This window comes from Burkholderia sp. HI2761, assembly GCF_002223355.1.
In the GTDB taxonomy this organism is placed as follows: Bacteria; Pseudomonadota; Gammaproteobacteria; order Burkholderiales; family Burkholderiaceae; genus Burkholderia.
Genome location: NZ_NKFN01000001.1, coordinates 450,332 through 862,713, shown reverse-complemented (window position 1 = coordinate 862,713; position 412,382 = coordinate 450,332). Strand labels below are relative to the sequence as shown.

The 412,382-nt window shown below is 67.4% G+C and carries 378 protein-coding genes, 2 tRNA genes, 2 rRNA genes and 2 pseudogenes; 209 read left to right on the top strand and 175 right to left on the bottom strand.

What is annotated here, in order from left to right; all coding sequences use genetic code 11:
- Positions 1-218: 218 nt before the first annotated feature.
- Positions 219-3,100, top strand: a 23S ribosomal RNA gene (locus CFB46_RS04140).
- A 184-nt stretch (positions 3,101-3,284) separates the two neighbouring features.
- Positions 3,285-3,397: ribosomal RNA gene (rrf, locus tag CFB46_RS04135) — 5S ribosomal RNA — on the top strand.
- A 244-nt stretch (positions 3,398-3,641) separates the two neighbouring features.
- Here rrf and CFB46_RS04130 read toward each other — a convergent pair.
- Positions 3,642-3,971, bottom strand: coding sequence for a hypothetical protein (locus CFB46_RS04130; protein ID WP_089499316.1), 330 nt, complete (start codon positions 3,969-3,971; stop codon positions 3,642-3,644).
- Between the two features lie 982 nt (positions 3,972-4,953).
- On the opposite strand from CFB46_RS04130, the gene CFB46_RS04125 reads away from it, so the two are divergent.
- Together CFB46_RS04125 and CFB46_RS04120 are read left to right on the top strand one after the other, a co-directional pair.
- Positions 4,954-6,519 carry an AAA family ATPase gene (locus CFB46_RS04125; RefSeq protein ID WP_143751582.1) on the top strand — a complete coding sequence of 522 codons (1,566 nt, stop codon included), beginning with the start codon at positions 4,954-4,956 and terminating at the stop codon, positions 6,517-6,519.
- Positions 6,432-7,775: a hypothetical protein gene (locus CFB46_RS04120; protein ID WP_143751581.1), complete on the top strand. Its 1,344-nt coding sequence runs from the start codon at positions 6,432-6,434 to the stop codon at positions 7,773-7,775. The genes CFB46_RS04125 and CFB46_RS04120 overlap by 88 nt, the downstream gene beginning before the upstream one ends.
- 19 nt (positions 7,776-7,794) lie before the next feature.
- On the opposite strand, the gene CFB46_RS04115 is transcribed toward CFB46_RS04120, so the two are convergent.
- Positions 7,795-8,973: a DNA-methyltransferase gene (locus tag CFB46_RS04115; protein ID WP_179235032.1), complete on the bottom strand. Its 1,179-nt coding sequence runs from the start codon at positions 8,971-8,973 to the stop codon at positions 7,795-7,797.
- A 77-nt stretch (positions 8,974-9,050) separates the two neighbouring features.
- Between CFB46_RS04115 and CFB46_RS04110 the strand changes: the two genes are divergently transcribed.
- Positions 9,051-10,112, top strand: coding sequence for an HNH endonuclease (locus tag CFB46_RS04110; protein WP_089499313.1), 1,062 nt, complete (start codon positions 9,051-9,053; stop codon positions 10,110-10,112).
- 197 nt (positions 10,113-10,309) lie between these two features.
- Here CFB46_RS04110 and CFB46_RS35800 read toward each other — a convergent pair whose 3' ends face one another.
- From CFB46_RS35800 to dnaA, 6 genes are all read right to left on the bottom strand, one after another.
- On the bottom strand, positions 10,310-10,474 hold the full coding sequence (locus CFB46_RS35800) for a hypothetical protein (RefSeq protein WP_179235012.1): 165 nt from the start codon (positions 10,472-10,474) through the stop codon (positions 10,310-10,312).
- 174 nt (positions 10,475-10,648) lie between these two features.
- Positions 10,649-11,278: a Kiwa anti-phage protein KwaB-like domain-containing protein gene (locus CFB46_RS04105; RefSeq protein WP_089499312.1), complete on the bottom strand. Its 630-nt coding sequence runs from the start codon at positions 11,276-11,278 to the stop codon at positions 10,649-10,651.
- A 51-nt stretch (positions 11,279-11,329) separates the two neighbouring features.
- Entirely contained in the window at positions 11,330-12,619 is a 1,290-nt protein-coding gene (locus CFB46_RS35070) for a DUF5677 domain-containing protein (RefSeq protein ID WP_143751580.1), read from the bottom strand.
- Between the two features lie 234 nt (positions 12,620-12,853).
- On the bottom strand, positions 12,854-15,328 hold the full coding sequence (gyrB, locus tag CFB46_RS04100) for a DNA topoisomerase (ATP-hydrolyzing) subunit B (protein ID WP_089499311.1): 2,475 nt from the start codon (positions 15,326-15,328) through the stop codon (positions 12,854-12,856).
- Between the two features lie 193 nt (positions 15,329-15,521).
- Positions 15,522-16,628, bottom strand: coding sequence for a DNA polymerase III subunit beta (gene dnaN / locus CFB46_RS04095; protein WP_006490996.1), 1,107 nt, complete (start codon positions 16,626-16,628; stop codon positions 15,522-15,524).
- Positions 16,629-16,797: 169 nt separating this feature from the next.
- Entirely contained in the window at positions 16,798-18,375 is a 1,578-nt protein-coding gene (gene dnaA, locus CFB46_RS04090) for a chromosomal replication initiator protein DnaA (RefSeq protein WP_218827922.1), read from the bottom strand.
- A gap of 420 nt (positions 18,376-18,795) precedes the next feature.
- On the opposite strand from dnaA, the gene rpmH reads away from it, so the two are divergent.
- From rpmH to yidC, 4 genes are all read left to right on the top strand, one after another.
- Positions 18,796-18,930: a 50S ribosomal protein L34 gene (gene rpmH, locus CFB46_RS04080; protein WP_004198824.1), complete on the top strand. Its 135-nt coding sequence runs from the start codon at positions 18,796-18,798 to the stop codon at positions 18,928-18,930.
- A gap of 15 nt (positions 18,931-18,945) precedes the next feature.
- Positions 18,946-19,407 (top strand): ribonuclease P protein component, encoded by a 462-nt coding sequence (gene rnpA / locus CFB46_RS04075; protein ID WP_031401531.1) that lies wholly within the window; start codon positions 18,946-18,948, stop codon positions 19,405-19,407.
- A 75-nt stretch (positions 19,408-19,482) separates the two neighbouring features.
- Positions 19,483-19,749 carry a membrane protein insertion efficiency factor YidD gene (gene yidD / locus CFB46_RS04070; RefSeq protein ID WP_006750110.1) on the top strand — a complete coding sequence of 89 codons (267 nt, stop codon included), beginning with the start codon at positions 19,483-19,485 and terminating at the stop codon, positions 19,747-19,749.
- A gap of 8 nt (positions 19,750-19,757) precedes the next feature.
- On the top strand, positions 19,758-21,419 hold the full coding sequence (gene yidC / locus CFB46_RS04065; RefSeq protein WP_027785802.1) for a membrane protein insertase YidC: 1,662 nt from the start codon (positions 19,758-19,760) through the stop codon (positions 21,417-21,419).
- A 115-nt stretch (positions 21,420-21,534) separates the two neighbouring features.
- Here the strand turns inward: yidC and CFB46_RS04060 are convergent, their stop codons facing one another.
- Positions 21,535-21,969 carry a transcriptional regulator gene (locus CFB46_RS04060; RefSeq protein ID WP_027785801.1) on the bottom strand — a complete coding sequence of 145 codons (435 nt, stop codon included), beginning with the start codon at positions 21,967-21,969 and terminating at the stop codon, positions 21,535-21,537.
- 337 nt (positions 21,970-22,306) lie between these two features.
- On the opposite strand from CFB46_RS04060, the gene mnmE reads away from it, so the two are divergent.
- Positions 22,307-23,701: a tRNA uridine-5-carboxymethylaminomethyl(34) synthesis GTPase MnmE gene (gene mnmE / locus CFB46_RS04055; RefSeq protein ID WP_089499309.1), complete on the top strand. Its 1,395-nt coding sequence runs from the start codon at positions 22,307-22,309 to the stop codon at positions 23,699-23,701.
- 49 nt (positions 23,702-23,750) lie between these two features.
- Positions 23,751-24,173 carry a hypothetical protein gene (locus CFB46_RS04050; RefSeq protein WP_143751579.1) on the top strand — a complete coding sequence of 141 codons (423 nt, stop codon included), beginning with the start codon at positions 23,751-23,753 and terminating at the stop codon, positions 24,171-24,173.
- Positions 24,174-24,380: 207 nt separating this feature from the next.
- On the opposite strand, the gene CFB46_RS04045 is transcribed toward CFB46_RS04050, so the two are convergent.
- Complete coding sequence (locus CFB46_RS04045; RefSeq protein WP_089499307.1) at positions 24,381-24,632, bottom strand: Arc family DNA-binding protein; 252 nt, start codon at positions 24,630-24,632, stop codon at positions 24,381-24,383.
- Positions 24,633-25,069: 437 nt separating this feature from the next.
- On the opposite strand from CFB46_RS04045, the gene CFB46_RS35065 reads away from it, so the two are divergent.
- Both CFB46_RS35065 and CFB46_RS04040 read left to right on the top strand, forming a co-directional pair.
- On the top strand, positions 25,070-25,249 hold the full coding sequence (locus CFB46_RS35065) for a hypothetical protein (RefSeq protein WP_143751578.1): 180 nt from the start codon (positions 25,070-25,072) through the stop codon (positions 25,247-25,249).
- Complete coding sequence (locus CFB46_RS04040; RefSeq protein WP_089499306.1) at positions 25,242-25,457, top strand: hypothetical protein; 216 nt, start codon at positions 25,242-25,244, stop codon at positions 25,455-25,457. The genes CFB46_RS35065 and CFB46_RS04040 overlap by 8 nt, the downstream gene beginning before the upstream one ends.
- 224 nt (positions 25,458-25,681) lie before the next feature.
- On the opposite strand, the gene CFB46_RS36300 is transcribed toward CFB46_RS04040, so the two are convergent.
- The 4 genes from CFB46_RS36300 to CFB46_RS35795 all read right to left on the bottom strand — a co-directional run bounded on the left by CFB46_RS36300 (position 25,682) and on the right by CFB46_RS35795 (position 27,955).
- Positions 25,682-25,807: a hypothetical protein gene (locus CFB46_RS36300; protein WP_256980637.1), complete on the bottom strand. Its 126-nt coding sequence runs from the start codon at positions 25,805-25,807 to the stop codon at positions 25,682-25,684.
- A 150-nt stretch (positions 25,808-25,957) separates the two neighbouring features.
- Positions 25,958-27,316, bottom strand: a complete 1,359-nt coding sequence (locus tag CFB46_RS04035) for a sensor domain-containing diguanylate cyclase (protein WP_089499305.1) — start codon at positions 27,314-27,316, stop codon at positions 25,958-25,960.
- A 109-nt stretch (positions 27,317-27,425) separates the two neighbouring features.
- Positions 27,426-27,674 carry a DUF2795 domain-containing protein gene (locus CFB46_RS04030; RefSeq protein WP_027785796.1) on the bottom strand — a complete coding sequence of 83 codons (249 nt, stop codon included), beginning with the start codon at positions 27,672-27,674 and terminating at the stop codon, positions 27,426-27,428.
- Positions 27,675-27,787: 113 nt separating this feature from the next.
- Positions 27,788-27,955: a hypothetical protein gene (locus CFB46_RS35795; protein ID WP_175888569.1), complete on the bottom strand. Its 168-nt coding sequence runs from the start codon at positions 27,953-27,955 to the stop codon at positions 27,788-27,790.
- A 154-nt stretch (positions 27,956-28,109) separates the two neighbouring features.
- Here CFB46_RS35795 and speG point away from each other — a divergent pair, with 154 nt between their 5' ends.
- The 3 genes from speG (at position 28,110) to CFB46_RS04015 (ending at position 30,246) form a co-directional block, all read left to right on the top strand.
- Positions 28,110-28,667 (top strand): spermidine N1-acetyltransferase, encoded by a 558-nt coding sequence (gene speG, locus CFB46_RS04025; protein ID WP_089499336.1) that lies wholly within the window; start codon positions 28,110-28,112, stop codon positions 28,665-28,667.
- A 488-nt stretch (positions 28,668-29,155) separates the two neighbouring features.
- The gene (gene sap1 / locus CFB46_RS04020) at positions 29,156-29,503 is read left to right on the top strand and encodes a surface attachment protein Sap1 (protein ID WP_179235028.1); all 348 of its coding nucleotides are present in this window, start codon (positions 29,156-29,158) and stop codon (positions 29,501-29,503) included.
- A gap of 188 nt (positions 29,504-29,691) precedes the next feature.
- Positions 29,692-30,246, top strand: a complete 555-nt coding sequence (locus tag CFB46_RS04015) for a YaeQ family protein (protein WP_089499304.1) — start codon at positions 29,692-29,694, stop codon at positions 30,244-30,246.
- 21 nt (positions 30,247-30,267) lie between these two features.
- On the opposite strand, the gene CFB46_RS04010 is transcribed toward CFB46_RS04015, so the two are convergent.
- Positions 30,268-30,681 (bottom strand): VOC family protein, encoded by a 414-nt coding sequence (locus CFB46_RS04010; protein WP_027785791.1) that lies wholly within the window; start codon positions 30,679-30,681, stop codon positions 30,268-30,270.
- A gap of 430 nt (positions 30,682-31,111) precedes the next feature.
- Between CFB46_RS04010 and ada the strand changes: the two genes are divergently transcribed.
- The 3 genes from ada (at position 31,112) to gshA (CFB46_RS03985) (ending at position 35,238) form a co-directional block, all read left to right on the top strand.
- Complete coding sequence (gene ada / locus CFB46_RS04000) at positions 31,112-32,203, top strand: bifunctional DNA-binding transcriptional regulator/O6-methylguanine-DNA methyltransferase Ada (protein ID WP_089499303.1); 1,092 nt, start codon at positions 31,112-31,114, stop codon at positions 32,201-32,203.
- Positions 32,200-33,159: a DNA-3-methyladenine glycosylase family protein gene (locus CFB46_RS03995; RefSeq protein ID WP_179235026.1), complete on the top strand. Its 960-nt coding sequence runs from the start codon at positions 32,200-32,202 to the stop codon at positions 33,157-33,159. The genes ada and CFB46_RS03995 overlap by 4 nt, the downstream gene beginning before the upstream one ends.
- 465 nt (positions 33,160-33,624) lie before the next feature.
- Positions 33,625-35,238, top strand: a complete 1,614-nt coding sequence (gshA, locus tag CFB46_RS03985; RefSeq protein WP_179235024.1) for a glutamate--cysteine ligase — start codon at positions 33,625-33,627, stop codon at positions 35,236-35,238.
- Between the two features lie 69 nt (positions 35,239-35,307).
- On the opposite strand, the gene CFB46_RS03980 is transcribed toward gshA (CFB46_RS03985), so the two are convergent.
- The gene (locus CFB46_RS03980; protein WP_089499300.1) at positions 35,308-35,625 is read right to left on the bottom strand and encodes a DUF4148 domain-containing protein; all 318 of its coding nucleotides are present in this window, start codon (positions 35,623-35,625) and stop codon (positions 35,308-35,310) included.
- 473 nt (positions 35,626-36,098) lie between these two features.
- On the opposite strand from CFB46_RS03980, the gene CFB46_RS03975 reads away from it, so the two are divergent.
- Positions 36,099-37,739: an L-lactate permease gene (locus CFB46_RS03975; protein ID WP_089499299.1), complete on the top strand. Its 1,641-nt coding sequence runs from the start codon at positions 36,099-36,101 to the stop codon at positions 37,737-37,739.
- A 99-nt stretch (positions 37,740-37,838) separates the two neighbouring features.
- Here the strand turns inward: CFB46_RS03975 and CFB46_RS03970 are convergent, their stop codons facing one another.
- Positions 37,839-38,756: a LysR family transcriptional regulator gene (locus CFB46_RS03970; RefSeq protein ID WP_089499298.1), complete on the bottom strand. Its 918-nt coding sequence runs from the start codon at positions 38,754-38,756 to the stop codon at positions 37,839-37,841.
- 228 nt (positions 38,757-38,984) lie between these two features.
- Between CFB46_RS03970 and CFB46_RS03965 the strand changes: the two genes are divergently transcribed.
- Both CFB46_RS03965 and CFB46_RS03960 read left to right on the top strand, forming a co-directional pair.
- The gene (locus CFB46_RS03965; protein ID WP_089499297.1) at positions 38,985-41,156 is read left to right on the top strand and encodes a phosphocholine-specific phospholipase C; all 2,172 of its coding nucleotides are present in this window, start codon (positions 38,985-38,987) and stop codon (positions 41,154-41,156) included.
- A 218-nt stretch (positions 41,157-41,374) separates the two neighbouring features.
- Positions 41,375-42,100: a phosphonate utilization associated transcriptional regulator gene (locus CFB46_RS03960; RefSeq protein ID WP_089499296.1), complete on the top strand. Its 726-nt coding sequence runs from the start codon at positions 41,375-41,377 to the stop codon at positions 42,098-42,100.
- Positions 42,101-42,198: 98 nt separating this feature from the next.
- Here the strand turns inward: CFB46_RS03960 and CFB46_RS03955 are convergent, their stop codons facing one another.
- The 5 genes from CFB46_RS03955 to CFB46_RS03935 all read right to left on the bottom strand — a co-directional run bounded on the left by CFB46_RS03955 (position 42,199) and on the right by CFB46_RS03935 (position 48,833).
- Positions 42,199-43,587 (bottom strand): FAD-dependent oxidoreductase, encoded by a 1,389-nt coding sequence (locus tag CFB46_RS03955; protein WP_089499295.1) that lies wholly within the window; start codon positions 43,585-43,587, stop codon positions 42,199-42,201.
- Between the two features lie 99 nt (positions 43,588-43,686).
- The gene (locus CFB46_RS03950; protein WP_089499294.1) at positions 43,687-44,817 is read right to left on the bottom strand and encodes a 2-aminoethylphosphonate--pyruvate transaminase; all 1,131 of its coding nucleotides are present in this window, start codon (positions 44,815-44,817) and stop codon (positions 43,687-43,689) included.
- 47 nt (positions 44,818-44,864) lie between these two features.
- Positions 44,865-46,592, bottom strand: coding sequence for a putative 2-aminoethylphosphonate ABC transporter permease subunit (locus tag CFB46_RS03945; RefSeq protein WP_089499293.1), 1,728 nt, complete (start codon positions 46,590-46,592; stop codon positions 44,865-44,867).
- The gene (locus CFB46_RS03940) at positions 46,589-47,680 is read right to left on the bottom strand and encodes a putative 2-aminoethylphosphonate ABC transporter ATP-binding protein (protein WP_027785779.1); all 1,092 of its coding nucleotides are present in this window, start codon (positions 47,678-47,680) and stop codon (positions 46,589-46,591) included. The genes CFB46_RS03945 and CFB46_RS03940 overlap by 4 nt, the downstream gene beginning before the upstream one ends.
- Positions 47,681-47,777: 97 nt before the next feature.
- On the bottom strand, positions 47,778-48,833 hold the full coding sequence (locus tag CFB46_RS03935; protein ID WP_089499292.1) for a putative 2-aminoethylphosphonate ABC transporter substrate-binding protein: 1,056 nt from the start codon (positions 48,831-48,833) through the stop codon (positions 47,778-47,780).
- Between the two features lie 208 nt (positions 48,834-49,041).
- On the opposite strand from CFB46_RS03935, the gene phnA reads away from it, so the two are divergent.
- Both phnA and phnY read left to right on the top strand, forming a co-directional pair.
- Complete coding sequence (gene phnA / locus CFB46_RS03930; protein WP_027785777.1) at positions 49,042-50,280, top strand: phosphonoacetate hydrolase; 1,239 nt, start codon at positions 49,042-49,044, stop codon at positions 50,278-50,280.
- A 27-nt stretch (positions 50,281-50,307) separates the two neighbouring features.
- Positions 50,308-51,762, top strand: coding sequence for a phosphonoacetaldehyde dehydrogenase (gene phnY / locus CFB46_RS03925; protein WP_089499291.1), 1,455 nt, complete (start codon positions 50,308-50,310; stop codon positions 51,760-51,762).
- 171 nt (positions 51,763-51,933) lie between these two features.
- Here the strand turns inward: phnY and CFB46_RS03920 are convergent, their stop codons facing one another.
- Positions 51,934-52,749, bottom strand: coding sequence for an alpha/beta fold hydrolase (locus tag CFB46_RS03920; protein ID WP_089499290.1), 816 nt, complete (start codon positions 52,747-52,749; stop codon positions 51,934-51,936).
- A gap of 81 nt (positions 52,750-52,830) precedes the next feature.
- On the opposite strand from CFB46_RS03920, the gene CFB46_RS03915 reads away from it, so the two are divergent.
- A complete protein-coding gene (locus tag CFB46_RS03915) occupies positions 52,831-53,445 on the top strand; it encodes a CGNR zinc finger domain-containing protein (protein ID WP_089499289.1) in 615 nt (204 codons plus the stop codon).
- A gap of 36 nt (positions 53,446-53,481) precedes the next feature.
- Here CFB46_RS03915 and CFB46_RS03910 read toward each other — a convergent pair whose 3' ends face one another.
- The 4 genes from CFB46_RS03910 to CFB46_RS03895 all read right to left on the bottom strand — a co-directional run bounded on the left by CFB46_RS03910 (position 53,482) and on the right by CFB46_RS03895 (position 56,737).
- Complete coding sequence (locus tag CFB46_RS03910) at positions 53,482-54,528, bottom strand: DUF3592 domain-containing protein (RefSeq protein ID WP_089499288.1); 1,047 nt, start codon at positions 54,526-54,528, stop codon at positions 53,482-53,484.
- A gap of 351 nt (positions 54,529-54,879) precedes the next feature.
- Positions 54,880-55,461: a PIN domain-containing protein gene (locus CFB46_RS03905; protein ID WP_089499287.1), complete on the bottom strand. Its 582-nt coding sequence runs from the start codon at positions 55,459-55,461 to the stop codon at positions 54,880-54,882.
- A 1-nt stretch (position 55,462) separates the two neighbouring features.
- The gene (locus CFB46_RS03900; protein ID WP_256980631.1) at positions 55,463-56,146 is read right to left on the bottom strand and encodes an excisionase family DNA-binding protein; all 684 of its coding nucleotides are present in this window, start codon (positions 56,144-56,146) and stop codon (positions 55,463-55,465) included.
- A 515-nt stretch (positions 56,147-56,661) separates the two neighbouring features.
- A tRNA-Lys gene (locus CFB46_RS03895) sits at positions 56,662-56,737 on the bottom strand.
- A gap of 190 nt (positions 56,738-56,927) precedes the next feature.
- Here CFB46_RS03895 and CFB46_RS03890 point away from each other — a divergent pair.
- Both CFB46_RS03890 and CFB46_RS03885 read left to right on the top strand, forming a co-directional pair.
- A complete protein-coding gene (locus tag CFB46_RS03890; protein WP_027785770.1) occupies positions 56,928-57,332 on the top strand; it encodes a PaaI family thioesterase in 405 nt (134 codons plus the stop codon).
- 8 nt (positions 57,333-57,340) lie between these two features.
- On the top strand, positions 57,341-58,207 hold the full coding sequence (locus tag CFB46_RS03885) for a patatin-like phospholipase family protein (protein ID WP_027785769.1): 867 nt from the start codon (positions 57,341-57,343) through the stop codon (positions 58,205-58,207).
- Between the two features lie 49 nt (positions 58,208-58,256).
- Here CFB46_RS03885 and CFB46_RS03880 read toward each other — a convergent pair whose 3' ends face one another.
- The gene (locus CFB46_RS03880) at positions 58,257-59,270 is read right to left on the bottom strand and encodes a D-2-hydroxyacid dehydrogenase family protein (RefSeq protein ID WP_089499286.1); all 1,014 of its coding nucleotides are present in this window, start codon (positions 59,268-59,270) and stop codon (positions 58,257-58,259) included.
- A 427-nt stretch (positions 59,271-59,697) separates the two neighbouring features.
- On the opposite strand from CFB46_RS03880, the gene CFB46_RS03875 reads away from it, so the two are divergent.
- Positions 59,698-60,747 (top strand): LysR family transcriptional regulator, encoded by a 1,050-nt coding sequence (locus CFB46_RS03875; RefSeq protein WP_089499285.1) that lies wholly within the window; start codon positions 59,698-59,700, stop codon positions 60,745-60,747.
- A 127-nt stretch (positions 60,748-60,874) separates the two neighbouring features.
- Here CFB46_RS03875 and CFB46_RS03870 read toward each other — a convergent pair whose 3' ends face one another.
- The 3 genes from CFB46_RS03870 to dprA all read right to left on the bottom strand — a co-directional run bounded on the left by CFB46_RS03870 (position 60,875) and on the right by dprA (position 65,397).
- The gene (locus CFB46_RS03870; protein WP_027785766.1) at positions 60,875-63,472 is read right to left on the bottom strand and encodes a DNA topoisomerase III; all 2,598 of its coding nucleotides are present in this window, start codon (positions 63,470-63,472) and stop codon (positions 60,875-60,877) included.
- Positions 63,473-63,665: 193 nt separating this feature from the next.
- Positions 63,666-64,046, bottom strand: a complete 381-nt coding sequence (locus CFB46_RS03865) for a thioredoxin family protein (protein ID WP_027785765.1) — start codon at positions 64,044-64,046, stop codon at positions 63,666-63,668.
- Positions 64,047-64,083: 37 nt separating this feature from the next.
- A complete protein-coding gene (gene dprA / locus CFB46_RS03860) occupies positions 64,084-65,397 on the bottom strand; it encodes a DNA-processing protein DprA (RefSeq protein WP_227789669.1) in 1,314 nt (437 codons plus the stop codon).
- A gap of 185 nt (positions 65,398-65,582) precedes the next feature.
- On the opposite strand from dprA, the gene def reads away from it, so the two are divergent.
- The 14 genes from def (at position 65,583) to CFB46_RS03790 (ending at position 78,411) form a co-directional block, all read left to right on the top strand.
- On the top strand, positions 65,583-66,086 hold the full coding sequence (gene def / locus CFB46_RS03855; protein WP_006477461.1) for a peptide deformylase: 504 nt from the start codon (positions 65,583-65,585) through the stop codon (positions 66,084-66,086).
- A 34-nt stretch (positions 66,087-66,120) separates the two neighbouring features.
- Positions 66,121-67,104, top strand: coding sequence for a methionyl-tRNA formyltransferase (fmt, locus tag CFB46_RS03850; RefSeq protein ID WP_089499283.1), 984 nt, complete (start codon positions 66,121-66,123; stop codon positions 67,102-67,104).
- Between the two features lie 117 nt (positions 67,105-67,221).
- A complete protein-coding gene (locus tag CFB46_RS03845) occupies positions 67,222-67,863 on the top strand; it encodes a LysE family translocator (protein ID WP_027785762.1) in 642 nt (213 codons plus the stop codon).
- A 98-nt stretch (positions 67,864-67,961) separates the two neighbouring features.
- Positions 67,962-68,819, top strand: coding sequence for a zinc metalloprotease HtpX (gene htpX / locus CFB46_RS03840; protein ID WP_027785761.1), 858 nt, complete (start codon positions 67,962-67,964; stop codon positions 68,817-68,819).
- Between the two features lie 245 nt (positions 68,820-69,064).
- Positions 69,065-70,456 (top strand): 16S rRNA (cytosine(967)-C(5))-methyltransferase RsmB, encoded by a 1,392-nt coding sequence (gene rsmB / locus CFB46_RS03835; protein WP_089499333.1) that lies wholly within the window; start codon positions 69,065-69,067, stop codon positions 70,454-70,456.
- Positions 70,453-71,043 carry a DUF4390 domain-containing protein gene (locus tag CFB46_RS03830; RefSeq protein WP_027785759.1) on the top strand — a complete coding sequence of 197 codons (591 nt, stop codon included), beginning with the start codon at positions 70,453-70,455 and terminating at the stop codon, positions 71,041-71,043. The genes rsmB and CFB46_RS03830 overlap by 4 nt, the downstream gene beginning before the upstream one ends.
- Positions 71,033-73,447: a sensor histidine kinase EsaS gene (gene esaS, locus CFB46_RS03825; protein WP_027785758.1), complete on the top strand. Its 2,415-nt coding sequence runs from the start codon at positions 71,033-71,035 to the stop codon at positions 73,445-73,447. Before CFB46_RS03830 ends, esaS begins: the two co-directional genes overlap by 11 nt.
- The gene (gene esaR, locus CFB46_RS03820) at positions 73,448-74,149 is read left to right on the top strand and encodes a response regulator transcription factor EsaR (RefSeq protein ID WP_027785757.1); all 702 of its coding nucleotides are present in this window, start codon (positions 73,448-73,450) and stop codon (positions 74,147-74,149) included.
- Positions 74,150-74,209: 60 nt separating this feature from the next.
- Positions 74,210-74,285, top strand: a tRNA-Phe gene (locus CFB46_RS03815).
- 350 nt (positions 74,286-74,635) lie between these two features.
- On the top strand, positions 74,636-75,370 hold the full coding sequence (queC, locus tag CFB46_RS03810; protein ID WP_027785756.1) for a 7-cyano-7-deazaguanine synthase QueC: 735 nt from the start codon (positions 74,636-74,638) through the stop codon (positions 75,368-75,370).
- A 75-nt stretch (positions 75,371-75,445) separates the two neighbouring features.
- Positions 75,446-76,078, top strand: a complete 633-nt coding sequence (gene queE, locus CFB46_RS03805; RefSeq protein WP_027785755.1) for a 7-carboxy-7-deazaguanine synthase — start codon at positions 75,446-75,448, stop codon at positions 76,076-76,078.
- Positions 76,079-76,096: 18 nt separating this feature from the next.
- Entirely contained in the window at positions 76,097-76,549 is a 453-nt protein-coding gene (gene queD, locus CFB46_RS03800; protein ID WP_027785754.1) for a 6-carboxytetrahydropterin synthase QueD, read from the top strand.
- A 327-nt stretch (positions 76,550-76,876) separates the two neighbouring features.
- Positions 76,877-77,662: an HpcH/HpaI aldolase family protein gene (locus tag CFB46_RS03795; protein WP_027785753.1), complete on the top strand. Its 786-nt coding sequence runs from the start codon at positions 76,877-76,879 to the stop codon at positions 77,660-77,662.
- Positions 77,659-78,411, top strand: a complete 753-nt coding sequence (locus CFB46_RS03790) for a tetratricopeptide repeat protein (RefSeq protein WP_027785752.1) — start codon at positions 77,659-77,661, stop codon at positions 78,409-78,411. The genes CFB46_RS03795 and CFB46_RS03790 overlap by 4 nt, the downstream gene beginning before the upstream one ends.
- Before the next feature lie 75 nt (positions 78,412-78,486).
- On the opposite strand, the gene rodA is transcribed toward CFB46_RS03790, so the two are convergent.
- From rodA to CFB46_RS03765, 5 genes are all read right to left on the bottom strand, one after another.
- On the bottom strand, positions 78,487-79,635 hold the full coding sequence (rodA, locus tag CFB46_RS03785; protein ID WP_027785751.1) for a rod shape-determining protein RodA: 1,149 nt from the start codon (positions 79,633-79,635) through the stop codon (positions 78,487-78,489).
- An 11-nt stretch (positions 79,636-79,646) separates the two neighbouring features.
- Positions 79,647-81,917, bottom strand: coding sequence for a penicillin-binding protein 2 (gene mrdA, locus CFB46_RS03780; RefSeq protein WP_027785750.1), 2,271 nt, complete (start codon positions 81,915-81,917; stop codon positions 79,647-79,649).
- Between the two features lie 101 nt (positions 81,918-82,018).
- Positions 82,019-82,531, bottom strand: coding sequence for a rod shape-determining protein MreD (mreD, locus tag CFB46_RS03775; RefSeq protein WP_027785749.1), 513 nt, complete (start codon positions 82,529-82,531; stop codon positions 82,019-82,021).
- A complete protein-coding gene (gene mreC, locus CFB46_RS03770; protein WP_027785748.1) occupies positions 82,528-83,568 on the bottom strand; it encodes a rod shape-determining protein MreC in 1,041 nt (346 codons plus the stop codon). The genes mreD and mreC overlap by 4 nt, the downstream gene beginning before the upstream one ends.
- A 127-nt stretch (positions 83,569-83,695) precedes the next feature.
- Complete coding sequence (locus tag CFB46_RS03765; protein ID WP_004189550.1) at positions 83,696-84,739, bottom strand: rod shape-determining protein; 1,044 nt, start codon at positions 84,737-84,739, stop codon at positions 83,696-83,698.
- 369 nt (positions 84,740-85,108) lie between these two features.
- On the opposite strand from CFB46_RS03765, the gene gatC reads away from it, so the two are divergent.
- The 5 genes from gatC (at position 85,109) to CFB46_RS03740 (ending at position 90,218) form a co-directional block, all read left to right on the top strand.
- The gene (gene gatC, locus CFB46_RS03760) at positions 85,109-85,408 is read left to right on the top strand and encodes an Asp-tRNA(Asn)/Glu-tRNA(Gln) amidotransferase subunit GatC (RefSeq protein ID WP_089499282.1); all 300 of its coding nucleotides are present in this window, start codon (positions 85,109-85,111) and stop codon (positions 85,406-85,408) included.
- A gap of 69 nt (positions 85,409-85,477) precedes the next feature.
- The gene (gene gatA, locus CFB46_RS03755) at positions 85,478-86,968 is read left to right on the top strand and encodes an Asp-tRNA(Asn)/Glu-tRNA(Gln) amidotransferase subunit GatA (protein WP_027785746.1); all 1,491 of its coding nucleotides are present in this window, start codon (positions 85,478-85,480) and stop codon (positions 86,966-86,968) included.
- A 5-nt stretch (positions 86,969-86,973) separates the two neighbouring features.
- Entirely contained in the window at positions 86,974-88,446 is a 1,473-nt protein-coding gene (gatB, locus tag CFB46_RS03750; protein ID WP_027785745.1) for an Asp-tRNA(Asn)/Glu-tRNA(Gln) amidotransferase subunit GatB, read from the top strand.
- 117 nt (positions 88,447-88,563) lie between these two features.
- Positions 88,564-89,403, top strand: a complete 840-nt coding sequence (locus tag CFB46_RS03745) for a polyphosphate kinase 2 family protein (protein WP_027785744.1) — start codon at positions 88,564-88,566, stop codon at positions 89,401-89,403.
- A 41-nt stretch (positions 89,404-89,444) separates the two neighbouring features.
- Entirely contained in the window at positions 89,445-90,218 is a 774-nt protein-coding gene (locus CFB46_RS03740) for an exodeoxyribonuclease III (RefSeq protein WP_027785743.1), read from the top strand.
- Positions 90,219-90,301: 83 nt separating this feature from the next.
- On the opposite strand, the gene CFB46_RS03735 is transcribed toward CFB46_RS03740, so the two are convergent.
- Entirely contained in the window at positions 90,302-91,354 is a 1,053-nt protein-coding gene (locus tag CFB46_RS03735; protein WP_027785742.1) for an NAD(P)-dependent alcohol dehydrogenase, read from the bottom strand.
- 226 nt (positions 91,355-91,580) lie between these two features.
- Between CFB46_RS03735 and CFB46_RS03730 the strand changes: the two genes are divergently transcribed.
- The gene (locus CFB46_RS03730; protein ID WP_027785741.1) at positions 91,581-92,549 is read left to right on the top strand and encodes an AraC family transcriptional regulator; all 969 of its coding nucleotides are present in this window, start codon (positions 91,581-91,583) and stop codon (positions 92,547-92,549) included.
- 22 nt (positions 92,550-92,571) lie between these two features.
- On the opposite strand, the gene CFB46_RS03725 is transcribed toward CFB46_RS03730, so the two are convergent.
- The 7 genes from CFB46_RS03725 to argB all read right to left on the bottom strand — a co-directional run bounded on the left by CFB46_RS03725 (position 92,572) and on the right by argB (position 99,487).
- On the bottom strand, positions 92,572-93,624 hold the full coding sequence (locus CFB46_RS03725; protein ID WP_089499332.1) for a M48 family metallopeptidase: 1,053 nt from the start codon (positions 93,622-93,624) through the stop codon (positions 92,572-92,574).
- Entirely contained in the window at positions 93,614-95,035 is a 1,422-nt protein-coding gene (locus CFB46_RS03720) for an AmpG family muropeptide MFS transporter (protein WP_027785739.1), read from the bottom strand. Before CFB46_RS03720 ends, CFB46_RS03725 begins: the two co-directional genes overlap by 11 nt.
- Before the next feature lie 117 nt (positions 95,036-95,152).
- Complete coding sequence (metW, locus tag CFB46_RS03715; protein ID WP_021156285.1) at positions 95,153-95,761, bottom strand: methionine biosynthesis protein MetW; 609 nt, start codon at positions 95,759-95,761, stop codon at positions 95,153-95,155.
- A complete protein-coding gene (metX, locus tag CFB46_RS03710; protein ID WP_027785738.1) occupies positions 95,758-96,903 on the bottom strand; it encodes a homoserine O-succinyltransferase MetX in 1,146 nt (381 codons plus the stop codon). Before metX ends, metW begins: the two co-directional genes overlap by 4 nt.
- A gap of 267 nt (positions 96,904-97,170) precedes the next feature.
- Positions 97,171-97,833, bottom strand: coding sequence for a nucleoid occlusion factor SlmA (gene slmA, locus CFB46_RS03700; RefSeq protein ID WP_027785737.1), 663 nt, complete (start codon positions 97,831-97,833; stop codon positions 97,171-97,173).
- Complete coding sequence (locus CFB46_RS03695) at positions 97,800-98,591, bottom strand: HAD-IA family hydrolase (RefSeq protein WP_027785736.1); 792 nt, start codon at positions 98,589-98,591, stop codon at positions 97,800-97,802. The genes slmA and CFB46_RS03695 overlap by 34 nt, the downstream gene beginning before the upstream one ends.
- A complete protein-coding gene (gene argB, locus CFB46_RS03690; RefSeq protein ID WP_027785735.1) occupies positions 98,588-99,487 on the bottom strand; it encodes an acetylglutamate kinase in 900 nt (299 codons plus the stop codon). The genes CFB46_RS03695 and argB overlap by 4 nt, the downstream gene beginning before the upstream one ends.
- Positions 99,488-99,780: 293 nt before the next feature.
- Here argB and CFB46_RS03680 point away from each other — a divergent pair, with 293 nt between their 5' ends.
- The 3 genes from CFB46_RS03680 to CFB46_RS03670 all read left to right on the top strand — a co-directional run bounded on the left by CFB46_RS03680 (position 99,781) and on the right by CFB46_RS03670 (position 102,086).
- Complete coding sequence (locus CFB46_RS03680; protein WP_027785734.1) at positions 99,781-100,005, top strand: cysteine-rich CWC family protein; 225 nt, start codon at positions 99,781-99,783, stop codon at positions 100,003-100,005.
- A 103-nt stretch (positions 100,006-100,108) separates the two neighbouring features.
- On the top strand, positions 100,109-101,530 hold the full coding sequence (locus tag CFB46_RS03675) for an ATP-binding protein (protein WP_027785733.1): 1,422 nt from the start codon (positions 100,109-100,111) through the stop codon (positions 101,528-101,530).
- A 13-nt stretch (positions 101,531-101,543) separates the two neighbouring features.
- On the top strand, positions 101,544-102,086 hold the full coding sequence (locus tag CFB46_RS03670; protein ID WP_021156278.1) for a response regulator transcription factor: 543 nt from the start codon (positions 101,544-101,546) through the stop codon (positions 102,084-102,086).
- A 70-nt stretch (positions 102,087-102,156) separates the two neighbouring features.
- Here CFB46_RS03670 and hslU read toward each other — a convergent pair whose 3' ends face one another.
- From hslU to dapF, 8 genes are all read right to left on the bottom strand, one after another.
- Positions 102,157-103,500, bottom strand: coding sequence for an ATP-dependent protease ATPase subunit HslU (gene hslU / locus CFB46_RS03665; RefSeq protein ID WP_089499281.1), 1,344 nt, complete (start codon positions 103,498-103,500; stop codon positions 102,157-102,159).
- Positions 103,501-103,510: 10 nt separating this feature from the next.
- The gene (gene hslV, locus CFB46_RS03660; RefSeq protein WP_006483683.1) at positions 103,511-104,047 is read right to left on the bottom strand and encodes an ATP-dependent protease subunit HslV; all 537 of its coding nucleotides are present in this window, start codon (positions 104,045-104,047) and stop codon (positions 103,511-103,513) included.
- A 237-nt stretch (positions 104,048-104,284) separates the two neighbouring features.
- Complete coding sequence (gene dksA / locus CFB46_RS03655) at positions 104,285-104,701, bottom strand: RNA polymerase-binding protein DksA (RefSeq protein WP_006477498.1); 417 nt, start codon at positions 104,699-104,701, stop codon at positions 104,285-104,287.
- Positions 104,702-105,198: 497 nt separating this feature from the next.
- Positions 105,199-106,308, bottom strand: coding sequence for a CobW family GTP-binding protein (locus CFB46_RS03645; RefSeq protein WP_089499331.1), 1,110 nt, complete (start codon positions 106,306-106,308; stop codon positions 105,199-105,201).
- A gap of 191 nt (positions 106,309-106,499) precedes the next feature.
- Positions 106,500-107,705 carry a class I SAM-dependent rRNA methyltransferase gene (locus tag CFB46_RS03640; protein ID WP_089499280.1) on the bottom strand — a complete coding sequence of 402 codons (1,206 nt, stop codon included), beginning with the start codon at positions 107,703-107,705 and terminating at the stop codon, positions 106,500-106,502.
- Between the two features lie 76 nt (positions 107,706-107,781).
- Positions 107,782-108,702 (bottom strand): tyrosine recombinase XerC, encoded by a 921-nt coding sequence (xerC, locus tag CFB46_RS03635; RefSeq protein ID WP_027785729.1) that lies wholly within the window; start codon positions 108,700-108,702, stop codon positions 107,782-107,784.
- Positions 108,703-108,715: 13 nt separating this feature from the next.
- Positions 108,716-109,441 (bottom strand): DUF484 family protein, encoded by a 726-nt coding sequence (locus tag CFB46_RS03630; RefSeq protein WP_027785728.1) that lies wholly within the window; start codon positions 109,439-109,441, stop codon positions 108,716-108,718.
- Between the two features lie 37 nt (positions 109,442-109,478).
- Positions 109,479-110,348: a diaminopimelate epimerase gene (gene dapF, locus CFB46_RS03625; protein ID WP_027785727.1), complete on the bottom strand. Its 870-nt coding sequence runs from the start codon at positions 110,346-110,348 to the stop codon at positions 109,479-109,481.
- Between the two features lie 417 nt (positions 110,349-110,765).
- Here dapF and CFB46_RS03620 point away from each other — a divergent pair.
- Both CFB46_RS03620 and CFB46_RS03615 read left to right on the top strand, forming a co-directional pair.
- Positions 110,766-111,041 (top strand): annotated as a pseudogene (locus tag CFB46_RS03620) (type II toxin-antitoxin system RelE/ParE family toxin); the annotation flags it as partial.
- Between the two features lie 16 nt (positions 111,042-111,057).
- Positions 111,058-111,366 carry a HigA family addiction module antitoxin gene (locus CFB46_RS03615; RefSeq protein WP_027785726.1) on the top strand — a complete coding sequence of 103 codons (309 nt, stop codon included), beginning with the start codon at positions 111,058-111,060 and terminating at the stop codon, positions 111,364-111,366.
- 28 nt (positions 111,367-111,394) lie between these two features.
- Here the strand turns inward: CFB46_RS03615 and lpxL are convergent, their stop codons facing one another.
- Entirely contained in the window at positions 111,395-112,279 is an 885-nt protein-coding gene (gene lpxL / locus CFB46_RS03610; protein WP_027785725.1) for a lauroyl acyltransferase LpxL, read from the bottom strand.
- A 265-nt stretch (positions 112,280-112,544) separates the two neighbouring features.
- Between lpxL and metK the strand changes: the two genes are divergently transcribed.
- Complete coding sequence (metK, locus tag CFB46_RS03605) at positions 112,545-113,732, top strand: methionine adenosyltransferase (RefSeq protein WP_006482984.1); 1,188 nt, start codon at positions 112,545-112,547, stop codon at positions 113,730-113,732.
- Between the two features lie 110 nt (positions 113,733-113,842).
- Here the strand turns inward: metK and CFB46_RS03600 are convergent, their stop codons facing one another.
- The gene (locus tag CFB46_RS03600; RefSeq protein WP_027785724.1) at positions 113,843-114,184 is read right to left on the bottom strand and encodes a hypothetical protein; all 342 of its coding nucleotides are present in this window, start codon (positions 114,182-114,184) and stop codon (positions 113,843-113,845) included.
- A 352-nt stretch (positions 114,185-114,536) separates the two neighbouring features.
- On the opposite strand from CFB46_RS03600, the gene CFB46_RS03595 reads away from it, so the two are divergent.
- A complete protein-coding gene (locus CFB46_RS03595) occupies positions 114,537-115,310 on the top strand; it encodes a phytanoyl-CoA dioxygenase family protein (RefSeq protein ID WP_027785723.1) in 774 nt (257 codons plus the stop codon).
- Between the two features lie 161 nt (positions 115,311-115,471).
- Here the strand turns inward: CFB46_RS03595 and CFB46_RS03590 are convergent, their stop codons facing one another.
- A complete protein-coding gene (locus CFB46_RS03590) occupies positions 115,472-115,678 on the bottom strand; it encodes a DUF3185 family protein (protein ID WP_027785722.1) in 207 nt (68 codons plus the stop codon).
- A gap of 193 nt (positions 115,679-115,871) precedes the next feature.
- On the opposite strand from CFB46_RS03590, the gene mgrA reads away from it, so the two are divergent.
- Positions 115,872-116,915 (top strand): L-glyceraldehyde 3-phosphate reductase, encoded by a 1,044-nt coding sequence (gene mgrA, locus CFB46_RS03585; RefSeq protein WP_027785721.1) that lies wholly within the window; start codon positions 115,872-115,874, stop codon positions 116,913-116,915.
- Positions 116,916-117,022: 107 nt separating this feature from the next.
- Here mgrA and CFB46_RS03580 read toward each other — a convergent pair whose 3' ends face one another.
- Both CFB46_RS03580 and CFB46_RS03575 read right to left on the bottom strand, forming a co-directional pair.
- Positions 117,023-117,208 (bottom strand): hypothetical protein, encoded by a 186-nt coding sequence (locus CFB46_RS03580; protein ID WP_006482800.1) that lies wholly within the window; start codon positions 117,206-117,208, stop codon positions 117,023-117,025.
- Between the two features lie 353 nt (positions 117,209-117,561).
- Positions 117,562-118,452 carry a DMT family transporter gene (locus CFB46_RS03575; RefSeq protein WP_027785720.1) on the bottom strand — a complete coding sequence of 297 codons (891 nt, stop codon included), beginning with the start codon at positions 118,450-118,452 and terminating at the stop codon, positions 117,562-117,564.
- Between the two features lie 819 nt (positions 118,453-119,271).
- Here CFB46_RS03575 and CFB46_RS03565 point away from each other — a divergent pair.
- Together CFB46_RS03565 and CFB46_RS03560 are read left to right on the top strand one after the other, a co-directional pair.
- Positions 119,272-119,484 carry a hypothetical protein gene (locus CFB46_RS03565; protein WP_027785719.1) on the top strand — a complete coding sequence of 71 codons (213 nt, stop codon included), beginning with the start codon at positions 119,272-119,274 and terminating at the stop codon, positions 119,482-119,484.
- Between the two features lie 56 nt (positions 119,485-119,540).
- Positions 119,541-120,563 carry a serine/threonine protein kinase gene (locus CFB46_RS03560; RefSeq protein WP_089499278.1) on the top strand — a complete coding sequence of 341 codons (1,023 nt, stop codon included), beginning with the start codon at positions 119,541-119,543 and terminating at the stop codon, positions 120,561-120,563.
- A 75-nt stretch (positions 120,564-120,638) separates the two neighbouring features.
- Here the strand turns inward: CFB46_RS03560 and CFB46_RS03555 are convergent, their stop codons facing one another.
- A complete protein-coding gene (locus CFB46_RS03555; RefSeq protein WP_027785717.1) occupies positions 120,639-122,081 on the bottom strand; it encodes a coniferyl aldehyde dehydrogenase in 1,443 nt (480 codons plus the stop codon).
- A 725-nt stretch (positions 122,082-122,806) separates the two neighbouring features.
- On the opposite strand from CFB46_RS03555, the gene CFB46_RS03540 reads away from it, so the two are divergent.
- A complete protein-coding gene (locus CFB46_RS03540; protein ID WP_027785715.1) occupies positions 122,807-124,447 on the top strand; it encodes a GMC family oxidoreductase in 1,641 nt (546 codons plus the stop codon).
- A 27-nt stretch (positions 124,448-124,474) separates the two neighbouring features.
- Here CFB46_RS03540 and CFB46_RS03535 read toward each other — a convergent pair whose 3' ends face one another.
- Genes CFB46_RS03535 through fliF form a run of 6 tightly spaced genes read right to left on the bottom strand, consistent with a single transcriptional unit; the run spans position 124,475 to position 131,297 of the window.
- Positions 124,475-125,845, bottom strand: a complete 1,371-nt coding sequence (locus tag CFB46_RS03535) for a flagellar hook-length control protein FliK (protein WP_027785714.1) — start codon at positions 125,843-125,845, stop codon at positions 124,475-124,477.
- Positions 125,846-125,876: 31 nt separating this feature from the next.
- Entirely contained in the window at positions 125,877-126,335 is a 459-nt protein-coding gene (gene fliJ, locus CFB46_RS03530) for a flagellar export protein FliJ (protein WP_011546447.1), read from the bottom strand.
- 5 nt (positions 126,336-126,340) lie between these two features.
- On the bottom strand, positions 126,341-127,840 hold the full coding sequence (gene fliI / locus CFB46_RS03525; RefSeq protein WP_152777888.1) for a flagellar protein export ATPase FliI: 1,500 nt from the start codon (positions 127,838-127,840) through the stop codon (positions 126,341-126,343).
- 32 nt (positions 127,841-127,872) lie between these two features.
- Complete coding sequence (gene fliH / locus CFB46_RS03520) at positions 127,873-128,556, bottom strand: flagellar assembly protein FliH (RefSeq protein ID WP_027785712.1); 684 nt, start codon at positions 128,554-128,556, stop codon at positions 127,873-127,875.
- Entirely contained in the window at positions 128,549-129,544 is a 996-nt protein-coding gene (fliG, locus tag CFB46_RS03515) for a flagellar motor switch protein FliG (RefSeq protein ID WP_027785711.1), read from the bottom strand. The genes fliH and fliG overlap by 8 nt, the downstream gene beginning before the upstream one ends.
- Positions 129,534-131,297, bottom strand: coding sequence for a flagellar basal-body MS-ring/collar protein FliF (gene fliF, locus CFB46_RS03510; RefSeq protein WP_089499277.1), 1,764 nt, complete (start codon positions 131,295-131,297; stop codon positions 129,534-129,536). The genes fliG and fliF overlap by 11 nt, the downstream gene beginning before the upstream one ends.
- Positions 131,298-131,545: 248 nt before the next feature.
- Between fliF and fliE the strand changes: the two genes are divergently transcribed.
- The 6 genes from fliE (at position 131,546) to CFB46_RS03475 (ending at position 135,760) form a co-directional block, all read left to right on the top strand.
- Complete coding sequence (fliE, locus tag CFB46_RS03500; RefSeq protein ID WP_006486991.1) at positions 131,546-131,890, top strand: flagellar hook-basal body complex protein FliE; 345 nt, start codon at positions 131,546-131,548, stop codon at positions 131,888-131,890.
- A gap of 272 nt (positions 131,891-132,162) precedes the next feature.
- Positions 132,163-132,597 (top strand): flagellar export chaperone FliS, encoded by a 435-nt coding sequence (fliS, locus tag CFB46_RS03495; RefSeq protein ID WP_006486995.1) that lies wholly within the window; start codon positions 132,163-132,165, stop codon positions 132,595-132,597.
- The gene (locus CFB46_RS03490) at positions 132,594-132,926 is read left to right on the top strand and encodes a flagellar protein FliT (protein WP_027785709.1); all 333 of its coding nucleotides are present in this window, start codon (positions 132,594-132,596) and stop codon (positions 132,924-132,926) included. Before fliS ends, CFB46_RS03490 begins: the two co-directional genes overlap by 4 nt.
- A 162-nt stretch (positions 132,927-133,088) precedes the next feature.
- Positions 133,089-134,441: a flagellar hook-length control protein FliK gene (gene fliK / locus CFB46_RS03485; protein ID WP_089499276.1), complete on the top strand. Its 1,353-nt coding sequence runs from the start codon at positions 133,089-133,091 to the stop codon at positions 134,439-134,441.
- Positions 134,438-134,755 carry an EscU/YscU/HrcU family type III secretion system export apparatus switch protein gene (locus CFB46_RS03480; protein ID WP_027785707.1) on the top strand — a complete coding sequence of 106 codons (318 nt, stop codon included), beginning with the start codon at positions 134,438-134,440 and terminating at the stop codon, positions 134,753-134,755. The genes fliK and CFB46_RS03480 overlap by 4 nt, the downstream gene beginning before the upstream one ends.
- A 270-nt stretch (positions 134,756-135,025) precedes the next feature.
- Positions 135,026-135,760: a PepSY-associated TM helix domain-containing protein gene (locus CFB46_RS03475; protein WP_089499275.1), complete on the top strand. Its 735-nt coding sequence runs from the start codon at positions 135,026-135,028 to the stop codon at positions 135,758-135,760.
- A 69-nt stretch (positions 135,761-135,829) separates the two neighbouring features.
- Here CFB46_RS03475 and CFB46_RS03470 read toward each other — a convergent pair whose 3' ends face one another.
- The 8 genes from CFB46_RS03470 to CFB46_RS03435 form a co-directional block, all read right to left on the bottom strand.
- The gene (locus CFB46_RS03470) at positions 135,830-136,855 is read right to left on the bottom strand and encodes an XdhC family protein (protein WP_089499330.1); all 1,026 of its coding nucleotides are present in this window, start codon (positions 136,853-136,855) and stop codon (positions 135,830-135,832) included.
- Positions 136,856-137,109: 254 nt separating this feature from the next.
- The gene (locus CFB46_RS03465; protein ID WP_089499274.1) at positions 137,110-138,516 is read right to left on the bottom strand and encodes an amino acid permease; all 1,407 of its coding nucleotides are present in this window, start codon (positions 138,514-138,516) and stop codon (positions 137,110-137,112) included.
- A 213-nt stretch (positions 138,517-138,729) separates the two neighbouring features.
- The gene (rqpR, locus tag CFB46_RS03460) at positions 138,730-139,386 is read right to left on the bottom strand and encodes a response regulator transcription factor RqpR (RefSeq protein WP_027785703.1); all 657 of its coding nucleotides are present in this window, start codon (positions 139,384-139,386) and stop codon (positions 138,730-138,732) included.
- Between the two features lie 7 nt (positions 139,387-139,393).
- A complete protein-coding gene (gene rqpS, locus CFB46_RS03455) occupies positions 139,394-140,209 on the bottom strand; it encodes a quorum system sensor histidine kinase RqpS (RefSeq protein WP_089499273.1) in 816 nt (271 codons plus the stop codon).
- Positions 140,210-140,624: 415 nt separating this feature from the next.
- On the bottom strand, positions 140,625-141,395 hold the full coding sequence (locus CFB46_RS03450) for a ferredoxin--NADP reductase (RefSeq protein WP_027785701.1): 771 nt from the start codon (positions 141,393-141,395) through the stop codon (positions 140,625-140,627).
- Positions 141,396-141,704: 309 nt separating this feature from the next.
- Positions 141,705-142,520 (bottom strand): endonuclease/exonuclease/phosphatase family protein, encoded by an 816-nt coding sequence (locus tag CFB46_RS03445; protein ID WP_027785700.1) that lies wholly within the window; start codon positions 142,518-142,520, stop codon positions 141,705-141,707.
- A 5-nt stretch (positions 142,521-142,525) separates the two neighbouring features.
- Positions 142,526-143,014 (bottom strand): hypothetical protein, encoded by a 489-nt coding sequence (locus CFB46_RS03440; RefSeq protein ID WP_089499272.1) that lies wholly within the window; start codon positions 143,012-143,014, stop codon positions 142,526-142,528.
- Between the two features lie 146 nt (positions 143,015-143,160).
- The gene (locus CFB46_RS03435; RefSeq protein ID WP_089499271.1) at positions 143,161-143,889 is read right to left on the bottom strand and encodes a nitroreductase; all 729 of its coding nucleotides are present in this window, start codon (positions 143,887-143,889) and stop codon (positions 143,161-143,163) included.
- Positions 143,890-144,138: 249 nt separating this feature from the next.
- Here CFB46_RS03435 and CFB46_RS03430 point away from each other — a divergent pair, with 249 nt between their 5' ends.
- The 10 genes from CFB46_RS03430 (at position 144,139) to CFB46_RS03385 (ending at position 155,575) form a co-directional block, all read left to right on the top strand.
- Positions 144,139-145,119, top strand: a complete 981-nt coding sequence (locus CFB46_RS03430; RefSeq protein ID WP_027785697.1) for an AAA family ATPase — start codon at positions 144,139-144,141, stop codon at positions 145,117-145,119.
- A 156-nt stretch (positions 145,120-145,275) separates the two neighbouring features.
- Positions 145,276-146,385 (top strand): NAD(P)/FAD-dependent oxidoreductase, encoded by a 1,110-nt coding sequence (locus CFB46_RS03425; RefSeq protein WP_089499270.1) that lies wholly within the window; start codon positions 145,276-145,278, stop codon positions 146,383-146,385.
- A 153-nt stretch (positions 146,386-146,538) separates the two neighbouring features.
- Complete coding sequence (locus CFB46_RS03420; protein ID WP_089499269.1) at positions 146,539-146,850, top strand: high-potential iron-sulfur protein; 312 nt, start codon at positions 146,539-146,541, stop codon at positions 146,848-146,850.
- 190 nt (positions 146,851-147,040) lie between these two features.
- Positions 147,041-148,348 carry an MFS transporter gene (locus CFB46_RS03415; RefSeq protein ID WP_027785694.1) on the top strand — a complete coding sequence of 436 codons (1,308 nt, stop codon included), beginning with the start codon at positions 147,041-147,043 and terminating at the stop codon, positions 148,346-148,348.
- A gap of 321 nt (positions 148,349-148,669) precedes the next feature.
- On the top strand, positions 148,670-150,298 hold the full coding sequence (locus CFB46_RS03410) for an ABC transporter substrate-binding protein (RefSeq protein ID WP_089499268.1): 1,629 nt from the start codon (positions 148,670-148,672) through the stop codon (positions 150,296-150,298).
- Between the two features lie 110 nt (positions 150,299-150,408).
- Positions 150,409-151,419 (top strand): ABC transporter permease subunit, encoded by a 1,011-nt coding sequence (locus CFB46_RS03405; RefSeq protein WP_027785692.1) that lies wholly within the window; start codon positions 150,409-150,411, stop codon positions 151,417-151,419.
- A gap of 4 nt (positions 151,420-151,423) precedes the next feature.
- Positions 151,424-152,341: an ABC transporter permease subunit gene (locus CFB46_RS03400; RefSeq protein ID WP_089499267.1), complete on the top strand. Its 918-nt coding sequence runs from the start codon at positions 151,424-151,426 to the stop codon at positions 152,339-152,341.
- 84 nt (positions 152,342-152,425) lie between these two features.
- A complete protein-coding gene (locus CFB46_RS03395; protein WP_027785690.1) occupies positions 152,426-153,424 on the top strand; it encodes an ABC transporter ATP-binding protein in 999 nt (332 codons plus the stop codon).
- Positions 153,421-154,437: a peptide ABC transporter ATP-binding protein gene (locus tag CFB46_RS03390; protein WP_089499266.1), complete on the top strand. Its 1,017-nt coding sequence runs from the start codon at positions 153,421-153,423 to the stop codon at positions 154,435-154,437. Before CFB46_RS03395 ends, CFB46_RS03390 begins: the two co-directional genes overlap by 4 nt.
- On the top strand, positions 154,430-155,575 hold the full coding sequence (locus CFB46_RS03385; RefSeq protein ID WP_089499265.1) for a TraB/GumN family protein: 1,146 nt from the start codon (positions 154,430-154,432) through the stop codon (positions 155,573-155,575). Before CFB46_RS03390 ends, CFB46_RS03385 begins: the two co-directional genes overlap by 8 nt.
- Before the next feature lie 558 nt (positions 155,576-156,133).
- Here CFB46_RS03385 and pxpA read toward each other — a convergent pair.
- From pxpA to pxpB, 3 genes are read right to left on the bottom strand one after another with little or no spacing between them, the layout of a single operon-like run.
- Positions 156,134-156,898 carry a 5-oxoprolinase subunit PxpA gene (gene pxpA / locus CFB46_RS03380; protein WP_027785687.1) on the bottom strand — a complete coding sequence of 255 codons (765 nt, stop codon included), beginning with the start codon at positions 156,896-156,898 and terminating at the stop codon, positions 156,134-156,136.
- 55 nt (positions 156,899-156,953) lie between these two features.
- Positions 156,954-158,021 carry a biotin-dependent carboxyltransferase family protein gene (locus CFB46_RS03375; RefSeq protein WP_027785686.1) on the bottom strand — a complete coding sequence of 356 codons (1,068 nt, stop codon included), beginning with the start codon at positions 158,019-158,021 and terminating at the stop codon, positions 156,954-156,956.
- The gene (gene pxpB / locus CFB46_RS03370) at positions 158,018-158,674 is read right to left on the bottom strand and encodes a 5-oxoprolinase subunit PxpB (protein WP_089499264.1); all 657 of its coding nucleotides are present in this window, start codon (positions 158,672-158,674) and stop codon (positions 158,018-158,020) included. The genes CFB46_RS03375 and pxpB overlap by 4 nt, the downstream gene beginning before the upstream one ends.
- A 149-nt stretch (positions 158,675-158,823) precedes the next feature.
- Here pxpB and CFB46_RS03365 point away from each other — a divergent pair, with 149 nt between their 5' ends.
- Positions 158,824-159,336: a winged helix DNA-binding protein gene (locus CFB46_RS03365; RefSeq protein ID WP_011546427.1), complete on the top strand. Its 513-nt coding sequence runs from the start codon at positions 158,824-158,826 to the stop codon at positions 159,334-159,336.
- Between the two features lie 74 nt (positions 159,337-159,410).
- On the opposite strand, the gene CFB46_RS03360 is transcribed toward CFB46_RS03365, so the two are convergent.
- Positions 159,411-160,019 carry a 5-formyltetrahydrofolate cyclo-ligase gene (locus CFB46_RS03360; RefSeq protein ID WP_051421410.1) on the bottom strand — a complete coding sequence of 203 codons (609 nt, stop codon included), beginning with the start codon at positions 160,017-160,019 and terminating at the stop codon, positions 159,411-159,413.
- An 8-nt stretch (positions 160,020-160,027) separates the two neighbouring features.
- On the opposite strand from CFB46_RS03360, the gene CFB46_RS03355 reads away from it, so the two are divergent.
- From CFB46_RS03355 to CFB46_RS03340, 4 genes are all read left to right on the top strand, one after another.
- Entirely contained in the window at positions 160,028-161,980 is a 1,953-nt protein-coding gene (locus tag CFB46_RS03355; protein ID WP_027785683.1) for a lytic transglycosylase domain-containing protein, read from the top strand.
- A 237-nt stretch (positions 161,981-162,217) separates the two neighbouring features.
- A complete protein-coding gene (locus CFB46_RS03350) occupies positions 162,218-163,177 on the top strand; it encodes a complex I NDUFA9 subunit family protein (RefSeq protein WP_027785682.1) in 960 nt (319 codons plus the stop codon).
- Positions 163,178-163,243: 66 nt separating this feature from the next.
- On the top strand, positions 163,244-163,891 hold the full coding sequence (locus tag CFB46_RS03345; protein ID WP_089499263.1) for a glutathione S-transferase family protein: 648 nt from the start codon (positions 163,244-163,246) through the stop codon (positions 163,889-163,891).
- Positions 163,888-165,129: a multifunctional CCA addition/repair protein gene (locus CFB46_RS03340; RefSeq protein ID WP_089499262.1), complete on the top strand. Its 1,242-nt coding sequence runs from the start codon at positions 163,888-163,890 to the stop codon at positions 165,127-165,129. The genes CFB46_RS03345 and CFB46_RS03340 overlap by 4 nt, the downstream gene beginning before the upstream one ends.
- A gap of 39 nt (positions 165,130-165,168) precedes the next feature.
- Here CFB46_RS03340 and CFB46_RS03335 read toward each other — a convergent pair whose 3' ends face one another.
- A complete protein-coding gene (locus tag CFB46_RS03335; RefSeq protein ID WP_089499261.1) occupies positions 165,169-165,948 on the bottom strand; it encodes a helix-turn-helix domain-containing protein in 780 nt (259 codons plus the stop codon).
- 359 nt (positions 165,949-166,307) lie between these two features.
- Here CFB46_RS03335 and CFB46_RS03330 point away from each other — a divergent pair, with 359 nt between their 5' ends.
- Entirely contained in the window at positions 166,308-168,158 is a 1,851-nt protein-coding gene (locus CFB46_RS03330) for a M24 family metallopeptidase (RefSeq protein WP_089499260.1), read from the top strand.
- A gap of 57 nt (positions 168,159-168,215) precedes the next feature.
- On the opposite strand, the gene CFB46_RS03325 is transcribed toward CFB46_RS03330, so the two are convergent.
- The 3 genes from CFB46_RS03325 to flgA all read right to left on the bottom strand — a co-directional run bounded on the left by CFB46_RS03325 (position 168,216) and on the right by flgA (position 170,401).
- The gene (locus CFB46_RS03325) at positions 168,216-168,656 is read right to left on the bottom strand and encodes a flagella synthesis protein FlgN (protein WP_027785677.1); all 441 of its coding nucleotides are present in this window, start codon (positions 168,654-168,656) and stop codon (positions 168,216-168,218) included.
- Positions 168,657-168,733: 77 nt separating this feature from the next.
- The gene (gene flgM, locus CFB46_RS03320; protein WP_027785676.1) at positions 168,734-169,063 is read right to left on the bottom strand and encodes a flagellar biosynthesis anti-sigma factor FlgM; all 330 of its coding nucleotides are present in this window, start codon (positions 169,061-169,063) and stop codon (positions 168,734-168,736) included.
- A 117-nt stretch (positions 169,064-169,180) separates the two neighbouring features.
- Positions 169,181-170,401 (bottom strand): flagellar basal body P-ring formation chaperone FlgA, encoded by a 1,221-nt coding sequence (gene flgA / locus CFB46_RS03315; RefSeq protein ID WP_027785675.1) that lies wholly within the window; start codon positions 170,399-170,401, stop codon positions 169,181-169,183.
- 204 nt (positions 170,402-170,605) lie between these two features.
- Here flgA and flgB point away from each other — a divergent pair, with 204 nt between their 5' ends.
- From flgB to CFB46_RS03250, 13 genes are all read left to right on the top strand, one after another.
- Positions 170,606-171,094 carry a flagellar basal body rod protein FlgB gene (gene flgB, locus CFB46_RS03310; protein ID WP_027785674.1) on the top strand — a complete coding sequence of 163 codons (489 nt, stop codon included), beginning with the start codon at positions 170,606-170,608 and terminating at the stop codon, positions 171,092-171,094.
- Between the two features lie 40 nt (positions 171,095-171,134).
- Positions 171,135-171,560 (top strand): flagellar basal body rod protein FlgC, encoded by a 426-nt coding sequence (gene flgC, locus CFB46_RS03305; protein WP_027785673.1) that lies wholly within the window; start codon positions 171,135-171,137, stop codon positions 171,558-171,560.
- 54 nt (positions 171,561-171,614) lie between these two features.
- Entirely contained in the window at positions 171,615-172,361 is a 747-nt protein-coding gene (locus CFB46_RS03300) for a flagellar hook assembly protein FlgD (protein WP_027785672.1), read from the top strand.
- Between the two features lie 27 nt (positions 172,362-172,388).
- Positions 172,389-173,630 (top strand): flagellar hook protein FlgE, encoded by a 1,242-nt coding sequence (gene flgE, locus CFB46_RS03295; protein ID WP_089499259.1) that lies wholly within the window; start codon positions 172,389-172,391, stop codon positions 173,628-173,630.
- A 19-nt stretch (positions 173,631-173,649) separates the two neighbouring features.
- A complete protein-coding gene (flgF, locus tag CFB46_RS03290; RefSeq protein ID WP_027785670.1) occupies positions 173,650-174,408 on the top strand; it encodes a flagellar basal-body rod protein FlgF in 759 nt (252 codons plus the stop codon).
- A 34-nt stretch (positions 174,409-174,442) separates the two neighbouring features.
- On the top strand, positions 174,443-175,231 hold the full coding sequence (flgG, locus tag CFB46_RS03285; protein WP_027785669.1) for a flagellar basal-body rod protein FlgG: 789 nt from the start codon (positions 174,443-174,445) through the stop codon (positions 175,229-175,231).
- Positions 175,232-175,252: 21 nt separating this feature from the next.
- Positions 175,253-175,942, top strand: a complete 690-nt coding sequence (gene flgH, locus CFB46_RS03280) for a flagellar basal body L-ring protein FlgH (protein WP_027785668.1) — start codon at positions 175,253-175,255, stop codon at positions 175,940-175,942.
- 5 nt (positions 175,943-175,947) lie between these two features.
- Positions 175,948-177,129, top strand: a complete 1,182-nt coding sequence (locus tag CFB46_RS03275; RefSeq protein WP_027785667.1) for a flagellar basal body P-ring protein FlgI — start codon at positions 175,948-175,950, stop codon at positions 177,127-177,129.
- A complete protein-coding gene (gene flgJ, locus CFB46_RS03270; RefSeq protein WP_027785666.1) occupies positions 177,130-178,122 on the top strand; it encodes a flagellar assembly peptidoglycan hydrolase FlgJ in 993 nt (330 codons plus the stop codon).
- A gap of 224 nt (positions 178,123-178,346) precedes the next feature.
- Entirely contained in the window at positions 178,347-179,102 is a 756-nt protein-coding gene (locus CFB46_RS03265; RefSeq protein ID WP_027785665.1) for a flagellar brake protein, read from the top strand.
- A 193-nt stretch (positions 179,103-179,295) separates the two neighbouring features.
- The gene (gene flgK, locus CFB46_RS03260; protein ID WP_027785664.1) at positions 179,296-181,296 is read left to right on the top strand and encodes a flagellar hook-associated protein FlgK; all 2,001 of its coding nucleotides are present in this window, start codon (positions 179,296-179,298) and stop codon (positions 181,294-181,296) included.
- 22 nt (positions 181,297-181,318) lie between these two features.
- A complete protein-coding gene (gene flgL / locus CFB46_RS03255; protein ID WP_027785663.1) occupies positions 181,319-182,560 on the top strand; it encodes a flagellar hook-associated protein FlgL in 1,242 nt (413 codons plus the stop codon).
- Between the two features lie 270 nt (positions 182,561-182,830).
- Entirely contained in the window at positions 182,831-184,138 is a 1,308-nt protein-coding gene (locus CFB46_RS03250; protein WP_089499258.1) for a solute carrier family 23 protein, read from the top strand.
- 57 nt (positions 184,139-184,195) lie between these two features.
- On the opposite strand, the gene CFB46_RS03245 is transcribed toward CFB46_RS03250, so the two are convergent.
- The 6 genes from CFB46_RS03245 to CFB46_RS03220 form a co-directional block, all read right to left on the bottom strand.
- The gene (locus tag CFB46_RS03245; RefSeq protein ID WP_027785661.1) at positions 184,196-184,675 is read right to left on the bottom strand and encodes a hypothetical protein; all 480 of its coding nucleotides are present in this window, start codon (positions 184,673-184,675) and stop codon (positions 184,196-184,198) included.
- A gap of 182 nt (positions 184,676-184,857) precedes the next feature.
- Positions 184,858-185,364 (bottom strand): Csu type fimbrial protein, encoded by a 507-nt coding sequence (locus CFB46_RS03240; protein ID WP_063831210.1) that lies wholly within the window; start codon positions 185,362-185,364, stop codon positions 184,858-184,860.
- The gene (locus tag CFB46_RS03235) at positions 185,361-187,643 is read right to left on the bottom strand and encodes a fimbria/pilus outer membrane usher protein (RefSeq protein ID WP_027785659.1); all 2,283 of its coding nucleotides are present in this window, start codon (positions 187,641-187,643) and stop codon (positions 185,361-185,363) included. The genes CFB46_RS03240 and CFB46_RS03235 overlap by 4 nt, the downstream gene beginning before the upstream one ends.
- 37 nt (positions 187,644-187,680) lie before the next feature.
- Positions 187,681-188,433, bottom strand: coding sequence for a fimbrial biogenesis chaperone (locus CFB46_RS03230; RefSeq protein WP_027785658.1), 753 nt, complete (start codon positions 188,431-188,433; stop codon positions 187,681-187,683).
- Positions 188,434-188,552: 119 nt separating this feature from the next.
- A complete protein-coding gene (locus tag CFB46_RS03225; RefSeq protein ID WP_027785657.1) occupies positions 188,553-189,059 on the bottom strand; it encodes a Csu type fimbrial protein in 507 nt (168 codons plus the stop codon).
- A gap of 909 nt (positions 189,060-189,968) precedes the next feature.
- On the bottom strand, positions 189,969-190,853 hold the full coding sequence (locus CFB46_RS03220; RefSeq protein ID WP_089499257.1) for a transcriptional regulator GcvA: 885 nt from the start codon (positions 190,851-190,853) through the stop codon (positions 189,969-189,971).
- Positions 190,854-190,949: 96 nt separating this feature from the next.
- On the opposite strand from CFB46_RS03220, the gene CFB46_RS03215 reads away from it, so the two are divergent.
- Complete coding sequence (locus CFB46_RS03215; protein ID WP_034185448.1) at positions 190,950-191,594, top strand: chromate transporter; 645 nt, start codon at positions 190,950-190,952, stop codon at positions 191,592-191,594.
- On the top strand, positions 191,591-192,118 hold the full coding sequence (locus CFB46_RS03210; protein ID WP_027785654.1) for a chromate transporter: 528 nt from the start codon (positions 191,591-191,593) through the stop codon (positions 192,116-192,118). Before CFB46_RS03215 ends, CFB46_RS03210 begins: the two co-directional genes overlap by 4 nt.
- A gap of 176 nt (positions 192,119-192,294) precedes the next feature.
- On the opposite strand, the gene CFB46_RS03205 is transcribed toward CFB46_RS03210, so the two are convergent.
- Entirely contained in the window at positions 192,295-192,633 is a 339-nt protein-coding gene (locus CFB46_RS03205; RefSeq protein ID WP_089499256.1) for a hypothetical protein, read from the bottom strand.
- Between the two features lie 277 nt (positions 192,634-192,910).
- Between CFB46_RS03205 and CFB46_RS03200 the strand changes: the two genes are divergently transcribed.
- The 7 genes from CFB46_RS03200 (at position 192,911) to CFB46_RS03160 (ending at position 199,886) form a co-directional block, all read left to right on the top strand.
- Positions 192,911-193,657, top strand: coding sequence for a YoaK family protein (locus CFB46_RS03200; protein ID WP_027785652.1), 747 nt, complete (start codon positions 192,911-192,913; stop codon positions 193,655-193,657).
- A gap of 562 nt (positions 193,658-194,219) precedes the next feature.
- Entirely contained in the window at positions 194,220-195,341 is a 1,122-nt protein-coding gene (locus tag CFB46_RS03185; RefSeq protein WP_027785651.1) for a porin, read from the top strand.
- A 376-nt stretch (positions 195,342-195,717) separates the two neighbouring features.
- Positions 195,718-195,945, top strand: coding sequence for a hypothetical protein (locus CFB46_RS03180; protein WP_027785650.1), 228 nt, complete (start codon positions 195,718-195,720; stop codon positions 195,943-195,945).
- A gap of 251 nt (positions 195,946-196,196) precedes the next feature.
- A complete protein-coding gene (gene gor, locus CFB46_RS03175; protein WP_089499255.1) occupies positions 196,197-197,552 on the top strand; it encodes a glutathione-disulfide reductase in 1,356 nt (451 codons plus the stop codon).
- Positions 197,553-198,008: 456 nt separating this feature from the next.
- On the top strand, positions 198,009-198,680 hold the full coding sequence (locus CFB46_RS03170; protein WP_185716591.1) for a CsgG/HfaB family protein: 672 nt from the start codon (positions 198,009-198,011) through the stop codon (positions 198,678-198,680).
- An 82-nt stretch (positions 198,681-198,762) separates the two neighbouring features.
- Positions 198,763-199,206, top strand: a complete 444-nt coding sequence (locus CFB46_RS03165; protein ID WP_089499254.1) for a DUF4810 domain-containing protein — start codon at positions 198,763-198,765, stop codon at positions 199,204-199,206.
- A gap of 14 nt (positions 199,207-199,220) precedes the next feature.
- Positions 199,221-199,886, top strand: coding sequence for a DUF799 domain-containing protein (locus tag CFB46_RS03160; RefSeq protein WP_027785647.1), 666 nt, complete (start codon positions 199,221-199,223; stop codon positions 199,884-199,886).
- A gap of 127 nt (positions 199,887-200,013) precedes the next feature.
- Here CFB46_RS03160 and CFB46_RS03155 read toward each other — a convergent pair whose 3' ends face one another.
- The 11 genes from CFB46_RS03155 to CFB46_RS36295 all read right to left on the bottom strand — a co-directional run bounded on the left by CFB46_RS03155 (position 200,014) and on the right by CFB46_RS36295 (position 212,889).
- Positions 200,014-201,315 carry an NAD(P)/FAD-dependent oxidoreductase gene (locus CFB46_RS03155; RefSeq protein WP_089499253.1) on the bottom strand — a complete coding sequence of 434 codons (1,302 nt, stop codon included), beginning with the start codon at positions 201,313-201,315 and terminating at the stop codon, positions 200,014-200,016.
- Between the two features lie 24 nt (positions 201,316-201,339).
- Entirely contained in the window at positions 201,340-202,644 is a 1,305-nt protein-coding gene (locus CFB46_RS03150) for an NAD(P)/FAD-dependent oxidoreductase (protein ID WP_089499252.1), read from the bottom strand.
- Positions 202,645-202,741: 97 nt separating this feature from the next.
- Positions 202,742-204,328, bottom strand: coding sequence for a DUF3138 family protein (locus tag CFB46_RS03145; protein ID WP_089499251.1), 1,587 nt, complete (start codon positions 204,326-204,328; stop codon positions 202,742-202,744).
- 115 nt (positions 204,329-204,443) lie between these two features.
- Positions 204,444-205,283, bottom strand: a complete 840-nt coding sequence (locus CFB46_RS03140) for an ABC transporter permease subunit (RefSeq protein WP_027785643.1) — start codon at positions 205,281-205,283, stop codon at positions 204,444-204,446.
- A complete protein-coding gene (locus CFB46_RS03135; RefSeq protein WP_089499250.1) occupies positions 205,280-206,266 on the bottom strand; it encodes an ABC transporter permease subunit in 987 nt (328 codons plus the stop codon). Before CFB46_RS03135 ends, CFB46_RS03140 begins: the two co-directional genes overlap by 4 nt.
- A gap of 10 nt (positions 206,267-206,276) precedes the next feature.
- Positions 206,277-207,431, bottom strand: a complete 1,155-nt coding sequence (locus CFB46_RS03130) for an ABC transporter ATP-binding protein (RefSeq protein WP_027785641.1) — start codon at positions 207,429-207,431, stop codon at positions 206,277-206,279.
- 186 nt (positions 207,432-207,617) lie between these two features.
- Positions 207,618-208,733, bottom strand: a complete 1,116-nt coding sequence (locus tag CFB46_RS03125; RefSeq protein ID WP_089499249.1) for a polyamine ABC transporter substrate-binding protein — start codon at positions 208,731-208,733, stop codon at positions 207,618-207,620.
- A gap of 61 nt (positions 208,734-208,794) precedes the next feature.
- Complete coding sequence (locus tag CFB46_RS03120) at positions 208,795-210,237, bottom strand: aspartate aminotransferase family protein (protein ID WP_089499248.1); 1,443 nt, start codon at positions 210,235-210,237, stop codon at positions 208,795-208,797.
- Between the two features lie 34 nt (positions 210,238-210,271).
- Positions 210,272-211,609: a glutamine synthetase family protein gene (locus tag CFB46_RS03115; RefSeq protein WP_027785638.1), complete on the bottom strand. Its 1,338-nt coding sequence runs from the start codon at positions 211,607-211,609 to the stop codon at positions 210,272-210,274.
- A gap of 28 nt (positions 211,610-211,637) precedes the next feature.
- Positions 211,638-212,423 (bottom strand): gamma-glutamyl-gamma-aminobutyrate hydrolase family protein, encoded by a 786-nt coding sequence (locus CFB46_RS03110; protein ID WP_027785637.1) that lies wholly within the window; start codon positions 212,421-212,423, stop codon positions 211,638-211,640.
- 283 nt (positions 212,424-212,706) lie between these two features.
- The gene (locus CFB46_RS36295; protein WP_006488040.1) at positions 212,707-212,889 is read right to left on the bottom strand and encodes a hypothetical protein; all 183 of its coding nucleotides are present in this window, start codon (positions 212,887-212,889) and stop codon (positions 212,707-212,709) included.
- 455 nt (positions 212,890-213,344) lie between these two features.
- On the opposite strand from CFB46_RS36295, the gene CFB46_RS03095 reads away from it, so the two are divergent.
- Positions 213,345-213,896 (top strand): cupin domain-containing protein, encoded by a 552-nt coding sequence (locus tag CFB46_RS03095; protein WP_027785636.1) that lies wholly within the window; start codon positions 213,345-213,347, stop codon positions 213,894-213,896.
- Between the two features lie 86 nt (positions 213,897-213,982).
- Positions 213,983-215,473, top strand: a complete 1,491-nt coding sequence (locus CFB46_RS03090; RefSeq protein ID WP_089499246.1) for an aldehyde dehydrogenase — start codon at positions 213,983-213,985, stop codon at positions 215,471-215,473.
- A 66-nt stretch (positions 215,474-215,539) separates the two neighbouring features.
- On the opposite strand, the gene CFB46_RS03085 is transcribed toward CFB46_RS03090, so the two are convergent.
- Positions 215,540-215,740, bottom strand: a complete 201-nt coding sequence (locus tag CFB46_RS03085; protein ID WP_006477591.1) for a heavy-metal-associated domain-containing protein — start codon at positions 215,738-215,740, stop codon at positions 215,540-215,542.
- Between the two features lie 330 nt (positions 215,741-216,070).
- On the opposite strand from CFB46_RS03085, the gene CFB46_RS03075 reads away from it, so the two are divergent.
- Both CFB46_RS03075 and CFB46_RS03070 read left to right on the top strand, forming a co-directional pair.
- Positions 216,071-216,403 carry a cupredoxin domain-containing protein gene (locus CFB46_RS03075; protein ID WP_027785634.1) on the top strand — a complete coding sequence of 111 codons (333 nt, stop codon included), beginning with the start codon at positions 216,071-216,073 and terminating at the stop codon, positions 216,401-216,403.
- A 12-nt stretch (positions 216,404-216,415) separates the two neighbouring features.
- On the top strand, positions 216,416-217,252 hold the full coding sequence (locus CFB46_RS03070) for an FTR1 family iron permease (protein ID WP_027785633.1): 837 nt from the start codon (positions 216,416-216,418) through the stop codon (positions 217,250-217,252).
- Positions 217,253-217,329: 77 nt separating this feature from the next.
- Here the strand turns inward: CFB46_RS03070 and CFB46_RS03065 are convergent, their stop codons facing one another.
- From CFB46_RS03065 to CFB46_RS03025, 9 genes and pseudogenes are all read right to left on the bottom strand, one after another.
- Positions 217,330-217,548, bottom strand: coding sequence for a hypothetical protein (locus tag CFB46_RS03065; RefSeq protein WP_027785632.1), 219 nt, complete (start codon positions 217,546-217,548; stop codon positions 217,330-217,332).
- Positions 217,548-218,012: a hypothetical protein gene (locus tag CFB46_RS03060; protein ID WP_027785631.1), complete on the bottom strand. Its 465-nt coding sequence runs from the start codon at positions 218,010-218,012 to the stop codon at positions 217,548-217,550. The genes CFB46_RS03065 and CFB46_RS03060 overlap by 1 nt, the downstream gene beginning before the upstream one ends.
- Before the next feature lie 67 nt (positions 218,013-218,079).
- Positions 218,080-218,400, bottom strand: coding sequence for a helix-turn-helix domain-containing protein (locus CFB46_RS03055; protein WP_027785630.1), 321 nt, complete (start codon positions 218,398-218,400; stop codon positions 218,080-218,082).
- Positions 218,396-218,752 (bottom strand): annotated as a pseudogene (locus tag CFB46_RS03050) (type II toxin-antitoxin system RelE/ParE family toxin); the annotation flags it as partial. The gene CFB46_RS03055 and the pseudogene CFB46_RS03050, both read right to left, overlap by 5 nt.
- A gap of 134 nt (positions 218,753-218,886) precedes the next feature.
- The gene (glmS, locus tag CFB46_RS03045; RefSeq protein WP_089499245.1) at positions 218,887-220,704 is read right to left on the bottom strand and encodes a glutamine--fructose-6-phosphate transaminase (isomerizing); all 1,818 of its coding nucleotides are present in this window, start codon (positions 220,702-220,704) and stop codon (positions 218,887-218,889) included.
- 54 nt (positions 220,705-220,758) lie between these two features.
- Positions 220,759-222,120, bottom strand: coding sequence for a bifunctional UDP-N-acetylglucosamine diphosphorylase/glucosamine-1-phosphate N-acetyltransferase GlmU (glmU, locus tag CFB46_RS03040; protein WP_027785627.1), 1,362 nt, complete (start codon positions 222,118-222,120; stop codon positions 220,759-220,761).
- A gap of 135 nt (positions 222,121-222,255) precedes the next feature.
- On the bottom strand, positions 222,256-223,251 hold the full coding sequence (gene ttcA, locus CFB46_RS03035; RefSeq protein WP_089499244.1) for a tRNA 2-thiocytidine(32) synthetase TtcA: 996 nt from the start codon (positions 223,249-223,251) through the stop codon (positions 222,256-222,258).
- Positions 223,248-223,652 carry a dihydroneopterin aldolase gene (locus CFB46_RS03030; RefSeq protein WP_027785625.1) on the bottom strand — a complete coding sequence of 135 codons (405 nt, stop codon included), beginning with the start codon at positions 223,650-223,652 and terminating at the stop codon, positions 223,248-223,250. Before CFB46_RS03030 ends, ttcA begins: the two co-directional genes overlap by 4 nt.
- 75 nt (positions 223,653-223,727) lie before the next feature.
- The gene (locus CFB46_RS03025) at positions 223,728-224,471 is read right to left on the bottom strand and encodes an SDR family oxidoreductase (protein WP_027785624.1); all 744 of its coding nucleotides are present in this window, start codon (positions 224,469-224,471) and stop codon (positions 223,728-223,730) included.
- 13 nt (positions 224,472-224,484) lie between these two features.
- On the opposite strand from CFB46_RS03025, the gene CFB46_RS03020 reads away from it, so the two are divergent.
- Together CFB46_RS03020 and CFB46_RS03015 are read left to right on the top strand one after the other, a co-directional pair.
- On the top strand, positions 224,485-225,675 hold the full coding sequence (locus tag CFB46_RS03020) for a class I SAM-dependent methyltransferase (RefSeq protein ID WP_027785623.1): 1,191 nt from the start codon (positions 224,485-224,487) through the stop codon (positions 225,673-225,675).
- 296 nt (positions 225,676-225,971) lie between these two features.
- On the top strand, positions 225,972-226,166 hold the full coding sequence (locus CFB46_RS03015; RefSeq protein ID WP_011546377.1) for a DUF2905 domain-containing protein: 195 nt from the start codon (positions 225,972-225,974) through the stop codon (positions 226,164-226,166).
- 25 nt (positions 226,167-226,191) lie between these two features.
- On the opposite strand, the gene CFB46_RS03010 is transcribed toward CFB46_RS03015, so the two are convergent.
- From CFB46_RS03010 to CFB46_RS02985, 6 genes are all read right to left on the bottom strand, one after another.
- Entirely contained in the window at positions 226,192-226,413 is a 222-nt protein-coding gene (locus CFB46_RS03010) for a hypothetical protein (protein ID WP_027785622.1), read from the bottom strand.
- 113 nt (positions 226,414-226,526) lie between these two features.
- Positions 226,527-227,435, bottom strand: a complete 909-nt coding sequence (locus CFB46_RS03005) for a carbohydrate kinase family protein (RefSeq protein WP_027785621.1) — start codon at positions 227,433-227,435, stop codon at positions 226,527-226,529.
- Complete coding sequence (locus CFB46_RS03000; RefSeq protein WP_089499243.1) at positions 227,432-228,712, bottom strand: AGE family epimerase/isomerase; 1,281 nt, start codon at positions 228,710-228,712, stop codon at positions 227,432-227,434. The genes CFB46_RS03005 and CFB46_RS03000 overlap by 4 nt, the downstream gene beginning before the upstream one ends.
- Positions 228,709-229,728 carry a LacI family DNA-binding transcriptional regulator gene (locus CFB46_RS02995; RefSeq protein ID WP_089499242.1) on the bottom strand — a complete coding sequence of 340 codons (1,020 nt, stop codon included), beginning with the start codon at positions 229,726-229,728 and terminating at the stop codon, positions 228,709-228,711. Before CFB46_RS02995 ends, CFB46_RS03000 begins: the two co-directional genes overlap by 4 nt.
- Positions 229,729-230,118: 390 nt before the next feature.
- Positions 230,119-231,969, bottom strand: coding sequence for an EAL domain-containing protein (locus CFB46_RS02990; protein ID WP_089499241.1), 1,851 nt, complete (start codon positions 231,967-231,969; stop codon positions 230,119-230,121).
- Between the two features lie 254 nt (positions 231,970-232,223).
- Positions 232,224-233,252: a bile acid:sodium symporter family protein gene (locus CFB46_RS02985; RefSeq protein ID WP_027785617.1), complete on the bottom strand. Its 1,029-nt coding sequence runs from the start codon at positions 233,250-233,252 to the stop codon at positions 232,224-232,226.
- A 346-nt stretch (positions 233,253-233,598) separates the two neighbouring features.
- Between CFB46_RS02985 and CFB46_RS02980 the strand changes: the two genes are divergently transcribed.
- The 3 genes from CFB46_RS02980 (at position 233,599) to CFB46_RS02970 (ending at position 236,658) form a co-directional block, all read left to right on the top strand.
- Positions 233,599-234,090 (top strand): hypothetical protein, encoded by a 492-nt coding sequence (locus CFB46_RS02980; RefSeq protein WP_027785616.1) that lies wholly within the window; start codon positions 233,599-233,601, stop codon positions 234,088-234,090.
- Between the two features lie 345 nt (positions 234,091-234,435).
- Positions 234,436-235,512, top strand: coding sequence for a porin (locus CFB46_RS02975; RefSeq protein ID WP_027785615.1), 1,077 nt, complete (start codon positions 234,436-234,438; stop codon positions 235,510-235,512).
- Positions 235,513-235,695: 183 nt separating this feature from the next.
- Positions 235,696-236,658: a LysR family transcriptional regulator gene (locus CFB46_RS02970; protein ID WP_089499240.1), complete on the top strand. Its 963-nt coding sequence runs from the start codon at positions 235,696-235,698 to the stop codon at positions 236,656-236,658.
- A 115-nt stretch (positions 236,659-236,773) separates the two neighbouring features.
- Here the strand turns inward: CFB46_RS02970 and CFB46_RS02965 are convergent, their stop codons facing one another.
- Positions 236,774-237,733, bottom strand: coding sequence for an NAD(P)H-dependent flavin oxidoreductase (locus CFB46_RS02965; protein ID WP_027785613.1), 960 nt, complete (start codon positions 237,731-237,733; stop codon positions 236,774-236,776).
- 239 nt (positions 237,734-237,972) lie between these two features.
- Between CFB46_RS02965 and CFB46_RS02960 the strand changes: the two genes are divergently transcribed.
- Positions 237,973-238,869: an alpha/beta fold hydrolase gene (locus CFB46_RS02960; protein ID WP_027785612.1), complete on the top strand. Its 897-nt coding sequence runs from the start codon at positions 237,973-237,975 to the stop codon at positions 238,867-238,869.
- A gap of 81 nt (positions 238,870-238,950) precedes the next feature.
- Here the strand turns inward: CFB46_RS02960 and CFB46_RS02955 are convergent, their stop codons facing one another.
- Positions 238,951-239,442 (bottom strand): Lrp/AsnC family transcriptional regulator, encoded by a 492-nt coding sequence (locus CFB46_RS02955; protein WP_027785611.1) that lies wholly within the window; start codon positions 239,440-239,442, stop codon positions 238,951-238,953.
- A gap of 112 nt (positions 239,443-239,554) precedes the next feature.
- Between CFB46_RS02955 and CFB46_RS02950 the strand changes: the two genes are divergently transcribed.
- Positions 239,555-240,457, top strand: coding sequence for a DMT family transporter (locus tag CFB46_RS02950; protein WP_089499328.1), 903 nt, complete (start codon positions 239,555-239,557; stop codon positions 240,455-240,457).
- Positions 240,458-240,711: 254 nt separating this feature from the next.
- On the opposite strand, the gene CFB46_RS02945 is transcribed toward CFB46_RS02950, so the two are convergent.
- The 4 genes from CFB46_RS02945 to CFB46_RS02930 are packed head-to-tail and all read right to left on the bottom strand — an operon-like array spanning position 240,712 to position 243,353.
- On the bottom strand, positions 240,712-240,918 hold the full coding sequence (locus tag CFB46_RS02945; RefSeq protein WP_006488644.1) for a DUF1289 domain-containing protein: 207 nt from the start codon (positions 240,916-240,918) through the stop codon (positions 240,712-240,714).
- Positions 240,915-241,421 (bottom strand): YbaK/EbsC family protein, encoded by a 507-nt coding sequence (locus CFB46_RS02940; RefSeq protein ID WP_027785609.1) that lies wholly within the window; start codon positions 241,419-241,421, stop codon positions 240,915-240,917. Before CFB46_RS02940 ends, CFB46_RS02945 begins: the two co-directional genes overlap by 4 nt.
- 25 nt (positions 241,422-241,446) lie before the next feature.
- On the bottom strand, positions 241,447-242,379 hold the full coding sequence (locus CFB46_RS02935; RefSeq protein ID WP_027785608.1) for a hydroxymethylglutaryl-CoA lyase: 933 nt from the start codon (positions 242,377-242,379) through the stop codon (positions 241,447-241,449).
- A 32-nt stretch (positions 242,380-242,411) separates the two neighbouring features.
- On the bottom strand, positions 242,412-243,353 hold the full coding sequence (locus CFB46_RS02930; RefSeq protein WP_027785607.1) for a 2-hydroxyacid dehydrogenase: 942 nt from the start codon (positions 243,351-243,353) through the stop codon (positions 242,412-242,414).
- Positions 243,354-243,667: 314 nt separating this feature from the next.
- Between CFB46_RS02930 and CFB46_RS02925 the strand changes: the two genes are divergently transcribed.
- Positions 243,668-244,291, top strand: coding sequence for an RBBP9/YdeN family alpha/beta hydrolase (locus tag CFB46_RS02925; protein ID WP_027785606.1), 624 nt, complete (start codon positions 243,668-243,670; stop codon positions 244,289-244,291).
- Positions 244,292-244,522: 231 nt separating this feature from the next.
- Here the strand turns inward: CFB46_RS02925 and CFB46_RS02920 are convergent, their stop codons facing one another.
- Positions 244,523-244,813: a hypothetical protein gene (locus CFB46_RS02920; protein WP_027785605.1), complete on the bottom strand. Its 291-nt coding sequence runs from the start codon at positions 244,811-244,813 to the stop codon at positions 244,523-244,525.
- A 553-nt stretch (positions 244,814-245,366) separates the two neighbouring features.
- On the opposite strand from CFB46_RS02920, the gene CFB46_RS02910 reads away from it, so the two are divergent.
- Genes CFB46_RS02910 through CFB46_RS02900 form a run of 3 tightly spaced genes read left to right on the top strand, consistent with a single transcriptional unit; the run spans position 245,367 to position 249,364 of the window.
- Entirely contained in the window at positions 245,367-246,122 is a 756-nt protein-coding gene (locus CFB46_RS02910) for a (2Fe-2S)-binding protein (RefSeq protein ID WP_089499239.1), read from the top strand.
- Between the two features lie 18 nt (positions 246,123-246,140).
- On the top strand, positions 246,141-247,142 hold the full coding sequence (locus CFB46_RS02905) for an FAD binding domain-containing protein (protein ID WP_027785603.1): 1,002 nt from the start codon (positions 246,141-246,143) through the stop codon (positions 247,140-247,142).
- Positions 247,139-249,364, top strand: a complete 2,226-nt coding sequence (locus CFB46_RS02900; protein ID WP_027785602.1) for a xanthine dehydrogenase family protein molybdopterin-binding subunit — start codon at positions 247,139-247,141, stop codon at positions 249,362-249,364. The genes CFB46_RS02905 and CFB46_RS02900 overlap by 4 nt, the downstream gene beginning before the upstream one ends.
- A gap of 15 nt (positions 249,365-249,379) precedes the next feature.
- Here the strand turns inward: CFB46_RS02900 and CFB46_RS02895 are convergent, their stop codons facing one another.
- Positions 249,380-250,300: a LysR substrate-binding domain-containing protein gene (locus tag CFB46_RS02895; protein WP_027785601.1), complete on the bottom strand. Its 921-nt coding sequence runs from the start codon at positions 250,298-250,300 to the stop codon at positions 249,380-249,382.
- Between the two features lie 112 nt (positions 250,301-250,412).
- Here CFB46_RS02895 and CFB46_RS02890 point away from each other — a divergent pair, with 112 nt between their 5' ends.
- Positions 250,413-251,051 carry a glutathione S-transferase family protein gene (locus tag CFB46_RS02890; protein WP_027785600.1) on the top strand — a complete coding sequence of 213 codons (639 nt, stop codon included), beginning with the start codon at positions 250,413-250,415 and terminating at the stop codon, positions 251,049-251,051.
- Between the two features lie 82 nt (positions 251,052-251,133).
- Here CFB46_RS02890 and CFB46_RS02885 read toward each other — a convergent pair whose 3' ends face one another.
- Positions 251,134-252,405 (bottom strand): MFS transporter, encoded by a 1,272-nt coding sequence (locus CFB46_RS02885; protein ID WP_027785599.1) that lies wholly within the window; start codon positions 252,403-252,405, stop codon positions 251,134-251,136.
- Positions 252,406-252,511: 106 nt separating this feature from the next.
- Between CFB46_RS02885 and CFB46_RS02880 the strand changes: the two genes are divergently transcribed.
- The 3 genes from CFB46_RS02880 to CFB46_RS02870 all read left to right on the top strand — a co-directional run bounded on the left by CFB46_RS02880 (position 252,512) and on the right by CFB46_RS02870 (position 254,274).
- Positions 252,512-253,570, top strand: a complete 1,059-nt coding sequence (locus tag CFB46_RS02880; protein WP_089499327.1) for a LysR substrate-binding domain-containing protein — start codon at positions 252,512-252,514, stop codon at positions 253,568-253,570.
- A gap of 96 nt (positions 253,571-253,666) precedes the next feature.
- Positions 253,667-253,894: a hypothetical protein gene (locus CFB46_RS02875; protein WP_027785597.1), complete on the top strand. Its 228-nt coding sequence runs from the start codon at positions 253,667-253,669 to the stop codon at positions 253,892-253,894.
- Positions 253,894-254,274: a type II toxin-antitoxin system VapC family toxin gene (locus tag CFB46_RS02870; RefSeq protein WP_089499238.1), complete on the top strand. Its 381-nt coding sequence runs from the start codon at positions 253,894-253,896 to the stop codon at positions 254,272-254,274. Before CFB46_RS02875 ends, CFB46_RS02870 begins: the two co-directional genes overlap by 1 nt.
- A gap of 57 nt (positions 254,275-254,331) precedes the next feature.
- Here CFB46_RS02870 and dapA read toward each other — a convergent pair whose 3' ends face one another.
- The gene (dapA, locus tag CFB46_RS02865) at positions 254,332-255,225 is read right to left on the bottom strand and encodes a 4-hydroxy-tetrahydrodipicolinate synthase (protein ID WP_089499237.1); all 894 of its coding nucleotides are present in this window, start codon (positions 255,223-255,225) and stop codon (positions 254,332-254,334) included.
- A gap of 451 nt (positions 255,226-255,676) precedes the next feature.
- Here dapA and CFB46_RS02855 point away from each other — a divergent pair, with 451 nt between their 5' ends.
- Together CFB46_RS02855 and CFB46_RS02850 are read left to right on the top strand one after the other, a co-directional pair.
- Positions 255,677-256,696 (top strand): sulfate ABC transporter substrate-binding protein, encoded by a 1,020-nt coding sequence (locus CFB46_RS02855; RefSeq protein ID WP_060317059.1) that lies wholly within the window; start codon positions 255,677-255,679, stop codon positions 256,694-256,696.
- 165 nt (positions 256,697-256,861) lie between these two features.
- Positions 256,862-257,830 carry an ion channel gene (locus tag CFB46_RS02850; RefSeq protein ID WP_089499236.1) on the top strand — a complete coding sequence of 323 codons (969 nt, stop codon included), beginning with the start codon at positions 256,862-256,864 and terminating at the stop codon, positions 257,828-257,830.
- Positions 257,831-257,862: 32 nt separating this feature from the next.
- Here the strand turns inward: CFB46_RS02850 and CFB46_RS02845 are convergent, their stop codons facing one another.
- A complete protein-coding gene (locus CFB46_RS02845; RefSeq protein ID WP_089499235.1) occupies positions 257,863-258,477 on the bottom strand; it encodes a glutathione S-transferase family protein in 615 nt (204 codons plus the stop codon).
- 354 nt (positions 258,478-258,831) lie between these two features.
- Between CFB46_RS02845 and CFB46_RS02840 the strand changes: the two genes are divergently transcribed.
- The 3 genes from CFB46_RS02840 (at position 258,832) to CFB46_RS02825 (ending at position 266,180) form a co-directional block, all read left to right on the top strand.
- Positions 258,832-259,389, top strand: a complete 558-nt coding sequence (locus tag CFB46_RS02840; RefSeq protein ID WP_089499234.1) for a DapH/DapD/GlmU-related protein — start codon at positions 258,832-258,834, stop codon at positions 259,387-259,389.
- A gap of 1,768 nt (positions 259,390-261,157) precedes the next feature.
- The gene (locus tag CFB46_RS02830) at positions 261,158-264,730 is read left to right on the top strand and encodes an indolepyruvate ferredoxin oxidoreductase family protein (protein ID WP_089499233.1); all 3,573 of its coding nucleotides are present in this window, start codon (positions 261,158-261,160) and stop codon (positions 264,728-264,730) included.
- Positions 264,731-264,816: 86 nt separating this feature from the next.
- Positions 264,817-266,180, top strand: a protein-coding gene (locus CFB46_RS02825) for an IS3-like element ISBmu5 family transposase (protein WP_089499232.1) whose coding sequence is annotated in 2 segments (ribosomal slippage) — positions 264,817-265,279 and positions 265,279-266,180 — 1,365 coding nt in all. Because the reading frame shifts where the segments join, the coding sequence is not laid out codon by codon here.
- A gap of 93 nt (positions 266,181-266,273) precedes the next feature.
- On the opposite strand, the gene CFB46_RS02820 is transcribed toward CFB46_RS02825, so the two are convergent.
- Positions 266,274-267,941 carry a Na+/H+ antiporter gene (locus CFB46_RS02820; RefSeq protein ID WP_089499231.1) on the bottom strand — a complete coding sequence of 556 codons (1,668 nt, stop codon included), beginning with the start codon at positions 267,939-267,941 and terminating at the stop codon, positions 266,274-266,276.
- A gap of 307 nt (positions 267,942-268,248) precedes the next feature.
- On the opposite strand from CFB46_RS02820, the gene CFB46_RS02815 reads away from it, so the two are divergent.
- A complete protein-coding gene (locus CFB46_RS02815; RefSeq protein ID WP_027785588.1) occupies positions 268,249-269,535 on the top strand; it encodes a sensor domain-containing phosphodiesterase in 1,287 nt (428 codons plus the stop codon).
- A 254-nt stretch (positions 269,536-269,789) separates the two neighbouring features.
- On the top strand, positions 269,790-270,515 hold the full coding sequence (locus tag CFB46_RS02805; protein ID WP_089499229.1) for a copper homeostasis protein CutC: 726 nt from the start codon (positions 269,790-269,792) through the stop codon (positions 270,513-270,515).
- 166 nt (positions 270,516-270,681) lie between these two features.
- Here the strand turns inward: CFB46_RS02805 and bioB are convergent, their stop codons facing one another.
- The 9 genes from bioB to aceK all read right to left on the bottom strand — a co-directional run bounded on the left by bioB (position 270,682) and on the right by aceK (position 280,783).
- Positions 270,682-271,701 (bottom strand): biotin synthase BioB, encoded by a 1,020-nt coding sequence (gene bioB, locus CFB46_RS02800; protein WP_027785586.1) that lies wholly within the window; start codon positions 271,699-271,701, stop codon positions 270,682-270,684.
- 41 nt (positions 271,702-271,742) lie between these two features.
- Positions 271,743-272,465, bottom strand: coding sequence for a dethiobiotin synthase (gene bioD, locus CFB46_RS02795; RefSeq protein WP_089499228.1), 723 nt, complete (start codon positions 272,463-272,465; stop codon positions 271,743-271,745).
- On the bottom strand, positions 272,462-273,646 hold the full coding sequence (gene bioF, locus CFB46_RS02790; RefSeq protein WP_089499227.1) for an 8-amino-7-oxononanoate synthase: 1,185 nt from the start codon (positions 273,644-273,646) through the stop codon (positions 272,462-272,464). The genes bioD and bioF overlap by 4 nt, the downstream gene beginning before the upstream one ends.
- Positions 273,643-274,989, bottom strand: coding sequence for an adenosylmethionine--8-amino-7-oxononanoate transaminase (gene bioA, locus CFB46_RS02785; protein WP_179235022.1), 1,347 nt, complete (start codon positions 274,987-274,989; stop codon positions 273,643-273,645). The genes bioF and bioA overlap by 4 nt, the downstream gene beginning before the upstream one ends.
- 519 nt (positions 274,990-275,508) lie before the next feature.
- Positions 275,509-276,780, bottom strand: a complete 1,272-nt coding sequence (locus tag CFB46_RS02780) for a dienelactone hydrolase family protein (protein WP_089499225.1) — start codon at positions 276,778-276,780, stop codon at positions 275,509-275,511.
- Between the two features lie 106 nt (positions 276,781-276,886).
- Positions 276,887-277,324, bottom strand: coding sequence for a YchJ family protein (locus CFB46_RS02775; RefSeq protein ID WP_089499224.1), 438 nt, complete (start codon positions 277,322-277,324; stop codon positions 276,887-276,889).
- A 39-nt stretch (positions 277,325-277,363) separates the two neighbouring features.
- On the bottom strand, positions 277,364-278,041 hold the full coding sequence (locus CFB46_RS02770) for an SDR family oxidoreductase (RefSeq protein ID WP_027785580.1): 678 nt from the start codon (positions 278,039-278,041) through the stop codon (positions 277,364-277,366).
- 107 nt (positions 278,042-278,148) lie between these two features.
- On the bottom strand, positions 278,149-278,916 hold the full coding sequence (gene can / locus CFB46_RS02765) for a carbonate dehydratase (protein WP_089499223.1): 768 nt from the start codon (positions 278,914-278,916) through the stop codon (positions 278,149-278,151).
- A gap of 55 nt (positions 278,917-278,971) precedes the next feature.
- Positions 278,972-280,783, bottom strand: a complete 1,812-nt coding sequence (gene aceK / locus CFB46_RS02760; RefSeq protein ID WP_027785578.1) for a bifunctional isocitrate dehydrogenase kinase/phosphatase — start codon at positions 280,781-280,783, stop codon at positions 278,972-278,974.
- Positions 280,784-281,087: 304 nt separating this feature from the next.
- Between aceK and CFB46_RS02750 the strand changes: the two genes are divergently transcribed.
- Entirely contained in the window at positions 281,088-282,167 is a 1,080-nt protein-coding gene (locus CFB46_RS02750; RefSeq protein ID WP_089499221.1) for an MBL fold metallo-hydrolase, read from the top strand.
- Positions 282,168-282,183: 16 nt separating this feature from the next.
- Here CFB46_RS02750 and CFB46_RS02745 read toward each other — a convergent pair whose 3' ends face one another.
- The 6 genes from CFB46_RS02745 to argS form a co-directional block, all read right to left on the bottom strand.
- Entirely contained in the window at positions 282,184-283,830 is a 1,647-nt protein-coding gene (locus tag CFB46_RS02745; protein WP_089499220.1) for an ABC-F family ATP-binding cassette domain-containing protein, read from the bottom strand.
- Positions 283,831-284,022: 192 nt separating this feature from the next.
- Entirely contained in the window at positions 284,023-285,618 is a 1,596-nt protein-coding gene (locus tag CFB46_RS02740; protein WP_089499219.1) for an ABC transporter substrate-binding protein, read from the bottom strand.
- 428 nt (positions 285,619-286,046) lie between these two features.
- A complete protein-coding gene (locus CFB46_RS02735; protein ID WP_089499218.1) occupies positions 286,047-286,820 on the bottom strand; it encodes an SDR family oxidoreductase in 774 nt (257 codons plus the stop codon).
- A 19-nt stretch (positions 286,821-286,839) separates the two neighbouring features.
- Positions 286,840-287,478, bottom strand: a complete 639-nt coding sequence (locus CFB46_RS02730) for a thiol:disulfide interchange protein DsbA/DsbL (RefSeq protein WP_089499217.1) — start codon at positions 287,476-287,478, stop codon at positions 286,840-286,842.
- 74 nt (positions 287,479-287,552) lie between these two features.
- A complete protein-coding gene (locus CFB46_RS02725; protein ID WP_089499216.1) occupies positions 287,553-288,443 on the bottom strand; it encodes an SPOR domain-containing protein in 891 nt (296 codons plus the stop codon).
- Positions 288,444-288,636: 193 nt separating this feature from the next.
- Positions 288,637-290,418, bottom strand: a complete 1,782-nt coding sequence (argS, locus tag CFB46_RS02720; protein ID WP_027785571.1) for an arginine--tRNA ligase — start codon at positions 290,416-290,418, stop codon at positions 288,637-288,639.
- 199 nt (positions 290,419-290,617) lie between these two features.
- On the opposite strand from argS, the gene CFB46_RS02715 reads away from it, so the two are divergent.
- Positions 290,618-290,941 (top strand): DUF1840 domain-containing protein, encoded by a 324-nt coding sequence (locus tag CFB46_RS02715; protein WP_027785570.1) that lies wholly within the window; start codon positions 290,618-290,620, stop codon positions 290,939-290,941.
- A gap of 112 nt (positions 290,942-291,053) precedes the next feature.
- Here the strand turns inward: CFB46_RS02715 and metH are convergent, their stop codons facing one another.
- The 5 genes from metH to CFB46_RS02685 all read right to left on the bottom strand — a co-directional run bounded on the left by metH (position 291,054) and on the right by CFB46_RS02685 (position 297,828).
- Positions 291,054-293,771, bottom strand: a complete 2,718-nt coding sequence (metH, locus tag CFB46_RS02710; RefSeq protein WP_179235020.1) for a methionine synthase — start codon at positions 293,769-293,771, stop codon at positions 291,054-291,056.
- Positions 293,772-293,812: 41 nt separating this feature from the next.
- Entirely contained in the window at positions 293,813-294,880 is a 1,068-nt protein-coding gene (locus tag CFB46_RS02705) for a homocysteine S-methyltransferase family protein (RefSeq protein ID WP_089499215.1), read from the bottom strand.
- A gap of 202 nt (positions 294,881-295,082) precedes the next feature.
- On the bottom strand, positions 295,083-295,340 hold the full coding sequence (locus CFB46_RS02700) for a BTH_I0359 family protein (RefSeq protein WP_006477667.1): 258 nt from the start codon (positions 295,338-295,340) through the stop codon (positions 295,083-295,085).
- A 244-nt stretch (positions 295,341-295,584) separates the two neighbouring features.
- Positions 295,585-296,847: a DUF3108 domain-containing protein gene (locus CFB46_RS02690; protein ID WP_089499214.1), complete on the bottom strand. Its 1,263-nt coding sequence runs from the start codon at positions 296,845-296,847 to the stop codon at positions 295,585-295,587.
- Positions 296,848-296,961: 114 nt separating this feature from the next.
- Positions 296,962-297,828 (bottom strand): IclR family transcriptional regulator, encoded by an 867-nt coding sequence (locus tag CFB46_RS02685; protein ID WP_027785566.1) that lies wholly within the window; start codon positions 297,826-297,828, stop codon positions 296,962-296,964.
- Between the two features lie 129 nt (positions 297,829-297,957).
- Here CFB46_RS02685 and CFB46_RS02680 point away from each other — a divergent pair, with 129 nt between their 5' ends.
- From CFB46_RS02680 to rfaE2, 6 genes are all read left to right on the top strand, one after another.
- Entirely contained in the window at positions 297,958-298,950 is a 993-nt protein-coding gene (locus CFB46_RS02680; protein ID WP_089499213.1) for a fumarylacetoacetate hydrolase family protein, read from the top strand.
- Between the two features lie 131 nt (positions 298,951-299,081).
- The gene (locus tag CFB46_RS02675; protein ID WP_027785564.1) at positions 299,082-299,909 is read left to right on the top strand and encodes an enoyl-CoA hydratase/isomerase family protein; all 828 of its coding nucleotides are present in this window, start codon (positions 299,082-299,084) and stop codon (positions 299,907-299,909) included.
- 81 nt (positions 299,910-299,990) lie between these two features.
- Complete coding sequence (locus CFB46_RS02670; RefSeq protein WP_089499212.1) at positions 299,991-300,746, top strand: PhaM family polyhydroxyalkanoate granule multifunctional regulatory protein; 756 nt, start codon at positions 299,991-299,993, stop codon at positions 300,744-300,746.
- Positions 300,747-300,770: 24 nt separating this feature from the next.
- Positions 300,771-301,997: a patatin-like phospholipase family protein gene (locus CFB46_RS02665; RefSeq protein WP_027785562.1), complete on the top strand. Its 1,227-nt coding sequence runs from the start codon at positions 300,771-300,773 to the stop codon at positions 301,995-301,997.
- Positions 301,998-302,462: 465 nt separating this feature from the next.
- Entirely contained in the window at positions 302,463-303,341 is an 879-nt protein-coding gene (locus CFB46_RS02655) for a diiron oxygenase (RefSeq protein ID WP_011353352.1), read from the top strand.
- A 150-nt stretch (positions 303,342-303,491) separates the two neighbouring features.
- The gene (rfaE2, locus tag CFB46_RS02650) at positions 303,492-303,977 is read left to right on the top strand and encodes a D-glycero-beta-D-manno-heptose 1-phosphate adenylyltransferase (protein WP_089499211.1); all 486 of its coding nucleotides are present in this window, start codon (positions 303,492-303,494) and stop codon (positions 303,975-303,977) included.
- A gap of 16 nt (positions 303,978-303,993) precedes the next feature.
- On the opposite strand, the gene CFB46_RS02645 is transcribed toward rfaE2, so the two are convergent.
- The 6 genes from CFB46_RS02645 to CFB46_RS02620 all read right to left on the bottom strand — a co-directional run bounded on the left by CFB46_RS02645 (position 303,994) and on the right by CFB46_RS02620 (position 309,970).
- Entirely contained in the window at positions 303,994-304,236 is a 243-nt protein-coding gene (locus CFB46_RS02645; RefSeq protein WP_089499210.1) for a hypothetical protein, read from the bottom strand.
- Positions 304,237-304,445: 209 nt separating this feature from the next.
- Complete coding sequence (locus tag CFB46_RS02640) at positions 304,446-305,246, bottom strand: type III pantothenate kinase (RefSeq protein WP_089499209.1); 801 nt, start codon at positions 305,244-305,246, stop codon at positions 304,446-304,448.
- On the bottom strand, positions 305,243-306,163 hold the full coding sequence (locus tag CFB46_RS02635; protein WP_089499208.1) for a biotin--[acetyl-CoA-carboxylase] ligase: 921 nt from the start codon (positions 306,161-306,163) through the stop codon (positions 305,243-305,245). The genes CFB46_RS02640 and CFB46_RS02635 overlap by 4 nt, the downstream gene beginning before the upstream one ends.
- Positions 306,164-306,287: 124 nt before the next feature.
- Positions 306,288-306,986: a hypothetical protein gene (locus tag CFB46_RS02630; RefSeq protein WP_227789628.1), complete on the bottom strand. Its 699-nt coding sequence runs from the start codon at positions 306,984-306,986 to the stop codon at positions 306,288-306,290.
- Positions 306,987-307,046: 60 nt separating this feature from the next.
- Entirely contained in the window at positions 307,047-307,892 is an 846-nt protein-coding gene (locus tag CFB46_RS02625; RefSeq protein WP_089499207.1) for a tetratricopeptide repeat protein, read from the bottom strand.
- 8 nt (positions 307,893-307,900) lie between these two features.
- Entirely contained in the window at positions 307,901-309,970 is a 2,070-nt protein-coding gene (locus CFB46_RS02620) for a bifunctional 2',3'-cyclic-nucleotide 2'-phosphodiesterase/3'-nucleotidase (protein ID WP_089499206.1), read from the bottom strand.
- Positions 309,971-310,367: 397 nt separating this feature from the next.
- On the opposite strand from CFB46_RS02620, the gene CFB46_RS02615 reads away from it, so the two are divergent.
- The 10 genes from CFB46_RS02615 (at position 310,368) to CFB46_RS02570 (ending at position 319,498) form a co-directional block, all read left to right on the top strand.
- Positions 310,368-311,492 carry an MlaE family ABC transporter permease gene (locus CFB46_RS02615; RefSeq protein ID WP_027785554.1) on the top strand — a complete coding sequence of 375 codons (1,125 nt, stop codon included), beginning with the start codon at positions 310,368-310,370 and terminating at the stop codon, positions 311,490-311,492.
- Positions 311,489-312,448, top strand: coding sequence for an ABC transporter ATP-binding protein (locus tag CFB46_RS02610; protein WP_152777750.1), 960 nt, complete (start codon positions 311,489-311,491; stop codon positions 312,446-312,448). The genes CFB46_RS02615 and CFB46_RS02610 overlap by 4 nt, the downstream gene beginning before the upstream one ends.
- Before the next feature lie 17 nt (positions 312,449-312,465).
- Positions 312,466-313,395: an MlaD family protein gene (locus CFB46_RS02605; RefSeq protein ID WP_089499205.1), complete on the top strand. Its 930-nt coding sequence runs from the start codon at positions 312,466-312,468 to the stop codon at positions 313,393-313,395.
- Between the two features lie 38 nt (positions 313,396-313,433).
- A complete protein-coding gene (locus tag CFB46_RS02600; RefSeq protein ID WP_089499325.1) occupies positions 313,434-314,054 on the top strand; it encodes an ABC-type transport auxiliary lipoprotein family protein in 621 nt (206 codons plus the stop codon).
- A 19-nt stretch (positions 314,055-314,073) separates the two neighbouring features.
- The gene (locus CFB46_RS02595) at positions 314,074-315,225 is read left to right on the top strand and encodes a VanZ family protein (protein WP_089499204.1); all 1,152 of its coding nucleotides are present in this window, start codon (positions 314,074-314,076) and stop codon (positions 315,223-315,225) included.
- Positions 315,226-315,377: 152 nt separating this feature from the next.
- On the top strand, positions 315,378-315,695 hold the full coding sequence (locus CFB46_RS02590) for a (2Fe-2S) ferredoxin domain-containing protein (protein WP_027785549.1): 318 nt from the start codon (positions 315,378-315,380) through the stop codon (positions 315,693-315,695).
- A gap of 13 nt (positions 315,696-315,708) precedes the next feature.
- Complete coding sequence (locus CFB46_RS02585; RefSeq protein ID WP_089499203.1) at positions 315,709-316,353, top strand: alpha/beta hydrolase; 645 nt, start codon at positions 315,709-315,711, stop codon at positions 316,351-316,353.
- Positions 316,354-316,904: 551 nt separating this feature from the next.
- Positions 316,905-318,215: a D-alanyl-D-alanine carboxypeptidase family protein gene (locus tag CFB46_RS02580; RefSeq protein WP_089499202.1), complete on the top strand. Its 1,311-nt coding sequence runs from the start codon at positions 316,905-316,907 to the stop codon at positions 318,213-318,215.
- 48 nt (positions 318,216-318,263) lie between these two features.
- Positions 318,264-319,190 (top strand): D-amino acid aminotransferase, encoded by a 927-nt coding sequence (locus tag CFB46_RS02575; protein WP_089499201.1) that lies wholly within the window; start codon positions 318,264-318,266, stop codon positions 319,188-319,190.
- On the top strand, positions 319,190-319,498 hold the full coding sequence (locus tag CFB46_RS02570) for an HP0495 family protein (RefSeq protein WP_027785546.1): 309 nt from the start codon (positions 319,190-319,192) through the stop codon (positions 319,496-319,498). Before CFB46_RS02575 ends, CFB46_RS02570 begins: the two co-directional genes overlap by 1 nt.
- Before the next feature lie 24 nt (positions 319,499-319,522).
- Here the strand turns inward: CFB46_RS02570 and CFB46_RS02565 are convergent, their stop codons facing one another.
- Entirely contained in the window at positions 319,523-320,512 is a 990-nt protein-coding gene (locus CFB46_RS02565; protein ID WP_089499200.1) for a transcriptional regulator GcvA, read from the bottom strand.
- A 102-nt stretch (positions 320,513-320,614) separates the two neighbouring features.
- On the opposite strand from CFB46_RS02565, the gene CFB46_RS02560 reads away from it, so the two are divergent.
- The 7 genes from CFB46_RS02560 (at position 320,615) to CFB46_RS02530 (ending at position 327,544) form a co-directional block, all read left to right on the top strand.
- Positions 320,615-320,941 carry a DUF2917 domain-containing protein gene (locus CFB46_RS02560; protein ID WP_027785544.1) on the top strand — a complete coding sequence of 109 codons (327 nt, stop codon included), beginning with the start codon at positions 320,615-320,617 and terminating at the stop codon, positions 320,939-320,941.
- Positions 320,942-321,024: 83 nt separating this feature from the next.
- Positions 321,025-321,771 carry a lipoyl(octanoyl) transferase LipB gene (lipB, locus tag CFB46_RS02555; protein WP_089499199.1) on the top strand — a complete coding sequence of 249 codons (747 nt, stop codon included), beginning with the start codon at positions 321,025-321,027 and terminating at the stop codon, positions 321,769-321,771.
- On the top strand, positions 321,764-322,756 hold the full coding sequence (gene lipA, locus CFB46_RS02550; RefSeq protein ID WP_006477693.1) for a lipoyl synthase: 993 nt from the start codon (positions 321,764-321,766) through the stop codon (positions 322,754-322,756). The genes lipB and lipA overlap by 8 nt, the downstream gene beginning before the upstream one ends.
- Positions 322,757-323,011: 255 nt before the next feature.
- Entirely contained in the window at positions 323,012-324,028 is a 1,017-nt protein-coding gene (gene tauA / locus CFB46_RS02545) for a taurine ABC transporter substrate-binding protein (RefSeq protein WP_089499198.1), read from the top strand.
- 40 nt (positions 324,029-324,068) lie between these two features.
- Positions 324,069-324,866: a taurine ABC transporter ATP-binding protein gene (locus CFB46_RS02540; RefSeq protein WP_089499197.1), complete on the top strand. Its 798-nt coding sequence runs from the start codon at positions 324,069-324,071 to the stop codon at positions 324,864-324,866.
- Positions 324,866-325,840, top strand: a complete 975-nt coding sequence (locus CFB46_RS02535) for an ABC transporter permease subunit (protein WP_089499196.1) — start codon at positions 324,866-324,868, stop codon at positions 325,838-325,840. The genes CFB46_RS02540 and CFB46_RS02535 overlap by 1 nt, the downstream gene beginning before the upstream one ends.
- Positions 325,841-326,128: 288 nt before the next feature.
- A complete protein-coding gene (locus CFB46_RS02530; RefSeq protein WP_089499195.1) occupies positions 326,129-327,544 on the top strand; it encodes an amidase family protein in 1,416 nt (471 codons plus the stop codon).
- A 229-nt stretch (positions 327,545-327,773) separates the two neighbouring features.
- Here the strand turns inward: CFB46_RS02530 and ggt are convergent, their stop codons facing one another.
- Positions 327,774-329,648, bottom strand: a complete 1,875-nt coding sequence (gene ggt, locus CFB46_RS02525; protein WP_089499194.1) for a gamma-glutamyltransferase — start codon at positions 329,646-329,648, stop codon at positions 327,774-327,776.
- A 77-nt stretch (positions 329,649-329,725) separates the two neighbouring features.
- Positions 329,726-330,688, bottom strand: coding sequence for a LysR family transcriptional regulator (locus CFB46_RS02520; RefSeq protein WP_027785537.1), 963 nt, complete (start codon positions 330,686-330,688; stop codon positions 329,726-329,728).
- Between the two features lie 159 nt (positions 330,689-330,847).
- On the opposite strand from CFB46_RS02520, the gene CFB46_RS02515 reads away from it, so the two are divergent.
- The 9 genes from CFB46_RS02515 (at position 330,848) to CFB46_RS02475 (ending at position 343,810) form a co-directional block, all read left to right on the top strand.
- Positions 330,848-332,974: a 3-hydroxyacyl-CoA dehydrogenase NAD-binding domain-containing protein gene (locus CFB46_RS02515; protein WP_089499193.1), complete on the top strand. Its 2,127-nt coding sequence runs from the start codon at positions 330,848-330,850 to the stop codon at positions 332,972-332,974.
- A gap of 29 nt (positions 332,975-333,003) precedes the next feature.
- The gene (locus CFB46_RS02510; RefSeq protein WP_089499192.1) at positions 333,004-334,209 is read left to right on the top strand and encodes an acyl-CoA dehydrogenase family protein; all 1,206 of its coding nucleotides are present in this window, start codon (positions 333,004-333,006) and stop codon (positions 334,207-334,209) included.
- 14 nt (positions 334,210-334,223) lie between these two features.
- The gene (locus CFB46_RS02505; protein WP_089499191.1) at positions 334,224-335,360 is read left to right on the top strand and encodes an acyl-CoA dehydrogenase family protein; all 1,137 of its coding nucleotides are present in this window, start codon (positions 334,224-334,226) and stop codon (positions 335,358-335,360) included.
- 29 nt (positions 335,361-335,389) lie between these two features.
- Positions 335,390-336,595, top strand: coding sequence for a CaiB/BaiF CoA transferase family protein (locus CFB46_RS02500; RefSeq protein WP_089499190.1), 1,206 nt, complete (start codon positions 335,390-335,392; stop codon positions 336,593-336,595).
- Between the two features lie 103 nt (positions 336,596-336,698).
- Positions 336,699-337,004 (top strand): DUF485 domain-containing protein, encoded by a 306-nt coding sequence (locus CFB46_RS02495; protein ID WP_089499189.1) that lies wholly within the window; start codon positions 336,699-336,701, stop codon positions 337,002-337,004.
- A gap of 11 nt (positions 337,005-337,015) precedes the next feature.
- The gene (locus tag CFB46_RS02490; RefSeq protein ID WP_089499188.1) at positions 337,016-338,701 is read left to right on the top strand and encodes a cation acetate symporter; all 1,686 of its coding nucleotides are present in this window, start codon (positions 337,016-337,018) and stop codon (positions 338,699-338,701) included.
- Between the two features lie 370 nt (positions 338,702-339,071).
- Positions 339,072-340,361 (top strand): dicarboxylate/amino acid:cation symporter, encoded by a 1,290-nt coding sequence (locus tag CFB46_RS02485; protein ID WP_027785530.1) that lies wholly within the window; start codon positions 339,072-339,074, stop codon positions 340,359-340,361.
- Positions 340,362-340,365: 4 nt separating this feature from the next.
- A complete protein-coding gene (locus tag CFB46_RS02480; RefSeq protein ID WP_089499187.1) occupies positions 340,366-342,375 on the top strand; it encodes a sensor histidine kinase in 2,010 nt (669 codons plus the stop codon).
- 82 nt (positions 342,376-342,457) lie between these two features.
- Positions 342,458-343,810 carry a sigma-54-dependent transcriptional regulator gene (locus CFB46_RS02475; protein WP_027785528.1) on the top strand — a complete coding sequence of 451 codons (1,353 nt, stop codon included), beginning with the start codon at positions 342,458-342,460 and terminating at the stop codon, positions 343,808-343,810.
- Positions 343,811-343,908: 98 nt separating this feature from the next.
- Here the strand turns inward: CFB46_RS02475 and CFB46_RS02470 are convergent, their stop codons facing one another.
- Positions 343,909-344,445, bottom strand: coding sequence for a peroxiredoxin family protein (locus CFB46_RS02470; protein WP_027785527.1), 537 nt, complete (start codon positions 344,443-344,445; stop codon positions 343,909-343,911).
- A 157-nt stretch (positions 344,446-344,602) separates the two neighbouring features.
- Here CFB46_RS02470 and CFB46_RS02465 point away from each other — a divergent pair, with 157 nt between their 5' ends.
- Entirely contained in the window at positions 344,603-345,175 is a 573-nt protein-coding gene (locus CFB46_RS02465) for a hypothetical protein (RefSeq protein WP_089499324.1), read from the top strand.
- Between the two features lie 333 nt (positions 345,176-345,508).
- Here the strand turns inward: CFB46_RS02465 and CFB46_RS02455 are convergent, their stop codons facing one another.
- Both CFB46_RS02455 and CFB46_RS02450 read right to left on the bottom strand, forming a co-directional pair.
- Positions 345,509-347,119, bottom strand: a complete 1,611-nt coding sequence (locus CFB46_RS02455; protein ID WP_089499185.1) for a YifB family Mg chelatase-like AAA ATPase — start codon at positions 347,117-347,119, stop codon at positions 345,509-345,511.
- 288 nt (positions 347,120-347,407) lie between these two features.
- The gene (locus CFB46_RS02450) at positions 347,408-347,659 is read right to left on the bottom strand and encodes an accessory factor UbiK family protein (RefSeq protein WP_006489451.1); all 252 of its coding nucleotides are present in this window, start codon (positions 347,657-347,659) and stop codon (positions 347,408-347,410) included.
- 355 nt (positions 347,660-348,014) lie between these two features.
- Here CFB46_RS02450 and CFB46_RS02445 point away from each other — a divergent pair, with 355 nt between their 5' ends.
- The 7 genes from CFB46_RS02445 (at position 348,015) to ptsP (CFB46_RS02415) (ending at position 355,441) form a co-directional block, all read left to right on the top strand.
- Positions 348,015-348,353, top strand: coding sequence for a P-II family nitrogen regulator (locus tag CFB46_RS02445; RefSeq protein WP_006398175.1), 339 nt, complete (start codon positions 348,015-348,017; stop codon positions 348,351-348,353).
- Between the two features lie 37 nt (positions 348,354-348,390).
- A complete protein-coding gene (locus CFB46_RS02440) occupies positions 348,391-349,905 on the top strand; it encodes an ammonium transporter (protein ID WP_089499184.1) in 1,515 nt (504 codons plus the stop codon).
- Positions 349,906-350,148: 243 nt separating this feature from the next.
- The gene (gshA, locus tag CFB46_RS02435) at positions 350,149-351,438 is read left to right on the top strand and encodes a glutamate--cysteine ligase (protein ID WP_027785523.1); all 1,290 of its coding nucleotides are present in this window, start codon (positions 350,149-350,151) and stop codon (positions 351,436-351,438) included.
- A 27-nt stretch (positions 351,439-351,465) separates the two neighbouring features.
- On the top strand, positions 351,466-352,422 hold the full coding sequence (gshB, locus tag CFB46_RS02430; protein ID WP_089499183.1) for a glutathione synthase: 957 nt from the start codon (positions 351,466-351,468) through the stop codon (positions 352,420-352,422).
- Between the two features lie 231 nt (positions 352,423-352,653).
- Positions 352,654-353,124 (top strand): PTS sugar transporter subunit IIA, encoded by a 471-nt coding sequence (locus CFB46_RS02425; RefSeq protein WP_027785521.1) that lies wholly within the window; start codon positions 352,654-352,656, stop codon positions 353,122-353,124.
- A gap of 73 nt (positions 353,125-353,197) precedes the next feature.
- Complete coding sequence (locus tag CFB46_RS02420) at positions 353,198-353,467, top strand: HPr family phosphocarrier protein (protein ID WP_006477716.1); 270 nt, start codon at positions 353,198-353,200, stop codon at positions 353,465-353,467.
- Positions 353,468-353,668: 201 nt separating this feature from the next.
- On the top strand, positions 353,669-355,441 hold the full coding sequence (gene ptsP, locus CFB46_RS02415; protein ID WP_089499323.1) for a phosphoenolpyruvate--protein phosphotransferase: 1,773 nt from the start codon (positions 353,669-353,671) through the stop codon (positions 355,439-355,441).
- Between the two features lie 68 nt (positions 355,442-355,509).
- On the opposite strand, the gene CFB46_RS02410 is transcribed toward ptsP (CFB46_RS02415), so the two are convergent.
- From CFB46_RS02410 to gpmA, 3 genes are all read right to left on the bottom strand, one after another.
- Complete coding sequence (locus CFB46_RS02410; protein ID WP_089499182.1) at positions 355,510-356,262, bottom strand: HesA/MoeB/ThiF family protein; 753 nt, start codon at positions 356,260-356,262, stop codon at positions 355,510-355,512.
- Between the two features lie 104 nt (positions 356,263-356,366).
- Positions 356,367-357,920: a S41 family peptidase gene (locus CFB46_RS02405; protein ID WP_027785518.1), complete on the bottom strand. Its 1,554-nt coding sequence runs from the start codon at positions 357,918-357,920 to the stop codon at positions 356,367-356,369.
- Positions 357,921-358,193: 273 nt separating this feature from the next.
- Entirely contained in the window at positions 358,194-358,940 is a 747-nt protein-coding gene (gene gpmA, locus CFB46_RS02400) for a 2,3-diphosphoglycerate-dependent phosphoglycerate mutase (RefSeq protein ID WP_089499181.1), read from the bottom strand.
- Positions 358,941-359,076: 136 nt separating this feature from the next.
- On the opposite strand from gpmA, the gene CFB46_RS02395 reads away from it, so the two are divergent.
- The 5 genes from CFB46_RS02395 to CFB46_RS02375 all read left to right on the top strand — a co-directional run bounded on the left by CFB46_RS02395 (position 359,077) and on the right by CFB46_RS02375 (position 361,996).
- Positions 359,077-359,499, top strand: coding sequence for a rhodanese-like domain-containing protein (locus CFB46_RS02395; RefSeq protein ID WP_027785516.1), 423 nt, complete (start codon positions 359,077-359,079; stop codon positions 359,497-359,499).
- The gene (grxC, locus tag CFB46_RS02390; protein WP_006477722.1) at positions 359,496-359,756 is read left to right on the top strand and encodes a glutaredoxin 3; all 261 of its coding nucleotides are present in this window, start codon (positions 359,496-359,498) and stop codon (positions 359,754-359,756) included. Before CFB46_RS02395 ends, grxC begins: the two co-directional genes overlap by 4 nt.
- A 107-nt stretch (positions 359,757-359,863) precedes the next feature.
- Positions 359,864-360,355 carry a protein-export chaperone SecB gene (gene secB, locus CFB46_RS02385; protein WP_027785515.1) on the top strand — a complete coding sequence of 164 codons (492 nt, stop codon included), beginning with the start codon at positions 359,864-359,866 and terminating at the stop codon, positions 360,353-360,355.
- Positions 360,356-360,380: 25 nt separating this feature from the next.
- A complete protein-coding gene (locus CFB46_RS02380) occupies positions 360,381-361,379 on the top strand; it encodes an NAD(P)H-dependent glycerol-3-phosphate dehydrogenase (RefSeq protein ID WP_089499180.1) in 999 nt (332 codons plus the stop codon).
- A gap of 92 nt (positions 361,380-361,471) precedes the next feature.
- A complete protein-coding gene (locus tag CFB46_RS02375; RefSeq protein ID WP_089499179.1) occupies positions 361,472-361,996 on the top strand; it encodes an O-acetyl-ADP-ribose deacetylase in 525 nt (174 codons plus the stop codon).
- A gap of 36 nt (positions 361,997-362,032) precedes the next feature.
- Here CFB46_RS02375 and trmL read toward each other — a convergent pair whose 3' ends face one another.
- Together trmL and CFB46_RS02365 are read right to left on the bottom strand one after the other, a co-directional pair.
- The gene (trmL, locus tag CFB46_RS02370) at positions 362,033-362,503 is read right to left on the bottom strand and encodes a tRNA (uridine(34)/cytosine(34)/5-carboxymethylaminomethyluridine(34)-2'-O)-methyltransferase TrmL (RefSeq protein WP_027785512.1); all 471 of its coding nucleotides are present in this window, start codon (positions 362,501-362,503) and stop codon (positions 362,033-362,035) included.
- Positions 362,504-362,604: 101 nt separating this feature from the next.
- Positions 362,605-363,402: a ComF family protein gene (locus tag CFB46_RS02365; RefSeq protein WP_089499178.1), complete on the bottom strand. Its 798-nt coding sequence runs from the start codon at positions 363,400-363,402 to the stop codon at positions 362,605-362,607.
- 81 nt (positions 363,403-363,483) lie between these two features.
- On the opposite strand from CFB46_RS02365, the gene CFB46_RS02360 reads away from it, so the two are divergent.
- From CFB46_RS02360 to CFB46_RS02325, 8 genes are all read left to right on the top strand, one after another.
- The gene (locus CFB46_RS02360; protein WP_089499177.1) at positions 363,484-364,449 is read left to right on the top strand and encodes a methyltransferase domain-containing protein; all 966 of its coding nucleotides are present in this window, start codon (positions 363,484-363,486) and stop codon (positions 364,447-364,449) included.
- A gap of 195 nt (positions 364,450-364,644) precedes the next feature.
- Positions 364,645-365,169: a DUF2244 domain-containing protein gene (locus CFB46_RS02355; RefSeq protein ID WP_051421408.1), complete on the top strand. Its 525-nt coding sequence runs from the start codon at positions 364,645-364,647 to the stop codon at positions 365,167-365,169.
- Between the two features lie 56 nt (positions 365,170-365,225).
- Positions 365,226-366,824 (top strand): cytochrome c oxidase subunit II, encoded by a 1,599-nt coding sequence (gene coxB / locus CFB46_RS02350; RefSeq protein ID WP_089499176.1) that lies wholly within the window; start codon positions 365,226-365,228, stop codon positions 366,822-366,824.
- Between the two features lie 43 nt (positions 366,825-366,867).
- A complete protein-coding gene (ctaD, locus tag CFB46_RS02345) occupies positions 366,868-368,475 on the top strand; it encodes a cytochrome c oxidase subunit I (RefSeq protein WP_027785507.1) in 1,608 nt (535 codons plus the stop codon).
- Positions 368,476-368,566: 91 nt separating this feature from the next.
- A complete protein-coding gene (locus CFB46_RS35790; RefSeq protein ID WP_006486385.1) occupies positions 368,567-368,707 on the top strand; it encodes a cytochrome oxidase small assembly protein in 141 nt (46 codons plus the stop codon).
- Between the two features lie 35 nt (positions 368,708-368,742).
- Complete coding sequence (locus tag CFB46_RS02335; RefSeq protein WP_089499175.1) at positions 368,743-369,354, top strand: cytochrome c oxidase assembly protein; 612 nt, start codon at positions 368,743-368,745, stop codon at positions 369,352-369,354.
- Positions 369,355-369,370: 16 nt separating this feature from the next.
- Positions 369,371-369,571 (top strand): DUF2970 domain-containing protein, encoded by a 201-nt coding sequence (locus CFB46_RS02330; RefSeq protein WP_027785505.1) that lies wholly within the window; start codon positions 369,371-369,373, stop codon positions 369,569-369,571.
- A 166-nt stretch (positions 369,572-369,737) separates the two neighbouring features.
- Positions 369,738-370,595: a cytochrome c oxidase subunit 3 gene (locus tag CFB46_RS02325; protein ID WP_027785504.1), complete on the top strand. Its 858-nt coding sequence runs from the start codon at positions 369,738-369,740 to the stop codon at positions 370,593-370,595.
- Between the two features lie 182 nt (positions 370,596-370,777).
- On the opposite strand, the gene CFB46_RS02320 is transcribed toward CFB46_RS02325, so the two are convergent.
- Positions 370,778-370,987 carry a twin transmembrane helix small protein gene (locus CFB46_RS02320; RefSeq protein ID WP_006752055.1) on the bottom strand — a complete coding sequence of 70 codons (210 nt, stop codon included), beginning with the start codon at positions 370,985-370,987 and terminating at the stop codon, positions 370,778-370,780.
- 84 nt (positions 370,988-371,071) lie between these two features.
- Between CFB46_RS02320 and CFB46_RS02315 the strand changes: the two genes are divergently transcribed.
- From CFB46_RS02315 to CFB46_RS02295, 5 genes are read left to right on the top strand one after another with little or no spacing between them, the layout of a single operon-like run.
- Entirely contained in the window at positions 371,072-371,782 is a 711-nt protein-coding gene (locus CFB46_RS02315; RefSeq protein ID WP_193727301.1) for an SURF1 family protein, read from the top strand.
- Between the two features lie 60 nt (positions 371,783-371,842).
- Positions 371,843-372,469: an SCO family protein gene (locus tag CFB46_RS02310; protein WP_027785502.1), complete on the top strand. Its 627-nt coding sequence runs from the start codon at positions 371,843-371,845 to the stop codon at positions 372,467-372,469.
- A gap of 25 nt (positions 372,470-372,494) precedes the next feature.
- Positions 372,495-373,607, top strand: coding sequence for a COX15/CtaA family protein (locus CFB46_RS02305; protein WP_027785501.1), 1,113 nt, complete (start codon positions 372,495-372,497; stop codon positions 373,605-373,607).
- Between the two features lie 8 nt (positions 373,608-373,615).
- Positions 373,616-374,518 carry a heme o synthase gene (gene cyoE / locus CFB46_RS02300; protein WP_027785500.1) on the top strand — a complete coding sequence of 301 codons (903 nt, stop codon included), beginning with the start codon at positions 373,616-373,618 and terminating at the stop codon, positions 374,516-374,518.
- 18 nt (positions 374,519-374,536) lie between these two features.
- Complete coding sequence (locus CFB46_RS02295; protein WP_089499173.1) at positions 374,537-375,154, top strand: SCO family protein; 618 nt, start codon at positions 374,537-374,539, stop codon at positions 375,152-375,154.
- Between the two features lie 140 nt (positions 375,155-375,294).
- On the opposite strand, the gene CFB46_RS02290 is transcribed toward CFB46_RS02295, so the two are convergent.
- The gene (locus CFB46_RS02290) at positions 375,295-375,585 is read right to left on the bottom strand and encodes a YciI family protein (protein ID WP_012329263.1); all 291 of its coding nucleotides are present in this window, start codon (positions 375,583-375,585) and stop codon (positions 375,295-375,297) included.
- 240 nt (positions 375,586-375,825) lie between these two features.
- Here CFB46_RS02290 and CFB46_RS02285 point away from each other — a divergent pair, with 240 nt between their 5' ends.
- The 6 genes from CFB46_RS02285 (at position 375,826) to CFB46_RS02265 (ending at position 380,922) form a co-directional block, all read left to right on the top strand.
- Positions 375,826-377,463, top strand: a complete 1,638-nt coding sequence (locus CFB46_RS02285) for a methyl-accepting chemotaxis protein (protein ID WP_089499172.1) — start codon at positions 375,826-375,828, stop codon at positions 377,461-377,463.
- A 213-nt stretch (positions 377,464-377,676) separates the two neighbouring features.
- Positions 377,677-378,492: a MetQ/NlpA family ABC transporter substrate-binding protein gene (locus CFB46_RS02280; protein WP_006477742.1), complete on the top strand. Its 816-nt coding sequence runs from the start codon at positions 377,677-377,679 to the stop codon at positions 378,490-378,492.
- A 444-nt stretch (positions 378,493-378,936) separates the two neighbouring features.
- Positions 378,937-379,074, top strand: a complete 138-nt coding sequence (locus CFB46_RS36290) for a hypothetical protein (RefSeq protein WP_227789626.1) — start codon at positions 378,937-378,939, stop codon at positions 379,072-379,074.
- Positions 379,071-379,388: an STM2901 family protein gene (locus tag CFB46_RS36835; RefSeq protein ID WP_373558179.1), complete on the top strand. Its 318-nt coding sequence runs from the start codon at positions 379,071-379,073 to the stop codon at positions 379,386-379,388. Before CFB46_RS36290 ends, CFB46_RS36835 begins: the two co-directional genes overlap by 4 nt.
- Positions 379,389-379,516: 128 nt before the next feature.
- Positions 379,517-380,643, top strand: a protein-coding gene (locus CFB46_RS02270) for an IS3 family transposase (protein ID WP_089499171.1) whose coding sequence is annotated in 2 segments (ribosomal slippage) — positions 379,517-379,757 and positions 379,757-380,643 — 1,128 coding nt in all. Because the reading frame shifts where the segments join, the coding sequence is not laid out codon by codon here.
- 24 nt (positions 380,644-380,667) lie between these two features.
- Positions 380,668-380,922, top strand: coding sequence for a DUF1493 family protein (locus tag CFB46_RS02265; protein ID WP_089499170.1), 255 nt, complete (start codon positions 380,668-380,670; stop codon positions 380,920-380,922).
- 145 nt (positions 380,923-381,067) lie between these two features.
- Here the strand turns inward: CFB46_RS02265 and CFB46_RS02260 are convergent, their stop codons facing one another.
- Positions 381,068-381,376, bottom strand: coding sequence for a VF_A0006 family four-cysteine protein (locus CFB46_RS02260; protein WP_089499169.1), 309 nt, complete (start codon positions 381,374-381,376; stop codon positions 381,068-381,070).
- Between the two features lie 332 nt (positions 381,377-381,708).
- Between CFB46_RS02260 and CFB46_RS02255 the strand changes: the two genes are divergently transcribed.
- The 11 genes from CFB46_RS02255 to nagE all read left to right on the top strand — a co-directional run bounded on the left by CFB46_RS02255 (position 381,709) and on the right by nagE (position 397,883).
- Positions 381,709-382,674 (top strand): ABC transporter substrate-binding protein, encoded by a 966-nt coding sequence (locus CFB46_RS02255; protein WP_089499168.1) that lies wholly within the window; start codon positions 381,709-381,711, stop codon positions 382,672-382,674.
- Between the two features lie 139 nt (positions 382,675-382,813).
- Positions 382,814-383,710: an ABC transporter permease gene (locus CFB46_RS02250; protein WP_027785494.1), complete on the top strand. Its 897-nt coding sequence runs from the start codon at positions 382,814-382,816 to the stop codon at positions 383,708-383,710.
- A 1-nt stretch (position 383,711) separates the two neighbouring features.
- Complete coding sequence (locus CFB46_RS02245; protein WP_089499167.1) at positions 383,712-384,506, top strand: ABC transporter ATP-binding protein; 795 nt, start codon at positions 383,712-383,714, stop codon at positions 384,504-384,506.
- Positions 384,507-384,777: 271 nt separating this feature from the next.
- Positions 384,778-385,485 carry a translesion DNA synthesis-associated protein ImuA gene (gene imuA, locus CFB46_RS02240; protein ID WP_089499166.1) on the top strand — a complete coding sequence of 236 codons (708 nt, stop codon included), beginning with the start codon at positions 384,778-384,780 and terminating at the stop codon, positions 385,483-385,485.
- Positions 385,418-386,932 carry a Y-family DNA polymerase gene (locus tag CFB46_RS02235; RefSeq protein ID WP_089499165.1) on the top strand — a complete coding sequence of 505 codons (1,515 nt, stop codon included), beginning with the start codon at positions 385,418-385,420 and terminating at the stop codon, positions 386,930-386,932. Before imuA ends, CFB46_RS02235 begins: the two co-directional genes overlap by 68 nt.
- Before the next feature lie 6 nt (positions 386,933-386,938).
- On the top strand, positions 386,939-390,142 hold the full coding sequence (locus CFB46_RS02230; RefSeq protein WP_089499164.1) for an error-prone DNA polymerase: 3,204 nt from the start codon (positions 386,939-386,941) through the stop codon (positions 390,140-390,142).
- A 329-nt stretch (positions 390,143-390,471) separates the two neighbouring features.
- Positions 390,472-391,206 (top strand): GntR family transcriptional regulator, encoded by a 735-nt coding sequence (locus CFB46_RS02225; protein WP_027785489.1) that lies wholly within the window; start codon positions 390,472-390,474, stop codon positions 391,204-391,206.
- Between the two features lie 115 nt (positions 391,207-391,321).
- The gene (gene nagA / locus CFB46_RS02220; protein WP_027785488.1) at positions 391,322-392,425 is read left to right on the top strand and encodes an N-acetylglucosamine-6-phosphate deacetylase; all 1,104 of its coding nucleotides are present in this window, start codon (positions 391,322-391,324) and stop codon (positions 392,423-392,425) included.
- On the top strand, positions 392,418-393,434 hold the full coding sequence (locus CFB46_RS02215) for an SIS domain-containing protein (protein ID WP_027785487.1): 1,017 nt from the start codon (positions 392,418-392,420) through the stop codon (positions 393,432-393,434). Before nagA ends, CFB46_RS02215 begins: the two co-directional genes overlap by 8 nt.
- A 15-nt stretch (positions 393,435-393,449) precedes the next feature.
- Entirely contained in the window at positions 393,450-396,032 is a 2,583-nt protein-coding gene (ptsP, locus tag CFB46_RS02210) for a phosphoenolpyruvate--protein phosphotransferase (protein WP_027785486.1), read from the top strand.
- A gap of 87 nt (positions 396,033-396,119) precedes the next feature.
- On the top strand, positions 396,120-397,883 hold the full coding sequence (gene nagE, locus CFB46_RS02205) for an N-acetylglucosamine-specific PTS transporter subunit IIBC (RefSeq protein ID WP_027785485.1): 1,764 nt from the start codon (positions 396,120-396,122) through the stop codon (positions 397,881-397,883).
- A 158-nt stretch (positions 397,884-398,041) separates the two neighbouring features.
- Here the strand turns inward: nagE and CFB46_RS02200 are convergent, their stop codons facing one another.
- The 6 genes from CFB46_RS02200 to rpoH form a co-directional block, all read right to left on the bottom strand.
- The gene (locus CFB46_RS02200) at positions 398,042-400,528 is read right to left on the bottom strand and encodes a family 20 glycosylhydrolase (RefSeq protein WP_027785484.1); all 2,487 of its coding nucleotides are present in this window, start codon (positions 400,526-400,528) and stop codon (positions 398,042-398,044) included.
- 578 nt (positions 400,529-401,106) lie between these two features.
- The gene (cydX, locus tag CFB46_RS02190; RefSeq protein WP_006483737.1) at positions 401,107-401,229 is read right to left on the bottom strand and encodes a cytochrome bd-I oxidase subunit CydX; all 123 of its coding nucleotides are present in this window, start codon (positions 401,227-401,229) and stop codon (positions 401,107-401,109) included.
- Between the two features lie 61 nt (positions 401,230-401,290).
- Positions 401,291-402,427: a cytochrome d ubiquinol oxidase subunit II gene (gene cydB, locus CFB46_RS02185; RefSeq protein ID WP_027785483.1), complete on the bottom strand. Its 1,137-nt coding sequence runs from the start codon at positions 402,425-402,427 to the stop codon at positions 401,291-401,293.
- Between the two features lie 31 nt (positions 402,428-402,458).
- Positions 402,459-404,039 carry a cytochrome ubiquinol oxidase subunit I gene (locus CFB46_RS02180; RefSeq protein WP_027785482.1) on the bottom strand — a complete coding sequence of 527 codons (1,581 nt, stop codon included), beginning with the start codon at positions 404,037-404,039 and terminating at the stop codon, positions 402,459-402,461.
- Positions 404,029-404,316, bottom strand: coding sequence for a cytochrome oxidase putative small subunit CydP (cydP, locus tag CFB46_RS02175; RefSeq protein ID WP_027785481.1), 288 nt, complete (start codon positions 404,314-404,316; stop codon positions 404,029-404,031). The genes CFB46_RS02180 and cydP overlap by 11 nt, the downstream gene beginning before the upstream one ends.
- 360 nt (positions 404,317-404,676) lie before the next feature.
- Positions 404,677-405,612: an RNA polymerase sigma factor RpoH gene (gene rpoH / locus CFB46_RS02170; RefSeq protein WP_027785480.1), complete on the bottom strand. Its 936-nt coding sequence runs from the start codon at positions 405,610-405,612 to the stop codon at positions 404,677-404,679.
- 359 nt (positions 405,613-405,971) lie between these two features.
- On the opposite strand from rpoH, the gene pagL reads away from it, so the two are divergent.
- Positions 405,972-406,541 (top strand): lipid A 3-O-deacylase PagL, encoded by a 570-nt coding sequence (gene pagL, locus CFB46_RS02160; protein ID WP_027785479.1) that lies wholly within the window; start codon positions 405,972-405,974, stop codon positions 406,539-406,541.
- 45 nt (positions 406,542-406,586) lie between these two features.
- The gene (locus CFB46_RS02155; protein ID WP_027785478.1) at positions 406,587-406,970 is read left to right on the top strand and encodes a nuclear transport factor 2 family protein; all 384 of its coding nucleotides are present in this window, start codon (positions 406,587-406,589) and stop codon (positions 406,968-406,970) included.
- Positions 406,971-407,112: 142 nt separating this feature from the next.
- Here the strand turns inward: CFB46_RS02155 and leuA are convergent, their stop codons facing one another.
- Positions 407,113-408,759 carry a 2-isopropylmalate synthase gene (gene leuA / locus CFB46_RS02150; protein WP_027785477.1) on the bottom strand — a complete coding sequence of 549 codons (1,647 nt, stop codon included), beginning with the start codon at positions 408,757-408,759 and terminating at the stop codon, positions 407,113-407,115.
- Between the two features lie 376 nt (positions 408,760-409,135).
- On the bottom strand, positions 409,136-410,110 hold the full coding sequence (gene ybiB / locus CFB46_RS02145) for a DNA-binding protein YbiB (protein WP_027785476.1): 975 nt from the start codon (positions 410,108-410,110) through the stop codon (positions 409,136-409,138).
- Positions 410,111-410,290: 180 nt separating this feature from the next.
- On the opposite strand from ybiB, the gene maiA reads away from it, so the two are divergent.
- Complete coding sequence (gene maiA / locus CFB46_RS02140; RefSeq protein ID WP_027785475.1) at positions 410,291-410,935, top strand: maleylacetoacetate isomerase; 645 nt, start codon at positions 410,291-410,293, stop codon at positions 410,933-410,935.
- A gap of 93 nt (positions 410,936-411,028) precedes the next feature.
- On the opposite strand, the gene ftsY is transcribed toward maiA, so the two are convergent.
- Complete coding sequence (ftsY, locus tag CFB46_RS02135) at positions 411,029-412,189, bottom strand: signal recognition particle-docking protein FtsY (protein ID WP_027785474.1); 1,161 nt, start codon at positions 412,187-412,189, stop codon at positions 411,029-411,031.
- Between the last annotated feature and the right edge of the window lie 193 nt (positions 412,190-412,382).

Genomic DNA, 412,382 nt, shown 5'->3' with positions numbered 1-412,382 from the left:
CGATATCGGCTGTCGTTCTTTAACAATCTGGAAGAAGTAAGTAATTTGGATAGCGGAAGCGTCTTGAGATGGACGTGGAAGTTATCCGGGTTGTGATTGTATCGATGTATCTCAAGATGATTCGAACTCTAAGTTTGACTCTAATTGGAATACGGCACAACGCGAGAACTCAACCTGTAGCGACTGTAGCGTCGAAAGATGAGACAGACTCGTTATAGGGTCAAGCGAACAAGTGCATGTGGTGGATGCCTTGGCGATCACAGGCGATGAAGGACGCGGTAGCCTGCGAAAAGCTACGGGGAGCTGGCAAACGAGCTTTGATCCGTAGATGTCCGAATGGGGAAACCCGGCCCTTTTGGGTCATCCTGGACTGAATACATAGGTCCAGTGAAGCGAACGCGGTGAACTGAAACATCTAAGTAACCGCAGGAAAAGAAATCAACCGAGATTCCCAAAGTAGTGGCGAGCGAAATGGGATGAGCCTTGCACTCTTTATTTGTATTGTTAGCCGAACGCTCTGGAAAGTGCGGCCATAGCAGGTGATAGCCCTGTAGGCGAAAACAGTATGAAAGAACTAGGTGTGCGACAAGTAGGGCGGGACACGTGAAATCCTGTCTGAAGATGGGGGGACCATCCTCCAAGGCTAAATACTCGTGATCGACCGATAGTGAACCAGTACCGTGAGGGAAAGGTGAAAAGAACCCCGGGAGGGGAGTGAAATAGATCCTGAAACCGCATGCATACAAACAGTCGGAGCCTCGTAAGGGGTGACGGCGTACCTTTTGTATAATGGGTCAGCGACTTACGTTCAGTAGCAAGCTTAACCGTATAGGGCAGGCGTAGCGAAAGCGAGTCCGAATAGGGCGTTCAGTTGCTGGGCGTAGACCCGAAACCAGGTGATCTATCCATGGCCAGGATGAAGGTGCGGTAACACGTACTGGAGGTCCGAACCCACTAACGTTGAAAAGTTAGGGGATGAGCTGTGGATAGGGGTGAAAGGCTAAACAAACCTGGAAATAGCTGGTTCTCTCCGAAAACTATTTAGGTAGTGCCTCGTGTCTCACCTTCGGGGGTAGAGCACTGTCATGGTTGGGGGGTCTATTGCAGATTACCCCGCCATAGCAAACTCCGAATACCGAAGAGTGCAATCACGGGAGACAGACATCGGGTGCTAACGTCCGGTGTCAAGAGGGAAACAACCCAGACCGCCAGCTAAGGTCCCCAAATATAGCTAAGTGGGAAACGAAGTGGGAAGGCTAAAACAGTCAGGAGGTTGGCTTAGAAGCAGCCACCCTTTAAAGAAAGCGTAATAGCTCACTGATCGAGTCGTCCTGCGCGGAAGATGTAACGGGGCTAAGCTATATACCGAAGCTGCGGATGCGAGCTTTGCTCGCATGGTAGGAGAGCGTTCCGTAAGCCTGCGAAGGTGCCTTGTAAAGGGTGCTGGAGGTATCGGAAGTGCGAATGCTGACATGAGTAGCGATAAAGGGGGTGAAAGGCCCCCTCGCCGTAAGCCCAAGGTTTCCTACGCAACGTTCATCGGCGTAGGGTGAGTCGGCCCCTAAGGCGAGGCAGAAATGCGTAGCTGATGGGAAGCAGGTCAATATTCCTGCACCATTGTTAGATGCGATGGGGGGACGGATCGCGGAAGGTTGTCCGGGTGTTGGAAGTCCCGGTCGCTGCATTGGAGAAGGCGCTTAGGCAAATCCGGGCGCGTAATTCAAGGGTGTGGCGCGAGCTCCTTCGGGAGCGAAGCAATTGGAAGTGGTTCCAAGAAAAGCCTCTAAGCTTCAGTCTAATGATGACCGTACCGCAAACCGACACAGGTGGGCGAGATGAGTATTCTAAGGCGCTTGAGAGAACTCGGGAGAAGGAACTCGGCAAATTGGTACCGTAACTTCGGGATAAGGTACGCCCTTGTAGCTTGATGCCCCTGCGGGCAGAGGGTGAAGGGGTTGCAATAAACTGGTGGCTGCGACTGTTTAATAAAAACACAGCACTCTGCAAACACGAAAGTGGACGTATAGGGTGTGACGCCTGCCCGGTGCCGGAAGATTAAATGATGGGGTGCAAGCTCTTGATTGAAGTCCCGGTAAACGGCGGCCGTAACTATAACGGTCCTAAGGTAGCGAAATTCCTTGTCGGGTAAGTTCCGACCTGCACGAATGGCGTAACGATGGCCACACTGTCTCCTCCCGAGACTCAGCGAAGTTGAAGTGTTTGTGATGATGCAATCTACCCGCGGCTAGACGGAAAGACCCCATGAACCTTTACTGTAGCTTTGCATTGGACTTTGAACCGATCTGTGTAGGATAGGTGGGAGGCTATGAAACCGGAACGCTAGTTTCGGTGGAGCCGTCCTTGAAATACCACCCTGGTTTGTTTGAGGTTCTAACCTTGGCCCGTGATCCGGGTCGGGGACAGTGCATGGTAGGCAGTTTGACTGGGGCGGTCTCCTCCCAAAGCGTAACGGAGGAGTACGAAGGTACGCTAGGTACGGTCGGAAATCGTGCTGATAGTGCAATGGCATAAGCGTGCTTAACTGCGAGACCGACAAGTCGAGCAGGTGCGAAAGCAGGTCATAGTGATCCGGTGGTTCTGTATGGAAGGGCCATCGCTCAACGGATAAAAGGTACTCTGGGGATAACAGGCTGATACCGCCCAAGAGTTCATATCGACGGCGGTGTTTGGCACCTCGATGTCGGCTCATCTCATCCTGGGGCTGTAGCCGGTCCCAAGGGTATGGCTGTTCGCCATTTAAAGAGGTACGTGAGCTGGGTTTAAAACGTCGTGAGACAGTTTGGTCCCTATCTGCCGTGGGCGTTGGATATTTGAAGGGGGCTGCTCCTAGTACGAGAGGACCGGAGTGGACGAACCTCTGGTGTACCGGTTGTCACGCCAGTGGCATCGCCGGGTAGCTATGTTCGGAAGAGATAACCGCTGAAAGCATCTAAGCGGGAAACTCGCCTTAAGATGAGATATCCCTGGGGACTGGATCCCCTTGAAGGGTCGTTCGAGACCAGGACGTTGATAGGTCAGGTGTGTAAGCGCAGTAATGCGTTCAGCTAACTGATACTAATTGCCCGTAAGGCTTGATCCTATAACAAGTCTGTCTCGATGCCCGTTGGCGCTTTAGCGCTTACGGACATCGAGCGTCGAGTGCAAGGCACTCGACGTACGACGGTTGAAGTACCGCGTACGTGTGAGATACAGCTCACAACCCAAAATTACTGCTTCTTCCCAGATTGGTTCTGTTGGCCACGCCAGCAGAACAACCCTCTTTGCCTGATGACCATAGCGAGTCGGTCCCACCCCTTCCCATCCCGAACAGGACCGTGAAACGACTCTACGCCGATGATAGTGCGGATTCCCGTGTGAAAGTAGGTAATCGTCAGGCTCCCCTCAAGCCAAGAACCCCCGCCCGACAAGGCGGGGGTTTTTGCATTCGGCGATGGAAATGTGTGTGGAGTATTCGGCCTGGCTGCATGCCGTGCTGCATGCACTGACGTTTGGGATGCCGTCGGATGCGGAGAGGGCAGAATGCAACTTTTCGTCTGTTGTGACGATTGTTGACGTTACTTGCAGCGCCGCCGCGGATCATTTGCGTCAAGGCGTGCGCCGAAGTGCTTCACACCGAGCCATTACCAGACAGTAGATCTGCGCAAAGGGGCTAGCGCTGCGTATTCCAGATCCTTCTCTTCTTGCACAGCTGCGCCATAGAGCTGCTCTCGCCAGTTCAGCGCGCTGTAGTCGGGCGTGATGATGACCCTTCGAGAATCAAAGTTGAACCGAAGATAGACGCGATCACCCGGCTTGAATCCGAACATCTCGAAATGCGCATCGATAGCGCGCATCCATGGCATGTACGGTTGGCTATCTTGGGGAGGGTCAGGCTCGTTGCTGAGGGGCAGCTCAACCGTTGGATACTGTTTGAGCTTCTTGGGCCGTGACTTACTATAGGCGTTAGCCATCTTCCGACTCCTTGTCCGAGTTGGTGGTGGTCAGCGGGTCGTATGGGTGGCAGCCCATGCGGCCCGCGCTTTTTGCGATGATGCTGTTTGAGTCTACCTAACTAGGCATCTCGAAATATAGAAAATTTGACGAGTGGCCAATCGGCATATCTTCTTGAGTTTTCGTCGCAGGAAACCACGACATAGACTTAGATTTCGATGAACGACGACGCCTGCCGTCCGTCCCGTCTGATGGTCGGATGCGTGGCCTGTCACATGCGCTTCTGCAAGGCACGAGACTGGATCGTCCTCTAAGCCTGTTCGAGGCCTTCGATGGGGTTGTTGCTGTCACCTCCTGAATCAACCCGCCCGCCATCGTTGCATTGCCTTTTACGACGCCATAACGCTTCAGGTAGAGCAGTGTTTCCAGCATTCACGGCAAGTAAGGTCAGCTCCTGCTTGGGAAGATCTGGCGGTGTTTTGCCTCTTCAGAAAAATTGGCATATAACATCTTAACCATTGCCTTTTTCGATCTTCGCTTTGTTGCGCTTGTCTTCTGCAAAGATGGTGCAAAAGGAGGGGAATCAATACCGCATTACACGCGGGTTCCCTTGGACTTGAACTTCGCATCGAGAAGAACGATAGACATTTCAAAATCATCGATTTGCCGACGTTCTGATAATGTTGAGCAAACAAAAAAGAGCACTCTGCAAGCTCTTTTTGGTGTCGCGTGTGCGAATCGTCATCGAAAGTACTTCCTCACGATCGGAGCAGAGCTCGTAACTAGCGGCGGACCCGCGTAATATGGCGAAAAACTCCGAAGAAAGGGTCTGTTTTGCCATCCTTGCCACGCAACATCCTAGGGGCAGAAGCCGCCGCAAAGGCCGCCAGCTCCGCCCCGCTTCGTCCTTTCGCATATACCCGCCGTTCGTCGGGAACAAAGGATCTATCCCTCAAAGAAGAGGTTCTTGATCACACCGGTTATTGGGCGAAGCCGAGCGGGGTGAGCAGCAAGCCACCCCGATGGATCGTCCACATCGACGCGACGCGCGAGGTTCCAGTCGCCCGGCTCGCGCAAGATTCGTCAGGCGTGACGCCTCCGGCCGCGACGACCCCCGGCTACATCAACAACGGCGCTGGCAAGTGCGCGCTCGCGGCGTTCCGGCTGATGCCGGCGATCAAGCTAGGGCCAGCCAGCTATAGGTTTCCGGACGAATGGGAATGGATTGTCCAGTTCGCGTTTGCCAAGGCGTTGCCGGTCGGCACATCGGGCGATGTCCTGACCGACTTCAACGTCCAGGACAGTACCTTGTCCTACAAAGGCCGCGAGACGCCGAAGACGGCCTATCCCATCGCGCACATCAGCCTGATCAAGACAATGGCCGAGCCCAAGCCAATCCAACTCGCTTCGGGTGATCTCTTTACCTACGAAGACGCGACGGCCACGCTGTCGGCGTGGCTGAGCGACGGGAACGCGAACTTCGGCGTTTACTCGGCGGCCAGCCGAGAGGACATGGAGCGGCTGCAATACGACCTTGGCTCGGTGTTCGAGGCCGAAGCGGACGCCGAAATCGAGCCCGCGCAGAATTTGGAGGTGTTGCCAGCTCCGGATCTCTTCGGCGTTCCGCCGGTTGTCTACAAGCTGATCAACGCAGCCTTGGCCGCTGGCAAGCGGCATTTCGTCTTTCATGGGCCGCCCGGGACCGGCAAGACCACGCTTGCCCAATACGTGGCCGAGCAGATCGCGGGCGACGCTCTTTCGGAGGGCGAGGAGCCTTACACGCTGTTGACGGCATCATCGTCATGGAGTTCTCAAGATCTCGTCGGCGGGTATCAACCGCTTGGGCCGGGCAAGATGGGATTTGTGCCCGGCGCCATGCTGCGGGATTTCCACAAGCCGATTATCATCGACGAGCTAAATCGCTGCCCGATCGACAAGGTGATCGGGCCGTTGTTTTCCGTTCTGAGTGGGCAATCGACTTCCCTGCCGTATCGAGTGAAGGTCGAAGACGCGACAAGCGAGAGCTATCGCATCCTGCCAAAGCCCAACCCTTCCAAGGCAGAGCACGAGTTCGCCCCCAGTCCCGCATGGGCGATGCTGTGCACGCTCAACCAAGTCGACAAGTCGCAGTTGGAGCAGATCAGTTTCGCGTTGTCGCGGCGCTTCACGTGGGTTCGAATCGGCATACCCGAAGACCCGGCGGCCTTTGTCCGAGAACGGCTCGAAAAGCTTGGGTTGCTGAAAGGGCGCGCTGACGCCGCGTTGCCGAATCCGGTCGCGGATTTGTGGGCGATCGTCAATCGGCACCGCGAGTTGGGCGGAGCGCCCGTTATTGATTTCTTGAAGCTTGCCGCCGCGATGGACCCCGACATCGATTTTCTGTCGGCACCGACGCCGCAGACGCAAGAGACCTTCGTCGTGGTGATGGCCTCGACCTTTTTGCCGTTGCTCGACGGCATCAGCCGCGCGGAAGCGATGGATTGCTCCTCGGCTATCGTCTCGGCTTGGAGACTGTCGAGCGGCGTGGCGGCCGACGTCGAGCAACGTTTCATGGAGCTTGCGCCCTGAGCATCCCACTTGACTCCACGCTGTCCGACCATTGCTTAGCCGCGCTCTTGCGCTGCCATCGATCTCCACATGGCAACGGATGGGATTCGAAGACTCCGCGCGCCGACATCGAGGAGCGCGAGGAGCTTTTGCTACGCTGGGCACTTTCTGACGGGGTTCGGCGCATCGCGGAGCGCGTGATCGCAAACCCGCGAGACATTCGATCCTCGATCACTTTCGAAACTCAAACGCACTCTGGCCAGATACCAGGAGTCGTCGACGCTCGGGCGACGCTCTGCGAGCAGGAGCTTTCAGGTGACTCGACTCTCTTTGTCGTGTCCGAGCCGGCGCTCTCCACGCTGACTCGCCGCAACCATGTTCTCGCCTGGGTGCTTCGGGAAGCCGAGTCGCTGACACTGTCGGCCATTCGCCGGCACAGGCTCGGCCCTGACCAGGATTGGATACATGCGCGCGTGGGCCTTCTCGAACGCGCCAGCCGCACTCGGATGCTGCGCGAGGTGATGTTGTCGCCTGCAGGGCGGCGCAGGCCTGGCGCGGCTGCGATAAGGGACGCGCGCAAGGGTTTGTCGCCGCTCTACCGGATGGCCGCGGATTCGATGCTTCTGTTCGAAGGCGTCGAGCGCATGGACGAGGACGCGATACGCTCCATTTTGTCGAGCACGCTGGTCGCTCAGTTGGAAGACTGGCAGAAGCTCGAATTGGCGACCGCGCTTTCGGCGGCCGAAGCTTTGGCGATGGAAACGGGCGCGCGGATTAGATGGAAGGGCTCGATTGCCGGTGGCTCCGAGATCATGGCCGTCGGGCGTTATCGGATCAGATGGCAGAACGCGCTGCCCAAGCGAGCGGCCGAGCATCTAGACCCATCCGAAGCCGTGATCCGAGAGACGGCGGAAGCTCTGAGCGCAGGAATGGGCCTGGCGCGCGCCGATGTCTCGATTCGAGACGCCGCAACCGGAATCGACGTCGCCCACTTCGAATGCAAATGGTTCGGCTCCCCGCTATCGGCGTCAGCCGCAATCGTCGACGCGATATCCCAGCTTGTGCGCTATTGCCGCGATTCGCGTCCCGAAAGCGTCGAGCAAGCGCGAACGATGCTTCGCGACTGCGCGGTGGTGTGTTCGGGATTGGCGGGCTTCGAAGAATCAACGAACGGGGCAAAGCCGATTGGCCTGACTGATTTTTCAGGATTGGCGAGCGGGGCCTTGATCGCGTGGGCGGCAAGGCTGCATCGCAGACTTGCCGCCAATCCTGTCTAGCGCCAGCGCTTGGCGTCTCTTATCTTGTGGCCCCGCCGTTTGCTACCAACGGCACCTCCGTTTCGTCTGTCGGCTGCGAGCAAGGCGTGCTGATCGAGTAATTAGCGGGACGCGAGCGCGCGTTTTCGGTGCCGGTTTGGAAACGCGCCATGCCGCCGCGAATGTATTCGCTCGACAGCTCGACGCAGGCCCATTTTCGGCGCAGATTTTCAGCCACCATACCGGTCACACATGACCCGGCGAATGGGTCGACCACCAGATCGTCCGGATCGGTCAGCATCCTGATGAAATACTCCGGTAGCAGCGCAGGGAAGCGGGCCGGGTGAATGTCGATCTCGTTCGCGCGGCAGTAGTCTTGGTATTGCCCGTTGCTCTCGGTGTTCGCGATGGCGAGCAAATTGGGCGGCACGGATCCGCCGTTGTCCTTCGAGAATTTTTCCGAGATGTCATGCCCGGACGGTCGCAGCTTCGCCTTGTAGCCGTTCTTCAAGAGCCCCTTCATCGACTCGGAATACGGTGCGAGAACTCGCTTGTTGTTCGCTTTCGGATACGGCGTTTTCGAGAGCCACCACACGCAGTTAACGGCGTCTTTGACGCGCACCCGGCGAATGTTGACCCACTCCGCAGGCGAGGGCAGCTTGGCCGGGTTCCACCAGTAGTGCTCCTGGGCGAGGTGAAAGCCGAACTCCTCACAGAGCATGATCAACAGCTTGAAGTGGTAGAGAGACCGTGTCGGCGTGCCAGGCTTCCAGGCGCCGCCGATGTCGATCACCAAGCTTCCATCGTCGCGCAGCACGCGGTTGAACCCCTCCGCGAACGGGCGGAACCAATCGCAGTAAGCGGCCGCATCCTCATTGCCATACGACTTCTTGCGAACCAAGCCGAAGGGCGGCGAGGTCATGATCAAGTTGACGGAATTGGGCTTCGCGCGATGATGCAAATATTCGAGCGAGTTGCCGTTGTATATCTTGCCGAGCTTCGTTTCGTGAGCGACCGAGAAGGGGCCATAGCTCTCGCCGTTGATTCGCTCCGGCTTCTTGTCCTGCCTCGCGGCGGTGTTGTGAAGATGGCGAATGTAGTCGCTCAGCGACTTGAACCCCAACACATTGGAGATTGCCTCCATTTCTTGCCGTTCGTTCAGGGTGAGCCGGAGGCTCGCGATGTTGTCCCGGGGTTCGGAGACATGCGGACGGACCATTCTGTTCCTCTATGTGGCGCACCGATTTTGCGAATGCATCTAACTAGTAGTTTATTGTAATACGATAACCTGGGCCGATGCCAGGAATTTCTCGTATCCCAGAGCTCGTAAGGTTTCGCTATCATCTGACGCAAAGAACCGCAACCGGGGGAACAATGTCGCGACTTGCAAAGACTGACTTGCTGGGCAGAGTGCTGGACTCGATCAAAGAGAGTGGTTGGCTTCCGGTTGTCATCGAGCGTCGGCATCCCTTTCTGATTCGGGCCCGAGAGTCTGATTCGGGGATGGTCTTAAACCTGCGGGTCTACATTTGGAACTGCACTCACGGAGGCGGAAGCCGCGCGTGGAATGAATACCGAATCCAGTCAACGAGCGGCCAGTTGGAGCAGCGAAAGGGCGAGAGGACGCTACTCCTTGGTTGGCGGGACGAATTGGGCGTGTTCGCCGCTTGGGATGTCGAGGCCCATATCCAACAAAACTCGGTTTCACCGTCGGCGCAGGTAAAAGAGCAGACGTTGTTGGCTGCGCAAGAGGGCGCATTCTCCACGCAAGAGAAAGAGAACGAAGTGGTAGTCGCTTTTGCGCCATTCCTCTTCATGGAGTATGTGTCCTGCAAGGACCTTTTTCACCAAACGGGTTGGGCGCATCGAGACATTGCGCTGATGGATCACCTCGATGATTTGTCTGATGAGGACATTCAGAGTGTTCGGAACGGGCCACGACGTTTGCTTATCAAGACGATCAGGCAAAAATATCGAGCAAAAGATTTCAGCCGACGGGTGCTCGACGCGTATCTTCATCGGTGCGCGTTTTGCGGCGTGCAGCTCAAACTGTTAGACGCGGCACATATTGTCCCAGTCGCTGCGCCTGACAGCACCGACGAAGTCAACAACGGCGTCGCGCTGTGCAAGTTGCATCACTTTGCATACGATTCGAATCTGGTTGCCTTCGATACCGAATACCGCATTCGGATTAGCAATCGGAGGGTCCACGATCTGCAAGAAGCGGGGCTCGACGGAGGGTTGGAAAATTTCGTGAGATCGCTGCAGCCCACCTTGGTCCTGCCTGAATTCCGTCGGCACTATCCCGACAGGGATTGCATCGAACGCGCCTTGGAGTATCGCGGATGGGAAATATGACGATGGAGCTCGACATCGATAGCGGCATTTGGGGTTTGCCGCGATTCTCGCGACCAAAAGCCGCTTTCCATGGTTTCGGTCGTCGAGGCGTCGCGCGCAACCAATGAGCATTTTCCATAGTAGCGTCAAGGGTGCGCTGCGCCGCGCGTGCGGCGCTCGCCTCGACCCGAAGGGTGGCGCGGGGGGCGCGAGTCGCGTCACAGTGGATTTGGCAGGGCGTTGGAAGGCGTGAATGGGGGCGTGTCGAGTAGCGCGGCCTTGGCGGCGAGCAGACCGTTTTTATCAGTTTCGAAGCCGCGAAGCCGTGCCGCTGTCGACGTCTTGGTGTTATAGACCGGCGCGTCTTCGTTCACGTTTTTCATGCTGATTATAAACGACGCCAATTTTGCCGAATCATCCAATATAACGGAAGCGTTGTGCTAAATACGGCCTTGTGCGCCAATGAGTTAATGTGTGAGGATGGATGAGAACATCGAATCGAACAAGAAAGAGAGTTCGGGTCAATCTCTCGCTTTAAAAAGCCCGGAATAGCGATGTCAGTCGGCTAGCCGCTTCGAGTTTGACACGAAGTGGCTTTTGTACAGCGCCGATTCGTAATAGTCCTCGTCGAGAAATTTCAGCAACTTTCGGAGTTCCGCTTTGTCGGTCGGCAAAATGATCCGGTCATCTTCGTCGATTCGGACTTGCAGATTGAATTGTTGCGCGGCGTTGGCGATTTGGCGGCCAGTGTGGGCATCGAGAATGCCTGATTGTGAAATGAAAGATATTTTCTTTCGGATGAGTGGGCCGGCCTTAGCCACGAAGGCCGCGGCGTCCTCCACAGCAATGTTTTCGTGCGCTATGAACGCTTCCACTTCCTCGTTGGTGGCCTCGCGGTAGTGTTGGCTCAGGTCGAACACGCGACGTAGAAAATGGAAACTCTTGAACGTGATCGCGACGATTTCGAGCACGGCTAGCAGATGAGTGTCTAGCGTCAGGCCGTCTTCCTGAATGCGCTGGAAAGTGTCGCCGGAGAACAGCATTGAAAGCGTCTTCTTTGAGATCAGGCGACGTCGCTTGAAGTTCTGGATCAATGCCGCCAGGCGCTCATTACGGCGATGGCTAAAAAATAGCGCCTTAACGTTTTCGAGTGAATGCTGATGCGAATTGAACAACTCGACTCGCATGGGTCGCTCGATCGCGTCGATGATGCCGTCGACACATCATGCCGAATTTCTCTACTTTTGGATCGTACTATTTATTGGATCAGGGTCAGTTAATCGCCATTTGGGCGATGGATTATCGGTGACTCCAGTATCTCCAAGTATTCTTGTTACGATTGAGGCGGACAGTAAGTCGGCAAAATGGATTACTGTTCGTTTTGCATCTTCGACAAACACGGCGCTGTCTCCGTGCTCGAGTGTGTATGTGTAGCGTGCGATCATGCTAAAGTCGTGATGAGTTATGTCCGAAAGAAATTCGTAAATATCTCGGTGATGATCGATGCCAAATGGAAAAATCCTCGCTTTCTCGCTGATTACACTGGCAAGTCTGTACGCGCGAATGTGACCATCAATAAGTAATTTCGCATCTTGCTCTGAGAGTTCCCTTCTTTTTACTTCGTCTTTGTACATATTCTTGCAGCGCTCTTCCCATTTCTTTTGATTTTCAACTGCCGCAAGTTGCAAGTATCGATACATCTCCGTGGGGGCCAGCCAATCTACGTAAAAAGTCAGGGCGAGTTCATATAGACTTCTTAGGATGGAGATGGAATTTAGGTGGAGCTCATTCTCAAATAGAATTTTTATTGAAACTAGAGACTCTCTGACCCTAAGCAAAACGGAATGCAGCGTATGATGGTAGTGCATTACCTCATCGCCGTCGCGATGGAATTTTCTGACTTTATTTCTCGCAAAATCAACGGCTTCGATTATTCTGTCAATTGATGTTGAATCTTCTGGGCGGTCTAGTTCAAAAAAGGATGGCACCAAGTCATGCGTCACTCCAACGGTGTTGCTCATGTAGGATATCGGCCCAATTCTCGATGAGATTATAGTTTTTATTCCAATTGCTGATTCTTTGATGTCGCCAGGATTGTCGAGTAAAACTACTGGAACGATCTCGATCCCGAGATTTTGATAGGCAAAGTAGGTGGAGACGTCGTCTGGGCAAACATAGTGATGTGGATCTGACTTGTTTGGATTTTTGTAAATATAGAGCGGTTGTCTATCACCTCGCTGAATTAAATATGACATGGCGGAAATGTGACTGGAATCGACTTCGTCTATGATGTAATCGAATCCGCCATCTGGCTTTTTGGGTTTGAAAAATCCGGGCTTTATATTGATTATCGGTTCGCGAGTGGCATAGGCGGTTAGCTTTCCTCTTAAATATCCAATGTATTTGTTTTGAAATATTTCGTCGAGTGCGAAATTTTCTTTTGATTTTATTTTGTTTAGGGGGATTTTCTTGATGGGCCAGCCGCGTACTACTGATAGAGGGTCGGCAGAATAGTCATTCTTGCTCATGTGGCGACCTCGGTTAGTTTCAGTGATTGTTGCATGTCTTGAATCGCTGTATTGGCTGTTGGTGAGATGGAAGCTGATTGATGATCGAATCGTCGGTTACCCGAAAGTGAATTTGTGAGCAGGCTTCATTGCTCATAAATTTCACATCCATCTTGCCAATATTATTTAAAAAGCCGACGAACGTCGGCTTTGTTTAAATATGCGAGTTGTTGGTGGATATCTACGTTATCTTAATCAAACGTCAATATTCCCCGCCCGCAACGCATTCGACTCAATAAACGCCCGCCGCGGCTCGACATCATCCCCCATCAGCGTAGTAAAGATCCCATCCGCCGCAATCGCGTCCTCGATCTGCACACGCAGCAACCGCCGCACCGCCGGATCCATCGTCGTTTCCCAAAGCTGCCCGGGGTTCATCTCCCCCAGCCCCTTATACCGCTGCTTCGACACGTTCCGTTCAGCATCCGCCAGCAGCCACTTCATCGCGCTCTTGAAGTCGCTAACGGCCATGCTGCGCTCACCACGCTTGATAACGGCACCTTCCCCGATAAGCCCCGTGAACGTATTCGCGGTGGCCACGAGCTGCTGATAATCCGCCGTGTGCTGGAATTCCTGATCGATGACCGAAACCCGCACATTGCCGTGATGTGTCCGCTCGACATTCAGCGACCGCTGTTCCCGAACCGGATCATACGAAGGCACTACGCGCACTTCGTTCTTCAGCGCTTCGTCATGCAACGCAGCATGAAGCGCCTTCGCCGAAGCCTCGGTCGACTCCTCATTGGAGAGGTCGATCGCAACCCCATCCATGACCGCTTCCAGCGCCGCCGGATCATACAACCGGCTCAACCGATCGATCACGCTCTGCGACAGCAGATACGACCTTGCCAGCTCCCCAAGCGCATCCCCAGAAATCGCCGCCGCATTTTCACCCGGCACCAGCTCCGACCCTTGCAGCGCCAACCGCAGCATGTGCGCGTTGAGCTCCGCGTCATCCTTCAGATACCGCTCGTCCTTGCCCGCCTTGATCTTGTAAAGCGGCGGCTGCGCGATATACACATAGCCGCGCTCGATCATGTCCGGCATCTGGCGATACAGGAACGTGAGCAGCAGCGTCCGGATGTGCGCACCGTCCACGTCCGCGTCGGTCATGATGATGATGCGGTGATAGCGCAGTTTGTCGAGGTTGTAATCTTCCTTGCCGATCCCGCAACCGAGCGCGGTCACGAGCGTGACGATCTGCTCCGACGACAGCAGCTTGTCGTAGCGCGCCTTCTCGACGTTCAGCACCTTGCCGCGCAGCGGCAGGATCGCCTGGAACTTGCGATCACGCCCTTGCTTGGCCGACCCCCCTGCCGAGTCACCCTCGACGATGTAGATTTCGCACTTCGCCGGGTCTTTCTCCTGGCAGTCCGCGAGCTTGCCCGGCAGGCCGACGCCATCGAGCACACCCTTGCGGCGCGTCATCTCGCGGGCCTTGCGCGCAGCATCGCGCGCACGCGCGGCTTCGACGATCTTCCCGCAAATGATCTTCGCGTCGATCGGCGTCTCGAGCAGGAACTCTTCCAGCGCCTTCGCGACGACTTCTTCAACCGGCGCACGCACTTCGGACGACACCAGCTTGTCCTTCGTCTGCGAGCTGAACTTCGGCTCCGGCACTTTCACGGAAAGCACGCACGACAGCCCTTCGCGCATGTCGTCGCCGGTCGTCTCGACCTTCGCCTTCTTCGCGATTTCGTTGTCGGTGATGTACTTGTTGATGACGCGCGTCATCGCGGCCCGCAGGCCGGTCAGGTGCGTGCCGCCGTCGCGCTGCGGGATGTTGTTCGTGAAGCACAGCACGTTCTCGTTGTAGCTGTCGTTCCACTGCATCGCGACTTCGACGCCCACGTTGTCCTTCTCGCCGGTGGCGAAGAATACCGTAGGGTGCAGGTTGGTCTTCGTCTTGTTGATGTACTCGACGAAGCCCTTCACACCGCCGGCGAACGCGAAATCGTCTTCCTTGCCCGAGCGCAGGTCGGTGAGACGAATCCGCACGCCGTTGTTCAGGAACGAAAGCTCGCGCATCCGCTTCGCGAGGATGTCGTAGTGATACTCGACCGTGCCGAAAATGGTCGGATCGGCCATGAAGTGAACTTCGGTGCCGCGGTTCTCGGTGTCGCCCGTCACGAGCATCGGCGACACTTCCACGCCGTCCACCACTTCGAGCACGCGATCCTGCGCGACGCCGCGATGGAACTCCATGAAACGCTTCTTGCCGTCGCGGCGCACGGTGAGGCGCAGCCAGCTCGACAGCGCGTTCACGCACGACACGCCCACGCCGTGCAGGCCGCCGGACACCTTGTAGCTGTTCTGGTCGAACTTGCCGCCGGCGTGCAGCTCGGTCATCACGATCTCGGCGGCGCTGCGCTTCGGCTCGTGCTTGTCGTTCATCTTCACGTCGGTCGGAATCCCGCGGCCGTTGTCGGTCACGGAAATCGAGTTGTCGGCGTGAATCGTCACGTGGATGTCGTTGCAGTACCCGGCCAACGCTTCGTCGATCGAGTTGTCGAGCACCTCGAACACGAGGTGGTGCAGACCGGTGCCGTCCGACGTGTCGCCGATGTACATCCCGGGGCGCTTGCGCACCGCTTCCAGCCCCTCGAGGATCTGGATCGACGAAGCGCCGTAGCTGCTGTTATCGGGTCGCGAATTGTGCTGTTCACTCATGGATATCTTCCGGTTCTGCGGGGCCACTCTCGTGGCGGCGCGGTGCGTTTCAGCGGGGGAAATCGCCGGCCGCTCGAGTTTCCTGGCCCGCCCCGGGGCACCGAAGAGGCACCAAAGGGGCGGGTTGTCGGTTCGCCATAAAAACGCCAAAGGGGCTTGCCGCCCCCTGGTGTGTGTCGCGATGTCGAACGCGTCAGATGCGCATCGGCATCACGACATACTTGAACTCGTCGTTCTCGGGCACGGTGATCAGCGCGCTCGAGCTGGCGTCGCCAAGGCTCACCTGCACGGTGTCGACCTTCAGGTTCGCGAGCACGTCGAGCAGATACGTGACGTTGAAGCCGATGTCGACGGTATCGCCCTGATAAGCGATTTCCAGTTCTTCCTGCGCCTCTTCCTGATCGGCGTTGGTCGACATGATCTTCAACTGGCCCGGCGCGATGATGCAGCGCACGCCCTTGAACTTGTCCGAGGTCAGGATCGCCGCGCGCTGCAGCGAACGCTGCAGTTCTTCACGGCCGATCTCGAACGTGTTCTTGTGCGCCTTCGGGATCACGCGCTGGAAGTCGGGGAACTTGCCCTCGACGAGTTTCGACACGAGCTCGACCTGGCCGAACGTGAACTTGGCCTGGGTTTGCGCGATGTCGATGGTGACGGTGTCGTCGATGTCCTCGAGCAGGCGCTGCAGCTCGAGAATCGTCTTGCGCGGCACGATGACTTCCTGGCGGCCGAACGTGCCGCCTTCGAGCTTCATCGACGAGAACGCGAGGCGGTGGCCATCGGTGGCCACGGCCATCAGCTGGTCGCCGTCGACGACGAGCAGCATGCCGTTCAGGTAGTAGCGGATGTCCTGCTGCGCCATCGCGAAGTGCACCATGCCGAGCAACTGGCGGAACGACTTCTGCGGGACGGTGAGCGTTGCGCCGAAATCCTTCGCCTGCGCGACGGTCGGGAACTCGTCGGCCGCCAGCGTCTGCAGTGCGAAACGGCTCTTGCCCGATTGAACGGTGAGGCGCTTGTCGGCGAGCGACAGCGTGACCTGGCCGTCAGGCATCGCGCGCAGGATGTCGAGCAGCTTGCGGGCCGCGACGGTGGTCGCGATCTGGTCGCCGCCGACGCCGAAATCGGCGCGCGTGGTGATCTGCAGCTCCAGGTCGGTCGACAGGAATGAAACGTCCGGGCCGTTCTTGGTGATCAGCAGGTTGGCGAGGATCGGCAACGTATGGCGGCGTTCGACGATGCCGCTGACCGTTTGCAGCGGCCTGAGGAGGGTGTCTCGTTCGGTCTTGACCAGTTGCATAGAGTTCCTTCGTTGAGTAACGGCCTGCAGCGCAGCAGCCACGCAGCGCCCCGCCGGCCGGGCTCTTGGCCCGCCACCACCGGGGCGGTCAAACCAGTATTGTGCCTCAAAACCGAACCGCCCCCCTTAAATTGGGGCGGAGGCCGAATTATCAAGCGCGGCCGCCCGCTCAGCCCTTCAGCGTCTGTTCCAGCACGTGCAGCTCGTGGTTGAGCTGCGCGTCCTTGCTGCGCTCGTCGGCGATCTTGCGCACCGCGTGCAGCACGGTGGTGTGATCGCGCCCGCCGAACAGCTCGCCGATCTCCGGCAGGCTCTTCTGCGTGAGTTCCTTCGCGAGATACATCGCGATCTGCCGCGGCCGCGCGATGTTCGCGGGGCGCTTCTTCGAATACATGTCGGCGACCTTGATGTTGTAGAAGTCGGCGACGGTCTTCTGGATGTTCTCGACCGAAATCTGCCGGTTCTGCACGGTCAGCAGGTCCTTCAGCGCTTCCTTGGTCAGCTCGATCGAGATCTCGCGGCCGTGGAACTTCGAATACGCGAGGATCTTGCGCAGCGCGCCTTCGAGTTCGCGCACGTTCGAGCGCAGGTGCTTCGCGACGAAGAACGCGACGTCTTCCGACAGGTTCACGCCTTCCGATTGCGCCTTGCGCATCAGGATCGCGACGCGCATCTCGAGCTCGGGCGGCTCGATCGCGACGGTGAGGCCCGAGTCGAAGCGCGAGATCAGGCGATCGTCGATGCCCGAGATCTCCTTCGGATACGTATCGCTGGTGATGATCACCTGCGCCTTGTTCGCGACCAGCGCCTCGAACGCGTAGAAGAATTCCTCTTGCGTGCGCGACTTGCCGGAGAAGAACTGGATATCGTCGATCAGCAGCAGGTCGAGCGAGTGGTAGTAGCGCTTGAAGTCGTCGAACGCCTTGCGCTGGTACGCCTTCACCACGTCGGACACGTACTGTTCCGCATGGATGTAGCGGATCCGAGCGCCGGCCTTGTCGAGCAGCAACTGGTTGCCGATCGCGTGGATCAGGTGGGTCTTGCCGAGGCCGACGCCGCCATACAGGAACAGCGGGTTGTACGAGATGCCGGGGTTGTCCGCGACCTGGATCGCGGCGGCGCGAGCGAGCTGGTTCGCCTTGCCGGTCACGAAGTTGTCGAAGGTGAGCACCGGGTTCAGCTTCGAACGTTCGTACATCGAATCGGCTTCGCCGCCGTTGGCGGGCGCGGCGCCCGGGCCCGGACGCCACGTGCGGCGGCCGGCCGCCGCTTCGTGCGCGGGCAGGCTCGGCAGGTCGATGTCGGCGTCGTCGGCGTTCAGGTGGTGCGCGGCGGCCGCGGACGGCGTCATCGGCACGTCGGCCGGCGCGCTGGGCGTGGCGGCGGCATGCGCGGTCAGGTTGGCGGCGATCGCGGCGACCGTCGCGGCCGGGCCGCCGGGCGTCAGCGGCGCGCGCGGAGCAGCCGGTGCGGCGCCCATGGCGGCGCTGCGCATGCCGGCCTTCGGATCGAGAACGAACTGGACTTCGATCGGCGTGTTCCAGAATTCACGGGCCAGATCGGCGATCCGCCCCGAAAACTGGCTCTTGACCCAGTCCAGCTTGAAGCGGTTCGGCGCGGCGATGGACAGCGTGTTCGCCGACGCATCGAAGGCCACCGGGGCCAAGGGTTTGATCCACGTCACGTACTGCTGGGGCGTCAGCTCGCGCTCCAGCAGTGCGGAACAGTGTTGCCAGAAATCGTTCATCAAGTAGCTGTCGTTTTTGCGTGCACAGCGCGGCTCGCCGGCGCCCTTGTCGCGGTCGCGCAACAAGGCCCGAAGCGGTCGTGCGAGCGTGCGTCGGACGCCTGCGTCACAGTCTTGGCGGGGCAGGCGCGGGCCGAAGCGGCGTGCGGGATTCTTGGAGATAAGGCGAGATTCTAACGCCAAACGCAGCCACAGCGGGACTTATCCACAGGCTGGGTTTGTGGGGCGCGGGGCCGGATCGCTTGGGGTGTGCACAGGCGGACGACTCCTAAGGTATTGACCGTCAAGAGAAAAACGGTTTAAATAGCGGGTTCCGCGAAAACCAATCCTGTATTCCCGGCGATTGCGTTCGCCCGAATGCCTCCGGTTAAGGGCACGCGGTCCCCTGAATTTCGACATTCTCGAACAAGTGAGAACATCATGAAACGTACTTACCAACCGTCCGTGACGCGCCGCAAGCGCACCCATGGCTTCCGTGTCCGCATGAAGACGGCAGGTGGCCGCAAGGTCATCAACGCTCGCCGCGCGAAGGGCCGCAAGCGCCTCGCCATCTAAGGCAGGTTGCGCGCTGTGTCCGCCGTCCGCAGTCCCGCGGAAGGTGCCGTCGAGCCGGGTGCGAATCCGTCGCAGACGAAAGCCGCCTTCCCGAAAGCTGCGCGACTTCTGAAAACGGATGAATTTTCATCCGTTTTTCGTTTGCGCCCGTGGCGGCGTTCCGCGCACTTCGTGATCTACGGCAAGCCGACCGGTCAGCCCGCGCGTCTGGGGCTCGTCATCGGCAAGAAGTATGCGCCGCGAGCGGTAACCCGTAACCTCGTGAAGCGGCTGGCGCGCGATGCGTTTCGCTTGCGCCGGGCCGAATTCGCCGGTTACGACCTGCTGCTGCGGCAGCACACGCGCTTCGACAAGAAAGCGCTGCCGAGCGCGGCTTCCGCCCCGCTCGCGGCGATGTGCGCGGCCGAAATCCGCGAACTGCTCGACAGGGCAGTCCGGGAAATCGCCCGCCGCGCGTCGAAGCCCGCGTCCGAGTGACGCATCCGTGCCCGGTGCGGCGTTCGCGCCCGCCCGGCCGGTTTTGACGCGGCGTCGTACGGCGCCGCCCAAGGTATGGAAACGGTATTGATCGCCTTGCTGCGCTTCTACAAGGTTGCCGTGAGCCCGATGCTCGGCAACCGTTGCCGTTTTTATCCTTCCTGTTCGGATTACGCGCGCGAGGCAATCCAGTATCATGGCGCCGCGCGCGGCACGTATCTCGCCGTCAGGCGCGTGTGCCGATGCCATCCGTTTTCCGCGGGCGGCATCGACCTCGTCCCGCCGCCCAACTCCGACACTCGCGCTCGCGGCGAAGCCGACGCGCGGTCCCATCGACTCTGAGACAACGCATGGATATCAAACGCACCGTCCTATGGGTGATCTTCTTCATGTCAGCTGTCATGCTGTACGACAACTGGCAGCGGGACCATGGACGCCCGTCGATGTTCTTCCCGAGCGCCACGCACACGGCCCCGGCCGCTGCCGGCGGCGCATCGGGCACGGGCGCGACGACGACCGCAGGTGAAGTGCCTGCCGCCGCGGCCGGCGCCGCACCGTCGACGACGGCTCCGGCCGCCCAGGCGCAGCTCGTGAAATTCTCGACCGACGTGTACGACGGCGAAATCGACACGCGCGGCGGCACGCTCGCGAAGCTGACGCTGAAGAAGCAGGGCGACGGCAAGCAGCCCGACCTGTACATCACGCTGTTCGACCACACGGCCGGCCACACGTATCTCGCACGCACGGGCCTGCTCGGCGGCGATTTCCCGAACCACAACGACGTCTACACGCAGGTCAATGCGGGCCCGACGTCGCTGACGGGCGACCAGAACACGCTGAAGCTGTCGTTCGAATCGCCGGTGAAGGGCGGCGTGAAGGTCGTGAAGACCTACACGTTCACGCGCGGCAGCTACGTGGTCGGCGTCGACACCAAGATCGACAACGTCGGCACGGTGCCTGTCACGCCGACGGTCTACATGGAACTGGTGCGCGACAACACGGCAGTCGAAACGCCGATGTTCTCGCACACGTTCCTCGGGCCGGCGGTCTATACGGACGCGAAGCACTTCCAGAAGATCGACTTCAGCGACCTCGACAAGAACAAGGCGAACTTCGAGAAGGCCGCCGACAACGGCTGGGTCGCGATGGTGCAGCACTACTTCGCGTCGGCCTGGATTCCGCAGCAGGGCGTGAAGCGCGACATCTACGCTGAAAAGATCGATCCGACGCTGTACCGCGTCGGCGTGAAGCAGCCGGTTGCCGCGATCGCGCCGGGCCAGTCGGCCGACGTGCAGGCGCGCCTGTTCGCCGGTCCGGAAGAAGAGCGCATGCTCGAAGGCATCGCGCCGGGCCTGGAGCTCGTGAAGGACTACGGCTGGGTGACGATCATCGCGAAGCCGCTGTTCTGGCTGCTCGAGAAGATTCATGGCTACGTCGGCAACTGGGGCTGGGCGATCGTGCTGCTGACGGTGCTGATCAAGGCGGTGTTCTTCCCGCTGTCGGCCGCCAGCTACAAGTCAATGGCGCGCATGAAGGAAATCACGCCGCGCATGCAGGCGCTGCGCGAACGCTTCAAGAGCGATCCGCAGAAGATGAACTCGGCGCTGATGGAGCTGTACAAGACCGAGAAGGTCAATCCGTTCGGCGGCTGCCTGCCGGTCGTGATCCAGATCCCGGTGTTCATCTCGCTGTACTGGGTGCTGCTCGCATCGGTCGAGATGCGCGGCGCGCCGTGGATTCTGTGGATTCACGACCTGTCGCAGCGCGATCCGTTCTTCATCCTGCCGGTGCTGATGGCCGTGTCGATGTTCGTGCAGACGAGCCTGAACCCGACGCCGCCGGACCCGGTCCAGGCGAAGATGATGAAGTTCATGCCGATCGCGTTCTCGGTGATGTTCTTCTTCTTCCCGGCTGGTCTGGTGCTGTACTACGTCGTGAACAACGTGCTGTCGATCGCGCAGCAGTACTACATCACGCGCAAGCTCGGCGGCGTCAAGAAGAAGCCGGCCTGACGCCCGTTGCATTCGCGGGTGGCCAGCCATCCGCGATGCTCGCAAAAAAAGCCGCATGGTTCATGACCATGCGGCTTTTTTGTTTCCCGGCGGCGGCGCGTGCGGCGGCCGCCGTTCAGGCTTTCTTCGCTTCGAGTTTCGGATCGCCGTAGAACTGCTCGATCAGTTCCTGAACGAGGTAGCGCTGGTGTGGAGACAATGCCTCGATCTTCGACGCGAGTTCGATCGTCTCGGGCGTCGGCGGATAGCGTTCGTCGCGCGGCAGCGGTTGCGGCGTCGGATGTTCGATCACGCTCGGTGACGGCCCGTAATGCAGCCAGTGCACTTCGACGCGCAACCATTCGGCCAGCGTTTCGAGTTTGTCCGACGTCGGGATCGTGCGGCCCGTCAACCATTTGTGCGCGGTTTGCGGCGAAACGGGATGCGTTCCGCGGTGGCGCAGATTGAATCGGTTCGCCAGCTCCGTCGCGCCCGTGACCTTCTCCGGGCTGCGCCGCAGGGCGAATTTCAGGCGTTCCGAGAACGCGGCTTTTTCTTCGGATGTCGGCATGGGGAGATTGTGCAATTCCATTGCCGCGTCTCAGACAACCATATGGGATAAACGTATCTCATTCGGACGAATCCCGACCTTGGTCAGGATGGGGAGTGAAATTGAGGGACGTACTGCCAAGCCCCTTCGGCCCGCATACTCGTCCGAAATGGCCGGTGTGTGATGAGGCCGGGCTGATACTCGGCTTATCCCCGGTGGGATAAATTCGGGCGAGTCCGAATCCGGCGTCGCCGCCAGTGGCGTGTGAGCCGGCACGCTACAATGCCGGCGTTCCGATGCCCGAGCTGTTGCGCGGGCGCACCATTGACTCGCTGATTACCCGATTTTTCTGATTCCCATGCTCGCTACCGATTCCGATCCGATCGTCGCCATTGCCACCGCTGCCGGCCGGGGGGGGGTCGGGGTCGTCCGCGTGTCGTTCGGGCGCGGCGGCGAGGCGGCCGCGCTGCCGCTGATCGACGCGTTGTGCGGGCAGAAGCTCGCGCCGCGTCATGCGAGCTACGTGCCGTTCCTCGACGCGCACGGCGCGCCGCTCGACCGTGGGATCGCGCTGTATTTCCCCGCGCCGCATTCGTACACCGGCGAGCACGTGCTCGAGCTACAGGGGCATGGCGGGCCGATCGTGATGCAGCTGTTGCTGCAGCGCTGCCTGGATGCGGGGCGTGGCTTCGGGCTACGGCTCGCGGAGCCGGGCGAGTTCACGCGACGCGCGTTCCTGAACGACAAGCTCGACCTCGCGCAAGCCGAAGCCGTCGCCGACCTGATCGAGGCGAGCACCGAGGCGGCCGCACGCTCGGCCGGGCGTTCGCTCGACGGCGCGTTCTCGCGGCAGATCCATGCGCTCGTCGACGACGTGATCACGCTGCGGATGCTGGTCGAGGCGACGCTCGATTTTCCGGAAGAGGAAATCGACTTCCTCGAAGCGGCCGACGCGCGCGGCAAGCTCGCGAAGATCCGCGCGCAGCTCGCGCACGTGCTCGGCGATGCGCGGCAGGGTGCGCTGTTGCGCGAAGGGCTGTCGGTCGTGCTCGCGGGGCAGCCGAACGTCGGCAAATCGTCGCTGCTGAATGCGCTGGCGGGCGCCGAGCTGGCGATCGTCACGCCGATCGCCGGAACGACGCGCGACAAGGTGGCGCAGACGATTCAGGTCGAAGGGATTCCGCTGCACATCATCGATACGGCCGGGCTGCGCGAGACGGAGGACGAAGTCGAACGGATCGGGATTGCGCGCACGTGGAGCGAGATCGAGCGCGCGGATGTCGTGCTGCATCTGCTCGATTCGCGCACGGGGATGACGCCGGACGACGGGACGATCGCGGCGCGGTTTCCGGCCGGCGTGCCGGTGGTGCGTGTGCTGAACAAGACGGATCTGACCGGCGTGCCGGCGTGCGTCGAGCATCCGGCGGCGGAAGGTGACCTGACGGAGGTACATCTGTCGGCGAAGCGCGGCGACGGGATCGACATGCTGCGCGCGGAGCTGCTGCGGATCGCGGGGTGGCAGGCGGGGGCGGAAGGTGTGTATCTCGCGCGCGAGCGGCATTTGATTGCGTTGCGGGCGGCGCAAGAGCATCTGGCGCAGGCGGCGGATCATGCGGAGCAAAGGGCGCAGTCGCTCGATTTGTTTGCCGAGGAGTTGAGGCTCACGCAGGAGCAGCTCAATGCGATTACCGGGGAGTTCACTTCGGATGATCTGCTGGGGGTGATTTTCAGCAGGTTTTGTATCGGGAAATGATCCCAGGGTCATCGAATGCGATCCGGACGGTACGTCGCGGTTGCACTTCATGCCGATCGTATGGCACCTGGTACTGGTGGCCATGGCGGATCTAACCCGCTACTACGTCACCGCGTTAAATCAGCACCGGGCTGGCCTGTCGGTTCTGATATCGCTGACCATGCTCGACTTCCTACGTTCCCATTCGTTCCCAGATGGCAATGTAACGCTATTACAGCTCTACCGCTTCGATCATGATGTTGTCATCAGCCTGGAGCGAAACTTCGAGCAAGCTAAGGAAGGACTACTACGCGCCTTTGGAGTGGAGCGGGAAGCTCCTAGGATTGGGATCAAGGGCTGCGCGATGCCAAACCTTGACTTGACTATTTCTGAAGGCTTCGGGCCTACCGCGAGTTCCAGTAGCGTGTTGGAACCATCGAGCATGGCCGAGGTAGCATGGGCTCAGCCCCCCGTTTTCGATTGCGGAGATTGAAGGCGCTGGTCCAAGTGTGGGCCGGACATGGTTCGGCTGGTGTTGTGGGCGATGAAAGCTGGCGTCTGATCGAGTCAATTGGTTACGGGTGCGGTGAAAAATGGTACGGCCCCGTCAATTGACTGAAAGCTGGGGCCAGAACAGTCTATTGCTACAGAGAACGGGTCCCCGTTTCCAGGGCGCCTTTCTGGTTGTGCTGCGTGGCGATCAACGCTTGCCGTGGCGCTGTTGCTGTTCGCCCAGTGCTTGGACGACTTTTCCGGCGACTGTATCGGCGAACAAGTCCAGCGTCTGCTCGTCGATCGATCGAGGCCCTGCGCTATCGTGAGCAAGGCTTTCCTCCAAACGCGCCACAATTTCGGCGGTTAGTGATCGCTTGCTTTTCACAGACGCTTCTATCAACCGCTCTTTGAGGGCAGCCGGAATGCGCAGGTTGGTTTGGGGTTCATCGCGAGCCATAGCCAAGTCTAAGGCAGCACGGTGCTTGCAATCAATGAAGCACCGTGCTATACATATGAGTAGCACGGTGCTTCATGGCGATCGATGTTATGTGAGATTGTTCGACGAGGTCACGATAGAGACGACTCGTCCTTGGTAGGTCCTATTGCCTATTTCGGTCCGCGGCCGCTGGATGGAGAGGGCAATTTGAAGCGTTGATGTCATACCGCAAATCTTGGTGGTTCTCTTGATCGAAATTCGTTCGAATCGTCGGGGAATTGGAGAGGCTGCGAAGATGTACTGCGAGTAGACGGCTGATTCTTTGTTCAACGGAATTGGCAACCAACCATCAGGTGCTTGCCGCATTGTCTGAAACTTGGTTTTGATAGATCTGACTTCGTTCAGGTATGTAAATATGCGTATCAATTAGGAAAACTAATTTAGTGCGAGGATGGAAAATGAACGACAAAGGACTTGCGAGCAGCAATCGTTCTGCTATTCAAGGTAGAGACGCAGATGCATCTTGTCGCGATGTTCTGGATGCTCCGGGCATTGACCAAAAAAATGTTATCACTCAGCGCCTCGATAGCAGTAGAGGAGGCCGCCGCATAGAGATCGCGGAGGCTCATCATGGCTGACAATGACGATCCGATCTTGGGGGCTGACGAAGTGCGCCGCGAACTAATTCAGGCATCGCGTCAACTAAGCGTATTGCTGCTCGATCTTTCGATGGACCCCGAGCGGATTTTCGAACACTTCGCCCCACGTCGTGATGCCTTCTTCGAATTACTGTCGGATCTAAGCGTCAAGATCAATACGCGCGTGGAGGAGCTGCTTCGCGAGTGATGATATGAGTATTCTGGCGTCCCAGCCCATTTTTGCTGTGAGGGCGATCATGCCGCCGACTGAGCGGAGCACAATTCCGCCGACGCGACGCAAGTCATCTGTTACGCGAAGAGCGATGTTCACGCTCGGCCGCTTCGGATTTCGCGCGACGCGCGGCGTTGTACCGGAGGCCGCTTAATGAAGCCTCATCGATGTTTGGAGCGGTGTCGTATATTTCCCGCGTGTCAATCCCAATGACGATGATGATGGTAATACCCGCCATCACCGTAATACCCGCCACCGTCAGGCACCACGATACAGCCGCTCAGCAACACGGCCACGCCTGCAATCAGCAAAAGAGTTTTCTTCATGGCGTTCACCTGCTCGGGTTCGATATGAAACCGAGCATAGCGAGCGCCCGCAACCCGGGCTGTAAGCATTGGTATCCCTGCGGCGCTTTGCGTAACGGCGCATTATTCCGGTCAAAATGACCGTAACAAATACCCAAACAACAGACGTTATCAGGCGACGACCACCCTGTTTCGCCCCGTATCCTTCGCCCGATACAGCGCGGCATCGGCGGCTTCGATCAACGCATCGGGTGTCGACAGATCATCCGCCGACACGGTCGCACAGCCGACGCTGACGCTCACGCGCCCGGCCGGCGAGTCGGGCATCGCAAGGTCGAGCCGCAGCACCGCTTCGCGCGCTTCGTCGGCTACCACCCGCGCGCCGCGCGCGCCGGTGTTCGGCAGCACGATCGCGAACTCCTCCCCGCCGTAACGCGCGACGATATCCGCGGGCCTCCGCACGGCACCGGCCAGTGCATTCGCGACGGCGATCAGGCACGCATCGCCCTTCACGTGACCGAATGCGTCGTTGTACGCCTTGAAGTGATCGACGTCGACCATCAGCAGCGACAACGATTCGCCCTGCCGTCGCGCCTGCAGGAACAGCGTGTGGAAATGATCGTTGAAGTGGCTGCGGTTGAACGCGCCGGTCAGCCCGTCGCGCGCGGACGAACGAATCAGCGTCGCGTGCGCTTCGAACAACTGCTGATACAGCATCGTCACTTCCCACGCGAGCACGCACACGAGCACGCCGGGCGTGAACATGCTGAACACGCGTGCGACGTACCAGCCGACCGTGAAGCGGTTCGTGGTCAGCAGGTTCAGCGTCGTGTCGGTAAGGCACGCGAGCACCGCGATCGCGAGCCACAGGTCGAGCGTAGTGCGCAGCCGGCCCGTGACCAGCACGCCCACGAGCGCGAGCACGTTGAGGATCCAGACGACGAGCGCGATGCCGTTGACGGGCAGCACGGCCGCGTCGCGAGGCGGATGGAACGCGGGCGGCAGCGACACGTTCAGCGCGAGCGCGCACAGGAGTGCCGCCGCGACGGCCGGCCCGCCGACGAGCGCGACCGTCCAGCGGCGCGTCTCTTTCGCGCCGACCGGGGCGCGCGTCAACCGCTCGCGGGCGAACAGCGCGGCCATCACGAAGCACGGAAAGCCGGCATGCCAGAAGATCCACATCCATGCGGCGCTTTGCGGGCGGGCGCCGAGCAGGCCATGCGGCGCAAACACGCCGGGAAAGGTGAGCAGTTGCAGCGCGACGGCGAGCGCGGTGAACGCATAGGCGCCGCCGAGCGCACCGAGCACGGGCTGGCGCGTCACGGTGAACTGCGCGCCGAGGAAGAACGCCGCGATGCTCGCGGTCGTGAACACGGTGAGCGCGCACATCGGCATGAACGGCTCGACGGCCGGCAGCGCGACGTTCGCGTGCGGCGCGGCGATCCCGAGCGCAAGCAGGATGACGAGCGCCGTCAGCGCGCCGAACCACAGCTGACGTTGCGTCGTGTGCTGGATCAGGATGCCTTCCATGGACTCCCCCGGACACGCGTGCTCAAACGCCCGATCTTGCGCCGGGCGGCACGCATCCGATCGCGGCGCGACCGGTGCGATCCGATCCTATCTCGTTATTGGCATCCGCTCAAATGCCGAGCCCCGGGCCGAAGTTGCCGGCGACGCAGCGTGTGACGGCGTCGACGTCCGCGTAATCCTGTTCGGGCAGGCCGTCGAGCATCGACAGCACGTCGTTGCTGGCGCCGGCATCGCGTGCGGCATCGACGATCGCATCCTTGTTCGCCGGATAGCGGACGGCCGCCAGCACATCGGCGATCTGCAGGTCGATCGTTTCGTTCGGGATATCGTGTGGAGGAAGGGCGGGCTTGTCGTTCACGTCGGCGTCTCGCGGGTTGGGCGGGAATCGGGTCGAAGCGCAAGGATCGTGCACCGCATGTTACTCGGCCGGCGGAGGCGGCCGGCGCGTGCTGCGATCGACGATGATCGAAGTCAATGCCCGCGACGCATGCGGCGCCACGGATGCTTCCAGTCGATGTGCGGTGCGTTCTCGTCGCGCGGATGCTGGCGGCGATGTTCCTGCCAGAGTTCGTCGGAAAACAGCGCGGCCACGATGACCAGCGGCAGCACGAGGAAAATTCCGAGTATGACTTGCTCCATCACGATAGCCTCCTTGCGGTGGCAGGAACCCTTGCTCCCATTCTAGGCTCTGAACTGCGCCCGCGTTCAATTTCTTACAGTGCGAAACGGGCCCGAACGCGGCCGTGCCGCGCGGGCGTTCCGCACGTGCGCCGGCATTAAAAAGGACATGAACATGCAACTCCAGAACGATACCAACACACTCGCGCTGCGGCCGCTGGAGCGCCAGGACCTGCGCTTCGTCCACGAGATGAACAACGACGCGAAGATCATGCGCTACTGGTTCGAGGAGCCGTACGAAACCTTCTCGGAACTGTCACAACTGTACGACCGCCACGTGCACGACCAGCGCGAGCGCCGTTTCGTCGCGGTCGATGCGCAAGACGAACTGGTCGGCCTCGTCGAACTGATCGAGCTCGATTACATCCACCGTCGCGGCGAGTTCCAGATCATCATCGCGCCGCAGTGCCAGGGGCGCGGCTACGCGGGCCAGGCGACGCGCCTCGCGATCGAGTACGCGTTCAAGGTGTTGAACATGCGCAAGCTGTACCTGATCGTCGACACGTCGAACGCGGCGGCAATCCATGTGTACGAGAAATGCGGATTCCAGCACGAGGCCGAATTAAAGGAAGAATTTTTCGGGAATGGTGTGTATCACAACGCTTATCGCATGTGCATCTTCCAGCGCGAATATTTCGAGCGCCAGCAAATCGGGCTGAATAAAGCAGGGTAAACGCCACACTGGTAAAAGGCACTTGCGGCGCGGCTCGGAGGGCGCAGAACGGAGGCGGGAACTACGGATAAATACGGATGCGCTTATACCTGGCATTTTTCTTGTATCAGGTAAATGCGATTCCGCGCTGCGGTAAAGTCGAATCGTTTCGGATGACTTTATGTGCAACGCATCAAAATGATCTGGATAGCGAAATGGATTATCCAAACCGTTCAATCGGCGCATTGTAACTTTGCTGAAAGCCTTGTCGGGTAACGCTTTCCGCCCGGCGGCGCGGGCCGGCGCGTCGTTCGGCAACCGTTGCCGCCCGGGTGAATCGCGCCAAAAGCGGGTTGCGCACGGGGTGCGACAATCCGCCGCTATTGCGGTCGCACAACAAATGTGCTTGCTATCGTTTGCCGGTCTTCTAAAGTGAAAAACGCGGGTTCACGATCACCTTTAAACACATAGCTAACCCAGCCTGGTGCCCGCAAGCCTGGAGACAGAACATGATGAAGCGTACCGGTGTCCTTTTTGCCCTTGTCGGCGCATTTTGTGCTGTGTCGATTGCCCAGGCCGGCGGCGATTCGGCCGTCAAGCCGAAGCAGGAAATCCAGCTGACGAAGAATGCATGGGGCTGTCTGTCGAAAGACAATCTGGATTCCGTACTGAATCACGAACGTGACGGCAAGTCGCAGGCGAAGCAGCAGTACTTCGACGACTTCCGCTGCCTGTCGGTGCCGGAAGGCCAGCGCTTCCGCGTGGTATCGGTCGATCAGGGCGACGTGCAGTTCGTCAGCGCCGACAACAGCGACCAGCAGGGTCTCTGGACCGATTCGCGCTTCGTCAAGCAGTAACCGTCCATCCACCGCGCCGTCGCACGACGCGCGAGCGCACCGGCCCGACTGGCCGGCGGCGCGAATCGAACACGGCCCGGCCATGCCGGGCCGTTGTGCTGTGAATCGCGCATGAAGCACGCCGGACGGCGCGCATTCGGTATCATCACGGCCCGACCGAACCGAATGCCCGCCCGGGCCGCATCCGCATGGCGCTGAAATCCACGATCTACAAAGCCGAACTGCAAATCGCCGACATGGATCGGCATTACTACGCCGATCACGCGCTGACGGTGGCGCGCCATCCGTCGGAAACCGACGATCGGATGATGGTGCGTATCGTCGCGTTCGCGCTGTTCGCGCACGAACGGCTCGAATTCAGCAAGGGGCTGTCGGACGTCGACGAGCCCGATCTGTGGCAGAAGGACCTGACGGGCGCGATCGACGTGTGGATCGAGGCCGGCCAGCCGGACGAACGGCGCATCTCGAAGGCGGCCGGCCGTGCCGGGCAGGTCACGGTGATCGCCTACGGCGGCAAGACGTCGGAAATCTGGTGGCAGGGCGTGCGCAGCAAGGTCGAACGGCTGCGCAACGTGCAGGTGCTGTCGCTCGCCGACGGCGTCGCGGCCGCGCTCGGGCGGCTCGCGGAACGCACGATGCGCCTGCAGTGCACGGTGCAGGACGGCGCCGCGTGGATCTCGAGCGCCGACCACGATCCGATCGCGGTCGAGTGGACGGTGCTGAAGGCGCGCGCCGACGCGTGATGGCCCGCGCGCCTGCGGCGTTCAGCCGAGCGCGGCCGGCGGCCCCTTGAATTCGACCATGTTCCCTTCGGGATCGAACAGGTAGATCGACGGCCCGTAGCCGCCGGCGCCGTAGCGCTGCGCCGGCGCTTCCGGCCGCGCGCCATGCGCGGCGAAATGGGCGATCAGTGCGTCGGGGTCGAACGGCTCGACACGCAGGCACAGGTGGTCGAGGTTGCGCCCGGTGCCGGGCGGGCCGCTGTCGGGGCGGTCGATCGGGCCGCCGACCGTCAGCAGGTCGATCAGCGCATCGCCGGCGCGCAGTTGCACGAGGCCCAGATCGGGCTGCTCCTTCTCCACGTGGCAACCGACGGCGTCGCAGTAAAAGCGTGTCATTGCCGCCATGTCGGTCACGCGCAGCACGATGTGATCGATTCCGCGGATGGTGGGCTTCATGGGCGGGAACTCCTTCGCAGTCGACGAGCATCGAGTGTAGACGCATCGCGCCTGCGCTGCCGGCCGGAACCCGGCACAATCGACGGACGAAAAAAAGCCCGTTCACGCAGAGCGGAACGGGCTTAATCCATATCAGGAGGAGACATGGAGGAGACAGTTCCAACTATACACACGGCGATGGTGCGACGCAATATTCCGATTGCAAAAAAACGTCAGGACGACGATTTGCCGCATCCGCACTGCAGCAAAATGGTGACGGGACGATGACGAAAAACGCGCGGGAGCGGCTGTCGCGCGCATTTCGTCGGATTTATTTTTAGCGATGCGGCCCCGATTCGCCGGCACGAATCACAGAGCAAGATTCGGGGCGCGACGGCATGTGCCGATGTCTAGAGTAGGCACCATCTACACTAGAGAGTGCGAGGTTCAGATGAAAACCGCCTATCCGACCGACGATGCCCGCTGGGGCGCCGTGACCGAACGCGATCCGCATGCGGATGGCGCGTTCTTCTATGCCGTCAGCACGACCGGCGTGTTCTGCCGCCCGACCTGCGCGTCGCGCCAGCCGCGTCGCGAGAACGTGTCCTTTTTTGCCGATCCGGCGGCCGCGCGCGCGGCCGGCTTCCGGCCGTGCAAGCGTTGCCAGCCCGAAGGGCTGCCGCGCGAGCTGGAAATCGTCAATCGCGCGTGCGCGGTGCTCGACGCGCACGCTGAGCGGCTCACGCTGCAGCAGTTGAGCGACGCCGTGCACGTGAGCCCGTTCCACCTGCAGCGGCTCTTCAAGCGCGTGGTCGGCGTGTCGCCGCGGCAGTACCAGGCCGCGCAGCGCGGCGCCGCGCTGCGGCAGGCGCTGCAAAGCGGGCAGCCGGTCACGCGGGCGGCCGTCGACGCGGGTTTCAACTCGCCGTCGCGGCTCTATGCGTCGGTGCCGCGCGAGTTGGGGATGGCGCCGTCCTCGTTCCGCCGCCAGGGCGCGGGCCTGCGAATCGACTATGCGACCGCGTCGACGTCGCTCGGCACCGTGCTCGTCGCCGCCACCGAACAGGGCATCTGCCGGATCGCGTTCGGCGACGACGCGGCGTCGCTCGTCGGCGAGCTGAAGGACGCGTTCGTGCGGGCGGAACTGGTCGAATCGTCGGCCCGGCTCGCGCCGTTCATCACGCAGATCCGTGCGTACCTCGACGGCACGCGGCACGCATTCGACCTGCCGCTCGACATCGCGCCGACGGCGTTCCAGCAGCGCGTGTGGGAAGCGCTGACGCATATCCCGTACGGCGAAACGCGCAGCTATTCGGAGATCGCCGAGGCGCTCGGCTCGCCGCGCGCGGTGCGGGCGGTCGCGTCCGCGTGCGCGTCGAATCCGGTCGCGCTCGCGATCCCGTGCCACCGCGTCGTGCAGAAGGGCGGCGCGCTCGCAGGCTATCGCTGGGGCGTGCGCCGCAAGGCGACGCTGCTCGCGGCCGAGGCGCGTCATATCCATACCGATGAAGCCGAGGCCGAGACGGAGGGCAGTGCGGTTTGAGCATCGAAACGACAACGATCACATCCCTTGCGAACGGCGGCCCGGTGCCGCCGTTCGCGCGGATGGAACTGCGCTACAAGGCGCCGTACGACTGGGCGCGCGTGCTGCGCTTTTTCAGCGGGCGCGCGATTCCGGGCGTCGAGCAGGTAGCCGACGGCGCGTATCGCCGCATCGTCGGCCTGCACGGCGATGCCGGCCGGCTCACCGTCACGAAACACCCGCGCAAGCATTGCCTGATCGCGACCGTCGAAGGGGCGCTCGCGCGCCACGTCGACGATGCATTCGCCGCGCGCGTCGCGACGATGTTCGACCTCGGCGCCGATCCGGCCGCGATCGGCGGCGATCTCGCGCGCGATCCGTGGTTCGCGCCGCTCGTCGAGGCCGCGCCGGGGCTGCGCGTGCCGGGCGCGTGGTCGGGATTCGAGCTGGCCGTGCGCGCGATCGTCGGCCAGCAGGTGAGCGTGAAGGCCGCGACGACGATCGTCGGCCGGCTCGTCGAACGGGCCGGCGAGCGCGTGATTCATGAAGACGACGGCGCGCCCGCGTGGCGTTTCCCGACGCCCGACGCGCTGGCCGCGTGCGATCTCGACAAGATCGGGATGCCCGGCAAGCGCGTGGCGGCGCTGACCGGCGTGGCGCGCGCGGTGGCGGCCGGCGACGTGCCGGTCGACCGCGCGCATGCCGATCTCGCGACGCTGCGCGGCGCATGGCTCGATCTGCCCGGCATCGGTCCGTGGACCGTCGAATACATCGCGATGCGCGCATGGCGCGACCCGGACGCGTGGCCGGCATCCGATCTCGTGCTGATGCAGTCGATCGCCGCGCGGGACCCGGCGCTCGACCGGCTCACCAGCCAGAAGCGCCGCACCGAAGGCTGGCGGCCGTGGCGCGCGTATGCGGCGCTGCATCTGTGGAACGAAGTGGCCGACCGGGCGGGCGGCGCGCGCGGCGGGTAAGCGCGGCGGCCCGCGCTCGGGTGCGACCGCAACGCGGCCGTGCCGCAACCCGCTGCGCAAGCGGTGCCGGCAAGCGCCAAGCGCCGGCGCGACGCAGCCCGTCATGGCGAGTCCGCGCTTCCGGCGTCGGCCGGATGTCGCGCGTGCGATGCCCGCGCACGCGTCGTTTCGCGATCCATTCGGCGACGAGGTTGCACCTGCCGCCACCCGTTCGCCGTTCGCGTTCCGTCCGACGAATGGCGCCGACCGGCGTGCCGAGCGGCCTCGTCCGGACCCGGCGATACCGGCCGGGACTGCCGCGCCCGGCCCGTCCGACGGCCCGCTCAGGCCCGCGCGCCATGCCCGGGGCCACCTCAAGCGCGGGTTCCGGCGAGATGTTAAAGTGCCCGCTACCAACGAAGCGACCAACAATCCAGCCGGCCGCGCGCGGCGTTCTGCGCGCGGCCGTCACGCACTTGCGTCTCCATGTCGAACACCATGACTCACCGCCAGTCCGAACTGCTGCTGAATCGCCTCGACGCGCTGAGCTCGGGCCCGACGCGGCAGCATCTGCCCGACGGCCTGCGCGGCATCGAAAAGGAAAGCCTGCGCGTGACGCGCGACGGGATGATCGCGTTCACGCCGCATCCGCGCGCGCTCGGTTCGGCGCTCACGCATCCGGCGCTGACGACCGACTATTCCGAAGCGCTGATCGAACTGATCACGCCCGCGGAGCGCGACGCCGCGCTCACGCTCGAACGCCTCGACGATCTGCATCGCTACGTCTATTCGTCGCTCGGCGACGAGATGCTGTGGAGCGACTCGATGCCCGGCCTGCTGCCGGCCGACGACCAGATCCCGATCGCCAACTACGGCACGTCGAACATCGGCCGCCTGAAGACGGTGTACCGGCGCGGCCTCGCGTATCGCTACGGCCGCACGATGCAGTGCATTGCCGGCATCCACTACAACTACTCGCTGCACGAGGAGGTGTGGCGGTGCCTGCATGCGGAAGAAGGGTCGACGGCGACGCTCGTCGATTACCAGTCGGAACGCTATCTCGCGCAGATCCGCAACTTCCGCCGCCGCAGCTGGCTGCTGATGTACCTGTTCGGCGCATCGCCCGTACTCGACACGAAGTTCCTGCGTGGCAAGCCGCATCACCTCGACACGTTCGACGCCGATACGCTGTACCGGCCGTACGCGACCAGCCTGCGGATGAGCGATCTCGGCTACTCGAACACGACGGCCCAGGCCGCGCTGCACGTCGACTACAACACGCTGCCCGGCTATCTCGACGCGCTGTCGAAGGCCGTCAGCGAGCCGTATCCGGCGTACGAGGCGATCGGCACGCATCGCGACGGCGAGTGGATCCAGATCAACACGAACGTGCTGCAGATCGAGAACGAGTTCTACTCGACGATCCGGCCGAAGCGTGTCACGTATTCGGGCGAGCGGCCGCTGCATGCGCTCGCGTCGCGCGGCGTGCAGTACATCGAAGTGCGCTGTCTCGACATCGATCCGTTCGAACCGACCGGCATCGCACTGGAGACCGCGCGCTTCCTCGACGCGTTCCTGCTCGCCTGCGCGCTCGACGAAAGCGCGCCGCTCGACTGCGACGCGTACAAGGAAGCGAACGCGAACTTCGGCAGCGTGACGCTGGATGGCCGCAAGCCGGGGCTCACGCTGACGCGCGACGGCCAGCCGGTCACGCTGCAGGCGTGGGCGGATGCGCTGATGGCCGATATCGAAATCGTCGGCCGCCGTCTCGACGACATTCGTGGCGGCGACGAGCATGCGCGCGCGATTGCCGCGCAACGCGCGAAGCTCGCCGATCCGGAGCGCACGCCGTCCGCGCGCGTGCTGCGCACGATGCGCGAGAACGGTCAGTCGTTCTTCGCGTTCGCGCTCGCTCAGAGCGAAGCGCATGCCGCGCATTTCCGCGCGCATCCGCCGTCGGCCGAGACGCTGCGCACCGAGCAGGCGCTCGCCGCGAAGTCGCTGGCCGAGCAGGCCGAGCTCGAAGCGAAGGAGGCCGGCTCGTTCGATGCGTTCGTCGCCGCCTATCGCGCCTATACGCTGAACCGCTTCAGCGTGTGACGATCGCGCATGCGGCCGGCGCAGCGTGCGCCGTGCCGCGATGCGATTGCAATCCGGTTCCGTCAGCGATCAGTGATGGGCGTACGTGCCGCGCTCGGCCGCGTGCGGCAGCGCCGGCTTGCCCGATTCCGCGTCGTCCCGGCCGTCGCTGCCGTAACCGGCGGCGTCACCCTCACCGCGCGCCTGCGCGGCACGCTGCATGACCGCCTGCATGTTCCGCGGAAAGTCGGGACTGCTTGCGAGGCTCGATCGGTAGCCGGCTGCCTGCAGTTCCACGAGTTCCTGGCGGACCTGCGTGCGCGTGAGCGTCGACGCGGCTTGCGCGTGAGCGGCGAACGCCGCGCCGATCAGCATGAACGCGCATGCCGCGTGTTTCATCGTCGTCATCGTGTTTGCTCCGTGAGGTTCCGGTGCCGCGCCATTGCCGGCGCGACCGGAAACGATGCAGCCAGTCCAGGCTTCGGACGCCAAACGAAACATCCTCGCGGCTGGCAGTCACCTTTTCCGGTCGCGCAACATTGCGCGGGCGCCGGTGAGCCGGCCGCGACGGGTTTTCTGTCGAACGCGACAGCGGCACGCCATCTGCCGGCCATCGTGCGGCGGCGGGTTCGCATCGGCTCGCCCGCATCGGGCTTCTCCCCCCTTGTACAAGCGCGTCGCGCCTCCTAACCTCTTTTAAGCGACCGATCGGTTGGCCGCGCAACGTCGTTGCGTACGCAAGCGCCCGATCGCGGTCGCGACTGCAGGACATCGCTTGTACCGAGCCCGGCGCATCGACATGCGAAGCCGGGCCGGCCGCACAAGGCATGGGACCCGAGTAGACGCTGAAACGCCAACTCGGGTCGACATCTGGAGACACGATGAATCCCACCGACGCCCTACCGCCCGGCATCGTCTTCGCGCAACCGTTGACGCCGGTCGCGCACTCGCTGCTCCTGTCGTTCCTCGTCGCCGCGATCCCGATCGCGGTCGCGCTGATCGCGCTCGGCGTGCTGCGCCGCCCCGCGTGGCAGGCGTCGCTCGCCGGGCTCGTCGCGGGCCTGGCGGTCGCGATCGGCGCGTGGGGGATGCCGGCCGAGCTCGCGTTCAACGCGGTCGGCGCCGGCATGGCGCTCGCGGTCGTGCCGGTGATGTGGATCGTCTTCAACGCGCTGCTGCTGTACAACATCGCGGTGAAGTCGGGCCGCTTCGACCAGTTCCGGCAGTGGATGCTCGACAACCTGCCCGACGACCGCCGTCTCGTGCTGCTCGTCGTCGCGTTCTCGTTCGGCTGTCTGCTCGAAGGGATCTCCGGATTCGGCACGCCGGTCGCGATCACGAGCGCGCTGCTGATCGCGCTCGGTTTCCCCGCGCTCGAAGCGCTCACCTATACGCTGCTGTTCAATACGGCGCCGGTCGCGTTCGGCGCGCTCGGCGTGCCGATCACCGTGCTCGGCGCGGTCACGTCGCTGCCGCCCGCGACGCTCGCGCAGATGGTCGGCCGTCAGTTGCCGTTCTTCGCGCTGCTGCTGCCGTTCTACGTGGTCGGCGCATACGGTGGCCTGCGCTCGATCGCGAAGCTGTGGCCCGCGCTGCTCGTGTCCGGCGGCAGCTTCGCGATCGCGCAGTTCGTCACGTCGAACTTCCTCGGCTACCAGCTCACCGACGTGCTGTCGTCGCTCTCGTCGCTGATCGTGACGATCGGCTTCCTGCAGGTGTGGAAGCCGCAGCCCGATCCGCAATTCGCGCTCGCGCGCAGCGTGCCGGCCGCCGCCGGCGCCGCGCGCGCGGGCTTCGGCGGCTGGCTGCCGTGGCTCGTCGTGTCGGTGGTCGTGATCGTCTGGGTGCACGCGAACATCGCGGCGATCGGCGACGTGAAGATCAAGTGGCCGGGCCTGCACAATGCCGTGTACGTGTCGCTGTACCACAAGCCGTATGCGGCGATCTGGGATTTCCAGCCGCTCGGCACGGGCACCGCGATCCTCGTGTCGGCGATCATCACGGCCGCGCTGACGCGCACCGGCCCCGACGCGTTCCTCGAATGCGTGGTGAAGACGTGGCGGCAGACATGGATCGCGATCGTCACGGTGATGATGATTGTCGGGCTCGCATACCTGCTGAACTACTCCGGCATCAGCTACACGCTCGGCACCGGCGTCGCGTCGACGGGCGCGCTGTTCCCGCTGGTGTCGGCATCGCTCGGCTGGATCGCCGTGTTCCTGTCCGGCAGCGACACGTCGGGCAACGCGCTGTTCGGCAACCTGCAGGTCGTCGCCGCGCGGCAGCTCGGCCTCGATCCGGTGCTGATGGCCGCGACCAACTCGTCGGGCGGCGTGATGGGCAAGATGATCTCGCCGCAGAACATCGCGACGGGCGTGTCGACGACGGACCTGAAAGGGCAGGAAGGCGTCGTGTTCGCGCGCACCTTCTGGCACAGCGTGATCCTCACGCTGTTGCTCGGCGTGCTGGTGTTCCTGCAGCAGCACGTGCTGACATGGATGATCCCGGCGCTGCCGAAGTAACGCACGGCGCGACGACGGAAGGAAGGCACGAAGACAACGACGAGGGAAGGCGCGAAAAAAGCGCCCGGCAGTGTGCGGAAGCGGCGAACGCGCGGCGGCTCAGCGCGCGTTCGCCCGCCGCATCGTTCGCCCGGGTTCGATCACACCGGCCGCTTCGGCGCCGTCCGGCAGGATGCACGCGAGGAACGCGTCGATCGCGGGGCTCTGGCGGCGCGCCTTCAGGTAGTACACGTATTCGTCGATCGTCGTATCGACACCGCGCAGCGCGATCACGCGCAGGTCGGGATGGCGCTCGGCCTCGCCGCGCGGAAACAGGCTGCCGCCCACCCCATGCAGGATCGCCTCGCGAATCGCTTCACGGCTGCCGATCTCGGCGACCGAGGTGGCCGCGACGCCGGCCGTGGCGAGGATCGTCTCCGTGCAGCGGCGCGTGATCGACCCTTCCTCGCGGATCAGCAGCCGCACGTCGGCGAGCTGCACCGGGTCGATCGAATCGAACCGCGCGAGCGGATGATGGCGATGCACGACGAGCACCAGCGGATCGGTCGAGATCACCTTGCGTTCGAGGCCGTCGGCATCGTTGCGCTGCGACGAGACCGCGAGATCGATGCGAAACTCCTGCAGCGCCTGCAGGATTTCCTCGGAGTTGCCGATCCGGCACGTGAGCGCGATCGACGGGTGCGCGCTCGAGAAGCGGCCGACCGCGTCCATGATGTAGTACGGGCCCGTCGCGCCGATCCGCAGGTGGCCTTCGAACAGGCCGCCGACGTTGCGCAGCATGATGTCGGCCTGCGCCTCGAGCGCGATCATCTTCTCGACGAGCGGGAGCAGCTCGATGCCCGTCTCGGTCACCTCGAGCTTGCGGCCGCTGCGGTAGAACAGCTCGACGCCGTACACCTGCTCGACCTGCCGGATCTGCGCGGCAATCGTCGGCTGGCTCACGCCGAGGTGGCGCGCGGCGCGCGTGATGCTGCCCTGCCGGACGGTCGCGTGGAACGCCTTCAACTGATCGAACACGACTCGGCTTCTCCCCCTCTACATCGCGCGTCAGCGTAGCGCACGCATGTGTCGGCCGCATGAAAGGCGCATCGTGCGCGACTTCGAAAAAAAGCTGGGGGTGACCGCAAGAAACCTGCGGGAACCGGTCACGGCCGGGACATGCCGGTGAGGGGTAATAACGGCGACGCAGATCGCCGGCTCCGCTCGCCCGGCGAGCCCACTCCCACCGACCACAAGGTTCTCTTCATGTCCTCGAACAATCGACGCGATTTCCTGCGCCTCGCTGCCCAGTCGGCCGGCGCGATGGCCGCCTACGCGGGCTTCCCGCCCGCGATCCGCAATGCGCTGGCGATGCCGGCCGCCTATCGCACCGGCACGATCCGCGACGTGGAGCACGTCGTGATCTTCATGCAGGAAAACCGTTCGTTCGACCATTACTTCGGCGGGCTGCGCGGCGTGCGGGGCTTCGACGACCCGCGTCCGCACCTGCTGCCGAGCGGCGCGCCGGTGTGGCAGCAGCCGCCGGCGTCGGTGTTCACGAAGAACTACCATTCGCGCGGACTCGATCCGTCGGCGCCGTACGTGCTGCCGTTCTACCTCGATCCGAAGCAGACGACCGAATTCCAGCCGGGCACCAACCACGGCTGGAGCAGCGGCCACCTGTCCTGGAACAACGGCCAGTGGGACCAGTGGGTGAACCAGAAGCAGGACGTGCTGACGATGGGCTACCTGAAGCGCCAGGATCTCACGTACCACTACGCGCTCGCCGACGCGTTCACCATCTGCGATTCGTACTTCTGCTCCGCGCATGCGGACACGGCGCCGAACCGCATCTACCTGTGGACCGGCACGGTCGACCCGCGCAACATCTACGGCACCCCGCCGAACGGCCCGGGCATCGGCGAGCGCGACGACGTGAACGGCTACACGTGGACGACCTACGCCGAACGTCTCGAGAACGCGAAGATCAGCTGGAAGGTGTACCAGGGTGGCACGGGCATCCCGGGCGACCCGACCGACAACTACACGGACAACTCGCTGATGTTCTTCAAGCGCTTCCAGGTGAAGGAAGGCGCGAGCGGCCCGCTGGTCGACAAGGGCGCGTCGGACCACACGCTCGCCGAACTCAAGGCCGACGTGCAGGCCAACCGCTTGCCGCAGGTGTCGTGGATCGTGTCGCCGTACAAGTACAGCGAGCACCCGCAGGCGTCGCCGACCGACGGCGCGTTCTACATCAACATGGTGCTCGAGGCGCTGACGTCGAACCCCGAGGTGTGGGCGAAGACGGTGTTCATCCTGAACTACGACGAGAACGACGGGCTGTTCGACCACGTCGTGCCGCCGGTGCCGCCGGTCACGAGCGGCGTGGGCGGCCAGGGCATCGTGTCGTCGAACCTGCTGTCGAACCTCGGCGACGAGCTGCTCGACCTGAACAAGTACCCGGGCGAAATGAGCCCGCTCGTGCCGGGCGCCGACCCGGGCGGCATCCAGCCGATCGGCCTCGGGCCGCGCGTGCCGCTGATCATCATCTCGCCGTGGACGAAGGGCGGCTGGGTCTGCTCGGAGACGTTCGACCATACGTCGGTGCTGCGTTTCCTCGAAGCGCGTTTCGGCGTGAAGGAGCCGAACATCAGCGCGTGGCGCCGGTCGATCTGCGGCGATCTCACGTCGGCGTTCGACTTCTCCGCGCGCCCCTACACGCGCACGGTGAGCTTCACGGTGCCGCAGCACATCGCGACGGCCGGCCAGGCGTACCAGGTGCCCGCGCAGCAGTCGATGCCGGCGCAGGAACCCGGCACGCGTCCGGCGCGTGCGCTGCCGTACGAACTGTTCGTGCACAGCCGCGTGGGCGCGCAGGACGACACCGTGTCGCTCGACTTCGCGAACACCGGCGACGCCGGTGCCGCGTTCTACGTTTACGACCGCCGCAACCCGGCGACGCCGCCGCGCCGCTACGCGGTGTCCGCGCGCGACCGCTTCGTCGATACGTGGAGCACGTCGGCCGCGCGCGGCGAGTACCATCTGGCCGCCTACGGCCCGAACGGCCATCTGTGCGAATTCCAGGGCAACACGCGGCTCGCCGCGGACGGCCGCCACGCGAACCCCGAAGCGAAGATCGGCTACGACGTGCGCAACCGTCACGTGTACCTGCAACTACGCAACAGCGGGCGCGCGACCTGCCGCGTGACGGTCGACAACGCGTACAGCCATGCGCATGCGAAGACCTACACGCTGGAGCCGGGCGAGCGCGTCGAAGGGCACTTCGAGCTGTCGTCGAGCCACGGCTGGTACGATCTGACGATCACCGCGACCACGCTGCACGGCGGCGACGACAAGGTCGTGCGCCGCTTCGCGGGCCACGTCGAGACGGGCCGGCCGAGCCACAGCGATCCGGGGCCGGTGAAGCACACGGCCTGACGGTTGCGCAGGCGTCGCGCGATGCGGGACGATTCCCCGCGCCGCGCGAGCGCCGCGTGCCGGTTGCATGCTGGCCGTGTTCCGTCGGTGTTCCGGTACGCAGGATTGGTTTTTGGAAACTGAAAACTGTTGACAATATGCCGTGGCGCGGGTATACAGGGATCATTCGCCGATATGGCGCCCTCGTTTTCATCCACAGCCCCGCTGCCTGCCCGACCATGACTGCCCCGAACACGCTCAGCGCCATCGAACTCCTGCAAAGCCAGTCGCTCGCGATGATCGTCCAGGACATGCTCGAGCGCGCGATCGTCTCCGGCGAATACGCACCGGGCGAGAAGCTCAACGAAGTCGAGATCGCGACCAGGCTGAACGTGTCGCGCGGCCCGGTGCGCGAAGCGTTCCGCGCGCTCGAGCAGGCCGGCCTGCTGCGCAACGAGAAGAACCGCGGCGTGACCGTGCGGGTCGTGCCGCTGCGCGAGGCCGAGGAGATCTACGAAGTGCGCGCGATGCTCGACGAATCGGTCGCGCGCGCGCTCGCGAAGCGTATCTCGCCCGATACGCTGAAGGTGCTGAAGGGCATCATCCAGTCGATGAAGGATGCCGCGAAGACGCACGACGTCACGCGCTACACCGAGCTGAACGTGCAGTTCCACGACGCGATGGTCGTCGGCGTCGGTAATACGCATCTCACCGATACCTACCGGCGGCTCGTGCGCCAGCTCGGCCTGCTGCGCCAGGCGGCGATCGAGGCCGAGGAGGATGCGATCGCCGTGTCGGCGGCCGAGCACGACAAGATCGTGCAGGCGCTCGCGGCCGGCGACGAGGAAAAGGCCGTCGCGCTCGTGCGCGAGCACGTCGCGCACGGCCTCGCGCGGATGCGCCGCATGCACGAACAGGGGTTGCCCGCGACGGGCAAGGCGGCGCGGGAGAAGGCCGGCGCATAAGAGCCGGCAATGCCCCGCGCGGGCTGCCGCGCACCGGCAAAGGGACGCGTCGCCGCGTCCCTTTTTCGTTGCGCTTCAGCTCGGCGGGTCAACCATCGTCACGCCTTGTCGGCCTTCCCCGCCGCGCTCGCGAACTTCGCGAGCCACGTATCGACCGCCGCCGGCTGCCGGTTCTCGTCCTCCGCGCGTTCCTTGCGGCGAATCGCGTTGCGCACGACGTGCGCGCCGACATAGCGGATCGGCTCCGGCGGGAAATGGCCGAGCGGGCCGCGCACGATCGGGCTGCGCGTCCACGCGTTGTCGAGACCGAGCACCAGCGACGACAGGATCTGCCCGCCCATGTAGGTCGGCCCGACGCCGTTGCCCGAATAGCCGAAGCCGTAGAACACGTTCGGCGCGTCGTCGAGGCGGCCGAAGAACGGGAAGCCCGTCACGGAGCGGTCCGACGGGCCGTTCCAGCTTGCGGTGATCGGCACGCCCGCGAGCGACGGGAAGAACTCGCGCAGGCTCTGCGTGAGTTGCGCCTCGTACGGCGAGCGCCGGTCGAACACCGGCGCGATGCGGCTGCGCCACGAAAACGTGTTGCCGCCCTTGCCGAGCATCAGCCGGCCATCGACGGTCGTGCGGTAGTAGTAGACGAAGATCCGCGAATCGAGCACCGACACGCCGTCCACCAGTCCGGTGCGCTCGAGTAACTCCGGGCATTTCTCGGTGATCACCATGTCGCTCGACACGACCGCGATCGTCCGTTCGAACTGCGGGAAGCGGCTTGCCATCCACGCATTGATCGCGAACACGAGCTTGCCCGCCGTCACGCTGCCGGACGGCGTACGCACGACGGCCGGCTGCCCCGGCGTGAAGTCGAGCATCGGCGTGCGTTCGTAGATCCGGATCCCCATGTCGAGCGCGACGCGGCGCAGCCCGCGTACCAGCTTGCCGGGATGCACGGTCGCGGCGATCGGCGAATAGACGCCGTCGAGATTGCGCGCGGAGCCCGAGCGTCGCGCGACTTCGGCGGGCGGCAGCGGCTCGTAGCTGTGGATGCCGCACGCGGCGAGCGCGTCGAGCACCGGCGCGAGCGTGCCGATCTGCGCGCGCGACGTCGCGGTGTACAGCGTGCCGTCGAGCCGCAGTTCCGCGTCGATGTCGTGCGCGCGGCAGAAATCGGCGATGTGCTGCACGGCCGCTTCCGATGCCTTCACGAGCCGGATCGCCTCGGCTTCGCCGAACAGACGCCGCAGCGTCAGGAATTTCGCGGACCACGTGAGCAGGCAGCCGCCGTTGCGGCCGCTCGCGCCGGCGCCGCAGAGGTCGGCTTCAAGGATCGCGATGTCGAGCGCGGGGTTCTGCTGCTTCGCCTGGATCGCGGTCCAGAGGCCCGTGAAGCCGCCGCCGACGATGCACACGTCGGCCTGCGTCGCGCCTTGCAGCGCGGGGGCGAGATCGCCGTCGTTGAACAGCGCTTGTTCGATCCAGAAGGGTCGCATCGGAAGGTTCGTCGATAAGGGGCCGTGCGGCGCACGGCCGGGGAAAAACGGGCGGCCGCATGCTCATGCGCACGCGGCCGGGTGCATCGCGTCACATCGTCATGCCGCTGCTTCGGCCGATACGCGGCGCACGCCCATCGCCATCAGCGTGTCGGCGATTGCCGCGACGGCGCCCGGAATCCCGGCTTCGCCGAAATGGCCGATGCAGCCGACGCGGAACGTCTCCACTTCGGTCAGCTTGCCCGGATACAGAATGTAGCCGCGCTTTTTGACCTCCTGATAAAACCGCTTGAAATCGTAGTTCGGATCGTCCGGCGCATGGAACGTGACGATGATCGGCGCCTGGATCGCCGGATCGAGGAACGGCCGGAAGCCGAGCGCGAGCATCCCGTCGATCAGCGCGCGATAGTTGCGCTGGTAGCGGCCGCCGCGCGCGGTGAGCCCGCCTTCGTCGACGTATTGCGCGACGGCCGCGTCGAGCGCGGCGACCACGTGCGTCGGCGGCGTGAAGCGCCACTGCGTCGTGCGCTGCATGTAGACCCACTGGTCGTACAGGTCCATCGCGAGCGAGTGGCTGTTGCCTTCGCAGCGTTCGAGCGCGCTGCGCCTCGCGATCACGAAGCCGAGCCCCGGCACGCCTTCGAGACACTTGCCGGACGCCGCGATCACCGCGTCGAACGGCGTCGTGCGCGCGTCGATGTCGATCGCGCCGAACGAGCTCATCGCGTCGACGATCAACGCGCGCCCGTGGCTGGCGACGACCTGCGCGATCTCGTGCAACGGGTTCAGCACGCCGGCGCCCGTTTCGCAATGCACGAGCGCGATGTGCGTGATCGACGGATCGGCCGCGAGCGCGCGCTCGACGTCGGCCGGATCGACGCGGCGATCCTCGCGGTAGTCGATCGTCGTCAGCTTGCGGCCGAGCACGCGGCAGATCTTCGCGAGGCGCTGGCAGTACGCGCCGTTGTTCGGCACCAGCACGTGGCCGTCGCGCGGCACCAGCGTGCCGATCGCCGCTTCGACCGAGAACGTGCCGCTGCCCTGCAGCGGCACGCATTCGTGCGTGCCTTCGCCGTGCACGATCCGCAGCAGGCGTTCGCGCAGCCGCGCGGTGATCGCGTTGAAGTCGCCGTCCCACGAACCCCAGTCGCGCAGCATCGCGTCGCGGGTGCGGTCGGAAGTCGTCAGGGGGCCGGGGGTGAGCAGGATGGGCTGGGCGGCGAGCGTCATGGTGTCTCCTTGATGAAGTCGGGACGTCACGTGAATGCGGCGGGAAATCAACGGCGATGCGGATGGCGCCACACCTGCGTACGGCGCAGCAGGCGATGCGAGATGCAGGCGAACAGCACGCACGCGAACGACGACGTCGCGAGCACGAGCGTGGCCATTGCGGCGGCCGGGCCCATCTGGCCCGCGTCGTCGAGGTTCAGGATCGCGACCGATGCGGGCTGCGTGTCCGGCGAGTACAGGAACGCGACGGCCGACACCGTCGTCATCCCGTTGACGAACAGGTAGCGCGCGATCAGCAGGATCGCGGGCAGGCACACGGGCACCGTCACGCGCAGGAAGGTCTTGTAGAACGGCACCTTCAGCGATGCGGATACGGCCTCGAACTCGCCGTCGATTTGCCTGAGTGCGGTGACGGCGGTGAGATGGCTCGACGCGTAGTAGTGGACGACCGTGACGATCGCCAGCAGCCACAGAGATCCGTACAGCCCGTTCAGCGGATTGCCGGGCGCGTTGAACAGGAAGATGTAGCTGATGCCGAGCACGAGCCCCGGCACGCCCATCGGCAAGATCGCGCACAGGCTGATGAAGCCGCGCAGCCAGCGCGCGCCGCGGGTCTTCTCGATCAGGTAGGCGCCGCCGAACACGACGATCGTGCCGCCGAGCGCCACCGTCGCGGCCATCCGCAAGCTGTTCTTGTACGCATCGAAGATCCCGGCCGCGATCAGCCCCATCTTGTAGTGCTGCAGCCCGAGCGTCATCTGGTACGGCCAGAACTTCACGAACGACGCGAACACCGAGATGCCGACCACCGCGACGAAGAACGCGCACACGAGCGTGCAGTACGCGAGCATCGCGGCGTCGAAGCCGCGCGACGGCTTCGGCTGGTACGGCGTCGAGCGTGCGCCGAGCTGCGACTGCTGGCGGCGGCGGATGAAGAAGTCGATGCCGAACGCGACGAGCGCCGGGCACAGCAGCATCAGGCTCACCACCGCGCTGCGGTTGAAGTCCTGCAGCCCGATGATCAGCTTGTAGATGTCGGTCGACAGCACGTTGTACGAGCCGCCGATCACGACCGGCACGCCGAAGTCGTTGATGCACATCGTGAACGCGACCATCGTCGCGCTGATCAGCCCGTACTTCGCGCCGGGCAGCGTGATCGTGAAGAACTTGCGCAGGCGGCGCGTGCCCATCGCGTCGGCGGCCTCGTAGAGCCGGCCGTCCGCGAGCGACAGCGCGGTGACGAGGATCATCAGCACGTGCGGGAACGACGCATACACCATGCTCAGCACGATGCCCGGCAGCCCGTAGATCGAATGGCCGTGCAGCAGCGGCTTGAGCAGCCCCGCGTTGCCGAACCAGTAGATGAACGACACGGCCGACAGCAGCGTCGGCGCGAGCAGCGGCAGCAGCGCGATCGTGCGCGCGGCGTTCTTTAGCGGCATGCACGAGCGCGTGAGCGCATACGCGAACGTGAACGCCATCGGCACGACGATCGCCGTGACGAGCGCGCCGACCGTCAGCGAATGGAGCATCGAGCGCAGCACGCCGCTGTCCTCCAGATACTCGACGAAGTTGTGCGCGCCGACGAACCGCCCGTCGGCGTCGACGAAGCATTTCTGCACGACGAGCGCGAGCGGCAGCAGCAGGAACAGCGACATCAGCGCGGCCATCGCGACGAGCGCGAGCTGGGCGATGCGGTCGTGCCAGTGCGTGATCTGTCGCACGTCGGCGGGGGCGGACGCGCCGCGGCGGCGCTCGGTCAGGACGGTGCTCATTGCAGTCGCTCCTTCGCGCACGGGAACACGCGGACATGCTCGCGATCGAGCGCGAGGTCGATGCGCGCGCCGGCCTGCACGCCGGTGCGGTCGACGTCGTGATACGACAGGTCGGCGACGATCTCCTGGCCGTCGAGCCCGTCGATCCGGAAGCTCACGCGGCAGAACGCGCCGAGGAATTCGAGCTTCTCGACGCGGCCGGCCAGCACGTTGTCGGCCGTTTCGCCCGGCACGCGGATGCGCAGGTCCTCGGGCCGCACGTAGACCGACACCGCCGCGCCCTGCGCGGGGCGGGCCGCGCCCTGGCGGCAATCGAGGCCGACCGCGCCCGCGCGCAGCGTGCCGTCCTGCGCGACTTCGGCGGGAATCGTGTTGACGCGGCCGATGAAGTCCGCGACGAAGGGCGACGCCGGCTGACGGTAGATTTCGAGCGGCGTGCCGATCTGTTCGATCACGCCGTGGTTCATCACGACGATGCGATCGGCCATCGACAACGCTTCTTCCTGGTCGTGCGTGACCATGATCGTCGTCACGCCGAGCCGCTGCTGCAGCGCGCGAATTTCCTGGCGCAGCCGCACGCGCACGCGCGCGTCGAGCGCCGACAGCGGCTCGTCGAGCAGCAGCAGGCCGGGGGACGTGGCGAGCGCGCGCGCCAGCGCGATGCGCTGCTGCTGGCCGCCGGACAACTGGCCCGGATGCTTGCGGTGGCTGTCGGGCAGGCCGACCAGCGCGAGCAGCGTGTGCACGCGCTCGTGGATCGCGTCGCGCTTCATCTTCCGGTTCACGAGCCCGTACGCGACGTTGTCGTACACGGTGAGGTTCGGGAACAGCGCATACGACTGGAACACGATCCCGTAGTCGCGCAGTTGCGGCGGCAGCCGCGAGATGTCGCGGCCGTCCTGCATGATGTGGCCGGCGTTCTGCGTCTCGAGCCCCGCGATGATCCGCAGCAGCGTGGTCTTCCCGCAGCCGGACGGCCCGAGGAAGCAGATCATCTCGCCCTTCATCACGCTCAGGTTGATGTCGGTGAGGACTTGCGTGTCGTTGTACCGCTTCTCGATGCGTTCCACGCTCAGATAAGGTGCCATGCGCGCCTCCTTGGAGGGGCGGCCCGGGGGCCGGATTCGACGACGGAAAGAGGAAGGCGGGGCGGCGCGCGGCGCGGCCCCGCTGTGGGTCGCGGCGTTATTGCTGCGCTTTCGCCCCGTAACGCTTCTGCCACGTATCGAGGATCGACTGGCGGTTCTTCGCCGACCACACGAAGTCGTTCTTCACGAGCAGATCCGAGTAGTTGTCGGGGATGCCGGCCAGCTTTCGCGCCACGCCCGGATACGCGACGATCGCCCACCACCGCGCGGTGATCTGGTTCGCTTCCTTGCTCGCCATGAAGTCGGCGAGCTTCCTCGCGGCGTCGGGCTGCTTCGTCGTCTTCATGATCGCCGTGCCTTCCATGTCCCAGCCGAGCCCTTCCTTCGGGAACACGAGATCGATCGGCGCGCCCTGCGCCTGCAGTTCGTGGCCGCGGAACTCGAACGAGATGCCGATCGGGAATTCGCCGGTGCCGGCGAGCGTGCACGGCTTCGAGCCCGAGTGCACGTACTGCGCGACGTTCTTGTCGAGCGCGTCCATGAATTTCCAGCCTTTGTCGTCGCCGAAGGTCTGCAGCCACGCGGTCACGTCGAGGTAGCCGGTGCCCGACGACACCGGGCTCGGCATCACGATCGCGCCTTTGTAGACCGGCTTCGTCAGGTCTTCCCACGACGTCGGCTTCGGGATGTTCTTCGCTTGCGCGGCGACGCGGTTGTAGCAGATCGTCGCGCCCCACACGTCCATGCCGACCCAGTGCGGCGGCGTGTTCGCGTCGCTGTACTTGCGCGTGAGCTGGTCGAAGCCCTTCGGCGTGTACGGCATCAGCATGCCTTGCAGGTCGAGCAGCGTGAGACTCGAGGCGGCGAGGCCGAGCACGACGTCCGCGCGCGGATTGTTCTTCTCCGCGAGCAGCTTCGCGGTGACCGAGCCGGTCGAGTCCCGCACCCAGCGGATCTCGATATCGGGGTTCGCCTTCTCGAACGCGTCCTTGTAGGGCTTCATCGCCTCGTCTTCCAGCGCGGTGTAGACCAGCAGCGACGTCTTGGCGTGCGCTGTCTGCGCGGCGCCGACCGCCATCGCCGCGGCCAGCGCGATACGGGCCGCGCCCGCCGCCCATGCGTTCAAACGCTTCTTTACCAGCACCTCGTTCATCTTCAGACCCCTTGACTGTGGCGCCGCGGCACACGGCGGATGAGTGGAGACCAGCCCTCTTGCTGCAACGTTGTTTTGCTTTCTGTTCTCTGCATGTTGTTGACAATCTACAAATCATCAATTTTAATGTCAAGCATGGAAAACACCTCCCTTCGGCGCGGCGCGGGCGCCGACGGCTCACCCCTTCGACCTGAAAGGAATGAACGTCATGACTGAAACGCCTGTATCCGTGGAAGTGAACGGCCGCCGCTACAACTGGATGAGCCGTCCCGTGGTGGTTGTCTGCGTCGATGGTTGCGCATACGAATATCTGGAGGAAGCGGCCGAGGCCGGCGTCGCGCCGTTCCTGCGCACGTTGCTGAAGCCGGGCACCGCGCTCAAGGGCGAGTGCGTGGTGCCGAGCTTCACGAACCCGAACAACCTGTCGATTGTCACCGGCGTGCCGCCGGCGATCCACGGGATAAGCGGCAACTACTTCTACGATCGCGACACCGGCGCCGAGGTGCTGATGAACGATCCGAAGTACCTGGTCGCGCCCACCGTGCTCGCGACCTTCGCCGAACAGGGCGCGCGCGTCGCGGTCGTCACCGCGAAGGACAAGCTGCGCCGCCTGCTCGGCAAGGGGCTGAAGGGCATCTGCTTCTCGTCGGAGAAGGCCGACGAAGCGAGCATCGAGGAAAACGGCATCGACGACGTGCTCGAGCTGGTCGGCAAGCCGGTGCCGAGCGTGTACAGCGCGGACCTGTCGGAGTTCGTGTTCGCCGCCGGCGTGCGCCTGCTCGAGACGCGCCCGATCGACCTGATGTACCTGTCGACCACCGACTACGTGCAGCACAAGTGCGCACCCGGCACGCCCGGTGCGAACGCGTTCTACGCGATGATGGACACGTACCTGCAGCGTCTCGACGAACTCGGCGCGATCGTCGCGATCACCGCCGATCACGGGATGAACGCGAAGCACGACGACGCGACCGGCGAGCCGAACGTGGTCTACCTGCAGGAGCTGTTCGACGAATGGCTCGGCCACGATGCGGCGCGCGTGATCCTGCCGATCACCGATCCGTACGTCGTGCACCACGGTGCGCTCGGCTCGTTCGCGACCGTCTACGTGCCGGCGACGGCCGACACCGATGCGCTGCGCGCGCGGCTCGCCGCGGTGGACGGCATCGAGGTCGTGCTGACGGGCGCCGAAGGCTGCGCGCGCTTCGAGCTGCCGCCCGCGCGGATGGGCGACTTGATCGTGATCTCGAAGCAGGACGTCGTGCTCGGCACGCGCCGCATCAAGCACGACCTGTCGGGCCTCGACGTGCCGCTGCGCTCGCACGGCGGGATCTCCGAGCAGATCGTGCCGCTGATCTTCAGCAAGCCGGTCGCGACCGACGTCACGGGCCGCGCGCGGCTGCGCAACTTCGACATCATCGACATCGCGCTCAACCATCTGCAGTGACGCGGACGCATCCGCCAGGAGACACTCATGAACGCCATTGCAGAATCATCGGACGTCGGCACGCTTCATCGTGAAGCACTGCGAATCGATGGAGAAAAGATCTACCGCGACGCGGTGATCGACGTGCGCAACCCGTACGACGGCGCGCTGGTCGGCACCGTGCCGAAGGCGACGCTCGACGACGTGCGCCGCGCGTTCGCGGTCGCACGTGCGTACCGGCCGACGCTCACGCGCCACGACCGCGCGGCGATCCTGCGCCGCGCGGCCGACATCGTGCGCGCGCGCACCGCGCAGATTGCGGCGCTGATCACGGCCGAGGCCGGCTTGTGCATCAAGGATTCGACGTACGAAGCCGGCCGCGTGGCCGACGTGCTGACGTTCGGCGCCGGCGAAGTGCTGAAGGACGACGGGCAGATTTTCTCGTGCGATCTGACGCCGCACGGCAAGAAGCGCCGCGTGTACACGCAGCGCGACCCGCTGCTCGGCGTGATTTCGGCGATCACGCCGTTCAATCATCCGATGAACCAGGTCGCGCACAAGATCGTGCCGTCGGTGGCGACCAACAACCGGATCGTCGTGAAGCCGTCGGAGAAAGTGCCGCTGTCGTGCTACCTGTTCGCGGACATCCTGTACGAAGCCGGCCTGCCGCCGCAGATGCTGCAGGTGATCACCGGCGACCCGAAGGAGATCGCCGACGAGCTGATCACGAACCCGGCGATCGACATGATCACGTTCACCGGCGGCGTGTCGATCGGCAAGTCGATCGCCGCGCGGATGGGCTACCGGCGCGCGGTGCTGGAACTCGGCGGCAACGATCCGATCATCGTGATGGAAGACGCCGATCTCGACGAAGCGAGCACGCTCGCGGTGTCGGGCTCGTACAAGAATTCGGGGCAGCGCTGCACGGCGATCAAGCGGATGCTCGTGCACGAGGCGGTGGCCGATCGCTTCACGGAGCTGGTCGTCGAGAAAACGCGCGCATGGTCGTACGGCAACCCGTCCGATCCGTCGGTCGACATGGGCACGGTGATCGACGAAGCGGCCGCGAAATTCTGCGAGCAGCAGGTGAACGACGCGATCGCGCGCGGGGCGCGGCTGCTGGTCGGCAACGTGCGCGAGGGTGCGCTGTATTCGCCGACCGTCGTCGATCGCGTGACGCCCGACATGCCGCTGGTGAAGCATGAAACCTTCGGCCCGGTGTCGCCGATCATGCGCTTTCGCGACATCGACGAAGCGATCCGGATGTCGAACAGCACCGACTACGCGCTGTCGTCGTCGGTGTGCACGAACCGCTTCGATCACATCACGCGCTTCATCACCGAGCTGGAAGTCGGCAGCGTGAACGTGCGCGAGGTGCCGGGCTATCGACTCGAACTGACGCCGTTCGGCGGTGTGAAGGATTCGGGGCTCGGGTACAAGGAAGGCGTGCAGGAGGCGATGAAGAGCTTCACGAATACGAAGACGTATTCGTTGCCGTGGTAAGCGGCGTGCAACGCGCTCGCGCCGGCATCGCAGCCGGCGCGAGCGTGATTCAATCGGCTCATGTCGTTGGCCGATTTGCGTTTTTGGCGCACCTCGACGCGTCGGTAGAATTCGCGGGCCGCTCGAACGGCGCCCGCGTGCCGGCGTCGTGACGCGAGACGCGGTGCCGGCTCAGTCCGGCGCGTATCCGTCGAGCACGGCTGCGACGATCGCTTCCGGCGCATCTTCCTGAACCAGATGGCCCGCGTGCGGAACCCGGATCAGCTTGCCGTTCGCGATGCGATCGGCCAGGGCTTGTCCTTGCTCGCGCGGAATCCACACGTCGTCCTCGCCCCACACGATGCGCACCGGAAAGTCCGGCGGCGCGTAGCGGGCCTCCGCCTCCTCGATGTAGCGCTGGCGCATCTGCGCGATCTGACGATAGAACGCGGCCTGGCCGGCCGGCGTGAGCCACGGCGCACGGTAGATCGACAGCACGTCGTCGCTCAACGGCTGCGCGACCGCATTGCCGAGATAGGCCGACAGGAGCGCACGATGCGCGTACGCGGGCAAGCCGGCGAACGCGGCTTCGTGCTGCGCGACGTGGCGCACGAACGGCGAGCCTTGCGGCGCGATCGCGACCGGGTTCACGAGCGTGAGATCCGCATACGCGATGCCGTCGAGAAAGTGCGCGCGCAGCACGGTCGTGCCGCCGTAGTCGTGCGCGAGCACGCGCGGCCGCGCGAGTTTCCATTCGTTCAGCAGCGCGCCGAACAGCGCGTTCTGACGGCCCAGCGACACGTCCTCGTCCGGCATGTCGGACTGGCCGTAGCCGAGCAGGTCGTAGAAATACACGCGATGGCGCCGTGCGAGCCACGGCGCGATCCGGCGCCATACCTGCGACGAAAACGGCGTGCCGTGCACGAGCACGAGCGGCGGCCCTTCGCCGAGCGTGCCCCATGCAATCCGGTGGCCTTCGAAATTGAAGCGGTTCGGGAGTTCGAGCATCGGCTTCTCCGTGATAACCTGTTTCGGTGGTTAACAGGTTACGCCGGATGCTCCGGATGTGAAACCGATAGGTGAAAATAAATGGTTACTCGATCCGACCCCGCTCGACACGGGCATGAATGGAGCGCGGCCGATTTCGTCGGCGGCCATCCGGCGCTCGACTTCCTCAACACGGTGGCCGATACCGGCAAGACGCGCGACGAAGACAAGCTCGTCGACTGGCCGGCGGTGCGCGCATGGGCCGGGAAAGCGGGGTTGCTGGCGCCCGACGATCTGGCGCGGCTGCTGCGTCACCCGCGCCAGGACGGCCCGGACGAGCTGGCGGCGCTGCACCGCTTTCGCGACGATGCGTACGTCGCGATCGCGCACCTGAGGGCCGACGGCGGCGGCAGCGCGGGGGCGCGCGCGGCGGACCGGCTCGCGGTGGCGATCCGCGACGCGATCGGGCGCAGCGCGTTCGATGCGGTCGGCGGCCGCTTCGCGTGGCGGCCCGACGCGCGTGCCGCGTCGCGCTGGATCGATGCGGTCGCGCTCGGTTTCGAGCATCTGATGCGCAGCGACGATTTCGCGCGCGTGCGGCAGTGCGGCCGGTGTACGTGGTTCTTCATCGATCGCGGCCGCGGCGTCGGGCGGCGGTGGTGCGACATGCGCACGTGCGGGAATCGCGCGAAGGTGGAGGCGTTCAGGGAGCGGTGACGCGCGCGTCGCGACGGCTGCCGCACCGCGCGTGCGTCATGGTGCCGTTTCGTGCGGCCGGAGGTCGGGCCATAACGTCGCGGCGACGAACAGCCCCGCTGCTAGGAACGGCGCGCCGATCGCGAACAGGATGGCCGTGAGGCCCCAGCGATCCCAGAAGCGGTCGACGAGCGCACGCTCTGGGGTGACGGGATCGTACAGCACGCTGACCGCGTCGCCTTCGTGCAGATCCGGGTGCGACGACGCCGCGCCCTGGGCGAACGTGATCAGGCGCCCGTTGTCGGTCGTGAACGCGACGATGGCCGAATACAGCGACGTGCGCGACCGTGACGACCGTCCGTTTTTCGCGATCTCGACCACATGGCCGGTCGAGCGCGCATAGTGGTGGACGATCTGCCACTGACGCAGGCCGGCCGCGCCGGCGCCGGCGACGAAGCCCGTGCCGATCGCGATCGGGATCAGCACGATCGCGACATCCCAGCGGCGCCGTGCCGCCTTGCGTGCGACGCGGGGCCGCGCCGGCTCCGATTGCCGGCGGCGACGCTCGCCGGCGATCAGCAGGCTGCCGATCGCGAACGACGCGACGGCGAGCAGCGCCGGCACGGCCACCGGAAACCAGCGTTGGGTGAAATCGTCGATCAGCGCGGGGCGCTCGGGGTGGTCGGGATCGACCAGGACATCGACGTTTTCGCCGATGTCGTATGCGGGGACCGCCGAGGCGGTATTGCCGGCGACTTCGCGGCGGCGGCCGTCGTTCGCGAGGTACGCGACGATCGGCCGGTAAGCGCGCATCGCATCGCTGTCCTGGACGATACGCACGACCGTGCCCGGCGCGCGGACCAGGCGGCCGGGTTCCCGGCTTGCCGTGATGGCGAGTACGCCCGCCAGCACGGACAGGATGACACCGATCATCAGCGCGACCAGCGCGTCCTTACCGGGCATGACGTAATCCGGTTCGTGCGTCGTGCGGATTCGGTTGTGCCCGGATGAGCGGCTCATCTCGACGGACAGGCCGATATTGATGCAACCATGCCCTCTGAAGGGTCGCGTCTCGTTCACATGCTTCCATGTCTGACGTCCCATGTTCTCTCAGTGCCGGCGGGCAGGCGACGATACCTGCGCCGGTCGTGTGATATTTGTCGGACGATTCTAGCGGAAACGATGCGCAACGGGCGTGCGGTGGCGTACCGCAAAAGGCGCGCGCCGCGAGTGCGGCGGCCAAAACGGAAAAGGCCGGTCAGCTTTCGCTGACCGGCCTTTGGAATTCCTGGTGGGGCGTGAGTGACTCGAACACTCGACCTACGGATTAAGTGGTATGCATAAACTCGTTTGAAATCAAGCATATATTGCCGCTCGCATCTATGAGCCATCGTTTTTGCAAGGGGCAGGAATCCCTGTCGAGTCCAAGCCTCGCTTCGAATGGTAGATTGCGATCTAGATCAACTCGGCTGCGTCACGAATACGCTGCGCCGTCGCTGGTAAGCCATTGCGTTCAAGCGCTTGGGCGAAATCCTCGGGGCTTGCTTTCGGATTTTTCCATCGTCTCCGCATGCCTTTGAATGCCGACATGGTGGAGATGTAGTCCAGATCCCATTGATTGATGATGAAGCGGTCTGGATGGATGACTTCGATTCCATACGGGCCGACGCTCTCGGCTGGGAAATCCTTTAGATTGGCCGTCACGATGCAATCGGCATGACCCGCGATGGCCGCTGCCAATACATGCCTGTCGCCAGGATCGGGGAGGCTCATGTTTGCAACGAGCGGTGTCCATGCGGATTCGGGCACTTCCCAATCCAGCACGGCGTCCCGCATGCCATCTCGCCGTACTTCGAGTCTGCCTGCGAGCTCAGGCCGAAGCGTTTCCAGGTTAGTGATCCATTCCTGCTCGATGCATTGAGTCCACTTCGCAGCAAAGAGTCCTGTGGTGGCGAGACTCATGAGGGAGTCGGCAACCGCAATAGGAAACAGCACGCACGCATCGAGCAGGGCCGTATAACGTACGTGACCGGCCATGTCAGTAATCCAGCCCCAGTTTTTCGGCGTTCTCTGCCAGCCGATCCAGTGCCGCCACTTGCTTTTCGCGCATTTGGCGTGCGTACTCGCTAAGATCCTCAAGTGCGATCCGCCGGTGCGTGCCGACCATGCGATGTTTGAGCCTGCCCGCCTCGATTTCCTTGATCACGAATGGACGCGATACGTTGAGGAAGTTAGCGGCCTCCACGGTCGTAAATTCGCGATCCGCTCTCATGATGGTGATCGGCTGGCCCTCACTTATAGCGCCGAGCAGTTGCCCGATGAGTTTCAGTGAGGCTGGTGGGAGGGCGATAGTTGGATGGTCCCCGGCATCGGTCGTCAGGGTGATTTTTGCCGCGCGCGAATGATCCAGGGCTTCCATGATGCAGCGTTGTGCAACGCTTGCCATTTCGAGGTCCTTCTTGGTCATCTCCGGTGGCGTCATCTCCCGAATCCGCTCTACGGTGCGCATATATTCCTCTCTCAAAGTCAAAAACCAGTTAAGCGCTACGCTTGCCATCGCAGCACTGCGATGGCAAGCGTAGCGCTTAACTGCAATAAATGCAATATGTGCAACAACTGGTGGTTGCCGGCCATGCTCACAAATGATCACCGTCTGCGTGCACAGCGCGGGCGCGTCGATCGCGGTTGCGCGCGGGCACGAGGCACGACCGCTGGTTGTCACCGTCTCGCGGGCGGACTTGGCCGCGAATCACAGGGCCAAGTTTGGGCCGGTTTGACGTCTACGACGCCTGCAACCGGTATGGGCGGTGGGTTTCGAGCGCGTAAACCATTGCGATTGGCATGGGAAGCAAGGCAACGGAAGCTGGACACGGCCCTATTAGGGAAGATCGGCCGCTACACTACTTTCCGGTGCATTTGGGCGATCGAATCTCGGCGACGAGTCGATCCGTCGGGGCTTGTTCAGTTGCTGACGGGTAAATCGGTTTCACCCGTTGCTCCATCGTTATCCCGATAGTTGGCTGAGGACAAAAGTTCCTCAGGGATGGCTTGGCAAAGTTGCTGACTGACGAAAAAGCGTTGCGCGTTCAACGGGATCAAGTGCGGAAGTGATAGGCGGACCGAGCTACGTGCCGCGGCCAATCGCGCACCGTAGGGCAAAACAATCGGTCGACGCTTCGTCGACAGTCGGAAAAGAAAAAGGCCGGTCAGCTTTCGCTGACCGGCCTTTGGAATTCCTGGTGGGGCGTGAGTGACTCGAACACTCGACCTACGGATTAAGAGTCCGCTGCTCTACCAACTGAGCTAACGCCCCCAACAGAAGAAAGATTATGCGTGAGTATTTCAGACTTGGCAAGCCCTTTGTGCCAATTTCCTGAAAATATTTCGTCAAGACAACGGCGGCTGTCAGCGCGATAACGAGCGGTCGCAGTTTGCGCGCTCCCGGTATGATGACGCCACACGCGCTGCGCGGCGGTCGCGCAACGCTTTCTGGACATTCGAAGATGGACGAAAACGCAGTCCGCGAATTGCTGGATCGCCTGCTGGCCCCGTGGGTCCGCTCGCTGGGTCTGGTCCCCGTGTCGATCGGCGACGACAGCGTCACGCTGCGCCTGCCGTTTTCCGGCGAATTCCGCCATTCGGGCGGCGTGATCTGCGGCCAGGTGTTCACGGCGGCCGCCGACACCGCGATGGTGGTGGCGATCTCGGCCGCGCTCGGCGAATTCCGGCCGATGACGACGGTGTCGCTGAACACGAACTTCATGCGTCCCGTGCGCAAGGGCGACGTGCTCGTCACCGCGCGCGTGCTGCGGATGGGCCGCAACCTCGTGTTCGGCGAAGTCGAGCTGTTCGACGAGGACGGCAAGATGGCGGTCCACGCGACGTCGACCTACGCGCTCGTCAGCTGAGCGGCGCGATGTTCGACCAGATCGTCTTTGCGGGCGGCGGCAATCGGTGCTGGTGGCAGGCCGGCTTCTGGGACGTCGCGCAGCCGGCTCTCGGCCTGCGCCCGCGCGTGATCACCGGCATCTCGGCCGGCGCGGCCACGGCGTGCATGCTGTATACGCGCGACGCCGCGTGGGTGATGCGCTATTACGAAGAGGCGCTGCGCCACAACCGGAAGAACGCGTACTGGGGCAACCTGTTCGGTCGCGAGCCGGTGTTTCCGCACTACCGGATCTATCGCCAGGCGTTACTCGACATCTACGGCGAGCCGTTCGCGAAGCTCGCCGCGGCGCCGGAGATCCGCATCGGCGTGTCGCACGTGCCGCGCTGGCTCGGCGCACGCAGCGCGGTCGCCGCCGGCCTCGTCGCGTACAACATCGAAAAGTACGTGCGCAAGACGCTGCACCCGACGCTCGGGCGCACGCTCGGTTTCCGGCCCGAATTCGTGCGCGCGCAAGCCTGCACGCAAGTCGACGAACTCGCCGACCTGATCCTGCAGTCGTCCTGCACGCCGCCGTTCACGCCGGTGCTGCGACGCGGCGGCCGGCCGGTGCTCGACGGGGGGATGGTCGACAACGTGCCGGTCGATGCGCTCGACCCGTCGCCGGGCGACGTGCTGGTGCTCGTCACGCGGCTGTATCCGCGTCCGCAAATGTTCACGGTCGCGCATGGCGACCAGCGGCGGCTGTACGTGCAGCCGTCGAGCAAGGTGCCGATTTCGAGCTGGGATTACACGAGCCCGTCGCAGATGCGGCATGCGTACGATCTCGGGCGGCGCGACGGCGAGCATTTTCTCTCGCGGGTCGGCGCGATGACGGGCGGCCGCGCGGCCGCCTGACGATCGGGAATGGAGCAACGGGCCCGCGCGACGTGCGCAGCCCGTGCGATCAGCGCTTGCGGATCGGCGTCAGCGCTTCCGGGTTCGCGACGCTCGACATGTCGCCGTCGTCGAACGCGAGAATGTTGCGGAATGCGGCACTGAAATACAGCTCGTAGCTTTCGCGTTCGACGTAGCCGATGTGCGGCGTGCAGATCACGTTTTCCATCCGCAGCAGGCTGTAGCCCTGCAGGATCGGTTCGCTCTCGAACACGTCGATCGCGACCATCCCCGGACGGTTGCGCGACAGCGCGTTGACGAGCGCGTTTTCCTCGAGCAGCTCGGCGCGGCTCGTGTTGACGAGCAGCGACGTCGGCTTCATCCGCATCAGGTCTTCCTGCGTCACGATCCCGCGCGTGTCGTCGTGCAGGCGCAGGTGCAGCGACAGCACGTCGCTCTGCTCGAACAGCGCTTCGCGGCTCTCGGCGGCCGTGTAGCCGTCGGCGCGCGCGGCTTCGAGCGAATGCTCGCGGCCCCAGATCAGCACGTTCATCCCGAACGCCTTGCCGTAACCGGCGACGAGCCGGCCGATCTTGCCGTAGCCCCAGATGCCGAGCGTCTGGCCGCGCAGCACCTGGCCGAGGCCGAAGTTCGGCGGCAGCGCCGACGTCTTCAGGCCCGACTGCTGCCACGCGCCTTGCTTCAGGTTCGCGACGTACTGCGGGATGCGGCGCTGGGCGGCCATCACGAGCGCCCAGGTCAGCTCGGCCGGCGCGACCGGCGAACCGGTGCCTTCGAGCACGGCGATGCCGCGGTCGGTACACGCGTCGAGATCGATGTGGCTCGACACACGGCCGGTCTGGCTGATCATGCGCAGGTTCGGCAGCTTCGCGAGCAGCTGTGAAGTAATCGGGGTCCGTTCACGAATCAGCACGAGTGCCTCGACTTCCGCCAGACGGCTGGCGAGCTGTCCCAGGCCGCGCACCGTATTGTTGAAGACCTTTACGTCGTGTCCGGCGAGCATCTCGAAGCAGTTCAGCTTGCGGACGGCGTCCTGGTAGTCGTCGAGAATGGCAATTTTCATGGTGAACGGGGGTGTCGCGCGTTGAAAGCGGGGCGGGCAGCGGCGCACCTTGCGCGCCCGTTCCGCCCGGCCGGGGCCGACATGATGCTACGTCGGCCGCCTTCGTGGGGTCTTTTTAACAGGTTGTTACGCTCCGCCGCAATCGGCGCAGCCATCCTCCGCGCCGCGCGCGCGCCGGGCGAAGGGGTGCGCTGTTGTGTCGCATCAAATATGTCCTTTCTGATTCGGTCGCTTACTCGACGAGGTTCACCCAATTGTTGCTTCAAGCAGAATAATTGGATCAACTATCCGCGGAAGCCGAGGATTTTTGACTATTTTTATCGTCAACAGCCCCGTTGTTGAGCAACTCTGCATCATTTCCGCTGTCGTAGGAGAATTACGCATAGGCTTCAACTTTTTGAAGTTGTAACAGCGGCAGGAGTCGTTTATGGATCATTTGCAGTCGATGCGCGTGTTCGTCAAGGTTGCAGATCTCGGCAGTTTCGCGCGGGCCGCGAGCGCAATGGATATCTCCAACGCGGTCGCGACGCGCCACGTCGCCGATCTGGAAGGCCGGCTCGGCACGCGTTTGCTTAACCGCACCACGCGCAGCCTCTCCCTAACGGAGTCGGGTCAGGTCTATCTGGAGCGTGCCCGCCAGATCCTCGACGAGCTCGAGGACGTCGAGCAGATGGTCGTCGCACGCAATCACGAGCCGGTCGGCACGCTGCGCATCGTTGCGCCGGTCGTGTTCGGCCTGCACAACCTCGCTCCCGTGCTGCAGTCGTACACGGAGAATTTCCCGAAAGTGGTGCCGGATCTCACGCTGGTCGACCGGCAGGTCGATCTCGTGGAGGAAGGCTTCGACGTCGGCATCGTCGTCACGCGCCAGATGCGCAGCGCGAGCATCGTCACGCGGCGCCTGACCACCGGTTGCATGACCGTGTGCGCGACGCCGAGCTATCTGGAGAAGCACGGCGTGCCGATTCATCCGGAACAGCTCGCCGAGCATCCGGCCTTGAGCCTGCCGACCGAATACTGGGGCGACGAGCGCGTGTTCACCGGGCCGGACGGCGAAGTGCGCGTGCGCCCGACCAACGTGATCGTCGCGAACAACACCGCGATGCTGCGCCAGTTCGCGTTGCTCGGAATGGGCGTCGCGATCCTGCCGAGCTACCTGATCGGCAGCGACATCGCGCGCGGCGCGCTGGTGCGGCTGCTGCCGGAATTCCGGCTGCCGCAGGTCGAGATCAACATCGCCTACCCGAGCCGGCGCCACCTGCCTGCCAAGGTCCGCACGTTCATCGACCACCTCGTCGAGCATTTCAGCCATTCGACCGACGCGACGATGGGCGAGCAGTGGGCCGCACAGGCCGCGACGCTGCCGCCGATCGGCGTCGAGATGCGGGCCGAGCAGCCCGAATCGACCGATCCGAACCTGCAGCCGCGTCTTGCGCGCTCGCCGCGCACGCGCGTGGCGGTGCCGTCGCCGCTGTAACGGCTCGGCGCCCCCGGTCGCGCGCAGGCCGGCACAAAGAAAAAACGCGGATCGATCGATCCGCGTTTTTTTTATGGCTGCGTGCCGGCGCCGGACGCGCCGCAAGCGGCGCCCGGCGGCCGAGCCGTCACGAACCCGTCTTGCGCGCCGTCGTCTTGCGGGCGGCGGTCTTGCGTGCCGGTGCCGGTTTCTCTTCGGCGCCTTCGGTCACGGTTTCGGCATCCTTCGCCGCCGATTTGGCCGTCTTCTTCGCGGCGGCGGCCTTCGGCTCCTTCTTCTCGAACTCGAAGCCGATCTTGCCGTCCGGCTGCTTCACGAGGAACGCCTTGAAGTTGCGGCCGGTGCGCGACGACTTGAAGTTCGGCAGCAGATCCGTGCGGCCGTCGGCCAGCAGCTTGCCCATCTGCTCGCGCGTGATTTCCTGCTGCAGGATCACCTTGCCCGAGCGGAAATCGCAGGTCTTCGGGTTCGCCACCGAGTGCTCGCACACGTAGCTCATCCCGTGCTCGAACACGCGGCCCTTGCACTTCGGGCACGCGCCGACCGGTTCCTGCGCGGAGAAGTCGGGCGCTTCGCCGTCCTCGCCGCCCTGGTCCTGGCCGAAATCGAACTCGAGCTTGTAGTTCTTCGTCTCGTCGTCGAAGGACAGCTTGAGGATCGCCGAGAACGGGCGGCCCATCTTGCTGCGGAACCCCGACAGCGGCCCGATTTCCTTCTTCTGCAGCAGCTCCTCGACTTCCGGGATCTCGAATTGCCGGCTGCCCGGAATCTTCGAGATCGAGAATTCGCACTTCGTGCACGCGAAGCGGCGGTAGTTTTCCTTCACCTGGCCACCGCAGTTCGGGCACGGTGTCTGGAGGGTCGCGTAGTCGCCGGGGATCGTGTCGGAATCGTATTCCTTCGCGCGCTTGACGATCTGCTGCGTCATGCGGGCGATTTCCTGCATGAACGCGTCACGGCCGAGATTGCCGCGCTCCATCTGCGACAGCTTGTATTCCCATTCGCCGGTGAGCTCGGGCGCCGTGAGTTCCTTCACGCCGAGGCCGCGCAGCAGCGTCATCAGCTGGAATGCCTTCGCGGTCGGGATCAGTTCACGGCCTTCGCGCAGCAGATACTTCTCGCCGAGCAGGCCTTCGATGATCGCCGCGCGCGTGGCCGGCGTGCCGAGGCCCTTCGCGGCCATCGCCTCGCGCAGCTCGTCGTCCTCGACCAGCTTGCCCGCGCCTTCCATCGCGGACAGCAGCGTCGCTTCCGAGTAGCGTGCGGGCGGCTTCGTCACCAGCGCGACGGCGGCGATCTCGTCCGTCTTCACCTTCTCGTTCTTCTGCACCGGCACGAGGTTCGCGTCCGCGCCTTCGGCATCGCGGCCATACACCTGCAGCCAGCCCGGCTCGACGAGTACCTTGCCTTCGGTCTTGAAGTGATGGCCGGCGACTTCGGTGATCCGGGTCGTCACGCGGAATTCGGCCGCCGGGAAGAACACCGCGAGGAAGCGCTTCACGACCATGTCGTACAGCTTCTGCTCCGGCTCGGACAGCGACTTCGGCGCCTGCAGCGTCGGGATGATTGCAAAGTGGTCGCTGATCTTGGAGTTGTCGAAGATCCGCTTGTTCGGCTTCACCCAGCCCTTGTCGAGCACCTGTTTCGCATGCGGCAGGTAGTTGTTGCTCTCCTTGAGCATCTCGAGCGTGGACTCGACCGTCGACAGGTAGTCTTCCGGCAGCGCGCGCGCGTCGGTACGCGGGTAGGTCAGCACCTTGTGCTTTTCATACAGCGCCTGGGCGAGCCCGAGCGTGTTCTTCGCGGAGAAGCCGAAGCGGCCGTTCGCCTCGCGCTGCAGGCTCGTCAGGTCGAACAGCAGCGGCGACAGTTGTGTCGACGGCTTCGATTCCTCGGACACCGTGCCGACCTGGTCGCGGCAGGCGGCGACGATCGTTTCGGCGGCCGGCAGGCTCCACAGGCGGGAGTCGCGCCGTTCCGGATCGAATTCGTCGCGCTTGAATTTCGGGTCGTACCACTTGCCTTCGTAGAAGCCGCCCGCGCATGCGAATGCGGCTTTCACTTCCCAGTAGTCGCGTGGGACGAAGCGGCGGATTTTCTCTTCACGTTCGACGACGATCGACAACGTTGGCGTCTGAACGCGGCCGACGGTGGTCAGGAAGAAGCCGCCGCCCTTGCTGTTGAACGCGGTCATCGCGCGGGTGCCGTTGATCCCGACGAGCCAGTCGGCTTCCGAGCGGCAGCGTGCGGCGTCGGCAAGCGGCTGCATGTCCGAGTCGCTGCGCAGGTTCGCGAAGCCGTCGCGGATGGCCTGCGGCGTCATCGATTGCAGCCAGAGGCGCTGGACCGGCTGTTTCGCCTTCGCGTGCTGCGCGATCAGGCGGAAAATCAGCTCGCCTTCGCGCCCCGCGTCACATGCGTTGATCAGGCGGTCGACGTCCTTGCGCTTCATCAGCTTCGTGAGCACCTTGAGGCGCGACTCGCTTTTTGCGATCGGGTTCAGGTCGAAATGCGGAGGAATGACGGGCAGATGCGCGAAGCTCCATTTCCCGCGCTTGACCTCGTACTCCTCCGGGGCCGCGATTTCCAGCAGGTGGCCGACAGCTGACGAAAGGACGAAATCGTCGCTTTCGTAATACTCGTCATGCTTGGTAAAGCCGCCCAAAGCGCGTGCGATGTCGTTCGCGACAGAAGGCTTTTCCGCAATGATCAGTGCTTTGGACATGACAGGTGTGTGGTGGTAGACCGGGTTCGCCGGTTGTGGGTCCCTTTTACGACCGCTTTATAGCACACGCCGCAGCGACGGCGGCTCGGCGTGTAAAAAGCGGCTCATCATAGAGGGGGGCCGCAACGGCGGCAAGCGCCGGGCGCGGCGGGGCGCGCAAACATGCGCAAAACCGCCGCGCCGGCCCGCGAATTCAGGCTTCGACGTTCAGGACGTCGCGCAATTTCGGTGCGTGCGGCACACCGGGCACCGCGCTGAGGTCGGACAGCATGCGCTCGACGATCGCCGCGTGCGGCAGCACCGTGCCGAAGAAGCGCGCGGTATGGGCATCCTCGATCAGGATGGTCGGGAAATTCTCGACGTCGAGATCGTCGAGCCGGTCGGCATGGGTTTCGATGTCGATCCAGGCGAAGCAGGCGTCCGGATGCGCGTCGGCGAGCCGGTCGAAGGCGCTCCGGTAGTCGCGGCACGTGCCGCACCACTCGGCGCACAGGCAGGCGACCAGCAACGTGCCGGGATCGGCGAGGCGCTCGGCGATCCGATCTGCATCGGTGTCGAGATTCAGCGCGGGCATGGAATTCCTTGGGTATCGTCGGCGGCCGGGGCCGCCCCTATGGCGGGAAATGTAGCACGCCCCGCGCGGACGGGGTGGGCGCCGCGTCAAGCCGCGCGAAGCGCCCGCCGGCGACGCTCGCGATGCGGCCGGCCAGTTCCAGCGCGAGCAGCGCGCCATGCAGCACGTCGTCGGACAGGCCACTGTGCTCGGCGAGCCATTCGTACGTAACGGGGCCATATCCGAGGGCGGTGAGCACCGCTTGTTCCGATGGATCACCCGGTGGCGGAGCTTCGATTGGGGGCGGCGCGGCGGCTGCGACGGCGCGATCCGCTTGCGCGATGCCGGCAGGGCCGGATTCGCGGATTTCGCCGGGGTTCGCGCGCGGCTTGCCGGCCCGCGCCGCGCGGCCCGTCGTGCGCGTCGCCGCCTCGCCCAGCCCGTATTCCGAGAGCACGTCGAGCGGCGCCGCGGTGAGCTTTGCGCCGTCGCCGATCAGCGCGTGGCAGCCCTGCGCGAGTGGCGCGTGGATCGAACCGGGCATCGCGAACACATCGCGCCCCATCTCGTTCGCGAGCCGGGCGGTGATCAGCGAGCCCGAGCGCGGGGCGGCCTCGACGACGAGCACGCCGATCGCGAGCGCGGCGATCAGCCGGTTGCGCTGTGGAAAATGCGCGGCGCGGGCCGGCGTGCCGAGCGGCCATTCCGACACGATCGCGCCGTGCGCGGCGATCTCGTGGGCGAGCGCGCGGTGCCGGGCCGGATAGACGAGATCGGCGCCCGTCGCGATCACCGCGACGGTGCCCGACCGGCCGTCGAGCCCGCCACGATGCGCGGCGCCGTCGATCCCGAGCGCAAGGCCCGAGACGATCGTGAGACCCGCATCGGACAACGCGTGGGCGAAATGCGTTGCATCGGCGAGCCCCTGCGGCGTCGCATGGCGGCTGCCGACCACGGCGAGGCCGCGTGCGTGCAGGAGGTCGAGCCGCCCTTTTACATATAGCAGCGGCGGCGGATCGTGCAGGTCGCGCAGCCGCGGTGGATAGGCCGGATCGCTCAGCGTGACGAACGCATTGCCCGGCCCGTCGAGCCAGGCGAGCGCGGCGTCGGTGCGCGTATCGAGATCGTCGCGCTCGCTCGCGCGCACGGCTTGCGCGGCGGCGGGGCTGCTCACGGCGGCGATGGCCTGGTCGGACGCGCCCAGCAACGCCGCCGGCGAGCCGAATGCCGCGAGCAGCGCCTGCAACACGGCGGGCGAGAGACCGGGCGCATGCGCGAGCTGCAGCCATGCGCGCAGCGCGGACGGTGTCAGCGCTTGCGGCGACATGAGGCTGCCCTCGAATGCGGCGGCCAGCGCAGTGCGTGGTGCCATGATAAAATTTTCATCATCCGAAATACTCGACAGGGCCGTGCGCGCAGGCGCCCGGCCGATTGCAGGAGGCGTGATCCGCGGCATTGATATGCCACGCATCCGCCTCATCTTCATTGCATCCCGGCGGCGGCGCCAGCCGGCCGGATGGCCGATGCGGCACGCCGCTTCACCGAATACCGAACACCATGGCTTTGCTCAATATTCTTCATTACCCCGACAAGCGGCTGCACAAGGTCGCCAAACCCGTCGACAAGGTCGACGACCGAATCCGCAAGCTCGTCGCCGACATGGCCGAGACCATGTACGCGGCGCCCGGCATCGGCCTGGCGGCCACCCAGGTCGACGTGCACGAGCGCGTGATCGTGATCGACGTCTCCGAGGAGAAGAACGAGCTGCGCGCGTTCATCAACCCGGAGATCGTGTGGTCGAGCGACGCGAAGCAGATTTATGAAGAGGGTTGCCTGTCGGTGCCCGGCATCTACGACGAAGTCGAACGCCCCGACCACGTGCGCGTGCGCGCGCTCAACGAGCAGGGCGAGACTTTCGAGCTCGACTGCGAAGGGCTGCTCGCCGTGTGCGTTCAGCACGAGATGGATCACCTGATGGGCCGCGTATTCGTCGAATACCTGTCGCCGCTCAAGCAGACGCGCATCAAGACGAAGATGAAGAAACTCGAACGCGCGATGTGATGCGCGTACGCCCAGCCCGACTCCGAACGCTGTCATGACCCATACGTTGCGCGTGATTTTTGCCGGCACGCCGGAATTCGCCGCGGCTGCCCTTGCCGCGATCCACGAGGCCGGTTTCCCGGTGCCGCTCGTGCTCACCCAGCCCGATCGCCCGGCCGGCCGCGGGATGAAACTCCAGGCGAGCGCCGTGAAGCGCTACGCCATCGAGCACGGGATGACGGTCGCGCAGCCGCCGTCGCTGCGCCGCGCGGGCAAGTATCCGGCGGAGGCGGCCGACGCGATCGAGCTGCTGCGCACGACGCCGCACGACGTGATGGTGGTGGCCGCGTACGGCCTGCTGCTGCCGCAGGAAGTGCTCGACATCCCGCGCGCCGGCTGCATCAACATCCACGCGTCGCTGCTGCCGCGCTGGCGCGGCGCGGCGCCGATCCATCGCGCGATCGAAGCCGGCGACGCCGAGACGGGCGTCACGCTGATGCAGATGGATGTCGGCCTCGACACCGGCGCGATGATCGAGGAGGCGCGCATCGCGATCGCGCCCGACGATACGACCGCGACGCTGCACGACCGGCTCGCCGCCGACGGCGCGCGACTGATCGTCGACGCGCTCGTGCGGCTCGAGCGCGACGGCACGCTGCCGGCAACGCCGCAGCCGGCCGACGGCGTGAGCTACGCGGAAAAGATCGGCAAGCACGAAGCGGCGCTCGACTGGCGCAAGCCTGCCGACGTACTCGCGCGCCAGGTGCGTGCGTTCGATCCGTTCCCGGGCGGCGTCGCGACGCTCGACGGTGCGGCCATCAAGCTGTGGGCGGCCGAGCCCGTGGCGGCGCGCGACGACGCGGCGCCCGGCACGATCGTCGAGGCCGCGCCGGAAGGCGTGGTGGTCGCATGCGGCGGCGGCGCGCTGCGCGTCACGCAGTTGCAGAAGCCGGGCGGCAAGCGGCTGCCCGCACGCGAATTCCTCGCCGGTTCGCCGCTCGCCGCGGGCCAGCGTTTCGCGCTACCCGACGCTGACTGACGCCTGAGCGCCATTCGACCCGGTTCGCCGGCCCCGCGCAACTGGCCGGACGGCCGAGTCGCGCGGGGCCGCCGGCACGCGTAGAATTTCCCTGCACTCTCCGGTTTCGAGGTTTTCATGTTCGGCATCGTCCATTTCGGTTTCTTCGTGTTCGCGGTTTTCCTGCTGAACCTCACGCCCGGCCCCGATACGGCCTACATCATCGGCCGCAGCGTCGCGCAGGGGCGCGGCGCGGGGCTGATGTCGGCGTTCGGTATTTCGGCCGGCTGCTGCGTCCACGCGCTCGCATGTGCATTCGGCCTGACCGCGCTGCTGGCGGCGTCGGCAACCGCGTTCACGGTGATCAAGCTGGTCGGCGCCGCATACCTGATCTATCTCGGCGTGCGGATGATCATCGCGAAGCAGCCCGCCGCGCCGTCGGGCGCCGAAGCCGCGCAGGCCGCGGCCGCCAAGCCGCTGCGCCAGCTGTTCATGCAGGGTTTCTGGACCAACGTGCTGAATCCGAAGGTCGTGCTGTTCTTCGTGTCGTTCTTCCCGCAGTTCGTGTCGGCCGACAGTCCGCACAAGGCCTGGGCATTCCTGACCCTCGGCGCGGTGTTCGTCGCGATGAGCACGGTCTGGACGAGCCTCGTTGCGTGGGTGGCAGGCAGCGTCACGCAGCGCTTTGCCGGCAAGCCGGGCGTCAAGAAGTGGCTCGACCGCACGGTCGGCAGCGCTTTCGTCGGCCTCGGCCTTCGTCTTGCAAGCTCGCAACGCTGAGATTGAATTTTTCCGACAAGACCTTATCTAACAAATCGCTTACAATTTCCGCCGTGCGCTGTCATGCGCGGCGGTCCCCTGACGGATAAGGAGTGGGTATGTTCAATTGGGTCAAAACGGCGATGCTGATGGCCGGGATCACGGCCCTGTTCATCGTGATCGGCGGGATGATCGGCGGCTCGCGCGGCATGGCGATCGCGCTGCTGTTCGCGCTCGGCATGAATTTCTTCTCGTACTGGTTCTCCGACAAGATGGTGCTGCGCATGTACAACGCGCAGGAAGTCGACGAGAACACGGCGCCGCAGTTCTACCGGATGGTGCGCGAGCTGGCCACGCGCGCGAATCTGCCGATGCCGCGTGTGTACCTGATCAACGAGGACGCGCCGAACGCGTTCGCGACGGGCCGCAACCCCGAGCACGCGGCGGTCGCCGCGACGACGGGCATCCTGCGCGTGCTGTCGGAGCGCGAGATGCGCGGCGTGATGGCGCACGAGCTCGCGCACGTGAAGCACCGCGACATTCTGATCTCGACGATCACCGCGACGATGGCGGGCGCGATCTCGGCGCTCGCGAACTTCGCGATGTTTTTTGGCGGGCGCGACGAGAACGGCCGGCCGGCCAACCCGATCGCGGGTATCGCGGTCGCGCTGCTCGCCCCGATCGCCGGCGCGCTGATCCAGATGGCGATTTCGCGGGCCCGCGAGTTCGAGGCCGACCGCGGCGGCGCGCAGATTTCCGGCGATCCGCAGTCGCTGGCCACCGCACTCGACAAGATCCATCGTTATGCGGCGGGCATCCCGTTCCAGGCGGCCGAGGCGCATCCGGCCACCGCGCAGATGATGATCATGAATCCGCTGCACGGCGGCGGCCTGCAGAACCTGTTCTCGACGCACCCGGCCACCGAGGAGCGCATCGCGCGCCTGATGGAGATGGCGCGCACCGGCCGCTTCGATTGACCCTGGCGTACCGCGCGGCCGTTGCCGCGCGCAGGCCGCTTCGCCACCCCGCATGCTTCGCGCTGCGGGGTGTTTCGTTTGTGCGCGCCGTAAAGGGGCCAAAGGGGCGGCATGGCCGCACGCTACAATGCGCGGTTTGGGATCGCCGGGCCATGTGGCGGCTGCGATCCCGCCGTTTGCCGCCGCCGTTTGCCGCATTTGCTTGCCGCACCCGATTGCGGCGCCTGTTTGCCGATTCCGTACCGATGACACGACCCCGTTCTTCCGCTCCGACTTCTTCCGGCCGCCCGGCGCGCCTGACTGCGCTGCACCTGGCGTCCGATTCGCCCGGCTTCGCGCTCGACGCGGCCGCGCAGGCGGTCGATGCGGTGCGACGCGGCACCGCGTTGCCGGCGGCACTGTCGGCGGTATTCGCGCAGATGCCGCCCGGTGCACAGGCGCTCGCGCGCGGCGCGACGCAGGACGTCGCCTACCGGACGATGCGCCGCCTCGGCAGCGCGGACTGGCTGATCGGCAAGTTCGTCAGCAAGGCGCCGCCCGCGCACGTGCACGCGGTGCTCGCCTGCGCGTTCGCGCTGCTGCTCGACCCGCCTGACGCCGCCGCGTACCCGGCGTTCACGGTGGTCGACCAGGCCGTCACCGTCATCGGCGCGCGGCGCGAATTCGCGTTCGCGAAGGGGATGGTCAACGCGGTGCTGCGCCGTTTCCTGCGCGAGCGCGACGCACTCGTCGCGGCGATGCAGGACGACCCGGTCGCGCACTGGAACTACCGCGCGTGGTGGGTCGATGCGGTGAAGCGCGCATGGCCCGACGCGTGGCAGGCGATCCTCGCGGCCGGCGAGCGTCAGGGGCCGCTGACGCTGCGCGTGAATGCGCGTCGCGCGAGCGTCGATGCGTATCTCGACACGTTGCGTGCAAGCGGGATCGACGCGACCGCGATCGGCCGGCATGCGGTGCGGCTCGCCTCGGCGCTGCCGGTGGATCGCATTCCGGGGTTCGCCGACGGCGTGGTGTCGGTGCAGGACGCCGGCGCGCAGCTCGCGGCCGAATGGCTCGGCGCGCGCGACGGCATGCGCGTGCTCGACGCGTGCGCGGCGCCCGGCGGCAAGACCGGCCATATTCTCGAACTCGCCGATGCGGACGTCGTGGCGCTCGAAAGCGACGCGACGCGCGCGGCGCGCATCGGCGAGAATCTCGTGCGCCTGTCGCTCGCGGCGAACGTGTGCGTCGGCGACGCCGGCGCGCCGGATGCGTGGTACGACGGGCGCCCGTTCGATCGCATCCTGGCCGACGTGCCGTGCTCGGCGTCCGGCATCGTGCGGCGGCACCCCGACATCCGCTGGCTGCGCCGCGAGGCCGACATCCCGGCGCTCGTCGCGGAGCAGCGTCGCATCCTGTCGGCGTTGTGGCCGCTCGTGAAGCCGGGCGGCGAACTGCTTTACGTGACCTGTTCGATCTTCCCCGAGGAAGGCGAATTGCAGGCCCGCTGGTTTGAAGCGGCCTGCGAAGATGCGGTACGATTGGACGCCCCTGGCCAGCTGCTGCCGGGCGGCGTGCAGGGACGGGCGGCCGCCGGCGCACTCGACCAGAACACCGATCACGACGGATTTTTCTACGCGCGGTTTCAGAAACGGTGACGATCAAACACCTTTTTCCATTTCGGCTCGCGGCCGTCTTGCTCGTCGCGTTGACGCTGTGCCTGGTCATCGTCCGGCCGGCGCATGCCGAATCGATCGCCGTGCAGCGCGCGTCGCTCCAGTCCGACGGAAGCGGCTGGAGCCTGGACGCGCGTTTCGACTTCGAGCTGAATCCGAACCTCGAGGATGCCGTCAACAAGGGCATCCCGCTTTACTTCACGACCGACTTCGAACTGAGCCGCGCGCGCTGGTACTGGTTCGACGAGCAGCCGGTGGCGGTCACGCAGACCATCCGCCTGTCGTTCCAGCCGCTCACGCGCGAGTACCGCGTGTCGACGGGCGGCCTGCAGCTCGGCTTCCCGTCGCTGAAGGATGCGCTCGCGGTGGTCCGTCACATCACGTCGTGGCACGTGATCGACCGCAACCAGGTGCGCGCGGGCGAAACCTACACGGCGTCGGTGCGGATGCAGCTCGATACGGCGCTGATGCCGAAGCCGTTCCAGGTCGATGCGGTGAACAATCGCGACTGGACGCTCGGGTCGGACTGGAAGCGCTTTACCTTCACGGTGACCGAACGTGCTAAATAAAGTACGCCGCGCCGCCAGCGGGAAGAGCCTCCTCATCCGCGTGATCGTCTCGACCGTCGCGCTGACCGCACTGCTGCTGCTCGTGCTGCTCGCGGCCGCGAGCGCGAACACCGAATTCTTCGACCGCTACTACTCGTGGCTGTACGCGACGAACATCGTCGTCGCGCTCGTGTTCCTGCTCGTGGTGCTCGGGCTGATCGGGATGATCGTCGTGCGCCTGAGGAAGGGCAAGTTCGGCACGCGGCTGCTCGCGAAGCTCGCGGTGTTCTTCGCGCTCGTCGGCGTGGTGCCGGGCGGGATCATCTACGTCGTGTCGTACCAGTTCGTGTCGCGCAGTATCGAGTCGTGGTTCGACGTGAACGTCGAGACGGCGCTGACGGCCGGGCTGAACCTCGGCCGCGGGATGCTCGACGCGTCGCTGTCCGATCTGCAGACGAAGGCGCGGATGATGTCCGACCAGCTCGCGAGCGTCGATGCGAACACGAACGGCACGACGCTCACGCTGCTGCGGCTGCGCGACCAGTTCGGCGTGCAGGACGCGACGATCGTCGAGCCGAGCCGCGGCGGCTCGGGCGCGGCGCCCGACCTGCACATCGTCGCGCAGGCGTCGGGCAATTTCGCGGCGCTGATTCCGGACGACCTGCCGACGCCGCTGATGCTGAGCCAGGCGCGCGAACACGGCGCGTATGCGGCGATCGAGGGCGAAGTCGACGGCGACCCGCGCGCGCACGGCGCGAAGGGCGCGCTGCGGCTGCGCGTCGTGCGGCCGATTCCCGATGCGACGACGTCGCTGCTGCAGCCGGCGGAGCGATTCCTGCAGCTCACGCAGCCGGTGCCGCCCACGCTCGCGCACAACGCGGACGCCGTGCAGCGCGCGTACCGCGAGTACCAGGAAAAGTCGCTCGGCCGCACGGGGCTGCGCAAGATGTACATCGGCACGCTGACGCTCGCGCTGTTCCTCGCGACCTTCATCGCGATGATGCTCGCGCTCGCACTCGGCCAGCAGCTCGCACGGCCGCTGTTCCTGCTCGCGCAGGGCACGAAGGAGATCACGGAAGGCGATTACACGCCCAAGCGCGAGATCAAGACGCGCGACGAGCTCGGCTTCCTCACGCAGTCGTTCAATGCGATGACGCGCCAGTTGTCCGAGGCGCGGCTCGCGGTCGAGAAGAACCGCATCGCGCTCGAGCATTCGAAGACGTATCTCGAGAGCATCCTCGCGAACCTGACGGCCGGCGTGTTCGTGCTCGACCGCCAGTTCCGGCTGACGACGGCTAACCGCGGCGCCGAGCGGATCTTCCGGCAGCCGTTCAACGCGCTGATCGGTGCGACGCTCGACCGGATCGGCGTGGCCGCCGGGTTCGGCGCGATGGTGCGCAAGGCGTTCGCCGATCGCGAGGCGGCGTCCGACGGCGGCAGCGGCGATCGCGGCCACTGGCAGCAGCAGTTCGCGATCGAGGTGCCGGGCGAAACCGAGCCGCTGACGCTGCTCGTGCGCGGCACGCGTCTCGTGTCGACGGTCGAGGGGCAGGCCGACGATCCGCAGACGTCCGGCTACGTCGTCGTGTTCGACGACATCTCCGACGTGATTTCCGCGCAGCGTTCGGTCGCGTGGGGCGAGGTCGCGCGGCGGCTCGCGCACGAGATCAAGAATCCGCTGACGCCGATCCAGCTGTCGGCCGAGCGGCTGCAGATGAAGCTGTCCGACAAGCTCGCACCGTCCGACGCGGACGTGCTCAAGCGCGGCGCGACGATGATCGTGAACCAGGTGGCCGCGATGAAGCGGATGGTCGACGATTTCCGCGAATACGCGCGCACGCCGCCGGCGGTGCTCGCGAACCTGCAGTTGAACGAACTGGCGAGCGAGGTGCTCGGGCTGTACGGCGTCGGCGAAGGCAAGAGCCCGATCGTCGCCGAGCTCGCGCCGTCGCTGCCGGTGATTCGCGGCGACGCGACGCAATTGCGCCAGGTGATCCACAACCTGCTGCAGAATGCGCAGGATTCGGTTGCGGAGTCCGCGCATCCGCGTGTGTTGATCGAAACCAAGACAGTAGAATATGGCGATCCCGACGCCGAAGGCAAAACGCACGTCGCGGTACGTCTGACCGTGTCCGACAACGGGCCCGGTTTTCCGGCACGCATCCTGACGCGCGCGTTCGAGCCTTACGTGACGACGAAGGCGAAGGGCACGGGGCTCGGGCTGGCCACGGTCAAGAAAATCGTTGACGAGCACGGCGCGCGGATCGATCTGCGCAATCGCATGCACGGCGAGACCGTCGAGGGTGCGCAGGTGTCGATCCTCTTCCTGCAGATGGCGAGCGATACGCCAGGCGCCGAACCCGGTGCGCAGGACGGGGCGACTCCCGCCAAGACAAAAGCAAGTGAGCAGACAAGGGCAGCGTAAATGGCAACCATCCTGGTGGTAGATGATGAAATGGGCATCCGGGAATTGCTCTCGGAGATCCTCAGCGATGAAGGACATGTCGTCGAGGCGGCGGAGAACGCGCAGGCCGCGCGGGAATACCGGCTGAATCAGGCGCCCGATCTCGTGCTGCTCGATATCTGGATGCCTGATACCGACGGCGTCACGTTGCTCAAGGAATGGGCGGCGCAGGGGCTGCTGACGATGCCCGTGATCATGATGTCGGGGCACGCGACGATCGATACGGCAGTTGAGGCGACCAAGATCGGCGCGCTCGATTTCCTCGAGAAACCGATCGCGCTGCAGAAGTTGCTGAAGTCCGTCGAGCACGGTCTCGCACGCGGCGCGGCGCCGGTGTCCGCCAACGCGGCGGCGAAGGCGGGTGGCGGGCAAGCCGCGGGGCCGGCGGCGGTCGCGTCGGCGGCGGCGCTGCCGACGCTCGGCGACGACATGGCGTCGGCGCTCGGCCTCGCGGGCCAGACGGCCGCGATCCCGTTCGACATCCCGTTGCGCGAAGCGCGCGATGCGTTCGAGCGTGCGTACTTCGAATATCACCTCGCGCGCGAGAACGGCAGCATGACGCGCGTCGCGGAGAAGACGGGCCTCGAGCGCACGCACCTGTATCGCAAGCTCAAGCAGCTCGGCGTCGAGCTCGGCAAGAAGCCGCCCGAAGGCGCGCTGTAAAATATTTTGCGAAAGCACTTGCTCGGGGCCCGATAGCTCGATATACTTTCATTCTTCGTTGGCCCGGTAGCTCAGTTGGTAGAGCAGCGGATTGAAAATCCGCGTGTCGATGGTTCGATTCCGTCCCAGGCCACCAGCATTTAAAACCCCAAGAATCGGAAGGTTCTTGGGGTTTTTCGTTTGTGGTGGGTATTGCGCGTCGTGGGCGGCGGGCCCGGCAGCATTCGCCGGGGCATGATAAAATCCGTGCCCGCTCAATGACTTAGCGCATCGCTTCATGCGCATGGCAGGCTGCCCACGGCGCACCTGCCGTGGCGCGCGGCCACGATGCCGCGCGATGGGCGGTATAAGCGCGCCGCCGCATTCGCGGCCGACCGCGCTGCCTATACTGGTCGAGCCGGCGCGGGCCGGCCGCGTCGGCCGCCCGGCGGCAGCCGGCCTCGGGGCGCAGTGCGACGCGAGCCTACACATTCACGGAGTATCACGGTGATTCGGACAGACGCTAAAGACGGCGCGCTCGTGTTGTTTTCCGGCGGGCAGGACTCCGCCACGTGCGTGGCCTGGGCCCTCGAACGCTATCAGACGGTCGAGACGCTCGGCTTCGATTACGGCCAGCGCCATCGCGTCGAACTCGAGTGTCGCGATGGCGTGCGCGAAGCGCTGAAGCGCAAGTTTCCCGCGTGGTCGGACCGGCTCGGCGACGATCACATGATCGACCTGTCGGTGCTCGGCGCGATCAGCGATACCGCGATGACGCGCACGATCGAGATCGAGACGACGGCAAACGGCCTGCCGAACACGTTCGTGCCGGGCCGCAACCTGATGTTCATGACGATCGCCGCGGCGATCGCCTATCGCCGCGGGCTGCGCGTGCTGGTCGGCGGGATGTGCGAGACCGATTTTTCGGGCTATCCGGACTGCCGCGACGACACGATGAAGGCGCTGCAGGTCGCGCTGAATCTCGGGATGGACACGCGCATGGTGCTCGAGACGCCGCTGATGTGGCTCGACAAGGCGCAGACCTGGCAGCTCGCCGAACAGCTTGGCGGCGAGGCGCTCGTCGAACTGATCCGGGTCGAGACGCACACGTGCTACGTGGGCGAGCGCGCGGAACTGCACGACTGGGGCTTCGGCTGCGGCGAATGCCCGGCCTGCAAGCTGCGCAAGCGCGGCTACGAGGCCTACCTGAAGGGCGAGCGGGTGACCGAAGCGCCGCTGTGACGCGGCTGCGCGGGCAGCGCTTGATGGACAACGGATTCTGATCGACAACGAGCGGCGCAAGCCGGACGAAGCACGATGACTTACGCGGTCAAGGAAATTTTCTACACGTTGCAGGGCGAGGGCGCGAATGCGGGCCGGCCGGCCGTGTTCTGCCGGTTCGCCGGCTGCAACCTGTGGTCGGGCCGCGAAGAGGATCGTGCGGAGGCCGTGTGCCGCTTCTGCGATACGGACTTCGTCGGCACCGACGGCGAGAACGGCGGCAAGTTCAAGGACGCCGCGGCGCTGGTCGCGACGATCGCCGGCTTGTGGCCGCAGGGCGAAGCGCACCGCTTCGTCGTCTGCACGGGCGGCGAGCCGATGCTGCAGCTCGACCAGCCGCTCGTCGACGCGCTGCATGCGGCAGGCTTCGAGATCGCGATCGAGACCAACGGTTCGCTGCCGGTGCTCGAATCGATCGACTGGATCTGCGTGAGCCCGAAGGCCGATGCGCCGCTCGTCGTCACGAAGGGCAACGAACTGAAGGTCGTCGTTCCGCAGGACAATCAGCGGCTGGCCGACTACGCGCAGCTCGATTTCGAGTATTTTCTCGTGCAGCCGATGGACGGCCCGTCGCGTGACCTCAATACGAAGCTCGCGATCGACTGGTGCAAGCGTCATCCGCAGTGGCGGCTGTCGATGCAGACCCATAAATATCTGAACATTCCCTGAGCCCCGGCTTTTGACATCGTGCTGATTACCCGAAAACTCGAATTCGACGCGGGCCACCGCATTCCCGATCACCGCAGCCAGTGCAGGAATCTGCACGGCCATCGCTACGTGCTCGAAATCACGCTGCGCGGCGATCTCGTCGATACCGAGGGGGCGCCCGACCGCGGCATGGTGATGGATTTCGCCGACGTGAAGGCGCTCGCGGTCGAGCATCTCGTCAGCAAGTGGGACCACGCGTTCCTGGTCTATGCGCGCGACGAGGTCGTGCGCTCGTTCCTCGAGCAGATGGCCGACCACAAGACGGTCGTGCTCGACCGGATCCCGACGGTGGAGAACCTCGCGGCGATCGCGTTCGACCTCCTCGCGAACGTGTACGACGCGCACTACGGCGTGAACCTGCGTCTCGAGCGCGTGCGCCTGTACGAGACGCCGAACTGCTGGGCCGACGTCGAGCGCCAGCCCGGCCGCTGATCCCGCCTTCCCGCGAGGCAGCCCCGCCGTCCGGCGCGGGCTGCCCGTCACTGCAGCCGCCTCGCCTTCCGCGCCGTGCCGGTACGGCTCCCCCGTCCGTTCCCGCATTGAGCACCCCGCCGCGCTATGATCGTCGTGCGGCACCGAAAAACGCTCGTGTGAGCCATTGCGCGGCTCGCGCTGTCAGATCGGCTGGCTCGGTCCGACTCACGTTCTCCGGCGCGCGGTCTGCCGCCGCCGCCATGCTTCGATTGCCCGGCGGCGTGCGTTTCGCTTCGCCTGTTGCTTGTCCCGTTCGATTGCCGTTCCGCTCCGGAGGCCGTATCGATGAGCACGCTCACCAATTCCCTCAAACAACGCCTGCGCGACGGTGACGAGCCGCTGTACGGCCTGTGGCTGTCGCTCGGCAGCGACTCGGCCGCGGAAGCGCTCGCGCATGCCGGTTACGACTGGCTCTGCATCGACATGGAGCATGCGCCGAACGACAGTCGCGACGTGGCGTCGCAACTGCGCGCGATCGCCGCGGCGCACCTGCCGAGCGAGCCGGTCGTGCGCGTGCCGGCGCGGGAGCCGTGGCTCGTGAAGCGCGCGCTCGACGCCGGCGCGCGCACGCTGATGTTCCCGTGTATCGAGACGCCCGACGACGCCGCGCACGCAGTGCGGCTCACGCGCTTCCCGTCGCCCGAATCGCCCGACGGGCTGCGCGGGGTGGCCGGCATGGTGCGCGCGGCGGCGTTCGGCATGCGCCGCGACTACCTGCAGACGGCGAATGCGCAAGTCGCGGTGATCGTGCAGGTCGAATCGGCGCGCGGCGTCGACGAAGTCGAGCGGATCGCGGCGACGCCTGGCGTCGATTGCCTGTTCGTCGGCCCGGCCGATCTCGCGGCGAGCCTCGGACATCTTGGCGATATCCGCCACCCGGACGTCGAAATCGCGATGGCGCGCGTGCTCGCGGCCGGCAAGCAGGCCGGCGTCGCGGTCGGCATCTTCGCCGGCGACACGGCGGCCGCGCGCCAGTATCGCGAGGCCGGCTACCGGATGATCACGGTGTCGGCCGACGTGAGCTGGCTGTTGCGCGCGACGCGGCAGGCGTTGCAGGAGGTACGGTCATGAACGGCGCAGACGGTGCGTGCCGCAGGCGCGCGCGGATCGGGGCGATGGTCGGCCTGTGGGCCGTGTGTGCGTCGGCGGCCGCGCAGGGTGCGCCGCAAGCGAAGCCCGATCCGTCGCACGAGACGCAATCGGCGGTCGCCGACTACAACGCCGGCGACTATCGCGCGGCGCTGGTGCAATTCCACGATGCGGCCGAGCGCGGCGATCGCCTCGCGCAGTTCAACTACGCGATGATGCTGCTGACGGGTGAAGGCGTGACGGCGAACGTCGATGAAGGGTTGCGCTGGCTGAAGCGCGCGGCGGACGCGAACATGTCGCATGCGCAGTACGTCTACGGCCGGATGTTCGACGACGGCGAGTTCGTCGCGCGCAACCCGGCCGAAGCGCATCGCTGGTTCCTGCGGGCCGCGAAGCAAGGGCACGTGCAGGCCGAGCTGTCGCTCGCGAACCAGTTCCTCGACGGGCGCGGCACGCCGCGCGACAACCGGCAGGCGTTCGCGTGGTACAAGCAGGCTGCCGACGCGGGCGAGCCCATCGCGCAGTACGTGACCGCCTCGTTCTACGAACGCGGCGGCGACGGCGTCGCGCAGAACCTGAACATCGCGCGCGCGTATTACGCGGCGGCGGCCGCGCAGGGCGACGAGACGGCCGGGCTGAAATTCAAGGAGTTGAGCGCGCGGCTGAAGGCGCCGATGCCGGCATCGGGCGCCGGCGCGGAGCAAGGCAAGCCGCACGCGCCGACGCAGTAAGCGGCCGTATTCGGCTTCCCCAATGAAAAACGGCGCCGGGCGCCGTTTTCGTGTGCCGTGGTGCGGGCCGCGCGCTCAGCTCTTCATCAGCCGCCGCTGCCGCCCGACGCTCATGATCATCCCGATCGCGATGCCGAGCGTCGTGAGCGCGGTGCCGCCGTAACTCATGAACGGCAGCGGCACGCCGACGACCGGCAGCACGCCGCTCACCATCCCGATGTTGACGAACGCGTAGACGAAGAACGCGAGCGTGAGCGAGCCCGCGAGCAGCCGGCCGAACAGCGTCGCGCCCTGCGCGGCGATGTAGAGCCCGCGCGCGATCAGCGCCATGTACAGCGTCAGCAGCACGAGGCCGCCGGCGAGCCCCCATTCCTCCGAGAACACCGCGAAGATGAAGTCGGTGTGTTTCTCCGGAATGAATTCGAGGTGCGCCTGCGTGCCTTTCAGATAGCCCTTGCCGAGCACGCCGCCCGAGCCGATCGCGATCACGGCCTGGATCGTGTGGAAGCCCTTGCCGAGCGGGTCGGACGTCGGGTCGAGCAGCGTGCACACGCGGTGCTTCTGGTAATCGTGCATCAGCGGCCACTGCACTTCGGGCTGGCAGATGCGCTCTTCGAACACGGCGATCGAGCCGACCGCGATCACGCCCGCGACGAGCACCGGCACGATCAGCTTGAACGACAGCCCGGCGAGATAGATCACGAAGAAGCCGGCCGCGAACACGAGCAGGCCCGTGCCGAGGTCGGGCTGCTTCGCGATCAGCCCGACCGGCACCAGCAGGATCCCGAACGCGGCGACGAAGTCGTACCAGCGCAGGCCGCCTTCGCGGCGCTGGTAGTACCACGCGAGCATCAGCGGCGTCGCGATCTTGAGGATCTCGGACGGCTGGATCACGACGCCGACGTTCAGCCAGCGCTTCGCCCCCTTCTTGGTCATTCCGAACAGCGCGACCGCGACCAGCAACGCGACCCCGAACGTGTAGAGCGGGACCGCGAAGCGCATCAGCGTGGTCGGCGGGATGTTGGCGATCACCCACATCAGCACGAACGTCAGCAGGATGTTGCGCAGTTGATCCTCGACACGGCCCGGCATGTCGATCGCCGCGCTGTACAGCGTGACGATGCCGACGCACAGCAGCAGGAACACGATGAGGGCGAGCGGACGGTCGAAGCCCGCGAACATCTGCTTGATCTTGTCGAGCCAGGCGCGCTTGTCGAATTGCATGCCTTTCTCCGTTAATGAGCGGTGCCGGCGTCCGCCGCTTTCGCGGGGGCCGTCGCACGGTGGTTGTCGTCCCGCGGCGTGGCGACGAGCGGCTGCGCGTCGCTGGCGGTCCGGCGCGGCCGGTGCGGGCGCCGCATCGGCGGCAGGCTCGCGGCCATCGGCGCCGCGGCGCTCGCGTCGGCTGGCGCCGTGGCGCTGGCGCCGGCCGCAGCCGACGCAGTCGATGCCGCCTCGGCCGCGCTGGCCGCCGACGGCACGACCGGCTGCGGCAGCGCGGTGAAGCCGGCCGCGACGGCGGCGGGCTTCGAGGTGTCGCCCACCACGGGCGCGCTCGCCGGCTCGGTGGCCGACGCCGCGGCGGCCACGGCCGCGGCCTGGTTTTTCGGGTTCTGGCGCTCGACCAGATAGTAGTCGAGCACGCGACGCGCGATCGGGCCGGCGGCCTGAGCGCCCCAGCCGCCGTTTTCGACGACCAGCGCGACGGCGATCTGCGGGTGGTCGACCGGCGCGTACGCGATGAACAGCGCGTGGTCGCGCAGGTGCTCGGCGAGCAGGTGGCCCTTGTAGTTCGAGCCCTGCAGCGAGAACACCTGCGCGGTGCCGGTCTTGCCGGCGGCGAGGTACGGTGCGCCGCGGAACACCTTGTACGCGGTGCCGGACGGGTTCTCGATCACGTTCTCCATCCCGCGCTTCACGACGTCGATGTCGGCCGCCTTCAGCGGGATCACCTCGCTTTCCTTCGGCACGGTCAGGTGGCGCGCGCGCGAGATCGGATCCTCGACTTCCTTCACGAGGTGAGGCTTCATCACGACGCCGTTGTTCGCGAGCGTCGCGGTCGCGTGCGCGAGCTGCAGGATCGTGAACGAGTTGTAGCCCTGGCCGATCCCGAGACTGATCGTCTCGCCGTCGAACCACTTCTGCTGCGCGGCCTTCTTGAACGCCTTCTTCTTCCAGTCGGTCGACGGCAGGATCCCGCGCGCCTCGCCCTGGATGTCGATGCCGGTGATCTGGCCGAAGCCGAACGGCTTCATGAAGTTCGCGATCGCGTTCACGCCGAGATCGCGCGCGAGCATGTAGAAGTAGGTGTCGTTCGACACCATGATCGCCTTGTTCATGTCGACCCAGCCCTGGCCCGAGCGCACGTCGTTGCGGAACGTGTGGCCGCCGAACGTGAAGTAGCCGGGATCCTGGAAGCCCCAGCCCGGCGTGCGCTTGCCGAGCGTCAGGCCGGCGAGCGCCATGAACGGCTTGTACGTCGAGCCGGGCGGGTAGGTGCCGTGCAACGGGCGGTTCAGCAGCGGCTTGTCGGGCGAGTTGTTCAGCTCGTCCCAGGTCTGCTGGTCGATGCCGTCGACGAACGAATTCGGGTCGAAGCTCGGCGACGACACGAACGCGAGCACGTCGCCCGTCTTCGGCTCGATCGCGACGAGCGCGCCGCGCTTGCCGGCGAACGCCTGCTCGGCCACCTGCTGCAGCCCGATGTCGAGCGACAGCACGAGGTTGTTGCCGGGCGTTGCCTGCGTGCGCGACAGCGTGCGTACCGGCCGGCCGCCGGCCGTCACCTCGACTTCCTCGAAGCCGGTCAGCCCGTGCAGCTCGGCTTCGTAGCTCTGCTCGACGCCGATCTTGCCGATGTAGTCGGTGCCCTTGTAGTTGTTCGCGTCGCGGCGCGGATCGTAGTGCTCCTGGTCGCTGTCGTTGTCGTCGCTCATCGCGTCGATGCGATCCTGGTCGCGCTTCGAGATCCGGCCGATGTAGCCGATCACGTGCGCGGCCGTCATGCCGAGCGGGTACTGGCGGAACAGCCGCGCGCGCACGTCGACGCCGGGGAACCGGAAACGCTGCGCGGTGAAGCGCGCGACTTCGGCGTCGGTGAGCCGCGTGCGGATCGGCAGGCTCTCGAAGTTCTTCGAGTCTTCCTGCAGCTTCTTGAAGCGGCGGCGGTCGCGTGCGTCGATCGGGATGATCTCGGACAGCTTGTCGATCGTGTTGTCGAGCGTGTCGTCGAGCTTCGACGGCGTGATCTCGAGCGTGTACGCCGAGTAGTTCTTCGCGAGGATCACGCCGTTGCGATCGGTGATGATCCCGCGGTTCGGCACGATCGGCGCGACCGAGATGCGGTTTTCCTCGGCCTGCAGCGCGTATTTGCCGTGCTGCATCAGCTGCAGATAGAAGAAGCGGCTCGCGAGCAGCCCGAAGCAGACGAACACGAACACGCCCGCCGCCGCGACGCGCAGGCGGAACCTCGAGAGCTGCTGTTGGGTGTCGTTGAATTCGGTCATTTAAGGGCAATCTGGCCCGCGCGCGGGCGCGGGCGAGGTGCCGCCCCGGAGCGCGGCGCGCGGCGGGCGTGGGGGCGGCGGGTATTCAAGGTCGGTCCGGCTCAGATCGGGCGCGTATCGTCCGGGTCCACCGGGCGGCGTTGCGGCATCAGCAGCAGATGGCTCGCGATTGGCCACAGCGCGGCTTCGACGAAACCGTCGACCAGATAGCGCCAGCCGGGGAACGCGGCGCCCATCAGCAGGCGGATCACGAACGGCACGAGCTGCGCGCCGACCAGCAGCGGCGTGACGTACAGCACCTGCACGCCGATCGGCATCCACAGCACGCGGCGATGGATCGTGATCGCGCCGTACGACAGCAGCGTATAGGCGAGCGCGTGCTCGCCGAGCAGCCCCGCATCGTGCACGTCCATCAGGATGCCGAGCGCGAACGCGACGCCCATCCCGACCTTGCGCGGCTGGTGGATGTTCCAGAACAGCAGCACGAGCGCGACGAAGTCGGGCACGCCGGGCAGGCGGCCCCACGGCATCAGGTTCAGCAGGAATGCGGCGGCGAGGCTGAAGACGATGAAGTACGGATTGACCGGCTGCAGGATGTATTGCGGGCGGTTCATCGCTGGGCTCCTGATTGCCCGGCGACGGGCTTGGCCGGCGCGGCGGGGGCAGCCGGCGCCGGCTTCGCAGCGGCGGGCTGGGTCGCGGCGGCCGGTTTCGCGTTCGCGTCGGCTTTCTCGGCCTTCGCGGCGGCTTTCGCGCCCTTCTTGCCCTTCGCGTTCTTGTCGGCGGCGGGATCGGGCTCGGCCGGGCGCGGCGGGATGTCGTTCCGGTAATGCAGCACGAGCATCTGGCGCGCGCCGCGCACGGCCGCGACCGGTGCGCAGGTCACGCGGGCGAATGCGGTATCGGCGAGCTTGTCGACGCGCACGACCTTCGCGACCGGCAGGCCGGGCGGATAGACGCCGTCGAGGCCGCTCGTGATGAGCTCGTCGCCGGCGACGAGATCCGCGCTCGTCGGCACGAAGCGCAGGTCGAGCGAATCGCCCTTCGGCGTGCCGTAGATCACGCTGCGCAGGCCGGTGCGCAGCACCTGCACGGGAATCGCGAGATCGCGGTCGGTGACCAGCGTGACTTCGGATTGCAGCGGGAACACGCGCGTGACCTGGCCGATCACGCCGTCCTCGCTGACGACGGGCGAGCCGTCCTGGATGCCTTGCTGCGAGCCTTGCCCGACCACGATCTTCTGCGTGAACGGATCGCTCGTGTCGTACTGGATCTCGACCGGCGTCGATTGCGTTGCGATGTGCTGGCGCAGCTCGAGCACCGCGCGCAGGTGCGCGTTTTCCTGTGTGAGCACGGCGGCCTGGTTGGCCTGCGTGGACAGCTGCAGGTTGCGCTTGCGCAGGTCGTCGTTCTCGTGGCGCAGCGACGCGCCGGTGACGGCGATGTCGGCCGCGCCCATGAACAGGTCGCGCGGGACGAGCGCCGCGCGTTGCAGCGGGTAGAGCACGGTGCCGAGCACGCCGCGCACGATTTCGAGCGTGCTGAAGCGCGCGTCCGACACGAGGAGCGCGATGGCGAGGGCGACGAAGAAGATGAGCCGCGCGAGCGCGGGCGGACCTTGCTTGAAGAGGGGCGGCGGACTGTATTCCATGGTCGGCGCCGGGCGCGTGTGATCGGTTAAATAATGCTCAGACGCGCAAACGGCGCGGCGGTTCGTTCTGAACGAGCGATCCGGCCACGCCGCGGGTGCGTCATATCAAACGGGACTGCTTAGGCGATCACTCGTACGAGAAGATGCTGCCCAGCTTGTCCATGCGCTCGAGCGCCATGCCCGAACCGCGCACGACACAGGTCAGCGGATCTTCCGCGACGAGCACCGGCAGGCCGGTTTCTTCCGCGAGCAGGCGGTCGAGGTCGCGCAGCAGCGCGCCGCCGCCCGTCAGCATCATCCCGCGTTCGGCGATGTCGGCGCCGAGTTCCGGCGGCGTCTGTTCGAGCGCGATCTTCACCGACGACACGATCTGGTTCAGCGGATCGGTCAGCGCTTCGAGAATTTCGTTGCTGGAGATCGTGAAGCTGCGCGGGATGCCTTCCGAAAGGTTGCGGCCCTTGACTTCCATTTCCTTGACTTCGGAGCCCGGGAACGCGGAGCCGATTTCCTTCTTGATCGCCTCGGCGGTTTGCTCGCCGATCAGCATCCCGTAGTTGCGGCGGATGTAGTTGACGATCGCCTCGTCGAACTTGTCGCCGCCGACGCGCACCGAGCCTTTGTAGACGATGCCGCCGAGCGAGATCACGCCGACTTCGGTCGTGCCGCCGCCGATGTCGACGACCATCGAGCCGGTGGCTTCCGACACCGGCAGCCCCGCGCCGATCGCGGCCGCCATCGGCTCCTCGATCAGGTAGACCTGCGACGCGCCGGCGCCATGCGCCGCTTCCTTGATCGCGCGGCGCTCGACCTGGGTCGAGCCGCACGGCACGCAGATGATGATGCGCGGCGACGGCGAGAACATGCGCGACTCGTGGGCCGTCTTGATGAACTGCTTGATCATCTGCTCGGTGACGGTGAAGTCGGCGATCACGCCGTCCTTCATCGGGCGGATCGCCTCGATGTTGCCCGGCACCTTGCCGAGCATCTGCTTGGCTTCCTTGCCGACCGCCTGGATCGTCTTCTTGCCGTTGGGGCCGCCTTCCTGGCGGATCGACACGACGGACGGCTCATCGAGCACGATGCCCTTGCCGCGCATGTAGATCAGGGTGTTTGCGGTGCCGAGGTCGATCGCGAGATCGTTGGAGAAGTAGCTGCGCAAAAAACCGAACATTCAGAATCCTGTTTCGCTCTGAGCCGGCCCTGTGTAGCGAGGAGCGCTGAGGGCGGCAGCGGAAAAAATAACAGCCTCGGGAAGCGTGGCGGAAGCGGCCGCCGCGGCGCACGAAGCTGCGAGTGATGTCTACCGGGGATCGCACGAAGCACGCACGGCTTGCCGAAGTGGGCGAAACGGTGCGGGAAAAGGCTGCCGGGTTTGGGTCGAACGCGTAATGATACCTTATAATTTCACGGTATTTGAATCGAAACGGGCGGTATTTTTGCCGCTTCGGCCCCGATTTTTGAGGGTGGGATCGCACCCTCCAACCCCCCGCCGCAGTGCTGCTTTCGATGCACTGCGCAGCCTTGTTTTTCCGGTGATCGCATGGCCCTGACCCTGACCGATGTGAAACGCATCGCGCACCTCGCGCGACTCGAAATGGCCGACGCCGACGCCGAGCACATGCTCGGCCAGCTCAATGAATTCTTCGACCTCGTCGAACGGATGCAGGCGGTCGACACCGCCGGCATCGCGCCGCTTGCCCACCCGATCGAACAGATCCAGGAAGTCGCGCAGCGCCTGCGCGACGACGCCGTGACGGAAGTCGTCGATCGCGACGACAACCAGCGTCCGGCGCCGGCCGTCCAGGACGGCCTCTATCTCGTGCCGAAGGTGATCGAGTAAGCGTTCGATGAAAAGCGCGCCGGCCGGCCAGCGCCGCGCGCCACCCAGAATTCCCAGGAAAACCACTCAATGCACGCAAAAAGCCTGACCGAACTGCGCGCCGCGCTCGCCGCCAAGGAATGCTCGGCCGTCGAGCTCGCGCAGCTCTATCTGAAACGGATCGACGCCGCGCGCGACCTGAACGCGTTCGTCCATGTCGACGCCGACCTCACCCTCGCGCAGGCGAAAGCCGCCGACGCCGATCTCGCGCGCGGCGCGGGCGGCGCGTTGACCGGCCTGCCGATCGCGCACAAGGATGTGTTCGTCACGCGCGGCTGGCGCTCGACCGCCGGCTCGAAGATGCTCGCGAATTACGAGAGCCCGTTCGACGCGACCGTGGTCGCCCGCCTGCAGGCGGCCGGCATGGTCACGCTCGGCAAGACCAACATGGACGAGTTCGCGATGGGCTCGTCGAACGAGAATTCCGCGTTCGGCGCGGTGAAGAACCCGTGGGACACGAACGCGGTGCCGGGCGGCAGCTCGGGCGGCAGCTCGGCCGCCGTCGCCGCGCGCCTCGCGCCGGCCGCGACCGGCACCGACACCGGCGGCTCGATCCGCCAGCCCGCGTCGTTCGCGGGCGTGACCGGCATCAAGCCGACCTACGGCCGCGTGTCGCGCTACGGGATGATCGCGTTCGCGTCGTCGCTCGACCAGGGCGGCCCGATGGCGCAGAGCGCGTCCGACTGCGCGCTGCTGCTGAACGCGATGGCCGGTTTCGACGAGCGCGACTCGACGAGCCTCGAGCGCGACGACGAGGATTTCACGCGCCACCTCGGCCAGCCGTGGGCGGCCGGCAACGATGCGGCCAAGCCGCTCGCCGGCCTGCGCATCGGCTTGCCGAACGAGTATTTCGGCGAGGGCCTCGCAGACGACGTGCGCGCGACGATCGACGCGGCGCTCAAGCAATACGAAGCGCTCGGCGCGACCCTCGTGCCCGTGTCGCTGCCGAAGACGGAACTGTCGATCCCCGTGTACTACGTGATCGCGCCGGCCGAGGCATCGTCGAACCTGTCGCGTTTCGACGGCGTGCGCTTCGGCCACCGCGCCGCGCAGTACGGCGATCTGCTCGACATGTACAAGAAGTCGCGCGCCGAAGGCTTCGGCCCCGAGGTGAAGCGCCGGATTCTGGTCGGCGCGTACGTGCTGTCGCACGGCTACTACGACGCGTATTACCTGCAGGCGCAGAAGATCCGCCGCATCATCGCCAACGATTTCCAGGAAGCGTTCAAGTCCTGCGACGTGATCATGGGCCCGGCATCGCCGACGGTCGCATGGGATCTCGGCGCGAAGGGCGACGATCCGGTGCAGATGTATCTCGCGGATATCTACACGCTGTCGGTGAGCCTCGCCGGTCTGCCCGGCATGAGCGTGCCGTGCGGCTTCGGCGCGGGCGCGAACGCGAAGCGCCCGGTCGGTCTGCAGATCATCGGCAACTATTTCAACGAAGCCCGGATGCTGCAGGTCGCCGACGCGTTCCAGCGCGCGACCGACTGGCACAAGCAAGTACCGGCAGGAGTGTAAGCACCATGACTCAATGGGAAGTCGTTATCGGTCTCGAAACGCACGCGCAACTGTCGACCGTCTCGAAGATTTTCTCGGGCGCATCGACGCAGTTCGGCGCCGACCCGAACACGCAGGCGTGCCCGGTCGACCTGGCGCTGCCGGGCGTGCTGCCGGTGCTGAACCGCGGCGCGGTCGAGCGGGCGATCCGCTTCGGCCTCGCGATCGGCTCGACCATCGCGCCGCGCAGCATCTTCGCGCGCAAGAATTATTTCTACCCCGATCTGCCGAAGGGCTATCAGATCAGCCAGTACGAGATTCCGGTCGTGCAGGGCGGCCGGATCACGATCCAGGTGCCCGCCAACGAGAAGGCCGGCAAGGCCGCGTACGAGAAGACGGTCAACCTCACCCGTGCGCACCTCGAGGAAGACGCGGGCAAGTCGCTGCATGAAGACTTCGCCGGGATGACCGGGATCGACCTGAACCGCGCGGGCACGCCGCTGCTCGAGATCGTCACCGAGCCGGAAATGCGCAGCGCGGCCGAGGCCGTCGCATACGCGAAGGCGCTGCACGGGCTCGTCGTGTGGCTCGGCATCTGCGACGGCAACATGCAGGAAGGCTCGTTCCGCTGCGATGCGAACGTGTCGGTGCGCCCGGTCGGCCAGGAGAAGTTCGGCACGCGCGCGGAAATCAAGAACCTGAACTCGTTCAGGTTCCTCGAGGAAGCGATCAACTACGAAGTGCGCCGCCAGATCGAACTGATCGAGGACGGCGGCGAAGTCGTGCAGGAAACGCGCCTGTACGATCCGGACAAGCGCGAGACGCGTTCGATGCGCAGCAAGGAAGACGCGCACGATTACCGCTACTTCCCCGATCCCGACCTGATGCCGCTCGTGATCGGCCGGGACTGGGTCGAGCGCGTGCAGTCCGGCATGCCGGAGCTGCCGGCGGCGATGCAGCAGCGCTTCGTCGACGAGTACGGCGTGTCCGCGTACGACGCGGGCGTGCTGACGTCGAGTAAGGCGATGGCCGCGTACTTCGAAGCGGTGGTCGCGAAGGCCGGCGCGGCGAACGCGAAGATCGTCGCGAACTGGCTGATGGGCGACGTGTCGTCGCAACTGAACCGCGACGGCATCGAGATCGATGCGATTCCGGTGTCGGCCGCGCAGCTCGCGCTGTTGCTGCAGCGCATCGCCGACGGCACGATCTCGAACAAGATCGCGAAGGAAATCTTCGCCACGATCTGGGACGAGAAGGCGGACGACGAAGCCGCGGCCGACCGCATCATCGACGCGAAGGGGCTCAAGCAGATCTCCGACACCGGCGCGCTGGAAGCGATCATCGACGAGGTGCTCGCGGCGAACGCGAAGTCGGTCGAGGAGTTCCGCGCGGGCAAGGAAAAGGCGTTCAACGCGCTGATCGGCCAGGCGATGAAGGCGACGAAGGGCAAGGCCAATCCGCAGCAGGTCAACGAACTGCTGAAGAAGAAGCTCGGCTGAGCATGCGCGCGCGCCTGAACCGCGCTTGACGACGGGCCGCTCCGAACCAGTTCGGGGCGGCCCGTTGCGTTTGGTGGATGCGGTATCGTATGCACCACACCGCCCAAGGAGGAACGAATGGCGAAACAACCGTCGCTCGACGATTTCCGCGTGCCCTACAGCACGCGCGAGAAGGAAGCCGCCGCATTCAAGCTCGATGCGTTCGACCCGGCCGCGAAGCCGTTTTCGTCCGGCTCGAAGGAGGCCGACCGCGAACGGCTGTCGGTCGTCTCGACCGAGCTCGACGTGCAGCAGGAGCGCCTGCACACGCAGCAGAAGAAGCGCGTGCTGCTCGTGCTGCAGGGGATGGACACGAGCGGCAAGGACGGCACCGTGCGCGCGGTGTTTCGCGAGGTCGATCCGCTCGGCCTGCGCATCGTGCCGTTCAAGGCGCCGACGCCGATCGAGGCCGCGCACGACTTTCTGTGGCGCGTGCATGCGCAGGTGCCGGCGGCGGGCGAACTCGCGATCTTTAACCGCAGCCACTACGAAGACGTCCTCGTGCCGCGCGTGCTCGGCGCGATCGGCGACAAGGAGTGCGAGCGCCGCTACCGGCAGATCCGCGATTTCGAGACGATGCTGTTCGAGAACGGCACGACCATCGTCAAGTGCTTCCTGCACATCTCGAAGGACGAGCAGCGCGCGCGGCTGCAGGCGCGCATCGACGACCCGACCAAGCACTGGAAATTCGACATCTCCGATCTCGACGCGCGCAAGCACTGGGATGCCTACCAGTCCGCGTACCGCGAAGCGCTCGCCGCGACGTCGGCCGAGCACGCGCCGTGGTACGTGATCCCGGCGAATTCGAAGACGCACCGCAACGTGATGATCGCCGAGCTGCTGCTGCGCACGATGACCGACATGAAGCTGGAATTCCCGCCGCCGAAGCCCGAGCTCGAAGGCGTGAAGATCCGCTAAGCTGCCACCCTGTAAAAACATCGAACTGAACGGAACCCGACATGATGCGAGTGATCACCGCCAACCTGAACGGCATCCGCTCCGCCGCGAAGAAGGGCTTCTTCGACTGGCTCGGCGAGCAGAACGCCGATTGCGTGTGCGTGCAGGAAATCAAGGTATCGGCCGACGACCTGCCGGCCGAATTCGTCGAGCCGCACGGCTTCAAGAGCTATTTCCACCACGCCGAGAAGAAGGGTTACAGCGGCGCGGGCGTGTACAGCCGCCGCGAGCCCGATGACGTGATTATCGGCTTCGGCAGCAGCGAATTCGATGCCGAAGGGCGCTACGTCGAGGCGCGCTACGGCAAGCTGTCGGTCGTGTCGGTGTACGTGCCGTCCGGATCGAGCGGCGAAGAGCGCCAGCAGGCGAAGTACCGCTTCATGGCCGAATTCATGCCGCACCTCGCCGCGCTGAAGAAGAAGCGAGAGGTGATCCTGTGCGGCGACGTGAACATCGTCCACAAGGAAATCGACATCAAGAACTGGAAGAGCAACCAGAAGAACTCGGGCTGCCTGCCGGAAGAGCGCGAGTGGCTCACGAAGCTGTTCGACGACGTCGGCTACGTCGACGTGTTCCGCACGCTCGACCCGCGCCCCGAGCAGTACACGTGGTGGAGCAACCGCGGCCAGGCGTACGCGAAGAACGTCGGGTGGCGGATCGATTACCAGATCGCGACCCCGGGTGTGGCCGGCACCGCGAAAAGCACGTCGATCTTCAAGGACATCAAGTTCAGCGATCACGCGCCGCTGACGATCGACTACGACTACCAGAAGTGATTCCTGGGCTACGCGGTGCGCGTAGCCGCCGAATGCAGAACGGGCCGCATGTCGAACATGCGGCCCGTTGCGTTTGACGCGGCTTACTGCTTGATCGACGCCATGTCGATCACGAACCGGTACTTAACGTCGCTCTTCAGCATCCGCTCGTAGGCCGTGTTGATCTGCTGCATCGGAATCGTCTCGATATCGGAGGTGATCCCGTGCTCCGCGCAGAAGTCGAGCATTTCCTGCGTTTCCGCGATCCCGCCGATCAGCGAACCCGCGAGGCGGCGGCGCTTGAAGATCAGGTTGAACACCTGCGGCGACGGATGATCGTGCTCCGGCGCACCGACGAGCGTCATCGTCCCGTCGCGCTTCAGCAGGTTCAGGAACGGATTCAGGTCGTGCTGCGCGGCGACCGTGTTCAGGATGAAGTCGAAGCTGTTCAGGTGCGCGTTCATCTGCGCTTCGTCCTTCGAGATCACCACTTCGTGCGCGCCGAGCCGCTTGCCGTCCTCGATCTTCGACGGCGACGTCGTGAACAGCACGACGTGCGCGCCCATCGCGCGCGCGAGCTTCACGCCCATGTGGCCGAGGCCGCCGAGGCCGACGATCCCGACCTTCTTGCCCGGGCCGACGTTCCACTGGCGCAGCGGCGAATAGGTCGTGATCCCCGCGCACAGCAGAGGCGCGGCGCCGGCCGGGTCGAGCGTGTCCGGCACGCGCAGCACGAACGCCTCGTCGACGACGAGCTGCGTCGAATAGCCGCCGTACGTGATGTCGCCGGTCACGCGATCCTGACCGTTGTAGGTGCCGACGAAGCCGTTCTCGCAATACTGTTCGAGACCTTCCGCGCAGCTCGCGCAGGTGCGGCACGAATCGACGAGGCAGCCGACGCCGACCAGCTCGCCGACCTTGAAGCGCGACACTTGCGGGCCGGTCGCGGTCACGCGGCCGACGATTTCATGGCCGGGCACGACCGGATAGATCGTGTTGCGCCATTCGTTGCGCGCCTGGTGAAGATCCGAGTGGCAGACGCCGCAGTAGAGGACGTCGATCTGGACGTCGAGGTCGCGCAGCGCGCGACGCTGGAATTCGAACGGGGCGAGCGGCGACTGCGAATCGGTCGCTGCGTAGGCATAGGTTGTGCTCATGCAATGGCTCCTTGTCCGGAAAACATCCGGCGAAACAGACTGCCGCCGCACCATGTGGCGATGCGGCGAGACAGGTGCCTATCGTAAGGAGCGCACCGCCGCGGCGAAATACCCGAAGGTCTGGAAGATTTGCCTATTCCTCTCGAATTGCCCGCGAACAGCCGTCAAAATACGTTCACGGTGCTACATTGCGAGCCAGATTCTCTTGCCGGACAGGACCATGCCGATGAGCTTCCAGCCCCTTTTGGCCGACGCGGCCGAGCGCGTGCGGCGCCGCATGATCGAACTGCATACGCGCCTCGCGCCGAACGAGGGCGACACGCTCGCGGCGCTCGACGGCGTGCGCTTCATCCGCGTGACTCATCCCGCGCCGCGCATGCCCGTTCTGTACGAGCCGAGCATCATCGTCGTGTGCCAGGGGCGCAAGCTCGGCTATCTGGGCGATCGTTCGTTCGTGTACGACGCGCAGCAATACCTGGTGCTGTCGGTGCCGCTGCCGTTCGAGTGCGAGACGTTCGCGAGCATGGAGGAGCCGTTTCTCGCGATCTCGATCCGCGTCGATCTCGCGGTGATCGCCGAACTCGCGATCCTGCTCGACGAGACGCTCGGCGCGGCCGTCAGCGAGCCGCTCGGCATCTATTCGACCCCGCTCGACGCGCCGCTGGCCGACGCGGTCGTGCGGCTGCTCGAGGCGCTCGCCTCGCCGCACGACACGCGCGTGCTGGGGCCGGCGATCATGCGCGAGATCGCGTATCGCGTGCTGACCGGCGAGCAGGGCGACGCGATGCGCGCGGCGCTCGTGCAGCAGCATCATTTCGGTCGCATCGCGAAGGCGTTGCGGCGCATTCATGCGGAGCTGAAGGCCGATCTCGACGTCGAGACGCTCGCGCGCGAAGCCGGGATGAGCCTCGCGGTGTTCCACGCGCAGTTCAAGCACGTGACGGCGACGTCGCCGATGCAGTACGTGAAGACCGCGCGGCTGCATCAGGCGCGGCTGATGATGGTGCGCGACGGAGTGGGTGCCGGCACGGCGGCCGCGCGGGTCGGCTATGCGAGCGCGTCGCAGTTCAGCCGCGAATTCAAGCGGCTGTTCGGCCGCAGCCCGGGTGACGAACTGCGCTGGATGCGCGAGAGCGGCAGCCGTGCGGCGGGCGCGGCGTCGGCCAAGCCGGCCGCGGCCAACGCCGGCGCATGAAACGATCGGCTTCGCGGGCCGCTCAGCGCCGCACGATCTTGCGTCGCTGCGCGCTGATGCCCGCGTAGTCGGGCAGCGATTCGACGCGTTTGCCCGTCGCCTTCGCGTACAGCGGCATCAGGTCCGGCAGCCGGTTCAGCAGATCCTGGCGCCGCGCCGTGCTGTACGGGTGCGTGTAGATGAAGCCCGTCGTCTTGTTCGCGCGTGTCGCGACCGCGAGCTTGTCCCACAGCGTGATCGCCGCGCGCGGATCGAAGCCCGCGCGTGCGGCGATGTCGCCGCCGATCACGTCGGCTTCGGTCTCGTCGGTCGGATCGTAGTGGAGCGTCTGCAGGCGCTCGCCGAGGTTCAGTGCCTGCGGCAGCGGATCGCCGACGCCGAACAGCGGCGGCAGCGTGGCCGCGCGCAGCGACGTCTGCGAGGCTGCGCCGAAGTTGCTGCGCGCGTGTTCGCGCAGCGCGTGCGCGATGCCGTGCGCGAGCAGCACGCCGAGCTCGTCGTCGTTCAGGCGGATGCGGTCGAGCAGGCCGCCGTACACGAGCACCTTGCCGCCCGGCAGGCAGGTCAGGCGGATGTCGCGCGAGCGGATCGCGTTGACGTCCCATGCCCAGTTCTTTACGCGATCGTTCCACTTCACCGAATACGGCGCGAGCTTCGCGACGATCGCGCGCAGGCGCTTCACGCGCGGCTGGTTCGCGGCCAGCAGGCGGTTGCCGTCGGCGGCCGCCTGCACGATCTGCGCGTACTCGCTCGCGGTGAGCTGCTCGAGCAGCGGCGACGGAAGCAGCGTGCGGAACGCGATCTCGTTGCCGTAGCGGACCTGCTGCGGCGTCGGCGTATACGTCTTCGTCGACACGGCGCCGCCGGTCGGCTGCGCGGCTTCGGCGGCGGACGGCGCGGCGGGCGCGGCGGAAGTCGCCGGTGTGGATGGCGTTGCCTGCGCCGCGGCCGGCGCGGAGCCCGCCGCGGCCGAGCCGGTGTCGGCCGCGTGCGCGAACCCCGCGGCGAGTGCCGCGGCGCCGACGCTCAGCGAAGCCGCAACGCGCGCGACGCGATGCAGGCGCTTACTGAGCACGGCTGGCCTCGCCGTTGCGGGCGGCACCGTTCCACGGCGCGATCCTGAACAGCAGCAGCATGCCGGGAATCGCGAGCGCGGTGCACACGATGAAGTAGTCGTACCAGCCGATCTTCGCGACGACGAAGCCGCTCGCGGCCGACGCGAGCGTGCGCGGCACCGACGCGAGGCTCGTGAACAGCGCGAACTGCGTGGCCGTGTAGCGCGGGTCGGTCGTGCTCGCGATATACGCGACGAACGCGGCCATCGTCAGGCCGGTCGTGAAGGTTTCGAAGCCGTAGACGATTGCGAGCGCGACCGTCATCGGGCTGAATTGCGGCGCGACGGCAATGCCGAACACCGACAGCGCCGAAGCGATCGCATGGCTCGTCGAAACGGTGAAGTCGTAGAGCACCGCGAGCACGGGCGAGCCGGGGCCGAGCTGCGCGAGCCACGCGAAGCCGAGCGTCGACACCATCTGCAGCGCGCCGAAGATCCACAGCCCGCGGCCGATGCCGATCTTCACGAGCCAGATGCCGCCGATGATGCCGCCGGCGACGCTCGCGACGAGCGCGGTGGTCTTCGCGACGATGCCGATCTCGGTGCGCGTGAAGCCGATGTCGAGGAAGAACGACGTCGACAGCGTGGTGGCCATCGTGTCGCCGATCTTGAACAGGAAGATGAACGCGATGACGAGCAGCGCGCCGGCCCAGCCGTCGCGCTGGATGAATTCACGGAACGGCAGCACGATCGCGTCGCGCAGGTTGCGCGGCGGCGTGCCGACCACTTCCGGCTCGCGCACGACGAGCGTCATCAGGATGCCCGGCAGCATGAACGCGCCGGTGATCGCGAATACCGCGTCCCACGGCAGGTGGTCGGACAGGATCAGCGCCAGCGAGCCGGGGATCAGCGCGGCGAGCTTGTACGCGTTCACGTGCACCGCGTTGCCGAGCCCCTGCTCGGTGTCGCGCAGCAGCTCGCGGCGATACGCGTCGATCACGATGTCGGCGCTCGCGCCGAAGAACGCGACGAGCGTCGTGAGCGCGGCGACCGTCCAGATCGAGTCGCGCGGCGACACGAAGCCGAGCGCGGCGATCGCGCCCGCGACCAGCAACTGCGTGAGCAGCAGCCAGCCGCGCCGGCGGCCCGGCCGCCAGCCGGGCAGGCGCGGGATGTAGCGGTCCATCAGCGGCGCCCACAGGAACTTCCACGTATACGGGAACTGGATCAGCGCGAACAGGCCGATTTCCTTCAGGTTCACGCCTTCGGAGCGCAGCCATGCCTGCACGAGGTAGACGAGCGTGAAGAGGGGCAGCCCGGACGTGAAGCCCAGAAACACGCAGATCAGCATGTGCGTGTTCAGATAGGCGCGCCAGCCGGGGTGATCCTCGTGAGCGGTGAGTGCGGGCGCCTCGTGTGGCGTTTTCGACATGGAGTGGAACTGGGTAGCGTTGACTGACGGCGGCGGTAGCGCAGGCGGCGCGGACGGGCGCAGGAGGGGCGGCCGCGCGCGTGGGCGGGCCGGATCTTCCGTCAACGGCTCCCCGGCTCAGCTGCGCTTGACGCGATAGACAGCAAGACTACCACGCCAGTTCGCTCCCCATCGAATCGGCTGGCCTTCGTGCAGCACGACGCGGTCGAGGATCGTGACACCGACCTCCGGCGCGAGCGCCTCGAAATCCTTGATCGTCAGCACCCGCACGTTCGGCGTGTTGTGCCACTGGTACGGCAGCGATTTCGATACCGGCATGCGGCCGTGCAGCACCGACAGCCGGTGCGACCAGTAGCCGAAGTTCGGGAACGACACGATGCACTCGCGCCCGACGCGCGCCGTTTCGCGCAGGATCGCGGCCGTCTGGTGGATCGTCTGCAAAGTTTGCGACAGGATCGCGATGTCGAAGCTGTGATCCTCGAACAGGCGCAGGCCGTCCTCGAGGTTCTGCTGGATCACGTTGATGCCGTTTTTCGCGCTCGCGAGCACGCCCGCGTCGTTCAGCTCGATCCCGTAGCCGGTGACGTCCAGCTCCTCCATCAGCAGCGCGAGCAGCGAGCCGTCGCCGCAGCCGAGGTCGAGCACGGTCGAGCGCGGCTCGACCCAGCGGGCGATCGTGCGGAAGTCCGCGCGCGCGGACAGGGAATTCAGCGCTTGCTGGTTCATGCTCCCACCTCGATGGCGATTCGTTCGTAATACGCGCGGATCAGGTTGTGATAGCGCGCGTCGTCGAGCAGGAACGCGTCGTGGCCGTGCGGCGCATCGATTTCCGCGTAGCTGACCGTGCGCTTGTTGTCGAGCAGCGCCTTCACGATCTCGCGCGAGCGCGCCGGCGCGAAGCGCCAGTCGGTCGAGAAGCTCGCGATCAGGTATTTCGCTTGCGTCTGTGCGAGCGCGGCCGTCAGGTTGCCGTCGAACGCCTTCGCCGGGTCGAAATAGTCGAGCGCGCGCGTGATCAGCAGGTAGGTGTTCGCGTCGAAGTAGTCGGCGAACTTGTCGCCCTGGTAGCGCAGGTACGACTCGACCTCGAATTCGACGTCGAAGCTGAAGTTGTACGCATCGAGTGCGCCGTCCGCGCGGCGCAGCGCCCGGCCGAATTTCTCGGCCATGTCGTCGTCGGACAGATACGTGATGTGGCCGATCATCCGCGCGACGCGCAGGCCGCGCTTCGGTTTCACGCCGTGCGCGTAATAGTCGCCGCCGTGGAAGTCGGGGTCGGACAGGATCGCCGAGCGCGCGACCTCGTTGAACGCGATGTTCTGCGCGGACAGCTTCGGCGTCGACGCGATGTCGATGCAGTGCGCGACGCGCTCCGGATACATCAGGCTCCACGCGAGCGCCTGCATCCCGCCGAGGCTGCCGCCCATCACGGCGGCAAAGCGCTCGATGCCGAACGCGTCGGCGACGCGCGCCTGCGCATGCACCCAGTCCTCGACGGTCACCACCGGGAACTTCGCGCCGTACGGCTTGCCGGTCGACGGATCGATGCTCATCGGGCCGGTCGAGCCGAAGCACGAACCGAGGTTGTTTACGCCGATCACGAAGAAGCGGTTGGTGTCGAGCGGCTTGGCCGGCCCGACCATGTTGTCCCACCAGCCGGTGCTGCGCGGATCGTCCGCGTAGACGCCGGCGACGTGATGCGACGCGTTGAGTGCGTGGCAGACGAGCACCGCGTTCGAGCGCGCGGCGTTGAGCTCGCCGTACGTCTCGACGACGAGCTGATAGTTGCCGAGCGCGCTGCCGTTTTGCAAACGCAGCGGTTCGGCGAAGTGCATGGTCTGTGGAGCGACGATGCCGATCGATTCCATTCGTTCCGCCTTATGACTGGGCGGCTAAATGGTGTCGGCGAGGCGCGGAGTCGGAGATGCGCGGCTGACGACCTCTTTAGCCGCATTTGTAGTGAACCGCCGGGACAAAGAGAAACCAAGGCCCCGGCCGGTTCGCGCGCCCGCAATCGAGTCAGCAAATCGGCGCGCTTCCGACCTGCCGCCAAGGGGGCGGCAGGTCGGCAAAGTATAGCGGAAATTGCGAAGCGCGGATTTCGGCGCGTGGCCGAGCGCGCCGTCAGACGCCGCTCACTGCAGGATCAGCCGCAACTGCGCATCGGCCTGCTCGCCGGGCGGCTTCTGGAATCCGCCCTTCGCGAAGCGATGCCACCTGCCGATCACATAGCTGACGAGCAGGCTCGCCCGCACAGCCGGATCGTAATCGGCCGGCAGCACGAACGGCGCCGCGCCGTCGGGCGCGCCCGCTTCCGTGCGCGCGACGCGCAGGCATTGCTTGACGGTCGCCTCGATACGGTCGAGCAACTGGTTCACGCGCTCGGTGAGCCGCTCGTCCTCGCCGACGAGCGCCTCGCCCGTCAGCACGCGCGTCATCCCGGGATTCTTCGCGGCGAAATTGAGCATCGTCAGCGCGATCGTGCGTGCCTGCAGCACGCCGTTCGGCTCCTTCGCGACGATCTGGTTGACGAGGCCGAACAGCGACTGCTCGATGAACTCGATCAGCCCTTCGTACATCTTCGCCTTGCTCGCGAAGTGCCGGTACAGCGCGGCTTCCGACACGTCGAGCCGGGCCGCGAGCGCGGCGGTCGTGATCTTCTCGGATTTCGGCGCCTCGAGCATCGCGGCGAGCGTCTGCAGGATCATCACGCGCCGCTCGCCCGGCTTCGGGCGCGGGCGCGAGGGTGTGGCCTGGCCTTCCGTTACGGCTTGGTCCTGCGGGTGAGTCGGCTGCATTTTTGTCGCCCCGATCGAGTGCCCAGTCGCAGCGATTTTAACGAACGAATCCGCTGGTCGACATAAAGCGGGCGCCCGGTGCCCGGCAGATGGCCCGGCAGGTGCCCCGTGATCCATACCGTGCCGATGCCGAGGCGCTTGTAGTGCTTCAGGTGGCTGCGGGTATCCTCGACGAGGATCGCGTCGGCCGCACGCGCATGCGCGGCGCGCAGTATCCGGCGCAGCATCGCGTGGTCGGGCTTGGCGCGCCACGCACGGCGGTCGCGCATGTGTTCGATCGCGATCACGCGCTCGAACAGCCGCTCGATGCGCAGCTCGTGCAGCACCGCGCGCGCGTAGTGCTCCGGCGCGTTGGTCAGCACCAGCTTGCGACCCGGCAGCGCGGCGACGATGCGCGCGAGGCCGCGCTCGGCGCGCACCATCGCGGGCAGGTCGGAAAACGTGTGGACCACGCGCAGGAAGTCGTGCGGGTCGATCGGGTGATGGCGCGTGAGGCCGAGCAGCGCGGCGCCGTAGCGCTCGGTGTAGCCGTTGCGCAGGCGGTCGGCTTCGGCTCGCCCGACCTGCAGCGCGTCGATGATGTATTGCGTCATCGCACGGTTGATCTCCGGAAAGATCGCGTGCGACGCGTGGTGCAGCGTGTTGTCGAGATCGAACAGCCAGACGGGCGCGCCGGCGCGCGGCCGGCTGCGCGAGATGCGTCGGCGCCGCAACGGGGCCGGCAGAGCCGAGCCGGCAGGCGGGCGGCGCGCGCTCAATGCGAGCGGATCATCGTGCCGAACGGCTGCTCGGTCAGGATTTCCAGCAGCACCGAGTGCTCGATCCGGCCATCGACGATGTGCACCGACTTCACGCCGCTCTTCGCCGCGTCGAGCGCCGACGAAATCTTCGGCAGCATGCCGCCCGAAATCGTGCCGTCCTCGAACAGTGCGTCGATCTCGCGTGCGGACAGGTCGGTCAGCAGGTTGCCGTCCTTGTCCATCACGCCCGGGATGTTGGTCATCATCAGCAGCTTCTCGGCGTTCAGCACGGTCGCGAGCTTGCCCGCGACGAGGTCTGCGTTGATGTTGTACGAGAGGCCGTCCTGACCGAGGCCGATCGGCGAGATCACCGGGATGAACGCATCGTCCTGCAGCGCCTTCACGACGGCCGGGTTGATCGCCTCGACTTCGCCGACCTGGCCGATGTCGATGTACTGGCCCGGGTTGTCGCGGTCCGGCATCAGCAGCTTGCGCGCGTGGATCAGGCCGCCGTCCTTGCCCGTCAGGCCCACCGCGTGGCCGCCGAAGTGGTTGATTAGCATCACGATGTCCTGCTGCACTTCGCCGCCGAGCACCCATTCGACGACTTCCATCGTCTCTTCGTCGGTGACGCGCATGCCCTGGATGAAGGTGCCGGCCTTGCCGATCTTCTTCAGCGCGTGATCGATCTGCGGACCGCCGCCGTGGACGATCACCGGGTTGATGCCGACCAGTTTCAGCAGGATCACGTCGCGCGCGAAGCCTTGCTTGAGCCGCTCTTCCGTCATCGCGTTGCCGCCGTATTTGATGACCACGGTCTTGCCGTGGTAGCGACGGATATACGGCAGCGCCTCCGCGAGGATTTCTGCTTTCAGCGTGGGGGCGATCTGCGAGAGGTCGATGGGCTCGGACATGGCGGCGGCTCTGGCTGGGAACGGTTGAAACAGGGCGAATTGTACAGGAGTGGCGCAGCGCAGCATCGGGTTTTTGGGCCGGCCGGAACACCGGCGGCGCGACGCGGCATCGCACGCGGCGGCCCGCCGGCTATGGCGCGGCACGATTCGAGCGTGGTCGCGCTGAGGGCGCCGACGGGCGGGTGCGCGTGCGTTTGCGGCCGACTTCGGCCGGGCGGCCGGCGTGCAAAATTCAGCCGCCGCGCTATGCTTGTCGCGTAGGGCGATGTCCCGCCCGCTTCCGCGAATGCGCCATGACCGATTCCGCCGCCGACGCCCGTTCCGCCCCGCGCCGTGCGCGCTGCCCGCACTGCGGGCGCGGCTTCGACTGCGGCGCGCACACGCAGCCGTTCGACTGCTGGTGCGCGTCGATGCCGGTGCTGCCCGACGGCACGCCGCCGGCGGCCGGTGCGCGATGCCGATGCCCCGAGTGCCTGGCTGACGAGATTGCGCAGCGCATGGCCGGCGCGGCCGGTTGACGAGGCGCCGCCGGAGGCCCCGCCGCGCACGCGCGTCGCCCGTTCGTGCGCGCGGATCCGGCCCCGCTAGAGGCGCGGGGCGCTAAACGGGTAAACTGCCCGGATGCAACGAATCACCACCACCGGGCGCGTCAACCTCAGTCACCTGTTCTGGCTCCGCAATCTCGCGATCATCGGCCAGCTCGTGACGATCGGCGTCGTGCAGACCTATTTCGGCGTACATCTGCCGCTGCCGGCGATGCTGATGGTCATCGCGCTCGAAATCGTTTTCAACGCGCTGACCTGGGTGCGCGTGCTGCGCGCGCGGCCCGAGACCAATTTCGAGCTGCTCGGCCAGCTGTGGGTCGACCTCGGTGCGCTGTCCGCACTGCTGTTCCTGTCGGGCGGCACGACCAACCCGTTCGTGTCGCTGTACCTGCCGTCGCTCGCGATCGCGGCGGCCGTGCTGCCGTGGCACCTGATGATCTGGCTCGCGGCGTTCGCGGTCGCGTGCTACGCGGCGCTCGGCTTCGATTCGGTGCCGCTCAACATGGACAATCCGGCGAACCTGTTCGACTACTACCGCACCGGCATGTGGGCGAACTTCATGGTCAGCGTCGGGCTGATCGCGTGGTTCGTCGCGCGCATGTCGAATGCGCTGCGCCAGCGCGACGCGGCGCTTGGCGAAGCGCAGCAGCACCTGCTGCGCGACGAGCGGGCGGTCGCGCTCGGCGTGCAGGCCGCCACCGTCGCGCACGAAATGGGCACGCCGCTGTCGACGATCGCGATGCTCGCCGAGGAGTTGCGCGACGCGGCGCGCGCCGATCCGGGGCTGGCGCGCTACGAGGCCGACCTGAAGGTGCTCGAGGAGCAGATGACGCTCTGCACGTCGGCGCTCGCGCGCCTGCGCAGCCGCGCGAGCACGCCGGCGAGCCGCCAGCCGGTGGACGACTGGCTCGACACGTTCGTCGAGCACTGGCGCCTGCGGCATCCGCACGTGCAGTTCGAGTTGCTCGGCGCGCGTCCGTCGGGCGTCGCGCTCGACGATACGGTCGCGGCCGGCCAGATCCTGACGATCCTGCTCGACAACGCCGCGCGCGCGAGCCCGCAGCGCGTGACGCTCGCCGCGAAGGTCGCGCACGACCGCGCGGCCGACGAAATCGAATTCGAGGTATGCGACGACGGGCCCGGCATTCCGGCCGCGCTGCGCGAATCGCTCGGCGCGATGCCGGTCGACAGCACGCAGGGCGGGCACGGCGTCGGCCTGTATCTCGCGTTCAGTGCGGCCGCGCGGCTGGGCGGCGAGATCGAACTGTCCGATGTCACGCCGCGTGCGGCGGGCGGCAACGGGCGGGCCGGCGGTGCGGCGAACGGCCACGCGGCGGCCACATCGGGACAACGCACGGGTGCACGTGCAGCCGAACGGCCAACCGGCACGCCGGACAGCCGCCCGCCGGCCGGCGCAGCGGCCGTGCGCGGCACGCGGGCCGTGCTGCGCCTGCCGGTCGTGCGTGTCGCGATGCCGGCTGCCTCAACCAACACGTAGACGGAGAAACCACATGAGCGAGAACAACTTCCTGGTGATCGACGACAACGAGGTGTTCGCGGGCACGCTCGCGCGCGGCCTCGAGCGCCGCGGTTACGCGGTTCAGCAGGCGCACGACAAGGAGGCGGCGCTCCGGCTCGCCGCGGGCGGCAAGTTCCAGTTCATCACCGTCGACCTGCATCTCGGCGAGGATTCGGGGCTGAGCCTGATCGCGCCGTTGTGCGATCTGCAGCCCGATGCGCGGATTCTAGTGCTGACCGGCTACGCGAGCATCGCGACCGCCGTGCAGGCCGTGAAGGAAGGCGCCGACAACTACCTCGCGAAGCCGGCGAACGTCGAGTCGATCCTGGCCGCGCTGCAGACCAACGCGACCGAAGTGCAGGCCGACGAGGCGCTCGAGAATCCGGTCGTGCTGTCGGTCGACCGGCTCGAATGGGAGCACATCCAGCGCGTGCTGGCCGAGAACAACAACAACATTTCGGCGACCGCGCGCGCGCTGAACATGCACCGCCGCACACTGCAGCGCAAGCTCGCGAAGAAGCCGGTTCGGCAATAAGCGGCACACCAACGAAAACGGGCGGCCCCCGACGAAGGGGCCGCCCGTTTTTCATCCGGCGCCGCGCGCGTTACAGCACGTAGCGCGACAGGTCTTCGTCCTGCGACACTTCGCCGAGCGCGCGGTCGACGTACTTCGCGTCGATCGTCACGCGCTCGCCGGCGTGGTTGCCCGCCGAGAACGACACTTCCTCGAGCAGCTTCTCGATCACCGTGTACAGCCGGCGAGCACCGATGTTCTCGGTTTTCTCGTTAACCGCGAATGCGATCTCGGCGAGGCGCCGGATACCGTCGTCGGCGAATTCGAGCTGCACGTCTTCGGTCGCGAGCAGTGCCTGGTACTGCTTGACGAGGCTCGCGTCGGTCGCATCGAGGATCGCCTCGAAGTCTTCGACCGACAGCGAATCGAGCTCGACGCGGATCGGGAAGCGCCCCTGCAGTTCGGGAATCAGGTCGCTCGGCTTCGCGAGGTGGAATGCGCCGCTCGCGATGAACAGGATGTGATCGGTCTTCACCATCCCGTACTTCGTGTTGACCGTCGTGCCCTCGACGAGCGGCAGCAGGTCGCGTTGCACGCCCTGGCGCGACACTTCACCGCCGGCGCCTTCGTTGTTGCGCGACGTGATCTTGTCGATCTCGTCGAGGAACACGATGCCGTTCTGCTCGACGTTCTGCACGGCCTTCGTCTTCACTTCCTCTTCGTTCAGCATCTTCGCCGCTTCCTCGTCGGTCAGCAGCTTCAGCGCTTCCTTGATCTTCACCTTGCGGCGCTGCTTCTTGCCGCTGCCGAGGTTCGAGAACATCGAGCGGATCTGCTCGGTCATCTCTTCCATCCCGGGCGGCGCCATGATGTCCATGCCGACCGACGGCTGCTCGAGGTCGAGCTCGACTTCCTTGTCGTCGAGCTGGCCTTCGCGTAGGCGCTTGCGGAACGTCTGGCGCGTCGCGTTGTTGTCGTCGTTCGCGTGGTCGGCATTGCCGCCGAAGCCCACCGCGCGCGGTTGCGGCAGCAGGATGTCGAGGATGCGGTCTTCCGCCTGATCGGTCGCCTTGCTGCGCACCTTGCGCATCTCGGTTTCGCGCGTCTGCTTGACCGACGTTTCCATCAGGTCGCGCACGATGCTGTCGACGTCGCGGCCGACGTAGCCGACTTCGGTGAACTTGGTCGCTTCGATCTTGATGAACGGCGCATCGGCGAGCTTCGCGAGGCGGCGCGCGATTTCGGTCTTGCCGACGCCCGTCGGCCCGATCATCAGGATGTTCTTCGGGGTGATTTCCTGGCGCAGCGGGTCGGCGACCTGCTGGCGGCGCCAGCGGTTGCGCAGCGCGACGGCGACGGCCTTCTTCGCCTTCGCCTGGCCGATGATGTGCTTGTCGAGTTCCGAGACGATCTCGGCAGGGGTCATGGTGCTCATGGGGCTGTCCTTACTCGATCGTTTCGATGATGCGGTTGTGGTTCGTGTAGATGCACATGTCGCCGGCGATCCCCAGCGACTTCTCGACGATCTCGCGCGGCGACAGGTCGGTATTCTCGACGAGCGCGCGGGCCGCGGCCTGCGCGTACGCGCCGCCCGAGCCGATTGCGCAGATGCCGCCTTCCGGATCGAGCACGTCGCCGTTGCCGGTGATCACGAGCGTGGTGGTCGCATCTGCCGTGATCAGCATCGCCTCGAGGCGGCGCAGCATCCGGTCGGTGCGCCAGTCCTTCGCGAGCTCGACGGCCGCGCGGGTGAGGTTGCCCTGGTGCTTCTCTAGCTTCGCCTCGAAGCGATCGAGGAGCGAGAACGCATCGGCGGTGCCGCCCGCGAATCCGACCAGAACCTGGTTGTTGTAGATCCGCCGCACTTTCCGCGCGCCACCCTTCATGACGATGTTGCCGAGGGTTACCTGGCCGTCGCCGCCGAGCGCGACCTTGTCGCCGCGCCGGACCGAAACGATGGTCGTGCCGTGAAATTGCTCCATCTGCGTTCCTTGAGAAAAACGGGGAAGAGTCGGGCGGCGCGAGGCGCCGCCGCGTGAATCCGCAGTGCGCCGGGAAGCGGCCCGGCGCGCGTCCGTTTCATTTTAGGGCGGGCGCCGGGATATCAAGAGGGGGAGACAAATCGGCCGGCGGCCGGGAGCCGGCGCCGGAAAAACAAAAAGCGCGCGGCAGGCCGCGCGCTTCCGGGAAGCAGCGTGTCTGAGCGGAATGCCGCTCGATCAGTCGCCGAACAGCTTCTGGCGCAGCTCGCGGCGCTCCTGCGCCTCGAGCGACAGCGTGGCGGTCGGACGCGCGAGCAGGCGCGGAATGCCGATCGGTTCGCCGGTTTCCTCACACCAGCCGTAGTCGCCGGAATCGATGCGGGCGAGCGACTGCTGAACCTTCTTGAGGAGCTTGCGTTCGCGATCGCGCGTGCGCAACTCGAGCGCGTGCTCTTCCTCGATGGTCGCGCGGTCGGCGGGATCGGGAACGATCACCGTCTCGCGCAGGTTCTCGGTCGTCTGGCCTGCATTCTTGAGGATGTCCGCCTGCAACTGTTCGAGCCGATTTTTGAAGAAGGCGAGCTGATCCTCATTCATGTAATCCTTGTCGCTCATCTTCAGGATTTCGGCTTCGGTCAAGAGTTTCTTCGTCATCTGCTTGCTTCTTCAATGTGCGGCAAATCGAGAGATAGTGCCTGCACTTTGGGATTACCCGCAACCGCCCTTGCAATCATTTGCGATTTGCCGCCGCGGGGCCGAAAGCCTCTGGAAAACCGGTTCTCAAATACCAGGATAGGCCTGGCGCGGATTTGCGCGCGCTGCGAACCGGTATGCTGCGCGGCAGATCGCATCGGCCGCGGCCGGGAGGCGGATGGGCGATCCGGCGCGGTTGCGATGCCCGGATAAAACTGGTTCAGCAAGAACCGGGCCTGTTTGTTGCCGTACTCCAGCGGGCACGTATTGTAACTGAATCGCAAGCGGCCGCCGTATCGGGTCGATCCCCGTCGGTCGCGCCGATATCTAGAAAATATAACGCGCAAATCGCGAAAAAGCGATGACGGCGAAACCCTGCCCGGAAAAGGCGCCGCGCGGCTGACGCGGCTGCCTGCGAAGGCGGCCGGGCAGCGCGGGACGGCAGGCGCCCGCGCGGGTCAGGCGAGGCAGGCGTCGAGGCCGTCGGTGATCAGGTCCTGCGGCAGGTCGACGCCGATGAACACCATCTTGTTGGTCTTCTTCTCGGCCGGCAGCCACTTGGCGGCGAGGTCGCTGCCCATCATCTGGTGCACGCCCTGGAACACGACCTTGCGGTCGACGCCCTTCATGTACAGCACGCCCTTGTAGCGCAGCATCCGCTCGCCGTAGATCTGCAGGATGCCGCCGAGGAAGTCTTCCAGCTTGTTCGGATCGAACGGGCGGTCGTTGCGGTACACGAACGACTTGATCTTGTCGTCGTGGTGCGCGTGGTGATGATTGTGGTGGCCGTGATCGTGGCCGTGATCGTGGCCGTGATCGTGGCCGTGATCGTGCGCGCATTGACCGTGATCGTGGTCGCAACCGGCGTGATCGTGATCATGGTCGTGATCGTGGTGGTCGTGCGCGTGATCGTCCTCGGCGAGGAAATCGGGATCGATCTCGAGCTTCGCGTTCAGATTGAAGCCGCGCAGGTCGAAGATTTCCTTGATGTCCGCTTCGCCGAAATTCACGACCTTGATCGCGGCCTTCGGGTTCATGTGCATCAGGCGGTGCTTGAGGCCGGCGACGGTCTGGTCGTCGACCAGGTCCGACTTCGTGATGAACAGGCGGTCGGCGAAACCGACCTGGCGCTGCACCACTTCGTGTTCGTCGAGTTGCGCGTTCGCGTGCTTCGCGTCGACCAGCGTGATGACCGCGTCGAGCAGGAAATCGTCGGCGATTTCGCTGTCGATGAAAAACGTCTGCGCGACGGGGCCCGGGTTCGCGAGGCCGGTCGTCTCGATCACGATGCGGTCGAAGTCGAGTTTGCCTTCGCGCTTTTTCGCGGCCAGATCGCCGAGCGCGCGGGCGAGGTCGCCGCGGATCGTGCAGCAGATGCAGCCGTTGCTCATCTGGATGATCTGCTCGTTCGAATCCTGCACGAGGATTTCGTTGTCGATGTTCTCTTCGCCGAACTCGTTCTCGATCACGGCGATCTTCATGCCGTGCTGTTCGTTCAGGATGCGCTTGAGCAGCGTCGTCTTGCCGCTGCCGAGGAAGCCGGTGAGGATGGTGACGGGAGTGGCCATGTCGGTCGCCTGTGGTTCGTGAATCGGGGTCAAAACCAGGATGTGCGTCGCGCCCTCGCGCTGCGAGCCGGGGCGCACAACTATCCATTGAAACATACCTGTCAAGCCCCCGCCCGTCGTCCGGACGACAGGCGAAAGCGCTGGCCCGCCAGCGGGCGGCAGGCGCGGTCGTGCGCGCTAGATCGGGGCGATCAGACGATTTGCAACAGCAGGCCCTTCAGATATTCGCCTTCCGGGAAAGCGGCGAGCAGCGGGTGATCGACGCCCGCGCCGAGCCGCTTCAGGATGCGCGCGTCGACCTTCGCGTCGGCGGCCGCGCCCGCGACGATCTTCTGGAACAGGTCCATGTCGATCGCACCCGAACACGAGTACGTGAACAGCAGGCCGCCCGGGCGCAGCAGCTTGAAGCCGCTCAGGTTGATGTCCTTGTACGCGCGCGCCGCGCGATCGACGCTGTCGCGGGTCGGCGCGAACTTCGGCGGGTCGAGCACGATCAGGTCGAAACGCTCGCCTTCGTCGACGAGGCGGCGCAGCGTCTTGAATGCATCCGCGTCGAGCCAGGTCGCGCGCTCCGCGTCGAAGCCGTTGGCGACGACGTTCTGCTGCGCGAGCGCGAGCGCATCGCCCGACGAGTCGATCGACACGACGCGTTTCGCGCCGCCCTTGAGCGCCGCGAGCGAGAAGCCGCCGGTGTAGCAGAAGCAGTTGAGCACATCGCGGTCGGCCGCGTACTGCGCGACGAGCGCGCGGTTGTCGCGCTGGTCGACGTAGAAGCCCGTCTTGTGGCCGTTCGGCACGTCGACGTGATAGCGCACGCCGTTTTCGCTCGCGATCAGCGTCGCGGGCGGCGCGTCGCCGGCCAGCACGCCGGTCGTCTGTTCGAGCCCTTCCTTGTCGCGGATCGACACGTCCGAGCGCTCGTACACGTTCGGGCAGCCGGTCGCGCCGACGAGCGCCGCGACGATCGCTTCCTTCCACGCTTCGACGCCGGCCGCCATGAACTGGCACACGAGCTGCCCGCGCGGCGGCGCGCCGGCTTCGGCGACGTAGTAGTCGACGATCAGCCCCGGCAGCCCGTCGGCTTCGCCGAACACGAGCCGCACCGCGCCCGTGCCCGACACCATCGTCGTACGGTGCGCGACCGCGCGCTGCACGCGGCGCTTGAAGAACGCGTGATCGATCGGCTCGCTCTCGTCGAAGCTCCACACCCGCACGCGGATTTGCGACTGCGGGCTGTACGCGCCGCGCGCGAGAAAGCGGCCGTCGTGCGCGCGCACGAGCACGGTCGCGCCGGGCGCGGGCTTGCCGTCGACGCGGTCGATCGCATTGGCGTAGATCCACGGATGGCGGCGCAGCAGCGATTTTTCCTTGGACGGCTTGAGGGTGACGGTTTGCATGATGGGATCGAAATGGGCTTGGCGCGACGCCGGCCGATGCCGGCCGCCGCGCGCGGCGGGTAACACGGGACGTGCGTCAGTCGCGCTTCTTCGCGCGCGGATGCGCGCTGTCGTAAATCTTCGCGAGATGCTGGAAGTCGAGCGACGTATAGACCTGCGTCGCGGCGACGCTCGCGTGGCCCAGCAGTTCCTGCACCGCGCGCAGGTCGCCGCTCGATTGCAGCACGTGCGTCGCGAACGAGTGGCGCAGCACGTGCGGGTGGACGTTGGCGGGGATGCCGGCGGCGAGCGCCGCGCGCTTCACGCGTTCGCGCACGACGCCCGGCGACATCCGGTTGCCGCGCACCGACACGAACAGCGGATGCGGATCGTGCTTCACGAATTCGCCGCGCACCGCGAGCCACGCGTTCAACGCGTCGATCGCCTTGCGGCCGACCGGCACCTTGCGTTCCTTGTTGCCCTTGCCGCGCACGGTGACTTCGGCTTCGGCGAGATCGAGCCAGCCGGCCGAGCGGTAGCCGTCGGCCTGCGTGTACCTGACGTCGAGCCCCACCAGTTCGGCGAGGCGCAGCCCCGACGAATAGAACAGCTCGAGGATCGCGTGGTCGCGGATGCCTTCGGTCGTTTCGGGCAGCGGTGTATCCATGAGTGCGACCGCATCGTCGACCGACAGCGCTTTGGGCAGCGATTTCTCGCGTTTGGGCGCGCGTACGCCGGCGACGGGATTCGCGGGCATCTCGATGCGTTGTGCGAACCAGCGATAGAACGCGCGCCATGCGGAAAGCCGGTGCGAGATCGAGCGTGCGGACAGCCCGGCCGCGTGTGCGCGCACGACCGCGCCGCGCATGTCGACGGCGGTCAATGCTTCGAGCGGCCGGCCGGCCGCGAGCTTTTTCAGTTCGTCGAGTTCGTGTGCGTACCCGCGCAGCGTGTGCTCCGACAGCTGCCTGACGTGCTTCAGGTTCGACAGGTAGGCGGCGATCGGATCGTCGGTCATCGCGTGCGGCGGATCAGTGCGGCAGCAGGCGCGTGAGCGCGGCGCTCGCGAGCGTCGCGATCTGCGCGAGGAAGTCGGTGGCCATCCCGTCGTGGAAGCGGCGCGCGTCCGGCGAGCCGAGCACCAGCAGGCCGAACGCGGGCGCGTCGGTGCCGGCGAGCGGTGCACGCAGCGCGAGCAGCGCGATCGACGCGGCCGAGCCGTCGCCGGCCGGGGCGGCTTCGGCGCCTTCCGCCGCGCTCGCGGCCGGGGCGGCGAGGGCGGGCGCGAGCCACTGGGCGGCCTCGAAGCCCGTGTTCGCGCCGCAGTACGGCGTCGACAGGCCGTTCGTGAACAGGCGCACTTCCTCGCCGACCTGGCGTGCGAAGTCGGCTTGCGCGTAGGTGTCGGCCACATCCCACACGCGCAGCGCGGTTTGCGGGACGTCGAACACCTCGGCGATGCCGTCGGCGATCGTGCGCGGCAGCGCGTACGGATCGCGTTCCGCGATCACGCGCGCGGTCCAGCGGCTGAATTTCGCGGACAGGCTGTCGTTCTCGTGGCCGTAGCGCACGAGCTCGGCAAGGCGGCGTTCGAGGTGCTTGTTCTTGTCGCGCAGCATCTCCATCTGCCGTTCCTGCAGCGAGATCGCGGCCTTGCCGTGCGGGTTCGCGAGACGGATCGTCGCGAGCAGCTCGGCGTGCTGCGCGAAGAATTCGGGATTGGCGAGCAGGTAGTCGGCGACTTCGCGATCGTTCATGTGGCTGGAGCGTTCAGTTATCAAGGACGTTGCAGGGTCAGGCGTTCAGGTCGATCTCGCCTTCGAACACGGTCGTGGCGGGGCCGGCCATCGTCAGCGCGGCGGCTTCGTCGCGCGCGCCGTCCCAGCCGATCGTCAGCGTGCCGCCTTGCGTGTGCACGGTCACGGGCGAATCGAGCAGGCCGCGCCGGATGCCGGCCGCGACCGCCGCGCACGCACCGGTGCCGCACGCGAGCGTCTCGCCCGCGCCGCGTTCGTACACGCGCAGCTTCACTTCGCGGCGCGACACGATCTGCATGAAGCCGGCGTTCACGCGCTGCGGGAAGCGCGCATGGCGCTCGATCAGCGGGCCTTCTTCCAGTACCGGATACGCTTCGGCGTCGTCGACGACCTGCACCGCGTGCGGGTTGCCCATCGACACCGTCGAGACCCAGCGCGTCGCGCCGCCGACATCGAGCGGCCACAGCGTGTCGTTGCCGTCGGTCCGGCCATCGAGGCCCGATGCATCGAACGGCACCTGCGCCGGCGCGAACACGGGCGCGCCCATGTCGACGACGACTTCGCCGTTGTCCTGCAGCGTCAGCGTGATCAGGCCCTTCATGACCTGCACGCGCACGCTGCGCTTGTCGGTCAGGCCGCGATCACTGACGAATTTCACGAAACAGCGCGCGCCGTTGCCGCAGTGCTCGACCTCGCCACCATCGCAATTGAATATCCGGTACTTGAAATCCGCGCCGTCGACGGTCGGTTTCTCGACCAGCAGCAACTGGTCGGCGCCGATGCCGAAGTGGCGGTTGGCGAGCGCACGCACCTGCGCATCGGTGAGCGGCGGCAGCGCGCGCGAATAGCCGTCGAGCACGACGAAGTCGTTGCCCGCGCCGTGCATCTTGGTGAACGAGAGTTTCACTGGGTCCGGAATTCCATGGCGAACGAGGCGGTCGGCACGACATGAACGGCCGGCGGCCATGCCGGGGCGGCCTCGTTCGTCGTGCTGATCTCAGCCGTAAATGATACATGCAGCCGACAGGAGCGTCCTGCGCGGGCCGGTGTTTCGCGTCGCCAGTGCAGACGGGATGGGCGGTATCTGTCGATCGGTCGACTGGTCGCGTCAGTGGCGAGGGACAAATTGATGCGGTGTGGCGGGCGTTGTCGCAGCGCAGGCGAGGCTTGGCGATGCGTGTCCGATGCACGGTGAGAGCACGGGACGACCCGGATGAGCGTTTTCGTACGGGTCAAATTGACAAGATGATCAAGCGATTCGTATAGTCTGGCTATACGCCAGTGGGCCATGCCGACGACATCGCGACTTGAGTATGGGAGGTCCATGATCAAGTCATGGCAGCACAAGAGGCTGGAAGCGTTTTTCATGAACGGGAGCAAGGCGGGCATCCTGCCGGGCCATGCTCCGAGACTGCGGCGCCAGCGTGCCCGTCTCGATGTGGCGAGCCGGCCGTTCGACATGAACGTGCCGGGCTGGCGCTTCCACGGTCTTGCCGGCGGGCTGGACGGTTACTACGCGGTGAGCGTGAGCGGTAACTGGCGCCTGACGTTCAGGTTCGACGGCTCCGACGTCGTCCTGGTGAATTACCAGGATTACCACCGAGGTGATTCAAGCCATGACACGCATCTTCAATCCGCCCCATCCGGGCGAAGCGCTGCGCGATGACGTGCTGCCGGCGCTCGGCCTGACCGTCACCGAGGCCGCCGCGCAGCTCGGCGTGACGCGCGCGGCGCTGTCGCGGATCCTGCACGGCCATGCCGGCATCTCGCCGGAAATGGCGCTGCGTCTCGAAGCGTGGCTGGGCGAGGACCGCGGCGGCCGTGCGGATCTATGGCTCGCGCAGCAGATGGCATTCGATCTCTGGCAGGCGCGCGCGAAAGGCGCGCCGAAGGTGGCGAGAGCGAGAGCGCAGGCGCGCGCATGACGCGCCGGCGGGGTTTCGTCCGGCAGGGTCAGTACAGGCTCGGCTCGCCGGGCGGGCGCGTCTTGAAGCGCTTGTGCACCCAGTAATACTGCTCGGGCATCAGCGGAATCTGTTCCTCGAGGAATTCGTTCATCCGCCGCGCGTCGAGATCGTCGTCGCCGGTCGGGTAGTGATCCCACGGCTTGAATACCTTCAGACGGTAGCCCTTGTAGTTCGGCAGCACTTCGCCGATGAACGGCACGACCTGCGCGCGGCCCGTCTTCGCGAGCCGGCCGACGGCCGTCAGCGTGCAGGCCGGCACGCCGAAGAACGGGACGAACGTCGAGTTGCGCAGCCCGTAGTCCATGTCGGCGCCGAGCATCACCGGCTTGCGGTCGCGCAGCCAGCGCAGCACGACGCGCGCGCTGTCCGCGCGGCCGACCATCTCGGCGTCGAAGCGCCCGCGCGCCTTCTTCGCCTCTTCCTCGAGCACCGCGTTCGAGAACGGCTGGTACAGCGATCCGCAACGGCGCTGCAGCGACCGGTTGAGCCAGATCGAACCGGCTTCGATGCCGACGAAGTGCAGGCCGAGGAACAGCGTCGGCGGCAGGTCGGGATCGGTGAGATCGACCGCGCTGTCGACCTGGATCAGTTTCGCGAGCTTTTCCTCCGAGCCGAACCACTGCACGCTGCGCTCGACGTAGCTGCGGATCGCATGGCGGAAGTGCTGCCCCGCCACTTCCTCGCGCCGCTCGTCGCTCCAGTCGGGGAAGCAGAGTTTCAGATTCGTATGTACGATGCGCTTTCGCCGGCTGGGGATCTGATACAGCAGCCAGCCGAGGCCATCGCCGAACCGTGCGGTCAGACCGTACGGCAGCAGGGCGAGCAGCTTCAGCAAGCCGATGGCGAGGTGCGTGCCGAGGCGGCCTAGCATGCGGAAGCTCCGTAGGGCCGGCTGGCCGGCACGTTGCGAACAGGGTGGTGAGACAGCGGAAGATGCAGCACGGGCGGCGCTCTGTGACAATTCAGGAAAGCCGCTATAATACGGGCTTCGCCGAGTTAACTGACAACTTGCGGGGCGAAGCCGGCTGGCGCAACACACGCTGCCCGGTCCTGGTAATCCGCTAAAGCGTCGCCGCTTCAGGCCCAACGAAGCTGGCTACGTGAAACCAACCGTAACCACACAGGAGCCTGAAAAAGTGGCAAACGATTATCTCTTCACGTCCGAATCCGTCTCCGAAGGCCATCCGGACAAAGTCGCGGACCAAATCTCGGACGCGATTCTCGACGCCATCCTCGAGCAGGACAAATACTCGCGCGTTGCGGCGGAAACGCTGTGCAACACGGGTCTCGTCGTGCTGGCCGGTGAAATCACCACGACGGCCAACATCGATTACATCCAGATCGCGCGCGATACGATCAAGCGCATCGGCTACGACAACACCGACTACGGCATCGACTACAAGGGTTGCGCGGTGCTCGTCGCGTACGACAAGCAGTCGCCGGACATCGCGCAGGGCGTCGATCGTGCACACGACGACAACCTCGATCAAGGCGCGGGCGACCAGGGCCTGATGTTCGGCTATGCGTGCGACGAAACGCCGGAACTGATGCCGCTGCCGATCTACCTGTCGCACCGCCTCGTCGAGCGCCAGGCCAGCCTGCGCCGCGACGGCCGCCTGCAATGGCTGCGTCCGGACGCGAAGTCGCAGGTGACGGTCCGCTATGTCGACGGCAAGCCCGATTCGATCGACACCGTCGTGCTGTCGACGCAGCACGCACCGGACATCGAACTGCCCGCGCTGCGCGAAGCGGTGATCGAGGAAATCATCAAGCCGACGCTGCCGGCCGACCTGATCAAGGGCGACATCAAGTTCCTCGTGAACCCGACCGGCCGGTTCGTGATCGGCGGCCCGCAGGGCGATTGCGGCCTGACCGGCCGCAAGATCATCGTCGATACCTACGGCGGTGCCGCACCGCACGGCGGCGGCGCGTTCTCGGGCAAGGATCCGTCGAAGGTTGACCGTTCGGCTGCCTATGCCGGCCGCTACGTCGCGAAGAACATCGTCGCCGCCGGCCTCGCGTCGCGCGCGCTGATCCAGGTGTCGTACGCGATCGGCGTCGCCGAGCCGACCTCGGTGATGGTCAACACGTTCGGCACGGGCCGCGTGTCGGATGCGGTGATCACGAAGCTCGTGCGCGAGCATTTCGACCTGCGTCCGAAGGGCATCATCAAGATGCTCGACCTGCTGCGCCCGATCTACGAGAAGACCGCGGCTTACGGCCACTTCGGCCGCGAAGAGCCGGAGTTCTCGTGGGAAGCGACCGACAAGGCGCTCGCGCTGGCCGAAGCGGCCGGCGTGGAGCCGACGGCACGCGTCGCGTAAGCGTCGTTCGCCCGAAATGAAAAACCCCGGCAAGGCCGGGTTTTTTTTATGGGTTTCGATCGCCGAAGCAATGGCGACAATTGAGCGGGCAATGCCCGCCGGGCACTCGGTCAGCGCGCGCTGAACCCGAACCAGCCGGCGCTCGCCGCGAGGCGGCGCGGGCGGTTGATGCGGCGCTGCGGGCCGAGCGTGCGACGCAGTGCGAGCGCGCGCAGCGACGACGGCTTCTGCAGCAGCGAGCGCAGGCCGGCGCGGCGCGCGAACGCCTGCGCGCTCATCATCGAGAAAAATGCGTGGAACCACGCACGGATGCCGTCCAGCCGGCTGTGCGTGTGCGTACGCTCGGCCAGTGCCTGCGTGCGTGCGCGGTGATGGCGCAGCGAGCGGGCGGGAGCGGACGGCACGACGCGCTTCGCAGCGCGGTTGAAACGGGAAGTCAGACGGAATGGCATGTGAACGATGCTTCGCTTGTATGGGTGGCGCCCTGGAGAGCGCACTGGTATGAACGGCCTCGGATGGCGCAACGGATCTTACCGAAACCCGCTGCGCGCCGCGCCCGCCAGAATTGACAGGCCGCGTCAGGCTACAGGGGATTCATGACGGGCAAAAGTCGCGATAAACCCTTGTGCCGCAAGGCGTGTGCCGCATACCGCCTGTCGCTGAGGCAGGTGCCGCGTCGCACAGTTCCCTTGCGCTGGATCAAATCCGCGATTGGCATGCCCCTGCGCACGACAATGGCGCTGTTCGCGGTATCCGGCGCCGATTTACAATCGTCACATTCACACAATAAACGTCTGGCATCCCATGTCGTCTCCATTGCAGTCGGAATCGATCCGCGCGCAAGTCGCGGAATTGCGCGAGCGCGGCTTCGTCGTCGCGCGTGGCCTCGTCGGCGAGGAGCAGTGCGCAACGCTCAGGCAGATCGCGGAGCGCCAGTTGCGGGAGGCCGCCGAGCCGATCGAGTTCGAGGCCGACCTGCGCTACCCGGGCGCGCCCGAGTCGAAGCATGCGCCGGGCGGGCATACGGTGCGGCGGCTGCTCGATGCGTATTCGCGCGATCCGGCGTTTGCCGAGCGCGCGATCGCGCCTGAAATCGGCGCGTGGATGCGCGAGTATTTCGGCGAGAAGCCCGTGCTGTCGCGCGCGCATCACAACTGCATGATGACGAAGCACCCGGCGTACGGCAGCCTGACCGGCTGGCATCGCGATTTCCGCTACTGGGCGTTCGAGCGCCCGGACATGGTGTCGGTATGGCTCGCCCTCGGGCCGGAAACCAACGAGAACGGCGCGCTGTGGCTCGTGCCGGGTTCGCATACGGCCGAATTCGGGCCGGAAGCGTTCGACGATGCGAAGTTCTTCCGCGGCGATCTGCCGGAAAACCGCAGGATGATCGACGCGGCCACGTGCCCGTCGCTGCAGACGGGCGACGTCGTGTTCTTCCATAGCAACACGCTGCATTCGGCGGGGCAGAACCGTTCCGATCAGGTGAAGTTCTCGCTCGTGTACACGTATCACGGCGCAAGCAACCGGCCGGTGCCCGGCACACGCTCGGCGTCGAAGCCGGAAGTGCAGTTCTAGGCGTGGATCGGGGCGGCGGGCGTTGCCGCCGCCGCGATCACACGATCACGCGATGCGGCGCATCGCGGGCGAATGAAGCAACGGGCGGCGCGGCCGCCCGTTTCGTCTGGTGCGGCCCGCGCGCACGAGGCGGCCCGTGCGCGCGTCGCGATGCGCGGCGATCAGCGCTTGCTGCCCGGCATCGCGAGGCCGATCAGGCCGACGAACGACGCGACGGCGCCGCCGACGATCAGCAGGATCGTCTTCGTCGCGGGCGAGCCGGTGAAGAAGCGCGACACGTCGTCGTTGATCGAATGGAACGACTGGCCGCCGAAATACAGCAGCACGATGCCGCCGACGAGCAGTGCAACCGAGATGACCCGGGACATACCAACCTCGCTGAAACGGTGATTCGAGACGCCGCAGTGTAGGCGACGGCCGCGGTCGCGTCCATCGCCGTGCCGCCGTGCGTGATCCGGCCGCTTTCGCTACCATAGTCGTCGTATGACTCCTTCGCCGCCGTCGCGTCATGTGCGCGGCCGGCGCGCGTCCCTTTCCCCGATGTCCTGACGGAACAGACTCATGGCCTACGAAGCAGCTTCCGAACGTTATGCCGGCATGCAATACCGCACCTGCGGCAAATCCGGGCTCAAACTGCCCGCCCTGTCGCTGGGTCTGTGGCACAACTTCGGCGACTCGACGCCGATCTCGACGCAGCGCGAGATCCTGCGCACCGCGTTCGACCTCGGCATCAACCACTTCGACCTCGCGAACAACTACGGGCCGCCGTACGGCAGCGCCGAAATCAATTTCGGCCGGCTGCTGAAGGAGGATTTCCGGCCGTATCGCGACGAGCTGCTGATCTCGACGAAGGCCGGCTGGGACATGTGGCCGGGGCCGTACGGCAGCGGCGGCGGATCGCGCAAGTACGTGCTCGCGAGTCTCGACCAGAGCCTGCAGCGCATGGGGCTCGACTACGTCGACATCTTCTATTCGCACCGTTTCGACGCGCACACGCCGCTCGAGGAAACGGCGGGCGCACTGGCGTCGGCCGTGCAGCAGGGCAAGGCGCTCTACATCGGCATCTCGTCGTATTCGGCCGCGAAGACGCGTGAGATGGCCGAGCTGCTCGCGCAATACAAGGTGCCGCTGCTGATTCACCAGCCTTCGTACAACATGCTGAACCGCTGGATCGAGAGCGACCTGCTCGGCACGCTCGACGACGTCGGCGCGGGCAGCATCGCGTTCACGCCGCTCGCGCAGGGCTTGCTGACGTCGAAGTACCTGAATGGCGTGCCGGCCGACGCGCGCGTGAACAAGCCGGGCGGTGGCTCGCTGAAGCAGGATCATCTGAGCGCGGACAACCTCGAGCATGTGCGCAAGCTCAACGCGATCGCCGAACGGCGCGGGCAGAGCCTGGCGCAGATGGCGCTGGCGTGGGTGCTGCGTAACGGTCGCGTGACGTCCGCGCTGATCGGCGCGAGCCGCGCGGAGCAGGTGCGCGAGAACGTCGGTGCGTTGAAGAACCTCGAATTCTCGGCGGAGGAACTCGCGGAGATCGATCGTTACGCGACGGAAGGCGGCATCAATCTGTGGGAAAAGCCGTCCACCGATCAGGCGATCTGACCGGAAGTCGATACGGCATGCGAAACATCGCGTGCCGTATCGCAGCTCGCGGGCAATCAGTCGCTTCGCCGCGGTGCAGCGAAGCGCGTCAAGCACGGGTGAGCGCGCTAGATCAGCGCAGGCAAGCCTTCAACGAGCAACACCGCGACACCGACGCCGAGAATGACGCCGAGCACGCGCAGCAGGTTGTGACGGAATTGGGTCGCGCACGGCACCGCGCCGAGAAATAGCGCTCCGGCCAGCGCCATCGGAATCAACAGGATGAAGTCGCCGATCGTGAAATAGGTGGTCATGCGTGTCTCCAGTGTCGGCCGAGGTGCGCGCTTCAACGCTTGCCTGGGCTTCATCCCTCGCGGGAGGTCGGCCGAAGTCGGCACGCGTGCGCTCACCCCGGTCCCATGCCGGGTGTTTGTAGTGTGGTCCGGCCCGTTGCGTGCAGGCCGGTCCATTCGAGTATAGGCAACCGGCGGCGTTTTTCGCTATCCGAACCATTAAAAATCAGTGGAAAGCCTCGAGAAGCGCGCGGTTTTCGTACAAGCAAGACGAACGCCTTGCATGAATCTTTCCCGTTCCTTTCGATTGCCGCGGAATCGTCGTATGTGTCCGATACGGGCCGCCGCATCCGCGGGCGCGGCGGCCCGCGCGCTTACGCACGGTCGGGTTGCGGGCGTGCGGCCGGCGCGCGGAACACGAGCGCGAGCCCGGCGATGATCGCGCCCATGCCGGCGAGCGCGAGCGGCTCGGGCCGGTTGCCGAGCCACACGGCATCCATCAGCGTGGTGACGACGGGCACGAGATAGAACAGGCTCGTCACGTTGACGAGATCGCCGCGCTGCATCAACCGGTAGAACAGCAGTTGCGCGATCACCGAAATCACGATGCCGAGCCACAGCAGCGGCACGACGAACGCCCAGCTCGTGTCGAACGACACTGGCCGGAACGGCACGATCGCGACGCACAGCGCGAGGCCGATCGCATTCTGCAGCGGCAGCACGTCGGCGGGCGCCGCGCGTACGCGCTTTTGCAGCAGCGAGCCGACGGTCAGCGCGACGAGCGCCGTGAGCGCGCACGCGATGCCGGCAGCCGACAGGCCGCCCGTCCCGCCGCTCACGCCACGGCCGACAACGAGCGCGAGGCCGGTGAGCGACAGCGCGAGCCCCGCGATGCGCACCGGCTGCCAGTGACGACGCTCGACGATCGCGAGCGTGAGGATCGGCTGCACGCCGAGGATCGTCGCGAGCACGCCGGGTGCGATGCCGCGCTCGAGCGCGAGCAGGTAGAAGATCGAATAGCCGCCCATCATCAGCAAGCCGGTCAGCGCGGCCATGCGCCGCTCGCCGCGCGGCGGCAGCCAGCGTTTGCGCACGAACGCCAGCGCGAGCAGCACGAGCGATGCGAGCGCGAAACGGGCAGTGAGAAAGGCGAACGCGGATGCGTGACGCAGACCGAGTTCAGCGAAGATCGCGCCGCTGCTCCACAGCAGAACGAAGAGCGACGTCGCGCCATGCGCGGCAAGCGCGCGTTTGAACGAAACCATGTGAATCCACCTGTCGAACGGATCGAAACGTTCCATTCGCGCGCGGCAACGTGCCGTGCGTCATGACGCACGCATCGATAGCCGACGGCGCGAATGGAAGACGAAAACGGAAGCCGGCCAGTCAGCCGGCGCGTGCCGCCGGCGGGGGCGGCGCAGCGCAGACGAGCGGCGGTGCGACAGGAGGAGGAAGGACCGACGGATGCACGCACGCCTGCGGCCGCGAGTCGAACTGCGGCCGGGATCTGGCGAGGGCGGACGTGAGCGGATACATCGTGTCGGAATGCGATTGAACGCGAATGAAAGCCTAAGGTACAGCAAGGCAACCGTCGAGTGCAACTCCTGTCGGCGGCTGCCTGTCGCGAGCGATGGGCTGCGTCGATGCAGGCCGACACCGATGCGTCGGCCGCTGCGCACGCAAGCATTCGACGAACGGTGAAAAGCGATCGGCATGCGATGCGCGCGACGTGATGTGGGCGCCGATCGCGGCGCGTGTGCCGACGATCCCGCACGGAAGAAGCGAAGCGGTACGCGCGTTGCGTCGATCACGTGCGCGCGGCGGCGCCGGGCGGTTTCGGCGGGCAGTCACATTCGACAGGGTATGATGGGGGAAGCCGGGCGGGCAAGTGCGTGCCCGGCGCAGTGGTTGATTGGAGACATTCGACGAATTCGCGGCGCTTCGCCTGCTTCTTCTTCTTTTCGCGCTTCGATAAACCGTGAACAATGGGATCACGCGCAACGCTCCGCCGAGAGCGGCGCGGATCGCGCATTTGCCGGCTCGCCAGCGGGCCGGGTTTCAAGATTCAAGAGTGGGGAACCATCATGCATATCGGGTCGATCGTCTGCACTACCCATATCGCGGTGCCGAAGGGCGCGCGCGGCATCGTCCAGCGCATCCTGGGCGACATGGCCATGGTGACCTGGTACGAGGGCGTGCCGGGTGAGTCGAAAGAACTCAACACCGAGCCGTTCTTTCTGGAGGATCTGATCGACACCGGCGAATCCGTCCTGCCGGCCGGCGCGGCGCTTCACTAAGCACACATCGCATCGGACGCTCGTCTTTCGGTCCGGCTGGCGGCACAATGCGGGGCATGACAGACGCCACTTCCGCTCCCGCTTCTCCCGCCAGCCCGCCGTTCGCCGGCCTCACGCCCGAATGCGTGCTCGACGCGCTCGACAGCGTGCTGATGCCGGTCGGCCTGCGCACCGACGGGCGACTGCTCGCCCTCAACAGCTACGAAAACCGCGTCTACCAGGTCGGTATCGAAGACGGCCCGCCGGTCGTCGCGAAGTTCTATCGGCCCGCGCGCTGGTCGGACGACGCGATTCTCGAAGAACATGCGTTCGTCGCCGAACTCGCCGCGCGCGAGATTCCGGCGGTGCCCGCGCGATCGTTCGACGGCCGCACGCTGCACGCGTTCGACGGTTTCCGCTTCTCGATCTTCGAGCGGCGTGGCGGCCGCGCCCCCGATCTCGACCGCAGCGACACGCTCGAATGGCTCGGCCGCTTCATCGGCCGCATTCATGCGGTCGGCGCGACGCAGCCGTATGTCGCACGTCCCGTGCTCGACATCCATACGTTCGGCTACGAGCCGCGCGACTATCTGCTCGCGCACGATTTCATTCCGGATGACGTAAGACCGGCATACGCGACCGCGGTCGCGCTCGCCCTCGAAGGCGTCGAGGCCGCGTTCGAGCGCGCGGGAGAGATTCGTCTGCTGCGCACGCACGGCGACTGTCATCCGAGCAACGTGCTGTGGACCGATGCCGGCCCGCATTTCGTCGACTTCGACGACAGCCGGATGGCGCCGGCCGTCCAGGATCTGTGGCTCCTGCTGCCGGGCGATCGCGAAGGCGCGTCGCGCGCGCTGGCGGACCTGCTTGCCGGCTACGAGGATTTCTGCGAATTCGAGCCGCGCGAGCTGCATCTGGTCGAGGCGCTGCGCACGCTGCGGCTGATCCATTACGCGGCGTGGCTCGCGCGGCGCTGGGACGACCCCGCGTTTCCGGCCGCCTTCCCGTGGTTCAACACGCATCGTTACTGGGAAGCGCGCGTGCTCGAATTGCGCGAGCAGATCGGCGCGATGCAGGAAGGGCCGCTCTGGCCGGTGTGACGGCCGCGTGCGCGGCATCGACGCCGCGCGGCAGGCGCGCAAGGGCCGCGACGCGACGCGCGCGGCCCGGCCGGCTCAGAACTTCAGCATCAGCTTGATCAGCGCGGCGAAGCGCTTGCCGTACGGCGGCGCGAGCAGGTTGCGTGCGTTCAGCCGTGCCTGCGTGAGCACCGGCTTCATCTTCGAGAACGTCACGAAGCCGTCGTAGCCGTGATACGCGCCCATGCCGCTCGCACCGACGCCGCCGAACGGCAAACTGCCGCACGCGATGTGCATCAGCGTTTCGTTGATCGATACGCCGCCCGAGACCGTTTCGCGCATCACGCGGTCGATCGTGCCGCGATCCTCGTCGAACAGGTACAACGCGAGCGGACGCGGGCGCGCATTGACGTACGCGATCGCCTCGTCGATCCGCTCGTACGGCACGAGCGGCAGCAGCGGCCCGAAGATCTCTTCCTGCATCAGCGGCGACGCGGCCGGCGCGTGCGTGACCGCGCACGGCACGAAGCGGCGCGACGCGGGATCGGACTGCGCGTCGGACAGCGGATGCAGCTGCGCGCCGGCCGCCTGCGCGTCGCTCGCGAGTTGCTGCAGGCGTGCGTAGTGACGCGGCGACACGATCGTCGTGTAGTCGCCGTTGGCCGACAGGTCCGGATACAGCTTCGCGAAGCGGGTCCGCGCGCGCTCGATGAACGCGCCTTCCATTCCGCGCGGCAGCAGCACGTAGTCGGGCGCGATGCAGGTCTGGCCGGCGTTCAGCGTCTTGCCGGCGACGATCGCGTCGACGGCCGCGTCGAAGCGCGCATTCGGGCCGACGATCGCCGGCGACTTGCCGCCGAGTTCGAGCGTGACGGGCGTGAGGTGGTCGGCGGCCGCGCGCATCACGTGGCGGCCGACGTGCGTCGAGCCGGTGAACAGCAGATGATCGAACGGCAGCGCGCTGAACGCGGCGCCGACCTCTGCGTCGCCGTTCACGACCGCGACGTGGTCGCGCGCGAAGGTCTTGCCGATGAGCTGCTCGAACAGCGCCGACGTGCGCGGCGTCAGTTCGGACATCTTGACGATCGCACGGTTGCCGGCGGCGAGCGCGCAGATCAGCGGGCCCGCCGCGAGCAGCACCGGGTAGTTCCACGGCACGACGATGCCGACCACGCCGAGCGGCTGCGGAATCACCTTCGCGCGCGCCGGACGCAGCCACTTGTTCATCGGCTTGCGGATCGGCTTCATCCAGCGCTTGCCGTGCTTCAGCGCATCGTCGATCTCTTCCTTCGCCATCCAGATTTCCGACAGCAGCACTTCCTGTTTCGCGCGATGGCCGAAATCGGCGCTGATCGCGTCGGCGAGCGCATCCGCGTGATCGATCAGCATCGTGCGCAGCGCGCGCAGGTGCTGCGCACGCGTGTCCCATGCGGGGTACGGCGCGCGCAGGTACGCCGCGCGCTGGTCGTGCAGCAGCGACGTCAGCGTGTCGACCGACGGCAGTGCTTGAGGGGCCAGTTCGGGCAGGTCGTTCTTCATGTCGTCTCCTCCAGTTGGGCCTGGCTGATCGGCCGGCCGTCACGCCGCACGCGCACGCTCGGCGAGCGCGGCGACGCGGATCGGGTGATGCGTGTCGCACGGCACGGGGCCGGATGCGACGGGTATTCGAAAACCGGTTGCGGCACGCGGCAGGCGTCGTATCCGCGCGACGGTGCCCGCGTCCGAAAATCGTGCCGCACGGCCTGCGCACACGACTCGATACGGTGACGAGCGGGCACGCGATGCCGCCTTGCGATCGTCTGCCGATACGCCGCGGCAGGGCAGTGCGATGCGTATGCGACGGCGGGTCGCCGCGCATCGTGCGTCGGCGCCGACACACCGTCCAAACGGTCGGCGACGACACGCGTCGTTCGATTTCGACCGACCGCGCGCATGACGCCGTGCATCGTCGCGCGGGCCGCCGTTTGAAATGAAATGCGGGCCGCGCGCGTGGCCTGCGGATCACCCGGTCGGCACGCGGCCTGCAGAATCCGGCGCTGCATCGTCGTTCCTCCCGTTTCGCGACGAATCGGCTTCTCGTGGCCGGTGCATCGCGCGAAGCGCATCGGTACATCTTAAATTTAGTTCACGCGGGCGTTTAGAGGAATCGCTCTTGAATCCGCGCGCCGCGCACGCGACGGCCATTCCTACAATGCCCGAACACAAGAGGAGACGCGGTCGCGCGGCGGTGCCGGGCGCCTTCCATGACACGACGGAGACGTGACATGCAATACGACTACATCATCGTCGGCGGCGGTTCGGGCGGATCGAGCCTCGCCGGCCGTCTCGCCGATGCCTGCCCCGATGCGACGATCGCGCTGATCGAGGCCGGCTCGCATACGGAGCGCAACCTGCTCGTCAACATGCCGGTCGGCATCGCGGCGCTGGTGCCGTTCAAGCTCGGCACCAACTACGGCTACGAGACGGTGCCGCAGCCGGGCCTCGGCGGGCGGCGCGGTTACCAGCCGCGCGGGCGCGGGATGGGCGGTTCGAGCGCGATCAACGCGATGATCTACACGCGCGGCCACCCGGGCGACTACGACGAGTGGGCGCGGCTCGGCGCGACGGGCTGGGGCTGGCAGGACGTGCTGCCGTATTTCCGCCGCGCGGAAGGCAACGCACGCGGCGCCGACGCGTGGCACGGCGCGGACGGCCCGCTGTCGGTGTCGGATCTGCGCTTTCGCAATCCGTTCTCCGAACGATTCATCCAGGCCGCGCACGCGGCCGGCTATCCGCTGAACGACGACTTCAACGGCGCGACGCAGGAAGGCGTCGGCTTCTATCAGGTCACGCATCGCGACGGCTCGCGCTGCAGCGTGGCGCGCGCGTACATCTACGGCCGCGACCGGCCGAACCTGCACGTGATCACCGATGCGACGGTGCTGCGCGTCGGGTTCGACGGCAAGCGCGCGGTCGGCGTCGTCGTATCGCGCAACGGGCGGGTCGAGACTTTCGGCGCGCGTGCGGAAGTGATTCTGTCGGCCGGCGCGTTCAATTCGCCGCAACTGCTGATGTGCTCGGGGATCGGCCCGGCAGAGCAATTGCGCCGGCACGGGATCGCGGTCGTGCAGGATGCGCCGGACGTCGGCACGAACCTGATCGACCACATCGACTTCATCATCAACACGCGCGTGAATTCGTCCGAGCTGGTCGGCGTGTGCCTGCGCGGCATCGCGAAAATGACGCCGGCGCTCGCGCGCTATTTCTCGAGCCGCACGGGGATGATGACGAGCAACGTCGCGGAGGCCGGCGGCTTCATCAAGAGCGATCCGTCGCTCGAGCGGCCCGACCTGCAACTGCATTTCTGCACGGCGCTCGTCGACGATCACAACCGCAAGATGCACTGGGGCTTCGGCTATTCGCTGCACGTGTGCGCATTGCGGCCGTTCAGTCGCGGCACGGTGGCGCTCGCGAGCGGCGATGCGCGCGACGCGCCGCTGATCGATCCGCGCTTCTTCAGCGATTCACGCGACCTCGACCTGCTGGTGCGCGGCACGCAGGCGATGCGGCGCATCCTGTCGCAGGCGCCGCTCGCGTCGCAGGGCGGGCGCGAGCTGTACACGCGGCCGGACCAGAGCGAAGCGGAGCTGCGCGCGACGATCGTCGCGCATGCGGACACGATCTATCACCCGGTCGGCACCTGCCGGATGGGCAGCGATGCGCGCGCGGTCGTCGATCCGCAACTGCGCGTGCGCGGCGTCGACGGGCTGCGCGTGGTGGATGCGTCGGTGATGCCGACGCTGATCGGCGGGAACACGAATGCGCCGTCGGTGATGATCGGCGAACGCGCGGCCGACTTCATCGTCGCGGCGCGCCGGGGCAGCGTGCCGCGCGGCGAGGCGGCTGCCGTGGTGCACGGCCGCTAGGCGGCGCGCGCACGGCGGCGGCCATGCTCAGGCAAACGTATCGACGAGGCCGGCGCGGCTCGCGCGCACGGCGACCGGTGCGGATTGCGCGGCGTCGGCCGGTGCATCGACGGCTGACGGTCCGCCGTTCCCGCGTCGCGACGACTGGCCGCCGGCGAAGGTCTGCTGCGGGTTGGGCTGCTGTTGCGAGGCGAGGCCGCCGTCGCTGACGGTCGCGCTGCCGAGCCCGAGCCCGCCCGCTTCCATCGCCTCGCGCAGCTTCGGCAGCGCGGCTTCGACCGCGTCGCGCACCTGGGCGTGCTGCGACACGAACAGCGCGTGCGCGTGATTGTCCGCGACGCGCAGCACGACCTGCAGCGGCCCGAGATCGGGCGGGTTGAGCGTCAGCTCGGCGCTCTGCTGGTGCGCATTCGACAGGAACACCACTTTCTGGCTCAGTGCATCCGTCCAGTCGGCCGTGCCGACGTGCGGCGCGAGCACGTGCGCGTTGGCGGCGGCGATCGCGCCGGCGGCCGGCGACAGTTGCAGGTTCGCCTGCGCGGCGGCGGCGGCCGTTGCGCCGGCCGCGAGCGTCGCGCTGGCGGCCGGGTCCGTCGCGTTGCTGGCCGCCGTGAGCGCGTGCTGGGTGCCGGACTGCGCGTTCGCGTCGGCCTGCAGCGCTTGCGGGGTGACCTGAGCCGGCGTCTGCTGGGTGGCGAGCGCGCCTTTCGCGTCGGCGAGCGTGCGGTCGAACGTCGGCACTTTCGGCGTCAGCGGCGCGGCGGCATTCGAGGCGGTCGCCGTCGCCGTCGTGGCTGCGGCCGCGGGTGTGGCCGCGGCCGTGCCGCTCGCCGGCATCGCGATCGCGCCCGCGCCGCCCGTCAGCTTGGCGAGCGCGGCTTGCAGCGCGTCGCGGCTCGATGCCGGGTCGCTCGGTTGGGCGGCCGCGTCCTGGGTTGCATGGGTGGCGAGCATGGCCGTGGCGTCCGGCTGGCCGGATACGGCCGTCTTTTGCGTCGTGGCGGCAGCGGCAGCGGCGGTCGCTGCGTCAGCGGGCGGCGTTTGGTCCACGCGCGCCTGCAGTTGCGCCTGCACGGCGGCGGCGGCCGCGAGCGCGGCGGCATCGGGGTTGGCGGTGGCGGTCGCGGCCGTATCGTCGGTCGCGTCGTCGTCGTTCGTGCCGGACGCCTTTGCACCGGCTGCCGGCTTCGACGAAACCTGTTTGGCCGGCACGTCCGGTGTACCGGCGTTGGCCGTATCGCCGCGCGTGGCGACGCTTTGCTTCAGCGTCTGCGCGAACGGCACGGCGCTCGCGGCGGCCGACGCATCGTTGGCGGCGGACGCACCCGAGCCGCGGGCGGCCTTGAGTGCGGCGCCGGCGGTGTCGAGCAGCGCACCGAGCAGGGGGAGGGGAGGCATGACGGTTCTCTCGTTCGAATGCGGTGGTCGGTTACGACGAGCGGGCCGCGTCGGCCCGCATGCGCAGGATCTTCGCGGCGTGTTCGTCGGCGTCGCGCTGTTCGCGCCGGGCGTCGCGCTGCGCTTCCTGCGCGACGCCGCGCGCCTGCAGGATTTCATACGAGCCGACGGTACGTTTCTTCTGCTGCCAGTTCGGGCGCGCCTCGTCGATGCGGACTTCGGCCGCGGCGAGCACGGTGCGCTGCTGCGCGATCGCCGCATCGAGCGTGTCGATGAACGCCTGGAAATTGCGCCAGTTGCCGGCCGGCATCCCGCTCTGCGCGGATTGCGCGAAGCGCGCGTGATATTCGTCGCGATAGCGCAGCAGGGCGTCGAGCTGTTCGGCCGCCGCGGTGCGGTCGCGCTGCGCGGTGCCGAGCTGCTTCGCGGCCGAATCGAGGTCTTCCTGCGCGCGGTCGAGCAGCAACTGAAGGGGAAAGCCGTGGGCCATCGGGATCAGCCTCCGTAAGCGTCGAACAGCGCATCGAGCGCGGTGAGGCTCGATGCGAACGGCGCGCATTCGCGAAAGCCCTGCTGCAGGAACGCCTCGATGCGCGGGTAGAGCGCGATCGCGCGGTCGAGCTGGGCGTCGCGGCCGGGTGCGTAGGCGCCCACCGCGATCAGGTCGCGATTGCGCTGGTAGCGCGACAGCATCTGCTTGAACTGCCGCACGTGATCGAGATGCGTTTCGTCGATCAGCGCGGTCATCGCGCGGCTGATCGACGCCTCGATGTCGATCGCGGGATAGTGGCCGGCCTCGGCGAGCGCACGCGACAGCACGATGTGGCCGTCGAGGATCGCGCGCGCCGAATCGGCGATCGGGTCCTGCTGATCGTCGCCTTCGGTCAGCACCGTGTAGAACGCGGTGATCGAGCCGCCGCCTTCGGGCCCGTTGCCGGTGCGCTCGACGAGCGCGGGCAGCTTCGCGAACACCGACGGCGGATAGCCTTTCGTCGCGGGCGGCTCGCCGATCGCCAGCGCGATCTCGCGCTGCGCCATCGCGTAGCGCGTCAGCGAATCCATCAGCAGCAGCACGTGCTTGCCCTGGTCGCGGAAATACTCGGCGAGCGACGTCGCGTACGCGGCGCCCTGCATCCGCAACAGCGGCGACACGTCGGCCGGCGCCGCGACGACGACCGAGCGCGCGAGCCCGTCCTCGCCGAGGATCTGTTCGATGAATTCCTTCACTTCGCGGCCGCGTTCGCCGATCAGGCCGATCACGATCACTTCCGCGCTCGTGTAGCGCGCCATCGTGCCGAGCAGCACCGACTTGCCGACGCCGGAGCCGGCGAACAGGCCCATCCGCTGGCCGCGGCCGACGGTGAGCAGCGCGTTGATCGCGCGCACGCCGACGTCGAGCACGTGGTGGATCGGCTCGCGATCGAGCGGGTTGATCGACGGCGCCGACAGCGGCGCGTCGACTTTCGACGCGAGCGGGCCGAGGCCGTCGAGCGGGCGGCCCGACGCGTCGACGACGCGCCCGAGCATTTCCCAGCCGACCGGCAGCCGCTTCGCGCCCGCGAGCGGATCGGTGACGGGCGCGCTTTCGCGCGGCCACACGCGTGCGCCGGGCAGGACGCCGGCGACGTCGGTGGTCGGCATCAGGAACAGGCGGTCGCCGCCGAAACCGACGACTTCGGCTACCGCGTGCGGCAGCGTGCTGCCGGGCGGCAGTTCGATCGTGCATTCGGCGCCGACCGACAGGCGCAGCCCGATCGCTTCGAGCACGAGGCCGGCCGCGCGCGTGAGGCGTCCGCACGGCCGCAGCGGCAGCGCGTGGTGGCTGCGTGCGGCGAGCCCGTTCAGGTGCGTGCGCCAGTGCGCGAGATGCGGATTGTGCGGCGCGCGCGGGGCGGCGGCCGAGGCCGCTGCATGCGGCGCGGTGTCGTGGGCGGGATCGTGCGCGGCCGCCGGCCCGAACGACGCGAGCGCGAGTTCGCGTTCGAGCGGCGTCATGCCGTCGTGCGCGAGCGCGTCGGGCAAGCGCGTCACCACGTGCTCACCTTGCCGATCGCGGCGGCCACGCGCTGCCAGCGCGTGGGCAGCGTCGCGTCGACCTCGCCGGTCGCGGCATGCGCGCGGCAGCCGCCGCGCTCGATCGACGCGTCGGTGCGCACGTTCCAGCCGAGCGTGTCGAGGTCATCCTGCAGATACGCTTCGACGACGGGCAGGTCGGCCGGATTCACCGCGAGATGCGGCGCGCCGGACAGCGCGGGTTCGGCCGCGAGCACGTCGCGCACGGCGGCGACCAGCGCGGCCGGGTCGTGCTTCACGTGCTGGCGCACGACCTGCTGCGCGATGTCGAGCGCGAGTTGCGCGAGGTCGGACGCGAGATCGTGTTCGACCGCCGATACGGCTTCGCGGAACGACGCGGCGAGCGCCGCGAGCTGCGCGGCCTGTTCGCGGGCGTCGGCCTGGCCGGCCTCGAAACCCTGCTCGCGGCCCTGCTCGAAACCGGCCTGGTAGCCGAGCGCCTGGCCTTCGACGTGGCCGGCCGCATGGCCTTCGGCGTGCGCGGCGTCGCGCACGCGCTGCAGTTCCTCGGCGAGCGCGGCGGCAGCGGCCGCCGCGTCGTCGGGCGGCGGCGGGGGCGGCGGCGGGTCGAACGACGCCATCTCCCACCGCTGGTATGCGGTGAGGGTGCCCACGCGATCGCTCGCCGAATCAGACATACGCGTCTTCCGCCTTGCCGCCGATCGCGATCTGGCCGCTCTCGGCGAGGTTGCGCACGATCTGCAGGATGCGGCGCTGCTGCGTCTCGACTTCGGACACGCGCACCGGGCCGCGCGCGTCGAGATCCTCGGCGAGCAGTTCGGCCGCGCGCTGCGACATGTTCGCCAGGAACTTCTGGCGCAGCGCCGGCGGCGCACCCTTCAGCGCGACGATCAGCGTTTCCGACTCGACTTCCTTGAGCACCATCTGGATCGCGCGATCCTCGAGCTCGAGCAGGTTCTCGAACACGAACATCTGGTCGATGATCTTCTGCGCGAGATCGGCGTCGTACTGGCGCACGCTTTCGAGGACGCCTTCCTCGTGCACGCTCGTCATGAAGTTCAGGATCTCGGCCGCCGTGCGGATGCCGCCCATCGGGCTGCGCTTCAGGTTGTCGCTGCCGGACAGCAGGCCCGTCAGCACGTCGTCGAGCTCGCGCAGCGCGGCCGGCTGGATGCCGTCGAGCGTCGCGATCCGCAGCAGCACGTCGTTACGCAGCCGTTCGGTGAAGCACGACGCGATTTCGGACGCCTGGTCGCGGTCGAGGTGCACGAGGATCGTCGCGATGATCTGCGGATGCTCGTTCTTGATCAGTTCGGCCACCGCGCCCGAATCCATCCATTTCAGGCCCTCGATGCCGCTCGTGTCGCTGCCCTGCAGGATGCGGTCGATCAGCACGCCGGCCTTGTCCTCGCCGAGCGCCTTCGTCAGCACCGAGCGGATGTACTCGCTCGAATCGAGCGACAGCGCGGTGTGCTGCTCGGCTTCCTTGACGAACTCCTGCAGCACGTCCTCGACCTGCTCGCGCGTGACGTTCTTCAGCGCGGCCATCGCGGCGCCGATCTTCTGGACCTCGCGCGGCGCGAGGAACTTGAATACCTGCGCGGCCTCTTCCTCGCCGATCGACATCAGCAGCAGCGCGCTCTTGGTCAAGCCTTCAGCGTTCATCGGACACCCAGTTCTTCACGACGGTGGCGACGATCTTCGGATCCTGGCGGGCGATCGTGCGCGCGTAGTCGAGGTTGCGTTCGTAGCGGTTCTTCTCGTTTTCGAAGCCCAGCAGCAGCGGATCGACTTCCTCCGCCGCCTTTTCCGGCGCGGGCAGGCCGTCGAGCGCGAGCGCGTCGTCCGGCGCCGCGAGCGCCGGCGCGGCCGGCTCGGGCGCAGGAAACGCGCGGCGCATCGCCGGGCGCACGAACATGAAGTAGAGCGCCGCCGCGGCCGCCGCGATGCCGAGCCACTTCGCGGCTTCCTTCGCCATCGCGATCATGTCGGGCTGGCGCCACCACGGCAGGTCGGTGTACGGGTCGCTCACGGTCGAGAACGCGCTGTTCACGACGTTCACCGAGTCGCCGCGCTTCTCGTCGTAGCCCATCGCGTCCTTCACGAGCTGTTCGACCTGCGCGAGCTTCGCGGGCGGCAGCGGCTGCATCGTCACGTGGCCCTTCGCGTCGGCGATCGGCTGGTAGTTGACGACGACCGCGACCGACAGCCGCTTCACGCTGCCCATCGGCTGTTCGAGATGGCGGATCGTCTTGTCGAGCTCGTAGTTGGTCGTCTGGTCCTTGCGGTCGCTGACCGGCGTCGTCTGCGGCCCGTTCTGGCCGTTGCCGGCGACGATCGGCGCGGAAGCCGGCTGCGGCGGCGTGTTCGACAGCGCGCCCGGCACGCCCGACGCGCCGCCCTGCGCGAGTTCGGTCGCGCTGCTGGTCTGCTGGCTGCGGATCGCAGCCTGCTGCGGCGTGCCGTTCGGGCCGTAGCTTTCCGACGTCTGCTCGATCTTCGAGAAATCGAGATCCGCGCTGACCTGCGAGCGCGCGTTGCCGGCGCCGAAGATCGGCGCGAGGATCGCGTCGATGCGCTTCTGCGTGTTGTGTTCGACCTGCTGCACGTACTTGAGCTGGCTCGCGTCGAGGCCGGAGGCGGATGTGGTCTGGGTCAGCAGGTTGCCGTCCTGGTCGACGATCGTCACGTTCTTCGCCGGCATGTCGGGCACGCCGGACGACACCATCCGCGTGATCGCCTGCACCTGACCCTCGTCGAGCACGCGGCCCGGGTAGAGGTCGACGAACACCGACGCGCTCGGCGCTTCCTTGTCGCGCACGAACACCGACGGCTTCGGGATCGCGAGATGCACGCGCGCGCCGCGCACGGCATTGATCGATTCGATGGTGCGCTGCAGCTCGCCTTCGAGCGCGCGTTGGTAATTGATCTGCTCGGCGAACTGGCTGATGCCGAATTTCTGGTTGTCCATCAGCTCGAAGCCGACCGAGCCGCCCTTCGGCAGCCCCATCGCGGCGAGCTTCAGGCGCGTTTCGTGCACCTGGCTCGACGGCACGAGGATCGCGCCGCCGGCATCGGCGAACTTGTAGGGAACGTTTGCCTGCTGGAGTGCGGCAATGATCGCGCCGCCGTCGCGGTCCGACAGGTTGCTGTACAGCACGCGGTAGTCGGGCGCCCGGCTCCACAGCACGAGCGCGGTGATCGCGGCGATCGCGAACGCGACGGCGATCACGAACGGCAGCTTCGGGTTGCCCTTCATCCGCGAGATGCCGGGAATGCGTTCCGCGAAGCCGCCAAGCCCGAAGTCCGCGCCCGCGCCGCCCGCGCCCGGCAACGCGGCGGCCGCGGCGGTGGCGGGCGCCGGGCTGAGGCCCGCGCGGGCGTCTGGGTTGATCAGCGAGTTGGCCTGCGAATCCATGCGTCGAGTTTCTCCGGAGCGGGACGACTGAGCTCGCTCGGACGAGCGGGCGGACAATGACACGATGCGATTATCGTGACCCGCGGCGCACTCCGATCGACCGAAAAGAGCGGGGTTTCCCCCGTACTTTCTCGGCTTTGACGCGCGCCGCGCTGCTATCCTTTTTCGCGATCCGGCATGGTGCGCGTGGTGCGGCGCCGGCGGATCACCCGGTGCGTCCGGGTTTCTTCTCTATGTCTGGGGACAGCATGACTGCGAACGTCAGCGGAATCGGTTCGGTGTTGCAACAGATGCAGTCGATGGCCGCGCAGGCGTCCGGCGGCGTCGCGAGCCCGACGGCGGCGCTGGCCGGCTCGGGCGCGGCGACGGCCGGCACGTTCGCGAGCGCGATGAAGGCGTCGCTCGACAAGATCAGCGGCGACCAGCAGCACGCGCTCGGCGAGGCGAAGGCGTTCGAGGTCGGCGCGCCGAACATCTCGCTGAACGACGTGATGGTCGACATGCAGAAAGCCAATATCGGCTTCCAGTTCGGGCTCCAGGTCCGCAACAAGCTAGTGAGCGCTTACAACGACATCATGCAGATGTCGGTGTGAGGCGACGGGCATCCGGGGGCGCGCATCCGGCGACGGGCATCCGGGGGCGGACATCCGACGACGGGCATCCGGGGCCGGTCGGCCGACGACGGGCATCCCGGGACGGTTCGGCGCTTGCGGAACGGGGCCGGCGGGCCGACATCGCTTGCCCGACGGCAGCCCCGGCGCACCTAAAGCTTTTCAAATCCCTTCCGATAACTCGGTGAAGGCCGCGCCGTGCGACGCACGACGGCGGCTCCCGTACAGCCCAAGGCAAGTAAAAGGAGAAGCGCATGTTTTCCCCAGGACACGCTGGAGCCAGTGCGTACGCGCGTGTCGGCGTCGAGACCGGGGTGATGGGCGCCTCCCCGCACCGGCTGATCGCGATGCTGTACCAGGGCGCGCGGCAGGCGATCGCGCTGGCGCGCATGCATTTGCAGCAGGACAACGTAGCCGGGCGCGGCGAAGCGATCGGCAAGGCGATCCGGATCGTCGAGAGCGGCCTGCAGGCGTCGCTGAACCGCGACGCGGGCGGCGAGATCGCCGACCGGCTCAATGCGCTGTATGCGTATATCGGCCGGCGTTTGCTGGAAGCGAACGCGCAGGCGAGCGACGCGATGCTGGTCGAGGTCGACGGCTTGCTCGCGACGCTCGAGGAAGCATGGACGGGCATCGCCCCGGAAGTCGCGCGGATGGCCGCGCAACAGGTAGCGGAAGCATCACGATGAGTCACAAGGCCGAATACTTCGCGCGTTACGAGGCGCTCGCCGCCGTGTCGGGCCGGATGCTGTGCGCCGCGCGCGATGCCGACTGGAGCGCGTTGCCGGGGTTGCAGGCCGAATTCATGCAGCTCGTCGACGGGTTGAAGGAGGCCGATCCGGGCGTCGCGCTCGACGAATCGGATCTCGGCCGCAAGCTCGACCTGATCCGTCGCATCCTGGCCGACGACGCCGCGATCCGCGATCTCGCGAGCCCGGACGTCGCGCGGCTGTCCGCGCTGTTCGAGGCGCGGCGCTCGACCCAGGTATTGACCGATCTCTATCGCGCGCGCGGGTAGGGCCGTGTTCCGGGAGACGGGCGAGGCGCCCGGGCCCGGTGCCGCACGCGGCGCGCGCTGTTCCCGCGGGCGGCACCGGCGTGCGTGCCGCGCCCGCATTCGCAACGACGTGCAGGGTCCGCTTGCATACGGAACGGACCCGAAGGTGAGCAGGCTCCGATCATGACCGGTATCGACTCCGTTGCGGCCGCACTGCTGGCGAGCCGTCTCGACAGCCTGCTGACCGGCACCGTATCGGCGCCCGCCGGCGGCGGCGCGACCTCGCAGGTCGGCACGCCGGGCGCCGGCGCGTCGTCCCCGCCGCCGGCCGGCAGCCCGCCCGCCGCGCCGCCTGCTTCCACGCAGACCGCGCTGTCCGAGGTCGGGCGCGCGCTCGACGCGATCTCGCGCTCGGGCGGCGATGCGACGCCGGCGATCGTCGGGCGGCTGCCGCTGCTGGCCGATCCCGCCGTGCTGCTCGCCGATACGCCCGTGCCCGCGCCCGTGCCGGCTGCGTCCGGTTCCGCTGCATCTTCCACGCCGGCTTCCGCTGAAGCGTCGCCCGCCGCGGCGGTGCGCGATGCGGCCGCGCCGCCGCAGGCCGTGGCGTTGCGCGCGGCGCTCGCGCAGGCCGTGAGTGAAAGCGGCCTCTTCTACGAATCCCATCTGGCGCAGTGGCTGGCCGGCCAGCGTCCGCTCGCGGCGCTGCTGCGCGAGCCGCAGGCACGCCTCGCGACCGCGCTCGCGCCGGCCGAGCCGGAAGCCGTTCCGCACGAGCCGACCGACGTGCTCGACGAACTGCTCGCGCAGCGCCCGTCGCTGCCGGCCGCCGCACGGGCCAGCGCGCCACCGCCGGCCCAAGGCGGCGCGCCTGCGCACGATCTTGCGCAGGCCGCGCCGACGGCGGCCCGGCAGGGCGCATCGTTGCCGGCCGACCCCGCCGATCCGCTGGCGGCGCACGCCGATACGCGCTGGACGCCCGCGCGTGCCGAGCTGGCCGCCGCATCGTCCGATTCGCAGGCGTCGCCGCTCGCGACCGTGCACCCGGCCGCCGTGCCGCTCGTTCGGCAGCAGCTCGATGCGCTCGCGACCGACCAGTTTCGCTGGACCGGCGAGGCGTGGCCCGGCGCGCGGCTCGACTGGACGATCGAACCCGACGAGCCGGGCCATCGCGCACCGCGCGGCGGCGACGACGACACGGGCGACGGTATCGCGTGGCGAACGCGCCTGACGCTGACGCTGCCGTCGCTCGGTACGGTCGATGCCGAGCTGGTGCTGAACGGCGCGCAGCTCGTCGCGCGGTTGCGCGCGAACCAGACGGGCGCCGACCGTCTCGCGCGCAACGAAGCCGCGCTACGGCAGCGGCTCGAGGGATCCGGGCTCAGGGTGGGCGGGCTGTCGATCCGTGCGGTCGACGACGGGCCCGACGGCTTCGACCTGTTCGCCGCGCAGGCAGCCGCCGCCGCATACGCGCGCGGCGCGGCCGGCGGCCCCGGCGCACGGGTGCCGGGCGACGATGACGAGGCGCTGCGATGAGCATGACGTCCCGCAAGCGCGCGGCCGCGCTCGTCTACGATCCGAAAGGCGGCGATGCGGCGCCGCGCGTGGTGGCGAAGGGTTACGGGGTGCTCGCCGAGATGATCGTCGCGCGCGCGCACGACGCGGGGCTGTACGTGCATACGGCGCCGGAGATGGTGTCGCTGCTGATGCAGGTCGATCTCGACGACCGGATTCCGCCGCAGCTCTATCAGGCGGTCGCGGACCTGCTCGCGTGGCTGTACGCGCTCGATCGCACCGAGCCCGCGCCGGACGAGGCCGCGCCGCGGTTTCCGTTGCCGCCGTTGCGCTGAACGGGCTGACGTCGGGCGGCTTCTTACGAACGGCTGTCCGCGGCTTGCGGGCACCGTTTTGCCGGCATTTTTGGTCTATCGATCGTCATCGCGCTGCAAAAAGTGCATTTCGTCCGCGTTCTCGCGAACGTCGGACCTGCCGCTTCGTGCGCGGACGGATTGAGCCGGCTTTCGATTTATGTAATGATATCCATTCTCATTTTCATGCTGCCCGGGCGGCGCGCACTTCCTGCGCGCCGCCCGTCGTTTTGAACGAATGGATACTTTCGCGTGAACGCGCCCGAAACGATCGACCCGCCCAAGACGGGCATGCCGCGCGCCGGCATCACGGTACTGCACCCGGCGGGCCGCCCGCTGAACGGCGACGAGCTGGCCGCGCGCCGTCAGCGCTCGCGGCGCGCGACCTTCATCAAGTGGCTGCGCAAGGTGCACGGCTGGGTCGGGCTGTGGGGCGCGGTGCTTGGGCTGCTGTTCGGCGTGACCGGCGTGCTGCTGAACCACCGCGCACCGCCGCTGAAGATTTCGACCGGCGAGCCGCAGGTCGAGGAGATGCAGATCGCGCTGCCGGATCCGGTGCCGAAGATGCCCGCCGCGATGACGAAATGGCTGCAGCAGGAGCTGCATTTCGACGGCAAGCCGGGCCGCATGCGCAAGGAACCCGCGCAGGCCGTCGCGTGGGGCGACAAGCGCGTGATGCAGCCCGAGCACTGGCAATTCGGCGTGTTCGGGCCGCACCAGAACCTGCAGGCCGAGTATTGGGTCGGCAACGGCTACGTGTCGGTGAAACGCACGGGCAACACGTTCCTGACGACGCTGAACAACCTGCATCGCGGTGTCGGGATGAATCTCGGCTGGGTGCTGCTGATGGATACGATCGCAGGCTCGCTGATCCTGCTGTCGCTGACGGGCGTGCTGCTGTGGACCGAGCTGAACAAGCGCCGCACGGTCGGCGTCGTGCTGGTGGTCGGTTCGGTTGCCGCCGCGCTGGCGGCCGGCCTGACCTGAGCGACGTCCGCGCCGGGGCAGCGGCATGCGGCCGAGCCCGACCCGAGCGTTACCGCCCGCCGCCGCGGGTCAGAGCCCGCAGGCCGCGCCGCTGTTCGCCGCGATTTCGCGCGCGGCCTTCGCGCCTTCGACCTGCAGGATCGTCGGCAGCGACACGTTGTTCTTCGCGGCGGTGATCTCGGCGAGGATCGAGATCGCGATTTCCGGCGGCGTCCGGCTGCCGATGTAGATGCCGGCCGGCCCGTGCAGCCGGGCCAGTTCCACTTCGTTCAGATCGAATTCGCGCAGCCGCTCGCGCCGCGCCGCGTTGTTGCGCCGCGAGCCGAGCGCGCCCACGTAGAACGCGGGCGTCTTCAGCGCCTCCATCAGCGCGAGATCGTCGAGCTTCGGGTCGTGCGTGAGCGCGATCACGGCCGAACGCGCATCGAGCTTCATGTCGAGCACCGTATCGTCGGGCATCGTGTGGACGACGCGCGTGCCCGGCACGTCCCACGCATCCGTGTATTCCTCGCGCGGATCGCAGACCGTCACCTGGTAGTCGAGCCCGACCGCGATCTGGCACAGATAGCGCGACAACTGGCCGGCGCCGATCACGAGCATCCGGTAGCGCGGCCCGTGGATCGTCACGAGCCGTTCGCCGTCGAAAGCGAGCCCGTCGGTCGCCTGCGCGGGCGACAGCGATGCGCGGCCGGTCGCGAGCGTCATCGTGCGCGTGACGAGGCGGCCGGCCTCGACCTCCGCGCACAGCGCGGCGATCCCGCTGTCGCGCGTGAGCGGTTCGAGCACGAGCTGGATCGTGCCGCCGCAAGGCAGCCCGAAGCGGTGCGCTTCCTCGGCCGTCACGCCGTACTTGAGCGCTTCCGGGCGCGCATCGGCCGCGATGCCGCTCGCATGCACGCGGGCGATCAGGTCGTCCTCGATGCACCCGCCGGACACGGAGCCGACCACCAGGCCGTCCTCGCGCACCGCGAGCATCGCGCCTTCGGGGCGCGGCGACGAGCCCCACGTCTTCACGACCGTCACGAGCAGCACGCGGCGCCCTTCTTCGAGCCAGCGCGCGCTGGATTTCAGTACATCGAGATCGACGCTTTCCATCGTTTTTTCCTGTTGCCGGACGGCCCGCCGCGCGGCGCCGTCGTTCGATGGCGGAATTATGAACCGCGCGGCGCGCGCGTGCAGGCGGCGCGCCGGCGGGTGCAGGCAAATCCGGAGGATCGGGCAAGACATCGCGACGATCGGACAGTGATCGTGCGGTGGCCGAGAGTGCGGGAGAGAGGGGCGTGCGGAGCCGGTGCCGGCCCCGCGTGGGTTCGTCATGGCGCACCGCGGAAGGCGCGCCATGACGGCGCTCAGCGCACGTCGGGGTGGCCGTGCGCGAGCTTCGAGTGGTGCCGCGAGTACAGCGCGTAGATCACGAGGCCGATCACGAGCCAGATGCCGAACGCGGCCCACGTGACGGGCTGCAGGTTCAGCATCAGGAACAGGCACGACGCGACCGCGAGGATCGGCACCACGGGCACGCCCGGGCAGCGGAACGCGCGCGGCAGTTCGGGGTGCGTGCGGCGCAGCACGAGCACGGCGATCGACACCATCGAGAATGCCGCGAGCGTGCCGATGTTGATCAGCTCGGCGAGCACGTTGAGCGGCACGAGCGCGGCGATCAGCCCGAAGAACAGGCCGACCAGCCAGGTCGTCAGGAACGGCGTCGCAAAACGCGGATGCACGCGCGACAGCGCGGCCGGCAGCAGCCCGTCGCGCGACATCGCGAAGATCACGCGCGTCTGGCCGTAGCTCATCACGAGGATCACGGTCAGCATGCCGAGCACCGCGCCGAGATCGATGAAGCCCGCCACCCACTTCGCGCCGGCGACCTGCAGCGCGTACGAGATCGGGTGCGAGATGTTCGCGTACTGGGCCGACGGCACGATGCCGGTCGCGACCGCGGCGACCGTCACGTACAGCACCGCGCACACCGCGAGCGACGCGATGATGCCGATCGGCAGGTCGCGTTTCGGATTCTTCACTTCCTCGGCCGCCGACGACACCGCGTCGAAGCCGATGAACGCGAAGAACATCACGGCCGCCGCGCCGAACACGCCGTTCCAGCCGTGCGGCATGAACGGCTTCCAGTTCGCGGGCGTCACGTGGAACACGCCGACCGCGATCACGAGCAGCACGACCGACACCTTGATGAACACCATGATGTTGTTGATGCGGGTCGACTCGCGGATGCCGATCGACAGCAGCGTCGTGATCACGATCATCACGAGGAACGCGGGCAGGTTGAACCACGTGGTGACGCCTGGCACCGCGCCGGGCGCGGCCGTCAGCACGGCCGGCAGCGACAGCCCGAAGCCCTGCAGCAGCGACTGCAGGTAGCCCGACCAGCCGACCGACACGGCCGACGACGCGAGGCCGTACTCGAGCATCAGATCCCAGCCGATGATCCACGCGACGAGCTCGCCGAGCGTCGCGTACGAATACGTGTAGATCGAGCCGGCGACGGGGATCGTCGAGGCGAACTCCGCGTACGACAGCGCGGCGAGGCCGCACGCGATCGCGGCGATCACGAACGACAGCATCAGCGCCGGGCCGGCCTGGACGGCGCCGGTGCCGGTCAGCACGAAGATGCCGGTGCCGATGATCGCGCCGATGCCGAGGAAGGTGAGGTCGATCGCGCCGAGCGCTTTCTTGAGCCCGGCGGCTTGCGCGCCGGCGATCATGCGATCGACGTTTTTCTTGCGGAAGAGGGACATTGCGGATGAATCGCCGGCACGCGCAGGCACGGCGCGCCAACTAAGTGAAAACCCATAATTTTAGCCGATTTGGCGTGCCAGCCCCGCGGCGGCGCAGCGGCGCGCGGCGCAATCGTCCGATAAAACAAGCGTTTGTGCGCGAAACGGGCGCGGCTGGGCGCGGCCCGGCGTGCGCTGCTACGCCGGATCGGACGAATTCGAGTCGGCCGGGAATCAGGCGCCGGCCGCGGGCGCCATGTCGACGAGCCGGTTGCTCATCACGTAGAACGTGAGTTCCGCGTTGTTCGACAGCCGCATCTTCTCGAGCAGCCGCGACCGATACACGCTCACCGTCTTCACCGACAGCGACAGCGTGTTCGCGATATCGGTGAGCCGCTTGCCCGACGCGAGCATGCAGAGCGTCTGGTATTCGCGATCCGACAGCTTCTCGTGCGGCAGCGGTTCGTTCTCGAACGATACGTATTCGGCGAGCGCCTCGGCCATCGCGGGGCTCACGTACTTGCGGCCGGCCGCGACCTGCTGGATCGCGCCGATCATCTGCGCGGCGTTGACCGTCTTCGACAGGTAGCCGGCCGCGCCGGCCTTCAGCGCGCGCACCGCGTACTGGTCCTCGCGGTACATCGAGAACATCAGCACCGGCGCGCGCGTCGGCTTGCGCTTGAGGCGCTTGAGCACCTCGATGCCGTTCGTGTCGGGCAGCGAGATGTCGAGCAGGATCACGTCGAATTCCTGCTTGTCGACGGCGGCCATCGCGTCGCCGCCGCACTCGGCCTCGGTCACGTCGCGCGCGACGCCGCGGTCGATCAGCAACTGGCGGATCCCTTGCCGGACGATCGCGTGATCGTCCACGAGCAGGATGTTCAGGCTCATCGCGACCTCACGAAAGCGACGTGCGGCGTGCCGCAACGGGCACCGCGAGCAGCGAAGCCCATGCGAAGCGCGCGGTGACGCGCGTGCCGCGGCCGGTCGCCGGCGTGGCCGTCTCGAAGCTGCCGCCGAACGCCTCGCAGCGGGCGCGCATGCCGGCCAGGCCGTAGCCGCTGCGGCGGCGCCGGGCGAAACCGGTCCCATCGTCGGCGACACTCAGCGACAGATATGTGCCGTCGGTGACGATCCGGACGTCGACCGACGTCGCGCGCGCATGTTTCGCGACGTTCGACAGCGCTTCCTGCGCGACGCGGAACACCGCGAGCGCGCTGGCGCCGGCGAGCTGCGTCAGGCGCGCGTCGGCCGCGCACACGAAGCTCGTGCGCAGGCCCGTGCGCGCCGCATGGGTGTCGATCCACGACGACAGCGCGCCGACCATGCCGCCATCGAGTGCCGGCGTGTCGCGCTCGTCGATGAGCCGGCGATTCGCGTCGGTCGCGGCGTCGAGCGCCTGCTGCGCCAGCGTCAGCGCGCGCAGGCAGGCTTCCGGCGCATCGGCCGGCAGCCACGTTTGAACGTTTGCGAGTGCGAAGCGGGCGGCGGTCAATTCGGCGCCGAGCCCGTCGTGCAGCTCGCCGGCCAAATGGCGGCGGGCCGCTTCGTCGGCGGCGAGAAGCTGGGCGGAAAGTGCCGCGATCCGGGCGGCGGACGCGTCGCGCTTCGACGCTTCGTCGGCCATGGGCGGAGTAGCAGCGCGGCCGGGCATGCGCTGCCGTGACGGGAACGGGGCGTGGGCGCCCAAGGGCGCGTTAAGCGACGTATCCATGACTCTCCCTGCTGTCAGAAAGCGGTTCAGACACCGGCTGGCTGCGTGGACTGGCTGCCGTTTCGATGACGGTCGCCGCCAGAGAATCGTTCCATGCCGAAGTAACAAAAGTTACGTCTTGTAACACTTGCATCCGACCCTTGCACCCACATCGGAACGACGACCACGCGGGCCGAATAATATCTCAAAATTTCCGAAAAGGTCATGTCAGGCGGTCATTTAAGGGTAAATGTGAATAATCGGAATGAAGGTGTTGTAGGAAAAACACTGACACCCGAACACCCGGCGATGACGTATCAAAATGTAACTATTTGAGATGGAATGGTCCCAGTTTGTTACGAATTCGCCAAGTGGGGACGAAAAAAAACCGGAGCTTTCGCTCCGGTTCTTGATGATGCGCAAATTGGGGGATCGATCAGTCCACGAATGCGCGCTCGATCACGTAGTGGCCCGGCGCGCTATTCTTGCCTTCGACGAGGCCGGCCTGCTTCAGCAACTCGGTCGTGTCCTTCAGCATCGCGGTGCTGCCGCACAGCATCACGCGGTCGTTTTCCGGCGAGAACGCCGGCACGCCGAGATCCGTGAACAGCTTGCCCGTCGCGATCAGGTCGGTGATCCGGCCTTCGTTGTCGAACGCTTCGCGCGTGACCGTCGGGTAGTAGACGAGCTTTTCCTTGATGATGTCGCCCAGGTACTCGTGGCCCGGCAGGTCGTGCTTGATGTAGTCCATGTACGCGAGCTCGCCCTTCAGGCGGCACGTGTGGGTCAGGATCACCTTGTCGAAGCGGTCGTAGATGTCCGGATCGCGGATGATCGACATGAACGGCGCGAGGCCCGTGCCCGTCGACAGCATCCACAGCGTCTTGCCCGGCAGCAGGTTGTCGGCCACCAGCGTGCCCGTCGGCTTCTTGCCGATCAGCACCGTGTCGCCCACCTTCAGGTGTTGCAGGCGCGAGGTCAGCGGGCCGTTCTGCACCTTGATGCTGAAGAATTCGAGATGCTCTTCGTAGTTCGGGCTGACGATCGAGTAGGCGCGCGCGAGCGGCTTGCCGTCGACTTCGAGGCCGACCATCGTGAATTCGCCGTTGTTGAAGCGCAGGCTCGCCTCACGGGTGCAGGTGAAGCTGAAAAGCGTGTCGGTCCAGTGATGGACGGATTGGACGGTGGCGGTGTCGTATTTGCTCATGGCTTTGAAAACGGACGCGCGTGGCGAACGCGTGTAACGGGCCCAAAAACGGGCAAAAAAACCGAGTGCGACGGCTCGATCGCGGATCGGCCGGCCGGCGCGTCGGACACGCGCCTTCTCGATGACAGACGTTTGAGGAACTCGTTATTTTACCCTGTTGACGCGGATCGCGGGCTTGACCCCCGCGGCTGCGCGGATTTGGCGCAACACAACCTTGCAACGGGCTTTCGGCGATGGGCCGCCCGTTTCGCGCCGGGGCCCAGGCGCTCCGGCGGCGCCGTGACCGAGGGGGCGCGGCCGTCCGGCGGGTTACTGCGGATCGAGGCGCAGGCGCGCGATGTACGGCAGGTGGTCCGACAGCCACGCGGCTTCGCCGGACGGCGCGCGCCATTCGAGCGGCGTCAGGCCGCGCACGAACATCTTGTCGAGCGCGAGCGCCGGCGAGAACGCGGGGAACGTGCGGCCCGATTCGCCGAGGAGCGTCGCGACCTCGGACAGCCCGATCTCGCCGAACAGCGCGACGGAATCGTTGCGCCAGTCGTTGAAGTCGCCGGCGAGCATCAGCGGGCCGTCGCCCGCGTTGCGCTCGATCCAGTGCGCGATCCAGTGCATCTGGCGCAGCCGCGCGGCGCGCGTGAGCGCGAGGTGCGCGCACAGCAGCGTGACCGGGCGCGCGCCCGCCAGCGTCGCGCGCGCGACCAGCAGCCCGCGCCGCTCGAAGCGGTGCGCGGAGATGTCCCAGCGGCCGCCGAGGTCGAGCGGATGCGGCGACAGGATCGCGTTGCCGTGCCGCCACGACGGCTTGAACACGTTCGGCCCGAGCGCGATCTGCCAGTCGAGCGCCTGCGCGATCTCGGTGGCCTGGCAATGCCACACGTCGTCGACCGTGTCGTCCATCGGCGCGCCGAAGCCCGGTGCGAGCATCGGGCGCGGCATGCGACGCGCCATTGCTTCCTGCAGGAAATACACGTCGGCGTGCATCGACTGCATCCAGTTGCGCATCGCGTTCCACGCGGTGAAGCCGAGCGGCGAGCGGCCCTTGTGCAGGTTCCAGCTGACGGCGGTGATTTCGTCGGGCGCGGCGTGCGGTTCGGCGAACGGCAGGGAGAGGGCGTCGGCGGACATGAGGTTCAGTCCTTCGCGACGTGCGCGCGCACGCGGTAGACGAGATGCGGATGCTGCTCGACGAGCGTCCAGTCGGTCCAGGCGTCGCCGCCGACCGACAGGCCGGGGTGGCTCGCGACGATTTGCCGCGGCGACGCGGGCAAGCACGGATCGCCGCGCGTGGCGTTTTCGTCGTCGAGCGTTTCCTGCACGTCGAGCCCGAGCGACACGGTGTTCGCGTTGGCGTCGACGGCGAGCGGGGCGACCGTCACCGAGCGCGAGCGCTCGGTCGGCACGACGCGCGCGGCGTTGCCGCAGCCCACCGGCACGGAGGCCGGATAGCGATGGGTATCGGTGCGGGACTGGCCCACGGTGGTGTTTTGCTGGAACGTGTCGATCGTCTGATCGTCGCGCACCACCTGGATTTCCCATGCGACGACGGCCGGCGCGGGGCTCTGCGCATGGGCGGCGAGCACGACGCTCGCAAGCAGGACGGCCAGGCCGTGTTTCAGCATGAAACGTCTCCGGAAACGCGGGATAGCGGGGAACGGACGCACATCTTACGCCCGATCGATTTCGGTCGCGATGTGACGGGACGTGCCGCGACAGGTTCGCAGCACGATGCGGTCCTGCTCGGCAGGTAAGGCCGCGTCATGCGTTTTCAAGCGAAAAAGCGCGTGAACTCGGCGACCCTCGCGCGCTCGGTGACGAGACGGTTCTCGATCGCGTCGGGGTCGGCATGGCCGAGCGCCATCCCGCAGACGAACTGTTCGTTCGGTGGAATGCCGAGGTGGTCGGCGACGATCCGGTGAAACGGCACGAACGCGGCCTGCGGGCAGGTATCGAGGCCGCGGGCGCGCGCGGCCGTCATCACGCCTTGCAGGAACATCCCGCAATCGAGCCACGCGCCACGTGTCATGACCCGGTCCAGCGTGAAGAACAGCGCGACCGGCGCATCGAAGAAACGGAAATTGCGCCTGTGCTGCGCGTGCATGCGCGCCTTCTCGTCGCGGCGGATGTTCAACAGGCCGTACAGATCCCAGCCGACCTTGCGGCGCCGGTCGATATACGGCGACACCCATTCGCGCGGGTAGTAGTCGTATTCGGCGACGTATTTCTCGTCGCGCGCCGGATCGTCGTAGGCCGCGGTGAGCGCGGTGGCGAGTGCGTCGCGCGTGGCGCCCGTCGCGACGTACACGCGCCATGGCTGGATGTTGGTGCCCGACGGCGCGCGGCTCGCGGCTTCGAGGATCGCCTCGATCGTGTCGCGCGGCACGGGCGTCGGCAGGAACGCCCGGACCGAACGACGCGACTTGAGCGCGGCGTCGACGGCATCGACGGAACGGATCGCGTCGGAGTCGACGCGCGGAGAAGCAGCGGGGACGGACATCGGCAACCCTTCGGGCGAGGCGTCAGGCGAGGTGCGCGGCAGTGTGCGCGCGGCGCGCGGGCGCCATCGGCGAGCCCGGCGCGAGCCTTGTGAATTTTCGATCATACGCCGCGACGCACGAGCGTGCAGCGGGCGCGCGCTGTTAGCAGCAGACGCGCCCGGCTGCTTGCTTGCATGGCGATGCGGGATCGCTACACTGAATTCGTAAGGGTCTGATGAGTGTGTGACGGCAAGTGCAGCGAGGCAGGTATGACGACGGCGATGGTGAAACAGGAACTGGCGGTGGCGTCCTTCAGCACGGTGTACGACCTCGAGCAGGTCGAGACGGCGCTGAGCGACCTGAACGAGAGCGCGAGCGACGCCCTGCGCTCGACCTACGAGAGGATGCTCAAGACGGGGAATCTGCGCTTCTGCGTGAAGCCGAACCGGATGCCGTCGTTCGACGCGCTCGGCGAAGCGTTGCCGAATTTCGGCGAGCCGCTCGATGACGTACGCAAGCAGATCGCGCTGTGTCTCGAAACGGACGACCGGCTCGAACTGATGCCGATCCTGCTGCTCGGGCCGCCCGGGATCGGCAAGACGCATTTCGCGAAGGCGCTCGCGCACCTGCTCGGCACCGCGTACCACTACGTGCCGATGAGTTCGCTGACGGCCGGCTGGATCCTGTCGGGCGCGTCGTCGCAATGGAAGAACGCGAAGCCCGGCAAGGTGTTCGACGCGCTCGTGAACGGCAGCTATGCGAACCCGGTGATCGCGGTCGACGAGATCGACAAGGCCGGCAGCGATGCGCAATACGATCCGCTCGGTGCGCTGTATGCGTTGCTCGAGCACGACACGGCGCGCGCCTTCGTCGACGAATTCGCGGAAGTGCCGATCAACGCGGGCAACGTGATCTGGATCGCGACCGCGAACGATGCGCACGCGATTCCCGAGCCGCTGCTCAACCGGATGAACGTGTACGAGATCGCGCCGCCCGATGCGGCCGGCGCGCGCCGGATCGCGCAGACGATCTACGACGAGATCCGCACGTCGCATGCGTGGGGGCGGCGCTTTCCCGATACGCTCGGCGACGATGCGCTCGACGTGCTGGCCGCGACGCCGCCGCGCACGATGCGCCGCGCGCTGCTGCACGCGTTCGGCGCCGCGCGGCTCGACGGCCGCGACGCGATCGCGCCGGCCGACATCCGCGCCGACGAAGGCGCGGCGAAGCGCCGGCCGATCGGCTTCTGACGCGGCCACGCGCGCACGGCAGCGCGTGCGCGCGTGGCGTTCGTTGCGCGGTGGGCCGCATCGCGCGCGACGCGATGCGCACGCGTTCGGCAAGCGGGCGAACCGGGACGTACAATTCTTCTCTCTCCCTTCGACGCGCGAGCAGCGCGAAAAGCCATGGAGCAGACGGATTGTGTCGTGATCGGCGCGGGTGTCGTCGGTCTGGCGATTGCGCGCGAGCTCGCCGCGCGCGGGCGTGAAACGATCGTGCTCGAGGCCGCCGACGCGATCGGCACGGGCACGAGCTCGCGCAACAGCGAGGTGATTCACGCGGGGCTCTACTATCCGCGCGGGTCGCTGAAGGCGGTGTCGTGCGTGCGCGGGCGCGACCTGCTGTACGAATTCTGCGACACGCATCACGTGCCGCACCGGCGCACGGGCAAGCTGCTCGTCGCGACGAGCGCCGCGCAGGTGAAGCAGTTGACGGCGATCGCCGCGCGCGCGGCCGAAAACGGCGTGCTCGACCTGCTGCCGCTCACGCGTGCGGAAGCGCAGACGCTCGAGCCCGCACTCGAATGCGTGGAGGCGCTGTTCTCGCCGTCGACGGGCATCGTCGACAGCCACCAGTTGATGCTCGCGCTGCTCGGCGATGCGGAACGCGACGGCGCCGTGTGCGCGCTGCAATCTCCGGTCGAAGCGATCGACGTGCTGCGCGGCGGGCGCTTCATCGTGCGCACCGGCGGCGCCGCGCCGGCCGAGATCGACGCCACCTGCGTGATCAACAGCGCGGGCCTCGGTGCGCAGGCGCTCGCGCGCCGCACGCGCGGCCTCGATCCGCGCTGGGTGCCGCCGCTCTATCTCGCGCGCGGCAATTATTTCAGCCTGTCGCGCCGTGCGCCGTTCTCGCACCTGATCTATCCGATGCCCGATCGCGCGGGGCTCGGCGTGCACCTGACGCTCGATCTCGGCGGGCAGGCGCGCTTCGGCCCGGACGTCGAATGGTGCGATTCGCTGCGCTACGAAGTCGATCCGGCGCGCGCGGGCGCGTTCTACACGTCGATCCGCGCATTCTGGCCGGGCCTGCCCGACGATGCGCTGCAGCCGGCGTACGCGGGCATCCGGCCGAAGGTCGCGGGGCCCGGCGAGCCGCCGGCCGACTTCATCGTGCAGGGCGCCGCGCAGCACGGCGTGCGCGGGCTCGTGAACCTGTTCGGCATCGAGTCGCCGGGGCTCACCGCCGCGCTCGCGCTCGCGCAGCGCGTCGGCGACATGGTGTCGCGCGCGTGACGCACGGGCCGCCGCCGTGCGGGCCGGCCGAAACCCGTGTGAAATCCCTTATCTCCGGCATTTCGGCGCGCACATTTGTCCGCTTGGGCGTTATTCTGTCGAACGCCGTCGCGAGAACGGCTTTCAAACCGATAACGTTGGAGCGAGTCCCCCATGAAAACATCCCGTCGGAATTTCCTGATCACGAGCATTGGTGCCGTGTCCGCGCTGGCGCTGTCGCGCGAAGCGCTGGCCGATGCGCCGATGCTGTCGGAAACCGATCCGACCGCGGCGGCACTCGGCTACAAGGCCGATGCCACGAAGGTCGACAAGACGAAGTACCCGAAATACGCAGCGGGCCAGGATTGTGCGGCCTGCATGCTGTACCAGGGCAAGAAGGGCTCGGCTTCGGGCCCGTGCGGCGCGTTCCCCGGCAAGCAGGTGTCGGCGAAGGGCTGGTGCAGCGCTTTCTCGAAGATGGGTTGAGGCCGGTGCGGCATCGTGCGATGCCGCATTGTGGCGGAAACCGCAACACGCTCGCTGTCGTTCGATGGCGGGCGTTTTTTATTGCTTGAAAACGGTTCCGTCGCTTTCTACACTCGCTGCACACCAGCGCGCCGCGGCACTCCGCGCGCCGAACTGCCCGACACGGCGAATCCACGAGGACGAGGCACGCATGGCGACGATTGCGAATTCAACGAAAACGGCCCGGCCCGAGCGTGCGCTGAACCGGCGCGCGGTGGTGGCCGCCGTGATCGGCAATGCGCTCGAGTGGTACGACTTCACGGTGTTCGGCTTCATGACGGTCGTGATCGCCGAGCTGTTCTTTCCCACCTCCAGCGAATACTCGTCGCTGCTGCTCACCACCGCGACGTTCGGCGTCGCGTTCTTCATGCGCCCGATCGGCGGCATCGTGTTCGGGCTGTACGCGGACCGCGCGGGCCGCAAGGCCGCGCTGTCGCTCGTGATCCTGCTGATGACGGCCGGCATCTTCCTGCTCGCGATCGCGCCGCCCTACGCGGCGATCGGCATCGGCGGCCCGATCCTGATCGTGCTCGGCCGGCTGCTGCAGGGCTTCTCCGCGGGCGGCGAATTCGGCAGCGCGACGGCGCTGCTGATCGAAGCGGCGCCGTTCTCGAAACGCGGCTTCTACGGCAGCTGGCAGATGGCGAGCCAGGCGGGCGCGCTGCTGATCGGCGCGCTGGTCGGCGCGGCCGTCACGCGCGGGCTGTCGCCCGACGCGCTGCGCAGCTGGGGCTGGCGCGTGCCGTTCATCCTCGGGCTCGTGATCGGTCCGATCGGTTTCTACATCCGCCGCAATCTCGACGATTCCGAAGCGTTCCTGCATGCGCAGCAGAGCGCGCGCCGAGCGACCCTCGGCGAAGTGTTCACGCGCCACCCGCGCGAGGTGCTGTGCGGGTTCGGCTCGGTGATCGCACTGACCGTGACGATCTACGCGCTGATCATCTATCTGCCGACCTTCGCGGTGAAGCAGCTGCATCTGCCGTACGCCGAATCGTTCTACGCGGGGATCGTCGGCAATCTGCTGCTCGTGGTGCTGTCGCCGGTCGCGGGCGCATGGTCGGACCGCATCGGCCGCAAGGGGCTGTCGTTGTGGTCGCTCGTGCTGACGCTCGCGCTGATGTATCCGCTGTTCGCGTGGCTCGACGCGGCGCCGAGCATCGGGCGGCTGATCGCGGTACAGGCCGTGCTGTCGGTGACGCTCGCGGGCTACTACGGGCCGTTCGGCGCGATGATCGCCGAGCTGTTCCCGGCCAACGTGCGCTCGACCGGGCTGTCGATCGCGTACAACGTCGCGGTGATGCTGTTCGGCGGCTTCGGCCAGTTCATCGTCACGTGGCTGATCAAGGTCACGGGCACGCCGCTCGCGCCGACCTATTACGTGATGGCGGGGCTCGCGTTGTCGATCGTCGCGGTCGCGTTCGTGCCCGCACGCAGCGCCGATCTCGACGCGCCGGCGTGAGCGCATGACGGCTCGAATGCCGTCATCGCATCGTTTCGCAAAATGCAACGATGTCCGGCCAACGATGAAAATCGCGTGCCGAACCTTCGTGTTCGCGTCGGAATTGTTTAGTCGTCGAACGAAACATGCGCGAGATGAGCGGAACGGTCGCTCGCGCGCGTCTTCGCATCTTTCATTCGCGGCAGACATCCGCAAAAACCCGTGCGCACGCGTCTAGAAGAGTTTTTTCTCCAGCTTGTTGCAAAATCGCTAGCTCAAGTAATATCCGCGTACGCCGGCTCCCTGGCGGGGCCGGTTCCGATCTGGAGACCTGGAGGAAACATGGAATACAACCGTCTGTTGCACACCCTGCGTGTTACCGCCATTGCAGGCGTGGCAGCGGCATCGCTCGGCGTCGCGGGCTCTGCATTCGCACAGATCCCGAACAAAACGCTCGTCTACTGCTCAGAAGGCAGCCCGGCGGGTTTCGATTCCGCGCAATTTACGACCGGCGTCGATTTCACCGCCGCCACGTTCACCGTCTACAACCGCCTCGTCGAATTCGAGCGCGGCGGCACGAAGGTCGAGCCCGGCCTCGCCGAGAAGTGGGACGTGTCGTCCGACGGCAAGGTGTACACGTTCCACCTGCGCCACGGCGTGAAGTTCCACACGACCGACTTCTTCAAGCCGACGCGCGAATTCAATGCGGACGACGTCGTGTTCTCGTTCGAGCGCATGCTCGATCCGAACAACGCGTTTCGCAAGGCGTACCCGGTGTCGTTCCCGTACTTCACCGACATGGGTCTCGACAAGCTGATCACGAAGATCGAGAAGGTCGATCCGTACACCGTGAAGTTCACGCTGGCCGAGCCGAACGCGCCGTTCATCCAGAACATGGCGATGGAATTCGCGTCGATCCTGTCGGCCGAATACGGCGACCAGCTGATGAAGGCCGGCAAGGCCGCCGACATCAACCAGAAGCCGATCGGCACGGGCCCGTTCATCTTCCGCAGCTACACGAAGGACGCGACGATCCGCTTCGACGGCAATCCTGATTACTGGAAGAAGGGTGCGGTGAAGCTGTCGAAGCTGATCTTCTCGATCACGCCGGATCCGGGCGTGCGCGTGCAGAAGATCAAGCGCAACGAATGCCAGGTGATGAGCTATCCGCGCCCGGCCGACATCGCGACGCTGAAGGCCGATTCGAACGTCGACATGCCGTCGCAGGCCGGCTTCAACCTCGGCTATCTCGCGTACAACGTCGAGCACAAGCCGGTCGACAAGCTCGAAGTGCGTCAGGCGCTCGACATGGCGATTAACAAGAAGGCGATCCTCGAGTCCGTCTACCAGGGCGCCGGCCAGGCCGCGACCGCGCCGATGCCGCCGACCCAATGGTCGTACGACAAGAACCTGAAGATGGCTGCCTACGACACCGCGAAGGCGAAGGCGCTGCTCGCGAAGGCAGGCTTCCCGAACGGTTTCGAGATCACGCTGTGGGCGATGCCCGTGCAGCGCGCGTACAACCCGAACGCCCGCCTGATGGCCGAGATGATCCAGGCCGACTGGGCGAAGATCGGCGTGAAGGCGAAGATCGTCACGTACGAGTGGGGCGAGTACATCAAGCGCGCGCACTCGGGCGAGCAGGACACGATGCTGATCGGCTGGACGGGCGACAACGGCGATCCGGACAACTGGCTCGGCACGTTGCTCGGCTGCGACGCGATCAAGGGCAACAACTTCTCGCACTGGTGCTACAAGCCGTTCGACGAGCTGGTCCAGAAGGGCCGCACGACGACGGGCCAGGACGCGCGCACGAAGCTCTACACGCAGGCGCAGCAGATCTTCGCGCAACAGCTGCCGTTCTCGCCGATCGCGAACTCGACGGTCTATCAGCCGGTGCGCAAGAACGTGGTCGACATGCGTATCGAACCGCTCGGCTATGCCCGCTTCGACGGGGTTAGCGTGAAGTAACACGCCTGTCGTAAGCTGTCGCGAAGACCGGCTAACTCATCCGGCGGCGGGAGGCCAAAAGCTTCCCGTCGCCGGTCGCACATTTCCCACAAGAAAATACGAGACGCATCATGTTCACATTCGTGTTGCGCCGCGTGGGGATGGTGATCCCGACCTTCATCGGCATCACCATCCTGGCGTTTGCGCTGATTCACCTGATACCGGGCGACCCCATCGAAGTGATGATGGGCGAGCGCGGCGTCGATCCCGCGATGCACGCGGAGGCGATGAAACGCCTCGGGCTCGACGAGCCGCTGCCGCTGCAGTATCTCCACTACATCGGCCGGGCGCTGCACGGCGACCTCGGCACGTCGATCATCACCAACACGAGCGTCGCGGGCGAATTCTTCGCGCGCTTCCCGGCGACCGTCGAGCTGTCGCTGTGCGCGCTCGTGTTCGCGCTCGCGGTCGGGCTGCCGGCCGGCGTGATCGCCGCGCTGCGGCGCGGCTCGGTGGTCGATCACGGCGTGATGGGCACCGCGCTCACCGGCTACTCGATGCCGATCTTCTGGTGGGGGCTGATCCTCATCATGGTGTTCTCGTCGTACCTCGGCTGGACGCCCGTGTCGGGGCGCATCGCGGTCGAATACGACTTCCCGCATCCGACCGGCTTCATGCTGATCGACGCGCTGCTCGCGCCCGACGAAGGCTCGTTCAAGTCGGCGGTGAGCCACCTGATCCTGCCCGCGATCGTGCTCGGCACGATCCCGCTCGCGGTGATCGCGCGGATGACGCGCTCGTCGATGCTCGAGGTGCTGCGCGAGGACTACATCCGCACCGCCCGCGCGAAAGGGCTGTCGCCCGTGCGCGTGGTCGTCGTGCATGCGCTGCGCAATGCGCTGATCCCGGTCGTCACCGTGATCGGCCTGCAGATCGGCACGCTGCTTGCTGGCGCCGTGCTGACCGAGACGCTCTTTTCGTGGCCCGGCGTCGGCAAGTGGCTGATCGATGCGATCGGCCGCCGCGACTATCCGGTCGTGCAGGGCGGCATCCTGTTGATCGCGACGCTCGTGATCGTCGTGAACCTGGTCGTCGACCTGCTGTACGGCGTGCTGAATCCGCGCATCCGCCACACGAGGTAATCCCATGAGCAATCTGCAAAATACCCTGCCGAGCGAATCCGCGCCGGCCGGCGGCCGTGCGCTCGCGCTGCGCGAGTTCTGGGCCAACTTCTCGCGCAACCGCGGCGCCGTCGGCGCGGGCATCGTCGTGCTCGTGCTGATCGTCGTCGCGCTGCTCGCGCCGCTGATCGCGCCGCACAGCCCGGTCGAGCAATACCGCGACTACGTGAAGATTCCGCCCGCGTGGCTCGCCGGCGGCAACTGGCAGTTCGTCCTCGGCACCGACGAAGCGGGCCGCGACATTCTTTCGCGGCTGATGTTCGGCGCGCGGATGTCGTTCTGGATCGGCTTCGTGTCGGTCGTGCTCGCGCTGATTCCCGGCATCGTGCTCGGGCTCGTCGCCGCGTTCTTCCAGAAGTGGGCCGACACGCCGGTGATGCGCATCATGGACGTGCTGCTCGCGCTGCCGTCGCTGCTGCTCGCGGTCGCGGTCGTCGCGATCATCGGCCCCGGCCTCACCAACACGATGTTCGCGATCGCGATCGTCGCGCTGCCGGCCTACGTGCGCCTCACGCGCGCGTCGGCGCTCGGCGAGCTGCAGAAGGAATACGTGACCGCGTCGCGCGTGGCCGGCGCCGGCACGCTGCGCCTGATGTTCTCGCAGGTGCTGCCGAATTGCACGGCGCCGCTGATCGTGCAGGCGACGCTCGGCTTCTCGTCGGCGATCCTCGACGCGGCCGCGCTCGGCTTCCTCGGCCTCGGCGTGCAACCGCCGACCGCCGAGTGGGGCGCGATGCTCGCGTCCGCGCGCGACTACATCGACAACGCATGGTGGATCGTGACGATGCCCGGCCTGTCGATCCTGATTTCGGTGCTCGCGATCAACCTGCTCGGCGACGGGCTGCGCGACGCGCTCGACCCCAAACTGAAGCGGATGGCGTGATATGAAACGACCCCCACACTCTCTTCGTTCGTTGCCCCCCAAGGGGGCGGTCATCCTCCTTGGGGCGGCCCGGCGGAGGATGACATGAGCCAAGATCTACTGACTATCCGCAATCTCGCGGTGAACTTCAACGGCCTGCCCGCGGTCGACCGGATCCACCTGTCGGTCGCGCCGGGCGAGGTCGTGGGCGTCGTCGGCGAATCGGGCTCGGGCAAGAGCGTGACGATGATGGCGCTGATGGGCCTGATCGACGCGCCCGGCAAGGTGACGGCCGACGAGGTGACGTTCAACGGCGTCGATTTGCTGAAGGCGTCGCCGAAAGCGCGCCGCAAGATCGTCGGCAAGGACATCGCGATGGTGTTCCAGGACGCGCTGACGAGCCTGAACCCGAGCTACACGGTCGGCTACCAGATCAAGGAGGTGCTGAAGCTGCACGAAGGCCTGCGCGGCGACGCGCTGCACCGGCGCGCGCTCGAACTGCTCGACCAGGTCGGCATTCCCGATGCGAAGAACCGCATCGCGTCGTTCCCGCACCAGATGTCGGGCGGGATGAACCAGCGCGTGATGATCGCGATGGCGGTGGCGTGCAACCCGAAGCTCCTGATCGCCGACGAGCCGACCACCGCGCTCGACGTGACGATCCAGGCGCAGATCATGGATCTGCTCGTGAAGCTGCAGAAGGAACGCGGGATGGCGCTCGTGCTGATCTCGCACGATCTCGCCGTGGTGTCCGAGGTCGCGCATCGCGTCGCGGTGATGTACGCGGGCGAGATCATCGAGACCAATCGCGTGCCCGACATCTTCCGCGCGCCGCATCATCCGTACACCGAAGCGCTGCTCGCGGCGATTCCCGAGCACAATCAGGGGGCGCGTCGCCTTGCCGCATTGCCCGGCATGGTGCCGGGCCGCGATGATCGCCCGTCCGGGTGCCTGTTCGCGCCGCGCTGCAAGTACGTCGTCGACGATTGCCGCAAGGCGCGGCCGGCGCTCGACACGCTGGTGTCGGGCAACGATGCGATGCGTGCGCGCTGCATCAAGCCGCTCAATGTTTCCAACCTCGACCTGACGCGAGGCGCACGATGAATGCTGTCAATGAAACGCCTCGCGCATCGCACGACGAGGAAGCTGTGCTGGTGGCCGATGGCCTCGCGAAACACTATTCGGTGAAGCGCGGGATGTTCGGCCAGGGCACGGTCAAGGCGCTGAACGGCGTGTCGTTCTCGCTGAAGCGCGGCAAGACGCTCGCCGTCGTCGGCGAATCGGGCTGCGGGAAATCGACGCTCGCGCGCCAGCTCACGATGATCGAGACGCCCACGGCGGGCAGCCTGACGATCGACGGCAAGAACGTGGCCGGCGCGAGCCGCGAGACGGTCGCCGACCTGCGCCGCCGCGTGCAGATGGTGTTCCAGAACCCGTTCGCGTCGCTGAACCCGCGCAAGACCGTCGAGCAGACGCTCTCCGAGCCGCTCGAGATCAACGCGAACCTGACGGCCGCCGAGCGCGCCGCGCGCATCGCGCAGATCATGCGCACGGTCGGCCTGCGGCCCGAGCACGCGAAGCGCTATCCGCACATGTTCTCGGGCGGCCAGCGCCAGCGGGTCGCGATCGCGCGCGCGATGATCCTCGATCCGCGCATCGTCGTCGCCGACGAGCCGGTGTCCGCGCTCGACGTGTCGATCCAGGCGCAGATCCTGAACCTGTTCATGGATCTGCAGGAGCAGTTCAAGACGAGCTACGTGTTCATCTCGCACAACCTGTCGGTGGTCGAGCACGTCGCGGACGACGTGATGGTGATGTACTTCGGCAGCGTCGCCGAGCTCGGCGACAAGGCGACGATCTACGCGCGGCCGCGCCATCCGTACACGCGGGCGCTGATGTCGGCGACGCCGGCGATCTTCGAGGAAGATCGCCGCGTGCAGATCAAGCTGCAGGGCGAGCTGCCGTCGCCGCTCAATCCGCCGTCGGGCTGCGCGTTCCACCAGCGCTGCCCATACGCGGTCGAGCGGTGCCGCGTCGAGGAGCCGCAATTGCGCGAAGTGGACGGCCGGCGCGTGGCCTGCCATCGCGCCGAGGAGGTCGGGGAGGCGAATGCCTGAAGCGTTGGCGGCGCGCGTGTCCGGTGTGCGCCGTGCGGGAGCAGGCGGCGCGCGCGCGATGCGCGCGTACCGCTACGCGCGGCGCTGGAGCGTGCGTACCGTCACGGGCGCGGCGCTGGCCGGCGCGTGCGTGGCGGCCAGCGTCGTGGTGCCCGTCGAACCGGCGCGCGCCGAAGGGCGTGCGCCGGCGACTTCGCCGATTCATCCGGCGCAGGTTCCGCCGCCGGGCATGAGCCTGCCGGGCTTCCATGCGCCGGCCGTGTCGGACGGCACGGTGTCGAGCGGCGCCGTGCGCGTGCAGCCGGCGCGCATGCCGTTCTACGTCGCGACCAAGGGCAAGGTCACGCTCTACGTGCTCGGCACGCTGCATACGGGCGACCCGTCCGATTATCCGAGCATGCAGCCGTTCCGGCCGCGCATCCTCGCGGCGCTCGCCGCGTCGCCGACGCTCGCGCTCGAGCTGTCGCCCGACGATCTGCTCGAATCGCAGGACGACGTGTCGAAGTACGGCGTGTGTCGCTATCCGTGCCTGCAGCGCCTGCTGCCCGAGCCGCTGTGGCAGCGGCTCGCGGCGCGCCTGCGCGGCAACCCGGCCGCGCTCGCCGAGATCCGCAAGATGCGGCCGTGGCTCGCGGCGCTCGTCGTCGAGACCTACGATTCGCTGTCGGCGGGCCTGCAGACCGAATACGGCACCGAGGCGCAACTGCAGAACGTGTTCCTGAAGAAGAAGGGCGGCCGCGTGATCGGGCTCGAGACGCTCGCCGAACAGATGCGCGCGTTCACCGGGCTGACGCTCGCCGAGCAGCGCGAGATGCTCGCGCAGGACATGGTGCAGACGCCCGCGCAGAACGCCGACGACATCAAGGCGCTGCACCGACTGTGGCGAATTGGCGACGCCGATGCGATCTCCGCATGGGCCGTCGCGAAGAGTGAGCGGCTCGCGCGTTCGAAGGCGTTGTCGGCGTCGCTCGACAACAAGATCGTGTACGAGCGCAACCGGCGCTTCGTTGCACGGATGACGGCAATCGCCGCGCCGAACCGGCCGCTGTTCGTCGCGATCGGCGCGCTGCATCTGGGCGGCCCGCGCGGCGTGCTCGAATTGTTGCGCCAGCAAGGATACCGGGTCGACGCGAACTGATCGCGCGCGGCTCCATGCACCGATCTTCCCCTGTTTGATCGACGCCGTGCGCACGCGGCGAGGCGCCTGCATGGCGGCGGCAATCGATAAGGAAAACCCTTGAATCGTCGGAAAATAGCGTTTAAAACGATTGACATCCCGTTCGGCCAATATCTATTCTTCACCCCACAAGTTGAAAAAATGAAAAGAATAGATAAGTTCTACGGGGTAGCAGAAATAAAGCGCGGGGTGAGCGTCGCCGGCACGTGAAGCGCGTGCCGGCCGCGGAGAGTCTGCATGCACGGCGGGGCCAATCATCGTCGAACAACACATGCATGCAGGCCGACTTGCACATAAGCGACGTTCCGTCGTCTGACCGGGGAAGGCAGTGATCGGGCGGCGGCGGACGTTTTTTAATCCGGAATATTTTTCCGGTCACCGTCGAAAGACGGTTTCGGGGGGTGAATCGACAGACGGCGAAGCCGCAGCGATTGCGCCAACGGAAAAGCGCCACGAGGGCGCTTTTTTCTTTGGTGCGACGAAAACGTGCAACGCGCGGGCGACGCACCGAATGCTTCGTTACGCGCCTTCGTCCGCCTGCAATGCCCCCGGCGCCACCACATCGACACCCGCGGCCTCGAGCGCCGCGCGGATCCGCTTCGCGAACGCCAGCGCGTGCGGCCCGTCGCCATGCAGGCAGACGGTCTGCGCATTGAGCGGCACCCATTCGCCGCTCAGCGCGCGCACCTGCCGGTTGCGCACCATGTCGAGCGTGCGCGCGAGCACCGCATCTTCATCGTCGATCAACGCGCCGGGCAGGCTGCGCGGCACCAGCGAGCCGTCCGCGCGGTAGCCGCGATCGGCGAACACTTCCTCCACCGCCGAGAGCCCCGCATGCCGCGCGGCCGCGACGAACACGCTGTTCGCGAGCCCGAACACCGCGAGTGACGGATCGAAGTCGTGGATCGCGGACACCACCGCGTCGGCGATCATCGGATCGCGCGCGGCCTGGTTGTACAGCGCGCCGTGCGGTTTCACGTGCGCGATGCGGCCGCCCTCGGCCTGCGCGATCGCCGACAGCGCGCCGAGCTGGTACAGCACGCCCGCATAGATGTCGCCGGCCGGCAACTGCATTTCCTTGCGGCCGAAATTCTCCGGATCGTGAAAGCTCGGATGCGCGCCGATCGACACGCCTTTCTGCACGGCCCAGCGCACGCAGTCGCGCATCGCATTCGCGCCGCCTGCATGCCATCCGCATGCGATGTTCGCCGACGTGACGAGGTCGAGCAGCGCCTCGTCCGATCCGCATCCTTCGCCGAGATCGGCATTCAGATCGATTTCCATGATGTTCCTCGTCCACTGATTGCGTGGCGCGTCCTCCGTGCTGCTTCCATCATTGTCACGCCGCGCGCGATTGGGCACGGCGGCGCGCTTCCTCGCGCATCTCGATCGCGACGTCGATCTGCCGCAGGTACGCCCGTTCCGCGACGAGGGCGGCGCGCGCGGCGTCGAGGGTCGTGCGTACGAAGCGGATCGGCAGGTTGAGCCGCGCCTGCGCGAGCTTCCACAGGTCGGCGCGGATCACCGTGCCGATCTTCGGGTAGCCGCCGGTGGTCTGCGCGTCGTGCATCAGCACGATCGGCTGGCCATTCGGCGGCACCTGGATCGTGCCGGGCAACACCGCGTGCGACAACAGCTCGACCGGCCGCTCGCGCACGAGCTCGGCGCCGGCGAGCCGATAGCCCATCCGGTTGCTGTTCGCGGTGACGAGCCATTCCTCGTCCCACAACGCCTGCTGCGAATCGGCCGCGAACGACGCGTAGTCGGGGCCCGGCAGCACGCGCACGGGCATCGCCCACGGCGCATGCGCGGGGCGGTGACGGCGCGGCGGTTCGTCGACGCGCACGAACGCGCACCAGGCCGGCGCCTTCACGCCGAATTCGGGCGCATCGGCCGCGAGGCAGCTCGCGCCGGCCGGCGGCACGCCGACCGGGAGGCGGTCGCCGTCGCGCAGCGTGCGGCCGCCGAGGCCGCCGAAGCGCGACGCGAGATCGGTGCTGCGCGAGCCGAGCATCGGCAGCACGTCGATGCCGCCCGCGATGCACAGGTAGCCGCGCATCCCGCGTTTCGCGGCCGGCAGCACGAGCGTCTGCCCGGCGTCGACCGGCAGGCTCCACCACGAATGCACGCGCCGGCCGTCGAGCGTCGCGCCGAACTCGGTACCGGTGATCGCGATGCGCGTGGCGCGCGTGAAGCGGAACGTGGCGGGGCCGATCGTGATTTCGACGGCCGCCGCGTCGGGGCGGTTGCCGACGAGCCGGTTGCCGACTTCGAGCGCGAGGCCGTCGAGCGCGCCGCCCTGCGCGACGCCGAGATGGCGCGTGCCGCGGCGCCCGAGATCCTGCACGGTCGACAGCGGGCCGGCCCGCACGACCTCGATGGTGCCCGGTGCGTTGCTCTGGGTCATCGTGCGTCGACTCCCGCAATGGTGAAGCGTACGCGGTCGCCGGGCAGCAGCAGCGTCGGCTGCGGCCGCGCCGGGTCGAACAGCAGCTGCGACGTGCGACCGATCAGTTGCCAGCCGCCGGGCGACGTGGCCGGGTAGATGCCCGTCTGCGCGCCGCCGATGCCGACCGAGCCGGCCGGCACCTCGAGGCGCGGCGCCGCGCGGCGCGGCGTGTGCAGTGACGCGTCGAGGCCGCCGAGATACGCGAAGCCCGGCTGAAATCCGACGAAGAACACGACGTAGGCGCCGGCCGCGTGGCGCGCGACGACCTCGTCGGCCGACAGCCCCGTGTGGGCGGCGACGGCCGCCAGGTCGGGGCCGGCGGCACCGCCGTACTCGACCGGGATCTCGACCTCGCGGCCGTCCGCGTGCTCGACGTCGGCCGTCTCCCACGCGTCGCGCAGCGCGGGCGTGAGCGAGTCGGCCGTCGCGGCGAGCGAGTCGAACACGATGGTCAGGTTGTTCATGCCGGGGACGACGTCGATCACGTCGGGCCACGCGCGCGCGGCCTCGGCCACGGCCCAGACGCGGCGCTGACAATCGAGCGTGGCGGGCGGCGGCGCCTCGCAGACGAGGGCGGCATCGCCGAGCGGATAAATGCGGGGTTGCGTCATCGGACTGGCACGGTTCGGACGGCAATGTTAGCGCACATTGTCGATAAAATATCGACAACTTCTCAATAAGCGTTTTCGCCTAGCTCGTATGTCGGGGCTTCTGGCGTACACTCGGGCACATCCTGTCATCCGGCTTGCGCCGCCTTTCCATGAAGCGTCCTGCGACCAAGATCGTGTCATCCGAACACCTCGTTTCCGATTCGAGCGCGGAGCTGTCGGAGCTCGAATACGGGCTCATCATGGCCGGCAACGCGTTCAACCGCTGGATGGTGCGCTGCATGTCGGCGGCGGGCGCGAAGGACATGACGGCGGTCGAGGTCTCGCTGCTGCATCACGTCAGCCATCGCGAACGCAAGAAGAAGCTCGCCGACATCTGCTTCGTGCTCAATATCGAGGATACGCACGTCGCGACCTATGCGCTGAAAAAACTGATCGCCCGTGGCTATGTGAAGAGCGAGAAGAGCGGCAAGGAAGTGTTCTTCTTCGCGACCGACGCGGGCCGCGACCTGTGCCTGAAGTACCGCGAGGTGCGCGAGCACTGCCTGATCGAGACGCTGAAGGACAGCGGCCTCACCAACGAGCAGATCGGCGACGCGGCGCAGTTGCTGCGCCACGCATCGGGCCTCTACGACACGGCCGCGCGCGCGGCGGCATCGCTGTAAACGACGGCGGAAACGGTCGGGCGCGGCGACGCGCTCGCGGGCCGGCGGCGCCGATCGCGGCGCCGCGCGCGGCATCATCCGGCGGCCGGGTAAAGCGCACCGTCGGTGACGATCCAGCGCAGTGCGAGGTCGTGCGCTTCGGCCGGCAGCGCATCGACGCGGCACGCTTCGTATGCGATGCCGACCGTCACGGGCAGCGCGTCGCCCGGCCACGCGGCGAGCGTGCGGTCGTAGTAGCCGCCGCCGTAGCCGAGCCGGTAGCGCTGCGGATCGAATCCCACGCAGGGAATCAGCAAAAGATCGGGCACGACGACGATTCCCGACGCCGGTTCGGGAATCCGGTGATGACCTTCGCGCATCGGCGTGTGCGCGTCCCACGCATGGAACGCGAGCGGCGTGTGACGCTCGCCGATCACCGGCAACGCGGCGCACCGGCCGGCACCCGCCGCGCACCACGCGAGCACCGCGTCGCGCGCATCGAATTCGCCGGGCAGCGGCCAGTAGAACCCGACCGTGCGCGGCGCCAGGCGCTCGAGCAGCGTGCGCAGCCGCGCGTCGAGCGCGGCGTTCGCGGCGGGCTGCGACGCGGCGTCGCGACGGGCGCCGGACAGCATTTTGCGCAGCGCAACCTTCGGGTTCGGCACAGGGTTGCGTGCTATGCTTTCGCTCACTTCGTGCTCCATTCAAAACGATGTCGAACAGCCTTTTCCGAGTATATCGCGCGGTCGCGCTCGCACTTTCCGCCGCCGCGCTCGTCGCGGGCACGGCCGCGTGCGCCGCACCGAACGACGACACGCTCCCCGGGGATGACCAGATCTTCGTGCAGCTTCGCGAAGCCGCACGCCGCAACGACGCCGCGAAGGCCGCGCAGCTCGCGTCGATGATCCCGAACTATCCGGTTCCGTCCTACGTCGAGTATTTCCAGATCAAGCCGCAGTTGTTCGATTCGACGGGCCGCGCGCGCGTCGATGCGCCGGACGCGCCCGTGCAGTCGTTCCTGCAGCGCTACGATGGCCAGGCGATCGCCGATCGCCTGCGCAACGACTACCTGCTCGTACTCGGCGCGCGCCACGACTGGCGCAATTTCGACGACCAGTACAAGCGCTTCGTGCTCGACGACGACACGCAGGTCAAGTGCTATGCGCTCGAATCGCGCGCGGCGCGCAACGAGAACGTCGCCGAGGCGGCGCGCGCGCTGCTGGTCGAGCCGAAGAACTACGGCGATGCGTGCGTCGACCTGATCACCGCGCTCGCCGTCAACCAGCAGTTCACGAGCGACGACGTGTGGCAGCAGGCGCGCCTCGCGTACGAGCAGAACTACACGACGCTCGGCGGCAAGATCGTCGATGCGCTCGGCCCGCGCCCGGCCGGTTTCGACCAGGCGACGAGCGCGCCGCCGCTGTACCTCGCGCGCGGCGTCGGCCCCGATGCCGCGTCGCATCAGCTCGCGCTGATCGCGCTCAGCCGGATGGCGCGCAACGATCCGGACGCCGCCGCCGGGATGCTGACGACGGTCGCGCCTTCGCTCACCAAGCAGGAACAGGCGATCGCGTGGGGCGCGATCGGCTACCAGGGTGCGATCAAGCGCTCGCCGATGGCATCGGTCTGGTACGCGAAATCGGCGAACGCGCCGCTGTCGAACGCGGGCTATGAGTGGCGCACGCGCGCCGCGCTGCTCGCCGGCAACTGGCCGATGGTGCGCTGGTCGATCGATCAGATGCCGCCGTCGCTGCGTAACGATCCGGCGTGGATCTACTGGCATGCGCGCGCGCTCAAGCAGAGCGGCGACACGCTGCAGGCGAACCAGGAATTCGAGCAGGTCGCCGGCCAGTTCAACTTCTACGGGCAGTTGGCCGGCGAGGAGCTCGGCCAGCGCACGACGATCCCGCCGCGCACGAAGGTGAGCGACGCCGAGATCGATGCGATGGGCAAGATCCCGGGCTTCGCGCTCGCGCAGCGTTTTTACGCGCTGAATCTGCGCCTCGAAGGCAATCGCGAATGGAACTGGCCGCTGCGCGGGATGACCGATCGCCAGCTGCTCGCGGCCGCCGAATACGGCAAGCGCGTCGAGCTGCTCGACCGCACGGTCAACACGGCCGACCGCACGAAGGCCGAGCACGACTTCACGCTGCGCTACCCGTCGCCGTACCGCACCACCGTCGAGCGCTATGCGCAGTCGACGGGCCTCGACATCGAGTGGGCGTACGGGCTGATCCGCCAGGAATCGCGCTTCATCATCAGCGCGCGTTCGTCGGTCGGCGCGGGCGGCCTGATGCAACTGATGCCGGCGACGGCGCAGATGGTCGCGAAGAAGCTCGGCATGGGGTCGATCTCGCGTGCGCAGATGCACGACATCGACACCAACATCCAGCTCGGTACCTGGTATCTGGCGGACATCTACAACAACTTCGACAGCTCGCCGGTGCTCGCCACCGCCGGTTACAACGCGGGCCCGGGCCGGCCGCGCCAGTGGCGCCAGGTGTTGACGCAGCCGGTCGAAGGCGCGATCTTCGCGGAGACGATTCCGTTCAACGAGACGCGCGACTACGTGAAGAACGTGCTGTCGAACACCGTCTACTACGCGGCGCTCTTCGAGGGCAAACCGCAGTCGTTGAAGAAACGTCTAGGCATGATCTCGCCCTGATATACGAACTGCCGCGCGAGACGCGGCAGTGTTTAAGGGGCTGTTCACGCTAATAACGGGCCAGCCCCATTCATGATTTTTCCAAGTCAGGGGAACGAGCCTGGCCGGCCGCATCGCGGCGTCGCGCGTCGCTTGTTTGGCTCGGCCAAACGGCGCTCCTTGCTTCTTGCACTGCAACCGGCCAGGCTCGTTCGCAAGCCCGTTATTAGCGTGAACAGCCCCTCGGAGGCTCCGAACATGGATCGCCAGACCGTCGCGCTGCTGGGCGGCACCGGCTTCATCGGCACCCGGCTCGTCAATGCGCTGATCGACGCGGGCAAGCAGGTGCGGATCGGCACGCGCCGGCGCGACCACGCGCGCCACCTGCAGATGCTGCCGGTCGACATCGTCGAACTCGACGCGCTCGATACGCGCACGCTCGCGCGCTTCGTCGCCGGCGCGCAGGCGGCGATCAACCTGATCGGCGTGCTGCACGGCGGCCGCGGCACGCCGTACGGGCCGGGCTTCGCGCGCGCGCACGTCGCGCTGCCGGCCGCGCTGGCCGCCGCGTGCGTGGAGGCCGGCGTGCGGCGCGTACTGCACATGAGCGCGCTCGGCGCCGATTCGCACGGCGCGAGCATGTACCAGCGCTCGAAGGGTGACGGCGAAGCCGCGCTGCATGCGGTCGCGGCCACCGATTCGCTCGCGCTGACGATCTTCCGTCCGTCGGTCGTGTTCGGCCCGGGCGATGCATTCCTCAACACGTTCGCGAACCTGCAGCGCACGGTGCCCGTGCTCCCGCTCGCGATGCCCGATGCGCGCTTCCAGCCGGTGTTCGTCGGCGATGTCGTGCGCGCGTTCGTCAACACGCTCGATCTCGCGGCCGCGCACGGCAAGACCTACGAAATCGGCGGCCCGACCGTCTACACGCTCGAGCAACTGGTGCGCTATTGCGGCACGCTGGTCGGCCGGCAGGCACGCATCGTGCGGCTGCCCGACGCGCTTGCGCGGCTGCAGGCGAGCGTGTTCGAATGCCTGCCCGGCGAGCCGATGCTCACGCGCGACAATCTCGCGACGATGTCGGTGCCCAACGTGCTGTCGGGGCCGCTCGCGCCGGAACTCGGGATCTCGCCCGCGAGTCTCGAAAGCATTGCGCCCGCGTATCTCGGCGAAGCGACCGGGCGCTCGCGGTTCGACTGGTTCCGCTCGCGTCGCTAGCGCCCGCGTGGGGCGCCGCGGGTCGGCCCTTTTCTTTTCCTTTTTCGCGTTTTCCGGAACCCCGTCATGAAACTCGTCATTGGAGACAAGAACTACTCGTCGTGGTCGATGCGCCCGTGGGTGCTGCTCACGCATTTCGGCATCCCGTTCGACGAGATCGCGATCGAATTGCGCCGCGGCGACACGGCCGCGCGCATCCTCGCGTATTCGCCGTCCGGCAAGGTGCCATGCCTGGTCGACGATCACGGCTTGGCGATCTGGGATTCGCTCGCGATCGCCGAGACGCTCGCCGAGCGCTATCCGCACTTGCCGATGTGGCCGGCCGACCCGCTCGCGCGTGCGCATGCGCGCTGCGTATCCGCCGAGATGCATTCGGGCTTCGCGGCGCTGCGCACGCAGATGGGTATGAACATCCGTCAGTCGATGCCGGGGCGCGGCGCGACGCCCGATGCGCTCGCCGATGTCGCGCGCATCGACGCGCTGTGGAGCGAATGCATCGAGGCATCGGGCGGGCCGTTCCTGTTCGGCGAATTCGGGATCGCCGATGCGATGTATGCACCCGTCGTGATGCGCTTCAACACGTATGCGCCGGCGCTGTCGCCGGAGGCGGCCGGCTATGCGGCGCGCGTGACGGCGCTGCCGGCGGTGCAGCGGTGGATCGATGCCGCGCGCCATGAAACCAACGTGATTGCCGAATACGAACCGCAGCCATGAACATCTACGCAGTAGGCGGAGCGATCCGCGACGAATTGCTCGGCGTGCCGGTGCAGGACCGCGATTACGTGGTGGTCGGCGCGACGCCCGAGCAGATGACCGCGCAGGGCTTCCGGCCGGTCGGCAAGGATTTCCCGGTGTTCCTGCATCCGCAGACGCAGGAGGAATACGCGCTGGCGCGTACCGAGCGCAAGACGGCGGCCGGCTATCACGGCTTCCAGTTCCATTACGCGCCGGACGTGACGCTCGACGAGGATCTCGCGCGGCGCGACCTGACGATCAACGCGATGGCGCGCGAGGTGAGCCCGGAGGGCGCGCTGGTCGGTCCGGTGATCGATCCGTTCGACGGGCAGGCCGACCTGCGCGCGCGCATGTTCCGGCACGTGAGCGACGCGTTCGTCGAGGATCCGGTGCGGATCCTGCGCATCGCGCGCTTCGCCGCGCGGTTCGCGGATTTCACGGTCGCCGACGAAACGCTCGCGCTGATGCGGCGGATGGTCGACGCGGGCGAGGTCGATGCGCTCGTGCCCGAACGCGTATGGCAGGAAATCGCGCGCGGGCTGATGGAGGCGAAGCCGTCGCGGATGTTCGCGGTGCTGCGCGAATGCGGCGCGCTCGCGCGCATCCTGCCCGAGGTGAATGCGTTGTGGGGCGTGCCGCAGCGCGCCGATTACCACCCGGAAGTCGATACCGGCGTGCACGTGATGATGGTCGTCGACTACGCGGCGAAGCAGGGCTATTCGCTGGCGGTGCGCTTCGCGGCGCTCACGCACGATCTCGGCAAGGGGACGACGCCCGCGGACGTGCTGCCGCGCCACGTCGGCCACGAAAGCCGCAGCGTCGAGCTGCTCAAGCCGCTGTGCGAGCGGCTGCGCGTGCCGAACGAATGCCGCGATCTCGCGCTGGTGGTCGCGCGCGAGCATGGCAACCTGCATCGCGTGATGGAGATGGGCGCGGCCGCGCTGGTGCGGCTCTTCGAGCGCAGCGACGCGCTGCGCAAGCCGGCGCGCTTCGCCGAATTGCTGCAGGCGTGCGAATCGGATGCGCGCGGCCGGCTCGGGCTCGATGCGCAGCCGTATCCGCAGGCCGAGCGGCTGCGCGTCGCGCTCGTGGCGGCGCGCAGCGTCGATGCCGGCGCGATCGCGCGCGGCATCGGCACCGACACGGAGAAGATCAAGGACGCCGTGCATCGCGCGCGGATCCAGGCCGTCGCGCAGGCGCTCGCGATCGGCGAGTAGGCGCGGAACGGCGCGCACGGCGTGCGCGCCCGCCAGCCGTCACGGTTTCTTCGTGCGCTTCGACGTGGCGGCCGCCGGGCGTTTGCCGGCGGCGGCGCGCGGCTTCGCCGATCCCTTCCTTTCGGCCGCGCCAACCGTGGACGGCCGCGCCGCGGCGGCGTCGCGGTCGTCCCGTTCGGGCGTCGGCGCGCGGCGGCTCGCGCGCGGCTCGCCGGGCTTCGACTGCCCGATTGCCGTCGTCGTCGACACGAATTCCGCACAACTATCGTCGAACAGCGGCAGCGTGCTGACCGCGATCAGCTCGGCCGGCCCGTCGCCGACGTTGGCCACGCGATGCCGCTTGCGCGCGTCGAAGTGCAGCGAGTCGCCGGGCGTCAGCGGGTAATCCTTCTTGCCGACCGTGTAGCAGATGCGGCCAGTCAGCACGTACACGAATTCGTCGCCGCCGTGCGCGACCCATTCCGACCGGTAGCCTTCCATCATCTGCACCTTGAGCGCGTTGATCTGGCTGCCGTCGAACGTGGTGGACAGCCGCTCGTACCACTGCGACGCGGCGTCGAGCGCGTACGGCTTGCGGCTGCCCTCGTGCGAATCGGGCTGCGCCTGGCGCGGCTGGTCGATCAGCGCGCCGAGCGGCACGCCCAGCGCCTTCGCGACGTTGACGAGCGACGACAGCGAGATGCCCGTCAGATGGCGTTCGACCTGCGACAGGAATCCGACCGACAGCTTCGCCTCGGTCGCGACTTCCAGCAGCGTCTTCTTCGCTTCCCGGCGCAGGCGGCGGATGCGCTGGCCGATACGCATGAGGTCTGAATCCATGAATCTCTTTCGTGGCAACGAGCCGGGGCGCGGGCGCAGCGGCGGTGCGGTCGCCGGGGCGGCGAGGCCGGCGCATTGTACCGCGCGGTGTCGCCGCGCGAATTGGCGCTGTGCCGGGATCCGCGGGCAGCACGCCGATTTTAGTCCTACGGAAATTTTGGCTTGACCTCAATTTCCCCGTGCTCTAGATTCTGTCGCGCATCAAACAAAGTTAAGTGAGACGAAAATTCCCCCCGAGGGCTGCCGCCGGAACGGCGTCGCGCCATGCGCGACCGGCGCCGCGGCGACCTGTCGTGTCAGGCAGGCACGACGCCGCGACACGCCGCCGGCCGCCGCCGACAATGAATAACGGGCATCCGATGATCGATCGACTGAAATACAGCTTCTCCGGCCTTCCCCCGTACGACGCGTCCGTCGCCGACACGCAGGCGGCCCTGTCGCGCCTGCTCGATGCCGCGCGACTCGACGCGGTGCTGATCACGTCGCAGGACGAATACGTGACCGAGTACCTGCCGCGCGGCAACAACCCGCGCTATGCGGTGTCCGGCTTCGACGGCTCGGCCGGCTGCGGGATCTTCCTGAGCGCGGCGACCGCCCAGGCGCTCGGCGTGCCGCCGTTCGTGCTGTTCGTCGACGGCCGCTATCACTTCCAGGCCGACGAGCAGTGCGATCCGGCGCAGGTGCGCATCGAGAAGCTCGGGATGAACGTGACGATCTGGCAGGCGATGGCCGAGTGGCTGGTCGCGCACGCGAGCCGGCTCGCGCGGGTCGGCTACGACGCGCGGCGGATCAGCGTTGCCCAGCGCGACCGGCTGTTCGAGCAGACGCAGGCCGCGTCGCTCGACTGGTCGAGCCTCGCCGATCGCGAGATCGACCGCGCGATCGCGCTGCCGGGCTGGAACGTCGAGCGGCCGATCTTCGAGATCCCGGCCGCGATGACCGGCCTGAGCGTCGCGCAAAACCTCGACGCGCTGAACCGCCGGCTCGCCGCGCATACCGGCGCGGCCGACGGCAGGACGGCGTTCTTCACCTGCGCATCGGACGATCTCGCATATCTGCTGAACAGCCGCGGCTATCACATCCCGAACGCGTCGTCGCACCTCGGTTTCCTGTTCGCGATCGGCGGCCAGGTGGCGCTGTTTTTGCCGGAAGGGTGCGACCGCTGCGAGGTCATGCTCGATTCGTATCCGGCGCTGCACGTGATCCGCCGCGACGTCGCGGCGCTCGAGCGCTTCCTCGCGCCGTTCGCGGTCGAGCACGTGTGCTACGGCTTCGAATCGGTGAACTGCGCGCTCGTCGACACGGTGAAGCGCGTGTGGCCGCACGCGCGGCATGCCGATTTCAACCCGGTCGAGGCGATGCGGGCGAGCAAGACGCCGGCGGTGCTCGAGTGCTTTCGCGACGCGTTCGCGCGCAGCTCCGCGGCCATCGCCGAGACGATGCGCTGGGCGAAGACGGGCGAGCCGGGCGTGCGCCACACCGAGTACGACCTCGCACGCACGATCAACGACGCGTACGGCGCACGCTCGGCGCTCGCGCTGTCGTTTCCGTCGATCGCGGCGAACGGCGCGAACAGCGCCTTCGCGCATTACACGGCGGCGAGCGCCGACGTCGAGCTGACCGAAGGCGAACTCGTGCTGCTCGACAGCGGCGCGTACTACGAAGCCGGCTTCGCGACGGACTGCACGCGCGTCGTGCTGCGCCGCACGCGGGAGGACACGGTCGCGCAGCCGTGGCAGCGCGAGATTTACACGGTCGCGCTGAAGGCCTGCATCAAGGGGCTCGTCACGCGCTTTCCGGCCACCGCGAAAGGCGGCGACGTCGATGCGCTGGTGCGGCAGGTGTGTCGCGATCACGGCTACGATTTCGGCCACGGCACGGGGCACGGCGTCGGGATTCACGTGCACGAGGGCGGCGTGCGGTTCGCGCCGGGCGCGCGGTACGGGCTGGTGCCGAATGCGGTGATTTCGGTCGAGCCGGGCATCTACCTGCCGGGCAAGGGCGGCGTGCGGATCGAGAACATCGTGATCGTGCGGCCGGACGACGCGCAGCCCGACACCGTGACGTTCGAGAACATCGTGACGGTGGGCTACGACTGGGATCTGATCGATCTCGACCTGCTGGACGACGCCGAGCGCGCGTATCTGCGCGACTACGAGCGGCTGTGCGTGGAACGCGGCACGCAGGTCACCGCGTGTCCGCTGTTGTAACGACGGGGAAGGCAGGGGCGCGGCCGCCGGGCGGCCGCGCGGCGCGACGTCAGCAGGTCAGCGCGTCAGCGCCGAGACGCGTCCGTCCGGGCCGTAGACGCCGGCCGGCGCGGGCGCCGAGCGCAGCACCGCGAGCGCGCGCTCGTTGTAGTCCATCCGGATGCGGATCAGCATCCCGTTGTTCGCGTTGGCCTGGCGCGCGCGTTCGGCGGCCTGTTGCAGCAGTTGCCAGCGGCCCGCGAGGCGCGCATCGCGCTCGGCGGCCTGGTCCATGCCTTTCTTGCCGGCCGGAAAGCCGAGCGCGCAAAGCTGCGTGTCGCGCGTGCGTTCGAGCTGCGCGAGCCGGTCGATCAGTTCGCTCTTCTTCTCGACGATCCCGGGCAGCATCTCGAGCGGCTCGGCCGTCGTCAGCGCCTTTTCCTCGTAGACGAGCAGGGACGCGAACGCTTCGACCGTCGCGTGTTCGTCGTTGACCGTGGCCAGCAGCTCTTCTCTCATCGCGTCATGCTCGTCACGCCGGTGCGCACAGTGCTGTGCGCGCCGGCAAACCGGGTGACCCGGCCACGAGGCCGGGATTAGCTGCCCTGCGGGCGCTGCTGCTGCAGCAGTTCGCGGGCGGTGTTCAATACGCCGTCGGCAATCTTGTTCGCGTCGATTGTCAGCGTGCCGTTGTTCAGCGCGTCCTTGATCGACTGGACCAGGCCCGTGTCGATATCGGCGTCGCCCGACGCGGATACCGAACGCAGCTGGCCCGACAGACCCGACAGGTTCACGGTCGTGTCGCCGCCGGTCGATCCTGCGTCGGCTGCCTGCCCGGACGACTGGGCCGTGCCGGACTGCGCACGGGCCGCGCCGGTGCCGGTCGGCGCGAGGGGGCTCGGTTTCGGAGTGGAATCGATCTTCACGATGGGTTTCCTGTACGGTTTGACCCAGATAACGGCCGGGTCGGCCCGAACTTTAGCATCGCGAGCCCGAATGGCTCCGAATAAACAATTCTTTACATTCTTGCGGCGGATCCGTCCCTACAGCGGAATTTCGACGGTGCCGGCGTCCTTGACGATCGCCGTGACGATCTGCCCGGCCGCCATCCGCACCCGCACCGACTGGCCCGGCGCCGCATTCGCGAGCACGCTGCCCTCGGCCGAGATCGTGAAGCCGGGGCCGGCCGCGACGACCCGCACCGTCTGGCCGGCCGACACCGACGCCGCGCTCTTCAGCATGTCCTGCCGCAGCGGCAGCCCGGCCGAGATGCGCGCGAGCGCGGTCGCGCCGATCGCCTGCGCCGGATCGGTGATCACCGCGAGCGGCAGCACCGTCAGATCGCCGTCGCGCGCGACCAGGTCGGCCGCGGAGAGCGGCTCGCCGGGCGCGATCTGGCGCGCGGCGACGTAATAGGTGGCCTGCACGGCGACCTTCGCCTGCAGGTAGACCGTCCATGGCCGTTCGCCCGCGCAGCGCACGCCGACCGTCGTGCGGCCCCAGAGCCGCGCGCCGGTCGGCAAGAACGGTTCGAGCGTCGTGCACGTGGCGAGCCCGCGCGGAAAGGCGGTCGTGACGGTCGCGGTGGTCTTGCCGGGCAGGCCGGCGATCTGCTGCTGCAGGAACGCGAGCGCCGCGCGCCGGATCGTTTCGGGGTCTTGCTGGCCGGGCGGCGTCGCGGGCTGGGCGGCGGCGGCGGCCGGGGCCGGGTTGGCCGAAGCCGCCGAAGCCGCAGCAGCAGCCGTGCGCGGCGCCGCCGCGACCGACGCGGTGCGGGCCGCCGCCAGCCGGGCGGCCATTGCCTGCTGCGGCGTCGGCCGCGCGGACATCGATGCAGGTTCGGCCGTGCCGGCGACGACCGTCGCGATGGCGGCGGGGTCCGCCGCGCGCGGCGACGCGCCGTAACCGGCGTTCGCGCGGGCGGCTGCGTGGATCGGGGCCGGCGCGGGGACCGGTGCGGTGGCCGGCGGCGGGACGCTCGTCACGACCATCGGGCCGGGTGGTTGCGCCGCGTAGCCGGCGCCGGCCGCCCACTGCGCGCCCGAAGCCGAAGCGACACCCGCATTCCCGCCGAACTGCCCGCCGCTCGCCGCATTGGCGTGGGCGAGCGCGGTTTCGGCCGTCTCGCCGCGCCCGGGAATCACGATCATCCCGTCGTCGGCGTGCACGGTAGGCGCGGCGATCCACAGCGCCGCGGCGAGCGCGAACGCACGCCGGACGTGCATGAGCCGCCCGCTCCTGTCGCGAAGTGCGCCGCCAGTCATCGCCGTGTCCTCGATCCGTTGATCCGCTTCGCATTCTAGGGAGCGGGGGCGTCGCGCAAACGATGAATAGAGGGGGGCTTTGCCGCGTTATTCGTCCGATTGCCGGTTGCGTCCCGCGCCTACCATCGCTGTCATGGAAAAAAGCCTCTCGGGTCGCCATCCGGTGCGAGGGGCGTGCAGCGCTTCATACGGAGAGACGCACACATGCTGGACAAACTCGATGCGGAATTCGCGTTCGGCCGACAGGCGCTCGACGTGCGCGCCTACCGGCAGGAACTGCTGTCGTCGAACATCGCGAACGCCGACACGCCCGGCTACCAGGCCCGCGACGTCGATTTCGCGTCGACGCTCGCGCGCTCGCTGAAGCAGACGAGCGGCGGCCTTGCGCCGAGCAACGCGGCGCAACTGCCGATGGCGCAGCCGGCCGGCGTGACGAGCGGCATGTCGATGGTGTCGACGGCGCCGGGCCACATGGCCGGCACCGCGAAGCTGATCCCGACGGGCGGCCCGTCGGACGACTACGGCCGCGCGCAATACCGGATGCCGCTGCAGCCGTCGCTCGACGGCAACACGGTCGATCTCGACGTCGAGCGCGTGCAGTTCGCGAACAACGCGTTGCACTACGAAACCGGGATGACCGTGATGACCCAGCAGATCAAGGCGATGATCGCCGCGATCACGACCAACTCGTAAGCGCCGCTTCCGAATCCGGACCCCAGCACAAGGAGCCTCCATGCCCTCGTTGATGAACATCTTCGGCGTCGCCGGTTCGGCGCTGTCCGCGCAATCGCAGCGCCTGAACGTCACCGCGTCGAACCTCGCGAACGCCGACAGCGCGACCGGCCCCGACGGCAAGCCGTACAAGGCCAAGCAGGTCGTGTTCGCGACCGACCCGCTCGGCGGCGCGCGCAGCGCGTCCGGCCAGGGCGTGGGCGGCGTGCGCGTGACCAAGGTGATGGACGACCCGTCGCCGATGAAATCGACCTACGACCCGGCGAACCCGGCCGCCGACGCGAACGGCTACGTGCAGATGCCGAACGTCGATCCGGTGCAGGAGATGGTGAACATGATCTCGGCGTCGCGCTCGTACCAGGCCAACGTCGAGACGCTGAACACCGCGAAGACGCTGATGCTCAAGACGCTGACGATCGGCTCGTAAGCCGCCGTCGCCCGACCTTACCGACCCGACAGTTCCGACAGAAGGCCACCCAGGATGACATCCTCCAACACGACGATCGGCGGCAACGGCACCAGCGTGTCGACGCTGCCGACCGACACGATGAACACCAACAACGTGTCGTCGACCAACGGCACGTCGGCGAGCGACCTGCAGGCGACGTTCCTGAAGCTGCTCGTCACGCAGCTGCAGAACCAGGATCCGACCAGCCCGGTGGACAGCTCGCAGATGACGTCGCAGCTCGCGCAGATCAACACGGTGAGCGGCATCGCGCAACTGAACACGTCGCTCACGTCGCTGTCGACGCAGCTCGCGGCCGGCCAGCAGACGCAGGCCGCGCTGCTGATCGGCACGAACGTGCTCGCGCCGGGCAATAGCGTCGCGGTGAAGAGCGGCGCGGCGTCGCCGTTCGGGGTGTCGCTCGCGAGTTCGGTGTCGAACCTGACGATCACCGTGAAGAACTCGGCGGGCGCCGTCGTGAACACGATCAACGCGGGCGCGCAGTCGGCCGGCACCGTGCCGTTCAACTGGACGCCGACCGACGCGGCCGGCAACGCGCTGCCGGACGGCAAGTACACGGTCAGCGCGTCGTACACCAACAGTGCCGGCACGCCGCAGGCGGCCACGACGCTCGCGGCCTCGCAGGTGCAGAGCGTGATCAAGCAGGCGGACGGCACCGCGGGGCTCGTGCTGTCGAACGGCACGACGGTGGGGCTCACCCAGGTTGCGTCGATCTTCCCGAACACCAAGTCGTCCTCGTCCGGCGACACCACCACCAACTGATCGAGCTTTCTCGTAACGGAGACCGAAATGGGTTATCAACAGGGACTGAGCGGCCTCGCCGGCGCATCGAACGCGCTCGACGTGATCGGCAACAACATCGCGAACGCGAACACGGTCGGCTTCAAGTCGAGCACCGCGCAGTTCGCCGACATGTACGCGAACTCGGTGGCGACGTCGGTCAACACGCAGATCGGCATCGGCACGTCGCTGAACTCGGTGCAGCAGCAGTTCGGCCAGGGCACGATCAATACGACGAACTCGTCGCTCGACGTCGCGATCAACGGCAACGGCTTCTTCCAGATGTCGAACAACGGCGTGACGACGTACTCGCGCGACGGCACGTTCCAGCGCGACAAGAACGGCTACATCGTCAACGCGCAGGGCATGAACCTGATGGGGTACATGGCCGACAAGAACGGCGTGATCAACACCGCGCAGACCGTGCCGCTGCAGGCGCCGACCACCAACATCGCACCGACCGCGACGACCAAGATCAACGGCCAGTTCAACCTGAACTCGCAGGATACGGTGCCGGCCAAGACGCCGTTCAACGCGACCGACACCACGACGTACAACTACTCGACGTCGATCCAGGTGTACGACTCGCTCGGCGGTTCGCAGGCGGTCAACATGTACTTCGTGAAGTCGGCGGCCGGCACGTGGGAAGCGTACGCGGGCGTGCAGGGCGGCGCGACGAACGATCTCGGCACGATCACGTTCAATTCGGCGGGTGCGATCTCGGGCACGACGACCGGCACGCCGGCCACGCCGACCGCGTCGCTCGGCCAGTTCCAGTTCACCGTGCCGAACACCGACGGCTCGGCGACGCCGCAGCCGCTCACGCTCGACCTGACCGGCACGACGCAGTACGGCGGCAAGGACGGCGTGAACAACCTCGCGCAGGACGGCTACGCGAGCGGCACGCTGACGACCTACTCGATCGGCACCGACGGCAAGCTGACCGGCAACTACTCGAACGGCCAGACCGCCGTGCTCGGCCAGATCGCGCTCGCGAACTTCAACAACCCGAACGGGCTGGTGAACCTCGGCGGCAACCAGTACGCGGAATCCGCCGCGTCGGGCGTGCCGCAGGTCTCTGCGCCGGGCAGCACGAACCACGGCACGCTGCAGGGCAGCGCGCTCGAGAACTCGAACGTCGACCTCACGTCGCAGCTCGTCAACCTGATCACCGCGCAGCGCAACTACCAGGCGAACGCGCAGACGATCAAGACGCAGCAGACCGTCGACCAGACGCTCATCAACCTGTAAGCGCGGATAACCGGCAGCCATGGACCGACTGATCTATACGGCGATGACGGGCGCGTCGCAGTCGCTCGACCAGCAGGCGATCGTCGCGAACAACCTCGCGAACGCATCGACGACGGGTTTTCGCGCGCAGCTCGCGACGTATCGCGCGGTGCCGATGAATTTCGGCGACGGCAGCAACATCGATCCGACGACGACGCGTACCTACGTGCTGTCGTCCACGCCCGGCGCCGATTACGCGCCGGGTCCGATCACGCGCACCGGCAATCCGCTCGACGTCGCCGTGCAGGGCGCCGGCTGGCTGTCGGTGCAGACGGCCGACGGCAGCGAGGCGTACACGCGCGCCGGCAATCTGCACGTCGACGAAAACGGCCAGCTCGTCAACGCGAGCAACCTGCCGGTGGTCGGCAACGGCGGCCCGATCTCGGTGCCGCCGAACGCGGAAGTGACGATCGGCAAGGACGGCACGGTGTCCGCGCTGATGCCGGGCGACCCGCCGACGGCGGTCGCGATCGTCGACCAGATGAAGCTCGTCAATCCCGATCCGGCCACGCTCACGCGCGGCAACGACGGGTTGTTCCGCACCGCCGACGGCAATCCGGCCGATACCGACCCGAACGTGGTCGTCACGCCGAATTCGCTCGAAGGCAGCAACGTCAACCCGGTGACCGCGATGGTCGCGATGATCGACAACGCACGCGCGTTCCAGCTTCAGTCGAAGCTGATCCAGACGGCCGACCAGAACGAGCAGACGGCGAACCAGCTGCTCAATTTCAGCTGAGCGCCCGCGCCACCCTACGCAGGAGACCTGACAAATGAATCGTTCGCTCTACATCGCCGCCACCGGCATGAATGCGCAGCAGGCGCAGATGGACGTGATTTCGAACAACCTCGCGAACACCAGCACGAACGGCTTCAAGGCGTCGCGCGCGGTGTTCGAGGATCTGCTGTACCAGACCATCCGCCAGCCCGGTGCGAATTCGACGCAGCAGACCGAGCTGCCGTCGGGCCTGCAGCTCGGCACCGGCGTGCAGCAGGTCGCGACCGAGCGCCTGTACACGCAGGGCGGCCTCACGCAGACCGGCAACTCGAAGGACGTCGCGATCAACGGCGCGGGCTTCTTCCAGGTGCTGATGCCGGACGGCACCAACGCGTACACGCGCGACGGTTCGTTCCAGACCAACGCGCAGGGCCAGCTCGTCACGTCGAGCGGCTACCAGGTCCTGCCGGCGATCACCGTGCCGCAGAACGCGCAGTCGCTGACGATCGGCAAGGACGGCGTCGTGTCGGTCACGCAGCCGGGCTCGGGCAACGCGGTCCAGATCGGCTCGCTGCAGATCGCGACCTTCATCAACCCGACCGGCCTCGAGGCGAAGGGCGAGAACCTGTTCGCGGAAACGACGTCGTCGGGCGCGCCGAACGTGTCGCAGCCGGGGCTGAACGGCGCGGGCGTGCTCAACCAGGGCTACGTCGAGGCGTCGAACGTGAACGTCGTGCAGGAACTCGTCAACATGATCCAGACGCAGCGTGCCTACGAGATCAACAGCAAGGCCGTGACGACGTCCGACCAGATGCTGCAGACCGTCACGCAGATGAAGACCTAACCGGAACGTCCCGTCGTCGCCATGAAGCAGGTTCGCCTCCCCTCGTCAGCCACCGTCCGCGCCGCCTGCGCGGTCGCGGTGGCGGCGCTCGCCGGTTGCGCGCAGATTCCGCGCGATCCGATCATCCAGCAGCCGATGACGGCGCAGCCGCCGATGCCGATGTCGATGCAGGCGCCCGGCTCGATCTACAACCCCGGCTACGCCGGGCGACCGCTGTTCGAGGATCAGCGCCCGCGCAACATCGGCGACATCCTGACGATCATGATCGCGGAGAACATCAACGCGACCAAATCGTCGGGCGCGAACACGAACCGGCAGGGCAATACCGACTTCAACGTGCCGACGGTCGGCTTCCTCGGCGGGCTGTTCGCGAAGGCGAACCTGTCGGCGACCGGCGCGAACAAGTTCGCGGCCACCGGCGGCGCGAGCGCGGCGAACACGTTCAACGGCACGATCACGGTGACCGTCACCAACGTGCTGCCGAACGGCAACCTCGTGGTGAGCGGCGAGAAGCAGATGCTGATCAACCAGGGCAACGAATTCGTGCGCTTCTCGGGCGTCGTCAACCCGAACACGATCTCGGGCGCGAACTCGGTCTATTCGACCCAGGTCGCCGACGCGAAGATCGAATACTCGTCGAAGGGCTACATCAACGAAGCCGAGACGATGGGCTGGCTGCAGCGCTTCTTCCTCAACATCGCGCCGTGGTGATGACGATGCAGACGACCCTGTTCAGCCGCCTGTCGGCCCGCGCGCATGCCGCCGCGCGGCTCGCCGTCGCGTTCGCGGCCGTGGCCGCCTGCGTGCTCGGCGCCACGCCCGCGCACGCGGAGCGCCTGAAGGATCTCGCGCAGATCCAGGGCGTGCGCGACAACCCGCTGATCGGCTATGGCCTCGTCGTCGGCCTCGACGGCACGGGCGACCAGACGATGCAGACGCCGTTTACGACGCAGACGCTCGCGAACATGCTCGCGAACCTCGGCATCTCGATCAACAACGGTTCGGCCAACGGCGGCCCGTCGTCGCTGAACAACATGCAGTTGAAGAACGTCGCGGCCGTGATGGTGACGGCCACGCTGCCGCCGTTCGCACGGCCGGGCGAGGCGCTCGACGTGACCGTGTCGTCGCTCGGCAATGCGAAGAGCCTGCGCGGCGGCACGCTGCTGCTCACGCCGCTGAAGGGCGCGGACGGCCAGGTGTATGCGCTTGCGCAGGGCAACATGGCGGTCGGCGGCGCGGGCGCCAGCGCGAACGGCAGCCGCGTGCAGGTGAACCAGCTCGCGGCCGGCCGGATCGTCGGCGGCGCGATCGTCGAGCGCGCAGTGCCCAACGCGATCGCGCAGATGAACGGCGTGCTGCAACTGCAACTGAACGACATGGATTACGGCACCGCGCAGCGGATCGTGTCCGCGGTCAACTCGAGCTTCGGCCCGGGCACCGCGACGGCGCTCGACGGCCGCACGATCCAGCTCGCGGCGCCGGCCGACTCCGCGCAGCAGGTCGCGTTCATGGCGCGGCTGCAGAACCTCGACGTGAGCCCGGACAAGGCCGCCGCCAAGGTGATCCTGAACGCGCGCACCGGCTCGATCGTGATGAACCAGATGGTCACGCTGCAAAGCTGCGCGGTCGCGCACGGCAACCTGTCGGTGGTTGTCAACACGCAGCCGGTGGTGTCGCAGCCGGGGCCGTTCTCGAACGGGCAGACGGTGGTGGCGCAGCAGTCGCAGATCCAGCTCAAGCAGGACAACGGCGCGCTGAAGATGGTGACGGCCGGCGCGAATCTCGCCGACGTCGTGAAGGCGCTGAACACGCTCGGCGCGACGCCCGCGGACCTGATGTCGATCCTGCAGGCGATGAAGGCGGCCGGCGCGCTGCGCGCCGACCTGGAGGTGATCTAAATGGCGGCGAATCTCCCCAACGCGAATGACCTCACGCAGCGCTTCGCGCTCGACGTGCAGGGTTTCGATGCGCTGCGCGCGCAGGCGAAGCAGTCGCCGCAGGCCGGCGCGAAGGCGGTGGCCGGCCAGTTCGACGCGATGTTCACGCAGATGATGCTCAAGAGCATGCGCGACGCGTCGCCCGACGGCGGGCTGTTCGATTCGCATACGTCGAAGATGTACACGTCGATGCTCGATCAGCAGCTCGCGCAGCAGATGTCGAAGCACGGGATCGGCGTCGCCGACGCGCTGATGAAGCAGTTGCTGCGCAATGCGGGCGTCGGCGCGGGCAGCGACACGGCGGCCGACGTCGGTGCAAGCGGCATGGGCGGCATGGGCGCCGGCGGCCCCGGCACGGCCGGCAACGAAGGCAGCCTCGCCGCGATGAACGCGATGGCGAAGGCCTATGCGAACGCGGCGAACAACGGCGGGCTTGCCGGCGCGCGCGGCTATTCGGCCGGCAGCGCGCTGACGCCGCCGCTGAAGGGCGCGAGCGGCGTGCAGAACGCGGACGCGTTCGTCGACCGGCTCGCGGCCCCCGCGCAGGCGGCCAGTGCGACGACCGGCATCCCGGCGCGTTTCATCGTCGGCCAGGCCGCGCTCGAATCGGGCTGGGGCAAGCGCGAGATCCGTGCGGCGGACGGCTCGACCAGCTACAACGTGTTCGGCATCAAGGCGAACAAGAGCTGGACCGGCCGCACCGTGTCGGCGCTGACCACCGAATACGTGAACGGCACGCCGCGCCGCGTGGTCGCGAAGTTCCGCGCGTACGACTCGTACGAGCACGCGATGACCGATTACGCGAACCTGCTGAAGAACAATCCGCGCTACGCGGGCGTGCTGAGCGCGAGCCGCAGCGTCGAAGGCTTCGCGCACGGCATGCAGAAAGCCGGCTACGCAACCGACCCGAATTACGCGAAGAAGCTGATCTCGATCATGCAGCAGATCGGCTGACGGGCCCGCCCGGCGCCGCTGTGGCATCCCTTCGGACCGCGCCCGGCATCCCGCCGCGCGCGGTTTCAACGTTTGCGCGAAATAAATCACCGTTTCGATCTAAACTTTCGGTCAGCACTGCCGCTAAGTGTGAGAGACCTGCGGCCGGGCCGGTGTTCTGGCCCGGTTTTACTGCGCACCGGTTGTCCGGGCGCCCATGACAAGACAAGAAAGACCGGCTAGCCATGAATATCGAAACGTCGATGGACCCCAGCCTGGATTCAGGCCACTCCGGGCCCGACTATGCCCGCCGCAACCCGCTGGAAATCGGCGTGCAGCTGCGCAACCTCGTGAACCGGGGCGATTTCCTGACCGTCCAGTACCCGGGCGGCCAGCTCGTCACGCGCCTGCTCGAGGTCGACGTCGGCGAACGGACGTTCACGTTCGACTGGGGCGCGCTGTCCGAGCAGAACGCCGGCATCCTCGGCGCGTCGCACTGCACGTTCGCGGCCGCGCCGGAGGGCGTGCGCGTCGAATTCACCACGGGCACGCCGCGCGAGACGCGCTACGAGGGGCTGCCCGCGTTCGTCGCCGATTTTCCCGACGTGCTGGTCTGCATCCAGCGCCGCGAATATTTCCGCGTCGACGCGCCGATCGTCGATCCGTTCCTCTGCCGCGGCAAGCTGCCGGACGGTGAAAGCTTCCTGTTCGAGGTGCACAACCTGTCGCTCGGCGGCGTGGGGCTGCGCACGGCCGACGAGCGCGTCGAGGCGCTCGAGGTCGGCACGCTGCTGCCGGACGTCGAGCTCGAGCTGACCGGCCACGGCAAGCTGTCGCTCGACCTGCAACTGGTGTCGCAGCGTTCGACGCAGCTGCCGAACGGCTCGCGGCGCTACCAGCTCGGCTTCCGCTACATGTCGCTGCCGGGCAGCGCGGAGAACACGCTGCAGCGGCTGATCACGCAGCTCGAAATGAAGCGCCGCTCGCTCGCGCGGGCCTGACGCGCACCCGGCGGCCGGCCCCGCACGGGCCGCCCGCACAGCCCCGCCGGCACGCCCGCCGGCCGCTTCGACCGGCGACGCACGCCCGTGCGCCGCGCACGCATTTTTTCCTCAATTTTTTCGATCCGCGGCCGTTATACCGGGAGTCACGCAACCCGGCGGCCGCAGCGCGGCCGGCTCATCAGGATCGCGCATGTCCAACTCACTCATGAACCTCGGCGTCAGCGGCCTGAATGCCGCGCTCTGGGGCCTCACGACGACCGGCCAGAACATCAGCAACGCCGCGACGCCCGGCTATTCGGTCGAGCGGCCCGTCTATGCCGAGGCGAGCGGCCAGTACACCAGCAGCGGCTACATGCCCCAGGGCGTGAACACCGTCACCGTGCAGCGGCAGTACAGCCAGTACCTGAGCGACCAGCTGAACGGCGCGCAGACGCAGGGCGGCGCGCTGTCGACGTGGTATTCGCTCGTCGCGCAGCTGAACAACTACGTCGGCAGCCCGACGGCCGGCATCTCGACCGCGATCACGAGCTACTTCACCGGGCTGCAGAACGTCGCGAACAATGCGTCCGATCCGTCGGTGCGGCAGACCGCGATCAGCAACGCGCAGATTCTCGGCGACCAGCTGAAGGCGGCGGGCCAGCAATACGACGCGTTGCGCCAGAGCGTGAACACGCAGCTCACCAGCACCGTGTCGCAGATCAACACGTACACCGCGCAGATCGCGCAGCTGAACCAGCAGATCTCGGCGGCGAGCAGCCAGGGGCAGCCGCCGAACCAGCTGATGGACCAGCGCGACCTCGCGGTGTCGAACCTGTCGAGCCTCGCCGGCGTGCAGGTCGTGCGCAACGACAGCGGCTACAGCGTATTCCTCGCGGGCGGCCAGCCGCTCGTCGTCGCCGACAAGAGCTACCAGCTTGCGACCGTCACGTCGTCGTCCGATCCGAGCGAGCTGACCGTCGTGTCGCAGGGCATCGCCGGCGCGAATCCGCAGGGGCCGAACCAGGCGCTGCCGGATGCGTCGCTGTCGGGCGGCACGCTCGGCGGCCTGCTCGCGTTCCGCCGTCAGACGCTCGACCCGGCGCAGGCGCAACTCGGCGCGCTCGCGACCAGCTTCGCCGCGCAGGTCAACGCGCAGAACGCGCTCGGCGTCGATCTGGCGGGCAAGCCGGGCGGCAACCTGTTCACGGTGACGAACCCGACCGTCTATTCGAATCAGGGCAACACCGGCAACGCGTCGCTGTCCGTGTCGTTCGCCAATGCGTCGCAGCCGACGACGAGCGACTACACGCTGTCGTACGACGGCACGAACTACACGCTGACCGACCGCGCGAGCGGGTCGGTGGTCGACCAGAAGGCGGGTCCGATGCCGGTCTCGCTCGGCGGGCTGAACTTCTCGTTCTCGTCCGGCGCGATGAATGCCGGCGACCAGTTCACCGTGCTGCCGACGCGCGGCGCGCTGACCGGCTTCGGCCTCGCGACCACGAGCGGCTCGGCGATCGCGGCCGCGTCGCCGGTGGTCGCTGCGGCATCGAAAACCAACATCGGCACGGCAAAGATCACGCAGGGCGCGGTGAGCGCCGGCTACCAGGTGCCGACGACGCCGACCAAGCTGACCTACGACGCGGCGTCGCAGTCGCTGTCGGGCTTCCCGGCCGGCACCACGGTGACGATCGCGGGCACCCCGCCGACCTCAGTGACGATCACGAGCCCGACCGACAGCGTGCCGTACAACGCGACGGCCGGCGCGAAGCTGACGATCAACAGCACCACGCAGCCGGCTCCGGCGGGCGTGATGAACGGCGTGACCGTCACGCTGTCCGGCGCGCCGTCGGATGGCGACACGTTCACGATCGGACCGTACGCGGGCGGCACGAGCGACGGCTCCAACGCACAAGCGCTGTCGCAGCTCGTCACCGCGAAGGCGCTCGGCGGCGGCACGACGACGCTGACCGGCGCGTATGCGAACTACGTGAACGCGATCGGCAACACGGCGAGCCAGCTGAAGTCGTCGAGCGCCGCGCAGACCTCGCTCGTCGGCCAGATCACGACCGCGCAGCAGTCGGTGTCGGGCGTGAACCAGAACGAGGAAGCGGCGAACCTGATGCAGTACCAGCAGCTTTACCAGGCGAACGCGAAAGTGATCCAGACGGCGGCGACGCTGTTCCAGACCGTGCTCGGCCTGTTCAACTGACCGGATTCGAGGGATAGAAGCGATGCGAATTTCCAGCGCCCAGTTCTTCCAGCTGAACGTTTCACAGATGAACGATCAGCAGGCGCAGCTCGCGCAGCTGTACCAGCAGATTTCGAGCGGCACGAGCCTGCAGACGCCGGCCGACAACCCGGTCGGCGCGGCGCAGGCCGTGCAGCTGTCGATGACGTCGGCGACGCTGTCGCAGTATGCGACCAACCAGACCACCGCGCTCGCGTCGCTGCAGGCCGAGGACCAGGCGCTGCAGAGCGTGAGCAGCGTGCTGACCGGCGTGCAGACGCTGATCGTGCGTGCCGGCGACGGCTCGCTGGCCGACAGCGACCGCTCGGCGCTCGCGACGCAGCTGCAAGGCTATCGCGACCAGCTGGTGACGCTCGCGAACTCGAACGACGGTGCCGGCAATTACCTGTTCGCCGGCCTGAACAATTCGACGGCGCCGTTCACGGCCAGCCCGAACGGCAGCATCAGCTACGTCGGCGACTCGGGCACGCGCCAGGTGCAGATCGCCGATTCGAGCAGCGTGTCGCAGGGCGACACCGGTTCGGCGGTGTTCATGTCCGTGCCGTCGCTCGGCAGCGCGCAGGTTCCGTCGGCCGGCGCCGGCAACGTCGGCACCGGCGCGATCGGCGCGGTGACGGTGACGGACCCGTCCGCCGCGACCAACGATCACCATTTCGCGATCACGTTCGGCGGCACGCCCGCCGCGCCGACCTACACGGTGACCGACAGCTCGGCCAAGCCGCCGACCACGACGCCCGCGCAGGCCTACACGTCGGGTGCGTCGATCGCGCTCGGCAGCGGGATGACGGTGGCCGTATCGGGCACGCCGAGCAGCGGCGATACGTTCGCCGTGACGCCCGGCCCGCAGGCGAGCGGCGGCGCCGACATCTTCTCGACGCTCGACTCGATGATCGCGGCGCTGAAGACGCCGGTGACCGGCAACCCTGTCGCGGCCGTGTCGCTGAAGAACGCGCTGATGACCGGGTCGATCAAGGTCGGCAACACGATGCGCAACGTGACGACGATCCAGGCATCCGTCGGCGGCCGCGAGCAGGAAGTGAAGGCGATGCAGGCCGTCACCCAGACCGCGTCGCTGCAGACGACCAGCAACCTGACGGACCTGACCAGCACCAACATGGTCACGACGATCAGCCAGTACCTGCAGGTGCAGAACGCGCTGACCGGCGCGCAGAAGGCGTACGTGCAACTGCAGAACCTGTCGCTGTTCCAGTACATCAACCCGTGAGGAACGCGGCGCCGGCTTCGATGTGAGCGCATGCTTACTTCGCGGCCGGCGCTTGCCGCCGCCAGCCGCGCATCATGCGCGGACGGGCGCTTCGCCGGGCCGCGCGGTCGCGCACCGGTTCTCTCGCGCGGCCTGCCGCGTTCTCGTCTGGCCGGCCCTGCCTACCGGGTCGCTTGCCAGCCCCCATTCCGCTCCGTAAACTCGCGCCAGATTCCAGACCGGCGCATCCTTCGCAGCCGGCGACCGACGACCGACAGGAGCGCTTTCCCCATGTCCGATTCCTACTTCCCGCGCTGGCGGGTCCAGCCGACCGGCGCGGCCTCGCGCGTGGTCAGCCCAGACGAGCGCCTCGCGTGGCCGCAGATGATCGCGATGGGCGTGCAGCACGTCGTCGCGATGTTCGGCTCGACCGTGCTCGCGCCGCTGCTGATGGGCTTCGACCCGAACCTGTGCATCTTCATGTCGGGCATCGGCACGCTGCTGTTCTTCGTGCTGGTCGGCGGGCGCGTGCCGAGCTATCTCGGCTCGAGCTTCGCGTTCATCGGCCTCGTGATCGCGGTGACGGGCTACGGCGGCAGCGGGCCGAACCCGAACATTCCGGTCGCGCTCGGCGGGATCGTCGCGTGCGGCGTCGTGTACGTCGCGCTCGGCGCGCTGGTGCAGGCGATCGGCACGCGCTGGATCGAGACGCTGATGCCGCCGGTCGTGACCGGCGCGGTGGTCGCGGTGATCGGGCTGAACCTCGCGCCGATCGCGGTCAAGGGCGTGTCGGCCTCGACCTTCGAATCGGTGATGGCGCTCGTCACGGTGCTGTGCGTCGGCGGCGTCGCGGTGTTCGCGCGCGGGATGATGCAGCGCCTGTTGATCCTCGTCGGGCTCGTGATCGCCTATGTGATCTACGCGATCGCGACCAACGGGATGGGTCTCGGCAAGCCGATCGATTTCACGATCGTCGCGCATGCCGCGTGGTTCGGCGTGCCGAGCTTCCGCGCGCCGGTGTTCGATCCGCACGCGATGCTGATGCTCGCGCCGATCGCGGTGATCCTGGTCGCGGAGAACCTCGGCCACATCAAGGCCGTCAGCGCGATGACGGGCACCAGCCTCGACCGCTACGTCGGCCGCGCGTTCATCGGCGACGGGCTCGCGACGATCGTCTCGGGCAGCGTCGGCGGCACGGGCGTGACCACCTACGCGGAGAACATCGGCGTGATGGCCGTCACGCGGATCTACTCGACGCTCGTGTTCGCGCTCGCCGCGCTGATCGCGATCGGGCTCGGCTTCTCGCCGAAGTTCGGCGCGGTGATCCAGACGATCCCGGGCCCCGTGCTCGGCGGCGTGTCGATCGTCGTGTTCGGGCTGATCGCGGTGACGGGCGCGCGGATCTGGGTCGTCAACAAGGTCGACTTCTCCGACAACCGCAACCTGATCGTCGCGGCCGTCACGCTGGTGCTCGGCGCCGGCGACTTCTCGCTGAAGATCGGCGGCTTCGGGCTCGGCGGGATCGGCACCGCGACCTTCGGCGCGATCATCCTGTACGCGATCCTGCGCAAGGAAAAGGAACCGGGGCCGGTGGTGTGAGCCACGGCGCCGATCACGACTGCCGGCCTCGCCCTCGGCCCCGGCGATCGTCGGACGTCACGGGTTGGGCTGCACCGAGAACGTAACCGGCCAGGCGAAGGTCCCGTCCTTCGCCTTCGGCGCGAACACGAAACGATAGGTCACCGTGAAGGTCGTGTTGAGCGCCGTATACGGCACGGCGATCTTGCCGCCCGTCGCCGGAAGCACGACCTTGCCGCCGATGCCGCCGATCTCGATCGAGCTGAACTGCGACTGGCTGGCGGCGGCGATCTGCACCAGCACCGTGTACCCGGCCCGGTCGTTGGTCTGGACCGCAAGCGTCGTCCCGGCGGGGTTGTTGACGTTCGGCACGCTCAGGGAGCCGACGCTCGTGTCCTTGTTCGCGATCACGAGCTGGACCGGACTGGTCGCCTTGAGCCGCGCGTACGGCTGGACCGTCGCGCCGACCTGCACCGACCGGGTGGCCTGCTTCGCATCGGCCGGGCCCGGCCCGGCGCCGAACGACACGATCGATAGCGCGGCCATCGCGGCCAGCATCCGTTTCGCGTGGCGAGCGGCCCGTATCGGCGCGGATTGGGATGCGCCGCGCCGTCCGCACTGCCTGCGCCGCGATGCGGCGGCACGCGCTGTCTCGATTCGATTCATGATCTGCACCCGTTGTCTGAGTCCATGGTGGCGATCGACGCGGCGGCGGGATCGTGCGCGCGCCGCCGCTTCGCCTAGTAGTTGAACATGATCGTGATGTTCTGGTCCGCGTAGCCGCCCGGCACGACGTTCTGGCCGCCGCGGATCAAGCCGTACACGGTCGAGCTGAAGTTGGCGGCGCCGTTGGTCTTGCCCCACGAAATCGTGGACGTGCCGCTCGTGCCGTCGCCCCAGATCGTCGTGTGCGCGCTGTCGAGATACATGTTGTAGCCCAACGTCTGCGCGCCGCCGGTCCGGGTCATCAGGCGATTCGCGTAGGTGCCGCCGCCCATGCTTGCCGACACCGTCGGCGTGGCGGTACCGCTGCCGGTGCAGTTGACCGAGATCGTGACCGCGGAGGTGGCGGCATTGATCGTGTCGTACGTGCCGAACACCATCGACGACGGCGCGTTCATCGTGCAGGTCGTCGCCGCGAGCGCGGGCAGTGCGTGCAGCACGGCCGCGCCGGCCGCGAGCGCCGCCGCGGCGGCGCGAACGCGCGTCAGCCGGTCGCGCCGCCCGGCATGCTTGCGATGTCTCATGGTGTGACTCCCTTGCAAAGATGGGTGCCCAGGTCCGGCAGCGGATCGTCGCCGGCGGGAAAGCGGACGGTCAGGTCGCACTGCTGGTCGCGCCACGTCGCGCGCAGGCGGTTCTGCTCCGACAGTCCGGTGAGATAGACGACGCCGTCGTGGCCGACCGGGAAGGCTTCCTTCTGCCCCGCGACCGTGACGACCGCGCCTGCCGGCAAGTGCGCGCCGTTCTCGAGATCGAGCGTGAGCACCGCGCCGCGCGAACGCGAGATCGGAAACTCGAGCGCCATGCCGCTGCGGAAATAGGGCACCGCGTCGAGCTTCAGCGTGCCGATCTTCGCGTCGAACGGCAGGTCGGCCTGCTCGATCGAGATCGGATTGCTTTCATAGGCGCGCAGCCGCGGCAGCAGCGCGACGCCGTTGGCGTCGGTGTGAGCGACGAGCTGGTTGTCCGCGAGGATGCCGACGTTGGCGAAGCCCGGCACCTTGACGAGCGCGAAGCTGTCCGTGATCTGGCGCGACAGGCGCGCCGTGCCGTCGACGAACGCGACGCCGCCCGATGCGTTGGCCCTGACGCCGGCCCGGCCGCGATAGGACGCGGCCTCGACGCTGTAGGTGCCGGTGCGCGTCTGCAGCGTCGCGCTCGCATCCTGCGTGTTGTTGCCCGCCTGAACCGAGTAGCCGAATCCTTCGCCGACCGGCAGGCTGCGCTGCACTTGCGCGAGCATGTCGGTCGCGCCCTGCTGGTGCGTCGTCACGAAGGACGCGCTCGTGCGGTTGTCGATCGGTATCGTCCACGCGACGCCGACGCTGGTCGCGCCCGATCCGCCCAGCGGCTTGCTGACGCTGACGTTCGCGAAGCCGAAACGGCCGAGCTGAACGCTGTAGCTGAGCGACAGCAGCTGAACCTTGTAGCCGCCGCGATCGTCGACGAACACGTGCGCGAGCCCGAGCGAGCCGAAGCGGCCCATCCCGACGCCGATGTTGAAGCTCGTCAGCAGCTTCGGCGCGGGCGTGCCCGGCTCGAGCCCGATCTGCGCGAAATGCGGCGTGGCCCATTGCGCGTGCGCGCCGATGTCGACGAGGCCCGACTGGCTCTCCACGCCGATCACCGCAAGCGCGCCGGGGCCGTCGGCGCTGCGGCTCGCCGCCGCGGCCGCATTGACGACGCCGAGCGGGCCGGCCAGCAACACGCCGCCGACGCCGAGGTTCTGCCGGGATGCTTCGGCTTCGGCGTGGATCTCGCCGGTGAACCGGTCGGTCACGCCGATCCGGTGCGTCGCGCTGGCGAACCATCGTCCGTAGTCGTTGCTTGCCAGGCCGAAATCCCGCCGCTCCTTGCCGACCTCGTACGAGAAGTCCTGCATGCCTTGCTTGAGGAGATTCGCGCTCGCGTAGAACGACTGGGTGATCACCTGTTCGCGGCCCATGACGTCGCGCACCACGACCCGCACGTCGCCCTGGCCGGTCACCACGGGCACGTTGTTGATCGCGAACGGGCCGGGCGCGACGTCGCGCGTCGACGTGAGCGCGTTGTTGACGTAGACGTCGACGGTCGAAGGCAGCACGGCCTGCCCGCTCACGCCCTGGAGCGGAATCGTGACGAGCCCGGGCTGCGTCGCGAAATTGGTCGCGTACTGAATGCCGCCGAAGCGGATCGCGCGGCCCCACATGCCGGGGCGGCTGATCGCGTCGCCGATGCGCAGGCTGGCGAGCTTGCCGGGGCGATCGGTCGTCCACGTGGTTTCGAGGCGCGTCAGCCGGCGGGTGGGGCCCGACTCGTCCGCGAGGAACGTGCCGACGCCGACGCCGAAACGATTGAAGAAGCCGAGCTCGAACAGGCCCGAGCCATGCGTGCGGCCCGCGGCCTGCTCGGCGAGCAGGTCGTAATTGAAGAAGCCGCCGATGCCCGGTTCGACCGCGGGCCGGCGATTCCGCTCCGTCTCGTCGAACGACGCGCCGACGAACGCATCGGCAGGCACGCTGATCGACATCGTCAGATTTTTCTCGTCGACCGTGCAGGCGAGCCCCGCGATCGACTTCAGCGGGTAGAACGGCGCGTCGGCGCCGGCCAGCGGCCGGACGTCCGGCAACTTGAGCCGCCAGCGCTTCAGGTCGTCGGCCGACACGTAGAATTCGCCGTCGGCCGCCTTGATCAGCAACGCGGTTTCGTCGAGCCCCTGCCGGTTGATGTCGACCTGATACAGCAGCTCGGCGGCGCCGCCCGCCGCGGCGTGCGCCGCCGGTGCCGCCGGTGCCGCGACCGGACGTTCTTCCGCGAATGTCATCCGTGTGCTCATGATGATCGCGATCAGGATCGCCGCCTTAGCGGTCGTTCGGCGCGATCGTGGAGTCGATGTTGCCCGCATCGGAGTAGCCGACCAAATGCAATCCGGAAGCAACGGCCGGTACGGCGCCGGAGCCGGGTTTGAACATCAGCTGCCGCGACTGGCCCGGCAGAATGTAGGCGAACTCCGCATGCGTGGCGACCGGCCGGTCGCTGCCCGGCGCGAGCAGCTCGAGGTTCGCCACCTGCGCATGCGCGGTGCCTTCGTTGGTCACGCGCAGCGCGAGCATGCCGGCGCCGCTCGGACGCGGGGCCGCTGCCCAGCGCAGGCGAGGGGCGGTGTCGGTCTTCGGCCTCACGAAGATCGGCAGGCTCATTTCGAGCGCGATCTGCACGCCGGCGAATCCCGGCTTCGGCGTGGGCGGCACTTCGCGCAGATACAGCCGGTAGCCGATTTCCTGATCCGCGCTCGGCGCGTGTCGCAGGCCGACCCGCACGACCTGCGAACCGCCGGGCGGGATCGTGAAAATGGGCGGAGCGGCAATCAGGTCGCCGGTGGACGCATAGACGTCGTCGCCCGCGTTTTGCGACCACGCGGCGGTACCCAGCTGGACGATCACGGGTTCGTCGGCCGACTCGTTCCTGACCGTGAGCGCGACGCTCGTGTGCGCCGCGGACAGTTCGACGCGAACGGGCGACACCGTGAAATTCGTTGCATGACTGTCGACGCATGCCGCGGCAAGCGTTGCGGCCGCGATCCACTTCGCGAGTTGGCACGTGTTCGGTTTCATCGCAGATCTACCCCTGTGAGATTCGCTTCGCCATGCGCGGCGCTGCGCGCGACGGGCGCGGTGGCGGCCGGTGGGGAGGGCGCGCGCATGCGGGATGCGACGGGCCCTCCCGCGCCGCGCTAAAACGTCACGGTGACGGTCACCGTGTCGGCGTAGTTGCCCGGCACGGCGTTGGGCTGGTCCGGCACCTTGCCGTAGACGGTCTTGGTGATTGCCTGGGCCATCGCCATGCCGGCGCCCGTGCCGTTGACGGTGTCGGTCGGCGGCGTGTTGCCCCAGACGACCGTGCGGTTCGAATCCTGGTACAGCGTGTAATTGAGCTGATTCGAACCGCTCGTCATGATGCGGCTCGCGACCGTGGCGCCCGACGTGGTGCCCGCATTCAGGCCGATGTTGAAATTCGTCCCGTTCGTGCAGCGGACCGTGATCGCCGACTGGGCCGTCTGATCGCCGGTGCCCGGCGTGTAGGCGGGGAAGGTCAGCGCGCTCGCCGAGTCGATCAGGCAGGTTGCGTTGACGGTGGCGGACACGCCGAACGTCGAGCTGGCCTGGCCGGCCGATGCCGCGACGGCCACGCAAGCGAGCGATGCGGCCAGCGCCGCCTTGGTCAGTACGGATTGCGTCATGATGGGTTTCTCCCTTGAAAGCTGGAACGTGCGGCCGGTGCGACGAGAGGGTCGTTCGGGACGGGATCTCGATCGTCCGGATGCGCAATGGGTCTTCTGGTTGGGTCGGAATGGGTCGTTTGCTGGGTGGGCGCCTCCTTCGTGTCGGTATGCGCCGGCCGGACAGGCGCGGCGCTTGGGGCTCGGGAGGCCCGGCCTCGGCGCTGCGGGGCGTACGACATCTCGCGGCCGTCGCCGCCGGCGCGCTTGCTTCGCGCGCGGAGCGGTCGTCGGCGGCAATGCCCGCGCGAACGGCGCGGATCGTCGTCGTGGCGCATGCGCCCGGCTGGGACTTCCCGGGGCTTGCCTATCGAATCGAGGCGTCGTGACGTCGGGTGACGATGCGGACCGTGTCGGCGTATCGGATGTCGGCGGCGCGAAGTCGCGCCGCCGGCATCAGGCGATGCCAGGCAGGAGCAGTGACAGGAGCAGTGATGCGAGACAGCAGCCGTGTGACGGCCGATATGATTTTCGACATGATTTCCCCGACCTGCTTGATGATTGTTTGTCGTCTGCATCGAACCGTCCGGCCGTGCAGTCGTCGTTGTCTGCACGGCTGTATCAGCAAGCAGTGGGCCAGCGCGCGGAAAGCCGCGCGGACAGGGGCTGAGCGGTCGGCGTTTGCCGCCGTGCGCCGTTTCGGAGGGGGCGATGTTTCAGGCGTGAAACCTGCTGCGGCGGCGCGGGCCGGCGGCGCGCCAGACCCGGTGCGGAAAGGCCGGAATGACGGGGGATCGCATGTGCGGCGCGACCGCGAATCCGCAGGGGAAACGGACGCGACGCGTGCGAATGGTTTCAGTCTTGCAACGTGTGTGGGGCGGGCGGCAGCGCGGCGCCTGCGTGGCGATCAGGTGTCGGGTGCGTAGCGCGTCATGCGTTTGCGTTCGCCTGCGCGTCGAGCCACGCGCAGAACTGCGCGACGAGCGGATCGTCGGCCGGTGCGCCCGGCGCGATCCACCAGTAGCTGCGCGTGGCGATGCGTGGGCCGTCGAGCGGCATCACCAGGCGCCCGCTCGCGAGTTCGTCGTCGATCAGCGGCAACGGGCCGAGCGCGACACCGAGCCCGTCGACGGCCGCCTGCAGCGCCAGGTAGAAGTGGTCGAACGACTGCCGCTTGCGCCCCTTCATCGCGACGCCGGCCGCCGCGAACCAGTCGCGCCAGCCTTCCGGCCGCGTATCCGAATGCAGCAGCACGTGCCGCGCGAGATCGTCCGCGCGGGTGATCGGCGCGCGCTTGAGCAGTGCCGGGCTGCACACCGGAATCACGCTTTCGTCGAGGAAGTGGCCGCTCGTGCAGTTCGGCCAGTGGCCGGGGCCGCGGCGGATCGCGACGTCGAAGCCGTTCAGCGCGTCGAGCGGCGCATTCGACGTCGACAGCTTCAGCTCGACGTTCGGCACGTCGCGCTGGAACCGCGACAGCCGCGGCAGCAGCCATTTCATCGCGAAGGTCGGCAGCGCGTTGATGCGCAGGACGCGCGCCGCGCCGGTATTGCGCAACTGCTCGGTCGCGTGCGCGATGCTGTCGAACGCCGCGCGCACGGTGTCCAGGTAGCGGCGGCCTTCGTCGGTGAGCTTCACGCGCTTGCCGTAGCGGTGGAACACCGGCTTGCCGAGCCACGCCTCGAACCCGGCAATCTGCCGGCTGATGGCACCGTGAGTCACATGCAGCTCGTCGCCGGCGGCGCTGAAGCTTTCATGTCGTGCCGCGGCTTCAAAGGCCCGAAGCGCGGAAAAGGGCGGGAGATCGCGTGCCATGCTTGTGATTCTAGATCACAAGGACTCGCCGATAAAATCGTTTTGCCGGAATCCTGAACGGCGGTAATCTCGATTCACCGTTTGATGAGGAGCCCCATGCAATCCGCTTTGCCGCCCGCCTCCCCGCCGCCTGCCGCGTCCCGCCGCGGCGTCGGCCTCACCGAGCTGTTCACCGGTTTCCTGTCGCTCGGCCTGATGTCGTTCGGCGGCGCATTGCCGTTCGCGCGGCGCACGATCGTCGACGAGCGCAAATGGCTCTCCGCCGACGAATTCACCGATCTGCTCGGCCTGTGCCAGTTCCTGCCGGGCGGCAACGTGATCAACCTGTCGGTCGCCGTCGGCATGCGCTTTCGCGGCGTCGCCGGCGCGTTCGCCGGCATTCTCGGGCTGATCGCGGGCCCGACGCTCGTCGTCGTCGCGCTCGGCGTGCTGTACGCGAAGACCCAGAGCGATCCGCGCGTGCAGCACCTGTTCGCGGGGCTCGCCGCGGCGGCGGCCGGCCTGCTCGTCGCGATGGCCGTGAAGGTGGCGAAGCCGCTGCTCCGGGCGCCGCGCACGGCGGCTGCGATCGCGGTGTGCGCGCTCGTCGCGATCGCGGTGCTGCGCATGCCGCTGCTGACCACGATGCTCGTGCTGACGCCCGTCAGCATCTGGCTCGCGTCGCGCCGCCGCGACGCGGGCACGTCGGCGCCGGCCGCCGCGTCCGGCACGCCCGACTCGCAACGGGAGGGGCGGCCATGAGCGACACGCTGATCGCCATCGCGACGATCTTCAGCCAACTGTCGCTGCTCGCGTTCGGCGGCGGCAACACGATCCTGCCGGAGATGCAGCGGCAGGTCGTGGACGTGCATCACTGGATGAGCGCGCACGAGTTCACCGCGCTGTTCGCGCTGGCCCAGGCGGCGCCCGGGCCGAACATGATGATCGTGTCGCTGGTCGGCTGGCACGTGGCCGGCTGGGCCGGGCTGCTCGTCGCGTCGCTCGCGAAGTTCGGGCCGTCGTCGATCGTCACCGTGCTCGCGCTGCATGCGTGGGAGCGCTTTCGCGACCGGCCGTGGCGCCGCTACGTGCAGCAGGGGATGATGCCGGTGACGGCCGGGCTCGTCGCGGCGAGCGCGGTGCTGATTTCCGAGGCGTCGAACCGCACCGCGATCCAGTGGGGCATCACGGCCGCATGCGCGGTGCTGGCGTGGCGCACGCGCATCCATCCGCTGTGGCTGCTCGGGGGCGGCGCGCTGATCGGGCTCACGGGCATCGGGCAGTGAGCGGCGTATCGTGCCGTTCGCCGTTCGCCGTTCGCCGTTCGCCGTTCGCCGCTCGCCGCTCGCCGCTCGCCGCTCGCCGCTGCTCACTGCTCACTGCTCACTGCTCACTGCTCACTGCTCACTGCTCACTGCCCGCTGCCCGCTGCCCGCTGCCCGCTGCCCGCTGCCGCCGCGGGCTATTGCGATGCCGGCAGGTCGCCGTTCACGAGGCCGAGCAGCCGGCCGCGCTCGCCGCGGACGTCGTCCGTCGGGGCCGGCCAATCAACCACGAACCCCGCGTCGAGCGCGTCGCGCATGATCGCGCCGTAATCGGCCTTCGCAAGCCTGCCGCCGCGCAACGCGTCGGCCACCTCGTGCTTCAGCTTCGGCGTGAACGACGGATACGCGGCCACCAGCGCCGCGTACTGGCGCGCATCGATCTCGCCCGATTCGCGGTTGAATGCCCAGACGGCCACCAGCACGATCGCGGCGAACGGGATGACCGTGTAGCGCAGGAAGAACTTCGCAAGTGTCATTCGAAGGCCCGGTGAAGCGGGGCGGCGCGCGTGGCCACGGCCGGCGCGGCCGGCCCGTTATACTCGGCCGGACTTGCGGCGGTGAAAATCGCGTAGTCGACACGCTTCGGCCGGCTGCGATGTGCGGCGCCCGCGCGTTCCCCGACGGCAAACATTATATTGACGCGCGGCCCGAGGCGAAGCCCGGCCGCGCAGTGCCGGTGGCGCGCCTGCCGGCACGACCGACATTCGCATCGCCCGCCGCGCGCGGCCGGGCGGCGCGCACCACGGAGGATCGATGGATCTCGACGGCGCCAGCCGCAATCTCACTGTCGCCGCATTGCTGACGCTGTCCGGCGGCTATCTCGACGCGTACACGTACGTCGGCCACGGCCACGTGTTCGCGAACACGATGACCGGCAACGTCGCGCTCCTCGGCATCAACCTGTCGGCCGGCGAATGGGCCGCCGCGCTGCATCACGTGCCGCCGCTCGGCGGCTTCGTGATCGCGGTGTTCGTCGCGCACCTGCTCGGCCTCGCCGCGCGGCGCGGCTGGATGCGGCATACGGCGTTCGTGAGCCTGATCGTCGAAATCGCGTTTCTCGGCGTCGCCGCGAGCGGCCTCGTCGGCGCGTCGAGCGCATGGCTGATTCCGGGCATCTCGTTCGTCGCGACGCTGCAGACGCTGTCGTTCACCCATCTCGAGGAACTGTCGTACACGTCGGTGATGACGACCGGCAACCTGCGGCGCGCCGCGCAGAAGCTGTTCGTCGGGCTGATTCCGCGCTACGACGCGGGGGCGCTGCACGATTCGGCGCTGCTCGCGACGATCAGCTTCTGTTTCCTGGCCGGCGCGGTGGTCGGCGGCCTCGTGACGCGGCTCGTGCCGGACATCGCGCTGTGGGGCGCCGTGCTGCTGCTCGTCGGTGCATTCGCGGAGATCGTGCGGCGTGCATGGCGCCGCGCAGGGAACGGCGGGGCGGGCGACGCGGGCGGCAACGGCGACGCGGGTGATGGCAGCGGCGCGGCGACGCAAACGGCCTGACGGCAAACGGCCTGACGGCAAACGGCAAACGGCAAACGGCAAACGGCAAACGGCAAACGGCAAACGGCAAACGGCAAACGGCAAACGGCAAACGGCAGGCCGCCGCACCGACTGCACCGACTGCACCGACTGCACCGACTGCACCGACTGCACCGACCCCACCGACCCACCGACCCCACCGACCCACCGACCCCACCGACCCCACCGACCCCACCGACCCCACCGACCCCACCGACCCCACCGACCCCACCGACCCCACCGACCCCACCGACCACTTCGCGACGATCCGCGTGCGCACGCCGCACCATCGACGAACCTTACAGCGCCGTGCGTGCCAGCCGGTACCCTCGCGCACCGTCCCGCCGCCGTGCGAGCGAGGCCCGGCGCGGGAAACGTTGTTCCCGGACGACAATCGCGCGATTGCCGCGTATTTCAATTTCTTTCAGCGTTCGCACTCGTCTTATGATTCAGCCCATATCGCGCCCGCCATGAACGTCCGCGATCGCCACCCGGCTGCGCACGCGGCCGGTCATGAATGGAGACACCTAATAAAGGAAAGCTCATGAAGCAGACCACCCGACTCGCAGTCATCGCAGGGGGCGCGGCGCTGGCCTTCGCCAGCCAGTACGCAGCAGCACAAAGCTCGGTCACGCTCTGGGGCGTCGCCGACGCCAGCATCCGTTACCTGACCAACGCCAACGCGAAGAACGACGGCCTGCTGTCGATGACCAACGGCGCGATCACCAACAGCCGCTTCGGCATCTACGGCACGGAAGACCTCGGCGGCGGCCTGAAGGCCGTGTTCAACCTCGAGAGCGGCGTGAACCTGCAGAACGGCGCGTTCGCCGACAGCGGCCGCCTGTTCAACCGCGCGGCGTACGTCGGCCTGCAGAGCCCGTACGGCACGGTGACCCTCGGCCGCCAGAAGACGCCGCTGTTCGACCTGCTGTCGGACACCTACGATCCGCTCACCGTCGGCAACTACCTCGAAAACGCGTGGCTGCCGGTCGCACTCGGCGGCGGCCTGTATGCGGACAACCAGATCAAGTACACGGGCAAGTTCGAGGGCCTGACGGCGAAGGCGATGTACTCGACCGGCACCAACTACGAATCGACCGGCGCCGGCGGCTTCTCGGGCCAGATTCCGGGCTCGCTCGGCAAGGGCAATGCCTGGGGCGTGTCGCTGTCGTACGTGATGGGCCCGCTCAGCATCGCGGCCGGCGCGCAGCAGAACAGCGACAACTCGGCGCGCAAGCAGACGATCTACCACGCGAACGTCGTGTACGCCTTCAGCAAGGCGAAGATCTACGCGGGCTACCTGCGCTCGAAGGACGACACGGGCTTCGTCGACAGCCTGCTCGCCCAGCAGACGATTCCGGTCGCGAAGGGCACGGGCCGCATCGACGACGGTCCGTTCGCGGGCGTGAGCTGGCAGGTCAGCACGCCGCTGACACTGACGGGCGCGTTCTACTACGACCACATGCGCAACGCGATGACCACGAACGGCACGCTCGCGAGCGGCAACCGCTATGCGATCGTCGGCATCGCCGAGTACGCGCTGAGCAAGCGCACCGAAATCTACGGCACCGTCGACTTCAACAAGACGAACGGCGCGGCGAACGTCGAGCTGCCCGGCCGCAGCAACCAGACGGGCATCGCGATCGGCCTGCGTAATATCTTCTGACGAACGTCGGACACCGCATGCGCCGGCTTCGTCCGGCGCGCATCGAAGAGGCTCCGCAAGGAGCCTCTTTTTTTTCGTCACGCGACCTTCATACGCGCGCCCGACTATTCGGCAGGCGCTCCATTGCGCAAGTCCCGCGCCGTAAGCGATCCGTCGGCAATCCAGAACATACTTTTACAGTGCACGCGCCCGCTTTCCGCTACGCTGCGTGCATCGCGCGTTGCATGCCGTCAGGCGTGCGCGTGCGTCGTTCCGGTGGCGCGCGGCGCGCGTGGCCGGCCTGGTGCGTAACTTGTGTATCCGGCGATGACAAACGCGGTCCGCCGGTTTCTTTCGTGGGACGATGCGCTCACGATTTTCTTGAAAGGGGATGACGATGGGTATCCTGAACACCGTGGGTGAAATCGCCGGCGCGGTCGCCGCCGTCGAAGGCGCGGAAAAGCTGGATCCGGATGCGGGCCTGCTGACCAAGGCGGCCGCGGCCGTCGCCGGTTTCAAGGGCGCCGAGGCAATCGAAGGCATGCTCGAGAAGAAGGAAGAGAAGCCCGAACAGGCGGCGGACGATACGCAGGCGACGGACGGCGGCGACACGTCGCAGGCATGAGCATGGCGGCCGGTCCGGCCGCGGGCGCGCCCTTCGCGCGCTCGGGCGGACCGGTGCCGCGCAATCGGCAGGTCGGGCATGCGGTCGATCGGTGACGCATGGCACAACCGCCAGCCGGTTTGACCGGCGAGAGGCCTCGTCTCTCGCCGTTTTTTATTGGGCGCGCGCGATGCGCCGCCACGTGCCATGTGCCGCACGAATTCCCGAATCTTGCTATCGTGCCTCCATTCGAACTGCGATGAGGGGATGCGATGGATTTCGACTACGACCTGTTCGTCATCGGTGCCGGCTCGGGCGGCGTGAGGCTCGCGCGCATGGCCGCGTCATACGGCGCGCACGTCGGCATCGCGGAAGAAGAGCAGATCGGCGGCACCTGCGTGCTGCGCGGCTGCATCCCGAAGAAGCTGCTCGTCTACGCATCGCACTACCCCCATGAAGTGGACGACGCGAAGGGCTTCGGCTGGACCTTCGGCGCCGGCACGCTCGACTGGCCCGCGCTGATCGCCGCGAAGGATCGCGAGATCAACCGGCTGAGCGACATCTACATCAATCTGCTGCTGCAATCGGGCGTCGACATGCACGTCGGCCGCGCGACGCTCGTCGATGCGCACACGGTCGCGATCGGCGCGCGCACGATCCGCGCGCGCCACATCGCGATCGCGACCGGCTCGCGGCCGTCGCTGCCGCCGCGGCCCGGCATCGAGCATGCGATCACGTCGCGCGAGGCGCTGTCGCTCGCGACGCTGCCCACACGCATCGCGGTGGTCGGCGGCGGCTATATCGCGGTCGAGTTCGCGGGCATCTTCAACGGCTTCGGCAGCCACGTCGACGTGTTCTACCGCGGCGAAAAAATCCTGCGCGGCTTCGACGACGACGTGCGCCGGTTCCTGACCGACGAGATGACGAAGCAGGGCGTCACGATTCATGCGCGCGCGGTGATCGAATCGATCGAGCGCGCGAGCGACGGCACGCTTTTCGTGCACGTCGGCGACGTGCGGCACGGGCCGTACGATCAGGTGCTCTATGCGACGGGCCGCGTGCCGAACGTCGACGGGATCGGGCTCGAGCAGGCGGGCATCCTGCTCGATGCGCGCGGCGCGATCGCCGTCGATGCGTATTCGGCGACGTCGGTGCCGTCGATCCATGCGATCGGCGACGTCACGTCGCGGCCGCAGCTCACGCCGGTCGCGACGCGCGACGCCGGGCTGCTCGCGCGCACGCTGTTCGGCGGCTCGCGCGTCGCGGTCGATCACGCGTACGTGCCGTCGGCCGTGTTCAGCCAGCCGGAGGTCGCGACGGTCGGCCTGAGCGAGGCCGATGCGCGGCACGCGCACGGCGACGTCGATGTCTACCGCACGTCGTTCAAGGCGCTGCGCCACACGCTGTCGGGCCGCGACGAGCGCACGCTGATGAAGCTCGTCGTCGCGCGCGACAGTCAGCGCGTGGTCGGCGCGCACATGGTCGGCCGCGATGCGGGCGAGATCATCCAGGGCATCGCGATCGCGATCCGCGCGGGCGCGACGAAGGCGCAGTTCGACGACACGATCGGCATCCATCCGACCGCGGCCGAGGAATTCGTGACGATGCGGCAGAAGGTAGCCGACTAGCGCGAATCGCACGCGCATTTGCAGCGATGCCGATGCGCGTGCGGCTGAAATGCCGGGGCACGCCGGAATCGACGGCGTGTCTCATGCCTGTCTGAAATTCGTCAATTCTTTTCAAGAAACCCCGTCTCGATAACCGGACTTGGTATGATCGCGAAAAATCATATACGGGGCCGATCATGCGCGATCAACAGCGCAATAATCAGAATGATGGGGTAACCGGCGCACGCGAGCCTGTCGCGTATTGCATTGCCCATCCGCTTTGTGCCGCAACCCATCGGTTGCGGGCATCCCTCTTTCCCATACCGCTATCGCCGGCCCGGCGATGAACGCGTGCGCGCGCATCGCACCGATGCGCGCGTGCCCGTTCGCGCCGCGGCCGTTTCGACCGCCGGATCGTTCGCGAGCCGGCGCGCCCGTCCGGGGCATTCTTTCCATGCAAGGAGACCAGCAGTGAACATTCAGACACGACGCACCGTCCTCGTGGCGGCAGCGGTCGTCGCGGCGCTGTCCGGCTGCGCGACCGAATCGTCGCGCACGCTCGACGTGCCGGCCGTCAGCAGCGCGCAGAAGCCGTACGCGGGCAAGCCCGTCGCGATCGCCGTCGGCAAGTTCGACAACCGCTCGAGCTACATGCGCGGCATCTTCTCCGACGGCATCGACCGTCTCGGCGGACAGGCGAAGACGATCCTCGTCACGCGCCTGCAGCAGAGCCGCCGCTTCAACGTGCTCGATCGCGAGAACCTCGACGAGATCAAGCAGGAAGCCGGCTTCATGAAGAAAGCGCAGGCCGTGAAGGGCGCGAACTACGTGGTGACGGGCGACGTGACCGAGTTCGGCCGCAAGGACGTCGGCGATCACCAGCTGTTCGGCATTCTCGGCCGCGGCAAGACGCAGGTCGCGTACGCGAAGGTCAACCTGAACATCGTCGACACGACCACGTCGGAAGTCGTCGCATCGAGCCAGGGCGCGGGCGAGTTCAGCCTGTCGAACCGCGAGGTGATCGGCTTCGGCGGCACGGCCGGCTACGACTCGACGCTCAACGGCAAGGTGCTGGATCTCGCGATCCAGGAAGCCGTGAACCATCTGGCGGAGCAGGTTGACGCCGGGGCATTGAAGGTGGCGCAGTAAGCGTCGCGCGACACGCCGCAGCGGGCGCCGGGGCCGGCGCCGCGCTCGACCGAATCACCACGACATCAAAAGAGAAAAGACCATGAAACGGGGTAACTGGCTGCCGGCGACGGCCGCCGCCTTGCTGCTCGCCGGCTGTGCGAGCTCCACGCCGCCGCTCTATCAGTGGACGGGCTACCAGCCGCAGGTGTACGAATACTTCAAGGGGCAGAAGTCGCCGCAGGAGCAGATCGACGCGCTCGAAAAGGCCCTGCAGGACATTCGCGGCAAGGGGCATACGCCGCCGCCGGGCTTCCATGCGCATCTCGGCATGCTGTACGCGAGCATCGGCAGCGAGCAGCAGGCCGAACAGGAGTTGCAGGCCGAGAAACAGCTGTTTCCGGAGTCCGCGACCTACATGGATTTCCTGCTGAAAAAGAAAACCGGCGCGCCGAAGGCGGCCGACCCGAAGACGGCCGGCCAGAAGGCCGTCGACCAGACGGTCGCCGGCCAGAAGAACGCCGATCCGACCACCGCCAAACAGTGAGCGACGCGCCAGCCATGTTCAAGACCCTCTCATTCAAGCTGCTGTCCGTGCTGTCGCTCGTCGCGTTGCTGAGCGCATGCGCACAGCCGGTGAAACGGCCCGATTACGCGGCGTTCAAGAAGAGCCAGCCGCGCTCGATTCTCGTGCTGCCGCCCCTCAACGAAACCTCCGACGTCGGCGCGACCTACGGGCTGCTGTCGCAGATGACGCTGCCGCTCGCCGAGTCGGGCTATTACGTCGTGCCGGTCGCCGTGATGGACGAGACCTTCAAGCAGAACGGCCTGACCAATGCGGCCGAGATCCAGGGGACGCCGCCCGCGAAGCTGCGCGAGATCTTCGGCGCGGACGCCGCGCTGTATTCGAAGGTGTCGCAGTACGGCACCGTCTACCGGATTCTCGCGAGCGCGACGGTCGTATCGGCATCGGCGAAGCTCGTCGATCTGCGCACCGGCGACGTGCTGTGGCAGGGCCGCGCGAGCGCGAGCAGCGACGAAGGCGGCAACAACGGCGGCGGCAGCCTGATCGGCATGCTGGTGGTGGCCGCGGTCAAGCAGATCGCGAATACGTTGATGGACCAGAGCCACGACGTCGCTGCGTTCACGAGCGGCCGCCTGCTGTCGGCCGGGCCGCCGGCCGGCCTGCTGTACGGCCCGCATTCGCCGAAGTACGGCACGGACTGACCGGCGCAGTCGGTGCGCGGCGCGCGGGCATCGGCAGGTGCCCGTCACGCCGGCGTGCCGCGATCCGATCGAACGGCCGCGCGCGAAGCGCGGCCGTTTTTTTTCGTGCGTCGGCGTCGTGGCGCGCTCAATGCACGCCGAACGCGTCCAGCAGCCGGTACCAGCTCATCGCGAGCACCAGCGCCGGCGTGCGCAGTGCTTCGCCGCCGGGGAAGTCGCGATGCCGGATCTTGTCGAACAGGTCGAAGCGGCTCGCCTGGCCGTCGATCGCCTCGGCGATCAGCTTGCCCGCGAGCGCGGTCGTGTTCACGCCGTGCCCCGAAAACCCTTGCGCGAAGTACGTCGTCGGCCCGATGCGGCCGAAATGCGGCGCGCGGTTCATCGTGATGTCGACGAAGCCGCCCCACGCATAGTCGACCTTCACGTCCGCGAGCTGCGGGAACGTCTTCAGCATGTCGGCGCGCATCGCCGCCGCGAGCTCGCGCGGCTCGCGCGTCGAATAGCTGACCTTGCCGCCCCATACGAGCCGCGTGTCGGGCGCCGGCCGGAAATAGTCGAGCACGAAGCGGCTGTCGCAGATCGCCGCGCGGGCGGGCATCAGCGCGGCGGCGCGCGCTTCGCCGAGCGGCTCGGTCGCGATCACGTAGGTGCCGACCGGCATGATCTTCCTCGACAGCGCGGGCGCGAGCGCGCCGACGTAGGTGTTGCAGGCGAGCACGACGAAGCGCGCACGCACGTTGCCGTCGCTCGTCTCGACGACGTGGCCGCCGGACACGTCGCGCACGCGCGTCACGCAGCTGTCCTCGTGGATGCGCACGCCGGCGTCGATGGCCGCCCGCGCGAGGCCGAGCGTGTAGTTGAGCGGATGGAGGTGGCCGCTGTCGGGGTCGTACAGGCCGCCGCAATAGCGGGCCGACTGCACGTAGTCGCCCAGTTCGTCGGCTTCGACGAAGTGGAAGCGGTCGTAGCCGAAGCGCTTCGCGGCTTCGTCGCGCCACCGTTTCAGCGCATCGGCGTCGCGTTCGGTATTGGCCGCGGTCAGGTAGCCGGGCACCAGCGCGCAGTCGATGCCGTGTCGCGCGATGCGCGACTTCACGAGCGACAGCGTTTCGAGCCCCATGTCCCAGATCCGCTTCACGTCGTCTTCCGGCATGAACTGCCCGAACGTGTCGATGTCGCACGCGAAGCCGCCGATCAACTGGCCGCCGTTGCGGCCGCTCGCCGCCCATCCGACGCGCGACGCTTCGAGCACGATCACCGAATGGCCGCGCTCGGCGAGATTGAGCGCGGTGGACAGACCCGTGAGGCCCGCGCCGATCACGCATACGTCGGCGTCGGCCGTGCCGGCGAGCGGCGCGTGGCGGGTCGTATCGTTGGCGGTCGCCGCGTAGTACGACGCGACGTGCGGCTGGTTGGCGAATGTCTGCATGGTCGGAAAAACGTATCGGAAGGTTCAGAACAGCTCGCGCACGCGGTGGTACAGCATCCCGAGCTCGAGCGCGGGTTGCCGCCATGCGTCGCCGCCGGGAAAGCGCCGGTGACGCAGGCGTGCGAACAGGTCGAACGCGCGCGTGTCGCCCGCGATCGCGCCGGCAACCGTGCGTCCTGCAATGCCGGTGAGCGCGACGCCGTGTCCGCTGAAACCCTGGACGTAGAAGAAGTTCGGATCGATCGCGCCGAAGTCCGGCGCGCGGTTGCGCGTGACGTCGACGAAGCCGCCCCACGCGTGGTCGACGCGCACGTCGCCGAGCTGCGGGAACACGCCGACCATGCGCTGCCGGATCGCTTCGGCGAGCGCGGCGGGCGACGCGCCGGCCGAATTCGCGCGGCCGCCGAACAGCATCCGGTGGTCGGCCGACAGCCGGAAGTAGTCGAGGAAGAAGTTGTTGTCGCACACGGCTTCGCGCTGCGCGATCAACGCGTCGGCGCGCGTCTGGCCGAGCGGCTCGGTCGCGATGATGTAGGAGGCGATCGGCGCGATGCGCGCGGCGGTCGCGGCGGGCAGCACGCCGCCGGGCCCTGCGTTGCAGCACGACACGACGAAACGGCAGCGCACTTCGCCCGACGGCGTGCGCACGACGGGCCGCGCGCCGCGCACGACGTCGAGCGCCGGCGTGTGCGCGTACAGCGCGACGCCTTCGCGGCGCGCGGCATCGGCGAGGCCGAGGCAGTACTTGAGCGGATGCAGATGGCCCGACAGCGGATCGTGCACGCCGGCCAGATAGCGCGTCGATGCAATGCGCGCCCGGATCTCGCCGGTATCGAGCCACGCGAGCGACGGATGACCCCAGCGCGACGTCGCGGCGTTCATCCACGCGCGCAGATCGTCGATGCGGCGCGGCTTCGTCGCGACCGTCAGGTAGCCGCGCGTGAAGTCGCAATCGATCCCGTAGCGCGCGATGCGCTCGGCGATCAGCGCGACGCCGTCGAGCGACAGCGACCACGCGGCGCGCGCGCCGTCGGCGCCGAGCTGCCGCTCGATCACCTCGTCTTTCGCGAAGCCGGTGATCGCCTGGCCGCCGTTGCGGCCCGACGCGCCCCAGCCGGGCCGGTGTGCATCGATCACGGCGACGGACAGCCCCTGCGCGCGGCAGTCGAGCGCCGTCGACAGGCCCGCGAAGCCGGCGCCGATCACGCAGACATCGACGTCGATCGCCGCTTCGAGCATCGGATCGTCGGCGACGGGCCGCGTGGCCGTGGCCTCGTAGTACGAATCGCGCGCGAGCGCATCGGCGCGGCGGGTGAAAGACTGCGTCATGAAACCGACTCCCTCGACAAGGCTGCAACGGCGCGCAGCCATCCGGAAAACGGCGCGGGACGCCGTGCGTGCGGCACGGCGCCCCGCGCGTCCTGCATCAGAACGAATAGATGAACTGCGTCGCGAGCAGATCGTTGGACTTGCCGTACGAGCCGTCGTTGCGCAGGAACACCTTGTTGTTCGCCCAGTCGTGCCGGTATTCGACCTTCACGGTGATCTGCTGGGTCGGATAGAACAGCAGGTCGAGCGCGACGTCCTGGCGCACGGCGCCCTTGCACTCGAAGCCCAGGCCGCCGCCGGCCTTCGACATCGCGAGGCAGTCCGCATCGACGCCGAAGCCGTTGCTCGGGTCCATCCCGTTGCCGTTCAGCGCGATGCCGCCGCCGCCGCCGCCGTTCTTCGAGTTCGCGAGCAGGTCGTAGCGCAGCGTCACGCCCATGCGGCCGACCACCGGCGCGTTGAACTTGCGGTGCGCGAGCAGCGACAGCCCGTACCACTGCGCGAGCCCGCCGTTGAACGCCGCATGCTGCTGCCGGCCGTAGTCGACTTCGGCGTTGTACTGAATATCGGCGAGCGTGTAGGTTGCATCGAGTTCGCCGAAGAAGAACGAACCGTAGCCGCTCGGCGCCGCGCCGCCCGGGCCGTAATGGACGACGCCGTTCGAATCGATCGCGCTCGACAGCGTCTGCCGCCCGATGTTGAACGAGCCGCCGAGATCGAGCGCGCTCGACCACGTGTAGTCCGCACGCGCGGTGAAGGTCGGCACCTTGTTGCTGGTGGTGATCGGGTCGCCGAGCGCATTGGTGCCCGTCTGCGTGACCGAACCGTACGTGCGGTACTGCTCGTTGCCGAGGAAGAACTTCCACGCCCAGCTGCCCTTCGTGTAGTTCGCGCCGACGCCGACGTAGCTGCCCGGATCGGAGAAATCGTACAGCAGGTTGTGCGTGAGCGTGAGCATCTGGTTCGACTGCTGGACTTCGTAGCCGCCGAAGCTCGGGATCAGGCCGGCGACCAGCGTCGTTTCCGCGGTGATCGGCACGTTGATGACCGCCGTGTTCAGCAGGTTGTCGGTGATCGAGCCGCGCGAGTTCTGCAGCAGCGTGATGCCGTTGCCGCGGTTCGGCATCAACGTGATTTCGGCCGACGGCGCCATCGGGCCGACGCCGAACGTCTTCTTGATGTCGAGGTAGAGATCGCCGAACGTGCTGTTGAAATAGTTGTACGCGTTCTCGTGGTTCGCGAACAGGAACGACGACGTGCCGGCCGCGCGGTTGTAGATGTAGGTCGGATCGATGTAGCCGGTGACCGACAGGCCGGCGAGCGGGCCCGTGGTGGCCGCGTCGGTCAGCGAGTCGACCTTCAGCTGCTGGTTCGCGATCTGCTGCTTCATTTCGCTGACCTCGTCGTTGGTCAGCGTCGCGCGTGCCTTGCCGTAATCCGGCGAGCCCGGGTCGGCGGCGACCGCGACGGCGCTGCCGCCGCCGGCCATGCCGCCGCCCGCGCCGGACGTCGCGACCGCCGCGCCGCCCGGCTTCGCGGCGAGCTGCGCCTGCATCGCCTTCATCTGTTTCTGCAGCGCCGCGACCTGCGCCTGCAGCGCCTTGATTTCGGCGGATGTTGAACCGGCCAGCGCGATGCCCGGCAACGCGCCGGCCACCAGCAGGCAGATCAGTTTCTTCTTCATTGCGGATTCTCCTAGTCGTGCGCCTGTCAAATCGGGATCGAATCGCACGTCCCCCCTGGGGCCGCGCGTCATGCTTGTCTGCAGTGCTTGTTGTCTTCGAAGCGGAGGCGGTCCGTCACGCCACCGCGAACGCCGCCTTCAAGTCGGCCATCCGGCGCCGCTCGCGCGCGATCATCATCCGGTTCACGACGATCACGCCGATCGTCACGGCGGTGATGAACAACGTTGCCAGCGCATTCATCTCCGGGTTCAGCCCCAGCCGCACGCGCGAGAACACCACCAGCGGCAGCGTCGTCGACCCCGGCCCGGACAGGAACGCCGACAGCACCAGATCGTCGATCGACAGCGTGAACGACAGCAGCCACCCCGACAGCAGCGCCTGCGAAATCAGCGGCAGCGTCACCACGAAGAACACCTTCAGCGGCGTCGCGCCCAGATCGAGCGCGGCCTCCTCGAGCGACTTGTTCATCTCCTTCACGCGCGACTGCACGATGATCGCCACGTACGACACGCACAACATCACGTGGCCGATCCAGATCGTCGCCATCCCGCGCCCCTTCGGCCAGCCGAACATCTGCTCCAGCGCGACGAACAGCAACAGCAGCGAGATCCCCTGGATCACCTCCGGAATCACCAGCGGCGCGTTGATCATCCCCGTGTACAGCGTGAAGCCCTTGAAGCGGCCGAAGCGCGCGAGCACGAAGCCCGCCCACGTGCCGATCACGACCGACGCGGTGGCCGTCAACAGGCCGATCTTCAGCGACAGCCACGCGGCGGTCAGCAGCTCGTCGTCGTCCAGCAGCGCCGCGTACCACTTCAGCGAGAAGCCCGACCACACCGTCACCAGCTTCGACTCGTTGAACGAGTACACGACGAGGCTGATGATCGGGATGTACAGGAACAGAAAGCCGAAGGCGAGAACGCCCGTCGACAGCGGTTTGCTCGGCTTGATCATTTCGCGTCCTCCAGTTCCTTGACCTGGTAGTACTGGAACAGCGCCATCGGCACCAGCAGCAACAGCACCATTGCGACCGTCACCGCGGACGCCATCGGCCAGTCCATGTTGTTGAAGAATTCATCCCACATCACGCGGCCGATCATCAGCGTGTCGGCGCCGCCGAGCAGCTCCGGGATCACGTACTCGCCCACCGCCGGGATGAACACCAGCAGGCTGCCGGCGATGATCCCGTTCTTCGACAGCGGCAGCGTGATGCGCGTGAACGCGACCCAGGGCTTCGCTCCCAGGTCGTACGCGGCTTCGAGCAGCGTCAGGTCCATCTTCACGAGGTGCGCATAGAGCGGCATCACCATGAACGGCAGGTACGAATAGACCATCCCGATGTAGACGCCCGCATCGCTGTGATAGAGCCGCAGCGGCGTGTGGATGATGCCGAGCGCGATCAGCGTGTGGTTCAGCAGGCCGTCATCCTTCAGGATGCCGATCCATGCGTACACGCGGATCAGGAACGACGTCCAGAACGGCAGCATCACGGCCATCATCAGCACGTTGCGGCGGTTCGGCTCCGAGCGCGCGATGTAGTACGCCATCGGATACCCGATCAGCAGGCACAGCACCGTCGACACGGCGGCCATCTTCAGCGAGCTGAGATAGGTCGCGATGTACAGGTCGTCCTGCAGCAGGAACGCGTAGTGCGACAGTTGCAACGCGAAGTGCACGACGCCGTCCTTGATCTCGACGAGCGACGTGTACGGCGGGATGCCCATCACCTGGTCGGCGAAGCTGATCTTCAGCACCAGCACGAACGGCAGCGCGAAGAACACGGCCAGCCACAGGAACGGCACGCCGATCGCGACGTTGCGGCCCGACGGCAGGAAGCGCGACAGCGCGGCGAAGCGGCGGCCGCGCGCGGCGGCCCGTGTGGCGGCGGCAGCGCCGGTCGACACCGGCGCGGAAGGCGTGGAAGCGGAGGTTCTCATCGTGGCGTCCTCATTGCGTCAGCACGACGCCGCTGGCCGGCGACCACGACACGAACACGTCGTCGTTCCAGGCCGGCGCGCCGTCGTTCATCAGGTGCGAGCTCGACAGGTTCGACACCACCGTCTTGCCGCTCGGCAGACGCACGTGGTACAGCGAATAGCTGCCCATGTACGCGATGTCGGTGACGACGCCGCGCGCCCAGTTGTGCTTCGAGCCCGGCTTCTCGCGCGACACGTGCACGCGCTCCGGGCGCACCGAGATGCCGACCGGCATCCCGAGCGGGCCGGTCACGCCGTGGCTCACGTACATGCGGGTTTCGAGGTCGTCGCTTTCGACGAAGATGTGATCGGGTTCGTCCTCGACCACGCGGCCTTCGAACAGGTTGGTCGAGCCGATGAATTCGGCCGAGAAGCGGCTGTTCGGGAATTCGTACACTTCGCCGGGCGCGCCGATCTGCACGATCTTGCCTTCGCTCATCACCGCGAGGCGGCTCGCCATCGTCATCGCCTCTTCCTGATCGTGCGTAACCATCACGCAGGTCACGTCGACCTTCTCGATGATGTTCACGAGTTCGAGCTGGGTTTTCTGACGAATCTTCTTGTCGAGCGCGGACATCGGCTCGTCGAGCAGCAGCAGCTTCGGGCGCTTCACCAGCGAGCGGGCCAGCGCGACGCGCTGCTGCTGGCCGCCCGAGAGCTGGTGCGGCTTGCGCTTCGCGTACTTGCTCATCTGCACGAGCGCGAGCGCGTCGGCCACGCGCTCCTTGATCTCGTTCTTCGGCGTGCCTTCCTGCTTCAGGCCGAATGCGACGTTCGTTTCGACCGTCATGTGCGGGAACAGCGCGTACGACTGGAACATCATGTTGACGGGGCGGCGGTACGGCGGCAGCGACGCGAGGTCCTCGCCGTCGACGAAGATCTTGCCGGAGGTGGCCGTTTCCAGCCCGGCGAGCATGCGCAGCAGCGTGGACTTGCCGCAGCCCGAGCTGCCGAGCAGCGCGAACAGCTCGTTCTTCGCGATCGTCAGGTTCACGTTGTCGACGGCCGTGCTGTCGCCGAATTTCTTCACGACGTTTTCGATGCGCACGAACGCGTCGTTTTGCGTACGGGGCGCGATGGCCGGTTGGGTCTGTCGTGCAGCAGCGGAAGAGGGTATCGATTGCATGGGAGTCACCATTCGTTCTTCACGGATTGCAGGCGTGAGCGTCCCCGCGCGAGGCGCGTAACGCGACTCGCGGACGACGGCTCGTGCCGGATGGAACAGCGCGCGGGGCGCGCGGGCGGACGGAGGTCCGCGAATCTCAGGCGGGCAGGCGTACCGCGATGCCTGCGCCGCCGCGATGCACGGCGATCAGTGGCCCGTCTTCAACTGGGCCCACAGACGGTTCTCGAGGCGCAGGATGTCGGCCGGCATCGGCTTCATCAGCACCATCTTCTTCAGCACGTCTTCAGGCGGGTAGACGGTCGGGTCCTGCGCGACGGCCGGCGTGACGAACGGATGCGCGGCCTTGTTCGCGGTCGGGTAGAACACCGTGTTGGTGATCGCCGCGTTGACCTTCGGATCGGACACGTAGTTGATCCACTTCATCGCGGCTTCCGGGTGCGGCGCATCCTTCGGGATCACCATCACGTCGAACCACAGCAGGCCGCCTTCCTTCGGGTTCGCGAACTTGATGTCGTACGAGCGCTTCGCTTCGGCCGAACGACGGTGTGCGATGCCGACGTCGCCCGACCAGCCGAGCACGACGCACACGTCGTTGTTCGCGAGGTCGTTGATGTAGCCGGACGAGTTGAACTGGGTGATGTACGGGCGGACTTTCTTCAGGACTTCGAATGCAGCCTGGTAATCGCCGGGGTTCTTGCTGTTCGGATCCTTGCCCATGTACTGCAGCGTGGCGGCGAACACGTCGACCGCCTGGTCGAGGAACGACACGCCGCAGCTCTTCAGCTTCTCCATGTTGGCCGGATCGAACACCAGCGCCCAGCTGTCGACGGGCGCCTTGTCGCCGAGCGCCTTCTTCACCGCCTGCGCGTTGTAGCCGATGCCGTCCGTGCCGTACGCCCAGGGCACGCCGTACTGGTTGCCCGGATCGGCGTCGGCGATCATCTTCATCAGCAGCGGGTCGAGGTTCGCGAGGTTCGGAATCTTCGACTTGTCGAGCTTCTGGTACACGCCGGCCTGAATTTGCTTGGCCATGTAGTTCGACGTCGGCACGACGATGTCGTAGCCGGAGCTGCCGGCCAGCAGCTTCGCCTGAAGCGTGTCGTCGCTGTCGTAGTTGTCGTACTTGACGTGAATGCCCGTTTGCTTCTGGAAGTTCGGGATCGTGTCCGGCGCGATGTAGTCGGACCAGTTGTAGACGTTCAGCTCGTCGGCATGCGCCGACGGGCTGGCGACCGACGTGAATGCTGCCGCGGCGGCGAGGGCGGCGACGGAGCAGGCTTGGCGAAGAATGCAGGCACGCATGGTGGAGTTCCCCTGGTTATGGCGGCGTGCGGCGCCCGCCGCACGCCTGTAGGCAAGGCCGTTACGAAATACCCAGTTGCTGGGCGGTAGCATCGACGGCCTTCTTCGCCTTCGACACGAGTTCATCGATTTCCTGGCGCGAGATCACGAGCGGCGGCGACAGCAGCATCCGGTCGCCGGTCGCGCGCATGATCAGATTGCCGTTGAAGCAGAAGTCGCGGCAGATCGTGCCGACGTCGCCGCCGTTCGCGAAGCGGCGGCGTTCGGCCGGCGCTTCGGCCAGCTGCAGGCTCGCGACCATCCCGTGGCCGTGCACTTCGCCGACGATCGGATGGCGTGCGAAGGTTTCGCGCATCAGCGCCTGGAAGTACGGGCCGGTGTCGGTCTTCACGCGCTCGACGATGCCTTCGTCGCGCAGCAGCTTCAGGTTCGCGACCGCGACGGCCGCCGCCACCGGGTGGCCCGAGTACGTGAGGCCGTGATTGAATTCGCCGTTGTCGATGATCGGACGCGCGATGCGCTCGTGGATGCCCACCGCGCCCATCGGCACGTAGCCCGACGTGAGACCCTTCGCCATCGTGATCAGGTCCGGCTCGAAGCCGAAGTGCTGGTGCGCGAACCATTCGCCGGTGCGCCCGAAGCCGCCGATCACTTCGTCGGCGATGAGCAGAACGTCGTACTGGCGGCAGATCCGCTGGATTTCCGGCCAGTACGTCGACGGCGGGAAGATCACGCCGCCCGCGCCCTGGAACGGCTCGCCGATGAACGCCGCGACGTTCTCCGCGCCGAGTTCGAGGATCTTCGCTTCGAGCTGCCGCGCACGCGCGAGACCGAATGCTTCCGGCGTCTCGCCCGGCTGCGCCTCGCCGAAGAAATACGGCTGGTCGATGTGCACGATGTGCTCGACCTTCGACGGCATCTGCTCGTGCATGTAGCCCATCCCGCCGAGCGTGCCGCCTGCGATGGTGGAGCCGTGGTAGCCGTTCCTGCGCGAGATCACGTACTTCTTCTGCGGCTTGCCCTGCACGCGCCAGTATTGATGCACGAGACGCAGCACGGTGTCGTTGCCTTCCGAGCCGCTGTTGCAATAGAAGAAGTGATTGAAGCCGGCGGGCGTCACTTCCGCGAGCATCGCGGAGAGTTCGATCACCGGCGGGTGCGTGGTCTTGAAGAACGTGTTGTAGAACGGCAGTTCCTGCAACTGGCGATACGCGGCGTCGGCGAGTTCCTTGCGGCCGTAGCCGACGTTCACGCACCAGAGGCCGGCCATTCCGTCGATCACCTTGTTGCCATCCGAGTCCCACAGGTAGACGCCGTCGGCCTTGACGATCACGCGGCTGCCCGCGCAATTGAGCGCGCCCATGTCCGAGAACGGATGGATGTGGTGCGCGGCGTCGAGCGCTCGGTATTCGGCGGTCGAGCGCGCCTGCGTCGCGCGCGGTGCGGCGGCCGTGGCGGTCGGCGCGGCCGGCTGGACCCAGGCCGATTCATTGCGGTAAGTCATGGTTTCTCCGTGATTCCGTATGCGGTTGGCACGCTTACACGTGCAGCAGCAGATGGCGGCGTTCCCACGAGCTGATCACGCGGAAGAACGCTTCGTATTCGGTTTCTTTCAGCGCGAAATACGCCTTCAGGAACTTGTGCCCGAGGATCTCGCCGAGCGGCTCGCATGCGGCCATCAGCGTCAGCCCTTCCTCGAGGTTGCGCGGCAACTGGTACGGCAGGCTGTAGCCGTCGCTGACGAGCGGCTCGGTCGGCTCCAGGCGCTGCGTCATGCCGAGATAGCCGGCCGCGAGCGTTGCCGCGAGCGCGAGGTACGGATTGCAGTCGACGCCCGGGATGCGGTTTTCGATGCGGCGTGCGGCCGGGCCCGAATGCGGGATGCGGAACCCCACCGTGCGGTTGTCGTAACCCCATTGCACGTTGATCGGCGCGGCCATGAAGCGCGACAGGCGGCGATACGAATTGATGTACGGCGCGAAGATCGGCATCAGCGCCGGAGTGTATTTCTGGAGCCCCGCCAGATAGTTGTAGAACATCGACGTCGCGCCGCCGGTCTCCTGCGACGTGAACAGGTTCCGGCCCGTTTCCTCGTCGACGATGCTCTGGTGCACGTGCATCGCCGAACCCGGTTCGTCCTCCATCGGCTTGGCCATGAACGTCGCGTACATGTTGTGACGCAGCGCGGCCTCGCGCACCGTGCGCTTGAACAGGAACACCTGGTCGGCCAGCGACAGCGCGTCGCCGTGCATGAAGTTGATCTCCATCTGCGCGGCGCCGACTTCGTGGATCAGCGTATCGATGTCGAGGTTCTGCGCGTCGCAGTACTCGTAGATGTCCTCGAACAGCGGATCGAATTCGTTGACGGCCTCGATCGAATACGACTGGCGGCCCGTTTCGGGGCGGCCCGTGCGGCCGACCGGCGGACGCAGCGGCAGGTCGGGGTCCTTGTTCATGTCGACCAGATAGAACTCGAGCTCGGGCGCCACGACCGGCTTCCAGCCCTTCGCCTTGTACAGCGCGAGCACGCGGCGCAGCACGTAGCGCGGCGAGATCTCGACCGGCGAGCCGTCGAAGTGCACGCAGTCGTGGATCACCTGAGCGGTCGGGTCGACGGCCCACGGGATCAGGCGGATCGTCGACTCGTCGGGCACGCACACCATGTCGGGATCGGTCACGCCGGTCAGCGAGCCGTCTTCCGGATATTCGCCGGTGACGGTCTGCACCATCACGGCCTGCGGCAGCCGCATCGATTCGCCGGACGTGAACTTGTTGCGCGGCGTGATCTTGCCGCGCGCGATGCCGGCCATGTCGGGAATGATCGCCTCGACTTCGGTGATCCGGTGTTGTTTCAGAAAGTCTTCGATGTCTTGCATGTCTGTTCTCGTTGTCTGGTTGGCGCGCTCAAGCGAGCGCGGCGGCGGCCATCGCGCGGATGCGGGCGGCGCGGCGAGCGCGGCAGGCATCGCCGAAGGCGCGGAAGATCGCGCTCGACAGCGGGTCCTGCGCGTGTCGCCATTCCGGATGCCACTGCACGGCCAATGCGAAGGCCGGTGCATCGACGACGCTCACGGCCTCGATCAGCCCATCCGGCGCGACGGCCTCGACGGCGAGGCCGGAGCCGAGCCGCGCGACGCCCTGCTTGTGCAGCGAGTTCACGTGCACTTCGTCGCGACCGCCGGCGAGCGCATGCAGCTTGCCGCCGGGCGTCAGGCGCACGACGTGCGCGGGGCCGTATTGCGTGTCCATCGGCGCGTCGTCGTCCTCGCGGTGATCGCCGAAGCCGTCGACTTCGTGCACGCGCTGGTGCAGCGTGCCGCCGCAAACGACGTTCAGCTCCTGGAAACCGCGGCACACGGCGAGCACGGGCACGCCCGCGACGATCGCGGCGCGCAGCAGCGGCAGCGTCGTCGCGTCGCGTGCGGGGTCGTGCTTCGTGCCCGGTGCGCTCGGTTCGCCGCCATACCGGTGCGGCTCGACGTTCGAGTAGCTGCCGGTAAACAGCAGCCCGTCGACCGCGTCGAGTACGTCGGCGCTCGACTGGCGTTCGCCGAGGGCCGGCAGCACCATCGCGAGCGCGTGCGCGCCGTCGACGATCGCGGCGACGTATTTGTCGCCGACCGTATGCGACGCGTGGGCGCCGATCTGGGTGAGGTCGGCAGTGATGCCGACGAGAGGTTTCCTTTCCATGACGTCAATCAGTAATCCATATGGACGTGACGCGCGTCGAGCCGGATGCGGCAAAACGCGGGCGCGACACGACCCCGCAGCCGGGCGCTGGGCGCACGGACGCTGGTGAATGGGCGCAACGGGATGGCGTGGCGATCCGCGCTGCGCGCGACGATCAGGCCGTCGTTCGTTTCGTCGCGATACGCGACGCCGCAACGAATGCGCGAACGCGTTCCGTCACCACACGGACGATGCGGTTGGCGAATCGACGAACGAAACGAACGACGTGAAGAAAGGAGAGGCGCTACGGCAGCAGCGACGCCACTTCGTCGGTATCGACGGCGACGAAGGCGCGTGCGGAAACGGCGTTGTGGCGCCGAACGGAACGACGGGACAGGATGGTGTAGATCGACAGGTGAAGCAGGCGAGGACTATGCCAGCCGCAACTGCCGTCGGAAGCGGGAACGGCGCTGCGCAAACTTCGCACATCGCCTCGATCCCACCTCACCAGAGGGCCACGGACTCTCACGATTACACTCGACTGGTTTGTTGAAAGTATTGAACACCTGATCGTTTCGACGCGCGGGGCGTTTAAAATAATCAAGGCGCCGGCCCTGCATCATTTACGTTGACGGGCATCGATTGCTGCGTTGCGATAACGCTTTTCGATGTCTGTGAAAGCCTGATGACGCTGACCTGAGAGCCAGCATATACGAGCCAATAACGGCGTCAAATGTTTTTTAATGGTCCTGTATCAGGGCTTTCCCGAGCAGTGCGAACAAAATATTCGCAAAAGGAATCATCGACGCGCTGTTCATTATTTCGAACGCCTTTCAGGGTTTTCCCCGCTGATGTGCGGCATAAAGTGATTAGAATATTCAACGGCTGTCCCATGCGCCGTTTCACTTTGTCATCGCACTTATCGTGTCCGAAACCGAATCGATGTCCACCGAAGTCGCCGAGCGCCTGCGTTTCGTGCGCAACAAGCATGGCCTGTCGCAGCGCGAACTCGCGAAACGCGCCGGCGTCACCAACGGCACGATCTCGCTGATCGAACAGGGCCGCGTGAGCCCGTCGGTCGGCTCGCTGAAGAAACTGCTCGAATGCATCCCGATGAGTCTCGCGGAGTTCTTTACGTTCGAGCTCGTCGAATCGCGCGCGGTCGTGTCGCGTCGCGACGAGATGCCGAACCTCGGCAACGAGTCGCTCGCGTTTCACCTGGTCGGCGCGAACGTGAAGGATCGCAACATGTGCATCCTGCGCGAGATCTACCAGCCGCTGGCCGACACGGGGCCCGAGATGCTGGTGCACGCGGGGCACGAGGGCGGCGTCGTCGTGTCGGGCCGGCTCGAGCTGACCGTCGACGGCGCGACGTGGCTGCTCGACCCCGGAGACGGCTACTACTTCGAAAGCCGTTTGCCGCATCGTTTTCGCAATCCCAGCGCGGAACTGCTCTGCGAGATCGTCTCGGCCAATTCGCCGGCGACCTTCTGACCGCGCGTCACCGCATTCGCCGCCGGCCGGCTGCGCGCCAGGCGCGGCGTGCCGCGTCGCGAATGCCAAACCATTGAGGCATCCTGATGAACAAGTTGACTTTGGCTGACTGGCAAAACAAGGCGGCGTCGCTCGAGATCGAAGGGCGCGCATTCATCGATGGCGCGTCGCGCGACGCGCACGGCGGCAGGACGTTCGACTGCGTGAGCCCGATCGACGGCCGCGTGCTGGCGAAGGTCGCCGACTGCGGCGAAGCGGACGTGAACGCCGCGGTCGCGGCCGCGCGCCGCGCGTTCGACGCAGGGGTGTGGGCCGGCCTGAACCCGCGTGCACGCAAGGCCGTGCTGCTGCGCTGGGCCGCACTGATGCGCGAGCACCTCGACGAACTGTCGCTGCTCGAGACGCTCGACGCGGGCAAGCCGATCGGCGACACGACGACGGTCGACGTGCCGGGCGCCGCATACTGCGTCGAATGGTTTGCGGAAGCGATCGACAAGGTCGGCGGCGAGGTCGCGCCGGCCGATCATCATCTTGTCGGCCTCGTCACGCGCGAGCCGGTCGGCGTGGTGGCCGCCGTCGTGCCGTGGAACTTCCCGATCCTGATGGCCGCATGGAAATTCGGCCCCGCGCTCGCGGCCGGCAACAGCGTCGTGCTGAAGCCATCAGAGAAATCGCCGCTGACCGCGATCCGCGTCGCGCAGCTCGCATTCGAAGCCGGCATGCCGGCCGGCGTGTTCAACGTCGTGCCGGGCGCGGGCGAACCGGGCAAGCTGCTCGCGCTGCATCGCGACGTCGACTGCATCGCGTTCACGGGCTCGACGGCGGTCGGCAAGCTGATCATGCAGTACGCGGCGCAGTCGAACCTGAAGCGCGCGTGGCTCGAGCTCGGCGGCAAGTCGCCGAACATCGTGTTGCCCGACTGCCCCGATCTCGACCGTGCGGCGCAAACGGCGGCCGGCGCGATCTTCTACAACATGGGCGAGATGTGCACGGCCGGCTCGCGGCTGCTCGTGCATCGCGACATCAAGGACGCGTTCGTCGAGAAGCTCGTCGCGGCCGCCCGCGCGTACGTGCCGGGCAATCCGCTCGATCCGTCGGTATCGATGGGCGCGATCGTCGACGGCATCCAGCTCGAACGCGTGCTCGGTTATATCGAAGCGGGGCGGGGCGAAGGCCGGCTCGTCACGGGCGGCGCGCGCGTGAACGCGGAAACGGGCGGCTTCTATGTGGAGCCGACGGTGTTCGAGGTGAAGCCCGATGCGAGGATCGCGCGCGAGGAAATCTTCGGGCCGGTGCTGTCGGTGATCGTGTTCGACGACGTCGACGAGGCCGTGCGGATCGCGAACGACACCGAATACGGGCTGGCCGCGGCCGTGTGGACGTCGAACCTGACGACCGCGCACGACGTGTCGCGCCGGTTGCGTGCGGGCACCGTGTGGGTGAACTGCTATGACGAGGGCGGCGACATGAACTTCCCGTTCGGCGGCTACAAGCAGTCGGGCAACGGCCGCGACAAGTCGCTGCATGCGCTCGAGAAGTATACCGAACTGAAGTCGACGCTGATCCGGCTGCGCTGACATGCCGGCGGGCGCGTCGCCGTCCGGCGCTGCGCCCGCAGCTGCGCCCGCAGCTTTCGTCGCGCGTTACGCGGTGCGCAGCGCGGGATGGAAGCCGGCGGCTTCGATGATCGACTGGACGCGCTCGGCGCCTTGCGCCGAGTCGACCTTGACGATCTTCGCCGCGACGTCGATGTCGAGCTTCGCGGCGGGGTCGGCGGCCGTCACCGCACGCGTGATTGCGTTGGCGCAGCCGCCGCAGGTCATGTCCTGGACTTCGAATTCCATCGTGTTCTCCCGGGTAAATGGTTGACGAATACGTTCAGCATGAAGCTTGCCACGGTTGGAAGGTCAAGCGCTCGCACGCAGTGATGGCATTGCATCAGCCATTTGTAATGCTGAAGTCTGACGAATCGCCATTTGCGTGCGCGCGTCAGTCCGAACTTTTCCCGATTGACGGCTGCACATCGTCGGCGAAATCTGGCGGAGCCTTGCGCGGCAAGGCGCGCACGGGATCGACGGCGCCCGATTCCCTTGATCGGAGTAAGGGTACTCCGAGTTGAAAATGCGAATCGATCTTAGTATCGATTCCCTTCAATATTTCCGCTCATTACGCACATGACCCGTTTCGCTATCGGTTTCGCTCTGGCCCTGCTGGGCGCCTCCGCCGCCTCCGCATTCGCTGCCGACGACGTCGTCAACCTGACGCTGAAGGACCACAAGTTTTCGCCCGATGGCGTGACGATCCCCGCCGGCAAGAAGGTGAAGTTCGTCGTGAAGAACCTCGATGCGACGCCCGCGGAATTCGAAAGCGACGACTTCAAGGCGGAGAAGGTCGTGCCGGCCGGCAAGTCGGTCGAGATTCTCGTCGGGCCGCTGAAGGCCGGGACCTACGAGTTCCACGACGAGTATCACGAAGCGCAGTCGAAGACGCACCTGACCGTCAAGTAAGCCGATACCGACATGCTGTCTACTGCCCTGATCGTCTTTCGTGAAGTGCTCGAGGCCGCGCTGGTGGTCTCGATCGTGATGGCCGCCACGAAGGGCGTGCCGCGGCGCGGCTGGTGGGTGGGCGGCGGGCTGGTCGGCGGCGTGATCGGCGCCGGCCTGATCGCGGCGTTCGCCGACGTGATCTCGCAATGGGCGTCCGGCATGGGCCAGGAAGTCTTCAACGCGGGCGTGATGTTCGTCGCGACGCTGATGCTTGCGTGGCATTGCATCTGGATGAGCCGGCACGGTCGCGAAATGGCGCTGCACATGGGCGAGGTCGGCCGGGCGGTCGCGGCCGGCAGCCGGCCGCTGACCGGGCTCGCGATCGTGGTCGGCGTCGCGGTGCTGCGCGAGGGTTCCGAGGCCGTGCTGTTCCTGTACGGGATCGCGGCGGGCGATCCGGGGCAGACGCCGCAGATGATCGCCGGCGGGCTGCTCGGCGTGCTCGGCGGCGCGGGGCTCGGCTACGCGATGTATGCGGGCCTGCTGCAGATTCCGTTGAAGCGCCTGTTCTCCGTCACCAACGGGCTGATCGTGCTGCTCGCCGCGGGCATGGCGAGCCAGTGCGTCGGCTTCCTGCTGGCCGCCGGCCTCGTGCCGTCGTGGGGCGATGCGGTCTGGGACACGTCGTGGCTGCTCAAGGAGTCGAGCATCGTCGGCAAGGCGCTGCATACGCTGATCGGCTATACCGCGCGTCCGGCGGGCATCCAGATCGCCGCGTACGTCGCGACGCTCGCGGCGATCGTCGTGCTGGCACGGCTCGTCGGCCGGCCGCGGGAAACGGTGAGGCCACCGCACGCCGCGGTGTGAGCGTGCCGGATTCGAATGAAAGAAGGGGCGTCCATGACGCCCCTTCTTTCATTCCAGATGCATGCAGTCGGTGTCGGTCAGCAGTGGTTGTCGATCCACGCGCGCGCCCATTCGAGCCCCGCGTCGCGCGCGTCGTCTTCGGTGTCGAACACGCCGAGCACGCCCGACGCCTCGACGAGCCGGTTGTTCTGCGTGATCGTGCCGCTCGCCGCGAAACGCTCGGGCTGCATGATCTCCTCCTGCTGCAGGATCGCGTGGCCCCAGATCTGGTAGCCGCGGTAGGTCTGCGCTTCCATTATCGAGTCACCTCCGCGGAGCGGCCGTGCGTGCCGACCTGCAGCACGTTGCCGTCCGGCGTGTATTGACGCGGGATGTCGGAGAAGGCGAGCGCGCGCGTCGTGTCCGGTGCGGCGGGCTGCATCACCGTGAGACGCCCGGGCGCGGGTTGCGCGACGGGGCGCGGGGCGGCCGGGGTGTCGGTCGCGGCGGGCGCGCGGTGCGAGCCGGCTTTCATGGCCTGCGCGACGCGGCGCTTGTGCGGTTTCGCGGCGGCTTTCGGGGTGGCGCTCGCGTGCTTCTCCGCGCTCTTGCCGACGCGCGCGTCGGCGCCCGGGCGGGCGGCCGGTGTGCGGGCATCCGGCATGCGAGCCGCGGGTTGCCGCGCCTCGGGCGGGTTCCAGACCTCGACATAGTGCTCGGCGGCCCAGCCCGTCGACGCGAACGTCAGCGCCAGCACTCCGCATCCAAACAGTCTTACCATTGTCTCTCCGTCATATTCGTTGCGGCGCGTCCGGCCGGGCCGGCCATGTGCATTCGCGGAAGCCGGCTCAGGAGAACACCTCGAGCCCGTGTTTCTCGACGATCTGGAGCATGCGCGCGGCGATGCCGCTGGGCCGCTTGTCGCCCTGTTCCCATTGGCGGATCGTCGATGTCGTCGTGTTCAGGTAGAGCGCGAACACGCTCTGGCTGACGTTGACCGACTTGCGGATGCGGGCGATCGCTTCCGGGTCGAATTGCGGCGCGGCTTCGATGCAGAGATCGTCGTATTCCCGCATCGTCTTCTTGTCGATCAGGTTGGCGCGATAAAGCCCCGACGCGGCGCCGTGGATCGCCTCCGTCGCGTCGCTCTTGAATCGACTCTTGGCCATTGCAACTCTCCACAAGCTCTTTCAGTGCGACCAGCGTCGCGATGTCGCCGTCGGCGTGTCGACCGACGTCCGGCGCCAGCTTTCTGAAGGCGCGCAGTTCGCGTGCGTCGATGTCGTCGCGACCGCATTTCGCGAACAGGAACACCCACGTGTGCCCGACCTTGCCCAGCACGATCCCGCGTTGCCGATTCCCGTCGAGGCGCTTCTTCCAGACGTTCCCGCCCAGATCGACGCCCTGCCCGCGGGCTAGCTCCCGCACCGCGCGGCAGAGCTCGCCATCGGCGATTCCCGCTTTCCCGGCTGCCTTGTGAAACCATCTCGTCCTGAAGACGCGTCGTACGGAAGCAGACATGTCGAGCCGGTCGAGTCAGCACGGGATTATATACCACTACGTGGTACATAATTCGACCTGGCCGAATGGCCTCCCGCACGCCGATACGACGTCCGGACGGGCCGGCGACGGCCCGGCCGGCCAGACAGACAGCCTTACTCCACCGTCACCGATTTCGCGAGGTTCCGCGGCTTGTCGACGTCGGTGCCGCGCGCGCACGCGGTGTGATACGCGAGCAGTTGCAGCGGCACGACGTGCAGGATCGGCGACAGTTGCCCGTAGTGCTCCGGCATCCGGATCACGTGCAGGCCGTCGTCGTTGACGATCTGCGTGTCGGCATCGGCGAACACGTACAGCTCGCCGCCGCGCGCGCGCACTTCCTGCATGTTCGATTTCAGCTTCTCGAGCAGCGTGTCGTTCGGCGCGACCGTGACGACCGGCATCGCTTCCGTGACGAGCGCGAGCGGCCCGTGCTTCAGTTCGCCGGCCGGATAGGCCTCCGCGTGGATGTACGAGATTTCCTTCAGCTTCAGCGCGCCTTCGAGCGCGATCGGGTAGTGCAGCCCGCGGCCGAGGAACAGCGCGTTTTCCTTGCGCGCGAATTCCTCCGACCACGCGATGATCTGCGGCTCGAGCGCGAGCACGCTGTTCAGCGCGGCCGGCAGGTGGCGCAGCTCCTTCAGGAATTGCGTCTCCTGCGCGGCATCGACGTGCCCGCGCAGCTTGCCGAGCGTCGCGGCCAGCACGAACAGCGCGACGAGCTGCGTGGTGAACGCCTTCGTCGACGCGACGCCGATTTCGGTGCCCGCGTGCGTCAGGAACTGCATTTCGGTCAGGCGCACCATCGCGCTCGTCGCGACGTTGCAGACCGCGAGCGTATGCGTATGGCCGAGCGATTGCGCATGCTTGAGCGCCGCGAGCGTGTCGGCCGTCTCACCCGACTGCGAAATCACGAGCACGAGCTGGCGCGGGTTCGGTACCGACTCGCGGTAGCGGTATTCGCTGGCGATCTCGACCTGGGTCGGGATCTTCGCGATCGATTCGAGCCAGTACTTCGCGGTGAGGCCCGAGTAGTAGCTCGTGCCGCACGCGAGGATCAGCAGGCTGTCGATCTCGGCGAACGCGGCGGGCGCGGCGTCGCCGAACAGCGTCGCGTCGAACGCTTCCGTCTGCGGCACGGTGTCGCCGATCGCGCGCGGCTGCTCGAAGATTTCCTTCTGCATGAAGTGGCGATAGGGCCCGAGCTCGACCGCGCCGCCGTATGCGCTGACGACGCGGATCTCGCGCTGCACGGTGGCGCCGTGGCGATCGACGATCGTCACGCCGTCGAGCGACAGCTCGCACACGTCCCCTTCCTCGAGGAACGTGAAGCGGTCGGTGCTGCCGGCGAGCGCGAGCGCGTCGGACGCGAGGAAGTTCTCGCCGTCGCCGTGGCCGACGACGAGCGGCGAACCCTGGCGCGCGCCGACGACGGTGTGCGGCTGGTCCTTGTGGATCACCGCGATCGCATACGCGCCGTGCAGCTGCCGAATGGCTTCGCGCACGGCGTCGAACAGGTTGCCGCGGTACACGCTGTGCACGAGGTGCGCGATCACTTCGGTGTCGGTCTGCGACACGAATTCGTAGCCCTTCGCGCGCAGTGCGTCGCGCAACGGCTCGAAGTTCTCGATGATGCCGTTGTGCACGAGCGCGAGCGCGCCCGACGAGAAGATCGGGTGCGCGTTGTGCGTGACGGGCGCGCCGTGCGTGGCCCAGCGCGTGTGTGCGACGCCGGTCGTGCCTTCGAGGTGCGTGTCGCGCACCTGCGCGTCGAGGTCGGCGACGCGTGCGACGCTGCGCGCGCGCTTCGGTGCGCCGGGTTCGAGCAAGGCGACGCCGCACGAGTCGTAGCCGCGGTATTCGAGGCGCCGCAATCCTTCGATCAGCACCGGGACGATATTACGTTGCGCAACTGCGCCGACAATGCCGCACATGTATGGTCAATCCTGTCAGTCGAAGCGGGCGCCGTGCGGGCGCCCGCAAAAGGTTCAGCTCTTCTTCTTGACCGGGCGGACGTAGCCGCTCTTCGCGGTCTGCGTCTTCTCGTTCAATGCGAGGACGCCTTCGGCGACGTCCTTCCAGATCGTCGTGCCGGCGGCGATCGTCACGCCGCGGCCGACGCGCACGGGCGCGACGAGCTGCGTGTCGGAGCCGACGAACACGTCGTCCTCGATCACGGTGCGGAACTTGTTCGCGCCGTCGTAGTTGCAGGTGATCGTGCCCGCGCCGATGTTCACGCGCGCGCCGATGTCGGCGTCGCCGATGTACGTGAGGTGGTTCGCCTTCGAGCCGTGGCCGATCACCGCGTTCTTCACCTCGACGAAGTTGCCGACGTGCGCTTCGTCCGCGAGCCGCGCGCCGGGGCGCAGCCGCGCGTACGGGCCGATCACGGTGTGCGCGCCGAGTTCGGCGCCGTCGATGTGCGAGAACGCGTCGATGCGCGTGCCCGCGCCGACCGACGCGTTGCGGATCACGCAGTTCGCGCCGATCGTCACGTTGTCGGCGAGCGTCACGTTGCCTTCGAACACGCAGTTCACGTCGATCGATACGTCGCGGCCGCAGCGCAGCGTGCCGCGCACGTCGACGCGGGCCGGATCGGCGAGCGTGACGCCGTCGACGAGCAGCGCATCGGCGACGTTACGCTGGTGAATGCGTTCGAGCTCCGCGAGCTGCGCCTTGCTGTTCACGCCGAGCGTTTCCCATTCGTCGTCGGGCTGCGACGTGACGACCTCGAAGCCGGCCTCGATCGCGAGTTCGACGACGTCGGTCAGGTAGTACTCGCCCTGCGCGTTTTCGTTCTTCAGCGCACCGAGCCACATCGACAGCTGGGCCGTCGGCGTGACGATGATGCCGGTGTTGATCTCGGCGATCTTCAATTCTTCCGGCGCCGCGTCCTTCTGCTCGACGATGCGCGTGACGAAGCCGGACGCGTCGCGCACGATGCGGCCGTAGCCGGTCGGGTCGTCGAGCGTGACGGTCAGGATCCCGTAGCGGCCCTCGCGCGCGGCATCGACGAGACGCTGCAGCGTCGACGCACGCGTGAGCGGCACGTCGCCGTACAGCACGAGCGTCGGCTGGGCGGGATCGAGAAGCGGCAGCGCCTGGCGGACCGCATGGCCGGTACCGAGCTGCTCGGCCTGCACCGCGAACTGGACGTCGGGTGCGGCGACGGCGGCCTGGACCTGCTCGGCGCCGTGGCCGACGACGACGACGAGCCGGGACGGCTGCAGCGTGCGCGCGGTGTCGATGACGTGGGAGAGGAGCGGCCTGCCGGCCAGGGGGTGAAGCACTTTCGGCAGCGCGGAACGCATGCGCTTGCCGGTGCCTGCCGCCAAAATCACGATATTCATGGCGCGCGCTTGGTCAGGGAGTTCGAAGCCGTCCATTTTAGCACGCGGCCCCCGCCGTTCCGGGCCTGCCGCGGCGGCCGCGCCACGCCGGAAAGGGCGCTCGGCGCCCGGTTCCGGCGGGTGTTCCAGCCCTGCTTACAGGTCGTCGAACTGGACGATCGAGATCGGTCGGGCGGCGCCCGGCGCCGCCCGGTCGTCGCCCGACGCGCACGGTTCCTCGTCGAACGCGATGTCGCCTTGCGGATCGGCTTCGCCCGTCGCGCGCAGCGACTGGAACGGGTACAGCGTCGTGTCCATCAGGTGCGACGGCACGACCTTCGCGAGCGCGTTGAACATGTTCTCGACGCGGCCCGGGAAGCGTTTGTCCCATTCGCGGATCAGCGCCTTCATTTCCGCGCGCTTCAGGTTCGGCTGGCTGCCGCACAGGTTGCACGGGATGATCGGGAATTCGCGCAACTCCGCGTATTTCTCGAGATCGGTTTCCTTCACGTACGCAAGCGGGCGGATCACGATGTTCTTGCCGTCGTCCGACTGCAGCTTCGGCGGCATCCCTTTCAGCTTGCCGCCGTAGAACATGTTGAGCAGCAGCGTCTGCACGATGTCGTCGCGGTGATGGCCGAGCGCGATCTTGGTCGCGCCGAGCTCGCCGGCCACGCGGTACAGGATGCCGCGGCGCAGCCGCGAGCACAGCGAGCAGGTCGTCTTGCCTTCGGGCACGAGCCGCTTGACGATGCTGTAGGTGTCCTGGTTCTCGATATGGAACGGGATGCCGACCTGTTTCAGGTATTCGGGCAGCACGTGCTCGGGGAAGCCCGGCTGCTTCTGGTCGAGGTTCACCGCGACGATGTCGAAGTCGATCGGCGCGCGCTCGCGCAGGCGCAGCAGCACGTCGAGCATCGCGTAACTGTCCTTGCCGCCCGACAGGCACACCATCACCTTGTCGCCCTGCTCGATCATGTTGTAGTCGCCGATCGCCTGGCCGACCTGGCGTGCGATCCGCTTGAACAGCTTGTTGTTCTCGTACGCTTCCTTCTGCTCGCGACGCGTCAGCGCCTGGCGGCCGGCCGGCGCGGCGGCGTCGTCCTGCGTGGCGGCATCGGCCGCCGTGTCGTTCATGTGGGGGGCGTTCATGCGCGCTCCTCGTCCTTGATGCGAAAGACTTCGACGCCGACGGCGTCGCAGTCCGGATAGGCGTCCGGTTTCTCGGTACGGACGCGTACCGCGCGCACGGCATCGTGCGCCAGCAGGTGCGCGGCGATCGAATCGCACAGCGTTTCCTGCAGGTGGATGTGGCCGCGCGCGAGGCACTGCGCGACGCTCTGCTTCATCAGGTCGTAGTCGACGACTTCGTGCAGCCGGTCGTCGACGGGCGTCGACTGGGCGAGCGGCACGAACAGGTCGACGTTGATGACGACGCGCTGCTCGCCGCGCTTCTCGTGTTCGAAGGCCCCGATGTTGATGTGCACCTCGTAGTCGCGCAGGTAGAGCCTGCGGCAATCCGCGAGGCGGGGGTGCAGGAGAGCGGAAAACATGGTCGTCCCAGTCAAATTGGCGTGCGCGCACGCAAAGCGGCGCGGGCGGCGGCGATCACGCCGCGCCCGCGCGGTTCATTCATTCGGGCCGGCGGCGGGCGGCACCAGGTGCTCGCCACCGTCGACGGTCAGCGTCGCGCCCGTCACGCCGGGCGCGCTCGCGAGATAGCAGGCGGCCGCCGCGATGTCGTCCGCGTGCGGCGCGTGGCCGCGCACGAGCGCCGCGACCCGCACCTTCGGCGCGAGCGCCAGCGCGAGCGCCGACGTCGCGCGGTTCAAGGCGGCCTGCATCAGCGCGTGCGACAGCTGCGCCGGTGCCGGGTGAAACAGGGCCTGATCCAGCACGTGGATCGCGCACGCGCGCAGCGCTTCGTGCTCGCACGCGGCGTCGGGCGTCGCATCGGCGAGCGCGCGAGCCAGCGCGAGCGGCGCCGTCACGTTGCGCGCGAGCGCGGCGGCGAGCGACGCGCCGTCCACCGTGTGCGCGTCGTCGGCGCCTGCGCTGGCGCTGACGAACACCCCGCACGTGGGCCGGCCGAGCGCTTCGCCGCATGCTGTGACGAGGGCCGCGGCATCGGCTTGCAGGGCCAGATCGGCGTCCAGCACGGCCGCGCGGCGGCCCAGCGCCGCGACTTCGGCGACGAGCGCGTCGGCGGCCGCGCGCGGCGCGCCGTGGCTGCGCTGCAGCGCGACGTCCCAGCCGCGGCGTGCGAAACCCGTCGCGAGCGCACGGCCGATCGACGCGGCGTCGGCCGCGCTGCCCAGGGCGCCCGTGACGAGCACCACGCGTTGGGGCGACGTATCGGCTGAAACGGTCATTTACAATGCCGGGATGAACCCGAAAGCTCACGAACCCGCTAGTTTACCTGCTCCCGGCCCTGACGCGCTCGCGCAGTCCGAAACCCTTGCCGCTCAATTGCGCGACGAGATCGTGGCGGCCGGCGGCTGGCTGCCGTTCGACCGCTTCATGGAGCGGGCGCTGTATGCGCCGGGCCTCGGCTACTACAGCGGCGGCGCGCGCAAGTTCGGGCGCCGCGCCGACGACGGCAGCGACTTCGTCACCGCCCCCGAGCTGTCGCCGCTGTTCGCGCGCACGCTCGCGCAACCGGTGGCCGAGGCGCTCGCGGCGAGCGGCACGCGCCGCGTGATGGAGTTCGGCGCGGGCACCGGCAAGCTCGCGGCCGGGCTGCTCGCGGCGCTCGACGCACTGGGCGTCGAACTCGACGAATACCTGATCGTCGACCTGTCCGGCGAATTGCGCGAACGGCAGCGCGACACGATCGAGGCCGCAGTGCCGGCGCTGGCCGCGAAGGTGCGCTGGCTCGACGCGCTGCCCGAGCGGTTCGACGGCGTCGTGGTCGGCAACGAAGTGCTCGACGCGATGCCGGTGCGGCTGTTCGCGAAGGCGGACGGCGCGTGGCGCGAGCGCGGCGTCGCGCTCGACGCGCGACAGGCGTTCGTGTTCGACGACCGGCCGGTCGGCGCAGCCGGCCTGCCGGCGGTGCTCGCGGCGCTCGACGTCGGCGACGGCTACGTGACCGAGACGCACGAGGCGGCGCTCGCGTTCACGCGCACCGTGTGCACGATGCTCGCGCGCGGCGCGGTGCTGCTGGTCGACTACGGTTTTCCGGCGCACGAGTATTACCACCCGCAGCGCGACCGCGGCACGCTGATGTGCCACTACCGTCACCACGCGCACGACGATCCGTTCATATACCCGGGCCTGCAGGACATCACCGCGCACGTCGAATTCACCGGCATCTACGACGCGGGCGTCGCGACCGGCGCCGATCTGCTCGGCTACACGTCGCAGGCGCGCTTCCTGTTGAACGCGGGCATCACCGACGCGCTGGCCGCGATCGACCCGTCCGACGTCCGCGCCTTCCTGCCGGCCGCGAACGCGGTGCAGAAGCTGATTTCGGAGGCCGAGATGGGCGAGCTGTTCAAGGTGATCGCGTTTTCGCGCGGGATCGACGGCACGCTCGACGCGTTCGCGCGCGGCGACCGCTCGCACGTGCTCTGACGGGGCTGGGGCCTGTTTCCATATGGAACGCGCATGCGAATGCCCGAAATCGCTCGTAGGGCAAGGAGTGAGGAGCGCCGTTTGGCCGCGCCAAACAAGCGACGAGCGACGCCGCCATACGGGCGATTTCGGGCATTCCCGTGACATGATTTTTTTAATTTGGGGTTGCCACGAGAACGGCCGCTCGCCGCGTTGCGCTCCTTGCGAATACGTCAAGTATTCGCGGCGTCGCGCGCCTCGCGAGCGGCCGTTCTCGTGGCAACGCATGCGCGTTCCATATGGAAACAGGCCCTAGCATGCTGCGCTGGCTATTGACGACGTTCATCGCGGTGATGATCCTGACGCGCTGCTGGCCGTGGCTCGGCAAGCTCGGCATCGGGCGGATGCCGGGCGACGTCACGCTGACGCTCGGCGGGCGGCGCTACCCGTTCCCGTTCATGTCGACGCTGGTGCTGACGATGCTGGTATCGATGGTGGCGCGGCTGCTCTGAGCCGCGCCGAACAGAGGGGCGCGCGTCACAGCTCGATTTCGCCGAGGATCCGGTGCGCGAGCGCCTTCGCCTCGTCGAACGCTTCTTCCTCGCTGGGGCTCGTCGAGTGGACGTCGTAGCGCATGTTCTCGGTGTCGTCCCCGTCGTCGCGCGCGAGGATCACGTAACCCTGGAACTGCCCGTTGCCCGCATGCTGGGTATGCGCCTTGGCCGTGTAGATGCCTTTCGTGAACGTGTTGGTGTCCATCGAGGTCTCCCGCAAAAAGGACACTTCATCGTAGCACTGCGGCGCAGCATGGTGAGCGCGGTTTATCGGTGACCGATCAGCGCCGGCCACCGCTCCTTCCTCGTTCCGTTCCTTCAACCTTCGAGCAGCGCGACGACCTCGTCGAGCGTCGGCGCGTGCGCGCCCGTGTGCCGGCACGCGGCGGCGCCGGCCGCCAGCGCGAACGCCAGATGCTCGCGCCAGCCGCGCTGCGGCGCGGCCATCAGGCTGAACAGCAGGCCGCCGATCGACGCGTCGCCCGCGCCGACGGTGTCGGCCACCTCGACGGGCGGCGGGCTGGCCTCGTGCACGTCGCCGTCCGCATGGAGCGTCGCGGCCTGCGCGCCGCGCGTGACGAGCACGGCCGCCCGCGGGTTCAGCGCGCGTACCGCCGCGATCGCGTCGGGGCCGTCGCCGTCGAACAGGTGCCGCAGGTCTTCATCGGACACCTTGATCAGGTCGGCGAGGGCGGCCATCTTCTCCAGCGTCGGCCGGTACGCGGCCGTCATCAGGTTGCGCACGTTCGGATCGAAGCTGATCTTCACGCCGCGCGCGTGCAGGTCGGCCGCAAGCGCGATCAGCGTGCCCGCGAGCGGCTCGCGCACGAGGCTGATGCAGCCGAAATGCGCCCACTTCACGTGATCGGTCCAGCCGGCCGGCAGCCGCGCGGGATCGAACGCGAGGTCGGCGCTCGCTTCGCCGATGAAGAAGTACGCGGGCGGGCGCGTCTCGTGGACGATCGCGAGCAACGGCGGCCGCGCGACGCGCTGCAGGAAGCGCAGGTCGAGCCCGGCCGCTTCGCTCGCATGCCACAGCACGTCGGAGAAGCAGTCTTCGCCGATCGAGCCGGCGAGCGCGCTCGGCACGCCGAGCCGCGCGACCGCGCGCGCGACGTTCCAGCCGGCGCCGCCCGGCACCGACGTCCACTGCGCGTCGCCCGCGCGCACCATGTCGGTCAGGATGTCGCCCGCCGACACGAAAGCCGGAAACGTGCCGCCGCTCATTGCGTCGGCTCGCTGCGTTGCGTGCGCGCGAGGGTCGCGAGCACGTCGTAGCATGCGCCCATCGTGTGATAGTCGGTCTTGCCGGCCGGGCTCTTCTCGTCGCTGTACTTGCGGTTGTCGCAGGTGAGGATCCGGTACCACGCGCCGTAGCGGTGATCGACGAAATGCGCCCAGCTGTAGCGCCAGATCTCGTCGTACCAGTCCCAGAAGCGCTCGCTGCCGGTGCGCGCGCCGAGCATCGCGGCCGCCGCGAAGGTTTCCGCCTGCACCCAGAAATACTTGTTGTGGTCGCAGATCGTGAAGTCGGGGCCGAAGCCGTAGCAGAGGCCGCCGTGATCGGCGTCCCACGCGTGGGTGAGCGCCGCGTCGAACAGTTCGGCCGCGCGCGGCGCGAGCCAGTCGAGCGGGCGGTGCCGCTCGAGGATCAGCAGCAGCTTCGCCCATTCGGTCTGATGCCCGGGCTGGAAGCCCCACGGACGGAAGATGTTCGAGCTGTCTTCCTTGTTGTAGTCCCAGTCGATCGACCAGTCCGCATGGTAGTGCTCCCACACGAGTCCGCCCGACAGCGCGGCCTGGCGCTGCGTGATGTTGCTGGCGAGCTTTTCCGCGCGATCGAGGTACGTGAGGTGGCCGGTCGCCTCGTAGGCGGCGAGCAGCGCTTCCGTCATGTGCATGTTCGCGTTCTGGCCGCGATACGACGACACGTTCCAGTTGGGCGTCGCGTCGTCCGCATACAGGCCCGCGGCCGCATCCCAGAAGCGGTGCTCGGCGAGCTCGTAGGTTGCGGCGATCAGCGGACGCGCTTCGTCGATGCCGGCCATCGTCGCGTGCGCGGCCGCGAGCAGCACGAACGCGAGCCCGTAGCAGTGGCGCGTGCCGTCGAGCGTCGCGCGCTTCGCGCCGTCGCGCCAGTCGAGTTCCCAGTCGTAGCCCTGCAGCGCGTCGTCCCAGTGCGCGTCGCGCAGGAAGCGCAGCCCGTGGCGCGCGTAGTCGAGATGGCGCGGATCGCCGAAATGGCGGTACGCCATCGCGTAATTGAAGACGAACCGGCAGGTGCTGACGAGGTGGCGCGACGTGCGGTTGTAGATGGTGCCGTCGTCGCGGAAGTAATGGTAGAAGCCGCCCGTCGGGTCGAATGCGTGGGTCGCGTAGAAGCGCAGCGTGTCTTCGATGTGCGACAGCAGGAACGACGGGTCGCGGAAGCTCGCGACGAACGGGGCGGTTTGTGCTTGGCCGAGCGGCGCGGCGGCGCGGGATTGGACCGGGGGCATGTTCATGATTCTTGGACCGTGGCGATATCGAGTGCCGGGGAGCTGGCGGGCTGGCTGCTGGCCCGCACGATCAGCTCGACGGGCAGGGAAATCTCGGTGCGCTCGGGCGATTCCGCGAGCAGCAGCTCGACGCCGCGGCGGCCGAGCGCTTCCTTGTCGACCGCGAGCGTCGTGAGCGGCGGGCTCGCATGCGCGGCGGCCGGGATGTCGTCGAAGCCGACGATCGCGATGTCGTCCGGAATCCGCAGGCCGCGCGCGATGCACACGCGCTGCGCGGCCAGCGCCGCCGCGTCGTTGTACGCGAACACGGCTTCCGGGCGCGGGCCGGGCGCGTCGAGCAGTTGCTCCATCGCCCGTGCGGCGCCGGTGTCGGGATCGAGCCCCGCGTCGATCGTCACTTCGTACGCCGGATCGAACAGCCGCCCGGCTTCGAAGAACGCGCGCCGATAGCCGATCGCGCGCTGCGCGATGCTGTAGTGCGCGGCCGAACCGCCGATGAAGGCGATCCGCGAGCGGCCGGTGGCGAGCAGGTGGCGCATCGCGAGCGCCGCGCCCGTCGCGTTGTCTATGTTGACCGAGCGCAAGCCGGGCGCCCACAGGTCGATCAGCACGAGCGGCCGGCCGGTGGCGGCGAGCGCCTCGATCGTTTCGGGCTCGATGAAGCCGGCGACCGCGATCGCGTCGGGCGCGTGCGGGCGCATCTGGCGCAGCACGTCGTCGTTCGGGCCGACCGTGAGCAGCGTCGGCACGATGCCGCGCTCGCGGCAGGCGTCCTCGACGCCGTGCAGCACGTGCGAGAAGAACGGGCTCGCGGGAAAGCGGTTGTGCTGGCGGTGCAGCAGGAACGTGAGCCGGCGGATGCGCGGCCGCAACTGCGCGGAATCGTAGCCGAGCTGCCGCGCGATCTCGACGATGCGCGCACGCGTGGCCTCGGACAGGCCGGGCTGGTTTTTCAGCGCGCGGGAGACGGTGCCGATCGAAACCTCTGCCGCCCGCGCCACATCGCGAATGGTCGTACCCATCGTTCGGGGTCCGGTTTGTTTAGGGTGGAAGCGATTGTATAGTAAAACGTATCGCGGAATTCGGGCCGGATAACCGGGGAATACCCGAAAGTAACGGCTTTTTAGGCGCTAATCTGCGAAAACGCCGTTACTAAAAATACTAAACAAACCGAGAAAAAGGCAAGGTGGGCGTGCGGATGTCCGGCGATGCCGGCGGAGCGTGGGAGAAAGCGGCGGCAGCCGGTGCGTGCGCCGCGGGCCAGCATGAGGGCTCGGCGCGCCGCGGCCTGCGCGTGCGACGGCGGCAAGCCGTTGCGCCACGGCCCGAGCTTGCACCGGACGGGGACGGGCATCGGGCCGGTCGCCTGGTGCGCGGGCGTTTTGCGTGCGCACCCAATGGCCATCCTTCGTTCAGCCCGTCGCCATCGCCGTTGCCACGGCCGGCGGTTCGCCGCGATGGCGCAGTGCGGCGCGGCCGGCATCGAGGTCGACGACCGCGAGCCCGTCCGGCTGCTGCTTCGCCCGCCGCTTCGCGAGCGCCGCGACCGACGCGATCTCGTCGCTGCCGTAACGTTTCGCGCCGTGCGCGCCGGCCGGCACGCCGACCGCGCCGATCGCCATCGTCACGAAGCCGAAGAACGCCGGGTTGCCGTGGCGATCCTCGCCGTGCAGCCCGCCCGCCTGCCGGTCGGCCTGCGTGTAGAAGAGTTGCGCGCCGTCGTTGAAGCGCGCGATCGCGTCGGCGGCGCGCTCGCGCCAGTCGTCGCGCTGGAACAGCACGAGGAAATCGTCGCCGCCGACGTGGCCGAGAAAGTCGCGCTGCGGATCGCACACGCCTGCCAGCACCGTCGCGGCGAACTTCAGCACTTCGTCGCCCTGCCAGTAGCCGTACTGATCGTTGAACGGCTTGAACTGGTTCAGATCGACGTAGCACGCATGAAAGCCGGCGTCGCGCTTGAGCAGGCGGTCGATGTGCGCGCTGATCGGGATGTTGCCGGGCAGGAACGTCAGCGGATTCGCGTAGCGCGCGGCCTCGATGCGCATCTCGGTCACCGCGCGCACGAGGCTCTCGCCGGTGCCGAGCCCGACGTAGCGGCCGTGTTCGGTGATCACGAAGCCGTCCGCGAGATAGCGCTGGTCGTGGCTCGCGAGCAGCATCGCGAGTTGCTCGAACGTGGTCGCGTTGTCGATCATCAGCGGCGCATCGTTGGCGAACTGCAGGCACGGCTTCTTCCCGAACACCTCGCGGTGATAGGGCAGCGCGAAACGGTCGATGAAGCCGCGGCGGTTCACGAGCGCGACGGGCCGCCCGCGCTCGACGAGCGCCACCGCGTGCAGGTCGGGCATCCGGTTGAACAGGTCGAGCACGTCGTTGCTGGTCGCGTCGCGCGGCAGCGCCGGGGCGGGCACGAGCATCTTCCCGGCGATCGTGCCGGCCGGCCGCACCGCGCGCGTCACGCCGGGAAACACCGCGATGTGCGGCGCGCGGATCGCGTCGCGCGCGGCCGGCGCGACCACCCGCGACGGTTGCGCGTTCGGCCGGCCGAGCAGGAAGCCCTGCACGCAGCAGATGCCCATGTCGCGCACGACGATCAGGTCGCATTCGTTCTCGATGCCTTCCGCGATCAGCTTCGCGCCGCTCGCGTGCGCGAAGTGCTGCATCGCCTTCACGGCTTCGAACTTGAGCGGGTCGCGCGAGATGTCGTGGATGAAGAAGCGGTCGATCTTCACGACGTCCGGGTGCAGGCGCAGCCACAGGTTCATGCTCGCGTTCGCGGTGCCGTAGTCGTCGAGCGCGAACTGGACGCCGGCGTCGCGCAGCGACGCGACCGCCGGCCCGATGTGCGCGACGTCGGTGGTCGCGTTCTGCTCGGTGAGCTCGATCACGATGCGCTCGGCGCCGATCCGCGCGCGGCCGAGGAACTGGCGTGCGCGCTCGCGTTCGCTGGCGAGCGTGAGGATCGTGCCCGCGCTGAAATTGAGGAACAGCTTGCCGTCGCAGTCGAGCGCCGCGAACGCGTCGAGGCAGGTGAGCGCGGCGGCCCGTTCGAGCGCGATGGTTTCGCCTTCGCGCGCGGCCTGCGCGAACAGTGCGGCGGGCGGCTCGAGGTCGGTGCCGCTTGGCCCGCGGATCAGCCCTTCGTAACCGACGACCGTCCCCGAGCCGAGATCGACGATTGGCTGGAAAACGGCGGCGAGCGCGCGATCCGCGATCAGACGCGTGGTGCGGGCGACAGCGGGATCGGAGTGGAGCGCGGGCATGGGCGAGGGTAGCCGAATCGACGGGACGCCCAGCTTAACGGCACCGCTCGCGGAGAATTGAATGAAGATTTCGTGACGCGATGGGCGTTGCTGGTGCATCGCGCTGGACGGGGCTGGGGGTGGAAGGGGCGGTGGATGGGAAGCGGGAAGCGGCAGGCGCCAGGCGGCAGGCGAGAGGCGAGAGGCGAGAGGCGAGAGGCGAGCGGCGAGAGGCGGAAAGCCGCCGGCAGCGGCCATCGCGCCCCCCGGACGCATCAGCGCTTGCTCGTGCTCAGCGCGCCGGACGCGGCCGTCGTGCCGCCCTCGTGCTCGCCGCTCGTGTCGCGTGCGCCCCAGCGCTGCGCGAGCGCCGCGCACGCCATCAACTGGATCTGGTGGAACAGCATCAGCGGCAGCACGATCGCGCCGACCGCGTTCGCCGAGAAGATCACCTTCGCCATCGGCACGCCGGCCGCGAGGCTCTTCTTCGATCCGCAGAAAATGATCGTGATCTGGTCGGCCCGGTTGAAGCCGAGCCGCTTGCTGACGAACGCGGTCAGCAGCAGCGCGATCGCGAGCAGCACGAGGTTGACGACGAGCAGCCCGCCGAGCGCGCGCGGCGGAATCTGGCGCCACAGCCCCTCGTTGACGGCCTCGCTGAACGCGACGTAGACGACCAGCAGGATCGAGCCCTGATCGACGAAGCGCAGCACGCCGCGATTGCGGTCGATCCAGCCGCCGATCACGGGCCGCAGCAACTGCCCGGCGATGAACGGCACGAGCAGCTGCATCACGATGCTGCCGACGGTGCTCCACGGCGACGCGGCCGCGGCCGACTGCGACGTGATCATCAGCCCGACGAGTGCCGGCGTGACGAAGATCCCGAGCAGGCTCGACGCCGATGCCGCGCACACGGCGGCCGGCACGTTGCCCTTCGCGATCGACGTGAACGCGATCGACGACTGGACCGTCGACGGCAGCGTGCACAGGAACAGCACGCCCGCATACAGCGTCGGCGTGACGAGCGGTTGCAGCACGGGTTTCAGCGCGAGGCCGAGCAGCGGGAACAGCGCGAACGTGCTGAGCAGCACGACCGCGTGCAGCCGCCAGTGCGTCGCGCCCGCGACGACGGCTTCGCGCGACAGTTTCGCGCCGTGCAGGAAAAACAGCAGGCCGACGGCGACGTTGGTCGCCCAGTTGAACGCATGGGCGGCCGGGCCGCGGCAGGGCAGCAGGCTCGCGAGCACGACGGTGCCCACGAGCACGAGCGTGAAGTTGTCGGGAAGAAAACGGGGACGGGCCATCGGGAACTCGAATCGGAAGCGGCGAAAGCGCGCGTCGCGCGCGCGAATGACGCCATTGTCCCGGTTGGCGATTCACTACACAAATTCATTGTGTGAATCGATTGATGAATCGATCGCATGAAGCGGCGGCCGGCGCGCCTGCCCGGCCAGGCCGGAAACCGCAGAAGAATGTTCTGTCGCGATCGCGCGCCGAAGCGAAAAAACCTAGCAGTAACATGGTGTTACACCGATGCCGGCGACATAACACTTTTTGGCTCGACACACTTTCGCCCCGCTCATAAATTACTGCTGAAAGCCTTGGGTCGGCCGAAAGGAGCCGACGGCGGGCGTGGATGGGCACGGAACGATGACGGAACGGCTGAAACGGAAGATCGGACGATGGGCGGCAGGCGTGCTCGGCGCGCTGCTGATGCCGCTCGCGCTGGCCCAGCCGCCCCACGGCGGTCACGGGTTCGGCGGCCAAGGCTTCGGCGGCGGCGACATGCGCGCGTACGGTCAGCCGGCAGGCGGCTCCGTCGGCGGCCCGGTCTGGCGCCGCGTTCCTCCGCCTGCCGGCGTGCATCCCGGCGGCGTGAACGGCTCCGGCTCCCGCTGGGGGCTGCGCCCGACGCCGTCGTACGGCCATTACGCCGCGCAAAGCCCATATCGGCCGATCAGCGCCGAAGTCCGCCAGATGCCGCGCCCGCCGGGCGGCGGCAACGTCCCGCTGCGGGCCGGCTCGATCCGCGCCGACGTCGCCCGCTACAACGAGGAGCGCGGCGGCCGCCCGATGCCGCCGCCCCGCTCGCAGGAAGAGTCCGCGCACTCGCCTTCTTTCTCCCCGTTCTACCGAAACTGAGCGCCCCGGCGCTCGTCCCCTTGCCGGCTGATGCGAATTCGCCACAGTCGCGCGCAGATTTCCGCTGATTTTCCCGCCGCATTGCGCTATCTTTCGCGCCCGGCACGCGCATGCCACGCCGCCGCTCGCCCGTGCGACCGCGTTCGCGCCGGGCCGCCGCCGTGCATCCGGCCATGGATACATTCCGCGAAGTTAATGCTGGCGCTATACCAGCAATAAGTGTGCGCAATTTTGGCCGGACGAATGATCCGTAAAGATGGCTGCGCCCCATACGACGCAAGCACTCGGCTCCAAACAACAACGCTCGCGCCACTTATCGACTATTCGACAAAACCTGGAGATCCCATGAAAGCATTCGCCCGCCGTGCGTCGCGCACGTCCGTCAAGCTGATCGCCGCAGCCGCCTGCGTGGCGGCCGCCGCACCCGTCCACGCGCAGTCGAGCGTCTCGCTCTACGGTCAGGTCGACGAATGGGTCGGCGCCACCAAGTTCCCGGGCGGCGATCGCGCATGGAACGTGTCGGGGGGCGGGATGTCGACGTCGTACTGGGGCCTGCACGGCGCCGAGGATCTGGGCAGCGGCTACAAGGCGATCTTCACGCTGGAGAGCTTCTTCCGTGCGCAGAACGGCCAGTACGGCCGCTTCCAGGGCGACACGTTCTTCGCGCGCAACGCGTACGTCGGCATCAGCTCGCCGTACGGCACGGTGACGGCAGGCCGCCTGACGACGCACCTGTTCCTGTCGACGATCCTGTTCAACCCGTTCTACGACTCGTACACCTTCTCGCCGATGGTGTACCACGTGTTCCTCGGCCTCGGCACGTTCCCGACCTATCCGAGCGACCAGGGCGCGGTCGGCGATTCGGGCTGGAACAACGCGCTGTCGTACACGTCGCCTTCGTTCGGTGGCCTGAATTTCGGCGCGATGTACGCACTCGGCAACCAGGCCGGCGACAACCGTTCGAAGAAGTGGAGCGCGCAGTTCAACTACGCGAACGGCCCGTTCGCGGCGACCGCCGTGTATCAGTACGTGAACTTCAACAACGGCCCGCAGGATCTGAGCGCGCTCGTGACCGGCATGAAGAGCCAGGGTATCGCGCTGGTCGGCGCGACCTACGACCTGAAGCTCGTGAAGCTGTTCGGCCAGTACATGTATACGAAGAACGACCAGGTTGCGGGCAGCTGGCACGTGAACACCGCGCAGGGCGGCGTGTCGGTGCCGATCGGCGTGGGCAACGCGATGGCGTCGTATGCGTACTCGCGCGACGCGGGCGGCCTCGACCAGACGCGCCAGACCTGGGCCGTCGGCTACGACTATCCGCTGTCCAAGCGCACCGACGTCTACGCGGCCTACATGAACGACCACATCAGCGGCCTGTCGACCGGCAACACGTTCGGCGCAGGCATCCGCGCGAAGTTCTGACGCGCCCGCGCGATCGGTGCGGCGGCCGCGCGCGTCGATCGCGCGTGCCCGCTGCATGGTTTCCCGCCCGAAACGGCGCCGCCACCCGCGGCGCCGTTTTGCCTTTCTTGACCTTTCTGTTTCCTCGCCTTTGTTACCCTATCCCGTAATTGGTTGATTCCCCCGGGATTGCGAGCTAGTTCGATGGATACCCTCGTCAGCATGAATGTGTTTCGCTACGTCGTCGAAGTGGGCAGCTTCGTCGGCGCGGCGGAGCGCATGCAGATGTCGGCGGCGATGGCGAGCAAGCACGTGATGCACCTCGAGCAGCAGCTCGGCGCGCGGCTGCTGCATCGCACGACACGACGCGTCGCGCCGACCGAGGCGGGACGCGAATACTACGAGCGCCTCGTGCAGGCGCTGTCCGAACTCGACGAAGCCGGCCAGGCCGTCGGCGCCGCGAGCGTGGTGCCGCAGGGCAGGCTGCGCGTGACGTCGTTGTCCGCGTTCGGGCTGCGGCACGTGATGCAGGCCGTCACCGATTACGCGGGCCGCTTCCCGGACGTGACCGTCGACATGACGCTGTCCGATCGCGTGGTCGACCTGATCGAGGAAGGCTACGACGTCGCGGTGCGCGCGGCGCCGAACGGATTGAAATCGTCGTCGCTGGTCGCGCGGCAGATCGCGACCGCGCACATCCTGCTGGTCGCGTCGCCCGAGTATCTCGACAAGCGCGGCACGCCCCAGACGATCGCCGATCTCGCGCACCACAATTACCTGCGGCGCGATTCGAATTCGACGATGCTCGATTCGCTGGTGATCGACGCGGCCGCCGCGTCGCGCGTGAGCCTGAACGGCAACCTGATCGTGAACCATCTCGAAGGGCTGCGCGCAGCCGTGCTCGCCGGTGCGGGCATCGCGCTGCTCGGCACCGAAGTGGTCGGCGACGACATCGAATCGGGCCGGCTCGTGCCGTTGCTGCTCGATTCGGTGCCGCCGCACGAGGCGCCGATCTATGCGGTGTACGCGAGCCGTCGTCACGTATCCGCGAAGGTGCGCTCGTTCGTCGATTTCCTGGCCGCGCGTTTCGAAGGGCAGTCGCTGTGCCCGTCGATCGAATCGCACCTGCGCGTGCTGCCGATCACTCGGATGAAGCGCGCGGTCTGAGCCGTGCCGTCCGCCGCGGCGGGGCAATAAAAGAGCGCGAACCGTTGCGGTTCGCGCTTTTTTTTGGGGTTCGACGCGCTCGCGCCGCTGGCGGCCGCGACGGCCGCCGCCTCCGTCAGCGCGGGATGCCGAGCCGCGCCTTCGCGTCGTCGTACTCGCGCTTGAGCCGCTCCACGAGCGCGCCCACGCTCGGCAGGTCGTCCATCAGGCCGACGCCCTGGCCGGCGCCCCAGATGTCCTTCCACGCCTTCGTCTTGTCGCTGCCGAAATTCATCTTGGTCTTGTCGGATTCCGGCAGCGCGTCCGGATCGAGGCCGGCCTTCGCGATGCTCTCGCGGATGTAGTTGCCGTGCACGCCCGTGAAGAGGTTCGTGTAGATGATGTCCGACGATTTCGCGTTCAGGATCGCGTGCTTGTAGTCGTCGATCGCATGCGCTTCCTGCGTCGCAATGAAACGCGTGCCCATGTACGCGAAGTCGGCGCCCATCGCCTGCGCGGCGAGAATCGAGCCGCCGTTCGCGATCGAGCCGGACAGCACGATCGGGCCGTCGAAGATCTTGCGGACTTCGCCGACCAGCGCGAACGGCGACGTCGTGCCCGCGTGGCCGCCCGCGCCGGCCGCGACGAGGATCAGCCCGTCGACGCCGGCTTCGAGCGCCTTCTGCGCGTGGCGCAGGTTGATCACGTCGTGCAGCACGATGCCGCCGTAGCCGTGCACCGCGTCGACGATTTCGCGCGCCGGCGCGCGCAGGCTCGTGATGAAGATCGGCACCTTGTGCTCGACGCACACGCGCACGTCGTGCTCGAGCCGCGCGTTCGACTGGTGGACGATCTGGTTGACCGCGATCGGGCCGATCACCGCATCGGGATTTTTTGCCCGATGGTCGGCGAGTTCCGACTGGATCTGCGTGAGCCACTCGTCGAGCAGTTCGGCCGGGCGCGCGTTGAGCGCGGGGAACGAACCGACGATGCCCGCCTTGCATTGCGCGAGCACGAGTTCGGGGTAGCTGACGATGAACATCGGCGACGCGATGACGGGCAGCGTCAGGTTCTGCAGGACGGTGGGCAATGCCATGTGATGTCTCCAGTCTCCGGGGGCGTTGCGGTCGAACGATCGATTCGAGTGTAGCGCCGCGATCGGTTGTTCATATTAATACGAACGGTCGTGCGATTCTACGCGAGCTTAACAAACTCCGCGGTGTGCCGGCAATCGAGTGAGTGTTCTCTTTCTACGGTTTCGGGCGGTTACGCCGCTCTGAAGACGCACCGGCGCTTCTAAAATAGCCGCCATAACAAACCAACGAGAAACAAACCATGTCGTTTGAGGCGTTTGCACCGTTTCGCGTGACGGTGCAGGACACCGACATTTTCGGTGTCAAAGGAGGCGCGGGTCCGCCGCTGCTGTTGCTGCACGGACATCCGCAGACTCACATGATCTGGCATCGCGTTGCCGCGACGCTCGCGAATCACTTCACGGTGATCGCCACCGACCTGCGCGGCTACGGCGCATCGGGCCGGCCGCCGAGCGACGCGCAGCACACGCCGTATTCGAAACGGGCGATGGCGGCCGACCAGGTCGCCGTGATGCGGCATTTCGGTTTCGAGCATTTCCACGTGTGCGCGCACGATCGCGGCGCGCGGGTCGCGCACCGGCTCGCGCTCGATCACGCGGATGCCGTCGAGCGGATGATGCTGCTCGACATCGCGCCGACGCTCGCGATGTACGAGAAAACCGATCGCGCGTTCGCGACCGCGTATTTCCACTGGTTCTTCCTGATCCAACCCGAGCCGCTGCCCGAGACGCTGGTCGGCGCGCATACCGATGCGTACATCGAGCGCGTGATGGGCAACCGGTCGGCCGGGCTCGCGCCGTTCGCGCCTGAGGCGCTCGACGCGTACCGGGCGGCGCTCGCGCAGCCCGGCGCCGTGCACGCGATGTGCGAGGACTACCGCGCGTCGGCGACGATCGATCTCGAGCGCGACCGTGCGGATCTCGAACGCGGCAACAAGGTCGCGTGCCCACTGCGCGTGCTGTGGGGCGAGCACGGCGTCGTCGGCCGCTGCTTCGATCCGCTCGACGAGTGGCGGCGCGTCGCGCGCGACGTCAGCGGCCGCGCGCTCGACTGCGGGCACTACATTCCGGAAGAGGCGCCCGTCGCGCTGATCGACGAACTGCTCGCGTTCTTCGACGCGCGCGAGCCGGCCGTGTGACCGCGGGTGCGGGCGGCGCGTGCCGCCCGCGGTTCGGTGATGCGCGCCGTGTGCGGCCAGGCGACGTGGGCCGCCCGCGGCTCAGCGGTGCGCGTGGTCGTCTTCGACGAGCGGCGGCAGGCGCCGCGGCACGGGCGTCGATTTCACGATCGCGGTGCTCGTCTCCGCGCGCTCCGTCACCTTCGACAGGATGTCGTCGAGGTGCTCGATCGTCCGCAGGTAGAGCCGGCAGATGAAGCAGTCGTCGCCGGTGACCTTGTCGCATTCGACGAATTCGGGAATCCGCCGCAGCAACTCCTCGACCAGGTGCAACTGGCCCGGCAGCGGCTTCACGCGGACGATCGCCTGCAGCGTATAGCCGAGCGCGCGCGGGTCGAGCTCGACGGTGAACGCGGCAATCACGCCTTGCGCCTCGAGCCGCCGCACGCGGTCGGCGGTCGCGGGCGCCGACAGCCCGATCTGCCGCGCGAGTTCGCTGGTCGCGAGGCGTGCGTCGTCGGCCAGCGCGGCGAGGATCGCGCGGTCGGTCGCGTCGAGCGACGCGACGGCGGGTGGGGAAAGGCGTTTCGGCATGATCGCTTTGCTTTCGAAGGTGAATCGGCTGATTCACTTCAGTTTAGCCGTGGTTCCGGCGAAAGCAAGTTTCTAGAATCGAAGTCATCCACTCTCTTCAACGGAGTTCATGATGGCCTCGAATGAAATGCGCCGCGGCGCCGCCGAGATGATCGTCGCGATGCTGATGTCCGGCACGATCGGCTGGCTCGTGATGTCGTCGCGGCAGCCGCTGACCAATGTCGTGTTCTTCCGCTGCCTGTTCGGCGCGGCGACGCTCGCGATCGTCTGCGCGGCGTTCGGCTTCCTGCGCCGCTCGCTGTTCTCGCCGCGGATGCTCGCGCTCGCGACGCTCGGCAGCGTCGCGATCGTCGCGAACTGGCTGCTGTTGTTCGCCGCCTATTCGCGCGCGTCGATCTCGATGGCAACCGCCGTCTACAACACCCAGCCGTTCATGCTCGTCGCGCTCGGCGCGATCGTGTTCCGCGAGCGGATCACCGCGTCGACGGTTGCATGGCTCGCGCTCGCGTTCGCCGGGCTCGTGTTCGTGGTGCGCGTCGAGCCGGCGGTGCTCGCGGTGCCCGGCGAATATCTGGAAGGCGTCGCGCTGTCGCTCGGTGCGGCGTTCCTGTATGCGATCTCGTCGATCGTCACGAAGCACCTGAAAGGCACGCCGCCGCATCTGCTCGCGTTGCTGCAGGCCGGCCTCGGCATCCTGCTGCTCGCGCCGTTCGCGCACTTTGGCACGCTGCCGGCGACGGCCGGACAATGGCTCGACCTGATCGTGCTCGGCGTCGTCAACACGGGGCTGATGTACGTGCTGCTGTACGGCGCGATCCAGAAGCTGCCGACCGCGATGACGGGCGCGCTGTCGTTCGTCTATCCGGTCGTCGCGATCGTCGTCGATCGCGTCGCGTTCGGGCAGACGCTCGCATGGACGCAGGTGTTCGGCGCGTTGCTGATCCTGCTCGCGGCGGCCGGCGTGAACCTCGGCTGGCGCATCGTGCCCGCGCGTCGCGCGGCGATCGGCAACTGAAACGGTCGTACGATTCGGCGCGGCGGCGCGCTCGCGCCTCACCCGGTCGAACGCGCGTGTCGGGAACGCGGATTGCGCGCGAAACGGCATCACGCGGGCGTCGCGCGCAGCCGTGAAAGCGCTGTAAGAAGTTGTAGGGAAACACCCGATGCGATGCGGCCGCGTCGCTCGTATGATGCGGGCTGTGACGTTGATCACGTTCACAGGATTCCGATCTCGATGCCGTTCGCCCCTGAGGCTGAACGGCTTTTTTTTTATGTTTCGCTTCCCGCGATCAGGCGCCGACGCGCGTCCAGCCGCGCGAGCAGCGCGCGCCTCGCATCGTCGTCCGACGTACGCCATCCCTTGATCTCGCCGCGCGTGCGCAGGCAGCCCGCGCACCAGTCGGTGCGCGGATCGATCCGGCAGACGTCGGTGCACGGCGACGCGACCGTGGCGACCGGCATCGTCACGTCGCTCATGCGGGCTCCCGCAACGCGACGTCCGCGATCGGCGCGCCCGTCAGCGACACGAGTTCGTGCGGCGACAGGTTGAACACCGCATGCGGATGGCCGGCGGCGGCCCACAGGCTGTCGAGCGCGAGTAGGTCGGCGTCGATCAGCGTGACGGGTTCGACCAGATGGCCGATCGGGCAGACGCCGCCGATCGCATAGCCGGTGTGGTCGCGCACGAACTTCGCGTCCGCCCGGCCGACCGGCCCCACCTGCGCGGCGACCTTCTTTTCGTCCACGCGATTGACGCCGCTCGCGACGACCAGCACGGGCGCGCCGTCGGCCTGCCGGCGAAACAGGATCGACTTCGCGATCTGCGCGACCGAGCAGCCGAGCCCGGCCGCGGCCTCGGCCGACGTCTTGCCGGTTTCGGCCAGCATCACGATGCCTTTCTCGTGGCCGCGCTCGCGCAGCAGCAGCGCGACGCGTCGCGCGGAATCGGGGAGAGAATCGAATGAAGCGGGTGTCGTCATGTTGAGGATCCGTGGAAGACCGCGATCAGACGCAGTTCGCGGCGTCGGCCGCGCTCTGCGCCTTGGCCAGCAGTGCGCGACCGGCGCGCGACACGTTTGCGCGGCCGATCGCGTTCGAGATGAAATCGCCGGCGGCGACGACCTGCGCGAGATCGATGCCGGTATCGATGCCGAGGCCCTGCATCAGGTACAGCACGTCCTCGGTCGCGACGTTGCCGGTCGCGCCCTTCGCGTACGGGCAGCCGCCGAGGCCCGCGACCGACGCGTGAAAGATCTCGATCCCTTCGAACAGCGCCGCGTAGATGTTCGCGAGCGCCTGGCCGTAGGTGTCGTGGAAGTGGCCCGACAGGCGCTCGCGCGGGAACACGCGCGTGACGGCCGCGAGCACTTCGCGCGTGCGCTTCGGCGTGCCGACGCCGATCGTGTCGGCGATGTCGATCTCGTCGCAGCCGAGCGCCGCGAAGCGCTCGACGACGTCGACGACCGACGCGACCGGCACCTCGCCCTGGTACGGGCAGCCGAGCGTGCACGACACGCTGCCGCGCAGGCGCAGGCCCGCGTCCTTCGCGGCCTTCGCGACGGGCTCGAAGCGCGCGATGCTCTCGGCGATGCTGCAGTTGATGTTCCGCTGCGAGAACGCCTCGCTCGCCGCGCCGAAGATCACGACTTCGTCCGCGCGTGCGGCGAGCGCATGCTCGAAGCCCTTCAGATTCGGCGTGAGCACCGAGTACACGGTGCCCGCGCGGCGCTCGATGCCGGCCATCACGTCTGCGCCGTCGGCCATCTGCGGCACCCATTTCGGCGACACGAACGACGCGGCCTCGACGTTGCGGAAGCCGGCGCGCGACAGCCGATCGACGAGCGCGATCTTCACGTCGGTCGGCACGAAGGTCTTCTCGTTCTGCAGCCCGTCGCGCGGGCCGACTTCGACGATCTTGACGGCGGTGGGGAACGTCATGGTTGTCTCCTGGTTTCTTTGTAGGGCGGAATTCAGTAGCCGCGCGCGTAGTCGACGATGCCGCTGACGGGCGCGCCGCGCTCGAACGCGCGGATCTTGCCGGCGATCTGTTCGACGGCTTCCGCGCGCAGCGTCTCGGCCGAGCTGTGCGGCGTGATCGTGATGCGCGGCGCGTGCCAGAACGGATGGTCGTCCGGCAGCGGTTCGTGCTGGAACACGTCGAGCGTGGCTGCGGCGACCTGGCCGCTCGCGAGCGCGTCGAGCAGGTCGGCTTCGACGAGATGCGCGCCGCGCGCGACGTTGACGACGTACGCGCCGGGCGCGAGCCGCGCGAACGCGCGCGCCGACAGGATGCCGTCGGTGTCCTGCGTGCTCGGCAACAGGTTGACGAGCACCTTCGCGCCGTCGATGCACGCATCGAACGCGCCGTCGCCGGCGAAGGTCGCGATGCCGTCGAGCTGCTTCGCACTGCGGCTGTAGCCGCGCACCGGCAGGCCGAGCGCCGCGAGCGCGCGAGCGACCTCGGCGCCGAGCACGCCGAGGCCGAGGACCGCGACGGTGAAGCTCGCGCGCGCATGCGGTTCGAGCGGCTGCCAGCGGCGTTCGCGCTGTTGCATGTCGTATTCGTCGAAACGGCGCAGGTAGCGCAGCACCGCGTGCGTCACGTATTCGACCATCTGCTGCGCCATGCCGGAATCTTCGAGTCGCACCAACGGCACGTGCGCGGGCAGCGTACCCGGATGGGCGCGCTCGAGCGCGAGCAGCGCATCGACGCCCGCGCCGAGGTTGAAGATCGCGCGCAGGCCGTCGCGCGGCGCGAAGAACTCGCGCGGCGCGCGCCACACGAGCGCGTAGTCGGCGGCGGCCGTATCGCCCGGCTGCCATGCGCGCAGTTCGGCTTCCGGCAGCGCACGCGCGATCTCGTCGCGCCATGCGCCGGCATCCTGATGCGGCGAATGGAACAGGATCTTCATTGCGTGAGGGCGCGCGCGCCGGAAAGGCGCGTCACGGGAATGGCGAGCGAAGCCGGGCGCGGCGCGCCGGCGGACGTAGCGGACATCGGGCGTCTCCTGACGGCGGCCGGCGCGTCACGCGCCGGGCCGGTTCCGTGTGAAGCTGACGGGAAGCCCACATTCTACGGTTTCGCGGCACGTTGCGCCGCCGCCGGGCCGTCGCCGGGCCGCCGCCGGTCACCGCCCCGCGCAAAAGCAAAGCACAAAATATTGGTTCGGCCGCCGCGTACCCGACGCCACAATCGAACCTCGTCTTCAAGCAAGCGAGGGCAATCATGCGCGCATGCAGCAAATCGGCGTGGCCGCCGCGGCTCGTCACCGTTCCGGGCCTGCACGGCAGTGAAGGCGCTCACTGGCAGACCTGGCTCGAACGGCAGTTTCCGCGCTCGCTGCGCGTCGAGCAGGACGACTGGGACGCGCCCGATCTCGCGCGCTGGGCGCAATCGGTGCGCGCGCTGCTCGATCGCGAGCGCGGCCCGTTCGTGCTCGCCGCGCACAGCTTCGGCTGCCTCGCGGCCGCGCATGCGCTCGCGCAGTGGCCGCATGTGGGCGATGTCGCGGGCGTGTTGTTCGTCGCGCCGGCCAGCCCGAGGAAATTCACGTTTGCCGGGCCGTTCGACGCGCGCCGGCTCGCGGTGCCGTCGATCGTGATCGGCAGCGAGACCGATCCGTGGATGCCGCTCGCCGATGCGCGCACGCTCGCGCAGCGCCTGGGCAGCGCGTTCGTGAACCTCGGCGATGCCGGGCACATCAACACGGCGGCCGGCTTCGGGCCGTGGCCGCGCGCGAAATACTTCATCGACACGCTGGTTCATTGCGCGGCGCCGCTGCGCTTTCGCGACGCGGACGACGGCTTCGAGGTCGCGCTCGTCGAGCGCGCGCTCGCGCACGCGGTCTGACGGGCGGGCTGCGCGGCGCATGCCGGGCCGTTGCGCTTGCGATGCGCAGGCGGCCCTGACGGCGGCCGGGTCCGAATCGCTCGGCCGGCCGTGCCCGACGTGGCTCGCGAAGCGGCGCGACACCGTACCGTTCGCGTCGCCGCCGACCGTCACGTCATGCCGGTGGTGGCGCGACGCACGCGCCCACCGCTCTCCCCGAGCGGTACCGACTCATATCACGCGGCGGCGGGATCAGCCCGGCGACGACGCGGCGGCGCTCGACGCGGCCGCGTTCGTGGCGGGCTTCGCGTCGTCGTCGTCATCGGGCGGGTAGTGCACGACGGGCGGTGCGAGCGGCGCGGCATCGGATACGGCGGCGTTCGCGGTCGTGTCGCTGTTGAACGCGCTGGCGGCGCTGCCCGATGCGCCGGCCTGCGGCGCGGTGTCGGTCGCGTTGGCGTTGGCGTCGTGCGGTGCGTCGTCGCTGCACGCGGCGACGAAAACGGCGGCACACAGAACGACGGCGACGGAAACGCGACGCATGACTTCTCTCCTGGCAGGCTGATCGGGAAACGTTTTCGAGTATGCCGCCGCGATGCGACGTTTCGGTGAATCGTTCGCGATCGGGGCGCGATCGCGACATGGTGTCGTCAGGCTGACCGAATGCCTTCGCGGCGATCCGCCGGCACGCGTGGCGGAATTTTCCAGCAGCGGCGGATGCTGCGCGCATTTACACGGCGCGCGTCGCCGCGACCCGGCCACGGTGACGCGGGCGCCGTGCGCGGTACCGCACATGCGCCTGGCAACTTGTGACCGATGGGTGGCCGATCACGCCCAAAAACCGGGCGTTATTGCCGCTTCGTCAGCGAATGGCCAGCCGCGCGCCAGCGTGGCGTCAGGGAGGTGGGGTCACTCGCGCCACGGCCTGACTATCGCGCGTGTGCGTCGCGGACCGGCGCCGGCACCGCGCATGGGCGCGGCTCTCCGCGGGTTCGCGGCACCGGAATTGCTCTTTGCCGCTGCGCATGCCGCCCGCGCTGCCATCCGGGCACGGGCGGCACATCTGCGTCCCTCAACCATGGAGCGAGCAGAAGCCATGTCCAGCGATCGACCCGATTTTCCGCCCGCCGAACCGGCGCGCGACGCCGCCCCGTCGCCGCTCGGGCCCGGCCATTCGACGGCGCCGCCGTTGCCGCACGATACGCCGTCCAGCGCCGCGCGGCGGCGCTTCCTGCAATCCGCGGCAGCGGCGGCGACCGTCGGCGCCGCCTCGCACGTTCATCCGCAGCCGCCGCACGCGGCATCCGCACCGGCCGCGCCCCGCCGCGATACGGTGCCGGCGCGGCCCGTGCATCTCGACATCAACGGGCGGGCGTACACGCTGCAGCTCGAGCCGCGCGTCACGCTGCTCGACGCACTGCGCGAATACGCCGGGCTCACGGGCACGAAAAAAGGCTGCGATCGCGGGCAGTGCGGCGCGTGCACGGTGCTCGTCGACGGGCGGCGCATCAACGCATGCCTGACGCTCGCGGTGATGCACGAAGGCGAGCGGATCACGACCGTCGAAGGGCTGGCGCGCGGCGGCGTGCTGAGCCCGGTGCAGCGCGCGTTCGTCGAATACGATGCGTTCCAGTGCGGCTACTGCACGTCCGGCCAGCTCTGCTCGGCGACCGCGCTGCTCGACGAGTTCGCGGCGGGCGCCGGGAGCGCCGCCACCGACGACGTGCGGCGCGGTCCCGCGCAACTGTCGGACGACGAGATCCGCGAGCGCATGAGCGGCAACCTGTGCCGCTGCGGCGCGTACCCGAACATCGTCGCCGCCGTGCGCGCCGCGCATGCGGCGCACGGCTAGCCGACGGAGGGCAGCGCAATGGAAGCGATTTCCTACGAACGCGCGACCGACGTCGCCGGCGCCGTGCGCGCGGCGCAACGGCCCGGCGCGGCATTCATCGGTGGCGGCACGAACCTGCTGGACCTGATGAAGGGCGGCGTCGCGCGGCCCGTCACGCTCATCGACATCACGCGCATCGCGGGCCTCGATACGGTCGATGCGCTACCCGGCGGCGGTGTGCGCATCGGTGCGCTCGTGCGCAACAGCGATGCGGCCGATCATCCGCGCATCCGCGCCGACTATCCGCTGCTGTCGCAGGCGCTGCTTGCCGGCGCGTCCGCGCAATTGCGCAACATGGCGACCGTCGGCGGCAACCTGATGCAACGCACGCGCTGTCCGTATTTCTACGATTCCGCGTTCGCGCAGTGCAACAAGCGCGCGCCGGGCAGCGGCTGCGCGGCGATCGGCGGCCATAACCGGATGCACGCGATCCTCGGCGCGAGTCCGCAGTGCGTGGCGGTGAACCCGTCGGACATGAGCGTCGCGCTCGCCGCGCTCGACGCCGTCGTGCAGGTGAGCGGCCCGCGCGGCGCACGGCAGATTCCGATCACCTCGTTTCACCGGTTGCCGGGCGATCGGCCCGATCTCGATACGACGCTCGAACCGGGCGAACTGATCACCGCGGTGGACTTGCCGCCGCCGCGCTTCGCCGACCATGCGCACTATCTGAAAGTGCGGGATCGCGCGAGCTATGCGTTCGCGCTGGTGTCGGTCGCGGCGGCCCTGCGGATGGACGGCCCGCGCGTCGCCGACGCGCGGATCGCGCTCGGCGGCGTCGCGCACAAGCCGTTGCGTGCGATGGAGGCGGAAGCGCATCTCGCGGGCCGCGCACCGACCGACGCGACGCTGCGCGAGGCGGCCGCGCTTGCGTTGCGCGATGCGCGGCCGCTCGACGGCAATGGATTCAAGGTCGCGCTCGCGCAGCGCTCGATCGTGCGCGCAGTGAAAATGGCGGCTTCGGCGACGGGAGGTGCCGCATGAACACGCTGACGGGACAGCCGCTCGACCGTGTCGACGGCGTACTCAAGGTGACGGGCGGCGCGCACTACGCGGCCGAGTTTCCCGATGCGCGGCTCGCGCACGCGGTGCTCGTGACGAGCACGATCGCGGCCGGACGCATCGAATCGATCGATGCGGCACGCGCGCGCGCGATGCCGGGCGTGCTGATGGTGATCACGCACGAGAACGCGATGCGGCTGCCCAACGGCGGCCGGCCGCCGCTGTCGCCGCCCGCCGGGCGCCGGCTCACGTTGCTGCAGGACGACACGGTGCGCTACAGCAACGAGCCCGTCGCGGTCGTCGTCGCCGAAACGCTCGAGCAGGCGACCGACGCCGCGAATGCCGTGCGGGTGCGCTATCGCGCGACCGATGCCGCGCTCGATTTCGCGCAGGCGAAGCGCGGCGCGCGCGTGCCGCCGAAGCAGCAGGGGCGCCCGATGGACACGCAGCGCGGCGACGTCGAGGCCGGCCTGCGCGAAGGTGCGGTGCGCATCGACGCCACCTATACGACGCCGATGCAGCACCACAACCCGATCGAGCCGCACGCGACGATGGCGCACTGGGACGGCCCGACGCTCACGCTGCACGATGCGACGCAGGGCGTGTCGGGCGCGAGCACCGCGGTGGCCGCCGTGTTCGGCCTCGCGCCGGAACAGGTGCGCGTGATTTCGCCGTTCCTCGGCGGCGGCTTCGGCTGCAAGGGTTCGTCGTGGTCGCACGTGTCGTTGTGCGCGATGGCCGCGAAGCAGGTGGGGCGCCCGGTTCGCCTTGCGCTGACGCGGCCGCAGATGTTCGGCCCGGTCGGCGGCCGGCCGCTCACCGAACAGCGCGTCGTGCTGGCCGCACGCCAGGACGGGACGTTGACGGCGATGCGTCACGACTCGATCGTCACGACGTCGACGTTCGAGGACTGGACGGAAATGTGCGGGATGCCCGCGCGGATCATGTACGCGGTGCCGAACCACGCGACCACGCACCGGATCGTGTCGCTGAACGTCGGCACGCCGACGTTCATGCGCGCACCCGGCGAGGCGTCCGGCTCGTTCGCGCTGGAATCGGCGATGGACGAGCTCGCGTGGCGGCTCGGAATGGACCCGGTCGCGCTGCGGCTCGCGAATTACGCGGAGGTCGATCCGCAGGACGGCAAGCCGTGGTCGAGCAACAAGCTGCGCGAGTGCTACGAGGCCGGCGCACGGCGCTTCGGCTGGTCGCGCCGCACCGGCGCGCCGCGCACGATGCGCGACGGCGACACGCTGATCGGCCTCGGGATGGCGGCCGCCACGTATCCGGCGAACCGCAGCGAAGCGTCGGCGCGTGCGCGCATCTTGCCGGACGGCACGGCCGAAGTCGCGTCGGGCACGCAGGACATCGGCACCGGAACCTACACGGTGATGACGCAGGTCGCGGCCGACGCGCTCGGTTTCGCGCCGCAGAACGTGCGCTTCGCGCTCGGCGATTCCAGCCTGCCGCGCGCGCCGGTATCGGGCGGCTCGCAGTCGGCGGCGAGCGTGGCGCCGGCCGTGCGCGAGGCCGCGTTACAGGCGCGCGCCCAACTGATTGCGCTGGCGATCGCCGATCCGGGCTCGCCGCTGCACGGCGCCGCGGCCGACGACGTGACGGTCGACGACGGCTGGGTCGTGCATCGCGGCGACCCGTCGCGGCGCGATCCGGCCGCGGCGGTGATCGCGCGCGCGGGCGGCCGGCCGATCGACGCGCAGGCGACGACGAAGCCGGGCGACGAGAAGTCGCGCTATGCGTCCCATTCGTTCGGCGCGGTGTTTGCCGAAGTGCACGTCGATGCCGAGCTCGGCACGCTTCGCGTTCCGCGTATCGTCGGTGTCTACAGCGTCGGCAGGCTGCTCAACGCGAAGACGGCGCGCAGCCAGTTGATCGGCGGGATGGTGTGGGGGTTCGGCACCGCGCTCGAGGAGGGCTCGCATCTGGACGTGCGGCACGGCCGCTTCACGAACGCGAATCTCGCTGAATATCATGTCCCCGTGAACGCGGACATCGGCGAGCTCGACGTGAGTTTCGTCGACGAAAGCGACACGCATTTCAATCCGCTCGGTATTCGCGGCATCGGCGAGATCGGCATCACCGGCGTGCCGGCCGCGATCGCCAATGCGGTCTATCACGCGACCGGCGTGCGGGTGCGCGATCTGCCGATCACGCTCGACAAGGTGGCGATGCCGATGCGCGCATGAGCGTCGGCGTCGGCGTCAGCGCCGCGGCGTCCTGCGCCGCACTTCGCTGCGCAGCCAGTCGAGCCAGGTGCGGATCGCCGCTTCGCGGGGATGGCCGGGGCGCCACACGACGTAGTGCGCGTACACGTCGGTGATGCGTACCGTCGACACGCGCACGAGCGTGCCGTCCGCGAGTTCGGGCTCGATCAGCGAGCGGCGCGCGAGCGCGACGCCGCGGCCTTGCCGCGCCGCATCGATCAGCGCGTTCGCATCGGTGAAGCGCGGTGCGCGCGCGGATTCGGTGAGGTCGAGCCGCGCGGCCTGGAACCACGGTTCCCACGGCTGCGCGGGATGGCGCAGCAGCGTCGCGCGCACGAGGTCGGCCGGCGTGCGCGGCACGACGCCGTCACGATTGCGGTAGGCGGGGCTCGCGACCGGAAAGATCGTCTCGTTCATCAGCTTCTCGGCGACGACGCCGGGCCACGTGCCGGGCCCGTAGCGCAGCGCGACGTCGATGCGGTCGCGCTTGCGCAGCGGCGCGAGCGCCACGTCCGGATGCAGCGAGATCGAGATGTGCGGATGCGCGGCCGCGAAGCGCGGCAGGCGCGGCGCGAGCCAGCGCTCGGCGACGCTCGGCAGCACGCTCACGTTCAGCGTCACGTCGCAGGTGCGCGGGCGGCGGCGCACCGCCAGCGTCGGCTCGAACGCGCGTTCGAGCACGCTCAGGCCCTGGCGTACCTGCAGCGCGAGGGCGTGCGCGGCGTGCGTCGGCGTCGCGCCGTTGCGTTCGCGCGTGAAAAGCGGATAGCCGAGCTGCGCCTCGAGCGCGCGGATGTGCTGGCTGACCGCGCCCTGCGTGAGCGCGAGCTCGTCGGCCGCGCGCGTGAAGCTCTGCAGCCGCACGGCGGTCTCGAACGCGCGCAGCGTCTGCAGCGGAGGGAGGTGGATGCGTCGCATGCGGGTATTAGTAACACTAATGTCCGAGCACGACAATTCATCGTTTGCCGCGCATCGGCAGGCGTTCCTACACTCGGTTCCGTCTTCCACAGCCCCGTCGGGCCACATCGCCATGAACGCATACCGTCTCTATCTTTCGCCGGGCGCCTGCTCGCTCGCCGCCCACATCGCGCTGGAGGAAACCGGCGCGCCGTTCGACATCGAGATCGTCTCGGTGAAGGAGCGGCAGAACTTCGAAGCGCGCTACCTCGCGATCAACGCGAAGGCGCGCGTGCCGGTGCTCGCGATTCCGGGCGAGCCGCGCGTGCTGACCGAAACGCCGGCGATCCTCACGTATCTCGCGCGGCGCTACCCGGACGCGCAATTGCTGCCGCTCGGCGATCCGCTGCGCGAGGCGCGGTGCCACGAATGGCTCGCCTGGCTGGTCGGCTGGGTGCATGGCGTCGGCTACGGCGCGCTGTGGCGGCCGGGCCGCTTCATCGACGATCCGGCCCTGCACGGCGCGATCAGCGCGCACGGGCGCGGCACGATCGATGCCGCGAACGCATCGATCGAAGCCGCGCTCGCCGACGGCCGCACGTGGGCCGAACCGGGCGCGCATTCGATCGTCGATCCGTTCCTGCTCGTGCTGTATCGCTGGGGCGTCGCGATCGGGCTCGACATGACGCGGCATCCGGCATGGACCGCTCATGCGCAGCGCGAGGCCGAACGGCCGGCCGCACGGCGTGCGCTGGCGCGCGAGGCGGTTTGACGGGGGCGCGGGCGTCGGGAGCTTCGCCGCGCTGCCCGTGCCGCCCGCACCGCCGGCACCGCCCGCGTGAAACGGGCGGCGGCTATTTCGCCGCGAACAGCGGATAGGTCGCGCCCGCGATCAGCGCCGCCGCGAGCCATACCACGCTCCACGAACTCGCGGCGAGCAGCGGCGGAATCGCGAGCGGCGTCGCGAACAGCCCGAGATAGACGATCGTGTTCGCCATCCCGAGCGCGGTGCCCGCGTGGTTCGCGCCCGCGAGCGTCGCGAGCTCCGTATACGCGACGCCGTGCCATGCCGACACGCAGATGCCGGCGAACACGAGAATCGCGACGATCGCGGCGAGCGGCACGTGCGGGCTGCCGGCCGTCGCCGCGGCGAGCAGCGCGAACGACCCGGCCGCGACGAACACGGAACCGCGCAGGTACGCGCGCCGGTTGCCGTGCCGGTCGGTATGGCGGCCGCTCCAGACGCGCATCGCCATCGCGCCGAGCTGCAGCGCGACCATCGCCGCGCTGATGCCGGCGAGGCCGAGCCGGCCGAAGTCGTGCAGGAACACCGTCGCGAACGTGAGCACCGCGAATTGCGGCGTGCACAGCACGCCGATGCCGAGCACGATGCGCCACACGGGGCCGCTCGCGAGCGGGTTGCGCGCGGGGCCGGCGGCCGGTGACCGGCGGGCGGCGCGACGCGTGTCGAGGTGCGCCGCGGCCGGCTCGGCGGGCGGCTCGTGCAGCCAGCGCCAGGTGAGCGCGGCCGATCCCGCGCACAGCAGCATCAGCGCGCCGAACACCGCGGCGAAGCCGGCATGCGAGGCAAGCGCCGGCAGCAGCGCCGCGCCGAGGCCGCCGCCGAGCGGCACGGCCGTCTGGCGGATGCTCATCGCGAGCCCGCGTTCGCGCTCGCCGAACCAGCGCATCACCGCCCGCCCGCTCGACCCGTTCACGCTGCCGCCGAGCAGGCCGACGCCCCCCATTGCCGTGACGACGCGCATGAGCGGCGGCACCGCGTGCGCGGTCGGGGCGATCGTGACCATCATCAACGCGAGCATCGCGGCCGTCGCGACGAGCCCGGTCAGCAGCACGCGGCGGTCGCCGAAGCGGTCGGCGGCGATTCCCCACGGCAGCTCGGACAACGCGACGCCGAAGCCGAGCGCGCCGAGCACGAGGCCGAGCGCGCCGTTGTCGAGGTGATAGGCGGTGCGCATCCACACGGCCGTGGTCGGAATGCCGGCCGCGGCGGCCGAAAAGCTCATGTTGGCGGCGACGCCGGCGGCCAGCACGCGCCAGCGATGGGCCGGCCCGCGCACGTCGCGGGCAGGCGAAGAGGGGGAAGCGATGCACGAGGTATCCATGACGGCAGGCCCGGTTCGAAGTTGACGTACACAGTCTGGCGGCCTACATTCATCCTGAAAATCGGAAAGTTTTTGATTAATCGTTCGATGAAACAGGATGATTGAGATGCCTGGACAAGACATTCCGCGCGACGGCGGCGAGCCGCTCGCGGTGGCCGACGCCGCGCTGGCGCGCCCCAACTTCGACGTCGCGGCGCTGCGCAGTCTCGTCGCGGGCGTGGATCTCGGCAGTTTCGCGAAGGCGGCGGACCGCGTCGCGCGCTCGTCGTCGGCGGTGAGCGCGCAGATCCGCAAGCTCGAGGAGCAGGCCGGCACGCCGCTGTTCGTGAAAGCCGGGCGCGGGCTCGCACTGACCGATGCCGGCGATGCGATGCTGCGCTACGCGCGGCGGATGATCGAGCTGAACGACGAGGCGGCCGCGGCCGTGCGCGGCGTGAATCTCGACGGCTGGGTACGGGTCGGGCTGCAGGAGGATTTCGGCGAGGCGATCCTGCCGGACGTGCTCGGGCGGTTCGCGCGTGCGCATCCGAAGGTGCGGATCGAGGCGCGCGTGGCGCGCAACGCCGATCTGCTCGACCGGCTCGATGCGAACCAGCTCGACCTGGCGCTCGTGTGGGGCGATCCGGCGTCGGCGGCGCTCGTGTCGCGGGCAGGGATCGACGGCGACGCGATCGCGCAGGTGCCGATGCAATGGATCGGCGCGGTGGCGGCCGGTGGTGTCGGTGTGCCGGATGGCGGTGCGGACGCGGGCGTGGAGGGCGGTGTCGGTGAAACCGGCGGCCGTGCCGTGCGTGCGACGGGCGAGCCGTTGCCGCTCGTCGTGTTCGACCGGCCGTGCCGGTTCTTCGGCGCGGCGACCGATGCGCTCGATCGCGCCGGCATGCCGTGGCGCGTCGCGTTCACGACGCCGAGCCTGGCCGGGCTATGGGCGGCCGCGGCGGCGGGCCTCGGGCTGACGGTGCGCTCGCATTACGGGCTGCCCGCATCGGTGCGCGTGCTCGACGCGGCGTCGTTCGGGCTGCCGGCATTGCCGAGCCTGCCGCTGATCCTGTTGCGGCGCACGTCGTCGGCGACCCCGACGATCGACCGGCTCGCGCGGATCGTGACGCAGGCGGTGCGGGAGGCGACGGAGGGGGCGGGGGCGGGGGCGGCGCTCGCGGCGTGACGAGCCGCCGAGATCCGGTTTGGCATCCCCCGTTCGGCTGAATGGATCATCCTGGCGGACTTGACTACAGTGGTGGCATCCAACGCGGAGGTCATCATGCAACGCGCAAATATTCCCGGCACCACGGCCGATCCATCGCAACAAGTCGACGTTTCGGTTTCCGGCGAGGAAATCGCGATCTCGAACCCGACAGCATCCGGGGATCGGTCCGTATCCGTCAAACGGCCCGTTCGGTTTGGCCTCCTGCAAGGTCAGGTCCGGATTGCGGACGACTTCGACGCACCGCTGCCCGACGACTTGCTGGCTGCTTTCGAAGGGCGCTGATGCGGTTGCTGCTCGATACGCACATCTTCTTGTGGAGCGTGACCGACGACCCGAAGCTCAGCGCCCGAGCGCGCAGACTGATCTCGGGCGCCGATGAGCGGTTCGTCAGCAGCGCGAGTATCTGGGAGGTCGCCATCAAGGCCGGCTTGGGGAAGCTCGATGTCGATGTGGATCGGCTAGTCCGCGCGCTTCGGGCGAGCGGGTTCCGCGAACTGCCGGTCCGGGCCGTACACGGGGCAGCCGTGCGCAACTTGCCGAGCCATCATCGCGACCCGTTCGATCGGCTGCTCGTTGCGCAGGCCCAGCATGAACCCCTGCAGCTCGTCACTGCCGATGGGCATCTCGCCCGGTACGGCATGTCTGTGGTCCTGACAGTCTGAAACAATCTGCCAGGCGGGAAGCCGGCGGTCGCCGGCCCCCAATGCATGACGGGCCGTTCATGCAGCCGCAGCGTGCGGTTCGATTTCCTCGAGCGCCGCACAGAGCCTGCCCAACCTCTCCCGCAACCCCTCGCTCGCCGGCACGAACGGCAGCCGCAACCCGTCCTCGCACCATCCTTGCGCGGCGAGCACGGCCTTCACCGGCGCCGGGTTCGGTTCCGCGAACAGCGCCGCGACGAGCGGCTGCAGCGCGACCGACAGGCGCCGCGCGTCGGCGAGCCGACCGTCGCGCAGCAACGCATGAATCCGCACATGCCATTCGGGCAGCACGTGCGCGCTGCTCGCGATCGCGCCGTGCGCCCCCGCACACATCGCCGCGAAGTTCTGGTTGTCGTCGCCGGACAGGATCGCGAGCGGCGTGTCGTGCACGAGCCGGCTCATCCGGTCGAGCGTGCCGCCGCATTCCTTGATGCCCGCGACGCGCGGATCGCGTGCGAGCGCCTGCAGCGTGTCCAGTTCGACGTTCACGCCGGTGCGGTACGGGATGTTGTAGACGAGTACGGGCAGGTCGGCCGCGTCGACGATCATCTCGACATGGCGGCGGATGCCGTCCTGCGTCGGCCGCACATAGACGGGCGGCGTGACGAGCAGCCCGTCGGGGCGCAGCGCCGCGAGTTCCCGCGCGCGGGCGGCCGCGAAGTGCGTCGCGCTCGCGGTCAGCCCGACGACGATCGGCAGCCCGGGCGCCGCGTCGCGCAGCGTCGCGAACACCGCGTCTTGTTCGCGCGCGTCGAGCAGCACGCCTTCACCGGTCGTCGCGCCCGCGACGAAGCCCGCGATGCCGGCGGCCGCATAGTGGCGCGCGAGCCGCGCGAGCGCCGCGTGATCGACCTCGCCGTGATGGAACGGCGTGACGATCGGCAGCCAGATACCTTCGAAACGTGTGTTCATGCAAAGCCTCATGATGGAAACGGAGTGGGAAGGAACCGTTCCGCCGGCGCAGTGCCGGAGCGAGGCGTGCATGCAAGGAGAAAGAAACGACCTGCGGGCATCCCGTCCGGCATTCGCCTGACGGGACGCGACGTCCCCGTCAGTCGAGGAGTCGTTTTTTCAGTTTCAGCCCGGCCGCGCGCGCACCTGCCGCGACGGCGGCGAGGATCGAGGGCGAGCGCAGGATAGCGGACATGGATGAACCGTGAGTGGGCTGAGCGGCGATCTTAACACCGGGGCGGCGGGGCGCGCGAGCCCCGGCCGCCGTTTAGCAGGATTCGAGATTTGCTTTCCACGACTGATTGGAAGGCGCGCTGCGCCCGGCCGCTAGAATGCCCGCTTACGTTTCGATGACGGCGCGTACGCGTGCGGTCACGCACATTCACCACCACTGGAAACGGGGCACATCACGATGGCAAGCATCAAGGGGATCGGCCGCTGGCTGCACACGGGCGCGGCGGCGGCGCTGGTCGTGGCGGCGACGGCCGCGCACGCGGACACGTCGATCCTGAACGTGTCGTACGACGTGACGCGCGAGCTGTACAAGGACATCAACGCGAGCTTTGCCGCCGCCTACAAGCAGAAGACCGGCGAGACGGTCACGATCAAGCAGTCGCACGGCGCGTCGAGCGCGCAGGCGCTGTCGGTGCTGCAGGGGCTGCAGGCCGACGTCGTGACGATGAACCAGCCGAACGACATCGACCTGCTCGCCGAGCGCGGCCAACTGCTGCCGAAGGACTGGCGCGCGCGCTTCCCGGACAACAGCTCGCCGTACTCGACGACGATGGTGTTCCTCGTGCGCAAGGGCAACCCGAAGGCGATCAAGGACTGGAGCGATCTCGCGAAGCCGGGCGTCCAGGTGATCATCGCGAACCCGAAGACCTCGGGCAACGGCCGCTATGCGTATCTCGCCGCATGGGGCTTCCAGAAGCAGAAGGGCGCGACCGACCAGCAGGCGCTCGACTTCGAGAAGGCGATCTTCCGCAACGTGCCGGTGCTCGATTCGGGCGGTCGCGGCGCCACGACGACCTTCACGCAGCGTGGCATCGGCGACGTGCTCGTCACGTTCGAGAACGAGGTCGCGCTGATGGACACGGGCGCCTCGGGTGCGCAGTTCGACGCCGTGTATCCGTCGGCGAGCATCCTCGCGGAGCCGCCTGTCGCCGTCGTCGACAAGGTGGTCGACAAGAAAGGCACGCGCAAGGTCGCGCAGGCGTATCTCGACTACCTGTATACGCCGCAAGCGCAGGAGATCATCGCGCAGCACCATCTGCGCCCGCGCGACGCGACCGTGCTGAAGAAGCATGCGGCCGAGTTCAAGGCACTGAAGACCTTCAGCGTCGAGCAGGTCTTCGGCAGCTGGGCGAACGCGCAGAAGACCCATTTCGCCGACGGCGGCACGTTCGATCAGGTGATCGTCGACCGGAAGTGATCGCGGCGCGCGCCACGCGCGCGTCCGCATGACGACGCAGCCGGCCGCTCGTGCGGCCGGTTTTTTTTGCGGCTAGCCGGTGGATTTCCGTTCCGAACCGGCCCGCATTCCCGACCGCTGCCGCGCGTGCTACGCTCATCGCCTCCCCGTAACCGGCCCCGCGCGATGAATGTCGATTCGTCTTCCCCTGCCTCCCGCGGCCGTGGCCGCAAGATCTGGTCGGGCACCCGGCCGGTGATCGCGTACGGGATGCCGCCCCTCGGCTGGCGCGATTTCTATCACCGCGCGCTGACGGTGAGCTGGCCCGTGTTCTTCCTGTCGCTCGCGGTGCTGTTCCTGCTGCTCAACGGCGGCTTCGCGACGCTCTACCTGCTCGGCCATGCGTCGATCGCGAACCAGTCGCCGGCGGGCTTCGGCGGCGCGTTCTTCTTCAGCGTCGAGACGCTCGCGACCGTCGGCTACGGCGACATGCATCCGCAGACGGTTTATGCGCACCTCGTCGCGACGCTCGAGATCTTCGTCGGGATGTCGGGCATCGCGCTGGCCACGGGGCTCGTGTTCGCGCGTTTTTCGCGGCCGCAGGCGAAGATCCTGTTCGCGCGCTACGCGATCGTGCGGCCGCTGAACGGCCGGATGACGCTGATGGTGCGCGCCGCGAATGCTCGCCAGAACGTGATCGCCGAGGCGCAGGCGAAATTGCGGTTGATGCGCGTCGAGGGCACGCACGAGGGCTACTCGCTGCGCAAGATTCATGATCTGCCGCTCGTGCGCAACGAGCATCCGGTCTTCCTGCTCGGCTGGAACCTGATGCACGTGATCGACGAGTCGAGCGCGCTGTTCGGCGAGACGCCCGAATCGCTCGCCGCGCGCGATGCGTCGCTGCTGATCACGATCGAGGGTTCGGACGAGACCACGGCGCAGGTCATGCAGGCGCGTCATTCGTGGGCGCACGGCGAGATCCGCTGGCGCCACCGCTATGTGGACCTGATGCACGACGAGGACGGCATCACGCACATCGATTACACGCATTTTCACGACGTCGTGCCGATCGAGATCGATACCGACGAGCGCGGTTCGCCGGGCGTGGTGATCGACGCGGGCGCGTCGGCGCCGGGGCCGGCCGCGCAGGCGTGATCGAGGGCGGCGGTGCGCCGCCCCGTTGCGCGTCACGCGTGCAGCAGACGCGCCGCTTCGCGCTGTTCGATCGCGACCGCGCGGCGGAACGCGTCGCGGTCCTCGGCGCGCGCGACGTAGTCGCCGAGCACGCCTTCGTGCGGCAGCAGATGCGCGTCGAACGCGATCTTCAGCGTGCTCGCGAGCAGCAGGTCGGCCGCGGTGAAGCGCTCGCCGACGAGCCAGCGGCTGTGGGCGAGCGCTTGCGCGAGGGCCCGCTGCACGCGCGCGATGTTGCCCCAGCCGAACGCGACCGGATTGCCCGACGCGCCGGTGAATTTCTCGGCCATCGCCGGTTCGAGGCAGGTCGGCGTGAAGAACATCCACTGGAGGAAACGGCCGCGCAGCGGATCGTCGGGCGCGACGCCGAGCCCGGCAGCCGGGCAGCGGTCGGCGAGATAGAGCAGCACGGCGCCCGATTCGGCGAACGGGGGGCCGCCGTCGTCGAGCGCGGGCAGCTTGGCCATCGGGTTGACCTGCACGAACGCGTCGCTGCCCTGTTCGTGCGAGCGCAGGTCGATCGGCACGAGTTCGTACACCACGCCGATTTCCTCGAGCATCCACAGCGCCCGGAATGCCCGGGTCTTCGGCCAGTAGTAGAGCTTCATCGCGCCTCCGCGTTTGGGTGCAGGTGTCGATCCGGTGGATGCCCAAGCGTACCCGAGCCCGGGAGGTTGGGACAGGGGCGCCCGGCTAGGGCGTCTGGCTAGGGGCGCCCGATTCAGTTGCATGCGGTGAAGCTGGCGATACGCGGGGAAGCCTTTACGTGACGAGAGTTCTGCAAATAACTAGTTATATAAAAACTAGTTATAAAAAACCCGAAAATCCCAGTGAAAAATCGGCATCACTACAATGTGCCCGGCCCATCCCGCAGTACCCGCGCACACGGCAACGCAATCGGCCGCTCGCCCGCGATCGACAACGCATCACGCAACCCCGCATTTACTGGAGACCCGTCACGCATGGCAAACGACGACCGCACCACGATCATTGCGCGCCGGACACCCGAATCGGCGGCCATGGTGGCCGAGATCAAACGGGCGATGGCGATCACCGCGCGGCTCAACCGCCTGACGTTCGACGATGCGGCGGACGTGCGCGCATTGTTCGGTGAACTGATCGGCACGCAGGTGGACGACGGTTTCGTACTGATCCCGCCATTCCATGCGACGGGCGGCGCCGGCATGAAGCTCGGGCGCAACGTGTTCGTCAACCAGAACTGCACGTTCTACGATCTGGGCGGACTCGAGATTGGCGACGACGTGATGATCGGCCCGAACGTCAGCCTCATCACGTCCGGTCATCCGGTCGAACCGTCGAGGCGGCGCGACTGCGTGGTCGCGAAGCCGATCGTGATCGAGCGGAACGTGTGGATCGGCGCGGGTGCGACGATCATCGGCGGCGTGACGATCGGCGAGAACGCGGTCGTCGCGGCCGCGGCCGTCGTCACCCGGGACGTTCCGGCGAATGCGCTGGTCGGCGGCAATCCGGCAAGGATCATCCGGTCGATCGCGGAATAATCTCGGTCGGGCGCACGTGCCGGCGCGATGACGCAGCGTCGAAGGGATGTGGACAACCCGTCGCCGCGACCACTCGAAACGCTGTGCATTTGAACGGTGAGTGTGCCGCCGAGGCCGTCCGGACAAGCCTTTCCGGGTTTCCCGGTTATCGTGCGCCGCGTTGCCCGTCGCGCGGCAGATGAAGAAATTGCTCGTGCGCCCGGTTGTGGATATCCGCGCGTCGAAACGACTCGGCGCCCTGTGGTTTTCACAGGTGAGGATGACCGGATGCTGCGCGATACATGAAGCGGGTTGTGGACAACTCGCGGCAAGACGAAGCGAAATGCTGTGAAACTCAATGGTGAGTGCCTCGCCCGATCCGGCGGTGCGCCTGCTCCGGCGCGGGTTTCGGGCCGTTGCCGCGGTTCGGGGCGACGCGCATTCTAGCCGAATGGCGCGCGTGCGGGATCCCGGCATGCGGACCGGGCGACGTCGATACCCGGCTCCGGCCCCCAATCGAACGGCTGTGCATTCTAACGGTGAGTGCCGGAGCGTGCTTCGCAACGTACGGATTTCGACGCACCTGTCCGCTTTCTCCAGCGACTCGGCGCGCTGTGCAATTCAATGGTGAGCGTGCGCCCGCGCTCGGGCGTAGTCCGTCGGGATGCGGCCGTTCGACCGCCGATGCCGCGCGAAGCGGTGTTCCTGTCAGGTGCGGGCGCAAGGTTGCGAACGAAGACGAGGTGCGTGCCGGTGTGGATATCCGTCCGCCGAAACGACTCGCGGCACTGTGTATTTCGACGGTGAGCATCGGCGTGCGATCGGGTGATGAGCCGCTCCCGGTATGGATTGCCGCGCGTCGGCACCCTTCGAAAGCTGTGTCTGCCATCGATCGGCGCGCGCTCGTCCATGTGGATATCCGGCCCGTCCGATCACTCGACGCGCTGTGGTATTCGACGGTGAGGGTGGGCGTATGGCCGGGAGACGGCGCGGATCCGCGCGTGGACAACTGACACCGCAGCCAGTCGAAGCCCTGTGTATTTCGACGGTGAGTGTGGCCGGCAATCACACGGCCTGCGTGTTCACACGACGATATTCGGTCGGAAAGCCGACTCTCGACCCTGTGTATTCGAACGGTGAGGGTGAAAGTCGGACCGACGAAACGCGCGGTTTCCGATGTGGATATCTGCCGCCGGCATCCACTCGCCAAGCTGTGAATTTCAACGGTGAGCGTCGCTGGCCGAGCGCTCCGCATGTCGATTTCCGGATGTGGACATCCCGGTCCCGACGCCACTCGAAATGCTGTGCAATCGAACGGTGAGCGCGCGAGCCCGATCGGCCGAAGGGCGCGGCATTGTGGACATCCGTCGTCGCCGACCAATCGGAACGCTGTGCATTTCAACGGTGAGGGTGACGGCCCGATGCCGCCGAAACCCTTGTCGGACGGGGTTCGAGCGCCGATCGCCGGTCAGGCGGTGGCCCTTGCGGCCACCACCGGCGTTTCCGTCCCAAGCCCCAAGCCCCAAGCCCCCAAGCCCCCAAGCCCCAACCGCCCTGACGCATCCCCGACCGCGCTCCCGCCGCCCACCCCCACCACCCGCGCGAAAACTCTCTCAAATCCCGACCAAAAGCTGCGCAGTTTTTCTCGCTGCCCGCCGGTCCGAGCAAGATGAGGAAAAACATTCTCGGCTGCGCGCGAAAAAATAGAGCAATTCGCTGCCGGCACCTTGCGTCATCCGACGCCCTGTCGCGCGCGGCCCAGAACATCACAATCCGGAGACTTCCCCCCATGACCGCCCGCCTGCCCGTCGACGGCACGCCTGCCCTGTCCGACTACCGCCTGACCGACAACCTGACCGCGACGCGCGGCCGGATCTTCCTGACCGGCACGCAAGCGCTGGTCCGCCTGCTGCTGATGCAGCGCACGGTCGACGCCGAACTGGGGATCAACACGGCCGGCTTCGTCAGCGGCTATCGCGGCTCACCGCTCGGCATGGTCGACCAGCAGCTGTGGAAGGCGAAGAAACTGCTCGACGCGAGCGGCGTGCGCTTTCTGCCCGCGATCAACGAGGAACTCGGCGGCACGGCCGTGCTCGGCACGCAGCGCGTCGAGGCCGACCCCGAGCGCACGGTCGAAGGCGTGTATGCGATGTGGTACGGCAAGGGCCCGGGCGTCGATCGCGCGGGCGACGCGCTGAAGCACGGCAACGCGTACGGTTCGTCGCCGCACGGCGGCGTGCTGGTCGTCGCGGGCGACGACCATGGCTGCGTGTCGTCGTCGATGCCGCACCAGAGCGACTTCGCGATGATGGCGTGGCACATGCCGGTCGTGAACCCGTCGAACATCGCCGACATGCTCGAATTCGGCCTGTACGGCTGGGCGCTGTCGCGCTACTCGGGTGCGTGGGTCGGCTTCAAGGCGATCTCGGAAACGGTCGAGTCGGGCTCCACCGTCGACCTCGATGCATTGCAGACGCGGTGGCCGGCGCCGGAGGGGTTCGCGCCGCCCGCGGGCGGCCTGCACAATCGCTGGCCCGACCTGCCGAGCCTCACGATCGAGGCGCGCCTCGCGGCGAAGCTCGACGCGGTCCGCCATTTCGCGCGCGCCAACAGCATCGACAAGTGGATCGCGCCGGGCGCGCAGGCGAACGTCGGGATCGTCACCTGCGGCAAGGCGCACCTCGACCTGATGGAAGCGCTGCGCCGCCTCGACCTGACGGTCGACGATCTCGACGCGGCCGGCGTGCGGATCTACAAGGTCGGCCTGTCGTATCCGCTCGAAATGACGCGCATCGAGACTTTTGTCGACGGGCTCGCCGAAGTGCTGGTGATCGAGGAGAAGGGCCCGGTCATCGAGCAGCAGATCAAGGACTACCTGTACAACCGCACCGAAGGCGCGCGCCCGCGCGTGCTCGGCAAGCATGACGCCGCCGGCGCGTGCCTGCTGTCGGAACTCGGCGAGCTGCGTCCGTCGCGCATCCTGCCCGTGTTCGCCGAGTGGCTCGCGCGGCACAAGCCGGCGCTCGACCGCCGTGAGCGCGTCGTCGATCTCGTCGCGCCGCAGATCCTGTCGAACGAGGCCGATGCGGTGAAGCGCACGCCGTATTTCTGCTCGGGCTGCCCGCACAACACGTCGACGAAGGTGCCGGAAGGCTCGATCGCGCAGGCCGGCATCGGCTGCCACTTCATGGCGTCGTGGATGGAGCGCGACACCACGGGCCTGATCCAGATGGGCGGCGAGGGCGTCGATTGGGCCGCGCACGCGATGTTCACCAACACGAAGCACGTGTTCCAGAACCTCGGCGACGGCACCTACTTCCACTCGGGCATCCTCGCGATCCGCCAGGCGGTCGCCGCGAAAGCGAACATCACGTACAAGATCCTCTACAACGACGCGGTCGCGATGACGGGCGGCCAGCCGGTCGACGGCAGCATCTCGGTGCCGCAGATCGCGCGGCAGGTCGAGGCGGAAGGCGTGTCGCGCTTCGTCGTCGTGTCCGACGAACCGGAGAAGTACGACGGCCATCACGGGCTTTTTCCGAAGGGCACGACGTTCCATCACCGCAGCGAGCTCGACGCGGTGCAGCGCGAATTGCGCGAGACGCCGGGCGTCACCGTGCTGATCTACGACCAGACCTGCGCGGCCGAGAAGCGCCGCCGCCGCAAGAAAGGCGAATTCCCCGACCCGGACAAGCGCCTGTTCATCAACGACGCGGTGTGCGAAGGCTGCGGCGACTGCGGCGTGCAGTCGAACTGCCTGTCGGTCGAGCCGCTCGAGACGCCGCTCGGCCGCAAGCGCCGGATCGACCAGTCGTCGTGCAACAAGGACTATTCGTGCGCGAACGGCTTCTGCCCGAGCTTCGTGACGGTCGAAGGCGCGGCGCTGAAGAAGGCCGCGGGCGCCGCATTCGACGAAGCGGCGCTCGCCGCGCGCGTCGACGCGCTGCCGGTGCCGGCGACGCACCTCGACGCGGCGCCGTTCGACATGCTCGTGACGGGCGTCGGCGGTACCGGCGTCGTGACGGTCGGCGCGCTGATCAGCATGGCCGCGCACCTTGAAGGCAAGAGCGCATCGGTGCTCGACTTCATGGGCTTCGCGCAGAAGGGCGGCTCGGTGCTGTCGTTCGTGCGGATCGCGTCGAGCGACCGCTGGCTGAACCAGGTGCGCATCGACACGCAGCAGGCCGACGTGCTGCTCGCGTGCGACATGGTCGTCGGGGCGAGCGCCGAAGCGCTGCAGACGGTGCGTCACGCGCGTTCGCGCATCGTCGTCAACACGCACCGGATCCCGAATGCGTCGTTCGTGCAGAACCCCGACGCGAACCTGCATGCGGATGCGCTGCTCGAGAAGATGCGCCACGCGGCCGGCGACGGCTACCTGTCGAGCTGCGACGCGCAGGCGCTCGCCGCGAAGTTCCTCGGCGATTCGATCGGCGCGAACATCCTGATGCTCGGCTATGCATGGCAGCTCGGCCTCGTGCCGGTGTCGCTCGCCGCGATGATGCGCGCGATCGAGCTGAACAACGTCGCGGTGCCGATGAACAAGCTCGCGTTCTCGATCGGCCGGATGGCGGCCGGCGACGCGGCGGGCCTCGACGCGTTGTGGAACGCGCGGCATACGGTGGCCGCCCACGCCGCGCCGGAGACGCTCGCCGAGTTGATCGCCGATCGCGAAGCGCGCCTCGACGCATACGGCGGCGCGCGCTACGTCGAGCGCTACCGTGCGCTGGTGAACGCGGCGCGCGCGAAGGGCGACGACGCGCTCACGCGCGCGGTCGCGACGACGTTCTACCGGCTGCTCGCGGTGAAGGACGAATACGAAGTCGCGCGGCTGTACACGGACGACGCATTCCGCACGGCGCTCGAAGCGCAGTTCGAAGGCGTGCCGGGCCACGCGTACCGCGTGAAGTTCAACCTCGCGCCGCCGACGGTCGCGAAGGCCGGCAGCGACGGCAGTACGCCGAAGAAGCGCGTGTTCGGCCAGTGGATGTGGCCGGTGTTCGGCATGCTCGCGCGTGTGCGCGGCCTGCGCGGCACGTGGCTCGATCCGTTCGGCCGCACGGTCGAGCGCAAGATGGAGCGCGCGCTGGCCGACGATTACGAGACCACGCTCGCGCGTGCGTTCGCCGCGATGACGGCCGGCAATGCGGCGCAGGTCGTGCAACTGGCCGACCTGCATGCCCGTGTGCGCGGCTTCGGTCACGTGAAGGTGCGCAACCTCGCCGGCGTGAAGCGCGCGGAACGCGAGCTCGCGTTGCAGCTCGGCATCGACGCGGCGACGAGCGCGGCCGTGCAGCACGCGCTCGACGAGATGAAGGGCGCGGGGATGCTGAAGGGGATTCCGGTCGTCGTCGCGAAGTAACGCCGCGGCAGGCGGATGTGAAAACGGCGACGCCGGTGAACTGCACCCCAAAAGTTGGACTAGATCCAACCTTTGGGGTGTTTTTCATGACGAAGTACGACGAACGTTTCCGACGTCGGGTGGTTCAGGCATACCTGGCTGGAGAGGCTGGGACCAAGGCACTTGCGCATCGTTACGGCGTGGGTAGCACGATGGTCCGACGTTGGGTGGCGAGCTATCGAGAGCATGGCGAAGACGGACTGAGCAAGAAGCACAGCCACTACGACGCGCGATTCAAGCTATCGGTGCTCCAACGGATGTGGCGCGATGAGTTGTCATATGCCCGAGTGGCGGTGGTATTCGGCATTCGCAATGAACGGAGCATCCCGGTTTGGGAGCGCCTGTATCATGAGGGCGGTATAGAAGCCTTGATGCCTCGTCGCCGAGGACGTCCCCCGAAGATGACCACCTTGCCGCCACCGAAGCCTACCGATGATGCCGCGCAGAAAGAGCCGAGCCGCGAGGAACTGCTCAAGGAAATCGTGTATTTGCGCGCGGAGGTGGCATACCTAAAAAAGCTCGATGCGCTGCTGCAATCAAAGAAGCAGACAGCGCCCAGGAAAAAACGCAAATAATACGTGAGCTTAGGCAATGCCATCCGGTAGCCGCGTTACTGAAGGCGGCAGGTCTGGCACGCAGCACGTTCTATTACCAACTCAAGGTATTGGATGCTGGCGATCGGTATGCGGATCTCAAAGTGAAGATCCGGAGCGTGTACGACCACCACAAGGGCCGTTACGGCTATCGGCGAATCACGACAGTGATCCGGCAAGCGGGACACGCGATCAATCACAAGACCGTGCAGCGGTTGATGGGACAACTGCAGTTGAAATCTCTGGTACGCCCGAAGAGATATCGTTCCTGGCGAGGCGAAGTCGGCCGCGTTGCCCCAAATCTACTGCGGCGGCAGTTTGATGCTGAACGCCCGAATCAGAAGTGGGTGACCGACGTGACCGAATTCAATGTAGGGGGCCAAAAGCTCTATCTGTCGCCGGTAATGGACTTGTACAACGGGGAGATCGTCGCTTACCAAATGGATGAGCGCCCGAGCTTCGAGTTGGTCAGCGGCATGTTGAAGAAGGCGGTGGCCAAGCTCGATGATGAAGGACGGCCGTTACTGCATTCGGATCAAGGCTGGCAGTATCAGATGCCCGCCTACCGTCGGTTGTTGAAGCAGCATGCGCTCACCCAGAGCATGTCGCGCAGAGGTAACTGCCTTGATAACGCAGCCATGGAGAGCTTCTTCGGCACGCTGAAATCCGAGTGCTATCGGCTGGCGCGCTTTACGAACGTGGAGCAGTTGCGAGATGCGTTGAGCCGCTACATTCACTACTACAACCACGAACGCATCAAGCTCAAATTAAACGGGCTGAGTCCCGTGCAATACAGGACTCAGCCCTCGGCCGCTTAGATTTTAACCGTCCAACTTCGTGGGGTCAGTTCAGCCGGTGCGTCGCCGTTTTTTTGCCTCTCGGGCGGCTGCGCGCCGGCCGCGGCCGATCGCTCAAAGAATGCCTTTCTTGCGCGTCGACAGCGCGGTTTCCGACAGGTCGATCTCGCGAAGCAGCTTCGTCAGCGTCTCGTCGGAAATCTTGCTGTCGGTGCGCAGCCGGTACAGCGCCGAGCGTTCCGCGCGCACGGCCGCGATCCGCATCTGCAGCTCCATCGTTTCGGTCTGCTTCGCTTCCGCGCGCGGCGTGGGGCCGTCCTCGGCCAGCGCGGCCAGCCGGCGGCGGTACTGGTCCATCACGCGGGCGGAGATGTCCGCGCAGCGTGCCGCGCCCGATTCGTCGAGATCGGCCGAGATCGCGTCGTGCGACGCGTCGATCGCACGGATCGCGGCCTGCGCGGCGGCCGAGCGTGCGATGCGCTCCTCGTCGCCGAGCGCGTTGCGCGTCGATCGCACGCCGCGCAGCAGCAGCGGCAGGCCGATCACCGCAACGATCAGCGAGCCCAGGATCACGGCCGACGCGATGAAGACCGCGGTGTCTCGGCCCGGCAGCGGCGCGCCGTCGGACAGCGCGACCGGGATCGACAGCACGCCGGCGAGCGTGACCGCGCCGCGCACGCCGCCGACCGTCATCACCGCGATCGTGCGCACGCCGGCCATCGTGCCGGCGAGGCCGTGGCGCGCCGCGCGCCGGCTCGCGAACCAGCGCAGCAGCCACACCCACAGGAAGCGGATCGCATACAGCGCGAGCATCATCGCGCACACGTTGAAGATCATGCGGCCGACGAGCGCGTCGCTCGTATGGTGCGCGTCGACGAGCGCGCGGCCGATGATGTGCGGCAACTGCAGCCCGAGCATGATGAACACCATGCCGTTGAACACGAACTCGATCATCGCCCACGTGCTTTCGGCGCGCACGCGCGACGCGACGGTGCTTTTGCGCGAAAAGCTCGTGTAATTCATCATCATCCCGGCCGATACGGCCGCGAGCACGCCCGACAGGTCGAGGTGCTCGGCGAACAGGTAGGCCGCGAACGGCACCAGCAGCGTCATCACGATGCCGGGGGCCGGGTCGCCTTCCTGCTCGGCATTCAGGAAGCGCGTCGACAGCGCGCTGAACACCCACGACACGATCGCGCCCGTCGCGAGCCCGCCGGCCGCGACGATCACGAACGTGAGCGACGCGGCGCGCAGCGAGAACACGCCCGTCAGCGCGGCCGCGATCGCGAACTTCAGCGCGACGAGGCCCGACGCGTCGTTCATCAGCGCCTCGCCTTCGAGGATGTGCATCAGTTGCGGCGGAATGCGCCCCTTGCCTGCGATGCCGGACAGCGCGACCGCATCGGTCGGCGACAGCACCGCCGCGAGCGCGAACGCGATCGGCAGCGGCAACTCGGGAATCAGCCAATGCGCGAAGTAGCCCACCGCGAGTACCGTCATGAACACGAGGCCGAACGCGAGCATCAGGATCGCGCGGCGCTGCAGGTAAAGCTCGCGTTTGGGAATTCGCCAGCCGTCCGCGAACAGTAGCGGCGGAATGAACAGCAGCATGAAGATTTCAGGGTCGAACGTGACGTGCAGGTTCAGCTTCGGCCACGCGAGCATCGCGCCGAACGCGATCTGCATCAGCGGCAGCGGCAATTGCAACGGCAGGAGGCGCGTGACGGCGCCGGACAGCGCGACGGTCAGCAGCAGAATGAGGACTGTGAAGACGATTTCCATCGATACGGCGGATAGGCAGAATGAAACGGTCGTACGGAGTGTAGCGTGCCGACGTGACGGATGCGCTCGAGCGGCCGGTGCGTGCGCACGGAAATGGTGCGCCGATGGTGCGCCACGATGGTGCGGCGGCCCGGCCCGGCCGCGCGGTGCAAGGTTCCGCGCACCTTGCACGGAGCTTGCTTGAAGGTGGGCAGCCGCCCGGCCCAAGCCGGGCAACCGAGGGTCCAACCATGACATTGCGCGCGCCGTCCTGTTCGTCGTTTCGTTCGGCGGACGTCGCGTTCGACCGCATCACCAGGAGAAGGGCATGACGATCGTGCAACAGGAGCGTCCGGCCGCCGCGTCGCCGTACCGGTTCGAGCGGGAGATGAGCTCCGGCTTCGAACGGCTGGCGACGCAGCACCGCGACCTGACGCTCACGACCGTGTTCCAGCCGATATTCAGCCTGTCGCACCAGCGTGCGGTGGGCTACGAGGCGCTGCTGCGCGCGCACGATGCGCTCGACCGCCCCGTGTCGCCGCTCGACGTGTTCGGCGAAGCCGCGCGCCGGGGCGAACTGCTGCAGATCGACCGGCTCGCGCAGGCGCTGCATCTGGAGAACTTCGCGCTGCTCGGCGCGGAGCGCGAGTGGCTGTTTCTCAACGTCCATCCGGGCGTGCTCACGGATCCGTTCCAGGCGGCCGCGCTGCTCGCGAACCTGAAGCGGCTCGGCATGCCGCCGCGGCGTATCGTCCTCGAAGTGCTCGAGCAGCGCGCGGACGACGTCGAGCGGCTCGCGGAGGCCGTGCGCGAATTCCGCACGCACGGCTTCCTGATCGCGCTCGACGATTTCGGCGCGGGCCACTCGAACCTCGAGCGGATCTGGCAGCTGAACCCGGACATCGTGAAGCTCGACCGGATCATGCTGTCGCACGCGGCGCACCGTACGGGGCTCACCGCGATCCTGCACGGGCTCGTGACGCTGTTGCACGAGGCCGGCAAGCTGGTGCTCGTCGAAGGGATCGAGACCGAGCACGAAGCGCAGATCGCGCTGTCGTGCGAGGCCGATTTCGTGCAGGGCTACTACTTCGGCCGGCCCGCGCCGGGGCTGCCCGACAGCGCGGCCGCGACCGGCTGCATCGGCGAGCTGACCGAGCGCTTTCGTCAGCAGACCGAAGCGCGCGAACGACGCGACACGCAGCGGCTCGCACCGTACCTGCGCGCGTTCGAACGTGCGGCCGAGCGCCTCGAGGCCGGCGAGCCGCTCGACGAGGTGTGCTGGAACTTCCTCGCGCTCGACGCGGCCGCGCGCTGTTTCCTGCTCGACGCGCAGGGCCGGCAGTCGGGCCGCAACCTCGTGCTGCGCGCCGATCGCGCGCTGGCCGAGGCGCGCTTTTCGCCGCTCGCGGACGCGCAGGGCGCGAACTGGCTGCGCCGGCCGTATTTCCGCTCGGCGATCGCCGAACCGGGGCGCGTGCAGGTCACGCGGCCGTACCTGTCGATCAACGAGGCGCAGCCGTGCGTGACGCTGTCGGTGGCCGTGCGCGTCGGCGATGCGCAGCGCGTGCTGTGCGGCGATATCGACTGGAGCGACGACGACGCCGAAGCGGCGTAGCGACGCACGGCTAGCACCGGCGATCGTCGACATGATGCAGCCGCAGGGCGCGCACTTCAGCGCACGGATGTTCAGGTTCGTGCCCGGCGCCGCGGTGACGGCGTTGTCCGCACTGGTCGGCATCCGGCTCGTGCGGCGCGGCTGAAGGACGCGGCCGACGTATTCGGCCGACATACGCGGCCGCCGGGGCGCTGGCGTCCGTCACGCGGCTCGGCTAGGATGCGCGAATTGTCCAGACGATTCGCGGGCCGCCCATGAACCGACACGCCGCTTCTTCCGTTCTCCTCGAAGTGATCGCCACGACCGTCGGCGATGCAAAGGCCGCCGCCCGCGCGGGCGCCGACCGCCTCGAACTCGTGACCGCGATCACCGAAGGCGGGCTCACGCCGAGCGTCGGGCTGATCGAGGCCGTGGTGGCCGCCGTGCCGATTCCCGTCAACGTGATCGTGCGTCCGCACAGCCGCTCGTTCGTCTATGACGCCGACGACCTGCGCGTGATCGAGCGCGACGTGCGTGCGGCCGTCTCCGCCGGCGCGAACGGCGTCGTGTTCGGCGCGCTCGATGCGCGCGGCGACGTCGATCTCGGCGCGCTGGCCCGCATCGCGGCCGCCGCCGACGAGCGCGCGCTCACGTTCCACCGCGCGTTCGACGTCGCGCGCGATCTGAACGCCGCGTTCGACGCGCTGCTGCGCGTGCCGGCCGTCACGTCCGTCCTGACGTCGGGCGGTCATCCGTCGGTGCTCGATGCGGTCGCGACGATCACGCGGCTCGTGCGGCAGGCGGCGGGCACGACCTGCACGGTGCTGGCCGGCTCGGGGCTCACGATCGAGGCGGTCGGCGATTTCGTCCGGGCGACGGGTGTGCGCGCGGTGCATTTCGGCTCGGGCGTACGGCCGCGCGGCGAGGTGCTGGCGCCCGTCGACGAGCAGCGCGTCGAACGCGTGCGCGCGGCGCTCGACGGCGCGGCGTCGCACGTGTGATGCCGCCGCTCGCGCACCGTCGCGTATTTCGCACGAACCAGGTTTTTCGGCACACGTTCAAAGAGCCGCGGGCGATGGGCGGCGCGGGCCGAGCGCGCGCCGCGAGCACATAAAAAAACCGGGACGTATCCCGGTTTTTTTTGCAACGCGTGAACTTGCCGTGTGCTTACACGCTCTCCGCCAGCGCATCGGCCTGGCTCGCGCGAATTCCGAGGCGCTCGAACAGCGCACGGTCGCGCTGCGTCTGCGGGTTGCTCGTCGTCAGCAGCTGGTCGCCGTAGAACATCGAGTTCGCACCGGCGAGGAAGCACATCGCCTGCATCGCGTCGTCGAGCTGCTCGCGACCGGCCGACAGACGCACGACCGCCTTCGGCATCGTGATGCGCGCGACCGCGATCGTGCGCACGAATTCGAACGGATCGAGCGGCGCGGTGCCTTCGAGCGGCGTGCCTTCGATCGCGACGAGGTTATTGATCGGCACCGATTCCGGATACGGGTTCAGGTTCGCGAGCTGCGAGATCAGGCCCGCGCGCTCGCGGCGCGATTCGCCCATCCCGATGATGCCGCCGCAGCACACGTTGATGCCCGCGTCGCGCACGCGGTCGAGCGTGTCGAGACGATCCTGGTACGTGCGCGTCGAGATCACCTGGCCGTAGAACTCCGGCGACGTGTCGAGGTTGTGGTTGTAGTAGTCGAGGCCCGCGCTGGCGAGCTGCTGCGCCTGTTCGTCCTCGAGCATGCCGAGCGTCATGCAGGTCTCGAGGCCGAGTTCCTTCACGCCGCGCACCATTTCGGTCAGCGCCGGCATGTGGCGCTCCTTCGGGTTGCGCCACGCGGCGCCCATGCAGAAGCGGCTGGCGCCGTTCGCCTTCGCCGCGCGCGCGGCGTCGAGCACCGTGTCGACGTCCATCAGCTTCTCGGCCTTCAGGCCCGTGTCGTGATGCGACGACTGCGAACAGTAGCCGCAATCTTCCTCGCAGCCGCCCGTCTTGATCGACAGCAGCGTCGACAGCTGTACCGCGTTCGCGTCGAAATGCTCGCGATGCACCTGCTGCGCGCGGAACATCAGGTCGTTGAACGGCAGCTCGAACAGCGCGACGACGTCGGCGACGCGCCAGCGTTGCGGGGCCGGTGCAGCCACGGGAATCGCGTCGGGTTGCACGGCGGCGGTCTGGGCTTGGGTCATTTCGGTTTCCTGTCCTGGGCGGAATTTGGGGGATCGGTTGGTCAATGCCGCGCGGCGCGCAGCGACTCGACGAGCGCGGCGATGTCGAGCATCGTCGCGGCGGATTCGGGGGCGGCCGGCGTCATGTGCGCGATGCGGCCGAGGAGCGGCGCACGGTGCTCGCGCGCGAGCCAGTCGCGGATCGTCGCGACGTTCTCGTCGGCGAACGACATGGCCGGGTCGACGTGGTTGGCGACCCAGCCCGCGAGCGTGAGGCCGCGCTGGCGAATCGCATCGGCCGTCAGCAGCGCGTGGCTGATGCAGCCGAGCCGGACACCGACGACGAGCACGACGGGCAGGCCGAGCGCGACCGCGAGATCGGCGGTGTCCTGCGTGTCGTTCAACGGCACGCGAAAACCGCCGACGCCTTCGACGACGACGACGTCCGCGCGCGTCAGCGCTTCGCGATGGCACGCGACGATCGTGTCGAGGTCGAGCGTCACGCCTTCCCGCGCGGCGACGATGTGCGGTGCGGCCGGCGCTTTCAGCAGGAACGGCGTGCGCAGCTCGGGCGGCAGCACGACGTTCGCGGCGGCGTCGAGCTGGTCCGCATCCTCGTTGCGCCACACGCCGTCGCGTTCGTACGCGCCGGCCGCGACCGGCTTCAGCGCGGCCGTGCGCAGGCCGTGCCGCGCGAAGCCGTGCAGCATCGCGGCCGAGACGAAGGTCTTGCCGATCTCGGTGTCGGTGCCGGTGACGAAGACGGAAAGCGGGGCGGTGCTCATGCGGCTGCCTCGCTGGCTTCGATCAACGCGGCTTCGAGCCGCGCAAGATCGTCGAACGAATGCGCGGCCGACAGCGACACGCGCAGCCGCGACGTGCCGGCCGGCACCGTCGGCGGCCGGATCGCGGGCACCCACAGGCCGTGCGCGTCGAGCGCGCGCATCGCCGCGAGCGTCGCGTCGTTGCTGCCGATCACGAGCGGCTGCACGGCCGTGTGCGAATCGACCGGCTGCCAGCGCGTGTTGTGCAGCAGCGCGCGCGTGCGCTCGATCAGCGCGGCGAGGTGCGCGCGGCGCGCGTCGCCTTCGTCGCCCGCGATCACCTTCAGGCTGGCCGATACCGCATGCGCGACGGCCGGCGGCGCGGCGGTCGTGAAGATGTAGCTGCGTGCGCGCTGGATCAGCCATTCGATCACGGTCTCGTGCGCGATCACGAAGGCGCCGGCAACGCCGGCCGCCTTGCCGAGCGTGCCGACGTACACGAGATGCGGCGAACGCAGTGCGGCGGCCGCGAGCGCGCCGCGGCCCTGCGGGCCGAGCACGCCGAAGCCGTGCGCGTCGTCGACGACGAGCCACGCGCCGTGGCGTTCGGCCAGCGCGACGAGTTCGGCGAGCGGGGCGAGATCGCCATCCATGCTGAACACGGTATCGCTGACGATCAGCTTCGTTTCGGCGTCCGACGCGTCGAGCAGCGCAGCGAGCGCGGCCGTATCGGCGTGCGGATAGACCTGCACGTTCGCGCGCGACAGCCGCATGCCGTCGATCAGCGAGGCGTGGTTCAGTGCGTCGGAAAAGATCGTCGCGCCCTTGCCGGCGAGCGCCGTCATCGCCGCGAGGTTCGCCATGTAGCCGGTGCTGAAGTACAGCGCGCGCGGCGCATCGGAGAAGCCGCCCGCGAAACCCGCGAGTTCGTCCTCGAGTCGGGCATGCGCGCGCGAATGCCCGCCGAGCAGGTGCGAGCCGCCGCTGCCGGCGCCGTAGCGCTGCGCGCCTTCGCCGAGCGCGGCGACGAGCGCCGGATGCGCGGCGAGGCCGAGGTAGTCGTTGCTCGCGAAGCCGACGATCTCGCGGCCGTTCACGGTCATGCGCGCGTCGCACGCGGTGTCGGCGATGCGGCGCACGCGGCGCAGCCCTTGGGCGTCGAGGTCGGCGAGGCCGCGTTGCAGGGTGTCGAGCAGGCTCATCGACCGAGGTCCTCCAGCGTGGCGTCGAGCGTGTCGCGCGTGCGCTGCGCGAGCCATGTGACGTCGTCGTCGCTCATCACGTACGGCGGCATCAGGTACACGGTCGTGCCGATCGGGCGCAGCAGCAGCTCGCGCGCGAGCGCCTGCTCGAAGAAGCGCCGCGAGAAGCCGCGTGCCGCGTCGCCGTCGAGCGCGACGTCGAAGGCGAACAGCGTGCCGCGCTCGCGCAGGTGGCGCACGTGCGGATGCGCGTCGAGCGGCGCGAGCGCCGCGCGCAGCGTCGCCGATTTGCGCGCGTTGCTCGCGAGCACGTCGTCGCGCGCGAACAGATCGAGCGTTGCAACGGCCGCGCGGCACGCGAGCGGGTTGCCCGTGTACGAATGCGAGTGCAGGAAGCCGCGCGTGGTGTCGTCGTCGTAGAACGCCGCGAACACGTCGTCGCGCGTGAGCACGAGCGACAGCGGCAGGTAGCCGCCGCTGATGCCTTTCGACAGGCACATGAAATCGGGCCAGACGCCGGCCTGCTCGCATGCGAAGAAGGTGCCCGTGCGGCCGCAGCCGACCGCGATCTCGTCGGCGATCAGGTGCACGCCGAATTCGTCGCACAGCGCGCGCAGCTCGCACACGTACGACGGATCGTGCATCGCCATGCCGGCCGCGCACTGCACGAGCGGCTCGACGATCAGCGCGGCGATCCGGTCGCCGCGCTCGACGAACAGGCGCCGCACGTCCGCGAGCGCGCGGCCCGCGACGTCGGCGGCCGTCTCGCCAGGCTGCGCGCCGCGCGCATCGGGTGACGCGACGACGTGCGCGTGGCGGATCAGCGGGTCGTACGCATCCTTGAACAGCGCGACGTCGGTCACGCCGAGCGCGCCGATCGTCTCGCCGTGATAGCTGTTCGCGACGCAGACGAATTCCTGCTTGTTCGCGCGGCCGCGGTTGCGCCACGCGTGGAAGCTCATCTTCAGCGCGATCTCGACGGCCGACGCGCCGTCCGACGCGAAGAACGCATGGCCGAGCGTGCGCGCGGTGAGCGCATGCAGCCGTTCGGCGAGTTCGATCGCCGGTTCGTGCGTGCAGCCGGCGAGCATCGCGTGCTCGAGCGTGTCGAGCTGGTCCTTCAGCGCCGCGTTGATGTCCGGGTTCGCATGGCCGAACAGGTTGACCCACCACGAACTGATCGCGTCGAAGTAGCGGCGGCCGTCACGGTCGTACAGCCACACGCCCGCGCCGCGCGCGACGGGGACGAGCGGCAGGCGCTCGTGATGCTTCATCTGGGTGCAGGGATGCCAGACCGCGCGCAGGCTGCGCGCGACCCAGTCGTCGGTGGCTGGCGTACTCAAGGCGACTCCGGGGGTAAAACGGCCGCGCGGCATCGACGGGATGCCGCGCGGCGGGACACGAAACGCGCAGAGATTAGCGTGTTCCGCCGGACGTTGCACTAGCGGTTACAAACGCCGCAAAGCCTTGCTGGGCGGGAGTTCGGCGCAGTTCGGCGGTGCTCGGGACGGAACGCGGCGGATCGGGCGAAATGCGCGCAGATGGCGACGTTCGAGTGACGCCCCCCGACAAAAAAATCGCGGGACGGAGCGCGGCGCCGTGGAGAAATATGGGGAACGATGATGGCGCGGTGTTTGCGGCGACATGGGGCGATCTTGCTTCGCCGATCGTCCGATCGTCCGATCGTCCGATCGACGAGGCGGCGCAAGGCCGGACGACGGGACGAAATCCAGCGCGAATTCAACTCGATTGCTCGTAAAAGCGAGCGTCACGCAGTGTGAGCTTGATTAGACGAAGGGGAGAGCGCGCCGCGACGACCTTGATGGACGGGGGCTGCAAGCGGGAAGAACGACAGCCGCGCGTCAGCGCGAAGCCAATGCGCGCGTATCGATGTCGCGGGTGTGATCGTCGCCGTTGTCGGCCGTCCGCGTCGCGTTGTCGCTCCACACGACGCGGTCGTTGACCGCATACAGTCGGCATGCGCCCGCCCCTTGCTTCGCGCAGTTGTCGAGCGCGAGCGCCATGGGATCGTCGCCGCCTTCGGCCCACGACCACGCGCCTTCCGACGACACCGCGAACGCGCGGCTCGGGTGCTGGTTCAGGAAGCGGCGATAGCCTTCGCGGCCCGCTTCGTCGACATAGGGCACCGCGTTGACCGCATCGATCGACGCATAGCCGGTGGCCTTCGGCTCGTGCGGGTCCGCGACGGCATAGCGCACCGCGGTCGGCAGGTTCAGTTCGGCGAGGAATGCGTGCACGGCCGGCCACCACACGGGCACGCCGTCGCGATCGACGATCAGCCGGTGCGCGTCGTCCTTGTAGCGGCCGAAATCGATGAACTGGGCCTGCGTGCCGTGCGACACGTATGCGTCGTGCATCTGCGCGACGAGCGCGGGCGTCCACACCGAGTCGTTGTCGCCGTACAGCCAGAGCGACCGCACGGCGGTATGCGCGCCGTACTGATCGAACGCGTCGACGAGGTTGTGCTGCCAGCCGTCGCACAGGTCCTGGCGCAGCCCGCCGGAGAAGTTGATGATGCCGCGCACGCCCGCTGCGGCTTCGGTGCCGTATGCGATCGACACGAGGCCGCCGTGCGACGTGCCGGCGACGACGATGCGCGACGCATCGACGTACGGCTGGCGCGACATGTAGCGCACCGTCGCATCGACGTCGGCGGCCTGCGCGAGGCCGTTCTTGCCGACGTTGCAGCCTTCCTGCTGGTACGTGCCGTCCGACCCGGCGAAGCCCTGGCGATTCGGCGCGATCACCGCATAGCCGCGGCGCACGAATTCGCGCGCGAACGCGAGCGGCCGGCTGCGTGGCTGCAGATGGAGATCGCCGGTATTTTTGCCGTGGTTGAAGACGACGAGCGGGAACGGGCCGGGGCCGTTCGGCTTGAAAAGCGTCGCCTCGAGCGTGGCGGCGCCCGACGCGTCGGCCGGAATGCGAAGGATCTGTTCGTTGAGGTCGGCGGTGACCTGCGGCAGGTTCGAGTCGGCGTAGTCGAAGTGCTCGGCGTGGGCGAGCGAGCCGCTGGTGCCTGCACCCGTCGTGGCGCTCGTCAGCGTACCGGCCTGAGCGGCCGACAGCGCACAGGCCGCCATCCATCCCACCAATACCTTGCTGAACGCCATCCGTAAGCCCTGCCATGCAACATGACCAATTCGAGGCCATCGTAGCCCGACAAAATCAGGTTGTGCAATGCGGGAATTACCCGGCGTCTGACATGGCAACTATTTGTCAGCGTTCACTTACTTCGCCGTCGACATAGCGCCAGAATCCCTGCTCGTCGCGCTCGAATCGGCTCGTCTCGTGGAGCCGGTACGCGCGTCCGCCGACCTTGTAGCGGGCCACGAATTCGACCTCCGCATGCCGGTCGTCGAGCGGCACGTGGCGTTTGACCGCGAGGCCCAGCCAGCGCGGCGCGTCCGGTGCTTCCGGGTCGGTGTCGAGGTCGGACGGGCAGGTGCGCGCGGCCCACGTCGCGCGCAGGTAAGCGGTCGCGCCGAGCACGTACGCGCTGTACCGCGAGCGCATCAATTCGAGTGCGGTGGGGGCGGCTTCGCCGCCGTCGATGAAGCGGCCGCAGCAGGCCGCATAGCGGGGCGCCGGCGCTTTGCCGGCGGGCGCGGGCGACGCGCCGCCGCACGGGCATGCGTCAGGTCGGTTCGAAATCATGCGAAATATGAATTAACAACGCTCGGTTGCCGGCGCCGCTCACCAGCTGAGCTCGATGCCGTCGTACTGGAAGAACCGGCCGTTCGCCTGAGACACGTCCGAGCCGGATTCGGCGATGACGCGACGCATGCCGGTCACGCTCGTTTCCGGATCGATCGCGGCTTGCGCGCCGCCCATGTCGGTGCGCACCCAGCCCGGATGCAGCGAAATGCACGCGGCATGGCGCGTCTGCAGCGACGCGATGCGCAACGCGTCGTTCAGCGCGGCCTTGCTCGCGCGGTACAGCCAGCCAGTCGTGCCGGTCGCTTCGGCGATGCTGCCCATCCGGCTCGACACGACGGCCAGCACGCCGCGCGCGTCCTCGACGAGCGGCAGTACGATCGGCAGCAACTGCATCGGCCCGCGCACGTTCGTATGCATCACCGCGTCGAAATCCTCGGCGGTGATCGTCTCGACGCCTTCGGTGCGCGGTCCGTACACGCCCGACACGAGCACGGCCGCATCGAGCCGCTCGCCGTCGAGCTTCCAGCCGAGCGCCGCGATCTGCTCGGGCTGCGCGATGTCGAGCGCATGCGGCTGCGCGCCGAGCGCGCGCAACGCGTCGAGCGACGCCGCGTCGCGCGCGGTCGCGATCACGTTCCAGCCGTCGCGCCGGTATTGCCGGACGAATTCGCGGCCGAGGCCGCGCGATGCACCGACGATCAATACGGTTTTCATGCCCGTCGCTCCTTGGGTTGGCGCCGCCGAGGCAGTGCCGGTGTCAGATCCGTTCGATGCGTGTCGCGCTCGCGGGGCAGCCGCCGGCAGGCGGCTGGCGCATCACTTCACTGTGCGTCGCCGCACGGCTTCAGCGTGGCGGCGACCGCCTGCGCGACGCCGTCGAGCCGTGCGGCGTCCGCCGCGACCATGTCGTTGTCGGGCGCATGCTGGCCGCGTGCGGTCAGCGCCGCCACGCAGCGCCTGTAGGTTTCGTCGAGCGCGTCGAAGTTCGACACGGCCATCCCGAGGTTGCGCATCCGGCCGTCGTGCACGCCGTACACAAGCCCGTGCACGGTGAGCGACTGGCCGCGTGCCCATGCGTCGTTGACGATCGTCGTGCGGCACACGTTGACGACCTGCTCGATCGAATTCAGCTCGATCAGGCGGCGGTACCGCGCTTCGCCGACCGGCCATTCGTCGAGCAGCGCCGCATGGCGCTCGCGCACGTCCTGCACGTGATGCAGCCAGTTGTCCGCGAGGCCGACACGACGGTTGTGCAGCGCTGCGTTCACGCCCGAGCAGCCGTAGTGGCCGACGACCATGATGTGCTTCACGCGCAGGATGTCGACCGCGAACTGGATCACCGACAGGCAGTTCAGATCGCTGTGCACGACGACGTTTGCGATATTGCGGTGCACGAACACTTCGCCCGGCGGCAGGCCGATGATCTGGTTGGCCGGCACGCGCGAATCCGAGCAGCCGATCCACAGATATTCCGGCGCCTGCTGGTCGGCGAGCCGTGCGAAGAAATCGGGATCGTCGGCGAGCTGGCGTTTGACCCAGGCATCGTTGTTGTCGAACAGATGGGAAAGCGGATTGTCTTGGATAGTCATCGGGTGGCTTCCGTTGGCGGAAATCGGGTCGATATTGGATTCGGTGTTGCCGGCGTCAGGCGGCGCGCTGTGCGTCGCCTTCGCCGTCGTTCGTCGCGCCGAAGCGCGCGGGGTAGCGCACGCAAAAGCGCAGCGCGGCGTCGTACGGATAAAAATCGGGCAATTCGCCCTGCAGCAGCTTGTCCTTGCTCGCCTGCCACAGCGCGGGATCGAAAAAGTCCGCGTGATGCTTCATGAAGACGCTGCGCACGCGCGGATCGCCGAGCAGGAACGGCCCGTAGGTTTCCGGAAAGATGTCGTGCGGGCCGACGGTATACCACGGTTCGCCGGACAGCTCGTCTTCCTCGTTGCGCGGCGGCGGCACGCGCCGCACGTTGCAGTCGGTCAGGTACTCGATCTCGTCGTAGTCGTAGAACACGACGCGGCCGTGGCGTGTGACGCCGAAGTTCTTGTACAGCATGTCGCCCGGAAAGATGTTGGCCTTCATCAGCTCCTTCACCGCGTTGCCGTATTCCTTCACACCGTGCTCGACGTCCGCGTCGGTGCCGTTCTGCAGGTACAGGTTGAGCGGAACCATCCGGCGCTCGATATACAGGTGCTTGATCACGAGATCGTCGCCCTCGTATTCGAGCAGCGACGGCACTTCCTTCTCGAGTTCGCGCACGAGCGCGTGATCGAGCCGTGCGAGGGGCAGCGCGACGCTCGAATACTCGAGCGTGTCGGCCATCCGCCCGAGGCGGTCGTGGCGCTTCACGAGCTGGTACTTCTCCATGATCTGCGCGCGCGTCGTGTCCTTCGGCGGCGGGAAGTGATCCTTGATGATCTTGAACACGTACGGGAACGACGGCAGCGTGAACACGAGCATCACGAGACCCTTGATCCCGGGCGCGATGATGAAGCGGTCGCTCGAATGCGACAGATGGTGCAGCAGGTCGCGGTAGAACAGGTTCTTGCCCTGCTTCTGCAGCCCGACCGACGTGTAGATCTCGGCCTTCGGCTTGCCGGGCATGATCGTGCAGAGGAACTCCACGTACGCGGACGGCACGCCCATGTCGACGAGGAAATACGAGTGCGAGAAGCTGAAGATGATCTGCAGCAGGTCGCGGCGCAGCAGCACGGTGTCGAGCGCGAGCAGGCCCGGGCGCACGTGGCGGATCGGCACCGCGAACGGCAGCACGCGGTCGGCGTTGATGATGCGGCCGACGATGTACGCGCTCTTGTTGCGGAAGAACAGCGACGACAGCACGTGGATCTGGAAATTCGGCGCTTCGTCGAAGCGGCCGAATTCATCGTCGATCGCCTGCATCACGCAGCCGATGTCGCGCGTGAGATCCTCGAACGCCGGCTCGAGCTGGAAGTTCGTGACGATGCGCTCGAGCGTGACCGCGAGCCCGTCGGTGCCCGGGTAGTACGCGCGGTAGGTCGGCTTCGCGGCCGGCTCGTCGTTCTCCAGATACTCGGTCGAGATCGCCGGGCGCACGAAGATGAAATCGTTGCTGAAATACGAGCGGTGCAGGATCTTGCAGCACACCGAATTGAAGAAGGTTTCCGCGCACTCGGGCTGGCGGTGCGACGTGAGCAGTCCGATGTAGTGCAGCTTGATCTGCTGCCACACTTCGTCGTCGATGTTCTCCGCGTCGTATTCGTCTTCCAGCACCTCGACGCATTCCTTCACGCGATCGTCGTACGACGTGATCCGCTCGCGCGCGAGCCGCTGCAGCCCGTGCCAGTCGCCGCGCTCGTACAGCGTCTTCGCCTCGACCGCCGCTTCGCGGAAGATCCGGTAATGGCGATCGAAGTATTCGAGCATCGTCTGCGCGACGTCGAAACCGATCTGCGACGACAGCAGTTTGGGGAAGTGATTCATCGCGTGCAGGCTCGTTCGGGAGGGACGGTAAGCACCCGCCATTTTAGCGCCCAAGTCGGCGTTTCAATGATTTTTGGGGTGACGCGCGAACGGTCGTCAATCGGCGTGTTGATCGCCGTTGGGTGTAGTTCGGTGCATCTTCGCGTAAAGATACGGGTACGGAACCGATTCTGACACGAACTTTTTTGACCGCCCGACGGCCGCCGGGGCACGCGTTTCGCGCGACGGCGATAGAATCGACGCACCACCCGCCGTGCCTGCCGCCGGCGCGCATTCGCACCGATAACGACGAGACGCCCCACCGATGAACGCCCTGGAACACCAACTCGACTACCCCTTCGCCGATACGCTGCCCGCCCCGGGCGACACGTTCGAGGTCGCGCCCGGCGTGCGCTGGCTGCGCATGCCGCTGCCGTTCTCGCTCGATCACATCAATCTCTGGCTGCTGCGCGACGAGATCGACGGGCAGGCCGGCTGGACGATCGTCGATTGCGGGATCGCGTCGGACGCGATCCGTACGCACTGGGAGCAGATCTTCGACACGCATCTCGACGGCCTGCCCGTGCTGCGCGTGCTCGTCACGCACTGCCACCCCGATCACTTCGGCCTCGCGAACTGGCTGTGCGAAGGCGGCGACAAGGGGCGCTGGAACGTGCGGCTGTGGATGACGCTCGGCGAATACATGTTCGGTTGCCTGATGGCGGCCGGCAATGGCTCGAACGCGGGCGGCGCGGCCGCCGCCGATCATTTCGCGCGCCATGGGCTGACCGATCCGGCCGCGCTCGACAAGCTGCGCAACCGCCGCAGCTATTACTCGGATCTCGTGCCGGCCGTGCCGCCGCGCTACCGGCGCCTGCGCGAAGGCGACGCGGTCGCGATCGGCGCGCGCACGTGGCGCGTCGTCACCGGCTTCGGTCATTCGCCTGAACATTGCGCGCTCCACAGTGAAGCGGACGGCGTGCTGATCTCCGGCGACATGGTGCTGCCGCGCATCTCGACGAACGTGTCGGTGTTCGACCTCGAACCGGAAGGGAATCCGCTCGCGTTGTATCTCGAATCGCTCGGCCGCTACGAGACGATGGCGCCCGACACGCTCGTGCTGCCGTCGCACGGCAAGCCGTTCCGCGGCGTGCGCACGCGCATCGCGCAATTGCGCGAGCACCACGATGCGCGCCTGGCCGAAGTGCGCGTCGCCTGCGCGGAGCAGCCGATGAGCGCGGCCGACATCGTGCCGATCATGTTCCGTCGCCGCGAGCTCGACATCCACCAGATGACGTTCGCGCTCGGCGAGGCGCTCGCGCATTTGAACCTGCTGTGGCTCGCGGGGGAACTCGTGCGCGAGCAGGGCGACGACGGCGTGCTGCGGTTCCGCACCGCCAACTGAGGCCGCTTCGTTCTCCTTACGCGACGGGTTCGTAGCGCCACCCGTCGCGCCGCCATTCCATCGTGTGCGTCGGTTCGAGCGCCGCGAGAAACGCGGCGTCGTGCGACGCGACCACGATTGCACCCGGAAAGCCGGCCAGCGCCGCTTCGATCGCGCGCACCGATTCGAGATCGAGATGGTTGGTCGGTTCGTCGAGCAGCAGCAGTTGCGCGGGCGTGCCGCGCCACAACGCGCACGCGAGCGCGGCCTTCAGTCGCTCGCCGCCGCTCAGCTGGCGCGCCGGCTGCGTCGCGCGCGCCGCGTCGAGCTGCAGCAGCGCGAGACGGCTGCGCAGCTCGCCTTCGGCAAGCGGCGTATCGAGCAGGCTCAACTGCTCGACGATCGAGCGCTCCAGGTCCAGCAGCGCGAGCCGCTGGTCGAGATACGCGGCGCTCACGTGCGTCGTGCAGGTGCCCGAGCGCGGCGCGAGCTCGCCCGCGAGCATCCTCAGCAACGTCGACTTGCCGCAGCCGTTCGGGCCCGTCAGCGCGATGCGCACGGCGCCGCTCGCCGACCACGTGATCTCGTCGGCGTCGCCCGCGACGCGCCACGGCAGTTGCGCGCGTTCGAGCGTAAACAGCTGGCGGCGCGCGCTGACCTCGGTGCCCGGCAGCGACACGAGCACGGGCGCATCGGCTTCGACGTGCGCGGCTGCCTGCTGCACGCGTTCGTCGAGCGTCGCCTTGAAATCGTCCTGATGGCGTCGGACCTGTCCCATGATGTTGCGTGCCGCACCCTTGCGGCTCTGTTTCGCTCCCGACGACAGGTTGGCCGTCTTCGCGTCGCGCAGCGACGCGGCCGCGTGGCGCTGGATCGTGTCGTGTTCCTGTTCGAGCCTGCGTCGCACGCGCCCGCGCTCGGTGCGCGCATGGTCGAGCACCGCTTGCGCGGCTTCCCGTTGCGCGTCGCGCTGCGCGCGGTAGAGCGCGTAGTTGCCGCCGTACGAGCGCGCGCCGTGCGGCGTCAGCTCGACGATGCGTTGCACGCCGCCGAGCAGCGCCCGGTCGTGGCTCACGATGACGACCCCGCCGCGCCAGCCGTCGAGCGCCGCGCGCAGCCACGCCCGGCCCGGTGCGTCGAGATGGTTGGTCGGTTCGTCGAGCACGAGCAGGCCCGCGCCCGACAGCAGCGCGCCGATCAGCGCGACGCGCGCGAGCTGGCCGCCGCTCAGCGCATGCGCGAGCGTGTCGGCGCGGACGTCGTGCAGGCCGGCCGCGTCGAGTGCCGTGCGCAGCCGCTCCGCGAGATCCCAGCGATCGCCGATCAGGTCGAAGTCGTGCGGCGCCGCGCGGCCGTCGGCGAGACGCGCGAGCGCGCCGAGCGGCGCATCGAGCGCGGCGATTTGCGCGACGGTTTGCGGGGCGGCCGCCGTGTCGTCGTGGTCGTGCTGCTGCGCGACGTAGACGACCTGCGTATGCCGCTCGATGGCACCCGCGCTCGGCGCGCGGCGGCCCGCGATCAATTGCGCGAGCAGGCTCTTGCCGACGCCGTTGCGGCCGACGATGCCGGTCGGCGTGCGGTCGATGGAAAGGTCGAGCGAATCGAACAGCGTGACGCCGTCGTCGAAGCGGAAGGAAACCTGATGAAGCGCGACGAGCGCGCCGGTGGGCGTGGCTGCAGCCATGAGCACCTCCAAAAATGCGTGAAGACCTTCGCGCGCGGCGTGCGTGGCACGGGCGGCGAAAACATTTCGGGAAGGCTTAGTTGTTCACTTTGGCTGGCGTCCGGTATGAGGAACAGGCGCGAAGTGTAGCAAGCGCGGCGCGCGGGCGGCAAGCGAGCGGCGTGCATGCCGTCGCTTGCGCGCCACGCACGGTTACTGCACGGCGACCGTCGTGAAGTTCTGCCGCCCGAACGGGCTCACGCGATAGCCGCTCACGTTCGTGCGCGTGAGCGCGGCCGCGGTCGGGTAGCCGAGCGGGATCCACAGCGCCTGGTCGTGGATGATCTTCTGCGCGCTTTCGTACAGCTTCGCGCGCTTGGCCTGATCGGCGGTCGACTTGCCGTCGGCGATCAGCTTGTCGAGCTGCGCATCGCAGAAGCGCGCGAAGTTGATGCCCGACTTCACCGCGTTGCAGCTGAACAGCGGCGACAGATAGTTGTCCGGATCGCCGTTGTCGCCGGCCCAGCCCATGAAGAGCATGTCATGCTGGCCGAGCTTCGCCTGCTTGATCAGCTCGCCCCATTCGATCACCTTGACTTCGGCCTTCACGCCGATCTTCGCGAGGTCGGCCTGCAGCAGTTCCGCGCCGACCTTCGGGTTCGGGTTCAGCACGCTGCCGGTCGGGCGCGTCCAGATGGTCGTCGAGAAGCCGTTCGGGAAGCCGGCCTGCGCGAGCAACTGTTTCGCCTTCGCGGGATCGTACGCATACGGCGCGACGTCCTTCGCATAGCTCCACGTGTTCGGCGGATACGGGTTGTTCGCGGCTGTCGCGGTATTGTCGAACACGACCTTCAGGTAGGTCGCGCGGTCGAACGCGAGATTCAGCGCCTCGCGCACCTTGTCGTTGTCGAGCGGCTTCTTCTGCGTGTTCAGCGCGACGAACGCGGTCATGAACGCGGGCGTCTGCACGACCTTCAGCGCGCTTTCGCCCTTCGCGGCGAGTACGTCCTGCGGCTTCGGCGACAGCGCGATCTGGCATTCGCCGGCCTTCACCTTCTGCAGGCGCACCGACGGGTCGGGCGTGATCGCATAGATCAGCCGGTCGACCTTCGGCTTCGTGCCCCAGTACGTCGGATTCGCGTCGTAACGGATCAGCGCGTCCTTCGTATAGCTCTTCAGCACGAACGGGCCGGTGCCGACCGGCTTCGCATTCAGGTCGGCCTGTTTGCCTGCCTTCAGCAACTGGTCCGCGTATTCGGCCGAGTAGATCGACGCGAAGCCCATCGTCAGGATCGGCACGAACGTCGCATTCGGCTCGTTCAGCACGAACTTCACCGTGCCGTCGTCGACCTTCGTGACCGACTTCACGAGCTTCACGAGGCCCATCGACTGCGCGTGCGGGAAGCCGCTCGCGCCGGCCACCTTGTGCCACGGATTCGCATCGTCGAGCATCCGCGTGAACGTGAACACGACGTCGTCCGCATTGAGCGGGCGGCCCGGCTTGAAATAGTCGGTGGTCTGGAACGCGACGTTCGGGCGCAGGTGGAACGTGTACGTGAGGCCGTCGGCACTCGCTTCCCATTTGTCGGCGAGTGCGGGCACGACCTTCTTCGCGGCTTCGTCGTAGGACACGAGCGTGTTGAAGATCACGTCGGCCGATGCGTTGGTCGTGACGAGCGAGTTGTACTGCACGACGTCGAAGCCGTCCGGGCTCGATTCCGTGCAGACGGTCAGCGGCTTGGCGGCGGCGAGGCCGGGGGCGACAAGGGCGGCGGCGACGGCGGCCGCGGCGAACAGCTTGACGTGCATAGGATCTCCCACGTGGCTTGTGTTTTTCGCTGGATGACGGAGGCAGGCGCGGCCAGGAAGCGGGCGGTGCCGGCGCGGCTGGCGAATAGCATACCGTCAAAGCGCGCGACGCGTGAAAAAAGGCGCCGGAACGCGGCGAATTGACCGAAAAACCGCTGCGTTCGCGACGGAACGGGTGTTGATGCGGCGAAAGGTGCGGCGCAGGCGACGGATGTCGGGAGGGGCGGGAGAGCCGGGCGGCGGGGAAGGCGGGGAAGGCGGGGAAGGCGGGGAAGGCGGAGAAGGCGGAGAAGGCGGAGAAGGCGCGTCGAAGCACGCGGCGGACGCGGTGAAGACGCCGCGGGGAAGGTGTCGCAAAACCGCAGCGTCAATACCTCAGCGCAGCGATACGGCCCGGCATGCATCGCACGGGCCGCCTCGGCGGACCGTCAGTGCGCGCCGGCCTTCGGCTTGCGCGGCGCCTTTTCGAACAGGCGGTCGTACAGCCAGCGCGGCAGCACGTGCAGCACCTTCGCGACGACACCCATTTGCCACGGGATCACACGGAACGCGTGCTGCCGGGCGATCGCGTGCGCCGCGTGCGCGGCGAAGCGGTCGGCGTCCATCAGGAATGGCATCCGGTACGGGTTGTGCGCGGTCATCGGTGTGCGAATGTAGCCGGGCGCGATCGTCACGACACCGACGCCGGCCGGGCGCAGCTCGACGCGCAGCGCCTCGAGATACTTGATCGCGGCCGATTTCGACGCGCTGTACGCGCCGGAGCCGGGCAGCCCGCGCACGCCGGCGACGCTCGCGACGCCGACCAGCGTGCCGTGGCGCGCGGCTGTCATCGGGCCGACGAACGGCTCGAACGTCGCGACCATCCCGTAGTAGTTGATGTCCATCACGTCGCGGAACGCCGCGAGATCGCCCTGGCCCGTGACGGCGCCCTGGCTGATGCCCGCGTTCGCGATCACGACGTCGGGGCAGCCGTGCGCGGCGATGAACGACGCGGCGGCCGTCGCGAGCGCATCGGCGTCGCGCACGTCGGCGGAATAGACGGAGATGGACAGCTTCGGGAAACGCCGCGCGAACGCATCGAGTGCATCGGTGCGTCGCGCGACGAGCGCGAGCGTGGCGCCCTGGCGGGCGTATTCCTCGGCCATCGCGAGGCCGAGGCCGCTCGACGCGCCGGTGATGAAGACCTTCAGCGGAGTAGTCATGCCGGCGCGCGGGCGGGGATCAGAGCTTCTTGTCCTGAACCTGCTTCACGAGGAAGTCGAGCACCTGGGCGGTACCCGGGATGCTGTTCGTGTAAGCCGGGCCCGTCTTGTACTTGCCCTGGACGATGACCGTCGGCACGCCGTCGATTGCGTAGTCCTTCAGCAGCTTGGCCGACTGGTTCACCTCGCCCTGCACGCTGAACGAGTTGTACGCGTCCATGAACTTCTTCTTGTCGACGCCCTGCGTCGCCAGGAAGTCGGCCTGCGCCTGCGGCGTCAGCAGGTAGTTCTTCTGCTTGTGGATCGCGTTGAAGATCGCCGGCGTGACCTTCTCGGAGATGCCGAGCGCGGACACCGCATAGAACAGCTTCGAGTGCGGGAGGAAATCGTCGCGGAAAGCGACCGGCACGCGCTTGAAGTCGATGTTGTTGCCCTGTTTCTTCACCCAGGCCTCGATCGTCGGCTCGAACTCGTAGCAGTGCGGGCAGCCGTACCAGAAGAACTCGATCACCTCGACCTTGCCGGCCGGCGCGGACACCGGCTGCGGCGACTTCATCACCTCGAAGTCCTTGCCGGACACCGGCGCGGCGGGCGATGCCTGGGCCAGGCCGGCAGCCAGGCCGAGGGACAGAAGGAGCGTGCTAAGCAGTTTTTTCATGTTGTGGACGTCGAATCAGTTGCTCGGGTTACGAAACGTAACGTAACGGGTTCTGCGTGGGTGCGGCCGGCTGCTTACTGCTTCGTGAAGCGGATCACCGCCGTGTCGACACCTGCATCGGACAGGCGCTGACGGGCCGAGTTCATATCCTCGAACTTCGAGAACGGGCCGACGCGCACGCGGAAATAGGTCACGCCGCTGACGTCGCGCTTCGACACCTTCGATTCGAAGCCCTGGAAGCCGAGACGCGCACGCTGCTGCTCGGCATCGCCTTCCGTCTTGTACGCGCCGACCTGCAGGAAGTAGCCGGTGTTCGCGTCGTTCGCGGTCGGCGGCTTCGCTGCCGCCGCGGCCGTGGCCGACGACGTCGGCTTCGGCGTGTTCGCGGCCTGCTGCTGTTGCTGCTTTTGCGCGGCGGCCTGCTGCGCCTGCTTCTGCGCGGCGAAGCGTGCGAGGTCGTCCTCGCCGCCTTGCTGCTGTTGCTGCGCCTGTTGCGTCTTCTTCGGCGGCGGTGTGGTGTCGGCCGGCTTCGGTGCGACGGCGACGCCGTTGCCCGACGACGGATTGTTCGACGCGGTGGTGTTGCTCGAGCCGGTGGCGCCGTTCGTGTTACCCGACGGCGGCACTTCGACGATCTGCGGCTCGGGCAGCAGGCCGCCGCCCTGGGTCTGGTTCGCGGCCTGGCCGGGCGCGGTGTTCGGCGGTGCGGGCTGCGCGGCCTGCGGCACCGGCTGGCCGGGCGTCTTGCCCTGCAGCGCGCGGTTCGGGTCGAACTGCTGCGGCTGGCTCGCGCCGTTGTCGGCCGGCGGCGGCGCGACCTTCGACACGAACGGCGACGGCGAACGCGTGATGTAGAGCGCCACCACCACGGCGATCGCGAGGCCGACGATCAGGCCCAGCACGATTCCAAGAAATGTCCCTCCGGCTTGTTTCGATTGTTTCGAAGTGCGGCGTGGTTGTGCCATTGCTTGAGTCACCTGCAAAAAGAATCGTGAAAAGGCTGCGACGGGCATCCGGCGACGGGCATCCGGCGGCGGGCATCCGGCGGCGGGCATCCGGCGACGAGCATCCGGCGACGGGCATCCGGCGGCGGGCATCCGACGACGGGCGCTGCCGCCGCAGCCATTCGCGGCCCGGTTCGGGGCCGCGCGGACATCCTTACATCTTGGCGGGCGCGGATACGCCGAGTACCGCCAGGCCGTTCTCCAGCACCTGCCGGGTCGCGGCGAGCAGTGCGGCGCGCGCATTGCGCGGCGCTTCGTCGTCGACCAGCACGCGCTCCGCATTGTAGAACGAGTGGAATTCGCCAGCGAGATCGCGCAGGTAGAACGCGACCGCGTGCGGCGCCAGTTCGTTCGCCGCATGCGTGAGCATGTCCGGGTACTCGGCCAGCTTCTGCATCAGCGATGCCGCTTGCGCGCTGGTCAGCTGCGACAGGTCGGCGCCCGGCAGTTGCGCGACGTCGACGTTGTAGCGCGACTTCAGTTCGTTGAGCACCGAGCAGATCCGCGCATGCGCGTACTGGACGTAATAGACCGGGTTCTCGTCGTTCTGTTTCAGCGCGAGGTCGATGTCGAACACGAACTCGGTGTCGGCCTTGCGCGAGATCAGGAAGAAACGCACCGCGTCGCGGCCGCGCGTGATGGTCGCCTCGTCGATCAGGTCGGGCGCCGCTTCCTGGCCCGCCGCCGCGCCGCCCGACCATTCGATCAGGTCGCGCACCGTCACGTAGCTGCCCGCGCGCTTCGAGATCTTCACTTCCTGGCCGTCGCGCATCACGGTGACCATCTTGTGCAGCACGTAGTCGGGATAGCCCTTCGGGATCCCGATGTGCAGCCCCTGCAGGCCGGCGCGCACGCGCGCGATCGTGCCGTGGTGGTCCGAACCCTGGATGTTGATCACCTTCGTGAAGCCGCGCTCCCACTTCGTCACGTGGTACGCGACGTCCGGCACGAAGTACGTGTACGTGCCGTCCGACTTGCGCATCACGCGATCCTTGTCGTCGCCTTCGTCGGTCGTGCGCAGCCACAGCGCACCGTCCTGCTCGTAGGTCATGCCGGCCTTGATCAGCGCGTCGACCGTCTTCTCGACGCGGCCTTCGCTGTACAGCGACGACTCGAGGTAGTACTGGTCGAACTTCACGCCGAACGCCTGCAGGTCCATGTCCTGCTCGCGACGCAGATACGTGACCGCGAACTTGCGGATCGCGTCGAGATCCTCGACGTCACCCGCACCCTTGACCGGCTCGCCGTCCGATGCGGCGACCGTTTCGCCGTTCAGGTAGTCGCGCGCGATGTCGGCGATGTACTCGCCGTTGTACGCGGCTTCCGGCCAGCCCGCGTCGCCCGGCTTCAGGCCGCGGGCGCGCGCCTGCGTCGAGATCGCGAGGTTGCCGATCTGCACGCCCGCGTCGTTGTAGTAGAACTCGCGGTGCACCGCGTAGCCCTGGCTCGCGATCACGTTCGCGAGCACGTCGCCGAGCGCGGCCTGGCGGCCGTGGCCGACGTGCAGCGGGCCGGTCGGATTGGCCGACACGAATTCGAGCAGCACCTGCTTGCCTTTCTCGCGATCCGACGTGCCGAACGCGCGGCCCTGATCGAACACGGCGGCGATCACCGCCTGTTTCGCGGCGGCCGACAGGCGCAGGTTGATGAAGCCGGGCCCTGCGATCTCGGCGGCTTCGACGAGGCCTTGCGCGGCCGGCTGCGCGGTGAGTGCGGCGACGATCTGCTCGGCGAGCTGGCGCGGGTTCGCGCCCAGCGGCTTCGCGAGCTGCATCGCGACGTTGCACGCGACGTCGCCGTGCGCGGCGACCTTCGGGCGCTCCAGCGTGATGGTCGGGGCGACGAATGCCGCGTCGGCGCCTTTCAGCGCGAGTGCGACCTGCTTGACGCTATCCGCGAGCAGGGCTTCGAGGGTCTGTTTGTGTGCTGGCAGCATGCTGGTAGAAGGCTTCGTTGGTGGCGGCCGGAAATGTCGGGCCGCCGGCGTGCTTTTTAAGCGCGCGTTTCAGGGATCGCAGAATTTTAACAGGTGCTAATATGCCGATCAGGCGGCCCGCGTCCGCGAGGCCGGACGCCGGTCGGCCGGCTTCCCCAACTTCGCCGCGCAGGCACAACAAGATGAAAAGGGAATTGTCATGATTACGTTCAAGAGCAAGGCGGCACAGGATCTCGACGTGCTGAAGGATTTCGCGGTTTTCGTGCTGGGTGTCGTCGGCAAGCAGCTGGGCGAGCGCGGCGTGATTACGCACGACGAACTGGACCACGCGATCGAAAAGCTGGAAGGCGCGGTTGCGCAGGCGAAGCAGGCGCGCGCCGAGCATGCCGGCCATTTCCACGAGGACGAAGCCGACCACGCGCACCATGAAGTGCCGCCGAGCCTGGCCCAGCGCGTCGCGCCGTTCCTGACGATGCTGCGCGAGGCGAAGGCCGCCGAGGCCGACGTGCACTGGGGTTTCTGAGCGTCCTTGCCGGGCGGATCGAAAGGTTCGCCAGACAGGAAAAAAGCCCGCTTTCGAGCGGGCTTTTTATTTTGTCTGATCAAAAGGCGGCCGGGCCGCCCGTTCGCGTCGATCAGAGCTGCGGCGCGAGCGCGCGGCGGGCGTCGTCGAGCGACAGCGCCATGCGCCGCGCGTAGTCCTCGAGCTGATCCTGCCCGATTTTGCCGACCGAGAAATAGCGGGTGTCCGGATGCGCGAGGTAGAAGCCCGACACGCTCGCCGCCGGCAGCATCGCCAGCGAATCCGTCACGCTCATGCCGATTTCGTCCGCGTGCAGCACGTCGAACATGTCGCGTTTCACGAGGTGGTCGGGGCAGGCCGGGTAGCCGGGCGCCGGGCGGATGCCCGCGTACTTTTCCGCGATCAGCGCGTCGTTGTCGAGCGTCTCGCCGCTCGCGTAGCCCCACAGCTCGCGCCGCACGCGTGCGTGCATCGCTTCCGCGAGCGCTTCCGCGAAACGGTCGGCGAGCGCCTTCAGCATGATCGCGCTGTAGTCGTCGTGGTCCGCTTCGAACTGCTTCTCCTTCACGTCGACACCGAGGCCGGCCGTGACCGCGAACATCCCGATGTAGTCGGCGACGCCCGATTCCTTCGGCGCGATGAAATCGGCGAGCGAGCGGTTCGGCCGCATCACGCCGTCGACCACCGGGCGCACGCTCTGCTGGCGCAGGTTGCGCCACGTGAGCAGCACGTCGGAGCGCGACTCGTCGCTGTAGATCTCGATGTCGTCGTCGTTGACGGTGTTCGCGGGCAGCAGCGCGATCACGCCGTTTGCGGTCAGCCAGCGGCCCTGGATCAGGCGCGCGAGCATCGACTTCGCGTCGGAGAACACGCGCCGCGCCGATTCGCCGACGATCTCGTCGTTCAGGATCGCCGGGTACGGGCCCGCGAGGTCCCAGGTCTGGAAGAACGGGCCCCAGTCGATGTAGTTCGCGAGCTCGTTCAGGTCGTAATTCTTGAACACGCGGCGGCCGATGAACTTCGGCTTCACCGGCCGGTAGCCGGCCCAGTCGACCTGGGTCTTGTTCGCGCGCGCCTCGGCGAGCGTGACCATCGGCTGCTGCTTGCGGTTCGCGTGCTGGTCGCGGATGCGCTCGTAGTCGGACTTCAGCTCGTCGAGATACTTCGCCGCGCCTTCGTCGGACAGCAGGTTCGACGCGACCGACACCGAGCGCGACGCATCCGGCACGTAGACGACCGGGCCTTCGTAGTGCGGCGCGATCTTCACGGCTGTGTGCACGCGCGACGTCGTCGCGCCGCCGATCAGGAGCGGAATCTTCTTCACGCGGAAGTAGTCGTCGCGCTGCATTTCGGACGCGACGTACGCCATTTCCTCGAGGCTCGGCGTGATGAGGCCCGACAGCCCGATGATGTCCGCGCCTTCGACCTTCGCCTTCGCGAGGATCTCGTTGCACGGGACCATCACGCCCATGTTGACCACTTCGAAGTTGTTGCACTGGAGCACGACCGACACGATGTTCTTGCCGATGTCGTGCACGTCGCCCTTGACGGTCGCGATCACGATCTTGCCCTTCGCGCGCACGTCGCCGCCCGCTTCCGCGAGCAGGCGCTTTTCTTCCTCGATGAACGGGATCAGGTGGGCGACCGCCTGCTTCATCACGCGCGCGGACTTCACGACCTGCGGCAGGAACATCTTGCCCTGGCCGAACAGGTCGCCGACGATGTTCATCCCGTCCATCAGCGGGCCTTCGATCACGTTGATCGGCCGGCCGCCGGCCGCGTCGATCTTCGCGCGCACTTCTTCGGTGTCCTCGACGATGAAGGTCGTGATGCCGTGCACGAGGGCATGCGAGAGCCGTTTCTCGACCGGCTGATTGCGCCACTCGAGGTTCTCTTCCTTCTTCGCGCCGCCGGCCTTGAACTTGTCGGCGATTTCGAGCAGGCGGTCGGTGGAATCCTCACGGCGGTTCAGGATCACGTCCTCCACGCGCTCGCGCAGCTCCGCGTCGAGATCGGCGTACACGCCGAGCTGGCCCGCGTTCACGATGCCCATGTCCATCCCGGCCTGGATCGCGTGATACAGGAACACGGTATGGATCGCCTCGCGCACCGGGTCGTTGCCGCGGAACGAGAACGACACGTTCGACACGCCGCCGCTCACCTTCGCGTGCGGCAGGTTCTGCTTGATCCAGCGGGTCGCCTCGATGAAGTCGACCGCGTAGTTGTTGTGCTCCTCGATGCCGGTCGCGACCGCGAAGATGTTCGGGTCGAAGATGATGTCTTCCGGCGGGAAGCCGACTTCGTTCACGAGGAAGTCGTACGAGCGCTTGCAGATCTCGGTCTTGCGCTTGAACGTGTCGGCCTGGCCCGTTTCGTCGAACGCCATCACGACCGCGGCCGCGCCGTAGCGGCGGATCAGGTTCGCGTGGTGACGGAACGCGTCCTCGCCTTCCTTCAGCGAGATCGAGTTCACGATCGCCTTGCCCTGCACGCACTTGAGGCCGGCCTCGATCACGTCCCACTTCGACGAGTCGATCATGATCGGCACGCGTGCGATGTCCGGCTCGGACGCGATCAGGTTCAGGAAGCGCACCATCGCCGCCTTCGAATCGAGCATCGCCTCGTCCATGTTGATGTCGATCACCTGCGCGCCGTTCTCGACCTGCTGGCGCGCGACGGCGAGCGCCTCGTCGAACTGGCCGTTGAGGATCATCCGTGCGAACGCCTTCGAGCCGGTGACGTTGGTGCGTTCGCCGACGTTGATGAAGAGCGTCCCGGGCGTGACGTTGAACGGCTCGAGGCCGGCAAGGCGCATCATGTGATCGGTCATGGCGGTGCGGTTTCTGAGATGAAGGACGTGGGGCGGTCGGGTCAGGCGTTGTCGCTGTACTGGTTCGGCCAGCGGCGCGGCTTCACGTCGGCGAGCGCCTTCGCGATTTCGGCGATGTGTTCGGGCGTCGTGCCGCAGCAGCCGCCCGCGAGGTTCACGAGCCCGGCCTGCGCGAATTCCTTCAGCAGGCCCGACGTGACGTCCGGGGTTTCGTCGAAGCCCGTGTCGCTCATCGGGTTCGGCAGGCCCGCGTTCGGGTAGCACGACACGTAGGTGTCGCACAGCTTCGCGAGCTCGGCGATGTACGGGCGCATCAGCGCCGCGCCGAGCGCGCAGTTCAGGCCGAACGTGAGCGGCTTCGCGTGGCGCAGCGAATTCCAGAACGCCTCGACCGTCTGGCCCGACAGGATCCGGCCGGACGCATCGGTGACGGTGCCCGAGATCATGATCGGCAGGCGCTCGCCGGTGTCCTCGAACAGCTCGTCGAGCGCGAACAGCGCGGCTTTCGCATTCAGCGTGTCGAAGATCGTCTCGACGAGGAACAGGTCGACGCCGCCGTCGAGCAGCGCCTTCGCCTGCTGGTAGTACGACGTGCGCAGTTCGTCGAACGTGACGTTGCGCGCGCCCGGATCGTTGACGTCCGGCGAGATGCTGGCCGTCTTCGGCGTCGGCCCGATCGCGCCCGCGACGAAGCGCGGCTTGTCGGGCGTCGCGTATTTCGCGGCCGATTCGCGCGCGAGCTTCGCCGATTCGACGTTCATCTCGACGACGAGATCTTCCATCCCGTAGTCGGCCTGCGCGACGATCGTCGCGCCGAACGTGTTGGTCTCGACGATGTCGGCGCCGGCCGCGAAGTACTGGTCGTGGATCTCGCGGATGATCTGCGGCTGCGTGATCGACAGTAGCTCGTTGTTGCCCTTGATGTCGCGCGGGAAATCCTTGAAGCGCTCGCCGCGATACGCGGCTTCGTCGAGCTTGTAGCGCTGGATCATCGTGCCCATCGCGCCGTCGAGGATCAGGATGCGCGATTTCAGCAGCGCGGGCAGGGCGGCGCCGCGCGTGTAGGGCGCGTCGAGCGGGACGGAAGCAGCGAGAGGAGTCGCAGACATGGGCGGAGGACCGGCGAAGACGGAAAACCGTCATTGTAGCCGGTGCGTCAAGGGGGCGCCGACCCTCGCCGCGCCGGCCGGACGGCCCGCCAAATGAAAGCCCCCGCCGGCGAACCGGACGGGGGCATGATCGGAGTGCACGCGGCGCCGCGTCGGTGCGCGGCGAATGGCCCGGCCGCGTGACGCGCCGGGCCGCGAGTCGTCAGTGCAGCACGACGGGCATCATCATCAGGCTGTCGAATTGTCCGAGGAATTCGTCGACCTCGTCGAGCGACGGTTCATCCTCGATCAGTTGCTTCACGTGCGCGCGGAATCGTTCGGCAAGTTCGCCGTCGATGAAGATTTCGCGCTGTGCGTTCTTGTCGACGATTTCGTATCCGCCGGCATTCATCAGGTGATGGCCGGCCTGCGGCGCAAATTCGACGACGCAGTAGTTGGGGCTGTTGTAGATCATTTGCATGGCGGCACTCCTCTTCGCAGTGGCATCTGGCCTTGTTGTCCCCTAGGTGGGGCGAGCCTTGCCGGTTTCAAGGGGCTTGCGCTGCACACCCCGTTCTCCCGTTTGCGTGGGGTGTATCGGTTAGAAGCCGATGTCTATCAAACGTTTCTTATTGTGAGCCGGTGGACTGAAATAGTTGTTAAAGAGTGTCATCGGCCATTTTCGGGAAATCTGTAATCGGTCGAAATTGCCGATTCGTGCGCGTTCACTGTGTGACAGTCGATGAGGCAGGTGGTTGCATCGTCGCGGGCGATGCAGATTGCGCCGGTTGTGCAGGCGGCGCGGCCGATGCATCGGGCGACGGTGCGGCGGCGGGCGCGTTCGTTGCGCCGCTTGCTGGCGCGGCATCGGCAGGCACGTTCGGTGCGGCGAGGCGGCCGTGCCACAGCAACTCGATCTGCGCACCGTTCGGCTCGCTCTGCACGAGCCGCGCGGGCAGCCAGCCGAGCGACGGCGCGAGCCACATGTCGATGCGGCGCGTGTCGCCGTCGCGGCGCGGCAGGCGCATGAAGTGCCGCGCGGCGATGATGCCGGTCTGCGTCTGCACCTGCTCGTCGCCGATCACGGTGATCGGCCAGGTCTCGCCGCTGTTGTTGTCGATCACGAAGAATTGCTGCGTGACGCCCGGTTTGTAGGCGGCGGGATTGCCGCGCACGAGCCCCGACAACTGCATCAGCATGCTGAAGCGGTCCTGCACGCCGTCGGGCAGCGGCGCGTTGTTCGGCGTGCGCGTGAACACGACCTGCCGGATCTCGCGGTTGAAGATCGCGATGTCTTCCGGCCGCTTGCCGCGCTTCTCGACGTAACGGTCGGGCGCGACGCCGAAGGCATCGATGCGGCCTTCGCTGCGATAGGTGAACGGGCCGACGAACGGCACGGGCATCGATACCGACAGGTCGTACGTGTGCCCGTCGGTGCGCCAGTGGATCGTGCCGATCATGTTCTGCATGCCGTTGTAGAACGTGTCGTACTGCAGGTCGCCGGACGGCGGCGCGGCGAATTTCACGCCGCTCGTCGCGGGGCCGGGTGTCGCGGCGCTGGCGCCGGCGGCCGACGCGGCGTGTGTGCTCGACGCCCCCGAGGTCCCCGCCGTGCCGCTCGCGGCGGACGCGGCGGCAGCCGGCGGTTCGCCGTGCTCGGCCGTCTGCGTCGACGTGAGGACCGGCTCGTGCGACGGTGCGGGTTTCGGCGGGGCCGCCTTCGGCGCGTCGGCCCTGGGCGCGGCCGGACGTTCGACCGGCTTCGGCTCCGGCGGAGCAGGCTGCCGCTCGATCGGCCGCGGTTTCAGCAGCTCGATCTGCACGGGGATGTCGGCGGGCGGCGGCGGCGTGAACGATTCGCGGTTGCGCATCAGCCAGAACCCGGCGAGCGCATGCAGCACCAGCACGGCGACGAGCGCGATGCCCACGCGCAGTCCGCGGCGGGGCGGGGCGTGACTCGGGCGAAGGTCGGCGGGCTGCATGGGCATCGGAACGGGCTCGGGGGGCTTGCGTGAGGTCGGGCGCGCGGTGCGCGCCACAGGAATCGGACCATCGGATGCGCCGCGCGTTCGCGATGCGTGACGTGGCGCGAACCGGATGCGTCAGGCGTCGCGTGCGTCGGGACTATAGCCGAGTTCGTAAGACAGTTTCTGCGCGCATGCGCGCAGCGCGGTGTCGATCTCGCCGCCCCATGCGATGTCGAACGAGCCTTCCTGGCCGAGCGCGACGATCGCGAGCGCGAGTTCGCCGACCGCGTCGAACACCGGCATGCAGAACGCGTGGATCGTCGGCAGCAGCATCCCTTCGACGCGCGCGGCCTGGTGCGCGCGCACGTCGGCGAGCACCGCGTCGACTTCGTCGAGCGTGCGCGGGCCGCCGTGGTGCGGCGAGCGGCGCGTATCGGCGAGTTCGCGCTCGAGCATCGCGGCGGTCTTGCCGCGCGGCAGGTACGCGGCGAACAGCAGGCCCGTCGCGGAGCCGAGCAGCGGCATCACGTCGCCGAGCTTCAGCGACGCCTTCGCGGGATGGCTCGATTCCATCCAGTGCACGATCGTCGGCCCCTGGTTGCCCCATACCGCGATGCCGACCGTCTGGTCGAGACGGTCGCGGAATTCGGTCAGCGCGATCCGCGCGAGCTTCACGCCGTCGACGCGCGCGAGCCGCGCGAGGCCCATCTGCAGCGCGAAGCCGCCCAGCTCGTAGCGGCCCGAGACGGGATCCTGAGACACGACGCCGAGCCGCGAGAAGCTGACCAGATAGCGGTGCGCCTTCGCCGGACTCATGCCCGCGCGCTGCGCGAGATCGCGCAGCATCATCGCGCGCGGCTCGCTCGTCAGCACGTCGAGCAGGCGGAAGCCGACCTCGATCGACTGGATGCCGGAACGGACCTTCTCGCCGTGTTCGCCGGAGGCGGCGTCGTCGGTATCGGAGTCGGCGAGATCGTCGTCGGGAAGCGGGCTGGCGGGCATGGGCAAGAGGTGCGCGAAAATGCGGCAGGAAACGGGGCGAAAACGGCGTGCGCCATCATGACGCGCCGCATGGATTCACCATCGTAAAATAGATTCCCTCCATCGTCACTACAACGGCAGATCCTCCCTATGAAACTTGCTTCGCTGAAGGACGGCACGCGCGACGGCCAGCTGATCGTCGTGTCGCGCGACCTGCACACCGCGGCGATTGCCGATGCGATCGCGCCGACGCTGCAGCGCGTCCTCGACGACTGGGCGTTCTACGCGCCGCAACTGCGCGACCTGTACGACGCGCTGAACCACGGCCGCGCGCGCAATGCGTTCGCGTTCGACCCGGCCAACTGCATGGCGCCGCTGCCGCGCGCGTTCCAGTGGGCCGACGGCTCCGCGTACGTGAACCACGTCGAGCTCGTGCGCCGCGCGCGCGGTGCCGAGATGCCGCCCGAGTTCTGGACCGATCCGCTGATGTACCAGGGCGGCAGCGACGATTTCCTGGGGCCGCGCGACGACGTCGTGTGCCCGTCCGAGGAATGGGGCATCGATTTCGAGGCGGAAGTCGCGGTGATCACCGGCGACGTGCCGATGAGCGCGTCGCCCGACGACGCGCTGAAGGCCGTGCGGCTCGTCACGCTCGTGAACGACGTGTCGCTGCGCAACCTGATTCCGCACGAGCTCGCGAAGGGCTTCGGCTTCTTCCAGAGCAAGCCGGCCACCGCGTTCGCGCCGGTCGCCGTCACGCCCGACGAGCTCGGCGACGAGTGGCGCGCAGGCCGCGTGCACCGCCCGATGATCGTCCACTGGAACGGCAAGAAGGTCGGCCAGCCCGACGCCGGCACCGACATGGTGTTCCATTTCGGCCAGCTGATCGCGCACGCGGCGAAGACGCGCAACCTGCGTGCCGGCTCGATCGTCGGCTCCGGTACGGTCTCGAACAAGGACGCGAAGCGCGGCTACTGCTGCATCGCCGAGAAGCGCTGCCTCGAGACGATCGAGCACGGCGCGCCGCAGACCGAATTCATGCGCTACGGCGATACCGTGCGCATCGAGATGTTCGATGCGGCCGGCAAGTCGATCTTCGGCGCGATCGAGCAGTCGGTCGCCCCGCCCGACGGCGCGGCATGAGCCGCGCGGGGATGCGGCGCAGCGGCGAAACCCTGCCGCGGCCCGCGCGCCGGGTTTCGCCCGATGTTTGACCGCGCGGGCTTGGCTACACTCGATTCAAGCGTTCGAACCCCTCGAACAAGGAGCAGCAGATGGCCGATCTCGCCGCGTACGGCGGTTACGAAGCACTGAAGGTGACGCGCCGCGACCATGGCGTGCTCGACATCGTGATGAGCGGCGAGGGCGCGAACCGCAGCGGCCTCGCGACCGCGAACGCACGCATGCATCGCGAGCTCGCCGACATCTGGCGCGACGTCGATCGCGATCCCGACACGCGCGTCGCGGTGATCCGCGGCGAAGGCAAGGGCTTTTCGGCGGGCGGCGATCTCGCGCTCGTCGAGGACATGGCGAACGATTTCGACGTGCGCGCACGGGTGTGGCGCGAGGCGCGCGACCTCGTCTACAACGTGATCAACTGCAGCAAGCCGATCGTGTCGGCGATGCATGGCCCGGCCGTCGGCGCGGGGCTCGTCGCCGGGCTGCTCGCCGACATCTCGATCGCCGCGAAGGACGCGCGCATCATCGACGGCCACACGCGCCTCGGCGTCGCGGCCGGCGACCACGCGGCGATCGTGTGGCCGCTGCTGTGCGGGATGGCGAAGGCGAAGTACTACCTGATGCTGTGCGAGCCCGTGAGCGGCGAGGAGGCCGAGCGGATCGGGCTGGTCTCGCTCGCGGTCGAGCCGGCCGACCTGCTGCCGAAGGCGTACGAAGTGGCCGAGCGGCTCGCGCACGGTTCGCAGTCGGCGATCCGCTGGACCAAGTACGCGCTGAACAACTGGCTGCGCACCGCCGGGCCGACCTTCGATACGTCGCTCGCGCTCGAATTCATGGGTTTTTCGGGGCCCGACGTGCGGGAAGGCATCCGTTCGCTGCGCGAGCGGCGCCCGCCCGCGTTTCCCGGCGACGCGCCGTTCTGACGTGCGCGCTATGATCGAACCACGCGCGGCTGCGCGACGCACGGCGGCCGCCTCGCTCCCCCAGTCAACCAGGATGCCCGTATGACGACCGATGCCTCCGGCGCCAACCCTTTCGCCGGCTTTGCCGGGTTCCAGCCCGCCGACATGATGGACCGGATGTGGGACATGATGCGGATGTCGCCGTTCGGCGGGATGGCGCCGTTTCCGGGCGCGACGCACGGGCTGCCGCCGTCGCTGTCGAGCATGTCCGACATGATGTCGCCGCTCACGAACGTCGAGGAACTCGACAAGCGGATCACCGATCTGCGCGCGGTCGAGCAGTGGCTGAAGCTCAATCTCGGGATGCTGCAGTCCGCGATCCAGGCGCTCGAGGTGCAGCGCGCGACGCTCGCGACGCTGCGTGCGTTCGGCGCGTTCGCGCAAAGCTCGATGTCGGCGGCCGAGGAAGCGGCCGTTGCCGCCGCGCAGGCCGCGAAAACCGCGTCGGCGGGCGAGGCCGCGCCCGCGGGCGATGCCGCGGCATCGGCCGCCGCGGATGCGCCGGAAGGCGGCCCCGCGCAGCAGCCGTTCGACCCGGCCGGCTGGTGGAACTTGCTGCAGACGCAATTCAACCAGCTCGCGAGCCTCGCGATGGCGCAGCCGGGCGTGCAGCCTGCTGCCCCGGGCGCCGCGCCGCCGGAGGCCGCTGCCGCGCCGGAACCCGCCGCGAAGCCGGCTGCGGCCGCGGCCGCACCGCGCAAGCCCGCCGCGAAGCGCGCGAAGCCGTCCGGTTCGGCCGCGGCCCGCGCGGCGGCCGCTTCGTCGCCCGAAACCCGTCCGCCGAAGCGCTCGACGTGATGCGGCGCAGGTAGGAGGTCGGCCATGCGACTCGCGCTCGTTCTGATGGGAGGCGGCGCGCGCGCCGCATACCAGGTCGGCGTGCTGAAGGCGCTGGCCGAGATCGCGCGCGAGGCCGATCCGCGGCGGCACACGCTGCCGTTCGCGGTCGTGTGCGGCTCGTCGGCGGGCGCGATCAACGCGACGTCGATCGCCAGCCACGCGGACGATTTTTCCCATGGCGTGCGGCGCCTGCTCGAATTCTGGGAGCCGCTGCGCGCCGAATACGTGTATCGCACCGACTGGCTCGGCGTCGCGGCCGCCGGCGCGCGCTGGCTCGCGACGATGACGTTCGGCTGGGCGGCGCGCCGCTCGCCGCGCGGGCTGCTCGACAACACGCCGCTCGCGCACCTGCTGCAGCGCGAACTGAGCTTTCACCGGATCGAGCAAATGCTCGAGGCGCGCCTGCTGCACGCGCTCGCGATCACCGCGCTCAGCTATTCGAGCGGCCGGCACCTCACGTTCTATCAGGCCGCCGAGCCGATCCAGGCGTGGCGGCGCGCGCAACGCACCGCGCGGCTCGTCGACCTGTCGGCGTCGCACTTGCTCGCGTCGTCGGCCATTCCGTTCGTGTTTCCGGCCGTGCCGCTCGTGCTCGACGGGCAGATCGAATACTTCGGCGACGGCTCGATCCGGCAGATCGCGCCACTGTCGCCGGCGATCCACTTCGGCGCGCACCGGATCGTCGTCGTCGGCGCAGCCGATCCGCGGCCCGAGATTCCGGCCGCGAACGGCGCGGGGCGGCCGCGCGGCTACCCGACGCTCGCGCAAATCGGCCAGCAGGTACTCGCGAGCGTGTTCCTCGACTCGATCGGCTCGGACATCGAACGGATCGAGCACATCAACCGGATGATCGAGCACCTGCCGCACCAGGTCGAAATAGACAGCGGCTGGCGGCACGTCGACGTGCTCGCGATCGCGCCGTCCGAGCGCATCGAGCTGATTGCCGCGAAGCACCTGAAGCAGATGCCGGCGACGATGCGCGGGCTGCTCGGCGCGATCGGCGGCAGCCAGCCGGCCGGCGCGTCGTTCGCCAGCTACCTGCTGTTCGAGGAGGCCTTCACGCGCGAGCTGATCGAGCTTGGCTACCGCGACGGCCGGGCGCAGCGGGAGACGCTCGCCGGTTGGATCGCGCACGCGGACGGCAGCACCGCGCCGGCACCAGGCATGCCGCCGGAAGACGGCCTCGCGACGGGCGAAATGCGGGTCTGACACGCGCAGGCGTGCTGTAAGGTTGTGTTTTCGCGACGGTCGGCCGCGACCGATCGCCGCACCGCGGTGGGCGGCGCACCACTGGCCAGGCGTCTCGGAACCGTCATGCACGCGTGCTATCATGGCCGCCGCCGTATACACCATATCGAGCAGCCCGCCGATCCGGCATCCGCACGGGACCTTTCGGGGAACCCGCCTGCGGCAGGGGACGGGCGCGCCACCGAGCCGGCCAGCGCCGGCCCCCACTCAGGCACGCGCGCCCGGCTCCGTCCGAACGGAGCGGGGGTGGCGGCATGCCCAACGGCGGCAACGCGGCCGCCTGGCTGCCAGACGAGGAATCGGCGTCCGGCGGGCCGGATTCCCGCGTAAAATTAGAGTCTTGGCTGCAAAAAGCGCGTGGCGCGCTTGCGCGGCAACAGTCACGTTTAGAGAAGTCGCATTGCGCAGAACAGGGGTGGGACCATCATGAACACCATGCTTTATCCGGAACTTTACAGGTCGCTCGAAGCTGTCCGCTGGGACATGGAGAAGGACATTCCGTGGGACAAGTTCGACGCTTCGTTGCTCACCGACGAGCAGGCGAAGACGATCAAGATGAACGCGATCACCGAATGGTCGGCGCTGCCCGCGACGGAAATGTTCCTGCGCGACAACCAGCACGACAGCGACTTTTCCGCGTTCATGAGCGTGTGGTTCTTCGAGGAGCAGAAGCATTCGCTCGTGCTGATGGAATACCTGCGCCGCTTCAAGCCGGAGATGGTGCCGACCGAGGAGGAACTGCACGCGGTGCGCTTCCAGTTCGATCCGGCGCCGCCGCTCGAGACGCTGATGCTGCATTTCTGCGGCGAAATCCGCCTGAACCACTGGTACCGCTGCGCGGCCGACTGGCATACCGAGCCCGTCATCAAGCAGATCTACGAAACGATTTCGCGCGACGAGGCGCGTCATGGCGGCGCGTACCTGCGCTACATGAAGAAAGCGCTGAACAATTGCGGCGACGTCGCACGCGCCGCATTCGCGAAGATCGGCGTGCTGATGGCGTCGGCGCGCCGCACCGAGAAGCCGCTGCACCCGACCAACCTGCACGTGAACCAGGCGCTGTTCCCGCGCGACACGGTGCAGTCGCGCCTGCCGGATCCGGAGTGGCTCGAGCGTTGGCTCGACGAGCAGATCCGGTTCGACGGCGAGTGGGAGAAGAAGGTCGTCGAGCGGATCCTGCACAACCTGTCGATCCTGTTCGAGCGCACGTTCGCGACCGCGCAGGAGCTGAACCGCTATCGCAAGGAAGTCACCGGCCGCCTGCAGGCCGAAAGCGGCCCGTCGTCGGCCGCGCAGCCGGCCTGAGGCCGGCAGGTGCCGGCGGCGGCGCGAGTCGCGCCCGGCTCGCGGCACCGTGTCGCGTTCGTTGCATGAAGCCCGCCCGGCCGGTCCGGCGGGCTTTTTATCTGGTGCCGCCGTCGCGCGCGCCGTTGCTCATTCCGTCCGATCTCCATCATGTCCGCCACCTTCGAACGCAAGCTGATCACCCGTGATGCCCTCGTCGCGCTGCGCGCGTCGCTGCCGTCGCCCGTCGTGTTCACCAACGGCGTGTTCGACATCCTGCATCGCGGTCACGTCACGTATCTCGCCGATGCGAAGGCGCTCGGCGCCTGCCTGATCGTCGGCGTGAACAGCGATGCGTCGGTGCGCATGCTCGGCAAGGGCGACGACCGGCCGATCAACCGCGAGGAGGATCGCGCGGCACTGCTGGCGGCGCTGGAAAGCGTCGACTGGGTCGTGACGTTCGGGGAAAAGACGCCCGTGTCGCTGATCGAGGCCGTCCGTCCGGACATCCTCGTGAAGGGCGGCGATTACGACATGGATGCGCTGCCGGAATCCGCGCTCGTGCGCGGCTGGGGCGGCCAGGCGCTGGCGATTCCGTTCGAGCACGACCGCTCGACCACCGCGTTGCTGAAGAAGGTGCGCGCGCAACAGTCCTGAGCGCGACGCGGCGCCGTCACGGCGCGGATGCCGCGAGCGGGGCGGTCGTGACGGCCGGTGCCGTGATCGGGCCGCCGACGACGGGCTGGTCGGTCGCTCGCATCAGCGGTGTCACGCGCAGCGCGTCCGGCCGCACCTGCCGGGACAGCACGCCGGGTTCGCGCGGCCCGGCCGCCGGCAGCGGCCCGAACACGCCGCGCGCCACCACGAACGCGAGCATGTTGGCGAGAAAGAGAACAGCGATCAGCCAGCGCAGCATCGTCGAAACTCCTTGTCGTCATCGACGTGGTTCATGTCGTTCAGTCGAGCCGGCCGCATGGCCGGCTTTTTCATGGCTTCCGTTGACCGTGCGGGCCGCTGGCGCGGCGCCGCGCGTACTGCGTCGTCGGCGGGGCGCGGGCGGCTTCGGTCCGCTTGGCTCCACTTCGGCCTGCATGGCCACGCGCCGGCGCGATGCCGGCGCCTTCGTCAATCCTGCGCCGTTGCCGGGCCGGCCGCATCCGCTGCGATCAGCGCGAGCCCGGACAGGATCAGCGCGTCGTGCCGCGTATGCGGGACCGTCAGCGCACGCGCGACGTCGTCCGCCGCACCGCCTGCCAGCACGAGCCGCACGGGCGCCTGCCACGCAGCGACGAGATCATGCCACGCGCGCTCGATCAGGCCGGCCTGCGCGTACAGGCAGCCGGCCGACAGCGAGCGCGACGTATCGACCTGGAACGGTTCGGCTTGCGCGCCCGCGAGCAGACCGCTGGCGATATCGGTGGTCAGCGTCGGCAACTGCGCGGTGTGCGTGCCGAGCGCGCGCATCATCAGCGCCCAGCCCGGCGCGATCAGCCCGCCCGTGAAGCGGCCGTCCGCGCGCAGTGCCTCGAGCGTCGTCGCGGTGCCGAACGTCGCGATCAGCAGATGCTCGTCCGGAAACGCCGCGTGCGCGCCGATCAAGCCGGCCCATCGGTCGCTGCCGAGCTGTTCGGGCGTCGTATAGCCGTTCGTCACGCCGCATTGCGCGGGCCGCGAGCGGATCGTCGTGCGCGGCAGGCCCGGCCAGCGTGCATCGAGCAGCGCATCGATCCGTGCGGCCACGTCGGCGCCCGCGACGTTCGAAATCCATGCGCCGCGCGGACGCGGCAGGTGCGACCAGTCAGGATCGGCGCCGCCGTCGCGCGTGTGGCCGAACGCGCCCGTGTCGACGAGCGTGCGCCGCGCGTCGGCGAGCGCCCACTTGATCCGGCTGTTGCCGGCGTCGATCAGCAGGTGCGGTTCGTTCATTGCGCTTCGCGCAGCGACACGTCGCCGGCCGCGATCGTCTGCACGCCGCTCGGAGTGTCGAGCAGCAACTGGCCGGTCGCATCGATGCCCGTCGCGATGCCGCGCGCGCGTTCGACGCCCTGTTCGAGCAGCACGACTTCGCGGCCGGCGTACGCGTGCAGCGCGTGCCAGCGCGGCAGGAACGGCGCGAGGCCGTCGGCGCCGAATTGCGCGAGCGCGGGCGTGAGCGCGTTCAGCGACGCGGCGAGCGTATCGGTGAGGTTCGCCGACGCGCACGCGATCGACAGCGCGGCGGGCGGCAGCCCGCTCGCGAGTGTCGCTTCGCGCGCGCGCAGCGCGTCGACCTGCGCGGCGACGGCTTCCGCGCCGCGCACGTTGATGCCGAAGCCGATCACGACGGCGGTCGCGTCGGCGGTGGTCCAGACGGTTTCGATCAGGATCCCGGCGAGCTTGCCGACGATGCGCGGCGTGCCGTCGTCGTCGGTCGTCAGCAGCAGGTCGTTCGGCCATTTGAGCGCGACGCGCATGCGCGCGTCGAGCGGCAGCGTGGCCAGCCCTTCGGCGAGCGCGACGCCGATCGCGATGCTGAGGCCGCCGAGTGCATCGATGGCGCGCGGCACGATGCAGCCGACCGAGCACAGCAGCGCATTGCCGGGCTGCGCGAACCACGGGCGGCCTTGCCGGCCGCGACCTGCCGTCTGCTCGAACGCGACGCGCACGAGCGGCGCGGGCAGCGCGTTCGCGCTGCGCGGCAGCGCCTTGAGCCGCGTTGCGACGTCGGCGTTGGTCGAGCCGGTGGCGGCGACGATGTCGAGCGGCCACGCGCGCGGCGCGGCGTCCAGGTGCGCCTCGAGCCGGTTGCGCGCGATGTGCGCGTCGCCGGATTCAGGCGTGTCGGAGGAGGTGGGGGCGTTCATGGCGCCTATTGTAGCGATAGGGGGCGTCGGCGCGTGCCGGGCCGTGCGTGCGACAGGCCGGTGTACGGCCGCGGTCCGGGCGCGCACCGCGCCTGGGCCGCCCGCCGGACCGGCGCCAAGTCGCTCAGTGCTGCCCCAGTTGTTCCAGCGCCTTGATGTCTTCCTCGCTCGTCATTTCGCAGGCGAGCAGCGTGTTGCCTTTGAGCGCCGGACCCTGGCGGGCCGACACGAGGATCAGAGCACCGCCCGGGCCGCGGACGTTCAGCCGGCGCGAATAGCCGACGGACGACGCACCGAGCAGGTGGCCTTTCTCGCGGGTGAGCTCGTAGCGTTTGGCGAGCTGGTCGGCGACTTCGCCTTCCACGAGCACGCCGATGCCGGTGGCGACGAACACGACGTGCTGCGTCGTGAAGCCGTCGCGGCGGATCGGCTCGGGCAGGCGATAGACCGCTGCACCCAGCATCGAGTTGTCCGGTTTCGGATCGGCCGCCTTGGCGGCGTTGTAGATCGCGTCCATCAGGTCCGACGTGAACGGCGGCTTGCACAGCGCGGCGTTGAAGATGTCGGGCGGCGCGGCGAGCGAAACGAGCGGAACGGCAGCGACGGCGGCGCCGATGGCGGCGCGCAGGCCGGACAGGCGATGCGACATGGATGAAGGCCTCTCAGGTTTTATTGTGAATGCGAGGCAGCATGTTAAGGCATCGCCGCACGTGTATCGAGCTGCGAGAACCGACAGGCTGCGCGGCGCGGCGACCGGAGTGCGTATCGCGCGCCGCGCATCGATCGCCGTTGTGCGCGTTCGACGCACGACGCGACGGATCATGCTTGTCGGGCAAGTCGCCGTTACGCTACCGCACGGTCGTGCGTGCGCCGTCGACGTCCGTCACGGTGCCACTACCGGGTGCTTCAGCGCATGCGCGGTCTCGATCCACTGCGCGTGGAATTCGTCCGCGTCGGGCCGAAGCCCGAGTTCGCCGTTGCGATAGGCCATCGCGAGGGTCTGCACGGCTTCCGGCAGCTCGTGTTCGGCGGCCCGGCGATACAGCGCGAGCGCGCGCGCGTCGTCGCGCGGCACGCCGCTGCCGTCGCGGTACGCGTTCGCGAGCATGAAATCGGCGGCCGGGATGTCCGCGCGCGACGCGATGTCGAACCAGTGCGCGGCCTGCACCGGGTCGGCGGCGATGCCGTAGCCGCTGCGGTAGATCAGTCCGAGGTAATACGCGGCGGCCGGGTCGCCCTGTTCGGCCGCGGCGCCGAGCAGCGCGCGTGCGCGTGCATAGTCTTTCGGGAGCTCGCCGCTGCCGAGCAGCAACGCCTTGCCGAGCGCGAGCCGTGCGCGCCGGGCAGCCGGCGCGTCGGCCTGGTTGTCCGCCGCCGCGGCCGTTTCCAGCCAGCCGCGCCCCTCGTCGCGCAGCCCCGGTTCGTGCGCATCGACGAGCGCGATGCCGAGCGCTGCCTGCGCGGCGCCCGAGCCGCGGCGCGCGAGCGTGCGCAACTGGGCCAGCGCGTGCGGCTCGGTCGCCTGCGTGACCATCGCCTGCCATTCATCGAGCTGCGCGGCGCTCGGCGCGGGGGCGGCGCCGCGCAGGCCGGCGGCTGCGACGACGGCCGCGACGGTCACGGCCGCCGCCGCGAGCAGCGCGGCGGGCGGGAGTTTGGCGCGCAGCATGCGCCGCGCGGCAGCGGCGAAGCCGGTTTCGGCGGGCCGCATCGTCCGGATCGGTTGCATCGCGTGTCTCATTGCGTGAGGTCGATCTCGTAGGTCGCGAGGTTCTTGCCCGAGCCGTCGTCGGCAGCGACCTGCGTGATGCCGGTCAGGCCGGCCGCCGCCGCGTCGCCGAGGCGGTTCGGCGCGGACGCGAACTGCACGTGCGCGACCGAGCTCGCGAGCTTCGTGAAGCGCCAGCTGCGCTGCGCGCCGTCGGCCGCGCGCGTGATCGCGCCGCGCTTCTTGATGAACGCGATCAGCACGTCGCGGTTCGCGTCGGGCGACGCGAAGATCGTCTTGCTGCCGTCGAGGCCGGGGAAGTTGCCGCCGCCGCTCGCACGGTAGTTGTTGGTCGCGACGATGAACTGTGCGTTCGAATCGATCGGCGCACCCTTGTACGTCAGGTTCCTGATGCGGCTGCCGACCGGCTGCGTGACGTCGATTTCATAGGCGAGATCGGCCGACGTGAACATGTCGAAGTTGTAGCCGGGGAAGGTGCTGACGAGCGGCTGCACGGTCGCCTTGGCCGGGTCGATCGTATTGAAGCGCTTCGCGGCCGTCTCGAGCCAGTTCTTCACGTCGGCGCCGCTCACCTTCACCGCGTACACGGTGTTCGGATACAGGTACAGGTCGGCCGCGTTGTTGATCGCGAGCGCGCCCGGCGCGACGTCGGTGTAGTCGGTGCCGCCGCCGAAGCCGCTCTTGAACGGCGCGCTGACCGACAGCACCGGCAGCGACGCGTATTGCGGCAGGTTCGCCTGCACGTAGGTCTTCACGTAGTCGGCCTGCGCCTCGTTGACGATCTGGATCGCGCCCGGATCGCCGACGTCCGCGAAGTACGAGTTCATCCGGTAGTCGGTCGAGCCAATCGGCGTCTTCACGTAGTCGATCGTCGCCTGGTGCTCGGCCGCGATCGCGGCGGAGACGGACGGATCGGCGGCGACGTAGCTCTTGTCGGCGTTCTGGATCGGCCGCGCCTCGACGGTCGTCTGCGACTTGTCGACGGCCCACGTCTTGCCGTCGAACTTCAGGCCGAGCTTGATCACGCCGAGATGCTTGCCCCAGTAGTTGGCCATCACGGTCGGCACGCCGTTGACGGTGCCCTTGACCTTGTCGACGCCCGGCAGGTTGAACTGCGACACGGTGCTGTTCGCGTCCGGGAACACCTGGTGCGAGTGGCCGATCAGCATCGCGTCGATGCCGGACACCTTCGACAGCCACCAGCTGCCGTTTTCCATCGTCGGCGAGTACGCGGCATTGTCGAGGCCGCCGTGCGAGATCGCGACGACGAGATCGGCGCCCTTCGCGCGCATTTCCGGAATGTACTTCTCGGCCGCCTCCTTCAGCCCGGTCGTGTAGACCTTGCCGTCGAGCCAGCGCTTGTCCCAGTTCATGATCGCGGGCGGCGTGAAGCCGATGATGCCGATCTTCACGGGCGCACTGACCGTCTTGCCGTCCGGCGTGGTGGCCGTCACCGTGCGCGTCAGGATCGTATACGGCGTGAACAGCGGCGCGTTGGTCTTCGCGCTGATCACGTTCGCGAGCACCTGCGGGAAGTTCGGGCCCGCGCACTTCTTCTGCTGGGCCGGCGCCGGCAGGCCGTCGACCTCGAACGTGTTGCCGGTCACCTGCGACAGGTACGGCAGCCCGTAGTTGAACTCGTGGTTGCCGATCCCGCCGCCGTCGAACTTCGCGGCGTTCATCACCTTGTAGATCGCGAGCGTCTGGTCGCAGCCCACCGGCTTCACGAGCGCCTGGTAGTCCGACAGCGCGGTGCCCTGGATCGTGTCGCCGTTGTCGAGCAGCAGCGTGTTCGGGTACTGCTTGCGCGCCTGCGCGATCAGCGTCGACACGCGCTCGAAGCCGAGCGAATTGTCGGCGGCAAGCTTGAAATAGTCGTACGACAGCACGTTGGTGTGCAGGTCGGTCGTCTCGAGCAGCGCGAGCGTGGCCGTCGTGCCGACGGGCGCCTGGGCCTCGGGCTGCGACGGCGGCGTGGCGGTGACGTCGTCGCCGCCGCAGCCGGCGAGGACGAAGGCGAGGCTGGCGAGCGCGGCGGCGGCCGGGACGTGACGGCGGGAAAGCGGGGGGAGACGCATCGGTTGTCCTGTTCGGTGTTCTGCTTTATGAAATGCGAGGTACGCACGAATGGCGGCGCGGCGCGCCGACGGCCTGACGTGCGGCGCGTGAGAGTATCGAAAGGAAACGTGACGGGACAATGAAAGGTCGCGATGCCGGCAGCGGGCCGTGGCCGGCGGCGGCTTCCGGACGATCCGGGCCGGTCCCGGCCGGCGCCCGAGCATGTCCGGTGTCGTCCCGGGCATGCCCGCATCGGCAGCATCGTCATGGTCCGTCCGGATACTCGGCTCCAGGGCGCACGGCCCGCCGCTTTCGACTGCGCGCCGCGTGCCCGGCGCAGCGCCGGAAATCCTCACGTCGCGGCGCCGGGCGGTTCGCTACAATGGCCGCTGTCATCCTTTTGCAAACAACCTGCCCTTGGACTTCGAGACTCCTCCCGGCCTGTCGGTCGACGCCGGCGGCCAGGGCCAGACGGTGCGCCTGACCGGCCAGTGGACCGCGCTCTCGCTCGCGCGCAACCGCGGCGCCGTGGCGCGCCGCATCGCGAGCATCGCCGCCGGGCGCGTGAGCGACTGGGATCTGTCCGGCATCGAGCGGCTCGACCACGTCGGCGGCCAGGCGCTGTGGCGCGTGTGGGGCCGCAAGCTGCCGGCCGGCGTCGCGCTGAGCCCCACGCAGCGCACGATCTTCGAGCGCATCGAACGGCTCGACAGCCAGCGCGAGGCGCCCGAGCGCATCGTGCGGTTCGATCCCGTCACGCGGCTCGGCCTGGCGCTCTTCTCGTTCGGCGAACACCTGCAGGGCGGCATCGCGATGTTCGGCCTCGTGATCCTCGATGCGCTGTCGGTGCTGCGCCGCCCGCGGACGATGCCGTGGAAGGAAACCTCGGCGAACATCTACAGCGCCGGCGCGCAGGCGCTGCCGATCACCGCGCTCGTCGCCTTCCTGATCGGCATCGTGCTCAGCTACCTGTCCGCGCAGCAGTTGCAGATGTTCGGGGCGAACCGCTACATCGTGAACATCCTCGGGCTGTCGGTGATCCGCGAGCTCGGCCCCGTGCTGTCGGCGATTCTCGTCGCGGGCCGCTCGGGCTCGGCGATCACCGCGCAGATCGGCGTGATGCGCGTGACCGAGGAGCTCGACGCGATGCGCGTGATGGGCATCCCGCACGGGCTGCGGCTGATCCTGCCGCGCGTGCTCGCGCTCGGCGTCGCGATGCCGCTGCTCGTGATGTGGACCAACATCATCGCGCTGACGGGCGGCGCGCTCGCGGCGAAGCTGGTGCTCGGCATCGACATCAACTATTTCGTACGCTCGCTGCCGGGCGTCGTGCCGATCGCGAACCTGTACATCGGCGTCGGCAAGGGCGTCGTGTTCGGCATGCTGATCGCGCTGGTCGCGTGCCATTTCGGCTTCCGGATCAAGGCGAACTCGCAGAGCCTCGGCGAAGGCACGACCACGTCGGTGGTGTCGTCGATCACGGTCGTGATCCTCGCCGACGCGGTATTCGCGATCCTGTTCCAGAACGTGGGGCTCGGATGAACGCATCGAACCAAACGCCGGCCGGTGCCGCGCCGGCCGATGGCGCGCCGACCGGTGCCGCGGCCGCCCATGCCGCGGCAATCGCCGCCGCCGCGATCGGCACGCCGCCGTCCGCCGCGGCGCAGGCCGCCGACTTCGTGATCGAGGTGCGCAACCTGACCAAGCGCTACGGGCGCAACATCGTTCACCAGAAGCTCGACTTCGACGTGCGGCGCGGCGAGATCGTGTCGATCGTCGGCGGCTCGGGCTCCGGCAAGACGACGCTCGTGCGCCAGATCCTCGGCCTCGAGCGGCCGACGTCGGGCACGATCAAGGTGTTCGGCGAGGATACGGCGACGATCGACGACGCGAGCGCGCGGATGATGCGCACGCGTTCGGGGATGCTGTTCCAGCAGGGCGCGCTGTTCTCGTCGATGACGGTGTTCGACAACGTCGCGCAGCCGCTGCGCGAGCTCGGCCGCGTGCCGCCGGACCTGCTGCACGACATCGTGATGCTGAAGCTCGAGATGGTCGGGCTGCCGTGCAAGCACGCGTCGAAGATGCCGGCCGCGTTGTCGGGCGGGATGGTGAAGCGGGTCGGCATCGCGCGCGCGATCGCGCTGGAGCCCGAGCTGCTGTTCCTCGACGAGCCGACGGCCGGCCTCGATCCGCAGGCATCCGACGAATTCGTCGAGCTGATCGCGACGCTGCACCGCACGCTCGGGCTGACCGTCGTGATGGTGACGCACGACCTCGATACGATGGTCGCGCTGTCGACGCGCGTCGCGGTGCTGGCCGACCGCAAGGTACTGGTCGCCGCGCCCGTCGAGGAGGCCGCGAACGTCGACCATCCGTTCATCCACGAATATTTCCTGGGGCTGCGCGGGCGCCGCGCATTGCAGGCGCTGCCGCCCGAGCGGCGCGCGAAGCTGCCGAAGGCGGCCCTCGAACCGGCGCTGTCGAGCGTCGAGCTGTAGAAGCAAGGAACCCGCGAATGGAAAACAAATCACATGCGTTCTGGGCCGGCCTGTTCACGATCGCGCTGACGCTCGCGATCGCGGGCACCGTGTTCTGGTTCAACGTCGACCGCACCGTGCGCGTGCCGTACGATCTGCTCGCGCGCACCAACGTGACGGGGCTGTTCCCGGACGCGGCCGTGCGCTTTCGCGGCCTCGACGTCGGCAAGGTGCAGTCGATCGGCTTCGACCGCACGCATCCTGGCCAGATCCGGATCCGCATCCTCGTCGATCACGACGCGCCGATCACGCAGTCGACTTACGGCAGCCTCGGCTTCCAGGGCGTGACGGGCATCGCGTTCGTGCAGCTCGAGGATACGGGGCGCGATCTGTCGCCGCTGCCGTCGTCCGCGAAGTCGATCGCGCAGATCCCGATGCGGCCGAGCCTGTTCGACCAGATCCAGGAACGCGGCGACGTGCTGCTGCGGCAGTTCGAACTGGCCGCGAAGAGCGCGAACGCGCTGATGTCGCCCGAGATGCGCGAGCAGTTGCGCGCGACCGCCGAGAGCCTGCAGCACGCGGCCGACAGCGCGACGACGCTGACGAAGCAGCTCGGCCCGACGGTCACCGCGCTGCCGGAGACGATGCACGAGGTGAACCGCGCGATGGCGTCGGCGAACACGCTGCTGCAGCCGAACGGGCCGCTCGTGTCGAACCTGAACAAGGCCGGCACGGCCGCCGAGCAGGTCGGCGTCGCGCTGAACGGCCTCAACGCGCGCGTGCAGTACGACACGCTGCCGCGCTTCAATGCGCTGGCCGGCAGCGTCGGCGACGCGTCGCGGCAATTGAAGGACGTCGCTGGTGAACTCGGCCGCAACCCGCGCAGTCTGTTGTTCGGGTCGCCCGGCGCGGCGCCGGGGCCCGGCGAAGCGGGCTTCGTCTGGCCGGGCGCGACGGCCGGGCAATGACGCCCATCGAAACCGGAAACATCATGCAGGAATACGCCATGCCACGAATCCTTGACCGCGCGCTGCGCCCGGCCGCGGCCGCGCTTGCCGTGCTGACGCTCGCGCTGGCGGCCGGCTGCGCCGGCAACGACGCGGTGCTGTCGAACATCCGCTACGACCTCGGGCCCGCGTCGTCGGTGACCACCGGCTCGGGCCCCGCGCTGAAGGTGCTCGACGTCGCCGCGCCCGACGCGCTCGACTCGGACAAGTTCGCGTACCGCCTCGCATACGCCGATGCGCAGCACGTGGCCGTCTATCGCGACAGCCGCTGGACCGCGCCGCCCGCGCAGTTGCTCACGCAACGGCTGCGCGGCGCGCTGTCGTCGCGCGGTGCGGTGCTCGAAGGCTCCGACGGCGTGCGTGCACCGACGCTCAAGGTCGACCTCAGCGAATTCGAACAGGTTTTCGACGGGCAGTCGCAAAGCCACGGCGCGGTGACCGCGCGCGCGACGCTGATGCTCGACGGCAAGGTGCTCGGCCAGCGCACGTTTGTCGCGCGTGCGCCGTCGAGCACGCCCGACGCGGCCGGCGGTGCGCGTGCGCTCGCGATGGCCAGCGACGAACTCGTGTCGCAGATCGCCGCGTGGGTCGGCGTGCAGGCGTACGCGGGCACGCCGTGACGCCCGACGGGCAGCCGCGATGAGCGTGCCCGGCACGCATCGCGCGTCGCCGCTCGCGCGGCAGGCGTTTGCCGCCTACGCGGCGCTGATCGTTTATGCGTCGCTGTATCCGTTCGAAGGCTGGGTGTCGCTCGGCATCGGTCCGTTCGATTACCTGTTCGCGCCGATGCAGCGCTACGTGACGGCGTTCGACGTGGTCACGAACGTGCTCGGTTATCTGCCGTTCGGCGCGCTCGGCGTGCTCGCGCTGCACCCGCGCTGGCGCGGCGTGGCCGCGACGCTGATCGCGGGCGGGCTCGGCGTGCTGCTGTCGGGCACGATGGAAGCGCTGCAGACCTACTTGCCGACGCGCGTCGCGTCGAATCTCGATCTCGGCGCCAACGCGCTCGGCGCGCTGCTGGGCGCGGCGCTCGCCGCGCCGGCCACCGGCGCGCTGCTCGACCGCGGGGTGTTGCGCCGGCTGCGTTTCGCGTGGCTGGAGGCCGACGGTTCGACGCCGCTGCTGCTCGCCGCGCTGTGGCCGTTCGCGATCGTGTTTCCGTCGCCATTCCTGTTCGGCATCGGCGACTGGCCGGCCGCGCTGTGGGAGCGCGCCGATGCGTCGATGCAGGACACGCTGCTCGCGTGGCTGCCGGCCGCGTGGCGCGTCAGCGAATGGCCGGAGCGGGTCGACGGCTGGTTGTCGGATTCCGCGTGGGAAGCCGTGCTCGGCGGGCTGATGCTGTTCGCCGCGCTGGCGATCGCGTCGCTCGCGATGCGCCCGCGCGCGCCGCGCATCCGGCTGCTGATCGCGCTGGTGGTCGCCACGCTCGTGCTGAAGGCGGCCGCGACGTTCATGCAGTCGACCACCGGCCTCGTCGTCGTGTGGGCGACGCCCGGCGCGCGGCTCGGCATCGAGCTTGGTTTCGCGGCGGCGCTCGTCGCATTGCGCGTGCCGGAGACGTGGCGCGCGATGCTCGCGGCGTTCGCGCTGCTGGCGGGCGTCGCGCTCGTGAACCTGCTGCCGGTCAACCCGTTCTTCGATTTCACGCTGTCGGGATGGCGGCAGGGCCGCTACGTGCACTTCAACGGCATCGCGCGCTGGCTCGCATGGATCTGGCCCTACGCGGCGCTGATCTGGCTCGGCCAACGCGTCGAGCACGCGTGGCTGCCGGCCGCGCTGCGCCGCTGACGCGGCAGCTCGGGCCCGTCCGGCGGCCGTACCGCGGGCAGCCGCGTGCGCCGGTCGCTATAATCGTCCGCATCCTCCGTTGCCGCTTCGCGTAACGGCAATTCATCGCCCCTCTTTGCGCACGGCCTCGCGCCGGGCCGCTCGTCACCATCATGGATTCCTACTACCAGCACCACGTCTTCTTCTGCCTGAACCAGCGCGACCCCGGCGCCGAGCGTCCGAGCTGCGCGCAATGCAACGCGCAGACCATGCAGGAATACGCGAAAAAGCGCGTGAAGGAACTCGGTCTCGCGGGCCCCGGCAAGGTCCGCATCAACAAGGCCGGCTGCCTCGACCGCTGCGAGGAAGGGCCGGTGATGGTCGTGTATCCGGAAGGCACGTGGTACACGTACGTCGATCAGGCCGACATCGACGAAATCGTCGAGTCGCACCTGCGCGACGGCAAGGTCGTCGACCGCCTGAAGATCTGAGCGGGCCGGCCGAATGAACGTTCATACGCAGAAATCGCTGATCGCCGGCCCGATCGGACAGATCGAAATCGCGGTCGACCTGCCCGACGCCGTGCGCGAGGGCGGCGTGGCGCCGCGCGGCATCGCGCTCGTCGCGCATCCGCATCCGTTGTTCGGCGGCACGATGGACAACAAGGTCGCGCAGACGCTCGCGCGTACGCTCGTGCAGCTGAACTATGTCGTCTACCGGTCGAACTTCCGTGGCGTCGGCGCGACCGAAGGCGTGCACGACAACGGCACCGGCGAGGCCGACGATCTGCTCGCGGTGCTCGCGCACATGCGCGCGCAGCCCGCGTATGCGGACCTGCCGCTCGTGCTCGCGGGCTTCTCGTTCGGCACCTTCGTGCTGTCGCACGTCGCGAAGCGGCTGCGCGACGCGGGCGAGACGATCGAGCGGATGGTGTTCGTCGGCACGGCCGCGAGCCGCTGGCAGGTGGCCGACGTGCCCGAGAACACGCTCGTGATCCACGGCGAAACCGACGACACGGTACCGATCGCATCGGTGTACGACTGGGCGCGGCCGCAGGAACTGCCCGTCGTCGTGATCCCGGGCGCCGAGCATTTCCTCCATCGCAAGCTGCACGTGCTCAAGCGCATCATCGTCGACGCGTGGCGCTAGCCTTCATGTGGGCGCCGGCGTAAGCGCCGGCCGCCCATACCGCGCGCCGACTCCGGCCGGAGCCGGCGCGACCCTTCCCGACACCTCACGCGACACTTCACGCGACACTTCACGCGACACTTCACGCGACACTTCACGCGACATCGCGCCGCACCGCGCCCGGTCTGCCGCACGGCGGCGCTACCCGACTGGCATGCCGCCTGCACCCGCCTCTCGCGAGGCATCGAGCACGCGCGCCCGACGCGTCGCCGCGCCATGCGCGCGAAGCCGCTATGCGGGCGTCCGCTGCCCCGTTCGCGAAAACGCCGTTCGCGGCCACGTATAATGGCCGCATTCCGCGTTGCCCGCGGCCCGGCTGGGCCCATGCGGCGCTCGTTTCGCCGCCTGTCCGCCCGCTCGCGACGGCCGCGAACCGAACGCGTCCGCGCGAGTCCAACCGGCGCGTTTCGCGTCGCCCGACGGTGTCGGGCGAGTGCCCGAAACGCCCGCCGCCTTGCCGTTCAACCCTGCGCGTTTCGCACCGCACTTTCTGCCATCAGCCTGAATCGATCATGCGTCTGTCTTCCCAAGGCCTCAAGTCCCTCGCTTCCTCCATCGCCTTCGGCACCGCCGCGCGCAACGTCGCGCTCGGCGTGATGCTGCCCGTCGCGCTCGCTTCGACCATCGTCGTCGCCGAGGCGAAGCCGGCCGCCAAGGCCAAGGCCGCGCATGCGGCGCCGGCCGCCGAGCAGTCCACCGGCGCGCCCGCGACCTACATGCCGGGCGCGGTGCCGCCGCCGGGCGTGAACGCGCGCTCGTGGGTGCTCGTCGACGCGACGAGCAACACGGTGCTCGCATCGGGCAATGCGGACGAACGCGTCGAGCCGGCGTCGTTGACGAAGCTGATGACGGCGTACCTCGTGTTCGAGGCGCTCGACAAGAAGAAGATCTCGATGGAGCAGATCGTCACGCCGAGCGACGCGGTGCGCCGCGTCGGCCGCGACGAGTCGCGCATGTTCATCGAGGCGAACAAGCCGGTGTCCGTGCATGACCTCGTGTACGGGATGATCATCCAGTCGGGCAACGATGCCGCGATCGCGCTGGCCGAGCTCGTCGGCGGCAGCGAAGGGCAGTTCGTCACGATGATGAACGACGAGGCGGCGCGCCTCGGCATGAAGGGCACGCACTTCGCCGACGTGAACGGCATGCCCGACCCGAACCACTACACGACGGCCGGCGACCTCGCGAGGCTGTCCGCGCACCTGATCCGCGATTTTCCGCAGTACTACGGCATCTTCTCGGAGAAGGAATTCAAGTACAACAACATCCGCCAGGGCAACCGCAACCGGCTGCTGTGGCTCGACCCGACGGTCGACGGCCTGAAGACGGGCCATACGCAGGCAGCCGGCTACTGCCTGATCGCGTCGGCCAAGCGCGCGATCCCGGGTGTCGACGGCCAGCGCCGCCTCGTGTCGGTGATGATGGGCGAGCAGAAGGAAAGCGACCGGACGCAGGACAGCATGAAGATGCTGAACTACGGCTACAGCGCGTTCGATTCGGTGCGCCTGTTCAAGGGCGGCCAGGCGATCGCGACGCCGCGCCTCTACAAGGGCAAGGACAACACCGTGCAGGTCGGCGTGAAGGCCGACCAGTGGGCGACGGTGCCGCGCGGCCTCGGCGACAAGGTCAAGACCGAAGTCGACGTCAACGCGCCGCTGATCGCGCCGCTCGCGCAAGGCCAGCAGGTCGGCACCGTGAAGATCGTCGCCGACGGCAAGACGCTGTCCGAATTCCCGGTCGTCGCGCTGCAGGCCGTGCCGGAAGCGGGTATCTTCGGACGTATCTGGGACTCGATCCTGCTGATGTTCAGCAAGAAGAAGTAAGCACGACGGGCCTTTGTTTTCACGACTTCATCCCCATCTGTCATAGCCATGAGCCAAGCCGAATTCGAACCGATCGTCTACCTCAGCGTCTCGTCGCAAGAGGAACTGGTGCCGCTGTCCGAAGCCCGTGTGCCGGTGCTCGACCGCGGGTTCATCTTCGGCGACGGCGTGTATGAAGTCGTCCCCGTGTATGCGCACGACGGCGCGCACGTGCCGTTCCGGATCGAACAGCATCTGGATCGGCTCGCGCGCAGCCTGAAGAAGATCGGCATCGACAGCCCGCACGATGCGGCCGGCTGGCGCGCGCTGATCGAGCGGGTGGTCGCGGCGAACGCCGAAGGCCTCCGCGACGGCAACGCGCTCGTCTACCTGCAGGTCACGCGCGGCGTCGCGAAGCGCGGCCACGCGTTCCCGGCGAACGCGGTGCCGACCGTGTTCGCGATGGCGAGCCCGCTGCGTCTGCCGTCGGAAGAGGAGCGCGCGCGAGGCGTGCGCTGCGTGACGGCCGAGGATCGCCGCTGGCTGCATTGCGACATCAAGTCGATCTCGCTGCTCGGCAACGTATTGATGGCGCAGCATGCGGCCGAACGCGACGCGTTCGAGACGATCCAGTTGCGCGACGAAAACGTGACCGAAGGCTCGTCGTCGAACGTGTGGATCGTGAAGAACGGCGAACTGTTCGCGCCGCCGCGCAGCAACAAGATTCTCGAAGGGATCCGCTACGCGCTGGTCGAGCAACTGGCCGAGGAGTGCGGGATCCGGTTCGTCGCGCGCGAGATCAGCGAGGTCGAGCTGCGCACGGCCGACGAGATCATGCTGACGTCGGCCACCAAGGAAATCCTGCCCGTGACGTCGCTCGACGATCTGCCCGTGCAGGGCGGCAAGCCGGGCCCCGTGTTCGCGGCGCTGTATGACGCGTACCAGCGTGCGAAGGCACGCGAGTTTGAACAGTTTGACCTGACCCGGAGGAAGTGATGAGCGAACCGACCAAAACCGTCGAGGTCACCGGCGCGATCGAAACCCGGAAGGAGTCGCTGCTGGAGTTCCCGTGCGATTTCCCGATCAAGATCATGGGCAAGGCGCACCCCGAGTTCAAGGACACGATCTTCAAGGTCGTGGCCGTTCACGACAACGAGATCGACGTCGAGAAGATCGAGGAGCGCGCGTCGAGCAGCGGCAATTACACGGGCCTCACGATCACCGTGCGCGCGACGAGCCAGGAGCAGCTCGACAACATCTACCGCGCGCTGACCGGCCATCCGATGGTCAAGGTCGTGCTCTAAGGGCCCGTTCCGACGGCTCGGGGATCAGCGCAAACGGCCGCTGATCCCTTTCCATCCGCCTTCCAGCGCGCACTCGGCGGGGCATTTCCCCGCCGCGCGCCGCGCATCCAGTTCGTCGCACAGCCGCTTGTATTCGGCGACTTCCTCGAACAGCCAGGTCCGGAACGCCTGCACGCGCGGCGTGTTCAGCAGCGGCGGCGGACACACGAAAAAATAGTGCCACGGGCTCGGCCCGTCGATGTCGAACAGGCGCACGATGCGCCCGTCGAGCAGGTCGTGCACCGCGAGCGAGCGGCGCACCAGCGCGATCCCCTGGCCCTCGATCGCGGCGAGCAGCAGGTTCGACGAATCCTGGTACAGAATCCCCCGTTTCGGCTCGGTCAGCGTATCGAGCCCGGCCGCGTCGAACCATGGGCGCCACAGCTCGTCGTCCGAGCGCAGCAGCGGGTAGTGCGCGAGATCGGCGGGCGTCTGCGGCAGCTTGCCGCCGTTCAGTGTCGGCGCGCACGCGGGAAAGAACACCTCCTCGAACAGCGGCTCGACGTGAAGCCCCGGATAGCTGCCGAAGCCGAAGCGGATCGCGAGATCGACGTCGTCGCGCGCGAAATCGGTGAGCGAATTGGTCGACTGCAGCTCGACGTCGATTTCCGGATGCCGCTCGATGAACGTGCCGATGCGCGGCGTGATGAAGCGCGCGGCGAACGACGACAGCATCGACACCACCAGCCGCCGGTCGCGGTCGCTCGCGCGCACGTCGCGCGTCGCGTCGGCGATCACCATCAGCGCGGTGCGGATCTGCTGCGCGTAGCGCATGCCGGCGTCGGTCAGGCACAGCCGCTTGCCGTTGCGCGTGAACAGCTGCACGCCGAGCTCTTCCTCGAGCGCGCGCACCTGATGGCTGACCGCGCCGTGCGTGACGAACAGCTCGTCGGCGGCGCGCGAGAAGTTCTCGTGACGGGCGGCGGCTTCGAACGCGCGAATCGCGTTCAGCGCCGGGAGCTGGCGGAGGTCCATTTGCTAATTTTCCTCACATCGACGTGAAAATTGGTCGTTTGGTCGGGCGCCTTTGAGTGACTACGATTGTAGCCATCGGAGCACTTATTGGCGGAGGCGATCATGCAAGAAATTTCTTCAAGCATCACGTTTGAAATTCCCGCGGGCGAGACCGTCCCGATGAAGGTGCAACGCAGTACGCGGCTGATCGTCCAGTGCGGGCCGGTCTGGGCGACGCGCAGCAACGACGTCGACGACTACTTCCTGGTCGACGGCGAGACGCTCAAGCTGCGCCGCGGCGAGCGGCTGTGGCTCAGCGCGGAAGGCCGGGAGGGCGCGTGCGTCGCGTTCTCGGTGTCGCGGCCGCCGCGGGAAGTCGCGCTGGGCGGGCTGAGCCGGCTGCGCGAACGCGTCGCCGCGCTGGTCCACGACGGATGGCGCACGGTTTGACCGCCATTTCCTCAGAGGGATACTGACCATCCGTCCCTTTCCCCGGCCGGCGAGACCCATGGGTTTTCGGTAAACTACCGCCCATGTCCGTCTCGCCGGTTTCCATCGTGTCCACGCCTGTCGTTGTCTCCCCATCGCCCGCCGAATCGCCGGTTCAGCCGGTCATCGTGCGCTGGCGGGGCAGCGAGGCCTACGAGGCGAGCTTCGACGCGATGCGCGCGTTCACCGACACGCGCACGGCCGACACCGGCGACGAGATCTGGGTGGTCGAGCATCCGCCCGTCTACACGCTCGGCCAGGCCGGCGACCCGGCGCACCTGCTGGTGGCCGACAGCGGCGTGCCGCTCGTGAAGGTCGACCGCGGCGGGCAAATCACCTACCACGGCCCCGGCCAGATCGTCGTCTACCTGCTGCTGGACCTGCGCCGGCGCAAGCTGATGGTGCGTACGCTCGTGACGAAGATCGAGGAGGCCGTGATCGAAACCCTCGCGGCGTATAATCTCGCTTCGGTCCGCAAGGCGGGCGCGCCGGGAATCTACGTGGCATCCGGCGTGCACGAGGGCGCGAAAATCGCGGCCCTTGGCCTGAAGATCCGTAACGGCTGCAGCTATCACGGGCTGAGCCTGAACGTGAAGATGGATCTGCGCCCGTTTCTTGCGATCAACCCGTGCGGCTATGCCGGACTGGAAACCGTCGACATGGCGAGCCTCGAGGTTGCCGCCGACTGGAACGACGTCGCCCACACGCTGGTGGGCCGTCTGATCGCCAACCTCGACGGCGCATCCGCGGCCGCCGACAAGCCGCAGGCACTGGAACAATCGAATGACTGACGTTACCGCTTCTCCCGCACCGGCCGATACGGCCGCGACCCCGGCCTACGATCCGACCGCCAAGCAGAAGGCGCAGGCGAAGACGGCGCGCATCCCGATCAAGGTCATTCCGATCGAAAAGCTGAAGAAGCCCGAATGGATCCGCGTGAAGGCGGCCACTGGCAGCTCGCGTTTCAACGAGATCAAGACGATCCTGCGCGAGCACAACCTGCACACCGTGTGCGAGGAAGCGAGCTGCCCGAACATCGGCGAATGCTTCGGCAAGGGCACCGCGACGTTCATGATCATGGGCGACAAGTGCACGCGCCGCTGCCCGTTCTGCGACGTCGGCCACGGCCGTCCCGATCCGCTCGACGCGGATGAACCGAAGAACCTCGCACGCACGATCGCCGCGCTGAAGCTCAAGTACGTGGTGATCACGAGCGTCGACCGCGACGACCTGCGCGACGGTGGCGCCGCCCACTTCGTCGAGTGCATCCGCGAAACGCGTGCGCAGTCGCCGGACACGCGCATCGAGATCCTGACGCCGGACTTCCGCGGCCGTCTCGACCGCGCGATCTCGATCCTGAACGCTGCGCCGCCCGACGTGATGAACCACAACCTCGAAACGGTGCCGCGCCTGTACAAGGAAGCGCGCCCGGGTTCGGACTACGCGCACTCGCTGAAGCTTTTGAAGGACTTCAAGGCGCTGCATCCGGACGTCGCGACGAAGTCGGGCCTGATGGTCGGCCTCGGCGAGACGGAAGAGGAAATCCTGCAGGTGATGCGCGACCTGCGCGCGCACGACGTCGACATGCTGACGATCGGCCAGTATCTGCAGCCGTCCGAGCACCACCTGCCGGTGCGTGCGTACGTGCATCCGGACACGTTCAAGATGTACGAGGAAGAGGCGTACAAGATGGGCTTCACGCACGCGGCCGTCGGTGCGATGGTGCGGTCGAGCTATCACGCCGATCTGCAGGCGCATGGGGCGGGGGTGGTCTAAACGCCGCGTTTGCCTCCATCCGCAAGACCAGCAGTCCCGAAAGCCCGCAGCGATGCGGGCTTTTTCGTTGGCGCGGCGGTTATCCGCGCATGCGCAGGGCAATCGTCACCCGACCGGACGCGCAAGCCGGTCGAGCATGAAAAGCAAAGCTGAAACGGCATCGATAGCTTCGCACGATAAGTTCGCTTCCGCCGCGCGCAAAGCTCCTATAGTCGGCTCTCCCGCAGCAATGCCCGCATTCCGAAGGAGAGCCGCATGTCCCGTTTCAGCTTCATCCGCCGCGGCGTCGTCGCGCTGACCGCCTTTGCCGCGCTCGGCGCGGCGCACGCCGAATTGCGCGAAGTCGTGATCGCGTACCAGGACATGGTCGTGCCGTGGCGCTACGCGCAGGCGAGCGGTGAAGTCGAAAAGGCGACTGGCTACAAGGTCACGTTCCGCAAGCTCGACAGCGGCGCCGACGTGATCCGCGCGCTCGCGTCGGGCTCCGTCCAGCTCGGCGAAGCCGGTTCGAGCCCGATCGCGGCCGGCCTGTCGCAAGGGCTCGACATCTCGCTGTTCTGGGTGCTCGACAACATCAACGACGCCGAGGCGCTCGTCGCGCGCAACGGTTCGGGCGTGACCAGCGTCGCCGCGCTCAAGGGCAAGAAGATCGGCGTGCCGTTCGTGTCGACGTCGCACTTCCATACGCTCGTCGCGCTGCAGGCCGCGGGCGTCAATCCGAACGACGTGAAGATCGTCAACCTGCGTCCGCCCGAAGTCGCGGCCGCGTGGGCGCGCGGCGACATCGACGCGACCTATATCTGGGATCCCGTGCTCGCGAAGGTCAAGCAGTCGGGCACCGTGCTGACGACGTCGGGCCGGGTTGCGAAAGAAAGCGGCAAGTCGACTTTCGACGGCTTCGTCGTGAGCCGCAAGTTCGCACGCGAGAACCCCGAGTTCGTCGCGCGCTTCGTGAAGGTGCTCGCGGCCGCCGATGCCGACTACCGCGCGCATGCCGCGGCATGGAAGGTCGGCTCGCCGCAGGTCGCGGCGGTGGCGAAGGTGTCGGGCGCGAACGCGCAGGACGTGCCGGCGAGCCTCGCGCTCTACGCATTCCCGACGGCGGCCGAGCAGGCTTCGCCGACGTGGCTCGGCGGCGGCGCGCAATCGGGCGCCGCGAAGTCGCTCGCGGCCACGGCCGCGTTCCTCAAATCGCAAGGCACGATCCAGACGGTGCTCGCCGACTATTCGGCCGGCGTCGATCCGCAGTTCGTGCAGAAGGCCGCGCGCTGAGCGCGGCCCTTCAGCCCATTCATCGCGGAGCCCCTCGATCATGAGCACGCTGGAAGTCCGCCAGGTATCGGTTGCCTATCCGGGCGAGCGCGGCAGGCCGACGACGCAGGCGCTCGCGCGCGTCGACCTGCGCATCGATGCCGGTGAATTCGTCGTCGCGCTCGGCGCATCCGGGTGCGGCAAGACGACGCTGCTGAACTGCATGGCCGGTTTCGTCGCGCCGACGTCCGGCGACGTGCGCGTCGACGGCGTGCCGGTCACGGGCCCCGGCGCCGACCGCGGCGTCGTGTTCCAGAAATACGCGCTGCTGCCGTGGCTCGACGTGCTCGACAACGTCGCGCTCGGGCTGCGTTTCGCGCACGTGTCGAAGGCCGAGCGCGAAGCGCGGGCGCGGGAGATGCTCGCGCTGGTCGGGCTCGACGGCCATGCGCATGCGCGCGTGTACGAGCTGTCGGGCGGGATGCAGCAGCGGGTTGGCATCGCGCGTGCGCTCGCGAGCGACCCGCACGTGCTGCTGATGGACGAGCCGATGGGCGCGCTCGACGCGATGACGCGCGGCACGATGCAGGCGCTCGTGCTCGACGTGTGGGCGCGCACCGGCAAGACGGTGTTCTTCATCACGCACGACGTCGAGGAGGCACTCTTTCTCGCGACGCGTCTCGTCGTGATGACGCCGGGCCCCGGCCGCATCGCCGAAACCTTCGAGTTGCCGTTCGCGCGCCGCTACGTCGAATCGCGCGATGCGCGTGCGGTGAAGTCGTCGCCGGATTTCATCGCATGGCGCGAGCGGCTGATCGCGTATCTGCATCGCGAGGAAGCGGCCGGGGAGGCCGCGTGATGCGCGAATGGGCGCGGCAGGGCGTGGCCGTCGGGCGCGGCCGGAACAGCACTTTGAACAGGCAGGACAGCATGAGCACGCAGGATTCGTGGGCGGCCGATCGCACAGATGTGAGTTTCGAGCAGGACGACCGCACGACGCGGCGTCAGGCGGCGGCGCGCGCCGCGCGCCCATCTCGCCCATCGCACCGTTACCGGTTGCCGGGGCAGGGAAAGACGGCCGGGCTGAGCGCGGCGACGGTCGCGGTGCTGGCCGTGCTGTGGTGGGTCGCGACGCATCGTCAGTGGCTGCCGCCGCTCTTCCTGCCCGCCCCGGAAGCCGTGTGGGCGGCCTTCGTCGACGCGTGGCACGGCCGCATCCAGGGCGGCCTGCCGTTGTCCGAGCATTTGCTGTGGAGCGCCGCGCGCGTGTTCGGCGCGTTCCTGCTCGCGACCGCGATCGGCGTGCCGGCCGGCATCCTGATGGGCGTGAGCCGCGTCGCGCGCGGCGTGCTCGATCCGCTGCTGGAGTTCTACCGGCCGCTGCCGCCGCTCGCGTACCTGCCGCTGGTCGTGATCTGGTTCGGCATCGACGAAACGGCGAAGCTCGTCGTGATTTTCCTCGCGTGCTTTGCGCCGATCGCGATGGCCGCGCGCGCCGGCGTGCGCGCGGCGACGATCGAGCAGATCAACGCCGCGTATTCGCTCGGCGGCAGCTTCGCGCAGATCGTGCGGCACGTCGTGCTGCCGGCCGCGCTGCCGGAGATCCTCACGGGGCTGCGGATCGCGATCGGCTTCGGCTGGACGACGCTCGTCGCGGCCGAGATGGTCGCCGCGACGGCCGGACTCGGGCAGATGGTGCTCAACGCATCGAGCTTCTTGCGCACCGACATCGTCGTGATGGGCATCCTGATCATCGGCATGATCGCGTGGCTGTTCGATCTCGCGATGCGGTGGGTCGAGCGGCGCGTGGTGCCGTGGAAGGGGAGAGGCTGAGCGGGCATCGAGATCGTCCTCGCGTTCGTCGGCCCGATCGCGTTGCCGACGGCAGCATGGCTCGGCGCGGGCTGCGCGTGGCGGCCCGGATGCCGCCCGCCCGACCAGCTGCAGCCGTGCCTTCGGTGGCTGATCCGCCATTCCTCCGTATAAAACCCACTCGCGGGCGGCAACTGCTGGCTGCCACGCCCAAAAACAAATTGTCTGTCGGTGCGCGCCAATTCTTCATAAGATAGTTTTATCTCAAACAAAGAAGGCGCGGTGCAGCGCATCGAGGAGACCATACGGATGGACAGGGAACTGTGGCGCCTGAGCGCAACGGAGGTCGTGGCAAACCTGACGCAACGAGAATGCTCGGCCCAGGAGGTCGTCGCGAGCTGTCTTGCGCGGCTCGATGCCGTCAATCCGCAGACCAATGCGGTCGTCGACGTGCTTGCCGACGATGCGATGCAGGCTGCTGCCGACGCGGACGCGCGGATCGCTCGAGGGGCGCGAGTCGGCCCGCTGCACGGGGTGCCCGTGACGGTGAAGGTCAATGTCGACATGGCCGGCCGTGCGACAAGCAATGGCGTCGCCGCCTATCGCGACGTCGTGGCGGTCGCCGACAGCCCGGTCGTCGCGAATCTGCGCAAGGCAGGCGCGATCATCATCGGCCGTACCAATACGCCCGCGTTTTCGCTGCGCTGGTTCACCGACAACGAGCTGTACGGCCGGACGCTGAATCCGTGGGTGCCCGGCGTGACATCCGGCGGATCCAGCGGCGGCGCGGCTGTCGCGGTGGCGACCGGCGTGGGCGCGATCGCGCACGGCAACGATCTGGGCGGCTCGATTCGATATCCGGCGTATGCGTGCGGCGTGGCGGGATTGCGCCCGAGCCAGGGGCGTGTGCCCGCGTTCAATCCGAGTCAGGCGCACGAGCGGACGCCGGCCGTTCAGCTTGCGTCGGTACAGGGGCCGCTTGCACGCACGGTGGCCGATCTGCGCCTCGCGCTGCGGGCGCTCGCCGCGCCGGATCTCAACGATCCCTGGTGGGTGCCGGCGCCGTTGAGTGCCGACGCGGGGCCGACGCGCGTCGCGTTGTGCCGGCAGATGGACGGCATCGAGGCCGATCCGGCGGTGCTCGATGCGCTCGATTTCGCCGCCGGCTGCCTCGATGCGGCCGGCTATTCCGTCGTGCACGCGACGCCGCCGGCGCTGCGGGAAGCGGCCGATCTGTGGCTCGCGTTGACGACGGCGGAAATGGAGGCCGGCATGGGCGGTGCGATCGACGCCTACGGCGACGACGCGGTCCGGGTCGCTTGCGCGAGCATGAGGCATCTCGCGAAGCCGCTCGACATGGTCGGCTACATGAACGCGCTGTCGCGGCGATCGTCGGTGCTGCGCCATTGGCAGATTTTTTTCGCCCGTCACCCGTTGCTGCTGATGCCGGTGTCCTGGCAGCGCCCGTTCCCGATCGATGCGGATCGCTGCGGAGACGACGCGATGCGGGGCATTCTGGATGCGCAAGGCCCGATGCTCGCCACCGCGATTCTCGGTCTACCGGGCCTGTCCGTGCCGATCGGCGCGGTGGATGGGCTGCCGGTCGGCGTGCAGCTGGTGGCCGGGCGCTTTCAGGAAAGCCGTTGCCTTGCGGCGGGCGAGGTGATCGAGGCGCGTTGCGGCGTGACGACGCCGATCGATCCGCGACGCGGTCCGTTGCATTGAACGGCGCGCAGCGCGGGCGCACGCTGCCGATCGGCATGCGACATCGGCGAGTGCGGTCGTTGCGCCGAACTGCCCGAGTAGGCGCACACGCTGTCGGAGCGCATGGCGGAGGGTGCGTGTCGATCGCGATGTCGCGGTTGGACGGGGAGGCGAAGCGGAAGCGGGCGACGCGCGTAGGACAAGTCGAAGCGCCGCCGCGAAGTGGGCGAACGGTATCGCGCCGCGGCGCTCAATCCCCCATCGCGACCCCTTCACGCCGCGGGTCCGCGCCGCCGAACCACACCGTCTGCCCCTGCACGTTCAGCCGCTGGATCCCCTGCAGCCCCGAGTTCATCTCGACCACCCGCACGTCGTGCCCGCGGCCCTTCAGCCCTTCGGCCAGCGCGTCCGACACGCGGCCGCGCTCGAGCTGCGTCGGCCCGTTCATCGACCCGAAGTTCGGCAGCGCGATCGCCTGCTGCATCGTCATGCCCCAGTCGAGCACGCCGACCAGCGTCTTCGCGACGTGATTGATGATCGCGGGGCCGCCGGCCGAGCCGACGATCATCGTCACCTGCTGCGTCTTCTTGTCGAACACGAGCTCCGGCGACATCGCGGAGCGCGGCCGCTTGCCGGGCTGCACGCGGTTCGCGACCGGCCGGCCGTTGTCGTTCGACACGAACGAGAAATCGGTGAGCTGGTTGTTCAGCATGAAGCCGCGCACCATCAGCCGCGAGCCGAACGCATCCTCGATGCTGGTCGTCATCGACAGCGCCTGCCCGTAGCGGTCGACGATCGCGATATCGGACGTCGACGGCAATTCGGGGCTGCGGTCGTCGGCCGTCGCGAGCGTCGCGCCCTGCGGCGTGCCGGCCTGCGCGACGCCCATGCTCTGGTCGCCGATCAGCCGCGCGCGCTGCGCGAGATAGGTCTTGTCGGTGAGGCTCGCCCAGTTGCCGCCCGGTAGCGGCACGAAATCGGGATCGGCCACGTAGCGCGCGCGATCCGCATACGCGAGGCGCCCGGCTTCGCTGAACAGGTGCGCGGCGAACGGCGTCGGCTCGTAGCCGACATCATTGCGTACCGGCTTCTGCGCGCCGATCTGCTGCCAGTCGGGCATCGCCTCGAGGATGCCGAGCATCTGCGCGATCGCGAGGCCGCCCGACGACGGCGGCGGCATCCCGCATACCACCGAGCGCCGGTAGTCGGCGCACAGCGGCGCGCGCACCTTCGCCTTGTAGCGCGCGAGATCCTGCAGCGACAGCAGCCCCGGGTTGGTCGGGTGCTTGCGCACCTTCGCGACGATGTCGCGTGCGATCGCGCCGGTGTAGAACGCGTTCGCGCCGCGGTCGGCGACCTGGCGCAGCACGGTCGCGAGCGCGGGGTTCTTCAGCACCGTGCCGGCCGCCTTCGGCGTGCCGTCCGCATTGTAGAAGTACGCGCGGGCGGCCGGGTCGTTGTTCAGGTACTTGTCGTTCGCGATCAGCATCGCGAGCCGCGGGCTGATCGTGAAGCCGCGCTCGGCGAGCCGGATGGCCGGCTGGAACAGCCGGCGCCACGGCAGCTTGCCGTGCGCGCGGTGCGCGGCGTCGAGCATGCGCAGCACGCCCGGCGTGCCGACCGAGCGCCCGCCGACGACGCCTTCGTAGAAGCCCATCGGCTGGCCGGTCGGCCCGTAGAACAGGCGGTCGGTCGCGGCGGCCGGCGCGGTTTCGCGGCCGTCGTACGCCTGCGTCGTCTTGCCGTCGAAGTACAGCATGAAGGCGCCGCCGCCGATGCCCGACGATTGCGGCTCGACCAGCGCGAGCACCATCTGCGTCGCGATGGCCGCATCGATCGCGGTGCCGCCGGCTTTCAGCATGTCGTAGCCGGCCTGCGTGGCGAGCGGGTTCGCGGCCGCGATCATGAAGTGCTGCGAGGTCCAGCCCGGCTTGTCCGTCCAGCCGGACGACAGTTCGGGCGCGTGAACGCCGGGCAGCGGGACGGCCGCGCCCGAGGCGGCGGCGACCGGGACGACGGCGCCCGACGGCGCGGACGGGGACGTGCAGCCGGCGTTGAACGCGACGAGCGCGACGGCGGCGAGCAGCGTCCAGGGACGCGAATGCGGACGAATCCGGTCGAACATTGAACCCTCGGCAGCAGTGAATTCGAAGGAGACGGCGGCGTCGACGTTGGCGCAACGGCGCTGCCCGCCTCGGCGCGCTATTGTCGCCGCGTGCCCGGCGGATTGTCACCCGACAGGAAACCCTGACGCATCGCGCCGGGCCCGCCCCGGCCGGTCTTTCCGGCCTGTTCGAGGATGAACTCTATGAACGTCGACGTCGCGCGCGTGTGGTGCCGGTTCGGCATGTAGAGCATATACATGTGCGTGCCGAAGATGCTGAGCCGGTACGCGTCGAGCGACGTGACGACCGCGCCGCCCCGGATATCGTCCTGCATCACGTAGTCGGGCACGATGCCGACGCCGATTCCCGCGAGGATCGCCTGCCGCAGGAACAGGAAGTTCTCCGAAATCAGCGTGGGCTCGAGCAGCACCTCGTGGCGCTCGTCGCCGAGATACGCGGCGATCCGGAGTTGCCGGCCCATCACCGTCGCGGTGACGACCGGCGCGGCTGCAAGCGCGCCGAGGCTCGACGGCATCCCGTGCGCAGCCGCGAACGCGGGCGACGCACACGCGATGTAGCGCACCGCGCCCATGTCGCGTGCGACGAGATTCTGCGGCGGCTCCGACATCACGCGGATCGCGATGTCGACTTCGTCGCGCATCAGATCTTCCACCCGATTCTCGAACACCACGTCGAGCACGATGCCCGGATGCCGCCGCTTGAACGCGAGCAGCCATTCGGACATCACCATCTGCCCGTAGCCGCTCGGCACCGACAGCCGCACGCGGCCCTGCAGGTCCTGCCCGAGCGTGGTCACCGATTCCTGCGCGGCGAGCAGTTCGTTGCGGATGCGCCGGCCGTGCTCGTACAGCTTCAGTCCGATCTCGGTCGGCTCCATGCGTCGCGTCGTGCGCCGCACGAGCTGCTGGCCGATCGAGCGCTCGAGCTGGTTCAGCCGGTAGCTGACGTTCGCCCGGCTCATCTTGAGCCGCTGCGCGGCCTTGCTGAGATTGCCGGCGTCGAGGATCTCGACGAGCAGCGTCAGCGCGTTCAGGTCCATGTCTGTCGTCTCATGATCTGTCCCGCTTAACGGTCGGAAAACATTCAGTGTCAAGTCAGACTTGACAGCTTGTAAAGGCCTGCGGGAATTGTCAATGAATCTCGATCAATCGAGAATCGGGTCATGCCTGCTGCATCGACAGCTTCGACAGGAGACGCCATGAATTCCCCCGCTACCCCTCCCACCGGCACGGTCACGCGCGAGCGGCGCGACAAGGTGCTCGTCGTCACGATCGACCATTCGCCCGTCAACGCGCTGTCCGCCGACGTACGGCGCGGCCTCGCCGACGCGATCGACGCCGCGCAGGCCGACGACGCGATCCGCGCGGTGCTGATCGTCGGCGCCGGCCGCAACTTCATCGCGGGCGCTGACATCCGCGAATTCGGCAAGCCGCCCGTGCCGCCGTCGCTGCCCGACGTGTGCGAACGGATCGAATCGGGCGCCAAGCCGGTCGTGGTCGCGCTGCACGGCGCGACGCTCGGCGGCGGGCTCGAGGTCGCGCTGGCCGCGCATTACCGGCTCGCGGTGCCCGGCGCGAAGCTCGGGCTGCCCGAAGTGACGCTCGGCCTGCTGCCCGGCGCGGGCGGCACGCAGCGCGCACCGCGCCTGATCGGCGCGAAGGCCGCGCTCGACCTGATGCTGACGGGCCGCCACGCGAGCGCCGAGGAAGCGCTCGCGCTCGGCCTCGTCGATCGCATCGCGCACAGCGACGACACGCTGGCCGAAGGGCTCGCCTACGCGCAGGAACTCGTGTCGCTCGGCGCACCCGTGCGCCGCACGCGCGACGCGCAGGGCCTGGCCGACCGCGCGGCCGCGCAGGTCGCGATCGACACGGCGCGCGCGGAACTGCCGAAGAAGTCGCGCGGCCTCTTCTCGCCGGCGAAGATCGTCGACGCGGTCGAGGCCGCGCTCACGCAGTCGTTCGACGCGGGGATGAAGTTCGAACGCAGCCTGTTCCTGCAGTGCATCGACAGCCCGCAGCGCGCGGGCCTCGTGCATGCGTTCTTCGCGGAGCGCGAAGCGGCGAAGGCGCCCGAGGCGCGGCGCGGGAGCGCACGGCCGGTCGAGCGGATCGGCGTGGTCGGCGGCGGCACGATGGGCGCGGGCATCGCGGTCGCGGCGCTCGACGCCGGGCTGCCGGTGACGATGATCGAGCGCGACGAAGCATCGCTCGCGCGCGGCCGGACGCACGTCGAGAAGGTGTACGACGGCCTCGTCGCGAAAGGGCGGATGACGCCGGCCGCGCATGCGGCGCGGCTCGCGCGCTTCAAGGGCAGCACGTCGTACGACGCGCTCGCGCAGGCCGACGTCGTGATCGAAGCCGTATTCGAGGACATGGCCGTGAAGCAGGCCGTGTTCGCCGAGCTGGCCCGCGTGTGCAAGCCGGGCGCGGTGCTCGCGACCAACACGTCGTATCTCGACATCGACGCGCTCGCCGCGAGCATCGAGCGGCCGGCCGACGTGATCGGCCTGCATTTCTTCTCGCCGGCCAACGTGATGAAGCTGCTCGAGATCGTCGTGCCGGCGCGCGTGAGCGCGGACGTCGTCGCGACCGCGTTCGCGCTCGCGAAGCAGTTGAAGAAGACGCCGGTGCGCGCGGGCGTATGCGACGGCTTCATCGGCAACCGGATCCTCGCCGTCTACCGGACGGCGGCCGACTACCTGATGGAAGACGGCGCGTCGCCGTACCAGATCGATCGCGCGGTGCGCGAGTTCGGCTTCCCGATGGGCCCGTTCCAGGTGGTCGATCTCGCGGGCGGCGACATCGGCTGGGCGACCCGCAAGCGCCGCGCGGCGACGCGCGATCCGAACGCACGCTACGTGGAGATTTCCGACCGGCTGTGCGAGCGCGGCTGGTTCGGGCAGAAGACCGGCCGCGGCTACTACCTGTATCCGGACGGCGCGCGCGTCGGCACGCCCGATCCGGAAGTCGACGCGATCGTCGCGCAGGAACGCGCGAAGAAGGGCGTCACGCCGCGCACGTTCACCGACGACGAGATCCTGCGCCGCTATCTCGCCGCGATGATCAACGAAGGCGCGAACGTCGTGCACGAGAAGATCGCGCTGCGCCCGCTCGACGTCGACGCGGTGTTCCTGTACGGCTACGGCTTCCCGCGCTATCGCGGCGGCCCGATGCACTACGCGGACACGGTCGGCCTCGCGAACGTGCTCGCCGATATCCGCGCGTTCGCGAAGGAAGATCCGCTGTTCTGGAAGCCGTCGCCGCTGCTCGTCGATCTCGTCGCGCGCGGCGCGGATTTCGCGAGCCTGAACCGCCTCGACTGAACGCCAACCGCATTTGCAACGGACCGAAGATGGACCTCGATTTCACGCCCGAAGAAGAAGCCTTCCGCTCGGAAGTGCAGCGCTTCCTGCAAGCCGAACTGCCCGAGCGCATCGCGCGCAAGGTGAAGGGCGGCCTGCACCTGACGCGCGACGACATGCGCGAATGGCACGCGATCCTGAATGCCCGCGGCTGGCTCGCGAGCCACTGGCCGCGCGAATACGGCGGCCCCGGCTGGAGCGTCGCGCAGAAGTTCCTGTTCGACAACGAATGTGCGCTCGCCGGCGCGCCGCGCATCGTGCCGTTCGGCGTGAACATGCTCGGCCCCGTGCTGATCAAGTACGGCAGCGACGCGCAGAAGCGCCACTGGCTGCCACGCATTCTCGACGGCACCGACTGGTGGTGCCAGGGTTATTCGGAACCGGGCGCGGGCTCCGATCTCGCGGCGGTGAAGACGAGCGCGGTGCGCGACGGCGATCACTACGTCGTGAACGGCCAGAAGACGTGGACCACGCTCGGCCACTACGCGAACATGATCTTCTGCCTCGTGCGCACCGCGACCGACGTGCGCAAGCAGGAAGGCATCAGCTTCCTGCTGATCGACATGAATGCGCCGGGCGTCGACGTGCGCCCGATCATCACGCTCGACGGCGAGCACGAGGTGAACGAGGTGTTCTTCACCGACGTGCGCGTGCCGGCGGAAAACCTCGTCGGCGAAGAGAACCGCGGCTGGACCTACGCGAAATACCTGCTCACGTACGAGCGCACCAACATCGCCGGAATCGGCTTCTCGACCGCTGCCCTCGACCGGCTGCGCGCGGTGGCCGCGAAGGTCACGAAGAACGGCCGGCCGCTCGCGGACGATCCGTTCTTCGCGGCACGCGTCGCGCGCGTCGAGATCGAGCTCGAGAACATGCGCACGACCAACCTGCGCGTGCTGGCCTCGGTCGCGGGCGGCGGCGTGCCGGGCGCGGAAAGCTCGATGCTGAAAATCCGCGGCACGCAGATTCGCCAGGAGATCACCGCGCTGATGCGGCGCGCGATGGGGCCGTATGCGCAGCCGTTCATCGAGGAGGCGCTCGACGCCGACCATGCCGACCACGCCGGCGAGCCGGTCGGCCCCGACGAAGCCGCGAGCGCCGCGCAGCAGTATTTCAACAACCGGAAGCTGTCGATCTTCGGCGGCTCGAACGAGATCCAGAAGAACATCATCGCGAAGATGATGCTCGGGCTGTAACGAGGGACGCGACGATGGATTTCCAGCACACAGAAGACCGCCGGATGCTGGCGGACACGTTGAACCGCTTCATCGCCGACCAGTACGCATTTCCGGTGCGCGACCGCATCGCGCAGTCGGCCGAAGGCTTCGACCGCGCGATGTGGCAGCGCTTCGCCGAACTCGGCACGATCGGCGCGCTGTTCAGCGAAGCCGACGGCGGCTTCGGCGGCGCGGGCTTCGACATCGCCGTGGTGTTCGAATGCCTCGGGCGCGGGCTCGTCGTCGAGCCGTTCCTCGGCGCGCTGCTGGCCGGCCGCGCGCTGTCGCTCGCGGGCGGCGATGCGCATCGCGACAGGCTCGCCGCGCTGATCGACGGCCGCGCGAGCGCCGCGTTCGCGCACGACGAGCCGGGCTCGCACTACGAACTGACGACCGTGCGCACGCGCGCCGAACGCTCGGGCGACGGCTGGGTGCTGACGGGCGCGAAGGGCGTCGTCGACCAGGCCGCGCAGGCGGCGTTCTTCGTCGTCAGCGCGCGCGTGTCGGGCCGCGACGACGACGCGGCCGGCATCGGCCTGTTCGTCGTGCCGGCCGATGCGCCGGGCGTGTCGCTGCGCGACTACCGGAAGATCGACGGCGGCCGCGCGGCCGAAGTGCGCTTCGAACGCGTCGCGCTGCCGGCCGATGCGGCGCTTGGCACGCACGACGGCGAAGCGGGCGCCGAGCTGCTCGAGCGTGTGCTCGGCTACGGACTGCTCGCGCTGTCGGCGGAAGCGCTCGGCGCGATGGATGTCGCGAAGGAAGCGACGCTCGAGTATCTGCGCACGCGCAAGCAGTTCGGGTTGCCGATCGGCAGCTTCCAGGCACTGCAGCACCGCATGGCCGACCTGCTGCTCGAAGTCGAGCAGGCGCGCTCGGCCGTGATCAACGCGGCCGCGCAGCTCGATGCGCCGCGCGCGGTGCGCGAACGCGCGCTCGCGGCGGCGAAATACAGCATCGGCCGGATCGGCACGCTCGTCGCCGAGGAAAGCATCCAGCTGCACGGCGGAATCGGGATGACGTGGGAGTTGCCGCTGTCGCACTACGCGAAGCGGCTCGTGATGATCGATCACCAGCTCGGCGACGAGGATCACCATCTCGCGCGCTACATCGCGCTGTCGAAACGGTAACGGTGCAAACGCGAATGGAGGAGACAAGGATGACGAACGAAGCGCGCGCGTTGCCGCTGGCCGGCGTGAAGGTGCTCGATTTCTCGCGCGTGCTCGCGGGCCCGTGGTGCGCGATGGTGCTCGCCGATTTCGGCGCGGAAGTGATCAAGGTCGAGCATCCGGCGCGCGGCGACGATACGCGCGACTGGGGGCTGCGGATCGGCGACACCGAAACCACGTATTTCAACAGCGTGAACCGCAGCAAGCGGTCGATCTGCGTCGACCTGCAGACGGAAGCCGGCCAGCGCATCGCACGCGAACTGGCCGCCCAGGCCGACGTGGTGCTCCACAACTTCAAGTTCGGCGGCGCGGAGAAGCTCGGGCTCGGCTACGACGCGCTGGCCGAGTTGAATCCGCGCCTCGTGCACTGCGCGATCTCGGGCTACGACCGATCGGGCGCCGAGGCCGCGCGGCCGGGCTACGACCTCGTCGTACAGGGCGAGGCCGGGCTGATGGCGCTGAACGGCGAGGCCGGCCAGCCGCCGCTGAAGTTCGGCGTCGCGGCGGTCGACCTGTTCACCGGCATGTATTCGGCGCAGGCGATCCTCGCCGCGCTTTACGAGCGCCATGCGACGGGGCGCGGTCGTCGCATCGAGATGGCGCTGTTCGACTGCGGGCTGATGATCACCGCGTACTACGGGCTCGACGCGCTGCTGATGGGCGAGGACCCGCCGCGCTACGGCAACGCGCATCCGTCGATCGTGCCGTACGGCGTGTTCGATGCGGCCGACGGCCCGCTCGTGATCACGGTCGGCAACAACACGCAGTTTGCGCGCTTTTGCGACGCGATCGAGCGGCCCGATCTCGCGGCCGACGAACGCTACAAGACCAACCTCGGCCGATCGGAGAATCGTGCCGACCTGCTGCCCGAGATTCGCCGCGAACTGGCGCGCCGCTCGCGTGCGGCGCTGTTGGCGGCGCTCGCCGGTGCGGGCATTCCGTGCGGCGAAGTGCTCGGGCTGCACGAAGCGCTGACGTCCGAACGCGCGACCCGCGCCGGGCTCGTCACGCGGCAGCCGCATCCGGTCGCGGGCGGGGTCGACGTGCTCGCGCCGCCGTACCGCTTCGACGGCGCGCGGCTGCCGGTGCGCGGTGCGCCGCCGGTGCTCGGCGCGGATACGGAGGCGGTGCTCGGCGGCTGGCTCGGGATGTCGGCCGACGAGGTCGCGCGGCTGCGTGCGGATCGCGTCGTGTAACGCGTTTCATGGGTTGCCGCCGCGGCGCGGGCGGAGCAGTCGATGCGCGCCGACCATCCACAAGACAGCGCTCGCGATACGACGAGACGATATTGGAGACAACATGGAGCTTTCCGTCATCGAAACGGTCACGGCGCGCCGCGACTACCAGCAGCTCGTGCGGGCACGGCGCCGCTTCAGCTTCACGCTGACGGCGCTGATGATCGCCACGTACTACGGCTTCATCCTGCTCGTCGCGCTCGCGCCGCACGTGCTCGCCGCGCCGCTGTACCGCGGCGCGACGACGACGGTCGGGATCGCCGCGGGCGTCGCGATCATCCTCGTCGCGATCGGCCTGACCGCGTGCTACGTGCTGCGCGCGAACCGTGCGTTCGACCGCCGCGTCGACGCGATCCTGCAGCGCTCGTAACGGAGGCCGACATGCGATGCATTTCGAGCGCGCTCGTCGCGCTGGCCGTTCTCGTTTCCTCCGCCGCCCATGCGACCGGCGTCGCCGGCCCGATGCCCGACAAGGTCGAGCTGAACCCGGTCGCGATCGGGATGTTCTTCGCGTTCGTGTTCGCGACGCTCGCGCTCACGCGCTGGGCCGCGCGCCGCACGCGCTCGACGCGCGACTTCTACACGGCCGGCGGCGGTATCACCGGGCTGCAGAACGGGCTCGCGATCGCGGGCGACTACATGTCCGCCGCGTCGTTCCTCGGGTTGTCCGGCATGGTGTTCATGTTCGGCTTCGACGGGCTGATCTATTCGATCGGTTTCCTGGTGGGCTGGCCGTTCGTGATGTTCCTGATCGCCGAACCGTTGCGCAACCTCGGCAAGTTCACGTTCGTCGACGTCGTCGCGTACCGCTTCGCGCAGCGGCCGATCCGGCTGCTGACGTCCGCGAATTCGCTGACGATCGTGGTGCTGTACCTCGTCGTGCAGATGGTCGGCGCGGGCAAGCTGATCCAGCTTTTGTTCGGGCTGTCATATGGCACGGCCGAGCTGATCGTCGGCGTGCTGATGGTCGTCTACGTGTTCTTCGGCGGGATGACCGCAACGACCTGGGTGCAGATGATCAAGGCCGTGCTGCTGTTGTGCGGCGCGACGCTGCTCGTGCTGCTCGCGCTCGGCGAATTCGGCTTCAGCATCGACGAGATGTTCCGCCGCGCGGTGGCCGTGCATCCGGGCGCGCTGTCGATCATGGGGCCCGGCAAGCTGATCCGCGATCCGGCCAATGCGCTGTCGCTCGGCATCGCGCTGATGTTCGGCACGGCCGGCTTCCCGCACATCCTGATGCGGTTCTTCACGGTGCCGAACGCGAAGGAGGCGCGCAAGTCGGTGCTCTACGCGACGGGCTTCATCGGCTATTTCTACCTGCTGACCTTCGTGATCGGCTTCTCGGCGATCGTGCTGCTCGCGCAGCATCCGGAATTCTTCCGGCTCGGCGCGAACGGCACGTTCAACCTGACGCACGACCTGCTCGGCGGCTCGAACATGGTCGCGGTGAAGCTCGCGCAGGCGGTCGGCGGCAACTGGTTCTACGGGTTCATCGCGGCCGTCACGTTCGCGACGATCCTCGCGGTGGTCGCGGGCCTGACGCTCGCCGGCGCGACGACGATCTCGCACGACCTGTATGCGCAGATGTGGGCGCGCGGCAAGCCCGACGAGCGGCTGGAAATGCGCATCTCGCGCGCGGCGACGATCGTGCTGTCGGCCGTCGCGATCGCGCTGTCGATCCTGTTCGAGCACGTGAACGTCGCGTTCATGGTCGGGCTCGTCGCGGCGGTGGCCGCGAGCGCGAATTTCCCGGTGCTCGCGATGTCGATCTTCTGGCGCGGGATGACGACGCGCGGCGCGGTGCTCGGCGGCGGCCTCGGCCTCGTGTCGGCGGTCGCGCTCACGGTGCTGTCGAAGTCGGTGTGGGTCGACGTGCTGCATCATGCGCACGCGCCGGTGTTCCTCGACAACCCGGCGCTGGTGTCGGTGCCGCTCGCGTTCATCGGGATCGTCGTCGGCTCGCTCGCGGATCGCGGCGAGCGCGCGCGCCGCGAGCGCGACGCGTTCGCGCGGCAGGAGTTCTACGCGCAGACGGGCGTGCTGGCGAGCCGGGCCGTGCAGCACTGAATTCGTCCGATCAATGTGCCCATCCGTCCGGATCGCCGGACGGATATTTTCCGGAAATCCGGAATCCCGGATTTCCTTGCCTGCCGCATTATGGGAAATACAATGAAAACAACGGCTTGAGGGGTTCCGGAAACCTGGCATCGACCTTGCAATGTAAAGCGCATGGCCGCCCTCGGCCTGACTATTAAATCAAGGAGACAATCGATGACCAGCGCCTTCCTCCCCTTCCGGATGTTCTGAGGCATCGCTTGTTGCGGCACGGCAGCCGCGCGGGCGATTGGCTCCGGGGGGATTGCCTCCCGTTCTCATTCATCCCTGCGCGCGTGACGCCGTTTCCACCGGCTCATCATCTACTTCAGCAGGAATCATCGTGAAGAAGAAACCCTTCTACAAAGTGCTTTATGTGCAGGTGATCTTCGCCATCATCGTCGGCGTGATCCTCGGCCACTACTACCCGGCGCTCGCCACCGACATGAAGCCGCTCGGCGACGGGTTCATCAAGCTGATCAAGATGGTGATCGGCCCGATCATCTTCTGTACGGTCGTCACCGGCATCGCCGGCATGGAGGACATGAAGAAGGTCGGCCGCGTCGGCGGCAAGGCGCTGCTGTACTTCGAGATCGTGTCGACCTTCGCGTTGCTGCTCGGCCTCGCGGCCACGCACCTGCTGCGTCCGGGCGTCGGCTTCAACATCGATCCGGCGACGCTCGACGGCAAGGCCGTCGCGTCGTACGCGGCGAAGGCGCACGGGCAGTCGACGGTCGACTTCCTGATGCACATCATCCCGAACACGATGGTCGACGCGTTCGCGCAAGGTGAAATCCTCCAGATCCTGCTGATCGCGCTGCTGTTCGGCAGCGTGCTCGCGCACCTCGGCGAGCGCGGCCGCGTGGTCACCGATTTCATCGACGGCCTGACGCGCGTGCTGTTCGGCATCGTGCACATCGTCACGAAGCTGGCCCCGATCGGCGCGTTCGGCGCGATGGCGTTCACGATCGGCAAGTACGGCGTCGGCTCGCTGGTGCCGCTGCTCAAGCTGATCGGCACGTTCTATCTGACGTCGGTCGTGTTCGTGCTCGTCGTGCTCGGTACGATCGCGCGCTTCACGGGCTTCTCGATCATCCGCTTCGTGTCGTACATCAAGGAAGAACTGCTGATCGTGCTCGGCACGAGCTCGTCGGAAGCCGCGCTGCCGCAGCTGATGGAGAAGCTCGAGAAAGCCGGCTGCTCGCGTTCGGTCGTCGGGCTCGTCGTGCCGACCGGCTATTCGTTCAACCTCGACGGCACCAACATCTACATGACGATGGCCGTGCTGTTCATCGCGCAGGCGACCAACATCGAGCTGACGTGGATGCAGCAGCTCACGCTGCTGGCCGTCGCGATGCTGACGTCGAAGGGCGCGAGCGGCGTGACCGGTGCGGGCTTCATCACACTCGCCGCGACGCTGGCCGTCGTGCCGACGATCCCGCTGTCGGGCATGGTGCTGATCCTCGGCATCGACCGCTTCATGAGCGAATGCCGGGCGCTGACCAACATCGTCGGCAACGGCGTGGCAACCGTCGTCGTGTCGGCGTGGGAGAAGGAACTCGACCGCAACAAGCTGCGCCAGGCGCTGAAGGGCGGCGCCGAAGTCGCGCCGACCGAGACGGCCGGCGTCTGACGCGATGAACGAGCAGGCGGCGGCGCCGTCCGCCGGCCATGCGGCCCGCGGCGGCCGGGGCATCGATGCGCAGGCCTATGACACAATAGGCGATCCGCATCGCCAGGAAGCCTCGACCGTGACGCGCCGCCTGCTCATCCTCGTCGTGCTTGCCGCCGCGCTTGCCGCGGCGTGCGCGCTCACGTGGACGATCACCTGGCAGCGCGGCGTCGCCGAGCTGCAGCGCAATGCCGCGGTGCGCGTCGATCGCACCACCAACGCGCTCAAGAGCACGCTCGACCGCTACGAGTCGTTGCCTTATCTGCTCGGCAGCCATCCGTACGTGCAGGACCTCCTCGCCGAGCCGAAGCGCGGCGATTACACCGCCCGCGTCAACCGCTATCTCGAAGACCTCAACGAACATGCGCACGCGACCGTCACCTACGTGATCGGCGCGGACGGCCTGTGCGTCGCCGCCAGCAACTGGCGCGCGCCCGACAGCTTCGTCGGGATCGAATACCGGTTCCGCCCGTATTTCCTCGATGCGATGAACGGCCAGGTCGGCCGCTTCTTCGGGATCGGCACGATCTCGCGCGATCCCGGCTACTACATCTCGCAGCCCGTGTGGCGCGACGGCCGGATCGCGGGCGTCGTCGTCGTGAAGCTCAACCTCGAATGGTTCCAGGGCGCCGACGCGTCCGAGCCGCTCGTCGTCGCGGACGATCACGGCGTCGTGTTCCTGTCGTCCGTGCCCGCATGGAAGTACCACACGCTGCGCCCGCTCACGGGGCCCGTCGCCGCGTCGATCTACGAAACGCGCCAGTACGCGCAGCAACCGGTCACGCCGTTGCCGCTGCGTGTCGAGCAGACGCTCGGCGCCGATGCGGAAATCGTGCGGCTCGGCGCCGGCCGGCGCGCGCCGCGCTTCCTCGCCAGCAAGCGCCGGATCGGCGAGCCCGACTGGCTGCTCGTCACGCTCGCGCCGATCGCGCCGATCGATGCCGAGGCGCGCAACGCCACGATCGTCACCGGTTTCGGCTTCGTATCGGTCGCGCTGCTCGCGTTCTACTGGCGGATGCGCCGCGCCCGCGTGCGCGAGATGATCCGCGGCCGCGCGCTGCTGCAGCAGGCATACGCGGAGCTGAACCGGCGCGTCGAGGAACGGACGGCCGACCTGTCGGAGGCGAACGAGCAATTGCAGAAGGAAGTCGGCGACCGGATCCGCGCGGAGCAGGAACTGCGCGCCGCGCACGACGAACTGATCCAGGCGAGCAAGCTCGCCGCGCTCGGCCAGATGGCGGCCGGCATCACGCATGAACTGAACCAGCCGCTCGCGGCGCTGCGCGGCTTCTCGGACAACACGCGCGTGCTGCTCGATCGCGGCGAGCAGGCCGCCGCGCGCGAGAATCTCGAGGCGATCGCCGCGCTCACCGAGCGCATGGGCAAGATCACCAACCAGCTGAAGCTGTTCGTCGGCCGCGCGAAGCCGCGCAACGAGCAGGCACTCGTCGTGCGCGCGCTGCGCAGCGTGCTGTCGCTGCTCGACGAGCGCCTGCGCGGCGTCGCGCTCACGCTGACGCTGCAGGACGCGACCGTCTCGCCCGCGCGCGACGTGCCGCTCGATCTGGCGCACGACTATCCCGAACTCGTCGCGCGCTGCGAGGATCTGCGTCTCGAACAGGTGCTGATCAACCTGCTCGGCAACGCGCTCGACGCGGTGGCCGGCGTCGCGGCGCCGGCCATCGAGGTGACGATCGCGGTGTCGGCCGCGACGCTCGCGGTCGAGGTGCGCGACAACGGCTCCGGCATTGCGCCCGATTTGCTGCCGCGCCTGTTCGAGCCGTTCTTCACGACCAAGGAAATGGGGCGCGGGCTCGGGCTCGGCCTCGCGATCTCGTCGTCGATCGCGAGCGACGCGGGCGGCGCGCTGACCGCACGCAACGCACCGTCGGGCGGCGCGCTGTTCGTCTTGACGCTGCGGCGCGCGCGCACGCATCATCCGGACTCCGTGTCCGAGCCGGCGGGCTCGCATTAGCATGAGCAGGCCCGGTCGGCGAACGACCGGCATCAACGAGGGCCGCGCGTGCCGCGCGGCTCGTCAGGAGCAAGTGAGTACGATGGCCAACCGGCTGCAAGTGATCTATATCGAAGACGATGCGCTCGTGCGCCGGGCGAGCGTGCAGAGCCTTCAACTGGCGGGCTTCGACGTCGTCGGCTTCGAGTCGGCCGAAGCGGCCGAGAAGGCGATCGTCGCGGATACCGCCGGCGCGATCGTCAGCGACATCCGGCTGCCCGGCGCGAGCGGGCTCGACGTGCTCGCGCAGTGCCGCGAGCGCGTGCCCGACGTGCCGGTGATCCTCGTCACCGGGCACGGCGACATCTCGATGGCCGTGCAGGCGATGCGCGACGGCGCGTACGACTTCATCGAAAAGCCGTTCGCGGCGGAGCGCCTGATCGAGACGGTGCGCCGCGCGCTCGAGCGCCGCGAGCTCGTGCTCGAGAACCATGCGCTGCGGCGCGAGCTGGCCGGACAGAACGTCGTCGCGCCGCGCATCATCGGCCGCAGCCCCGCGATCGAGCAGGTGCGCAAGCTGATCGCGAACATCGCACCCACCGACGCGTCGGTACTGATCAACGGCGACACGGGCGCCGGCAAGGAGCTGATCGCACGCAGCCTGCACGAGCTGTCGCCGCGCCGCGACAAGCCGTTCATCGCCGTGAACTGCGGCGCGCTGCCCGAGCCGATGTTCGAGTCCGAGATGTTCGGCTACGAGCCCGGCGCGTTCACCGGCGCCGCGAAACGGCGCGTCGGCAAGCTCGAATACGCGTCCGGCGGCACGCTGTTCCTCGACGAAATCGAAAGCATGCCGCTCGCGTTGCAGGTGAAGCTGCTGCGCGTGCTGCAGGACGGCGTGCTGGAGCGGCTCGGCTCGAACCAGCCGATCCGCGTGAACTGCCGCGTGGTCGCGGCCGCGAAGGGCGACATGAGCGAGCTCGTCGCGGCCGGCACGTTCCGGCGCGACCTGCTGTACCGGCTCAACGTCGTGACGATCGCGCTGCCGCCGCTCGCCGAGCGCCGCGAGGACATCGTGCCGCTGTTCGAGCACTTCATGCTCGATGCGGCCGTGCGCTACGGGCGGCCCGCGCCGGTGCTGACCGACCGACAGCGCGCGAGCCTGATGCAGCGCGACTGGCCGGGCAACGTGCGCGAGCTGCGCAACGCGGCCGACCGCTTCGTGCTTGGCGTGGCCGACATGCCGCCGGAAACGGGGGCGGGCGACGGCGCCGACAACGACCAGACGCTGAAGGAGCGCATCGAGCAATTCGAGCGCGCGGTGATCGCCGAGGCGCTGAACCAGACGGGCGGCGCGGTCGCGGCAACGGCCGACCGGCTGCATGTCGGCAAGGCGACGCTGTACGAGAAGATGAAGCGCTACGGGTTGTCGGCGAAAGGCGAAACCGAGCGCTGAAAAGCAAACGGACCGCGGAACCGGGTTGCCCGGTCATGCGGTCCGTTTCTTGTTGGAAGGGCGCGGTGCGCGTGCCTTCCAGCCGGATCCGGCGGCGCTCAGGCCGCGTTGCCGTCGAGCGCCTTCTTGAGCAGCGCGTCGAGTTCCGCGAATTGCGGCGCGCCGACGTAGCGCTTCAGGATCTTGCCGTCCTTGTCGACGACGAAGGTCGTCGGCGTGAGTTGCACGTTGCCGAACTGTTTCGCGACGCTGCCGTCGTCGAGCGCGACCTTGAACGGCAACTGGCGCGTCTGCGCGTAGTTCGCGACGTACATCGGCGGATCGTAGTTCATCGCGACCGCGACGAATTCCAGCCCCTGGCCCTTGAAGCGATTGTAGGTATCGACCATCTGCGGCATTTCCTGCATGCAGGTCGCGCAACTCGTCGCCCAGAAGTTCACGAGATAGACCTTGCCCTTCAGGTCGCCGGCGGTCGAGACCTTCTGGCCCGACAGCAGCGTGAAGGTCGCGTCCGGCACGCTGGACTTGCCGTTGAACGCGAAGAAGCCGGCGACGGCGATCGCCGCGACGACGGCGGCCGCGACGAGGTAGCGCACGGGGCCGGTACTGCGGCGGGCGGAAGGCGTGGTGTTCATCTGGTGCTCTCGGAGTCGATGACGCTGATCGATGCAAAGGACGTCGAAATTCGGCGCCCATTTTAGCGCGAATGCGGCGCGCGCACCGGCGGCGGCCGCGCATCCCGGTTTTCCGGTTCGACGGATAATGATCGTTTTGCCTGCCGCGATCCACGCCATGCCGAAGGAAGTCACCGATTCGTTGCGCCCCCTTTTTCGCCCGCTGCGACACTTCGCCGCGCTGGCCTGCCTGAGCGCCGCGCTGGCCGCGTGCTCGCCGTCGTACGACTGGCGCACGCTGCACAACGACGCCGGCTACACGATCGACCTGCCGGCGAAGCCGACCGTCGAGGAGCAGCCGGTGACGCTCGGCGGTACGTCGATGCCGATGCGGATGCAGGCCGCGCACGTCGACGGTGCAGTGTTTGCGGTCGGCACGCTGACGTTGCCCGACGATCGCGACGACACGCGCCGCGCGGCGCTCGACTTCCTGCGGGCGGGGCTGTCGCGCAACCTCGAAGGTGCGCCGCGCACGGCGGCGGTGCCCGTGCCGCTCGCGGCCGGCGGCGCGGTGAACGGGCTCGAGTTGCGCATCGCGGGTGCCGCGGCCGGCGGCGATCGCGCGCGCAAGACGATCGTCGCGCGGCTCGTGGCACGCGGCCGGCATGCGTACCAGGCCGTCGTGATCGCCGACGGGCCGCTCGCGCAGGAGCAGCTCGACCAATTTTTCGGCTCGTTCAAACTCGATTGACGACGGCCGGCAAGGGCGCTCAGACACCCCGTGACAACTGAAAGTTCATTCGCAGCTTTCGACGCTAATCGTCGGATTTTGCGAGGGTTTTTCGGCTATCCACAGCGCATGTGGATAACTTTGTTGAAAAGTTGCCGATATTTCCCGCAGAGCCGCGCGGGACGGCCTTCCGGCCCGTTTGGTCGTCCGTTCGCATTCTGATAAAAATCAATAAAAACAACGGGATACGAATTCCGCCCGGCAAAGGCCGCGACGAGCCGCGATCCGGGGCCGGATTCGCGGAATTGTGTATAAGTCAAGTCTTGACAGCCTGATTTTGTCCTCCAGGGCCGCTTACAGCGCCGTCAGCGCGCGCCGGTAGCGGATCGCCTCGGCGATCTGCGCGGCCGTCGGCAGCGGGTCGCCGGCCAGGTCGGCGATCGTCCGCGCGACTTTCAGCACGCGGAAATACGCACGCGCCGACCAGCCGAAGCGCTCGCCGGCTTCGCGCAGCAGCCGCTCACCTTCGTCGGTCGGCCGGCACAGGTCGTCGGTTTCGCGGCCGCTCAGCATGTGATTCGTCTTGCCCTGCCGATCGAGCTGCAGCGCACGCGCCCGCGCGACCCGGGCGGCCACCGCGGCGCTCGGCTCGCCGGACGCCGTCGCGCGGGTTGCGAGTTCGGCCGGCGACAGCGCGGGCAGGTCGATCTGGATGTCGATGCGGTCGAGCAGCGGCCCCGACAGCTTGCGCAGATAGCGGGCGGCCACGTCCGGCGAGCAGCGGCAGCGCCCGGACGGATCGCCGTGCCAGCCGCACGGGCACGGGTTCATCGCGGCGATCAGCTGACACGCGGCGGGGAAGTCGGCCTGCTGGGCCGCGCGCGAGATCGTGATGCGGCCGGCTTCGAGCGGCTCGCGCAGCATTTCCAGCACGTGCCGGTCGAATTCCGGCAGTTCGTCGAGAAACAGCACGCCGAGGTGCGCGAGCGTGATTTCGCCCGGCTGCGGCGGGTTGCGGCCGCCGACCAGCGCGGCGGCGCTCGACGAGTGATGCGGCGCGCGGAACGGCCGGCGGCGCCATTGCGCGGGCGAGAAGCCGAGCCGGCTCGCGGAAAGGAGCGCGGCCGAGGTCAGCGCCTCGTCGTCGGTCAGCGGCGGCAGCAGGCCGGCCAGCCGTGCCGCCAGCATCGACTTGCCGGCCCCGGGCGGGCCGACCATCAGCATGTGATGCCCGCCCGCGGCGGCGACTTCCAGTGCGCGCCGCGCGCCGCGCTGGCCGATGACGTCCGCGAGGTCGGGCCCGGCGGGTGCCGGCAGGCCGTCGAGACAGGGCGCCGCGACCGGCGCGAGCCGCCCGTCCGGTGCATCGGCGAGATGCGCGCACAGCGCGGGCAGGTCGGGCGCGCCGAACACCGTGACGCCCGGCACGAGCGCCGCCTCGGCCGCGCTGGCGAGCGGCAGGTACAGCTCGGGCGGGCGCGCTGTCGCGGTCGAATCGCGCGGGGCGCCGGAATCCAGGCCCGGGCCTGGGCCGCCGGCGAGCTCCGCGCCGGAGCCCTCCGCACGCCGGTCCCGCGCGGCGCCGCATGCCATCGCGAACGCGCCGCGCATCGGCCGCAGCGCGCCCGTCAGCGACAGCTCGCCTGCGAATTCGCGGCCGGCCAGCGCGTCGGCCGGGATCTGGCCGTTCGCGGCGAGGATGCCGAGCGCGATCGGCAGATCGAAGCGGCCCGATTCCTTCGGCAGGTCGGCCGGCGCGAGATTGACGGTGATGCGGCGCACCGGGAATTCGAATCCGCAGTTCTGCAGCGCGGCGCGTACGCGCTCGCGGCTTTCGCGGACTTCGAGATCGGGCAGCCCGACGATCGAGAACGACGGCAACCCGTTGGCGAGATGGACTTCGACGGTGACGTCCGGCGCGCGGCCGGAGGCGGGCGCGCGACTGCGCACCACGGCGAGCGACATGGCGAGGCTCCTGTAAACAGGCGGACGACGGCCGTTCGGGGCCGCATGCCGCGGGAATCGGAGGAATCGAATGCGCGCTTGCCGGCGTGGCGCGGGAAAAGAACGGGGTGTTGCGAACGACGAACTGCGAAGAGCGATGGACTGCGAAGAGCGACGAACTGCGAAGAGCGGAGGGTGCTGCGAGGAACGACGGACGACGAAGCGTGGCGAAAGGCGAAACGGCTTCGGGGTGGCGGGCGCGGGCCGCACGAGGCGGCCCGCGCCCGGACCTTGCGGCCGGGTGGGGCGTCAGGCCTGCGGGGCGGCGAGCTTCTGCTCGAGTTCCGCGACGCGCTTTTCGAGTTCCTCGAGGCGCACGCGGGTGCGGGCGAGCACCTGTGCCTGGGTATCGAATTCCTCGCGCGTGACGAGATCGAGCTTCGAGAAGCCTTGCGACAGCATGGCCTTCACGTTGCGCTCGACGTCCTTGGCCGGCGAGTTTTTCAGCAAATCGCTGACACGCGACTGCAGATCGTTGAAAACGTCGCTGGGTTGCTTCATGTGATTCCCCTTCCTTGCACAAAAAATGTGCATCTTCAGTTGCGTACGTGCCCATGATGCACGCATGACCGGAAATGGTGCGCCGGAGGCGCGAATTCCGGGCATGGCGCCCGCATGGGTGAATGCCCCGGCGATTCGGGACGTGCGTGCACTCTAGCAACGATCCTTTCGCCGCGCCAGCAAACCGGGCCATGTTGGCCATTCGGCCGGGCTTCCGCGCCTTACATCACGGGATGCGACCCCGCCATGAAGCCCTTCGAGACGGTGCTCGGATCAACATGGCATGCGAGTTGCTGAGAAGAGTCCGTTACAACATTCCAACCAATTCGACGGGACAACCCAGCGAGAGGACTTCATGAAACTCATTACCGCAATCATCAAGCCGTTCAAGCTCGATGAGACGCGCGAGGCGCTGTCGGCGCTCGGCGTTTCGGGCATCACGGTGACGGAGGTGAAAGGGTTCGGGCGCCAGAAAGGGCATACCGAGCTGTACCGCGGCGCCGAATACGTGGTCGATTTCCTGCCGAAGATGAAGATCGAGGCGGCCGTCTCCGACGATCTCGTCGACCAGGCGGTGGAGGCGATCGAGCGGGCCGCGCGCACGGGCAAGATCGGCGACGGCAAGATCTTCGTCACGCCGATCGAACAAGTGATCCGGATTCGCACCGGGGAGACAGGCGCGGACGCGCTCTAACAGAACAGACAAGACAAGCGACAAGAGGAAACCCAAGATGCGCAAATTTTTGATGTCCCTGCTGATGGCCGGCTCGCTGATCGCGACCGGCGTCGGCTCCGCGCTCGCCGACGACGCGGCGTCCGCCGCGGCTGCTTCCGCGCCCGCCGCCACCGCTTCCGACGCATCGGCCGCTGCCGCACCGGCCGCTTCGGCGCCGGCCGCCGACGCATCCGCTGCCGCCGCTGCCACACCGCCTTCGGGCGTGGCCGACGCATCGGCCGCCGCAGCGGCATCGGCCGCCGCCGCATCCGCACCGGCCGCACCCACCGCGCCGTTCTCGGTCGATTCGTCGAAGATCAGCGCGGGCGACACCGCGTGGATGCTGACGTCCACCGCGCTCGTGCTGTTCATGACGGTCCCCGGCCTCGCGCTGTTCTACGCGGGCATGGTCCGCAAGAAGAACGTGCTCGCGACCGTGATGCAAAGCTTCGCGATCACCGCGCTGATCACGGTGCTGTGGACGGTGGTCGGCTACAGCCTCGCGTTCACGCCGGGCAACGGCTTCATCGGCGGCCTGTCGCGCGTGTTCCTGCACGGCATGTCCTACGTGAAGGGCGACAAGGCGACGACGCTGACGGTCAGCCATCTCGCGACGACGATTCCCGAGTCGGTCTACTTCGTCTACCAGATGACGTTCGCGATCATCACGCCGGCCCTGATCTGCGGCGCGTTCGCCGATCGCATGAAGTTCTCGGCGATGCTCGTGTTCATGACGCTCTGGTCGCTGATCGTCTATGTGCCGATCGCGCACATGGTGTGGGAGCCGAGCGGCTGGCTGTCGGCGGACGGCGTGCTCGACTTCGCGGGCGGCACCGTCGTGCACATCAACGCCGGTATCGCGGGCCTCGTGTCGTGCCTGGTGCTCGGCAAGCGTGTCGGCTACGGGCGCGAATCGATGGCGCCGCACAACCTCGTGCTGACGATGATCGGCGCCTCGATGCTGTGGGTCGGCTGGTTCGGCTTCAACGCGGGTTCCGCGGTCGCCGCCGACGGCCGTGCCGGCTTCGCGATGCTGACGACTCAGGTCGCGACGGCCTGCGCGGCGCTCGGCTGGATGTTTGCCGAATGGATCGCGAAGGGCAAGCCGTCGGTGCTCGGCATCGTGTCGGGCGCGGTCGCGGGTCTGGTGGCGATCACGCCGGCGGCCGGCTTCGTCGGCGTGGCGGGCGCGCTCGTGATCGGTATCGCGGCGGGCGTCGTGTGCTTCTGGTCGGCGACGTGGCTCAAGTCGAAGCTCGGCTACGACGATTCGCTCGACGCGTTCGGCGTGCACGGCGTGGGCGGGATTCTCGGCGCACTGCTGACCGGCGTATTCGCGGTCAAGGACATCGGCGGCATGGACGGCAGCCTGCTGCTGCAGGCCAAGGGCGTGCTGATCACGCTCGTGTACAGCGGCGTGCTGAGCTTCGTGCTGCTGAAGCTGATCGATCTGACGATCGGCCTGCGCGTGTCCGAAGAGGAAGAGCGCGAAGGCCTCGACGTGGTGCTGCACGGCGAGCACGTGGAATAAGTCACACGAATCGACGGCGCGCCGCCGTGACGGCGGCGTCCGCTCCGAATGAGCGCAGCGACTTCGGCCCGCCTACCCGGCGGGCTTTTTTTCTCCTGTCACCCGCTGCCGTAGCGGATAACCCTGCGCGCTATCGGGTCAATAGCCGAAAACTTCCTCCAAACCCTTGCGAAGCCGGGAACAATCCCCAAATGGGCAGGGCAATTGCTCTACAATCTTCATTCTCCCGCTCGCGAGTGATTCATGGTTCCCCACCTCGTTACCGCGTTGAACGGTCCGCTGCTCGAACTCGAGCAGAAGATCCTCGACGCGACGCCTGCGATCGAACGCTGGTTCAGGCTCGAATGGCAGGAACACACCCCGCCGTTCTATTGTTCGGTGGACCTGCGCAATGCCGGCTTCAAGCTGGCGCCCGTCGACGCGAACCTGTTTCCCGGCGCGTTCAACAATCTGCCGTCCGAAGTGCTGCCGCTCGCCGTGCAGGCCGCGATGGCCGCGATCGAGAAGATCTGCCCGGACGCGAAGAATCTGCTCGTGATTCCCGAGCTGCCGACCCGCAACGCGTTCTACCTGGAAAACGTCGCGCGCCTCGCGACGATCATGCGCCAGGCCGGCCTGAACGTGCGTTTCGGCTCGCTCGACCCGAGCATCACCGACATGACGCCGATCACGCTGGCCGACGGCCAGAAGATCGTGCTCGAACCGCTCGAGCGTTCGCAGCGCCGCCTCGGCCTGAAGAATTTCGATCCGTGCTCGATCCTGCTGAACAACGACCTGTCGGCCGGCATCCCGGCCGTGCTGGAAAACCTGCACGAGCAGTATCTGCTGCCGCCGCTGCACGCGGGCTGGGCCGTGCGCCGCAAGTCGACGCACTTCGCATGCTACGACGACGTCGCGAAGAAGTTCGCGAAGATGGTCGGCGTCGATCCGTGGATGGTGAATCCGTATTTCGCGCATGTGGAAGGCGTCGACTGGCAGGCTCATGAAGGCGAGCAGGCGCTCGCCGACGCGATCGACGGCGTGCTGAAGAAGATCGCGCGCAAGTATCGCGAATACGGGATCAGCGAGAAACCGTACGTCGTCGTGAAGGCCGACGCGGGCACCGCGGGCCGCGGCGTGATGACCGTGCACGACGCGGCCGAGATCGGCCGCATGACGAAGGCCGAGCGCGCACAGATGGCCGAATCGAAGGCCGGCCTCGCGGTGCACGACGTGATCGTGCAGGAAGGCGTCTACACGTTCGAGCGCGTCGGCGACGAAGTGGCCGAGCCGGTCGTGTACATGATCGACCGCTACGTGGTCGGCGGCTTCTACCGCACGCACGGCGGCCGCGAGCGCGACCAGAACCTGAACGCGCCCGGCATGCACTACGTACCGCTCGGCTTCGAGCACACCGCGCTGCCGGATGCCGGCGCGAAGCCAGGGGCCGCGCCGCCGAACCGTTTCTACATGTACGGCGTCGTCGCGCGGCTGTCGCTGATCGCGTCGTCGATCGAACTGGAAAAGACCGACCCCGAAGCCATCCAGGTGTAACGGACCTTCGCTACGTACAGGACCCGCATGGACATTCTTTTTATCGCCGACCCGCTCGAGCATTTCAAGATCTACAAGGATTCGACCTACGCGATGATGGCGGAGGCCGCTCGGCGCGGGCATGCGGTGTACGCGTGCGAACCGCGCCACCTCGCGTGGACGGGCTCGGCCGTCGAGGCCGACGTGCGGCGCATCACGTTCGTCGGCGAACTGGACGATCTGCATCGCGACATCTGGTTTGATGCGGGCGCGGTCGATGCGCGCCGTCTCGAATCGTTCGGCGCGGTGCTGATGCGCAAGGATCCGCCGTTCGACATGGAGTACGTGACGTCGACGTGGCTGCTCGAGCTGGCCGAGCGCGCGGGCGCCCGCGTGTTCAACCGGGCGCAGTCGATCCGCGATCATTCGGAGAAGCTCGCGATCGGCGAGTTTCCGCAGTTCGTCGCACCGACGCTCGTCACGCGCGACGCGAAGCGGCTGCGCGCGTTCCACGCCGAGCATGGCGACGTGATCCTGAAACCGCTCGACGGAATGGGCGGCATGGGCGTGTTCCGCGTGAAGCCGGACGGCATGAACCTCGGTTCGATCGTCGAGATGCTGAGCCACGACGGCACGCGCTCGGTGATGGCGCAGAAGTTCATCCCCGAGATCAAGGCCGGCGACAAGCGCATCCTGCTGATCGGCGGCGAGCCGGTGCCGTATTCGCTCGCGCGGATTCCGCAGGGCAGCGAGGTGCGCGGCAATCTCGCCGCGGGCGGGCTCGGCGTCGCGCAGCCGTTGACGGCCCGCGATCGCGAGATCGCCGCGACGCTCGGGCCCCTGCTTGCGTCGCGCGGGCTGCTGCTGGTCGGCCTCGACGCGATCGGCGACTGGCTGACCGAGGTGAACGTCACGAGCCCGACGTGTTTTCGCGAGATCATGGAGCAAACGGGCTTCGACGTCGCCGCGATGTTCATCGACGCGCTGGAGCGCGCGGCCGCGTAGGCCGCCTCCCGCGCAACCCCGGCGGCGGCCGCGCAGGTCCCCCGTCGCCGGAGCAGCTTGACCGGCCTGCTACAATGCCCGCTTGCCCGGTGCCGTGATCGGCGCACCGAAGGCCCGGCGGTCGGGCCGACACTGTTGCAAGGCTGAACATGAAACGTTCCCCACACTCGCTACGCTCATTGCCCCGCCGCGGGGTATCGGCCCGCCAGGGGCGGCCGGGAGCGATCTAACATGGCCGGGATTCTGATCATCGCGCACGCTCCGCTCGCCACCGCGCTGCGGGACTGCATCGCGCACATCTACGGCGGCGTGCCCGCCCGCATCGGCTGCATCGACGTGACCGCGGACAGCGATCCGACCCAGGTGATGGCGTTTGCGCACGCGGAACTCGCACGGCTGCGGGAAGACAACGGCGTGGTCGTGCTGACCGACATGTACGGCGCGACGCCCGCGAACATCGCGGGCCAGCTCGCGAAGCTCGACAACGTGCGCGTGCTGGCGGGCGTGAACCTGCCGATGCTCGTGCGGGCCGTCTGCTACCGCACCGTGCCGCTCGACAAGCTGGTCGACAAGGCGCTGTCCGGCGGCGCGAAGGGCGTCCACGAGGTGTCGTCCGGCACGCCGCCGCCGCCGACCGAAACCGGCTGCGGCCAGTGCGCGCCGATTCCGCCCGAACCGCAGCCGCGCACCGAATCGCACTGAGCGTCCGTTTTCCGTTTTAGACCGACCCGCCGGCGCGCGCCGCCGGTGGTCCCGACCGACCCGACCGAGAATCATGCTTCAACAAGAAACCACCATCGTCAATAAATTGGGGCTCCATGCGCGCGCATCGGCCAAGCTTACGCAACTGGCCGGCAACTTCCAGTCGGAAGTCTGGATGACACGCAACGGGCGCAAGATCAATGCGAAGAGCATCATGGGCGTGATGATGCTGGCGGCCGGCATCGGCAGCACCGTGACGATCGAGACCGAAGGGCCCGACGAGCGGGAAGCGATGGACGCACTGCTGAAGCTGATCGCCGACAAGTTCGGCGAAGGCCAGTGAGCGCTGCGCGGAATCATTGCCGTTTCCAGTCAGAATGCCGCGGATGTCGCGGCATTTTTTTCGTCGGAAGCATTGATGCGGAAAGCGCAATGCTGCGCTGCATGCAGTCAGCAGGGAGTCGCGGAATTTATAATCGCTAACCGGGGTCATAAGCGCATCGCAGCAGTGTGCCGCGGCTTTACTTGTCCAGAGGAGGTGCGCGTGTCTTTCACGCTGCAAGGCATTCCCGTCTCACGAGGTATCGCGATCGGGCGAGCGTATCTGATCGCGCCGGCGGCGCTCGACGTCGCCCATTACCTGATCGAGACCAACCAGACCGACGCCGAGGTCGAGCGATTCCGCACGGCGCTCGACGTCGTGCGTCGCGAGCTCGAAGCGCTGCGCGCCGACCTGAGCGTCGACACGCCGAGCGAAGTCGGCGCATTCATCGACGTCCACACGATGATCCTGAGCGACGAGATGCTCGTGCAGGAAACCATCGACCTGATCCGCACGCGCCGCTACAACGTCGAATGGGCGCTGACCGAGCAGCTCGAACTGCTCACGCGCCATTTCGACGACATCGAGGACGAATACCTGCGCGAGCGCAAGGCCGACATCGAGCAGGTGGTCGAGCGCGTGCTGAAGGCGCTCGCCGGTGCGCCGTCCGCGTCGCAGGCGCTCGGCCGCGCGGCCAGGAACGGCACGAGCGAGATGATCGTCGTCGCGCACGACATCGCGCCGGCCGACATGATGCAGTTCAAGACGCAGTCGTTCCAGGCGTTCGTCACCGATCTCGGCGGGCGCACGTCGCACACGGCGATCGTCGCGCGCAGCCTCGGCATTCCGGCCGCGGTCGGCGTGCAGCATGCGAGCGCGCTGATTCGCCAGGACGACCTGATCATCGTCGACGGCGACCAGGGCATCGTGATCGTCGATCCGGCGCCGATCGTCCTCGAGGAGTATTCGTACCGCCAGTCCGAGAAGCTGCTGGAGCAACGCAAGCTGCAGCGCCTGAAGTTCTCGCCGACGCAAACGCTGTGCGGCACGAAGATCGACCTGTACGCGAACATCGAGCTGCCCGACGACGCGAAGGCGGCCGTCGAGGCCGGCGCGGTCGGCGTCGGCCTGTTCCGCTCGGAGTTCCTGTTCATGCATCAGAAGGAGATGCCGGAAGAGGAGGAGCAGTTCGCCGCGTACAAGCGCGCCGTCGAATGGATGAAGGGCATGCCGGTGACGATCCGCACGATCGACGTCGGCGCGGACAAGCCGCTCGAGGCGCTCGACGAAGGCTACGAAACGGCGCCGAACCCGGCGCTCGGCCTGCGTGCGATCCGCTGGAGCCTGTCCGAGCCGCAGATGTTCCTCACGCAGTTGCGCGCGATCCTGCGCGCGTCCGCGTTCGGCCAGGTGAAGATCCTGATCCCGATGCTCGCGCACGCGCAGGAGATCGACCAGACGCTCGACCTGATCCGCGAGGCGAAGCGCCAGCTCGACGACGCGGGGCTCGCATACGATCCGAACGTGCGCCTCGGCGCGATGATCGAGATTCCGGCCGCGGCGATCGCGCTGCCGCTGTTCCTGAAGCGCTTCGATTTCCTGTCGATCGGCACGAACGACCTGATCCAGTACACGCTCGCGATCGATCGCGCCGACAACGCGGTCGCGCACCTGTACGACCCGCTGCATCCGGCCGTGCTGCATCTGATCGCGTACACGTTGCGCGAAGCGAAGCGCGCGGGCGTGTCGGTGTCGGTGTGCGGGGAGATGGCGGGCGACCCGGCGCTCACGCGCCTGTTGCTCGGGATGGGGCTCACCGAGTTCTCGATGCACCCGAGCCAGTTGCTCGTCGTCAAGCAGGAAATCCTGCGCGCGCATTTGAAGGCGCTCGAAAAGCCGACGGCCGACGTGCTGGCCGCGTTCGAGCCGGAAGAGGTGCAGGCGGCGCTGCAACGGCTGTCGATCGCCGAGCCGCGCGCGGACGCGGCCGCTTAGGCGGTTTCGGCGCCGCTAACTATAGCGAAGCGTCACGCATGCGCGGCCGGGCGCATGCCCGTCGCGCGTCAGTGCCGGCCCCCGCACACGGGGCAGTCGGCCTGGCGCGCGATTTTCATCGTCGTCCATTCCATCCGCAGCGAATCGAGCATCATCAGCCGCCCGTTGAGCGTCCTGCCGATGCCGCCGATCACGCGCAGCGCCTCGGCCGCCTGCATCGCGCCGATGATCCCGACGGTCGGCGCGAACACGCCCATCGTCGCGCACGCGACTTCCTCGAACGGCTGGTCTTCCGGAAACACGCACGCATAGCAAGGCGCGGCCGCGTCGCGGAAGTCGAACGTGCTGATCTGGCCGTCGAAGCGCAGCGCGGCGCCCGACACGAGCGGCACGCCGTGCGCGACGCATGCGCGATTGATCGCGTGGCGCGTCGCGAAGTTGTCGGTGCAGTCGAGCACGACGCTCGCGTGCGGCACGTGCGTGTCGAGCCAGGCATCGTCGACGCGCGCCGCGACCGCGTTCACCGTCACCTCGGGGTTCAGTTGCGCGAGCGCGTCGCGCCCCGATTCGACCTTGCTGCGGCCGACCGATGCCGTCACGTGCAGGATCTGCCGCTGCAGGTTCGTGAGGTCGACCGTATCGGCGTCGACGAGCGTGAGCGTGCCGACCCCCGATGCCGCGAGATACATCGCGGCCGGCGAGCCGAGGCCGCCCGCGCCGACGACGATCGCATGCGCGTCGAGAAAGCGCTGCTGCGCCTCGATGCCGATCTCGTCGACGAGGATGTGGCGGGAGTAGCGAAGGAGTTGATCGTCGTTCATGGGCAATCGTGAGCGAGGCGGGCGGACGTTCGTTATTTTAGGCGCGCATGAAAAACGGGCCATCGCGGTCTTCCCGCGATGGCCCGTTGGATGCTGGCCGGCGCTTACTTCGGCGCGGAGGCAGGCTTCGGTGCGGAAGCCGGCTTCGCGGCGCTTGCGCCCGATGCCTTCGCAGCCGCGGCGGCCTTGCCGGCCGGGCTCTTCGTCACGCTCTCGGCGATCAGCGACTTCGATTCCTGGACCGGCTTGCCTTCGAGCTTGTTGAGCGCCTGCTGCATCATGAAGTCGTCGGCGCTGCCGAACTCGATCGGCTTGCGATCGCGATCCTTCTGGCGCTGCTCCGGCGTCTTCTTGTCGTTCTGCTCTTCGAGGACGCGCAGCTGATCCATCCGGCGCTGATCGCGCTCTTCCTGTTCCTTCTTCTCGTTCGGATCCTGCGTGTTCGCGAGGTGGTTCGAATAGTCGACCTCACGCGTCACGAGCACGTCGTCGGGATCGCCGTCCGCGTACTGATCGACCGGGATGTCGGGTGTGATGCCCTTGTTCTGGATCGAACGGCCGCTCGGCGTGTAGTAGTACGCGGTGGTCAGGCGCAGCGCGGTGTCGGCCGTCATCGGGCGGACCGTCTGCACCGAACCCTTGCCGAACGTCGTCTTGCCCATGATCTGCGCGCGCTTCGAATCCTGCAGCGCACCGGCGACGATTTCCGACGCGGACGCCGAATATGCGTTCGTCAGCACGATCATCGGCACGGTCTTGAAGATCGGCGGCAGATTCTTCAGCGGATCGCCGTCGAAGGACGGCAGGCGATAGTTGTCGTACGTATCGCGGTAGACCTGCTTCGAATCGGGAATCTGGCCGTTGGTCGACACGACGACCGAGTCGGGCGGCAGGAACGCGCCGGCCACGCCGACCGCGCTCTGCAGCAGGCCGCCGCCGTTGTTGCGCAGATCGACGATCAGGCCTTTCAGGTTCGGCTGCTGGCGCGCGATGTCCTGCAGCTTCTGCGCGAGATCGGGCGTCGTGCGCTCCTGGAAGCTCGTGATGCGGATGTACGCGTAGCCCGGATCGAGCATCTTCAGCTTCACGCTCTGGACCTTGATGATCGCGCGCGTGACCGTGACCGGGAACGTGCGGTCGTCGCTCTTGCGGAAGATCGTCAGCGTGACCTTGGTACCTGGCTCGCCGCGCATCTGCTTCACGGCCTTGTCGAGCGTCATGCCGCGCACCGGCTTGTCGTTGATGCGCGTGATCAGGTCGCCCGGACGGATGCCGGCGCGGAACGCGGGGGTGTCCTCGATCGGCGAGATCACCTTGACGAGGCCGTCTTCCTGCGAGATCTCGATGCCGAGGCCCGCGAAGCGGCCCTTCGTCTGCTCCTGCAGCTCGTCATAGTCGGTCTTGTCGAGGAACGACGAGTGCGGATCGAGGCTCGACACCATGCCCTTGATCGCGGCCGTCAGCAGCTTCTTGTCGTCGACCGGTTCGACGTACTCGCGCTTGATCTGCCCGAATACTTCCGCGAACAGGCGGAGCTGGTCGAGGGGAAGCGGCGCCGTGGCGGTCTGCTCGGCCGATGCGGAAACCTGCAGCGTGGCGAACACGCCCGTGGCGAGGCCCGCGGCAATCAGGCCGATGTTCTTCAAATTCATTCGCATAGAGAGTCTGGTGCGGTCGGGAAGCGCGTGGCGGTAGCGGGGATGTAGCGGACAAGTATAACTGTTCGTCCGATAACTCAGTGGAACGGCGCGAAAAGCGTCGAAAAGGCCGCAAAGGGCCCGCGGGGCACCGCCGGGCGCGCTGCGGGGTTCGAAAGCGCATTCGACCGCGGCAGGGCCGCGAAGGTTCGCGCGGCGTGCGGACCGGCGTCGACGGCGAGGCCGGGGCCCCGCACGCCGTGCCGGAACGCGGCCTGCCCGCCGCGCCGGGCGTCAGCCCGCCTTGCCCTGCTTCGCGACGGCGGCCTGCGCTTGCGCGATCGCTTCCTGGTCGCCGAGGTAATAGTGCTTGATCGGCTTCAGGTTCTCGTCGAGTTCGTAGACGAGCGGCACGCCGTTCGGGATGTTCAGGCCGACGATGTCGCTGTCCGAGATGCCGTCGAGGTACTTGATCAGCGCGCGCAGCGAGTTGCCGTGCGCGGCGATCAGCACCTGCTTGCCGGCGCGCACCGCCGGCGCGATCGACTCGTTCCACAACGGCAGCACGCGCGCGACCGTGTCCTTCAGGCACTCGGTGAGCGGCAGCTGCTCGCGCGGCACCTTCGCATAGCGCGGGTCGTTGAACGGCGCGCGCTCGTCGGTCGGCTCGAGCGCGGGCGGCGGCGTGTCGTAGCTGCGGCGCCACACGAGCACCTGCTCGTCGCCGAACTTCGCGGCCGTTTCCGCCTTGTTCAGCCCCGACAGCGCGCCGTAGTGGCGCTCGTTCAGGCGCCACGAGTGGACGACCGGCAGGTACATCAGGTCCATCTTGTCCTGCACGTGCCACAGCGTGCGGATCGCACGCTTGAGCACCGACGTGTACGCGATGTCGAACGTGTAGCCGGCCTCCCTGAGCAATTCGCCGGCCCGGTAGGCCTCGTTGCGACCCTGTTCGGTCAGGTCGACGTCGACCCAGCCGGTGAAGCGGTTTTCCTTGTTCCACGTCGATTCGCCGTGGCGGATGAGAACGAGTTTGTACATGGATCTTGCGGTCGGTAGTGATAGGGAAGCGGAGCGCGTCGCGCGGCACCCTGACCGGGCCCGCCATCGCGCAAGGCGGTTATTTTATAATGGCGGGATTGTCCTCATCCGATTTCTCTTCTTCCGGCGGAATTCCGTGACGTTCTTTACCAATTACACCAACCTGGCCCTTATCGCGATCCTGGTGGTTTCCGGCGGTCTGCTCGCATGGCCCGCACTGCGCCGCGGCCGCGGTGGCCTGTCTGCCGCCGAGGCGACGCAACTCATCAACCGTCGCAACGCGGTCGTGATCGACGTACGCGCCGCCTCCGATTTCGCCGCCGGCCACCTGCCGTCGGCGCGTCAGGTCGCGGCGGGCGAGATCGGCGCGAAAATTGCGCAGGTCGCGAAGAACAAGAGCACTCCGGTGCTGCTCGTCTGCCAGAACGGCCAGCAGTCGCAGAAGGCGGCGCGCGAGGTCGAGGCGGCGGGTTACGCCGAGGTGCACGTGCTCGAAGGCGGCGTGGCCGCCTGGCAGCAGGCCGGGATGCCGGTCGTCAAACAAGGAGTGGCGAAGTGAACAAGGTTTTGATGTACAGCACGCAGGTGTGTCCGTATTGCATGCAGGCCGAGCGCCTGCTGAAGCTGCGCGGCGTCGAGCAGATCGAGAAGGTGCTGATCGACCGCGACCCGGCCCGCCGCGAGGAAATGATGACGCGCACGGGGCGCCGCACGGTGCCGCAGATCTATATCGGCGACACGCACGTGGGCGGCTACGACGATCTGTCGAAGCTCGATCGCGAAGGCGGCCTCGTGCCGCTTCTGCAAGCGGCCTGATTAGGGCAGAATGGCCGCCGGCCGCGCCGCGGCTTGGGCGCGCAGGATTCATCCGTGGCGGCCGGCGAACAGCCGGGCCGCCCCGTCACCACTTTTAGGGAAACACCATGTCCGACGTCGAAAACCAACCGTTCTTCAACATCCAGCGCGTCTACCTGAAGGATATGTCGCTCGAGCAGCCGAATTCGCCGGCGATCTTCCTCGAGCAGGACATGCCCTCGGTTGAAGTCGAAGTCGACGTCAAGGCCGACCGCCTCGCGGAAAGCGTGTTCGAGGTCGTCGTGTCGGGTACCGTCACCGCGAAGGTGAAGGACAAGGTCGCGTTCCTGATCGAAGCGAAGCAAGCCGGCATTTTCGACATTCGCAACATTCCGGACGAACAGCTCGACCCGCTCGTCGGCATCGCATGCCCGACGATCCTGTTCCCGTACCTGCGCTCGAACATCGCCGACGCGATCACGCGCGCCGGCTTCCCGCCGATCCACCTGGCGGAAATCAACTTCCAGGCGCTGTACGAGCAGCGTCTCGCGCAGCTTCAGCAGCAGGCCGGCGGCGCAGCAGCGCCGAACGGCGCGCCGAATGGCACGACGCTGAACTGACGCTTCGCTCGGACCGGTGCTGGGTATGAAAGTAGCCGTTCTCGGCGCCGGTGCCTGGGGCACCGCGCTCGCGGGCCATCTGGCCGCGCGGCACGATACGCTTCTGTGGGCGCGCGATGCCGCGCTCATCGCCGGGCTGCAGGTCCGGCACGAAAATTCCCGCTATCTGGACGGCATCGTGCTGCCTGACGCGCTGCGCTACGACGCCGATCTCGGTGCCGCGCTCGCGCATGGCGCCGCGGACGACGCGCTGTGCGTGATCGCCGCGCCGGTGGCCGGGCTGCGCACGCTGTGTCGCGCGATGCGCGACGCAGGCTGCGTGCCGGCGCACATCGTCTGGGTCTGCAAGGGCTTCGACGCCGACACGCATCTGCTGCCGCATCAGGTAATCGCGGCCGATCTGCCCGAACAGCGGAGCAACGGCGTGCTGTCGGGCCCGAGCTTCGCGCGCGAGGTCGGGCAGTCGCTGCCCGTCGCGTTGACGGTGGCGAGCACGTCGGCCGAATGCCGCGAGCGCACGCTCGCCGCGTTCCATCACGGCGCGATGCGGATCTATACGGGCGACGACGTGGTCGGCGTCGAGGTCGGCGGCGCGGTGAAGAACGTGCTGGCGATCGCGACCGGCATTTCCGACGGTCTCGGCCTCGGGCTGAACGCGCGCGCCGCACTGATCACGCGCGGCCTCGCCGAAATGTCGCGGCTCGGCGTGGCGCTCGGCGGCCGCGCGGAAACCTTCACGGGCCTCACGGGCCTCGGCGACCTGATCCTCACCGCGACGGGCGACCTGTCGCGCAACCGCACGGTCGGCCTGCAACTGGCGGCCGGCCGCACGCTGAACGACATCCTCGGCGCGCTCGGCCACGTGGCCGAAGGCGTGCGCTGCGCGCAGGCCGTGCTGGCGCTCGCACGCGCGCAGTCGATCGAAATGCCGATCACGGAAGCCGTGTGCGGCGTGCTGTTCGACGGCATCGCGCCGCGCGACGCGGTCAGCGGCCTGCTTCGCCGCGACGCACGCGCGGAGTAGCGCGGGGCGGGATCGCCCGGCACGGTCGCGCCGGGCGCGCGGCGCCAAAGCGAGCTACGCTTGAACCGTCTCCGGCGTTCCGCGAGGTCGTCATGCTGCAGATCCATTCCACCACGCTCGATGCGCAGGTCGTCGACATCACGACGCTCGACGTCGATGCGATCGTCAACGCCGCGAACGGCTCGCTGCTCGGCGGGGGCGGCGTCGACGGCGCGATTCATCGCGCGGCCGGCCCCGGCCTGCTCGCCGAGTGCCGCGCGCTCGGCGGCTGCGACACCGGCGACGCGAAGCTCACGCGCGGCCACCGGTTGCCGGCGCGCTACGTGATTCATGCGGTCGGCCCCGTGTGGTACGGCGGCGCGCGCGGCGAGGCCGAGCTGCTTGCGTCGTGCTACCGGCGCGCGATCGAGCTGGCCGAAGAAGTCGCCGCGACGTCGATCGCGTTTCCAGCGATCAGTTGCGGAATCTACCGCTATCCGGCCGAAGCGGCCGTCGACATCGCGGTCGGCACCGTCGCCGAGATGCTTGCGCAGGCGCCGAACCTTGCCCGCGTTGTGTTCGCGTGCTTTTCCCCCGACATCTACGACCTGTACCGCGCGCGGCTCGCGCGAACCTGACGCGTTCGGCGCCGCGGGTCGTATCCGCCGAGCGCGTCAGGCGCCGCCTTCGAAGCCGGCCTGACGCCACGCCTCGAACACCACCACCGCGACCGTGTTCGACAGGTTCAGGCTGCGGTTGTCCGGCCGCATCGGCAGGCGCACGCGCTGTTCGTTCGGAAAACGTTCGAGCAGCTCGGCGGGCAGGCCGCGCGTTTCGGAGCCGAACACGAACCAGTCGCCGGGCAGGAATGCACGATCGTGGAAGCGGCCCGAGCCGCGCGTCGTGAACGCGAACATCCGCGCGGGATCGGGCGCTTCGGCGGCGACGAACGCGTCCCAGTCGCGGTGCACGCGCATCTGCGCATACTCGTGATAGTCGAGGCCGGCGCGGCGCATCCGCGCGTCGTCGAGCGGGAAGCCGAGCGGCTCGATCAGGTGCAGGCGCGCACCGGTGTTCGCGCACAGGCGGATCACGTTGCCGGTGTTCGGCGGAATTTCTGGGGCGACGAGAACGACGTTGAACATGTTTCGGTTTGGCTGGGGCGGCCGGAGCGGCGCAACGCGCGCGTGCATCCGGCCGGCCGGTTCGTGACGGCCGCACGCCGGCGGCCGGCCTCTCTATCTAATTAATCCCTGGCGGTGCGCAGCGCAACCAGATTCGTCACGCGTGCGGCGCCCGCCGCCTTCAGCGCCTGCGCGGCCGCCGCGAGCGTCGCGCCGGACGTCATCACGTCGTCGACCAGCGCGATGTGGCGCCCGGCGACGCCGCCTGCCACCGCGAAAGCCGCCATCACGTTGTCGCGTCGTGCGTGCCGGTCGAGCCGCGACTGCGGCGCGGTATCGGCGACGCGCGCGAGCAACGCTGCCTCCGCTTGCACGCCGAGCCGGCGCGCGAGCGGACGCGCGATCGCCCACGCCTGGTTGTAGCCGCGGGCGACGAGCCGCCGGTGCGACAGCGGCACCGGCGCGACGAGGTCGAAGCCGCGCGCGCCGCGCGTATCGTCGACCAGCCGTGCGAGCCGGGCCGCGAATTCACCGCCGAGCGCGAGCCGTGCATGAAACTTCAGGCCGCGCGCGAGCCCGTCGAGCGGCGCGCGGTAATCGGCGAGCGCGAGCGTCGCATCGAACGGCGGAGGCGCGGTGCGGCACGCGTCGCACCGGTACGCGGCCGCGCGGCCGGCGCCGATGCGACCGCCGCCGGGCGATCGCGCCTGCCCGACGCCGAGCGGCAGCGCGCAGACGTCGCAGCGCAGCCGCGCTTCATTCCAGTACGCGGCATCGCAGGCGCCGCAAATCACGGCGTGTGACAAATTGCCGCATAGCGCGCACCGATTCGGCAACGCGATCGCGGCAACGCGCGCGACCCGTATTCGGACCTGCGACAAAACGACGCGCATCGTGCGCTCGGCGGAACCGCGGACCATCGCAACACTCCTGGCACGCCGCCTCGATGAAGCTTGCGAGGCGAGCGAGTATACTTCGGGCTCTTCGCCAGTGTGCCCGACATGTCCCCAGCTTCGACTTCAACCGGCCGTCCGGCCAATGACACCCGGCGCCTGCGGCGGATCTTCGACCGCCGTGCCGCCACGTTCGACGCGGTTGCGTTCCTGCCGCGCGAGATCGCGCAGCGGATGAACGAGCGCCTCGAATACATCAAGGTGAGCCCCGCGGCCGTGCTGGATGCGGGCTGCGGCCCGGGCGACGATCTCCCGGCGCTGCGCGCGCGCTTTCCGGAAGCGCCGGTGTTCGGCGTGGACCTGTCCGGCGCGATGCTCGCGCGGGCCGGTCAGCGCGAAGTCGAGCAGACTACCTGGCGCCGCTGGCTGCCGGCATCGCTCGGCCGGGCGCTGGGCCAGCGCGGCCCGCGCGTCGCGCAGGCCGACTTCGCCGCGCTGCCGTTTCCCGGTGGCGCGTTCGACCTGATCTGGTCGAATCTCGCACTCCACTGGCATTCGCGTCCCGACGCGGTGCTGCCCGAATGGCAGCGCGTGCTGCGCGTGAACGGGCTGCTGATGTTCAGCACGCTCGGCCCCGACACGCTGCGCGAGCTGCGCGCGGCCTGCGCGGACACCGAAGCGGCGCTCGGCATTGCGCCGCCCACCGCGCGCGTGATCGATTTCGTCGATATGCACGACCTCGGCGACATGCTCGTCGAGAGCGGCTTCGAGATTCCCGTGATGGACCAGGAAGTGCTGACCGTCACCTACAAATCCGCTGATTCCCTGCTGGCCGACGTGCGCCGTTGGGGCGCCTACCCGTTCGAGCGCATGGCGCCCCGGCACGCGACGCGGCGCTTTCGCGCGGCGCTCGGCGACGCGCTGGACGCGCGCCGGCGCGAGGACGGCACGATCCCCCTGACCTTCGAGGTGATCTACGGCCACGCGTGGAAGGCCGTGCCGCGCACGACCGCGGAAGGGCACGGGATCGTGCGCATCGAGGACATCGGCAAGGGGCGTCCGAAGAATCGGTAAAGCGGTAAAGAGGGGTTTTGTTATGTCCGAAATTAGCGGCGCAAAGCGGGGTCGAATTAGCGCCCAAAACGGCCGGAAAGCTTGTCGCGCTTGGCTTGGCGGGCGATAGGCGCTTGCTTGTGGATGCCATTGAACCCGCCTATAATGCGTCAGCTTGTCGTCCCGGGGTCCCCGCAATACGGGGCGACGAGTCCGATGCAGGCATGCATCGCATGCCATTCGCGTGAGGCGGCGATGGGAGCAGCGAGGGTTTTGGCGGAGACGGCGGACAGCGAACCGGTCCTCGAAGACTGGCTCATGAAACGCAACTGTTCGGTGTCGCCACGCCAGTTCGTGCTGTTTTACGCGTCGCTCGCGGGCTTCTCGCTGGCGATCGCGGCGTTGCTGATGTGGAGAGGGGTCTGGCTCGTCATGCCCTTCACCGGCATCGAGTTGCTGGCGGTGGGTGTCGCATTTGCGATCTATGCTCGCCATGCGGTCGATTACGAGCGCATCAGGCTGTTTCCGCACCGGCTCGTGATCGAGCGGATGGATGCGGAGCGGCTCACGCAGATCGAATTCAACCCGCGCTGGGTGCGGGTCGAGCCGGGTGCGACGCCACGCGATCCGATTCGGCTGGTATCGCGCGGGCAGACCGTCGTAATCGGGCAGCATCTCGCGCAGTACAAGCGTGCGCAGTTCGCCGACGAACTGCGCGTGTCGCTCAGGCGCTGCGGCTGACGAGGCGCAGTCATCGGCCGGAACAGGCCGGCGGCTTGCGACGGGGGAGGGTTTGAATGGAAATTTTGGGTAAGGATGCTATGAAAACAATCAAGCGAGCCCTCGCGGGCGTGCTGGCATGCAGCGGATTGCTCTTTGCCGGTGCGGCCCTGGCGGTCGGTGATAGCCCGGGCGGCCCCCGTGTCAACGAGATCAACTTTCAGCCGCCGGTCACGAAAATCGCCGAGGAGCTCTACGATCTCCACACGATGATGCTGATCCTGTGTACGGTGATCTTCGTCGGCGTGTTCGGCGTGATGTTCTATTCGATCTTCGCGCACCGCAAATCCAAGGGCCACAAGGCCGCCAATTTCCATGAAAGCACGACCGTCGAGATCATCTGGACGATCGTGCCGTTCGTCATCGTCGTGCTGATGGCGCTGCCGGCGACGAAGGCCGTCGTCGCGATGAAGGACACGACGAACGCCGATCTCACGATCAAGGTCACCGGCTACCAGTGGAAGTGGGGCTACGACTACGTGAAGGGCCCGGGCGAGGGCATCGGTTTCCTGTCGACGCTGACCACCCCGCGCGACGAAGTGATGGGCAAGAAGCCGATCACCGACACCTATCTGCAGGAAGTCGACAATCCGCTGGTCGTGCCGGTCAACAAGAAGATCCGCATCATCACGACCGCGAACGACGTCGTCCACTCGTGGTACGTGCCCGCGTTCGGCGTGAAGCAGGATGCGATCCCCGGCTTCGTGCGCGACACGTGGTTCAAGGCCGACAAGGTCGGGACGTTCCGCGGTTTCTGTACCGAGCTGTGCGGCAAGGAACACGCGTACATGCCGGTCGTCGTCGAAGTCCTGTCGGACGACGACTACGCGAAGTGGGTCACGGCGCAGAAGGCGAAGCTCGCCAGCGCGGCGGTCGATCCGAACAAGGTCTACACGATGGCCGAACTCGTCGCGCACGGCGAGGAAGTCTACAAGGCGAATTGCGCGGCCTGCCACCAGGTGAACGGCAAGGGCCTCGGCGCGTTCCCCGCGATGGACGGCAGCCCGATCGCGAACGGCCCGATCGCCGGTCACGTCGAGCGCGTGCTGCACGGCAAGGGCGCGATGCCGTCGTGGGCGTCGCTGTCGGACCTCGACATCGCCTCGGTCGTCACGTACGAACGCAACTCGTGGGGCAACCACAAGAACGACCTGCTGCAGCCGAAGCAAGTGGCTGACGCGCGCAACGGCAAGATGCCGGAAGACGCGGCGGGCGCGGCAACGGCCGCGGCGCCGGCGGAAGCGGCTTCGGCACCGGCGCAAGCCGCGTCGGGCGCCGAGCAGCCGGCAGCGGCGGCATCGGCCGCACTGTCGACGATCTACTTCGAGACGGGCAAGAGCGTGCTGCCGGCCGACGCGAAGGCGGCGATCGCCGCCGCGGCCGACTATGCGAAGGCGCATCCGGACGCGAAGCTCGCGCTGTCGGGTTTCACCGACAAGTCGGGCTCGGCCGACGCGAACGCCGAACTGGCGAAGCATCGGGCTCAGGCCGTGCGCGATGCGCTGAAGGCAGCAGGCGTGGCGGAAGACCACATTATTCTCAAAAAGCCGGAAACGATCACGGGCGGGGCTGACGCGAAGGAAGCCCGGCGTGTCGAGATCGGCCCGGCGGCTTGACGTGTCGCTGAGTTAGTCGACGTATTCGCATTAGGAGATTCTCATGTCTAGCATCGGGCACGACGTAGCCGCGGACCACGCGCACGACGACCACGCGCACGGAGCCCCGCACGGCTGGCGTCGCTGGCTGTTCGCCACCAACCACAAGGACATCGGTACGCTGTACCTGCTGTTCTCGTTCATCATGTTCCTGTCCGGCGGCGTGATGGCGCTCGGCATCCGTGCCGAGCTGTTCGAGCCGGGCCTGCAGATCATGCGTCCGGAGTTCTTCAACGAACTCACGACGATGCATGGCCTGATCATGGTGTTCGGCGCGATCATGCCGGCCTTCGTCGGCTTCGCGAACTGGATGATTCCGCTGCAGATCGGCGCATCCGACATGGCGTTCGCGCGGATGAACAACTTCAGCTTCTGGCTGCTGCCGGTCGCGGCCGTGCTGCTGGTCGGTTCGTTCTTCGCGCCGGGCGGCGCGACGGCGGCCGGCTGGACGCTGTACGCACCGCTGTCGACGCAGATGGGCCCGGGCATGGACTTCGCGATCTTCGCGGTCCACATCATGGGCGCGTCGTCGATCATGGGCGGGATCAACATCGTCGTGACGATCCTGAACATGCGCGCGCCGGGCATGACGCTGATGAAGATGCCGATGTTCGCGTGGACGTGGCTGATCACCGCGTACCTGCTGATCGCCGTGATGCCGGTCCTGGCAGGCGCGATCACGATGGTGCTGTTCGACCGCCACTTCGGCACGTCGTTCTTCAACGCGGCAGGCGGCGGCGACCCGGTGATGTACCAGCACATCTTCTGGTTCTTCGGCCACCCCGAGGTGTACATCATGATTCTGCCGGCGTTCGGGATCGTGTCGCAGGTGATCCCGGCGTTCGCGCGCAAGACGCTGTTCGGTTATAGCTCGATGGTGTACGCGACGGCGTCGATCGCGATCCTGTCGTTCATGGTCTGGGCGCACCACATGTTCGCCACGGGCATGCCGGTCACCGGCCAGCTGTTCTTCATGTACGCGACGATGCTGATCGCGGTGCCGACGGGCGTGAAGGTGTTCAACTGGCTCGCGACGATGTGGCGCGGCTCGATGACGTTCGAAACCCCGATGCTGTTCGCGATCGGCTTCCTGTTCGTGTTCACGTTCGGCGGCCTGACGGGCCTGATGCTCGCGATGGCGCCGCTCGACATCCAGTATCACGGCACCTACTTCGTGGTGGCGCACTTCCACTACGTGCTGGTGGCCGGCTCGTTGTTTGCGCTGTTCTCGGGCTGGTACTACTGGGCGCCGAAGTGGACGGGCTGGATGTACAACGAGACGCGCGGCAAGATCCACTTCTGGGCGTCGATGATCTTCTTCAACCTGACGTTCTTCCCGATGCACTTCGTCGGTCTCGCGGGCATGCCGCGCCGCTATGCGGACTACCCGGCGCAGTTCACGGACTTCAACCAGGTGGCGACGATCGGCGCATTCGGCTTCGGCCTCGCGCAGGTGTACTTCCTGTTCGCGGTTGCGCTGCCGGCCTACCGCGGCGGCGGCGAGCTGGAAAAGGCGTCGGACAAGCCGTGGGATGGCGCGACGGGCCTCGAGTGGACGGTGCCGAGCCCGGCTCCCTTCCACACGTTCGAGCAACCGCCGCACGTCGAGTAAGTTTCACCCGGCGTTCCGCCGCTGCCTGCCGCGCAGGCAGGCGCGGCGGGCGCCGAATCGATGGATCAGCGAAGTTTCAGCGAAGTTGCAGATGACCCGGAATCCACAAGAAAGACGAACGCCCGAGCAGATCCGCGCGGGCAACAAGCGGCTCGGCCTCACCCTGCTCGTCATCGCCGCCGTTTTTTTTGTGGGTGTCGTGATCAAGCAGTGGTGGCTGTCCACCCACTGATGCAGTAATTGACGCAGTAGCGAGGAAGTCGTCGTATGTCGAAGCCGGAAGAGGGCGCCGTGGATCGTGCGTTCAATCGTTCGATGCTGGTGAAGCTCTTCGTCGTGGCCGGGCTGATGTTCGGTTTCGGCTTCGCGCTGATCCCGATGTATCGGGCGATCTGCCAGATCACCGGCATCAACAACCTGGTGCAGCGCGATGTCAGCGAGCGCGAGGTGAAGAATTCGCAGGTCGACTATGGCCGCACGGTGTCGGTCGAGTTCGATGCGAACGCACGCGGGCCGCTCGGGTTCAAGCCGGAGCACAACAGTCTCGACGTGCATCCGGGCGAACTGACGACGATCGTGTACGACGTGACGAACGGGCAGGGCCGGCCGATCGTGGCGCAGGCGATTCCGAGCTACGCGCCGAAGCAGGCGACGGAGTTCTTCAAGAAGATCGAGTGCTTTTGCTTCACGCAGCAGACGCTGACCGCGAACGAGTCGCGCAAGATGCCGGTGGTGTTCGTGATCGACCCGAAATTGCCGAAGGACGTGAAGACGATCACGCTGTCGTACACGTTCTTCGAACTGAATACGCCGGCCACGCCGGCACCGGCGCAGCGCAGTACGGCGGCGGCGCAGGGTGCGGCAAAGCCGGACGCATGACGATGGAGGCGGGGCGATGACGGAGGTCAAGCGGAGTGGAACGTTCGGTCAGGCACTGAGAGCGGTGCTGTGGTCGTTCTTCGGGGTGCGCAAGCGGCGCGACCTGGAGGCCGACGCGACGCAGCTCAATCCGTTGCACGTGCTGATCGTCGCGTTGATCGCGGCCGGCGTGTTCATCGGTGTGCTGATCCTGATCGTGCGTGCCGTCGTGGGCTGAGGCGCGCGGCTAGCGGCGTGCGGCTAGCGGCCCGCGGCCACGAAAGAATGCAGTGCGCGGCGCCACGGCGCGGCGTGCGGGAAAGCGCGGCGGCGGTCTCGCCGCGCAAGAAATAAAGCCGGAGCGGTTTCCGGTACACAAATTGGACTGAAGTGGAGAATCAAGCATGAGCGGTCAAAACCAGACCCCGTACTATTTCGTGCCGCATCCGTCGCAGCATCCGATCAGCGCGGCCATCGGCCTGCTGGTCATGCTCGGGTCGGTAGCGCTGTGGATCAACGGTCACGACTGGGCGCCGTTTACGGCGCTGCTCGGCCTGCTGTGGTTGCTCTTCACGCTGTATCACTGGTTCGGCGACGCGATCGCCGAATCGGAGGGCGGTCATTACGGCAAGAACGTCGACAAGTCGTACCGCTGGAGCATGAGCTGGTTCATCTTCTCGGAAGTCATGTTCTTCGGCGCGTTCTTCGGCGCGCTGTTCTATGCGCGTGAAATCGCGCTGCACCAGCTCGGCAGCCTCGACTACAAGCTGATCTGGCCGGACTTCTCCGCCGTGTGGCCGAACGAAGGCCCCGCCGCGCTCGCCGGTCACTTCAAGACGATGGGCCCGTGGCCGATCCCGACGCTGAACACCGCGTTCCTGCTGTCGTCGGGCGTGACGCTGACGATCTCACACCACGCGCTGCGCGACGATCATCGCAAGAAGGCGATTGCCTGGCTGGCCGCGACGCTCGTGTTCGGGATCTGCTTCCTGTTCCTGCAGGGCTTCGAGTACTACCACGCGTACAACGAACTGAACCTGACGCTGAACTCGGGCGTGTACGGTTCGACGTTCTTCCTGCTGACCGGCTTCCACGGCTTCCACGTGTTCCTCGGCGGCACGATGCTCGCGGTGGTGCTGGTGCGGATGATCCGCGGCCACTTCAAGCCCGATCATCACTTCGCCTTCGAAGGCGCCGCGTGGTACTGGCACTTCGTCGACGTCGTCTGGCTCGGCCTGTACGTCGTCGTCTACTGGCTGTAAATGGAAAAACGGCCCGCGCAGCGATGCGCGGGCCGTTTTCATTGGTGGGTGGGCGCGGCGGCGAAGCCGCGGGCGCCACCACCCCGGCGCCGCCGCGACTCAGTCAGGCGGCGCTTTTGCTTGGTGGCGCGGCCGTGCGGCGAAATGTCACAGCGGTGACGGCCGCCGGCACGGCAACGGCATCAACGTCCGATCGGCAGGCCGGTCGAATGGATCCAGCCCATCCAGTTCGCGAACAGGATGAACAGGAACAGCGACACAGACAGCCCGACGCGGGTGGCGAGCGACCAGACCATGCGCTTCGTATGGCCGCGGTCGTGCATCATGAAGTAGAGCGCCGAGCCCATGCTGGCGATGATGAGGACGAAGGCGATGGGAACGAGTATGTGCATGACACGAACCGGACGACGGCAATTCGAAAGGAAGAGGATAATTATCGCACTTCGCTTTCGCGCATGTGCCGGGCGGGGCGCACGATGAAGATTCGCTGGCTGCCCGCGCTGCTGATTCTCGTCGTCGTCGCCGTCACGATCCGTCTCGGTTTCTGGCAACGCGACCGCGCGCACCAGAAGGAAGCGCTGCAGGCGAGCATCGCGCGCTACGAGCAGGCGGCGCCGGTCGATATCGGCGCGCAGCCGGTTCCGCTCGGGTCGATCGAGTTTCATCGCGTGCGGGCAAAAGGCCGTTTCATGCCCGAGCAAGCGGTGTTCCTCGACAATCGGCCGTATAACGACCAGCCGGGTTTTTACGTCGTGATGCCGTTTAAACTCACGGGCGGCGGCGTCGTGCTCGTGAACCGCGGCTGGCTGCCGCGCAACGTCGCCGATCGCACGGCGATCGAGCCGTTCGCGACACCGGCGGGCGACGTCGAGATCGTCGGCATCGCGCGCGCCGATGCGTCGCGCGCGTTCGAGCTCGGCGAAGGCGGGTCGGCCGCGCACCAGAAGATCCGGCAGAACCTCGATGTCGCCGCGTATGCGAAGGAAACCGGGCTGCCGCTGCAGCCGTTCGTGATCCAGCAGACGAGCGATGACGGCGACAAGCTCGTGCGCGACTGGCCGGCGGCGACGACCGGCGTCGAGCGCAATTACGGTTATATGTTTCAGTGGTGGGCGATGGCGGCGGCCGCGCTCGGCTTCGGCCTGTACGCCGCGCGGCGTGCGGCGAAGAAGTCGGCCGGCGCGTGAGCGTCATGCCAGGACGCGGCGCCGGCGCCGCGGGTTCGTTTCGAGAGGTCTGATTTGTCCATGCAATCTTCCCGTCAAGGTCCGGCCGCTGCGCCGGTGTCGCCCGCGGCCCGCAAGCGCGGCCGCTGGATGCTCGTGCTGCTGGGTCTCGTGTGCGCCGCACCGATGATCGCGTCGTACTTCACCTATTACGTGATCAAGCCGAAGGGCGGATCGACGAACTACGGCACGCTGATCGAGCCGCAGCGCCCGATCCCGGCGGATCTGCAGGTCACCGACGAAACCGGCAAGACGGTGCCGCTGTCGTCGCTGCGCGGTGTCTGGCTGTTCGTGATGACCGACCGCAGCGCGTGCGACGACGCCTGCGCGCAGAAGCTCTATTTCATGCGCCAGATCCGCGTCACGCAGGCGGGCGAGCGGCACCGGATCACGATGGTGTGGCTGCGCAGCGATGCGGGCGCGACGCCGCAAAAGGTGCTGGACGCGTATCCGGACACGCGCCGGCTCGTCGCCGATCCGGCCGCGGTGGCCGCGTGGCTGCCGGCCGATGCCGGCACGAAGGACAGCGACCACATCTACATGGTCGATCCGAACGGCAACCTGATGATGCGTTTCCCGAAAGACCCGAATCCCAGCAAGATCAAGTCGGACGTGACGAAGCTGCTGAAGTGGTCGAGCATCGGTTAAGGCAAGAGAACGAGGCACCATTCCGATGTCGTATCTACTGCAACTCGGCCTGATCGGCTTGTGCATCGCGCTGCTGCCGCTGTCGTACGTGTGGGTGAAGGCCGACGACGACAAGTTCCGCAAGCTCGTATGGATCACCACGTTCCTGACCCTCGACCTCGTGATGTTCGGCGGCTTCACGCGGCTGACCGATTCCGGGCTCGGCTGCCCCGACTGGCCCGGCTGCTACGGCACGTCGTCGCCGTTCATCGCGCACGCGGCGATCACGGCCGCGCACCAGGCGATGCCGACCGGGCCGGTCAGCATGACGAAGGCGTGGATCGAGATGATCCACCGCTATTTCGCGATGGCGATCGGCGTGCTGATCATCGCGCAGGTGGTGATCGCGTGGGCCGCGCGGCTGCGCCGCCGCCCGCTGCACGTGTCGCCGTGGTGGCCGACGAGCCTGCTGCTGCTGATTCTCGTGCAGGGTGCGTTCGGCGCATGGACGGTCACGATGAAGCTGCAGCCGGTGATCGTCACGATCCACCTGCTGCTCGGCCTCACGCTGCTCGGCACGCTGGGCTGGCTCGCGGCGCGGCAGACCCCGCTGCCGTCACATGACCCGGAGGCCGGGCGTTACCGTGCGGCCGCGCTCGCGGCGCTCGTGCTGCTGGTCGTGCAGATCGCGCTCGGCGGCTGGGTGAGCACCAACTACGCGGTGCTCGCGTGCACCGACTTCCCGACCTGCAACGGCCAGTGGATTCCGCCGATGGATTTCCAGCACGGCTTCCACCTGTGGCGCGCGCTCGGGATGACGAAGGACGGCGACGCGATCACGCAGGACGCGCTGGTCGCGATCCACTGGACGCACCGCACGTTTGCGTTCGTCGTGGTCGCGTATCTGGTCGCGTTCGCGCTGAAGATGCGCCGCTTCGAATCGCTGCGGCGGCCCGCGAACGGCGTGCTGCTGGTCGTCCTGCTGCAGTTCGTGACGGGCCTGACCAACATCGTGCTGCAGTGGCCGCTGCCGGTGGCGGTCGCGCACAACGGCGGGGCCGCGATCCTGCTGCTGCTCGTCGTCATGTTAAACTTTCGCATCCTTTCAAGTCGCCCCGGCCGTGTCGCGCTGCCTGCGCGCGACGCCGCCCCGGCGTGACCGCCCCCATGCAAAGCACCCTCTCCCAATCGTCCGGTAACCGCTTTTCCCAGTACATGGCGCTGACGAAGCCGCGTGTCACGCAGCTCGCGGTGTTCTGCGCGGTGATCGGCATGTTCCTCGCGACGCCGGGCATGGTGCCGTGGCATGTGCTGATCGGCGGCACCGTCGGCATCTGGCTGCTGGCCGGCGCCGCGTTCGCGATCAACTGCCTCGTCGAGCAGAAGATCGACGCGATGATGCGCCGCACCGCGTGGCGCCCGTCCGCGCGCGGCGAGATCACCACGCCGCAGATCCTGCTGTTCTCGGCGGTGCTCGGCAGCGTCGGCGCATGGACGCTCTATACGTTCACGAACCCGCTGACGATGTGGCTGACGATCGCGACGTTCGTCGGCTACGCGGTGATCTACACGCTGCTGCTCAAGCCGATGACGCCGCAGAACATCGTGATCGGCGGCGCGTCGGGCGCGATGCCGCCGGCGCTCGGCTGGGCCGCGGTCACCGGCGCGGTGCCGGGCGACGCGTGGATCCTCGTGCTGATCATCTTCGTATGGACGCCGCCGCATTTCTGGGTGCTCGCGCTCTATCGCCGCAAGGATTACGAGAATGCCGGGCTGCCGATGCTGCCCGTCACGCACGGCGAGAAGTTCACGCGGCTGCACATCCTGCTGTACACGGTGATCCTGTTCGCGGTCACGCTGATGCCGTTCATCTCCGGGATGAGCGGGGTCGTCTACCTGACGAGCGCGGTGCTGCTCGGCGCGGTGTTCCTCGCGTATGCGTGGAAGATCCATCGCGACTATTCGGACGCACTCGCCCGCAAGGCCTTCCGCTACTCGATCGTCTATCTGTCGCTGCTGTTCGCCGCGCTGCTCGTCGATCACTATGCACGCCCGCTGCTCGGCGTGTAACCGCACGGTTTGAACGCAATGCTCCAATCACGGTTTGGGCGCCGCGCGCGCCAGGGCTGGATGCTCGCGTGCGCATTCTCGGCAGCGCTGCTGCTCGCCGGATGCGACAATGCGCCGAAATTCCAGAATCTCGACATCACCGGCAACACGCAGTTCGGCAGCGACTTTTCGCTGCCCGATACGACCGGCAAAATCCGCACTCTCGCCGACTTCAAGGGCCGTGCCGTCGTGATGTTCTTCGGCTATACGCATTGCCCGGACGTGTGCCCGACCACGATGGCCGAATTGTCCGAGGCGCTGAAGCAGCTCGGGCCGGATGCCGCGAAGCGCGTGCAGGTGCTGTTCGTCACCGTCGATCCGGAGCGCGACACGCCGGCGCTGCTCGGCCAGTACGTGCCCGCGTTCGATCCGTCGTTCATCGGCCTGCGGCCGGCCGACGAAGCGCAGCTCAAGAAAGTCACGAAGGATTTCCGCGTGTACTACGCGAAGGTGCCCGGCAAGACGCCCGGCAGCTACACGATGGATCACACGGCCGCGAGCTACGTGTTCGACCGCGACGGCAAGCTGCGCCTGTTCGTGCGCGACGGCCAGGGCCCGGCCCCGTGGGCCCACGACCTGAAGCTGCTGGTCGACTGACCGGCAGCCGCCGGGCGCCCGGCCCGGCGATCGCGTGACGGCCGTCCTGCGTCGTCACGTTTTCTTTCCCTCATCGTTGTGTGCATGCGCCGCCCGTCGGGCGGCGCGTCGGCATGCGCGCGCGTCGCGCCGAAGTCGCGTTACGGCAGCGCCGGCACGTTGAAGCCGGAGGCGGCGCGCGTGATCCGGAATTCCGTCACGCGATACGTGGCGAGCCCCTCGGTGACGAATGGGTCGGTCTCGAGGATCGCGTCGAGCGCGTCGCGATCGATGCGGGCCGCGAGGATCACCCCGCCTTCGCGCGGCACCTTCGGCCCCGCCGCGATGAAGATGCCCTTGTCGAACTGCGGCTGCAGGTACGCACGGTGGCGTTCGAGCGCGTCGTCGATGCGCTCGAGCGACGCGGTGTAGTGGATGTCGATGACGTACATGGATGGCCCTGGAATGATGCCGGCGCTTCGCGCACCGGCCGGCCGGTCTTTTTAGCACAGCGGACGCGGGCTGTCGCGCCGGCGCGGCCTCGCGACGGGCGGCGTGCCCGTCGCTCGCCGGTTCGCCGCGGCGACGTGTATTCAAGATGTAAGCCTCGCTGCCGTAAATGAAGGAGCAACCGTTTGCGCGCGACAGGCCGTTCGCGCGTCGGATGCATCGACATCGACAGAGGCACACAGATGAGCAGAATGAGTTTGAACCGCAAGCTGTGGCTCGCGCTTGCGCTGGTATGGATCGGTCTTTTGGGCGTCGGCGCATGGAGCGCCTACGAGACGCGCGCGACGATGCTCGCCGAACGCAAGGCCGGCATCGCGAATCTCGTCGACTCGGCGGCGGGCATCGTGAAGGCCTATTACACGCTCGCGCAGAACGGCGCGCTGCCCGAGGCCGACGCGAAGCGCGACGCGCTCGCACGCCTCGCCGCGATGCGCTACGGCGATTCGGGCTATGTGTTCGTGATGGATTCGAAGCCGGTCGTGCTGATGCATCCGACGCTGCCGAAGCTCGTCGACACGCAGGTCGGCGACTATCTCGATCCGGACGGCAAGCCGCTGTTCGTGACGATTCTGAACGCGGCGAAGGCGACCGGCAGCGGGTTCGCCGAATATCGCGGGCGGCTGCCGCACAGCGAGACGGCCGTGCCGAAGATCAGCTACGTCACGCGGTTCGCGCCGTGGGACTGGAACATCTCGAGCGGCGTGTTCCTGAAGGACATCGACACCGTCTACTACCGGACGCTGCTCGGCCATCTGGCCGTGGTGTTCGTGATCGGCCTCGTGATCAGCGCGGCGATGCTGGTGATCATCCGCAACGTGCGCGGCAGCCTCGGCGGCGAGCCGGACGAAGCGGCTGCGCTCGCGGCGCGCATCGCGCAGGGCGACCTGACGCAGCCGGTGCCGGTGCGCGCGGGCGACCGCACGAGCATGATGGCCGCGATGCACGACATGCAGGCGCGACTGCAGGCGACGATCGGCGGGATTCGCCAGTCGGCCGAAGCGATCGCGTCGGCGAGCCGCCAGATCTCGGCCGGCAACGACGACCTGTCGCAGCGCACCGAGGAGCAGGCCGCGTCGCTCGAGGAAACGGCCGCGAGCATGGAGCAACTGACCGCGACGGTGAAGCAGAATGCCGACAACGCGCGGCAGGCGAGCGGGCTTGCGAACAATGCGTCGGACATCGCGCGCACGGGCAGCGACGTCGTGAACCGCGTGATCGGCACGATGGGCGAGATCGACGACAGCTCGCGCAAGATCGCCGACATCATCGGCGTGATCGAGGGCATCGCGTTCCAGACCAACATCCTCGCGCTGAACGCGGCGGTCGAGGCCGCGCGCGCGGGCGAGCAGGGCCGCGGCTTCGCGGTGGTCGCGGGCGAGGTGCGCTCGCTCGCGCAGCGCAGTGCGACGGCTGCGAAGGAGATCCGCGAGCTGATCGTCGATTCGGTCGAGCGCGTGCGCAACGGCTCGACGCTGGTCGGCCAGGCCGGTACGACGATGGGCGAAATCCTGCAGGCGGTCGCGCGCGTGACCGACATCATGGGCGAGATCGCGGCCGCGTCCGAGGAGCAGGCGAGCGGCATCACGCAGGTCGGGCGCGCGGTCACGCAGATGGACCAGGTGACCCAGCAGAACGCGGCGCTGGTCGAGGAAGCCGCCGCGGCGGCCGCATCGCTGCAGGAACAGGCCGCGCGGCTGCGTGACGCGGTCGGCGCATTTCGGGTCGGCAATACCGGCGGCCCGTCGCCGCGCGGGACCGGCGCGCGGGCGGCCGAACCGGCCTTCGGCGCACAGGCGGCCAACGAGACGGTGGCGGCGTGACGCATGTCGGCCGATGGGATAAAGCACCGAGAAGGAAATGCAACTAACGGCCGGGTCGTGCATCGGCCGCCAAAGCACTGCGCCGGTGCATACCCATATGAGCGGGATGTATTTCACTTCCCGTCGATCCTGTGACACCATTTGGCCCTTCCTGCGAGTCGGGGCATACCCGTATCGCGCCCCATTTCAAGTAAGCAAGAAAGCGAGAAACAGATGAAGCGTCGCAGTCTCCTGAAGGTATTTTCCGTGCTGGCTACCGGTGCCGCGCTGACGCTGTCGGCAGGCGCGCACGCCGAAGACAAGGTGATCAAGGTCGGCACGGTCGCCGGCCCGGATTCGGAAGTGTGGCAAGTCGTGCAGAAGGTCGCGAAAGAGAAGGAAGGCCTGAACGTGAAGGTCATCGAGTTCAACGACTACGTGCAGCCGAACGCGGCGCTCGATTCGGGCGACCTCGACGCGAACAGCTTCCAGCACCAGCCCTACCTCGACAGCCAGGTGAAGCAGCGCGGCTACAAGATCGTCAGCGCCGGCTTGACGTACATTTCGCCGATCGGCGTGTATTCGAAGAAATTCAAGTCGCTGAAGGATCTGCCGCAAGGCGCGAAGCTCGCGGTGCCGAACGATCCGTCGAACGAGAACCGCGCGCTGCTGCTGTTGCAGACGCAAGGCGTGATCAAGCTGAAGGCCGGCGCGGGCACGGGCGGCAACAACGCGACGGTGCTCGACATCGCCGAGAACCCGAAGAAGCTGAAGATCTCCGAACTCGACGCCGCGCAACTGCCGCGCGTGCTGTCGGACGTCGACGCAGCCGTGATCAACACGAACTACGCGCTCGCCGCGAACCTGCAGCCGACCAAGGACGCGATCGCGCTCGAAGCGCTGACGAGCCCGTACGCGAACCTGATCGCCGTGCGCGCGAAGGACAAGGATCAGCCGTGGGTGAAGAAGCTGGTCAAGGCGTACCAGTCGCCGGAAGTGAAGGAGTTCATCAAGAAGCAGTTCAAGGGATCGATGGTCGCGTCGTTCTGAACGCGAATCCGCACTTGAACGAAGGAAGGCCTGCACGCGTGCAGGCCTTTTTTATGCGATGGGAAGAGCATCGCGGTGCCGCCTGGCGGACATGGCCCGATTCGGCTTTCACACGTTTTATGTTTTATTTACGCAAGCGGCGCGAAAATAACGAATCGAAATTGGGGCGGCGATGTCGTCGATAACGAGATTGGTAACGGTCTGTTGCATTGACATCGACCTTCTACACCATGCGTCTAATGTAGAGCCGTGCATTCACTCCTCACCACTTCCCGCGCTGTGTGCCGCGCCAGCGCTTCCTGCCGTGTCGAGGGGCGAGGATGCCGGCAATATTTCGTCGTCTTTGCCGAGAGGGTAAGCGCGAAAACGAAAGAAATTTTTCGGTGCAGTAGTCGACACGACTCGGTAGGCTGGCAACTCAATAATCATGCGTGAGGAGTTTGAATGGCCACCGAAAAATCGAATGGCAATTACCATTATTACGGGATGAGCGGTCTGGGGGCCGGGGAGCTATTTTTCTGGATCATGGTTGACGAGACCATGAATCAGTTGGGAGTTGGCGATGCGGTGTCGTTGGAATGATTTTGCTGGGTGAAAACAGTTTGACGACCAGGGTAAAGCCTGCCGGAGCAATAAAGGGAACTTCGCGGGCCAGTCAATACTCGAGAAGAATTTTTCAGAAGGCTCGATTCCCGTTTGGAGTGAAATTGCCAACGATTGTAGGGGGACCGGTGCGAAACGTAAAAATCAGACTGGTCAGGAATATCGGAACCTTTGTGGGTAGAACAATCCCCGTGCTGGGTTGGGTGATTCTTGCGGGCGATATCTCGATCATCACCTGCAAGACGGTGAGTCACTACAACAGGTTGGCAACGGAGGGCGACAGGCTATGGTAGATATCGAGGGGAGGGTAATCGAGTTCGTGAGAAGGAGGTCGGGATTTTCCATGTCGACGAGGGCTCCTGACCTGCTCCCCGCATTTAGTACGGTGACGGTGTAGAGTCCGTTCCAGAGAGGAACGGCAATGAAAAAGCGATTCACCGAAGAACAAATCATCGGCATCTTGAAGGAAGCCGAGGCTGGCCTGAAGCCGGCGGAGCTGTGCCGCAAGTACGGCATCTCGGAAGCGACCTACTACAACTGGAAAGCGAAGTTCGGCGGGATGACGGTCTCCGAAGCGCAGCGCTTGAAGGAACTAGAGCAGGAGAACAACAAGCTCAAGCGCCTGTTGGCCGAATCAATGCTCGACAACGCCGCGCTGAAGGACCTGCTGGCTCGAAAGTAGCAAGCCCGCAGGCCAAGCGCGAAGCGGTCCGGATATTGATGACCGAACGTGCCATGGGTGTTACCCGGGCCTGCGGGCTGGTAGGGATTTCGCGCTCGCTGTTCCACTACGAATCACGCCGCCGAGTTGATGACGAAGCGCTGACTGGCCGGATGATGGCCATCGCCGCGCAGAAGCGCCGCTACGGCTATCGCCGGATTCACGTGCTGTTGCAGCGGGATGGCTGCTTCGCCAACCACAAGCGCATCTGGCGCCTGTACAGCAAGGCGGGGCTGAGCGTGCGCAAGCGGCGACGCAAGCGTATTGCGGCTGTCGAGCGCACGCCGCTGCCGTTACCAACAGGCCCGAATCAGAGCTGGTCGATGGACTTCGTTTCTGACGGGCTGGCCTATGGTCGGCGGTTTCGATGCCTGAACGTGGTCGACGACTACACGCGCGAGTGCTTGGCCATCGAGGTCGATACATCGCTGCCGGGCTTACGAGTGCAGCAAGTGCTCGAGCGGCTCAAGGAGATGCGAGGCTTACCCGCATCCATCACGGTCGACAATGGGCCGGAGTTCGCTGGTAAGGTGCTGGATGCATGGGCCTACGAAGCCGGTGTCACGCTGTCGTTCATTCGGCCTGGCAAGCCGGTGGAAAATGCCTATATCGAGAGCTTCAACGGGCGGTTCCGCGACGAATGCCTGAACGAGCACTGGTTCGTCTCAATGCGCCACGCCAAGCGGCTGATTGAGGAATGGCGTATCGAGTACAACACCGAGCGGCCTCATAGTTCGCTCGGCTATCTGACGCCTGCGCAGTTCGCTCGGGCGCACGATGCAAAACAGCAGTTTTTAACCTCGGACTCTAACTGCAGTTCGGACTAAAACCGGGGGCAGGTCACTCCGGATATAACGGAGAACACGGATCTGGATCTTGATCTCGATTTTGATGCTATCGAAGTGGAGGAGATGATGCGGGAGTATTCTGTCGAATTCAATGTTGATGTGAGCGAATTCGATGTAAAAAAATACTACCCTGAAGATGATTTGTCGCTCTTTGACTTGATCAATCCGTTCAAGAAAAAAGCGATTCACCACGTGCCGGATTTGAACGTTCGAATGCTGATTGCCTCGGCAAAAGCAGGGCGCTGGCTCTACGGCTGACTGCTTCCGGGCTTGGCCGGCGCGCCCCGCGTCGATTCCGGCACGGCACTTCATCCAAAGAATTTCGCCGAAACGAAAGGGCCTGCATCGCGCAGGCCCTTTGTACGAACGGACCACCGACCGGCCGCCAGTGTTTACGGCAAGCTCACATCTCGCCGCGCCGCGAGCAGATCGACATGATCTGCTGGATCGCGTAGTTGTCGCGCACGCCGGGCAGCGATTGCACGACGCACTCGTGAAAGCGCCGTTCGCGCGGCAGCAGCATCGCGTTGTTGCGGTACAGCGCGTCGCACGAGCGCTGGATCAGCTGCGCGGCGGCACCGTTGCGGCTCTCGCGCAGCGCATTGAGCATGCAGTCGTCGTATTGCGCGCTGCCGTCGGTCAGCGCGAATGCCGCTCCCGGCAATGTCAGCGCGACGGCCGCGAATGCGATCGCACGAATCGTTCGTTTCATGTCCTCTCCGATAGAGTGGATCGGGTCGGCGGACAGCATAACGTAAAGCTGTGAACGCGGCTGACGCGTTGCGTCGGGACCGGCGCGGAGCGCCGTTGGCCGGGCTTTCCAGGCATTTCATGGCGGTGCGGCGGTGCCGCGCATCGGCCGCTCGCGCGAAAGCTCGGAGTCAGGCGGTGGTCTGCTGAAATGGTATCCTCATGCGTTCGCCGCTGCACGCCTTCCCGGGGCGCATGGGCCGGCCGCCGCCGTGTTGCATGTGCGGCGACGCCCGCATGACGGCGGCGGGAATCCATCATCCAGAACCGACACAATACGGGGGAGACTCACCCATGAATCGTTTCAAGACTTTCGCGATCCGCTCGATCACGGCCGGCGCGGCCGCACTCGCGCTGGCCGGCGCCGCGCACGCGCAGACGGTCAAGGTACTGTCGATCGTCGATCATCCGGCGCTCGACGCGATCCGCGACGGCGTGCGCGCCGAACTGAAGGCGCAAGGCTACGGCGACGACAAGCTCAAATGGGAATACCAGAGCGCACAGGGCAACACGGGCACGGCCGCGCAGATCGCGCGCAAGTTCGTCGGCGACCGTCCCGACGTGATCGTCGCGATCGCGACGCCGGCCGCGCAGTCGGTCGTCGCGGCGACGAAGAGCGTGCCGGTCGTCTACTCGGGCGTGACCGACCCGGTCGCCGCGCAGCTCGTGAAAGGCTGGGGCCCGTCGGGTACGAACGTGACGGGCGTGTCCGACAAGCTGCCGCTCGATCGCCAGGTCGCGCTGATCAAGCGCGTCGTGCCGAATGCGAAGACGGTCGGCATGGTCTACAACCCGGGCGAGGCGAACTCGGTCGTCGTCGTGAAGGCGCTCAAGGAACTGCTCGCGAAGCAGGGGATGACGCTCAAGGAAGCGGCCGCGCCGCGCACCGTCGACATCGGCCCGGCCGCGAAGAGCCTGATCGGCAAGGTCGACGTGATCTACACGAATACGGACAACAACGTCGTGTCCGCGTACGAAGCGCTGGTGAAGGTCGCGAACGAAGCGAAGATTCCGCTCGTCGCCGGCGACACCGACAGCGTGAAGCGCGGCGGCATCGCGGCGCTCGGCATCAATTACGGCGATCTGGGCCGCCAGACCGGCAAGGTCGTCGCGCGGATCCTGAAGGGCGAGAAGCCGGGCGCAATCGCATCGGAGACGAGCAGCAACCTCGAACTGTTCGTGAACACCGGCGCGGCCGCGAAGCAGGGCGTCACGCTGGCGCCGGATCTCGTGAAGGACGCGAAGACGGTCATCAAGTAAGCCGCGGCCCGACCGCCGCGCTTGCGGGCCCGATCGGGGTCTCGACGATATCGCCGGACGGGCGGCTCCCACCCGGGGCCGCCTGTTCGCTTCACCCGGCCGTACACGTCCGGCCGGGAAGCAACAGGATTTCCCCATCATGTCTCTGTTCTCGTTTCTGGGTGCACTGGAGATCGGCCTGATCTTCAGCCTCGTCGCCCTCGGGGTGCTGATCTCGTTTCGCATCCTCAACTTCCCCGACCTCACCGTCGACGGCAGCTTTCCGCTCGGCGGCGCCGTCGCCGCGACGCTGATCTCCGCCGGCTACGACCCGGTTTCCGCGACGCTGCTCGCGATCGTCGCGGGCGCGCTGGCCGGCTTCGTCACAGGCTGGCTGAACGTGCGCCTGAAGATCATGGATCTGCTCGCCAGTATCCTGATGATGATCGCGCTCTACTCGGTGAACCTGCGGATCATGGGCCGGCCGAACGTGCCGCTGATCACCGAGCCGACGCTGTTCACCATGCTGCAGCCCGACTGGATGCCCGATTACGTGCTGCGCCCGGCGCTGCTCGCGATCGTCGTCGTGATCGCGAAGCTCGGCCTCGACTGGTTCTTCTCGTCGCAGCTCGGCCTCGCGATGCGCGCGACCGGCGCGAATCCGCGGATGGCGCGTGCGCAAGGCATCGCGACCGGCCGCGCGACGCTCGCCGGGATGGCGCTGTCGAACGCGCTCGTCGCGCTCGCGGGCGCCCTGTTCGCGCAGACGCAGGGCGGCGCCGACATCTCGATGGGGATCGGCACGATCGTGATCGGGCTGGCCGCGGTGATCATCGGCGAGACGCTGCTGCCCGCGCGCCGGCTGGTGCTGACGACGCTCGCCGTCGTGCTCGGCGCGATCGTCTACCGCTTCTTCATCGCGCTCGCGTTGAACAGCGAATTCATCGGCCTGAAGGCGCAGGACCTGAACCTCGTGACGGCCGCGCTCGTCACGATCGCGCTGGTGCTGCCGGCGACGCGCAAGAAGCTGTTCGCGCGCAAGAATGGAGGGGCATGACATGCTGTCCGCACAAGACCTGAAACTCACGTTCAATCCCGGCACGCCGATCGAGACACGCGCGCTGCGCGGGCTGTCGCTCGAGATTCCGGACGGCCAGTTCGTCGCGGTGATCGGCTCGAACGGCGCCGGCAAGTCGACTTTCCTCAATGCGGTCAGCGGCGATCAGCGCGTCGATTCGGGGCGCATCGCGATCGACGGCACGGATGTGACGCGCAAGGCCGCGTGGGACCGTGCGCACCTCGTCGCGCGCGTGTTCCAGGATCCGATGGCCGGCACCTGCGAGGCGCTGACGATCGAGGAGAACATGGCGCTCGCGATGGCGCGCGGCGTGCGGCGCGGTTTCCGGGCCGCGCTCGATCGCCCGTCGCGCGAGCTGTTCCGCGACAAGCTGCGGCTCCTGAACCTCGGGCTGGAAAACCGGCTGACCGACCGGATCGGGCTGCTGTCGGGCGGGCAGCGGCAGGCCGTGAGCCTGCTGATGGCGTCGCTGCGGCCGTCGCGGATCCTGCTGCTCGACGAGCACACGGCCGCGCTCGACCCGAAGACGGCCGCGTTCGTACTGGAGCTGACCGCGCGCATCGTCGCCGACAGCAAGCTGACGACGATGATGGTCACGCACAGCATGCGGCAGGCGCTCGACTACGGCGACCGCACGGTGATGCTGCACCAGGGGCAGGTCGTGCTCGACGTGTCGGGCGACGAGCGCAAGGGACTCGACGTGCCGGACCTGCTGCAGATGTTCGAGAAGGTGCGGCACGAGCAGCTCGACGACGACGCGCTGCTGCTGGGGTGACCCGGGACGTGTGGCCGGCACGATGCGGGGTGTTGCATCGCGCCGGCCGGCCGGGGAGGCTGGCCGGTTCCTGCCGGTCCGGCCTGAGCATCGCGCACCGGGCCGGATAGTCATCGAGGACGTCTGGGCGGGCGATTCGGTCGGGCCCGATCAGACGCGCGCATTGGCTTTCCGCATGCTTTTCATCTGACAAAAACCGGTTTCGCACCGGCGCTGTGCGACGCGAGCGCATTGCCATATACTGTATATCCATACAGTTGTGGGTGGCGTCATGCTCGCATCCTCCATTTCTCCTGAATCCCTTCATCCGTCGCTCTGGCGCGGTTCGCAACTCGCGCGCGGCGGTCCGCGCACGATCGACACGGGCTTTGCATCGCTGTCCGCCGAACTGCCCGGCGGCGGCTGGCCGATCGGCGGGCTCGTCGAACTGCTGGCCGCGCAGCCGGGCTGCGGCGAGATGCGGCTGCTTGCGCCCGCGCTCGCCCACAGCGTCAGCGTCCGGCGGCCGCTCGCGCTCATCGCCCCGCCGCAAGCGCCGCATGCGAGTGCGCTCGCCAGTCTAGGCGTGCCGGCCGACGCGCTGCTGTGGTTGCGCGCGGGAAGCCGCACCGATGCGCTGTGGGCCGCCGAGCAGGCGCTCAAGACCGGCTGTTGCGGTGCGCTGCTGCTCTGGCAGGACGCGCGGCCCGATGCGCTGCGGCGCCTGCATCTCGCGGCCGCGCGCACGGGCGACACGCTGTTCGTGATGCTGCGGCCGCTGTCGGCCGCGCGGCAACCGTCGCCGGCCGTGCTGCGCGTCGCGCTGTATCCGGTGCCGGGCGGCGTGTCGCTCGACATCGTCAAGCGTCGCGGGCCCGCGCGCGGCGAGCCGCTCGTGCTCGATTTGCCGTCGCCCATCGTGGAGAGCCGCTATGCGCGTCTTGCTCGGCATCCATCTGCCGCGCCTGCCGCTCGACGTGTGCGCCCCGCCGCCGTCTGACGGCAGCGCGGGCGACGCAAGCGATGCAGGCGAGGCGGACGACGCAGGCTGCGCGGTGCTCGAACAGGGTGTCGTGCTGATCGCCGATGCGGCCGCGCGCCGGCAGGGCGTGCGCGCGGGCATGAAGCGCGGCGGCGTGCTCACGCTCGCGCCCGACACGCAACTCGTCGAACGCGATCCCGCGCGCGAAGCCGATGCGCTGCGCGCGGTCGCGCTCGCGCTGCTGCGCTTTTCGCCGTGCGTCGCGCTCGACAGCGAAGCCACGCTCATCGTCGACGTCGGCCCGAGCCTGCGGCTGTTCGGCGGCCTGCCGTCGTTGTGTCGCCAGGTGCGGGCGACGCTTGCGACGCTCGGCTATGCCGCGCGCCTGTCCGCCGCACCGACCGGATGCGGCGCATGGCTGCTGGCGCGCGTATCGGCTCGTGCGCGGATCCGGCGCCGGGTGGCCGGCCCCGCGTCACTCGTCCGCACGCTCGACGGGCTGCCGTGCGTGCTGTTGCCCGATGCGCGTCCGTATGCAGGCTGGTTCGACGGTCTCGGCTGTCGCACGCTCGCCGATCTGCGCCGCCTGCCGCGCGCGGGGCTGCAGCGGCGCTGCGGTCCCGCGCTGCTGGCCGCGCTCGATCGCGCGTACGGCGACGCGGTCGAGCCGCTCGCATGGATGGCGGTGCCGCCCGTGTTCGATGTGCGGCTCGAATTGCCGGAGCGTGTCGAATACGCGGAGGCCGTGCTGTTCGCCGCGCGGCGGCTCGTCGTGCAGCTATGCGGCTGGCTGGCCGCGCGGCAACTGTCGCTGGCCGCGATGACGTTCGATCTCGAGCACGAGCGCGGCCGACAGGCCGTGCCGCCGACACCGCTGGAACTCGCGTTCGCCGCACCCGTGCGCGACGAGGTGCATTTCATGCGGCTGCTCGGCGAGCGGCTCGCACGCGTCGAGTTGCCGGCCGCGGTGATCGCGGTGCGTCTGAAGGCCACGCGCGTCGAATCGGTCGCACCGCCGGCCGACGATCTTTTTCCCGAGCCGGGCGGTACGCGGGAAACCCGCGAGCGGTTGTTCGAGCTGCTGGTCGCGCGGCTCGGCGCGGAGAATGTGCTGCGTGCGGCGCCGGTGGCCGATCATCGGCCCGAGGCCGCGAACCGCTGGTTGCCGCTCGATGCGCAGGCGGGCAAGCCGGCCGTCGCGCTACCCGCCGCGCCGCCGCGTCCCGTGTGGTTGCTGGCTGAGCCGCTGCCGCTGTTGATGCGCGGGGAGCGGCCGGTGTTCCATACGCCGCTCAGGATGATGTCGTCGCCCGAGCGGATCGAGGCGGGTTGGTTCGACGGTCAACTGGTCGAGCGTGATTACTGCGTCGCGCAGGACGAAGAGGGCGCGTGCTATTGGGTATTCAAGGAACGGACGAGCAGCCAGGCGGACCCGCACTGGTTTCTGCACGGGCTGTTCGGGTGAGCGGCGATGAATGCGGAATTCAGTGTGCTGCCCGATTACGTGGAGCTGTTTTGCCGCTCGAACTTTTCGTTCCTGCATGGCGCGTCGCATGCGGACGAATTGGTCGAGCGTGCGTTGAAACTCGGCTATCGCGGGATCGCGATCACCGACGAATGCTCGCTCGCAGGTGCGCCGCGCATGCATGTCGCGGCGAAAGCGGCCGGGCTGCCGCTGATCGTTGGTTCGTACTTCGAGGTGACGCCGGACGATGTTCCACCCGGCTACGATCCGGGGCCCGGAGCGTTCGGGCTCGTGTTGCTCGCGCAGAACCGCGAGGGTTACGGCAACCTGTCGGAGCTGATTTCATGGCGACGAATGGCCTCGCCGAAGGGCACGTACCAACTGACGTCGCGCATGTTATCGGCGCCGCCCGAAAAATTCGCGCATTTGCGCGGCGTGCCTGATTGCTTCGCGATCCTCGTGCCGGCGTATCCGGTTCGCGCGAACGTGCTCGATGCGCAGGTCGCGTGGTTTCGCGCGACGTTCGGCGAGCGTGCGCGGCTCGGGCTCGTGCAGTTGCAGCGCGCGCTGGATGGTGTGCAGCGCGACGAGATTCGCGAGGCCGGGGCGCGGCGCGGCGTGCGCGTCGTCGCGCTTGGCGACGTGACGATGCACCGGCGTTCATGCAAGCCGCTGCAGGACGTGATGACGGCGATCCGGGTCGGAATGCCGGTGTCGGAATGCGGCTACGCGCTCGCACCGAATGCGGAGCAGCATCTGCGTGGGCGGCAGCGGATCGGGCAATTGTTCTCGCCGGACGAGATCGCCGAGACGTGCGCGATCCTCGATGAATGCCATTTCTTTCTTGGTGATTTGAAGTATGAGTATCCACTCGAACTCATACCGCGCGGGCACACGCCGACCAGTTACCTGAGGCAGGAAACGTGGGCGGGCGTATTCCGGCGCTATCGGAATGGTGTGCCGGAGAGCGTGGCAAAGCAGATCCGGTATGAACTCGCGCTTATCGCAAGACTGGAATACGAACCGTTCTTCCTGACCGTCTACGACATCGTCAAATACGCGCGCAGCCAGAACATCCTGTGTCAGGGGCGAGGCTCGGCGGCGAACTCCGTGGTCTGTTATTGCCTCGGCATTACCGAGGTGAATCCCGAGCAGAGCACGATGCTGTTCGAGCGCTTCATCAGCGCGGAACGTGGCGAGCCGCCCGATATCGACGTCGACTTCGAGCATCAGCGTCGGGAAGAGGTGATTCAGCACATCTACAAAAAATATGGACACGATCGCGCCGCGCTCGCGGCTGCCGTCTCGACGTATCGTCCGCGTGGCGTGCTGCGCGAAGTCGGCAAGGCGCTCGGCGTCGATCCGATGCTGGTCGATCGCGTTGCGAAAGGGCACCGCTGGTTCGACGGCAGCCGCGATTTGCTGCAGCAATTCTCGTCGACCGGGCTCGATCCCGCGACGCCAATGATTCGCGCATGGGCCGAACTGGCGGGGCGATTGCTCAACTTCCCGCGCCATCTGTCGCAGCACTCGGGCGGTTTCGTGATCAGTCGCGGCAAGCTCACGCGGCTCGTGCCGGTCGAGAACGCGGCCATGGACGGGCGGCGCGTGATCCAGTGGGACAAGGACGATCTCGAAGCGCTCGGGCTGATGAAGGTCGACGTGCTCGCGCTCGGCATGCTGTCGGCGCTGCATCGCGCGTTCGACCTGCGCACCGCGTGGCGCGGGCCGCCGGAGCCGGACGGCAAGCCGTTCACGCTGAAGCACATTCCGCAGGATGACAAAGCAACCTACGACATGATCTGCCGTGCCGACACGGTCGGCGTGTTCCAGATCGAATCGCGCGCGCAGATGTCGATGCTGCCGCGCCTGCGGCCGCGCACTTATTACGATCTGGTGATCGAGGTGGCGATCGTGCGGCCGGGGCCGATCCAGGGCGGCGCGGTGCACCCGTATCTGAAGCGGCGGCAGGGGCTCGAAAAGGTCAGCTACCCGAAGGAAGATCTGAAGCCGGCGCTTGAACGCACGCTGGGTGTGCCGATCTTCCAGGAGCAGGTGATGCAGATCGCGATGATCGCGGCGGGCTTTACGCCCGGCGAGGCCGACAAATTGCGCCGCGCGATGGCCGCATGGAAACGCAAGGGCAATCTTGAGCAATATCACAGCAAGATCGTCGACGGGATGCGCGAGCGCGACTACCCGCCCGAATTCGCCGAACAGATCTTCGAGCAGATCAAGGGCTTCGGCGATTACGGCTTCCCCGAAAGCCATTCGGCGAGCTTCGCGAAACTGGCTTATGCGAGCAGTTGGCTCAAGTGCCACGAACCGGCGATCTTCCTCGCCGCGCTGCTGAACAGTCAGCCGATGGGCTTTTATCCGCCGTCCCAACTCGTGCAGGACGCGAAGCGGCATGGCGTGCAAGTCTTGCCGATCGATGTGACGCAAAGCGGCTGGGATGCATCGCTCGAAGCGTTACCGGGCCAACTGCCGCCGCAAGGGCAACCCGCCGTGCGGCTCGGTCTGTCGCTCGTAAGTGGTTTCGGCGAAGCCGCCGCGCGTCGGATCGAAACCGCGCGCGCAACCGGCCCATTCATGAACGTCGACGAACTTGCCCGCCGCGCGCAACTCGAACGCCGCGACCTCGAAGCGCTCGCCGCCGCGAACGCGCTCGTGACGCTCGCCGGTCATCGCCGCGATGCGCTATGGCAGGCCGTCGCCGCCGCGCCGGAGCGCGACCTGCTCGCCGCCGCGCCGATCGACGAACCGGACAAGCCCGCGCTCGGCGCACCGTCCGAAGCCGACGAGATCCTCGCCGATTACGACACCACCGGCCTTACGCTGAACCGCCACCCCGTCGCGTTGCTGCGGGCCGCGCTGCGCGCGCGGCGGCTGTCGTCCGCGGCAGAGCTGCACGACCGCCCCGACGGCCGGCTTGCACGCGCGTGCGGGCTTGTGACCGCGCGGCAGATGCCGGGCACCGCGAAAGGCGTGATGTTCATGACGCTCGAGGACGAAACCGGCTGCGTGAACGTGATCGTCCGGCCCGAGCTGCTCGCGCGGCAGCGTCGCGAAACACTCGATTCGCGGCTGCTCGCGGTGTCCGGCGTCTGGCAGGTCGCGAGCGACGTCAGGCACCTCGTCGCGCAGCATTTCGAGGATCTGACGCCGCTGCTTGGTGGCCTGCGTACGTCGAGCCGGGAATTTCACTGACAGTCCACCGGCTACTCCACCGACGCGCGCCGCGCGCCCGCCCGGCGATGCATACCAGTTGGCTCAACTGGTTCTATTTCGGTCTCATATCCACACCCGAAACCCGGCTGAATCGCGCACTGGAACCGTCCCCTTGCATACCACCCCGGGTAAATCCCTATCCCGCACTGCATTGTAAACAAAGGCTTTACCGGCACTAAAACGCTTGCCGCGCAAGGCTTTCGGCGATTTCCACGACGCTAATACCAGTTCGTTGACTGGTATTATTGTGGTTATATAATGCGTTCACTTTCGACGGTCCGAGATCGTCGTCCGACACGCGGAGGCACATGGAAACCGGCTGGTCCGAACTGGCGCCCGACCCCCTCGACGACACGCCGCTCTATCTGCAGCTCGCCCGCAAGCTGGCGAGCGCGATCCACGCAGGCGCGTGGCGGGCCGGCGAGGCGCTGCCGTCGGAGCGGCTGCTGTCGGTGTCGATCGGCGTGTCGCGGATCACCGCGCGTCGTGCGCTCGCGCTGCTGGTGGAGCAGGGGCTGATCAAGCGGGTGCGCGGCGCGGGCAGCTTCATCACGCCGCGGGTCGCCGATCCGCTGTCGCATCTCGTCGGCTTCACCGCGAAGATGCGGCAGCGCGGCTTCGTGCCCGATTCGGTGTGGCTGTCGCGCACGCTGCGCGCCGCGAGCCGCGACGAGATCACGCATCTCGGCCTCGCACCGGGCGCGACGGTGGCGCGGCTCGAACGGCTGCGCCGCGCGGACGGCATCGTGATGGCCGTCGAGCATTCGACGCTGCCCGCCGCGGTGGTGCCCGATCCGCAGGTGCTCGGCGCGTCGCTGTACGAATACCTCGAGGCGCGCGGCACGACCGTCGTGCGCGCGCTGCAGCACTTTCGCGCGGCGAACGCGACGCACGCGATCGCGAAATGGATGGCGGTGAAGCCGGGCTCGGCCCTGCTGGTGATCACGCGGATCGGCTACGGCGTCGACCAGCGCGCGATCGAAATGAGCGAAACGTATTGCCGCGACGACTATTACGACTTCGTCGCCGAACTGAAACGCTGACGCGCGAGACTGCCCGCCACCACGCGCGATGGAACGCAATCGCGCGCGATGAATCGCAACGAATTGGCAAATCACGACGCGGATGCCCGCGTCACCAGATCATCAAGAGAACGTCATGCTGACTGGCAACATCCTTACCCCCGACGGCTGGATTCACGGCTCGCTCGATAGCGAGAACGGCCGCATCACCACGCTCGACGGCACGCCCGCCGATCCCGCGACGAACGACGCACCGTACATCCTGCCCGGCTTCATCGACCTGCACGTGCACGGCGGCGGCGGCGCCGACGTGATGGAAGGCGGCGACGCGATCGAAACGATCGTCCGCACCCACGCGCAATTCGGCACGACGAGCCTGCTCGCGACGACGATGACCGCGCCGCGCGACGAACTGATGGAGGTCGTCGCGAACCTCGGCACCGTCGCGCGCACCCGCACGCCGGGCGGCGCGCGCGTGCTCGGCGTGCATCTCGAAGGGCCGTACATCAACCCCGGCAAGCTCGGCGCGCAGCCCGACGCGGCCGTGTCGGCCGTGCTCGATGAGGTGCTGAAGTACCTGTCGATCGCGCCGATCCGCGTCGTCACGCTCGCGCCGGAAATCGCGGGCCACATCGAGATCATCGGCGAGATGGCCGCGCGCGGCGTGCGCGTGCAGCTCGGCCACTCGCTCGCGACCTACGACGACGCGGTCGCCGCGCTCAAGCACGGCGCATGCGGCTTCACGCACCTGTTCAACGCGATGTCGCCGCTGCATCACCGCAACCCGGGCCTCGTCGGCGCCGCGCTCGCGCATGCCGAATACGCGGAAATCATTCCCGACCTGCTGCACGTCCACCCCGGCGCGATTCGCGCGGCGCTGCGCGCGATCCCGCGCCTGTACGTCGTGACCGACAGCACGTCCGCCACCGGCATGCCCGACGGCGAATACCGGCTCGGCAGCCAGCACGTGACGAAATGCCTCGGCGGCGTGCGGCTCGCCGACGGCACGCTCGCCGGCAGCACGCTGACGATGGACCAGGCGCTGCGCAACCTCGTGTCGCTCGGCCTGCCGCTCGCCGACGTGTCGAACCGGATGTCGCGCTACGCGGCCGACTACCTCGGCGTCGCCGATCGCGGTCGCCTCGAGCGCGGCGCATGGGCCGACCTCGCGGTATTCGATCGCGACCTGAACCTCACCGCGACCTACGTCGAAGGAGAATCGATTGTCGAATATGCTTAAGGAAGCGCGCGAGTCCGCCCAGGTCGTCGCCGCGCAGATCGCCGACACCACGCGCGTCGAAGCGCTCGCCGGCCAGTTGCTCGACCACCCGCCGGCCGTCGCCTTGACGGTCGCGCGCGGCAGCTCGGATCACGCCGCCAGCTATTTCGCGAGCCTGACGATGAGCCGCCTCGGCGTGCCGGTCGCGTCGCTGCCGATGTCGGTCGCGACGCTGCAGCAGGCGCCGCTGAAGGTGCAGGATCAGCTCGCGATCGCGTTTTCCCAGTCGGGCAAGAGCCCCGATCTCGTCAATACGATGGCCGCACTGCGCGAAGCCGGCGCACGAACCGTCGCCGCCGTGAACGTCCTGCCGTCGCCGCTCGCCGACGCATGCGAGCATCAGTTGCCGCTGCTCGCCGGCCCCGAACTGTCGGTCGCCGCGACGAAGAGCTATATCGCGATGCTGTCGCTGTCGGCGCAGATCGTCGCGTACTGGCAGCGCGACGCCGCGCTGATCACCGCGCTGCGCGGCCTGCCCGACGTGCTCGCGCAGGCCGGCCGGCTCGACTGGTCGCAGGCCGTCGCGGCGCTCGCGGGCGTCGAACGGATGATCGTCATCGGCCGCGGCCTGGGCCTCGCGATCGCGCAGGAAGCCGCGCTGAAGCTGAAGGAAACGTCCGGCATCCAGGCCGAGGCGTTCTCGAGCGCCGAAGTGCGCCACGGCCCGATGGAGCTGATCGACCGCGACTATCCGCTGCTCGTGTTCGCGCCGCCCGGGCCCGAGCAGGCCGGCCTGCTGCAGCTCGCCGCGGACATGCGCGCCCGCGGCGCCGCCGTGCTGCTCGCGGCGCCCGCCGGCACGCCCGGCGTATCGGGCACCGTGCTGCCGCTCGCGCAGTCCGCCCATTCGGCGCTCGACCCGATCGCCGCCATTCTTTCGTTCTACGTGATGGCGGCGGATCTCGCCGTCGCACGCGGCCGCAATCCCGACACGCCGCGCCACCTGAACAAAGTCACCGAAACGCACTGATAGCCGAGAAAGCCGATGAGACGCGCCGAGGAATCCCAGTTGAAGAGCCCCACCCCCGATCAGATCGTTCTGCTCAGCCCGTTGACGGGGCCGATCGTCGCCCTGGCCGACGTGCCCGATCCGGTGTTCTCCGGCGGGATGTTCGGCGACGGCATCGGCATCGACCCGCTCGCGGGCCGGCTCGTCGCGCCGTGCGCGGGCGTCGTGTCGCATTTGGCGCGCACCGGCCACGCGGTGACGATCACGACGCCGCAAGGCGCGGAAGTGCTGCTGCACATCGGCATCGACACCGTCGAGCTGAACGGGCAGGGCTTCATCGCGCACGTCGAAGCCGGCGCGCGCGTCGAGGCGGGCGCGCTGTTGATCGAGTTCGACCAGGACACGGTGGCGCGCCACGCGCATTCGCTCGTGTCGGTGATCGCGATCGCGAATTCCGACGCGTTCGAGGTGGTCGATCGCGCGAGCGGTTTCGCGACCGCCGGCGAGACGCCGTTGCTCGCGCTGCGCGGCAAGGGCGAGGCCGCCGCGCAGGCGGCGCAGGCCGGCGCGGCCGCGCACAACGAAGTGCGCCGCGAGATCGTGCTCGCGCAGCCTGGCGGCCTGCATGCGCGGCCGGCGGCCCGGGCGCGTGAAGCCGTGCGCGGGTTCGACGCGGCCGTCGACGTGCTGTTCGATGGCCGCAAGGCGTCGATCGCGAGCGTCGTCGGCCTGCTCGGCCTCGGTGCCGGCGAAGGCGCGACGGTCGAACTGGTCGGCCGCGGCGCGCACGCGCAACAGGCCGTCGATGCGGTCGAGCGCGAGCTGCTGCGCGAAGCGCACGGCGAAGTCGAGGAACAGCCGGCGCGGCTGAAATCGCCCGCGCCGCGGACGGTCGCACGCAACGTCGGCGCACCCATCGATCCGAACACGCTCGCGGGCGTATGCGCGGCGCCCGGCATCGCGGTCGGCGCGCTGGTGCGTCTCGACGATGCGGACATCGTGCCGCCCGAGCAGGCATCCGGCACGCCCGCTACGGAAAGCCGACGGCTCGATCAGGCGCTGAAGGCCGTCGACGCCGAACTCGACGAAACGGTACGCAGCGCCTCGGCGCGCGGCGCGGTCGGCGAAGCAGGGATTTTCGCGGTGCACCGCGTGCTGCTCGAGGATCCGACGCTGATCGACGCGGCGCGCGACCTGATCAGCCTCGGCAAGGGCGCGGGCTTCGCGTGGCGCGCGACGATCCGCACGCAGATCGACACGCTGTCGAAGCTCGACGACGCGCTGCTCGCCGAACGCGCGGCCGACCTGCGCGACATCGAGAAACGCGTGCTGCGCGCGCTCGGCCACACGAACGGCGCCGCGCGTGTGCTGCCCGACGAGGCCGTGCTCGCGGCCGAGGAATTTACGCCGTCCGACCTGTCGTCGCTCGATCGCGAGCGCGTGACCGCGCTCGTGATGGCGCGCGGCGGTGCGACGTCGCACGCGGCGATCATCGCGCGGCAGCTCGGCATTCCGGCGCTGGTGGCGGTCGGCGATGCGCTGTACGCGATTCCGGACGGCACGCAGGTCGTCGTCGATGCGAGCGCGGGCCGGCTCGAACATGCCCCGACCGCGCTCGACGTCGAGCGCGCGCGGCACGAGCGCCAGCGCCTGGACGGCGTGCGCGAGGCGAACCGGCAACAGGCCGGCGAGGCGGCCGCGACGGTCGACGGCCGCGCGATCGAGGTCGCCGCGAACATCGCGACGCTCGACGACGCGAACACCGCGGTCGACAACGGCGCGGACGCGGTCGGCCTGCTGCGCACCGAGCTGATGTTCATCCATCGCCAGGCCGCGCCGACGGCGGTCGAACACCAGCAGAGCTACCAGTCGATCATCGACGCGCTGCAGGGCCGCACGGCGATCATCCGCACGCTCGACGTCGGCGCGGACAAGGAAGTCGACTACCTGACGCTGCCGCCCGAACCGAACCCGGCGCTCGGCCTGCGCGGCATCCGTCTCGCGCAGGTGCGCCCCGATCTGCTCGACGATCAATTGCAGGGCCTGCTCGCGGTGAAGCCGTTCGGCGCGGTGCGCATCCTGCTGCCGATGGTGACCGACGCGGGCGAGATCGTGCGGTTGAGAAAGCGCATCGACGAATTCGCGCGCGCGCAGGGCCGCACCGAGCCGATCGAGGTCGGCGTGATGATCGAGGTGCCGTCGGCCGCGCTGCTGGCCGACCAGCTCGCGCAGCACGCGGATTTCCTGTCGATCGGCACCAACGACCTGACCCAGTACACGCTCGCGATGGACCGCTGCCAGGCCGACCTGGCCGCGCAGTCCGACGGCCTGCATCCGGCCGTGCTGCGCCTGATCGACATCGCGGTGCGCGGCGCCGCGAAGCACGGCAAGTGGGTCGGCGTATGCGGCGCGCTCGGCGGCGATCCGCTGGCGGTGCCGGTCCTGGTGGGCCTCGGCGTGACCGAACTGTCGGTCGACCCGGTGTCGGTGCCGGGCATCAAGGCGCGTGTGCGCCGTCTCGATTACCAGTTGTGCCGTCAGCGCGCGCAGGATCTGCTCGCGCTCGATTCGGCACAGGCGGTAAGGGCAGCAAGCCGCGAGGTCTGGCCGCTCGACTGAGCGTCGACGGCAGGTTCGCGACCGGTTTCACGACGAAGGCAAGTAGTTCAACGACGATTAATGACGAGACAAGGATTGGAGGACTGAATGAACGGGAATCCGTTTCTGAAAATACAGGGCCTGGGCCGGGCGCTGATGCTGCCGATCGCGGTATTGCCGGTCGCCGGCATCCTGCTGCGGCTCGGCCAGCCGGACGTGTTCAACATCAAGATGATCGCCGACGCCGGCGGCGCGATCTTCGACAACCTGCCGCTGCTGTTCGCGATCGGCGTGGCGGTCGGCTTCGCGAAGGACAACAACGGCGTGGCGGCGCTCGCGGGCGCGATCGGTTACCTGATCGAAACCGCGATCATGAAGGACATCGATCCCAAGCTGAACATGGGCGTGCTGTCCGGGATCATCGCGGGTGTCGTCGCGGGCCTGCTGTACAACCGCTACAAGGACATCAAGCTGCCGGACTACCTCGCGTTCTTCGGCGGCAAGCGGTTCGTGCCGATCATCACGGGGCTGGTCTGCGTGATACTGGGCATCGCGTTCGGGTACGTCTGGCAGCCGATCCAGCATGCGATCGATGCGGCCGGCCAGTGGCTGACGACGGCGGGCGCGATCGGTGCGTTCGTGTTCGGCTTCCTGAACCGTCTGCTGCTCGTCACCGGCCTGCACCACATCATCAACTCGCTCGCGTGGTTCGTGTTCGGCAACTTCACGCCGCCCGCCGGCGGCGAGATCGTGCACGGCGACCTGCACCGCTTCTTCGCGGGCGACCCGACCGCGGGCACCTTCATGGCCGGCTTCTTCCCGATCATGATGTTCGGCCTGCCGGCGGCGTGTCTCGCGATGCTGCATGAAGCGCCGAAGGAGCGCCGCGCGATGGTCGGCGGCCTGCTGTTCTCGATGGCGCTGACGTCGTTCCTGACCGGCGTGACCGAGCCGATCGAGTTCAGCTTCATGTTCCTCGCGCCGGTGCTGTACGTGATCCACGCGGTGCTGACGGGGTTGTCGCTCGCGATCTGCCAGATCCTCGGCGTGAAGCTCGGCTTCACGTTCTCGGCCGGCGCGATCGACTACGTGCTGAACTACGGGCTGTCGACGAAGGGCTGGATCGCGATTCCGCTCGGCATCGCGTACGGCGTCGCGTACTACGGGCTGTTCCGCTTCTTCATCCGCAAGTTCAACATGGCCACGCCGGGCCGTGAGCCGGCATCGACCGATGCAGCCGCGGAGTCGTACGCATCGGGCGGCTTCGTCGCGCCGGGCGCGGCTGCAACGGCTGCCGCACCGCGTGCGCAACGCTACATCGCCGCGCTCGGCGGGGCGGCCAACCTGTCGGTCGTCGACGCGTGCACGACGCGCCTGCGCCTGAGCGTCGTCGATCCGGAGAAGGTATCGGAGCCGGAACTGAAGTCGATCGGCGCACGCGGCGTGCTCAAGCGCGGCGGCAACAGCGTGCAGGTGATCATCGGGCCCGAGGCCGACATCATCGCCGACGAGATGCGTGCCGCGATCGGCGGCGGCGCGACCGGTGCCGCATCGGCCGCAACCGGCGCTGCCGCGCAGCCCGTCACGGGCGCGGCCGCCGGCCCGCTCGATCCGGAGCCGGCCCGCTGGCTCGCGGTGTTCGGCGGGGCGACCAACGTCGCGTCGCTCGAGGTGGTGGCCACCACGCGCCTGCGCGTGGTCGTGCGCGATCCGTCGGCGGTCGATCAGGAGCGTCTCGGCACGCTCGACGTCGCATGGGTGTCGCTCGACACGTTCCACATCGTCTGCGGCAACGCGGCGGCTCGCTATGCCGAACAGCTCGGCGCGCGCCTGCCGCCGTCGGGCGGCGGGGCGGCCGCACAACCGGCGTGATGCGGTGAAGCCGGCCTGATCGATCCGCGCGGCGGATCCGGGCCGGCGGTCAAACGAAAACGGCTTGCGACGCACGCGTCGCAAGCCGTTTTTTTTGGGGGGCGGGCGAGGCGCGATGCGTTTGCCCGCATCGCGCATTACCCGATACCTTCAGCCGTTCACGGATTCGTCAGCGTGAAGGTCGGCTTCCGGTAGCCGACGCCGGCGCGGTCGAGCTTCGGCAATTCGCGCTGCGTGAGCAGCGTCGCGAAGCCGGCCCAGTCGCGCTGCAGCGCGGCGATGTCGACGTGGTGCGTGTCGCCGCGCTTGAAACGCACGCTGGCCGCATACGGCAGCTCCCAGTCGGCCCGGTGCCACGCGCGCTCGGCGAGCGCGAGCAGCCGTGGATAGGCCATGTATTCGAGGAAGGTGTCGTTGCGCATCACTTCGCCCCACGCCTGGCCCTGCATGCCTTCGATGCGCGGCGCGGGGCCCGTGCCCGTCACCTCGAACGGATTGCCGTCACGGTCGCCCATCACTTCGGCGTTCTGCGGCAGGTTCTCCGGCGCGAACGAGAACACCTTGTACTCGTCGGTTGCATGCGAGCCCCAGTAGTAGCCGCGCTCGCGAGGATTGAGCGTGTACGGGAAGTCGAAGTACAGGTAGTCGGGCAGCGCGAGTACCGTCAGATAGCCCTTGCCGCTCAGGTCGCGCGCGCTGTCCGACGCCCCCCAGAAGATCGTGTCCCACAGCGACACCATCACGTGGCGCGTGCTGAAATCCTGCGGCCCGTTCGCATGCTTGATGCCGTCCTGCCACGCGGCCATCGTGCCGATCCCGTTCGCGTTGACCGCCGCGCTCACCTGTTTCGCGAAGCGCGTCGGCAGTTCGTCGATCGACTTGATCTCGCCGCGCTGGAGCAGCGCCGTGCACGCGGGCGAGCGCGCCCACGGCTTGTCCTGCGCGGCCAGATCGATGCGCCCCTTGTTCGGGTCGGTGCCGTTCAGCGGCTGGAAGCCGCCGCCGAGGAAGATGTTCTTCGCTTCGTCGCCGCCGTAGTGCCAGGTCTGCAGCGGCGCCTGCGCGTCCGCGTGCATCGCCGCGATCTCGCGGATCACCTTCGACGCGAAGTTGAGCGCGCCCGGCACGCACGGGTTCAGGTCGCTGCGCCGATCGTAGAACTGCACCGTCGTCAGGTTCGTCGTGTCCTGCGGGTCGAGCAGCCGGTACGCGTTCGCTTCCTGCTCGCGGCCGGCCGCATGCAGCCGCCGGTAGCGCGCCTCCATCGTCACGACGGCCGCCCGTGCATGCGCGGGCATGTCGATCTCGGGGATGATCTGCACGAAGCGCGCGGCCGCGTAGCGAACCAGCGCCACGTAGTCGTCGCGCGTCAGGTAGCCGCCGCCCGAGCGGTTGTCGGGGCCGGAGCCGAGCTGCGGCAGCAGGCAGCGCGTCTCGCTCGGGTCGTGGCAGCGGCGTCCCCCGATCTCGGTCAGCTCGGGCAGGCCGGGAATCTCGATGCGCCAGCCTTCGTCGTCGGACAGATGCAGGTGCAGGCGGTTGAGCTTGTACGCGCTCATCTGGTCGATCAGGCGGCGCAGCGTCGCCGGATGCTTGAAGTTGCGCGCGAGGTCGACGTGCATGCCGCGATGCGTGAAGCGCGGCGCGTCCTCGACGAGCATCGCCGGGATCGGGCCGCCGCCGGCCGGCGCGAGCGAGTAGAGCGTCTGCACGCCGTAGTAGAGGCCCGCGCGATCGTAGCCTTCGATCAGCACGCCGCGCGGCCCGATCGCGAGCCGGTAGCCGCCCGGTGTCGCGATGTCGGCCGGCAGCCGGCGCGGCGCGATGGCGCCGCGAACCGGCACGCGCGCGCCGTCGAGCCCGAGGGTCGCCGCGCGCTCGCGCAGCGCCGCGACCTGTGCGTCCGGCAGGTCGGGCAGCGCGAGTTCGACGCCGCGCAGCTCGAGCGTGCCGGGCAGCGGCTGTTCGCGCTTCACGCTCGGCAGCGCGCGGCCCGGATCGGGCCGTGCGGCCACCGGCGGCGCGTTGCCGGTCGAGTTGTTCTGCGCGTCGGCCGGCAGCGATTCGACGTAGCGCAGTTCGTTGTCGGTGTCGTTGTAGCGCAGCACGGCCGGCGGCGCCCCGTCGACGACGACATACGGGCGCGGAATCACGTCGCTGTAGCGCAGCAGCCAGTATTCGGCGACGAACGGCAGCTCGATGCGCTCGCCGGGCGCGAGCCGCACCGAGCCCGGCTGCGGCGTCAGTTCGTACAGGTCGCCGGTGAGCCGCCGCAGCGCGAAGCCCGGGCGATCGATCCGCAGCAGGCGGCGGATGCTGTGCAGGTAGAGCTTCCAGCCGCCGTCGGCGATCGCCTGGTGGCCGCGGTTCTGCAGGATCAGGCGGCCGGTCGCGCAGGCGGCGCCGTCGGCGCCGAGATCGGCGCACGGCACGCCGGCCGCGGCCGCGTGGTTGTTGTCGACGGCCACGCGCAACGCGAGGCCGTTCGACAGCAGCGTCGCGAGACTGGCCGCCTGGGCGGCGGCCGATTGCGCGGTGCCGGCGCTCGTGGCAGCGGCGGCCGACGCCGGCACCGCCGAGATCGCGGCCGGCGACAGCGCCGCGATCAGCAGACCGGCAATGAGGGAGGGCAAGGTAAGCTTCATTCGAACTCCTGAGAAAAAGGGGGCGTAGCGACGTCGTGACGCGACGTCGCTGCGAGCGGGTCTTTCAGTGGAGCTGCGGGAGATACCAGCACGCGGGGCGATGCGGGTGCCCCGCGCGCATTCGGCACGCGGGAGCGTGCGTTACGGAACGGGAGGCGGGCATGCGTGCCGATCGGACCGGCGCGGCGCCGGGCGCGGATTCATCGGCGGTACGCGGCAATCGCCACGCCGGCGAGGTGGCGGCAGCCGGCGGCATTCGTCCGGTCGCGCACGAGCGCGACGACGGCGCGCGCCGTGGCACACGCACGTCGACACGGCGCGCAGGCGCACGCCACATACGGGATTCGCATGTCTCCCCCCACCCAGAAGGAATCGGCCTGTCAGCGGCCGTGTCCAACGATCTTATGAAACCTTTTATTGGTATTCAAGTGGTATCAATCTGGCGCTAAATTGGCATCGCCGTGCGATGCCTGCCAGCGCGGCCGGGACGAAAAAAAACCTCGCGCGAAGCGAGGTTCTTTCCTTCCGGACGGCGGCGGCCGGCGCGATCGGCCGCGCGCGTATCGCGCGTTGGTGCGTCAGTCGCGGCGTGCACGCACCGGCGCTTCCTGCGGCTTCTGCCGCGCTTCGAGCCACATCGCGTTGACGATGCCGAACGACAGCGCGACGCCGATACCGAGAATCCAGCTGAAATACCACATGATCCGACTCCTTGCGAAACGGTGGGCGAGCGCGCCTGCGCGCCCGGCCCGGTTCAATGCGTCAATACATCGAGTGCTTGTTCTCTTCGAGCGACTGGTGCGTGACCTTGCCGCGCATCACGCGGTACACCCAGCTCGTGTAGATCAGGATGATCGGCAGGAACACGATCACCGCGAACAGCATCACCTGCAGCGTCATGTGGCTCGACGTCGAATCCCATACGGTCAGGCTGCTGCGCGGGTCGAGCGACGACGGCATGATGAACGGAAACATCGAGAAGCCGGCGGTCAGAATCACGCCGACGATCATCAGGCCCGTGCAGAAGAACGCCGTCTTCTCCTGCTTCGAGCCGGCGAGCAGCAGCGCGAGCACGCCGCCCGCGATCCCGACGACGGGCGCCGCGATCATCCACGGATATTCGCCGTAGTTCGCGAGCCACAGGCCCGAACCGGCGGCGACGTCCTTGAGCAGCGGGTTCGCGACGGTATCGGTCGGCGCGGCGTGGGTGATGTGGAAGCCGCCGATATAAGCGGCCACCAGCACGCCGGCCAGCACGAACAGCACGACCGCGAGGAACGACGCGACGCGCAGCGCGATCGACGCACGGCGCGCGATCGCGCCGTCGGTCTTCATCTTGATGAACGCGGCGCCGTGCGCGACGAGCATCGTGAGGCTGACGAGCCCGCACAGCAGCGCGAACGGGTTCAGCAGCGCCCAGAAGCCGCCGTAGTAGGTCACGCGCAGGTCGCTGTCGAACTTGAACGGCACGCCCTGCAGCAGGTTGCCGAACGCGACGCCGAACACCAGCGCCGGCACGAAGCCGCCGACGAACAGGCCCCAGTCCCAGCCCGCGCGCCAGCGCGGGTCGGGCCGCTTGCTGCGGTAGTCGAAGCCCACCGGCCGGAAGAACAGCGCGAACAGCACGAGCAGCATCGCGAAGTAGAAGCCGGAGAACGACGCCGCGTAGACGAGCGGCCACGCGGCGAACATCGCGCCGCCGGCCGTGATCAGCCACACCTGGTTGCCTTCCCACGTCGCGCCGACGGTGTTGACGATGATGCGGCGCTCCTCGTCGGTCTTGCCGAGGAACGGCAGCAGCGCGGTCGCGCCCATGTCGAAGCCGTCGGTGACGGCGAAGCCGATCAGCAGCACGCCGACGAGCAGCCACCAGATCAGCTTGAGAGTTGCATAGTCCATAGCGATTCCTTGTTCCGTTGCGAGGGCGTGCTCAGACGGCGGCCCGCTCGCCGGCAGCGGCGAGTTCGTGGTGATAGCGGCCGGTATGCAGCGACGACGGGCCGAGGCGCGCGTACTTGAACATCAGCTTGATCTCGATGACGAACAGCGCGGTGTAGAACAGGATGAAGCCGGCGAGACTCAGGTACAGGTCGCTCGGCTGCAGGCTCGACGCCGACAGATGCGTCGGCAGCACGCCGGCGATCGTCCACGGCTGGCGGCCGAGCTCGGCGACGATCCAGCCGAATTCGATTGCGACCCACGGCAGCGGGATCGCCCACACGGCATAGCGCAGGAACCAGCGGCGGTTGTCCTGCAGCAGTTGGCGGCGCGCGCAGAACCAGAACGCGGCAACGAACGTCGCGACGAACAGGAAGCCGAGGAACACCATGATCCGGAACGAGAAGAACACGGGCGCGACGGGCGGGATCGTCTTCTTCGCGGCGGCCTTGATCTGCTCGGGCGTGGCGTCGGTCACGTTCGGCGTGAATTGCTTGAGCATCAGCCCGTAGCCGAGATACTGCTTGTGCTGGTCGAACAGCGCGCGGGTCGCGTCGCTCGTGTCGCCCTGCTTGAGCTTTTGCAGCGCGCCGTACGCGATCATCCCGCTCTGGATGTGTTCCTCGCTGTGCTTCGCGAGATCGCGCAGGCCGATCACCGGTTCGTCGATCGAGCGCGTCGCGATCAGGCCGAGCGCGTACGGGATCTTGATCGCGTAGTCGGTGCGCTGTTGCTCCTGGTTCGGGATGCCGATCAGCGTGAACGACGCGGGCGCCGGCTGCGTGTCCCACTCGGATTCGATCGCGGCGAGCTTCATTTTCTGCACTTCGCCGGTCGTATAGCCCGATTCGTCGCCGAGCACGATCACGCACAGCGTGGCGGCGAGGCCGAAGCCGGCCGCGACCGCGAACGAGCGCAGCGCGAAGTCGACGTCGCGCTTCTTCAGCAGGTACCACGACGACACGCCGAGCACGAACATCGCCGCCGACACGTAGCCGGCCGACACGGTGTGCACGAACTTCACCTGCGCGACCGGGTTGAACAGCACGTCGAACAGGCTCGTCATCTCCATGCGCATCGTCTGGTAGTTGAACTCGGCGCCGACCGGGTTGTTCATCCAGCCGTTCGCGACGAGGATCCACAGAGCCGACAGGTTCGAACCCAGCGCGACGAGGAACGTGACGATCAGGTGCTTGACCTTCGACAGGCGGTTCCAGCCGAAGAAGAACAGGCCGACGAACGTCGATTCGAGGAAGAACGCCATCAGGCCCTCGACCGCGAGCGGCACGCCGAAGATGTCGCCGACATAGTGCGAGTAGTACGACCAGTTCGTGCCGAACTGGAATTCGAGCGTGATGCCGGTCGTCACGCCCATCGCGAAGTTGATCCCGAACAGCTTGCCCCAGAACTGGGTCATGTCCTTGTAGACCTGTTTGCCGGTCATCACGTAGACGGCTTCCATGATGACGAGCAGCCAGGACAGGCCGAGCGTCAGCGGCACGAACAGGAAGTGGTAGAGCGCCGTGATGCCGAACTGCAGACGTGACAGATCGACGACTTCACTACTTATCATGGTGGTCTCCCTCGGAGGGTGCAGGCGCCGGCACCGAGAGCAGCTTCTCGGCCACGGCGGCAGGCGGCAACGACATGTGCTCGGCCTGCGGATGATTGAAGAATGCGTATTTGAGCGACATCAGGAGGATCAGCTTGACGATCAGCACCACGGTGATGTCGCGGCCGAGGGTGGGTCCGCGTGCCCACGCGGCGATGCGCGCGCGCCAGCCGATCGTGCCGGCCGGCCGTTGGGGAGGCGGCGGTGCGGGCTCTTTATTGATCGAGATCAAGGCGATTATCCTGAATCGATTTAAGTCGGATTGGGGGCGACTTTACGTCGGATTTATGACGGCCGTGAAGCTGTTTTAATCCTTTTGCGCCTGACATGCCAATTTTAAAAGGACGGCTTTCCGATGCCGAGTGCCGCGCTGCGGCAGACCGTCGCGAAACATGGGGTAAAAATTGAGGCAGATCAAGGTTATGCGGAAGGGCGCCGCAAATGACGTAATACCCGATGAATCAGGTCAATTGATCGGCGAGGAAACGGCGCGTGAAGCGCGCTGAAAAGCGGGTGAAAAGCAGCGGAAAAAACGGATGAAAAAAACCGCTGCGTCGGGCAGCGGTTTTCGATGAAGCGATTCTGACTCGCCGGGGATTTACGCGTATTCGGCGAGGGCGGTGCGCATCTTTTTCATTGCACTCGCTTCGATCTGGCGGATGCGTTCCGCCGACACGCCGAACTCGGCGGCGAGATCGTGCAGCGTCGAGCCGCCCGAGCCGTCGTCGTCGACGTGCAGCCAGCGCGCCTCGATGATGCGGCGGCTGCGCGCATCGAGCGCGTCGAGCGCCTGCGCGATGCCGTCCGTCTGCAGCATGTCGCGCTGGCGCGCGGCGAGCACGGCGGTCGGCTCGTTGTGCGAGTCGGCCAGGTAGGCGATCGGCGCGTACGATTCCTCGCCGTCTTCCACCTGCCCTTCGAGCGCGATGTCGCCGCCCGACAGGCGCGTTTCCATCTCGGTCACTTCTTCGCGCTTGACGTTGAGCTCTTGCGCGAGGCCGTCGATTTCCTCGGGCGTCATCGCCTGCATGCTCTTCTTGTGGCTGCGCAGGTTGAAGAACAGCTTGCGCTGCGCCTTCGTCGTGGCGACCTTCACCATGCGCCAGTTGCGCAGGATGTACTCGTGGATTTCGGCCTTGATCCAGTGAATCGCATACGACACCAGGCGCACGTTTTGCGCCGGGTCGAACCGCTTCACGGCTTTCATCAGGCCGATGTTGCCTTCCTGGATCAGGTCGCCATGCGGCAGGCCGTAGCCGAGATAGTTGCGCGCGATCGACACGACGAGACGCAGGTGCGACAGCACGAGGCGGCGCGCCGAGTCGAGGTCGTTGTTTTCGCGGAATTCGGTTGCGTAGCGGCGTTCCTCCTCGGCGGTCAGCAGCGGAATGCGGTTGACGGCCTGGATGTACGCGTCGATGTTGCCGAGCTGGCCGGGCAACATCGATTGGGCTGCGAGCGCCAGCGAGCCTGCCGATTCGGCCTTGGCCGGCGTCGGGCTCAGGGTGTTCGGGAGGGTCAGGGCGTGGCTCACTAAAAACTCCTTTGGAATCAGGGACAAACCCCCGGTCTCGGATGAGATTCCGTGGGTCATCTTAGCACTCCCGGAATACGAGTGCTAATTCCTTAGAGCGGGCGGGGGCATCGGAGTTCCCGCTTTTCTATCGAATTGGCCGAGTCGATAGTCTATTCTGCGACAAGGGCCGCGTCGGGGAGTTCCGTAAGCCGTTGTTTCTGATGAGAATCGGTAGACGATTTCGATTTTTGTCTTTTTGGAAGCAAGCTATTTCGCTTCGTGATGCCGATCCGAAAAGTCCTTTACCATACCATTCAGTTCGCTCGGGCCCGGCCGTTGCGGCAGGCTCCATTCAACCCACAAAGTTGGAGTGTCAGATGAACAACAAGAAGAATCGCCGGTCCCGCAGCCGGCTCGCGCTGCATGCGATGCTGGCAGCGTCTCTTCTGGGCGGATCGGGTGCGGCTTTCGCGGATCGATGGGGGATCCAGGCGGGCGGCGGGTTTTCGGATCGTCGCGGGATCGACAAGGCCGATATCGGCGTGGTGTGGGATCCGGGCTGGAACTGGTGGGAAATCGGCGGCTGGCACTTCACGTTCGTCGTCGAAGGGCACGCCGGCTACTGGCACACGGGCGGCAACGTCCACGGCAACATCGGCGAGTTCGGCGTGACGCCGATGTTCCGCTTCATCAAGAGCAGCGGGCAGATTCGCCCGTTCATCGAGGCGGGTGGCGGCGTCCGGCTTCTGACGCACCCGACGATCTCGGACAATTTCTCGCTGTCGACCGCGTTCCAGTTCGCGCCGACCGGCGGCGTGGGCGTGCAGTTCGGCCAACGGCAACAATATCAGGTCGGCTACCGTTTCGAACATGTGTCTAACGCGGGTATCAAAGAGCCGAATCCTGGTATAAATTTCCACCAGTTCTACCTGCAGTACAACTTCTGATCCGTACGCCCGTGCAAGGCGGGCGCGTTGCCGAGGAGTCAGGCGATGGCGAAGGTGGTCGATGCGATCCGCGCGCTCGAGCGCGATCGATTCCGGGCGATGGTGGACGGCGACGGCGAGGCGCTCGACGCGCTGTTGTCGGACAAGGTGTTTTTCGTCCACACCAACGGCAAGCGCGAAACCAAGCAGCAGTTCATCGACGCCATCGTCGCCGGCCGCCGCCGCTATCGCCAGATCGAAATCCAGTCGCAGGACGTGCTGCCCGTCGGCGACGAGACCTGCGTCGTCACCGGGCGCGCGTTGATCGAGATGGAAACGAACAACGGCGGCCTCGTCTTCCCGATTGCCTATACGTCCGTCCACACGCACGACCGGGGCCGCTGGTGCCTGTTCGCGTGGCAGGCGACGCGGTGCGCGACCGACACGTAAGCGCGGGTGGCGCTCCTTTTCATGTGTCGACCGAAGCGGCCTTCTGAGCCGCTTTTTGCTGCCTCGTGCGGCGCGGATCGCGCGGCGCACGGGCGGTCACGCACCGCTCGCTGACGTTTCAACCTGCATCGAAGCCCGGCGCTCAGGCCGCCGCGCGGTGGTCCGCGCAGTGCCATGCCGAGCGGTTGATCGCGCTGACGACCGCATCGAGCGCTGCGCTCGCCGCATCGGCATGCATGCCGACACCGTGCCGCAGCGGCGCCTCGCCGACCCGGCAGCCGACCGATACCGCGATCCGGCCATCCGCGGCGCGCGTGTGTTCGCACGACGCGACGTCGATCGCGGCGCCGGCGGCCGCCGCAAATGCCGCGGCGAAATGCCGCACGGCATCGTCGGGCATCGCTTCGGCGGCGGGCGCTGTCGCGATCTCGCGGTTTTGCCAGCGCGCGCCGCTGCCGTGGCGTGCGGCCGGGCCGTCGGTTTCGAAGAATTCACGCGCGAACAGCGCGCAGATCGCGTCGCCCGTCACTTCCTCGCCCGATGCATCGGCGAGCGTCTGCACCGCATGGCTGAACTCGATCTGGACGCGGCGCGTCGGCGTGAAGCCCATCCCGCGTTCGAGCAGGAACGTCGCGCCGCCCTTGCCGGACTGGCTGTTCACGCGGATCACCGCGTCATAGCTGCGGCCGAGATCGGCCGGGTCGATCGGCAGGTACGGGACCTCCCACGCCGCGTCGGGGCGCTGCTGCGCGAACCCCTTGCGGATCGCGTCCTGGTGCGAGCCCGAGAACGCGGTGAACACGAGGTCGCCCGCGTACGGATGGCGCGGATGCACGGGAATCTGGTTGCAGCGTTCGACGACGCGGCGCACCGCGTCGATGTCGGAGAAGTCGAGGCCCGGATCGATGCCCTGCGTGTAGAGGTTCAGCGCGAGCGTGACGAGATCGACGTTGCCGGTGCGCTCGCCGTTGCCGAACAGGCAGCCTTCGATGCGGTCGGCGCCCGCGAGCAGCGCGAGTTCGGCCGCCGCGACCGCGGTGCCGCGATCGTTGTGCGGATGCACGGACAGCACGATGCTGTCGCGATACGCGAGGTTGCGGTCCATCCATTCGATCTGGTCGGCGAACACGTTCGGGCTCGCGGCTTCGACGGTGGCCGGCAGGTTGACGATCATCTTGTGGTCGCGGGTCGGACGCCACGTCTGCGCGACCGCGTCGCAGATCTCGCGCGCGAACGTCAGCTCGGTCATGCTGAAGGTTTCCGGCGAGTACTGGAAGGTCCACTGCGTATCGGGGCGCGCGGCCGCGTGTGCCTTGATGACGCGCGTGCCGTCGATCGCGAGCGCCTTCACGTCGTCCTTCGACATCCCGAACACGATGCGGCGGAACGACGGGCAGACCGCGTTGTACAGGTGCACGATCGCGCGCGGCACGCCTTCGAGCGCATCGAACGTGCGCGCGATCAGGTCTTCGCGCGACTGCACGAGCACTTCGATCGTCACGTCGTCGGGAATCCGCTGGTCGTCGATCAGCTTGCGGACGAAATCGAAGTCGGTTTGCGACGCCGACGGAAAACCGACTTCGATCTCCTTGAACCCGATTGCGACCAGCATCTCGAAGAACTCGAGCTTCTGCTCGATGCTCATCGGCTCGATCAGCGACTGGTTGCCGTCGCGCAGGTCGGTGCTCATCCATACGGGCGCGCGCTCGATGGTGCGGGCCGGCCAGCGGCGGCCATTGAGGCGGACGGGCTCGAACGGGCGGTACTTGTCTTGCGGATTGCGCATCATCTTCTGGACCTCGGGTCTCAAGTCGCGAGCGAAGACGGGCGGCAGGGGCGTCGGTTGGCGCTGCCTCGCACCCGGCGCGCGATGGCGCCGCGGATGCGGATGATCTTCGCGAATCGGCCGACGGATGGACGGACGAATGCTGACGACTTCGGGTTGTAAAAATTGCGAGAGGGGTACTGCGAGGAACTGCTGGGAGGACCGTGCGGACAGCACACGGCGCTACGACAGCCTTAGGCTAGTCGTAGCGATAGCGGCCGCGCTAGGCGGCCGGAGGTAATTCGGAGGGGGTTCGGAAAGGAACGCATGACGGCCACTCTATGCCAGGATGCCGACGCGTGTCAATTATCGGGATAAAGGGGCGGGCACCGCGGCACCTTCAGCGCGCGACGCGGGCGATCCGTACGATCGTCGCGACCTGTCGCGCCACCGTGTCGGGCACCGGCATCTCGCCTCGCAGCACGGCGTCCGTCCACGCGGCCGTGGTCGCGGCATCGCGCGACTCCGGCAGCGCGACGGGCGGCGCGTCGGTCGACGAACGCTCGGCGTCGATCAGCGTGTCGCACACGCCGTCGTGCAGCCAGTCGACCTGCACCTGGCGTCGCGTGTCGGCCACCGCTTCGCCTTCGGTGCCGCGCGCGAGCAGCGCGCCGCCCCGCGCGGCGTCCGGATGGTCGCGGAACAACTGCGCGAGGCTGTCGCGGTACGGCGGGTGCGTGTAGTTGACGAGCCGCAGCCCGGCCGGCGCGAACGGCTGCAGGATCTTCACGAGCGTATGCGTCGAATTGCGCACGCCGAGCACGCTGCGCATCGACAGCAGGTGCGCGATACGCGGTGCCAGCACGTCGATCGGTGCGAACGCGACGCGGCGTTCGGCGAGCGTGTCCTCGATCGCGTCGTGCGACGTCGACGGCGCCAGCGACAGCGCCGAGAAAATCTCGGCGCTCGTCACGCGGCCCGGATCGCGCTCCACCCCATGCACCAGCACCGGCACGCCTTCGCGCGCGAGCAGCAGCGCGAGCAGCGGCACGAGGTTCGGCTGCTTGCGCGCGCCGTTGTAGCTCGGGATCGACACCGGGCGGAACGCGGCGTCCTGCACGTGCACGGGCTCGAACGACGCCTGCGCGGCGGCGAGCATCGCGGCCAGTTCGTCGGCGGATTCGCCCTTCAGCCGGTAGGCGATCAGGATCGCGCCGAGTTCGACGTCCGACACGCGCGCATCGAGCATCGCGCGATAGAGCTCGAACGTGTCCTCGGCGGACAGGGCGCGCGCGCCGTGCGGGCCGCGGCCGATTTCCTTGATGAAGCGGGCGCAAGGGAACGGAGCGGCGGCGGGATCGTGGGAAGCGGTCATCGGGGCGTGGGGCGGGCGGCCGGCATCGGGCCGCGCGGCGAGCGGTGAGGAATGCCCGAGTATCGCACGGGCGCGGCCGTGCATCGTGCCGCGCTACACTCTGGTTCCCGGCGACGCGCGCACCGGCTGCGCCGCGCCCGTGCCGCCCCGCCGGCCGAATACGACTACGAGAGACATCCCATGAAGCTCTACAGCTATTTCCGCAGTTCCGCGTCGTACCGCGTGCGGATTGCCCTGAACCTGAAGCAGTTGCCGTTCGACTACGCACCCGTGCACATGCTGCGCGACGGCGGCGAGCAACTGAAGGACGCATACCGCGCGCTGAATCCGGATGCGGTCGTGCCGACGCTGATCGACGGCGACGCGACGCTGCAGCAGTCGCTCGCGATCATCGAATATCTCGACGAAACCCATCCCGAGCCCGCGCTGCTGCCGAAGCAGCCGGTCGACCGGGCGTACGTGCGCGCGATTGCGCTGCAGATCGCATGCGAGATCCACCCGCTCAACAATCTGCGCGTGCTGAAGTACCTGAAGCACACGCTGCAGGTGCCCGAGGAGGCGAAGAACGCGTGGTACCGGCACTGGATCGAGGCGGGCTTCGAATCGCTCGAGACGCGTCTCGCGAACGATCCGCGCACCGGCAAGCTGTGCTTCGGCGACACGCCGACGCTCGCCGACGTGTGCCTCGTGCCGCAGGTGTTCAACGCGAACCGCTTCTCGATCGACACGACGCGTTTCCCGACGATCCAGCGCATCGTCGACCATGCAGCGACGATCGATGCGTTCAAGGCCGCCGAGCCGGGCGTGCAACCCGACGCGGAATGAGCGCGGCGCGCGGCGCGGCGGGCAGCGATCATGATCGGGCGCGCATGAAAAAGGGCGCTCGAAGGCGCCCCGTGCGACGTCAGCCGGCGGCGTTCAGCCGAGCAGCGCGTCCGCGAATTCCACCGCGCTGAACGGCTGCAGGTCCTCGACCTTCTCGCCGACGCCGATGAAGTAGACGGGCACCGGGCGTTGCCGCGCGATCGCGGCGAGAATCCCGCCCTTCGCGGTGCCGTCGAGCTTCGTGACGATCAGGCCGGTGAGGCCGAGCGCGTCGTCGAATGCCTTCACCTGCGTGAGCGCGTTCTGGCCGGTGTTCGCGTCGATCACCAGCAGCACTTCGTGCGGCGCGCCGTCGTGCGCCTTCGCGATCACGCGCTTCACCTTCTTCAGCTCTTCCATCAGATGGAGCTGCGTCGGCAGGCGGCCGGCCGTGTCGGCCATCATCACGTCGATCTTGCGCGCGCGCGCGGCGCTGACCGCGTCGAAGATCACCGCGGCCGGATCGCCGCTTTCCTGCTGCACGACCGTCACGTTGTTGCGCTCGCCCCAGATCGCCAGCTGTTCGCGCGCGGCCGCGCGGAACGTGTCGCCGGCGGCCAGCAGCACCGACTGGTCGAAGCTCTGCAGATGCTTCGCGAGCTTGCCGATGCTGGTCGTCTTGCCCGCGCCGTTCACGCCGGCGATCATCATCACGAGCGGCTGCGCGCGGCCGAGCATCAGCGATTTCTCGAGCGGCGTCAGCAGCTCGACGAGCAGGTCGTGCAACGCATCCTTCACCTGCTGCGGATCGGTCAGCCGGCCCGCGCGCACCTTCTCGCGCAGCGCGTCGAGCAGGTATTCGGTCGCGTCGACGCCCGCGTCGGACATCAGCAGCGCGGTTTCGAGCTCCTCGTACAGGTCCTCGTCGATCTTCGTGTTGACGAATACGCCGGTGATGTTCGAGCCCGTCTTCGCGAGCCCCGTTTTCAGGCGCGCGAGCCACGACTTCTTCGCGGAGGCGTCCTGCAGCGGCGGCGGGACGATCTCGACCGTCTCGACGACTTCGTCGCGGCCGTCGTTGGTCGGCGTGACCGTCATCACGACGGCCGGCGCGGCCGGTTGCGCGGGCGCCTGCGGCACGTCGGCCGCGGGCGGCGTCTCGAGCGCGGGCGCGTCGGCGTCGGACGCTTCGTCCGCTTGCTGCGCGTCGGCCGATTGCGATTCCGCCGGATCGGGCTCCTGCGTTTTCTTGAATCGTTTGAAGAAACTGAACATGGTCTGACGTCGGGAAGAGGGGTGGGCCGCCGCCGAGGGCGGGCGCCGGGCGGGCCGTTCTGCGTTCGCGCGGGCGCGGCGCACGGCGGCCGAAACCGTGCATTTTATCAGTGCGGCGTGGCGCACGCGTCAGTGCGCGTCGCCGCTGTGGTAACGTGCGCCTGTTTGGCGGCGCCCCCTTGCGCGCGCCCGG

Bases quoted from the DNA above. Each gene is read 5' to 3' on its own strand.
- CFB46_RS02870 (WP_089499238.1), top strand. From the start codon at position 253,894: ATGCGGTTGCTGCTCGATACGCACATCTTCTTGTGGAGCGTGACCGAC.
- CFB46_RS03350 (WP_027785682.1), top strand. From the start codon at position 162,218: ATGGATCGCCAGACCGTCGCGCTGCTGGGCGGCACCGGCTTCATCGGC.
- CFB46_RS02375 (WP_089499179.1), top strand. From the start codon at position 361,472: ATGCTGCAGATCCATTCCACCACGCTCGATGCGCAGGTCGTCGACATC.
- CFB46_RS04040 (WP_089499306.1), top strand. From the start codon at position 25,242: ATGGCTGACAATGACGATCCGATCTTGGGGGCTGACGAAGTGCGCCGC.
- CFB46_RS02610 (WP_152777750.1), top strand. From the start codon at position 311,489: ATGAACGCATCGAACCAAACGCCGGCCGGTGCCGCGCCGGCCGATGGC.
- sap1 (WP_179235028.1), top strand. From the start codon at position 29,156: ATGATGAAGCGTACCGGTGTCCTTTTTGCCCTTGTCGGCGCATTTTGT.
- CFB46_RS04110 (WP_089499313.1), top strand. From the start codon at position 9,051: ATGCCAGGAATTTCTCGTATCCCAGAGCTCGTAAGGTTTCGCTATCAT.
- fliH (WP_027785712.1), bottom strand. From the start codon at position 128,556: ATGTCTGATTCGGCGAGCGATCGCGTGGGCACCCTCACCGCATACCAG.
- CFB46_RS03235 (WP_027785659.1), bottom strand. From the start codon at position 187,643: ATGACATTCGCGGAAGAACGTCCGGTCGCGGCACCGGCGGCACCGGCG.
- CFB46_RS35070 (WP_143751580.1), bottom strand. From the start codon at position 12,619: ATGAGCAAGAATGACTATTCTGCCGACCCTCTATCAGTAGTACGCGGC.
- CFB46_RS02805 (WP_089499229.1), top strand. From the start codon at position 269,790: ATGAACCGACACGCCGCTTCTTCCGTTCTCCTCGAAGTGATCGCCACG.
- CFB46_RS03415 (WP_027785694.1), top strand. From the start codon at position 147,041: ATGGCGACGATTGCGAATTCAACGAAAACGGCCCGGCCCGAGCGTGCG.
- CFB46_RS02960 (WP_027785612.1), top strand. From the start codon at position 237,973: ATGTCGTTTGAGGCGTTTGCACCGTTTCGCGTGACGGTGCAGGACACC.
- CFB46_RS02250 (WP_027785494.1), top strand. From the start codon at position 382,814: ATGTCTCTGTTCTCGTTTCTGGGTGCACTGGAGATCGGCCTGATCTTC.
- metH (WP_179235020.1), bottom strand. From the start codon at position 293,771: ATGACCGATCACATGATGCGCCTTGCCGGCCTCGAGCCGTTCAACGTC.
- CFB46_RS03005 (WP_027785621.1), bottom strand. From the start codon at position 227,435: ATGAGCGGCGGCACGTTTCCGGCTTTCGTGTCGGCGGGCGACATCCTG.
- CFB46_RS03675 (WP_027785733.1), top strand. From the start codon at position 100,109: ATGCAACGAATCACCACCACCGGGCGCGTCAACCTCAGTCACCTGTTC.
- CFB46_RS03630 (WP_027785728.1), bottom strand. From the start codon at position 109,441: ATGAACGATCGCGAAGTCGCCGACTACCTGCTCGCCAATCCCGAATTC.
- CFB46_RS02875 (WP_027785597.1), top strand. From the start codon at position 253,667: ATGCAACGCGCAAATATTCCCGGCACCACGGCCGATCCATCGCAACAA.
- dprA (WP_227789669.1), bottom strand. From the start codon at position 65,397: ATGGCACCACGCACTGCGCTGGCCGCCGCATTCGAGGGCAGCCTCATG.
- CFB46_RS02735 (WP_089499218.1), bottom strand. From the start codon at position 286,820: ATGACTACTCCGCTGAAGGTCTTCATCACCGGCGCGTCGAGCGGCCTC.
- gyrB (WP_089499311.1), bottom strand. From the start codon at position 15,328: ATGAGTGAACAGCACAATTCGCGACCCGATAACAGCAGCTACGGCGCT.
- CFB46_RS02890 (WP_027785600.1), top strand. From the start codon at position 250,413: ATGAACGCATACCGTCTCTATCTTTCGCCGGGCGCCTGCTCGCTCGCC.
- CFB46_RS03210 (WP_027785654.1), top strand. From the start codon at position 191,591: ATGAGCGACACGCTGATCGCCATCGCGACGATCTTCAGCCAACTGTCG.
- rqpS (WP_089499273.1), bottom strand. From the start codon at position 140,209: ATGGATACGTCGCTTAACGCGCCCTTGGGCGCCCACGCCCCGTTCCCG.
- CFB46_RS03010 (WP_027785622.1), bottom strand. From the start codon at position 226,413: ATGGACACCAACACGTTCACGAAAGGCATCTACACGGCCAAGGCGCAT.
- CFB46_RS04015 (WP_089499304.1), top strand. From the start codon at position 29,692: ATGGCGCTGAAATCCACGATCTACAAAGCCGAACTGCAAATCGCCGAC.
- CFB46_RS02605 (WP_089499205.1), top strand. From the start codon at position 312,466: ATGGAAAACAAATCACATGCGTTCTGGGCCGGCCTGTTCACGATCGCG.
- CFB46_RS03980 (WP_089499300.1), bottom strand. From the start codon at position 35,625: ATGACGACGATGAAACACGCGGCATGCGCGTTCATGCTGATCGGCGCG.
- cydX (WP_006483737.1), bottom strand. From the start codon at position 401,229: ATGTGGTATTTCAGCTGGATTCTCGGTATCGGCGTCGCGCTGTCGTTC.
- CFB46_RS02440 (WP_089499184.1), top strand. From the start codon at position 348,391: ATGCGCAAATTTTTGATGTCCCTGCTGATGGCCGGCTCGCTGATCGCG.
- CFB46_RS03670 (WP_021156278.1), top strand. From the start codon at position 101,544: ATGAGCGAGAACAACTTCCTGGTGATCGACGACAACGAGGTGTTCGCG.
- CFB46_RS03325 (WP_027785677.1), bottom strand. From the start codon at position 168,656: ATGAGAGAAGAGCTGCTGGCCACGGTCAACGACGAACACGCGACGGTC.
- CFB46_RS03745 (WP_027785744.1), top strand. From the start codon at position 88,564: ATGGCGAAACAACCGTCGCTCGACGATTTCCGCGTGCCCTACAGCACG.
- CFB46_RS02465 (WP_089499324.1), top strand. From the start codon at position 344,603: ATGCCGAAGGAAGTCACCGATTCGTTGCGCCCCCTTTTTCGCCCGCTG.
- ttcA (WP_089499244.1), bottom strand. From the start codon at position 223,251: ATGAACGCCCCCCACATGAACGACACGGCGGCCGATGCCGCCACGCAG.
- fliK (WP_089499276.1), top strand. From the start codon at position 133,089: ATGACCGGTATCGACTCCGTTGCGGCCGCACTGCTGGCGAGCCGTCTC.
- CFB46_RS03720 (WP_027785739.1), bottom strand. From the start codon at position 95,035: ATGTCGAAAACGCCACACGAGGCGCCCGCACTCACCGCTCACGAGGAT.
- rodA (WP_027785751.1), bottom strand. From the start codon at position 79,635: ATGCAATTCGACAAGCGCGCCTGGCTCGACAAGATCAAGCAGATGTTC.
- CFB46_RS03565 (WP_027785719.1), top strand. From the start codon at position 119,272: ATGCATATCGGGTCGATCGTCTGCACTACCCATATCGCGGTGCCGAAG.
- CFB46_RS03480 (WP_027785707.1), top strand. From the start codon at position 134,438: ATGAGCATGACGTCCCGCAAGCGCGCGGCCGCGCTCGTCTACGATCCG.
- gor (WP_089499255.1), top strand. From the start codon at position 196,197: ATGGATTTCGACTACGACCTGTTCGTCATCGGTGCCGGCTCGGGCGGC.
- CFB46_RS02245 (WP_089499167.1), top strand. From the start codon at position 383,712: ATGCTGTCCGCACAAGACCTGAAACTCACGTTCAATCCCGGCACGCCG.
- hslV (WP_006483683.1), bottom strand. From the start codon at position 104,047: ATGGAGCAATTTCACGGCACGACCATCGTTTCGGTCCGGCGCGGCGAC.
- hslU (WP_089499281.1), bottom strand. From the start codon at position 103,500: ATGAGCACCATGACCCCTGCCGAGATCGTCTCGGAACTCGACAAGCAC.
- CFB46_RS03555 (WP_027785717.1), bottom strand. From the start codon at position 122,081: ATGAAGAACGACCTGCCCGAACTGGCCCCTCAAGCACTGCCGTCGGTC.
- CFB46_RS03940 (WP_027785779.1), bottom strand. From the start codon at position 47,680: ATGGCACCTTATCTGAGCGTGGAACGCATCGAGAAGCGGTACAACGAC.
- yidC (WP_027785802.1), top strand. From the start codon at position 19,758: ATGGATATCAAACGCACCGTCCTATGGGTGATCTTCTTCATGTCAGCT.
- CFB46_RS03360 (WP_051421410.1), bottom strand. From the start codon at position 160,019: ATGGAGCACGAAGTGAGCGAAAGCATAGCACGCAACCCTGTGCCGAAC.
- CFB46_RS02930 (WP_027785607.1), bottom strand. From the start codon at position 243,353: ATGAAGATCCTGTTCCATTCGCCGCATCAGGATGCCGGCGCATGGCGC.
- CFB46_RS02850 (WP_089499236.1), top strand. From the start codon at position 256,862: ATGAATGTCGATTCGTCTTCCCCTGCCTCCCGCGGCCGTGGCCGCAAG.
- CFB46_RS03140 (WP_027785643.1), bottom strand. From the start codon at position 205,283: ATGATCAAGCCGAGCAAACCGCTGTCGACGGGCGTTCTCGCCTTCGGC.
- CFB46_RS03060 (WP_027785631.1), bottom strand. From the start codon at position 218,012: ATGGTAAGACTGTTTGGATGCGGAGTGCTGGCGCTGACGTTCGCGTCG.
- CFB46_RS03330 (WP_089499260.1), top strand. From the start codon at position 166,308: ATGATCGATCGACTGAAATACAGCTTCTCCGGCCTTCCCCCGTACGAC.
- CFB46_RS03890 (WP_027785770.1), top strand. From the start codon at position 56,928: ATGGACGAAAACGCAGTCCGCGAATTGCTGGATCGCCTGCTGGCCCCG.
- CFB46_RS03435 (WP_089499271.1), bottom strand. From the start codon at position 143,889: ATGTCCGTCCCCGCTGCTTCTCCGCGCGTCGACTCCGACGCGATCCGT.
- CFB46_RS03055 (WP_027785630.1), bottom strand. From the start codon at position 218,400: ATGGCCAAGAGTCGATTCAAGAGCGACGCGACGGAGGCGATCCACGGC.
- CFB46_RS03540 (WP_027785715.1), top strand. From the start codon at position 122,807: ATGCAATACGACTACATCATCGTCGGCGGCGGTTCGGGCGGATCGAGC.
- dksA (WP_006477498.1), bottom strand. From the start codon at position 104,701: ATGACGAAGAAACTCTTGACCGAAGCCGAAATCCTGAAGATGAGCGAC.
- fliG (WP_027785711.1), bottom strand. From the start codon at position 129,544: ATGAACGCTGAAGGCTTGACCAAGAGCGCGCTGCTGCTGATGTCGATC.
- CFB46_RS02620 (WP_089499206.1), bottom strand. From the start codon at position 309,970: ATGCGTCTCCCCCCGCTTTCCCGCCGTCACGTCCCGGCCGCCGCCGCG.
- CFB46_RS03425 (WP_089499270.1), top strand. From the start codon at position 145,276: ATGGAGCAGACGGATTGTGTCGTGATCGGCGCGGGTGTCGTCGGTCTG.
- CFB46_RS02645 (WP_089499210.1), bottom strand. From the start codon at position 304,236: ATGCTGCGCTGGCTGATCGCTGTTCTCTTTCTCGCCAACATGCTCGCG.
- CFB46_RS03445 (WP_027785700.1), bottom strand. From the start codon at position 142,520: ATGTCCGCCGACGCCCTCTCCCTGCCGTTCGCCGAACCGCACGCCGCG.
- flgC (WP_027785673.1), top strand. From the start codon at position 171,135: ATGCCCTCGTTGATGAACATCTTCGGCGTCGCCGGTTCGGCGCTGTCC.
- glmU (WP_027785627.1), bottom strand. From the start codon at position 222,120: ATGAATATCGTGATTTTGGCGGCAGGCACCGGCAAGCGCATGCGTTCC.
- CFB46_RS36290 (WP_227789626.1), top strand. From the start codon at position 378,937: ATGGCCACCGAAAAATCGAATGGCAATTACCATTATTACGGGATGAGC.
- CFB46_RS02600 (WP_089499325.1), top strand. From the start codon at position 313,434: ATGCCACGAATCCTTGACCGCGCGCTGCGCCCGGCCGCGGCCGCGCTT.
- def (WP_006477461.1), top strand. From the start codon at position 65,583: ATGGCTTTGCTCAATATTCTTCATTACCCCGACAAGCGGCTGCACAAG.
- CFB46_RS03275 (WP_027785667.1), top strand. From the start codon at position 175,948: ATGCAGACGACCCTGTTCAGCCGCCTGTCGGCCCGCGCGCATGCCGCC.
- CFB46_RS03025 (WP_027785624.1), bottom strand. From the start codon at position 224,471: ATGACCGTTTCAGCCGATACGTCGCCCCAACGCGTGGTGCTCGTCACG.
- coxB (WP_089499176.1), top strand. From the start codon at position 365,226: ATGGAAATTTTGGGTAAGGATGCTATGAAAACAATCAAGCGAGCCCTC.
- mnmE (WP_089499309.1), top strand. From the start codon at position 22,307: ATGCTCGCTACCGATTCCGATCCGATCGTCGCCATTGCCACCGCTGCC.
- pagL (WP_027785479.1), top strand. From the start codon at position 405,972: ATGAACAACAAGAAGAATCGCCGGTCCCGCAGCCGGCTCGCGCTGCAT.
- cydB (WP_027785483.1), bottom strand. From the start codon at position 402,427: ATGGACTATGCAACTCTCAAGCTGATCTGGTGGCTGCTCGTCGGCGTG.
- CFB46_RS04130 (WP_089499316.1), bottom strand. From the start codon at position 3,971: ATGGCTAACGCCTATAGTAAGTCACGGCCCAAGAAGCTCAAACAGTAT.
- ctaD (WP_027785507.1), top strand. From the start codon at position 366,868: ATGTCTAGCATCGGGCACGACGTAGCCGCGGACCACGCGCACGACGAC.
- CFB46_RS02820 (WP_089499231.1), bottom strand. From the start codon at position 267,941: ATGGAAATCGTCTTCACAGTCCTCATTCTGCTGCTGACCGTCGCGCTG.
- CFB46_RS02840 (WP_089499234.1), top strand. From the start codon at position 258,832: ATGGCAAACGACGACCGCACCACGATCATTGCGCGCCGGACACCCGAA.
- cyoE (WP_027785500.1), top strand. From the start codon at position 373,616: ATGCAAAGCACCCTCTCCCAATCGTCCGGTAACCGCTTTTCCCAGTAC.
- CFB46_RS02260 (WP_089499169.1), bottom strand. From the start codon at position 381,376: ATGAAACGAACGATTCGTGCGATCGCATTCGCGGCCGTCGCGCTGACA.
- fliE (WP_006486991.1), top strand. From the start codon at position 131,546: ATGACTGCGAACGTCAGCGGAATCGGTTCGGTGTTGCAACAGATGCAG.
- CFB46_RS02330 (WP_027785505.1), top strand. From the start codon at position 369,371: ATGACGGAGGTCAAGCGGAGTGGAACGTTCGGTCAGGCACTGAGAGCG.
- ftsY (WP_027785474.1), bottom strand. From the start codon at position 412,189: ATGTTCAGTTTCTTCAAACGATTCAAGAAAACGCAGGAGCCCGATCCG.
- CFB46_RS02920 (WP_027785605.1), bottom strand. From the start codon at position 244,813: ATGCGTCGCGTTTCCGTCGCCGTCGTTCTGTGTGCCGCCGTTTTCGTC.
- CFB46_RS02895 (WP_027785601.1), bottom strand. From the start codon at position 250,300: ATGCGACGCATCCACCTCCCTCCGCTGCAGACGCTGCGCGCGTTCGAG.
- CFB46_RS02970 (WP_089499240.1), top strand. From the start codon at position 235,696: ATGGATACCCTCGTCAGCATGAATGTGTTTCGCTACGTCGTCGAAGTG.
- CFB46_RS02670 (WP_089499212.1), top strand. From the start codon at position 299,991: ATGACGACCGATGCCTCCGGCGCCAACCCTTTCGCCGGCTTTGCCGGG.
- CFB46_RS03765 (WP_004189550.1), bottom strand. From the start codon at position 84,739: ATGTTCGGTTTTTTGCGCAGCTACTTCTCCAACGATCTCGCGATCGAC.
- CFB46_RS03085 (WP_006477591.1), bottom strand. From the start codon at position 215,740: ATGGAATTCGAAGTCCAGGACATGACCTGCGGCGGCTGCGCCAACGCA.
- CFB46_RS02740 (WP_089499219.1), bottom strand. From the start codon at position 285,618: ATGCACGTCAAGCTGTTCGCCGCGGCCGCCGTCGCCGCCGCCCTTGTC.
- CFB46_RS36300 (WP_256980637.1), bottom strand. From the start codon at position 25,807: ATGAAGAAAACTCTTTTGCTGATTGCAGGCGTGGCCGTGTTGCTGAGC.
- CFB46_RS03000 (WP_089499243.1), bottom strand. From the start codon at position 228,712: ATGAACATGCCCCCGGTCCAATCCCGCGCCGCCGCGCCGCTCGGCCAA.
- flgA (WP_027785675.1), bottom strand. From the start codon at position 170,401: ATGACTGGCGGCGCACTTCGCGACAGGAGCGGGCGGCTCATGCACGTC.
- CFB46_RS02955 (WP_027785611.1), bottom strand. From the start codon at position 239,442: ATGCCGAAACGCCTTTCCCCACCCGCCGTCGCGTCGCTCGACGCGACC.
- flgE (WP_089499259.1), top strand. From the start codon at position 172,389: ATGGGTTATCAACAGGGACTGAGCGGCCTCGCCGGCGCATCGAACGCG.
- CFB46_RS02830 (WP_089499233.1), top strand. From the start codon at position 261,158: ATGACCGCCCGCCTGCCCGTCGACGGCACGCCTGCCCTGTCCGACTAC.
- CFB46_RS03795 (WP_027785753.1), top strand. From the start codon at position 76,877: ATGAGCACGCTCACCAATTCCCTCAAACAACGCCTGCGCGACGGTGAC.
- CFB46_RS02770 (WP_027785580.1), bottom strand. From the start codon at position 278,041: ATGAAAACCGTATTGATCGTCGGTGCATCGCGCGGCCTCGGCCGCGAA.
- CFB46_RS35790 (WP_006486385.1), top strand. From the start codon at position 368,567: ATGACCCGGAATCCACAAGAAAGACGAACGCCCGAGCAGATCCGCGCG.
- CFB46_RS02255 (WP_089499168.1), top strand. From the start codon at position 381,709: ATGAATCGTTTCAAGACTTTCGCGATCCGCTCGATCACGGCCGGCGCG.
- gpmA (WP_089499181.1), bottom strand. From the start codon at position 358,940: ATGTACAAACTCGTTCTCATCCGCCACGGCGAATCGACGTGGAACAAG.
- mrdA (WP_027785750.1), bottom strand. From the start codon at position 81,917: ATGACCGAATTCAACGACACCCAACAGCAGCTCTCGAGGTTCCGCCTG.
- CFB46_RS02500 (WP_089499190.1), top strand. From the start codon at position 335,390: ATGACGAACGAAGCGCGCGCGTTGCCGCTGGCCGGCGTGAAGGTGCTC.
- CFB46_RS03345 (WP_089499263.1), top strand. From the start codon at position 163,244: ATGAAACTCGTCATTGGAGACAAGAACTACTCGTCGTGGTCGATGCGC.
- CFB46_RS02680 (WP_089499213.1), top strand. From the start codon at position 297,958: ATGAAACTTGCTTCGCTGAAGGACGGCACGCGCGACGGCCAGCTGATC.
- esaR (WP_027785757.1), top strand. From the start codon at position 73,448: ATGGCAACCATCCTGGTGGTAGATGATGAAATGGGCATCCGGGAATTG.
- CFB46_RS03375 (WP_027785686.1), bottom strand. From the start codon at position 158,021: ATGACCCAGAGCAACGCACCGGGCACCATCGAGGTCGTGCGGGCCGGC.
- CFB46_RS02715 (WP_027785570.1), top strand. From the start codon at position 290,618: ATGATTACGTTCAAGAGCAAGGCGGCACAGGATCTCGACGTGCTGAAG.
- CFB46_RS03905 (WP_089499287.1), bottom strand. From the start codon at position 55,461: ATGGCCGGTCACGTACGTTATACGGCCCTGCTCGATGCGTGCGTGCTG.
- fliF (WP_089499277.1), bottom strand. From the start codon at position 131,297: ATGGATTCGCAGGCCAACTCGCTGATCAACCCAGACGCCCGCGCGGGC.
- CFB46_RS02285 (WP_089499172.1), top strand. From the start codon at position 375,826: ATGAGCAGAATGAGTTTGAACCGCAAGCTGTGGCTCGCGCTTGCGCTG.
- rqpR (WP_027785703.1), bottom strand. From the start codon at position 139,386: ATGAGCCTGAACATCCTGCTCGTGGACGATCACGCGATCGTCCGGCAA.
- CFB46_RS03300 (WP_027785672.1), top strand. From the start codon at position 171,615: ATGACATCCTCCAACACGACGATCGGCGGCAACGGCACCAGCGTGTCG.
- CFB46_RS03870 (WP_027785766.1), bottom strand. From the start codon at position 63,472: ATGTCCAAAGCACTGATCATTGCGGAAAAGCCTTCTGTCGCGAACGAC.
- dapA (WP_089499237.1), bottom strand. From the start codon at position 255,225: ATGAACACACGTTTCGAAGGTATCTGGCTGCCGATCGTCACGCCGTTC.
- flgH (WP_027785668.1), top strand. From the start codon at position 175,253: ATGAAGCAGGTTCGCCTCCCCTCGTCAGCCACCGTCCGCGCCGCCTGC.
- CFB46_RS02590 (WP_027785549.1), top strand. From the start codon at position 315,378: ATGGATTCCTACTACCAGCACCACGTCTTCTTCTGCCTGAACCAGCGC.
- CFB46_RS02685 (WP_027785566.1), bottom strand. From the start codon at position 297,828: ATGCCCGCCAGCCCGCTTCCCGACGACGATCTCGCCGACTCCGATACC.
- CFB46_RS03600 (WP_027785724.1), bottom strand. From the start codon at position 114,184: ATGCCATTCCGTCTGACTTCCCGTTTCAACCGCGCTGCGAAGCGCGTC.
- CFB46_RS02690 (WP_089499214.1), bottom strand. From the start codon at position 296,847: ATGCCCATGCAGCCCGCCGACCTTCGCCCGAGTCACGCCCCGCCCCGC.
- CFB46_RS02655 (WP_011353352.1), top strand. From the start codon at position 302,463: ATGAACACCATGCTTTATCCGGAACTTTACAGGTCGCTCGAAGCTGTC.
- gshA (WP_179235024.1), top strand. From the start codon at position 33,625: ATGTCGAACACCATGACTCACCGCCAGTCCGAACTGCTGCTGAATCGC.
- CFB46_RS03410 (WP_089499268.1), top strand. From the start codon at position 148,670: ATGGAATACAACCGTCTGTTGCACACCCTGCGTGTTACCGCCATTGCA.
- CFB46_RS03020 (WP_027785623.1), top strand. From the start codon at position 224,485: ATGAACCCGAAAGCTCACGAACCCGCTAGTTTACCTGCTCCCGGCCCT.
- CFB46_RS04115 (WP_179235032.1), bottom strand. From the start codon at position 8,973: ATGGTCCGTCCGCATGTCTCCGAACCCCGGGACAACATCGCGAGCCTC.
- CFB46_RS03115 (WP_027785638.1), bottom strand. From the start codon at position 211,609: ATGCAAGACATCGAAGACTTTCTGAAACAACACCGGATCACCGAAGTC.
- CFB46_RS02705 (WP_089499215.1), bottom strand. From the start codon at position 294,880: ATGTCTGCGACTCCTCTCGCTGCTTCCGTCCCGCTCGACGCGCCCTAC.
- CFB46_RS02730 (WP_089499217.1), bottom strand. From the start codon at position 287,478: ATGAAAAAACTGCTTAGCACGCTCCTTCTGTCCCTCGGCCTGGCTGCC.
- CFB46_RS02725 (WP_089499216.1), bottom strand. From the start codon at position 288,443: ATGGCACAACCACGCCGCACTTCGAAACAATCGAAACAAGCCGGAGGG.
- CFB46_RS04050 (WP_143751579.1), top strand. From the start codon at position 23,751: ATGCCGATCGTATGGCACCTGGTACTGGTGGCCATGGCGGATCTAACC.
- gshB (WP_089499183.1), top strand. From the start codon at position 351,466: ATGGACATTCTTTTTATCGCCGACCCGCTCGAGCATTTCAAGATCTAC.
- CFB46_RS02515 (WP_089499193.1), top strand. From the start codon at position 330,848: ATGAATTCCCCCGCTACCCCTCCCACCGGCACGGTCACGCGCGAGCGG.
- CFB46_RS03615 (WP_027785726.1), top strand. From the start codon at position 111,058: ATGACACGCATCTTCAATCCGCCCCATCCGGGCGAAGCGCTGCGCGAT.
- metW (WP_021156285.1), bottom strand. From the start codon at position 95,761: ATGAACCAGCAAGCGCTGAATTCCCTGTCCGCGCGCGCGGACTTCCGC.
- mreD (WP_027785749.1), bottom strand. From the start codon at position 82,531: ATGAACCGCCCGCAATACATCCTGCAGCCGGTCAATCCGTACTTCATC.
- CFB46_RS03935 (WP_089499292.1), bottom strand. From the start codon at position 48,833: ATGAACGAGGTGCTGGTAAAGAAGCGTTTGAACGCATGGGCGGCGGGC.
- CFB46_RS03220 (WP_089499257.1), bottom strand. From the start codon at position 190,853: ATGGCACGCGATCTCCCGCCCTTTTCCGCGCTTCGGGCCTTTGAAGCC.
- CFB46_RS02985 (WP_027785617.1), bottom strand. From the start codon at position 233,252: ATGGCCCGTCCCCGTTTTCTTCCCGACAACTTCACGCTCGTGCTCGTG.
- CFB46_RS02420 (WP_006477716.1), top strand. From the start codon at position 353,198: ATGCTTCAACAAGAAACCACCATCGTCAATAAATTGGGGCTCCATGCG.
- maiA (WP_027785475.1), top strand. From the start codon at position 410,291: ATGAAGCTCTACAGCTATTTCCGCAGTTCCGCGTCGTACCGCGTGCGG.
- fliS (WP_006486995.1), top strand. From the start codon at position 132,163: ATGTTTTCCCCAGGACACGCTGGAGCCAGTGCGTACGCGCGTGTCGGC.
- CFB46_RS02225 (WP_027785489.1), top strand. From the start codon at position 390,472: ATGGAAACCGGCTGGTCCGAACTGGCGCCCGACCCCCTCGACGACACG.
- CFB46_RS03865 (WP_027785765.1), bottom strand. From the start codon at position 64,046: ATGCCCGCGCTGAATCTCGACACCGATGCAGATCGGATCGCCGAGCGC.
- CFB46_RS03960 (WP_089499296.1), top strand. From the start codon at position 41,375: ATGACTGCCCCGAACACGCTCAGCGCCATCGAACTCCTGCAAAGCCAG.
- CFB46_RS02510 (WP_089499192.1), top strand. From the start codon at position 333,004: ATGGACCTCGATTTCACGCCCGAAGAAGAAGCCTTCCGCTCGGAAGTG.
- CFB46_RS03735 (WP_027785742.1), bottom strand. From the start codon at position 91,354: ATGAGCACAACCTATGCCTACGCAGCGACCGATTCGCAGTCGCCGCTC.
- CFB46_RS02950 (WP_089499328.1), top strand. From the start codon at position 239,555: ATGGCCTCGAATGAAATGCGCCGCGGCGCCGCCGAGATGATCGTCGCG.
- CFB46_RS03185 (WP_027785651.1), top strand. From the start codon at position 194,220: ATGAAGCAGACCACCCGACTCGCAGTCATCGCAGGGGGCGCGGCGCTG.
- CFB46_RS02675 (WP_027785564.1), top strand. From the start codon at position 299,082: ATGGCCGATCTCGCCGCGTACGGCGGTTACGAAGCACTGAAGGTGACG.
- flgJ (WP_027785666.1), top strand. From the start codon at position 177,130: ATGGCGGCGAATCTCCCCAACGCGAATGACCTCACGCAGCGCTTCGCG.
- CFB46_RS02410 (WP_089499182.1), bottom strand. From the start codon at position 356,262: ATGAACGACGATCAACTCCTTCGCTACTCCCGCCACATCCTCGTCGAC.
- CFB46_RS02490 (WP_089499188.1), top strand. From the start codon at position 337,016: ATGCGATGCATTTCGAGCGCGCTCGTCGCGCTGGCCGTTCTCGTTTCC.
- dnaN (WP_006490996.1), bottom strand. From the start codon at position 16,628: ATGCAACTGGTCAAGACCGAACGAGACACCCTCCTCAGGCCGCTGCAA.
- glmS (WP_089499245.1), bottom strand. From the start codon at position 220,704: ATGTGCGGCATTGTCGGCGCAGTTGCGCAACGTAATATCGTCCCGGTG.
- can (WP_089499223.1), bottom strand. From the start codon at position 278,916: ATGACTATCCAAGACAATCCGCTTTCCCATCTGTTCGACAACAACGAT.
- aceK (WP_027785578.1), bottom strand. From the start codon at position 280,783: ATGAATCACTTCCCCAAACTGCTGTCGTCGCAGATCGGTTTCGACGTC.
- CFB46_RS02565 (WP_089499200.1), bottom strand. From the start codon at position 320,512: ATGGACCTCCGCCAGCTCCCGGCGCTGAACGCGATTCGCGCGTTCGAA.
- trmL (WP_027785512.1), bottom strand. From the start codon at position 362,503: ATGTTCAACGTCGTTCTCGTCGCCCCAGAAATTCCGCCGAACACCGGC.
- fliJ (WP_011546447.1), bottom strand. From the start codon at position 126,335: ATGGCCCACGGCTTTCCCCTTCAGTTGCTGCTCGACCGCGCGCAGGAA.
- CFB46_RS03915 (WP_089499289.1), top strand. From the start codon at position 52,831: ATGGTTACTCGATCCGACCCCGCTCGACACGGGCATGAATGGAGCGCG.
- ptsP (WP_027785486.1), top strand. From the start codon at position 393,450: ATGAGACGCGCCGAGGAATCCCAGTTGAAGAGCCCCACCCCCGATCAG.
- CFB46_RS02990 (WP_089499241.1), bottom strand. From the start codon at position 231,969: ATGCCCGCGCTCCACTCCGATCCCGCTGTCGCCCGCACCACGCGTCTG.
- CFB46_RS04060 (WP_027785801.1), bottom strand. From the start codon at position 21,969: ATGCCGACATCCGAAGAAAAAGCCGCGTTCTCGGAACGCCTGAAATTC.
- fliI (WP_152777888.1), bottom strand. From the start codon at position 127,840: ATGACGCCGCTCGAACGCGAACTCGCGCTCGCGTCGTTCGGGCCGGCG.
- nagE (WP_027785485.1), top strand. From the start codon at position 396,120: ATGAACGGGAATCCGTTTCTGAAAATACAGGGCCTGGGCCGGGCGCTG.
- phnY (WP_089499291.1), top strand. From the start codon at position 50,308: ATGAACGCCATTGCAGAATCATCGGACGTCGGCACGCTTCATCGTGAA.
- pxpA (WP_027785687.1), bottom strand. From the start codon at position 156,898: ATGGAAATCGATCTGAATGCCGATCTCGGCGAAGGATGCGGATCGGAC.
- CFB46_RS03075 (WP_027785634.1), top strand. From the start codon at position 216,071: ATGACCCGTTTCGCTATCGGTTTCGCTCTGGCCCTGCTGGGCGCCTCC.
- CFB46_RS04035 (WP_089499305.1), bottom strand. From the start codon at position 27,316: ATGGAAGGCATCCTGATCCAGCACACGACGCAACGTCAGCTGTGGTTC.
- CFB46_RS03400 (WP_089499267.1), top strand. From the start codon at position 151,424: ATGAGCAATCTGCAAAATACCCTGCCGAGCGAATCCGCGCCGGCCGGC.
- CFB46_RS03535 (WP_027785714.1), bottom strand. From the start codon at position 125,845: ATGCCTCCCCTCCCCCTGCTCGGTGCGCTGCTCGACACCGCCGGCGCC.
- CFB46_RS03645 (WP_089499331.1), bottom strand. From the start codon at position 106,308: ATGGCCACTCCCGTCACCATCCTCACCGGCTTCCTCGGCAGCGGCAAG.
- CFB46_RS02455 (WP_089499185.1), bottom strand. From the start codon at position 347,119: ATGTCGCTCGCCGTGGTGCGCAGTCGCGCGCCCGCCTCCGGCCGCGCG.
- flgK (WP_027785664.1), top strand. From the start codon at position 179,296: ATGTCCAACTCACTCATGAACCTCGGCGTCAGCGGCCTGAATGCCGCG.
- CFB46_RS02200 (WP_027785484.1), bottom strand. From the start codon at position 400,528: ATGAAGCTTACCTTGCCCTCCCTCATTGCCGGTCTGCTGATCGCGGCG.
- CFB46_RS02630 (WP_227789628.1), bottom strand. From the start codon at position 306,986: ATGATCCGTCGCGTCGTGCGTCGAACGCGCACAACGGCGATCGATGCG.
- CFB46_RS03230 (WP_027785658.1), bottom strand. From the start codon at position 188,433: ATGAAACCGAACACGTGCCAACTCGCGAAGTGGATCGCGGCCGCAACG.
- CFB46_RS02305 (WP_027785501.1), top strand. From the start codon at position 372,495: ATGTCGTATCTACTGCAACTCGGCCTGATCGGCTTGTGCATCGCGCTG.
- CFB46_RS03790 (WP_027785752.1), top strand. From the start codon at position 77,659: ATGAACGGCGCAGACGGTGCGTGCCGCAGGCGCGCGCGGATCGGGGCG.
- CFB46_RS03845 (WP_027785762.1), top strand. From the start codon at position 67,222: ATGTTCGGCATCGTCCATTTCGGTTTCTTCGTGTTCGCGGTTTTCCTG.
- CFB46_RS03975 (WP_089499299.1), top strand. From the start codon at position 36,099: ATGAATCCCACCGACGCCCTACCGCCCGGCATCGTCTTCGCGCAACCG.
- CFB46_RS02665 (WP_027785562.1), top strand. From the start codon at position 300,771: ATGCGACTCGCGCTCGTTCTGATGGGAGGCGGCGCGCGCGCCGCATAC.
- CFB46_RS03580 (WP_006482800.1), bottom strand. From the start codon at position 117,208: ATGACCACCTATTTCACGATCGGCGACTTCATCCTGTTGATTCCGATG.
- CFB46_RS02470 (WP_027785527.1), bottom strand. From the start codon at position 344,445: ATGAACACCACGCCTTCCGCCCGCCGCAGTACCGGCCCCGTGCGCTAC.
- CFB46_RS02480 (WP_089499187.1), top strand. From the start codon at position 340,366: ATGAACGAGCAGGCGGCGGCGCCGTCCGCCGGCCATGCGGCCCGCGGC.
- CFB46_RS03640 (WP_089499280.1), bottom strand. From the start codon at position 107,705: ATGCAAACCGTCACCCTCAAGCCGTCCAAGGAAAAATCGCTGCTGCGC.
- CFB46_RS02425 (WP_027785521.1), top strand. From the start codon at position 352,654: ATGGCCGGGATTCTGATCATCGCGCACGCTCCGCTCGCCACCGCGCTG.
- CFB46_RS03130 (WP_027785641.1), bottom strand. From the start codon at position 207,431: ATGCAATCGATACCCTCTTCCGCTGCTGCACGACAGACCCAACCGGCC.
- CFB46_RS03165 (WP_089499254.1), top strand. From the start codon at position 198,763: ATGAAACGGGGTAACTGGCTGCCGGCGACGGCCGCCGCCTTGCTGCTC.
- CFB46_RS03180 (WP_027785650.1), top strand. From the start codon at position 195,718: ATGGGTATCCTGAACACCGTGGGTGAAATCGCCGGCGCGGTCGCCGCC.
- CFB46_RS03405 (WP_027785692.1), top strand. From the start codon at position 150,409: ATGTTCACATTCGTGTTGCGCCGCGTGGGGATGGTGATCCCGACCTTC.
- CFB46_RS02495 (WP_089499189.1), top strand. From the start codon at position 336,699: ATGGAGCTTTCCGTCATCGAAACGGTCACGGCGCGCCGCGACTACCAG.
- CFB46_RS03250 (WP_089499258.1), top strand. From the start codon at position 182,831: ATGTCCGATTCCTACTTCCCGCGCTGGCGGGTCCAGCCGACCGGCGCG.
- CFB46_RS03365 (WP_011546427.1), top strand. From the start codon at position 158,824: ATGAAGCGTCCTGCGACCAAGATCGTGTCATCCGAACACCTCGTTTCC.
- CFB46_RS02335 (WP_089499175.1), top strand. From the start codon at position 368,743: ATGTCGAAGCCGGAAGAGGGCGCCGTGGATCGTGCGTTCAATCGTTCG.
- CFB46_RS03120 (WP_089499248.1), bottom strand. From the start codon at position 210,237: ATGACTTACCGCAATGAATCGGCCTGGGTCCAGCCGGCCGCGCCGACC.
- CFB46_RS03225 (WP_027785657.1), bottom strand. From the start codon at position 189,059: ATGACGCAATCCGTACTGACCAAGGCGGCGCTGGCCGCATCGCTCGCT.
- CFB46_RS02995 (WP_089499242.1), bottom strand. From the start codon at position 229,728: ATGGGTACGACCATTCGCGATGTGGCGCGGGCGGCAGAGGTTTCGATC.
- CFB46_RS03015 (WP_011546377.1), top strand. From the start codon at position 225,972: ATGCTGCGCTGGCTATTGACGACGTTCATCGCGGTGATGATCCTGACG.
- gatA (WP_027785746.1), top strand. From the start codon at position 85,478: ATGCACGCAAAAAGCCTGACCGAACTGCGCGCCGCGCTCGCCGCCAAG.
- CFB46_RS02230 (WP_089499164.1), top strand. From the start codon at position 386,939: ATGAATGCGGAATTCAGTGTGCTGCCCGATTACGTGGAGCTGTTTTGC.
- metX (WP_027785738.1), bottom strand. From the start codon at position 96,903: ATGGAATCGATCGGCATCGTCGCTCCACAGACCATGCACTTCGCCGAA.
- CFB46_RS02580 (WP_089499202.1), top strand. From the start codon at position 316,905: ATGCGTCTGTCTTCCCAAGGCCTCAAGTCCCTCGCTTCCTCCATCGCC.
- CFB46_RS02535 (WP_089499196.1), top strand. From the start codon at position 324,866: ATGCGCGAATGGGCGCGGCAGGGCGTGGCCGTCGGGCGCGGCCGGAAC.
- CFB46_RS02315 (WP_193727301.1), top strand. From the start codon at position 371,072: ATGAAGATTCGCTGGCTGCCCGCGCTGCTGATTCTCGTCGTCGTCGCC.
- CFB46_RS02180 (WP_027785482.1), bottom strand. From the start codon at position 404,039: ATGATAAGTAGTGAAGTCGTCGATCTGTCACGTCTGCAGTTCGGCATC.
- CFB46_RS02560 (WP_027785544.1), top strand. From the start codon at position 320,615: ATGCAAGAAATTTCTTCAAGCATCACGTTTGAAATTCCCGCGGGCGAG.
- CFB46_RS03155 (WP_089499253.1), bottom strand. From the start codon at position 201,315: ATGCAGACATTCGCCAACCAGCCGCACGTCGCGTCGTACTACGCGGCG.
- CFB46_RS03955 (WP_089499295.1), bottom strand. From the start codon at position 43,587: ATGCGACCCTTCTGGATCGAACAAGCGCTGTTCAACGACGGCGATCTC.
- CFB46_RS02700 (WP_006477667.1), bottom strand. From the start codon at position 295,340: ATGCAAATGATCTACAACAGCCCCAACTACTGCGTCGTCGAATTTGCG.
- CFB46_RS03150 (WP_089499252.1), bottom strand. From the start codon at position 202,644: ATGACGCAGTCTTTCACCCGCCGCGCCGATGCGCTCGCGCGCGATTCG.
- bioD (WP_089499228.1), bottom strand. From the start codon at position 272,465: ATGAGCACCGCCCCGCTTTCCGTCTTCGTCACCGGCACCGACACCGAG.
- CFB46_RS02845 (WP_089499235.1), bottom strand. From the start codon at position 258,477: ATGAAGCTCTACTACTGGCCGAAGACCCGGGCATTCCGGGCGCTGTGG.
- CFB46_RS03885 (WP_027785769.1), top strand. From the start codon at position 57,341: ATGTTCGACCAGATCGTCTTTGCGGGCGGCGGCAATCGGTGCTGGTGG.
- CFB46_RS03465 (WP_089499274.1), bottom strand. From the start codon at position 138,516: ATGTCCCTCTTCCGCAAGAAAAACGTCGATCGCATGATCGCCGGCGCG.
- CFB46_RS02745 (WP_089499220.1), bottom strand. From the start codon at position 283,830: ATGGCTGCAGCCACGCCCACCGGCGCGCTCGTCGCGCTTCATCAGGTT.
- phnA (WP_027785777.1), top strand. From the start codon at position 49,042: ATGACTGAAACGCCTGTATCCGTGGAAGTGAACGGCCGCCGCTACAAC.
- CFB46_RS02775 (WP_089499224.1), bottom strand. From the start codon at position 277,324: ATGATTTCGAACCGACCTGACGCATGCCCGTGCGGCGGCGCGTCGCCC.
- CFB46_RS03065 (WP_027785632.1), bottom strand. From the start codon at position 217,548: ATGGAAGCGCAGACCTACCGCGGCTACCAGATCTGGGGCCACGCGATC.
- CFB46_RS03090 (WP_089499246.1), top strand. From the start codon at position 213,983: ATGAACAAGTTGACTTTGGCTGACTGGCAAAACAAGGCGGCGTCGCTC.
- lipA (WP_006477693.1), top strand. From the start codon at position 321,764: ATGACTGACGTTACCGCTTCTCCCGCACCGGCCGATACGGCCGCGACC.
- CFB46_RS02325 (WP_027785504.1), top strand. From the start codon at position 369,738: ATGAGCGGTCAAAACCAGACCCCGTACTATTTCGTGCCGCATCCGTCG.
- CFB46_RS02640 (WP_089499209.1), bottom strand. From the start codon at position 305,246: ATGAACGAACCGCACCTGCTGATCGACGCCGGCAACAGCCGGATCAAG.
- CFB46_RS03575 (WP_027785720.1), bottom strand. From the start codon at position 118,452: ATGGTTTCGTTCAAACGCGCGCTTGCCGCGCATGGCGCGACGTCGCTC.
- secB (WP_027785515.1), top strand. From the start codon at position 359,864: ATGTCCGACGTCGAAAACCAACCGTTCTTCAACATCCAGCGCGTCTAC.
- mgrA (WP_027785721.1), top strand. From the start codon at position 115,872: ATGGCCTACGAAGCAGCTTCCGAACGTTATGCCGGCATGCAATACCGC.
- ada (WP_089499303.1), top strand. From the start codon at position 31,112: ATGAAAACCGCCTATCCGACCGACGATGCCCGCTGGGGCGCCGTGACC.
- imuA (WP_089499166.1), top strand. From the start codon at position 384,778: ATGCTCGCATCCTCCATTTCTCCTGAATCCCTTCATCCGTCGCTCTGG.
- nagA (WP_027785488.1), top strand. From the start codon at position 391,322: ATGCTGACTGGCAACATCCTTACCCCCGACGGCTGGATTCACGGCTCG.
- CFB46_RS36835 (WP_373558179.1), top strand. From the start codon at position 379,071: ATGATTTTGCTGGGTGAAAACAGTTTGACGACCAGGGTAAAGCCTGCC.
- CFB46_RS03490 (WP_027785709.1), top strand. From the start codon at position 132,594: ATGAGTCACAAGGCCGAATACTTCGCGCGTTACGAGGCGCTCGCCGCC.
- CFB46_RS03160 (WP_027785647.1), top strand. From the start codon at position 199,221: ATGTTCAAGACCCTCTCATTCAAGCTGCTGTCCGTGCTGTCGCTCGTC.
- CFB46_RS02585 (WP_089499203.1), top strand. From the start codon at position 315,709: ATGAACGTTCATACGCAGAAATCGCTGATCGCCGGCCCGATCGGACAG.
- dnaA (WP_218827922.1), bottom strand. From the start codon at position 18,375: ATGAACGATTTCTGGCAACACTGTTCCGCACTGCTGGAGCGCGAGCTG.
- CFB46_RS03590 (WP_027785722.1), bottom strand. From the start codon at position 115,678: ATGTCCCGGGTCATCTCGGTTGCACTGCTCGTCGGCGGCATCGTGCTG.
- CFB46_RS03340 (WP_089499262.1), top strand. From the start codon at position 163,888: ATGAACATCTACGCAGTAGGCGGAGCGATCCGCGACGAATTGCTCGGC.
- flgF (WP_027785670.1), top strand. From the start codon at position 173,650: ATGGACCGACTGATCTATACGGCGATGACGGGCGCGTCGCAGTCGCTC.
- CFB46_RS02975 (WP_027785615.1), top strand. From the start codon at position 234,436: ATGAAAGCATTCGCCCGCCGTGCGTCGCGCACGTCCGTCAAGCTGATC.
- flgG (WP_027785669.1), top strand. From the start codon at position 174,443: ATGAATCGTTCGCTCTACATCGCCGCCACCGGCATGAATGCGCAGCAG.
- CFB46_RS02310 (WP_027785502.1), top strand. From the start codon at position 371,843: ATGCAATCTTCCCGTCAAGGTCCGGCCGCTGCGCCGGTGTCGCCCGCG.
- CFB46_RS03395 (WP_027785690.1), top strand. From the start codon at position 152,426: ATGAGCCAAGATCTACTGACTATCCGCAATCTCGCGGTGAACTTCAAC.
- CFB46_RS35795 (WP_175888569.1), bottom strand. From the start codon at position 27,955: ATGGAGCAAGTCATACTCGGAATTTTCCTCGTGCTGCCGCTGGTCATC.
- CFB46_RS02355 (WP_051421408.1), top strand. From the start codon at position 364,645: ATGCAGGCATGCATCGCATGCCATTCGCGTGAGGCGGCGATGGGAGCA.
- CFB46_RS02290 (WP_012329263.1), bottom strand. From the start codon at position 375,585: ATGTACGTCATCGACATCCACTACACCGCGTCGCTCGAGCGCATCGAC.
- CFB46_RS02575 (WP_089499201.1), top strand. From the start codon at position 318,264: ATGAGCCAAGCCGAATTCGAACCGATCGTCTACCTCAGCGTCTCGTCG.
- CFB46_RS02280 (WP_006477742.1), top strand. From the start codon at position 377,677: ATGAAGCGTCGCAGTCTCCTGAAGGTATTTTCCGTGCTGGCTACCGGT.
- CFB46_RS03095 (WP_027785636.1), top strand. From the start codon at position 213,345: ATGTCCACCGAAGTCGCCGAGCGCCTGCGTTTCGTGCGCAACAAGCAT.
- CFB46_RS03875 (WP_089499285.1), top strand. From the start codon at position 59,698: ATGGATCATTTGCAGTCGATGCGCGTGTTCGTCAAGGTTGCAGATCTC.
- htpX (WP_027785761.1), top strand. From the start codon at position 67,962: ATGTTCAATTGGGTCAAAACGGCGATGCTGATGGCCGGGATCACGGCC.
- CFB46_RS02925 (WP_027785606.1), top strand. From the start codon at position 243,668: ATGCGCGCATGCAGCAAATCGGCGTGGCCGCCGCGGCTCGTCACCGTT.
- CFB46_RS35065 (WP_143751578.1), top strand. From the start codon at position 25,070: ATGAACGACAAAGGACTTGCGAGCAGCAATCGTTCTGCTATTCAAGGT.
- CFB46_RS03965 (WP_089499297.1), top strand. From the start codon at position 38,985: ATGTCCTCGAACAATCGACGCGATTTCCTGCGCCTCGCTGCCCAGTCG.
- CFB46_RS02360 (WP_089499177.1), top strand. From the start codon at position 363,484: ATGTCCCCAGCTTCGACTTCAACCGGCCGTCCGGCCAATGACACCCGG.
- CFB46_RS03205 (WP_089499256.1), bottom strand. From the start codon at position 192,633: ATGACACTTGCGAAGTTCTTCCTGCGCTACACGGTCATCCCGTTCGCC.
- CFB46_RS02365 (WP_089499178.1), bottom strand. From the start codon at position 363,402: ATGGTCCGCGGTTCCGCCGAGCGCACGATGCGCGTCGTTTTGTCGCAG.
- CFB46_RS02450 (WP_006489451.1), bottom strand. From the start codon at position 347,659: ATGAAGCAACCCAGCGACGTTTTCAACGATCTGCAGTCGCGTGTCAGC.
- CFB46_RS02380 (WP_089499180.1), top strand. From the start codon at position 360,381: ATGAAAGTAGCCGTTCTCGGCGCCGGTGCCTGGGGCACCGCGCTCGCG.
- CFB46_RS02945 (WP_006488644.1), bottom strand. From the start codon at position 240,918: ATGAGCGACGTGACGATGCCGGTCGCCACGGTCGCGTCGCCGTGCACC.
- ybiB (WP_027785476.1), bottom strand. From the start codon at position 410,110: ATGACCGCTTCCCACGATCCCGCCGCCGCTCCGTTCCCTTGCGCCCGC.
- xerC (WP_027785729.1), bottom strand. From the start codon at position 108,702: ATGACCGACGATCCGATCGCCGCCTACCTGTCGAACCTGAAGCACGTC.
- bioB (WP_027785586.1), bottom strand. From the start codon at position 271,701: ATGACCCAAGCCCAGACCGCCGCCGTGCAACCCGACGCGATTCCCGTG.
- CFB46_RS02155 (WP_027785478.1), top strand. From the start codon at position 406,587: ATGGCGAAGGTGGTCGATGCGATCCGCGCGCTCGAGCGCGATCGATTC.
- CFB46_RS02900 (WP_027785602.1), top strand. From the start codon at position 247,139: ATGAACACGCTGACGGGACAGCCGCTCGACCGTGTCGACGGCGTACTC.
- gshA (WP_027785523.1), top strand. From the start codon at position 350,149: ATGGTTCCCCACCTCGTTACCGCGTTGAACGGTCCGCTGCTCGAACTC.
- CFB46_RS03880 (WP_089499286.1), bottom strand. From the start codon at position 59,270: ATGAAAATTGCCATTCTCGACGACTACCAGGACGCCGTCCGCAAGCTG.
- CFB46_RS02215 (WP_027785487.1), top strand. From the start codon at position 392,418: ATGCTTAAGGAAGCGCGCGAGTCCGCCCAGGTCGTCGCCGCGCAGATC.
- CFB46_RS03070 (WP_027785633.1), top strand. From the start codon at position 216,416: ATGCTGTCTACTGCCCTGATCGTCTTTCGTGAAGTGCTCGAGGCCGCG.
- CFB46_RS02935 (WP_027785608.1), bottom strand. From the start codon at position 242,379: ATGACGTTCCCCACCGCCGTCAAGATCGTCGAAGTCGGCCCGCGCGAC.
- CFB46_RS02520 (WP_027785537.1), bottom strand. From the start codon at position 330,688: ATGGACCTGAACGCGCTGACGCTGCTCGTCGAGATCCTCGACGCCGGC.
- CFB46_RS03390 (WP_089499266.1), top strand. From the start codon at position 153,421: ATGAATGCTGTCAATGAAACGCCTCGCGCATCGCACGACGAGGAAGCT.
- lpxL (WP_027785725.1), bottom strand. From the start codon at position 112,279: ATGCTAGGCCGCCTCGGCACGCACCTCGCCATCGGCTTGCTGAAGCTG.
- CFB46_RS02595 (WP_089499204.1), top strand. From the start codon at position 314,074: ATGAGCGTGCCCGGCACGCATCGCGCGTCGCCGCTCGCGCGGCAGGCG.
- CFB46_RS03430 (WP_027785697.1), top strand. From the start codon at position 144,139: ATGACGACGGCGATGGTGAAACAGGAACTGGCGGTGGCGTCCTTCAGC.
- CFB46_RS03145 (WP_089499251.1), bottom strand. From the start codon at position 204,328: ATGAAGAAGAAACTGATCTGCCTGCTGGTGGCCGGCGCGTTGCCGGGC.
- ggt (WP_089499194.1), bottom strand. From the start codon at position 329,648: ATGTTCGACCGGATTCGTCCGCATTCGCGTCCCTGGACGCTGCTCGCC.
- CFB46_RS03950 (WP_089499294.1), bottom strand. From the start codon at position 44,817: ATGACGCTCGCCGCCCAGCCCATCCTGCTCACCCCCGGCCCCCTGACG.
- CFB46_RS03740 (WP_027785743.1), top strand. From the start codon at position 89,445: ATGATGCGAGTGATCACCGCCAACCTGAACGGCATCCGCTCCGCCGCG.
- CFB46_RS02445 (WP_006398175.1), top strand. From the start codon at position 348,015: ATGAAACTCATTACCGCAATCATCAAGCCGTTCAAGCTCGATGAGACG.
- CFB46_RS02980 (WP_027785616.1), top strand. From the start codon at position 233,599: ATGACGGAACGGCTGAAACGGAAGATCGGACGATGGGCGGCAGGCGTG.
- CFB46_RS03470 (WP_089499330.1), bottom strand. From the start codon at position 136,855: ATGGAAAGCGTCGATCTCGATGTACTGAAATCCAGCGCGCGCTGGCTC.
- CFB46_RS03920 (WP_089499290.1), bottom strand. From the start codon at position 52,749: ATGCTCGAACTCCCGAACCGCTTCAATTTCGAAGGCCACCGGATTGCA.
- CFB46_RS03030 (WP_027785625.1), bottom strand. From the start codon at position 223,652: ATGTTTTCCGCTCTCCTGCACCCCCGCCTCGCGGATTGCCGCAGGCTC.
- CFB46_RS02750 (WP_089499221.1), top strand. From the start codon at position 281,088: ATGAACGCCCTGGAACACCAACTCGACTACCCCTTCGCCGATACGCTG.
- CFB46_RS02530 (WP_089499195.1), top strand. From the start codon at position 326,129: ATGGACAGGGAACTGTGGCGCCTGAGCGCAACGGAGGTCGTGGCAAAC.
- CFB46_RS02635 (WP_089499208.1), bottom strand. From the start codon at position 306,163: ATGAACGCCCCCACCTCCTCCGACACGCCTGAATCCGGCGACGCGCAC.
- CFB46_RS04045 (WP_089499307.1), bottom strand. From the start codon at position 24,632: ATGGCTCGCGATGAACCCCAAACCAACCTGCGCATTCCGGCTGCCCTC.
- CFB46_RS03595 (WP_027785723.1), top strand. From the start codon at position 114,537: ATGTCGTCTCCATTGCAGTCGGAATCGATCCGCGCGCAAGTCGCGGAA.
- CFB46_RS02940 (WP_027785609.1), bottom strand. From the start codon at position 241,421: ATGACGACACCCGCTTCATTCGATTCTCTCCCCGATTCCGCGCGACGC.
- CFB46_RS04010 (WP_027785791.1), bottom strand. From the start codon at position 30,681: ATGAAGCCCACCATCCGCGGAATCGATCACATCGTGCTGCGCGTGACC.
- CFB46_RS02235 (WP_089499165.1), top strand. From the start codon at position 385,418: ATGCGCGTCTTGCTCGGCATCCATCTGCCGCGCCTGCCGCTCGACGTG.
- fmt (WP_089499283.1), top strand. From the start codon at position 66,121: ATGACCCATACGTTGCGCGTGATTTTTGCCGGCACGCCGGAATTCGCC.
- tauA (WP_089499198.1), top strand. From the start codon at position 323,012: ATGTCCCGTTTCAGCTTCATCCGCCGCGGCGTCGTCGCGCTGACCGCC.
- mreC (WP_027785748.1), bottom strand. From the start codon at position 83,568: ATGGAATACAGTCCGCCGCCCCTCTTCAAGCAAGGTCCGCCCGCGCTC.
- CFB46_RS03420 (WP_089499269.1), top strand. From the start codon at position 146,539: ATGAAAACATCCCGTCGGAATTTCCTGATCACGAGCATTGGTGCCGTG.
- pxpB (WP_089499264.1), bottom strand. From the start codon at position 158,674: ATGACGCAACCCCGCATTTATCCGCTCGGCGATGCCGCCCTCGTCTGC.
- CFB46_RS04105 (WP_089499312.1), bottom strand. From the start codon at position 11,278: ATGCGAGTCGAGTTGTTCAATTCGCATCAGCATTCACTCGAAAACGTT.
- CFB46_RS02405 (WP_027785518.1), bottom strand. From the start codon at position 357,920: ATGCGAATGAATTTGAAGAACATCGGCCTGATTGCCGCGGGCCTCGCC.
- CFB46_RS03450 (WP_027785701.1), bottom strand. From the start codon at position 141,395: ATGAGCAAATACGACACCGCCACCGTCCAATCCGTCCATCACTGGACC.
- bioF (WP_089499227.1), bottom strand. From the start codon at position 273,646: ATGAGCCTGCTCGACACCCTGCAACGCGGCCTCGCCGACCTCGACGCC.
- argS (WP_027785571.1), bottom strand. From the start codon at position 290,418: ATGCTGCCAGCACACAAACAGACCCTCGAAGCCCTGCTCGCGGATAGC.
- CFB46_RS02855 (WP_060317059.1), top strand. From the start codon at position 255,677: ATGGCAAGCATCAAGGGGATCGGCCGCTGGCTGCACACGGGCGCGGCG.
- CFB46_RS02815 (WP_027785588.1), top strand. From the start codon at position 268,249: ATGACGATCGTGCAACAGGAGCGTCCGGCCGCCGCGTCGCCGTACCGG.
- CFB46_RS03730 (WP_027785741.1), top strand. From the start codon at position 91,581: ATGAGCTTCCAGCCCCTTTTGGCCGACGCGGCCGAGCGCGTGCGGCGC.
- CFB46_RS02295 (WP_089499173.1), top strand. From the start codon at position 374,537: ATGCTCCAATCACGGTTTGGGCGCCGCGCGCGCCAGGGCTGGATGCTC.
- CFB46_RS03245 (WP_027785661.1), bottom strand. From the start codon at position 184,675: ATGCTGGCCGCGATGGCCGCGCTATCGATCGTGTCGTTCGGCGCCGGG.
- leuA (WP_027785477.1), bottom strand. From the start codon at position 408,759: ATGATGCGCAATCCGCAAGACAAGTACCGCCCGTTCGAGCCCGTCCGC.
- CFB46_RS02475 (WP_027785528.1), top strand. From the start codon at position 342,458: ATGGCCAACCGGCTGCAAGTGATCTATATCGAAGACGATGCGCTCGTG.
- CFB46_RS02905 (WP_027785603.1), top strand. From the start codon at position 246,141: ATGGAAGCGATTTCCTACGAACGCGCGACCGACGTCGCCGGCGCCGTG.
- speG (WP_089499336.1), top strand. From the start codon at position 28,110: ATGCAACTCCAGAACGATACCAACACACTCGCGCTGCGGCCGCTGGAG.
- CFB46_RS02880 (WP_089499327.1), top strand. From the start codon at position 252,512: ATGCCTGGACAAGACATTCCGCGCGACGGCGGCGAGCCGCTCGCGGTG.
- flgB (WP_027785674.1), top strand. From the start codon at position 170,606: ATGCTGGACAAACTCGATGCGGAATTCGCGTTCGGCCGACAGGCGCTC.
- CFB46_RS03200 (WP_027785652.1), top strand. From the start codon at position 192,911: ATGGATCTCGACGGCGCCAGCCGCAATCTCACTGTCGCCGCATTGCTG.
- CFB46_RS03265 (WP_027785665.1), top strand. From the start codon at position 178,347: ATGAATATCGAAACGTCGATGGACCCCAGCCTGGATTCAGGCCACTCC.
- CFB46_RS02505 (WP_089499191.1), top strand. From the start codon at position 334,224: ATGGATTTCCAGCACACAGAAGACCGCCGGATGCTGGCGGACACGTTG.
- rsmB (WP_089499333.1), top strand. From the start codon at position 69,065: ATGACACGACCCCGTTCTTCCGCTCCGACTTCTTCCGGCCGCCCGGCG.
- CFB46_RS02320 (WP_006752055.1), bottom strand. From the start codon at position 370,987: ATGCACATACTCGTTCCCATCGCCTTCGTCCTCATCATCGCCAGCATG.
- CFB46_RS03680 (WP_027785734.1), top strand. From the start codon at position 99,781: ATGACCGATTCCGCCGCCGACGCCCGTTCCGCCCCGCGCCGTGCGCGC.
- rfaE2 (WP_089499211.1), top strand. From the start codon at position 303,492: ATGTCCGCCACCTTCGAACGCAAGCTGATCACCCGTGATGCCCTCGTC.
- CFB46_RS03335 (WP_089499261.1), bottom strand. From the start codon at position 165,948: ATGGATTCAGACCTCATGCGTATCGGCCAGCGCATCCGCCGCCTGCGC.
- queE (WP_027785755.1), top strand. From the start codon at position 75,446: ATGACTTACGCGGTCAAGGAAATTTTCTACACGTTGCAGGGCGAGGGC.
- CFB46_RS02780 (WP_089499225.1), bottom strand. From the start codon at position 276,780: ATGGCGTTCAGCAAGGTATTGGTGGGATGGATGGCGGCCTGTGCGCTG.
- CFB46_RS03945 (WP_089499293.1), bottom strand. From the start codon at position 46,592: ATGAGCACCGTCCTGACCGAGCGCCGCCGCGGCGCGTCCGCCCCCGCC.
- lipB (WP_089499199.1), top strand. From the start codon at position 321,025: ATGTCCGTCTCGCCGGTTTCCATCGTGTCCACGCCTGTCGTTGTCTCC.
- CFB46_RS03385 (WP_089499265.1), top strand. From the start codon at position 154,430: ATGCCTGAAGCGTTGGCGGCGCGCGTGTCCGGTGTGCGCCGTGCGGGA.
- CFB46_RS02910 (WP_089499239.1), top strand. From the start codon at position 245,367: ATGTCCAGCGATCGACCCGATTTTCCGCCCGCCGAACCGGCGCGCGAC.
- flgL (WP_027785663.1), top strand. From the start codon at position 181,319: ATGCGAATTTCCAGCGCCCAGTTCTTCCAGCTGAACGTTTCACAGATG.
- CFB46_RS03560 (WP_089499278.1), top strand. From the start codon at position 119,541: ATGACAGACGCCACTTCCGCTCCCGCTTCTCCCGCCAGCCCGCCGTTC.
- CFB46_RS02540 (WP_089499197.1), top strand. From the start codon at position 324,069: ATGAGCACGCTGGAAGTCCGCCAGGTATCGGTTGCCTATCCGGGCGAG.
- gatB (WP_027785745.1), top strand. From the start codon at position 86,974: ATGACTCAATGGGAAGTCGTTATCGGTCTCGAAACGCACGCGCAACTG.
- CFB46_RS03215 (WP_034185448.1), top strand. From the start codon at position 190,950: ATGCAATCCGCTTTGCCGCCCGCCTCCCCGCCGCCTGCCGCGTCCCGC.
- rpmH (WP_004198824.1), top strand. From the start codon at position 18,796: ATGAAACGTACTTACCAACCGTCCGTGACGCGCCGCAAGCGCACCCAT.
- slmA (WP_027785737.1), bottom strand. From the start codon at position 97,833: ATGCAGCCGACTCACCCGCAGGACCAAGCCGTAACGGAAGGCCAGGCC.
- CFB46_RS02965 (WP_027785613.1), bottom strand. From the start codon at position 237,733: ATGGCATTGCCCACCGTCCTGCAGAACCTGACGCTGCCCGTCATCGCG.
- CFB46_RS03355 (WP_027785683.1), top strand. From the start codon at position 160,028: ATGTCGAACAGCCTTTTCCGAGTATATCGCGCGGTCGCGCTCGCACTT.
- CFB46_RS02570 (WP_027785546.1), top strand. From the start codon at position 319,190: ATGAGCGAACCGACCAAAACCGTCGAGGTCACCGGCGCGATCGAAACC.
- CFB46_RS03135 (WP_089499250.1), bottom strand. From the start codon at position 206,266: ATGAGAACCTCCGCTTCCACGCCTTCCGCGCCGGTGTCGACCGGCGCT.
- CFB46_RS02885 (WP_027785599.1), bottom strand. From the start codon at position 252,405: ATGGATACCTCGTGCATCGCTTCCCCCTCTTCGCCTGCCCGCGACGTG.
- CFB46_RS03240 (WP_063831210.1), bottom strand. From the start codon at position 185,364: ATGAGACATCGCAAGCATGCCGGGCGGCGCGACCGGCTGACGCGCGTT.
- CFB46_RS35800 (WP_179235012.1), bottom strand. From the start codon at position 10,474: ATGAAAAACGTGAACGAAGACGCGCCGGTCTATAACACCAAGACGTCG.
- CFB46_RS03910 (WP_089499288.1), bottom strand. From the start codon at position 54,528: ATGGGACGTCAGACATGGAAGCATGTGAACGAGACGCGACCCTTCAGA.
- gatC (WP_089499282.1), top strand. From the start codon at position 85,109: ATGGCCCTGACCCTGACCGATGTGAAACGCATCGCGCACCTCGCGCGA.
- CFB46_RS03110 (WP_027785637.1), bottom strand. From the start codon at position 212,423: ATGGAAAGGAAACCTCTCGTCGGCATCACTGCCGACCTCACCCAGATC.
- CFB46_RS03125 (WP_089499249.1), bottom strand. From the start codon at position 208,733: ATGCGTGCCTGCATTCTTCGCCAAGCCTGCTCCGTCGCCGCCCTCGCC.
- CFB46_RS03440 (WP_089499272.1), bottom strand. From the start codon at position 143,014: ATGCTGAAACACGGCCTGGCCGTCCTGCTTGCGAGCGTCGTGCTCGCC.
- yidD (WP_006750110.1), top strand. From the start codon at position 19,483: ATGGAAACGGTATTGATCGCCTTGCTGCGCTTCTACAAGGTTGCCGTG.
- argB (WP_027785735.1), bottom strand. From the start codon at position 99,487: ATGTCCGAGCCCATCGACCTCTCGCAGATCGCCCCCACGCTGAAAGCA.
- CFB46_RS02625 (WP_089499207.1), bottom strand. From the start codon at position 307,892: ATGCAACCGATCCGGACGATGCGGCCCGCCGAAACCGGCTTCGCCGCT.